The sequence below is a fragment of the Pantoea sp. PGP6 genome (assembly GCF_053474785.1).
The window spans coordinates 171918-627928 of the sequence record NZ_JBQBMA010000001.1; the positions used below are offsets into that span (position 1 = coordinate 171918).

The 456011-nt window shown below is 56.2% G+C and carries 436 protein-coding genes, 9 tRNA genes, 7 rRNA genes, 1 other RNA gene, 1 pseudogene and 2 riboswitches (2 of these 456 cut by a window edge); of the genes and pseudogenes, 282 read left to right on the forward strand and 172 right to left on the reverse strand.

Annotated elements, in window-relative coordinates; translation table 11 throughout:
- On the forward strand, positions 1–212 hold the 3' portion of the coding sequence (emrD, locus tag ACLIBF_RS00815) for a multidrug efflux MFS transporter EmrD (RefSeq protein ID WP_031375611.1). 982 nt of this gene lie to the left of the window's left edge; the window shows 212 of its 1194 coding nt (coding positions 983–1194); the start codon falls outside the window, past its left edge; its stop codon occupies positions 210–212.
- Here the strand turns inward: emrD and glpX are convergent.
- From glpX to ACLIBF_RS00830, 3 genes are all read right to left on the reverse strand, one after another.
- Positions 202–1212: a class II fructose-bisphosphatase gene (gene glpX, locus ACLIBF_RS00820; protein WP_031375612.1), complete on the reverse strand. Its 1011-nt coding sequence runs from the start codon at positions 1210–1212 to the stop codon at positions 202–204. The two genes, emrD and glpX, sit on opposite strands and share 11 nt — an antisense overlap.
- A 96-nt stretch (positions 1213–1308) precedes the next feature.
- Positions 1309–2820 carry a glycerol kinase GlpK gene (gene glpK / locus ACLIBF_RS00825; RefSeq protein ID WP_046289522.1) on the reverse strand — a complete coding sequence of 504 codons (1512 nt, stop codon included), beginning with the start codon at positions 2818–2820 and terminating at the stop codon, positions 1309–1311.
- Between the two features lie 30 nt (positions 2821–2850).
- Positions 2851–3705 carry an MIP/aquaporin family protein gene (locus ACLIBF_RS00830; RefSeq protein ID WP_448309141.1) on the reverse strand — a complete coding sequence of 285 codons (855 nt, stop codon included), beginning with the start codon at positions 3703–3705 and terminating at the stop codon, positions 2851–2853.
- Between the two features lie 405 nt (positions 3706–4110).
- On the opposite strand from ACLIBF_RS00830, the gene zapB reads away from it, so the two are divergent.
- Entirely contained in the window at positions 4111–4350 is a 240-nt protein-coding gene (zapB, locus tag ACLIBF_RS00835; RefSeq protein WP_031375614.1) for a cell division protein ZapB, read from the forward strand.
- 54 nt (positions 4351–4404) lie between these two features.
- Here zapB and rraA read toward each other — a convergent pair whose 3' ends face one another.
- The 6 genes from rraA to priA all read right to left on the reverse strand — a co-directional run bounded on the left by rraA (position 4405) and on the right by priA (position 11514).
- Entirely contained in the window at positions 4405–4890 is a 486-nt protein-coding gene (gene rraA / locus ACLIBF_RS00840) for a ribonuclease E activity regulator RraA (protein WP_009088032.1), read from the reverse strand.
- 156 nt (positions 4891–5046) lie between these two features.
- Positions 5047–6384, reverse strand: a complete 1338-nt coding sequence (gene hslU, locus ACLIBF_RS00845; RefSeq protein WP_031377652.1) for an HslU--HslV peptidase ATPase subunit — start codon at positions 6382–6384, stop codon at positions 5047–5049.
- 10 nt (positions 6385–6394) lie between these two features.
- Entirely contained in the window at positions 6395–6925 is a 531-nt protein-coding gene (hslV, locus tag ACLIBF_RS00850) for an ATP-dependent protease subunit HslV (protein ID WP_031377651.1), read from the reverse strand.
- An 89-nt stretch (positions 6926–7014) separates the two neighbouring features.
- Complete coding sequence (ftsN, locus tag ACLIBF_RS00855; RefSeq protein ID WP_279810185.1) at positions 7015–7965, reverse strand: cell division protein FtsN; 951 nt, start codon at positions 7963–7965, stop codon at positions 7015–7017.
- Positions 7966–8118: 153 nt separating this feature from the next.
- Positions 8119–9156, reverse strand: coding sequence for a DNA-binding transcriptional regulator CytR (cytR, locus tag ACLIBF_RS00860; protein ID WP_031377649.1), 1038 nt, complete (start codon positions 9154–9156; stop codon positions 8119–8121).
- A gap of 162 nt (positions 9157–9318) precedes the next feature.
- Positions 9319–11514 (reverse strand): primosomal protein N', encoded by a 2196-nt coding sequence (priA, locus tag ACLIBF_RS00865; RefSeq protein ID WP_031377648.1) that lies wholly within the window; start codon positions 11512–11514, stop codon positions 9319–9321.
- A gap of 225 nt (positions 11515–11739) precedes the next feature.
- Between priA and rpmE the strand changes: the two genes are divergently transcribed.
- Positions 11740–11955, forward strand: coding sequence for a 50S ribosomal protein L31 (gene rpmE / locus ACLIBF_RS00870; RefSeq protein WP_003851227.1), 216 nt, complete (start codon positions 11740–11742; stop codon positions 11953–11955).
- A 96-nt stretch (positions 11956–12051) separates the two neighbouring features.
- Here rpmE and ACLIBF_RS00875 read toward each other — a convergent pair whose 3' ends face one another.
- The 3 genes from ACLIBF_RS00875 to metJ all read right to left on the reverse strand — a co-directional run bounded on the left by ACLIBF_RS00875 (position 12052) and on the right by metJ (position 16068).
- A complete protein-coding gene (locus ACLIBF_RS00875; protein ID WP_448309144.1) occupies positions 12052–13656 on the reverse strand; it encodes a filamentous hemagglutinin N-terminal domain-containing protein in 1605 nt (534 codons plus the stop codon).
- Positions 13657–13728: 72 nt separating this feature from the next.
- Positions 13729–15447: a ShlB/FhaC/HecB family hemolysin secretion/activation protein gene (locus ACLIBF_RS00880; RefSeq protein WP_448309145.1), complete on the reverse strand. Its 1719-nt coding sequence runs from the start codon at positions 15445–15447 to the stop codon at positions 13729–13731.
- Positions 15448–15750: 303 nt separating this feature from the next.
- On the reverse strand, positions 15751–16068 hold the full coding sequence (gene metJ, locus ACLIBF_RS00885; RefSeq protein ID WP_003851225.1) for a met regulon transcriptional regulator MetJ: 318 nt from the start codon (positions 16066–16068) through the stop codon (positions 15751–15753).
- Between the two features lie 270 nt (positions 16069–16338).
- Between metJ and metB the strand changes: the two genes are divergently transcribed.
- The 3 genes from metB (at position 16339) to metF (ending at position 21048) form a co-directional block, all read left to right on the forward strand.
- Positions 16339–17499 (forward strand): cystathionine gamma-synthase, encoded by a 1161-nt coding sequence (gene metB / locus ACLIBF_RS00890; protein ID WP_069729882.1) that lies wholly within the window; start codon positions 16339–16341, stop codon positions 17497–17499.
- A 2-nt stretch (positions 17500–17501) separates the two neighbouring features.
- On the forward strand, positions 17502–19937 hold the full coding sequence (locus tag ACLIBF_RS00895; protein WP_046289525.1) for a bifunctional aspartate kinase/homoserine dehydrogenase II: 2436 nt from the start codon (positions 17502–17504) through the stop codon (positions 19935–19937).
- A 211-nt stretch (positions 19938–20148) separates the two neighbouring features.
- Positions 20149–21048: a methylenetetrahydrofolate reductase gene (gene metF / locus ACLIBF_RS00900; protein WP_031377644.1), complete on the forward strand. Its 900-nt coding sequence runs from the start codon at positions 20149–20151 to the stop codon at positions 21046–21048.
- Positions 21049–21135: 87 nt separating this feature from the next.
- Here the strand turns inward: metF and ppc are convergent, their stop codons facing one another.
- Entirely contained in the window at positions 21136–23787 is a 2652-nt protein-coding gene (gene ppc / locus ACLIBF_RS00905) for a phosphoenolpyruvate carboxylase (RefSeq protein WP_046289526.1), read from the reverse strand.
- Positions 23788–24142: 355 nt separating this feature from the next.
- Complete coding sequence (argE, locus tag ACLIBF_RS00910) at positions 24143–25291, reverse strand: acetylornithine deacetylase (protein ID WP_031377643.1); 1149 nt, start codon at positions 25289–25291, stop codon at positions 24143–24145.
- Between the two features lie 167 nt (positions 25292–25458).
- On the opposite strand from argE, the gene argC reads away from it, so the two are divergent.
- The 6 genes from argC to ACLIBF_RS00940 all read left to right on the forward strand — a co-directional run bounded on the left by argC (position 25459) and on the right by ACLIBF_RS00940 (position 30963).
- A complete protein-coding gene (gene argC, locus ACLIBF_RS00915) occupies positions 25459–26463 on the forward strand; it encodes an N-acetyl-gamma-glutamyl-phosphate reductase (RefSeq protein ID WP_031377642.1) in 1005 nt (334 codons plus the stop codon).
- A 14-nt stretch (positions 26464–26477) separates the two neighbouring features.
- Positions 26478–27254: an acetylglutamate kinase gene (gene argB / locus ACLIBF_RS00920; RefSeq protein ID WP_031377641.1), complete on the forward strand. Its 777-nt coding sequence runs from the start codon at positions 26478–26480 to the stop codon at positions 27252–27254.
- A gap of 24 nt (positions 27255–27278) precedes the next feature.
- The gene (locus ACLIBF_RS00925; protein ID WP_031377640.1) at positions 27279–28496 is read left to right on the forward strand and encodes an argininosuccinate synthase; all 1218 of its coding nucleotides are present in this window, start codon (positions 27279–27281) and stop codon (positions 28494–28496) included.
- A 90-nt stretch (positions 28497–28586) separates the two neighbouring features.
- A complete protein-coding gene (gene argH / locus ACLIBF_RS00930) occupies positions 28587–29960 on the forward strand; it encodes an argininosuccinate lyase (protein WP_069729885.1) in 1374 nt (457 codons plus the stop codon).
- A 300-nt stretch (positions 29961–30260) separates the two neighbouring features.
- Positions 30261–30593: a hypothetical protein gene (locus tag ACLIBF_RS00935; RefSeq protein WP_279810189.1), complete on the forward strand. Its 333-nt coding sequence runs from the start codon at positions 30261–30263 to the stop codon at positions 30591–30593.
- Between the two features lie 40 nt (positions 30594–30633).
- Entirely contained in the window at positions 30634–30963 is a 330-nt protein-coding gene (locus tag ACLIBF_RS00940; protein ID WP_069729887.1) for a hypothetical protein, read from the forward strand.
- Positions 30964–31103: 140 nt separating this feature from the next.
- On the opposite strand, the gene ACLIBF_RS00945 is transcribed toward ACLIBF_RS00940, so the two are convergent.
- Positions 31104–31838 (reverse strand): glutathione peroxidase, encoded by a 735-nt coding sequence (locus tag ACLIBF_RS00945; RefSeq protein WP_069729888.1) that lies wholly within the window; start codon positions 31836–31838, stop codon positions 31104–31106.
- Positions 31839–31963: 125 nt separating this feature from the next.
- On the opposite strand from ACLIBF_RS00945, the gene oxyR reads away from it, so the two are divergent.
- Positions 31964–32881, forward strand: a complete 918-nt coding sequence (gene oxyR, locus ACLIBF_RS00950; RefSeq protein WP_031377635.1) for a DNA-binding transcriptional regulator OxyR — start codon at positions 31964–31966, stop codon at positions 32879–32881.
- Here the strand turns inward: oxyR and sthA are convergent.
- Complete coding sequence (sthA, locus tag ACLIBF_RS00955) at positions 32864–34264, reverse strand: Si-specific NAD(P)(+) transhydrogenase (RefSeq protein ID WP_031377634.1); 1401 nt, start codon at positions 34262–34264, stop codon at positions 32864–32866. The two genes, oxyR and sthA, sit on opposite strands and share 18 nt — an antisense overlap.
- Before the next feature lie 192 nt (positions 34265–34456).
- Between sthA and fabR the strand changes: the two genes are divergently transcribed.
- Positions 34457–35104, forward strand: coding sequence for an HTH-type transcriptional repressor FabR (gene fabR, locus ACLIBF_RS00960; protein WP_003851200.1), 648 nt, complete (start codon positions 34457–34459; stop codon positions 35102–35104).
- Between the two features lie 14 nt (positions 35105–35118).
- On the forward strand, positions 35119–35472 hold the full coding sequence (locus ACLIBF_RS00965) for a YijD family membrane protein (RefSeq protein ID WP_031377633.1): 354 nt from the start codon (positions 35119–35121) through the stop codon (positions 35470–35472).
- Positions 35473–35517: 45 nt separating this feature from the next.
- Here the strand turns inward: ACLIBF_RS00965 and trmA are convergent, their stop codons facing one another.
- A complete protein-coding gene (gene trmA, locus ACLIBF_RS00970) occupies positions 35518–36621 on the reverse strand; it encodes a tRNA (uridine(54)-C5)-methyltransferase TrmA (RefSeq protein WP_031377632.1) in 1104 nt (367 codons plus the stop codon).
- 110 nt (positions 36622–36731) lie between these two features.
- Positions 36732–36914: riboswitch (cobalamin riboswitch) on the forward strand.
- A gap of 69 nt (positions 36915–36983) precedes the next feature.
- Between trmA and btuB the strand changes: the two genes are divergently transcribed.
- The 8 genes from btuB to ACLIBF_RS01010 all read left to right on the forward strand — a co-directional run bounded on the left by btuB (position 36984) and on the right by ACLIBF_RS01010 (position 45371).
- Positions 36984–38864, forward strand: coding sequence for a TonB-dependent vitamin B12 receptor BtuB (btuB, locus tag ACLIBF_RS00975; RefSeq protein WP_448309149.1), 1881 nt, complete (start codon positions 36984–36986; stop codon positions 38862–38864).
- Positions 38809–39660, forward strand: a complete 852-nt coding sequence (murI, locus tag ACLIBF_RS00980) for a glutamate racemase (protein ID WP_031377630.1) — start codon at positions 38809–38811, stop codon at positions 39658–39660. Before btuB ends, murI begins: the two co-directional genes overlap by 56 nt.
- Positions 39661–40056: 396 nt before the next feature.
- Positions 40057–41596 (forward strand): 16S ribosomal RNA (locus tag ACLIBF_RS00985).
- Positions 41597–41684: 88 nt separating this feature from the next.
- Positions 41685–41759, forward strand: a tRNA-Glu gene (locus tag ACLIBF_RS00990).
- A gap of 230 nt (positions 41760–41989) precedes the next feature.
- A 23S ribosomal RNA gene (locus ACLIBF_RS00995) occupies positions 41990–44895 on the forward strand.
- A gap of 100 nt (positions 44896–44995) precedes the next feature.
- A 5S ribosomal RNA gene (rrf, locus tag ACLIBF_RS01000) occupies positions 44996–45111 on the forward strand.
- Together the 16S, 23S and 5S rRNA genes with 3 tRNA genes alongside form the textbook arrangement of a ribosomal RNA operon.
- A 99-nt stretch (positions 45112–45210) precedes the next feature.
- Positions 45211–45287: transfer RNA gene (locus tag ACLIBF_RS01005), tRNA-Asp, on the forward strand.
- A gap of 8 nt (positions 45288–45295) precedes the next feature.
- Positions 45296–45371, forward strand: a tRNA-Trp gene (locus ACLIBF_RS01010).
- A gap of 117 nt (positions 45372–45488) precedes the next feature.
- Here the strand turns inward: ACLIBF_RS01010 and hdfR are convergent.
- Positions 45489–46322, reverse strand: a complete 834-nt coding sequence (gene hdfR, locus ACLIBF_RS01015) for an HTH-type transcriptional regulator HdfR (RefSeq protein ID WP_031377324.1) — start codon at positions 46320–46322, stop codon at positions 45489–45491.
- A 120-nt stretch (positions 46323–46442) separates the two neighbouring features.
- Between hdfR and ACLIBF_RS01020 the strand changes: the two genes are divergently transcribed.
- On the forward strand, positions 46443–46781 hold the full coding sequence (locus tag ACLIBF_RS01020; protein WP_031377325.1) for a DUF413 domain-containing protein: 339 nt from the start codon (positions 46443–46445) through the stop codon (positions 46779–46781).
- 25 nt (positions 46782–46806) lie between these two features.
- On the opposite strand, the gene ACLIBF_RS01025 is transcribed toward ACLIBF_RS01020, so the two are convergent.
- On the reverse strand, positions 46807–48327 hold the full coding sequence (locus tag ACLIBF_RS01025; protein WP_279809597.1) for a YifB family Mg chelatase-like AAA ATPase: 1521 nt from the start codon (positions 48325–48327) through the stop codon (positions 46807–46809).
- Positions 48328–48657: 330 nt separating this feature from the next.
- Between ACLIBF_RS01025 and ilvL the strand changes: the two genes are divergently transcribed.
- From ilvL to ilvA, 6 genes are all read left to right on the forward strand, one after another.
- A complete protein-coding gene (ilvL, locus tag ACLIBF_RS01030; RefSeq protein ID WP_082097622.1) occupies positions 48658–48756 on the forward strand; it encodes an ilv operon leader peptide in 99 nt (32 codons plus the stop codon).
- A gap of 150 nt (positions 48757–48906) precedes the next feature.
- Complete coding sequence (gene ilvG / locus ACLIBF_RS01035) at positions 48907–50553, forward strand: acetolactate synthase 2 catalytic subunit (protein WP_031377327.1); 1647 nt, start codon at positions 48907–48909, stop codon at positions 50551–50553.
- Positions 50550–50807, forward strand: coding sequence for an acetolactate synthase 2 small subunit (gene ilvM / locus ACLIBF_RS01040; RefSeq protein WP_008926359.1), 258 nt, complete (start codon positions 50550–50552; stop codon positions 50805–50807). Before ilvG ends, ilvM begins: the two co-directional genes overlap by 4 nt.
- 18 nt (positions 50808–50825) lie before the next feature.
- On the forward strand, positions 50826–51755 hold the full coding sequence (locus ACLIBF_RS01045; RefSeq protein ID WP_031377328.1) for a branched-chain amino acid transaminase: 930 nt from the start codon (positions 50826–50828) through the stop codon (positions 51753–51755).
- Between the two features lie 62 nt (positions 51756–51817).
- Positions 51818–53668 (forward strand): dihydroxy-acid dehydratase, encoded by a 1851-nt coding sequence (ilvD, locus tag ACLIBF_RS01050; RefSeq protein ID WP_031377329.1) that lies wholly within the window; start codon positions 51818–51820, stop codon positions 53666–53668.
- A 1-nt stretch (position 53669) separates the two neighbouring features.
- A complete protein-coding gene (gene ilvA, locus ACLIBF_RS01055; RefSeq protein ID WP_031377330.1) occupies positions 53670–55217 on the forward strand; it encodes a threonine ammonia-lyase, biosynthetic in 1548 nt (515 codons plus the stop codon).
- Here the strand turns inward: ilvA and ilvY are convergent, their stop codons facing one another.
- Positions 55218–56099 (reverse strand): HTH-type transcriptional activator IlvY, encoded by an 882-nt coding sequence (ilvY, locus tag ACLIBF_RS01060; protein WP_031377331.1) that lies wholly within the window; start codon positions 56097–56099, stop codon positions 55218–55220. It abuts the gene before it with no gap.
- A 163-nt stretch (positions 56100–56262) separates the two neighbouring features.
- Here ilvY and ilvC point away from each other — a divergent pair, with 163 nt between their 5' ends.
- Entirely contained in the window at positions 56263–57738 is a 1476-nt protein-coding gene (gene ilvC / locus ACLIBF_RS01065; RefSeq protein ID WP_031377332.1) for a ketol-acid reductoisomerase, read from the forward strand.
- A 729-nt stretch (positions 57739–58467) separates the two neighbouring features.
- On the opposite strand, the gene ACLIBF_RS01070 is transcribed toward ilvC, so the two are convergent.
- From ACLIBF_RS01070 to ACLIBF_RS01080, 3 genes are all read right to left on the reverse strand, one after another.
- Complete coding sequence (locus ACLIBF_RS01070; protein ID WP_031377333.1) at positions 58468–59799, reverse strand: MFS transporter; 1332 nt, start codon at positions 59797–59799, stop codon at positions 58468–58470.
- Between the two features lie 277 nt (positions 59800–60076).
- A complete protein-coding gene (gene yhjD / locus ACLIBF_RS01075; protein WP_031377334.1) occupies positions 60077–61090 on the reverse strand; it encodes an inner membrane protein YhjD in 1014 nt (337 codons plus the stop codon).
- 45 nt (positions 61091–61135) lie between these two features.
- Positions 61136–62035 carry a LysR family transcriptional regulator gene (locus tag ACLIBF_RS01080; protein WP_031377335.1) on the reverse strand — a complete coding sequence of 300 codons (900 nt, stop codon included), beginning with the start codon at positions 62033–62035 and terminating at the stop codon, positions 61136–61138.
- A 115-nt stretch (positions 62036–62150) separates the two neighbouring features.
- Between ACLIBF_RS01080 and ACLIBF_RS01085 the strand changes: the two genes are divergently transcribed.
- Positions 62151–62909, forward strand: coding sequence for an SDR family NAD(P)-dependent oxidoreductase (locus tag ACLIBF_RS01085; protein WP_089561893.1), 759 nt, complete (start codon positions 62151–62153; stop codon positions 62907–62909).
- A gap of 45 nt (positions 62910–62954) precedes the next feature.
- Here ACLIBF_RS01085 and ACLIBF_RS01090 read toward each other — a convergent pair whose 3' ends face one another.
- Complete coding sequence (locus ACLIBF_RS01090; protein ID WP_279809599.1) at positions 62955–63803, reverse strand: PhzF family phenazine biosynthesis protein; 849 nt, start codon at positions 63801–63803, stop codon at positions 62955–62957.
- Between the two features lie 108 nt (positions 63804–63911).
- Here ACLIBF_RS01090 and ACLIBF_RS01095 point away from each other — a divergent pair, with 108 nt between their 5' ends.
- Positions 63912–64535 carry a glutathione S-transferase family protein gene (locus ACLIBF_RS01095; protein WP_031377338.1) on the forward strand — a complete coding sequence of 208 codons (624 nt, stop codon included), beginning with the start codon at positions 63912–63914 and terminating at the stop codon, positions 64533–64535.
- On the opposite strand, the gene ACLIBF_RS01100 is transcribed toward ACLIBF_RS01095, so the two are convergent.
- Positions 64502–65989, reverse strand: a complete 1488-nt coding sequence (locus tag ACLIBF_RS01100; RefSeq protein WP_046289383.1) for an aminotransferase-like domain-containing protein — start codon at positions 65987–65989, stop codon at positions 64502–64504. The genes ACLIBF_RS01095 and ACLIBF_RS01100 overlap by 34 nt on opposite strands.
- Before the next feature lie 134 nt (positions 65990–66123).
- On the opposite strand from ACLIBF_RS01100, the gene ACLIBF_RS01105 reads away from it, so the two are divergent.
- Complete coding sequence (locus tag ACLIBF_RS01105) at positions 66124–66711, forward strand: LysE family translocator (protein WP_031377050.1); 588 nt, start codon at positions 66124–66126, stop codon at positions 66709–66711.
- Here the strand turns inward: ACLIBF_RS01105 and ACLIBF_RS01110 are convergent.
- The 3 genes from ACLIBF_RS01110 to ACLIBF_RS01120 all read right to left on the reverse strand — a co-directional run bounded on the left by ACLIBF_RS01110 (position 66708) and on the right by ACLIBF_RS01120 (position 71794).
- A complete protein-coding gene (locus tag ACLIBF_RS01110) occupies positions 66708–69092 on the reverse strand; it encodes a phosphoketolase family protein (RefSeq protein WP_089561891.1) in 2385 nt (794 codons plus the stop codon). The two genes, ACLIBF_RS01105 and ACLIBF_RS01110, sit on opposite strands and share 4 nt — an antisense overlap.
- Before the next feature lie 124 nt (positions 69093–69216).
- Positions 69217–70830 carry a malate dehydrogenase (quinone) gene (gene mqo, locus ACLIBF_RS01115; RefSeq protein WP_069729072.1) on the reverse strand — a complete coding sequence of 538 codons (1614 nt, stop codon included), beginning with the start codon at positions 70828–70830 and terminating at the stop codon, positions 69217–69219.
- A gap of 508 nt (positions 70831–71338) precedes the next feature.
- On the reverse strand, positions 71339–71794 hold the full coding sequence (locus tag ACLIBF_RS01120; RefSeq protein ID WP_279809600.1) for a carboxymuconolactone decarboxylase family protein: 456 nt from the start codon (positions 71792–71794) through the stop codon (positions 71339–71341).
- Positions 71795–71853: 59 nt separating this feature from the next.
- Here ACLIBF_RS01120 and pdxR point away from each other — a divergent pair, with 59 nt between their 5' ends.
- Positions 71854–73293, forward strand: a complete 1440-nt coding sequence (gene pdxR, locus ACLIBF_RS01125) for a MocR-like pyridoxine biosynthesis transcription factor PdxR (protein WP_031377048.1) — start codon at positions 71854–71856, stop codon at positions 73291–73293.
- Position 73294: 1 nt separating this feature from the next.
- Here the strand turns inward: pdxR and ACLIBF_RS01130 are convergent, their stop codons facing one another.
- The gene (locus ACLIBF_RS01130; protein ID WP_031377047.1) at positions 73295–73537 is read right to left on the reverse strand and encodes a DUF1158 domain-containing protein; all 243 of its coding nucleotides are present in this window, start codon (positions 73535–73537) and stop codon (positions 73295–73297) included.
- A gap of 317 nt (positions 73538–73854) precedes the next feature.
- Between ACLIBF_RS01130 and mntP the strand changes: the two genes are divergently transcribed.
- From mntP to ACLIBF_RS01155, 5 genes are all read left to right on the forward strand, one after another.
- Positions 73855–74430, forward strand: coding sequence for a manganese efflux pump MntP (mntP, locus tag ACLIBF_RS01135; RefSeq protein ID WP_031377046.1), 576 nt, complete (start codon positions 73855–73857; stop codon positions 74428–74430).
- 119 nt (positions 74431–74549) lie between these two features.
- On the forward strand, positions 74550–74627 hold the full coding sequence (gene azuC / locus ACLIBF_RS01140; protein WP_122983632.1) for a stress response protein AzuC: 78 nt from the start codon (positions 74550–74552) through the stop codon (positions 74625–74627).
- Positions 74628–74938: 311 nt separating this feature from the next.
- On the forward strand, positions 74939–75775 hold the full coding sequence (locus ACLIBF_RS01145) for a fumarylacetoacetate hydrolase family protein (protein WP_046289387.1): 837 nt from the start codon (positions 74939–74941) through the stop codon (positions 75773–75775).
- A gap of 105 nt (positions 75776–75880) precedes the next feature.
- Positions 75881–76792 carry an alpha/beta fold hydrolase gene (locus tag ACLIBF_RS01150; protein WP_279809601.1) on the forward strand — a complete coding sequence of 304 codons (912 nt, stop codon included), beginning with the start codon at positions 75881–75883 and terminating at the stop codon, positions 76790–76792.
- On the forward strand, positions 76785–78176 hold the full coding sequence (locus tag ACLIBF_RS01155) for a hypothetical protein (RefSeq protein ID WP_069729075.1): 1392 nt from the start codon (positions 76785–76787) through the stop codon (positions 78174–78176). Before ACLIBF_RS01150 ends, ACLIBF_RS01155 begins: the two co-directional genes overlap by 8 nt.
- A 21-nt stretch (positions 78177–78197) precedes the next feature.
- Here the strand turns inward: ACLIBF_RS01155 and ACLIBF_RS01160 are convergent, their stop codons facing one another.
- Positions 78198–79550, reverse strand: coding sequence for an MFS transporter (locus tag ACLIBF_RS01160; RefSeq protein WP_031377152.1), 1353 nt, complete (start codon positions 79548–79550; stop codon positions 78198–78200).
- 170 nt (positions 79551–79720) lie between these two features.
- Positions 79721–80623, reverse strand: a complete 903-nt coding sequence (locus ACLIBF_RS01165) for a GntR family transcriptional regulator (protein WP_448309159.1) — start codon at positions 80621–80623, stop codon at positions 79721–79723.
- Positions 80624–80761: 138 nt separating this feature from the next.
- Here ACLIBF_RS01165 and ACLIBF_RS01170 point away from each other — a divergent pair, with 138 nt between their 5' ends.
- Positions 80762–81790 carry a zinc-binding alcohol dehydrogenase family protein gene (locus ACLIBF_RS01170; protein WP_279809603.1) on the forward strand — a complete coding sequence of 343 codons (1029 nt, stop codon included), beginning with the start codon at positions 80762–80764 and terminating at the stop codon, positions 81788–81790.
- On the opposite strand, the gene ACLIBF_RS01175 is transcribed toward ACLIBF_RS01170, so the two are convergent.
- Complete coding sequence (locus ACLIBF_RS01175; RefSeq protein ID WP_279809604.1) at positions 81775–82716, reverse strand: nucleoside hydrolase; 942 nt, start codon at positions 82714–82716, stop codon at positions 81775–81777. The genes ACLIBF_RS01170 and ACLIBF_RS01175 overlap by 16 nt on opposite strands.
- Before the next feature lie 127 nt (positions 82717–82843).
- Positions 82844–82919, forward strand: a riboswitch (Fluoride riboswitch).
- 92 nt (positions 82920–83011) lie between these two features.
- On the opposite strand from ACLIBF_RS01175, the gene crcB reads away from it, so the two are divergent.
- Together crcB and ACLIBF_RS01185 are read left to right on the forward strand one after the other, a co-directional pair.
- A complete protein-coding gene (gene crcB / locus ACLIBF_RS01180; protein ID WP_031377156.1) occupies positions 83012–83389 on the forward strand; it encodes a fluoride efflux transporter CrcB in 378 nt (125 codons plus the stop codon).
- Positions 83390–83528: 139 nt separating this feature from the next.
- The gene (locus tag ACLIBF_RS01185; RefSeq protein WP_031377157.1) at positions 83529–84344 is read left to right on the forward strand and encodes a sugar phosphate isomerase/epimerase family protein; all 816 of its coding nucleotides are present in this window, start codon (positions 83529–83531) and stop codon (positions 84342–84344) included.
- 3 nt (positions 84345–84347) lie between these two features.
- Here ACLIBF_RS01185 and ACLIBF_RS01190 read toward each other — a convergent pair whose 3' ends face one another.
- The 3 genes from ACLIBF_RS01190 to ACLIBF_RS01200 form a co-directional block, all read right to left on the reverse strand.
- Positions 84348–84953, reverse strand: a complete 606-nt coding sequence (locus ACLIBF_RS01190) for an alpha/beta hydrolase (protein ID WP_089561886.1) — start codon at positions 84951–84953, stop codon at positions 84348–84350.
- Positions 84954–84975: 22 nt separating this feature from the next.
- A complete protein-coding gene (locus tag ACLIBF_RS01195) occupies positions 84976–85917 on the reverse strand; it encodes a glutathione S-transferase family protein (RefSeq protein ID WP_031377158.1) in 942 nt (313 codons plus the stop codon).
- Positions 85918–86016: 99 nt separating this feature from the next.
- Positions 86017–86916 carry a LysR family transcriptional regulator gene (locus ACLIBF_RS01200; RefSeq protein ID WP_031377159.1) on the reverse strand — a complete coding sequence of 300 codons (900 nt, stop codon included), beginning with the start codon at positions 86914–86916 and terminating at the stop codon, positions 86017–86019.
- A 142-nt stretch (positions 86917–87058) separates the two neighbouring features.
- Here ACLIBF_RS01200 and ACLIBF_RS01205 point away from each other — a divergent pair, with 142 nt between their 5' ends.
- Positions 87059–88183, forward strand: coding sequence for a GNAT family N-acetyltransferase (locus ACLIBF_RS01205; protein ID WP_031377160.1), 1125 nt, complete (start codon positions 87059–87061; stop codon positions 88181–88183).
- Here ACLIBF_RS01205 and ACLIBF_RS01210 read toward each other — a convergent pair.
- Positions 88180–90012 (reverse strand): ABC transporter ATP-binding protein, encoded by a 1833-nt coding sequence (locus tag ACLIBF_RS01210; protein ID WP_279809605.1) that lies wholly within the window; start codon positions 90010–90012, stop codon positions 88180–88182. The two genes, ACLIBF_RS01205 and ACLIBF_RS01210, sit on opposite strands and share 4 nt — an antisense overlap.
- 72 nt (positions 90013–90084) lie before the next feature.
- On the opposite strand from ACLIBF_RS01210, the gene ACLIBF_RS01215 reads away from it, so the two are divergent.
- Entirely contained in the window at positions 90085–90585 is a 501-nt protein-coding gene (locus ACLIBF_RS01215; protein WP_031377162.1) for a GNAT family N-acetyltransferase, read from the forward strand.
- Positions 90586–90620: 35 nt separating this feature from the next.
- Here the strand turns inward: ACLIBF_RS01215 and ACLIBF_RS01220 are convergent, their stop codons facing one another.
- Positions 90621–91538 carry a sugar ABC transporter substrate-binding protein gene (locus tag ACLIBF_RS01220; RefSeq protein WP_031377163.1) on the reverse strand — a complete coding sequence of 306 codons (918 nt, stop codon included), beginning with the start codon at positions 91536–91538 and terminating at the stop codon, positions 90621–90623.
- A 420-nt stretch (positions 91539–91958) separates the two neighbouring features.
- Between ACLIBF_RS01220 and ACLIBF_RS01225 the strand changes: the two genes are divergently transcribed.
- The 9 genes from ACLIBF_RS01225 to ACLIBF_RS01265 all read left to right on the forward strand — a co-directional run bounded on the left by ACLIBF_RS01225 (position 91959) and on the right by ACLIBF_RS01265 (position 103400).
- Entirely contained in the window at positions 91959–93350 is a 1392-nt protein-coding gene (locus ACLIBF_RS01225; RefSeq protein ID WP_448309164.1) for an MFS transporter, read from the forward strand.
- The gene (locus tag ACLIBF_RS01230; protein WP_069729082.1) at positions 93331–94287 is read left to right on the forward strand and encodes a 2-hydroxyacid dehydrogenase; all 957 of its coding nucleotides are present in this window, start codon (positions 93331–93333) and stop codon (positions 94285–94287) included. The genes ACLIBF_RS01225 and ACLIBF_RS01230 overlap by 20 nt, the downstream gene beginning before the upstream one ends.
- Before the next feature lie 188 nt (positions 94288–94475).
- On the forward strand, positions 94476–95642 hold the full coding sequence (locus ACLIBF_RS01235) for an HD-GYP domain-containing protein (protein ID WP_031377166.1): 1167 nt from the start codon (positions 94476–94478) through the stop codon (positions 95640–95642).
- A gap of 108 nt (positions 95643–95750) precedes the next feature.
- Complete coding sequence (kdpF, locus tag ACLIBF_RS01240; protein ID WP_010253443.1) at positions 95751–95840, forward strand: K(+)-transporting ATPase subunit F; 90 nt, start codon at positions 95751–95753, stop codon at positions 95838–95840.
- Entirely contained in the window at positions 95840–97528 is a 1689-nt protein-coding gene (gene kdpA / locus ACLIBF_RS01245) for a potassium-transporting ATPase subunit KdpA (RefSeq protein ID WP_031377167.1), read from the forward strand. Before kdpF ends, kdpA begins: the two co-directional genes overlap by 1 nt.
- The gene (kdpB, locus tag ACLIBF_RS01250) at positions 97525–99573 is read left to right on the forward strand and encodes a potassium-transporting ATPase subunit KdpB (RefSeq protein ID WP_279809607.1); all 2049 of its coding nucleotides are present in this window, start codon (positions 97525–97527) and stop codon (positions 99571–99573) included. The genes kdpA and kdpB overlap by 4 nt, the downstream gene beginning before the upstream one ends.
- 10 nt (positions 99574–99583) lie before the next feature.
- Positions 99584–100150 (forward strand): potassium-transporting ATPase subunit KdpC, encoded by a 567-nt coding sequence (kdpC, locus tag ACLIBF_RS01255; protein WP_159223118.1) that lies wholly within the window; start codon positions 99584–99586, stop codon positions 100148–100150.
- A gap of 16 nt (positions 100151–100166) precedes the next feature.
- Positions 100167–102842: a two-component system sensor histidine kinase KdpD gene (gene kdpD, locus ACLIBF_RS01260; RefSeq protein WP_448309169.1), complete on the forward strand. Its 2676-nt coding sequence runs from the start codon at positions 100167–100169 to the stop codon at positions 102840–102842.
- Positions 102843–102896: 54 nt separating this feature from the next.
- Positions 102897–103400, forward strand: a complete 504-nt coding sequence (locus ACLIBF_RS01265; protein WP_031377731.1) for a TIGR00645 family protein — start codon at positions 102897–102899, stop codon at positions 103398–103400.
- A gap of 51 nt (positions 103401–103451) precedes the next feature.
- Here ACLIBF_RS01265 and ACLIBF_RS01270 read toward each other — a convergent pair whose 3' ends face one another.
- On the reverse strand, positions 103452–104411 hold the full coding sequence (locus tag ACLIBF_RS01270) for a LysR family transcriptional regulator (RefSeq protein ID WP_279809609.1): 960 nt from the start codon (positions 104409–104411) through the stop codon (positions 103452–103454).
- Between the two features lie 93 nt (positions 104412–104504).
- Between ACLIBF_RS01270 and ACLIBF_RS01275 the strand changes: the two genes are divergently transcribed.
- From ACLIBF_RS01275 to ACLIBF_RS01290, 4 genes are all read left to right on the forward strand, one after another.
- A complete protein-coding gene (locus tag ACLIBF_RS01275; protein WP_279809610.1) occupies positions 104505–105713 on the forward strand; it encodes an MFS transporter in 1209 nt (402 codons plus the stop codon).
- Positions 105714–105775: 62 nt separating this feature from the next.
- Positions 105776–107122 carry a cation:proton antiporter gene (locus tag ACLIBF_RS01280; RefSeq protein WP_448309172.1) on the forward strand — a complete coding sequence of 449 codons (1347 nt, stop codon included), beginning with the start codon at positions 105776–105778 and terminating at the stop codon, positions 107120–107122.
- Between the two features lie 20 nt (positions 107123–107142).
- A complete protein-coding gene (locus ACLIBF_RS01285) occupies positions 107143–107481 on the forward strand; it encodes a hypothetical protein (RefSeq protein WP_031374853.1) in 339 nt (112 codons plus the stop codon).
- 167 nt (positions 107482–107648) lie between these two features.
- Positions 107649–108545 carry an alpha/beta hydrolase gene (locus ACLIBF_RS01290; RefSeq protein ID WP_031374852.1) on the forward strand — a complete coding sequence of 299 codons (897 nt, stop codon included), beginning with the start codon at positions 107649–107651 and terminating at the stop codon, positions 108543–108545.
- A gap of 99 nt (positions 108546–108644) precedes the next feature.
- On the opposite strand, the gene gorA is transcribed toward ACLIBF_RS01290, so the two are convergent.
- The gene (gorA, locus tag ACLIBF_RS01295; RefSeq protein WP_031374851.1) at positions 108645–109997 is read right to left on the reverse strand and encodes a glutathione-disulfide reductase; all 1353 of its coding nucleotides are present in this window, start codon (positions 109995–109997) and stop codon (positions 108645–108647) included.
- A 128-nt stretch (positions 109998–110125) separates the two neighbouring features.
- Here gorA and rnz point away from each other — a divergent pair, with 128 nt between their 5' ends.
- Entirely contained in the window at positions 110126–111037 is a 912-nt protein-coding gene (gene rnz / locus ACLIBF_RS01300) for a ribonuclease Z (protein WP_031374850.1), read from the forward strand.
- Here rnz and ACLIBF_RS01305 read toward each other — a convergent pair.
- Positions 111034–111852, reverse strand: coding sequence for a CPBP family intramembrane glutamic endopeptidase (locus tag ACLIBF_RS01305; RefSeq protein WP_448309174.1), 819 nt, complete (start codon positions 111850–111852; stop codon positions 111034–111036). The two genes, rnz and ACLIBF_RS01305, sit on opposite strands and share 4 nt — an antisense overlap.
- 62 nt (positions 111853–111914) lie before the next feature.
- Positions 111915–112757, reverse strand: coding sequence for a 23S rRNA (adenine(2030)-N(6))-methyltransferase RlmJ (locus ACLIBF_RS01310; protein ID WP_031374848.1), 843 nt, complete (start codon positions 112755–112757; stop codon positions 111915–111917).
- A 424-nt stretch (positions 112758–113181) separates the two neighbouring features.
- Between ACLIBF_RS01310 and prlC the strand changes: the two genes are divergently transcribed.
- Together prlC and rsmJ are read left to right on the forward strand one after the other, a co-directional pair.
- Complete coding sequence (prlC, locus tag ACLIBF_RS01315) at positions 113182–115224, forward strand: oligopeptidase A (RefSeq protein ID WP_448309176.1); 2043 nt, start codon at positions 113182–113184, stop codon at positions 115222–115224.
- An 8-nt stretch (positions 115225–115232) separates the two neighbouring features.
- A complete protein-coding gene (gene rsmJ / locus ACLIBF_RS01320; RefSeq protein ID WP_031374846.1) occupies positions 115233–115985 on the forward strand; it encodes a 16S rRNA (guanine(1516)-N(2))-methyltransferase RsmJ in 753 nt (250 codons plus the stop codon).
- A gap of 50 nt (positions 115986–116035) precedes the next feature.
- Here rsmJ and uspA read toward each other — a convergent pair whose 3' ends face one another.
- Positions 116036–116473, reverse strand: a complete 438-nt coding sequence (gene uspA, locus ACLIBF_RS01325) for a universal stress protein UspA (protein ID WP_031374845.1) — start codon at positions 116471–116473, stop codon at positions 116036–116038.
- 417 nt (positions 116474–116890) lie between these two features.
- Between uspA and uspB the strand changes: the two genes are divergently transcribed.
- On the forward strand, positions 116891–117226 hold the full coding sequence (gene uspB / locus ACLIBF_RS01330; RefSeq protein ID WP_031374844.1) for a universal stress protein UspB: 336 nt from the start codon (positions 116891–116893) through the stop codon (positions 117224–117226).
- 37 nt (positions 117227–117263) lie between these two features.
- Here uspB and pitA read toward each other — a convergent pair whose 3' ends face one another.
- Entirely contained in the window at positions 117264–118766 is a 1503-nt protein-coding gene (gene pitA / locus ACLIBF_RS01335; RefSeq protein ID WP_128088259.1) for an inorganic phosphate transporter PitA, read from the reverse strand.
- A gap of 243 nt (positions 118767–119009) precedes the next feature.
- Between pitA and ACLIBF_RS01340 the strand changes: the two genes are divergently transcribed.
- On the forward strand, positions 119010–120194 hold the full coding sequence (locus ACLIBF_RS01340; RefSeq protein WP_089561873.1) for a BaiN/RdsA family NAD(P)/FAD-dependent oxidoreductase: 1185 nt from the start codon (positions 119010–119012) through the stop codon (positions 120192–120194).
- 9 nt (positions 120195–120203) lie between these two features.
- Here ACLIBF_RS01340 and ACLIBF_RS01345 read toward each other — a convergent pair whose 3' ends face one another.
- Complete coding sequence (locus tag ACLIBF_RS01345; protein ID WP_031374841.1) at positions 120204–121190, reverse strand: aldo/keto reductase; 987 nt, start codon at positions 121188–121190, stop codon at positions 120204–120206.
- A 286-nt stretch (positions 121191–121476) separates the two neighbouring features.
- On the opposite strand from ACLIBF_RS01345, the gene ACLIBF_RS01350 reads away from it, so the two are divergent.
- Positions 121477–121674: a hypothetical protein gene (locus tag ACLIBF_RS01350; RefSeq protein WP_031374840.1), complete on the forward strand. Its 198-nt coding sequence runs from the start codon at positions 121477–121479 to the stop codon at positions 121672–121674.
- Between the two features lies 1 nt (position 121675).
- Positions 121676–122503 carry a hypothetical protein gene (locus tag ACLIBF_RS01355; protein WP_031374839.1) on the forward strand — a complete coding sequence of 276 codons (828 nt, stop codon included), beginning with the start codon at positions 121676–121678 and terminating at the stop codon, positions 122501–122503.
- Positions 122504–122534: 31 nt separating this feature from the next.
- Here the strand turns inward: ACLIBF_RS01355 and ACLIBF_RS01360 are convergent, their stop codons facing one another.
- Positions 122535–123554, reverse strand: a complete 1020-nt coding sequence (locus ACLIBF_RS01360; protein WP_031374838.1) for a LacI family DNA-binding transcriptional regulator — start codon at positions 123552–123554, stop codon at positions 122535–122537.
- 254 nt (positions 123555–123808) lie between these two features.
- Between ACLIBF_RS01360 and ACLIBF_RS01365 the strand changes: the two genes are divergently transcribed.
- Entirely contained in the window at positions 123809–124489 is a 681-nt protein-coding gene (locus ACLIBF_RS01365; protein ID WP_031374837.1) for an SDR family oxidoreductase, read from the forward strand.
- 15 nt (positions 124490–124504) lie between these two features.
- On the opposite strand, the gene ACLIBF_RS01370 is transcribed toward ACLIBF_RS01365, so the two are convergent.
- Entirely contained in the window at positions 124505–125893 is a 1389-nt protein-coding gene (locus ACLIBF_RS01370) for a sugar porter family MFS transporter (RefSeq protein ID WP_031374836.1), read from the reverse strand.
- Positions 125894–126163: 270 nt separating this feature from the next.
- Between ACLIBF_RS01370 and ACLIBF_RS01375 the strand changes: the two genes are divergently transcribed.
- Positions 126164–126823: an epoxyqueuosine reductase QueH gene (locus ACLIBF_RS01375; protein ID WP_031375263.1), complete on the forward strand. Its 660-nt coding sequence runs from the start codon at positions 126164–126166 to the stop codon at positions 126821–126823.
- A gap of 3 nt (positions 126824–126826) precedes the next feature.
- Here ACLIBF_RS01375 and ACLIBF_RS01380 read toward each other — a convergent pair whose 3' ends face one another.
- Positions 126827–127324 (reverse strand): helix-turn-helix domain-containing protein, encoded by a 498-nt coding sequence (locus tag ACLIBF_RS01380; protein WP_031375262.1) that lies wholly within the window; start codon positions 127322–127324, stop codon positions 126827–126829.
- A gap of 352 nt (positions 127325–127676) precedes the next feature.
- Here ACLIBF_RS01380 and ACLIBF_RS01385 point away from each other — a divergent pair, with 352 nt between their 5' ends.
- A complete protein-coding gene (locus tag ACLIBF_RS01385; RefSeq protein ID WP_031375261.1) occupies positions 127677–128699 on the forward strand; it encodes an alpha/beta fold hydrolase in 1023 nt (340 codons plus the stop codon).
- A gap of 40 nt (positions 128700–128739) precedes the next feature.
- Here the strand turns inward: ACLIBF_RS01385 and ACLIBF_RS01390 are convergent, their stop codons facing one another.
- The 6 genes from ACLIBF_RS01390 to uxuA form a co-directional block, all read right to left on the reverse strand.
- A complete protein-coding gene (locus ACLIBF_RS01390) occupies positions 128740–129708 on the reverse strand; it encodes a GGDEF domain-containing protein (RefSeq protein ID WP_031375260.1) in 969 nt (322 codons plus the stop codon).
- A gap of 110 nt (positions 129709–129818) precedes the next feature.
- Positions 129819–130796, reverse strand: coding sequence for a porphobilinogen synthase (gene hemB, locus ACLIBF_RS01395; RefSeq protein ID WP_031375259.1), 978 nt, complete (start codon positions 130794–130796; stop codon positions 129819–129821).
- A 128-nt stretch (positions 130797–130924) separates the two neighbouring features.
- Positions 130925–132430 carry a glycine betaine/L-proline transporter ProP gene (gene proP, locus ACLIBF_RS01400; protein WP_031375258.1) on the reverse strand — a complete coding sequence of 502 codons (1506 nt, stop codon included), beginning with the start codon at positions 132428–132430 and terminating at the stop codon, positions 130925–130927.
- 374 nt (positions 132431–132804) lie between these two features.
- Positions 132805–132972, reverse strand: a complete 168-nt coding sequence (locus ACLIBF_RS01405; protein WP_164092189.1) for a hypothetical protein — start codon at positions 132970–132972, stop codon at positions 132805–132807.
- Positions 132956–134539 (reverse strand): EAL domain-containing protein, encoded by a 1584-nt coding sequence (locus tag ACLIBF_RS01410; protein ID WP_279809613.1) that lies wholly within the window; start codon positions 134537–134539, stop codon positions 132956–132958. Before ACLIBF_RS01410 ends, ACLIBF_RS01405 begins: the two co-directional genes overlap by 17 nt.
- A 338-nt stretch (positions 134540–134877) precedes the next feature.
- Positions 134878–136062 (reverse strand): mannonate dehydratase, encoded by a 1185-nt coding sequence (gene uxuA / locus ACLIBF_RS01415; RefSeq protein WP_279809614.1) that lies wholly within the window; start codon positions 136060–136062, stop codon positions 134878–134880.
- A gap of 138 nt (positions 136063–136200) precedes the next feature.
- Here uxuA and ACLIBF_RS01420 point away from each other — a divergent pair, with 138 nt between their 5' ends.
- A complete protein-coding gene (locus ACLIBF_RS01420) occupies positions 136201–136884 on the forward strand; it encodes a FadR/GntR family transcriptional regulator (RefSeq protein WP_069729095.1) in 684 nt (227 codons plus the stop codon).
- Here ACLIBF_RS01420 and ACLIBF_RS01425 read toward each other — a convergent pair.
- Positions 136873–137928 carry an AI-2E family transporter gene (locus tag ACLIBF_RS01425; protein ID WP_031375254.1) on the reverse strand — a complete coding sequence of 352 codons (1056 nt, stop codon included), beginning with the start codon at positions 137926–137928 and terminating at the stop codon, positions 136873–136875. The genes ACLIBF_RS01420 and ACLIBF_RS01425 overlap by 12 nt on opposite strands.
- Before the next feature lie 285 nt (positions 137929–138213).
- Here ACLIBF_RS01425 and ACLIBF_RS01430 point away from each other — a divergent pair, with 285 nt between their 5' ends.
- Positions 138214–139431, forward strand: a complete 1218-nt coding sequence (locus tag ACLIBF_RS01430) for an MFS transporter (RefSeq protein WP_046289371.1) — start codon at positions 138214–138216, stop codon at positions 139429–139431.
- Between the two features lie 76 nt (positions 139432–139507).
- On the opposite strand, the gene ACLIBF_RS01435 is transcribed toward ACLIBF_RS01430, so the two are convergent.
- Positions 139508–140323, reverse strand: a complete 816-nt coding sequence (locus ACLIBF_RS01435; RefSeq protein ID WP_031375253.1) for a TIM barrel protein — start codon at positions 140321–140323, stop codon at positions 139508–139510.
- Positions 140324–140761: 438 nt separating this feature from the next.
- Here ACLIBF_RS01435 and ACLIBF_RS01440 point away from each other — a divergent pair, with 438 nt between their 5' ends.
- Positions 140762–142267, forward strand: a complete 1506-nt coding sequence (locus ACLIBF_RS01440) for a CoA-acylating methylmalonate-semialdehyde dehydrogenase (RefSeq protein ID WP_031375252.1) — start codon at positions 140762–140764, stop codon at positions 142265–142267.
- Between the two features lie 136 nt (positions 142268–142403).
- A complete protein-coding gene (gene iolB, locus ACLIBF_RS01445; protein ID WP_089561866.1) occupies positions 142404–143222 on the forward strand; it encodes a 5-deoxy-glucuronate isomerase in 819 nt (272 codons plus the stop codon).
- 104 nt (positions 143223–143326) lie between these two features.
- On the opposite strand, the gene ACLIBF_RS01450 is transcribed toward iolB, so the two are convergent.
- Together ACLIBF_RS01450 and ACLIBF_RS01455 are read right to left on the reverse strand one after the other, a co-directional pair.
- On the reverse strand, positions 143327–144169 hold the full coding sequence (locus tag ACLIBF_RS01450) for a MurR/RpiR family transcriptional regulator (protein WP_046289370.1): 843 nt from the start codon (positions 144167–144169) through the stop codon (positions 143327–143329).
- Between the two features lie 306 nt (positions 144170–144475).
- Complete coding sequence (locus ACLIBF_RS01455; RefSeq protein ID WP_279809615.1) at positions 144476–146389, reverse strand: bifunctional 5-dehydro-2-deoxygluconokinase/5-dehydro-2-deoxyphosphogluconate aldolase; 1914 nt, start codon at positions 146387–146389, stop codon at positions 144476–144478.
- 546 nt (positions 146390–146935) lie between these two features.
- Between ACLIBF_RS01455 and iolD the strand changes: the two genes are divergently transcribed.
- From iolD to iolE, 3 genes are all read left to right on the forward strand, one after another.
- The gene (gene iolD / locus ACLIBF_RS01460; RefSeq protein WP_069729099.1) at positions 146936–148876 is read left to right on the forward strand and encodes a 3D-(3,5/4)-trihydroxycyclohexane-1,2-dione acylhydrolase (decyclizing); all 1941 of its coding nucleotides are present in this window, start codon (positions 146936–146938) and stop codon (positions 148874–148876) included.
- Between the two features lie 63 nt (positions 148877–148939).
- A complete protein-coding gene (locus ACLIBF_RS01465) occupies positions 148940–149950 on the forward strand; it encodes a Gfo/Idh/MocA family protein (RefSeq protein WP_069729100.1) in 1011 nt (336 codons plus the stop codon).
- Positions 149951–149997: 47 nt separating this feature from the next.
- Positions 149998–150894 (forward strand): myo-inosose-2 dehydratase, encoded by an 897-nt coding sequence (iolE, locus tag ACLIBF_RS01470; RefSeq protein ID WP_031375245.1) that lies wholly within the window; start codon positions 149998–150000, stop codon positions 150892–150894.
- A 79-nt stretch (positions 150895–150973) separates the two neighbouring features.
- Here iolE and ACLIBF_RS01475 read toward each other — a convergent pair whose 3' ends face one another.
- Both ACLIBF_RS01475 and ACLIBF_RS01480 read right to left on the reverse strand, forming a co-directional pair.
- Entirely contained in the window at positions 150974–151528 is a 555-nt protein-coding gene (locus ACLIBF_RS01475) for a DcrB family lipoprotein (RefSeq protein WP_031375244.1), read from the reverse strand.
- A 118-nt stretch (positions 151529–151646) separates the two neighbouring features.
- A complete protein-coding gene (locus tag ACLIBF_RS01480) occupies positions 151647–152312 on the reverse strand; it encodes a 7-cyano-7-deazaguanine/7-aminomethyl-7-deazaguanine transporter (protein WP_031375243.1) in 666 nt (221 codons plus the stop codon).
- 204 nt (positions 152313–152516) lie between these two features.
- On the opposite strand from ACLIBF_RS01480, the gene tusA reads away from it, so the two are divergent.
- Positions 152517–152768 carry a sulfurtransferase TusA gene (gene tusA / locus ACLIBF_RS01485; protein ID WP_031375242.1) on the forward strand — a complete coding sequence of 84 codons (252 nt, stop codon included), beginning with the start codon at positions 152517–152519 and terminating at the stop codon, positions 152766–152768.
- A gap of 51 nt (positions 152769–152819) precedes the next feature.
- Here the strand turns inward: tusA and ACLIBF_RS01490 are convergent, their stop codons facing one another.
- Positions 152820–155096, reverse strand: coding sequence for a zinc/cadmium/mercury/lead-transporting ATPase (locus ACLIBF_RS01490; protein ID WP_279809616.1), 2277 nt, complete (start codon positions 155094–155096; stop codon positions 152820–152822).
- 84 nt (positions 155097–155180) lie between these two features.
- Positions 155181–155810, reverse strand: coding sequence for a lysoplasmalogenase (locus ACLIBF_RS01495; RefSeq protein ID WP_031375241.1), 630 nt, complete (start codon positions 155808–155810; stop codon positions 155181–155183).
- 152 nt (positions 155811–155962) lie between these two features.
- On the opposite strand from ACLIBF_RS01495, the gene ACLIBF_RS01500 reads away from it, so the two are divergent.
- Positions 155963–156319 (forward strand): DUF2500 domain-containing protein, encoded by a 357-nt coding sequence (locus tag ACLIBF_RS01500; protein WP_031375240.1) that lies wholly within the window; start codon positions 155963–155965, stop codon positions 156317–156319.
- A 28-nt stretch (positions 156320–156347) separates the two neighbouring features.
- On the opposite strand, the gene ACLIBF_RS01505 is transcribed toward ACLIBF_RS01500, so the two are convergent.
- Entirely contained in the window at positions 156348–156620 is a 273-nt protein-coding gene (locus ACLIBF_RS01505) for a DUF1145 family protein (protein ID WP_031375239.1), read from the reverse strand.
- Entirely contained in the window at positions 156610–157209 is a 600-nt protein-coding gene (rsmD, locus tag ACLIBF_RS01510; RefSeq protein ID WP_031375238.1) for a 16S rRNA (guanine(966)-N(2))-methyltransferase, read from the reverse strand. The genes ACLIBF_RS01505 and rsmD overlap by 11 nt, the downstream gene beginning before the upstream one ends.
- 233 nt (positions 157210–157442) lie before the next feature.
- Between rsmD and ftsY the strand changes: the two genes are divergently transcribed.
- From ftsY to rpoH, 4 genes are all read left to right on the forward strand, one after another.
- The gene (gene ftsY / locus ACLIBF_RS01515; RefSeq protein ID WP_279809617.1) at positions 157443–159119 is read left to right on the forward strand and encodes a signal recognition particle-docking protein FtsY; all 1677 of its coding nucleotides are present in this window, start codon (positions 157443–157445) and stop codon (positions 159117–159119) included.
- A 5-nt stretch (positions 159120–159124) separates the two neighbouring features.
- The gene (gene ftsE / locus ACLIBF_RS01520; protein ID WP_448309188.1) at positions 159125–159793 is read left to right on the forward strand and encodes a cell division ATP-binding protein FtsE; all 669 of its coding nucleotides are present in this window, start codon (positions 159125–159127) and stop codon (positions 159791–159793) included.
- A complete protein-coding gene (gene ftsX, locus ACLIBF_RS01525; RefSeq protein ID WP_046289368.1) occupies positions 159783–160769 on the forward strand; it encodes a permease-like cell division protein FtsX in 987 nt (328 codons plus the stop codon). Before ftsE ends, ftsX begins: the two co-directional genes overlap by 11 nt.
- 240 nt (positions 160770–161009) lie before the next feature.
- Positions 161010–161867: an RNA polymerase sigma factor RpoH gene (gene rpoH / locus ACLIBF_RS01530; RefSeq protein WP_031376708.1), complete on the forward strand. Its 858-nt coding sequence runs from the start codon at positions 161010–161012 to the stop codon at positions 161865–161867.
- 62 nt (positions 161868–161929) lie between these two features.
- Here rpoH and panM read toward each other — a convergent pair whose 3' ends face one another.
- The gene (panM, locus tag ACLIBF_RS01535; protein ID WP_031376709.1) at positions 161930–162325 is read right to left on the reverse strand and encodes an aspartate 1-decarboxylase autocleavage activator PanM; all 396 of its coding nucleotides are present in this window, start codon (positions 162323–162325) and stop codon (positions 161930–161932) included.
- A 397-nt stretch (positions 162326–162722) separates the two neighbouring features.
- On the opposite strand from panM, the gene ACLIBF_RS01540 reads away from it, so the two are divergent.
- The 10 genes from ACLIBF_RS01540 to ugpQ all read left to right on the forward strand — a co-directional run bounded on the left by ACLIBF_RS01540 (position 162723) and on the right by ugpQ (position 173194).
- On the forward strand, positions 162723–163835 hold the full coding sequence (locus ACLIBF_RS01540; protein ID WP_031376710.1) for a branched-chain amino acid ABC transporter substrate-binding protein: 1113 nt from the start codon (positions 162723–162725) through the stop codon (positions 163833–163835).
- A gap of 133 nt (positions 163836–163968) precedes the next feature.
- Positions 163969–164895 (forward strand): high-affinity branched-chain amino acid ABC transporter permease LivH, encoded by a 927-nt coding sequence (gene livH, locus ACLIBF_RS01545; protein WP_009087789.1) that lies wholly within the window; start codon positions 163969–163971, stop codon positions 164893–164895.
- Positions 164892–166163, forward strand: a complete 1272-nt coding sequence (locus ACLIBF_RS01550) for a high-affinity branched-chain amino acid ABC transporter permease LivM (protein WP_031376711.1) — start codon at positions 164892–164894, stop codon at positions 166161–166163. The genes livH and ACLIBF_RS01550 overlap by 4 nt, the downstream gene beginning before the upstream one ends.
- Positions 166160–166927 (forward strand): high-affinity branched-chain amino acid ABC transporter ATP-binding protein LivG, encoded by a 768-nt coding sequence (gene livG / locus ACLIBF_RS01555; RefSeq protein ID WP_448309192.1) that lies wholly within the window; start codon positions 166160–166162, stop codon positions 166925–166927. Before ACLIBF_RS01550 ends, livG begins: the two co-directional genes overlap by 4 nt.
- A 1-nt stretch (position 166928) precedes the next feature.
- Positions 166929–167642, forward strand: a complete 714-nt coding sequence (gene livF / locus ACLIBF_RS01560; protein ID WP_031376713.1) for a high-affinity branched-chain amino acid ABC transporter ATP-binding protein LivF — start codon at positions 166929–166931, stop codon at positions 167640–167642.
- Positions 167643–168275: 633 nt separating this feature from the next.
- Positions 168276–169592 (forward strand): sn-glycerol-3-phosphate ABC transporter substrate-binding protein UgpB, encoded by a 1317-nt coding sequence (ugpB, locus tag ACLIBF_RS01565; RefSeq protein ID WP_069729104.1) that lies wholly within the window; start codon positions 168276–168278, stop codon positions 169590–169592.
- Between the two features lie 57 nt (positions 169593–169649).
- Positions 169650–170537 (forward strand): sn-glycerol-3-phosphate ABC transporter permease UgpA, encoded by an 888-nt coding sequence (gene ugpA, locus ACLIBF_RS01570; protein ID WP_046289367.1) that lies wholly within the window; start codon positions 169650–169652, stop codon positions 170535–170537.
- Positions 170534–171379: a sn-glycerol-3-phosphate ABC transporter permease UgpE gene (gene ugpE / locus ACLIBF_RS01575; RefSeq protein ID WP_089561859.1), complete on the forward strand. Its 846-nt coding sequence runs from the start codon at positions 170534–170536 to the stop codon at positions 171377–171379. The genes ugpA and ugpE overlap by 4 nt, the downstream gene beginning before the upstream one ends.
- Before the next feature lies 1 nt (position 171380).
- The gene (locus tag ACLIBF_RS01580; RefSeq protein ID WP_279809618.1) at positions 171381–172454 is read left to right on the forward strand and encodes a sn-glycerol-3-phosphate import ATP-binding protein UgpC; all 1074 of its coding nucleotides are present in this window, start codon (positions 171381–171383) and stop codon (positions 172452–172454) included.
- Positions 172451–173194: a glycerophosphodiester phosphodiesterase gene (gene ugpQ, locus ACLIBF_RS01585; RefSeq protein WP_031375618.1), complete on the forward strand. Its 744-nt coding sequence runs from the start codon at positions 172451–172453 to the stop codon at positions 173192–173194. Before ACLIBF_RS01580 ends, ugpQ begins: the two co-directional genes overlap by 4 nt.
- On the opposite strand, the gene ACLIBF_RS01590 is transcribed toward ugpQ, so the two are convergent.
- The gene (locus ACLIBF_RS01590) at positions 173191–173472 is read right to left on the reverse strand and encodes a DUF2756 domain-containing protein (RefSeq protein WP_031375619.1); all 282 of its coding nucleotides are present in this window, start codon (positions 173470–173472) and stop codon (positions 173191–173193) included. The two genes, ugpQ and ACLIBF_RS01590, sit on opposite strands and share 4 nt — an antisense overlap.
- Before the next feature lie 206 nt (positions 173473–173678).
- On the opposite strand from ACLIBF_RS01590, the gene ggt reads away from it, so the two are divergent.
- Positions 173679–175430, forward strand: a complete 1752-nt coding sequence (gene ggt, locus ACLIBF_RS01595) for a gamma-glutamyltransferase (RefSeq protein ID WP_279809619.1) — start codon at positions 173679–173681, stop codon at positions 175428–175430.
- A 412-nt stretch (positions 175431–175842) separates the two neighbouring features.
- Here the strand turns inward: ggt and ACLIBF_RS01600 are convergent, their stop codons facing one another.
- Positions 175843–176337: a GNAT family N-acetyltransferase gene (locus ACLIBF_RS01600; RefSeq protein ID WP_089561856.1), complete on the reverse strand. Its 495-nt coding sequence runs from the start codon at positions 176335–176337 to the stop codon at positions 175843–175845.
- Positions 176338–177010: 673 nt separating this feature from the next.
- Between ACLIBF_RS01600 and ACLIBF_RS01605 the strand changes: the two genes are divergently transcribed.
- Positions 177011–177454 carry a helix-turn-helix domain-containing protein gene (locus tag ACLIBF_RS01605; protein WP_069729109.1) on the forward strand — a complete coding sequence of 148 codons (444 nt, stop codon included), beginning with the start codon at positions 177011–177013 and terminating at the stop codon, positions 177452–177454.
- An 80-nt stretch (positions 177455–177534) separates the two neighbouring features.
- Here ACLIBF_RS01605 and ACLIBF_RS01610 read toward each other — a convergent pair whose 3' ends face one another.
- A complete protein-coding gene (locus ACLIBF_RS01610; RefSeq protein WP_031375623.1) occupies positions 177535–178902 on the reverse strand; it encodes an L-serine ammonia-lyase in 1368 nt (455 codons plus the stop codon).
- A gap of 60 nt (positions 178903–178962) precedes the next feature.
- On the reverse strand, positions 178963–180246 hold the full coding sequence (locus ACLIBF_RS01615; RefSeq protein WP_448309196.1) for an HAAAP family serine/threonine permease: 1284 nt from the start codon (positions 180244–180246) through the stop codon (positions 178963–178965).
- A gap of 491 nt (positions 180247–180737) precedes the next feature.
- Between ACLIBF_RS01615 and ACLIBF_RS01620 the strand changes: the two genes are divergently transcribed.
- The 4 genes from ACLIBF_RS01620 to gntU all read left to right on the forward strand — a co-directional run bounded on the left by ACLIBF_RS01620 (position 180738) and on the right by gntU (position 184551).
- Positions 180738–181433 (forward strand): pirin family protein, encoded by a 696-nt coding sequence (locus tag ACLIBF_RS01620; protein WP_031375625.1) that lies wholly within the window; start codon positions 180738–180740, stop codon positions 181431–181433.
- A gap of 102 nt (positions 181434–181535) precedes the next feature.
- The gene (gene gntR / locus ACLIBF_RS01625) at positions 181536–182531 is read left to right on the forward strand and encodes a gluconate operon transcriptional repressor GntR (protein WP_159224111.1); all 996 of its coding nucleotides are present in this window, start codon (positions 181536–181538) and stop codon (positions 182529–182531) included.
- Between the two features lie 140 nt (positions 182532–182671).
- A complete protein-coding gene (gene gntK, locus ACLIBF_RS01630; RefSeq protein WP_031375627.1) occupies positions 182672–183208 on the forward strand; it encodes a gluconokinase in 537 nt (178 codons plus the stop codon).
- A 2-nt stretch (positions 183209–183210) separates the two neighbouring features.
- Positions 183211–184551, forward strand: coding sequence for a gluconate transporter (gene gntU, locus ACLIBF_RS01635; protein WP_069729847.1), 1341 nt, complete (start codon positions 183211–183213; stop codon positions 184549–184551).
- Positions 184552–184608: 57 nt separating this feature from the next.
- Here the strand turns inward: gntU and ACLIBF_RS01640 are convergent, their stop codons facing one another.
- Positions 184609–185160, reverse strand: a complete 552-nt coding sequence (locus ACLIBF_RS01640) for a YhgN family NAAT transporter (RefSeq protein ID WP_236566404.1) — start codon at positions 185158–185160, stop codon at positions 184609–184611.
- Between ACLIBF_RS01640 and ACLIBF_RS01645 the strand changes: the two genes are divergently transcribed.
- The 8 genes from ACLIBF_RS01645 (at position 185051) to ACLIBF_RS01680 (ending at position 197572) form a co-directional block, all read left to right on the forward strand.
- The gene (locus tag ACLIBF_RS01645; protein WP_236566415.1) at positions 185051–185386 is read left to right on the forward strand and encodes a hypothetical protein; all 336 of its coding nucleotides are present in this window, start codon (positions 185051–185053) and stop codon (positions 185384–185386) included. The two genes, ACLIBF_RS01640 and ACLIBF_RS01645, sit on opposite strands and share 110 nt — an antisense overlap.
- A gap of 35 nt (positions 185387–185421) precedes the next feature.
- A complete protein-coding gene (gene asd / locus ACLIBF_RS01650) occupies positions 185422–186531 on the forward strand; it encodes an aspartate-semialdehyde dehydrogenase (protein WP_031375630.1) in 1110 nt (369 codons plus the stop codon).
- A gap of 365 nt (positions 186532–186896) precedes the next feature.
- Positions 186897–189080, forward strand: a complete 2184-nt coding sequence (glgB, locus tag ACLIBF_RS01655; RefSeq protein WP_031375631.1) for a 1,4-alpha-glucan branching enzyme — start codon at positions 186897–186899, stop codon at positions 189078–189080.
- Positions 189077–191059: a glycogen debranching protein GlgX gene (glgX, locus tag ACLIBF_RS01660; protein ID WP_448309199.1), complete on the forward strand. Its 1983-nt coding sequence runs from the start codon at positions 189077–189079 to the stop codon at positions 191057–191059. Before glgB ends, glgX begins: the two co-directional genes overlap by 4 nt.
- A gap of 10 nt (positions 191060–191069) precedes the next feature.
- Positions 191070–192362 (forward strand): glucose-1-phosphate adenylyltransferase, encoded by a 1293-nt coding sequence (gene glgC, locus ACLIBF_RS01665; RefSeq protein WP_279809620.1) that lies wholly within the window; start codon positions 191070–191072, stop codon positions 192360–192362.
- 62 nt (positions 192363–192424) lie between these two features.
- Entirely contained in the window at positions 192425–193858 is a 1434-nt protein-coding gene (gene glgA, locus ACLIBF_RS01670) for a glycogen synthase GlgA (RefSeq protein ID WP_031375634.1), read from the forward strand.
- A gap of 19 nt (positions 193859–193877) precedes the next feature.
- Complete coding sequence (glgP, locus tag ACLIBF_RS01675; protein WP_046289366.1) at positions 193878–196325, forward strand: glycogen phosphorylase; 2448 nt, start codon at positions 193878–193880, stop codon at positions 196323–196325.
- A gap of 311 nt (positions 196326–196636) precedes the next feature.
- On the forward strand, positions 196637–197572 hold the full coding sequence (locus ACLIBF_RS01680) for a LysR family transcriptional regulator (protein WP_031375635.1): 936 nt from the start codon (positions 196637–196639) through the stop codon (positions 197570–197572).
- Here ACLIBF_RS01680 and mdcH read toward each other — a convergent pair.
- The 9 genes from mdcH to glpD all read right to left on the reverse strand — a co-directional run bounded on the left by mdcH (position 197553) and on the right by glpD (position 206555).
- Positions 197553–198455 (reverse strand): malonate decarboxylase subunit epsilon, encoded by a 903-nt coding sequence (mdcH, locus tag ACLIBF_RS01685; protein ID WP_046289365.1) that lies wholly within the window; start codon positions 198453–198455, stop codon positions 197553–197555. The two genes, ACLIBF_RS01680 and mdcH, sit on opposite strands and share 20 nt — an antisense overlap.
- Positions 198452–199072 (reverse strand): malonate decarboxylase holo-ACP synthase, encoded by a 621-nt coding sequence (locus ACLIBF_RS01690; RefSeq protein ID WP_448309201.1) that lies wholly within the window; start codon positions 199070–199072, stop codon positions 198452–198454. The genes mdcH and ACLIBF_RS01690 overlap by 4 nt, the downstream gene beginning before the upstream one ends.
- Position 199073: 1 nt before the next feature.
- Complete coding sequence (locus ACLIBF_RS01695; RefSeq protein WP_031375637.1) at positions 199074–200033, reverse strand: AEC family transporter; 960 nt, start codon at positions 200031–200033, stop codon at positions 199074–199076.
- A gap of 132 nt (positions 200034–200165) precedes the next feature.
- Complete coding sequence (gene mdcE / locus ACLIBF_RS01700; RefSeq protein WP_031375638.1) at positions 200166–200966, reverse strand: biotin-independent malonate decarboxylase subunit gamma; 801 nt, start codon at positions 200964–200966, stop codon at positions 200166–200168.
- The gene (locus ACLIBF_RS01705) at positions 200966–201799 is read right to left on the reverse strand and encodes a biotin-independent malonate decarboxylase subunit beta (protein ID WP_031375639.1); all 834 of its coding nucleotides are present in this window, start codon (positions 201797–201799) and stop codon (positions 200966–200968) included. The genes mdcE and ACLIBF_RS01705 overlap by 1 nt, the downstream gene beginning before the upstream one ends.
- The gene (mdcC, locus tag ACLIBF_RS01710) at positions 201792–202091 is read right to left on the reverse strand and encodes a malonate decarboxylase acyl carrier protein (RefSeq protein WP_031375640.1); all 300 of its coding nucleotides are present in this window, start codon (positions 202089–202091) and stop codon (positions 201792–201794) included. The genes ACLIBF_RS01705 and mdcC overlap by 8 nt, the downstream gene beginning before the upstream one ends.
- An 8-nt stretch (positions 202092–202099) precedes the next feature.
- Complete coding sequence (locus ACLIBF_RS01715; RefSeq protein ID WP_046289364.1) at positions 202100–202963, reverse strand: triphosphoribosyl-dephospho-CoA synthase; 864 nt, start codon at positions 202961–202963, stop codon at positions 202100–202102.
- Positions 202963–204618 (reverse strand): malonate decarboxylase subunit alpha, encoded by a 1656-nt coding sequence (mdcA, locus tag ACLIBF_RS01720; protein WP_031375641.1) that lies wholly within the window; start codon positions 204616–204618, stop codon positions 202963–202965. The genes ACLIBF_RS01715 and mdcA overlap by 1 nt, the downstream gene beginning before the upstream one ends.
- Positions 204619–205049: 431 nt before the next feature.
- Entirely contained in the window at positions 205050–206555 is a 1506-nt protein-coding gene (glpD, locus tag ACLIBF_RS01725; RefSeq protein ID WP_031375642.1) for a glycerol-3-phosphate dehydrogenase, read from the reverse strand.
- Positions 206556–206782: 227 nt separating this feature from the next.
- On the opposite strand from glpD, the gene glpE reads away from it, so the two are divergent.
- The 5 genes from glpE (at position 206783) to malQ (ending at position 213401) form a co-directional block, all read left to right on the forward strand.
- On the forward strand, positions 206783–207109 hold the full coding sequence (gene glpE, locus ACLIBF_RS01730; protein ID WP_448309203.1) for a thiosulfate sulfurtransferase GlpE: 327 nt from the start codon (positions 206783–206785) through the stop codon (positions 207107–207109).
- A 29-nt stretch (positions 207110–207138) separates the two neighbouring features.
- Positions 207139–207960 (forward strand): rhomboid family intramembrane serine protease GlpG, encoded by an 822-nt coding sequence (gene glpG / locus ACLIBF_RS01735; protein WP_031375644.1) that lies wholly within the window; start codon positions 207139–207141, stop codon positions 207958–207960.
- A 41-nt stretch (positions 207961–208001) separates the two neighbouring features.
- The gene (locus ACLIBF_RS01740; protein WP_316553205.1) at positions 208002–208760 is read left to right on the forward strand and encodes a DeoR/GlpR family transcriptional regulator; all 759 of its coding nucleotides are present in this window, start codon (positions 208002–208004) and stop codon (positions 208758–208760) included.
- A gap of 157 nt (positions 208761–208917) precedes the next feature.
- Positions 208918–211323, forward strand: coding sequence for a maltodextrin phosphorylase (gene malP, locus ACLIBF_RS01745; protein WP_448309204.1), 2406 nt, complete (start codon positions 208918–208920; stop codon positions 211321–211323).
- An 8-nt stretch (positions 211324–211331) separates the two neighbouring features.
- Positions 211332–213401 carry a 4-alpha-glucanotransferase gene (malQ, locus tag ACLIBF_RS01750; protein WP_448309206.1) on the forward strand — a complete coding sequence of 690 codons (2070 nt, stop codon included), beginning with the start codon at positions 211332–211334 and terminating at the stop codon, positions 213399–213401.
- 38 nt (positions 213402–213439) lie between these two features.
- On the opposite strand, the gene nfuA is transcribed toward malQ, so the two are convergent.
- Positions 213440–214015: a Fe-S biogenesis protein NfuA gene (nfuA, locus tag ACLIBF_RS01755; protein WP_031375648.1), complete on the reverse strand. Its 576-nt coding sequence runs from the start codon at positions 214013–214015 to the stop codon at positions 213440–213442.
- A 58-nt stretch (positions 214016–214073) separates the two neighbouring features.
- Positions 214074–214754 carry a DNA utilization protein GntX gene (gene gntX, locus ACLIBF_RS01760; protein ID WP_448309208.1) on the reverse strand — a complete coding sequence of 227 codons (681 nt, stop codon included), beginning with the start codon at positions 214752–214754 and terminating at the stop codon, positions 214074–214076.
- 34 nt (positions 214755–214788) lie between these two features.
- Here gntX and bioH point away from each other — a divergent pair, with 34 nt between their 5' ends.
- Positions 214789–215565, forward strand: coding sequence for a pimeloyl-ACP methyl ester esterase BioH (gene bioH, locus ACLIBF_RS01765; protein ID WP_448309209.1), 777 nt, complete (start codon positions 214789–214791; stop codon positions 215563–215565).
- 168 nt (positions 215566–215733) lie between these two features.
- Entirely contained in the window at positions 215734–216003 is a 270-nt protein-coding gene (locus ACLIBF_RS01770) for a YdgH/BhsA/McbA-like domain containing protein (RefSeq protein ID WP_031375651.1), read from the forward strand.
- On the opposite strand, the gene ACLIBF_RS01775 is transcribed toward ACLIBF_RS01770, so the two are convergent.
- From ACLIBF_RS01775 to yjbE, 4 genes are all read right to left on the reverse strand, one after another.
- Complete coding sequence (locus tag ACLIBF_RS01775) at positions 216004–217689, reverse strand: sugar phosphorylase (RefSeq protein ID WP_069729419.1); 1686 nt, start codon at positions 217687–217689, stop codon at positions 216004–216006.
- Between the two features lie 127 nt (positions 217690–217816).
- Positions 217817–220144 (reverse strand): Tex family protein, encoded by a 2328-nt coding sequence (locus ACLIBF_RS01780; protein WP_069729418.1) that lies wholly within the window; start codon positions 220142–220144, stop codon positions 217817–217819.
- Positions 220145–220244: 100 nt separating this feature from the next.
- A complete protein-coding gene (gene greB / locus ACLIBF_RS01785; RefSeq protein WP_031375653.1) occupies positions 220245–220721 on the reverse strand; it encodes a transcription elongation factor GreB in 477 nt (158 codons plus the stop codon).
- Between the two features lie 187 nt (positions 220722–220908).
- Entirely contained in the window at positions 220909–221151 is a 243-nt protein-coding gene (gene yjbE, locus ACLIBF_RS01790; RefSeq protein WP_031375654.1) for an exopolysaccharide production protein YjbE, read from the reverse strand.
- A gap of 535 nt (positions 221152–221686) precedes the next feature.
- Between yjbE and ompR the strand changes: the two genes are divergently transcribed.
- Both ompR and envZ read left to right on the forward strand, forming a co-directional pair.
- On the forward strand, positions 221687–222406 hold the full coding sequence (gene ompR / locus ACLIBF_RS01795) for an osmolarity response regulator transcription factor OmpR (RefSeq protein WP_001157751.1): 720 nt from the start codon (positions 221687–221689) through the stop codon (positions 222404–222406).
- Entirely contained in the window at positions 222403–223770 is a 1368-nt protein-coding gene (envZ, locus tag ACLIBF_RS01800; RefSeq protein ID WP_031375655.1) for a two-component system sensor histidine kinase EnvZ, read from the forward strand. Before ompR ends, envZ begins: the two co-directional genes overlap by 4 nt.
- Before the next feature lie 37 nt (positions 223771–223807).
- Here the strand turns inward: envZ and pckA are convergent, their stop codons facing one another.
- The 5 genes from pckA to ACLIBF_RS01825 all read right to left on the reverse strand — a co-directional run bounded on the left by pckA (position 223808) and on the right by ACLIBF_RS01825 (position 229951).
- Positions 223808–225427 (reverse strand): phosphoenolpyruvate carboxykinase (ATP), encoded by a 1620-nt coding sequence (gene pckA / locus ACLIBF_RS01805; protein WP_069729417.1) that lies wholly within the window; start codon positions 225425–225427, stop codon positions 223808–223810.
- Between the two features lie 352 nt (positions 225428–225779).
- Complete coding sequence (gene hslO, locus ACLIBF_RS01810) at positions 225780–226646, reverse strand: Hsp33 family molecular chaperone HslO (protein ID WP_031375657.1); 867 nt, start codon at positions 226644–226646, stop codon at positions 225780–225782.
- A 50-nt stretch (positions 226647–226696) separates the two neighbouring features.
- Positions 226697–227098: a ribosome-associated heat shock protein Hsp15 gene (hslR, locus tag ACLIBF_RS01815; protein ID WP_031375658.1), complete on the reverse strand. Its 402-nt coding sequence runs from the start codon at positions 227096–227098 to the stop codon at positions 226697–226699.
- Positions 227099–227111: 13 nt separating this feature from the next.
- Entirely contained in the window at positions 227112–227762 is a 651-nt protein-coding gene (gene yrfG, locus ACLIBF_RS01820; protein WP_279809626.1) for a GMP/IMP nucleotidase, read from the reverse strand.
- 53 nt (positions 227763–227815) lie between these two features.
- Positions 227816–229951: an intracellular growth attenuator family protein gene (locus tag ACLIBF_RS01825; protein ID WP_031375660.1), complete on the reverse strand. Its 2136-nt coding sequence runs from the start codon at positions 229949–229951 to the stop codon at positions 227816–227818.
- Between the two features lie 390 nt (positions 229952–230341).
- Between ACLIBF_RS01825 and nudE the strand changes: the two genes are divergently transcribed.
- Positions 230342–230908, forward strand: coding sequence for an ADP compounds hydrolase NudE (nudE, locus tag ACLIBF_RS01830; RefSeq protein WP_031375661.1), 567 nt, complete (start codon positions 230342–230344; stop codon positions 230906–230908).
- Positions 230909–230985: 77 nt separating this feature from the next.
- Here nudE and mrcA read toward each other — a convergent pair whose 3' ends face one another.
- The gene (gene mrcA / locus ACLIBF_RS01835) at positions 230986–233529 is read right to left on the reverse strand and encodes a peptidoglycan glycosyltransferase/peptidoglycan DD-transpeptidase MrcA (protein WP_448309217.1); all 2544 of its coding nucleotides are present in this window, start codon (positions 233527–233529) and stop codon (positions 230986–230988) included.
- A gap of 117 nt (positions 233530–233646) precedes the next feature.
- Between mrcA and pilM the strand changes: the two genes are divergently transcribed.
- The 12 genes from pilM to trpS all read left to right on the forward strand — a co-directional run bounded on the left by pilM (position 233647) and on the right by trpS (position 243543).
- Positions 233647–234453, forward strand: a complete 807-nt coding sequence (pilM, locus tag ACLIBF_RS01840) for a type IV pilus biogenesis protein PilM (protein ID WP_089562395.1) — start codon at positions 233647–233649, stop codon at positions 234451–234453.
- Complete coding sequence (locus tag ACLIBF_RS01845) at positions 234453–234995, forward strand: PilN domain-containing protein (protein WP_279809627.1); 543 nt, start codon at positions 234453–234455, stop codon at positions 234993–234995. Before pilM ends, ACLIBF_RS01845 begins: the two co-directional genes overlap by 1 nt.
- Positions 234988–235491: a HofO family protein gene (locus ACLIBF_RS01850; RefSeq protein WP_279809628.1), complete on the forward strand. Its 504-nt coding sequence runs from the start codon at positions 234988–234990 to the stop codon at positions 235489–235491. Before ACLIBF_RS01845 ends, ACLIBF_RS01850 begins: the two co-directional genes overlap by 8 nt.
- The gene (locus ACLIBF_RS01855; RefSeq protein WP_031375666.1) at positions 235481–235864 is read left to right on the forward strand and encodes a HofP DNA utilization family protein; all 384 of its coding nucleotides are present in this window, start codon (positions 235481–235483) and stop codon (positions 235862–235864) included. The genes ACLIBF_RS01850 and ACLIBF_RS01855 overlap by 11 nt, the downstream gene beginning before the upstream one ends.
- Positions 235803–237074, forward strand: coding sequence for a DNA uptake porin HofQ (hofQ, locus tag ACLIBF_RS01860; protein WP_072051026.1), 1272 nt, complete (start codon positions 235803–235805; stop codon positions 237072–237074). Before ACLIBF_RS01855 ends, hofQ begins: the two co-directional genes overlap by 62 nt.
- 363 nt (positions 237075–237437) lie before the next feature.
- The gene (gene aroK / locus ACLIBF_RS01865) at positions 237438–237959 is read left to right on the forward strand and encodes a shikimate kinase AroK (protein WP_003852989.1); all 522 of its coding nucleotides are present in this window, start codon (positions 237438–237440) and stop codon (positions 237957–237959) included.
- Between the two features lie 38 nt (positions 237960–237997).
- Positions 237998–239086, forward strand: coding sequence for a 3-dehydroquinate synthase (gene aroB, locus ACLIBF_RS01870; protein ID WP_069729413.1), 1089 nt, complete (start codon positions 237998–238000; stop codon positions 239084–239086).
- Positions 239087–239158: 72 nt separating this feature from the next.
- Complete coding sequence (locus tag ACLIBF_RS01875; RefSeq protein ID WP_089562390.1) at positions 239159–240199, forward strand: SPOR domain-containing protein; 1041 nt, start codon at positions 239159–239161, stop codon at positions 240197–240199.
- 95 nt (positions 240200–240294) lie between these two features.
- Positions 240295–241110 carry an adenine-specific DNA-methyltransferase gene (dam, locus tag ACLIBF_RS01880; RefSeq protein WP_031376790.1) on the forward strand — a complete coding sequence of 272 codons (816 nt, stop codon included), beginning with the start codon at positions 240295–240297 and terminating at the stop codon, positions 241108–241110.
- 67 nt (positions 241111–241177) lie between these two features.
- Positions 241178–241861: a ribulose-phosphate 3-epimerase gene (gene rpe / locus ACLIBF_RS01885; RefSeq protein WP_031376791.1), complete on the forward strand. Its 684-nt coding sequence runs from the start codon at positions 241178–241180 to the stop codon at positions 241859–241861.
- Positions 241845–242522 (forward strand): phosphoglycolate phosphatase, encoded by a 678-nt coding sequence (locus tag ACLIBF_RS01890; RefSeq protein WP_031376792.1) that lies wholly within the window; start codon positions 241845–241847, stop codon positions 242520–242522. The genes rpe and ACLIBF_RS01890 overlap by 17 nt, the downstream gene beginning before the upstream one ends.
- Before the next feature lie 16 nt (positions 242523–242538).
- Entirely contained in the window at positions 242539–243543 is a 1005-nt protein-coding gene (trpS, locus tag ACLIBF_RS01895; RefSeq protein ID WP_448309222.1) for a tryptophan--tRNA ligase, read from the forward strand.
- A 65-nt stretch (positions 243544–243608) separates the two neighbouring features.
- Here trpS and cysG read toward each other — a convergent pair whose 3' ends face one another.
- From cysG to nirB, 3 genes are read right to left on the reverse strand one after another with little or no spacing between them, the layout of a single operon-like run.
- Positions 243609–244973 (reverse strand): siroheme synthase CysG, encoded by a 1365-nt coding sequence (gene cysG / locus ACLIBF_RS01900; RefSeq protein WP_279809630.1) that lies wholly within the window; start codon positions 244971–244973, stop codon positions 243609–243611.
- 48 nt (positions 244974–245021) lie between these two features.
- Positions 245022–245348 carry a nitrite reductase small subunit NirD gene (gene nirD, locus ACLIBF_RS01905; RefSeq protein WP_031376795.1) on the reverse strand — a complete coding sequence of 109 codons (327 nt, stop codon included), beginning with the start codon at positions 245346–245348 and terminating at the stop codon, positions 245022–245024.
- The gene (nirB, locus tag ACLIBF_RS01910; protein WP_089562401.1) at positions 245348–247885 is read right to left on the reverse strand and encodes a nitrite reductase large subunit NirB; all 2538 of its coding nucleotides are present in this window, start codon (positions 247883–247885) and stop codon (positions 245348–245350) included. Before nirB ends, nirD begins: the two co-directional genes overlap by 1 nt.
- Before the next feature lie 220 nt (positions 247886–248105).
- Between nirB and ACLIBF_RS01915 the strand changes: the two genes are divergently transcribed.
- Positions 248106–249383, forward strand: a complete 1278-nt coding sequence (locus ACLIBF_RS01915) for a cytosine deaminase (RefSeq protein ID WP_089562388.1) — start codon at positions 248106–248108, stop codon at positions 249381–249383.
- Positions 249384–249418: 35 nt separating this feature from the next.
- Here ACLIBF_RS01915 and tsgA read toward each other — a convergent pair whose 3' ends face one another.
- Positions 249419–250597, reverse strand: coding sequence for an MFS transporter TsgA (tsgA, locus tag ACLIBF_RS01920; RefSeq protein ID WP_031376798.1), 1179 nt, complete (start codon positions 250595–250597; stop codon positions 249419–249421).
- 260 nt (positions 250598–250857) lie between these two features.
- Between tsgA and ppiA the strand changes: the two genes are divergently transcribed.
- The 5 genes from ppiA to argD all read left to right on the forward strand — a co-directional run bounded on the left by ppiA (position 250858) and on the right by argD (position 254201).
- Positions 250858–251430 (forward strand): peptidylprolyl isomerase A, encoded by a 573-nt coding sequence (gene ppiA / locus ACLIBF_RS01925; RefSeq protein WP_031376799.1) that lies wholly within the window; start codon positions 250858–250860, stop codon positions 251428–251430.
- Between the two features lie 98 nt (positions 251431–251528).
- Positions 251529–251699 carry a YhfG family protein gene (locus ACLIBF_RS01930; RefSeq protein ID WP_072051025.1) on the forward strand — a complete coding sequence of 57 codons (171 nt, stop codon included), beginning with the start codon at positions 251529–251531 and terminating at the stop codon, positions 251697–251699.
- Positions 251689–252282: a putative adenosine monophosphate-protein transferase Fic gene (locus ACLIBF_RS01935; RefSeq protein WP_031376800.1), complete on the forward strand. Its 594-nt coding sequence runs from the start codon at positions 251689–251691 to the stop codon at positions 252280–252282. Before ACLIBF_RS01930 ends, ACLIBF_RS01935 begins: the two co-directional genes overlap by 11 nt.
- A 41-nt stretch (positions 252283–252323) precedes the next feature.
- Positions 252324–252899: an aminodeoxychorismate/anthranilate synthase component II gene (locus ACLIBF_RS01940; RefSeq protein ID WP_031376801.1), complete on the forward strand. Its 576-nt coding sequence runs from the start codon at positions 252324–252326 to the stop codon at positions 252897–252899.
- 81 nt (positions 252900–252980) lie between these two features.
- The gene (gene argD, locus ACLIBF_RS01945) at positions 252981–254201 is read left to right on the forward strand and encodes a bifunctional acetylornithine/succinyldiaminopimelate transaminase (protein ID WP_069729408.1); all 1221 of its coding nucleotides are present in this window, start codon (positions 252981–252983) and stop codon (positions 254199–254201) included.
- A gap of 1 nt (position 254202) precedes the next feature.
- On the opposite strand, the gene ACLIBF_RS01950 is transcribed toward argD, so the two are convergent.
- Together ACLIBF_RS01950 and crp are read right to left on the reverse strand one after the other, a co-directional pair.
- Entirely contained in the window at positions 254203–256278 is a 2076-nt protein-coding gene (locus ACLIBF_RS01950; RefSeq protein ID WP_069729407.1) for a YccS/YhfK family putative transporter, read from the reverse strand.
- A 57-nt stretch (positions 256279–256335) separates the two neighbouring features.
- A complete protein-coding gene (gene crp, locus ACLIBF_RS01955; RefSeq protein WP_000242758.1) occupies positions 256336–256968 on the reverse strand; it encodes a cAMP-activated global transcriptional regulator CRP in 633 nt (210 codons plus the stop codon).
- Between the two features lie 302 nt (positions 256969–257270).
- Here crp and ACLIBF_RS01960 point away from each other — a divergent pair, with 302 nt between their 5' ends.
- Positions 257271–257675 carry an OsmC family protein gene (locus ACLIBF_RS01960; RefSeq protein ID WP_031376804.1) on the forward strand — a complete coding sequence of 135 codons (405 nt, stop codon included), beginning with the start codon at positions 257271–257273 and terminating at the stop codon, positions 257673–257675.
- 584 nt (positions 257676–258259) lie between these two features.
- Here the strand turns inward: ACLIBF_RS01960 and ACLIBF_RS01965 are convergent.
- The 3 genes from ACLIBF_RS01965 to ACLIBF_RS01975 all read right to left on the reverse strand — a co-directional run bounded on the left by ACLIBF_RS01965 (position 258260) and on the right by ACLIBF_RS01975 (position 260430).
- Complete coding sequence (locus ACLIBF_RS01965; RefSeq protein WP_031376805.1) at positions 258260–259129, reverse strand: phosphoribulokinase; 870 nt, start codon at positions 259127–259129, stop codon at positions 258260–258262.
- A 61-nt stretch (positions 259130–259190) separates the two neighbouring features.
- The gene (locus tag ACLIBF_RS01970) at positions 259191–259409 is read right to left on the reverse strand and encodes a YheU family protein (protein ID WP_031376806.1); all 219 of its coding nucleotides are present in this window, start codon (positions 259407–259409) and stop codon (positions 259191–259193) included.
- Between the two features lie 4 nt (positions 259410–259413).
- Positions 259414–260430 (reverse strand): hydrolase, encoded by a 1017-nt coding sequence (locus ACLIBF_RS01975; protein WP_279809631.1) that lies wholly within the window; start codon positions 260428–260430, stop codon positions 259414–259416.
- A gap of 60 nt (positions 260431–260490) precedes the next feature.
- Here ACLIBF_RS01975 and ACLIBF_RS01980 point away from each other — a divergent pair, with 60 nt between their 5' ends.
- The gene (locus ACLIBF_RS01980) at positions 260491–261093 is read left to right on the forward strand and encodes a LysE family translocator (protein ID WP_031376808.1); all 603 of its coding nucleotides are present in this window, start codon (positions 260491–260493) and stop codon (positions 261091–261093) included.
- A 1-nt stretch (position 261094) separates the two neighbouring features.
- On the opposite strand, the gene ACLIBF_RS01985 is transcribed toward ACLIBF_RS01980, so the two are convergent.
- A complete protein-coding gene (locus tag ACLIBF_RS01985; RefSeq protein ID WP_031376809.1) occupies positions 261095–262075 on the reverse strand; it encodes a LacI family DNA-binding transcriptional regulator in 981 nt (326 codons plus the stop codon).
- A gap of 237 nt (positions 262076–262312) precedes the next feature.
- Here ACLIBF_RS01985 and tauA point away from each other — a divergent pair, with 237 nt between their 5' ends.
- The 4 genes from tauA to tauD are packed head-to-tail and all read left to right on the forward strand — an operon-like array spanning position 262313 to position 265730.
- Positions 262313–263293, forward strand: coding sequence for a taurine ABC transporter substrate-binding protein (gene tauA / locus ACLIBF_RS01990; protein ID WP_279809632.1), 981 nt, complete (start codon positions 262313–262315; stop codon positions 263291–263293).
- 9 nt (positions 263294–263302) lie between these two features.
- On the forward strand, positions 263303–264070 hold the full coding sequence (tauB, locus tag ACLIBF_RS01995) for a taurine ABC transporter ATP-binding subunit (RefSeq protein ID WP_031376811.1): 768 nt from the start codon (positions 263303–263305) through the stop codon (positions 264068–264070).
- On the forward strand, positions 264067–264894 hold the full coding sequence (tauC, locus tag ACLIBF_RS02000) for a taurine ABC transporter permease TauC (RefSeq protein WP_031376812.1): 828 nt from the start codon (positions 264067–264069) through the stop codon (positions 264892–264894). The genes tauB and tauC overlap by 4 nt, the downstream gene beginning before the upstream one ends.
- Positions 264891–265730, forward strand: a complete 840-nt coding sequence (gene tauD, locus ACLIBF_RS02005; protein ID WP_031376813.1) for a taurine dioxygenase — start codon at positions 264891–264893, stop codon at positions 265728–265730. The genes tauC and tauD overlap by 4 nt, the downstream gene beginning before the upstream one ends.
- A 51-nt stretch (positions 265731–265781) precedes the next feature.
- Here the strand turns inward: tauD and ACLIBF_RS02010 are convergent, their stop codons facing one another.
- Positions 265782–267686 (reverse strand): ABC transporter ATP-binding protein, encoded by a 1905-nt coding sequence (locus tag ACLIBF_RS02010; protein WP_031376814.1) that lies wholly within the window; start codon positions 267684–267686, stop codon positions 265782–265784.
- Between the two features lie 112 nt (positions 267687–267798).
- Here ACLIBF_RS02010 and kefG point away from each other — a divergent pair, with 112 nt between their 5' ends.
- From kefG to slyD, 4 genes are all read left to right on the forward strand, one after another.
- Complete coding sequence (kefG, locus tag ACLIBF_RS02015; RefSeq protein ID WP_031376815.1) at positions 267799–268350, forward strand: glutathione-regulated potassium-efflux system ancillary protein KefG; 552 nt, start codon at positions 267799–267801, stop codon at positions 268348–268350.
- Positions 268351–270156: a glutathione-regulated potassium-efflux system protein KefB gene (gene kefB, locus ACLIBF_RS02020; RefSeq protein WP_031376816.1), complete on the forward strand. Its 1806-nt coding sequence runs from the start codon at positions 268351–268353 to the stop codon at positions 270154–270156.
- Positions 270157–270179: 23 nt separating this feature from the next.
- Positions 270180–270374, forward strand: coding sequence for a YheV family putative zinc ribbon protein (locus ACLIBF_RS02025; RefSeq protein ID WP_010253033.1), 195 nt, complete (start codon positions 270180–270182; stop codon positions 270372–270374).
- Positions 270375–270571: 197 nt separating this feature from the next.
- Complete coding sequence (slyD, locus tag ACLIBF_RS02030; RefSeq protein WP_031376817.1) at positions 270572–271132, forward strand: peptidylprolyl isomerase; 561 nt, start codon at positions 270572–270574, stop codon at positions 271130–271132.
- A gap of 102 nt (positions 271133–271234) precedes the next feature.
- Here the strand turns inward: slyD and ACLIBF_RS02035 are convergent, their stop codons facing one another.
- Entirely contained in the window at positions 271235–271453 is a 219-nt protein-coding gene (locus tag ACLIBF_RS02035) for a SlyX family protein (protein ID WP_013359251.1), read from the reverse strand.
- Between the two features lie 268 nt (positions 271454–271721).
- Here ACLIBF_RS02035 and fkpA point away from each other — a divergent pair, with 268 nt between their 5' ends.
- The 11 genes from fkpA (at position 271722) to bfr (ending at position 279983) form a co-directional block, all read left to right on the forward strand.
- Positions 271722–272558: an FKBP-type peptidyl-prolyl cis-trans isomerase gene (gene fkpA, locus ACLIBF_RS02040; RefSeq protein WP_031376818.1), complete on the forward strand. Its 837-nt coding sequence runs from the start codon at positions 271722–271724 to the stop codon at positions 272556–272558.
- Positions 272559–272723: 165 nt separating this feature from the next.
- Positions 272724–273446 (forward strand): helix-turn-helix transcriptional regulator, encoded by a 723-nt coding sequence (locus tag ACLIBF_RS02045; protein WP_031376819.1) that lies wholly within the window; start codon positions 272724–272726, stop codon positions 273444–273446.
- Positions 273446–273832: a sulfurtransferase complex subunit TusD gene (gene tusD / locus ACLIBF_RS02050; protein ID WP_031376820.1), complete on the forward strand. Its 387-nt coding sequence runs from the start codon at positions 273446–273448 to the stop codon at positions 273830–273832. The genes ACLIBF_RS02045 and tusD overlap by 1 nt, the downstream gene beginning before the upstream one ends.
- The gene (tusC, locus tag ACLIBF_RS02055) at positions 273832–274191 is read left to right on the forward strand and encodes a sulfurtransferase complex subunit TusC (RefSeq protein ID WP_279809634.1); all 360 of its coding nucleotides are present in this window, start codon (positions 273832–273834) and stop codon (positions 274189–274191) included. Before tusD ends, tusC begins: the two co-directional genes overlap by 1 nt.
- 9 nt (positions 274192–274200) lie before the next feature.
- On the forward strand, positions 274201–274488 hold the full coding sequence (gene tusB, locus ACLIBF_RS02060) for a sulfurtransferase complex subunit TusB (RefSeq protein WP_279809635.1): 288 nt from the start codon (positions 274201–274203) through the stop codon (positions 274486–274488).
- Positions 274489–274612: 124 nt separating this feature from the next.
- Positions 274613–274987, forward strand: coding sequence for a 30S ribosomal protein S12 (gene rpsL, locus ACLIBF_RS02065; protein WP_003852912.1), 375 nt, complete (start codon positions 274613–274615; stop codon positions 274985–274987).
- 96 nt (positions 274988–275083) lie between these two features.
- A complete protein-coding gene (rpsG, locus tag ACLIBF_RS02070) occupies positions 275084–275554 on the forward strand; it encodes a 30S ribosomal protein S7 (protein ID WP_013510774.1) in 471 nt (156 codons plus the stop codon).
- Between the two features lie 90 nt (positions 275555–275644).
- On the forward strand, positions 275645–277759 hold the full coding sequence (gene fusA / locus ACLIBF_RS02075) for an elongation factor G (RefSeq protein ID WP_031376823.1): 2115 nt from the start codon (positions 275645–275647) through the stop codon (positions 277757–277759).
- 68 nt (positions 277760–277827) lie between these two features.
- Positions 277828–279012 carry an elongation factor Tu gene (gene tuf / locus ACLIBF_RS02080; RefSeq protein WP_105099977.1) on the forward strand — a complete coding sequence of 395 codons (1185 nt, stop codon included), beginning with the start codon at positions 277828–277830 and terminating at the stop codon, positions 279010–279012.
- A gap of 174 nt (positions 279013–279186) precedes the next feature.
- Positions 279187–279381: a bacterioferritin-associated ferredoxin gene (gene bfd, locus ACLIBF_RS02085; RefSeq protein ID WP_072051058.1), complete on the forward strand. Its 195-nt coding sequence runs from the start codon at positions 279187–279189 to the stop codon at positions 279379–279381.
- A 128-nt stretch (positions 279382–279509) separates the two neighbouring features.
- Complete coding sequence (gene bfr / locus ACLIBF_RS02090) at positions 279510–279983, forward strand: bacterioferritin (RefSeq protein ID WP_031377826.1); 474 nt, start codon at positions 279510–279512, stop codon at positions 279981–279983.
- Here bfr and ACLIBF_RS02095 read toward each other — a convergent pair.
- A complete protein-coding gene (locus ACLIBF_RS02095; RefSeq protein WP_448309237.1) occupies positions 279970–280746 on the reverse strand; it encodes a prepilin peptidase in 777 nt (258 codons plus the stop codon). The two genes, bfr and ACLIBF_RS02095, sit on opposite strands and share 14 nt — an antisense overlap.
- A 401-nt stretch (positions 280747–281147) precedes the next feature.
- Here ACLIBF_RS02095 and rpsJ point away from each other — a divergent pair, with 401 nt between their 5' ends.
- The 33 genes from rpsJ (at position 281148) to ACLIBF_RS02260 (ending at position 297570) form a co-directional block, all read left to right on the forward strand.
- The gene (gene rpsJ / locus ACLIBF_RS02100; protein WP_001181005.1) at positions 281148–281459 is read left to right on the forward strand and encodes a 30S ribosomal protein S10; all 312 of its coding nucleotides are present in this window, start codon (positions 281148–281150) and stop codon (positions 281457–281459) included.
- Between the two features lie 32 nt (positions 281460–281491).
- Entirely contained in the window at positions 281492–282121 is a 630-nt protein-coding gene (rplC, locus tag ACLIBF_RS02105) for a 50S ribosomal protein L3 (RefSeq protein ID WP_003850712.1), read from the forward strand.
- Between the two features lie 10 nt (positions 282122–282131).
- On the forward strand, positions 282132–282737 hold the full coding sequence (gene rplD, locus ACLIBF_RS02110; RefSeq protein WP_003850711.1) for a 50S ribosomal protein L4: 606 nt from the start codon (positions 282132–282134) through the stop codon (positions 282735–282737).
- Complete coding sequence (gene rplW / locus ACLIBF_RS02115) at positions 282734–283036, forward strand: 50S ribosomal protein L23 (protein WP_031377828.1); 303 nt, start codon at positions 282734–282736, stop codon at positions 283034–283036. The genes rplD and rplW overlap by 4 nt, the downstream gene beginning before the upstream one ends.
- 17 nt (positions 283037–283053) lie before the next feature.
- Positions 283054–283875, forward strand: coding sequence for a 50S ribosomal protein L2 (gene rplB / locus ACLIBF_RS02120; RefSeq protein ID WP_031377829.1), 822 nt, complete (start codon positions 283054–283056; stop codon positions 283873–283875).
- A 16-nt stretch (positions 283876–283891) separates the two neighbouring features.
- Positions 283892–284170: a 30S ribosomal protein S19 gene (gene rpsS, locus ACLIBF_RS02125; RefSeq protein WP_001138115.1), complete on the forward strand. Its 279-nt coding sequence runs from the start codon at positions 283892–283894 to the stop codon at positions 284168–284170.
- Between the two features lie 13 nt (positions 284171–284183).
- A complete protein-coding gene (gene rplV / locus ACLIBF_RS02130) occupies positions 284184–284516 on the forward strand; it encodes a 50S ribosomal protein L22 (RefSeq protein WP_046289651.1) in 333 nt (110 codons plus the stop codon).
- Positions 284517–284533: 17 nt separating this feature from the next.
- The gene (gene rpsC / locus ACLIBF_RS02135; RefSeq protein WP_009087585.1) at positions 284534–285232 is read left to right on the forward strand and encodes a 30S ribosomal protein S3; all 699 of its coding nucleotides are present in this window, start codon (positions 284534–284536) and stop codon (positions 285230–285232) included.
- A gap of 12 nt (positions 285233–285244) precedes the next feature.
- Positions 285245–285655, forward strand: coding sequence for a 50S ribosomal protein L16 (gene rplP, locus ACLIBF_RS02140; RefSeq protein ID WP_008927134.1), 411 nt, complete (start codon positions 285245–285247; stop codon positions 285653–285655).
- On the forward strand, positions 285655–285846 hold the full coding sequence (gene rpmC, locus ACLIBF_RS02145) for a 50S ribosomal protein L29 (RefSeq protein ID WP_003850146.1): 192 nt from the start codon (positions 285655–285657) through the stop codon (positions 285844–285846). Before rplP ends, rpmC begins: the two co-directional genes overlap by 1 nt.
- Positions 285846–286100, forward strand: a complete 255-nt coding sequence (gene rpsQ, locus ACLIBF_RS02150) for a 30S ribosomal protein S17 (RefSeq protein ID WP_003850147.1) — start codon at positions 285846–285848, stop codon at positions 286098–286100. The genes rpmC and rpsQ overlap by 1 nt, the downstream gene beginning before the upstream one ends.
- A 403-nt stretch (positions 286101–286503) precedes the next feature.
- On the forward strand, positions 286504–286677 hold the full coding sequence (locus tag ACLIBF_RS02155; protein WP_227021932.1) for a hypothetical protein: 174 nt from the start codon (positions 286504–286506) through the stop codon (positions 286675–286677).
- A gap of 204 nt (positions 286678–286881) precedes the next feature.
- Positions 286882–287466, forward strand: a complete 585-nt coding sequence (locus ACLIBF_RS02160; RefSeq protein WP_240493227.1) for an amidohydrolase family protein — start codon at positions 286882–286884, stop codon at positions 287464–287466.
- A gap of 324 nt (positions 287467–287790) precedes the next feature.
- Entirely contained in the window at positions 287791–288162 is a 372-nt protein-coding gene (rplN, locus tag ACLIBF_RS02165; protein WP_006120590.1) for a 50S ribosomal protein L14, read from the forward strand.
- A 10-nt stretch (positions 288163–288172) separates the two neighbouring features.
- On the forward strand, positions 288173–288487 hold the full coding sequence (rplX, locus tag ACLIBF_RS02170) for a 50S ribosomal protein L24 (protein WP_003850150.1): 315 nt from the start codon (positions 288173–288175) through the stop codon (positions 288485–288487).
- Positions 288488–288501: 14 nt separating this feature from the next.
- Complete coding sequence (gene rplE, locus ACLIBF_RS02175) at positions 288502–289041, forward strand: 50S ribosomal protein L5 (protein ID WP_031376676.1); 540 nt, start codon at positions 288502–288504, stop codon at positions 289039–289041.
- A 14-nt stretch (positions 289042–289055) separates the two neighbouring features.
- Positions 289056–289361, forward strand: a complete 306-nt coding sequence (rpsN, locus tag ACLIBF_RS02180; protein ID WP_010618564.1) for a 30S ribosomal protein S14 — start codon at positions 289056–289058, stop codon at positions 289359–289361.
- Between the two features lie 32 nt (positions 289362–289393).
- On the forward strand, positions 289394–289786 hold the full coding sequence (rpsH, locus tag ACLIBF_RS02185; protein ID WP_031376675.1) for a 30S ribosomal protein S8: 393 nt from the start codon (positions 289394–289396) through the stop codon (positions 289784–289786).
- Positions 289787–289798: 12 nt separating this feature from the next.
- Positions 289799–290332, forward strand: a complete 534-nt coding sequence (gene rplF, locus ACLIBF_RS02190; RefSeq protein WP_003850161.1) for a 50S ribosomal protein L6 — start codon at positions 289799–289801, stop codon at positions 290330–290332.
- 9 nt (positions 290333–290341) lie between these two features.
- Positions 290342–290695 carry a 50S ribosomal protein L18 gene (gene rplR, locus ACLIBF_RS02195; protein ID WP_031376674.1) on the forward strand — a complete coding sequence of 118 codons (354 nt, stop codon included), beginning with the start codon at positions 290342–290344 and terminating at the stop codon, positions 290693–290695.
- A 14-nt stretch (positions 290696–290709) separates the two neighbouring features.
- Entirely contained in the window at positions 290710–291210 is a 501-nt protein-coding gene (gene rpsE / locus ACLIBF_RS02200; protein WP_003850164.1) for a 30S ribosomal protein S5, read from the forward strand.
- Positions 291211–291215: 5 nt separating this feature from the next.
- On the forward strand, positions 291216–291395 hold the full coding sequence (rpmD, locus tag ACLIBF_RS02205) for a 50S ribosomal protein L30 (RefSeq protein ID WP_031376672.1): 180 nt from the start codon (positions 291216–291218) through the stop codon (positions 291393–291395).
- Positions 291396–291398: 3 nt separating this feature from the next.
- Positions 291399–291833: a 50S ribosomal protein L15 gene (gene rplO, locus ACLIBF_RS02210; RefSeq protein WP_031376671.1), complete on the forward strand. Its 435-nt coding sequence runs from the start codon at positions 291399–291401 to the stop codon at positions 291831–291833.
- Positions 291834–291840: 7 nt separating this feature from the next.
- Complete coding sequence (secY, locus tag ACLIBF_RS02215; protein WP_003850175.1) at positions 291841–293172, forward strand: preprotein translocase subunit SecY; 1332 nt, start codon at positions 291841–291843, stop codon at positions 293170–293172.
- 32 nt (positions 293173–293204) lie between these two features.
- Entirely contained in the window at positions 293205–293321 is a 117-nt protein-coding gene (gene rpmJ, locus ACLIBF_RS02220; protein WP_004160566.1) for a 50S ribosomal protein L36, read from the forward strand.
- 146 nt (positions 293322–293467) lie between these two features.
- The gene (gene rpsM / locus ACLIBF_RS02225; protein WP_003850176.1) at positions 293468–293824 is read left to right on the forward strand and encodes a 30S ribosomal protein S13; all 357 of its coding nucleotides are present in this window, start codon (positions 293468–293470) and stop codon (positions 293822–293824) included.
- 16 nt (positions 293825–293840) lie between these two features.
- A complete protein-coding gene (gene rpsK, locus ACLIBF_RS02230) occupies positions 293841–294230 on the forward strand; it encodes a 30S ribosomal protein S11 (RefSeq protein ID WP_004160563.1) in 390 nt (129 codons plus the stop codon).
- Between the two features lie 32 nt (positions 294231–294262).
- Positions 294263–294883 (forward strand): 30S ribosomal protein S4, encoded by a 621-nt coding sequence (rpsD, locus tag ACLIBF_RS02235; protein ID WP_008927131.1) that lies wholly within the window; start codon positions 294263–294265, stop codon positions 294881–294883.
- A gap of 25 nt (positions 294884–294908) precedes the next feature.
- Complete coding sequence (locus ACLIBF_RS02240) at positions 294909–295898, forward strand: DNA-directed RNA polymerase subunit alpha (protein ID WP_003850179.1); 990 nt, start codon at positions 294909–294911, stop codon at positions 295896–295898.
- A 40-nt stretch (positions 295899–295938) separates the two neighbouring features.
- The gene (rplQ, locus tag ACLIBF_RS02245; protein WP_009087575.1) at positions 295939–296325 is read left to right on the forward strand and encodes a 50S ribosomal protein L17; all 387 of its coding nucleotides are present in this window, start codon (positions 295939–295941) and stop codon (positions 296323–296325) included.
- A gap of 97 nt (positions 296326–296422) precedes the next feature.
- Complete coding sequence (locus ACLIBF_RS02250) at positions 296423–296794, forward strand: DnaJ family domain-containing protein (protein WP_069729817.1); 372 nt, start codon at positions 296423–296425, stop codon at positions 296792–296794.
- Positions 296795–297211 carry a Zn(2+)-responsive transcriptional regulator gene (gene zntR / locus ACLIBF_RS02255; RefSeq protein WP_031376668.1) on the forward strand — a complete coding sequence of 139 codons (417 nt, stop codon included), beginning with the start codon at positions 296795–296797 and terminating at the stop codon, positions 297209–297211.
- A 59-nt stretch (positions 297212–297270) separates the two neighbouring features.
- Positions 297271–297570, forward strand: a complete 300-nt coding sequence (locus tag ACLIBF_RS02260; protein WP_072051056.1) for an alternative ribosome-rescue factor A — start codon at positions 297271–297273, stop codon at positions 297568–297570.
- Here the strand turns inward: ACLIBF_RS02260 and mscL are convergent.
- The 5 genes from mscL to def form a co-directional block, all read right to left on the reverse strand.
- Positions 297506–297916, reverse strand: coding sequence for a large-conductance mechanosensitive channel protein MscL (mscL, locus tag ACLIBF_RS02265; protein ID WP_031376667.1), 411 nt, complete (start codon positions 297914–297916; stop codon positions 297506–297508). The two genes, ACLIBF_RS02260 and mscL, sit on opposite strands and share 65 nt — an antisense overlap.
- A 121-nt stretch (positions 297917–298037) precedes the next feature.
- Positions 298038–299414, reverse strand: a complete 1377-nt coding sequence (gene trkA / locus ACLIBF_RS02270; protein WP_031376666.1) for a Trk system potassium transporter TrkA — start codon at positions 299412–299414, stop codon at positions 298038–298040.
- Positions 299415–299432: 18 nt separating this feature from the next.
- Positions 299433–300734: a 16S rRNA (cytosine(967)-C(5))-methyltransferase RsmB gene (gene rsmB / locus ACLIBF_RS02275; RefSeq protein WP_279810851.1), complete on the reverse strand. Its 1302-nt coding sequence runs from the start codon at positions 300732–300734 to the stop codon at positions 299433–299435.
- A 49-nt stretch (positions 300735–300783) separates the two neighbouring features.
- Entirely contained in the window at positions 300784–301728 is a 945-nt protein-coding gene (gene fmt / locus ACLIBF_RS02280) for a methionyl-tRNA formyltransferase (protein ID WP_069729814.1), read from the reverse strand.
- A 20-nt stretch (positions 301729–301748) separates the two neighbouring features.
- A complete protein-coding gene (gene def, locus ACLIBF_RS02285) occupies positions 301749–302261 on the reverse strand; it encodes a peptide deformylase (protein ID WP_069729813.1) in 513 nt (170 codons plus the stop codon).
- A gap of 115 nt (positions 302262–302376) precedes the next feature.
- Between def and dprA the strand changes: the two genes are divergently transcribed.
- From dprA to ACLIBF_RS02315, 6 genes are read left to right on the forward strand one after another with little or no spacing between them, the layout of a single operon-like run.
- Positions 302377–303492 (forward strand): DNA-protecting protein DprA, encoded by a 1116-nt coding sequence (dprA, locus tag ACLIBF_RS02290; protein ID WP_069729812.1) that lies wholly within the window; start codon positions 302377–302379, stop codon positions 303490–303492.
- Positions 303464–303937 carry a DUF494 family protein Smg gene (gene smg, locus ACLIBF_RS02295; RefSeq protein ID WP_069729811.1) on the forward strand — a complete coding sequence of 158 codons (474 nt, stop codon included), beginning with the start codon at positions 303464–303466 and terminating at the stop codon, positions 303935–303937. Before dprA ends, smg begins: the two co-directional genes overlap by 29 nt.
- A gap of 24 nt (positions 303938–303961) precedes the next feature.
- Positions 303962–304507, forward strand: a complete 546-nt coding sequence (locus tag ACLIBF_RS02300) for a DNA topoisomerase family protein (RefSeq protein ID WP_089562545.1) — start codon at positions 303962–303964, stop codon at positions 304505–304507.
- Between the two features lie 6 nt (positions 304508–304513).
- The gene (tsaC, locus tag ACLIBF_RS02305; RefSeq protein WP_046289655.1) at positions 304514–305086 is read left to right on the forward strand and encodes an L-threonylcarbamoyladenylate synthase type 1 TsaC; all 573 of its coding nucleotides are present in this window, start codon (positions 304514–304516) and stop codon (positions 305084–305086) included.
- A 3-nt stretch (positions 305087–305089) separates the two neighbouring features.
- On the forward strand, positions 305090–305908 hold the full coding sequence (gene aroE, locus ACLIBF_RS02310; protein WP_031377656.1) for a shikimate dehydrogenase: 819 nt from the start codon (positions 305090–305092) through the stop codon (positions 305906–305908).
- Positions 305905–306162 (forward strand): DUF1488 family protein, encoded by a 258-nt coding sequence (locus ACLIBF_RS02315; protein WP_279810840.1) that lies wholly within the window; start codon positions 305905–305907, stop codon positions 306160–306162. The genes aroE and ACLIBF_RS02315 overlap by 4 nt, the downstream gene beginning before the upstream one ends.
- Here ACLIBF_RS02315 and ACLIBF_RS02320 read toward each other — a convergent pair.
- A complete protein-coding gene (locus tag ACLIBF_RS02320; protein ID WP_031377658.1) occupies positions 306129–306683 on the reverse strand; it encodes a gamma carbonic anhydrase family protein in 555 nt (184 codons plus the stop codon). The two genes, ACLIBF_RS02315 and ACLIBF_RS02320, sit on opposite strands and share 34 nt — an antisense overlap.
- Before the next feature lie 491 nt (positions 306684–307174).
- Here ACLIBF_RS02320 and ACLIBF_RS02325 point away from each other — a divergent pair.
- The 7 genes from ACLIBF_RS02325 to rrf (ACLIBF_RS02355) all read left to right on the forward strand — a co-directional run bounded on the left by ACLIBF_RS02325 (position 307175) and on the right by rrf (ACLIBF_RS02355) (position 312751).
- Positions 307175–308714, forward strand: a 16S ribosomal RNA gene (locus ACLIBF_RS02325).
- Between the two features lie 73 nt (positions 308715–308787).
- Positions 308788–308864 (forward strand) — tRNA-Ile (locus ACLIBF_RS02330).
- Between the two features lie 142 nt (positions 308865–309006).
- Positions 309007–309082, forward strand: a tRNA-Ala gene (locus ACLIBF_RS02335).
- 210 nt (positions 309083–309292) lie between these two features.
- Positions 309293–312198: ribosomal RNA gene (locus ACLIBF_RS02340) — 23S ribosomal RNA — on the forward strand.
- Positions 312199–312396: 198 nt separating this feature from the next.
- Positions 312397–312512, forward strand: a 5S ribosomal RNA gene (gene rrf, locus ACLIBF_RS02345).
- 14 nt (positions 312513–312526) lie between these two features.
- A tRNA-Thr gene (locus ACLIBF_RS02350) sits at positions 312527–312602 on the forward strand.
- Positions 312603–312635: 33 nt separating this feature from the next.
- Positions 312636–312751 (forward strand): 5S ribosomal RNA (gene rrf / locus ACLIBF_RS02355).
- A 168-nt stretch (positions 312752–312919) separates the two neighbouring features.
- On the opposite strand, the gene ACLIBF_RS02360 is transcribed toward rrf (ACLIBF_RS02355), so the two are convergent.
- The 14 genes from ACLIBF_RS02360 to msrP all read right to left on the reverse strand — a co-directional run bounded on the left by ACLIBF_RS02360 (position 312920) and on the right by msrP (position 326072).
- Positions 312920–313681 (reverse strand): amino acid ABC transporter ATP-binding protein, encoded by a 762-nt coding sequence (locus tag ACLIBF_RS02360; RefSeq protein WP_031375137.1) that lies wholly within the window; start codon positions 313679–313681, stop codon positions 312920–312922.
- 8 nt (positions 313682–313689) lie between these two features.
- The gene (locus tag ACLIBF_RS02365; RefSeq protein WP_069729018.1) at positions 313690–314790 is read right to left on the reverse strand and encodes an amino acid ABC transporter permease; all 1101 of its coding nucleotides are present in this window, start codon (positions 314788–314790) and stop codon (positions 313690–313692) included.
- 15 nt (positions 314791–314805) lie between these two features.
- Entirely contained in the window at positions 314806–315984 is a 1179-nt protein-coding gene (locus tag ACLIBF_RS02370; protein WP_069729019.1) for an amino acid ABC transporter permease, read from the reverse strand.
- 69 nt (positions 315985–316053) lie between these two features.
- Complete coding sequence (locus ACLIBF_RS02375) at positions 316054–317079, reverse strand: amino acid ABC transporter substrate-binding protein (protein ID WP_031375134.1); 1026 nt, start codon at positions 317077–317079, stop codon at positions 316054–316056.
- 546 nt (positions 317080–317625) lie between these two features.
- Positions 317626–317922: a DNA-binding transcriptional regulator Fis gene (gene fis / locus ACLIBF_RS02380; protein WP_003855228.1), complete on the reverse strand. Its 297-nt coding sequence runs from the start codon at positions 317920–317922 to the stop codon at positions 317626–317628.
- Positions 317923–317945: 23 nt separating this feature from the next.
- A complete protein-coding gene (gene dusB, locus ACLIBF_RS02385; RefSeq protein WP_031375133.1) occupies positions 317946–318911 on the reverse strand; it encodes a tRNA dihydrouridine synthase DusB in 966 nt (321 codons plus the stop codon).
- A 369-nt stretch (positions 318912–319280) separates the two neighbouring features.
- Positions 319281–320162, reverse strand: coding sequence for a 50S ribosomal protein L11 methyltransferase (prmA, locus tag ACLIBF_RS02390; protein WP_031375132.1), 882 nt, complete (start codon positions 320160–320162; stop codon positions 319281–319283).
- Positions 320163–320178: 16 nt separating this feature from the next.
- On the reverse strand, positions 320179–321624 hold the full coding sequence (gene panF, locus ACLIBF_RS02395; RefSeq protein ID WP_069729021.1) for a sodium/pantothenate symporter: 1446 nt from the start codon (positions 321622–321624) through the stop codon (positions 320179–320181).
- On the reverse strand, positions 321614–321856 hold the full coding sequence (locus ACLIBF_RS02400) for a YhdT family protein (protein WP_069729022.1): 243 nt from the start codon (positions 321854–321856) through the stop codon (positions 321614–321616). Before ACLIBF_RS02400 ends, panF begins: the two co-directional genes overlap by 11 nt.
- A 72-nt stretch (positions 321857–321928) precedes the next feature.
- Positions 321929–323278, reverse strand: a complete 1350-nt coding sequence (gene accC / locus ACLIBF_RS02405; protein WP_031375129.1) for an acetyl-CoA carboxylase biotin carboxylase subunit — start codon at positions 323276–323278, stop codon at positions 321929–321931.
- An 11-nt stretch (positions 323279–323289) separates the two neighbouring features.
- Positions 323290–323751, reverse strand: a complete 462-nt coding sequence (gene accB / locus ACLIBF_RS02410; protein ID WP_031375128.1) for an acetyl-CoA carboxylase biotin carboxyl carrier protein — start codon at positions 323749–323751, stop codon at positions 323290–323292.
- A 25-nt stretch (positions 323752–323776) separates the two neighbouring features.
- Positions 323777–324229: a type II 3-dehydroquinate dehydratase gene (aroQ, locus tag ACLIBF_RS02415; protein WP_031375127.1), complete on the reverse strand. Its 453-nt coding sequence runs from the start codon at positions 324227–324229 to the stop codon at positions 323777–323779.
- Between the two features lie 232 nt (positions 324230–324461).
- Complete coding sequence (gene msrQ / locus ACLIBF_RS02420) at positions 324462–325067, reverse strand: protein-methionine-sulfoxide reductase heme-binding subunit MsrQ (protein ID WP_069729023.1); 606 nt, start codon at positions 325065–325067, stop codon at positions 324462–324464.
- Positions 325068–326072, reverse strand: a complete 1005-nt coding sequence (gene msrP, locus ACLIBF_RS02425) for a protein-methionine-sulfoxide reductase catalytic subunit MsrP (protein WP_069729024.1) — start codon at positions 326070–326072, stop codon at positions 325068–325070.
- Positions 326073–326357: 285 nt separating this feature from the next.
- On the opposite strand from msrP, the gene csrD reads away from it, so the two are divergent.
- The 8 genes from csrD to tldD all read left to right on the forward strand — a co-directional run bounded on the left by csrD (position 326358) and on the right by tldD (position 338867).
- Entirely contained in the window at positions 326358–328307 is a 1950-nt protein-coding gene (gene csrD, locus ACLIBF_RS02430; protein ID WP_046289277.1) for an RNase E specificity factor CsrD, read from the forward strand.
- A 310-nt stretch (positions 328308–328617) separates the two neighbouring features.
- The gene (mreB, locus tag ACLIBF_RS02435; RefSeq protein WP_003855260.1) at positions 328618–329661 is read left to right on the forward strand and encodes a rod shape-determining protein MreB; all 1044 of its coding nucleotides are present in this window, start codon (positions 328618–328620) and stop codon (positions 329659–329661) included.
- 148 nt (positions 329662–329809) lie between these two features.
- Positions 329810–330832: a rod shape-determining protein MreC gene (gene mreC / locus ACLIBF_RS02440; RefSeq protein WP_031375124.1), complete on the forward strand. Its 1023-nt coding sequence runs from the start codon at positions 329810–329812 to the stop codon at positions 330830–330832.
- Positions 330829–331317, forward strand: a complete 489-nt coding sequence (gene mreD, locus ACLIBF_RS02445) for a rod shape-determining protein MreD (protein WP_031375123.1) — start codon at positions 330829–330831, stop codon at positions 331315–331317. Before mreC ends, mreD begins: the two co-directional genes overlap by 4 nt.
- A gap of 8 nt (positions 331318–331325) precedes the next feature.
- Positions 331326–331919 (forward strand): Maf family protein, encoded by a 594-nt coding sequence (locus ACLIBF_RS02450; protein ID WP_031375122.1) that lies wholly within the window; start codon positions 331326–331328, stop codon positions 331917–331919.
- Positions 331909–333378 (forward strand): ribonuclease G, encoded by a 1470-nt coding sequence (rng, locus tag ACLIBF_RS02455; RefSeq protein WP_046289276.1) that lies wholly within the window; start codon positions 331909–331911, stop codon positions 333376–333378. Before ACLIBF_RS02450 ends, rng begins: the two co-directional genes overlap by 11 nt.
- Before the next feature lie 157 nt (positions 333379–333535).
- Positions 333536–337357 carry an AsmA2 domain-containing protein YhdP gene (yhdP, locus tag ACLIBF_RS02460; RefSeq protein WP_279810020.1) on the forward strand — a complete coding sequence of 1274 codons (3822 nt, stop codon included), beginning with the start codon at positions 333536–333538 and terminating at the stop codon, positions 337355–337357.
- 64 nt (positions 337358–337421) lie between these two features.
- On the forward strand, positions 337422–338867 hold the full coding sequence (gene tldD, locus ACLIBF_RS02465; RefSeq protein WP_031375120.1) for a metalloprotease TldD: 1446 nt from the start codon (positions 337422–337424) through the stop codon (positions 338865–338867).
- 33 nt (positions 338868–338900) lie between these two features.
- On the opposite strand, the gene aaeR is transcribed toward tldD, so the two are convergent.
- Entirely contained in the window at positions 338901–339818 is a 918-nt protein-coding gene (aaeR, locus tag ACLIBF_RS02470) for an HTH-type transcriptional activator AaeR (RefSeq protein WP_069729026.1), read from the reverse strand.
- A gap of 232 nt (positions 339819–340050) precedes the next feature.
- Here aaeR and aaeX point away from each other — a divergent pair, with 232 nt between their 5' ends.
- From aaeX to ACLIBF_RS02495, 5 genes are all read left to right on the forward strand, one after another.
- A complete protein-coding gene (gene aaeX / locus ACLIBF_RS02475) occupies positions 340051–340254 on the forward strand; it encodes a p-hydroxybenzoic acid efflux pump operon protein AaeX (protein WP_031375118.1) in 204 nt (67 codons plus the stop codon).
- 7 nt (positions 340255–340261) lie between these two features.
- Positions 340262–341194 carry a p-hydroxybenzoic acid efflux pump subunit AaeA gene (aaeA, locus tag ACLIBF_RS02480; protein ID WP_069729027.1) on the forward strand — a complete coding sequence of 311 codons (933 nt, stop codon included), beginning with the start codon at positions 340262–340264 and terminating at the stop codon, positions 341192–341194.
- 9 nt (positions 341195–341203) lie between these two features.
- Positions 341204–343156: a p-hydroxybenzoic acid efflux pump subunit AaeB gene (aaeB, locus tag ACLIBF_RS02485; protein ID WP_069729028.1), complete on the forward strand. Its 1953-nt coding sequence runs from the start codon at positions 341204–341206 to the stop codon at positions 343154–343156.
- Between the two features lie 112 nt (positions 343157–343268).
- Positions 343269–344720: an NAD-dependent succinate-semialdehyde dehydrogenase gene (locus tag ACLIBF_RS02490; RefSeq protein ID WP_046289275.1), complete on the forward strand. Its 1452-nt coding sequence runs from the start codon at positions 343269–343271 to the stop codon at positions 344718–344720.
- 55 nt (positions 344721–344775) lie between these two features.
- Positions 344776–345045, forward strand: coding sequence for a barstar family protein (locus ACLIBF_RS02495; protein WP_031375115.1), 270 nt, complete (start codon positions 344776–344778; stop codon positions 345043–345045).
- 53 nt (positions 345046–345098) lie between these two features.
- Here the strand turns inward: ACLIBF_RS02495 and yhcN (ACLIBF_RS02500) are convergent, their stop codons facing one another.
- The 4 genes from yhcN (ACLIBF_RS02500) to argR form a co-directional block, all read right to left on the reverse strand.
- Positions 345099–345362: a peroxide/acid stress response protein YhcN gene (gene yhcN, locus ACLIBF_RS02500; RefSeq protein ID WP_031375114.1), complete on the reverse strand. Its 264-nt coding sequence runs from the start codon at positions 345360–345362 to the stop codon at positions 345099–345101.
- Between the two features lie 100 nt (positions 345363–345462).
- A complete protein-coding gene (locus ACLIBF_RS02505; protein ID WP_031375113.1) occupies positions 345463–345735 on the reverse strand; it encodes a YdgH/BhsA/McbA-like domain containing protein in 273 nt (90 codons plus the stop codon).
- 95 nt (positions 345736–345830) lie between these two features.
- Positions 345831–346094, reverse strand: a complete 264-nt coding sequence (yhcN, locus tag ACLIBF_RS02510; RefSeq protein WP_031375112.1) for a peroxide/acid stress response protein YhcN — start codon at positions 346092–346094, stop codon at positions 345831–345833.
- 488 nt (positions 346095–346582) lie between these two features.
- Complete coding sequence (gene argR / locus ACLIBF_RS02515; protein WP_031375110.1) at positions 346583–347053, reverse strand: transcriptional regulator ArgR; 471 nt, start codon at positions 347051–347053, stop codon at positions 346583–346585.
- Between the two features lie 431 nt (positions 347054–347484).
- Here argR and mdh point away from each other — a divergent pair, with 431 nt between their 5' ends.
- Positions 347485–348423 carry a malate dehydrogenase gene (gene mdh, locus ACLIBF_RS02520; RefSeq protein ID WP_069729029.1) on the forward strand — a complete coding sequence of 313 codons (939 nt, stop codon included), beginning with the start codon at positions 347485–347487 and terminating at the stop codon, positions 348421–348423.
- 46 nt (positions 348424–348469) lie between these two features.
- On the opposite strand, the gene mscM is transcribed toward mdh, so the two are convergent.
- The 3 genes from mscM to rsgA all read right to left on the reverse strand — a co-directional run bounded on the left by mscM (position 348470) and on the right by rsgA (position 353978).
- Positions 348470–351802, reverse strand: a complete 3333-nt coding sequence (gene mscM / locus ACLIBF_RS02525) for a miniconductance mechanosensitive channel MscM (protein ID WP_279810021.1) — start codon at positions 351800–351802, stop codon at positions 348470–348472.
- A gap of 14 nt (positions 351803–351816) precedes the next feature.
- Entirely contained in the window at positions 351817–352716 is a 900-nt protein-coding gene (asd, locus tag ACLIBF_RS02530; RefSeq protein ID WP_031375108.1) for an archaetidylserine decarboxylase, read from the reverse strand.
- A 212-nt stretch (positions 352717–352928) separates the two neighbouring features.
- Positions 352929–353978, reverse strand: a complete 1050-nt coding sequence (gene rsgA, locus ACLIBF_RS02535) for a small ribosomal subunit biogenesis GTPase RsgA (protein WP_069729031.1) — start codon at positions 353976–353978, stop codon at positions 352929–352931.
- A gap of 101 nt (positions 353979–354079) precedes the next feature.
- Here rsgA and orn point away from each other — a divergent pair, with 101 nt between their 5' ends.
- The 4 genes from orn (at position 354080) to ACLIBF_RS02555 (ending at position 355058) form a co-directional block, all read left to right on the forward strand.
- Positions 354080–354628, forward strand: a complete 549-nt coding sequence (gene orn, locus ACLIBF_RS02540; RefSeq protein ID WP_031375106.1) for an oligoribonuclease — start codon at positions 354080–354082, stop codon at positions 354626–354628.
- A 154-nt stretch (positions 354629–354782) separates the two neighbouring features.
- A tRNA-Gly gene (locus ACLIBF_RS02545) sits at positions 354783–354858 on the forward strand.
- Positions 354859–354882: 24 nt separating this feature from the next.
- Positions 354883–354958 (forward strand) — tRNA-Gly (locus tag ACLIBF_RS02550).
- A 24-nt stretch (positions 354959–354982) separates the two neighbouring features.
- Positions 354983–355058, forward strand: a tRNA-Gly gene (locus ACLIBF_RS02555).
- 347 nt (positions 355059–355405) lie between these two features.
- On the opposite strand, the gene queG is transcribed toward ACLIBF_RS02555, so the two are convergent.
- The gene (queG, locus tag ACLIBF_RS02560; protein ID WP_279810022.1) at positions 355406–356545 is read right to left on the reverse strand and encodes a tRNA epoxyqueuosine(34) reductase QueG; all 1140 of its coding nucleotides are present in this window, start codon (positions 356543–356545) and stop codon (positions 355406–355408) included.
- Between queG and nnr the strand changes: the two genes are divergently transcribed.
- From nnr to ACLIBF_RS02635, 15 genes are all read left to right on the forward strand, one after another.
- Positions 356544–358064, forward strand: a complete 1521-nt coding sequence (gene nnr, locus ACLIBF_RS02565) for a bifunctional ADP-dependent NAD(P)H-hydrate dehydratase/NAD(P)H-hydrate epimerase (RefSeq protein WP_279810023.1) — start codon at positions 356544–356546, stop codon at positions 358062–358064. The two genes, queG and nnr, sit on opposite strands and share 2 nt — an antisense overlap.
- Positions 358061–358537: a tRNA (adenosine(37)-N6)-threonylcarbamoyltransferase complex ATPase subunit type 1 TsaE gene (tsaE, locus tag ACLIBF_RS02570; RefSeq protein WP_031377856.1), complete on the forward strand. Its 477-nt coding sequence runs from the start codon at positions 358061–358063 to the stop codon at positions 358535–358537. The genes nnr and tsaE overlap by 4 nt, the downstream gene beginning before the upstream one ends.
- Positions 358534–360204, forward strand: coding sequence for an N-acetylmuramoyl-L-alanine amidase AmiB (gene amiB / locus ACLIBF_RS02575; protein ID WP_069729033.1), 1671 nt, complete (start codon positions 358534–358536; stop codon positions 360202–360204). The genes tsaE and amiB overlap by 4 nt, the downstream gene beginning before the upstream one ends.
- A gap of 49 nt (positions 360205–360253) precedes the next feature.
- The gene (gene mutL / locus ACLIBF_RS02580; RefSeq protein WP_448309267.1) at positions 360254–362107 is read left to right on the forward strand and encodes a DNA mismatch repair endonuclease MutL; all 1854 of its coding nucleotides are present in this window, start codon (positions 360254–360256) and stop codon (positions 362105–362107) included.
- Positions 362100–363050 (forward strand): tRNA (adenosine(37)-N6)-dimethylallyltransferase MiaA, encoded by a 951-nt coding sequence (miaA, locus tag ACLIBF_RS02585; protein WP_279810025.1) that lies wholly within the window; start codon positions 362100–362102, stop codon positions 363048–363050. The genes mutL and miaA overlap by 8 nt, the downstream gene beginning before the upstream one ends.
- A gap of 103 nt (positions 363051–363153) precedes the next feature.
- Positions 363154–363465, forward strand: coding sequence for an RNA chaperone Hfq (gene hfq / locus ACLIBF_RS02590; protein ID WP_009087468.1), 312 nt, complete (start codon positions 363154–363156; stop codon positions 363463–363465).
- A gap of 76 nt (positions 363466–363541) precedes the next feature.
- A complete protein-coding gene (gene hflX / locus ACLIBF_RS02595) occupies positions 363542–364822 on the forward strand; it encodes a ribosome rescue GTPase HflX (protein ID WP_031376420.1) in 1281 nt (426 codons plus the stop codon).
- Between the two features lie 227 nt (positions 364823–365049).
- Entirely contained in the window at positions 365050–366288 is a 1239-nt protein-coding gene (gene hflK, locus ACLIBF_RS02600; RefSeq protein WP_046289272.1) for an FtsH protease activity modulator HflK, read from the forward strand.
- A gap of 3 nt (positions 366289–366291) precedes the next feature.
- Complete coding sequence (hflC, locus tag ACLIBF_RS02605; protein ID WP_031376419.1) at positions 366292–367296, forward strand: protease modulator HflC; 1005 nt, start codon at positions 366292–366294, stop codon at positions 367294–367296.
- A 56-nt stretch (positions 367297–367352) separates the two neighbouring features.
- Complete coding sequence (locus ACLIBF_RS02610) at positions 367353–367553, forward strand: DUF2065 domain-containing protein (protein WP_031376418.1); 201 nt, start codon at positions 367353–367355, stop codon at positions 367551–367553.
- A 166-nt stretch (positions 367554–367719) separates the two neighbouring features.
- On the forward strand, positions 367720–369018 hold the full coding sequence (locus ACLIBF_RS02615; RefSeq protein ID WP_031376417.1) for an adenylosuccinate synthase: 1299 nt from the start codon (positions 367720–367722) through the stop codon (positions 369016–369018).
- A 218-nt stretch (positions 369019–369236) separates the two neighbouring features.
- The gene (gene nsrR / locus ACLIBF_RS02620) at positions 369237–369680 is read left to right on the forward strand and encodes a nitric oxide-sensing transcriptional repressor NsrR (protein WP_031376416.1); all 444 of its coding nucleotides are present in this window, start codon (positions 369237–369239) and stop codon (positions 369678–369680) included.
- Positions 369681–369696: 16 nt separating this feature from the next.
- Positions 369697–372189: a ribonuclease R gene (gene rnr, locus ACLIBF_RS02625; protein ID WP_069729037.1), complete on the forward strand. Its 2493-nt coding sequence runs from the start codon at positions 369697–369699 to the stop codon at positions 372187–372189.
- Positions 372190–372259: 70 nt separating this feature from the next.
- Complete coding sequence (gene rlmB / locus ACLIBF_RS02630; protein WP_031376415.1) at positions 372260–372994, forward strand: 23S rRNA (guanosine(2251)-2'-O)-methyltransferase RlmB; 735 nt, start codon at positions 372260–372262, stop codon at positions 372992–372994.
- A gap of 220 nt (positions 372995–373214) precedes the next feature.
- Positions 373215–374843 carry an isovaleryl-CoA dehydrogenase gene (locus ACLIBF_RS02635; RefSeq protein ID WP_279810027.1) on the forward strand — a complete coding sequence of 543 codons (1629 nt, stop codon included), beginning with the start codon at positions 373215–373217 and terminating at the stop codon, positions 374841–374843.
- On the opposite strand, the gene bsmA is transcribed toward ACLIBF_RS02635, so the two are convergent.
- Both bsmA and ACLIBF_RS02645 read right to left on the reverse strand, forming a co-directional pair.
- On the reverse strand, positions 374817–375143 hold the full coding sequence (gene bsmA, locus ACLIBF_RS02640) for a biofilm peroxide resistance protein BsmA (RefSeq protein ID WP_031376413.1): 327 nt from the start codon (positions 375141–375143) through the stop codon (positions 374817–374819). The two genes, ACLIBF_RS02635 and bsmA, sit on opposite strands and share 27 nt — an antisense overlap.
- Before the next feature lie 56 nt (positions 375144–375199).
- Positions 375200–377131: a methyl-accepting chemotaxis protein gene (locus ACLIBF_RS02645; protein WP_031376412.1), complete on the reverse strand. Its 1932-nt coding sequence runs from the start codon at positions 377129–377131 to the stop codon at positions 375200–375202.
- A 159-nt stretch (positions 377132–377290) separates the two neighbouring features.
- On the opposite strand from ACLIBF_RS02645, the gene yjfP reads away from it, so the two are divergent.
- Positions 377291–378040 (forward strand): esterase, encoded by a 750-nt coding sequence (gene yjfP / locus ACLIBF_RS02650; protein ID WP_046289270.1) that lies wholly within the window; start codon positions 377291–377293, stop codon positions 378038–378040.
- A gap of 56 nt (positions 378041–378096) precedes the next feature.
- On the opposite strand, the gene ACLIBF_RS02655 is transcribed toward yjfP, so the two are convergent.
- Complete coding sequence (locus ACLIBF_RS02655) at positions 378097–378300, reverse strand: hypothetical protein (protein WP_031376411.1); 204 nt, start codon at positions 378298–378300, stop codon at positions 378097–378099.
- Between the two features lie 405 nt (positions 378301–378705).
- Between ACLIBF_RS02655 and rpsF the strand changes: the two genes are divergently transcribed.
- The 4 genes from rpsF to rplI are packed head-to-tail and all read left to right on the forward strand — an operon-like array spanning position 378706 to position 380146.
- Positions 378706–379101, forward strand: coding sequence for a 30S ribosomal protein S6 (gene rpsF / locus ACLIBF_RS02660; protein ID WP_031376410.1), 396 nt, complete (start codon positions 378706–378708; stop codon positions 379099–379101).
- 6 nt (positions 379102–379107) lie between these two features.
- The gene (gene priB, locus ACLIBF_RS02665) at positions 379108–379425 is read left to right on the forward strand and encodes a primosomal replication protein N (protein WP_046289269.1); all 318 of its coding nucleotides are present in this window, start codon (positions 379108–379110) and stop codon (positions 379423–379425) included.
- A gap of 4 nt (positions 379426–379429) precedes the next feature.
- On the forward strand, positions 379430–379657 hold the full coding sequence (gene rpsR / locus ACLIBF_RS02670) for a 30S ribosomal protein S18 (protein ID WP_000135199.1): 228 nt from the start codon (positions 379430–379432) through the stop codon (positions 379655–379657).
- A 39-nt stretch (positions 379658–379696) separates the two neighbouring features.
- Positions 379697–380146, forward strand: a complete 450-nt coding sequence (gene rplI / locus ACLIBF_RS02675) for a 50S ribosomal protein L9 (RefSeq protein ID WP_031376408.1) — start codon at positions 379697–379699, stop codon at positions 380144–380146.
- 70 nt (positions 380147–380216) lie between these two features.
- On the opposite strand, the gene ACLIBF_RS02680 is transcribed toward rplI, so the two are convergent.
- Positions 380217–380888 carry an OapA family protein gene (locus tag ACLIBF_RS02680; protein ID WP_082097609.1) on the reverse strand — a complete coding sequence of 224 codons (672 nt, stop codon included), beginning with the start codon at positions 380886–380888 and terminating at the stop codon, positions 380217–380219.
- A gap of 218 nt (positions 380889–381106) precedes the next feature.
- On the opposite strand from ACLIBF_RS02680, the gene fklB reads away from it, so the two are divergent.
- Complete coding sequence (gene fklB / locus ACLIBF_RS02685; RefSeq protein ID WP_031376406.1) at positions 381107–381727, forward strand: FKBP-type peptidyl-prolyl cis-trans isomerase; 621 nt, start codon at positions 381107–381109, stop codon at positions 381725–381727.
- A gap of 127 nt (positions 381728–381854) precedes the next feature.
- Here fklB and ACLIBF_RS02690 read toward each other — a convergent pair whose 3' ends face one another.
- A complete protein-coding gene (locus tag ACLIBF_RS02690) occupies positions 381855–383795 on the reverse strand; it encodes a bifunctional 2',3'-cyclic-nucleotide 2'-phosphodiesterase/3'-nucleotidase (RefSeq protein WP_089561913.1) in 1941 nt (646 codons plus the stop codon).
- A 293-nt stretch (positions 383796–384088) separates the two neighbouring features.
- On the opposite strand from ACLIBF_RS02690, the gene cysQ reads away from it, so the two are divergent.
- Complete coding sequence (cysQ, locus tag ACLIBF_RS02695; protein ID WP_031376404.1) at positions 384089–384832, forward strand: 3'(2'),5'-bisphosphate nucleotidase CysQ; 744 nt, start codon at positions 384089–384091, stop codon at positions 384830–384832.
- 41 nt (positions 384833–384873) lie between these two features.
- On the opposite strand, the gene ACLIBF_RS02700 is transcribed toward cysQ, so the two are convergent.
- A complete protein-coding gene (locus ACLIBF_RS02700; protein WP_031376403.1) occupies positions 384874–385431 on the reverse strand; it encodes a YtfJ family protein in 558 nt (185 codons plus the stop codon).
- A 315-nt stretch (positions 385432–385746) separates the two neighbouring features.
- Between ACLIBF_RS02700 and ACLIBF_RS02705 the strand changes: the two genes are divergently transcribed.
- Positions 385747–385953, forward strand: a complete 207-nt coding sequence (locus ACLIBF_RS02705) for a DUF1107 domain-containing protein (protein WP_003855513.1) — start codon at positions 385747–385749, stop codon at positions 385951–385953.
- A gap of 172 nt (positions 385954–386125) precedes the next feature.
- Here ACLIBF_RS02705 and ACLIBF_RS02710 read toward each other — a convergent pair whose 3' ends face one another.
- A complete protein-coding gene (locus tag ACLIBF_RS02710; protein WP_031376402.1) occupies positions 386126–387448 on the reverse strand; it encodes a hemolysin family protein in 1323 nt (440 codons plus the stop codon).
- Between the two features lie 521 nt (positions 387449–387969).
- Here ACLIBF_RS02710 and tamA point away from each other — a divergent pair.
- Genes tamA through ACLIBF_RS02725 form a run of 3 tightly spaced genes read left to right on the forward strand, consistent with a single transcriptional unit; the run spans position 387970 to position 393808 of the window.
- Entirely contained in the window at positions 387970–389685 is a 1716-nt protein-coding gene (gene tamA / locus ACLIBF_RS02715) for an autotransporter assembly complex protein TamA (protein WP_176035892.1), read from the forward strand.
- Positions 389682–393452 (forward strand): autotransporter assembly complex protein TamB, encoded by a 3771-nt coding sequence (gene tamB / locus ACLIBF_RS02720; RefSeq protein WP_279810028.1) that lies wholly within the window; start codon positions 389682–389684, stop codon positions 393450–393452. The genes tamA and tamB overlap by 4 nt, the downstream gene beginning before the upstream one ends.
- Positions 393453–393454: 2 nt before the next feature.
- The gene (locus tag ACLIBF_RS02725) at positions 393455–393808 is read left to right on the forward strand and encodes a gamma-glutamylcyclotransferase family protein (protein WP_031376400.1); all 354 of its coding nucleotides are present in this window, start codon (positions 393455–393457) and stop codon (positions 393806–393808) included.
- A gap of 59 nt (positions 393809–393867) precedes the next feature.
- Here ACLIBF_RS02725 and ppa read toward each other — a convergent pair whose 3' ends face one another.
- The 3 genes from ppa to ACLIBF_RS02740 all read right to left on the reverse strand — a co-directional run bounded on the left by ppa (position 393868) and on the right by ACLIBF_RS02740 (position 395422).
- Positions 393868–394398: an inorganic diphosphatase gene (ppa, locus tag ACLIBF_RS02730; protein ID WP_031376399.1), complete on the reverse strand. Its 531-nt coding sequence runs from the start codon at positions 394396–394398 to the stop codon at positions 393868–393870.
- Positions 394399–394498: 100 nt separating this feature from the next.
- A complete protein-coding gene (locus ACLIBF_RS02735; RefSeq protein ID WP_031376398.1) occupies positions 394499–394948 on the reverse strand; it encodes a DUF441 domain-containing protein in 450 nt (149 codons plus the stop codon).
- 63 nt (positions 394949–395011) lie between these two features.
- Positions 395012–395422 carry a lysozyme inhibitor LprI family protein gene (locus tag ACLIBF_RS02740; protein WP_069729046.1) on the reverse strand — a complete coding sequence of 137 codons (411 nt, stop codon included), beginning with the start codon at positions 395420–395422 and terminating at the stop codon, positions 395012–395014.
- Positions 395423–395593: 171 nt separating this feature from the next.
- On the opposite strand from ACLIBF_RS02740, the gene ACLIBF_RS02745 reads away from it, so the two are divergent.
- On the forward strand, positions 395594–397153 hold the full coding sequence (locus ACLIBF_RS02745; protein WP_279810029.1) for a methyl-accepting chemotaxis protein: 1560 nt from the start codon (positions 395594–395596) through the stop codon (positions 397151–397153).
- Positions 397154–397373: 220 nt separating this feature from the next.
- On the opposite strand, the gene fbp is transcribed toward ACLIBF_RS02745, so the two are convergent.
- Positions 397374–398381: a class 1 fructose-bisphosphatase gene (fbp, locus tag ACLIBF_RS02750; RefSeq protein ID WP_031376395.1), complete on the reverse strand. Its 1008-nt coding sequence runs from the start codon at positions 398379–398381 to the stop codon at positions 397374–397376.
- A 168-nt stretch (positions 398382–398549) separates the two neighbouring features.
- Between fbp and mpl the strand changes: the two genes are divergently transcribed.
- Positions 398550–399902 (forward strand): UDP-N-acetylmuramate:L-alanyl-gamma-D-glutamyl-meso-diaminopimelate ligase, encoded by a 1353-nt coding sequence (gene mpl, locus ACLIBF_RS02755; protein WP_448309288.1) that lies wholly within the window; start codon positions 398550–398552, stop codon positions 399900–399902.
- 482 nt (positions 399903–400384) lie between these two features.
- Here the strand turns inward: mpl and yjgA are convergent, their stop codons facing one another.
- On the reverse strand, positions 400385–400927 hold the full coding sequence (gene yjgA, locus ACLIBF_RS02760; protein WP_031376393.1) for a ribosome biogenesis factor YjgA: 543 nt from the start codon (positions 400925–400927) through the stop codon (positions 400385–400387).
- A 114-nt stretch (positions 400928–401041) separates the two neighbouring features.
- Here yjgA and pmbA point away from each other — a divergent pair, with 114 nt between their 5' ends.
- From pmbA to ACLIBF_RS02815, 11 genes are all read left to right on the forward strand, one after another.
- Positions 401042–402382, forward strand: a complete 1341-nt coding sequence (pmbA, locus tag ACLIBF_RS02765; RefSeq protein WP_031376392.1) for a metalloprotease PmbA — start codon at positions 401042–401044, stop codon at positions 402380–402382.
- A gap of 67 nt (positions 402383–402449) precedes the next feature.
- Positions 402450–402836, forward strand: a complete 387-nt coding sequence (gene cybC, locus ACLIBF_RS02770) for a cytochrome b562 (RefSeq protein ID WP_031376391.1) — start codon at positions 402450–402452, stop codon at positions 402834–402836.
- 295 nt (positions 402837–403131) lie between these two features.
- On the forward strand, positions 403132–403467 hold the full coding sequence (locus tag ACLIBF_RS02775) for a glycine dehydrogenase (protein ID WP_031376390.1): 336 nt from the start codon (positions 403132–403134) through the stop codon (positions 403465–403467).
- 7 nt (positions 403468–403474) lie between these two features.
- Complete coding sequence (locus ACLIBF_RS02780; protein ID WP_089561919.1) at positions 403475–403837, forward strand: SFCGS family glycine-rich protein; 363 nt, start codon at positions 403475–403477, stop codon at positions 403835–403837.
- A 2-nt stretch (positions 403838–403839) separates the two neighbouring features.
- Positions 403840–404139 (forward strand): DUF4312 family protein, encoded by a 300-nt coding sequence (locus ACLIBF_RS02785; protein WP_031376388.1) that lies wholly within the window; start codon positions 403840–403842, stop codon positions 404137–404139.
- Positions 404140–404270: 131 nt separating this feature from the next.
- Positions 404271–405047 (forward strand): DUF4311 domain-containing protein, encoded by a 777-nt coding sequence (locus ACLIBF_RS02790; RefSeq protein ID WP_031376387.1) that lies wholly within the window; start codon positions 404271–404273, stop codon positions 405045–405047.
- Positions 405048–405059: 12 nt separating this feature from the next.
- A complete protein-coding gene (locus ACLIBF_RS02795) occupies positions 405060–405701 on the forward strand; it encodes a DUF4310 family protein (RefSeq protein WP_031376386.1) in 642 nt (213 codons plus the stop codon).
- A 43-nt stretch (positions 405702–405744) separates the two neighbouring features.
- Complete coding sequence (locus ACLIBF_RS02800; RefSeq protein ID WP_279810033.1) at positions 405745–406875, forward strand: amidohydrolase/deacetylase family metallohydrolase; 1131 nt, start codon at positions 405745–405747, stop codon at positions 406873–406875.
- Positions 406859–407980: a DgaE family pyridoxal phosphate-dependent ammonia lyase gene (locus ACLIBF_RS02805; RefSeq protein WP_046289267.1), complete on the forward strand. Its 1122-nt coding sequence runs from the start codon at positions 406859–406861 to the stop codon at positions 407978–407980. Before ACLIBF_RS02800 ends, ACLIBF_RS02805 begins: the two co-directional genes overlap by 17 nt.
- Positions 407977–408717 (forward strand): 2-dehydro-3-deoxy-phosphogluconate aldolase, encoded by a 741-nt coding sequence (gene dagF, locus ACLIBF_RS02810; protein WP_031376384.1) that lies wholly within the window; start codon positions 407977–407979, stop codon positions 408715–408717. Before ACLIBF_RS02805 ends, dagF begins: the two co-directional genes overlap by 4 nt.
- Positions 408718–408843: 126 nt before the next feature.
- Positions 408844–410754 (forward strand): BglG family transcription antiterminator, encoded by a 1911-nt coding sequence (locus ACLIBF_RS02815; protein ID WP_031376383.1) that lies wholly within the window; start codon positions 408844–408846, stop codon positions 410752–410754.
- 37 nt (positions 410755–410791) lie between these two features.
- Here the strand turns inward: ACLIBF_RS02815 and ACLIBF_RS02820 are convergent, their stop codons facing one another.
- Positions 410792–411691 carry a LysR family transcriptional regulator gene (locus ACLIBF_RS02820; protein WP_031376382.1) on the reverse strand — a complete coding sequence of 300 codons (900 nt, stop codon included), beginning with the start codon at positions 411689–411691 and terminating at the stop codon, positions 410792–410794.
- A 129-nt stretch (positions 411692–411820) separates the two neighbouring features.
- Here ACLIBF_RS02820 and ACLIBF_RS02825 point away from each other — a divergent pair, with 129 nt between their 5' ends.
- Entirely contained in the window at positions 411821–412525 is a 705-nt protein-coding gene (locus ACLIBF_RS02825) for a pirin family protein (protein WP_031376381.1), read from the forward strand.
- Between the two features lie 53 nt (positions 412526–412578).
- On the opposite strand, the gene dolP is transcribed toward ACLIBF_RS02825, so the two are convergent.
- The 4 genes from dolP to ACLIBF_RS02845 are packed head-to-tail and all read right to left on the reverse strand — an operon-like array spanning position 412579 to position 416187.
- Positions 412579–413151 carry a division/outer membrane stress-associated lipid-binding lipoprotein gene (dolP, locus tag ACLIBF_RS02830; RefSeq protein ID WP_031376380.1) on the reverse strand — a complete coding sequence of 191 codons (573 nt, stop codon included), beginning with the start codon at positions 413149–413151 and terminating at the stop codon, positions 412579–412581.
- 14 nt (positions 413152–413165) lie between these two features.
- Complete coding sequence (gene diaA / locus ACLIBF_RS02835; RefSeq protein WP_031376379.1) at positions 413166–413753, reverse strand: DnaA initiator-associating protein DiaA; 588 nt, start codon at positions 413751–413753, stop codon at positions 413166–413168.
- Positions 413754–413767: 14 nt separating this feature from the next.
- Positions 413768–414163, reverse strand: coding sequence for a YraN family protein (locus ACLIBF_RS02840; protein ID WP_031376378.1), 396 nt, complete (start codon positions 414161–414163; stop codon positions 413768–413770).
- Complete coding sequence (locus tag ACLIBF_RS02845) at positions 414121–416187, reverse strand: penicillin-binding protein activator (protein ID WP_069729049.1); 2067 nt, start codon at positions 416185–416187, stop codon at positions 414121–414123. Before ACLIBF_RS02845 ends, ACLIBF_RS02840 begins: the two co-directional genes overlap by 43 nt.
- Before the next feature lie 62 nt (positions 416188–416249).
- Between ACLIBF_RS02845 and rsmI the strand changes: the two genes are divergently transcribed.
- From rsmI to ACLIBF_RS02890, 9 genes are all read left to right on the forward strand, one after another.
- On the forward strand, positions 416250–417113 hold the full coding sequence (rsmI, locus tag ACLIBF_RS02850) for a 16S rRNA (cytidine(1402)-2'-O)-methyltransferase (protein WP_031377220.1): 864 nt from the start codon (positions 416250–416252) through the stop codon (positions 417111–417113).
- 33 nt (positions 417114–417146) lie between these two features.
- Positions 417147–417525: RNase P RNA component class A (rnpB, locus tag ACLIBF_RS02855), an RNA gene on the forward strand.
- A 278-nt stretch (positions 417526–417803) separates the two neighbouring features.
- Complete coding sequence (locus ACLIBF_RS02860) at positions 417804–419207, forward strand: tyrosine-type recombinase/integrase (protein WP_448309294.1); 1404 nt, start codon at positions 417804–417806, stop codon at positions 419205–419207.
- Between the two features lie 393 nt (positions 419208–419600).
- A complete protein-coding gene (locus ACLIBF_RS02865) occupies positions 419601–419969 on the forward strand; it encodes a hypothetical protein (RefSeq protein WP_307451447.1) in 369 nt (122 codons plus the stop codon).
- Complete coding sequence (locus ACLIBF_RS02870) at positions 419962–420444, forward strand: hypothetical protein (RefSeq protein ID WP_029570707.1); 483 nt, start codon at positions 419962–419964, stop codon at positions 420442–420444. The genes ACLIBF_RS02865 and ACLIBF_RS02870 overlap by 8 nt, the downstream gene beginning before the upstream one ends.
- 5 nt (positions 420445–420449) lie before the next feature.
- The gene (locus tag ACLIBF_RS02875; RefSeq protein WP_307451454.1) at positions 420450–420887 is read left to right on the forward strand and encodes an endonuclease domain-containing protein; all 438 of its coding nucleotides are present in this window, start codon (positions 420450–420452) and stop codon (positions 420885–420887) included.
- A 129-nt stretch (positions 420888–421016) separates the two neighbouring features.
- Positions 421017–421166, forward strand: coding sequence for a hypothetical protein (locus ACLIBF_RS02880; RefSeq protein ID WP_448309295.1), 150 nt, complete (start codon positions 421017–421019; stop codon positions 421164–421166).
- A gap of 137 nt (positions 421167–421303) precedes the next feature.
- Positions 421304–422548 carry a primase-helicase family protein gene (locus ACLIBF_RS02885; protein ID WP_448309296.1) on the forward strand — a complete coding sequence of 415 codons (1245 nt, stop codon included), beginning with the start codon at positions 421304–421306 and terminating at the stop codon, positions 422546–422548.
- A gap of 323 nt (positions 422549–422871) precedes the next feature.
- The gene (locus ACLIBF_RS02890; protein ID WP_448309298.1) at positions 422872–423183 is read left to right on the forward strand and encodes a hypothetical protein; all 312 of its coding nucleotides are present in this window, start codon (positions 422872–422874) and stop codon (positions 423181–423183) included.
- Positions 423184–423307: 124 nt separating this feature from the next.
- Here ACLIBF_RS02890 and ACLIBF_RS02895 read toward each other — a convergent pair whose 3' ends face one another.
- Positions 423308–423865 (reverse strand): recombinase family protein, encoded by a 558-nt coding sequence (locus tag ACLIBF_RS02895; protein ID WP_425036284.1) that lies wholly within the window; start codon positions 423863–423865, stop codon positions 423308–423310.
- 311 nt (positions 423866–424176) lie between these two features.
- A complete protein-coding gene (gene intI1 / locus ACLIBF_RS02900) occupies positions 424177–425190 on the reverse strand; it encodes a class 1 integron integrase IntI1 (protein WP_000845048.1) in 1014 nt (337 codons plus the stop codon).
- 145 nt (positions 425191–425335) lie between these two features.
- On the opposite strand from intI1, the gene aadA1 reads away from it, so the two are divergent.
- The 4 genes and pseudogenes from aadA1 to ACLIBF_RS02920 all read left to right on the forward strand — a co-directional run.
- Positions 425336–426127 carry an ANT(3'')-Ia family aminoglycoside nucleotidyltransferase AadA1 gene (gene aadA1, locus ACLIBF_RS02905; protein WP_001206316.1) on the forward strand — a complete coding sequence of 264 codons (792 nt, stop codon included), beginning with the start codon at positions 425336–425338 and terminating at the stop codon, positions 426125–426127.
- A gap of 163 nt (positions 426128–426290) precedes the next feature.
- A complete protein-coding gene (locus tag ACLIBF_RS02910; RefSeq protein ID WP_000679427.1) occupies positions 426291–426638 on the forward strand; it encodes a quaternary ammonium compound efflux SMR transporter QacE delta 1 in 348 nt (115 codons plus the stop codon).
- Positions 426632–427471 (forward strand): sulfonamide-resistant dihydropteroate synthase Sul1, encoded by an 840-nt coding sequence (gene sul1 / locus ACLIBF_RS02915; RefSeq protein WP_000259031.1) that lies wholly within the window; start codon positions 426632–426634, stop codon positions 427469–427471. Before ACLIBF_RS02910 ends, sul1 begins: the two co-directional genes overlap by 7 nt.
- Before the next feature lie 127 nt (positions 427472–427598).
- A pseudogene (locus tag ACLIBF_RS02920) lies at positions 427599–427835 on the forward strand (GNAT family N-acetyltransferase); the annotation flags it as partial.
- A gap of 117 nt (positions 427836–427952) precedes the next feature.
- On the opposite strand, the gene merR reads toward ACLIBF_RS02920, so the two are convergent.
- Positions 427953–428387, reverse strand: a complete 435-nt coding sequence (merR, locus tag ACLIBF_RS02925; RefSeq protein WP_000429838.1) for an Hg(II)-responsive transcriptional regulator — start codon at positions 428385–428387, stop codon at positions 427953–427955.
- A 71-nt stretch (positions 428388–428458) separates the two neighbouring features.
- On the opposite strand from merR, the gene merT reads away from it, so the two are divergent.
- From merT to merE, 6 genes are read left to right on the forward strand one after another with little or no spacing between them, the layout of a single operon-like run.
- Entirely contained in the window at positions 428459–428809 is a 351-nt protein-coding gene (merT, locus tag ACLIBF_RS02930) for a mercuric ion transporter MerT (RefSeq protein ID WP_032454987.1), read from the forward strand.
- 15 nt (positions 428810–428824) lie between these two features.
- Positions 428825–429100 carry a mercury resistance system periplasmic binding protein MerP gene (gene merP, locus ACLIBF_RS02935; RefSeq protein ID WP_000735441.1) on the forward strand — a complete coding sequence of 92 codons (276 nt, stop codon included), beginning with the start codon at positions 428825–428827 and terminating at the stop codon, positions 429098–429100.
- A 2-nt stretch (positions 429101–429102) separates the two neighbouring features.
- On the forward strand, positions 429103–429348 hold the full coding sequence (gene merF, locus ACLIBF_RS02940) for a mercury resistance system transport protein MerF (RefSeq protein ID WP_000654684.1): 246 nt from the start codon (positions 429103–429105) through the stop codon (positions 429346–429348).
- A complete protein-coding gene (gene merA, locus ACLIBF_RS02945; protein ID WP_000136268.1) occupies positions 429345–430991 on the forward strand; it encodes a mercury(II) reductase in 1647 nt (548 codons plus the stop codon). The genes merF and merA overlap by 4 nt, the downstream gene beginning before the upstream one ends.
- Positions 430992–431007: 16 nt before the next feature.
- Positions 431008–431373 carry a mercury resistance co-regulator MerD gene (gene merD / locus ACLIBF_RS02950; RefSeq protein ID WP_003465059.1) on the forward strand — a complete coding sequence of 122 codons (366 nt, stop codon included), beginning with the start codon at positions 431008–431010 and terminating at the stop codon, positions 431371–431373.
- Positions 431370–431606 (forward strand): broad-spectrum mercury transporter MerE, encoded by a 237-nt coding sequence (gene merE / locus ACLIBF_RS02955; protein ID WP_001087809.1) that lies wholly within the window; start codon positions 431370–431372, stop codon positions 431604–431606. The genes merD and merE overlap by 4 nt, the downstream gene beginning before the upstream one ends.
- Positions 431607–431658: 52 nt before the next feature.
- Here the strand turns inward: merE and ACLIBF_RS02960 are convergent, their stop codons facing one another.
- The 5 genes from ACLIBF_RS02960 to ACLIBF_RS02980 all read right to left on the reverse strand — a co-directional run bounded on the left by ACLIBF_RS02960 (position 431659) and on the right by ACLIBF_RS02980 (position 436798).
- The gene (locus ACLIBF_RS02960) at positions 431659–432273 is read right to left on the reverse strand and encodes a recombinase family protein (RefSeq protein WP_000904941.1); all 615 of its coding nucleotides are present in this window, start codon (positions 432271–432273) and stop codon (positions 431659–431661) included.
- Between the two features lie 60 nt (positions 432274–432333).
- Positions 432334–433551 carry a TniQ family protein gene (locus tag ACLIBF_RS02965; RefSeq protein ID WP_000801210.1) on the reverse strand — a complete coding sequence of 406 codons (1218 nt, stop codon included), beginning with the start codon at positions 433549–433551 and terminating at the stop codon, positions 432334–432336.
- Entirely contained in the window at positions 433548–434456 is a 909-nt protein-coding gene (locus tag ACLIBF_RS02970) for a TniB family NTP-binding protein (RefSeq protein ID WP_000393453.1), read from the reverse strand. The genes ACLIBF_RS02965 and ACLIBF_RS02970 overlap by 4 nt, the downstream gene beginning before the upstream one ends.
- 2 nt (positions 434457–434458) lie before the next feature.
- Complete coding sequence (locus ACLIBF_RS02975) at positions 434459–436141, reverse strand: Mu transposase C-terminal domain-containing protein (RefSeq protein WP_010791757.1); 1683 nt, start codon at positions 436139–436141, stop codon at positions 434459–434461.
- A gap of 447 nt (positions 436142–436588) precedes the next feature.
- Positions 436589–436798, reverse strand: a complete 210-nt coding sequence (locus tag ACLIBF_RS02980; protein ID WP_425036282.1) for a hypothetical protein — start codon at positions 436796–436798, stop codon at positions 436589–436591.
- A gap of 285 nt (positions 436799–437083) precedes the next feature.
- On the opposite strand from ACLIBF_RS02980, the gene yecR reads away from it, so the two are divergent.
- Positions 437084–437275 (forward strand): YecR family lipoprotein, encoded by a 192-nt coding sequence (gene yecR / locus ACLIBF_RS02985; protein WP_448309316.1) that lies wholly within the window; start codon positions 437084–437086, stop codon positions 437273–437275.
- A 478-nt stretch (positions 437276–437753) separates the two neighbouring features.
- Here yecR and ACLIBF_RS02990 read toward each other — a convergent pair whose 3' ends face one another.
- The 12 genes from ACLIBF_RS02990 to ACLIBF_RS03045 all read right to left on the reverse strand — a co-directional run bounded on the left by ACLIBF_RS02990 (position 437754) and on the right by ACLIBF_RS03045 (position 446979).
- Positions 437754–438329, reverse strand: a complete 576-nt coding sequence (locus ACLIBF_RS02990; RefSeq protein WP_448309318.1) for a hypothetical protein — start codon at positions 438327–438329, stop codon at positions 437754–437756.
- A 1-nt stretch (position 438330) separates the two neighbouring features.
- Complete coding sequence (locus tag ACLIBF_RS02995; RefSeq protein WP_448309319.1) at positions 438331–439572, reverse strand: hypothetical protein; 1242 nt, start codon at positions 439570–439572, stop codon at positions 438331–438333.
- 637 nt (positions 439573–440209) lie between these two features.
- A complete protein-coding gene (locus tag ACLIBF_RS03000) occupies positions 440210–441184 on the reverse strand; it encodes a glutathione S-transferase family protein (RefSeq protein WP_279810034.1) in 975 nt (324 codons plus the stop codon).
- Between the two features lie 75 nt (positions 441185–441259).
- Entirely contained in the window at positions 441260–441673 is a 414-nt protein-coding gene (locus ACLIBF_RS03005) for a DoxX family protein (RefSeq protein WP_069729050.1), read from the reverse strand.
- Positions 441674–441875: 202 nt separating this feature from the next.
- Positions 441876–442160 (reverse strand): YqjK-like family protein, encoded by a 285-nt coding sequence (locus tag ACLIBF_RS03010; protein WP_031377218.1) that lies wholly within the window; start codon positions 442158–442160, stop codon positions 441876–441878.
- Positions 442160–442555, reverse strand: a complete 396-nt coding sequence (locus ACLIBF_RS03015) for a phage holin family protein (RefSeq protein ID WP_031377217.1) — start codon at positions 442553–442555, stop codon at positions 442160–442162. The genes ACLIBF_RS03010 and ACLIBF_RS03015 overlap by 1 nt, the downstream gene beginning before the upstream one ends.
- A 2-nt stretch (positions 442556–442557) precedes the next feature.
- Positions 442558–442863 (reverse strand): DUF883 family protein, encoded by a 306-nt coding sequence (locus ACLIBF_RS03020; RefSeq protein ID WP_031377216.1) that lies wholly within the window; start codon positions 442861–442863, stop codon positions 442558–442560.
- A gap of 35 nt (positions 442864–442898) precedes the next feature.
- Positions 442899–443273: a DUF1090 domain-containing protein gene (locus ACLIBF_RS03025; RefSeq protein ID WP_069729051.1), complete on the reverse strand. Its 375-nt coding sequence runs from the start codon at positions 443271–443273 to the stop codon at positions 442899–442901.
- 196 nt (positions 443274–443469) lie between these two features.
- A complete protein-coding gene (gene mzrA / locus ACLIBF_RS03030) occupies positions 443470–443817 on the reverse strand; it encodes an EnvZ/OmpR regulon moderator MzrA (protein WP_069729052.1) in 348 nt (115 codons plus the stop codon).
- Entirely contained in the window at positions 443817–444491 is a 675-nt protein-coding gene (locus ACLIBF_RS03035; protein ID WP_031377213.1) for a DedA family protein, read from the reverse strand. The genes mzrA and ACLIBF_RS03035 overlap by 1 nt, the downstream gene beginning before the upstream one ends.
- A gap of 321 nt (positions 444492–444812) precedes the next feature.
- Positions 444813–445589: a transcriptional regulator ExuR gene (gene exuR, locus ACLIBF_RS03040; RefSeq protein WP_031377212.1), complete on the reverse strand. Its 777-nt coding sequence runs from the start codon at positions 445587–445589 to the stop codon at positions 444813–444815.
- Between the two features lie 85 nt (positions 445590–445674).
- On the reverse strand, positions 445675–446979 hold the full coding sequence (locus ACLIBF_RS03045; RefSeq protein ID WP_448309321.1) for an MFS transporter: 1305 nt from the start codon (positions 446977–446979) through the stop codon (positions 445675–445677).
- A gap of 397 nt (positions 446980–447376) precedes the next feature.
- Between ACLIBF_RS03045 and uxaC the strand changes: the two genes are divergently transcribed.
- From uxaC to ACLIBF_RS03060, 3 genes are read left to right on the forward strand one after another with little or no spacing between them, the layout of a single operon-like run.
- Positions 447377–448792: a glucuronate isomerase gene (gene uxaC / locus ACLIBF_RS03050; protein ID WP_279810036.1), complete on the forward strand. Its 1416-nt coding sequence runs from the start codon at positions 447377–447379 to the stop codon at positions 448790–448792.
- A 2-nt stretch (positions 448793–448794) separates the two neighbouring features.
- Entirely contained in the window at positions 448795–450243 is a 1449-nt protein-coding gene (locus ACLIBF_RS03055) for a tagaturonate reductase (RefSeq protein ID WP_279810037.1), read from the forward strand.
- Positions 450244–450247: 4 nt separating this feature from the next.
- Positions 450248–451738: a UxaA family hydrolase gene (locus ACLIBF_RS03060; protein WP_069729055.1), complete on the forward strand. Its 1491-nt coding sequence runs from the start codon at positions 450248–450250 to the stop codon at positions 451736–451738.
- A gap of 283 nt (positions 451739–452021) precedes the next feature.
- On the opposite strand, the gene sstT is transcribed toward ACLIBF_RS03060, so the two are convergent.
- From sstT to ACLIBF_RS03075, 3 genes are all read right to left on the reverse strand, one after another.
- The gene (gene sstT / locus ACLIBF_RS03065; RefSeq protein ID WP_448309324.1) at positions 452022–453254 is read right to left on the reverse strand and encodes a serine/threonine transporter SstT; all 1233 of its coding nucleotides are present in this window, start codon (positions 453252–453254) and stop codon (positions 452022–452024) included.
- A 235-nt stretch (positions 453255–453489) separates the two neighbouring features.
- Complete coding sequence (locus ACLIBF_RS03070) at positions 453490–454458, reverse strand: TerC family protein (protein WP_031377207.1); 969 nt, start codon at positions 454456–454458, stop codon at positions 453490–453492.
- Between the two features lie 256 nt (positions 454459–454714).
- A complete protein-coding gene (locus ACLIBF_RS03075; protein WP_031377206.1) occupies positions 454715–455701 on the reverse strand; it encodes a Gfo/Idh/MocA family protein in 987 nt (328 codons plus the stop codon).
- Between the two features lie 146 nt (positions 455702–455847).
- Between ACLIBF_RS03075 and ACLIBF_RS03080 the strand changes: the two genes are divergently transcribed.
- Positions 455848–456011, forward strand: the beginning of a protein-coding gene (locus ACLIBF_RS03080; RefSeq protein WP_279810040.1) for a chloride channel protein. It continues 1525 nt past the right edge of the window; the window shows 164 of its 1689 coding nt (coding positions 1–164); the start codon lies at positions 455848–455850; its stop codon lies beyond the right edge, outside the window.

Genomic DNA, 456011 nt, shown 5'->3' on the forward strand with positions numbered 1-456011 from the left:
CTTACGCCTGGCTGGCTGGCAGCGCGGGCGCACTGATTGGCGGGATGCAGAATCTCGGATCCGGTCTGGTGGCGTGGCTGTCGGCGCTGATGCCGCAGCACGATCAGTTCAGCCTCGGAATGCTGATGTTCTTTACTGCGCTGGTGATGCTGCTGTGTTGGTTGCCGCTCTCACGTCAGCCGGAGCGCGGCAACCAGCCGGTTACAGGATAAACGGATGGAGCGCCGGATCTTTACGGTCGAGGTAGTGAATCGACTGGATGCGGCGAATGGTGCGTGACTTACCGCGAATCAGCAGGGTTTCACTGGTGGCGATATTGCCCTGACGCGTGATGCCCTTCAGCAGGTCGCCGCTGGTAATGCCGGTGGCGGCAAACACCACATTGTCGTTGCGCGCCATCTCATCCAGCGGCAGCACTTTACCCGCTTCAATACCCATCTCAGCACAGCGCTGTAGCTCCTGTTCGCCCAGCCGCCGGTTCTCTTCACTGTCACCTTTAACCTGATGACGCGGCAGTAACCGGCCCTGCATATCGCCGTCCAGCGCGCGGATCACCGCCGCTGAAACCACGCCTTCCGGTGCGCCGCCGATGCCATACATCACATCCACTTCGCTGTCCGGCATGCAGGTCAGGATTGAGGCCGCGACGTCGCCATCCGGGAAGGTAAATACCCGCACGCCAAGCTGTTGCAGCTCGCTGATGACCGCGTCATGGCGCGGCTTCGCCAGAATCGACACGGTTAACTGTGCCAGCGGTTTATTCATCGCCGCGGCAATATTTCGCAGGTTAGTTTCCAGCGGCAGGTCGAGATTGATCTGCCCACGCGCAGCCGGACCCACAATCAGCTTTTCCATGTACATATCGGGTGCATGAAGAAAGCTGCCCTTGTCGCCGACGGCCATTACCGCCAAAGCGTTTGCCTGGCCGAGGGCGGTCATCCGGGTGCCCTCGATCGGATCGACCGCGATATCGACCGCATCGCCGCGCCCGGTACCGACTTTCTCACCGATGTAGAGCATCGGCGCTTCATCGATTTCGCCTTCACCGATCACAATCTGACCGTCGATTTCAATCGAGTTCAGTACGTGGCGCATAGCATGGACAGCGGCACCGTCGGCCGCATTTTTGTCGCCGCGTCCTAACCAGTGATAGCCTGCCAGCGCGGCAGCCTCGGTTACGCGGGAAAATTCAATCGCAAGTTCTCGTTTCATGGCATCTACCTGACAAAAAACAGGCAGGCAGTGTAACACAGCGGGGGAGAGCGGCGGGGAAAAGGCCCGCGACAGCAACGGTCGCGGGCGTTGATCTTACTCTTGATCTTCCCATGCCTGAGCACGGGCGACGGCTTTCTTCCAGCCGGCATAACGGAAGTTACGCTCGGTGGTTTCCAGGCTTGGACGGAACTCACGTTCAATCACCGCTTTAGAGCGGACTTCATCCAGATCCTGCCAGAAGCCGACTGCCAGACCTGCCAGGTAGGCAGAGCCCAGCGCCGTGACTTCACGCACTTCCGGGCGCTCAACGCGGGTGCCGAGAATGTCAGACTGGAACTGCATCAGGAAGTTGTTGGCAACCGCACCGCCATCCACACGCAGCGCCTGCAGACGGGTATTGGCATCGTTCTGCATCGCTTCCAGCACATCGCGGGTCTGATAGGCGATAGACTCCAGCGTCGCACGGATGATGTGGTTGGCATTGGCGCCACGCGTCAGGCCGAAGATGGCGCCGCGGGCATACGGGTCCCAGTAAGGCGCACCCAGGCCGGTAAAGGCCGGGACCATGTAAACGCCGTTGGTATCTTTCACCTTCATGGCGAAGTATTCAGAGTCAGCCGCATCGCTGATCAGCTTCATCTCATCACGCAGCCACTGAATGGAGGCACCACCGATAAACACTGCGCCTTCCAGCGCATAGTTCACTTCACCGCGTGGACCGCAGGCGATGGTGGTCAGCAGGCCGTGCGTGGAGGTGACCGCTTCGGTGCCGGTGTTCATCAGCATAAAGCAGCCGGTACCGTAGGTGTTTTTCGCCATGCCAGGCTGAACGCACAGCTGGCCATACAGCGCGGCCTGCTGGTCACCGGCAATCCCGGCGATAGGAATACGCGTACCGCCTTTACCCCCGATGTTGGTCTGGCCGTAAACTTCTGACGATGATTTCACTTCCGGCAGCATTTCACGCGGGATATCCAGGATATCCAGCATGCGCTGATCCCACTCCAGCTTGTGGATATTGAACATCATGGTACGTGAGGCGTTGGTGTAATCGGTGATATGCACCCGACCCTGCGTCATTTTCCATACCAGCCAGGTATCAACGGTACCGAACAGCAGCTCACCACGTTTTGCACGCTCACGCGCGCCTTCCACATGGTCGAGGATCCACTTCACTTTGGTGCCGGAGAAGTACGGGTTAATCACCAGGCCGGTGGTGTGCTGGATATACTCTTCCAGCCCCTCTTTCTTCAGCTTGTGGCAATAATCAGCGGTACGTGGATCCTGCCAGACGATGGCGTTATAGATTGGCTTGCCGGTCTCTTTGTCCCAGACGATGGCGGTTTCACGCTGGTTGGTGATACCAATGGCTGCGATCTCATCAGAGCGAATGTCGGCGTGCGCCAGCACTTCAACCAGCGTCGAGCTTTGTGACGCCCAGATATCCATCGGGTCATGCTCAACCCAGCCCGCTTTCGGGTAGATTTGGGTAAATTCACGCTGCGATACCGCTACAATGTTGGCGTCGTGATCGAGGATCACCGCACGTGAACTGGTTGTGCCCTGATCGAGCGCGACAATATATTTTTTATCGGTGGTAGTCATAAATTCTGTCCTGATGATAAAAGGTGAAACTTACGCTTTACGCTGCTGAGCGCGCGCAACCGGTTTTTCTGCTGGAACGCTGGCCGGTTCCTGAGCTGTGCCTGGCAGGTAACGGGCAATCAGTACGCGATAAGCGACTGCACCCAGGCAAGCACCAACCAGTGGGCCAAAAATCGGCACGAGGAAGTAAGGGATGTCACGACCGCCGGTAAAGGCAACGTTACCCCAGCCTGCCAGCCATGCGAAGATCTTCGGTCCGAAATCACGTGCCGGGTTCAGGGCGAAGCCGGTCAGTGGACCCATCGCGCCGCCGATAATCGCTACCAGCAGGCCGATCAACAGGGGTGCCAGCGGACCCCGTGGAATGCCGTTGCCGTCATCCGTCAGGCCCATAATGACCGCCATTAATACTGCAGTGATCACCATCTCAACCAGGAAAGCCTGACCAACACCGATGTGCGGGTTAGGGTAGGTAGAGAAGATGCCCGCCAGGTCGAGACTTTCAACCGTACCGCGCACCATCTGATGGCTCTGCTCGTAGTCGATAAACAGGCTGTAGTAGAGACCGTACACCAGCGCGGCAGCACAGAATGCGCCGGCAACCTGCGCCACGATGTAGGGAACGACTTTACGCCCTTCAAAATTGGCGAACAGGCAAAGCGCAACGGTAATAGCCGGATTCAGATGCGCACCTGAAATACCGGCAGTAAGGTAGGCGGCCATGGAAACACCCAAGCCCCAGATAATACAAATTTCCCACTGACCGAAGGCGGCGCTGGCGAGTTTCAGCGCAGCTACACAGCCTGCACCAAAGAAAATGATCAAGCCGGTCCCCAGAAATTCGGCAATACACTGACCTTTGAGCGTGTTAGTTGTCTGACTCATAATAATTGTTCCTGAAGCGAGGTTAAATTTTATCAGTTTTTGTTCTCAGTCCATGAGTCACCCAGCTTTATTGTAGGGCTGATGTAAATTTATCGTTAACGAACATAAACGAGAAATAGCGAAATCGTTTTTTGTGTACTGCGTCATAAAAATGCGCGTTTTCGCGTATTCTGGCTTTCTTAAATCATCATTCGGCACTTACTGCCGCGGCCGGTGCAGGCGGCAAAAGTGCAGCCGCGCTAAGCGCAGCGGAATCTTAGGGATTGGCTGAAAAGTGTTACAGACTGCGCCCGGCGCGCCCGCGTTGCTGGACTTGCGGGGTGAGGCTACATACAATCGGGACAACGTTGCTGGCTTACGCTGGCATCATCAACGCCTTGCAGGAATTTAGGAGAGGTCAGAAAGATGTCATTTGAAGTGTTTGAGAAACTGGAAGCGAAAGTACAGCAGGCGATTGATACCATCACCCTGTTGCAGATGGAAATCGAAGAGCTGAAAGAGCAGAACAACGCACTGCGTAACGATGCGCAACAAGTCGCGGGCAACCACGATGCGCTGATGCGTGAAAATCAGCACCTGAAAGAAGAGCAGCACGTATGGCAGGAACGTCTGCGCGCATTGCTGGGAAAAATGGAAGAGGTTTGAAGCCTCAGCTGACGTGAAAACGGGTGCTCAGGCACCCGTTTTTCATGGCTGGCGTTATTCGAGGTCCAGCGCGTCTTCTGACAGAATGATACCGGTGTTATCGGCATAGAGATGGTCGCCGGAAAAGAAGGTGACGCCGCCAAAATTGACGCGCACATCGCTTTCACCAATCCCTTCACCGGCTGCGCCAGCCGGGATCGCCGCGATCGCCTGAATGCCAATCTCCAGCTCTTCCAGTTCATCAACCTGACGAACTGAACCGTAAATCACCAGGCCTTCCCACTCGTTAGTGGCCGCCAGGCGCGCCAGCTGGGCATCGACCAGCGCCCGACGCACTGAGCCGCCGCCGTCAATCACCAGCACCCGACCCCGGCCATTTTCTTCCAGCAGGTCGTAAAGTAAGCCGTTGTCTTCAAAGCATTTCACTGTGGTAATCTGACCACCGAATGAAGTGCGCCCACCAAAGTTTGAAAAAAGCGGTTCAACAACATTCACTTCTTCATGGTAGATATCGCAGAGTTCAGATGTATCGTATTTCATAAGGGTTTCGTCTGTTTGCCACAGGAGCGGTAAGTATATCGCTTTATGCTGATTGTTGGCAAAATCATCAGTGGAAAAAAGCAGCGTTGCATCAAGAGCATGCATAAAAAAGCCCAACCGGATGGCTGGGCTTCAGAAAAGTGCTGATCGCGCCGATTAGAGGATAAAGCGGCTCAGGTCTTCGTCGGCCACCAGTTCATCCAGATGTTTACCGACATAGTCAGCATCAATGGTGACGGATTCGCCGTGACGATCGCTGGCGTCATATGAGATATCTTCCATCAGACGTTCCAGCACGGTATGCAGACGACGCGCACCGATGTTTTCGGTGGTCTCGTTCACCTGCCAGGCCGCTTCAGCGATACGACGAATACCGTCGGCGGTGAAGTCGATGTTAACGCCTTCAGTGTTCATTAACGCTTTATACTGCACGGTTACCGACGCGTTCGGTTCAGTCAGAATGCGCTCGAAATCGTTCACGGTCAGCGCCTGCAGTTCAACGCGAATCGGCAGACGACCCTGCAGTTCCGGGATCAGATCGGACGGGCTGGCCACCTGGAAAGCGCCGGAGGCGATAAACAGAATGTGGTCAGTTTTCACCATGCCGTGCTTGGTTGAAACAGTACAGCCTTCAACCAGCGGCAGCAGGTCGCGCTGAACTCCTTCACGTGACACATCCGGGCCGCCGGCATTCTGGCCGCCGCGCTTACAGATTTTGTCGATCTCATCGATAAACACGATACCGTGCTGTTCGACCGCCTCAATGGCTTCCTGCTTCAGCTCTTCCGGATTGACCAGTTTGGCCGCTTCTTCTTCTACCAGCAGCTTCATTGCTTCTTTGATCTTCAGCTTGCGTGGCTTCTGTTTCTGGCCGCCGAGGTTCTGGAACATCGACTGCAGCTGGCTGGTCATCTCTTCCATGCCCGGAGGTGCCATGATCTCAACGCCCGGACCGCTGGCGGCCAGGTCGATCTCAATCTCTTTGTCATCCAGCTGACCTTCGCGCAGTTTTTTACGGAAAGACTGGCGGGCGGCTGACGGCTCAGGTGCCTGCTCTGGCTGGCCCCAGTTATTTTTCGCCGGTGGGATCAGCACATCAAGGATGCGCTCTTCCGCCATCTCTTCGGCGCGGTATTTGTTCTTTTCAATCGCCTGACTGCGGACCATTTTGATGGCGGAGTCAGTCAGGTCGCGGATGATCGAGTCCACTTCTTTACCGACATAACCTACTTCGGTGAATTTGGTCGCTTCGACTTTAATAAACGGCGCGTTCGCCAGTTTAGCCAGTCGACGGGCGATCTCGGTTTTACCGACACCGGTCGGGCCGATCATCAGAATGTTTTTCGGTGTTACTTCATGACGCAGTTCTTCGTCAAGCTGCATGCGGCGCCAGCGGTTACGCAGCGCAATGGCCACGGCGCGCTTAGCGCTGTCCTGGCCGATGATAAAACGGTTCAGCTCGCTGACGATTTCGCGCGGAGTCATCTCAGACATGTTTTAATCCTTACGCCTTGGACGGTAATTCTTCGAAATTAACGTTATGGTTAGTGTAGATGCAGATATCACCCGCGATGTTCAGCGATTTTTCGACGATGTCGCGTGCACCCATCTCAGTATTTTCCAGCAGCGCACGGGCGGCTGCCTGGGCGAAAGGACCACCGGAACCGATGGCGATCAGATCATTTTCAGGCTGGATGACATCACCGTTGCCGCTGATGATCAGCGACGCTGACTCATCGGCGACCGCCAGTAATGCTTCAAGGCGGCGCAGCATGCGGTCAGTACGCCAGTCTTTGGCCAGCTCAACCGCGGCTTTCACCAGGTGGCCCTGATGCATTTCCAGTTTACGTTCGAAGAGTTCAAACAGGGTGAAGGCATCTGCAGTGCCGCCAGCGAACCCGGCGATCACTTTATCGTTGTATAAACGACGCACTTTTTTAACGTTGCCTTTCATCACGGTATTGCCGAGCGTAGCCTGGCCATCACCGCCAATCACTACCTGGCCGTTGCGTCGTACACTTACTATTGTTGTCACGGGCAGACCCCTTGTTGCATTCGGAAAAAGGCTCCGCGCACCAGGCGCGGAGGATCATGCAAACAGATATGGGGCGGGTTTGTCGGGTTTCAACCCCCGACGGCGAGCGGAATACAGCTGGAGTGACCGGAACTGCGCAGGCGTTTCAGGGTGCTATCGGCGGTGGCGCGGTCTTTATAAGGCCCGATAACCACACGATTCCAGCCGCCGCCGGTAGTAATCCGGCTTTCAAAACCTTCGAAGGCTAAGCCAGCACGTACCGATTCCGCCTGGTCAGTGCCTTTGAAGGAGCCACACTGCACCATCCAGCGCTGAGAAGAGGCTTTCTCGGCGGGCTTGGCCTTCGCCGTTTCCTGCGGTTTCGGTTGTGACACCGGCTCACGCGTAATCGGTGCAGGCTGCGTCTGGCGCTGTACATTTTGCTGCTGCTGCTGCTGCTGCTGCTGCTGACGCTGTTGTTGCTGCTGCAATTGTTGCTGACGTTGCTGCTGCTGTTGCGCCTGCAACTGCTGGCGTTGTTGTTGTTGCTGTACCTGCTGCTGTTGACGTTGCAGTTGCTGCAACTGCTGCTGATGTTGCAGCGTTTGCTGACGCTGAGCCGGAGTCTGTTCGTTCCACGGCACTTCGTTCAGCTGCGTTGGCTGCTGACGCATGTCGGCCTGCATCTGCTCCAGCAACTGGCGCTGCTCGTCGGTCAGCTGCGTCTGCGACTTCACTTCACCGCCTGATGAGGGCTCGATAGGCGTCGGCACGGTGACCTGGCGATTTTCCAGCTCTTTGATGTACTTCCAGCGCTCTTCTGGCTTAGGCGGTAAGCCATTACCGTTGGCTTTATGATCCGTAATGACCGGCACGTCCTCTTTCTTGTGATGCGCCAGGAACCATAAACCACCGGCAAAGGTCACCAACACCGCAACCGCCAGTACAATCATCAATTTTGATGTTCCCGAACCGCCCTTACTCTTCTTGCCACGGCTGGGGCTTTTTTTGCGACGCGTCCCTGTTGAACGCCCGCGGCCTACATAATCTTTTTGTGCCACTCTCGTTCTGATACCCTTCAAAAAATAGTGCCAAATGGGCGAATCGATGGTTTTTACGCGCCCGGCAAGGAGTCCGCCATGTTACTTAAGGGCCGGAACTTTGACCAGCAGTGTTCGCCTTAAGAATCTACTGAAAAAAGTGCCAGATTTCGCTTATTTTTCACGCTTTTTTGCTGGCGCTGTGCTGCCACGAATGGTCAGCCCGGCATCCAGCAGCCGCGATCCACTGCTGACGCGTTTGCCCTGCAACTCATCCAGCAGCAGCAACATCGCTTCCCGGCCGATCTGATAACGCGGCTGCGTCACGGTGGTCAGCGGCGGCTCGCAGTAACGCGATAGCTCAATATCATCAAACCCGACGACCGACAGATCGTCCGGTATCCGCAGTCCGCTGCGTCTGGCCTGATTCATCGCCCCGAGCGCCATGATATCACTGTGGCAGAACAGGGCGCGTGGCGGTTGTGGCAGCGACAGCAGTTGTTTCATCGCCGCCACGCCCGCTTCAAAGGTAAAATCGCCCCGTACAATATAGGTGGGATCGACGGTTAAGCCGCTGCGGCGCATCGCCTGGACGTAACCCTGCAGGCGATACTGACAGAGCGGCATCTCTTCCGGTCCGGCGATACAGGCGATTTGCCGGTGTCCCAACTGCAGCAGATGATTGACCGCTTCAAACGCGGCGGTCAGGTTATCGATGTGTACGGTGGGCAGTGACATTTCCGGCGCAAACTCATTTGCCATCACCATCGGTGGCAAATTGCGCTGTTCATCGACGCTGGCATCAAAGGGGAGCTGTGAACCCAGCAGCACCATGCCATCGATCTGCCGCGTCAGCATCAGGTTCAGAAAGGTTCTTTCCTGCTGATTCTGGTGCGCGCAGTCGCCAATCAGGACCAGATAGCCCTCTGCGGCCGCCGTGACTTCGACGCCGCGAATGATTTCGCTGAAGAAGGGATCGCAGATGTCGGGAACAATCACCAGAATGGTCTGGGTATCGTTACGGCGCGCGTTGCGGGTCAGCCCATGCGGCGCATATCCCACCGCCGCAACCGCCTGCTCAACTTTCTGCCGGGTGGCGGCAGAGACTTTCTCCGGGTTCATCAGCGCACGCGAAACGGTGGCGGTTGAGACGCCCGCTTTTTCCGCTACGTCTTTCATGGTGGCGGCGGGCGGTTGTTGATTCTGCTCCAACACATGCTCCTGACGCGTTATGGCGCGTTCGATTCTGTTTTGCCTGATCTAAAAGCAAGCCGGGCAACATTGTTAACGATTGCCCGGCTGGTTGTTACTTAATTTGCATAAAAATTGTGACTTATGCGACTTTTTTCGATCTGGCTCGCAGTGTCAGCCGTATCAGCTCTCGGTGGGATCGATATCCAGCGTCCATTTTACTTTGCGCGCGGCGGGCAGGGTCGAAACCAGCGGCAATGAGCTGCTCAGTAACTGTTGCAGACGCTGGCGTGAAGGATGCTGCACCAGCAACTGCCAGCGCCAGCGGCCGCTGCGTTTTGGCTGCAGGGCGGGTAGTGGTCCCATAAACCACATCGCGCTGTCATTCAGCGGGCTCGATTCCAGCAGATTTCGCAGCTGCTGCAGAAATTCCGCCGCCTGTTGGTTATCCATATCTTCCGCCCGGAACAGTGCGTGGCGGCTCCATGGCGGCAGGAACACCGCCTGGCGCTCCAGCAGCGCCTGCTGGGCAAAGGCAAAATAACCTTTATGCAGCAGGGTCTGCAGCAACGGGTGTTCCGGATGGTGGGTCTGCAGCAGCACTTCGCCCTGTTTACCGGCCCGGCCGGCGCGACCGGCAACCTGCGTGTAGAGCTGGGCAAACCGTTCTGCCGCGCGGAAATCAGCGGAGAACAGGGCACCATCCACATCCAGCAGCGAGACCAGTGTGACGTCGGGGAAATGGTGGCCTTTTGCCAGCATCTGGGTACCGACCAGGATGCGGGCGCCGCCGCGATGAACATCGGCCAGATGCTGCTCCAGCGCACCTTTGCGGCTGGTGGTATCACGATCGATGCGCGATACCGGGATGCCGGGAAACAGCGTGCCGAGCTGCTGTTCCAGCTGCTCGGTGCCGACGCCCACCGGCAGCAAATGGGTCGAGCCACATTGCGGACATTGATTAGGCAGCGGTCGCTGGCTGTCGCAATGGTGGCAGCGTAGCTGGCGGTGATGCTGATGCAATGTGTAGTAGCGGTCACAGCGCGAACATTCGGCAATCCAGCCACAATCGTGACACAACAGGGCCGGTGAAAAGCCGCGGCGGTTCAGAAATAGCAGGACCTGATTGTCGGCCTGCAAATGATGACGCATTTTGCCGATCAGCGCCGGTGCCAGGCCGCCAGTCAGCTGCACGCCTTTCAGATCGATCAACTGTTGCAGGGCCGGTCGGGCATTGCCGGCGCGTTTCGTCAGGTCGAGCTGACGATATTTACCGCTGCGTACGTTGTGCAGCGTCTCCAGCGCCGGTGTCGCCGATCCCATCACTATCGGGATGTTCTCTTCATGCGCGCGGAATACTGCCAGATCGCGTGCCTGGTACCGCCAGCCTTCCTGCTGTTTATAGGAGCTGTCGTGCTCTTCATCAATGATGATTACCCCAGGACGCGCCAGTGGAGTAAACAGGGCCGAGCGGGTGCCGATCACGATAGCCGTTTCGCCCCGTCGCGCGCGCAGCCATACCGCCAGCCGTTCACTGTCATTTAAGGCAGAGTGGAGCACATCGATCGGCGCATCAAAGCGCTCACGGAAACGGGCAATGGTTTGCGGGGTTAGGCCAATTTCGGGTACCAGCACCAGCGCCTGCTTGCCGCGTGACAGCACATTCTCCAGCACGCTGAGATAAACCTCGGTTTTGCCGGAGCCGGTGATGCCCGCCAGCAGCCACGCGGCATACTGTTCATCTTCTGCCCGGATTGCGCCGACCGCCATCGCCTGATCGGTATTCAGCCGCAGGCGTTCGCCTTTGATCGCGAAGGTGGTGCGCCAGTCATGCATCTGCGGCTGATGTTCATGCAGATCGCACAGACCTTTAGCCCGCAGCGCCTGCATTGCCGCATCCGTCAGATCGTGTTCGCTGACCTGATGACGATAGAGCGGCCGCTGACGTAAGGCGGCCAGCGCCTGCTGCTGTTTCGGCGCGCGTTTTAAGCTTTCGGGTGCTGTAGCGCGACCCTGCTCGGTGATCACCCATTGCCATAATGGATTATCCTGCGCCGGTTTACCCTGACGCAGCAGCACCGGTATCGCATGGCTCAGCACTTCGCCAGTCGGCGAATGGTAGTAGCTGGCCGCCCAGTTGAGAATGCGCCACAACGACGGCGGATAGAGTGATTCGCTGTCCAGCACCTCCGCAACGCGCTTCAGTTGCGCTTCCGGCAGATCGCTGTTGTCACGCAGCGCAACGACAATGCCGATCATTTTGCGATTGCCGAAGGGCACGCTCACACGACCGCCAATTACTGGCTGCGCACCCACAGGAGGCAGATAGTCAAACAGGCGGGGCAAGGGGACGGGCAGGGCAACCTGAACAACGGGCATAGCAATCTCTTTCCGGCTCAATCATCGGGGAAGATAGTGTACACGCTGGCCCCGATGGCGGGTATCTCAGCAGAGATTTGCAGCAATCAGAAGTTAGCTGTATAATGTTGCGCCTTCGGTGAGAAAGATCTTGCCGGAGTCCACCCTTTATTGTTCAACCGCGTGTGGTGCTGTGCGGGTTACGACCTGGCACGGAGAGCGACACGGCCTTATCTGAGGTTTCCCATGAAACAAGGTATTCACCCGAAATACGAAGCAGTTACTATCAAATGTACCTGCGGCAACGAGATTCACACCCGTTCAACACTGACTCACGAACTGAACCTGGACGTTTGTGGTAAATGCCACCCGTTCTATACCGGTAAGCAGCGTGAAGTGGCAACTGGTGGCCGTGTTGACCGCTTTAACAAGCGTTTCAGCGTGCCAGGCGCTAAAAAATAAGATTAAAAGGCACCTGAACCTGCGGGTTCGGCGGCAAGAAAAACCCAGCTTCGGCTGGGTTTTTTTATAGCGTTTTTTTACTGGCGGGTAGGTTTATTACAAACTGGTGCCCGGTTCTGATGGTGCTACAGGCTTATTCAGTTCAAGGGTCTGCGTCGTATAGTTGCCATCCAGCTCACGCAGACTCGCGATCTTAGGCGCAGTAATGGTGATTTTATCGGCCTTCATGGTGCCTTTGGTGCAAAATACCCACCATACGCAGGATGAATTACTGATTTTCTCATCGGTAATCAGCGCCAGCGTTCCCGCTTCCATGCTGCCGGTATTATATATCCCGTTTTTGCCCTCTACGCTTAACAGTCCGGTAGTCTGCATCACCCCGCTATTCCGCACCTCTTTAGCCGCGACGGAAGCGCTCTGTCCGATGAGGGCCGCGTCGTTAGAGACTTTTGCAGCAGAAATATATGCTGCGCCTTGCGCGGTGACGTCTCCACCTGACAACAGATTAATCTCGTTTACCGCGAGCAGGCTGATATTATTGGCCTGCATTGAGCCGGAATTAAGCAGACTGGTGTTGAATTTAGCTTTAACTTCTTCACCAACCAGTCCAAAGCCGGTCAGCATTGTCAGATCTTTCCCGCTGGTGATTTTACCGGCGTTATCAATATTACCGGCCTGAGCAATGATACCGATATCTCCAGCTGCATCGATTTGCCCATGACTGCTATTAAAGACTGCCCCATCACTGATGATATCAATAGAATCAGTGGTTTTAATTGTGCCATTGTTAGTGAACGAGCCGGCTGTCTGCAGCACTGTCTGATGGGAAGAAAGCTGACCATTATTAATAATTCCGCTGCGAGTTTTGGCGTTAATAAAGCCACTTTCAACGGTGCCGTTGTTGATCAGCGCACCATCAGAGGTGATAGAAAGGCCGACGGCATTTAGTATGCCGTTATTATTTACCCCGGCACCCGCCTCAGTGGTTTGCAGTTGAATGATCCCCGCCGTTACGCCACCCAGCGCGCTGACATCAATACTGTTAGCGTAACGCACGCTGTTTTCCGCTGCCGTCATCTGGCCGGAAGCAATATTGTAATCATAGCTACCGGCGATAGCGTTCAACTGGCTGGTCTCTACCTGACCGCGGATGTTAATTTGCTGCGCCAGCAGGTCGGTATAATCTGCCCCTTTCAGGCCATCACCGCTGACAGCAAGCGAACCCTGTGCCACGTTAAAGCCGGTAAATGCACCATCGCTGAAGGTTGGCGTGCCGGTGGTGAGCGTGGCCCGGCCGGTATTAATAAAGCCGCAGCCAGAACAGCTAATGCCGTTAGGGTTGGCGATAATCACATCAGCCTTCTGGCCAGCAACTTCTATATAACCGTTGAGATAAGATGGATTTTTTGAAATGATCTCATTAAGAATCAGGCTGGCAGGGCCGTCCAGATTACTGTTGTGAGAAAGATTACCGCTTTCACGGATTAAATCGGTGGTGCTGTTATTAATCACCATGCCCTGAGTAGGGACATTGAATTTTTGGTACATATTATGCGAAAGACCATTCGCATCGGCTTTATTGATATTAACCACCGTTGCACCATTTGCATGGGTGTAAAGATCAAGTGCAGCAAAGGAAGACTGACTGCTGAGCGTAGCTAACGTCGCCAGAAATAATAAATTAATTTTAAGACTTTTCATTTTTATCCCTTTAAGTAATGATGTTTTTAAACTCTGTTTAACGGTAGTGATGGTAAAATTTTCCTCCTTTTCTCAGTATTTCCATTGCAGAGAGAAACCCAGCGTAAGGGGATCCGTGTGAAAGCCCTGTGGCTTTTTAAGAGGCGTGCCGGAAAAAAGATCAAGGTAGGTTTGCTGATATTTACCTCGCAAGCCAACGACGCTGCCGATAACCGTTTTCCCGTTGTAATATTGTTGACTCTGATGGCCATAAACCTGACCTGCATCAACGCCGATATAAGGTTGTATGGCCTTGTCGGGAAATATCCAGCTGATGTCGTTGCGCCAGTACCATCCCTTATTATCCTGAAGCGAATTTTCACCATCGAATCCGCGTACCGTCCAGCGATTTGCCAGTGAAAAACGACTCAGCGAAGAAACATTATCGGGTGAATATTGCAGGCTAAAATGGGGAGAATAGTTCAGCCAGTTACCGTAAAAAAGGAAGTTCACGGAGCCTTGCAGATCTAAGGTAACAATCCTGTCTTCTTTATCGATGAGTTTATATTCCTGCTCAACAGTCTGATGACTATTAAACCATGGCATCTTTTTTTGGTAACTCAGGCTGGCTGCCAGACCGGCATTATCGTAACTGAGCTGATGTTGCAGTACGGCTTTCCATCCCGCATTTTTCTTATGCATGCTGACGAGATCGAAACCATTGAGCGCATAGCGGGATTCGGTATTGAATATTTGCAGGCCAGCCGTCGTAGTCTGATGTTCGGTACGCGAGAGCAGGCGATTAAGTTGCGCGCTGTAGTAGCTGTTTTTGTTATTCAGCCGCCAGTTGGTCCAGTTACCGATCATATATTGTTGATACTGGCTCTGGCTGGCGTACAGATCGAGCCACCAGTAACCCCATGGAACAGAATAGCCAATCGATTTATTACTGTTACCTTTTACGGTATGTTTTGGCGCGATGTCGTGGCCATAGGAAGCATATAGCGTGTCACTCAGTGAGGTGATGTTATTTAAATAGAGTGCTGCGCCTCCCTGATAACGCCCGGTTGAGACCGAACCCGCATCATTGATCCACGCCCCCACCTGCCAGTATTTATCTTGTTCGCGCTGGATATAAAGATCACTTTTATTTTTCTCACGGCCAGGTGATACATTGATCCTGACCTGCGAACCCGGTACGCGCTGCAGATTAAAACTGCCCTGTTCGAGATCGCTTAGTTCGAGGATGTCGCCCGCTTTCAGCGGCAGGGTATTACGCAGACTGATATAATCGCCGCTGGCTTTATTAACCACGATATTGCCAATTTTACCGGCATTGATTTCAAAGGTTAACGCATGATCCGATAAATTCTGATTGGGTAAGTTAACCCGTGTGGTGATATAGCCCAGCCTGATAATTTCGTTTTGCAGGGTTTTTGCCAGCAGATTTATGCCCGCAATACCCAGACATTGACCTTCGGCCTGCGAGGTAAAATAACGTAATTTTTCAAGGTGAAGTTTTTTGCTATCCTGACGTAAATAAACCTTATCAATTTGGTGGCAATTCGATTCGTGTGGAAAACGGATCGCCTGACGTTCAATACCCTTTTTCTCAGATACGCTTTTTTGTGGTTTGGGGATTAACTGTTGTTTGCGAATCTGGTCCTGTAAAAGTGCATTAGCTTCGCTGTTTTTTTCTGCCACCGGCAGCACCGCATTTGCCAGGCCGGAAAAGGAAAAGGCCGAAAGGGTAAACAGATTAATAATTAAAAATAAGCGCTTTTGTTTTTTTGTTATAGATTTCAGTGCCATCATGCTTCCTGCAGACTCATTGCTTTGGCGGAAATCTTACGGAGTCAGCTAATCAGGAACAATAGTAATTCCTCCATTCAGTAATTGAATATAATCTCATCCTGGAATGAAAATATCCCGATAATATAAAAATGCGATGGATGTTATTACTATACGAATAAATCGTACTGAAAAAAGTCAGAATGGCGGGGCAGGCGGGAAGATAGAAAATGCGTCACCACAGATTAAGGTCAGATGAGCAGCACCCTTGCGGAGACTGCTCATCTGAAACAAAGCGATGTTAAGCGAAACAGGCCTGACGGATTAATATTCCCAGGTATCTGGATCGATACCCATGTCGCGCATGATCTTTTTCGCTTCTTCCGGAATCTCATCGCTGCGCTCTTTACGCAGGTCAACATCATCTGGCAGTGGCTGGCCGGTAAAAGCATGCAAAAACGCTTCACACAGTAGCTCACTGTTGGTGGCGTGACGCAGGTTGTTGACCTGACGACGGGTACGCTCATCCGTTAAAATCTTCAGCACGCTCAATGGGATAGAAACCGTAATCTTCTTGACCTGCTCGCTCTTCTTACCGTGCTCGGCGTACGGGCTGATATATTCGCCGTTCCATTCAGCCATGGGATACCTTAATTAATAAACGTTAAAAGTGAGGAAATCAGCGAATTATGCCTGATTTTTCCCTGCCTGACCCCTGATATGGCGGGTTTTCTTCGCTCACAGCGTCTGAATTATCGGGTGAGCGCCAGGCGATGACGCATAATTTTAGCGGTTATTGCGTTTCTGCTCAATCTATACGCAAAGACATTTAGATGTCCAGATGTATTGACGTCTAATTAGAGGGTGATATCCTGTGCCTCAACATTTCACATTTCAGGAACAATAAGCCCCATGACGCGCAAACAGGCAACCATCGCAGTACGCAGCGGTTTGAATGATGACGAGCAATATGGCTGCGTTGTCCCACCGATTCACCTCTCCAGCACCTATAACTTCCTGGATTTCAACGAGCCACGCGCACATGACTATTCACGTCGCGGTAATCCAACCCGCGATGTGGTGCAACGGACGCTGGCCGAACTGGAAGGCGGGGCAGGCGCGGTATTAACCAATACCGGCATGTCGGCTATTCACCTGGTGACGACGGTGTTCCTGAAGCCTGGCGACCTGTTGGTGGCGCCACACGACTGTTATGGCGGCAGCTACCGGTTGTTTGACAGCCTGAGCAAGCGCGGTGCTTATCGGGTGAAATTTGTCGATCAGGGTGACCTGAATGCGCTGCAGGCGGCGTTGGATGAAAAACCGAAGCTGGTGCTGATCGAAAGCCCCAGCAATCCACTGTTGCGCGTGGTCGATATCAGTGCGATCTGCGGCGCCGCACGCGCTGCTGGCGCCCTCAGCGTAGTGGATAACACCTTTATGAGTCCGGCGTTACAGAATCCGCTGGCACTGGGCGCGGACCTGGTGATCCACTCCTGCACCAAATACCTCAACGGTCATTCTGACGTGGTGGCGGGCGCGGTCATTGCCAAAGATCCTCAGCTGGCGACCGACCTGGCGTGGTGGGCTAACAACATTGGCGTCACCGGTTCGGCGTTTGATAGCTATCTGCTGCTGCGCGGCATCCGTACCTTAGCGCCACGCATGGCTGCGGCGCAACGCAACGCATTAGCAATTGTTGATTACCTGAAGCAACAGAAGCAGGTGAAAAAGTTGTATCATCCTTCGCTGCCGGAAAACGCCGGACACGAACATGCAGTGCGCCAGCAGCGCGGTTTTGGTGCGATGCTGAGCTTCGAGGTCGACGGTGATGAGGCCCTGCTGCGCCGCTTCCTGAAAGCGCTGCGGCTATTTACGCTGGCGGAATCACTGGGCGGGGTGGAGAGTCTGATTTCCCACACCGCGACCATGACGCATGCGGGAATGTCGGCAGAAGCACGGGCCGCAGCCGGCATCTCCGACACGCTGCTGCGTGTTTCTGTCGGCATCGAAGATCACGAAGATTTAATTGCCGATCTGGATAATGCATTCCGGATCGCAGCCGAGGGTTAAGCATGACGATTTCAGCAGGCGCGGGAACGCCGGATATCAGGCAGTTGCATAAATTTGGCGGCAGTAGCCTGGCGGATGCACGCTGCTATCAGCGTGTGGCCAGTATTATGGCGGACTACAGCCAGCCGGGCGACATGATGGTGGTGTCGGCGGCAGGCTCGACCACCAACCAGCTGATTAGCTGGCTGAAGCTCAGCCAGAGCGATCGGTTGTCTGCGCACCAGGTGCAACAGGCTTTACGGCGTTATCAAAGCGAGCTGATTAGCGCGCTGCTGCCTGCTGAGATCGCTGAACCATTAGTCTCGGCATTCATCCGCGATCTGGAGAAGCTGGCCGCCCTGCTGGATGGCACGCTGACGGATGCGGTGTATGCCGAAGTGGTCGGGCACGGTGAAATCTGGTCGGCCCGCCTGATGGCCGCGGTGCTGAGCCAGCGTGATATGCAGGCCTGCTGGCTGGATGCGCGCGATTTTCTGCGTGCTGAACGGGCCGCGCAACCGCAGGTGGATGAAGGCAAGTCGTGGCCACTGCTGCAAACCCTGCTGGCACAACATCCGCACAAGCGCATCGTGGTGACCGGCTTCATCAGCCGTAACGACGCCGGTGAAACGGTGCTGCTCGGACGTAACGGTTCCGACTATTCCGCGACGCAGATTGGCGCGCTGGCGGGCGTCGGTCGCGTCACCATCTGGAGCGATGTGGCCGGCGTGTACAGTGCCGATCCGCGTAAAGTGTCGGATGCTTGTCTGCTGCCGTTGTTAAGGCTGGATGAAGCCAGTGAACTGGCGCGCCTTGCCGCCCCGGTGTTGCATACCCGCACACTGCAGCCGGTCTCGGGCAGCGACATTGATCTGCAACTGCGCTGCAGCTACCAGCCGGAGCAGGGTTCAACCCGCATTGAGCGCGTACTGGCTTCCGGTACCGGCGCCCGTATCGTGACCAGTCACGATGACGTTTGCCTGATTGAGATTCTGCTGCCGGAACAGCACGATTTCAGCCTGCTGCATAAAGAGATCGATCTGCTGCTGAAGCGCGCTCAGCTACGTCCGCTGGCGGTGGGTGTGCATCCCGACCGCCAACTGCTGCAGCTCTGCTACACCTCAGAAGTGGTCAACAGCGCTTTTTCGCTGCTCCAGGATGCCGGTCTGCCGGGCCATCTGCAACTGCGTGATGGGCTGGCGCTGGTGGCGCTGGTGGGCGCGGGCGTCACCCGCAATCCGCTGCATACCCACCGTTTCTGGCAGCAGTTAAAAGACCAGCCGGTAGAGTTTATCTGGCAGTCAGAAGAGCACATCAGCGTGGTGGCGGTGCTGCGCGTCGGTCCGACCCGTCATCTGATCCAGGGATTGCACCAGTCGCTGTTCCGGGCGGAAAAGCGCATTGGCCTGATGCTGTTCGGTAAAGGTAATATCGGTTCGCGCTGGCTGGAACTGTTTGCCCGTGATCACGAAAACCTGTCGGCTCGTACCGGATTTGAATTTGTGCTGGCCGGTGTGGCCGATAGCCGCCGTAGCCTGCTGAGTTACGACGGACTGGACGCCAGCCGGGCGCTGGCCTTCTTTGATGATGAAGCGGTAGAACGTGATGAAGAATCGCTGTTCCTGTGGATGCGGGCGCACCCGTTTGACGACTTAGTGGTGCTGGATGTCACGGCCAGCACGCCGCTGGCGCAGCAGTACCTCGATTTCGCCAGTCACGGTTTTCACGTCATCAGTGCCAATAAGGTAGCGGGCGCGTCGGACAGCCAGACGTGGCGGCAAATCCGCGATGCCTTTACCAAAACCGGCCGTCACTGGTTATATAACGCCACGGTAGGGGCTGGCCTGCCGATTAACTACACGGTGCGCGATCTGCGCGACAGCGGCGACACTATCCTGGCGATCAGCGGCATCTTCTCTGGCACGCTGTCGTGGCTGTTCCTGCAGTTTGACGGCACGGTGCCGTTCACCGAGCTGGTGGATCAGGCGTGGCAGCAGGGTTTAACCGAGCCCGATCCGCGCGTCGATCTCTCCGGACAGGACGTGATGCGTAAGCTGGTGATTCTGGCGCGTGAAGCGGGATACGACATCGAACCGGATCAGGTTCGGGTTGAATCTCTGGTGCCGGATAACGGCCAGCAGGGTTCGATCGACCATTTCTTTGAAAATGGTGAAGAGTTGAATGAGCAGATGCTGCAACGACTGGAAGCTGCGCAGGAGCTGGGCTTAGTGCTGCGCTATGTTGCCCGTTTTGATGGCAACGGCAAAGCCCGGGTCGGCGTCGAAGCCGTGCGACCGGAGCATCCGCTGGCCGCATTGTTGCCGTGCGATAACGTTTTTGCCATTGAAAGCCGCTGGTATCGTGATAATCCGCTGGTGATCCGCGGTCCGGGTGCGGGACGTGATGTCACAGCGGGCGCCATTCAGTCAGATATCAATCGCCTGGCGCAACTGCTGTAATCCTTTCTTCTCAGGCGCTTCGGCGCCTGTTCTCGTCTTTAATCCACACCCATCATGAATTACCTTCAGGTTGAATGAAAATTTATCACCGCCGTTGATCATTTTTTAGTTGACGCTGATGCTGGATTCGGTCATTTTGAACATCTGGACGTCTAAACGTATGGATGTTTACAGATCGACAGTTAACCGATGTGATCGATGAGGATGCAGGATGAGTTTCTTTCATGCCAATCAGCGCGAAGCGCTAAACCAGAGCCTGGCAGAGCTGAACGGGCAAATTAATGTCTCATTTGAATTCTTTCCGCCGCGTACCAGCGAAATGGAAGCGACGCTGTGGACCTCAATCGATCGCCTGAGCAGCCTGAAACCAAAATTCGTCTCTGTCACCTACGGCGCGAACTCTGGCGAGCGCGATCGTACCCACAGCATCATCAAAGGGATTAAAGATCGCACCGGTCTGGAAGCCGCGCCGCATCTGACCTGTGTCGATGCCACGCGAGAAGAGTTACGCACCATCGCGCAGGATTACTGGAACAACGGTATCCGCCATATCGTGGCGCTGCGCGGTGACCTGCCGCCAGGCGGCGGTAAGCCAGAAATGTATGGCTGCGATCTGGTCTCGCTGCTGAAAGAGGTTGGTGATTTTGATATATCGGTTGCGGCTTATCCGGAAGTCCACCCGGAAGCCAAAAGCGCGCAGGCCGATCTGATTAACCTGAAGCGCAAAATTGATGCCGGCGCGAACCGGGCGATCACCCAGTTCTTTTTCGACGTCGAAAGCTATTTACGCTTCCGCGATCGCTGTGTGTCGACCGGTATCGACGTAGAGATCGTGCCCGGTATTCTGCCGGTGTCGAACTTTAAACAGCTGCAACGCTTCGCCACGCTGACCAATGTACGCGTGCCGGGCTGGATGAATGCAATGTTTGCCGGGCTGGATGATGATGCTGAGACGCGCAAAATGGTAGGTGCCAACATCGCGATGGATATGGTGAAGATTCTGTCGCGCGAAGGCGTGAAAGATTTCCACTTCTACACGCTGAACCGTGCCGAAATGAGTTATGCCATTTGCCACACTCTGGGGGTGCGTCCCGCCGTCGCGGCCGCCTGATTCGACCGCTCCAGCCAATAAAAAAGTCGGGCTTATCCCGACTTTTTTGTTATCAGTAGCAGGCGCTAATACCGCGCCTGCACCGGCTTAACCGGTATTGCGCATGCCGGCTGCCACACCCGCAATGGTCACCATTAATGCCTGCTCTACGCGTGCATCCGGCTCATCACCACGGGCTTCCTGAGCACGTGAACGATGCAGCAGTTCCGCCTGCAGCACGTTAAGAGGATCGGTATAGACGTTACGCAGCGCAATCGACTCAGCAATCCACGGCTGATCGGCCATCAGGTGAGAGTCGTTAGCAATGGTCAGTACCGCTTTGATATCCGCATCCAGCTGGTCGCGCAGCTGTTTGCCCAGCGGCCAGAGTGATTTTTCGACCAGCCGCTGATCGTAATATTCCGCCAGCCACAGGTCGGCTTTCGAGAACACCATCTCCAGCATGCCGAGGCGGGTGGAAAAGAACGGCCAGTCGCGGCACATCGCTTCCAGCTGATCCTGATGGCCCGCCGCCATCGCCTGTTGCAGCGCCGCACCGGCACCCAGCCAGGCAGGGAGCATCAGACGGTTTTGCGTCCAGGCGAAAATCCATGGAATCGCACGCAGCGACTCTACGCCGCCGGTCGGACGACGCTTGGCCGGACGTGAGCCCAGCGGCAGTTTACCCAGCTCCTGCTCCGGTGTCGCTGAACGGAAGTAAGGCACAAAATCTTCGTTTTCACGCACATAGCCACGATACATCGCACAGGAGTCGGCAGAGAGCTGATCCATGATGTCGCGCCATTCGCGTTTTGGCTCCGGCGGCGGCATCAGGTTCGCTTCGAGAATCGCGCCGGTGTAGAGCGACAGGCTGGCGATGGTGACTTCCGGTAAACCATATTTGAAGCGGATCATCTCGCCCTGTTCGGTGACGCGCAGGCCGCCACGCAGGCTGCCCGGTGGCTGTGACAGCAGAGCCGCATGTGCCGGTGCGCCGCCACGGCCAATGGTGCCGCCGCGTCCGTGGAACAGCGTCAGCGAAATCCCGGCTTTTTCACAGGTTTTGATCAGCGCATCCTGCGCCTGATACTGCGCCCAGCTGGCTGCCATGACGCCGGCATCTTTCGCCGAGTCAGAATAGCCAATCATCACCATCTGTTTGCCCTGAATAAAGCCGCGATACCAGTCAATGCTCAGCAGCTGGCTCATCACATCGTTGGCATTATTCAGGTCATCGAGCGTTTCAAACAGCGGTGCCACCGGCATGGCATAGTTGATGCCCGCTTCTTTCAGTAACAGGTGAACCGCCAGCACGTCAGACGGCGTTTTCGCCATTGAGATAACGTAAGCGGCGATCGAGCCCTGTGGGGCTTCAGCCGCAACGCGGCAGGTTTCCAGCACTTCGCGCGTCTCATCGCTGGGTTCCCAGCTGCGCGGCAGTAGCGGACGTTTTGAATTCAATTCGCGGATCAGGAAGGCCTGTTTGTCCGCTTCGGACCAGCTTTCATAATCGCCGAGGCCGAGATAGCGGGTCACTTCCGCAATGGCTTCGGTATGACGGGTGCTCTCCTGGCGCAGGTCGATACGCACCAGCGGCACGCCAAAGCACTTCACGCGGCGCAGCGTATCCAGCAGCTGGCCGTTGGCGATGATGCCCATGCCGCACTGCTGCAGTGACTGATAAATGGCATACAGCGGATCCCACAATTGGTCGTTGGAGACCAGCAGGTCCGCCGGACGCGGCAGACGTTCGCCTTTCAGTCGACGTTCAAGGAATGCCTGCGTGGTCATCAGCTGACTGCGCAGACGTTTCAGGATCATCCGGTAAGGTTCCAGCGCGTCCGGATCGCCGCTCAGTTCGCGCACTTCTTCGCTGCACTCCGACATCGACAGCTCAGAGATCAGCACGCCAATGTCACGCAGGAACAGATCGGCCGCTTTCCAGCGACTCAGTTGCATCGCGTGGCGGGTAATGGCGGCTGTGACGTTAGGGTTGCCGTCACGATCGCCGCCCATCCATGAGGTGAACTGCACCGGCACGAAATCGACCGGCAGTTTAATCCCGAAGGCTTCTTCGACCTGCTCGTTCAGCTCGCGCAGAAAAGCCGGAACGCCTTCCCATAAGCTGTTCTCGACCACGGCGAAGCCCCATTTGGCTTCATCAATCGGGGTCGGACGATATTTGCGGATCTCGTCGGTATGCCAGGCCTGCGCCACCAGCTGGCGCAGACGGCGCATAATCTGGTTACGTTCGTAATCGGAAATGTCACTGTGATCGAGTTGCTTGAGGCAACTGTTGACCTCCACCAGCTTGTGAATCAGCGTGCGGCGGGTGATTTCGGTCGGGTGCGCAGTCAGCACCAGCTCCAGCGACAGCGACTCAATCGCCTCACGGATCGCGGTTTCGCTGATGTCTTTCTGCTGTTTCAGGGTTTCGAAGGTCTTTTTCAGCAGTTCAGGATGGTTTGCGCCTTCACCGCTGTGCGAGATGGTCTGGTACTGCTCAGCCACGTTGGTGAGGTTCAGAAACTGGCTAAACGCGCGGGCCACCGGCAGTAACTCGTCATTGGAGAGGTTTTGCAGCGTATTAAGCAGTTCCTTACGATGAGTGTCATTACCTGCACGGGATGACTTGGAGAGCTTACGGATGGTTTCCACCCGGTCGAGGATGTTCTCGCCCAGCGCATCCTTAATCGTATCCCCGAGCAGTTTGCCGAGCATACTGACATTACTTCGCATTGCGGAATATTGTTCGTTCATTGGACCCTGACACCCTTATCGTCTTGAAAAACTTCTACACCCGACCCTTTTCAGGCAGCAGAAAAAGCAGCAACTTTATCTTCCCGGTAATGTACGGGGAATTTGCTCAGTTGCCGCCTGTCTGCAATCTGAAAATATCTGGATAGTTACCCGGTGGGCATAACAACGTCTTTTATCTAGCCACGTAAACCTGTCCACGTCAAATGCGTTAAAGTGGGGCGAACGTGCGGCTAACTAACCGAAATTCATGGAATTTATTTGGGACGGAGCGGGATAAGTTATTCTTATTGTTAAATCCCGCAGAATGACCGGGCATTTTACTGATATCACAGTGAAATGCCCCATTTGCTGTTAATCAGTGACAAAAATGCTGCACAACCTGACTGATAAGCGCCCGCGTCGGCTTAATAAATGCGGTATCAATAAATTCGTCTGGCTGATGCGCCTGATTGATCGAGCCCGGTCCCAGTACCAGCGTCGGGCAGAGCTGCTGAATAAAGGGTGCCTCGGTGCAGTAGTTCACCACTTCGGTTGGCGTACCGAGTAATTTCTCGACCACGCTGACCAGTTCATGGTTCGCCGGGCATTCGTAACCCGGAATCGGCGGATGCAGCTCTGCGACCGTCACACGGCCAGGCCAGCGTGCACTGACCGGGGCCAGCGCGTCGTTCAGCAGTCCATCCAGATCGCTGAGCGATAAGCCCGGCAACGGCCGGATATCCATATGCAGTTCACAGCAGGCGCAGATGCGATTAGCCGCATCGCCACCGTGAATATGCCCGAAGTTCATCGTGGGATAGGGAATAGCGAAACCATCGTGGTGATAGCGCTCTTTTAGCGTATTGCGCAGTTGCATCAGATGGGTGATCGATTCATGCATCAGTTCAATGGCGTTGACGCCGCGCGCCGGATCGCTGGAGTGGCCCGACTTGCCTTCAATACGGATCACGTTCGACAGGTGCCCTTTGTGTGCGCGAACCGGCTTGAGTGAGGTCGGTTCGCCAATGATGGCGCAATCCGGACGCAGCTGGGTCGATTCAGAAAAGTATTTAGCGCCGGCCATGGTGGTCTCTTCATCGGCGGTGGCGAGGATGTAGAGCGGCTTGCTCAGCGTCGTGACATCCACATCCCGCAGCGTATCGAGAATAAAGGCGAAGAAGCCTTTCATATCTGCGGTGCCGAGGCCGTAGAGTTTGTTGTCGTGCTCGGTCAGGGTAAAGGGATCGCGGGTCCAGCGGCCATCGTCGAACGGCACGGTGTCAGTATGACCGGCTAACAGCAGCCCGCCTGCGCCGTCACCGGTCCGGGCCAGCATATTAAATTTATTGCGGGTGCCGGGCACCGGCTGAACTTCAACGCTGAAGCCGAGGTCGCGAAACCAGCCAGCCAGCAAATTGATTAAAGTTTCATTACTCTGGTCCAGTGCGGCATCGGTTGCGCTGATTGACGGTGTGGCGATCAACTGGCGGTAGAGTTCGATAAAAGGCGGTAATTTTGTCTTCACTGTTGACGGTCCTTGAGTTAGGATGTATCAATATTCATGCATTAATAGTGAATAAAAATACATTAACGTCGTCTGCATGTGAACCTTAAATCGCTGCAAACGACATTGTGGGCAACGGGGCAAGGCCGCGACCCGGAACGTGTGACTGTAAAAAGGGTTACAGCCTGATGTTGAATACGCTGATCGTGGGTGCCAGTGGTTACGCTGGCGTAGAGCTCGCCACCTTCCTGAATCGCCATCCAGATATCAACATAACCGCTTTAGCGGTTTCGGCGCAAAGTCCCGATGCGGGTAAGCGCTTGTCCGATCTGCATCCGCAGCTGAAAGGGGTGGTGGATCTGCCGCTACAGCCGTTGAGCCATGCGGCGGAATGGGCAGATAAAGTGGATGTGGTTTTTCTGGCGACGGCCCATGAAGTCAGCCACGATCTGGCTCCGGAATTTCTCAAGGCCGGTTGTGTGGTATTCGACCTGTCCGGTGCCTTCCGCGTCAATGATCCCGCGTTTTATACCCGCTTCTATGGCTTCACCCATCAGCATGGCGACTGGCTGGATAAAGCGGTCTATGGCCTGGCGGAATATCAGCATCAGCAGATTAAGCAGGCACAGCTGGTGGCCGTGCCGGGTTGTTACCCGACGGCGGCCCAGCTGGCGCTGAAACCGCTGGTGGAGGCGGGCCTGCTGAATACGGCACAGTGGCCGGTGATCAACGCCACCAGCGGCGTGAGCGGCGCAGGGCGTAAAGCCAGCGTCGGCACCAGCTTTTGCGAAGTCAGCCTGCAGCCTTACGGTCTGTTCAACCATCGTCATCACCCGGAAATCGTGGCGCATCTTGGTACGCCGGTGATTTTCACGCCGCATCTGGGCAACTTCCCGCGCGGTATTCTGGCGACGATAACCTGCCGGTTAAATCCGGGCGTGAGCCGCGAAGACGTGGCGGCAGTGTTCCAGCGCGCGTATCACGATAAGCCACTGGTCCGGCTCTACGAGCAGGGCGTTCCGGCACTGAAAGCGGTGGTGGGTCTGCCTTATTGCGACATCGGTTTTGAGGTACAGGATGAGCACCTGATTGTGGTGGCCGCCGAAGATAACCTGCTGAAAGGCGCCGCGTCGCAGGCAGTCCAGTGTCTGAATATCCGCTTCGGCTTCCCTGAAACCACCTCACTGACCTAACGGACGAGTAAACCATGACCAATCCATTGATTATCAAGCTGGGCGGTGTGCTGTTAGACAGCGAAGAAGCGCTGGCCCGTCTGTTTGATGCGCTGCTGACTTATCGCAGTGCCCATCAGCGTCCGCTGATTATTGTTCACGGTGGCGGTTGCCTGGTGGATGAGCTGATGAAAAAGCTGGCGCTGCCGGTGAAGAAAAAGAACGGCCTGCGCGTCACGCCGGCCGATCAGATCGACATTATTACCGGTGCGCTGGCGGGAACTGCCAACAAAACCCTGCTGGCGTGGGCCAAAAAAACCGGCATCAACGCGGTTGGCCTCTGCCTTGGCGATGCCGGCATGGTTAACGTCACCCCGTTTGATGAAGAACTGGGCCACGTGGGTCACGCCATGCCGGGTAACCCGGCGCTGATGAACACCCTGCTGGCCGCTGGTTATATGCCGGTCGTCAGTTCTATCGGCATCACTGACGACGGCGAACTGATGAACGTCAACGCCGACCAGGCTGCGACGGCGCTGGCATCGACCCTTGGCGCTGATTTAGTCTTGCTGTCAGACGTCAGCGGTATTCTCGACGGCAAAGGTCAGCGCATCGAAGAGATGACCGCCGACAAAGCTGAGCAGCTGATTACCCAGGGCATTATTACCGATGGCATGATTGTGAAGGTGCACGCTGCGCTGGATGCGGCGCGTACGCTGGGCCGCCCGGTGGATATCGCCAGCTGGCGTCACGCTGAGCGGTTGCCTGACCTGTTTAACGGCGTGCCGATTGGCACCCGGATTCTCGCTTAACGACTCTGATTCAAGGATTACGAAATGCAAACGCAAGGCATCAAAAAAATCGTTCTGGCTTACTCCGGTGGTCTTGATACTTCCGCCATCATTCCGTGGCTGAAAGAGAACTACGGCGGCTGTGAGGTGGTGGCGTTTGTGGCCGATATCGGTCAGGAGCGCAGCGATCTTGAAGGCGTAGAGAAGAAAGCGCTGCAGTCCGGTGCCTCTGAGTGTCACGTGGTTGATCTGCGTGAAGAGTTCATCAGCGATTACGTTTACCCGGTGCTGCAGACCGGCGCTCTGTATGAAGGCACCTATCTGCTGGGCACCTCGATGGCGCGTCCTATCATCGCGAAAGCTCAGGTTGAGCTGGCGCTGAAAGTGGGTGCGGATGCACTCTGTCACGGTGCCACCGGTAAAGGTAACGATCAGGTGCGTTTCGAAACCACCTACACCGCGCTGGCTCCGCAGCTGAAAGTGGTCGCGCCATGGCGTGAATGGAATCTGCGGTCGCGTGAAGCGCTGCTGGACTACCTGAAAGAGCGCAACATTCCGACCACCGCGTCGCTGGAAAAAATCTACAGCCGCGATGAAAACGCCTGGCACATCTCCACCGAAGGCGGCGTGCTGGAAAGCCCGGCTAATGCACCGAATAAAGATTGCTGGGTCTGGACCGTCGATCCTTTAGAAGCGCCGGATCAGCCGGAAGAAGTCACCGTGACCGTTGAAAAGGGTCGGGTAGTGGCAGTGAACGGCGAAAAACTGAGCCCGTTCCAGTGTCTGGAAAAACTCAACGTGATCGGTGCGAAACACGGTGTGGGCCGGATCGATATCGTTGAAAACCGTCTGGTCGGCATCAAGTCCCGTGGATGCTATGAAACCCCAGGCGGCACCATCATGGTTAACGCGCTGCGTGCGGTTGAGCAGCTGGTACTGGATCGCGATAGCTTCAAATGGCGTGAGCAGCTGGGTCAGGAGATGTCTTACGTGGTCTACGACGGCCGCTGGTTCGCACCGCTGCGTAAGTCAATTCAGGCCGCTGCGGAATCACTGGCTGAAGAAGTGAATGGCGAAGTGGTGTTGCAGCTCTACAAAGGTCAGGCCACGGCGACGCAGAAGCGTTCACCGAACAGCCTCTACTCCGAAGAGTTCGCGACCTTCGGCGAAGACGAAGTTTACGACCATCGTCATGCTGGCGGATTTATCCGTCTGTTCTCGCTCTCTTCGCGCATCCGCGCCCTGAACGAGCAGAAGAAGTAATTCTCAGGCGAGGTACGCCTCGCCTCACCGTTTGAGATCAGGGGCGGCATTTATGCCGCCCTTTGTTTAACGATTTGAAGGAGTTTTCCCATGGCACTTTGGGGTGGACGGTTTACCCAGGCAGCAGATCAACGTTTCAAACAGTTCAACGATTCGCTGCGCTTCGATTACCGCCTGGCGGAGCAGGACATCATGGGTTCTGTCGCCTGGTCCAAAGCGCTGGTGACGGTGAATGTCCTGACCCAGGATGAGCAGCAGCAGCTGGAAGCAGCATTGACTGCCTTGCTGGCGGAAGTGCGCGCCAATCCTGAGCAGATTTTGCAGAGCGATGCTGAAGATATCCATAGCTGGGTAGAAAGTCAGCTGATCGACAAAGTCGGTGCGCTGGGCAAAAAACTGCACACCGGCCGTAGCCGTAACGATCAGGTCGCTACCGATCTCAAGCTGTGGTGCAAAATGCAGGTCGACGCGCTGCTGAGCGCAACGCGTGAGCTGCAGCAGGCGCTGGTTGCGACCGCAGAAGCGAACCAGGATGCAGTGATGCCGGGTTACACCCATCTGCAGCGGGCGCAGCCGGTTACGTTTGCGCACTGGTGTCTGGCCTATGTCGAAATGCTGGCGCGTGATGAAAGCCGCCTGCAGGATACCCTGAAACGGCTGGATGTCAGCCCGCTGGGCTGCGGCGCGCTGGCGGGTACCGCCTACGAAATCGATCGTCAGCAACTGGCGGGCTGGTTAGGTTTCGCCTCGGCGACCCGCAACAGTCTGGATACGGTTTCTGACCGCGACCATGTGCTGGAGCTGCTCTCTGACGCCGCGATCGGCATGGTCCATCTGTCACGCTTCGCCGAAGATATGATCTTCTTCAACACCGGTGAAGCGGGCTTTATCGAACTGTCCGACAAGGTGACCTCCGGCTCTTCACTGATGCCACAGAAGAAAAATCCGGATGCGCTGGAGCTGATCCGGGGCAAATGCGGCCGGGTACAGGGCGCACTGACCGGCATGATGATGACGCTGAAAGGTTTGCCGCTGGCCTATAACAAGGATATGCAGGAAGACAAAGAGGGATTATTCGACGCGCTCGATACCTGGCTCGACTGCCTGCATATGTCGGTGCTGGTGCTGGATGGCCTGCAGGTGAAGCGTCCGCGTTGTCAGGAAGCGGCCGAGCAGGGCTACGCCAACTCTACTGAACTGGCGGATTATCTGGTGGCCAAAGGGGTTCCGTTCCGTGAAGCGCACCACATTGTCGGAGAAGTGGTGGTAGAGGCGATCAAACAGGGCGTGGCGCTGGAAGCGCTGACACTGGCGCAGTTACAGCCGTTCAGTGCAGTCATTGAAGAGGATGTCTATCCGATTCTGGCACTGCAATCCTGTCTGGATAAGCGTAATGCGCAGGGTGGCGTTTCACCGCAGCAGGTTGCTCATGCCCTCAGCGAGGCAAAGCAGCGCCTGGCATAAAAAACAGACTGGCAAAGCGCTTGCTTTGCCAGTCTTGCAGCTGTCAATCCTCTCCCGTGCCTGTTCATCATTCTTATCTTTTATCTGCAGTTTACCCCCACACTTATAACGCCCCCGGCACAGTACTTAACAGAATGTCAGGAGGATGTGGTTTGCGTATAAACGCGCTCTTTTAACACTCGAAATAACATTTGCCCGTTTTATGGAGTTTTTACTATTTCTTAAGCTAAAAAATGAAGCTACTTTATCAACGCATCGAACAGGTGTTTATTTAATGTATTTTTTGAGCCAGGAGGGCTTATGCGTGAATTAACGATTGATGAGACGTTTGCTATTTCAGGTGCGACAACTACACCTAATGATATTGCGTTTTTTATTGGCGATCATCTGGCCAGCGCAATTCTCGGTGGCGTAGCCGCTGCTGTTGGCGGCGGTGTAATTGGCTTTCTGCACGGCGGTGATGCAATGGGAATCTTTGGGCTGGGATTCATTGGTCAGATAGCAGGCGCTATTGGCGGCGCAATAATTGGCGGAGTAGGTGGCGTTATTGCTGGCTCGCTGGTTTCGCTTTCTTACAGTCTTCCTCTGGCTAATCTGCTGGCGCAGACGATTATTTCCGGTGGAGTTAAATAATAATTACATTCATTTTTTATAAATAAACAGGAAATAGTGTATGCGTGAATTAAATGCTTTTGAAGTCAGTTCCGTTTCCGGTGCTTATGGTGATAACTTTCTGGCCAATATTGCAGAAGGTGCAGTTTGCGCCATTGGCGGCGCGGTCATAGGGGCCTGGACGTTAGCCATTTTAGGTGGCCGTGGTGCAAGCTCTTCGGATGTGATCGGTATCGGTGGTGGCCTGACTTCTCTGGTCGGCATGATCGGCGGGGCGATTGCCGGCGCAGTCGCAGGTGCTGTTTATGGCACTTATGTTGGCTATGAAGCGGGGCTGGTTATGGCGCAGGACCTGCTGACTGATATAATGAAGGGAATGCCTGGGGCCTGATATCTGCCGCCCGGGGATGTTCGCAAGGCAAAAAAAAGCGGGCATGTTACATGCCCGCCAACCTCTAGCTTCAGAATTACTACTTTTTTTATAGGCACATCATCAAAGGGCCAGCACTCCCGGCTGACACAGAGATAGGTTTACGCTGACAGCAGGAACTGCTCCAGGTCATCACTGCCGCCAATATGACGGCCACCGATAAACACCTGCGGCACCGTTGCCCGGCCAGAAACGGCACGCAGGCTGACGGTCGTGGCATCCTGTCCCAGCACGATCTCTTCGTACTGAATTCCGTGGTCCATCAGCAGCTGTTTTGCTTTGGTGCAGAACGGGCAGCCCGGCTTGGTAAAGACCGATACTGACTCCTGCACTTTAAATTCCGGCGCCAGATAACGCAGCATGGTATCGGCATCTGACACTTCAAACGGGTCGCCTGGCTTGTTCGGCTCAACAAACATTTTCTCAACTACGCCGTTACGCACCAGCATCGAGTAACGCCATGAGCGTGGGCCAAAGCCGAGATCGGCTTTCTCAACCAGCATCTCCATGCCGCGGGTGAACTCGCCGTTGCCATCAGGGATAAAGGTAATGTTTTCTGCCCGCTGTTCCGCTTTCCACGCATTCATCACAAAGGTGTCATTAACAGAGACACACAGAATGCTGTCCACGCCGTGCTGTGCAAAAACACCTGACAGCTCGTTGTAACGCGGCAGATGGCTGGATGAGCAGGTAGGAGTAAACGCGCCCGGCAGAGAAAAAACGATCACCGTTTTGTTGTTAAACAGCTCATCGGTGGTTACATCGACCCAGCGATCGCCCTGGCGGGTGTGAAAAGTGACCTGCGGAACGGCTTTACCTTCCTGACTTGCAAACATTTTTTCTCCTTGATGGCGAACCGCTTATTTTGATGCGTGCATTATTCCCGCCCACCCTTGATAGGGCTAATCGTTCATTGCTATTCTATCTATCGCCACGGACTATCGTGGTCTGGAGGGTAATAATGAATATTCGTGATCTTGAATATCTGGTTTCGCTTGCTGAACACCGTCATTTCCGCCGCGCTGCGGATGCGTGTCATGTCAGCCAGCCCACGTTAAGCGGGCAGATCCGTAAGCTTGAAGATGAGCTGGGTGTGATGCTGCTGGAGCGTACCAGCCGTAAAGTGCTGTTCACTCAGGCCGGCTTGCTGCTGGTGGATCAGGCACGAACGGTGCTGCGTGAAGTGAAAGTGCTGAAAGAGATGGCCAGTCAGCAAGGGGAAGCGATGTCAGGCCCGCTGCATATCGGCCTTATTCCAACCACCGGTCCTTATCTGCTGCCACAAATTATTCCGATGCTGCACCAGACGTTTCCAAAACTGGAAATGTATCTGCATGAGGCGCAAACCCAGCAGTTGCTGGCACAACTCGACAGCGGCAAGCTGGACTGCGCAATTCTGGCGCTGGTCAAAGAGAGTGAAGCCTTTATCGAGGTGCCGCTGTTTGATGAGCCAATGAAGCTGGCGGTCTATGCCGATCATCCATGGCGCGATCGCGATCGGGTGCCGATGTCCGATCTGGCTGGCGAGAAACTGCTGATGCTGGAAGATGGCCACTGTCTGCGCGACCAGGCGATGGGCTTCTGCTTTGAGGCGGGCGCGGATGAAGATACCCATTTCCGGGCCACCAGTCTGGAAACGCTGCGCAATATGGTGGCGGCAGGCAGCGGCATTACGCTGCTTCCGGCGCTGGCGGTACCGCCAGAACGTATCCGTGATGGCGTGTGCTATCTGCCTTGCTACAAACCGGTCCCTCAGCGCACCATCGCGCTGGTCTACCGGCCGGGTTCACCTCTGCGCAGCCGTTATGAACAGCTGGCAGAGGCAATTAAAACCCACATGCAACATCATTTCGACACGGCGTTAAAACAGGCGGTTTAAGCCGTTTAATGCCGCCACGCGATAGGCTTCGGCCATGGTAGGGTAGTTAAAGGTGGTATTCACGAAGTACTCAATCGTGTTGCCACCGTTCTTCTGCTCCATGATCGCCTGTCCGATGTGGATAATTTCGGCCGCCCGCTCGCCAAAGCAGTGAATACCCAGAATCTCTTTGGTTTCGCGGTGGAACAGAATCTTCAGGCTGCCAACGTTCATACCCACAATCTGCGCCCGCGCCAGATGCTTAAACTGCGCACGACCCACCTCGTAAGGCACTTTCATCGCTGTCAGCTGCTGCTCGGTTTTACCCACGGAGCTGATTTCCGGAATGGTATAAATGCCGGTTGGGATATCTTCAATCAGGTGCGCGGAGGCTTCCCCTTTGACGATGGCCTGTGCGGCAATCCGGCCCTGATCATAAGCAGCCGACGCCAGGCTCGGATACCCAATCACATCACCGACCGCATAGATGTGCGGCTGTGCAGTCTGGTACATGCTATTCACTTTCAGCAGGCCACGGCCATCCGCTTCCAGTCCGACATTTTCCAGTGACAGCGAATCGGTGTTACCGGTACGGCCGTTGGCGTACAGCAGACAGTCAGCTTTGACCTTTTTGCCCGATTTCAGATGGATAATCACGCCATCTTCCACTCCTTCAATCTTCTCGAACTCTTCGTTGTGACGAATCACCACGCCGCTGTTCCAGAAGTGATAAGAGAGGGAGTCAGACATCTCCTGATCCAGGAACGCCAGCAGACGATCGCGGGTGTTGATCAGGTCAACCTTGACGTTCAGGCCGCGGAAAATCGACGCATACTCACAGCCAATCACCCCGGCACCATAAATGATTACGTGGCCCGGTTCGTGATGCAGGTTAAGGATTGAATCTGAGTCGTAGACACGCGGATGGGTAAAGTCGACGTCATCTGGATGATAAGGACGCGAACCACAAGCGATGACAAACTTCTCCGCAGTCAGCCGTTCACGCGTGCCGTCAGGTTGTTCAATCTCAATGGTGTTGGCGTCAACAAAACGGGCATCCCCCTGATAAAGCTCACAGCGGTTACGCTCATAAAAACCCTGACGCATCGCCGTTTGCTGGCTGATCACGTTTTCAGTGTGATTAAGAATGTCAGCGAAGGAGGAGCGGAGCAGTCGGGTGTGGTCGCTGTAGAGCGGATTCTGGTTGAATTCGATGATGCGACTGACGGCGTGGCGAAGTGCTTTAGAAGGAATGGTGCCCCAGTGCGTACAACCGCCGCCGATGTTGTGGTAGCGTTCGATCACTGCGATGCGCGCTCCCTGCTTCACCAGCCCCATCGCCGCACCTTCACCGCCGGGTCCTGAGCCAATCACAATGGCATCGTAATCGTAAGACTTTTGCATACCGATACGTCCTATTATTTATACATTTTTACAACGAGATTCTAACATCTCGCCGCGCACTTCTGAATTCTATCAGCGATTTTCATCACAGTTTGGCAAAGAGTGAGGTTCACAGGCGGTGACAAAGTTTGCTGCTCTGTACGCTGAAAATTTTGTTATAGTGCCCCCTCAACACCGCAAAAGGCTGAGAGAATGGGCGTCAGAGCGCAACAAAAAGAACGTACACGACGTACACTGATTGAAGCAGCTTTCAGTCAGCTCAGCGCCGAACGCAGTTTTGCCAGCCTGAGTTTGCGAGAGGTTGCCCGTGAAGCGGGCATCGCCCCGACCTCGTTTTATCGTCATTTTAAGGATGTTGATGAACTGGGTCTGACTATGGTGGATGAAAGCGGGCTGATGTTGCGACAGCTGATGCGCCAGGCGCGTCAGCGTATCGCCAAGGGCGGCAGCATCATCAAAACCTCGGTTTCCACCTTTATGGAATTCATCGGCAATAACCCCAATGCCTTTCGCCTGTTACTGCGTGAACGCTCCGGCACCTCTGCCGCTTTCCGTGCTGCGGTCGCGCGTGAAATTCAGCATTTTATCGCTGAACTGGCGGATTATCTTGAGGTCGAAAATCGCATGCCGCGCAGTTTTACCGAAGCGCAGGCCGAAGCGATGGTGACTATCGTCTTCAGCGCCGGGGCAGAAGCGCTGGATGTCGATGCCGAACAGCGCCGTAAGCTGGAAGATCGTCTGGTGCTGCAACTCCGCATGATCGCCAAAGGCGCCTATTACTGGTACCGCCGGGAACAAGAAAGACTGGCGGTCACCCTGGAAAAACCCGAAGAGCAATGAATAAGGATCAGGCCATGACCCACCCGAGTTCCCGCGATAAAGGCACATTGTTACTGGCTTTTATTACCGGTTTAGCGATTAACGGCTCGTTTTCCGTGCTGTTCAGCGCTTTTGTTCCGTTTTCGATTTTTCCGCTGATCGCGCTCGGCCTGGCTGCCTGGTGTCTGCATCAGCGTTATCTGAACACCAACATGCCTGACGGTATGCCGGGACTGGCGGCGGCGTTTTTCCTGCTGGGGATCCTGGTTTATAGCGCACTGGTGCGGGCAGAATATCCGGATATCGGCTCGAACTTCATTCCGACCATTTTGATGGTGGCGCTGGTGTTCTGGATTGCGACGCGCTTCAAGCGCAAACGCAATCAGTAAAGGCGAGAGATGAAACAACGGGAACCTCAGGGTTCCCGTTTTTTTTCAGGCTTTGCGCGTCAGAAGTACGCCGCATTCCATATGATGGGTATAAGGGAACTGATCGAACAGCGCCAGCCGTGTCACCTCATGCGTCTGCGACAGCGTCTCTAAGTTGTCGCTCAGCGTTTGCGGATTGCAGGAGATATAAAGGATGCGCGGGTAACCCTGCACCATCTTCACCGTCTCGTCATCCAGTCCACTGCGCGGCGGATCGACAAAAATGGTTTCACATTCATAACTGGTCAGATCAATCCCTTCCAGCCGATTAAAACGGCGTACGCCGGTCATCGCCTGGGTGAACTCTTCGGCGGCCATACGGATGATCTGCACATTATCGATCTGATTAGCGGCGATGTTGTACTGCGCCGACGCTACCGACGGTTTGGCAATTTCAGTCGCCAGCACCCGGCGAAAATTACGCGCCAGCGCCAGTGAGAAGTTGCCGTTGCCGCAGTAAAGTTCCAGCAGGTCACCCTGCGAACCCTGAGTAACATCCAGCGCCCACTCCAGCATCTGAATATTCATCGCTGCGTTTGGCTGGGTAAAGCTGTTCTCAACCTGACGATAGATCATCTCACGTCCCGCCACCGGCAAACGTTCATCCACATAATCCCGATCGAGGCAGATTTTGGTTTTGGTGGCGCGGCCAATCAGCTGCACATCCAGGCCTTCGGCGCGCAGTTGATCGCGCAGTTCGCTGGCGGCCAGCTGCCACGCGTCATCCAGCTTACGGTGGTAGAGCAGCGAGATAACAATCTGATTGCTCAGGGTCGACAGATAGTCGATCTGAAACAGCTTATGGCGCAGCGTGCGATTGTCGCGGATCGCCGCGATCATTTTTGGCATCAGCTGGTTGATCAATTCACTGGCGGCAGGGAATTGATCGACGCGGATCCGCTCGCGGGTCTGCTGATCAAAAATGATGTGATAGATGTCATCGCCATCGTGCCACAGACGGAATTCCGCACGCATGCGATAGTGGCTGACCGGTGAACGGAACACCTCCACCTCGGGCGCAGCAAACGGCGTCATCATCGTCTTTAAACGACTGACTTTTTCCGCCAGTTGCGCGTCATATTGTTCAATAGGGAGATGTTCGGGTGTCATGTTCCGTCCTGATTAATAGCTTACCAGCGGGCGATTGTAGGGATTCACTTGCTGATGTCCAGTCCCGCAGCGATAAGAAGTTTGGAAGTCTGGACTTCCGTATCGCCACTCCGTAGACTGCGTTCGCCGGCCTCAAGCCCGAGTTAATAGGGAATCCAGTGTGAATCTGGAGCTGACGCGCAGCGGTAAGGAATGTCGTGGTGAGTGCATTTGCAGACACTGTCCTGCGGGATGGGAAGTCATCACCACTTATGGTTCCCAGCCCGAAGACCTGCCGGTGTCCGTCGCTACTCGTACGATCATCGCGTGCTATTGATTGTATGCCTGCGGCATCCTGTTTTGTTTTTTGGATGCGATTAAAAATGACTAAAACGACCGCATCGCTGTTCGCCTTTAGTGCAACGGCGGTTTCTCTCTGGGCGCAAAATGGTTTTGCTCAGGGGAATGATGATACGCAAATAGTAACCGCCAATCGTTTCGCTCAGCCGGTATCCAGCGTGCTGGCCCCTGTCACGGTAGTGACGCGTGACGAGATTGACCGCTGGCAAGCCAAAAGCCTGACGGATGTGATGCGCCGCCTGCCCGGCGTCGATATCACCCAAAGCGGCGGTATGGGGCAGCAAAGCTCACTGTTTATCCGTGGCACCGAGTCCCGGCACGTCCTGATTCTGATCGATGGTATCCGGCTCAATCAGGCTGGCATTACCGGCTCATCCGACCTCAGCCAGATTCCTCTTTCGCTGGTGCAGCGTATTGAATATATCCGTGGCGCGCGTTCGGCGGTCTACGGTTCGGATGCGATTGGCGGCGTGGTCAATATCATCACGGGCCGTGCGCAACCGGGAACCACGCTGACGGCTGGCGTCGGGTCCAACGGTTATCAATCTTATGATGGCTCTACCCAGCAGAAACTGGGCGACGCGACCAGGCTGACCCTGGCCGGTAACTATACCTATACCAAAGGGTATGACGTGGTGGCTGGCTATCCCAACGCGTATGGTCCGGCACAGCATGACCGCGATGGGTTTATGAGCAAAACCCTGTACGGCAATCTGGAGCATCAGTTCAGTGATGAACTCAGTGGCTTTGTGCGTGGATACGGTTTTGATAACCGCACCGCCTACGACGGGTCAGATAGCTATGATGCCAGCTACAGCAACATTATTGGCCTGGCTGATACCCGACAGCTCTATAGCCAGACCTGGGACACGGGGTTGCGCTTCAATCATGATGTCTATTCGTCCCAGCTTATCGCCAGCTATGGCCGTACCAAAGACATCAATTACGATCCGCGCAACGGACGCTACGGGGCGGCGTCGACTTTCGACGACGTGACCCAATACAATCTGCAATGGGGCAACAGCGTGCAGATTGGGCAGGGCACGATCAGCGCCGGTGTTGACTGGCAGAAAGAGACGACGGAACCGGGCGCCAACTATCTTGCAGACAGTTATGAACAGCGTAACACCGGCCTCTATCTGACCGGCCAGCAGCAGTTTGGCAGCGTGACGCTTGAAGGCGCGGTGCGCGGTGACGATAACAACCAGTTTGGCTGGCATAATACCTGGCAGACGGCGGCTTCCTGGGAATTTATCTCCGGGTATCGCGCTTTTGCCTCTTACGGTACCGCGTTTAAGGCACCGAACCTCTCTCAGGTCTACAGTCCTTTTTATGGTAACCGCGATCTCGATCCTGAAAAAAGCAAGCAGTGGGAAGGTGGATTTGAAGGTCTGACCGGGCCGCTTAACTGGCGGGTCTCCGGCTATCGTAATGACATCGATAACCTGATTGATAGCGACCCGTCGACCTATCGCTACTACAACATTAAGCAGGCGCGTATTAAAGGTGTGGAAGCGACCGCTTCATTTGATACCGGGCCGCTGGCGCACCAGCTCTCTTACGATTATGTCGATGCTCGTGATGGCAGCACTAATCAGCCGCTCATCCGTCGTGCTAAACAGCAGGTGAAGTATCAACTCGACTGGACGCTGTATGATTTTGACTGGTCAGTGGCTTATCACTATCTGGGCGACCGTTATGATACCGACTTCAACAGTTCGCCCAGCCGTCGGGTGAAGCTGGGCGGGGTTAGCCTGTGGGATCTGGCCGTCTCATATCCGCTCACTTCACAACTCACGGTTCGTGGTAGAATTGCCAACCTGTTCGATAAAGATTACGAGACAGTGTATGGCTATCAAACCCCAGGACGAGAGTATTACCTCAGCGGCAGCTACAGCTTCTGATTTGCGACCCACCGTGCTGGTATTCGACTCCGGCGTCGGTGGGCTTTCCGTCTATGATGAGGTCCGGCAACTGCTGCCGGATCTTCACTATCTTTATGCCTTTGACAACGCCGGCTTTCCTTATGGAGAGAAAAGCGAAACCTTTATTGTCGAGCGCGTGGTGGCGATTGTTGATGCCATTACCCAGCGCTACCCGCTCTCTTTAGTCATCATCGCCTGTAATACGGCCAGCACCGTCTCACTGCCTGCTTTGCGTGAGCGCTTTGCTTTTCCGGTAGTCGGCGTAGTGCCGGCGATCAAACCGGCGGCGCGTATGACGCGCAATGGCGTGGTGGGCCTGCTGGCAACGCGTGCTACGGTGCGTCGTCCTTATACTCACGAGCTGGTGGCGCAGTTTGCTGGCGCCTGCAATATCGAAATGCTGGGCTCGGCGGAGCTGGTGGAGCTGGCTGAAGCCAAGTTACATGGCGAAGAGGTTTCGCTGGAAGCCGTTCGCCGGATTGTTCAGCCGTGGCTGCGAATGGCGGAGCCGCCGGATACCGTGGTATTAGGCTGTACCCACTTTCCTTTATTGCGTGAAGAGTTGCAGCAGGTATTACCGGAAGGCACCCGTCTGATTGATTCAGGTGCAGCGATAGCGCGCCGTACGGTCTGGCTGCTGGAACACGAGGCGCCTGAAGTACGTTCTTCGCAACAGAATGTGGCTTTTTGTACCGAACTGGATGGCGAAGCTGTTCAGTTATCACCCGTTTTACAGCGTTATGGCTTCCCGTTGCTGGAAAAACTGGCGGTTTGACGGCTTTTAGTTGAAAAAATCAGCACTCAGAATTTTATTTGAAATTAGCACTTGTCAGCCTCCGGAAACTCCCTATAATGCGCCTCCACTGACACGGCACATCGGCTTACGAAGCGCCGGGTTAAGTAGGTTCGAAATCATACGAACCAGTGAGTTAAGCAGAAATAAACGCTTGACTGACAATGCGGAAAGCGTATTATACGCAGCCCGCGCCACACGAAGTATGTGGCACTGCTCTTTAACAATTTATCAGACAATCTGTGTGGGCACTCGCAGGATTGATATCAGCGTCTCCGGACGTAAAAAATATCAAGTCTCACGAGTGAACACATAATGAAATTCATTATGACGTTTTACAGATGAGCACCGCTTAACGTGTTTAAGCAAATCAAACTTAAATTGAAGAGTTTGATCATGGCTCAGATTGAACGCTGGCGGCAGGCCTAACACATGCAAGTCGGACGGTAGCACAGAGAGCTTGCTCTTGGGTGACGAGTGGCGGACGGGTGAGTAATGTCTGGGGATCTGCCCGATAGAGGGGGATAACCACTGGAAACGGTGGCTAATACCGCATAACGTCGCAAGACCAAAGAGGGGGACCTTCGGGCCTCTCACTATCGGATGAACCCAGATGGGATTAGCTAGTAGGCGGGGTAATGGCCCACCTAGGCGACGATCCCTAGCTGGTCTGAGAGGATGACCAGCCACACTGGAACTGAGACACGGTCCAGACTCCTACGGGAGGCAGCAGTGGGGAATATTGCACAATGGGCGCAAGCCTGATGCAGCCATGCCGCGTGTATGAAGAAGGCCTTCGGGTTGTAAAGTACTTTCAGCGGGGAGGAAGGCGATGTGGTTAATAACCGCGTCGATTGACGTTACCCGCAGAAGAAGCACCGGCTAACTCCGTGCCAGCAGCCGCGGTAATACGGAGGGTGCAAGCGTTAATCGGAATTACTGGGCGTAAAGCGCACGCAGGCGGTCTGTTAAGTCAGATGTGAAATCCCCGGGCTTAACCTGGGAACTGCATTTGAAACTGGCAGGCTTGAGTCTCGTAGAGGGGGGTAGAATTCCAGGTGTAGCGGTGAAATGCGTAGAGATCTGGAGGAATACCGGTGGCGAAGGCGGCCCCCTGGACGAAGACTGACGCTCAGGTGCGAAAGCGTGGGGAGCAAACAGGATTAGATACCCTGGTAGTCCACGCCGTAAACGATGTCGACTTGGAGGTTGTTCCCTTGAGGAGTGGCTTCCGGAGCTAACGCGTTAAGTCGACCGCCTGGGGAGTACGGCCGCAAGGTTAAAACTCAAATGAATTGACGGGGGCCCGCACAAGCGGTGGAGCATGTGGTTTAATTCGATGCAACGCGAAGAACCTTACCTACTCTTGACATCCAGCGAACTTGGCAGAGATGCCTTGGTGCCTTCGGGAACGCTGAGACAGGTGCTGCATGGCTGTCGTCAGCTCGTGTTGTGAAATGTTGGGTTAAGTCCCGCAACGAGCGCAACCCTTATCCTTTGTTGCCAGCGATTCGGTCGGGAACTCAAAGGAGACTGCCGGTGATAAACCGGAGGAAGGTGGGGATGACGTCAAGTCATCATGGCCCTTACGAGTAGGGCTACACACGTGCTACAATGGCGCATACAAAGAGAAGCGACCTCGCGAGAGCAAGCGGACCTCACAAAGTGCGTCGTAGTCCGGATCGGAGTCTGCAACTCGACTCCGTGAAGTCGGAATCGCTAGTAATCGTGGATCAGAATGCCACGGTGAATACGTTCCCGGGCCTTGTACACACCGCCCGTCACACCATGGGAGTGGGTTGCAAAAGAAGTAGGTAGCTTAACCTTCGGGAGGGCGCTTACCACTTTGTGATTCATGACTGGGGTGAAGTCGTAACAAGGTAACCGTAGGGGAACCTGCGGTTGGATCACCTCCTTACCTGAAGATACCTTCCGGCGCAGTGTCCACACAGATTGTCTGATAAAAAGTAATGAGCAAGACGGCTGCGAAGTCGTGACACCTTTGTGTCCCCTTCGTCTAGCGGTTAGGACTCCGCCCTTTCACGGCGGCAACAGGGGTTCGAATCCCCTAGGGGACGCCACTTGCTTGGTGACAGGTGAAAGGTGTCTCCACGAAGTATCTCAAAACCGATTCAGTTGCGTGAGCAGCCGAGCCGCGTTTGAGATATTTGCTCTTTAACAATCCGGAACAAGCTGAAAATTGAAACGACATGTCGTTTTCATTCTCCGTAATAAGAATGAAAGCCACGACATGTTCGAGTCTCTCAAATGCTTGCAACACGCAGCGCTGAAAAACGCCTGTGGGTTGTGAGGTTAAGCGACTAAGCGTACACGGTGGATGCCCTGGCAGTCAGAGGCGATGAAGGACGTGCTAATCTGCGTAAAGCGACGGTAAGGTGATATGAACCGCTACAGCCGTCGATGTCCGAATGGGGAAACCCGGTGCACTCAGTGCATCATTGCAGCATGAATACATAGTGCTGCAAGGCGAACCGGGGGAACTGAAACATCTAAGTACCCCGAGGAAAAGAAATCAACCGAGATTCCCCCAGTAGCGGCGAGCGAACGGGGAGCAGCCCAGAGCCTGAATCAGCTTGTGTGTTAGTGGAAGCGTCTGGAAAGTCGCAGGGTACAGGGTGATACTCCCGTACACAAAAACACACATTCTGTGAGCTCGATGAGTAAGGCGGGACACGTGGTATCCTGTCTGAATATGGGGGGACCATCCTCCAAGGCTAAATACTCCTGACTGACCGATAGTGAACCAGTACCGTGAGGGAAAGGCGAAAAGAACCCCGGCGAGGGGAGTGAAACAGAACCTGAAACCGTGTACGTACAAGCAGTGGGAGCCTTCTTTATGGGGGTGACTGCGTACCTTTTGTATAATGGGTCAGCGACTTATATTCTGTAGCAAGGTTAACCGTATAGGGGAGCCGCAGGGAAACCGAGTCTTAACTGGGCGTTAAGTTGCAGGGTATAGACCCGAAACCCGGTGATCTAGCCATGGGCAGGTTGAAGGTTGGGTAACACTAACTGGAGGACCGAACCGACTAATGTTGAAAAATTAGCGGATGACCTGTGGCTGGGGGTGAAAGGCCAATCAAACCGGGAGATAGCTGGTTCTCCCCGAAAGCTATTTAGGTAGCGCCTCGTGAACTCATCTTCGGGGGTAGAGCACTGTTTCGGCTAGGGGGCCATCCCGGCTTACCAACCCGATGCAAACTGCGAATACCGAAGAATGTTATCACGGGAGACACACGGCGGGTGCTAACGTCCGTCGTGAAGAGGGAAACAACCCAGACCGCCAGCTAAGGTCCCAAAGTCATGGTTAAGTGGGAAACGATGTGGGAAGGCACAGACAGCCAGGATGTTGGCTTAGAAGCAGCCATCATTTAAAGAAAGCGTAATAGCTCACTGGTCGAGTCGGCCTGCGCGGAAGATGTAACGGGGCTAAACCATGCACCGAAGCTGCGGCAGCGACACTATGTGTTGTTGGGTAGGGGAGCGTTCTGTAAGCCGTCGAAGGTGTGCTGTGAGGCATGCTGGAGGTATCAGAAGTGCGAATGCTGACATAAGTAACGATAAAGCGGGTGAAAAGCCCGCTCGCCGGAAGACCAAGGGTTCCTGTTCAACGTTAATCGGAGCAGGGTGAGTCGACCCCTAAGGCGAGGCCGAAAGGCGTAGTCGATGGGAAACAGGTTAATATTCCTGTACTTGGTGTTACTGCGAAGGGGGGACGGAGAAGGCTATATCAGCCGGGCGACGGTTGTCCCGGTTTAAGCGTGTAGGTGTGTGTTCCAGGCAAATCCGGTTCACTTTACACTGAGGCGTGACGACGAGGCACTACGGTGCTGAAGTGATAAATGCCCTGCTTCCAGGAAAAGCCTCTAAGCATCAGGTAACACAAAATCGTACCCCAAACCGACACAGGTGGTCAGGTAGAGAATACCAAGGCGCTTGAGAGAACTCGGGTGAAGGAACTAGGCAAAATGGTGCCGTAACTTCGGGAGAAGGCACGCTGGCGCGTAGGTGGAGGGACTTGCTCCCCGAGCCGAAGCCAGTCGAAGATACCAGCTGGCTGCAACTGTTTATTAAAAACACAGCACTGTGCAAACACGAAAGTGGACGTATACGGTGTGACGCCTGCCCGGTGCCGGAAGGTTAATTGATGGGGTTATCCGTAAGGAGAAGCTCTTGATCGAAGCCCCGGTAAACGGCGGCCGTAACTATAACGGTCCTAAGGTAGCGAAATTCCTTGTCGGGTAAGTTCCGACCTGCACGAATGGCGTAATGATGGCCAGGCTGTCTCCACCCGAGACTCAGTGAAATTGAACTCGCTGTGAAGATGCAGTGTACCCGCGGCAAGACGGAAAGACCCCGTGAACCTTTACTACAGCTTGACACTGAACATTGAGCCTTGATGTGTAGGATAGGTGGGAGGCTTTGAAGCGCGGACGCCAGTCCGCGTGGAGCCAACCTTGAAATACCACCCTTTAATGTTTGATGTTCTAACGTGGCCCCGTTATCCGGGGTGCGGACAGTGTCTGGTGGGTAGTTTGACTGGGGCGGTCTCCTCCTAAAGCGTAACGGAGGAGCACGAAGGTCAGCTAATCACGGTCGGACATCGTGAGGTTAGTGCAATGGCATAAGCTGGCTTGACTGCGAGAGTGACGGCTCGAGCAGGTGCGAAAGCAGGTCATAGTGATCCGGTGGTTCTGAATGGAAGGGCCATCGCTCAACGGATAAAAGGTACTCCGGGGATAACAGGCTGATACCGCCCAAGAGTTCATATCGACGGCGGTGTTTGGCACCTCGATGTCGGCTCATCACATCCTGGGGCTGAAGTAGGTCCCAAGGGTACGGCTGTTCGCCGTTTAAAGTGGTACGCGAGCTGGGTTTAGAACGTCGTGAGACAGTTCGGTCCCTATCTGCCGTGGGCGCTGGAGAATTGAGGGGGGTTGCTCCTAGTACGAGAGGACCGGAGTGAACGCACCACTGGTGTTCGGGTTGTCATGCCAATGGCATTGCCCGGTAGCTAAGTGCGGAAAAGATAAGTGCTGAAAGCATCTAAGCACGAAACTTGCCCCGAGATGAGTTCTCCCTGACCCTTTAAGGGTCCTGAAGGGACGTTGAAGACGACGACGTTGATAGGCCGGATGTGTAAGCGCAGCGATGCGTTGAGCTAACCGGTACTAATGACCCGTGAGGCTTAACCTTACAACGCCAGAGGCGTTTTGAGAGACGAAAAGATTTTCAGCCTTGTTCATAACGGATTGAGCCGTGCGGCCCCTGGAGGCGGCGCGGACAACAGAATTTGCCTGGCGGCTGTAGCGCGGTGGTCCCACCTGACCCCATGCCGAACTCAGAAGTGAAACGCCGTAGCGCCGATGGTAGTGTGGGGTCTCCCCATGCGAGAGTAGGGAACTGCCAGGCATCAAATTAAGACCAGCACGCTGGTCGTGACCACTCCGGTGACGCGGAGCGGGCGAAACACCTGAGGCCCGCAACAGCGGACCTCAGTACAGAATCGGTGGAGCGGTAGTTCAGTTGGTTAGAATACCTGCCTGTCACGCAGGGGGTCGCGGGTTCGAGCCCCGTCCGTTCCGCCACCCTATTTAGGGGCGTAGTTCAATTGGTAGAGCACCGGTCTCCAAAACCGGGTGTTGGGGGTTCGAGTCCCTCCGCCCCTGCCAGAAAACGATCCTTTGCTTCGGCAAAGGATTTTTTTTGCCTGTAAAAAGCCAAAAACAAAAAACCAGCTAAAACGTACTGGCTTTTGACGCGTATTTATCACCCTTTCTGCTGTTAATTCAGCTGTTTTGCCTCACCAGAACCGGAAACTTCAGCAGCTGACGTATATGCGCTTGCTGATCGCTGTTCTGCAACCAGACGGCATAAAGAGGGCGTACCGCCACTGGCGTATCGGGAATGACCATCAGTTCACTGTAAAGGCTGTGCCAGAAGTCAGGCAGAAAGGCACACGCTCCGGTGGTGTGTAACAGCTCTCGTGTTACATGCGCCGATGTCGTGGTCAGAACCGGCACGTCATCTCCGCCTGAGAGATAGCTCTCATGCTGATGAAAATCCGCCCCCCACTCCAGCTTAATATAATCATACTTCTCACGTTTCTCACTCTGGCGAGCGCAAAACAGCGCCAGTGAGATATGGCCAATTTGCTGGCTGGTCAGTTCATCCATTTTAGGAGCTTCGGTGGTGATCAGCAGATCCAGCTGACGCTCATGCAACTGCTTAACCAGCAAATGACGCTGTGCTACACGGGCTTCTAAATGCAGGCTCTCCCGGTTCTCATACAGCGTCTGCAGCCACGGAGTGAGATAAGCCTCCCAGAGCGAAGCACTGGCCCCAATCGACAGCTCATGATGCTGCTGAGTGTGGGAGACCTCCTTCTTAGCCATCAGCCAGGTACTCATCAGACTCTCAGCGTAAGGCAACAGCCGTTCACCCGCTGCCGTCAGCCGTATGTTGTTGCGATGTCTGGTGAAAAGGTTAACACCAAGCTGATTTTCCAGCTGACGGATGCGAAAACTGACAGCAGATTGCGTGAGGTAAAGTGCTTCCGCAGCACGCCCGAAATGGCGTGTGCGGCTCACTTCCAGGAAAGTCTTCAGTAATTCCGTATCCACAGCGTTCTCCCAAAAATTGTTTGTCGTATAGATTTAAATGTTTTGTTTTACACTCTGTCAAGCCTATCTAATACTCCGCGCCATAAATAGTAAGGCTTAATAGAATCAGGAGCGTGTAACATGGCGGAAAGCTTCTTAACCGAAAATCGTTTCTTTGATAACAAACATTACCCGCGTGGATTTTCACGTCACGGTGATTTTACGATTAAAGAAGCCCAGCTTCTTGAACGCCACGGTTTCGCCTTTAATGAGCTTGATTTATCAAAGCGTGAACCTGCAACAGAAGAAGAACGGTTATTTATCGAAGTGTGTCGTGGTCTGCGTGAGCCGCAAACAGAAGCTGAGCGTGTATGGACCAAATACATCACACGCATTAAGCGTCCGAAGCGTTTTCACACTCTGTCTGGCGGGAAACCGCAGATGGATACTGTCGAAGACTTCAGCGACAGCGACGACTAATAAAAAAGGGGCTTATGCCCCTTTTTTATTGCAGGCTGTTATGCAGATGGATCATTAACCGGTCAATGCTGCGATAGCTCACCGCCTCCTGCAAATGCGTACGGTTTATCGCTGCTTCTCCTGCCAGATCGGCCAGCGTACGGGACACTTTCAAAATTCGCTGCCATGCCCGTACCGACAAACCCAGCTTCTCCAGCACCGACTCCAGCCATTCAGCATCTTCTTTGCCAATCTGGCACCAGCGCAGAATTTCTGCATTGTTCAAATGAGCATTAATCTTGCCTGACCGCGCCAGCTGGATCGCGCGTGCGGCGACGACCCGTTGACGCACCGTCGCTGATCCTTCAGCCGTCCGGCGCTGTTTACTCAGCATCCCACTGGGCAGCAGCGGCACCTCCAGTGACAGATCAAAGCGATCCAGAAAAGGCCCGGACAACTTACTGAGATAACGCAGCACCTGCTGAGGCGAGCAGCGATTGTGTTGTCCCTGATAATGTCCGGTGAGACTGGGATTCATCGCGGCAATCAGCTGAAACCGCGCCGGGTAGGTCACTTTTGCCCGGGCACGGGAAATGGCAATCAGCCCCGATTCTATCGGTTCGCGCAGCGAGTCGAGCACCTTACGATCAAATTCCGGTAATTCATCTAAAAACAGCACACCATTATGTGCCAGAGAGATCTCACCAGGCCGGGGTAACGAGCCGCCACCAATCAGGGCATAGAGTGAGGCACTGTGATGAGGCGACCTGAACGGCCTTGTGCGCCACTGTCGATGTGAAAGGTGGCTGTTGACCAGGCTGGCAATCGCCGCGCATTCCAGTGCTTCCTGATCGCTTAAGGGCGGCATGATACCTGGCAGTCGGGTCGCCAGCATGGTTTTGCCAGTGCCGGGCGGGCCAATCAGCAACAGGTTATGCCCACCCGCGGCGGTAATTTCTAACGCTCTGCGACCCTGCTGCTGACCAATAATGTCAGCCAGATCGTCTCCAGGCGCTTCTGGCTGGTCGTCAGGATAGGCGGCGACCGGTAACACGAGCTGATTATGCAAAAAGGCGCATACCTCACTGAGGTGCGAGGCAATCAGTGATGCGCCCTGACGAATCAGTCCGGCATCGGCCTGGTTTTCGCGTGAGAGCACCAGTTGTCGCCCGGCCTGCATCGCTACCATCGCCGCGGGAATCGCGCCCTGTACACTGCAGAGCGCGCCATCAAGGGCAAGCTCACCCAGAAACTCATAGCGGGTCAGCTTGTCCGCAGGGAGCTGTTCAGAGGCAACCAGAATGGCAATAGCCATGGGCAGGTCATACCGTCCGCCTTCTTTGGGTAAATCCGCCGGTGCCAGGTTGATGGTGACCCTTTTAGCTGGAAAGACGAATCCGCTATTGATGATGGCACTACGTACCCGCTCACGTGCCTCTTTTACCGTGGTCTCTGGCAGACCGACCAGCGTCAGCGCGGGCAGACCATTGCTGATATGCGCTTCGATAGTTACCAGGGGGGCGTTGACCCCCAGTGCAGCCCGGGTCAGAACTTTTGATAATGACATACTCGCTCCTTAAGGCTGCCAGTCTGCGGTCAGCCAAAAAAAAAAGCGAAAGCGTGATGAGCCTTATGCGGGGTGAAGCACAGCAGAACGGTAATCGTTGCATACCGTGACAAAACGCCACGGGACTGCGCGCAAATTCAGCAAAATATTATTACGTCACTAAAGTGATGAATATTTATCATCCGGAAATTATTTGTTTTATTACAAACCGATAGGGCAATGCTTACGCCCGGTGGCGGAAAAAAGCAGACGAAAAATGTTGTGCTGATGCCCCTGACTATGTTAACTCTGTAGGCATTACTTCGAACACGTAAAAGAATTGAATAACACATGAAAGCCCTTCTACAAGTGATTAGCCTAGTTGTGATTAGCGTGGTGGTGATTATTAACCTACCGTGCGGGGCTACGCTTGGAGAAAGAAAGGCTTAAAAATCAAGCCTCGAATCCGAAAAAACCCCCGCACCGAAAGGTCCGGGGGTTTTTTTTCGACCAGGCAAAATATCAGTAAATCCACAAGGAACAAACAATGAACAGTAGCATAAAATTCTGTTGTTCCGGTCAGGACACAGGAGAATAGCGATGACAGGTGCACAGTGGGTAGTTCAGGCTTTACGCGCGCAGGGTGTCGATACCGTATTCGGTTACCCTGGCGGCGCCATCATGCCGGTATACGACGCGCTCTACGATGGCGGCGTGGAACACCTACTGTGTCGTCATGAGCAAGGCGCTGTGATGGCTGCGATTGGTTATGCGCGTTCGACCGGTAAAACCGGTGTCTGCATTGCGACCTCCGGACCTGGCGCAACCAACCTGATCACCGGTCTGGCCGATGCGATGATGGACTCGGTACCGGTTGTGGCGGTAACCGGCCAGGTCTCTTCCGCCTTCATTGGTACTGATGCCTTTCAGGAAATCGACGTGCTGGGCTTATCCCTGGCCTGCACCAAACACAGTTTCCTGGTCGAGTCGTTAGATGAGTTGCCCGCAATCATGGCTGAAGCATTCGCCCTGGCACAGTCGGGACGTCCCGGTCCGGTACTGGTTGATATTCCTAAGGATATTCAGATTGCGCAGGGGGAGCCTGGGCCGCATCTGGTGCCGGTAGAAGAGGGGATGGATCTGCCACATCAGGCGATTGTCGAAGCCCGCGCGCTGATGGCGCAGGCAAAAAAACCGATGTTCTATATCGGTGGTGGCGTCGGGATGGCGCAGGCGGTGCCGGCGCTGCGTGCGCTGGCTGAAGAAACCGGCATCCCTGCCGTAGCAACCCTGAAAGGGCTGGGCAGCGTCGATGCAGACAGCGAACTCTATCTCGGCATGCTGGGTATGCACGGTACCAAAGCGGCCAACCTGGCGGTGCAGAGCTGCGACTTACTGATCGCGGTCGGTGCGCGCTTTGACGACCGGGTGACCGGCAAGCTGGATACCTTCGCTCCTCACGCCAGCGTCATTCACCTCGATATCGATCCGGCCGAGCTGAACAAATTACGCCGCGCCCACGTCTCACTGCAGGGCGACCTTAATCATTTGCTGCCAGCGCTGAGCCAGCCGTTGCATATCGACGCCTGGCGCAACGAAGTGAAAGCGCTCAAAGCCAGCCACAGCTGGCGCTATGACCATCCAGGTGACGCCATCTATGCGCCACTGTTGCTGAAGCAGCTCTCCGATCGCAAGCCTGCCAGCGCGGTGGTGACGACCGACGTCGGTCAGCACCAGATGTGGGCAGCGCAGCATATGGCGTTTAGCGCGCCAGAGAATTTCATCACCTCCAGCGGCTTAGGCACCATGGGATTCGGCTTACCGGCCGCGATTGGTGCGCAGGTCGCCCGACCGCAGGACACCGTCATCTGTGTCTCTGGCGATGGCTCAATCATGATGAATATTCAGGAACTGGGCACCATCAAACGCGGCAAGCTGCCGGTCAAAATCGTACTGCTGGATAATCAGCGTCTCGGTATGGTCCGCCAGTGGCAGCAGCTGTTTTTCGATGGTCGCTACAGCGAAACCAATCTGTCCGATAACCCCGATTTCCTGACGCTGGCCAGCGCCTTCAATATCCCCGGCCAGCGCATCACCCGTAAAGAACAGGTCGACGCCGCACTTGATGCTCTGCTGAACAGCGAAGGTCCTTACTTCCTGCATGTTGCAATTGATGAGCATGAAAACGTCTGGCCACTGGTACCGCCGGGTGCCAGCAATGCAAACATGATGGAGAAAACCGTATGAACCAGCACCAATTGTCTATCGAAGCCCGCTTTCGCCCTGAAATATTGGAGCGCATCTTACGCGTGGTGCGTCACCGCGGTTTTCAGGTTTGCTCAATGAACATGGCTTCAGTGGCCAACGCTGAAAACATTAATATCGAAATGACCGTTGCCAGCCAGCGCTCCGTCGATTTACTGTCTTCGCAGTTAAGCAAACTGATCGATGTCGCCTGCGTTCAGATTCAACAACAGACAACACAACAAATCCGCGCCTAGCCGCGAGAGGGAATAAAAATGAGCACGAAGAAAGCAGACTTTATTTGGTTCAATGGCGAGATGGTTAAGTGGGAAGAGGCGAAGGTTAGCGTCATGTCCCACGCGTTGCACTATGGTACGTCGGTATTTGAAGGCGTGCGCTGCTACGACTCTCACAAAGGACCGGTTGTGTTCCGTCATCGCGAACACATGCAACGTCTGCACGACTCCGCCAAAATCTATCGTTTCCCGATTAAAAGCAGCGTTGATGAGCTGATGGAAGCGTGCCGCGAAGTCATTCGCGTCAATAAACTGAAAAGTGCCTATATCCGTCCGCTGGCGTTCGTCGGTGATGTGGGACTGGGCGTGAACCCGCCAGACGGTTTCAGCACCGATGTAATCATTGCCGCCTTCCCATGGGGTGCTTACCTCGGTGCCGAAGCGCTGGAAAATGGTATCGATGCGATGGTGTCTTCATGGAACCGCGTAGCCCCTAATACCCTGCCAACAGCGGCTAAAGCGGGTGGTAACTACCTCTCCTCATTGCTGGTGGGCAGCGAAGCCCGTCGTCACGGCTATCAGGAAGGCATCGCACTGGACACCAACGGCTACATCTCGGAAGGCGCCGGGGAAAACCTGTTCGAAGTCAAAGATGGCATTCTGTTCACTCCGCCATTCACTTCTTCAGCGCTGCCAGGCATCACCCGCGATGCCATCATCAAACTGGCGATCGACATGGGTATCGAAGTGCGCGAGCAGACGCTGTCACGCGAATCGCTCTATCTGGCGGATGAAATCTTCATGTCCGGTACCGCAGCAGAAATCACGCCGGTACGTAGCGTTGACCGTATCCAGGTTGGCGAAGGCAAGCGCGGCCCGATTACTGCCCGTATCCAGCAGGCCTTCTTTGGTCTGTTCACTGGCGAAACCGAAGACAAATGGGGCTGGTTAGATCCGGTAAACCCGTAATCAGATTCAGCGCGGGCGTTATCTGACGCCCGCGAGCCTATTCTTACTGGAGTAAATAGAGCATGCCTAAGTACCGTTCCGCCACTACCACCCACGGCCGTAACATGGCGGGTGCCCGTGCCTTATGGCGCGCGACAGGAATGACCGACGACGATTTCGGTAAACCGATTATCGCAGTGGTTAACTCATTCACCCAATTTGTACCTGGCCACGTTCATTTGCGCGATCTCGGCAAACTGGTCGCCGAGCAGATCGAAGCGTCAGGCGGTGTGGCCAAAGAGTTCAACACCATCGCGGTGGACGACGGTATTGCCATGGGTCATGGCGGCATGCTGTATTCACTGCCTTCGCGTGAGCTGATTGCTGACTCCGTCGAGTACATGGTCAACGCGCACTGCGCCGACGCCATGGTCTGCATCTCTAACTGCGACAAAATCACTCCGGGAATGCTGATGGCGTCGCTGCGCCTGAATATTCCGGTGATCTTTGTATCCGGCGGACCGATGGAAGCGGGTAAAACCAAGCTTTCCGATCAGATCATCAAGCTGGATCTGGTTGACGCAATGATTCAGGGTGCCAACCCGAACGTCAGCGACGCCGACAGCGAGCAGATTGAGCGTTCAGCCTGCCCAACCTGCGGCTCCTGCTCCGGTATGTTCACCGCCAACTCGATGAACTGTCTGACCGAAGCGCTTGGCCTGTCACAGCCTGGCAACGGCTCCCTGCTGGCGACCCACGCCGATCGTAAAGAGCTGTTTATCAACGCCGGTAAACGCATCGTCAGCCTGACCAAACGCTACTATGAGCAGGATGACGTCAACATGCTGCCGCGTAACATCGCCAACAAGGCCGCTTTTGAGAACGCCATGATGCTGGATATCGCCATGGGCGGGTCCACCAACACCGTGCTCCACCTGCTGGCAGCCGCACAGGAAGGCGAAATCGACTTTAATATCTCCGACATCGATCGCCTGTCACGCAAAGTGCCTCAGCTGTGTAAAGTGGCACCAAGTACGCCGAAATATCACATGGAAGATGTGCATCGCGCGGGTGGCGTCTTCGCCATTCTCGGCGAGCTGGATCGTGCCGGCCTGTTCGACAGCAGCGCCCGTAATATCCTGCAGCAGACCATGCGTGAAACGCTGGATCAGTACGACATCATGCTAACCAAAGATCAGGCGGTAAAAGATATGTTCCGCGCGGGTCCGGCGGGTATTCGTACCACCCAGGCGTTCTCGCAGAATTGCCGCTGGGATACGCTGGATGACGATCGCGCAGAAGGCTGTATTCGCACCCGCGAGCACGCTTATTCACAGGATGGCGGCCTGGCCGTGCTGTACGGCAACATCGCGGAAGATGGCTGCATCGTTAAAACTGCCGGCGTAGATAAAGAGATCCTCACCTTCAGCGGTCCGGCCAAAGTCTATGAAAGCCAGGATGATGCGGTTGAAGCGATTCTGGGCGGTAAAGTGGTGGCGGGCGACGTGGTGGTGATCCGCTACGAAGGGCCTAAAGGCGGCCCTGGCATGCAGGAGATGCTCTATCCGACCACTTATCTGAAATCGATGGGTCTGGGCAAGAGCTGCGCGCTGATCACCGATGGCCGTTTCTCTGGCGGTACCTCTGGTCTCTCCATCGGTCACGCCTCGCCTGAAGCAGCCAACGGCGGCACCATTGCACTGGTCAAAGATGGCGACACCATCGAAATCGATATCCCTAACCGCGGCATCAAACTGGCCGTGCCGGATAACGAACTGCATGCCCGCCGTGAAGAGCAGGAAGCGCGCGGTGATGCGGCGTATACGCCGATCAATCGTCAGCGTGAAGTCTCCTTTGCGCTGCGTGCCTACGCATTACTCGCGACCAGTGCTGACAAAGGTGCCGTCCGCGATAAGAGCAAGCTGGGAGGCTAAAATGGCCGAGTCTCAACCGCTACCCGAGGCGCCCTGCGGCGCCGAGTATTTGCGCGCCGTGCTGCGTTCGCCGGTGTATGAAGTGGCACAGGTAACGCCGCTGCAGGTTATGGAAAAAATTTCATCGCGTCTGGGCAACACCATTCTGGTGAAGCGTGAAGATCGTCAGCCGGTGCACAGTTTCAAACTGCGCGGGGCTTACGCGATGATCGCCGGACTGAACGAAGAGCAAAAAGCGCGCGGCGTGGTGACGGCATCAGCCGGCAACCATGCGCAGGGTGTGGCGCTCTCCGCCAGCAAGCTGGGCATTAAATCGCTGATTGTGATGCCGCTGGCGACAGCAGATATCAAGGTTGATGCGGTGCGCGCATTTGGCGGTGAGGCTTATTTGTTTGGCGCCAATTTTGACGAAGCGAAAGCCAAAGCGATTGAGCTGTCAGAGCAGCGCGGCTACACCTTTGTGCCGCCGTTTGACCACCCGGCCGTGATTGCCGGGCAAGGCACGCTGGCGATGGAGCTGTTGCAACAGGATGCACATCTGGATCGGGTGTTTGTCCCGGTTGGTGGCGGCGGACTGGCGGCTGGTGTGGCGGTATTAATTAAGCAGCTGATGCCGCAAATCAAAGTGATTGCGGTTGAGTCTGAAGATTCCGCCTGCCTGAAAGCGGCGCTGGAGGCCGGCCATCCGGTCGATCTGCCGCGCGTCGGGCTGTTCGCTGAAGGCGTCGCGGTCAAACGGATTGGCAGCGAAACCTTCCGGCTGTGTCAGGCCTATATCGACGACATCATTACCGTCGACAGTGATGCGATCTGCGCTGCGATGAAAGATCTGTTCGAAGATGTGCGGGCCGTAGCGGAACCTTCTGGCGCGCTGGCGCTGGCGGGCATGAAGAAGTATATCCAGCAGCACGACATCAAAGGCGAACGGCTGGCGCACGTCTTATCGGGCGCTAACGTCAATTTCCACGGTCTGCGTTACGTTTCTGAGCGCTGCGAGCTGGGCGAACAGCGCGAAGCGCTGCTGGCGGTGACCATTCCGGAACAGCAGGGCAGCTTCCTGCGGTTCTGTCAGACGCTGGGCGGACGGTCGATTACCGAGTTCAACTACCGCTATGCCGATGCCGACAAAGCCTGCATTTTTGTTGGCGTGCGGCTGACCCGCGGTCTGGAAGAGCGCAGTGAAATCATCAGCCAGCTCACCGACAGCGGTTATCAGGTGGTTGATCTTTCGGATGATGAGATGGCCAAGCTGCACGTGCGTTATATGGTCGGCGGACGGCCTTCCAAGCCGCTGCGTGAACGACTGTTCAGCTTTGAATTCCCGGAAGCGCCAGGCGCCTTGCTGAAATTTCTGCAAACGCTCGGTACCCACTGGAATATTTCGCTGTTCCACTACCGCAGCCACGGTACTGACTACGGTCGCGTACTGACGGCGTTTGAGCTGGGTAACGATGAGCCACGCTTTGAGGAGCATCTTACCGACCTGGGTTACGACTTTCACGACGAAACGCAGAACCCGGCATTCCGCTTCTTCCTGGCGGGCAGCTGATTACAACTGGCTCCAGAAAGCACTGATCAGCGGCTCGCCGAGCCGCTTTTTCTGCACGCAGACACCGAGTTCAAACGGTGCCACCGATTCAACATTCTCCAGCATCATGACGCGGTTACGCACCGGTTCCGGACTATTCTCCAGCACCACGTCCGGCAACAGGGCGATACCGCATCCCAGCGCCACCATGGAAACAATCGCCTCATGGCCGGATACCGTGGCGTAAATTAACGGATTCGCAATGCGATGACGGCGGAACCACAAATCGATACGCCGGCGCGCCGGCCCCTGCTCCGGCAGGATAAACGGGATTTGCGACCATTCCGGCAGCGCCTGAGTGGCCTGAGTCCGCACCGCGCAGGGTAACGCTGGCGCGATCAGCACCAGCGGAATCAGCCCGAGCGGCATAAAATCGATGCTGGCCGGTAAGGTTTCAGGCCGTCCGGCAATCGCCAGATCGGCTTCGCCGGTGTGCACTTTCTCTACCGCATCGGCGGCATCACCGGTGTTAAGTTTGATTTCTACCTGCGGGTGCTCGGCACGAAAACGGTCGAGGATCGGCGGCAGGTGGCTGTAGGCTGCGGTCACCGAGCAGAACAGGCGCAGCTCGCCGCTGAGCGACGGGCCGTTGAGATCCATCACGTGGCGCAGCTGCTGATATTGCAGCAGCGTCTGCTGAGCAAACTGGCGCAGGCGTTCGCCCGCTTCTGTCAGCGTGACGGTGCGGTTATCACGCAGAAACAGCGCATGTCCGACATCCTCCTCCAGCCGCTGAATCTGGCGCGAGAGCGTGGAGGGACTGACGTGCATCGCACGCGCCGTGCGGCCGAAGTGACAGCTTTCGGCCAGATGAAGAAACAGTTTCAGATCTCGTAAATCCATATGCGCGTCGCCTTAACGTGATGTTGCATTTATTGCAATGTGACGTTGTTAATATATCAATTTAAGCAACAGAATTCCTGTCATATGATGGGGTCATTCGCGGCGCTGCACTACACGCCGTCCCTGAACAAAAAAAAGCAAACACAACCTCACTGGAGTACCCATGGCTAACTATTTCAACACATTGAACTTGCGCAACCAGTTAGCGCAATTAGGTAAATGTCGTTTCATGGCACGCGAAGAATTCGCCGATGGCGCCAGTTTCCTGAAAGGCAAAAAAGTCGTTATCGTTGGCTGTGGTGCGCAGGGCCTGAATCAGGGTCTCAACATGCGTGATTCCGGTCTGGACGTCGCCTATGCACTGCGTGCTGAAGCGATTGCGGAGAAACGCCCTTCATGGCGCAAAGCGACCGATAACGGTTTCAAAGTGGGTACGTACGAAGAGCTGATCCCGCAGGCGGACCTGGTCGTTAACCTGACGCCGGACAAGCAGCACTCTGCGGTGGTTCAGGCGGTTCAGCCCCTGATGAAAGATGGCGCCGCGCTGGGTTACTCTCACGGTTTCAACATCGTGGAAGTGGGTGAAACCATCCGTAAAGATATCACCGTAGTGATGGTCGCGCCGAAGTGCCCGGGCACCGAAGTGCGTGAAGAATACAAACGTGGTTTTGGTGTGCCGACGCTGATCGCGGTTCACCCGGAAAACGATCCTAAAGGCGAAGGCATGGCGATTGCCAAAGCCTGGGCCGCAGCGACCGGTGGCGATCGTGCTGGCGTGCTGGAATCTTCCTTCGTGGCAGAAGTAAAATCTGACCTGATGGGCGAGCAGACCATCCTGTGCGGCATGCTGCAGGCGGGTTCACTGTTATGCTTCGACAAGCTGGTGGCGGAAGGGACCGATCCGGCCTACGCCGAAAAACTGATTCAGTTTGGCTGGGAAACCATTACCGAGTCGCTGAAGTTCGGCGGCATCACGCTGATGATGGATCGCCTTTCTAATCCGGCAAAACTGCGGGCTTATGCGCTGTCAGAGCAGCTGAAAACCATCATGGCGCCGCTGTTCCAGAAGCATATGGATGATATCATTTCGGGTGAGTTCTCTTCCGGCATGATGGCTGACTGGGCCAATGACGATAAAAACCTGCTGACCTGGCGTGAAGAGACCGGCAAAACCGCTTTCGAAACGGCCTCGCAGTATGAAGGTAAAATCGAAGAGCAGGAGTACTACGACAAAGGCGTATTGATGGTAGCGATGGTTAAAGCGGGCGTTGAGCTGGCGTTTGAAACCATGGTCGATGCCGGCATTATCGAAGAGTCTGCCTACTATGAATCACTGCATGAGCTGCCGCTGATCGCGAACACCATCGCCCGTAAGCGCCTGTATGAAATGAACGTGGTTATCTCCGATACCGCTGAATACGGCAACTACCTGTTCTCATTCGCCGCGGTGCCGTTGCTGAAAGAGTTCATGACCACGCTGCAGCCGGGTGACCTGGGTAAAGCGGTTGAAGGAACGCAGGTAGATAACGCGCAGCTGCGTGACGTCAACGAAGCCGTTCGCCAGCATCCGATTGAAGCGGTCGGCCGTAAACTGCGTGGCTATATGACTGACATGAAACGCATCGCTGTTGCGGGCTAATTAGCGTCACCACCGTTTTCAGCAAAACAAACCCCGGCTTGCCGGGGTTTTTTGTTTATCAATCGATGGGCACCTCCTGTAGACGTGCCTATGGTCTGGCCGCTTCACTGTGAAACCGTGGCTGTACAAGCAACACGGTCAGATCGGAAAGACGCAAAATCCGCCTTCCCTGGCACGCCTGGCTCGCGCGATTACGCATCTCATCCCTGAGTGCACCCGTCACCGGGCCAATGACTGGCGTTTTTTTCCCGGGGACGGATGCTTTCCTCCTCTACCCGTATTGCCTGCGCATTGAGTTTATTCGTTGCGGCCAGAATTACCCTGATTGGGTTTGTGAGCCGTCTGAAGCGTTCCGCTGACCGCCTGAAACGTATGCCGAAGTCAACGCGATGGGCGCATACGCCTGTAGCAAAGCATCGCGGGCCATGGACAAAAACGCCGGGAGCGTTTTTGAACAACGCAAAGCGTTGGCCCGTTTACGGGCGCACCTCAGGGATGAGGTGCGTAATCGCCCGCGCTGAGCATGCCAGGGATGGCGTCTTTTGCGTCTTTGCGAAAGGCGTATGCGCCCTGAGCCTGCGCACTAACCTCAACACGACGCCTTTAGGGCTGCGCATTAACCTGAGCCTTCAGCCTGCCGTTTTTCTACCTGATGATGCCAGCGCCAGGCGAGAGCCATAAAAAAACCCAGCGGCTGCCGGGTTTTTCACTGACCTTCATACAACGGGATTAGACGTCATACAGCGTCTGATTGCGCGTCTCTTTACAGGCGATCAACGCAATCAGCGTCAGCACCGCCATCGAAGCCAGATAGAACCCTACCGCCTGCAAACCGTAATTCGCATTCAGCCAGGTGGCGATATAGGGCGCGACAGAGGCACCGAGAATCGACGACAGGTTATAGGAAAACGATGCGCCGGTATAACGCACTTCAGTCGGGAACAGCTCCGGCAGCAGCGCGCCCATCGGACCAAAGGTCAGGCCCATAATGCTCAGACCCAGCAACAGAAACGCCATCACCAGCGCCTGCGATCCTGAACCGAGCATCGCCGGGAACAGAAACGAAAAGGCGATAATCATCAGCGTAATGGTGATCATCGTCTTACGGCGACCAAAACGGTCAGCCAGCAGCCCGGCAATCGGCACCATCACGCCAAAGCCAATCACGGCTAACATCAGCATCCACAGCATACTGTTACGCGGAATACCCAGTCCGGCCGGTGCCGGCGTGGTGCCATAACTCATCGAGTAGACGGTCATGATGTAGAACAGGGTATAGGTCGCCAGCATGATAAAAGTGCCGAGAATGGTGGCAGTCAGATGCTTACTCAGCAGCGCGGCAATCGGTACCCGCACCTGCTTTTTCTCTTTCTGCACTTTGGCAAACACCGGACTCTCATGCAGCGACACGCGCACATACAGGCCGATCAATACCAGCACCGCAGAGAGAATAAACGGCACGCGCCAGCCCCACTGCATGAACTGCTCATCGGTCAGCAGCCATGACAGCAGCAGGAAGGTACCGTTAGCGAAGAAGAAGCCAATCGGCGCGCCAAGCTGGGGGAACGACCCATACAGTGCACGCTTCTTCGCCGGGGCATTTTCGGTGGCCAGCAGCGCCGCGCCGCCCCATTCTCCGCCGAGCCCCAGACCCTGACCGAAACGTGCCAGCGCCAGCAGCAGCGGAGCCAGCACGCCAATGGTTTCATAACCCGGCAGCAGACCGATCACCACGGTCGAGATCCCCATGGTCAGCAGCGAGGCGACCAGGGTTGCTTTACGGCCAATGCGATCGCCAAAGTGACCAAACACGGCCGAACCAATCGGACGCGCAATAAACGCGATCGCAAAGGTCGCCAGTGACTGTAGCGTGGCGACGGTGGCGTCACCCTGCGGGAAAAAAATGTGCGGGAAAACGATCACCGCGGCAGTGGCATAAATATAAAAATCGAAGAACTCAATGGCCGTACCGACCAATGAGGCGATCACCACTTTGCTGCGCGAATTAACCGGCGTGGGGTCCTGTTGCTTGTCGAGTGTTTCTGAGATGGAGGCTTGCATAACTGTTTCTTATTTGTAAATACAGATAAAGAATCTTACGCACCTGCCAGACGTCATTCAATGCTGAAACCCGCGTCGTTACTGGCTTCGCCGGGCAAAGAGAGGATAATTTCTGTCGTCCGGGGAATGTCGGAGGATGCCGGGGTAAACCGGGCTAAATCTGGCGGGATACTCTACGAAAGGGCTAAATAAAAGTGACCCCTCAGCTATTCATCCTGTTATGTGGATAAAAAATAGCCTCGGGGTGATATTTTCCGCTGTTGTTAACCGCTGGTGATTATTGCGGGTGAGAAGGGCGACCCGCCTGTGGCATTTGCGGATCGTCTTTATATTTTGCAGTAGCGATCCAGGCGGCACAGAACAGCGTCAGGCGGGCGAAGAAATAGAAGAACGCCATCAGACCGAGTACCGAGCCAAACGCCGCGCCAGACGGCGAGGTCGCCAGCTTCGGCAGCGTCAGCGTCATGACAAATTTGATCACTTCGAAACCGACCGCCGCCAGCAGCGTACCGCGGAACAGCGCTTTCTTGCGCGGCTTGTGACGCGGCAGGATCCAGAAAATCCAGAGGAACAGCAGGTAGTTAGCCAGCACTGAAATCGAGGTGGCGATAATGGTCATTGCCGGACGGAGCCAGTCGATGCCGTCCAGTCCCAGTGCGCTGACAATCATCGCCTGTGCCGAACCGGCAACCGAGGTCAGCGACAGCGTAATCACCAGCGCCAGCATCAGGCCGGTCAGCGACAGGAAATCGCGGATATAGCGTTTCCAGATTTTCTCCTTATCGTCGGGTTTGCGCTCCCACACGTCGCGCGACTGGGCCCGGATCGCTTCCCGCAGATTCCCCATCCAGTTAAGACCCGAATAGAGCGCCAGCAGTAACCCGGTAATACCGACGGTAGCGCGCTGCTGAATCGCGGTATTGACGGTATTTTTCAGGGTGGTAGCCAGCGTCGGATCGCTGATGCTGCTGACGATTTTGTTGATGATATCGGTCAGCAAATCCTGATTCGATGCCAGCACAAAACCCACGGCGGCAAACGAGACCATCAGAATCGGGATCAGCGATAAAAAGGAGAAGTAGGTAATCGCTGCGCCAAACTGGCTGCCGAGCCGATCGTTAAACCGTTCCAGCGCGCGGATAAAATGCGCCACCGCCGGAATCGCCTGAAACCAGGCGGCAAAACGCGAAACGCGCACAATCGATTGGTCAACAGAAGGGTTGCCGGTTTTAATATCGATCAGCGGTTTTGGCGGCTGCGTATCCTGTGGATTTTCCTGCTTGTCTGTCATAGACCTTCACTGTCCTGTTTATCATTAAAATCAAAGTATAGCCGCTCAGGTGACGTACTCCTGTAGTACCTGACTCAGCCACTCCATAAATACCCGCACCCGTCGGGCGACATTGCGCCGATGCGGATAGAGCAGGTGGATCGGCATCGGCCTGGCGGGAAAATGGTGCAGTACTTCAACCAGTTCACCCTGCTCCAGCAGCTTCTGAATGCCGATCGCCGGCACCTGAATAATGCCTAAGCCGGCCAGACAGGCGGCGCGGTAGGTCTCGGTGCTGTTCACCGTCACTACGCCACCGGTGTGCACATAGTGGCACTGCCTGCCGTCAAAATATTCAAACCCTGGCGACGGCTGACCCAGTTGCTGGCTGTAATGCACCATGGCGTGCTGCGACAACTCTTCCAGCCGGATCGGTCTGCCGAAGCGCGAAAGGTAGCCAGGGCTGGCGCAATTGATCAAGGTGTAAGTCCCAATTTTTCGTGCAATTAAACCTGAATCTTTCAGCTCGCCGACCCGAATCACGCAGTCAAATCCTTCGCGGATCACATCGACCTGACGATCGCTGCTGCTCAGCTCAATCTCCACGCCCGGATAGTGCTGTAAGAACTCCGGCAGTCGCGGCAGGATGAAGCCGGTCGCCATCGCCACTGACATATCGACCCGCAGTTTGCCGCTGAGCGTGGCGGGATCGTGCTGAAACAGGCTGTCCATATCGTCAATCATCGACAGCAAATCAAGACAGCGATCGTAATAGACCAGCCCATCCTGCGTCAGCTGTACCCGGCGGGTGGTGCGATGCAACAGGCGGGTCGCCATCTGATTTTCCAGCGCCTGAATCTGCCGCGACACGCTGCCTTTGGGTAAACCTAAACTTTCTGCGGCGCGGGTAAAACTGCCCATTTCGGCAACCCGAACAAACACCTGCATTGCGTGAATTTTATCCATGTTGTGCACCGATTGTTGTTCTTATTGAAACAGTGATCTCTATTTCGATCTGTTTATAGATCAATTATTCAGGAATATCTTTAAACCGTGTTCAATTTTCCAACAGGTGTGCAACATGAATCATAAAATTGCGTTGATTACCGGAGCAAACCGCGGTTTAGGCCGCAATGGAGCGTTAAAACTGGCTGCCAGAGGCGTTGATATCATTCTGACCTATCGCAGTCACGCTGACGAGGCACAGGCGGTGGTGAAAGAAATTGAAGCGCTGGGTGCCCGCGCAGTAGCGCTGGCGCTGGATGTCGGTGAAAGCAGCCGCTTTGATGCGTTTGTTGAGCAGGTCCGCCAGCAGCTGCAGCAGTACTGGCAGCGCGAGCAGTTTGACTATTTAGTGAACAACGCCGGTCATGGCCATTACAAAGCCTTCACCGACACCACCGAGCAGGAGTTTGACGCGCTGGTTAACGTCCATTTTAAAGGACCTTACTTCCTGACGCAGAAGCTGCTGCCGCTGATTCAGGATGGCGGGCGCATCCTCAATATTTCCAGCGGCCTGACGCGGCTGGTGTATCCGGGTTCCAGCACCTACGCGGCGATGAAAGGAGCGATGGAGGTCCTGACGCGTTATCAGGCGAAAGAGCTGGGCGCGCGGCGGATCCGCGTCAATATCCTGGCACCTGGCGCGATTGAAACCGACTTCGGTGGCGGTCGGGTGCGTGATACCAAAGAGCTTAACCAACAGATCGCCGGCCTGACCGCGCTGGGTCGGGTGGGATTGCCGGATGACATCGGTGACGCCATCAGCGCCATTCTGAGTGACGAAACCGGCTGGATCACCGCCCAGCGTATCGAAGCGTCTGGCGGCCAGGGGATTTAATCGCCGGCGGCCTGGCGGACAGCAAATCCACCGGGCCGCGGCGTGTCAGAGTGAGATGGTTCCGTCAATCACCGTCACGGTATTGCCGCCAATCCAGATTTCATCCCCGGCAAAAGTGACCTGCACCCGACCCGCGCGTTGCAGTACGGTGCCCTGACGCACCCGGTAATCCGTGGTCTGGCCGGCCGCCGCGAAGTAGCGGGCCAGACAGGCATTGGCGCTGCCGGTGATCGGATCTTCGGTCAGGCTGCCATATTCAACCAGCAGGCCGCGCACTTCATACTGCTCACTTTCGCCCAGCGGCAAACGGCCAAAGGGCATCACACCCGTCACGCCTGCATGTTTAATCAGCCGCTGCAGATCGCTGACGTTGGGCTGAAGCGCCAGCACCGCGTCGGCGCTGACCATCGGCACCAGCAGCCAGCGAATCCCCATATCCACCACCGTCGGGCTTTGGGTCAGATCGAACGCGTCGCTGTTTAACGCATTGCCCATCAGGGCGTCCTGCCATGGCGTAATGGTGGCCGCCGGCGCGGCAAACGCCAGCGCACCGTCTGCGGCAATCTTGATCCGCACGTTACCGACGCCGCACTCCTGCACAATTTCGCCCGGCGTCCGGGTTGGCCAGCCTGCTTCCAGCAGCGCATGCGCGGTGCCGAGCGTCGGATGACCGGCAAACGGCAGTTCACCCTCGACGGTAAAAATGCGCACCCGATAATCGGCCTGGGCATCCTGTGGCGGCAGCACAAAGGTGGTTTCCGACAGGTTGGTCCAGCGGGCGATGGCCGCCAGCTGGCTGTCGCTTAACCCCTGTGCATCCATGATCACCGCCAGCGGATTACCGTTAAAGGCGGATGAGGTAAACACATCGACTTGCTTAAACGCGACCTTCATTGTCACTCCTTGCTTATTGTGGTCAGAATGGCCTTTTCTCTGCCGGATGATTGCTTATAGCAGGTAACAGGACTATGAATAAGTTAAAGATTTCACTGGAGACTGTGAATGTTAACCATCCTCGGACGTACCTCTTCTATCAACGTGCGCAAAGTGTTGTGGCTCTGCGACGAGCTTGACCTCGATTACCTGCGGGAAGAGTGGGGCGATGGCTTCCAGTCAACCCACTCACCTGAATTTATGGCACTTAACCCGAATGCGATGGTGCCGGTGCTGAAAGATGACGATCTGGTCATCTGGGAATCCAACGCCATCCTGCGCTATCTGGCAAACGCCTATGGCGGCGAATGGCTCTACCCGATCCATCCGCAATCGCGGGCACCGATCGATCAGTGGATGGACTGGCAGTCTACCGAGCTCAACACCTCATGGCGCTACGCTTTTATGTCACTGGTGCGTCACTCGCCGGCCCATCAGGACCCGCGCCTGCTGGCGGCAGCCTGCAAAGGCTGGTCGCATACCATGAGCATTCTCAACCAGCAGCTGGAAAAAACCGGCCGCTACGTCGCCGGACGTAACTTCACTCTGGCGGATATTCCGATTGGCCTGGCGGTGAACCGCTGGTTTGAAACGCCGCTCGACCATCCTGATTATCCGGCGGTGCGCCACTATTACGAGCGCCTGACCGAGCGCCACGGCTACACCGTCTGGGGCCGCAACGGCACGCCGTGATCCTCGCCAGCGGGCAGGCCGGCTAGCTCGCAGGCTATTTCACCGGCGCGGCGGATTGCCCAGCTGTAGCGATCGTCAAACGGATAGCAGCAGGAGAGACGCAGCGCGTGGTTGTAGCGTTCACTGAGCGAGTAAAGGGCACCAGGCGTGACGCAAATCTGCTCCTGCAACAGCCGGTCAAACATCTCGGTAGTATTGACGCCGCCCGGCAGTTCGACCCAGAAGACAAAGCCACCGCGCGGCAGCGTGGCGCGGGTGCCCTGCGGGAAGTGGCGGGCGATTAACCCGCGCGCCTGATCCAGATTGGCGGCATAGCGACGGCGCAGGGTGCGCAGATGGTGATCATAGCCACCGTTAGCCAGGAATTCCGCCAGCGTTTCTGACAGCAGCGCCGATTCCGCCATCGATGACACCGCTTTTAACCGGGCAATGGCGCTGTGGAAGCGTCCGGCGGCGATCCAGCCGATACGAAAATCGGGTGCCACGGTTTTGGTAAAGCTGGTGCAGTAGAGCACCCAGCCATCGCGATCAAAAGCTTTTACCGCCGGTGAAAGCGGCCAGTCGAACTGCAGTTCGTCATACAGTCCATCCTCAATCAGCGGAACGTGGTAAGTATTCACTAACTTCGCCAGCCGCTTCTTGTTTGCCAGCGACATGCAGTAGCCAAGCGGATTCTGGGCGCTCGGCATGGCGATTAACGCCTTAATACGCTGCTCCTGTAGCAACATCTCCAGCGCATCCAGCGACAGGCCATGCTGTGGATCGGTCGGGATTTCCAGCGCCTTCAGGCCCAGCGACGCCAGCAGCGGAAACAGAAAGAAGTAGGTCGGCGACTCCAGCCCGACGCAGTCACCGGGTTGCGTCACGGCACGCAGCGCCAGCTGCAACGCCTCCATGCAGCCGTGGGTCAGGGTGATCTCATCGGCGGTCAGCGTCTGTCCGGCGTGCAGCGCCCGCCGCGCGATCTCCTCCCGTAAGCGCTCACTACCGGGCGGAAGCGCATAGCGCCCAATCATATTGGGATGACGGCGCAGCAGCGCGGCGGTTATCCGGCCAATACGCGCCGCAGGAAACAGCTCACTATCCTGCGGGCAGGCCAGCGAAATATTGATGTAGTCGGGATGATTCTGGGCGGCAAACACCTTATCGATCAGGTCGAGTTTTTCACTGCTGGGATCGCGAACCCGGGCTTTATGCGGATCGTGCCGGGTCACCGCCGGCAGCACACCGCGCACGTAGTAGCCCGACTGTGGACGCGCCTCAATCAGGCCGCGATCTTCCAGCAACTGCCAGGCATTCAGCACGGTATTGACGCTGACCTGATGCGATTGCGCCACGCGCCGGATGGCGGGCAGGCGTTTGCCGGGCTTCAGCGTGCCCTGATGGATAGCCTCAGCGAAGTTGTCAGCCAGCTGCTGATAGAGACGCTGATCGGGTAAAGGAGCAAGGGACACAATAGCCTCCGGACGCGATGGGTACAATCGCTGTTAATCGAAACTGTAACCATCACAATAGTGATTTTGTGTCACTGTTACCATTCCTTTTCACGCCGTAGCATGAAGCTCTGTTGATAATCAGGAGTGCCATCATGCTTGATCCCTCTTTTTTCAGTTACGTGACCGTTATGTCCATTACGCCTGGTCCGAATAACCTGCTGCTGGCGACTTCAGGCGTCAATTTCGGCATGCGCCGCACGCTGCCGATGGTGTTTGGCATTCTGGTGGGTTGCGCGCTGCAAACGGTGATCGCCGGGGTCGCGCTGGAGGTCTTACTGCACTGGATGGCGGCGATTCGCCTGCCGCTGACGCTGGCAGGCTGTGCCTATCTGTTGTGGCTGTCGTGGAAGATTTTTCGGGCTGCGGCACCTGAAGCGCGCAGCAAACCGCAGCCAATGACGTTACTGGGCGGCGCCTGTTTCCAGGCGATCAATCCCAAAGCCTGGCTGATGGCGACCAATGTGGCGTTGTTGTACAGCGCCAGCAGCGGCGTGCTGACGGTGATGCTCGGCTTTATGCTGCTGAATCTGCCCTGCATTTTGATCTGGGCTGCGCTCGGCGATCGCCTGCGCAGCCATCTGCAAATTGCCTGGAAGCGTCAGCTCTTTAACAGCCTGATGGCGCTGTCGCTGGTGGCGACCACCGTCTGGATGCTGACGGACGCGTTGCAGGCCGTTTAATCCGGTGCGCCGGGTGCCGTTGCCGAAGGCCATTTCCAGTTCTGCACCTCCGGCACATCTTCACCGTGTTCACGCACATAGCGATGATGTTCAGCGATGCGCTCCTGCAGATCGTCCAGCAGTTCAGGATGCGCATCGGCCAGCCCGGGCACGCGCAGGATCGCCTCCTGCGCCAGATGATAACGGTCAAGCTCATTCAGCACCGTCATATCAAAAGGCGTGGTGGTGGTTCCCTCTTCAATAAAGCCGCGCACATGGAAGTTACGGTGGTTATTGCGCTGATACGTTAGCCGATGCACCAGCGTCGGGTAGCCGTGGAAGGCAAAAATCACCGGTTTATCCACGGTAAACAACGCATCAAACTCCGGGTCTGACTTGCCATGCGGATGTTGATCCTGGGTCTGCAGCGCCATTAAATCGACCACGTTGACTACCCGGATTCGCAGCTCGGGCAGATAGTCACGCAGCAGGTCGACCGCCGCCAGCGTCTCCATGGTTGGCACATCGCCGGCACAGGCCATCACCACATCCGGTTCGGCATCATCCGGCGTGGTACCGGCCCAGCGCCACTCTCCCATACCCGCTTCGCAATGGCGAATGGCGCTCGCCATATCCAGCCACTGTGGCGCGGGCTGCTTACCGGCCACAATCACGTTGATCCGATCCCAGGTACGCAGGCAGTGATCGCCAACCCATAACAGCGTATTGGCATCAGGCGGCAGGTAGATGCGTACGATATCGGCTTTTTTGTTGGCAACGTGATCGATAAAGCCTGGGTCCTGATGGCTGTAACCATTGTGATCCTGACGCCAGACGTGAGAAGAGAGCAGGTAGTTGAGCGATGAGACCGGTTTACGCCAGCCCAGTTTGCGCGTCACTTTGAGCCACTTGGCATGCTGGTTAAACATCGAATCGACGATATGAATAAAGGCTTCATAGCAGTTGAACAGGCCGTGACGGCCGGTCAGCAGATAGCCCTCCAGCCAGCCCTGACACTGGTGCTCGCTCAGGATCTCCATCACCCGGCCATCACGTGCCAGCTGCTCATCGTAAGGTTCTATTGCTTCCAGCCAGGTGCGGCTGGTGGCGTCAAACACCGGCGTCAGGCGGTTAGAGGCGGTTTCGTCCGGGCCAAACAGGCGAAAGTTATCGAGGTTACGCTCAAACAGGACCCGCAGGTAGCGGCCGAGCTGCTCGGTGGCCTGCGCCATCTGCGAGCCCGGCTCGCCGGTATCGAAGGCAAATTCGGCAATGTCCGGTGTATCCAGCTCGCGACGCAGCAGGCCGCCGTTGGCATATGGAGAGGCGCCCATGCGCTTATCGCCCTGCGGAGCCAGCGCCTGCAGCTCCGGTTTCAGCCGTCCCTGCTCGTCAAACAGATCGTCAGGCTGATAGCTTCGCATCCAGGCTTCGAGAATCTGACGATGGCCTTCATCCTCACGGCAGGCCGCGACCGGCACCTGATGCGCCCGCCAGAAACCTTCCACTTTTTTGCCATCCACGGTTTTGGGGCCGGTCCAGCCTTTCGGGCTGCGCAGCACAATCATTGGCCAGCGCGGTACGCCGCTGCTGGCTTTGCCAGTGCGCGCCTGCTGCTGGAAGGCGGCAATTTTACTGAAAGCGTTATCCAGCGCTTCCGCCATCAGCGGGTGCATTTTTTCAGGCTGATCGCCGCTGACGAACAGCGGCTCATAGCCGTAACCGCTGAACAGCTGGCGCAGGTCTTCATCACTGCTGCGGCCGAGGATGGTCGGATTGGCAATCTTGTAACCGTTGAGATGCAGAATCGGCAGCACCGCACCGTCCCGCGCAGGATTGAGGAATTTAATACCGTGCCAGCTGGAGGCCAGCGGTCCGGTTTCCGCTTCGCCGTCGCCAATCACGCACGGCACAATCAGTTCCGGATGATCAAACGCTGCGCCAAACGCATGCGCCAGCGAGTAGCCCAGTTCGCCGCCTTCATTAATGGAGCCGGGCGTTTCCGGTGCCGCGTGGCTGGGAATACCGCCTGGAAAGGAGAACTGCTTAAACAGGCGTTGCATACCCGCTGCATCCTGACTGACATGCGGATAAATTTCGCTGTAGCTGCCTTCCAGCCAGGTATTGGCGACCATGCCGGGACCACCATGACCCGGTCCGCAGACATAGATCAGATTCAGATCGCGCTGGCGAATAATCCGGTTGAGATGAGCATAAATAAAATTCAGACCGGGCGTGGTGCCCCAGTGACCCAGCAGGCGGGGTTTGATGTGCTCTGGTTTCAGCGGTTCGCGCAGCAGTGGATTGTCCATCAGGTAAATCTGCCCGACAGACAAATAGTTAGCCGCGCGCCAGTAGCGGTCAAGAAGCTCGAATTCCGGTGCAACGTTGGGTTGAGACATGCCGTTTCCTTCTGAAAGTTCAGCTAAAACATCTCTTAACCCTAATAGAGAATAGCGCAGTCAACCAGGCGAGCGGCAAACAAAAAGGCCCCACAGCGGGGGCCTTGAGAGAGCAGGGACTGAATTACTTACCGACAACAAAGGCGGTTTCGCGCCCTTCATCGTTGGCAGCCATCGGCGTTACCGGGGTGTAATCGAGCTGCAGAATACGGCTGGTTTCCGCCAGCACCTTCTCGGTCAGCGCCACGTCACCGTTCAGCTTGCGTCCCCATGACGGAATAACGGCGCGGATTTTATTCTGCCATTCTGGCGATGCCATCTGCTCAGGGTAGACCTTGTGCAGCAGCTCCAGCATGATCGGCGCAGCCGTTGAGGCTCCTGGCGAAGCACCCAGCAGCGCCGAAATCGAGCCATCCTGCGAGGCAACCACTTCGGTGCCAAGACGCAGTACCGCGCCCTCTTTCTCATCTTTTTTGATGATCTGCACGCGCTGACCGGCGGTGACTAAACGCCAGTCTTCCTGCTTCGCCTGTGGCACATAGGCGCGCAGGGCATCCATCCGATCGCGATCGCTTTGCAGCACCTGATCCATCAGATATTTCACCAGATCAAAGCTTTTCAGCCCCACTTTAACCATCGGCAGCATATTGCTGCTGTTCAGCGAGGTGAACATATCCAGCAATGAACCCTGCTTCAGGAACTTGGTGGAGAAGGTGGCAAACGGCCCGAACAGCAGCACCTGCTTGCCATCCAGCACGCGGGTATCGACATGCGGTACCGACATCGGCGGTGCGCCGACGCTGGCTTTGCCGTAGACCTTGGCCATATGCTGCGCCACCACCTGCGGATTTTCAGTCACCAGGAATGAGCCGCCTACCGGGAAACCGGCATAGCCGTTGGCTTCCGGTACGCCGGCTTTCTGCAACAGCGGCAGCGCCGCGCCGCCAGCACCGATAAAGATATTTCTGGCGGTCAGCGTGCGGCGGGTGCCGCTCGCCAGACACTGCAGCGTAACCTGCCAGCGACCATCGCTCAGGCGCGTCAGTTCACGCACTTCCTGACGCAGACGCAGGCGGAAATTGGCCTTCTTCTCTAAGGAGGCGATCAGCTGGCGCGTCACTTCACCGAAATTGACGTCGGTTCCCATTTCGGTCCAGGTGGCCGCCACTTTCTGACTGCGATCACGGCCTTTCATCACCAGCGGGATCCAGCCAGCAATCTGCTGCGGATCTTCGGAGTAGGCCATGCCACGGAACAGGGTGCTTTTCTGCAGCGCCTGGAAGCGTTTGCGCAGGAACTCGACATTGTCGTCGCCCCAGACAAAACTCATGTGCGGCGTGCTGTGGATAAAGCTTTTTGGATTGCGCAGGTTGCCCTTCTGCACCTGTGAGGCCCAGAACTGACGGGAAATCATGAACGATTCGTTGATCGTCACCGCTTTAGAGATGTCGATGCTGCCATCGGCACGCTGTGGCGTATAGTTCAGCTCGGCCAGCGCGGCATGGCCGGTGCCTGCATTGTTCCAGCCATTGGATGACTCTTCTGCCACGCTGTCCAGCCGCTCTACCATCTCGATAGACCAGTCCGGTTCCAGATCCTGCAGCCATGCGCCCAGGGTGGCGCTCATCACGCCCGCGCCAATCAGCAACACGTCAACGTCTTTGCGCTCCTGCGCGGTAGTGGTGTCCTTTGCCATGGCGCTCATCGCGAGCGCAAGGTTTACTGCTGAATTGCACATGAGGCGACATCTCCTCTTCTGTTGACCTGAAGCTCAACAGTTTTGCAGGCGAAATAGTCACGCTTCTTTCGAGCGCGTTGCGCTATTTCTCAAAGGTTAAGACTCAGGTATAGGTTAAAGCGGTGATAACGGGTTAACTGCACGTTATGCTTTGTCATGCGAATATAACATTCTCGCATCTGAATTAAACATTTGTTTATTTTTTAAATGCAGAAATGATTCAGCATAAGAATTAATCATGGCGGCAGAGGCAGTATAAGTGATTTTTTATTGATAACTCAGTAGCTTAAGAGAGTTGGTTGTTGCAGGAACGCGCCATCATGGTGCAGCGCCCGCTGAGTGGGTTACAGAGAGGAATTATTTAATTCACTGAATTTCAGGCAGTTATCAGTGAGTAAGGAATAGTCTAAAAGTGCATCAGCGCCGGTTTCAGGCGGTCAGTGTAAAAATAATGTTACATTTTTGTGAGGATGAAATGCGCGCGCCACGGCGCACGCATCGGACTGCCTCACTGACCTGACACAGACGCCGGTAGCTTTTTCAGACTGATTGCCATGCGGTTGTAGGAGTTCATCAGACCGATGGCGATATTCAAATCGACAATCTCTTTGTCGCTAAAGCAGGCCTGCAGTGCGGCATAATCCTCATCGGGTGCGCCCGCGCTGGCGATCAGCGTCAGGCACTCTGCCCAGCGCAGGGCCGCCTTCTCGCGATCGCTGAATAAATTCCCCGATTCATTCCACACCGCGGTCAGCACAATTTTATCCCAGCTCACATTGGCTTTATGCAATGCTTTGCTGTGCATGTCGATGCAGTAGGCGCAGCCGTTAATTTGCGAGATGCGCAGGAACACCAGTTCCAGCAGGGTTAACGGCAAATCGGTTTGTGTCAGGTAGTGGTAAACACCGCCGAGCGCTTTCATCCCGGCTGGGGCGACTTGATTAAAATCGATACGTTCACTCATTTTTTTGCCTCATTGATGTGGGTTGAGGCGATTGTCGGCTTTTCCATGGAACAGCAAAAGTGCCAAAAAATGACGATTTAATGGGCCCATCGCTTTTCGCCACGCTGACGCTTAAACGCGGCCAGGCGCGGGGTCTGAGCGAGCAGCTGCGGCAGCAGATTGAACAGGCGATCATCGACCAGCGCTTGCCACCCGGCGCACGGCTTCCTTCCTGCCGTGATTTAGCGGCCCAGCTCGGCGTCGCTCGCGGTACGGTGCGCGCCAGCTATGACATGCTGGTGGATCGCCAGTTTCTGCATACCCGCGGCGCGGCCGGTACCTTTGTGAACCCGCTGCCGGTGCTGAGCGAAGCCGCTGGCGCCCAGGCTGTGGTGCCGCTGTCACTGCGTGAGGGCGGAGAGGATTACGACTCGCCGCCCCTGACGTTCCAGATGGGCATCCCCGCCAGCGATAGCTTTCCGGCCAAAGTCTGGCTGCGCATCCTGCAACGTCAGACGCGGGCACTGGTCGGGAAACCGGCCAGTTACCCCGATCCGCGCGGCACGCCAGCACTGCGTCAGGCACTGGTAGCCTGGCTGGCGGTCGCGCGCGGGGTGCGCTGTCATGCCGATCAAATTTTTATCACCAATGGCTATGCCGGAGCGATGGGGCTGATTGGCCTGGCAATGGATTTTCAGGGGAAGCAGGCCTGGCTGGAAGATCCGGGCTTTATGGTCGCCCGGCAGGCGGTAGAAACCCTGCGGGTAAGGCCGGTGGCGGTGCCAGTCGATGCCGAAGGTCTGCAGGTTGAGGAAGGTCTGGCGCGGGCACCGGATGCGGCGTTTGCGCTGGTCACGCCGGGCCAGCAGGCCCCGCTCGGCGTCACCCTGTCGCCGGCACGCCGCCATGCGTTGCTTAACTGGGCCAGCCATCAACAGCGCTGGATCATTGAGGATGATTATCTGGGCGAACTGCAGCCTGGTCACCGGGCTGCACCGGCGCTGGCGGCGCTCGACAGCGAGGGACGGGTGCTGCATATCGGTACGTTCAGCAAATCGCTGACGCCGCGATTGCGGCTTGGCTTTATTGTGGTCCCGCCCGCCCTGGTCTCGCGTTTTGCGGAAGTTTGTGCGCTGTTAGCACCGGCCTCGTCGGGATTGCTTCATGATGCGGTGGCCGTTTTCCTGCGGGAAGGACACTTCATGCGGCATCTGCGGCGCATGAAGCGGGTCTACCACGAACGACTGGAGCAGATGATGGCCGCTCTGCAACCCCATTTCCCCGAGGTGCAACGTGCCGGGCTGGCGGTGATTGTCAGGTTGCCGGCCGGTACGCCGGATCAGCTGATTGCGCAGCAAGCATTGGCCTATGGCATGGCCCCGTCACCGCTGTCGATCTGGTATCAGCGCGACGAACAACGCTGTGCCGGACTGCTGCTCGGTGCGGCTCAGTTACCGCGTGATGGCTATGCGCGCAGTGCAGCACGCCTGAAAGCGCTGGTCGATGCGCAGACTGCCTGACTCAGCTCCTGAACCAGCGGCGCCAGACGAAGCGAATCACAAAAAACTCCACCGTGCCCAGCAGTAAAAACCAGATGCAGAACACCACGGTGTAGAGCTGGTTAAGATCCTGCAAATGCAGCATCTGCTGCAGATGCTGTGCCACCGACAGGCTAAAAGCTGGCGCAGGCAGCAGCAGGGCAGAGAGAAACCCCAACAGCAAAATGCCGCCAGGCACGATTAAAGATTCAAAAGGGTTATTCATAACTGGCATCCCGTAATAATAAGCCGGGCATTTTCCGGCAATCAGCGCTGGGGTTCAATCAGGGAATGCAGACGCAGTGGCCAGACAAGCCGATTATCGTTGCGGAAAACTGTCAGAAAATGCTTTACCACCATCGACTTAGCGCGAAACATAGCGAATGATAAAAGTTATAGCCTTTGCTATACTTAAATCCATGATTTTACTGTCTTTTTATCTCTGCGGTTGCGTGGTAGACTGCGCGCACTTTTTCATTACTGAACACTTTGTGTGGTGAATACAGCGTGAATTGCCGCTTTTTCGCCCCAGGTGAATAAATCATGACCTTTATTGCCACCTTAATTCTTGCACTGGGTATGTCGATGGACGCGTTTGCTGCTGCACTGGGCAAAGGTGCCACCTTGCATCGTCCGGGTTTTAAAGAAGCGCTGCGCACCGGTCTGATTTTTGGCTCAATCGAAGCCTTAACGCCGCTGATTGGCTGGGCGCTTGGCCTGGCCGCCAGTCGTTACATCATGGCGTGGGACCACTGGATCGCCTTTATCCTGCTGGCGTTTTTAGGCGGCCGCATGATGATGGAAGGTTTCCGGCAAACCGCCGTCGCAGAACCCTGTGAAGCGCCGCAGAGCCATGGCTTTATGGTACTGGCCACTACCGCTGTGGCGACCAGCCTTGATGCGCTGGCGGTCGGTGTGGGTCTGGCCTTCTTGCAGGTCAACATTATTACCACCGCGCTGACCATCGGGGCCGCCACCACCGTCATGGCCACCACCGGCGTGCTGGTGGGCCGCTTTATTGGTCCGGTACTCGGCAAATGGGCGGAAGTGCTGGGCGGTCTGGTGTTGATTGCCGTCGGCGCGACCATTCTGCTGCAACATCTCGGTCAGGCCGCTTAACGGTTTTTTGCGCAAAATAAACTCAATTTTGTGATCTGGTTCAAAATTTATTGCCGAAAAAACGCGCTGAAGTTATACTTTTCGCATATTTCTTCAACTAATTTTGCATCAGGTGTCACATGAAACGCATTTTTAACTACGTGTTCCGCGCTTACGTCGAAACCTTCAAACACGTACCGCCGGGTGCGATGTACTAAGCACGCCGCAGAAAACCCTCGATAATCGCGGTCAGGGATCGACCGATGATTATCACTTTTTCTTCTGTTCCACCGCCCGCGCTTTACCCCATTCACCGCCTCGTTTCCGCCCGCAATTTGCCGTCAACAGCGATCGCTGACGCCACAGAAAATCCTTTTTGCTGATCATTCCAGCGCTTATTACGCTGTTGAATGATCAGCAGCAGATCCGATGAGCATAACTGTGTACGCTTTTGCCGATGACTTTTGTTACCCTGCGCGCCTCTTTTCTCAGTAAAAATCTGAAAATTCGCGATTACAACGGGGCAGCAATGCAGCTTTGCAGTTTCTCTCTTCCTGACCAGGACAAAAAAAGTTTCGGTATCGTGCGCGAGCACGGCGTGGTGGATCTCGGTTTACGCTTCGGTGCAGCCTGCGCCGATTTAAAAACCTTTCTGAGCCGCTCATCGCTGGCCGATCTCCATGCTTTTCACACCATGCCAATCGACTATCCGTTTAGCGCCATCCGCTTTCTGCCGGTGATTGAGAATCCTGGCAAGGTGTTTTGCGTCGGGATGAACTACGCCGATAAACGAAAAGAGTTTGCCGAGACGCTCGATGCGCCGACCCTGTTTGTGCGTTTCGCCGACTCGCTCACCGGCCATGACCAGCCGCTGCAAAAGCCCGCTACCACTCAGGAGTTCGACTTTGAAGGCGAACTGGCGGTGATTATCGGCAAAGCGGCCCATCAGGTCAGCGCTGCCAACGCGCTGGAGGCGGTGGCGGGTTACAGCTGCTTTATGGATGCGACCGTGCGCGACATGCAGTTTACCTGGTTTACCGCCGGCAAAAACTGGCCGCAGACCGGCGGATTCGGACCCTGGATGACCACTGCGGATGTCATCCCCGATCCGCAGCAGCTGGCGATCAAAACCTGGTTAAACGGGCGGGAAGTGCAGAACGATACCACCGGCAGCATGGTGCATCCGGTAGCAAAAATTATTGAATACATCTCGGCCTTCAGCCCGCTGTCGCCCGGCGATGTGATCATCACCGGTTCACCGGGTGGCGTCGGTAAAAAACGCACACCGCCGCTGTTTATGTTCTCCGGCGATGTGGTTGAAGTAGAAATTGAGCAGATTGGGCGTCTGCGCAATGTGATTGCGTAACCCCCCTCGCTGCGAAGCGCAATGTGTCACACCGTTAATCTGATTACCCGCCTGCTGCGAAATCCCGTCCTACACTGAGTTATCCCCCCGAAACAGGAGCAGCGGATGATCCAGAAGCATCGACGAAAACAGGCGGCCATCGTGGCAGGCGTTGGGTTAGGTGTGGCGGCCACACTGTGGGGCATGAAACGCTGGCAGCAGCTGAAGCAGACGCCGCCGGTGTCGCCGCGCAGTCACCACGCCGGGCTGGCCGGTTATTATCAGCAGATTGGCGACTGGCGGATGTTTACCCGCGTCACACCGAATGAGCGCCAGGGGTTGCCGGTGGTGCTGGTTCACGGTCTGGTGATGTCCGGCCGGGCGATGGAACCGCTGGCGCTGGCATTAAGCCGCGATTATCACGTGCTGGTGCCTGACCTGCCGGGTTTCGGGGCCAGTGCGCTGCCGGCCTCGGCGCCGGTGATGTCGGTGGATCAGCTGGCCGACGCGCTGTGGCTTTGGCTGCAGCACAACGGATTCCAGCGCGCCATCTGGGTGGGCAACTCGTTTGGCTGCCAGATTCTGGCGGCGCTGGCGGTGAAATATCCGCAGGCGGTGGCGGGACTGGTGCTGCAGGGGCCGACGGTCGATCGTCACGCCCGCAGCCTGCCGCGTCAGCTCTGGCGCGACTGGCGTAACGGTCGTCTGGAAGCACGTCGTCCGCCGGGACCGCTGGCGCGCATTGATTACGCCAAAGCCGGTCTGCGGCGCGCCTTCGGCACCATGCGTGCCATGATGCGTGACCATATTGAACATCGCCTGACGTACATTAGCGCGCCAACCCTGCTTTTGCGCGGCTCGCGCGACCCGGTGTGTCCGGCGCGCTGGCTGGATGAACTCGCCGCCCTGATGCCGCACAGCGAAACCCTCACGCTGCGCGACGGGACGCACACCCTGCATTATGTCTATCCGTGGAGTTTCTGTAGCGCCATCCGCCCGTTCCTGGCGCGTATCCAGCAGGAGGATCAGCATGAGTAAACCACCGAAAGGGATTGCCCGTTTCGACTCTGCCGCGGCGATGCTGCTGGCGCTGGCCAATGCGCTGCACGATCGGCCCTTCGCCAGCCCCAGTCAGTCACCGACGCTGGATCGTCTGCTGCCGTCGCTTAACCGCTTGCCGACCGGACTCCGCGAGTGGGGCTACGCGCTGGGCGGCATGGCAGAAGGCATCACGCTGCGTCAGGCCGGTGAGCTGGATGTAGAAGGGATCGCCGAATGGATGGTGAGTGAATACCCGCAGCAGGACTATCCGGCGGCCTTTATCGGCTCCTCGAACGGTGCGCTGATACATCTGGCGGCGGCGATGGGCGTGCCCTGGCTGCCCCAGACTTTCCTCTGCCCGGTGCGGGCCGCCAATAACGATCCGGATGATGCGCAGGCGAGCTTTGAGCAGGGCAAGGAGATTGCCGCCGCGCTGCTGGCTGCCTGGCCACGGCTGGCGGTGCATCACATGCAGGACCCGAATCAGGATCGGCTGATGCTCGATCAGATGCGTTACTTCCGGCTGAAACTGCGTGCGCTGCCGCTGGCGTTCAACGAATTCCTGATGGGCAGCCTGCCGGCCGGATCAACGCTGTTTATCAATCACTGTACCCGACAGTGGCCGGTGACCCGCACCAGCGATCGCTCGTTCTTTCAGTTTGGCGCGCTCGGCGGCGCAACCGAAAAAGAGTACTTACAGGGCGGTCCGCGGGTGGCGGAATACCTGGCGCGCTACGGCATTGATCGCGAACGCTGGACCCCGCCTGCCATTACCGATCACGTGCCAGAAGCGGAATGGGGACTGGATGGTTATCTGATCTCGCCGCTGAAAAAACTGGCGGAGGCTCAGGGCCTGAAGCTGATGGAGATTCGTTATGAAGATCCGGAAGCGATGAGTTATGTGGTGGCGGAGATCTACCGCGACTGGTATCTGGCCGCCGGCATTTTACCGACCCGCCTGACGGTGGACAGTTTTCTGCTGATGGACCCCTGGTGCAGCATGCAGCAGCACGCTATCCCGTTCTGGCTGGTGTTCTGCACCGAGCCCTCTGCTGCGGCACTGCAGCGTTTCCTTGAGAAACAGCCACCGTTCCGCAACATCGACATGATGCTGTTTTCGCACGGCACCGACAGCATCGGGCTGGCGGAGATTGCGCGCTGGCAGGCGCTACTGGCGTATGCCCGGGAGGAGGGTGCATTGATTGGCGTGGATGAGGAGCGCTTCCCGCGCGATTTCGCCACTTTCGCCCGCTTTGACTCGGCATTACGGGAACGGGCGCCGCTGTTACCGCCGCCGCCGCCGCTGAGTGTGGAGAAGGTAATCACCGGCATCCAGCGTTATGGCGCGAAACATGGAGTCACCCTGACGGCGCTGACGTAACGCCTGCGCCGTCAGGCGGGATTACTCGCCGTCGGTGATCGGTTTGCGCACCAGCAGCAGGTAAGCCAGTGCGCCAACCAGCGTCACGCAGGCACAAATCATCAGCGCCATGCTGAACGATTTGGTGGTGTCGAGCACCCAACCGGTGATCACTGGCGCGAAGGAGGCGAAGATAAAGCTGGCGAAGTTCTGGATACTGCCGACCGATGCAGTCATGCGGGCCGTCACATTAGCGTGAATCAGGCCCCAGCATGAGGTGCCGGCGAAGTGAATGCAGAACAGCGCCATGCCAATCAGGGTAACGGCACTGGTGGTATCGGTGGCGCGGGTCACCACGGCGGTAAAGCCGGCGGATAGCAGCATACCGCTGACGATGCAGACCTTGCGGGTTTTCACCGCGTTAAAGCCACGACGCACCAGTGAATCGACCACATAGCCATTCAGCAACATCCCCGCCGCACCAAACAGGAACGGAATCGCCGCCAGCAGGCCGGTACTTTTCAGATCCAGATGGTAGGTCGACTGCAGATAACCCGGCAGCCAGGCGATATAGAGCCACGCGGTATAGTTAATGCCGCTGAAGCCAATCATCATGCCCCACATGGTGCGCTGCTTAAACAGGCCGCGCCACTCTTTGAAGCTGATCGGCTCTTTACGCGAGGCGACGCTGCCCGCCTGCAGATAGTGGATCTCTTCAGCGCTCAGGGTGTTGTTATCGCGATCGCGGTAAACCATGTACCAGCCAATGGCGAGGAACATCCCGAGGATACCAATAGTGACAAACATGCCGCGCCAGCCCATCACCAGCATCATGGCAGCCAGAATCGGTGGCGCTACTGACAGGCCAATCATTGAGGCGGCATTAAACATCCCCATCGGCATGCCGCGATCTTTGATATTGAACCAGTCGTTGATCACTTTAACGCCGCACGGGTTCATCGGCGCTTCACCAATGCCGAGGCCGATACGCACCAGGATGAACTGGGTGAAGTTATGTACCAGACCCGATGCCGCCTGAAACAGCGACCAGATAAACATGCCGATGCCGAGCATAATGCGCGGCCCTTTACGATCCAGCAGCGCGCCACACGGCAGCTGCGCCAGGCCGTAGGCCAGAGAAAACGCGGAGAGCAGGAAGCCGATTTCGGTGGCGCTCAGACCCATCTCCTCGCGGATAGTCATGTTAGCCACCGACAGCGAACTGCGGTCGAGGTAGTTAATAATGGCGGCGAACAGCAGCAACAGCATGGCTGTCACCTGAATTTTACGGATGCGCGGTGAGCGGACGATATCGCCGCGCATTGGAACGTAATCCTGGCCTGGCGCCGCTCCGCCGGACACGTTGTCGTGGCCGGTCACTGATGTCTTTTCCATTGCACTCTCCCGAAGCTGGGTAGTTATCGTTATGGTGAAGAGGGGGGTTCGCGCAGCGGCAAGTGGCCGCCATGACGTTGCAGTCGAGACTAAGAGCAAAGGAGAAGAGATGTTGCAAAGATGTTTCTGAATCGTGCGGGAGCTAATGCTTTGTGGTTTTTAATCGGTTTTTAATTGTACTGACTAATCGAGCGCACCATCGAGGTTTTAGCCGTCGCCAGATGGTTATGTAATGCACAAAGCGCATCGACATCCTGTCGGCCAATCAGCGCGGTCAGAATCGCCATATGCTCCTCCAGCGCCACAATATTTCGTTGCTTCAGATCGCTCTCATCCCACTGATAATGTGAGTGAAATATCACAGAGATGATCTCCAGCGACTGGTTGAAAAACGGATTATTGGCGGCGGATAAAATCAGTGAATGCATCTGCCGATCCAGGGCGGCAAAGTGGCGGTAGTTGCTGGCGATGGTGTCACGCATCGATCGGTGACGATCCAGCAGATCCCGCGCCTGTACCCAGCGTTCATCGCTGGCTGGCAGATTTAAAAAACGGCTCAGCGCGTGGGTTTCCAGCATTTCCCGCAGCTCAAACAGCTTCTCCGCGTAATCCTGGCTGAATTTCTTCATCCGCCACTGGCCCCGTTTGACCGGCTCCAGCAGATCGTATCGCATAAAACGCAGCAGAAACTCCCGCACCACTACCGGACTGACTTTGACCTGCTGAGCCAGTTGCAGCTCGCTGAAGGTGTCGCCAGGCACCAGCTGGCGCTGATTAATCATGTTAAAAAACACCTGTTCGAAGTGGCTGGCCTGCTGCTCAATCGGCGGCGTTAGCGCACTGAACCCGTCGTCTTCGCACGGATCGCGCACGATCACCCAGGTTTTATCGACCTTTTCCAGCACGCCCCGCTGATGCAGATAGTGCAGGGTGTGACGCACCGTGGTGCGGCTGATATTGAACATCTCAGCCAGCGCCGCCTGCGGAGGCAGAGGCGACAGAATATGGCGCTGGGCGATGCTTTCCAGCATCTGGTTAATCACGTTATGTCGTAAATTCTGACTGCGGCTCATCCCGTCCTCCGGTTTTTTACGCATTAAAAACCATTCAAAGCCCAAAAAAATCGTCGTGCTTCACACTTCCCGCCATCGAATCCCGCGCCGCAGGCAGGATTCGCCATAACTGCGTGCAGGACAACCCGGAGAATCACCATGACAACAATGAAAGCACTGGTCATCGCCGAGCCACGTAAGATGGTCTGGGCCACGCGCGAACAACCAACACCCGGCGCCGGTGAAGCGCTGATTAAAATCCTCACCGCCGGAATCTGTGGCACCGATATTCACGCCTGGTCCGGCAACCAGCCGTTCTTCAGCTATCCGCGGGTGCTGGGCCATGAACTCTGTGCTGAAGTGGTGGCGCTGGGCAGCGGCGCGAGCGGCGTTGAACCGGGTCAGCGGGTCGCGTTGATGCCCTACATCTCCTGCCTGCGCTGCGACGCCTGTCAGAGCGGCAAGACCAACTGCTGCGAGCAGATTTCAGTGATTGGCGTCCATCAGGATGGCGGTTTCTGCGACTACCTGAGCGTACCGGTCAGCACGCTGCTAGTGGTGGATGATGTCGCGCCGGATGCGGCCGCGCTGATTGAACCGTTCGCCATCAGTGCCCATGCGGTCAGACGTGCCGCTATCGTGGCCGGTGAGCAGGTATTAGTGGTCGGCGCGGGTCCGATCGGCCTGGGCGTGGCGGCGATTGCGGCTGCCAGTGGCGCTGAGGTGGTGGTAGCCGATACCAGCGCGTTCCGTCGCCAGCACGTGGCTGACCAGCTCGGCCTGGCAGCGCTCAATCCGGCGGAAGAGGATTTTTACACTGCGCTACGCGAGCAGTTTGGCGGGCGTCTGGCGCTCAAAGTGATCGACGCCACCGGCAGCCCGGCGGCGATGAACAACGCGGTGAACCTGATGCGTCATGGCGGCACCATCGTTTATGTCGGACTGCATAAAGGCGATCTGGTGATCCCGGACAGCGAATTCCACAAAAAAGAGACCACCCTGATGGGCAGCCGCAACGCCACCCGTGAAGATTTTGATCGGGTACGTGAGTTAATGGCCAGCGGCGCACTGCGGGCTGAAATGATGCTTAATCACCATCTCGACTTTTCAACGCTGGCGGACAGCTTTGAGTCGCAGGTGATCAACAACCGCGAACTGATCAAAGGCGTGATTCATTTCGATCGCTGATTGCTGTGCAGCAGCGTCAGGGTCTGAAAGAAGTGTGACCTTACCGCACCGGCATCTACCGCCAGTGCGATGCGCTGAGACGGCAGACCATCAAACGGATCGTGGCGCGAAGCCAGCGCGCTCAGCTTACGCACCGTCTGGCCGCAGGCGATCCCCTCGGTGATCACCCGCAGCGGGCTTTCCGTTAAGGTGAAGGCCGCCGGCAGACTGAGCCACGCCAGCGCCAGCGTGTCGTGCAGCGCCATGCCGGCAAAGCCCTCTTTTGCCAGGCTGTAAGCAAGATAGGGCCGGCAGATGGCGCTCAGAACCGGCTGGTTAAGCCGCTGAACGTCATCGCCGGTGATCAGCACCTGGTGGGTGACATCCAGCGGTATCACCACCACCTTCAGCGCCGACGTCAGCACCTGATCGGCGGCGTGCGGATCTTTCCAGATGTTGAATTCACTGAACGGCGTCACGTTGCCGCTATGACCGCCGGTACCGAATGCGCCGCCCATGATCACCAGCTCTTTAACCAGCGGAATAATGTCCGGTGCCTGATTAATGGCGCTGGCGATGTTGGTCAGCGGGCCAATCGCCACCAGGGTGATCTGCTGCGGATGGGCCCGCACGCTGTCGATAATGAACTGCACCGCACTGGGCGCTGCGTCGCTGAACGGGTTATCAAACGCATCGCCCAGCCCATCTTCGCCGTGCAGCGTGGCGGGCGCACTCATACGCTGCGCCAGCGGCCGGGAACAGCCGCGATAAACGTCCGCCTCAATCGCCATTTTCTGGCAGAACAGCCGGGCATTTTTCACCGCCTGGCCCACCGCCACGTTGCCAAAAACGGTGGTGATGCCCAGCAGCCGCTGAGTTCGTGCCGCGTAGGCCAGCGCAAACGCATCGTCGACGCCAATGTCAGTATCAATAATCAGGGTACGCATAGACTCTCCGGGTCGCTGCCTTCAACGCTCAGCATTACCCTGACCGCCGCGCCGTCGTCAAGGTTTTCAGCGGCAACCGCTGCGGTGGCCACTCAGTTGCCAGCCGGAGAGTCGCATCGTATTATCCTTCGCTTAAGGTGATGGCGTGCCACCTTCCCCAACCGCCGGCGGGCTTTACCCCGGCTGATGACGCCTGACACTCGGTGTATCCTTTCGCGGGAGCTGAGGTGTCAGGCGCGGTTTATCTCTGCTTCTCCCCTCAGCCCGGCGTGAAATCTGCAATCAGGAGCAAGACATGTTGAAACCGTTGTTCGCCGTCATGATTGGCGGCTCTGCTGGCTGTGTGCTGCGGTGGCTGTTCGCGGTACGTTTCAATGCTTTATTTCCCAACCTGCCGCCCGGCACGCTGCTGGTTAATCTGATCGGCGGGTTGATCATTGGCGCGGCGATGGCCTGGTTTGTCCGCCATCCGGAAATTGACCCGGCGTGGAAGCTACTGATCATCACCGGCCTGTGCGGCGGGCTGACCACCTTCTCCTCGTTTACGGCAGAATTAATGGTATTGCTACAATCAGGTAAGTACCTCTGGGCGATGGCCAGTGCGCTGGTGCATGTCATCGGCTCGCTGCTGATGGCGTTTGCCGGTTTCGCACTGATGACGCTGCTGGCCTGACGGACCGTGAATCGCGGCTTGCCATAACGCTTAAGAGGTAGATACTGTTTTAGCTGCGATGTTGCCCAGGCCGCAAGGTGTGCGGCGTTGCAGCTGATTATTCTTCACCGATTATTCCGGACGATTAAGGAGCAGAGAGATGAGTCGTAATCCAACATTCCTTAACCTGGTGTTGTTAAACGGTGAGCCCGAAGAGAAGCTACAGGCGGCGCATAATGCCGGTTTTGACCAGGTCGAAATCTGGCGTGAGGACGTGGAGGCCTGCGACGGCGGTGCCGCGGCGCTGGCCCGGATTGCCGCTCAGCAGGGACCCGGCTTTACCAATCTGCAGGTGCTGCGTGATTTCACCGGCGCGCCCAGCGCGCTGCGCGGGCAGAAGCGCGAAGAGCTGCGTCAGTTTATCCACATTGCCCAGGCGCTGGGGTGTGACACCATTCAGGCTCCGGCCAGTACCCGTGAGGATTGCCGCGCCGATCAGATTGATGATGACCTGCGCTGGATGGCGTCGGAAGCCGCGCGCTACAACATGCGCATCATGTATGAGCCGATGGCCTGGTGCAGCGTGGATAACACCCTGCCGCTGGCGTGGCAGCGATTGCAGCGTCTCGATCAGCCCAACATCGGGCTGGTGGTCGATCTGTTCCATATCTGTGCGCTGGGCGGCGACGCTTCACAGCTGGATGGCATTCCTGCCGAGCGGATTTACGAGGTGCAACTGTGTGATATGGCTGCCGTTCCGCCGCAGGATAAGCAGAGTCTGATCGACATCGCGCGTCATCAGCGACTGCTACCCGGTGATGGCATTATCGACATCGGACGCTTTGTGGATAAGCTGAAAAGTGCCGGTTATCAGGGTCCGGTTGGCATTGAAGTGTTTAATGATACGCTGAAACGCCTGCCGCCTGAGGTGGCTGCCCGGCAGGCGTGGCAGGCATTAAGCCGCTACTGGTCGTAGTGTTTAATCCTGCAGGCATTGCCCGATAAACGCGGCGGCATGCAGAGCGCCCTGTGCTGAAATGGTGTGGCCGGTCGCTGGCTCAAACAGGGTTTCAACCGGCACTGCCGCCTGTTTCAGCCGCGCAGCCGCGGATTCGCTCTCCTGCCACGGGATCACCTCATCGGCATGGCCGTGGATCAGCATGGCCGGCAGATGAGGCTGCGGCGTCAGCTCGCCGTCAAACGCCAGACGCCCTGAAAATGCCACCACGCCCGCCAGCGGATAACGGCCGGATGCCAGCGCATCCAGCGCCATAATCGACCCCTGCGAAAAGCCCACCAGCACCACCTCGTGCCAGCGTTCGGCGAAGCCGTGCTGGCTGATAATGTTGCTGAGAGTGGCGTCAAACGCTGCCCGCGCCGCCCGTACCCGCGCCGGACGGTTCTCTGGCGTAACGCCGGCCAGGCTGAACCACTGATAGCCAAAACCGCCATCAAACGCTGCAGGCGCATCCGGCGATGCAAACACCACATCCGGTAATAAGGCCGCCCAGTGACGCCCAATCGGTGCCAGATCGTCGCCGTTACTGCCGACGCCATGCAGAAATATCACCAGTGCTTTTGCCATTGCTGTTCCTTAAAAAGGGGCTTTATAAACCGTACTCGCTTAGATCCGGGCCTGCCGGAACAATTCCGTTCGGGTTCAGCGCCGAAATCGAGTAATAACCCTGTTTGATGTGTTCAATGTTGACGGTCTCACGGATGCCGGAGACTGACAGCATGCTTTTCAGATAGCGATTGAGCAACGGGTAATCGCGCACCCGGCGCAGGTTGCATTTGAACAGGCCATGGTAGGCCACGTCAAAGCGAATCAGGGTGACGAACAGCCGGATATCGCTTTCAGTCAAACGTTCACCGAGCAGGAAGGTGCGGCCATCACTGAGCATCAACTCCAGTTCGTCAAGCTGGCTGAACACCTCGCTGAACGCCTGCTGGTAGCTGTTCGCGGTGGTGGCGAAGCCGGCGCGGTACACGCCATTGTTAAGCCGGGGATAGAGACTGGCATTGAGCGCATCAATCTCTGCACGCAGCGCGGCGGGATAGAGATCGAGGCGGTTGTCCGCCAGATCGCCGAAGCCGCTGTTAAACATCCGCACGATGTCAGCCGACTCGTTATTAACGATGGTGGCGGTTTTCTTGTCCCACAGCACCGGAACGGTGGCCCGGCCGGTAAAATCGGGCGCGGCGCGGGTGTAAATCTGATGCAGATAGTGCGCCCCGTCCAGCAGATCGCGGTCAGCAGCGGTCGCCTCACCGAAACGCCAGCCCTGCGCGCCGAGCTGCGGCTCGACCACCGTCACGCTAATCAGCGATTCCAGTCCTTTGAGTTTACGGGCGATCAGCGCGCGCGAGGCCCACGGACAGATCAGCGCCACATAGAGATGATAGCGGTCCGGTTCCGCAGCAAATTCCGTTGAACCATCGTGGCTGATCCAGTGCCGGAAACCGGCATCCTGACGGACAAAACCGCCTTGTTTATCGGTAGCCTGCACCGGATGCCAGTCACCACTCCATTTCCCCGCTACTAACATGATGCCACTCCTCTGTTGATCTGAGCAGTAGCTTAACTGATGACAGAATGAGTGATAATCCAGCCAAAAAGACAATCATTTATTCCATTATGGACGGAATCAATCTGGCGGAACCTCGCTGAAATGGGTGGCGAGAAAGTCAATCAGCAGGCGCGCCCGGTGCGCCAGATGGCGGGCTGGCGGATAGACAGCAAACAGGCCGAGGGGCGGAATATCAAAGTTCTCCAGCAATCGGACGATCTCACCGCGCCGCAGCGCGGGCGCGGCGATGAACCCCGGCAGTCGCGCAATGCCCAGCCCGGCAATCGCCGCCTGCAAACAGGCTTCAGTATTGGCGAAGCGCAGGCGGCCCTGAATCGGGATGCTGACCATCTCGCCGCTGCCATCGGCAAACGGCCAGTGCAGCGGATCGCGAAAGTTGGTGTCGATAATGCACTGATGCTGGCGGATATCCTGCCAGTGCTGCGGTTTACCGAACTGCTCAAGATAGACCGGTGACGCGGCGATGCGCACATGGACCTCGCCCAGCTTACGCGCCACCAGGCTGCTGTCGCTTAAGTTGCCGATGCGAATCGCCAGATCAAATCCCTCATCGACGATGTTCACCGCACGATCGGAAAAGCTGACGTCGAGTTCAATCAGCGGATAGCGCCGGGCGAACGCCACCAGCACCGGCGACAACACGGCGGTGCCGAAAGAGCCGGGTGCGCTGATCTTCAGCCGGCCGGTGGGCGTATTGGCGCTTTCGCGCACGCTGGCATCCAGTGCATCAAAGGCATCCAGCAGGTTTTTTACCCGTTCGTAATAGCTGCGCCCGACGTCGGTTGGCGACAGGGCGCGGGTGCTGCGTTTAAACAGCTGAACCCCAAGCTGTTGTTCCAGCTTCGATACCCGCTTGGAGGCCTGGCTGCTGCTGGTGCCCAGCCGTAACGCCGCCGCCGAAAAACTGCCGGTTTCCAGCACCGTGACAAACATCCGGTCACACTCGAGTCGATCCATGGCGATTCCAGTCAGGAGGCAAAATCGCAGTATAGGGCGTGCGGGCAGGCTGTGCAGCCTTCACATTGCGTGCCTTCACCCTTTCGCTGGCGCAGAAAACCTGCTTGACTGATCGTTCGCCCGTTGCTGTCTGGAGTTTTTCATGTCGCTGTTTCACCTGACTTCGCTGGCGGAGATCGCCGCCGCCGAGTGGGATGCGCTGTTGCCTGACGATCAGCCTTTTTTGCGCCACGCTTTTTTGCTTACCCTGGAACAGAGCGGCAGCGTGCGGCCCGAATCGGGCTGGCAGCCGGATCATCTGCTGTGGCGTGACGGCGGCATCACCCGTGCCGCGCTGCCGGGCTACCGTAAACGCAATTCGTGGGGCGAGTATGTGTTCGATCACGCCTGGGCAGATGCCAGCCAGCGGGCCGGCATCCGCTATTACCCTAAATGGCTGGGAGCTATTCCCTTCAGCCCGGTCAGCGGGGCGCGCCTGCTGGGCGACAGCGTGGCTGCGGCGCAGTTGCTGGCGGCGTTACCGGAAAGGTTGCAGCAGCAGGGGTTAAGCGGGGCGCACATTAACTTTACCGATGCGCAGGCCAACCAGCTGCTGGCCGAACAGCCGGACTGGCTGGCGCGGCTCGGTTGTCAGTATCACTGGCACAACCGCGGCTACCGGGACTTTCAGGATTTCCTCGACACGCTGATGTCGCGTAAGCGTAAGCAGCTGCGCAAAGAGCGTGAACAGGTGATGCAAAGCGGTTTTGTGTTCGAGCGCTACCGTGGCGATCGGCTGCGCGAAGATCAGTGGGATTTTGTCTACACCTGCTACGCCAACACTTACGCGGTGCGCGGTCAGCAGCCCTATCTGACGCGGGATTTCTTCAGCCTGCTGGCGGAACGGATGCCGGACAACATCATGGTGGTGATTGCACGCCTGCAGCAGCAACCGGCGGCGATGGCGTTCTACCTGCGGGATGAAAAGGCGTTATACGGTCGCTACTGGGGCTGCCTGGCGGAGTTCGATCGGCTGCACTTCGAAACCTGTTTTTATCAGGGAATGGATTTTGCGATTGAGCACGGCCTGACGCGGTTTGATGCCGGAGCGCAGGGCGAACACAAGCTGGTACGCGGCTTTGAGCCGCAGATTACCCACTCCTGGCACTATCTGCTGCATCCTGGCTTACGCGATGCGGTGGCGGATTTTCTGCAGCAGGAGCGGGAAGGCGTGCGCGGCTGGGTCGAAGAAGCACGCGACGCCTTGCCTTACCGACGCGGCGATTAATCGACGCCGACAAAACCGCCGGTCTGATGCTGCCACAGGCGCGCATACAAGCCGTTGTGCGCCAGTAGCTCAGCGTGGCTGCCGGTCTCGACAATCCCGCCTTTATCCAGCACCACCAGCCGGTCCATCTTCGCGATGGTCGACAGACGGTGCGCAATGGCGATGACGGTTTTGCCCTGCATCAGTGACTCCAGGCTCTCCTGAATCGCCGCTTCCACTTCCGAATCCAGCGCTGACGTCGCCTCATCCATGATCAGGATCGGCGCATCCTTCAGCAGTACGCGGGCAATCGCCACCCGCTGACGCTGACCGCCTGACAGCTTCACGCCGCGTTCCCCGACGTGCGCATCAAGCCCGGTACGGCCCTGCGGATCGGAGAGTAGCGGAATGAACTCGTCAGCACGGGCACGGCGAATCGCCATCTGCAACTCCGCTTCACTGGCATCGGGACGCCCGTAGAGCAGATTTTCACGTATCGAACGGTGCAGCAGCGAGGTGTCCTGAGTGATCATGCCGATCTGACTGCGCAGACTCTCCTGAGTCACCGTGGCGATATCCTGATCGTCAATCACAATCCGGCCACCGTTCAGGTCATACAGCCGCAGCAGCAGATTAACCAGCGTCGATTTACCGGCGCCGGACGGGCCGATCAGGCCAATCTTCTCGCCGGGTTTGATATCGAGGTTGAGCTGGTTAATCACCTGTCGTCCGCCGCCGTAGTCAAAGCGCACATCTTCATAGCGGATCTGGCCGCGTGTCACCTTCAGCTGCTTCGCGCCGGGTGCATCCTGCACGCTGAGCGGCTGAGAAATGGTGTTCAGGCCATCCTGTACCATGCCGATGTTTTCGAAAATGCCGTTCACCACCCACATGATCCAGCCAGACATGTTCACCAGACGGATCACCAGACCGGTCGCCAGCGCAATCGCCCCGACGCTAATCAGCGACTGGCTCCACAGCCACAGCGCCAGTCCGGACGTCGAGACAATCAGCATGCCGTTCAGCGCCGACAGCGTCAGATCCATGCTGGTGACCATGCGACTGGCGTGCTGGGTTTTGTCGGTCTGCTCCTGAATCGCTTCGCGTGCGTATTGTCGCTCCAGATCGCTATGGGCAAACAGTTTGATGGTGGTGATATTGGTGTAGCCGTCGACGATGGTTCCCATCAGCTTAGAGCGCGCTTCTGATGAAACCACCGAGCGCGCCTTGACGCGCGGCACAAAGAAACGCAGCGAGGCGCTGTAGGCCAGAATCCACAGCACCAGCGGGATCATCAGTCGCCAGTCCGCTTCGGCAAACAGCACCAGTGAGGTGACCGAGTAGATCAGCACGTGCCAGATGGCGTCGACCAGCTGTACGGATGAATCCCGCAGCGAACTGCCGGTCTGCATAATGCGCTGTGCGATACGGCCGGCAAAATCGTTCTGAAAGAAGTTCAGGCTCTGACGCAGCACGTAGTTGTGATGCTGCCAGCGGATCATGCTGGTCATGCTCGGGCTGATGCTCTGGTGCACCAGCATGTCGTGCAGGGCGATGAAAATCGGTCGCAGGATCAGCGCCACCGCGCCCATCCACAGCAGCAGCGGCCAGTTATCGCTGAACAGGGTGGCGGGCGTCGAATGATTCACCAGGTCGATAATGCGGCTCAGGTAGCTGAACAGCGCCACTTCGATCAGCGCTGACGCCAGTCCGACCAGCAGCAGGGCAGCAAAACTCGGCCAGACCTGACGCAGATAGTAGGCGTAAAAGGACCAGACCGTAGCAGGGGGCGAATCGCTGGGAGCATCATGAAAAATATTGATAAAACGTTCAAAACGGCGATACAACATAGCAGTACTCTTTCCGTCCGATGAAGAGGTACAGCTTAGTGCATCAAACCCGTTCGGCTAACAGGAGAAAATATGGAAATTACCATCCGGGGACGAGAGCCTCACGATGCCGCCGCCTATCAGCGGCTCTACAGCCATCCTGATGTCTACCCCTGGACGCTACAGCTACCGTTTCCCAGCGTCGCGACCTGGGAGAAAAAGTTCCTGAAAATGGATGGCGAAGGTTATATCGCGTTTGTGGCGGAAATCGACGGGGAGATGGCCGGTGAGCTGACGCTGTTTGTCGACAATAAACCGCGCACCCGCCACAGCATCAGTTTCGGGCTGGGCGTGGATCCGGCATTCAGCGGCCGCGGCGTAGGCGAAAAGCTGATCCGCACCGCGCTCGACTATTCCCGTAACTGGCTCGGCATCACCCGCATGCAACTGGAGGTGTTCCACGACAACGAACGGGCGCTCCGGCTCTATCATCGTCTGGGGTTTGAGCGCGAAGGATTGCTGCGCCAGGCGGCGCTGCGTGACGGTAAGCTGCATGATGTCGTCGTGATGGCGAAATTACTGCATCAGCCGTGACCGATGGCGCGGCATCACGGCCGCGCCAGCCTGCCTTACGGATTTTTATCCTGATAATGCTGCCTGTTTTGTGGCGTCACCAGTTCAAACGGGATCCACTGGTGGGAATCGACCTTTTCACCTTTGATCATCTGCTGCGCCACCTCTACCGATTTTTTACCCTGACCCACGGCGTCCTGGAACACCGTCACCGCTAATTTGCCACTCGCCAGCGCTTTCAGGCCATCCGGCGTGGCATCAATGCCGCCGACCAGAATGGTTTTTTTCGGCTTCGCCTGGGCGATCGCCATGGTGGCGCCAATCGCCATTTCATCGTTGTTGGCGGCAACAATATCGATATCCTCCCCGTTCGACAGCCAGTTGAGCATCAGATCCATGCCTTCATTACGGGCGTAGTTGGCAGTCTGCTTCAGCACCACTTTCATGTTGGGGTATTTCGCCACCACCTGCTCCACATCCCGCGTCCGTTGCAGCGCGCCGGCGTCGGTCAGGTTACCGATCATGATGGCGACGTTGCCGCGATAGTTGGCCTGCTTTGCCAGCGCTTCCATCTGCAGCGTGCCGGATTCACGCTCATCTGAACCGACGAACACCACGCCAGGCGGCAGAGTTTTATCTCCCGGCGTGCGGTTAACATAGACCAGCGGGATGTGGGCCTGCTGCGCCAGGCGGGTCAGGGCGGGCGTACTGGCCGAGTCCACCGGATCGACAATGATGGCGTCCACCCCGGCGCTGATAAAGCTCTGCACCTGATCGGTCTGACGGCCGACATCGCCGCGCGCATCTTCGAACTGCGCATCCAGCTTGCGCGCTTTGGCTTCCTTATCGATCGCCTGACGGATGATGGTCAGGAAGTTCTGATCGAAATAGGCCATTGAGACGCCAATTTTCTCTGCCAGCGCCGGGGTGGAGAGCGACAGCAGACACAGCATTGCCCATGCACTTTTTTTCATTGCAGACTCCCAGAGGTGAAAGGATGGAATTTATTTTTCATTTATTTAGAAAGTGGATAAATGCGATCATTTGCAGCCTACGAAGGGCGGCAGAGTTTGACAATCGGGCGTTTTCACACTTGCAGGCGAGGCCACATTTTGCGGAAAAATAGCGCAGCCATAGCTGTCGCCTGGCGCTAATTCCTCGATCCTGCGCACATTCTTCTGCACAGCGCGGCGGCTTTTTCTGCTTTTGTGCAGCGCCGCACTGCTGTTTGTGGCGGTTGCCAGAATTAAGCTAAATCAGCGTCAGCGATCTCAACATTCGCACAATGACCAATGGTTAGCCTCCTACCTATATTTCCTCAACAGGGGAATCTCAGCGGTATTCCTGAAAAAAACCTCGCGGCATAACTGGCCGCTTTTTAAGGAATTCACCTCATGGTTAAAGACAAAATGACCACCCGCACTACCCATGTCCGCATCTGGATCCTGTGTCTGATCCTGTTGCTTTCGGTGGTGGCGTACGCCGATCGTTCGATCCTGTCGATCTCCGGATCGGCCATTAAAGAGGAGTTTGGGCTGTCGGCGATCCAGCTCGGCCTGATCCTCTCCGCTTTCAGCTGGGCCTACGTGATCGGGCAGATCCCCGGCGGGCTGTTTCTCGATCGCTTTGGTGCCAAAAAGGTCTATGGCGTGACGCTGGCGCTGTGGTCGATCTCGACGCTGGCGATGGGCTTTGTCGGCGAGTTCTCCAGCGGCCTGACCGGCGCACTGATGCTGATGTTCGGCCTGCGTTTTCTGCTGGGACTGATTGAGGCCCCGAGCTTTCCGGCCAATGCGCGGGTGGTCATTATGTGGTTCCCCGGCGCAGAGCGGGGTCGCGCCTCGTCGCTGTTCAGTTCGTCGCAATATTTCGCCGTTGCCATCTTCTCGCCGCTGTCGGGCTGGCTGGTATCGCGCTTCGGCTGGGAGTGGCCGTTCTTTGTGCTGGGCGGTATCGGCGTGCTGGCGGTGTTTGTCTGGGCCGCTTATATGCGGGAGCCGCGTAACCATCCCGGCGTATCGGAAACCGAACTGCAGCACATTATTAACGGCGGCGGGCTGGTGGATATCGACGCCGAACAGACCCTTCGGGCGCGTCCACCGGTCAGTAAAGCGATGTTCAAAAAGCTGCTGACCAACCGCATGCTGTGGTGCGCCTACCTCGGTCAGTACTGCATTATCGCGCTGAGCTACTTCTTTATTACCTGGTTTCCGATCTATCTGGTGCAGGCGCGGGGCATGGACATCATGGAGGCGGGTTTCGCCACTATTGCGCCGGCGGTGTTCGGTTTCCTCGGCGGCATCAGCGGCGGCTATATCTCGGACAAACTGATCGCCCGCGGCTGGAGCGTCTCCTGGGCGCGCAAAACGCCTTATATCGTCGGCATGCTGATGGCGGCCAGCCTGGTACTGGCGGCGATAATCCCCAGCAACGTCGGCATTATCGCCGTGATGTCGTTTGCCTTTTTTGGCAAAGGGGTGGCGGCGGGTGCCGGTACCTGGACGGTTATCAGCGACACCGCACCGAAAGAAGCGGTTGGCCTGGCGGGCTCAATCTTTAACGGCATCGGCAATATCGCCGGTTTCACCACGCCACTGCTGTTCGGCATCATCGTCGGCATGACCGGAAGCTACGGCATCGGGCTGGCATTCGTTGCCGCTCACTGTGTGGTCGCGGCACTGCTGTTCCTGCTGGTGATGGGCCCGATTGAACGGGTCGGCGAGCAGAGTGAACGTCCGGCATCGTATGAAAAACAGGGGAAAGAAGATGGCATTAAAGCAATGTAATGTGCTGATTAAGGGAAAGTTTCTGCCACCGCAGCTGATAGAGAAAATCGAAAACACTTTTACCGCCTTTCGGTTGTGGGAGGCGGAGGACGAAGCGGCGTTTCTGGCGGAAATGGGGGGCAAAATCGACATGCTGGTTACCAGCGGCAATGCGGTGATGGGCGCATCGGCCGCGCTGATTGCGGCGCTGCCCAATCTCAGGGCGATCTGCAGTAACGGCGTCGGCTACGACAGTATCGATATTGAGGCTGCCCGGGCGCGCAACATAGCGGTGACCAATACGCCGGAGGTGCTGAATGAGTGTGTCGCGGACCTCGGTATGGCGCTGCTGCTGGATGTGGCGCGGCGCATCAGTGAAGCAGACCGCTTCACCCGCGCCGGCCACTGGCAGCAGGGACGTTTTCCGCTGAGCCGCAAGGTGAGTGGCAAAGTATGCGGTATCGTCGGGCTGGGCAATATCGGTCAGGCGGTAGCGAAGCGGGCGCAGGCATTTGATATGGCGATTCACTACTACAACCCGCGCTCACGTCCGGATGTGCCCTATACCCGTCACGACAGCCTCGTCTCGCTGGCACAGCAGGCTGATTTTCTGGTGCTGACCCTGCCCGGCGGGGCGGCCACACGGCAGATCATCAACGCGGAGGTACTGCAGGCGCTGGGACCGCAGGGTTATCTGATCAATATTGCGCGCGGCAGCGTGGTCGATCAGCAGGCGCTGATTGCGGCGCTGGAAAGCGGACAGATCGCCGGGGCCGGGCTGGATGTGTTTGAGCAGGAACCGCAGGTGCCTGCGGCGCTGCGTCAGTGCGACAAGGTCGTGATCACCCCGCACATCGCCAGCAACACCACAGAAACTATGGCGGCGATGGCCGATCTGGTGTTCGAAAACATGCAGGCGTTCGCCGCTGGCAAACCGTTGCTGACTCCGGTCATCTAGCGCCGCTCGCTCCAGAGGCGATGCCGTGGCGGGCATCGCCATCGTACCCGCATCAACCGGTGGACCCGCCGGCTCCCCCCGATGAATGCCGCCTCCTCCGACCACACACTCCGCACAAAACGGCCTGAAGAAATTTTGCGCAGCTGCCGATATCACCTTACCACCCGCTGATATTAAGGAGTGATATCGTGATAAAGCTGATTACCGTTGACGAACTACGTCCAGGCATGTTTATCCACAAGCTGGAGGTCTGGTGGATAAAAGACAAACGTATTCGCAACCAGATGCTGATCACCGATCCACGACAAATCGCTATGTTACGCAACGAAGGGATCCAGCAACTGTGGATCGACCTCGATCGATCGGTGCAGGCTCCGATCGCGCCGGTTGTGGCAAAAAGATCGATAGCCCGGACGCCGTTTTTTCAGGAGCTGGATCAGGCGCAGCAGATCTTTCAGCAGGGCAAATCCAAAGTGCTGGCGATGTTCAACGAGGCGCGCCTCGGTAACAGCCTGAACCTTGATTATATGATCGATCTGGTGGATGAAATCTCCGGATCGATTCGGCGTGAACCCTCTGCACTGCTGAGCGTGGCGCGGCTGAAAAATCACGATGACTACACCTATCTGCATTCGATGGCGGTCTGCGGGCTGATGATTTCGCTGGGTAAAAGGCTCGGGCTGAATGAGATCCAGCTGCGGCGCGTCGGGATGGGCGGCTTGCTGCACGACGTCGGCAAAGCGGCCGTGCCGCTGGAGATCCTTAACAAAGCCGGCAAGCTGACCGAGGACGAGTTTACCATCATGCGTCAGCATCCGATCGTCGGTGCACAGATGCTGATGGAGGCCAGTGCCGATGCCGATCTGCTGGATATTGCGCTGCACCATCATGAAAAATATGACGGCAGCGGTTATCCGCACGGCCTGAAAGGTGAGGAGATCTCGCTGTATGCCCGCATGGCGGCGGTGTGTGATGTCTATGACGCCATCACCTCGACGCGCGTCTACCGCACCGGCTGGACGCCCGCCGAGGCGATGCATCACATGCTGAGCTGGCGTGGCCACTTCGATAACGGCCTGCTGCACGCCTTTGTCCGTACCATCGGCATTTATCCGGTCGGCTCACTGGTACGGCTGGCATCAGGCCGGGTGGCGCTGGTGGTCAAAGCGGGTGAGAAATCGCTGATGAAGCCCTGTGTCCACGTCTTCTGGTCGCTGCACGCCCAGCGCGAAGTCAAACCGGAAGAGCTCGACCTGGGCGATAGCTTCTGTACCGACAGCATCGTCGGGGCGGAAGACAGCACGCTGTGGGGCAATGTCGATCTCAACCGCATCTGGGCGCTGGAAGTCGCCTGATATTTCGCCATTTTTACACTATTTTTACGCCCGCCCGCTGCATTTTAACCCCTTCTTTATACGCCGCCGCGCAAGCTAATCAGCAAATCCAAACCTCTGGAGGTTCCTGTGAGCGTGGGCGTAATAACCGGCATTGTGCTGGTGGTGTTGTTACTGGGCTATCTGATCTATGCCCTGTTAAATGCGGAGGCCTTCTGATGGCGGCCAATGCTTTTTTACTCATCGGATGTTATCTGCTGCTGTTAATGGTGCTGGCGCAACCGCTTGGGCGTGGCCTGGCGGCGCTGGTTGCCGATAAGCCGCTGTTCGCCCGGGTCGAAGCGCCGCTGTGGCGGCTGCTGGGCGCACAGCAAAGCGGGATGCGCTGGCCGCATTACCTGCTGGCGATTCTGCTGTTTAACGCGCTCGGCTTTGCGCTGCTGCTGGCGATTTTACTGCTGCAGGGTACGCTGCCGCTTAACCCACAGGGATTGCCGGGTCTGAGCTGGCATCTGGCGCTGAACACCGCGGTCAGCTTTGTGACCAATACCAACTGGCAGTCCTACAGCGGCGAAAGCACCCTGAGCTATTTCAGCCAGATGGTGGGGCTGACGGTGCAGAACTTCCTGTCGGCGGCCACCGGTATTGCGGTTGCGTTTGCGCTGATTCGCGGATTCGCTCAGCGCGGAAGCGGGATGCTCGGCAACGCCTGGCGTGACCTGACGCGCATCACGCTCTATGTGCTGCTGCCGATCAGCCTGCTGATGGCGCTGATTTTTGTCAGCCAGGGCAGCATCCAGACGCTGTCGCCGTACCACACGCTCACCACGCTGGAAGGCACACAGCAAACGCTGGCGATGGGTCCGGTGGCCTCGCAGGAAGCGATCAAAATGCTCGGCACCAACGGCGGCGGCTTCTTCAACGCCAACTCCGCTCATCCGTTTGAAAACCCGACGCTGCTGACCAACCTGATACAGATGCTGAGCATCTTCCTGATCCCGGCGGCGCTCTGCTTTGCCTTTGGTGAAAGCGTGCGCGATCGCCGTCAGGGCCACATGCTGCTGTGGGCGGTGACGCTGATGTTTGTGGTGGCAGTGGCGGTGGTGATGTGGGCAGAACTGCGCGGCAATCCGCATCTGCTGACGCTAGGCGCCGACAGCGCAGTCAACATGGAGGGCAAAGAGACCCGGTTTGGCATTCTTAACAGCAGCCTGTTTGCGGTGATCACCACTGCCGCCTCATGCGGCGCGGTTAACGCCATGCACGACTCTTTTACCGCGCTGGGCGGAATGGTGCCGATGTGGCTGATGCAGCTGGGTGAAGTGGTGTTCGGCGGCGTCGGAGCTGGCCTGTACGGCATGCTGCTGTTTGTGCTGCTGGCGGTGTTTATCGCCGGGCTGATGATCGGTCGTACCCCGGAATTCCTCGGTAAAAAAATCGACGTCTGGGAGATGAAAATGACCGCGCTGGCGATTCTGGTGACGCCTGCGCTGGTGTTAATCGGCACTGCGCTGGCGATGATGACCGACGCCGGACGGGGCGCGATGGCTAACCCCGGTATTCACGGCTTCAGTGAAGTGCTCTACGCGGTCTCCTCGGCGGCCAATAACAACGGCAGCGCGTTTGCCGGACTGAGTGCCAACACCCCGTTCTGGAACCTGCTGCTGGCCAGCTGCATGCTGCTGGGCCGCTTCGGCATCATCATCCCGGTGATGGCGATTGCCGGTGCGATGGCGGTGAAAAAAGTGCAGCCGGTGGGCAACGGCACGCTGCCAACGCACGGCCCGCTGTTTATTGCGCTGCTGGTCGGCACCGTGTTGCTGGTCGGTGCGCTGACCTTTATTCCTGCTCTGGCGCTGGGCCCGGTGGCTGAGCATCTGCAACTTGTTCAGGGACAATCCTCATGAGTCGTCAACAACAGGCGTTATTTGACGCGGCGCTGCTGCGTACTTCAGCCTGGGATGCGCTGAAAAAGCTCGATCCTCGGGTGCAATTCCGTAATCCGGTGATGTTTGTGGTCTATCTCGGCAGCGTGCTGACCACCTTACTGGCGCTGGCTATGCTGACTGGCAAGCTGAACGGCAGCGCCAGTTTCACCGGTGCGATTGCGGTCTGGCTGTGGTTCACCGTGCTGTTTGCCAATCTGGCAGAGGCGCTGGCAGAAGGGCGCAGTAAAGCCCAGGCCAGCAGCCTGAAAGGGGTGAAAAAGACCAGCTTTGCGAAAAAACTGTCGGCGGCGCGCTATGGCGCAGACTGGCAGCAGATCGCGGCCGATCAGCTGCGCAAAGGCGATGCGGTGCTGGTGGAAGCGGGCGATATCATTCCGTGCGACGGCGAGGTGCTGGAAGGGGGGGCGTCGGTGGATGAGAGCGCAATTACCGGCGAATCCGCGCCGGTTATCCGTGAATCGGGCGGCGATTTTGCCTCGGTAACCGGCGGGACGCGCATCCTCTCTGACTGGCTGGTGATTACCTGTAGCGCTAACCCCGGCGAGACCTTCCTTGACCGGATGATCGCCATGGTGGAGGGGGCCAAACGCCGTAAAACCCCGAATGAGATCGCCCTGACCATTCTGCTGGTGTCACTCACTATCGTGTTTCTGCTGGCGACCGTTACCCTGTGGCCGTTCTCGGCGTGGGGCGGGACGCCGGTCAGCGTCACGGTGCTGGTGGCGCTGCTGGTCTGTCTGATCCCGACCACCATCGGCGGCTTGCTGTCGGCGATTGGCGTGGCGGGGATGAGCCGTATGCTCGGTGCCAACGTGATCGCCACCAGCGGCCGCGCGGTGGAAGCCGCGGGCGATGTTGATGTGCTGATGCTGGATAAAACCGGCACCATTACCCTCGGTAACCGGCAGGCGACACAGTTTCTGCCGGCACCGGGCGTCAGCGAAGAGCAGCTGGCGGATGCCGCGCAGCTCGCCTCGCTGGCGGATGAGACGCCGGAAGGCCGCAGCATCGTCATCCTGGCGAAACAGCAGTTTAACCTGCGTGAACGCGATCTCAGCAGCATGGGCGCCAGCTTCATTCCGTTCTCGGCGCAGACCCGGATGAGTGGGGTTAACGTACAGGATCGGCTGATCCGTAAAGGGGCGGTCGATGCGGTACGTCGTCATATTGAAGCCAGCCATGGCGCGTTCCCGGCCGAGGTGAACGCCCGGGTCGAAGAGGTGGCGCGCACCGGCGGCACGCCGCTGGTGGTGGCAGAAGGGGCGAAAGTGCTGGGCGTGGTGGCGCTGAAAGATATCGTCAAAGGCGGCATCAAAGAGCGGTTTGCCGAGCTGCGCAAGATGGGCATCAAAACCGTGATGATCACCGGCGATAACCCGCTGACGGCCGCGGCGATTGCCGCCGAAGCGGGGGTGGATGACTTTCTTTCCGAGGCGACGCCCGAGGCCAAACTGGCGCTGATCCGTCAGTACCAGGCGGAAGGACGGCTGGTGGCGATGACGGGTGACGGCACCAACGATGCGCCGGCGCTGGCTCAGGCGGACGTGGCGGTGGCGATGAACTCCGGCACTCAGGCGGCGAAAGAGGCGGGCAACATGGTCGATCTCGACTCTAACCCGACCAAGCTGCTGGAAGTGGTGCACATCGGTAAGCAGATGCTGATGACGCGCGGTTCGCTGACCACCTTCAGTATCGCCAACGACGTGGCCAAGTATTTTGCCATTATTCCGGCCGCGTTTGCCGCCACCTATCCCCAGCTCAACATGCTCAACGTGATGCACCTGCACTCACCGGCCAGCGCGATTCTGTCGGCGGTAATCTTTAATGCGCTGGTGATTGTGTTTCTGATTCCGCTGGCGCTGAAGGGCGTCAGCTATCGCCCACTGAGCGCGGCCGCCTTACTGCGCCGCAACCTGCTGATCTACGGGCTGGGTGGCCTGCTGGTGCCGTTTGTCGGCATCAAAGCGATCGATTTGCTGTTAGTCCTGTCAGGCATGGCCTGAGGAGAAGAAAATGAGTCAGTTACGTCCGGCGATTTTACTGTTGTTGCTGCTTACCGTTATCAGCGGCGTGGTTTATCCTTTGCTCACCACCGGCCTGGCGCAGTGGCTGTTTCCGGCGCAGGCCAACGGTTCGTTACTGGAGAAACAGGGTGTGGCGCGCGGGTCGGCGCTGATTGGGCAGAACTTTACCCAGCCCGGTTATTTCTGGGGTCGTCCCTCTGCCAGCGGCGATCGGCCCTATAACCCGCTGGCGTCGGGCGGCAGCAATCTGGCCGCCAGTAACCCGGCGCTGGATAAAGCGGTCGCCGAACGGGTTGCCGCGCTGCGGGCCGCCAATCCTCAGGCACCGGCCGCGGTGCCGGTTGAGCTGGTGACCGCCTCAGCCAGCGGACTGGACCCGGATATTTCACCTGACGCGGCGCGCTGGCAGGCCCCTCGCATCGCCGCCAGCCGTCAGTTACCGTTAGCCCAGGTAGAGGCGCTGATTGATCAGCAGACCCACCGGCCGCTGATGCCGTTCCTCGGCGATCCGACGGTCAATGTGCTGCAGCTCAACCTGGCGCTCAGCGATCTGTAATGCCGACAAGGACCCTATGAATCAGGAACCGACGCGCCCCGATCCCGATGCCCTGTTGCAGGCTAGCCGCGACAGCCATCGCGGCCGGCTGAAAATCTACTTTGGCGCCTGTGCGGGCGTCGGGAAAACCTACGCCATGCTGCAGGAGGCGCAACGGCTGCGTGCGCAGGGGCTGGATGTGTTGATCGGCGTGGTGGAGACCCACGACCGGCCGGAAACGGCGCAACTGCTGAGCGGCTTAACCCTGCTGCCGCGCCGGGCGACCGGCCGCTCGCGCCATGCCGAGTTTGACCTTGATGCGGCGCTGGCCCGCCATCCGGCGGTGATCCTGATGGACGAGCTGGCGCACACCAACGTTCAGGGCTCGCGTCATCCCAAACGCTGGCAGGACATTGAGGAGCTGCTGGAAGCGGGCATTGACGTGCTGACCACCGTCAACGTTCAGCATCTGGAGAGCCTCAATGACGTAGTGGGCGGCGTTACCGGTATTCAGGTGCGGGAAACCGTGCCCGACCCCTTTTTCGACAGCGCCGATGAGGTGGTGCTGGTCGATCTGCCGCCTGACGATCTGCGGCAGCGGCTGAAAGAGGGCAAAGTCTATATCGGCGACCGCGCCGAACGGGCGATTGAGAATTTTTTCCGCAAGGGCAACCTGTTCGCCCTGCGTGAGCTGGCGCTGCGCCGCACTGCGGACCGGGTAGACGATCAGATGCGCGCCTGGCGCGATCAGCAGGGACGGGATCGCGTCTGGCACACCCGCGATGCGATTCTGTTGTGTATTGGCGATGATACCGGCAGTGAAAAACTGGTGCGCACCGCTGCGCGGCTGGCGGCGCGGCTGGGCAGTGAATGGCATGCGGTGTATGTCGAGACGCCCCGGCTGAACCGGCTACCGGAAGCGCGGCGGCGGGCGATCCTGCGTACCCTGCAACTGGCGCAGGAGCTGGGCGCAGAGACCGCCACGCTCTCCGAGCCTGATGAAGCGGAAGCGGTGCTGCGTTACGCGCGCGAACACAATCTCGGCAAAATCGTAACCGGCCGTCGTCCGCTGCGGCGCTGGCGGCGTGACAGTTTTGCCGAACGGCTCGGCCAGCTCGGCCCCGATCTCGATCTGCTGGTGGTGGCGCTGGATGAGCCGCTGCACGACGCGCCGCATCCGCTGGCGGACGGCCGGGTCACCAGCGACAAGTGGCGTATTCAGCTACGCGGCGTGATGATGGCGCTGGTGCTGTGCATCGCGGTGACCGTTGCCGGCCAGTCGCTGTTGATCGGTTTCGATCCGGCCAACTGTGTGATGATCTATCTGCTGGCGGTGGTGATCGTGGCGCTGCGCTATGGCCGCTGGCCGTCGGTGATCGCCACGGTGATGAATATCCTCGCCTTTGACCTGTTCTTTGTGGCTCCTACCGGCACGGTGGCGGTCTCCGACCTGCAATATCTGGTGACCTTTGGCGTGATGCTGGCGGTGGGGGTGATCGTCGGCAACCTGACGGCCGGGGTGCGTTATCAGGCGCGGGTGGCGCGCTACCGCGAGCAGCGTGCGCGTCAGCTGTATGAGATGGCCAAATCGCTCGGCAGCGCGTTAACGCCGCAGGATATCGCTGCCACCAGTCAGCGGGTGCTGGACGCCACCCTGCAGGCGCGCTGTCTGCTGCTGCTGCCGGATGAGCAGGGCGAACTGCAACCGGTGGGCGATGCGCTACCCGCCAGTGAGCCTGACCGCGCCATCGCTAAGTGGAGCTACAGCAAAGGCCAGCCGGCCGGTGCCGGAACCGACACCTTACCGGCGGTGCCGTATCAAATCCTGCCGTTAAAAAGCGGCGCGCACTGTCGCGGCTTGCTGGTGGTGGAACCGCAAAATCTGCGTCAGCTGATGATCCCCGAGCAGCAACGGCTGGTGGAAACCTTTACCGTGCTGATCGCCAACGCGCTGGAGCGGATGGCGCTGTCGCACAGCGAGGCGGCATCGCGGCTGTCGGCGGAGCGTGAGCAACTGCGCAATGCGCTGCTGTCCGCGCTGTCACATGACCTGCGTACTCCGCTGACCGTGCTGTTTGGCCAGGCGGAAATGCTGATGCTCGACCTCGCCAATGACAACTCGAAATATGTGCCGCAGGCCAGCCAGATCCGTGAGCAGACGCTGAGCACTATCCGCCTGGTGAGTAACATGCTGGATATGGCGCGCATTCAGTCGGGCGGGCTGAACCTGCGTGAGGAGTGGCTGTCACTGGAAGAGGTGATCGGCGGGGCGCTGAGCAGCATGGCACCGTCGCTGAAAGGGCACGAGGTGCAGCTCGATCTGCCGGACGACATCGTGCTGATCAAGGGCGACAGCAGCCTGCTGGAGCGGGTCTTTACCAACCTGATTGAGAACAGCCTGAAGTATGCCGGTAACTGCGCGCCGCGCGGGATTCGTGCCTGGCGTGCCGGGACGCGGCTGGAGATTGCGCTCTGGGATGGCGGACCCGGCATCCCAGAGGCGGATTTAAGCCGGATTTTTGATAAGTTCACCCGGGGTGATAAGGAGTCAGCCGTGCCGGGCGTCGGGCTGGGACTGGCGATCTGTAAGACCATTATTGAGAGTCATGGCGGGCAGATCTGGGCTGAGAATCGGCCCGAAGGCGGCGCTGTATTTCGTCTGTCGCTGCCGCTGCCGCCGGTTCCGGAAATTTCTGACGAAGGGCTGAAATAACTTCACAGTTGATCAGTTATACTGCCCGACCTGTCTGATTATTATTGGGAATTTATGGAACGTTTTACCGAAAACCTGATGTATGCATCGCGCTGGTTGCTGGCTCCGGTTTACATTGGACTTTCACTCGGCCTGCTGGCGCTGACCATCAAATTTTTCCAGGAAATTTTCCACCTGCTGCCCAACATTTTCAGCATTGCGGAAAACGATCTGATCCTGCTGCTGCTGTCGCTGGTCGACATGACGCTGGTTGGCGGGCTGCTGGTGATGGTGATGCTGTCGGGCTACGAGAACTTTGTTTCTAAACTCGATATCGACGAAAGCAAAGAGAAGCTGAGCTGGCTGGGCAAGATGGACTCCGGCTCACTGAAGAACAAAGTCGCGGCGTCGATTGTGGCCATCTCCTCGATTCACCTGCTGCGGGTGTTCATGGAAGCGCGCAACGTCGCCAACGACAAGCTGATGTGGTACGTGATTATCCACCTGACGTTTGTGCTCTCTGCCTTTGTGATGGGCTGGCTGGACAATATGTCGCGTGGTGATAAGAAAGGCCACTGATGAAGGCGGGTGCACAGGCACCCGCTTTTTTTTGCCTGCGGCAGCAGCAGCTTATTCCTCTGGCTCTGCCTGACGGCGTGCAGCCGTGGCCGGCCGGGTGCCCGCCAGCTGCGGCATCACCGCTTTAATCATGGTAAAGAAATGCTGCAGCCTGGCCGGATAGTAGCTGGCCCACGGATAGGTCAGCCAGATCGGCAACGGCGGGGCCTGCCACTGCGGCGTCAGCTGAACCAGCCGCCCCTCGGCTAAATCCTGCTGTACCACCCACGACGACACGATCGCCGCGCCCATTCCGGCCAGCGCTGCTTTACGCACCGCATACAGGCTGTCACTGCTCAGCCTTGGGGTAATCGCCAGGTTAACCGGCTGGCCATCGTCGATCTTCTGTAATGCGACTTCATTTCGATAAAAGCTGGTCAGCGCCAGCCACGGCAGATCGCGCAACTGTTCAACCTGCTCAATCGGCGGATGACGGGCCAGCAGCCCGGGCGACGCAACCACAATACGCGGCACTTCTGCCAGCAGAATCGCCACCACTGACGGATCGGTCGGCGCGCCAACCTGAATGGCGCAATCGATATTCTCGGCCATAAAGTCAGGCGTGCGGTCATTCAGCATCCACTCAATATTGAGCCGCGGATAGCGGCGCAGGTAGTCGACCAGCGGGGCGATCAGCTGATCCTGACCAAATGCGTGCGGCGCACGGACCCGCAGGGTACCGACCGGATCGTCGCTGGCCCCGGTCAGCTCATCTTCCAGCGCATGCCAGGTCGCCAGCAGTTGCCGCGCCTGAGCGTAACAGCGCTCACCATCATCGGTGAGTTTAAGCGCGTGCGTGGTGCGCAGAATTAACTTCAGCCCGAGCCGCTGCTCCAGCGTTTGCAGCCGCCGGCTGATGGTCGGCTGGGTAGCACCGAGCTGGGCGGCGGCGGCCGATAAACTGCCGCTCTCCACGATACGAATAAAGGTCTGCATCAGTTCGATGCGGTCGCTGGTATTAGGGTTGCTCATACGTACCACGCATAACAGTTTTGTCTGATGGCAGTCTACCGCGTATGGCCGCAGTGTGCGCTAATAGCGTTACGCATTTATGAGGATCAAACCATGTCAGCGACCCGCAGTATGACTCATTCTTCGAGCGAAACGCTCCCCGCTCCGCTGGTTTTTACCCTGGCGGCAGGCGCCGGACTGAGCGTGGCATCGATTTACTACAGCCAGCCGATGCTGGATATCATCAGCAAGCAGTTTAACGTCGGCGTCGGCGCGGTCGGCATGGTGCCGATGCTGACCCAGGCGGGTTATGCCCTCGGCATTCTGCTGCTGGCGCCGCTCGGCGATCGCCATGACCGCCGCACCATTATTTTTATCAAAGGATTACTGCTGGTGGCGGCGTTGCTGCTGTGTGGCTTCTCCGGCGGGCTGAGCGCGTTGCTGATCGCCAGTTTCGTCACCGGCCTGACCGCCACGGTGGCGCAGGATATCGTGCCAGCGTCGGCGGCGCTGGCACCGGAACGCAGCCGTGGCAAAACGGTCGGTACGGTGATGACCGGACTACTGGTCGGCATTCTGCTGTCGCGGGTGATCAGTGGCGTGGTGGCCGAATACTTCGGCTGGCGCACCATGTATATGGTGGCGGCGCTGGCGGTGCTGCTGATCAGCCTGACGCTCTGGCGGGTGCTGCCGCGCTTTACGCCCGGCACGTCGGTCAGCTATCCGCGTCTGCTGCTGTCGCTGGCGCATCTGTGGCGTCATCATCAGACGCTGCGTCGTGCCGCGCTGGCCCAGGGGCTGCTGTCGGTTGGCTTCAGCGCCTTCTGGTCAACGCTGGCGTTAATGCTCAGTGAGCGTTTTCACCTCGACAGTGCGGTCGCCGGGGCCTTTGGTTTAGCCGGTGCGGCCGGTGCGATGGCCGCGCCGCTGGCCGGCAGTGTCGCCGACCGCATCGGTCCGGCCAGAGTGACCCAGGCCGGTGCCGCGCTGGTGACCGTCTCGTTTGCCCTGATGTTCCTGCTGCCGTTGTTGCCGCTGCCGGCTCAGCTGGCGTTGATTGTGGTCAGCACCATCGGTTTCGATTTAGGAGTACAGGCGACGCTGGTGGCGCATCAGACGCTGGTATATGGCCTGGCGCCGGAAGCGCGCAGTCGCCTGAATGCGCTGCTGTTTACCGTGGTGTTTATCGGCATGGCAAGCGGTGCGGCGCTGGGGAGCCTGGCGCTGGCGCACTGGGGCTGGAACGGCGTCGTGGCGCTGTCAACGCTGGCTGGCGCGGCCAGTCTTGCGGTGCGCTTCGCCAGCCGCCATCTGAAAAACTGATTTCTGCGGCCGTCAAAAAATGTGCCAGGCTTAGACATAAACCCGAAATAATCTGGAGTGTTATGAGCTTTTTAGCCTGGACAGCCGCGACAGGCGGCCTGCTGCTGCTGATGTCACTGGCTTCCGGTTGGATACACCGGGGGCCGGTAACTTCTTTTGGCCTGTTTCTCATCGCCGGGATGTTATGTGGGCCGTGGGCGTTTGACGTGCTGCACATCGATATCGTCACCCATTCAGAAGCGGTGGCGCATATTACTGAAATCACCATGGCCGCCTCGCTGTTTATTACCGGCCTGAAGCTGCGTCTGCCGCTACAGAATAACTGCTGGCATACCGGCCTGCGGCTGGCTTTCCCGGCCATGCTGCTGACGGTAGCGGCGATGACACTGCTGGCGCACTGGCTGGTGGGGCTGGACTGGCCGATTGCGCTGGCGTTTGGCGCGATTGTCGCCCCGACCGATCCGGTGCTGGCGAGCTTAATCTCGGTCAACGATGCGCAGGATGACGATTCGCTGCGCGTTGCCATCTCCAGCGAAGCCGGGATGAATGATGGCTCGGCGCTGCCGCTGCTGGTGCTGGCCCTGCTGTTGTTCAATGGCGAAAGCCTGAGCGGATCGCTGCTGACCCATTGGGGAGCGAAAGAGGTGATCTGGGCAATCGGCGGCGGTCTGGCGATCGGTTTTGGCCTGGGCCGCTTAATCGGCGTGCTGGCCACCAAATTGCGAAACGCCAATGGCGACGTGGCGCCCAACGATTTCCTGGCACTGGCGCTGATTGCGCTGAGTTATTCGCTGGTGCAGTGGCTGGGTGCCTCGGGTTTCCTGGCGGCCTTTGCTGCGGGTCTGGGATTGCGCCGCGCTGAGCTGGGGGTGTTCCGTCGCCATCAGCCCGAGGATCTGTCAGAGGATGAGCGGGTGCTGCCTTCCGAGGCGCTGGTCAATCCGAATAAGCGACTGGCGCATCAGGGCGATAACAGCATGGTGAAGTCGATAGGCTTTGTGGTGGGTGACGCGCTGTCGTTTGGTGACACCATTGAACGGTTACTGGCGGCGGGCATGATGGTGGTGCTGGGCGTCACGCTGGCGCAGCACTGGAACATCTATGGCGTGCTGCTGGGGCTGGTGCTGTTTGTGGTGGTGCGCCCGCTGGCCGTCTGGCTGGTTACGCTACGCGCTGGCCTGCCGACGGGGCAGCGGCTGCTGATTGGCTGGCTCGGTATTCGCGGCATCGGCAGTCTGAACTACATCGCCTACGCCTGGACGCACGGCATGGAAGGGCCGCAGATGGAGATTATGACCAATATGGCGTTAACCCTGGTGGTCTGCAGCGTGGTAATACACGGCATAACCGTGTCACCCCTGCTAAACTGGCGTCAAAGGCGTCTGGAAGCCCTTCAGCGCAAGGTTTAACCCGAAAACAGGAGTAGAGAATGAAAGTGACTCACATACTGCTGCTGAGCGTACTGGCCTCTGGCAGCGCCCTGGCGGCGGACGATAGTGAACAGAATGTCTATGCCAGCCAGCTGTGTCACATTGTCAGCAGCGAAAAACAGGTCGCCAGTGCCGATCAATATGTTGAGCAGATGAAATCTTACGTGGCGCGCAGCCAGTCACCGACGGCGATGAATCAGCCCGGTTTTGATGAAGATACCGCGCGTGAAGTGGCCAGCGCCTGGTTGCAACTGGGTGATGACGAGCGCGCCAAACTGCGCGTCAATGAGCAGCAGTGTGAGCAGGCGGTAATGGCCCAGTTCCAGCAGGAAGATTAATTCCTTCCTTCAAGGCAAAAACGCGCCGTCCGGGCGCGTTTTTTTATGGATTTTGGCAGCGCGTTGCGTACATAATCGCCAGCGTCTGGCACCAGACTTGCATCACACTTTTTCTGCAGCCCGCCGCAATAGCTGGCTGAGCGTTTTGATATCACTTAACAGGCATCATGATTACGCGTCGACGCTTTATTCTCGGCACGGGAGCGCTTGGGCTCTCCATGACCACCGGCAAATTATTTGCCCGCGATGACATTATTCCTCTCTGGCCGGATGATCCGCCCGGCGGCGGCGGCCCATCGGGCGAACTTCATGTTAATGCCAGCGGCTCGTGGTCGAATATTGTCAGCCCGGCGATTCAGCGCTTTAAACCGGAAAATCCTAACGGTGAGGCGGTGCTGATTGCTGCCGGCGGCGGCTACCGCTGGATTGGCATGGGACGCGAAGCCTGGCCGGTGGCGCGCTGGCTGAATGCCAACGGCTACACCGCCTATGTGCTTAGCTACCGCCTGCCGCATGAGAAGTGGCAGGCCGGCCGGCTTGCCCCGCTGCAGGATGCACAGCGCGCGATTCGGCTGGTGCGCTCGTTTGAGCGTAAGGTCCACGTGCTGGGCTTCTCGGCCGGGGGACACCTGCTGGGCATGGCGGCCGCGCGCCCTAACTTTGAATCTTACCCGGCCATCGATCCGCTGGATGAGGTGGTGCCAAAAGTCGACAGCGTTGGCCTGATCTATCCGGTGATTACGCTGGAAGCCCCCTACCAGCACACCAATACCCATCTGATGATGGTTGGCAAAAACGCCACGCCACAGGATGAAGCGAACTGGTCGGTACAGAATTACGTCACCCGCCAGTATCCGCCGACCTTTCTGGCGCAGGCTGAAGATGACCACACCTCGAATCCGTTTAACACCGAACTGATGCACGACACCTGTCGCCGCAATCGCGTGCCGGTCGAGCTGATTCAGATCAGTAAAGGCGGTCACGGTTTCGGGCTTGGCAAGGCCGGGACGCCGGCGGCGTTATGGGATCAGGCTTATGTGCGCTGGCTGGATCGCGTAAGCTGAATTGCCCCATGGCGGTGCAGGCCTGCACCGCTGGGCCTGTCGCAGGCAAAAAAAAACAGGCGACCGGGGTCGCCTGTTTGAATTACTCAGCCGTGGCGGCTAGCGCATGGTCACGAACTCTTCCGCTGCCGTCGGGTGAATCGCCACGGTATTGTCGAAGTCTTTTTTGGTGGCCCCCATCTTCAGTGCCACTGCGAAGCCCTGCAGCATCTCATCCATGCCAAATCCGATACCGTGAATACCGACGATTTTCTCCTCGGCACCGACACAGACCAGCTTCATCCGGCACGGCTGGCGATGCTGGGTGACGGCGGTGTACATGGCGGTGAACGCTGATTTATACACTTTCACCTGGTCGTCGCCATACTGTTCCCGCGCCTGCGGTTCGGTCAGACCGACGGTGCCAATCGGCGGATGGCTGAAGACCACGGTCGGAATGTTGCTGTAGTCGAGATGCTCGTCCGGCTTGTTGTTAAACAGGCGCTCAGACAGGCGACGGCCGGCTGCCACCGCCACCGGCGTCAGTTCTACCGCACCGGTGTTGTCACCGACCGCATAAACGCCTGACACGTTGGTGTTCTGGAATTTATCGACCTTAATGTAGCCTTTCTCGTCCAGCGCTACGCCCGCCGCCGCAATGTTCAGGCTGTCATTGGCCGGTTCACGGCCAATCGCCCATACCAGGCAATCCACCGTGAAGTCGCTGCCGTTTTCCAGCTGCAGCGTCAGGCTGCCATCGTCGTTTTTGATTACCGCTTTCGGGATCGCTTCGGTATGCAGCGTCGGGCCTTCGCTGTTCATCACTTCAACCAGCGTGTCGGTGATCAGCGGGTCGAAGCTGCGCAGCGGAGCATGCCTGCGCACAAACAGGTGGGTTTCCGATCCCAGCGCATTCACCACGCCCGCCAGCTCAACGGCGATATAACCCGCGCCGACGACCGCAGTACGCTTCGGCAGCGCGTCCAGCTCAAAGAAACCGTCGGAATCAATCCCGTACTCAGCGCCCGGAATCGACGGATGGCTGGGACGGCCACCGGTGGCAATCAGAATGTGGTTAGCGGTGATGATCTCGCCGTTCACTTCGACGCTGTGCGCATCGACAAAACGGGCGAAGCCTTTGATCACTTCAACCTTGTTTTTACCCAGCACGTTGTCATAAGAGGTGTGGATACGATCGATATAGGCGCTGCGGTTTTTGACCAGCGTGGCCCAGTCGAAGCGGTTAACGGTGGTATCGAAGCCGTAATCCGGCCCGTACAGATGGATAGCTTCGGCAATTTGCGCAGCATGCCACATGATTTTCTTCGGCACGCAGCCTACGTTAACGCAGGTGCCACCCAGTTCTTTGGCTTCAATCAGGGCGCATTTCTGGCCATACATGGCCGCACGGTTGATCGAGGCGATGCCGCCGCTGCCGCCGCCGATGGCGAGATAGTCGAAATGTCGGGTCATTGAAGTATCCATCCGGTTGCATGAAAAATTGGCATAGAGTGTAACGCTGCGGGTCGAATTGACGCAAAGTTTGCGCCTATGATTGTAATAGGGTTCTGTTTTTTCTCACACTGACAGGGAAGCATACCATGCACCTTACTTTTCTCGGCACCGGCGGCGGTGCGCCCAGCCTGCAGCGTAACGTGACCGCCATCGCCTTTACCCGGGCGCAGAGTGGCGAAAGCTGGCTGTTCGACTGCGGCGAAGGGACCCAGCTACAGTTCATGCGTTCCGACCTGAAACCGGGCAAGCTGGATAAGATCTTCATCACCCATTTACATGGCGACCATATTTTCGGGCTGCCAGGCTTACTCACCAGCCGTTCTATGGCCGGGCTGACCACGCCGATGACCGTGTATGGCCCCAAAGGTTTAAAAGTCTTCCTTGAAACCGCGCTGTCGATCAGTGGCTCTTACACTGATTATCCGCTGACTATTGTTGAGATTGAGGCGGGCTGGACGCTGGATGACGGTGAGTTCCGCATCAGTGCCTGGCCGCTGAATCATACGCTGGAATGTCTGGGTTATCGGATTGAGCAGCACGATAAGCCGGGTTTTCTCGATGCGCCGCGCCTGAAGGCCGAAGGCGTACCGCGTGGTCCGTGGTATCAACAGTTGAAGCAGGGCGAAACCGTGACGCTGGAGGATGGCCGGGTAATCAATGGCGCGGACTATCTGGGGCCGGCGATTAAAGGTAAAACGCTGGCGATTTTTGGTGATACCGCGCCAACTGAGGTGGCATTACAGCTGGCGGCGGACGTTGATCTGATGGTGCATGAAACCACGCTGGAAGCGGCGATGATTGAGAAAGCCAACGGACGTGGCCATTCGACCACCTTACAGGCGGCGGAAGTGGCGAAGCGCGCCGGCGCAAAACGGCTGATCGCCACGCACTTCAGTTCACGCTATCTGGCGAAAGATATGCCCCGCTTGCTGGCTGAATGCCAGACCATTTTCCCCGCTACCGAGCTGGCCTATGATCTGGCGGTGTTTACTCTTTAATGATGCAGTGCGGGATAAGTGAAAAGCAGTAAATGGGTGATGTTGAGGGCAAAGTGCAGGGCGGTCGAAATCCATAACCGGCCGCTCCAGTGCCACGCCAGCCCATACAGCAGCCCGGCGAGGGTCGCGAAGATCACCAGCAACAGACCGCCGCTCAGATGCACCAGACCAAACAGCAGCGCACTCAGCAACAGCGCGGGTATGCCGCCCAGTGCCAGCGTTAATTTCTGCTGCAGATAACCACGAAACAGCGCCTCTTCCGCCAGCGATACAAAGAACAGATTGGCGAGCATAAAGGTGCCAAGCCAGGCCGGGAAGTGCGGTTCAAACGCTAATCCACCCAGTAATACGGCACTGTATAACAGCAGCGGAACGGCGGCGACCAGCGCCAGCGCGGCCAGCAGCTTATAACGCGGCGGGCTGGCCGGGGCGCGAAACAGCGTCGGCAGACAGGCCAGCAGCACAAAGGGGATCAGCGCTTTATCGAAATTAAACGAGAAGCCGAAAGCCACACTGCGGGCGCCGACCTGCACGTTATCAAGTTTGCGTGGATTATCAAAACCCGGAAACAGATGGAGGAATAACCCGATGGCGATCAGCACCAGCACCGCTTCAGTCAGCATTTGCCGCCGATGATGGTCACGATCATAAATACGGCATGCCACCACGCCGGCGGTGACCGCGAACAGCAGCAGCGCGGGCCATGCCAGTACGTCCTGATAAAACCCCAGCAGCGTGGCGAGCGCCAGTAATAATAGTGCCAGCCGCCGGGCCGGTTGCAGCGCGGCTAGCGCGCCAGCCAATATGATCCACATGGTGACAGACCTGCAGTACCACGCCGCAGCACCGGCAGTGTGCGGCGTAAAAGGAGAGAGAGTTATTCGGGTACGATCTGGTTGACCACAAAGTGGCCGGTGCCAGCCGGAACCAGTTTTTTATGCAGCCACGGCAGCAGCTCGTTCATCTGGGCAGCCAGCTTCCACGGCGGATTGATCACAATCATGCCGGATGCGGTCATGCCGCGCTGGTCGCTGTCGGGACGGGCGGCCAGTTCGATCTGCAGAATATTGCGAATGCCGGTCGCTTCCAGATCGCGCAGCATATGCTTGATCTGCTGACGCAATACCACCGGATACCACAGCGCGAAGACGCCGGTACCGAATCGCTTATGGCCTTCCTGAATCCCTTTCACCACCGCCTGATAATCGCTTTTCATCTCATACGGCGGATCGATCAGAACCAGACCGCGACGGGATGGCGGCGGCAGTTTGGCTTTTAACTGCTGATAGCCGTCACCGCGTTCTACGCGCGCGCGGCTATCTTTACTGAACTCGTTACGCAGCAGCGGATAGTCACTGGAGTGCAGTTCGGTCATTTGCAGACGGTCATCTTCACGCAGCAGATGGCGGGCAATCAGCGGCGAACCCGGGTAATAACGCAGCGTCCCGTTACGGTTGAGCGCACGGATGGCGTCGAAGTAGGGTTGCAGCAGGGCTGGCGCGTCCGGCTGCTGCCAGATGCGGGCGATACCTTCCAGATATTCGCCGGTGCGCTCAGCGTGTTCACCGCTCAGCAGATAACGTCCGGCACCCGCGTGGGTATCGAGATAAAAGAACGGTTTCTCTTTCTCTTTCAGTGCGGTGATGATCAGGCTCAGTACGGTGTGCTTCAGCACGTCAGCGTGGTTGCCAGCATGGAAGCTATGGCGATAACTCAGCATTGTTTATCCTGTTGAATGTATAAGGTTTTAATTGATGGAAAATCAATTTATACCAATTATTACCTCACGTATTACCCACAGAACGACGCACAGCAACCGACGCAGGAACAGCATGAGAACCATTAAGCGGGCGATTATATCAGGGATGTCCCGCCGATGGGTCGAAAGCATGATAACTAATCCCGCCGGGGCCGCACGCTGCAGGTGAAAAGCCGGCAGCTGTCGCAACGGCGGCATTACACCCTAACCGCAGCGGCTGCGCTTTGATGCAACGCAAATTCTGCCGGTCGATCGGCGATCGCATTCCGCTCGTTTCTTCCGCAGCGAAGCCAGGCCCCATTGATTTTCGCTACACTTAGCCGCATGTTACTTAGATTGCGTTGCGCGACCCATCGCGCCCCACACATCAATAAAGGACTGCGCTATGACCAATCCGCTACTGACATCTTTTACGCTTCCCCCTTTTTCTGCCATCCAGCCTGAACATGTGGTTCCTGCCGTTACGGAAGTCCTGAATGACTGCCGCGCGATGGTCGAAAAAGTGGTGGCGCAAGGCGCACCCTATAGCTGGGACAACCTGGTTCAGCCGCTGGCGGAGAGCGATGACCGTCTGAGCCGCATTTTCTCTCCGGTCAGTCATCTGAACTCGGTTAAAAACAGCCCGGAACTGCGTGAAGCCTATGAGCAGACGCTGCCGCTGCTGTCTGAATACAGCACCTGGGTCGGCCAGCATGAAGGCCTGTATCAGGCGTACCGCAACCTGAAAGAGGGTGACCAGTACGCCGCGCTGGATCTGGCGCAGAAGAAAGCGGTCGATAACGCGCTGCGTGATTTCGAACTCTCCGGTATCGGCCTGGCGAAAGATAAACAGCAGCGCTACGGCGAAATTGCTGCCCGCCTCTCCGAACTGGGATCGGCTTACAGCAACAACGTGCTTGATGCCACCATGGGCTGGAGCAAGCTGATCACCGATGAAAACGATCTGGCAGGGATGCCGGAAAGCGCGATGGCTGCGGCCAAAGCCCAGGCGGAAGCCAAAGGTCAGGAAGGCTGGCTGCTGACGCTGGATATCCCCAGCTATCTGCCCGTGATGACCTACTGCGATAACGCCGCGCTGCGCGAAGAGATGTATCGCGCCTACGCGACCCGCGCATCCGATCAGGGGCCGAATGCGGGTAAATGGGATAACGGCCCGATCATGGCGGAAGAACTGGCGCTGCGTCATGAACTGGCGCAACTGCTGGGCTTTGACTCCTACGCCGATAAATCGCTGGCGACTAAGATGGCGCAAAGCCCGTCTCAGGTTATCGACTTCCTTAACGATCTGGCGGAGCGCGCCCGTCCGCAGGGTGAAAAAGAGCTGGAGCAGCTGCGCGCTTTCGCGCAAAAAGAGCACGGCGTGACCGAGCTTAATCCGTGGGATCTCACCTATTACGGTGAAAAACAGAAGCAGCACCTCTACACCATCAGCGATGAACAGCTGCGTCCTTACTTCCCGGAATCCCGTGCGGTGGCTGGCCTGTTCGAAGTGGTTAAGCGTATTTACGGCATCACGGCAAAACAGCGTACCGATGTGGAAGTTTATCATCCTGACGTGAAGTTCTTCGATCTGTTCGATGAAACCGGCGAACTGCGCGGCAGTTTCTATCTGGATCTGTATGCGCGTGAACACAAACGCGGCGGAGCCTGGATGGATGACTGCGTCGGTCAGATGCGTAAAGCCGATGGCAGCCTGCAAAAGCCGGTCGCCTACCTGACCTGTAACTTTAACCGCCCGGTGCAGGGCAAACCGGCGCTGTTCACCCACGACGAAGTGATCACCCTGTTCCATGAGTTTGGTCACGGCCTGCATCACATGCTGACCCGGATTGAAGTGCCTGGCGTTTCCGGCATCAGCGGGGTGCCGTGGGATGCGGTCGAATTACCAAGCCAGTTTATGGAAAACTGGTGCTGGGAGCCGGATGCGCTGGCGTTCATCTCTGGCCACTACGAGACCGGTGAGCCGCTGCCGAAGGCGTTGCTGGATAAAATGCTGGCGGCCAAGAACTACCAGGCGGCGCTGTTCATCCTGCGCCAGCTGGAGTTCGGCCTGTTCGACTTCCGTCTGCATACCGAATTTGACCCGGCTAAAGGCGCCCGGATTCTTGAGACGCTGCGCGAAGTGAAAAGCCGCGTTGCGGTGGTGCCGAGCCCGGAATGGGGCCGTTTCCCGCACGCCTTCAGCCACATCTTTGCCGGTGGCTATGCGGCCGGTTACTACAGCTACCTGTGGGCGGATGTACTGGCGGCAGATGCCTATTCACGCTTTGAAGAAGAGGGCATTTTCAATCGCGCAACCGGCCAGTCGTTCCTCGACAATATCCTGACGCGTGGCGGTTCCGAAGAGCCGATGGAGCTGTTCAAACGCTTCCGCGGCCGTGAACCGCAGCTCGACGCCATGCTGGAACATTACGGCATTCAGGGATAAGTCGTTACGTGAAAATCTGTTTGCTCGATGAATCAGGCGCCGGAGACGGCGCCTTATCACGTTTAGCGCAGCGCTGGCAGCTGGAGCACGACGAAAATGCCTTGCTGGCGCTGGTACAAACCCCGACGCATCTTGAGCTGCGTAAGCGGGATGAGCCGAAGCTGGGCGGCATCTTTGTCGATTTTGTCTCAGGTGCAATGGCGCACCGTCGTCGCTTTGGCGGCGGTCGCGGTGAAGCCGTGGCAAAAGCGGTGGGCATTAAAGGCGACTATCTGCCGGATGTGGTGGATGCCACGGCCGGACTCGGGCGTGATGCCTTTGTCCTGGCGGCACTGGGCTGCCGGGTGCGGATGCTGGAGCGCCATCCGGTGGTGGCAGCGCTGCTGGAAGACGGTTTACAGCGCGGCTATCAGGATGCGGAAATCGGCGGCTGGCTGCGTCAGCGCCTGACGCTGATTCACGCCGCCAGCGCCGAGGCGCTGAGCGATATCACCCCGCAGCCGGACGTGGTCTATCTCGATCCGATGTATCCTCACCGGCAGAAAAGCGCGATGGTGAAAAAAGAGATGCGGGTATTTCAGTCGCTGGTGGGTCCCGATGAGGATGCTGACGCGCTGCTGGAACCAGCCCGTCGGCTGGCAAAGAAGCGGATCGTGGTGAAGCGGCCCGACTATGCGCCGCCGCTGGCAGGCGTGGTTACCCAGGCGGCGGTGGTGACCAAAAGCCATCGCTTCGATATCTATCCCCCACTGGTCAGTTAACCCGATAAAAAAGCCGGCAATCAGCCGGCTTTACGGGTCCTGCACGTCACTCAGGCTTCATCTTCATCGCGTAGCGGCACAATCAGCATGTCGATATGTACGGTGTTGATCAACTGGCGCGCCGACGACATCAGCTTGCTCCAGAAGTCCTGATGATGACCACACACCACCAGATCGACGTCATACTTTTTAATCGCATCCACCAGCACCTGGCCGAGATCGCCGCTGCCGCTCAGGGTTTCACTGATCGGGTAGCCCGCGGAATCAGACAGACCTTTCAGCGCAGAGTGCGTCTCTTCAGAAATACGCTTCTGCATATCGCCCAGGTTGACATCAATCAGGCCGGTGTAGAGATCGGAATAATTCACATCGACGTGAATCAGGGAAATTTTGGCATCGTAAGGGCGGGCCAGCGAAACGGCTTTATCCACCAGTAACTGACTTTCGGGAGAAAGGTCTACTGCAATCAGGATATGTTTATAAGCCATGATAAAACTCCTTTCACGAGATTAAGGATGGCATCCGGGGTTCCTGCCGCGTCACAGCTTAGCGAAATCCTTTGCGCGAGCGGGCGATGAGCGCCACCAAAGTGTGTACCTGCGGTGCAGGTGGTCATGTTGTTATGTCTCTGAGTATAGCCTTCTCTGCGGGCAAATGCTGCCGTTGCCGCCTGGCTTGTGAATAAGATCAACGATGCGGTAATTTTACTCGCGCCAAACGAAATTCATCGCTGGAAAAAATTTAAACATTTCTCCTACACTGAAAAAAGGCGGTCTGGTTTGTTACCGCCCAGGCGTTCAGAACACTATCGCAGTTGGGTGATTCAGAGGTTGGCTATTTCTGTGGGCGTGCTCAGCGTTTTCCCGCTGCGTCTGTTCCTGCGGCTCCAGCCAGGAGGGGAGAATATGATCAGTACTATTGCGCTTTTTTGGGCTCTTTGTGTGGTGTGTATTGTGAATATGGCGCGCTATTTTTCTTCTCTGCGTGCGTTGCTGGCGGTATTACGCGGTTGCGATCCGCTGCTGTATCAGTATGTCGACGGGGCGGGCTTTTTCACCTCTCACGGCCAGCCCAGCAAACAGGTGCGACTGGTGACCTATATCTGGGCGAAACGCTATCTTGATCATCATGATGACGAATTTATTCGTCGCTGCGAGCGGGTAAGGGGACAGTTTATGCTGACCAGCGCGCTGTGCGGACTGGTGGTGATCAGCCTGGTGGCGATGGCGATCTGGCATTAAAAAGGGCGACTTGCGTCGCCCTCTGATCTCGCTGGCATTACACCAGTTTTAAGGCAATCCAGTAGAGCGAACCTGACAGCACAATACATACCGGCAGCGTGAAGATCCACGCCATGGCGATGTTTTTGATGGTCCGGCTCTGCAATCCGCCGCCGTCAACCAGCATGGTACCGGCGACTGACGAAGAGAGGATGTGGGTGGTCGAAACCGGCATTCCGGTATAGCTGGCGACGCCGATAGAGAGCGCTGCCGTGACCTGGGCTGACATTCCCTGTGCATAGGTCATGCCTTTTTTACCAATCTTCTCACCAATGGTGGTGGCAACACGACGCCAGCCAATCATGGTGCCGGTGCCGAGCGCTAACGCAACCGCAACGATAATCCAGACCGGCGCATACTCGATGGTGCCAAGCAGATCGCCTTTCAGCTTATTGAGGAAGCGCTGATCGTCCGGGGTGGTTTCCGGCAGCTTGGCCGCTTTGTCCGCCGTATCTGAGATACACAGCAGCAGGCGACGCATCTGGCCGCGCTGATCCACCGTCAGCTGATCGTAACTTTGCAGATTATTCAGCAGCACCTGTGCGCGCTGAACCGCCTGTAACGCGCGGGCGCTGTCACAGTGGAACTCCTGCGGGCTGGTTGATGGCACTTCTTCCGGCGTCGGCAGCTTAGGCGGCGCCATCTGGATGATATGCGTCAGCGAAGCGTTGTGCTGCTGATAATACTGCTCCAGATGATTGACCGCATCGCGGGTCCGGGTGATGTCGTAGCCCGAGGCATTCATGTTTACCACGAAGCCGGCCGGAGCCACGCCGATCAACACCAGCATAATCAGACCGATGCCTTTCTGGCCGTCATTCGCGCCATGCGAATAGCTGACGCCGATCGCTGAAACAATCAGGGCGATGCGGGTCCAGAACGGCGGCTTTTTCTTGCCGTCGATCTTTTCGCGGTCGGCTGGCGTCATATGGATGCGGGCACGCTTTTTGGTGCTGCTCCAGTAACGACGCAGAATAAAGATCAGGCCACCGGCGATCGCCAGGCCGACAATCGGCGACAGGATCAGAGACAGGAAGATGTTCAGCACTTTCGGGATGTTGAGTGCATCAACCACCGAGGTACCGGTCATCAGGGCGTTGGTCAGACCGATACCAATAATGGCGCCGATCAGGGTATGGGAGCTGGATGCCGGCAGACCCAGATACCAGGTGCCGAGATTCCAGATAATCGCCGCCAGCAGCATAGAAAACACCATGGCGAGACCGTGAGCCGATCCAACATTTAATAACAGATCGGTGGGGAGCATATGAACAATGGCATAGGCGACACTCAATCCACCGAGTAGCACGCCAAAAAAGTTAAAGACGCCTGCCATAACCACAGCAAGCTGGGCACGCATGGCACGCGTATAGATGACCGTCGCAACTGCGTTGGCCGTGTCGTGGAAGCCGTTGATTGCTTCGTAAAACAATACAAACAGCAGGGCAAGAACCAATAACAGGCCAGTACTGAGGTCTAGACCAGCAAACAGATGTAGCATAAACGTTACGCCATTTTTGGAGGACATGAACGCGGCGCATTATCCGCGACAACGTGCTGTATGGGAAAGGAAAATATAGCCTTAATTTGACCTTTAGCAGTAACGTAGCCGGGTTAAAGGGGGAAAAAGGCCCAGATATTAGTCAGTTACATTATGACACATTTACGGCAAATTTTTGACGCTGGCGTCTCAGTGAGCAGATCACTACAATCTGCGCCTTTCCGATTAAGTGAGTAAACCGCCGTGGAACAGTTTGACGTTATCATCATTGGTGCCGGGGCCGCAGGGCTGTTCTGTGCCGCCCAGGCCGGACAGCGCGGGCGTCGCGTATTGCTGCTGGATAACGGCAAAAAGCCGGGACGTAAGATCCTGATGTCGGGCGGAGGGCGCTGCAACTTCACCAATCTCTACACTGAACCGGCGGCCTATCTGTCACATAACCCTCATTTCTGTAAGTCGGCGCTGGCGCGTTATACCCAGTGGGATTTTATCGATCTGGTCAATCGTCACCAGATAGCCTGGCATGAGAAAACCCTTGGCCAGCTGTTTTGTGATGATTCCGCTCAGCAGATTGTCGATCTGCTGCTGGCCGAGTGCGAAAAGGGCCAGGTGACGCTGCGGTTACGCAGTGAAGTGCTGAGCGTGACGCGTGACGACAGCGGCTACACCCTGCAACTCAACGGCAGCACGGTTCAGGCGGAAAAACTGGTCATCGCCAGTGGCGGTCTGTCGATGCCCGGCCTGGGCGCATCGCCGTTTGGCTATAAAATTGCTGAACAGTTTGGTCTGACCGTCTTCCCGACGCGCGCTGCGCTGGTGCCGTTTACCCTGCATAAGCCGCTGCTGGAACAGCTACAGACTTTGTCCGGCGTGGCCCTGGAGACCACCATCGACGCGCAGGATGGCACCCGCTTTAAAGAGGCGATGCTGTTTACCCATCGGGGACTCTCTGGCCCGGCGGTGTTGCAGATCTCCAGCTACTGGCTGCCGGGTGAGTTCGTCACTATCGATCTGTCGCCTGCCACGCCGCTCGACGCCTTTCTGACCGTTCAGCGTGAGGCGCATCCGAACCTCAGCCTGAAGAACAGCCTGGCAAAAATTCTGCCGAAACGGCTGGTGGAGGTGCTGCAAACGCTGAAGGTGGTGCCCGATATCACCCTGAAGCAGCTCAACAGCAAGCAGCAGGCGGAGCTGGTGCAGACGCTGCACGCCTGGCGTATTCAGCCAAACGGAACCGAAGGCTATCGCACTGCTGAAGTGACGCTGGGCGGCGTGGATACCACCCAGCTCTCTTCGAAAACCATGGAAGCACGGACGGTACCGGGCCTCTATTTCATTGGTGAAGTGGTGGATGTGACCGGCTGGCTGGGGGGATATAACTTCCAGTGGGCGTGGAGTTCCGCCTGGGCGTGCGCCCAGGCGTTGTAAATCGCGCGACTACCAGCGCTGATGCACGTAAGGGGCGATCTTCGCCTGATAAATCTGCTTCAGCGCCGCCATGGTCTCGTCAGACAGCGCGTCAACGCTGCTGGCGCGGGCATTGTCTTCAGCCTGCTGGCGATTTTTCGCGCCGGGGATCACCACGCTGACATCGTCGTTCATCAGGATCCAGCGCAGCGCCAGCATCGCCATGCTGATGTCGCCCGGCACGTAACGACGAATCTCCTCTACCGCCTCCAGCGCCACCTCATACGGTACGCCGGAAAAGGTTTCACCCTTATCAAAGGCTTCGCCATTGCGGTTGAAGGCGCGGTGATCGTCGGCGGCAAACTGGCTGTCCGGGCCCATTTTCCCTGTCAGCAAGCCTGATGCCAGCGGGACGCGGGCGATAATCCCGACATTACGCCGTTTTGCCTCACGCAGCAGCAGTTCCGCCGGACGCTGGCGGAAGATGTTGTAGATCAGCTGAATAGATGAGACGTTGGGAAATTCCAGCGCCTTCAGCCCCTCTTCGACTTTTTCTACCGACACGCCGTAATGGCGAATTTTCCCGGCGGCAACCATCTCATCCATCACTGCAAACACCTCCGGATTGTAATAAACCTCGGTTGGCGGGCAGTGAAGCTGCACTAAATCCAGCGTCCCGGTTTGCAGATTCTCGCGCGAGCGGTCGACAAACGCATTGAGGTTGCTGGCGTTATAACCGTCCGCCACGTGCGGCGACAGTCGCCGGCCCAGCTTGGTTGCCACAAACGGGCGCTCACCGCCGCGCTGATTCAGCACCCCGGCGATAATCTTTTCAGAGCGACCGTCACCATACACATCGGCAGTATCAATAAAGGTTATGCCGGCATCCAGGGCAGCGTGCAGCGCGGCCTCGGCATCCTGCTGGCTGACTTCTCCCCAGGTCCCGCCAATCGCCCATGCGCCAAAGCCAATTTCGGAGACGCGCTGACCGGTACGACCTAACGTGCGTTGTTTCATCTGAATCTTCCTCAATACAGGAGTGACAGTAAGCTGACAAAGATTGAGCTTAGCGCTAACCGGCGAGGAAGGGATGACGCCCGGTCACAGACTGCTACGCTGAAAAAGGGCAGACGACACCGCCAATCTACTGGTTATGTTGGCTATTTCAGCAAAATGCGGCCAGAGATGAACGCTAACCGCTTCGCTAATTAATTGATTTTAAGAAATTTCACCTGAAATTAACCAGGCGAGAGTGCCGTTTCGGTCACATACTTTCTCTTTTAAACCCGATAAGTGGATCGCCATGTTCAAATTTGTTAAATCGCTGTTTGCCAGTCCCGAGAAATTTCTGCAGATCATGTCCCGCCAGGACATCAACGACTCCATCGCTGAAGGTGAACGCATCATCATTGACGAGAACGGCAATATCTCGGTCAACACCCTCAGTGAAGAAGTGCACGAAGATTTTGCCCGCCATGTGAATACGTTAAAGGGAGTCTGAGGTGGGTACCGCAATATTCATGGTGTTAATGGTCAGTGGTTACTGGTACACCAGCCGCGATTTGAATAGCCGCTTTAAAATCCGCCGCTCGTCGGGCTGGGATGTCTATTTTCTGGTTGCCTTGTACGGCTGTATTTTTGTTTTGCAGGGCGTGTTTGCCACCGGCATTGTCTGGTTACTGCTGCTCGCCATCTCTGCTATTGCCAACGCGGTACAGATGATCCCGGGCGTCCATCTCAAATGGCAGATGGAGTTTATGAACTGGAGCTTCCTCGGCATCCAGGCACCGATTGTGATCATGCTGGCGTTTGCCATTTTGTTTTGCCTGTATCGCTCGAACTGGGCGGGCAGTGCACGACTTAACGTCTCCGGACGTAAAGATCTCTATCAGCAACTGTCGCGCTCGAATGGCGTTGAGCAGCTGCTGTTTCAGTGCATGGAAGAGGGTGAACTGGCGTGGATTACGCTCAAGTCGCGCCGCATCTACATCGGGATGGTGCACGCCTCGACCTTTGAGTATGAGAGCACCAAAAATATTGTCCTGATCCCGATGCTCAGCGGCTATCGCGACAGCAAAACGCTGAAGCTGGCGGTAGAGCATAACTACAGCAAGTGGTACGCCGAGCACGGCATCACGCTGGACTCTACGCCCAAAGACGCGATGTCATTTCGTAAAGTGATTATGGTCGATCAGATTGAAAGCCTGTCGCTGTTTGACCCGGCCAGTGCCACTGCGCTGTCGATGGGTCATCCGCAGGAAGTCGAGAAGAGCCAGGGCAGCGATGACGGCCAGAGTCCGGATGATGAGAGCCGGGAGCCGCCGCAGTAACCTTTGTGCTGGCCCCTTAATGCGTGAGGGGTTACACCATATTCTCCGCCGTAAACAGCCGGAACGCGACTTTACCCTGCTGATAGACATCCGGCTGATAACCGGTTTCCAGATGCCGCAGCAGCAGGTCAATCGACAACCGGGCGTGCTGCCGGGCGTGCTGATCGAGGGTAAACGCCACTTCATCATTCAGCAGCAGCTGACGGGTCACCGAATAAAGCTCGTGGGTAATGTAAGTACAGCGGCCCAGCAGCTGATGGGCGCGCAGCGTTTCGCTGACGTCAGTATTGCCCATGCCGGTATTGTAGACGCCCGCAATCGCCTGCGACTGGGTCAGATTACGCGCCAGCAGGCTGCGGATGGTGCCGCGGTCGTCCTGACCAAGCAGCACTTCACGCAGGTGACGTTGCGGTGCGCGCTGGCTCATCACTTCGCGGAAACCGGCGATGCGCTGCCGGTGTGCCTGGTAATCGAAACGGCCGCTGACCATCACGATATCGCCGGGCTGATGGCTGGTTTTACTCATCAGCAAACCGGCTGTCCGTCCCGCCTGATACTGGTCGATACCGACATGGCACAGGCGATCGGCGGCGGGCAAATCGGTCACGATGGTGATCACCGGCACGTTACGGCTGCGACACAGCGCCAGTGCGCGATAGATCGGTGGCGAATCGTGGGCGAAAACAATGATGCCGTCGCGATTGGCGCTGCGGGCAATAATGCTCTGCGCCAGCTTTTCGGGCTGCGCTTCGGTCACCAGGGTTTTGTGCAGCTTAAGACGGCGATAGCCGAGCTGGCTGGCGACGTCGCTGAAGTGGGCAGTCAGCTGCTGGAAAAACGAAGAACCGTTGTTGCTGAGGAACACTTCTATTTGCCACGGATGCTGATACTCCTCCGGCAGCAGGCGCTTCAGGCCGACTTCGCGTGCCGCTTTCAGCACTTTGCGGGTGGTTTCCAGCGACACGCCGCCACGTTCATTCAGCACCCGATCAACCGTCGCGATGCCGACGCCGGCCATTTTTGCCACCGTGTCTAAGGTGAGCTTTTTCATTCAGACTCCACGTGAAAAAAGCGGGCGAACGTCGCGCAGCCTGCCACTCAATCGATATCTTCTAACCGGTTAAAAGTAAAAGATAAAGCGAAATATTGATGGGAAACCATCAGGGAAAAGTGCCTGGCCGGTTTACCTGCTCGCCGGGCGCATTTTACCGGTTGTGCGGTTGCCGGACGAAATAGCACCTGCGGCTGCTGGCAGGGCGGATTTGCCGTTAAGCTGATAGATGACATCATCAATGAGGAATCAATATGGCTCAGCAAGGTAAAGCATTAGTGATCGGCGCATCACGCGGTATTGGACTGGCGGTGGTGCAGGCGTTTGCCGCCCAGGGCTGGCAGGTGACCGCCACGCATCGCAGCGGCATCCCGGCGCAGGGAGAACAGCCGGGCGTCACGTGGCATGCGCTGGATATGACCGAATCGTCGGCAGTGCAGCAGCTGGCAGGCCAGCTCGCCGGACAGATGTTTGATGCGATTCTGATTAACGCCGGGATCTTTGGTCCGGCGCACCAGACGCTGGCGCAGAGTGAGGCGCAGGAGCTGGCTCAGCTGTTTCTGACCAATGCCGTGGCACCGGTACGCAGTGCCGAAATTTTGCTGCCGCTACTTAGCAAGCAGAAGGGAGTGCTGGCGATCACCTCATCACAACTGGCCAGCCTGAGCGAAAACCCGCGCGCTGACATGCCGCTCTATTCCGCCAGCAAAGCGGCGCTGAATATGCTGAGCCGGTCGCTGGCTGAGGAGGTTGAAGCCCAGGCCGGCACGCTGGTGACGCTGCATCCGGGCTGGGTAAAAACCGAGATGGGCGGTGAAGCTGCGCCGTTAACCGTTGAGGAGAGCGCTGAGGGTATTGTCCGGCAGCTGACCGCCTGGCAGGGCCGCGGCGGTCATCACTACATTGATTACAGCGGCAAAACGCTGCAATGGTAACCCTCTGCGGGGCGGTTACGCCCCGATATCACGCAGGGCTTTGCCCTTCATCAGGTTGCGTTCGATATGCTCCAGCGTTACGTGCTTGGTCTCTGGCACCAGCAGCATGGTCAGCACGATAAACAGCAGATTGAGCGCCCCGTAGAACCAGAAAGTGTTGGCATTGCCCAGCTGATCGAGCATGGTCAGGAAAGTGGCACCGACAATCATGTTACCGACCCAGTTGGTGGTGGTAGAGGCGGTGATGCCGAAATCACGCCCTTTCAGCGGCTGGATCTCTGAGCACAACAGCCAGATCACCGGACCGGCAGCCATCGCGAAACCGACGATAAACATCAGCAGCATGGCAATGGCGAAATATTTGCGGAAGTCAGTCTCCACGCCCAGATGCAGTAATGTCCCGAGCACGCCCATGCCGATCGCCATCACCAGAAAACTGGTGGTGAGCATCGGTTTACGTCCCCAGCGGTCAACCAGGAAAATGGCAATCAGCGTCGCCAGCATATTGACCAGGCCGACGATAACGGTGCCCCACATCTGCTCGCTGGTGCTGGAGAAACCGGCGATATTGAAGATTTTCGGCGCGTAATACATCACCACGTTCATGCCGGTGAACTGCTGCATAATCTGCAACAGCATGCCAAGCCACACGGCGCGACGGAAATGGCTGTTAGAACGAAACAGTGACCAGCCGCGTTGCTTCACCTGCAGGCTTTCACGGATCTCTTCCAGCTCCTGGCGGGCCTGTTCGCTGGTGTTGCGCAGCCGATCCAGCACCCGCTGCGCCTCGTTAAAGCGACCGTGCGCGGCCAGCCAGCGTGGGCTGTTAGGCAGAAACAGCACGCCGACAAACAGGATCACTGCCGGAATAGCGATAATCCCCAGCATCCAGCGCCAGTTACCGCTATAGCTGAAGGCGGTATCGGAGAGGTACGCCACCACAATGCCGGTGGTCAGCATCAGCTGATACATCGAAATCATTGATCCGCGAATACGCTCAGGCGCAATTTCGGCCAGATAGAGCGGGGCGGTATAAGAGGCGATGCCGACCGCCAGGCCCAGCATTACCCGGGCGCAGACCAGCGATTCGACATCCGGTGAAAACGCCGACCACAGCGAACCGATCACGAACAGCGTGGCACCGGCCAGCATGCTTTTCTTGCGTCCCAGCTTTGATGACATCCAGCCAGCACCCAGCGCACCCAGCGCGGCACCAAACATCATTGAACTGACCACCCACTCCTGCTGATGGTTAGTGATCTGCAAATCTTTGGCGAGAAACGGCAGCGCGCCGGCAATCACGCCAATATCCAGGCCAAATAACAGGCCGGACAGCGCGGCCATAAAACAGACGAACCAGGTAAAGCGGTTCTGACGATCCCCCGATCTCTTTGCTGCAGCCATGCTTCTCTCCTTGCTCTGAGACTTTGTCAATATTGTTAATGTTATGTAAACATAGTCGAGGGCAGTGTGTTACCGGTCACAGTTTAAACATCCGCAGCCTGGCCATCGGCGGGAACGGCGCCAGCAGCCCGGCGGCGCGCGGCCTGGCGGTCAGCGCGCCGACTGATAACAGCGCACAAATAGGCAAAAGCTCCGCCTGCCCGGGAAATTTTGCAACCGGTGGCGTGCGCTATTACACTGCGGTTTTTCAGCCAATGATTGAAGGTGCTTATGTCTCAGCCTTATCAGCGCCAGCCGCTGCCCTTACCTGGCGGCCACAAAAAAGTCCTTTTGCACTCCTGCTGTGCCCCCTGTTCCGGTGAAGTGATGGAAGCGATGCTGGCATCCGGCATTGACTACACCATTTATTTCTACAACCCAAATATTCATCCGCTCAAAGAATATGAGCTGCGCAAAGAGGAGAATATTCGTTTTGCAGAAAAATTTGGCGTGCCGTTTGTCGATGCTGATTATGACCGTGATGACTGGTTTAAACGGGCGCGCGGCATGGAATGGGAACCGGAGCGCGGCGAGCGTTGTACCATGTGCTTTGATATGCGCTTTGAACGTACTGCCTTGTATGCCCATGAAAATGGTTTTCCGGTGATCACCAGTTCGCTGGGTATTTCACGCTGGAAGAATATGCAGCAGATTAATGATTGCGGAGTGCGTGCGGCGGCCCATTATCCTGACCTGCTTTACTGGGAATTTAACTGGCGTAAGGGCGGCGGATCGGCGCGGATGATTGAAATCAGCAAGCGCGAAAGTTTTTATCAGCAGGAATATTGCGGCTGCGTTTATTCGCTGCGCGACACCAATCGTCATCGCGTCACGCAGGGCCGTGAGCGAATTCAGATCGGTGTGCAATATTATCAACCGGACGATATCTGATCATCACAGGCTACGGGCTGAGTCAGACGTACCATAGTGATGAGCGGATAAGGTGATATTCTGGCTTATTCCGCTGCTGATTTTTTCACGGGTTTCAGGCTGAGCGTAGCGGCATAGCGCACAGGGATTGGCGGCCTCAGATAACTGCTGGCACGTCGCCTCATCCAGCTGACGCCGACGGCAGACGCTCGGCGTACATCCCATCACCTGTTTAAATGAGCGGGTGAAAGATTGCTGGCTTTCAAAATGGTATTTCAGCGCCAGGCTAATAATTGGCGTACGGCTATTTTTTAAATCATTGACACAGGCAGCCAGCTTGCGCTTGCGAATATAACGCGCCAGCGTTTCATTGTGATAGCGGGCAAATAATTTCTGTAAATACCATTTTGAATATCCGGCTTTCTCCGCAATATCATCAACGCTTAACCGCTGATCGAGATTGTTATCAATCCACTCGGTGACAGAGACGATCACACTTTCATTATATTTACGCTCATTCATAACATCCCCCTTTTTATCTTCGGGGCAGTTTAAAATAACTTATCTTTTTCTGCGCATTTCTTACGTAAAGTTTTATCAGGAAATGAATCGTTATCTCCGATAAAGCAGTTTTAATAACTATTTGATAATATAAATGGCTTACTTGTAATTGATATGTTGATGAAGTGAGTGAAATAAGTAGTGTGAATAAGCGGGATGCGTAATATTAATTAAACGGTTTCGCTTAAGCGGGTTTAACCGGTGATAAGACGTCTCAGCGGCAGGGGGATGATCAACATCGCACAGCCCATCAATACACTTTTCAGCACTTCATGCCAGGCTTACACCTCACCTTTAACCTGGAGAACCCTGGATGAGCCCGACATACGCGTTGAAGAAACCGCTTGCCGCCTTGCTCACCTCGCTGACCTTACTCAGCACGGCACCGGCGCTCGCCGCCAACGTTTACGGCGAGCAGCTGGAAGGATTTCACTATCCTTACCCTCTGCAACATTTCAATTTTTCCTCTCAGCAGCAACCGCTGAGCATGGGCTACATGGATGTGAAACCGACGCAAAAAGCCAACGGACAAACCGTGGTGCTGATGCACGGGAAAAACTTCTGTGGTGCGACCTGGGAAGAGACGATTCGCGCACTCAGTCAGCAAGGCTATCGCGTGGTGGCGCCCGACCAGATTGGTTTCTGCAGTTCAACCAAACCGGCGCATTACCAGTACAGTTTTCAGCAGCTGGCGGAGAACACCCATCAGCTGCTGGCGCAGCTGGGGGTAGAAAAAGCGGTGATTATTGGCCACTCCACCGGCGGAATGCTGGCGACACGCTATGCGTTGATGTATCCGGAGCAGACCCGGAAGCTGGTGTTGGTCAACCCGATCGGGCTGGAAGACTGGAAGGCTAAGGGTGCGCCGTGGCGGTCCGTCGATCAGTGGTATCAGCGCGAACTCAAGCTGAGTGCCGAAGGGATTAAGAAGTATGAGCAGCAGACCTATTATGTCGGTCGCTGGAAACCGGAGTATGACAAATGGGTCGATATGCTGGCCGGGCTGAACAGCGGGCCAGGACACCAGAAAGTGGCGTGGAATTCAGCGCTGATTTACGACATGATTTTCACGCAACCGGTGTTTTATGAATTCGGCGATTTGACGGTGCCGACCACCCTGATGATCGGCACTGCCGACACCACCGCAATTGGCAGCGATATCGCACCTGCGGCGGTCAAAGCGCGGCTCGGTGATTACGCGGTGCTGGGTAAAGAGGTGGCGAAGCGGATTCCGGGCGCGCGGTTAATCGAATTCCCGGGAATGGGACATGCGCCGCAGATGGAAGAGCCAGCGAAGTTTAATCAGACCCTGCTCGACGACCTGGCGCGACAGTAACCCCTCAGGTGTAACCGGTCAGGCGCAATGGCGCCTGACGTTACAGCACCGCTCGCTTCTGCTTTTTACTGCGGTACATTTGCTCGTCGCTGTCATGCAGTAACTGCTCCAGCGACTGCGGATGGGCCGCATCAAACTCCACCACGCCATACGAGAAGTGCAGATGGTAACGGCGGTTCAGGCTGATCGACTGCTGGGCTAAGTAGTGGGCAAACTGCTGCAGCAGCGCTTCCGTCTGCTGCTGTTGCAGGCCGTTAAACAGCACCACGAACTCATCGCCGCCTAAGCGGGCAAACAGATCGGAATGTTTAAACACCACTTTCATCGCGTCAGCAAAATCCATCAGCGCCCGGTCGCCCTCACGATGGCCGAGCGAGTCATTAATCTGCTTAAACTTATCCAGATCGAGAAAGGTCAGACAGGCGGGCCGGTTCTTCATCCGGCACTCTTTCAGCACCATCTCGCCCAGCGTCATAAAGCCACGCCGATTGGTAATCTGCGTCAGCTCATCGCAGGTGGCCGCCTGAAACGCCACCAGTTCCGCTTCGGCCATCGCCGCCAGGTCGCGCAGCGTGGCCCGATCTTCTTCGTCGAACTGGCGCGGCTCACGGCCAATGATGCACAGTGTGCCCATTTTCGCGCCACCCGGTGCCCGCAGCGGACAGCCGGCGTAGAAGCGAATGTGCGGCTCGCCGGTCACCAGAGGATTGTCATGAAAGCGCTCATCGGTGGCGGCATCTTCCACAATCATGATCTCATCCTGCAGGATGGCATGGCCGCAAAAGGAGATGTTGCGTGGCGATCCGGCGGGCTCAAAACCCTGCGCCGACTTAAACCACTGGTGATCGGCTTCAAGCAGGCTGACTAACGCAATCGGAACGTCAAACAGCCGGCGTGCCAGACGGGTCAAACGATCAAAACGCTCTTCTGCAGGGGTATTCATAACGTTCAACGCACGCAACTGCGATAAACGTTGTGCCTCATCGGCAGCGATCTCGGGTGCTTTCATCGCAGAGCCCTTTATTTTTTTGGTGAAGCCAGGTTCTGGTGTGTGCCTTACGGCAAAGAAAAAAGACAGTGATCGAAGCGATTCAATTCACTGTCTTATTGAGGAGGGGATCAGAGCACTTTTTGTTCGGCGAGATCAAGCGCGAAATAACTGAAAATCAGGTCCGCACCGGCACGTTTAATCGCACCCAGGCTTTCCAGCACCACATTACGTTCATCAATGGCACCGGCCTGCGCGGCAAATTTAATCATGGCGTACTCACCGCTCACCTGGTAGGCCGCCAGCGGCAGCTCGGTGCGCTCACGAATATCACGCAGGATATCCAGATAGGCACCTGCCGGTTTCACCATCAGTGAATCTGCACCTTCCGCCGCATCAATCAGTGATTCACGGATCGCTTCACGGCGATTCATCGGATTCATCTGGTAGGTCTTACGGTCACCTTTCAGTGCCGTTCCCGCTGCTTCACGGAATGGACCGTAAAACGATGAGGCGAACTTAGTCGAGTAAGACATGATCGCGGTTTGAGTGAAGCCCGCCGCGTCCAGCGCCTGACGAATCGCCTGTACCTGGCCATCCATCGCCGCAGAAGGGGCGATAAAGTCCGCGCCCGCCGCGGCCGCCACTACCGCCTGCTTGCCAAGGTTGATCAGCGTCGCGTCGTTATCAACGCCGTGATCGCACAGCACACCGCAGTGACCGTGGCTGGTGTATTCACAGAAACAGGTATCGGACATGACGATCATTTCCGGTACCGTCTCTTTGCAGATGCGGGACATCCGCGCCACCAGACCGTTTTCATTCCAGGCATCGCTGCCGGTAGCATCGGTATGGTGTGAAATACCAAAGGTCATCACCGAGCGGATACCGGCTTTCGCGATGCGTTCAATCTCATAGGCGAGACGTTTTTCCGGGATACGCATCACGCCAGGCATCGCCTGAATCGCTTTGTAATCGTCGACACCCTCTTCAACGAAAATGGGCAGAGCCAGATCGTTCAGGCTGAGGGAAGATTCCTGGAACATTTCGCGCATTGACGCGCTGGCGCGCAATCTTCTTGGGCGCTGGATAAGGGAATAATCAGACATATTCATTCTTACGCAGGTGAAAAAAGTGACAATAGTTTACTCCCTTTGCCGGGGAGGCATGAAGGTTTGTGTGCGGTAACGGCGCGGGAGAAAAACTCTCCCGCCGGGCGGCGGGAGAGGGAAGACGCTTACTCGTTAATGTCCGGGTGCTGCTGCACCAGGTTTTTACGTTTCGCTTCGAGGCGGGCGATCTCTTCGTCGATATCTTCGATTTTGTGCTCGATGTTATCGTGATGTTCCTGCAGGATTTCGCGCGCTTCTTCCATATCCGAGGCGGCTGGTGTTGCACCTTTCAGCGGTTTATTGGCGGTCTCTTTCATGAACAGACCGGTAATCAGGCCAATCACCGCGACCACCATCAGATAGTAGGCTGGCATATAGAGGTTGCTGGTGGTTTCCACCAGCCAGGCGGCCAGGGTCGGGGTCAGACCGGCGATCAACACCGAGATGTTAAACGCACTGGCCAGCGCACTGTAGCGGATGTGGGTCGGGAACATCGCCGGCAGCGACGAGGCCATCACACCGGTAAAGGCGTTGAGGATCACCGCCAGCAGCAGCAGACCGGCAAAAATCAGTCCCAGCACGCCACTGTTGATCATCATAAAGGCTGGAATCGCGAAGATCATCAGGGCGATACTGCCGATGATGACAAACGGACGACGGCCGAAACGGTCACTCATCATGCCGATCATCGGCTGGACAAACAGCATACCGATCATGATGGCGATGATAATCATCACCCCATGATCTTCGCTGTAGTGCAGGTTATGTGACAGGTAGCTCGGCATGTACGTCAGCAACATGTAGTAGGTGACGTTAGTGGCGATCACCAGACCGATACAGGAGAGCAGGCTGCGCCAGTGTTTAGTCGCAATCTCTTTAAACGAGACCTTCGGGCCATCCTGCAGGCCTTCGCGGTCGCCCTGTTCCAGTTTGTCCACGTGCTGCTGGAATGCCGGCGTCTCTTCCAGCGCATGGCGCAGGTAAAGACCGATAATCCCCAGCGGCAGCGCCACGAAGAACGGCAGACGCCAGCCCCACTCAAGGAAGCTATCTTCACCAATAATGGAGGAAATCAGCACCACCAGGCCCGCGCCGAGCACGAAACCGGCAATCGAACCAAAGTCGAGCCAGCTTCCCATAAAGCCGCGTTTGCGGTCAGGCGAATATTCAGCCACGAAGATCGAGGCGCCGGTATATTCACCGCCGACCGAGAAGCCCTGCGCCATTTTGGCTAACAGCAGCAGAATCGGTGCCCAGATGCCGATCGAGGCATAGGAGGGTATCAGGCCGATACAGAAGGTACTGACCGACATGATGATGATGGTGATGGAGAGGATTTTCTGACGACCATATTTGTCGCCCAGCATACCGAAGAACAGTCCACCCAGCGGGCGAATCAGGAAGGGAACAGAGAAGGTGGCGAGCGCCGCAATCATCTGAACGCCCGGCGAGACGTCCGGGAAAAACACTTTACCCAGCGCGTAAGCCACAAAGCCATACACACCGAAGTCAAACCACTCCATCGCGTTACCCAGAGAGGCCGCGGTGATGGCTTTACGTAAACGGGCATCATCGATGATAGTCACATCATCAATGCCAATTGGTTTTACACGCTTCCTACGCAATTTCATAGAATTACCCTGTAATGGAACATGAAAGTCCTCAACGGCGCGAACCGAGCGGAATCGTTCAGACCGCGGCGTTGAGGAAATTAAAGCATAGCCGTAAACAGGTGCATTTTATCGGCTAGCCAACGCAATAATTAGTGCCGGGATTATTGCATTAAGCGACAGAGTATACCGTTTTTGTGTGATATCTGTCATGTTTGAGCTAAAACTAACCCCTCTGGCCGATCGTTTACCCCGTTTATCACCCTGAAAAAAATAATCACTCTGCGTGACGAACGACGCTTTTTTCAGCAGAGTTGCCGCCATTTCTGCCGCTTCGGTTAGTTTTCAGGCGATTTACTGCGGATAGGGGGCGGGTGTCAGCGTTGCTGAAACATTCAGATACATTTACCGGATGAGCCGAGCGCTGGCGAAAAGATCAGTAGCAGCGCGCAGCGCGGTGAAGCCGGCTGGCGGGTTGAGGCTGGCGAAACGGCAGCCAGGGTCGCCGATATTTCGCGCTGATAACTGGCTGGCAACCGTGGGATGTCAGAGGGGATCGTCATGCTGTAACGGGCGCTGTCCGTGTTGCTCCAGCCAGGCGATCAGCGCAACGTTATCCATCGGGCGGGCATAGTAGTAACCCTGAATAAACACCACGCCACGCTGTTGCAGATAGCGGAACTGCAGGGCGGTCTCAACCCCTTCGCCCAGCACCTCCAGCTGCAGTTTATGGCTGAGGTTAATAATGGCGTCCAGCACCGGTGTTTCACCGTCCAGCGATTCAATGGCGTTAATAAACCCGCGATCAATTTTCAGGTAGTCCAGTGCGAAGGTCTGCAGATAGCTCAGTGAGCAGTTTCCCGTACCGAAGTCATCAATCGCCACCTTCATGCCGATCTGCCGCAGCTGTTCCAGCTTACGCGCCACACCTTCGCCATCTTTAATCAGGCTGCGCTCCGTCAGCTCAAGAGTGATCACGAACTGCTTCTCTTTCACCCGCTCGGCAAAATGCAGCATATCGCTGACAAATTCAGGATGCTGCAGATGATCGGCGGCCACATTAATCGCCAGATGGAAGTGCGCAGGCACCTGCCAGCCTTGCACATCCTCCGCAATCAGATCGAGCAGATGACGGGTCAGCGGCACAATCATCCCTTCGGCTTCGGCAGCACCGATAAAAATGTCCGGCCGCACGCCAATGCCATCGGGCATGGTCCAGCGCAACAGCGCCTCCACGCCACTGCAGCGTTGCAATCGATCGTCATAAACCGGCTGATAGTGCGCCCTGAACTGGCCGCCAGCGATAGCGCGACGGATCTCATCACGCCAGGAGATACGGTGTCGGAGCCAGTTCGAGGTCAGGATCATCAGCAGAATGGAAAAAATGGCCGCCATCGGCAGGAAGATAAACAGCACCTGTCGCCAGGCCGTTATCAGTTCGCTCGGCGGCGCGACCACCGTAACGCTCAGCGGATAACGCCGGGAAGTGGCCTGGTAAACCAGCGGTTCAAACCAGCCCTGCGCGGTGGTTTGCGCTGCGCCATAAGCGATCGGCGCGCCGCCGCTAAACTGCATGCTCAGGTGATAGCCGCGTGCGCTGCCAATCGCCCGCATAAAATCGATCAGATACTGGCCATCAATTACCGCCCAGAAACCTTCTCCGCCCGGCAGTTCACGCACGAACACCACCGCCGGACGATCCGGCACCGCGTACGTCCCGGCGATCGACAGACTCCACCAGGCTTTGCCGGTCACCGGCACATCACGCATCATCATTTGTGATAGCGAGCCAGAATTTAGTCCATAGGCGGAAGAGCAGGCGATCTGATCCTTTTCCAGTTTACCAATGGCACGGAAATAGGCGTTGAGGGTACCGAGTCGCTGCAGGGTGTTTTCAATCTGGCTGCAGGGTTGGTTCTGAAACTGGCGTAGTGAGCTGATCATATCCCAGGCGCTGTCGCTCATTTTCTCAGCCTGAGATAAAAGCGTATTGGCGGCGCTCACCTGCTGTTGGTGGACCGTATGGCGCGCATCGAGGGCGGTGAAAAAAATGCCAAGTATTAAAGGCAACACGCCGGATACGATGATAATCAGCCTGGCGTAATCGCGTTTTCGTTGCAATATCGGCACCGCAAAATCCTCTGAGTGTTATAGGCGTTATGAGGAGGTGCTAATCAATCGGCGCAGCATAGCATGTCTCCGGGCGATGCAGGTTAGCGTTTTGGCCATCAACAGAACTGATTAAGGTCAATTATCGTCCAGAGAATGCATTAGTTGACAATGTTTTGCTTTTGCTGGCATTCAGACATGATTTTAAACGAATTCAGAAAGAAAGGGCAGGTCGCGGGCGGCAACGCCGGTTGCTGTGGCATGGCGTGCACCGGACAAGAGGGCGGCAGAACGGAGCGCTCAACGGCGAAACCGGCCCCGGCCAGCTTCAGGCCGGACCCAGGGCCAGTCGGGTTAACTCAGTGGTTAAAATAGATCTGTTTCAGGGCCACTTCGACACCACGTAATTCCGCCAGTCCTTTCAGACGTCCAATGGCAGAGTAGCCGGGGTTGGTGCGTTTGTGCAGATCGTCCAGCATCTGGTGTCCGTGATCGGGCCGCATCGGGATAGCCCGGCCGTTGCCAGCCTGACGGCGACGCTGCTCTTCAGCCAGAATCACTTTGATCACCCCAACCATATCAACGTCACCTGCAAGGTGGGCAGCTTCGTGGAAGCTGTTGGGATTGTCCTCACGTTTGGTGGCGCGCAGGTGCACAAAATTGATGCGGTCGGCAAAGGCTTCCGCCATCTCAACCAGCGGGTTATCGGCGCGAACGCCATATGAGCCGGTACAGAAACAGAAGCCGTTGTGCAGACTGTCTACCGTCTGTTTCAGCCACTGCATATCTTCCTGAGTCGAGATAATGCGCGGCAGGCCGAGAATCGGGCGCGGCGGATCGTCCGGATGCACCGCCAGTTTGATGCCCACCTCTTCCGCCACCGGCACAATGGCGCGCAGGAAGGTGGCCATATGCTCGCGCAACCGGGCTTTATCGATGCCGTCATATTGCGTCAGCTGTGCCTGGAACTGCTCAAGGGTATAGCCCTCTTCGGCACCGGGCAAACCGGCAATAATATTGCGCACCAGGGTGTTTTTCTCTTCTTCGCTCATGGTGGCGAACAGTCGGGCGGCGGCCTGCTGTTCGGCGGCGCTGTAATCCTGTTCGGCACCCGGGCGTTGCAGCAGATGCAGCTCAAAGGCGGCAAAAGCGTCGGCGTCAAAGCGCAGCGCTTTCGCCCCATCCGGCAGAGTCCAGGTGAGGTCGGTGCGGGTCCAGTCCAGCACCGGCATGAAGTTGTAGCAGACGGTATCAATGCCACAGGCGGCCAGATTACGTATCGACTGCTGATAGTGAGCAATATAGCGCAGGTAGTCGCCGCGCTGGGTCTTGATCGATTCATGCACCGGAATGCTCTCGACCACCGACCAGACCAGTCCTTTCTCTGCCAGCAACGCCTGGCGGGCTTTAATCTCTTCGACCGGCCAGATTTCGCCGTTAGGAATATGGTGCAGCGCGGTTACGATGCCGGTTGCGCCAGCCTGACGGGCATCATCCAGCGAGACCGGATCGTTCGGACCGTACCATCGCCATGTATGTTCCATGTTTACTCCTCAACTGTGATGTGGCCCAGTGGTCAGGCCGCTGGACCAAGAGTATGATAGTCAGCAAAATGAGGCCGTGATCCGGATCGCAGCATGACAAACTGCGCGATCGGTGAAGCCAGATAACAGGAGTGGATGATGGCGCTGCCAGTGGTAAAAACCGAACGTCTTTATCGTCAGATTGCCAACGCCATTATGGCGGGTATTGATCGCGGCGAGTTTGTCGCCGGTGGGATGCTGCCGCCGGAACGTGAGCTGGCGAAGCAGCTGGGGGTCAGCCGCTCTTCAGTACGTGAGGCGTTAATTGCGCTGGAGATGACCGGCTGGGTCGATATCCGTACCGGCACCGGCGTCTTTGTCTCTCAGCCGTTGCCCGAGACGGCAACCCCGCAGGAGAGCGAAGCCTGCAGCCTGCAGGATCTGTTACAGGCCAGAGAAGCGTTTGAAGGGATGCTGGCGGGATTTGCCGCGCGCAACGGCACCCCGGCACAGCGCGCTGCCCTGCTGGCGCTGACGGCGCAGCTGCAACAGCACGCGCAAAATGATGCTGCCTTTCTGGAGCAGGATAAGCGCTTTCATCTGTTGATCAGTGAGATGAGCGGCAACGACCTGCTGCGCGAGATGCTGGAGCAGCTATGGAACAAGCGCCACAGTCCGCACGTGCAGCGGCTGGAGCGCCATTTCGCCGATAACAGTTTTGCCCTTGAGATGAACGCCGATCATCAGCAGATCGCCAACGCGATCGTGGCCGGTGACGAAGTGGCGGCCCGTCAGGCGATGGAGAATCATCTGCGTCACGTCCAGCAACGACTACTTGGTTAAGCCTCGCGCCCGTTTTGGTCGCCCGGTGCCCAGCATAATCGCCAGCCGGCTACCGCCCGGCGTGGTCTCCATCAGGATTTTGGTAATGCTGGTGAGCGGCACCGATAATAGCATCCCGACCGGACCGAGCAGCCAGCCCCAGAACACCAACGACAGAAACACCACCAGAGTGGATAAACCCAGTCCCCGGCCCATCAGGCGCGGCTCCAGCATATTGCCAAACACCATATGGATAGCGGTAAACAGCGCCGCCACCATCGCCGCATCAAACAGGCTGTTGAGTAATAACGCCTGCAAAAACGGCGGAATGCCGGCAATGATCGGGCCGATATTGGGAATGAAGTTGAGGATAAACGCCACCACACCCCACAGCAGGGCGAATTTCACATCCAGCAGATAGAGGCTGAGCCACACCGACAGGCCGGTTATCACACTGACCAGCGTCTTCAGCGCCAGATAGTGCGTCACCCCTTTCAGCGCTTTATGCAGTCCGGCGATACGGATCTTGGGATTAACCAGCGCATTACGCATTTTGTAGGGCAGGTGATGCACTTCAAACAGCATAAAAACCACGGTCAGGATCAGCAGCACCGTATTGGTCATGGCACCCGAAAAGCCGCTCAGCGCCACCGTTGCCAGGTTCATCATGGTGTTCGGGTCGAAGCGCTGAATTAACACATCGGTCGAGATGTTGAGGTGAAAGCCAGCCGCCAGATGCTGCAATATCGTCATTTTCTGCTCCATGGTGGCGCGCAGCTGCGGGTAGAGATCGGAGAACTCACTCATTGAACTGGCCAGCACCGCGCCAAGCAGCAGGATGACGAAGAAGATCACCGTGATAACCAGCGTAATCGCCAGCCCACGGCGAAAACCGCGCCGCATCAGCATGGTGACCAGCGGGTTGAGCACAATGGCAAAAAAGGCCGCCAGCAACAGTGGCACCAGAATATCGGACGCGGCCCGCACGCCGGCGAGGATAATCACCAGCATCGCCAGTTTGATCAAAATATTTTGTCCGATTTTTTCCCGTTGCAGCTCGCTCATTCCCTCTCCCATCATACAAATTGGCTGAGCAAAGTGTAGCTGAAGTAAAATTAACAAGCTGATTTATCAGAGAAACGGTAAAAACAGCCGCCGGATTTGAGACCACCGGGACCTCTGGCGCGTCAGCCAGTGAATCCCCTGTCGGGTCTGACTCCGCCGTTTGCAGCATTTGCGCGGATGGCAAAAATAACGCCACCGGATGGCCGCCGTGATGCGTTGCCGGTGAAAGCAGGTATAGTTAACAGCTAACCGTTACCTTTCAGCCAACTACGCGCGCGAGGACTGATGCCTGACCAACCTGCAGCGGAGCCGACTACCGCATCCGGTAGCGTAAAAATATCTCTGCTGATCCTCTCTATCGTGATCTACAACTTCGCCAGTTATCTCACTATTGGTCTGCCACTGGCGATTCTGCCGGGCTGGGTGCACGACACGCTGGGCTTTAGCGCCTTCTGGGCCGGGTTAGTGATCAGCCTGCAGTATGTGGCGACGCTGCTGAGCCGGCCGCATGCCGGACGCTATGCCGATCTCTGGGGGCCTAAGAAAGTGGTGGTGATCGGGCTGGTGGGTTGCCTGATCAGCGGCGTCTGTATCCTGCTGGCGGCGCTGACGCTCGACAGTCCGTTGCTGAGCCTGACGCTACTGTGCATCGGCCGGTTGATCCTCGGGGTGGGGCAGAGTTTCACCGGCACCGGCACCTCATTGTGGGGCGTGGCGCGGGTTGGTTCGTTGCACATTGGCCGGGTGATCTCATGGAACGGCATCGTCACCTACGGCGCGATGGCGATTGGCGCGCCGCTCGGGGTACTGATTTACCGGCTCGGCGGGCTGCTGTGGCTGTCGGGGATCATCATCGCCATCTGCCTGGTAGGGATTGCCGGGGCCTTGCCGCGTCCGGCCGTCAAAGGCAGTAAAGCCAGACCGCTGCCGTTCCGCGCGGTGCTGGGAAAAATTGCTGGCTTCGGCGCGATTCTGGCGATGGGCTCTGCCGGTTTCGGCGTCATTGCTACTTTTATTACCCTGTTTTATCAGGATAAAGGCTGGGGAGGCGCCGCCTTTGCGCTGTCGCTGTTCAGCGGGGCTTTCGTCGGGGCGCGGCTGTTGTTTCCGAACGCCATCAACCGGCACGGTGGTTTGCGGGTTGCCAGCATCTGTCTGGCGGTTGAAGCAATCGGGCTGTTTCTGGTAGCCGCCGCTGGCGATCCGTGGATGGCCAAAGCGGGGGCGTTTCTTACCGGAGCCGGTTTCTCGCTGGTGTTCCCGGCGCTGGGGGTGGTGGCAGTAAAAGTGGTGCCGCAGCAAAATCAGGGCAGCGCGCTGGCAACGTACACCGCCTTTATGGATCTGTCGCTCGGCATTACCGGGCCGATCGCCGGGCTGATCATGAGCTATGCCGGGGTTTCTCAGGTCTACCTGCTGACGGCACTGCTGGTCTGTCTGGCGTGCGTCTGCACTCTGCGTCTGCAGTTGAGGCAACCGGCTACAGAGCCACATCAGGGATAAAAAAAGGGCCCCAACCGGGGCCAAACGTCTTTTCAGACACAGATAAGAAGATGTTCGGACGATGATTTGTGCAGGCTCAGGCCTGCAGCAGTTCGATACTGTGACGAATCTGGCGTTCAATCTCAGCCGGTGTCCAGCTATCCAGCTGGCTGGAGAAGGGTTCAAACGCGTAAATTCCCTTGTAACCCAGCATCTCCAGCCGCTTGACCTGCACCACGCTGTTCAGCACATCGCCATCGCTTAACATCACCCGTTCCTCATCAGTCAGTTCCGCCGTCGGGCGCAGATCTTCCACGCCAGAGAGATGCACCAGCCCGATTTGCTCAACCTCAATGCCCAGCGGAAACTCCTGTTCAGCCTGCTCATAGAGATGATGATGGAAGGTATCCAGCACCAGCTTAAACGGCACCGCTGCCTCAGCAATCAGCTGTTGCGCCTGCACGGCCGAACGCAGTGAGCTGACCGGAAATCCCAGCGGCTCGACCAGGCCCTGAATCCCATAATGGGCAAAGCGCGGAGCCAGCTGCTGCAGCGCCGCCACGGTTTGCTGCGGCGATACGCTGATTCCCTCGTTGAGCGGACACATCACCAGCGCACGGGCGCCAATCCGTTGCGCCTCCTGTAACAACGCCTCCGTCCGGGTCAGCAGATCGTCATCAATGCGGTTAAAGGGATAGAGGGCGTTAATGGTGACAATATCAATGTGGTATTTGTCGGTCAGCGCGCGCAGCTGTTCAGCAGTGAGGCCGTCAGTCACCCTGCCGCCCGGCATATCATTACGCAGCTCCACCTTACTCAGCCCCAGGCGCTGGACCAGCTGGAAAAAAGCCTCCAGTGAGAGCCGGGGCGCGATTTTACGATTAATACAGAAGCGGGTGGGATCGATGGCCATGCTGCGACTCCGGTGACAGGGAAGAGGAAGATGGGGCTAAAGAGAACATTTATTTCATTATTTATGAATTATGAAATGGTAATTATTAGATCCGTCTCGCATTAATTCCATATTCCGTTTCACTGCGGACCGGTAAAACCCGATCGCGCCAGCAAAAACCGTGACTTTTTCACCCGGCTAACGGATTTGTCAGCGGCCGTAAAGCGCCTGACAGGCTGGCTTTGGCCCGATATCAGGCTGCCTCGCTCGGTTGACGATAAAAATGCGATCTGTGCCGCTAAAAGGAAATTTTCTAAAAATATCCATTTGAAAAATTTGTTCCACTGTAATAGTTTCATAGCACGCTTTCAGGTTTGCCTGATCAGGCTGCGGGACAGGCCGCGGGACAGGCCGCACAGTGAGTCTGCAGGAAACTTAACCATTTAAAGAGGCAACATCATGACTATCACAGGAAACTTTATTGGCGGTAAAACCACCTTCAGCGCCAGCAACGAAACCATCCCGGTTTACGATCCGGCAACCGGAAAAGTGGTACGTGAACTGACGCAGAGTACTGCTGACGAAGTGGCTCACGCGATTGAGGTTGCGCACAACGCCTTCCCGGCCTGGTCGAAAACCTCACCGCTGCGCCGTGCCCGTGTGCTGTTCAACTTCAAAGCGCTGATGGAACAACATCGCGATGAACTGGCGGCGCTGATTGTCTCCGAACATGGCAAAGTCTGGTCTGACGCGCTGGGCGAACTGACCCGCGGCATTGAAGTGATTGAGTTTGCCTGCGGGATCCCGCATCTGCTGAAAGGGGAATACTCACCGAATGTCGGCAGTGGCGTTGACAGCTTCTCGCTGATGCAGCCGGTCGGGGTTGTGGCGGGGATTACGCCGTTTAACTTCCCGGCGATGGTGCCGCTGTGGATGTTCCCGATCGCTCTGGCCTGCGGCAATACCTTTGTTCTGAAGCCGCCTGCGCTTGATCCGTCTGCCGCGGTCCGCATGGCGGAACTGCTTACCGAAGCGGGTCTGCCAGATGGCGTATTCAACGTGGTACACAGCTCAAATGAAGATGCTGAACAGTTGTACAAAGATCCGCGCATCGCAGCGGTGAGCTTTGTCGGGTCATCCGGCGTAGCAGAACACATCTACAAAACGGCCAGCGCCCACGGTAAGCGGGTACAGGCGTTTGGCGCCGCCAAAAACCACGCCATCGTGATGCCGGATGCCGATCTGGATGCCACCGTGAACGCCATTATGGGCGGGGCGTTTGGATCAGCGGGTGAGCGCTGCATGGCGCTGCCGGTGGTGGTCGCGGTTGGTGATGATACGGCTGACAAACTGATTGCCCGCCTGACGCCGCTGGTAAAAGCGCTGCGTGTCGGGCCTGGCATCAATAAAGGCGCAGAAGAGAATGAGATGGGGCCGGTGGTTTCGGCGGCGCATCAGAAGAAAGTGCTCGGCTACATTGATAAAGGTGAGCAGGAAGGTGCGAAGCTGGTGGTGGATGGCCGCACTATTCAGGTGGCCGGACACGCCGAAGGTTACTACGTCGGCGGCACGCTGTTTGATAACGTCACCTCTGACATGGTGATCTGGCGTGAAGAGATTTTTGGCCCGGTGCTGAGCATCATGCGTGCGCCGGACTACGACAGCGCGCTGCAACTGGTCAACAGCCATGAGTTCGGCAACGGCAGCGCCATTTTCACCAGCAACGGCAACACCGCGCGTGAATTTGTCCAGAACGTTGAAGCCGGCATGGTCGGGGTGAACGTGCCGGTTCCGGTGCCGATGGCTTTCCACAGCTTTGGTGGCTGGAAGCGTTCGGTGTTCGGCGCGCTCAACGTCCACGGTCCGGACGGTGTGCGTTTCTACACCCGGATGAAAACCGCCACGGTGCGCTGGCCAGCGGGTCAGCAGACCGTTTCAGAATTCAGTATGCCTACGCTAAGTTAATTCAATGAACTCTGTTTGAGGTGCCCGACCGGCAGGCCGCATTACGATGGCCTGCCGGTTAGCGGTTTCAGGCGGCTGGTTAAATCCGGGCCACTGCGACGGCAAGCGCATCTATCATGCAGAGAGGAGGAATGGGATGTCTTTACTTTCGAAAGCACAAGCACCAGACAGTCAGGGTCGCATTCAGCACGTCACGCCGGAGCGCGCCGGCTGGCGTTATGTCGGTTTCGACGTTTATCTGTTGAAGAAGGGAGAAACCCTGCGCCTCAGCAGCGGTGATAACGAGCTGTGCCTGGTGATAGTCGCCGGGCTGGCCTCGGTTAAAACCCGCCACGCAGAATTCCCTGGCATCGGTAAGCGCATGTCACCGTTTGAGCGCGTGCCGCCGTGGTCAGTCTATGTCCCGCATGACGATGAAGTCGACGTGCAGGCCGACAGCGATCTGGAACTGGCAGTCTGTAGCGCGCCGGGCCACGGCAATCTGCCTGCGCGGCTGATTGCGCCGGAAGATGTCGGGGTGGAGCATCGTGGCAAAGGACGTAACCAGCGGCTGGTACACAATATTCTGCCGGATAATAAACCGGCTGACAGTCTGCTGGTGGTGGAAGTCTATACCAATGAAGGCGATACCAGCTCTTATCCCAGCCACAAGCACGACCAGGAAGAGAGCGAAGACGAAACTTATCTGGAAGAGACCTATTATCACCGTTTCGATCCGGAACCGGGCTTTGCCATGCAGCGGGTTTACACCGACGATCGCTCGCTTGACGCGTGCATGGCGCCCTACAATCGCGATGTGGTGATGGTGCCGCGTGGCTATCATCCGGTGGCGACGCTGGCGGGTTACAACAACTACTACCTGAACGTGATGGCCGGACCGGTGCGGCTGTGGAAGTTTACCTGGGAGAAAGATCACGCCTGGGTCAATAGCGACGACTATCCGCGTCAGTCATAACTGTCTCACCGTCAGCCGTAACCGTTCCACCGCCGGCCGTGATTAAGCTCACCGCCGACCAATAAAAAAGGCAGCCAACAGGCTGCCTTTTTTAATCGCCTGAATCAGGGCGTTTCCGCATTGTTCAGTGCCAGTGACACCGCCAGCGTCTGCGCCAGACAAAGTGATGCAACCTGCGACCGGAAGCCATCCACCTGCGCTTCACGCACCACAAAACAGACGTCGCTGAAGGCGGCCAGCGGGCTGACCTGGCTGTCGGTGATGGCAATCTGATGCGCACCGCGCTTGGCACCCATTTCAACCACTTCGACCGCTTCACGCGCATACGGCGAGTAGCTGATGGCAATCACCACATCTTTAGGATTCACCAGGCTGAGCTGTTCGGTAAACATGCCGCCGAGGCCGTCGATCAGGAAGGCCCGGCGTTCCAGATGGCGCAGCGCATACACCAGATAAGAGGCGACGCTGAAAGAACGGCGCAGGCCAATCACATAGATATTCTCGGCCTCGTTCAGCAGCTTCACCGCTTTGTTCAGCTGCTCCGGATTAACCTGCATCGCCAGCTGCTGTAACGCCTGGCTGTTAACCATGGTAAACACATTGAGGATCTCAGCCGGGCTTTCAGGCGCACTGGCGCTGTCATCGGTTGAGGTCTGACGAAACAGACGGGCGCGTTCAGTGTAGTTAACCGTCTCTTCCATCAGGTGCTGACGAAAAACCTGTTTCATTTCATTGAAGCCGCTAAAGCCAAAAGCGTTGGCAAAGCGAATCAGGGTTGATGGCGGGACATCAGCCTGCTGGGCAATAGAGGCCACGGTATCAAAGGCAATGCTATTGCTGTTATCAAGAATGTAACGCGCAACCTGTTTAAGACGTTTGCTCAGCGTTTCGTAGCGGCGACGAATATCGTCCTGCAATAAAGAAAGTTGGGTGGGATTATTGGTCATTACTTCTGCCCGTGTAATAAGAATAATGGCTGGATAATGAGCGCTATAGTACCAGATGGATGGAAAATTTCATTTGTTTGCGTCAACAGAGCGGTTTATTTCATGGCTTTATGAATTGCTTCACAGAATGTCCCGGCGCGGCCAGCCGGAGAGGCGGTTCGTGGCGCACAAGGATAAAACGGCGCTGATTTGCGGCTGTCAGGATGGGGAGAGTGAGGATAGCAGGGCGGGCGACAGCAGAAGGATGACGGTGTAAGACATAAAAAAACGCCACCCTCTGAGCAGGATGGCGTCTGGCGGGCTGCATCAGGCGCGGGCGGCGCGCCAGTACTCAATCAGCCGCAGGTAGTTGCCTTTCACGGTGTCGATCAGCGACTGATCGTCCAGTTCGCCCTGTAACCACTGGCGCGATGGCTGACCAAAAATCGTCCGGCCGACAGCAAAGCCTTTTACCCATGGCGCTTTCGCCGCAGCGGCGAAGCCAGCTTTGAGCTTCTCTTCCGGCGCGTCCAGACCGAGTAACAGAATGCCGCGGCAGTGCGGGTCCTGCTGTTCGATCAATCCGCTGATCGCCTGCCAGCTTTCGGCCGACAGCGGCGGCAGTTTCCACCAGTCCGGCTGAATGCCGAGGCTGTAGAAGTGACTGAGAATATCAAAATAGTAACCTTCATTACGATCCGGGTTGCTCTCCGGCAAAATCACTTCCAGCAGCAGTTCATGGCCACTTTTGTTACAGCCGTTCCAGACATCCAGTACCTGCTCATCCTGCTCTTTACGCAGTTCGGCACTGTCGTGCGGATGATAAAACACCAGGCATTTCACGACGTGTTCGGCTGGCCAGTCGATTAGCTGTGAGCCGATGTTGCCATGTTCCAGCCGCAGCGGGCGCGAACCCGGCAGTTCAATCGGGCGACCAATCCACCACTGTTTACCGGTGATGGCATTCAGCGCTTTCTGGCCGTAAGTGGTATCCGCCAGAATACCGCTTTTGTTCTCCAGTCCGGCGGTTTGCGCCGCTTCCTCGGCCGCTTTCAGCAGCAGCAGTTTAAGCTGTGGAATTTTGCTCTCATCGACGCCCGCTTCGCGCGCCATATCCACCAGCTGTTTACGATGGTCAAAGGCGAACACGTTCAGTTCCGGCCACTGCTGTTTGCGGGTGGTCACGCGGTGCAGATGGTTGAGGCGACTGTCGAGATCGGGCCGTTTCACCTCGTTATCGCGACTCAGGAAATCATCCAGCTCCGCTTTGGTGGGCATGGCGGGCGCGCAGCCGTGGCGTGACACCACCAGCGCTCCGCAGGCGTTGGCGTAACGGCACGCCTGTTCCCAGCCTTCATCGTTCAGCCAGCCACGCAGCAGGCCGGACATAAACGCATCGCCTGCGCCCAGCACGTTTAGCACTTCGACCCGCACCCCGCTGTGCAGCCGGGTCTGTTCCCAGCTATCCGGGATCTCACCTTCAAACACTACGCAGCCCAGCGGACCGCGTTTGCAGACCAGCGTCGCCTGACTGGCCTGACGCACGTTCTTCAGGGCGGTCAGCGTATCGGTGCTGCCACCGGCAATATGAAACTCTTCTTCGGTACCGACGATTAAATCGAAATAATGCACCACTTCCTGTAGCTGCTGCGTCACCTGCGACGATTCAATGAAACGGGTTTCACCGTCGCCGAGCGAGGTCAGTCCCCACAGCACCGGACGATAATCGATATCCAGTGCGGTACGCAGGCCGTTGCGGCGGGCAATATCCAGCGCTTTCAGCACCGCTTCGCGGGTCTGCGGGTGGGATAAGTGGGTGCCGGTCACCGCGACCGCGCGCGAAGAGGCGATAAAATCTTCCTGCACGTCGTCCGGTACCAGGCCCATATCGGCGCAGTTATCACGGTAGAAAATCAGCGGAAAAGTCTCTTCATCTTTAATACCGAGGATCACCATGCCGGTCAGGCGTTTTTCGTCGGTGATTAAGGCATCGGTATTACAGCCGACGCGCTGCAACTCTTCGCGCAGAAAGCGACCATTGTGCTCATCTCCCACCCGCGCCAGCATCGCCGATTTCAGGCCCTGAATCGCAGTGCCATAGGCGACGTTGCCTGAGGAACCCCCGAGATATTTGGCGAATGAGGTGACATCCTCCAGCCGCGCCCCGATCTGCTGACCATAAAAATCGACGGCGATGCGCCCGATACAAATCACATCAAGCCGCTTCTGTTGTGTACTCATACCTGTGGTTTCCTTCTGTGATTAGCAGACACTGCGGGCGAAAAGCCCGACGTCGCGCGCTTTGCTTCCGGGTCTATAGGTGCCTGATTGGCTATGAGGGCAGTATGAGGAATAAAAATTCCAAGTTCAACATGAAATGAAATATCCATCGCGATTTTGTGAACCAGGTAAAACTCCTGATTCCACTCAGCGATCGGCAGAGCCAGGTTGACGGCGCCCGGCATATCAGGGTTGTGAGAGAGATCGCAGGAATATCCCCATTAATAGAGGAAGCTGCTGAAGTGAAATGAATTTTTTCATCATTCGATGATGTCCATAAAACGTTCCAGTTTTCCCGGTCCGGATCGCCTGTCAGTCCCGGCAGCGTCACTAAATTTGATCTCACTCGCAAAATGAAATGTTTCTTCTGTAATTGTATTTTATGAAAAATATATTTGTTTATAATCGCCTCACGTTTCAATTATACCGGTCGCCTTTTCCGCAGTATGACTTCGCCTGGCGCGTTGTACCGGAGTCAGGTACCACCAGCATGTAAAGGAAGAGCATATGGGCACAATCAGACTGACCACTGCACAGGCGCTGGTTAAATTTCTTGATAATCAATACATTGATGTTGATGGCGTTGAGACTAAGTTTGTAAAAGGCATCTTCGCCATTTTCGGTCATGGCAACGTGCTGGGAATGGGACAGGCGCTGGAGCAGGATAGCGGCGATCTGGTGGTGTATCAGGGCCGCAATGAGCAGGGCATGGCGCATGCCGCCACCGGCTTTGCTAAACAGTCACTGCGTCGTCAGATCATCGCCTGCAGCTCGTCAGTCGGACCCGGTGCCGCCAACATGATTACCGCGGCTGCCACCGCCACCGCGAACCGTATTCCGCTGCTGCTGTTGCCCGGCGACGTGTTCGCTACCCGCCAGCCCGATCCGGTTTTGCAGCAGATTGAGCAGAGCTACGATCTTAGCATCAGCACCAACGACGCCTTCCGGGCCGTCAGCAAATACTGGGACCGCGTCAGCCGTCCGGAACAGCTGATGTCGGCCTGCATTAACGCCCTGCGCGTGCTGACCGATCCGGCCGAAACCGGCGCGGTAACGCTGTCGCTGCCGCAGGATGTGCAGGGTGAAGCCTGGGATTACCCGGACTATTTCTTCCAGAAGCGGGTGCACCGACTGGATCGTCGCCTGCCGGTTGCGGCGCAGCTGGCCGATGCCCTGACGCTGATCGGCCGTAAGCGCAAGCCGCTGATCGTCTGTGGCGGCGGGGTTAAATACTCTGAAGCGGGTGAGGCGCTGCGCCAGTTCGCCGAGCGTTATCAGATTCCGTTTGCCGAAACGCAGGCGGGCAAAGGCACGGTGATCTCCGACCATCCGCTTAACGTCGGCGGCGTCGGTGAAACCGGCTGTCTGGCCGCCAACCTGCTGGCAAAAGAGGCTGATTTAGTCATCGGCATCGGTACCCGTTACACCGACTTCACCACCGCCTCGAAATGGATTTTCCAGAATCCGGACGTCAGCTTCCTCAATATCAACGTCAGCAATTTCGACAGCTACAAGCTGGATGGCGTACAGCTGCTGGCCGATGCCCGTGAAGGGTTGACCGCGCTGACGGCCGCGCTGGCGTCACAGCATTACAGTAACGACTGGGGCAGCCAGATTGAGCAGGCGCAGAGCAAACTGCTGAAAGAGACTCAGCGAGTCTATCAGGTGGAGTATCACGAACAGGACTTTGTGCCGGAGATTGCCGACCATCTCGATCGTGAAGCGGTATTCGCCGAGTTCAACCGCCTGACCCAGTCAGTCCTGACGCAAAGCAGCGTGCTCGGTACGCTGAACCAACAGTTACCCAAAGAGGCGGTGATTGTTGCGGCAGCGGGCAGCTTGCCCGGCGATCTGCAGCGCGTCTGGCGCACCAAAGATTACAACGCCTATCACGTGGAGTACGGCTACTCCTGTATGGGTTATGAAGTTAACGCCGCGCTGGGCGCAAAACTGGCGCAGCCGCAGCGAGAAGTCTATGCGCTGGTCGGCGATGGCTCTTTCATGATGCTGCATTCCGAGCTGGTTACCTCGATTCAGGAAGGGGCGAAGATCAACGTGGTGCTGCTGGATAACATGACCAACGGCTGCATCAATAACCTGCAAATGGAACACGGAATGGACAGCTTCACCACCGAGTTCCGCTTCCGTAATCCGGAAGGTGGCAAGCTGGATGGGGGCTTCGTGCCGGTTGATTTCGCCGCCATCGCGGCAGGCTACGGCTGTAAAACCTACCGCGTCACCACGCTGGAGCAGCTAAAAGCCGCGCTGGAAGATGCCAGAACGCAGACCGTTTCCACGCTTATCGACATCAAAGTGCTGCCGAAAACCATGATCCACAAATATTTCAGCTGGTGGCACGTTGGCGTCGCGCAGGCCTCCGATTCTGAACGGGTTCAGGCGGTAGCGGATAAGCTGAAAACCCATCTGGATCAGGCGCGTAAATACTAATTTCAGGGCCGGATCACGGCCCCTTTCCTCTTATCTCAGCACGAACCCTACACAGGTGTAATTATGACTTTGAAACTTGGCGTCATCGGTACAGGTGCAATTGGTCAGGAACATATTCGCCGCTGCAACCACGTGTTGCAGGGCGCACAGGTGGTTGCCGTCTCGGATATCAACGTTGACGGCGCGCGCGCTGCGCTGCAGCGCCTGAACATCGAGGCGCAAGTGTTCCAGAACGGACATGACGTGATCCAGTCACCAGAGGTGGATGCGGTGCTGGTGACGTCATGGGACCCGACCCACGAAGAGTTCACCTTAGCTGCGATTGCCGCGGGCAAACCGGTGTTCTGTGAGAAGCCGCTGGCGATGAGCGCCGAAGGCTGTCGCCGGGTGGTGGACGCTGAAATCCAGGCCGGCAAACGGCTGGTGCAGGTCGGCTTTATGCGCCCTTACGATGCTGGCTACCGCGCGCTGAAAAAAGTGATTACCGACGGGGATATTGGCGAGCCGCTGATGCTGCACTGTGCGCACCGTAACCCGACCGTGCCGGAAAATTACACCACGCCGATGGCGATCACCAACACGCTGATCCATGAACTGGACGTGCTGCGCTGGCTGACCAATGACGATTATAAAACGGTGCAGGTGGTCTTCCCGCGCGTCACCTCAAAATCCCATGCCCAACTGAAAGATCCGCAGATTGTACTGTTTGAGACCCAGAAAGGGGTACGCATCGACGTCGAGATCTTCGTCAACTGCGCCTATGGCTATGACATCCAGTGCGAAGTGGTTGGGGAAGAGGGCATTGCCCGGTTGCCTGAGCCGTCGTCGGTGCAGCTGCGTAAAGATGCCCGATTGTCGAACACCATTCTGGTTGACTGGAAAGATCGGTTTATCGAAGCGTATGACGTGGAGCTGCAGGCGTTCATCAACGACGTGAAAGCGGGCACGCTGACCGGTCCGTCTGCCTGGGATGGCTTTGCCGCCTCAGTGGCCGCCGATGCCTGTATCAAAGCGCAAAACAGCGGTGCGATTGAAACGGTAGAGATGCCGCCACGTCCTGCTTTCTACTCTTAATTCAGCCCAGACAGGCGGGATGACCGCCCCGGCTCAGGAATAAAATGATGAACAAAGACAATGTAAAACTGGCTATCGCCCCGATTGGCTGGACCAACGATGACATGCCGGATCTCGGCAGTGAGAACACCTTCCAGCAGACGGTGAGCGAGATGGCGCTGGCCGGTTTTACCGGTAGCGAAGTCGGCAGTAAATATCCGCGCGATCCAGCGATTCTTAAACCGATGCTCGACATTCGCGGCATTGAGATCTGCAACGCCTGGTTCAGCACCTTTTTTGCCAACGGCGACAAAGCTAAAACCATCGACGAGTTCGTTAACCACATGAACTTCCTGCATGCGATGGGTGCGCGGGTGATTGGCTGTTCAGAACAGAGCAAAAGTATTCAGGGCACCACGCTGGCGGTGTTTGAGCAGAAACCGGTGTTCAGTGATGAGGAGTGGCAGCTGACGGCAGAAGGCTATAACGAACTGGCGCGGATTGCGGCTGAGAAGGGGATGCGGGTCACGCTGCATCACCATATGGGGACCGGTATTCAGACGACTGAAGAGATAGACCGCTTTATGGCCCTGACCGACGATCAGGTTGGCCTGCTGTATGACACCGGTCACGTCTACTACTCTGAGGGATCGCAGCAGAAGATGCTGGCGGTGCTGGAAAAATATCTGCCGCGCATTTTCCACGTCCACCTGAAAGACGTGCGTGACGAGGTCGTCGCCGAGGTGCGCGACAATCATCTCTCCTTCCTGGAAGGGGTGAAAAAGGGCACCTTCACCGTACCGGGCGATGGCGTGATCGATTTCAAACCGGTGTTCAAAATCCTCGACGATTACGGCTACAAAGGCTGGATGGTGGTGGAAGCGGAGCAGGACCCGGCGCTGGCTAACCCGTTTGAATATGCGGTGAAAGCGCGCAAATATATTCGTGAGAACGCAGGATTGTAAGCGCAGGCGGGAAACCGTGAGATAAACCGGCTTCCCCCAGATGGGGGAAGCCGCAAGCCAGCAGGGCAGTCGCCCGGCCTTATTTCAGCGCAATACTCTTCACAATATTGTCGGCATCGCTTTGTGCCTGCTGCTGGTTGTCGCCTGGCAGGGTAATCTGCAGCGTCACCAGTTTGCCGTCGACTTTGGCCAGAATCACCGATGACCATGAGGTCTGGTTATTGGCAGAAATCACCGTATCCAGCTGCTGTGCCGGCTGATCTTTCAGCGTGACCGCTTTGTTCGAGACCACCTGCAGTTGCGGATCGCGGTTGCGCTGCTGCTGCTCCATACGCTGTGACAGCACGTCCAGCCCATCACTGGTCGGCTCACCGGCAATCACAATAATCGCGCGCGCACCGGTTTCGTCGGCATACACGTGCATATTGGTGGTCTGTGAACCGAGCTTGCCGCTCTTGTCCGACATGCCCGGCGGCAGCGAGAAGCTCAGTTTGCCATCCATCAGCGTCACGGTCTGCGCCGACTGACTGGCGCTGACGCCGTTGTCATTCGCCGCGTCATCTTTCTTCTGGTCACAGGCGGCTAAGCCCAGCACCAGTAAGCCCATTCCTACATATTTCACCAGGTTGCGCATCAGAATCCCTTTTTTAAGTTTCCAGTCAGCCGTTAATACAACAGGAATCAGGTTGCAAACGCAACCTGATGATTGTCAGCAGATCTTAGCGGGTAATGGCGTAAATCGGTATGGCGGGTTAGCCGAAATTTATCTGGCTGGTGGCACGGCGCTCAGCCAGGCGTTTCAGCGCGGCATTGAGCAATACGCCGTAGGCCGGCAGGAAGAACACCATGCAGATCAGCACCTTGAAGCTGTAGTCAACCAGGGCGATCTCCACCCAGTGCTGGGCCATAAACGCATCAGGGCTTTTATAAAAAGCGATGAAGAAAAAGGCCAGCGTATCGCTGATGTTGCCGAGGAACATGGCGCAGCCTGGAGCGATCCACCATTGCGGCAGGGCGCGCAGACGGTTGAAGACGTGCACGTCGAGGATCTGACCCAGGGCGTAAGCCATAAAGCTGGCGCAGGCGATACGCGCGACAAACAGATTCACCTGTTCCAGTGCCGCCCAGCCCTGCCACTGACCCTGATAATAGAGCGAAGAAACGGCATAGGAGATAAACAGCGCCGGGATCATCACCGCCAGAATAATGCGTCGGGCCAGCGGCGCGCCAAAGATGCGCACGGTCAGATCGGTTGCCAGGAAGATAAACGGGAAGCTGAACGCGCCCCAGGTGGTGTGGAAGCCGAAAATGGAAATCGGCAGCTGCACCAGGTAGTTACTGGAGGTGATCACCAGCAGGTGAAACAGCGATAACCAGAACAGCGCGTGCATGCGCTGACGCGAAGAGAATGCGAGCATAATCAACCTTTTTAATGTTGGGGTGAGGGAACCCATTGCGGGACGCCGTTCGGGCAGCGCCTGGCAGTTTTATGAGCAAAAAGCGGCGGCATCTTACCGCGTTGTGCTATTTATGCAATGGTTAATTTTAGCGCAATCGTTATCGCCTTGCGTCAACGGCACCACGCGCTAGAATGAGCGCCCCAAACCTGAACCGAGTCCATTATGAGCGATGCTTTTTCCTCTGCCGACCATCAACTGGATGCCCGTGGCCTGCGTTGTCCGGAGCCGGTGATGATGGTGCGCAAAACCGTTCGCAGCCTGCAGGATGGCGATACGCTGTTGATCATTGCCGACGATCCGGCCACCACCCGCGATATTCCCGGCTTCTGCCGCTTTATGGAGCATCGCCTGCTGGCGCAGCAGACCGATAACCTGCCTTATCAGTTCCTGATCCAGAAAGGGATGGCGGAGTAACGCTGGGTGCCCATTGGCAGCGCGGCCCGTCATCTGACCGGCCGCTCGTCTTCAGCTTCGGTTGCGCAGTAATCGCAGCGCGTTAGCGGTGACCAGCGCCGTTGCGCCGGAATCCGCCAGCACCGCCAGCCACAATCCGGTCAGTCCCAGCAGGGTCGTGACCAGAAATACCGCCTTCAGCCCCAGCGCAATGGTCAGGTTCTGACGAATGATGCGGCGCGTACGGCGCGCCAGTACAATCATCGGTGCCAGATTGCTGAGCTGATTGCGCGTCAGCGCGGCATCGGCCGCCTCCAGCGCAACGTCGGTGCCGCTGCCCATCGCGATCCCCAGCGTCGCCGCTTTCATCGCCGGCGCATCGTTAATGCCATCCCCGACCATCGCCAGCGGCTGCTGCTGACTCAGTTCTGCTATCGCCGCCACCTTGTCGGCCGGTAACAGGCTGGCACGGTACTCAATGCCCAGTTGCCGGGCGATGGCTGCCGCTGCACGCGGGTTGTCGCCGGTCAGCATCAGACTCTCAATGCCCAGTTTTTTCAGCGCCTGTAATGCGGCGATCGCATCGCTGCGCAGCTGATCGCGCAAGGCCAGCGCGCCCAGCGCCTCGCCATTGCGGGCCAGCACCACCACCGTTTCACCTGCTGCTTCACGCTGGGTGATCTGTTCGGTTTGCTGCGCCGTCAGTCCGGTCATCTGCGCGGGCGTCAGCAACCGGATCGGCTGGCCATTGACCACCGCCGTAATGCCCCGTCCCGCCTGAACCTGCTGATCGCGGGCGGCCGGGATGGCCAGATTGCGTGCCGCCGCCGCCGCCACAATCGCACTGGCCAGTGGATGCGTCGCGCCCTGTTCAACTGCCGCGCTGAGCGCCAGCATCTCTGCTTCGCCGGTCTCGCCAAAGCGCAGAATCCCGGTGAGCTGCGGCTTGCCAACGGTCAGGGTGCCGGTTTTATCGAACGCCATCATGCGCAGGGAACTCAGACGTTCTAAGGCCGCGCCGCCTTTGATCAGCGCGCCCTGACGTGCAGCGGCAGCCAGCCCGGAGGTAATCGCTGCCGGCGTGGAAATCACCAGTGCACAGGGGCAGCCAATCAGCAGTAAGGTCAGGCCCTTGTAGATCCACGGCTGCCATTCTCCCGCGCCGAGCAACGGGGGCACCACCATCACCAGCAGCGACAGCATCATCACCAGCGGCGTATAGAGACGGCTGAACCGATCGATAAAGCGCTCAACCGGGGCGCGGTGGGTTTCTGCTTCTTCAATCAGCTGCAGTATCCGGTCAATCGCGCTTTCGCCCGGTTTCGATACCACTTCCAGCGTGACCAGCCGGTCAATGCTGGTGGCACCGGCCAGTATTTTTTCGCCGCTGCTGCGCGTCACCGGCAGCGACTCGCCGGTTAATGCGCTTTCATCAAAGCTGGCGAGCGGCGTGATTAAGCGGCCATCGACCGGCAGGCGACTGCCGGCTGACACTTCAATCTGATCGCCGGGCTGCAGCGCAGCCAGTGGCACGTCGCTGCGCCGACCCTGCTCAAGACGGACCGCCGATTCCGGCCGCAGCGCCATCAGGCGGGTCACGCCACTGCGCGCCCGCGAGGCGGCATAGCTTTCGAGCTGTTCGCCAAGCTGAAACAGCACCAGCACCATCGCTGCTTCGGCGTGAGCGCCGATGATCAGCGCACCCGCTGAGGCCAGCGTCATCAGGGTTTCGATGGTGAAAGGCGAGCCGCTGCGCAGCCGTTGCCAGGCGCTGCGCGCCACCGGAAACAGGCCGATCAGGGTAGTGACAATAAACAGGCGATCGCCCCACAGCGGCGCGAAATGGCTGAGCAGGCTACTGGCGAGCACCAGCAGCGCCAGCGCAATCAGCATGCGGTTATGCTGCCAGCGTGGGCCATCGGCTGCCGTTTCGGTCTGCGTACTGAGCTGGAAGCCGGCTTTTTTGACCGCCTGCTCCACCGCCTGGCGCACGTCGCTGTCCGCATTGACCACCAGTTTTTCACTGCTGAACAGGACGCGCGCCTCGGTGACGCCCGCGACCTGCTGAACGGCGGTTTCAATGCTGCGGGCGCAGCCGGGACAATCCATCCCGCTGACCTGCCAGCTATAAGGTAGAGTGCCGACGCGTCGTCGGTCACTTTCCTCATCGGCGTCGTTGCCGGGACTGCTGTTACTGTCGCAGCAGCAGCCCGCACTATCCGGCGTGACCGGAGTCGCGGCATGAATAGAGAGCGTCAGGGGACGGGACTGAGGGATCTGGCACAGGGGTTTGGCTGCGGCGTGGCTGGCACGCGGTTTACCGCAGCCACAGGCGTGATGTTGATGCATATGACCTCCGGAAAAGGGATGGACGAAGCTGCCCATCCCGCTATCCTACACTCTGGAGTGAACTCCAGAGTCAAGGTCAGTTTTTTAAATCACCCACAGTGAACGGACAATCATAAAGTGACCGGCAAAGTAGCAGGCCGCAACGATAGCGCTGTCGGCACTGAAACGACGGCGATAGTGGCTGATAAACCAGACAATGTTAGCCAGCAGCAGCAGACCTGCACCGACCATGATTGAGAAGCTGTAATCGGTAGGACGGAAGAAGTATTGCTCAGTAGCGATCCAGGTCATCACCAGCGTCATGCCGATAAAAGTACAGATCGGCCAGCGCAGATCTTCCAGTCTGCTCCACAGAATGCCAATCAGCACCACGCCGATAATCAGCAGCGTCAGCGGGATCGGCCAGAAAAAGGTCATGGTCATGCTGGCGGCAAAACAGAGGGTATACAGCAGATGCGACAGGAAAAATGCGCCAATCGCATAGAGCATCTGCTGACGGGGCAATAGCGTTAGCGCATCACCGACCAGCGTGGCGATCAGGCCGGCCAGAATCAGATAGTCAGTGGTATTCAGCGTCGGAGCCTGCCAGGCCAGGCCGACCAGCAGCAACAGTGTGACCGGTTTAAACAGCCAGCGTTGCCATTGCGGACCGCGATAGGTGGCATCAACGTAGAGCCAGCCGGAGAAAAGTACAGCGAGGAAAGACCAGAGCATTGTTTCTCCCTTTTTTAACCAAAATGGTGAAAGATCCCAAAATATCCCTTCCAGTTTAGGTTACGTCCCGACGATGTGACAATCAGGCAACTCTGGTTGTATGCTTTGCCGCGCAGTTAACGCCATCCGCACCCTTTAAGCCCGAGAGAATTATGAGCAAACCACCGCTAATCTTTATTATCGTTCTGGCAATTATCGCCGTGCTGGCAACCCGTCAGTTCATCAAGCAGCGCCGGGAAACCGCCGTCAATGACGCCTCTCCGGTGCGATCCCTGACGGCACAGGTTAAAACCAAACGGGAGTTTCCGGCACCCAATCGCCGCTCACGTCAGCGTGAAGTGATTGCCGGAGAAGAGATGCGCTACGAAGCGCTGTTTCATCCGCTTAACGGTGCCAGCGACATTAAAGTGCAGCTTCAGGAAGCGCAGTATCATCAGCTGGATAAAGGGGCGAAGGGCGAATTAAAAATGCAGGGGACGCGCTTTATCAGCTTTACGCCAGCGCAGTAATCAGCGGGCAGGGTGCCCGCTCTGAAGACTACTTTTTCCGCGGGAAGTGCTTTTTCTGCCAGGCGACCAGCTCAAATACGCCGAACACAAACACTTTCACCTGGGTCAGGCGGTCGATTGGCGGGGCATCTTTGGTCTGCGTTGCACGCAGTAACACCAGCTGCAGGCCGTGCATCATGATCATGAAAAACAGCGCGACATTAATGAAGTAGGTCAGCGGTTTCGGGTAGGGATGGACCACGTTAACCAGCAAAAAACCCCATACGCACAGCATCAACAGACGCCCCAAATTAAGTAACATCCTGCGTCTCCAGTTGACGTTGATATAAACGATAAGCCACTTGTCCGGCTATTTTCTCGCGATAAAGGTTCCACTCTGGCGGCACCGGCGGCGCGCCATTTTCCACTTCACTTTCGACGTAGATCAGCGCCTCGTCTGCCAGCCAGTGATTCTGTTCCAGCAGCTGCAGCGTCTGTTCCAGCAGGCCCTGACGAAACGGCGGATCGATAAACACCACGTCAAACGGTTGGCCCGGCTGGGCCAGAAAGCTGAGGGCATTGGTCTGAATCACTTTGCCGTTGCTGGCGTTCAGCGTCTGCAGATTCTTCATCAGTTGCTGTGCCACCGGACGCTCCAGCTCCAGTAGCGTAGCCGATCCAGCGTAACGCGACAGCGCTTCCAGACCTAACGCGCCGCTGCCGGCGAAACAGTCGAGACAACGTGCGTCGGGCAGTACCGGCGCCAGCCAGTTAAACAGCGTTTCACGAACCCGATCGGTGGTCGGGCGCAGTCCGGCACTATCGGGCACCGGCAATTTGCGTCCGCGCCATTGTCCGCCGATGATGCGGATCTGGCCGGCACCGCCGGTACTGCGGGGGTTTTTAGTCATCTTGCTCACAACTCGTCATAATTTGTTGCGTAGTTTAACGGGCGAATCGGTGAGAAGAAACGTTAAAAAAGGGTGCTGTGGTGAGCTGGCTGGAAAGTGTTAGACTACTGAGTTGCTGAAGTCATGCAGTATTCTGCGGTTTTACGCCGGTCTGGCGTTAGCCAATTTTAATTGATTCACCCCTGGAAACGACGTGCGACCGGGACAAAGCCATCGAGGAGTGTAGTCACACAATGGCAAAAGAGAAAAAACGTGGCTTTTTTTCCTGGCTGGGATTTGGCAAAGAAGAAGAGAAGCAACCCTCTGCGGAAGAGCAGGCGCAGCAGGCGGCTGAGTCTGCTCAGCCGCAGTCAGAGCAGCAAGCCGCAACCTTAACGCAGGCTGAAGCGCAAGCGGAAGAGACTGTCGCCATCACCGAAACGGTGGCCGGACAGCAGCGTGATGCGGATGTGACGGCCGCTGCGCCACACGAAGCCGCGCCGGAAGCCCTGGCGGAGCCGGAGCCGATTCAGGCTGACCCGGAAGCCTTACTGGAAACGGCGAGGGGGCCGGAGGCTGACGTTGCTCCGGTCGTCGAGGCTGATGCCGTTATCACACCAGCGGCTGATGCTGAACTGCATCAGGCCGACGCGCCGCTGAGCGACGAAGAGCTGGAAGCCCTGGCGCTGGGCGAGGCGGAGATCATCGAAACGCCACCGGCCGACGTGCCGCTGAGCGACGAAGAGCTGGAAGCGCTGGCGCTGGGCGATGCGGAGATCATCGAAACGCCACCGGCCGACGCGCCGCTGAGCGACGAAGAGCTGGACGCGCTGGCACTGGGCGAGGCAGAGATCATCGAAACGCCACCGGCCGACGCGCCGCTGAGCGATGAAGAGCTGGACGCGCTGGCGCTGGCAGAAAGCGAAGAAGCCGATGTCGTGCCGGATACCGTCAGCGATCTGCCGTTAGCCGCTGCGCCAATCATCACGCAGGAGCAGGAACGTCCCAGCAAGGAGGGCTTCTTTGCTCGCCTGAAGCGCAGCCTGGTGAAAACCCGTCAGAACCTCGGTTCCGGTTTTATCAGCCTGTTCCGTGGCAAAAAGATTGATGATGACCTGTTTGATGAGCTGGAAGAGCAGTTACTGATTGCCGACGTCGGCGTCGATACGACCCGCCGCATCATTACTCACCTGACTCAACAGGCGAACCGTAAGCAGCTGCGTGACGCAGAAGCGCTCTACGGCTTGCTGAAAGCGGAAATGGCCTCGATTCTGGCCAAAGTCGATGCGCCGCTGGATGTCTCCGGCAAAACGCCGTTTGTCATTCTGATGGTTGGCGTCAACGGTGTGGGTAAAACCACCACCATCGGCAAACTGGCGCGTCAGTATCAGGCCGAGGGCAAATCGGTGATGCTGGCTGCCGGTGACACCTTCCGTGCCGCTGCGGTAGAGCAGCTGCAGGTCTGGGGCCAGCGCAATAATATTCCGGTGATTGCCCAGCATACCGGTGCGGATTCCGCTTCGGTGATCTTCGATGCGATTCAGGCAGCCAAATCACGCGGTGTGGATGTTCTGATCGCGGATACCGCCGGTCGTCTGCAGAACAAATCACACCTGATGGAAGAGCTGAAGAAAATCACCCGCGTAATGAAGAAGCTGGACGAAGATGCGCCGCATGAAGTGATGCTGACGCTTGACGCCAGCACCGGGCAGAATGCGGTCAGCCAGGCCAGACTGTTCCATGAAGCGGTTGGCTTAACCGGTATCGCGCTGACCAAGCTGGATGGCACGGCCAAGGGCGGTGTGATCTTCTCGGTCGCCGATCAGTTCGGTATTCCGATTCGCTATATCGGTGTCGGGGAAGGCATCGAGGATTTACGGCCGTTTAAGGCGGAAGATTTTATTGAGGCACTGTTTGCCCGAGAGGACTAATTAGGATGATTCGCTTTGAAGAGGTCAGTAAGGCATATCTCGGCGGACGTCAGGCACTGCAGGGGGTGGATTTCCATCTGCGTCCCGGCGAAATGGCGTTCCTGACCGGCCACTCCGGTGCCGGTAAAAGTACGTTGCTGAAGCTGATTTGTGGCATTGAGCGTCCGAGTGCCGGACAAATCTGGTTTAGCGGCCACGATATTTCCCGCTTGCGTAACAGTGAAGTGCCTTTCCTGCGCCGTCAGATTGGCATGATCTTTCAGGATCACCACCTGCTGATGGATCGTTCGGTGTATGACAACGTGGCGATCCCGCTGATTATCTCCGGAGCCAGCGGCGAAGATATCCGTCGTCGTGTCTCAGCAGCGCTGGATAAAGTCGGCCTGCTCGACAAAGCGAAAAGTTACCCGATTCAGCTGTCAGGCGGTGAACAGCAGCGTGTCGGTATCGCCCGTGCGGTGGTAAACAAACCGGCGGTGCTGCTGGCGGATGAACCAACCGGTAACCTTGATGAAGCGCTGTCGGAAGACATTCTGCGGCTGTTCGAAGAGTTCAACCGCGTTGGCGTCACGGTATTAATGGCGACGCACGACAACGGCTTAATCGCCCGTCGTAACTACCGCGTCATGACGCTGAACCAGGGACGCCTGCACGGAGGCCACTATGGTCAATAAACGCAATAAACGCCCGACGGCGCAGAAAGCGAAGCAGCAGCCGTCAAAAAGCAAAGCGCTGAAAGGCGGCTGGCAGGAACAGTGGCGCTACGCGCTGCGCGGTACGCTGTCTGACATGTGGCGTCAGCCGCTGGCGACGCTACTGACGGTGATGGTAATCGCCATTTCGCTGACCCTGCCAAGCGTCTGCTATATGGTGTGGAAAAACGTCAGTCAGGCGGCGACGCAGTGGTATCCGGCACCGCAACTGACGGTCTATCTCGACAAAGCTCTGGATGACACTGCCGCGGAAAACGTGGTGGCGCAGCTCAAACAGGTTGATGGCGTGGATAACGTCAATTACCTGACGCGGGAAGAGGCGCTCAACGAGTTCCGCAACTGGTCAGGCTTTGGCGGTGCGATGGATATGCTGGAGCAGAATCCGCTGCCTGCGGTGGCGATTATCACGCCGAAGCTCAATTTCCAGAATTCCGACACCATGCAGAGCCTGCGCGATCGGGTCACCAAAGTGCAGGGCGTGGATGAAGTGCGGATGGACGACAGCTGGTTCGCACGGCTGGCGGCGCTGACCGGGCTGGTAGGGCAGATTGCCTCAATGATCGGCGTGCTGATGATTGTGGCGGTGTTCCTGGTGATCGGTAACAGCGTACGGCTCAGCATCTTTGCCCGTCGCGATACCATCAACGTTCAAAAGCTGATTGGCGCGACCGATGGCTTTATCCTGCGGCCGTTCCTGTATGGCGGCGCGTTGCTGGGCTTCAGCGGCGCGGTACTGTCGCTGGTGCTTTCAGAAGTGCTGGTGCTGCGGTTACAGTCGGTGGTGGCCCACGTGGCGACCGTATTCGGCACCACCTTCTCACTGGAGGGATTCTCCTGGGATGAGGCGTTGCTGTTATTACTGATTGCCGCGATCATCGGCTGGGTGGCCGCCTGGCTGGCGACGGTACAACATTTACGCCGATTTACGCCCCAGTAAACGCCTGCAACATTTTTTTGTTATAATACTCCTCTGCTGCCGAAGACCGGATGCAGAGGACGTATTACCTCTTCCCTTCCTGTCATCTGTGTGTAAAATATTCACTGCTATAATTGTTGTTGTGGATAACTTTGTTGTCCCGGTAGCACAGATTGCTTTCGGATTTCGCGCGACGTTGACATACTGTATCGTCTGCGCAAGGAAATGTGCGGCAATTCCACTGAATTTGTGAGGGTTTGAATGACCAAAGAAATGCAAACTTTAGCTATTGCTCCTCTTGGTAACCTGGAGTCTTACGTCCGGGCTGCCAATACCTGGCCGATGCTATCGGCAGAAGAGGAAAAAGCGTTGGCTGAACGGCTGCATTACCAGGGCGATCTGGATGCGGCAAAGACGCTGATCCTGTCTCACCTACGCTTTGTAGTTCATATCGCTCGTAACTACTCCGGCTACGGCTTGCCGCAGGCTGACCTGATTCAGGAAGGTAACATCGGCCTGATGAAAGCGGTGCGTCGCTTCAACCCTGAAGTGGGCGTGCGCCTGGTCTCATTTGCCGTGCACTGGATTAAAGCCGAGATTCACGAATACGTGCTGCGTAACTGGCGTATCGTGAAAGTCGCGACCACTAAAGCACAGCGTAAGCTGTTCTTTAACCTGCGCAAAACCAAGCAGCGTCTGGGCTGGTTCAACCAGGATGAAGTCGAGATGGTGGCGCGCGAGCTGGGCGTGAGCAGTAAAGACGTGCGTGAAATGGAATCACGTATGGCGGCGCAGGATATGACCTTTGATATGTCGGCCGACGATGAGAGCGGTGAAGGCAAATCAATGGCGCCGGTGCTCTATCTGCAGGATAAAACCTCTGACTTTGCCGATGGCATTGAAGAGGATAACTGGGATGCCCACGCTGCCGATAAGCTGAGCTATGCGATGGAAGGTCTGGATGAGCGTAGTCAGCACATCATTCGTGCCCGCTGGCTGGATGAAGACAACAAAACCACGCTGCAGGAGCTAGCCGATCAATACGGCGTCTCAGCGGAACGTGTCCGCCAGCTGGAAAAGAACGCCATGAAAAAACTGCGCATGGCGATCGAAGCGTAATACCGCAAGGTAACCTTCAGGGGCGACATTATCATGTCGCCCTTTTTGTTTTCTGCGCCCGCCTAATCGACTGCTAATACCCAGCCATCCGCCTGCGCCCTGAAGCCACACGCCTGCATAAACGCCGCCCGCACCTGCTGATCGTCGCTGCCATCGTCTGCCATCCACCAGTCCGCTAATGACCCGTTCTGCCTGATGGTCTCTTCCAGCAAATATTGCCCGACTCCGCGGCGACGGGTGACATCGCGCACCGCCAGCCGCTGGATCTTGCCGTGAATACCTGAAATCTCCAGCTGTAACGCGCCCAGCAGGCGATCGTTGAAGCGTGCCGCATAAAGTCGATGCCGTTCATTCAGGCGCTGTTCCAGACGATCAATCTCCAGATCCGGCCAGATTTTAGCCAGATCAATGCGGTCCTGCGGCGTCAGCGCGGTTAAACGCTGGATGGTGAGCTTCATGACAAACACCTATACTTGTAAAAGGGGAAAGTGTAGCGAAAGTATACAACCAGAGCGCTGACACATTTTCATCAATAAAACAGGTCAAAAGATGGCCTGGCTGCCAGAATGATAGTTGTAAACAGGCCCTGGATGCGATCAATCCAGCATAAGCCGCTGGCAAAGTGGTGAAAAACCGGCCGTTGCATCCAGTGTATTATGCTGTTGCACTCAGGCAATTCTGAATATGTCAGTTGATTTACAGAAGAAACTTCCTGTTTAATAACCTGAAAAATAAAGCCTTATTACTAATAAATGCCAGAAAAGTGCGCTAACTCATTATTGCTTAATCAGTTTTTGATCTTTATCTGGCAGTTTGCACTCACACATACACGACATAACACATGGGGTAGTCCGGATGAAAATGAAAGGTCGCGCATTACTGGCGGGATGCGTAGCACTGGCGATGAGCCATGCAGCGCTGGCTGAAGATATTAAAGTGGCGATTGTTGGGGCGATGTCTGGCCCGGTTGCGCAGTATGGCGACATGCAGTTTGCCGGGGCTACTCAGGCGATTGAAGATATTAATGCCAAAGGCGGCGTCAACGGCAACAAACTGGTTGCGGTGAAATATGACGATGCCTGCGACCCGAAACAGGCGGTGGCGGTAGCCAACAAAGTGATCAACGACGGCATCCGCTATGTTATCGGCCATCTCTGCTCCTCATCGACCCAGCCGGCGTCTGACATTTATGAAGATGAAGGCGTGCTGATGATTACCCCTGCCGCCACCGCGCCGGATCTCACCGCCCGCGGTTATAAACTGATTATGCGCACCACCGGTCTCGACTCCGATCAGGGCCCGACCGCGGCCAAATACGCCATGACCGAGCTGAAGCCGCAGCGTATCGCCGTGGTTCACGACAAGCAGCAGTATGGCGAAGGCCTGGCGCGTTCAGTGCAGGATAGCCTGAAAAAGCAGGGCGCCAACATCGTGATGTTTGAAGGTATCACCGCAGGCGATAAAGATTTCTCCACCCTGGTGGCGCGCTTTAAGAAAGAGAACGTCGATTTCGTCTACTTCGGCGGTTACTACCCGGAGATGGGCCAGATTGTTCGCCAGGCGCGTGCAGCCGGTCTGAAAACCCAGTTCATGGGTCCGGAAGGGGTCGGTAACGCCTCGCTGTCCAACATCGCCGGTGCCGCCTCTGAAGGCATGCTGGTGACCTTACCGAAACGCTACGATCAGGTTGAGACCAACCAACCGATCGTTGATGCGCTGAAAGCGAAGAAACTCGATCCAACCGGTCCGTTCGTCTGGACCACCTATGCTGCCCTGCAATCTCTGGCGGCCGGGATGGAGCGCAGCAAGAGCGCAGAGCCGGAAGATATCGTGAAAAACCTCAAGGAAGGCGCTGCGGTGCCAACCGTGATGGGCAACCTGAGCTGGGATCAGAAGGGCGATCTGAAAGGCTTTGAGTTCGGCGTCTTCAAATGGCATGCCGACGGTACCTCGACCGCTGTGAAGTAAATCAGGCTGTTTACTGGCGGGTCAGGTAGCGGGTAACCGCTGCCTGCTCCCCTGCAACACTAACGCCTGGTCTGTGCTGCCAGGCGTTTTTTGTACTCCGTTCGGTCACGAGCGGATAAGTAAGGGTTAAGGTATGTCCGAGCAGTTCCTCTATTTTATCCAGCAGATGTTCAACGGTGTTACCCTCGGCAGCACCTATGCGCTGATCGCCATCGGTTACACCATGGTTTACGGCATCATCGGCATGATTAACTTCGCCCACGGCGAGGTTTACATGATCGGTAGCTACGTCTCCTTTATCGTGATTGCCGCCCTGATGATGATGGGCATCGACACCACCTGGCTGATGATTGCCGCCGGGTTTGTGATGGCGGTGATTATCTCCAGCGCCTACGGCTGGAGCATTGAACGCGTCGCTTACCGGCCGGTGCGCTCCTCCAAGCGTCTGATTGCGCTGATTTCCGCCATCGGGATGTCGATATTCCTGCAAAACTACGTCAGCCTGACCCAGGGATCGCGCGACCTGGCGCTGCCGAGCCTGATTACCGGTCAGTGGACCGTCGGCGAGAGCAACGGCTTTGCCGCCACCATCTCCACCATGCAAATTGTGATCTGGGTGGTGACGTTCCTGGCGATGCTGGCGCTGACCACCTTTATTCGCTATTCGCGTATGGGCCGCGCCTGTCGCGCCTGTGCCGAAGATCTGAAAATGGCCAGTCTGCTGGGTATCAATACCGATCGCGTCATCTCACTGACCTTTGTTATCGGTGCCGCCATGGCGGCGGTCGCGGGCGTGCTGCTGGGCCAGTTTTATGGATCGATCAACCCGTTCATCGGCTTTATGGCCGGCATGAAGGCGTTCACCGCCGCAGTGCTGGGCGGAATTGGCAGTATTCCGGGCGCGATGATTGGTGGCCTGGTGCTGGGAATCGCCGAAGCGCTGACCTCCGCCTATCTGAGCACCGAGTATAAAGATGTCGTCTCCTTTGCCTTACTGATTGTGGTACTGCTGGTGATGCCGACCGGGATTCTGGGCCGTCCGGAGGTGGAAAAAGTATGAAGTCTTCCTTGCTCAACGCCCTGATTTCGTCGCTGATGTTATTGCTGCTCGCCAGCTTCTTTATGGGTCTGCGCCTGAATCTGGACGGCACTAACCTGGTGGTGCAAAACGCCGGCAGCGTGCGCTGGAACTGGATTGCCGTCGCCTGTGTGGTGGTATTTCTGTTCCAGCTGCTGCGGCCGGTCTGGCAGAGCGGCCTGAAGAAAATCTCGGGTCCGGCGCTGGTGCTGCCAGGCATTGATGGCTCAACGCCGAAGCAAAAACTGGTGATGGCGGTAATGATCGTGGCGGCCCTCGCCTGGCCCTTCCTGGTGTCGCGCGGCACGGTCGATATTGCCACCATGACGCTGATCTACGTGATGCTCGGTCTCGGACTGAACGTGGTGGTCGGCCTGTCGGGCTTACTGGTTTTAGGTTACGGCGGCTTCTATGCCATCGGCGCTTACACCTTCGCTTTGCTGAACCACTATTACGGGCTTGGCTTCTGGCAGTGCCTGCCGCTCTCGGGCATGGTGGCCGCGCTGTTTGGTCTGCTGCTGGGCTTCCCGGTCTTGCGGTTGCGCGGCGACTATCTGGCGATTGTGACGCTGGGCTTTGGTGAGATCGTGCGTATTCTGCTGCTCAACAATACCGCTCTGACCGGTGGCCCGAACGGCATCAGCCAGATCCCGAAACCGACCTTCTTTGGTCTGGAATTTGGCCGTACACCGCGTGAAGGCGGCTGGGATACCTTTCACCACTTCTTTGGCCTGAAATACGATCCCAGTGACCGGATTATCTTCCTCTATCTGGTGGCATTGCTGCTGGTGGTGCTGACGCTGTTTGTGATTAACCGTCTGTTGCGCATGCCGCTGGGCCGCGCCTGGGAAGCGCTACGTGAGGATGAGATCGCCTGCCGTTCGCTTGGCCTCAGCCCGACCCGAATTAAACTGACTGCCTTCACCATCAGCGCCGCCTTCGCCGGCTTTGCCGGCAGCCTGTTCGCCGCGCGTCAGGGCTTTGTCAGCCCGGAATCCTTTACCTTTGTCGAATCGGCTTTTGTGCTGGCGATTGTGGTACTCGGCGGCATGGGCTCGCAGTTTGCGGTGATACTGGCCGCCATTCTGCTGGTGGTCTCTCGCGAGCTGATGCGTGATCTCAATGAGTACAGCATGCTGGTGCTGGGAGGCTTAATGGTGCTGATGATGATCTGGCGTCCGCAGGGACTGTTGCCGATGAAGCGTCCGCATCTGAAGCTCAGACAAGGTAAACAAGGAGAACAGGCATGAGTCAGCCTTTATTAGCCGTTGAAGGTTTGATGATGCGCTTCGGCGGCCTGTTAGCGGTTAACAACGTGGCGCTGGCGCTGCATCCGCAGGAAATCGTCTCGCTAATCGGGCCGAACGGTGCCGGTAAAACCACGGTGTTTAACTGCCTGACCGGCTTCTACAAGCCGACCGGTGGCAGCATTAAACTGCGTGAGCAGCATCTGGAAGGATTACCCGGCCAGAAGATTGCGCGGATGGGGATTGTGCGGACCTTCCAGCACGTGCGTCTGTTTCGTGAAATGACGGTGATTGAAAATCTGCTGGTGGCGCAACATCAACATCTGAAGAGCGGGCTGTTTGCCGGTCTGCTCAAAACACCGGCGTTTCGTCGCAGTGAAAGCGAGGCGCTCGATCGCGCAGCCAACTGGCTGGAGCGGGTCGGCTTGCTGGATCTGGCTAACCGTCAGGCCGGTAATCTGGCTTATGGTCAGCAGCGGCGTCTGGAGATTGCGCGCTGCATGGTGACGCGTCCGGAAATCCTGATGCTGGATGAACCGTCGGCCGGTCTTAACCCCAAAGAGACGCACCAACTGGATGAGCTGATTGCCGAACTGCGCGGTGAACACAAGGTTTCAGTGCTGCTGATTGAACATGATATGAAGCTGGTGATGGGCATTTCTGATCGCATTTACGTGGTCAATCAGGGAACGCCGTTGGCTAACGGCACGCCGGAAGAAATTCGCAATAATCCGGACGTGATCCGTGCCTATTTAGGAGAGGCGTAAGATGGCAAATGCGATGTTAACCATTGAGAACGTGAGCGCCCACTACGGCAAAATCCAGGCGTTGCATAACGTCAGCCTTTACATCAATCAGGGCGAAATCGTCACGCTGATTGGGGCCAACGGTGCCGGAAAAACCACGCTGCTGGGGACGCTGTGTGGCGAACCGCGTGCCACCCACGGCACCATCACCTTTGACGGTAAAACCATTACTGACTGGCAAACGGCGCGCATCATGCGTGAAGCTATCGCCATCGTACCGGAAGGCCGGCGGGTGTTTTCGCGTATGACGGTGGAAGAGAATCTGGCAATGGGCGGCTTTTTTGCCAGCCGTCCGCAATATCTGGAGCGGATCAAGCGCGTTTATCAACTGTTCCCGCGGCTGGAGGAGCGCAAAATCCAGCGTGCCGGCACCATGTCAGGTGGTGAGCAGCAGATGCTGGCGATTGGCCGTGCGCTGATGAGCCAGCCCCGCCTGCTGCTGCTGGATGAACCGTCGCTGGGTCTGGCACCGATTATTATTCAGCAGATCTTCGACACCATCGAACAGCTGCGCAGCGAGGGGATGACCATCTTCCTGGTGGAGCAGAACGCCAACCAGGCGCTGAAGCTGGCGGATCGTGGCTACGTGCTGGAAAACGGCCATGTGGTGCTGGAGGATAGTGGGGCAGCGCTGCTTTCCAATGAAGCCGTCCGAAGCGCGTACCTGGGTGCCTGATGGGGCACGGCCTGGCTTACTGGTCAGGTTGTGGTTGGGCAGTGCTCGCAATCCTCACGTATGAATATACGCTCCGGTTACTGCGCGCTTTGGTGCATCGGCCTGGCTTACTGGTCAGGTTGTGGTTGGGCAGTGCTCGCAATCCTCACGTATGTATATACGCTCCGGTTACTGCGCGCTGTCCGCCCACAACCTGCCTGCGCCGCCGACGGCCTTCGATATAAATGCTCGCTGCGCCGCCGACGTCCTTCGATATAAATGCTCGCTGCGCCGCCGACGGCCTTCGATATAAATGCCCGCTTCGCCGCCGACGGCCTTCGACATGGGTGCGTGATGTGCCGCCCACGGCCATCAAAATGGGTGCGTAATCGCGCGGGCCGGGCATGTCATGGATTGGCTTTAGCGTCTTTCCGATCTGACCGTGTTCTCTGTGCAGGGCTCAGCCTTACAGCAACCAGGCCAGACGTTGTCAAAAATCTCAGCCCGGCCGGTAGCCGCTCCGCCTTTTTCACGCTTAAGCCTGTCATCTGGCTGTCATCCGCCCGTTATTAATCCGTCATTTTCCCGTGTCATGTTACTTCGCGAACCACAAATGCGTGATTTCACGCGTATTTACCTGCACAGGAAAATTCTATGTCCGTCGTTACCTATCGTCGTAGCCTGATCGGCGTGCTGCTTGGCCTGACGCTCAGTGGCCAGGCGCTGGCCGCCACTGAGATCCCGTTCTGGCACTCTATGGAAGGCGAGTTAGGCAAAGAAGTTGACTCGCTGGCGCAACGCTTTAACCAGGCCCATCCCGATTACAAAATTGTTCCGACCTACAAAGGTAACTACGAGCAGAGCCTGGCGGCAGGTATCGCGGCAGTGCGCACCGGCAAAGCACCCGCCGTGTTGCAGGTGTATGAAGTCGGTACTGCCACCATGATGGCGTCGCAGGCGATTGTGCCGGTGCATCAGGTGTTTAAAGATGCCGGTATTCCGTTTGATGAAAAACAGTTTGTGCCGACGGTGGCGGGCTACTACAGCGACAGCAACGGTCAGCTGATCTCTCAGCCGTTCAACAGCTCGACGCCGGTGCTCTACTACAACAAAGACGCGTTCAAAAAAGCGGGTCTTAACCCGGACCAGCCCCCCAAAACCTGGCAGGAACTGGCGAAAGATGCGGCGGCGCTGCGTAAATCGGGCATGAGCTGTGGTTACGCCAGCGGCTGGCAGGGCTGGATTCAGATCGAAAACTTCAGTGCCTGGCATGCCCTGCCGGTAGCGACTAAAAACAACGGTTTTGACGGACGCGATGCGGTCCTGGAGTTCAATAAGCCGGTGCAGGTTCGTCATATCCAGATGCTGGAAGAGATGAATAAAAAGGGCGACTTCACCTACTTTGGCCGCAAAGATGAATCCACCGCCAAGTTCTATAACGGCGATTGCGGTATCACCACCGCCTCATCCGGCTCGCTGGCGGATATTCGTCATTACGCCAAATTTAACTTCGGCGTCGGCATGATGCCGTATGACGACAGGGTTCCTGAGGCACCACAAAACGCCATCATCGGCGGGGCCAGCCTGTGGGTGATGAAGGGCAAAGACGCGGCCACCTACAAAGGCGTGGCTGAGTTTATGCAGTTCCTTGCCCAGCCGGAAATCGCCGCTGAATGGCATCAGAAAACGGGCTATCTGCCAATCACCACGGCTGCCTATGAGCTGAGCAAACAGCAGGGCTTCTACGATAAAAATCCGGGTGCTGATATCGCGACCCGTCAGATGCTGAACAAGCCGCCGTTACCGTTCACCAAAGGGATGCGTCTCGGCAACATGCCACAGATTCGTACCGTGGTGGATGAAGAGCTGGAAAGCGTCTGGACCGGTAAACAGTCGCCGCAGGGCGCACTGGATAATGCGGTGAAACGCGGCAATGAACTGCTGCGTCGTTTCCAGCAGCAGGTGAAGTAATCCGCTGTATCGGGCCAGCACCGGCTGGCCCTTTCTCTTTCTGAATCAGAGTGCGCCATGTCTTCATCTCGTCCGGTATTTCGCACCAGCCTGTTGCCCTATCTTTTGGTGCTGCCGCAACTGGTGATCACCGCCATCTTCTTTCTCTGGCCGGCTGGCGAAGCCTTGTGGTATTCGCTGCAAAGCCTCGATCCTTTTGGTCTCTCCAGCACCTTCGTCGGGCTGGATAACTTTAAACGGCTGTTTGCCGATCCTTACTATCTGGATTCATTCTGGACCACCATCAAATTCAGCGGTCTGGTCACGGTGTGCGGCATGGTGTTATCGCTGCTACTGGCGGCGCTGGTGGATTACGTGGTGCGGCTGCGCAAGCTTTACCAGACGCTACTGCTGCTGCCGTATGCCGTCGCGCCGGTCGTGGCAGCGGTGCTGTGGATGTTTCTGTTCAATCCCGGCCTTGGCCTGTTCAGCTACCTGCTGAACCACATCGGCTACAACTGGAACTACGCGCAAAACAGCGGCCAGGCGATGTTCCTGATTGTGCTGGCGTCGATCTGGCAGCAGATGAGCTACAACTTCCTGTTTTTCTTCGCCGCGCTGCAGTCGATCCCCAAATCGCTGGTTGAAGCCGCCGCGATTGACGGTGCCGGACCGGTGCGGCGTTTCTTTAATCTCTCATTACCGCTGATTACGCCGGTCAGCTTCTTCCTGCTGGTGGTGAACCTGATTTATGCCTTCTTCGATACCTTCCCGGTGATCGATGCCGCCACCGGCGGCGGACCGGTGCAGGCCACCACCACGCTGATCTACAAAATCTATCGCGAAGGCTTCACCGGCCTGGATCTCTCCTCATCCGCTGCTCAGTCGGTGGTGCTGATGGTGTTGGTGATCGGTCTGACGGTGATTCAGTTCCGCTTCGTTGAACGTAAGGTGCAATACCAATGATTGAGAATCGACGCGGGCTGGATATCTTCAGCCACATCGTGCTGATACTGGGCGTGCTGACCATCCTGTTCCCGCTCTACGTCGCCTTCGTGGCGGCCACGCTGGATAACGATGCGGTCTATCAGGTGCCGATGACGCTGGTACCCGGCACTCACCTGTGGGAAAACGTCTCGCGCATCTGGACCCACGGTGTGAACGGTAACGGCCCGGCATTCGGCCTGATGCTGCTGAACAGCACCATCATGGCGCTCGGGATCACCGTCGGCAAAATCACCGTCTCAATGCTCTCGGCATTTGCGCTGGTCTGGTTCCGCTTTCCGCTGCGGACGCTGTTCTTCTGGCTGATTTTCATCACCCTGATGCTGCCGGTCGAGGTGCGTATTTTCCCGACGGTGCAGGTGATCGCCGATCTGAATCTGCTCGACAGTTATAGCGGCCTGACCCTGCCGCTGATGGCATCGGCGACCGCCACCTTTTTGTTCCGCCAGTTTTTTATGTCACTGCCGGATGAACTGGTGGAAGCCGCCCGGATTGATGGTGCCAGCGCGATGCGTTTCTTCCGCGATATCGTGCTGCCACTGTCGAAAACCAATCTGGCGGCGCTGTTCGTTATCACCTTTATCTACGGCTGGAATCAGTATCTCTGGCCGCTGCTGATCATCAATGACCCCAGCCTCGGCACGGCGGTGGCGGGGATTAAAAGCATGATCTCCACCAGCGGTTCACCGACCCAGTGGAACGAAGTGATGGCGGCGATGTTATTAACCCTGATCCCACCGGTGGTGGTGGTGTTAGTCATGCAGCGTGCCTTTGTGCGCGGCCTGGTTGAGAGTGAGAAATAAGATGGCAGGCGTAACCCTTCAGGCAGTGACCAAGTCCTACGATGGTAAAAATCAGATCATTCAGCCGCTGAGCGTCACGGTAAATGATGGCGAATTTATGGTGATGGTTGGCCCCTCCGGCTGCGGTAAATCGACGCTGCTGCGGATGGTGGCGGGCCTCGAGCGCGTCAGCTCCGGCGACATCTACATCGACAACAAACGCGTCACGCAGGAAGAGCCAAAAGATCGCGGCATTGCGATGGTGTTCCAGAACTATGCGCTCTATCCCCATATGTCAGTGGAAGAGAACATGGCCTATGGCCTGAAGATCCGCGGCATGGGCAAAGAGCAGATTCGGCTACGGGTGCTGGACGCCGCGCGCAGCCTTGAGCTGGATCATCTGCTGACCCGCCGGCCGCGTGAGCTCTCTGGCGGGCAGCGTCAGCGCGTTGCCATGGGCCGCGCGATTGTGCGTGAACCGGCGGTCTTTCTGTTCGATGAGCCGCTCTCCAACCTTGATGCGCGCCTGCGGGTGCAGATGCGTCTGGAGCTGCAACAGCTGCATCGGCGTTTGCAGACCACCAGCCTGTATGTCACCCACGATCAGGTTGAAGCGATGACGCTGGCGCAACGGGTAATGGTAATGAACAAAGGCGTGGTCGAACAGCTGGGCACGCCGGTTGAGGTTTACGAGCGTCCCGCCAGTCAGTTCGTCGCCTCGTTTATCGGCGCACCGGCAATGAACCTGCTGAAAGGCGCATTCAACAGTGATGGCAGCCGCTTTAATCTGGACGCGTCGCATGCCCTGCCGCTAAGCGAGAGCAAAGCGAAGTGGGCCAACCGTCCGGTGGTGCTGGGTATCCGGCCGGAACATATCCAGCTCAGCAGCCGTGAACAGGGTGGGGTACCGCTGCGGGTTGATACGCTGGAAATGCTGGGGGCTGACAATCTTGCCCATGGCCGCATCGGTGATACGCCGCTGGTGGTACGCTTAGCCCACAGCGAGCGGCCACAGCCCGGCAGCACGCTGTGGCTGCATCTGCCCGCAGATGCGTTACACTTCTTCGATTCAACCCATGGAAAGCGTCTGGAATGAGCACACAACACTGGCCCTATCCGCACATCGTCGCGCATCGCGGCGGCGGCAAACTGGCACCGGAAAACACCCTGGCGGCAATTGACGTCGGGGCGAAATATGGTCATCAGATGATTGAATTTGATGCCAAATTATCGGGCGACGCGCAGATCTTTCTGCTGCACGACGACACGCTGGACCGCACCAGTAATGGCTGGGGTGTCGCGGGGCAGCTGCCGTGGGAGAAACTGTCGCAACTTGATGCCGGCAGCTGGTTCAGCAAAGCGTTTAACGGCGAGAAGCTGGCACGGCTGGATCAGGTCGCCGATCGCTGCCGTCAGCATCAGATGATGGCGAATATCGAAATAAAACCGACCACCGGCAGCGAGGCGGAAACCGGGCGGGCAGTGGCGCAGGCAGCAGCCAGCTTGTGGCAGGGGCAAACGCCGCCGTTGCTCTCATCCTTCTCGTACGTCGCGCTGGACGCGGCGATGCAGGCTGAACCGCAACTGCCGCGCGGTTTACTGTCGCACAGCTGGGATGACCAGTGGCGCGACAAGACCTCGGCGCTGGCCTGCGTTTCGATCCATCTCAATCACAAAGTGCTGACCGAAGCGCGGGTGGCGGAGCTGAAAGCGGCGGGCCTTAAAATTCTGGCTTATACCGTTAACAGCCCGGAGCGGGCGCGGGAACTGCTGAAATGGGGCGTTGATGCCATCTGTACTGACTGCATCGACATCATCGGCCCCGATTTTAGCTAGTTCTGATTCTGGTTCTGCTGGCCCGGCTGGGTGGTGATCACGCGTTGCTGGGCGCTGTTGCGTTGCTCCTGCATCTTACGCTGCATATCCTGCGTCTGACGCTGCTGGTCCTGACGCAGCTTCAACTGCTGTTGTTGCTGTTGCGCCTGCATCTGGCTCTGCATCCGTTGCTGGCTCGGGTTATAGCCGGGCCGGTTAGGATCGTTGGTACTGTTCAGCGTATTCGCCAGCGTGGCGAAGGGCAGCAGAGCCGCCAAAGCAATAATCCACTTCTTCATCATTCCTCCTTCCTGAAAGCGACAGGTGCTGGATGCTGAACGCCATCGTCCGGCGTCCAGGGTCGCATGCATAAGTTTACGCGATATCACAGACCTTACCTTCAGATGTATTCCTGATTTGACTTAACCCTGACTAATTTGCTGTATTTGTAGCCACTTGCGGAAATGATAAAAAAATGTAAATAACAAATAAGGATGGTGGCGGGATGAAAATGCAGACAACAGTACGCCAGCTCGGCTGGTCGTTGGTGATGAGCTTTACCGTGGTCGCGGGGGCGAATGCGGCCCCGACTCAGGCACCGCCGGTTTCCTACGGCGTCGACAGCGACACCTTCCACCCGGTAAAAGCACAGCACGGCATGGTGGCCTCGGTCGATGCGATGGCAACCCAGGTCGGAGTCGAGATTCTGCGTCAGGGCGGCAACGCCGTTGATGCCGCAGTGGCGGTGGGCTTTGCGCTGGCCGTCACCCATCCACAGGCCGGTAACCTCGGCGGCGGCGGCTTTATGCTGCTGCGCACGGCGTCCGGCCGCACCAGCGCCATCGATTTCCGTGAAATGGCACCGGGCCACGCCTCGCGTGACATGTTCCTCGACAAGCAGGGAAATGCCGACAGTAAGCTGTCGCTCACCTCGCATCTGGCCTCCGGCACACCCGGTACGGTGGCGGGGCTGGCGCTGGCAGCCCATAAATATGGCACGCTGCCGCTGAGTACGCTGCTGGCTCCGGCGATCAAACTGGCGCGCGACGGCATCGTGGTCAATGATGCGCTGGCGGATGACCTGAAAACCTACGGCAAAGAAGTGCTGATTAACCATCCCAACAGTAAAGCGATCTTCTACAAAGCGGACGGCACGCCGTGGCAGAAGGGCGACCGGTTGGTGCAGAAAAACCTCGCCCACAGCCTGCAATTAATTGCCCGTCAGGGACCGGATGCCTTTTATAAAGGCGCTATCGCCGATGAGATTGCGGGCGAGATGGCGCAGCACGGCGGCCTGATCAATAAAGCCGATCTGGCGGCCTACCGCGCGGTTGAACGTAAGCCGATCAGCGGCACCTACCGTGGTTATGAGGTCTTCTCAATGCCACCGCCGTCGTCCGGTGGCATCCACATCGTGCAGATCCTCAATATCCTCGAAAACTTCGATCTGGCGAAGATGGGCTTTGGCAGTGCTGACGCGATGCAGGTAATGGCCGAAGCGGAGAAATATGCCTATGCGGACCGCTCTGAATACCTTGGCGATCCCGATTTCGTTAAGGTGCCGTGGCAGGCGTTAACCAGCAAAGCCTATGCCAGAACCCTGGCGCAGCAGATTGATGTCGCCAAAGCGCGTCCTTCCAGCGAGATCAAACCCGGCAAGCTCGAACCCTACGAAAGTAACCAGACCACCCATTTCTCGGTGGTGGATAAACAGGGCAATGCGGTGGCGGTCACTTACACGCTGAATACTTATTTCGGCAGCGGTATTGTGGCGGGCAACAGCGGCATTCTGATGAATAACGAGATGGACGATTTCTCAGCCAAACCGGGAACGCCAAACGTCTATGGGCTGGTCGGCGGTGAGGCCAATGCGGTGCAGCCGGCGAAACGTCCGCTCTCTTCCATGTCACCGACCATTGTGGCGAAAGGCGGCAAAACCTGGCTGGTCACCGGCAGTCCGGGCGGCAGCCGTATTATCACCACGGTCTTGCAGATGGTGGTGAACAGCATCGATTTCGGGATGAATGTCGCCGAAGCCACCAATGCACCGCGTTTCCACCATCAGTGGCTGCCCGATCAGCTGCGCGTTGAGAAAGGCTTCAGCCCCGATACCCTGCGTCTGCTGGAAACCAAAGGTCAGCATGTGAAAGTGCTGCCAGCGATGGGCAGTACGCAGAGCATTATGATCGGGCCGGATGGGATGTTGTATGGCGCGTCCGATCCGCGCAGCATTGACGATCTCAGTGCCGGTTATTAAGGCGCAAGGTGTAATGCTCGTCAGTTAAGCAGCAGGTGATAACGCAGTCTGGCGCCGCTCAGGGGCTGGCGGTCCTCGCGCCGCTGTGCGGTTCCTTCACTTCATTCGTCTGCCTGACGGACCGCCGGGGATGGCTCATCCTGTGCTGCCCCGCCTTTCGCCCGCGTCCTGCGGGCTCTCCTGGCAGACTCATTCTGTTCAGCGCTGCGGATTGCCTGCCCCTGATCGGCACCCGCCTGCTCTGAAGCTTCAGTGTGTGCTGTTGAAAGGGCATGAGAGTGGTGCTCAGGCCCGCATTCCGGCACGCTCGCCCAGTAAAAAAAGCTGCCACGTTTGACCGTGACAGCCTTTACAAATTTAACCTTAACTGACGAGCATTATACCTCAGGGTGCCCTTTTTTATTCTGAGGCGTCAGGATTTCAGCCGCGCCATATAATACGCGTCGATCAGTTCACCGTGCCGCATTGCGAAGCCCTTAGCCGTTCCCTCGATCTCAAAACCGAAACGACGATAAAGGGCGATGGCCGGCGCATTATCAACAAACACCGTCAGTTCCATCCGCGATACCTGCAGCCAGTTGTCGCACAAGCTGACCATCTCCTGCATCAGGGCACGGCCCACACCGCGCTGGCGGTAACGTTCGTCGACCCCCATGCCCAGCGTGGCGGAGTGACGCCGTCGGGCGCGCTCGGGCACTTCCAGGGCGCATTGCCCGACCACCTCGTCATCCATACAGGCGACCAATAGACGTACGCCTGGCTGGGGAGTGCTGAGCCGGGTTTGCCACATCTGTAGCGACGAGTGGGGCAGATGTAGCGTATTCGCCTGGGTATCGGGCTGACTATAAATCCTGTGCAGTGCAGCCGCATCTTCCGGCATAACGTGGCGAATGGTTATCTCACTCATGGTGCCTCCCCCTGCGAATTAAATGGATAAATCCCTTTTAACATCAAGGGATTCACTCCAATAATCAACAAAAAAATCGGCTAAATCGCTTTACAGACGCGAATGATAATGATTATTATTGCGATGCGTTCTTGGGCAGTCGCCCGACAGCCTGAGAAAGCACGACATTGCTCACATTGCTTCCAGTATTACTTTAGCCAGCCCGGGTGCTGGCTTTTTTTTTTGACTGACACTCACCGATCGGCAGGGATAAGCAGCAGGCACTCTGATCATCGTATCCAGCAGGATGACCCTGCGGTTAATATGCTGTCTGGCCGCCAGCGTAACCGTCTTCCCCTTCGCCATCTCTTCAGCTACAGCCATCATTCAATCAAAAATAAAGCCAGAAGGTTATATTGGGTGGTGTCAGTTGTTAATAAAAAACCTGTGTGGCGGTTTTTTACTGCGTCCTGAAATACCGACACGAAACGGTATTGATGACGCGGGAAAATAAAGCCCGTGCGATGGGTTTATGAATAGCGATTAACATCACATTTTTCCCTACCCGTTGCCGTCGGCTGGTTAATAAATAACTTACCTTGATGCTAATGCTGTTATTTCAAAATTATCTGCTTTATTTAGCGGCTGGTTTACTCAATAATTTATTCTGTATATCCAGTAATGAGGTATTGATATGCGTTTTAATACGCTGTCCGATGGCGCCATTATTTCTGAATTGTGCTGCCGAATTAAAGAAACCCGTATGCAGCTTGGGCTCTCGCAGATTGAGCTTGCTGAACGCGCACGCGTCGGCACGGCCACCATTAAACGGGCAGAGTTGGGTGAATCAGTCACCCTGAGCACCTTAATTGGGATATTGCGTGGTCTTGGTCGATTGCATCAGCTGGAGTCAATTTTGTCCGATTCACACATGCGAACCTTTAACGCGCAGTTTACCGCTGCGCCACCTGCCCGTATTCGTATCCGGAAAAAACAGCGCAGCCAGTCACCGGCGGCGGATACCACTGAAGCTGTTGCTGAGCGTCCTGCCAGCGCAACCATAAATGAGTGGTACACCTCTTCTGAAGTGCGCAGCATGGTCTGGTCCGATCTGGCCACGGAAAGCGAATCAAAATAACCCGACTCAAAGCATAACCTCTGTCAGGTCCGGGTTAATTAAAAAAACCGCCAGCCTCGCCGCCAGCGGTTTTCAGGCCGTTACGATTCACATATCGCAACTTTGATCGCCAGACCGCCGCGGGCTGTTTCACGGTATTTGGCATTCATGTCTTTGCCGGTTTCAAACATGGTTTCAATGATCTTATCCAGCGACACTTTGGGATCGCTGGTGCGGTACATCGCCATACTGGTTGAGTTAATGGCTTTGACGGCAGCAATCGCATTCCGCTCTATACAGGGCACCTGCACCTGTCCCGCAACGGGATCGCAGGTCAGACCAAGATTATGCTCCATGCCAATTTCAGCCGCGATGCAGACTTTCTCCGCATCGGCCCCCAGCAGTTCGGCCAGACCCGCCGCCGCCATCGAACAGGCCACGCCGACTTCTCCCTGACAGCCGACTTCAGCGCCGGAAATTGACGCATTCATCTTATAAAGAATGCCAATTGCGCCTGCCGTCAGGAAATAACGCATATAGAGTTCAGGCGTTACCGGCTTGATGAATCGATCATAATAAGCCAGTACCGCCGGGATAATGCCGCATGCGCCATTGGTGGGGGCGGTGACCACCCGTCCTCCGGCGGCATTTTCTTCACTCACCGCCATAGCGAACATATTCACCCAGTCCATGGCACTCAGGGGATTAATAGACTGGCTCTGTGGTGCCAGAATGCGATGCAGAGAAGAGGCCCGACGCGGCACCTTCAGCGGACCGGGTAATACGCCTTCAGTACTGATGCCACGGGTAATCGCATTACGCATGGTTTGCCACAGTTGTGCCATATTGTCTTCGACTTCACGGCGGCCATAGCGTGCTATCTCGTTCTTCATCATGACGGCCGAAACCGACAGGTTGTTATTATGGCAATGCGCCAGCAGGTTACGGGCGGAGTAGAAGGGGAAGGGAATATCGACTTCGCTATCCAGGTTTTTACCAAAATCGTCTTCGGTGACAATAAAGCCGCCTCCGACAGAATAATAGGTCTGGGCGTGAACGATTTTTCCGTCACAAAAGGCGGTTATGCTCATGCCGTTTTCATGTAACGGCAGAAACTCGCTGTGAAAGCGCATGCACTCTGCCACCGGGAAGGCAATCTCCCGCCGCCCTTCTTCGATACGCAACTGTTGCAGCGTATTCACGTCGCGAATGATCGCTGGGATCTGATCGATATCCACGGTGTCAGGCAGATAGCCACTCAGGCCGAGAATAATCGCAATATCGGTATGATGACCTTTTCCCGTCAGGGAAAGAGAGCCATAAATATCCACCACCAGCCGGCTCACGCGATCCAGCAGGCCCTTTTCTTTTAGCGTATCAACGAAATGTTTACCCGCTTTCATCGGTCCGACCGTATGCGAACTGGATGGCCCGATGCTGATTTTAAAAATATCGAAAACGCTAATCATGATTCACCCATGCGGATTGCAATATGAAAGAGGCGCTGACCGGTACGGCAAGCGACGGCATTAGCTAACTAAAGAGAAAGCGATGGCGGAGATAGCAATCAGGCCAATGATGACGACAAAGAGATTACTCAGATGACCGCTATATTTGCGCATAGCCGGGACTTTATTAATGGCGTACATCGGCATCAGGAACAGGATCATGGCGATAACCGGTCCGCCCAGGGTTTCAATCATGCCAAGAATGCTGGGGTTGAGGGTGGCAACAATCCAGGTGGTAGCCAGCATAAAGAAGGCGGTGATCCGGTTCAGTTTATTAATTTCTATCGACTTGCCTTTGCTGCGAAGCGATTTAATCACCATGCCGTTGAAACCTTCACGCGCGCCCAGATAGTGGCCGAGAAAAGATTTGGTGATGGCGATAATGGCGATAATCGGGGCCATCCAGGCAATTAACGGGGCGTTAAAATGGTTAGCAAGGTAGGAAAGGATGGAAATATTCTGCGCCTTCGCCTCTGCCAGGTTTTCCGGGGAGAGACTCAGAACGCAGCTGAAGACGAAGAACATTACGGTGAGGACCATCATGATATGGGCACAGGCCAAAATGCGTGAACATTTTGATGCCGCCTGATCGCCGTACTCCTGACGCTTGGCTACCGCAAACGATGAAATAATCGGGGAGTGATTGAAGGAGAACACCATCACGGGAATGGCCAGCCACAGCGTGAGCCATAATCCGCCGCCGGTGGTTTCAGAACCACTCATCAAGAGCGTATTCAGAATGGCTCCGTTCCATTGCGGGATCAGATACAGCGCGAGCAGCATCAGTGCGGCCACGAACGGGAACACCAGAATACTCATCGCCTTCACGATAGCCTTTTCGCCGAAGCGCACGATGGCCATCATGCCGACAATCAGAATGAAAGCCAGCACCGCACGCGGCGGCGATATCAGGTGAAGCTGGTGGGTGAGAAAGCTGTCTACGGTGTTGGTAATTGCGACGCTATACACCAGCAGAATAGGATAAATAGCAAAAAAGTAGAGCAGGGTGATGAGTTTTCCCGCGCCGATACCAAAATGTTCCTCCACCACTTCAGTAATGTTTTCTCCCGGATTCTTGCCGGAAAGAACAAAACGGGTGAGCCCACGATGGGCAAAGAACGTCATCGGGAAAGCCAGCAGTGCCATAATGATTAACGGCAGTAAACCACCGGTACCGGCATTGATCGGCAAAAACAAAACGCCAGCACCAATTGCAGTGCCATACAGTCCCAGCATCCAGACGGTATCGCTTTTTCTCCAGCGTGGAGTTTCATCTGATATCAGCGTATTTTGAACGGCATCCATAATTGGGTTCCTAATAATAATCAGAAATAAAATGAATCGGAGGGTATTTAAAGCAACAGGCTTTTTATTTGCTGACTATTTTAGTAGGGTTTATGAGGACAGGTTATTTACGGCGATCACATTATTCATTTTATAAATAAATATTTAAGGTATCAAAAATTATCCCTTATTTAGCGTTATTTTTAAGGTATCATTTTTAATGCCTTAATAAGGTTGTGCGTGCTTTCACATGAGCATAAATATGCCTGAGCCGGTGACGCGACAAAATAAATTAACTGCTGACTATCCCGCGGCTATTATCCGGCAGATTTATCCGATTAACCTGTAAGTCAGGTGTCCCCTTCATCCCTTCATCACATCCGGTTCGTTCGATCTGTTTCAGTGATAAGCCCGCTTTTGTTCAATGATTTTGAACAGAGGCGTGAAGTTTTTCAGCTATCAATCAAAGCGCCCCAGGGAGAGACTATAAAAAACATTGAGGAGATTTGAACATGATTTATGTACGTAAAGCTGAAGAACGCGGTCACGCTAACCACGGCTGGCTCGATAGCTGGCACACCTTTTCCTTCGCCAGCTATCACGACGCTAACTTTATGGGTTACTCCGCGCTGCGGGTGATCAATGAAGATGTGGTGGAAGGCGGCCAGGGTTTTGGTACCCATCCGCATAAAGATATGGAAATTCTGACCTACGTGCTCTCCGGAACAGTTGAGCACCAGGACAGCATGGGCAACAAAGAGCAGATCCCGGCCGGAGAATTCCAGATCATGAGCGCCGGCACCGGTGTGCGTCACTCGGAGTACAACGCCAGTGCCAGCGAGCCGCTGCATCTTTACCAGATCTGGATCATTCCTGAGCGTACCGGCATTGAGCCACGCTACGATCAGCGTCGCTTCCCGGATGTGCAGGGACGTCAGCTGGTGCTGAGTCCGGATGCGCGTGATGGCTCGCTGAAGGTTTATCAGGATATGACCTTATCGCGCTGGGTGCTGGCGGCGGGTGAGCAGGACAACGTCGCAATTGATGCCGGTCGTCGCATCTGGATTCAGGTGGTTAAAGGTGATGTCACCGTTAACGGTCAGGCGGTCACCACCAGCGATGCGCTGGCGATCTGGGATGAAAGCGCACTGACCATTGAGGCCAGCAGCGCCGCCGAAGTACTGCTGTTTGATCTGCCACCGGTCTGATTCGGATACGGGCGCGCAACGTCGCGCCCGGTTGGCAATTTGGTGACAGAAAAGTGATAGACTCATCGTACTTAAGCTATGAGGGCGATCCCAGGCGCTACGATGAAGAAGAAAAGACCGGTATTACAGGACGTTGCCGATCGCGTCGGCATTACTAAAATGACCGTCAGCCGTTACCTGCGCAATCCTGAGCAGGTCTCCATTGCCCTGCGCGATAAGATTGCCGTGGCGCTGGATGAGCTGGGTTATATCCCTAATCGCGCGCCCGACATGCTTTCTAATGCGACCAGCCGCGCCATTGGCGTGCTGCTGCCGTCGCTCACCAACCAGGTTTTCGCCGACGTTCTGCGCGGCATCGAAGCCGTCACCGATGAGGCGGGCTACCAGACGCTGGTGGCTCACTTCGGCTATAACCCCCAAAAAGAAGAGTTACAGCTGCGCTCGCTGCTCGGCTGGAACATTGATGGGGTGATCCTGACCGAACGCACTCACACTCCCGGCACGCTGCGGATGCTGGAGGTGGCCGGCATTCCGGTGATTGAGGTGATGGACAGCGTGACGCCCTGCCTGGATATGGCGGTAGGCTTCGACAACGTGGAAGCGGCACGTCAGATGACCCAGGCTATTCTGCGTAAAGGCCATCGTTATACGGTTTACCTTGGTGCGCGGCTTGATGAACGTACGCTGCAAAAGCAGCGCGGTTATGAAGCGGCGATGCGCGAAGCGGGGCTGACGCCGCGCAGCGTGATGATGGAAGATGCCTCGTCGTTCAGCGCCGGTTGTGATCTGCTGCGAGAAGCGCAACGACTCTATCCTGAAACCGACAGTCTGTTCTGTACCAACGATGACCTGGCGGTCGGCGCGATGTTTGAATGCCAGCGGCAAGGGTTGCAGGTGCCGAGCCAGATGGCGATTGCTGGTTTTCACGGTCACGACATCAGTCAGGTGGTGACGCCGCAACTGGCAACGGTACTGACGCCGCGCGACCGGATGGGACGTGAAGCGGCGGCGCTGCTGCTGGCGCGTATCGCCGGTGACAGCAGCGTGAATCAACCGCTCGATGTCGGTTTTGAAATCAGTGAAGGTGGCAGCATCTGATTCTGGCGATTTTATGAGTCAGCTCACACTTTCGTGCTTTTCCCGGTAAAAAGGTTGCCAGGCTGTTAAGCGGTCAAGACAATGAGAAACGACATTGTTATCGGTAACATTGGCAAATTCATCCCTGCCGGAGCAGAAAAATGACAACGCAATCCCCGTCGCATCACGTTTTTATCCTGATGGGCGTTTCAGGCAGCGGTAAGTCTGCCGTCGCCAACCAGGTTTCGCATCAACTGAATACCGCCTTTCTCGACGGTGATTTTCTCCACCCGCGTGCCAACATCCTGAAAATGGCCGACGGTCATCCGCTGGATGATAACGATCGTCAGCCATGGTTACAGGCGCTGAACGATGCCGCTTTTGCGATGCAACGTACCCAGGCGATTTCAGTGATTGTCTGCTCGGCGCTGAAAAAAAGTTATCGCGATATTCTGCGTCAGGGTAATGACAACCTGCGTTTCGTCTATCTGAAAGGCGACTTCGACACCATCGAAGCCCGTCTCAAAGCGCGTAAAGGTCACTTCTTCAAGCCGCAAATGCTGGTCACTCAGTTTGCGACGCTGGAAGAGCCCGGCAGCGATGAGTCAGATGTACTGGTGGTGGATATCGATCATTCACTCGACGAGGTTGTGGCGGCTACGGTTGCGACTATCAGGGACGCAATCAGCCAGGGTTAGAGATGAATACCGCAACACTTGTTTTGACCGCAGCAGGCTCTGTCCTGCTGCTGCTTTTTCTGGTGATGAAAGCGCGCATGCACGCCTTTGTCGCCCTGATGTTAGTGTCGATTGGTGCCGGTTTGTTCTCCGGCATGCCGCTGAATCAGATCGCCGAAACCATGCAGAAGGGGATGGGCGGTACGCTCGGCTTCCTCGCCATTGTGGTGGCGCTGGGCGCGATGTTCGGCAAAATCCTGCACGAAACCGGTGCCGTCGATCAGATCGCTATCCGGATGCTGAAAACCTTTGGTCAGAGTCGTGCCCACTATGCGATGGGCATTGCCGGCCTGATCTGCGCGCTGCCGCTGTTTTTTGAAGTGGCGGTGGTGCTGCTAATCAGTATCGCTTTTGCCGTGGCGCGGCGTACCGGTGGCAATCTGGTCAAGCTGGTCATCCCGCTGTTTGCCGGGGTCGCCGCCGCTGCCGCCTTCCTGTTGCCTGGCCCGGCGCCGATGCTGCTGGCCTCGCAGATGCACGCTGACTTTGGCTGGATGATCCTGCTTGGCCTGTGCGCGGCGATCCCCGGCATGCTGATTGCCGGTCCGCTGTTCGGCAATTTCATCGGGAATCATGTCTCCTTCAGCGCACCGCCGGAAGATCATCAGCCGGATGTCGATGAGAGTAAGCTGCCGTCGTTTGGCTTCAGCCTGTCATTGATTCTGTTCCCGCTGGTGCTGGTCGGCCTGAAAACTATCGGCGCGCGCTTCACCACCGAAGGCACCCCTTTATATGAGTGGCTGGAGTTCATCGGTCACCCGTTTACCGCCATTCTGCTGGCGTTGCTGGTGGCGATTTATGGTCTGGCCTACCGTCAGGGCATGGACAAAGAGCGGGTGATGCAGGTGTGCGGCAGTGCGCTGCAACCGGCGGGTATTATTCTGCTGGTGATCGGTGCGGGCGGGGTGTTTAAGCAGGTGCTGGTAGATTCCGGCGTCGGCCCGGTGCTGGGTAATGCGCTGACCGGTGCGGGACTGCCGATTGCACTGGCCTGCTTTATCCTGTCGGGCGCAGTGCGGGTGATTCAGGGATCGGCGACGGTCGCCTGTCTGACCACGGTCGGCTTGATTATGCCGGTGATTGAACCGCTGCACTACAGCGGCGCTCAGCTGGCGGCACTGTCGATTTGTATCGGCGGCGGGTCGATTATCATCAGTCACGTCAATGATGCTGGTTTCTGGCTGTTTGGTCGCTTCACCGGGGCCAGCGAAGCAGAGACCCTGAAAACCTGGACTCTGATGGAAACCATTCTCGGCACCGTTGGCGCGGTGGTGGGGATGATCGCCTTTACGTTGTTATCGTAACGGCGTGGCCACTCTGGTTCCGTTCTTCCCTGCTGTGACCGGGAAGAACGGAACTGACTACAGCTTCAGGTAGGCCCGAATCCCATCGAGGAACATCTGGGTCGCCAGCATAATCAGAATCAATCCCATCAGCCGCTCCAGCGCATTCACCCCTTTGTCGCCCAGCAGGCGGAGGAACAGGCCCGACAGCAGCAAAATACCGACCGTTACGCCCCAGGCAATCAACAGTGCGCCCACCAGATGCGTCATCTGTTGTGGGTACTGATGTGACAACAGCATCAGGGTCGCCAGCAGCGACGGTCCGGCGACCAGCGGGATCGCCAGCGGCACCAGGAATGGCTCTTCGCCTGCCGATAAGCCAGTACTGCTGCTCTCCGCCGATGGGAAAATCATCTTGATGGCGATTAAGAACAGGATTACCCCACCGGAAATCGACACCGTCTCGGTACGCAGATTCAGAAAAGCCAGAATGCGCTCACCGGTAAACAAAAACAGCAGCATGATGATTAACGCGATCAGCATTTCGCGTATCAGTACCACTCGCCGCCGTTTCGGTTCCAGATGCTTTAAAACCGACATAAAAATGGGCAAATTGCCCAGTGGGTCCATAATTAACAACAATAATATGGTTGCTGAAATCATTTCAGTCATTCGTTTTGCGCCGTCTCGTGATCTAAAAATGGCTGTTATTAGTTACGCTGCTGAAAAAGTTAGCGTAATCGAATTAATTCACTTGCCAGAAAGCCTGCATTTTGTAGAGTTGGTAGTCACAGGTAAATCTTATTATTACGCAGAGCGACGTGAAATTAACACGTCGTTCTCTCCTCTGAAATGAAAAGCAGGTGTGAAACCGCCTGAGACGGACACGACATGAAGAATGTAGGTTTTGTTGGTTGGCGCGGTATGGTCGGCTCAGTGCTGATGTCCCGCATGAGCGAAGAGCGTGATTTTGATCTCATCAATCCGGTCTTCTTCTCGACGTCGCAGCACGGCCAGGCCGCACCCGCCTTTGGCGGTAAGCAGCAGGGCGTACTGCAGGATGCATTTGATATCGAGGCGCTGCGTGCGCTGGATATCATCATCACCTGCCAGGGCGGCGATTACACCAGCGAGGTCTATCCGAAGCTGCGCGAGAGTGGCTGGCAGGGTTACTGGATCGATGCCGCCTCTACGCTGCGGATGAAAGACGATGCGATCATCATCCTCGATCCGGTTAACCATCAGGTGATCCGTGAAGGTATCGATCGTGGCATCAAGACTTTTGTCGGCGGAAACTGCACCGTCAGCCTGATGCTGATGTCACTCGGCGGGCTGTTTGCGCAGGATCTGGTGGAGTGGGCCTCGGTGGCGACCTATCAGGCGGCTTCAGGCGGCGGTGCGCGCCATATGCGTGAGCTGCTGACCCAGATGGGCATGCTGCACGATCACGTGGCACCTGCGCTGCAGAATCCGGCGTCAGCCATTCTCGACATCGAGCGTAGCGTCACCGATTTCACCCGCTCCGGTACCCTGCCGACCGATAACTTCGGCGTGCCGCTGGCTGGCAGCCTGATCCCGTGGATCGACAAGCAGCTGGATAACGGTCAGAGCCGTGAAGAGTGGAAAGGGCAGGCGGAAACCAACAAGATTCTCGCCACCCGTAATGTGATTCCGGTTGATGGACTGTGTGTACGCGTCGGTGCGCTGCGCTGTCACAGCCAGGCGTTTACCCTGAAGCTGAAACGCGACCTGCCGCTGGCCGAAATCGAGCAGCTGCTGGCTGCGCATAATGAGTGGGTCAAAGTGGTGCCGAACGATCGCGAACGGACAATGCGTGAACTGACGCCAGCGGCGGTGACCGGCACGCTGACCACGCCGGTTGGCCGTCTGCGTAAACTGAATATGGGGCCGGAGTACCTCTCCGCCTTTACCGTCGGTGACCAGTTATTATGGGGTGCGGCTGAACCGCTACGCCGTATGCTGCGGTTGTTAACCAACTAATCGATGAGACTCGCCAAAGGCCGGATTTATCCGGCCTTTTTTGTTTTTGTTGCGGCATCTTTGCACTGCCGTTTCGCTTACTCAGTGATCAGCTTCCCTTTTTTACCGCTCGGTGAATAATTTTTTGTTTTCAGCCATGGCAACTGCCGCTACCAAGCTATGATTTAACCATGATGTGCCGCAAGTTGACTGTTTTGCTTTCCGGACTAAATGGTTGTTGTACACGGCAAAGACACTTTTCCCATGGAATGGCCCGACTCCTTTTGTCGTCGTACGTATGGCTCAATGAAGAGCAGTGCATTTGAAGCGCGACGAGCCGTGTCGTGTTGCTCATTTCGCCTGCCAAATATCACAGGAAGAAAGTCATGTCAGAGCTTCCCGATCGCGATGCGATCAATGCCCTGTTTGCAGGTAATTATTCTGACCCGTTTGCGTTACTGGGGATGCACCAGACTCAGCAAGGCCTGGAAGTCAGGGCGTTGTTACCTGAAGCGCTTGAGGTGTGGGTAATCGAAACCTCCACCGGGCGCAAACTTGCTCAGCTGGCGTGCGAAGATGCGCGCGGCTTCTTCAGCGGCGTGATCCCACGCCGTAAAAACCGTTTCCGCTACCAGCTGGCGGTGAACTGGCACGGTCAGCAGAACCTGATCGACGATGCCTACCGCTTTGGCCCGCTGCTGCAGGAAATGGACCTGTGGCTGCTGGCCGAAGGGACCCACCTGCGCCCTTACGAAACGCTGGGCGCCCACGGTGACGTGATTGATGGCGTCACCGGTACCCGTTTCTGCGTCTGGGCGCCCAATGCCCGTCGCGTGTCGGTAGTGGGTGATTTCAACTTCTGGGATGGCCGCCGTCACCCGATGCGCCTGCGTAAAGAGATGGGCATCTGGGAGCTGTTTGTGCCAGGCGCGGTTAACGGCCAGCTGTATAAATTTGAAATTATCGATGCCAACGGCCAGCTGCGCATCAAAGCGGATCCGTTCGCCTTTGAAGCGCAGATGCGTCCGCAAACGGCTTCGATGATTTGTGGTCTGCCCGATGCTATTGAGATGAAAGAGGAGCGCAAGGCGGCCAACGCCTTTGATGCGCCGATCTCAATTTATGAAGTGCATCTCGGTTCATGGCGACGCCACACCGACAATAACTTCTGGCTGAGCTACAAAGAGCTGGCTGAGCAGCTGGTGCCCTACGTCAAAGAGATGGGCTTTACCCATATCGAACTATTGCCGATCAACGAACACCCGTTTGATGGCAGCTGGGGTTATCAGCCGCTGGGCATGTATGCGCCAACCCGTCGCTTCGGAACCCGTGACGAATTCCGTGCCTTTATCGACAGCGCCCATGCCGCCGGCCTGAACGTGCTGCTGGACTGGGTGCCGGGCCACTTCCCGAGCGATGACTTTGGTCTGGCAAAATTTGATGGTACCGAGCTGTATGAACACAGCGATCCGCGTGAAGGTTTTCATCAGGACTGGAACACCCTGATCTACAACTTTGGCCGGCGCGAAGTCAGCAACTACCTGTCGGGCAATGCGCTCTACTGGGTCGAACGCTTTGGCATTGATGGTCTGCGCGTCGATGCGGTGGCGTCGATGATTTACCGCGACTACAGCCGCGCTGAAGGCGAATGGGTGCCTAACCAGTATGGCGGGCGTGAAAACCTCGAAGCGATTGAGTTTCTGCGCTACACCAACCGCACGCTGGGCACCGTGGCCTCCGGCTCGGTGACCATGGCGGAAGAGTCGACCGATTACCCTGGCGTGACGCGCCCGACCGAAGGCGGCGGGCTGGGCTTCTGGTTCAAATGGAACCTCGGCTGGATGCACGACACGCTCGACTACATGAAACTCGATCCGATCCATCGCCGTTATCATCACAACCTGATGAGCTTCGGCATGATGTACAACTACACCGAGAATTTTGTGCTGCCGCTGTCACACGACGAAGTGGTGCACGGTAAGCGCTCGATTCTCGACCGCATGCCGGGCGACGCGTGGCAGAAGTTCGCCAACCTGCGCGCCTATTACGGCTGGATGTGGGGCTTCCCGGGCAAGAAACTGCTGTTTATGGGCAATGAGTTCGCCCAGGGCCGCGAGTGGAATCACGACGTCAGCCTCGACTGGCATCTGCTGGAAGGCGGTGACAACTGGCACCACGGCGTGCAGCGTCTGGTGCGCGATCTCAACCATACCTATCAATATTACACGCCGCTGCATCAGCTCGACTTCGATCCGCAGGGATTTGAATGGCTGGTGGTCGACGATGCGGAGCATTCGGTGTTTGCCTTTGTCCGTCGCGACCGTGAAGGCAATGAAGTGATTGTGGTCAGTAACTTTACGCCGGTGCCGCGGCCGGGATATCGCTTTGGCGTAAACCAGCCAGGCAAGTGGCGCGAAGTCCTGAATACCGACCAGCATGAATATCACGGCAGCGACGTGCGCAACCACGGTGTGCATACCGATCAGCAGCCGAGCCATGGGCGACCGCAGTCGCTGAGTCTCAATCTGCCTCCGCTGGCGACCCTGTGGCTGGTGCGGGAGGGCGAATGACCATAACGGCCGGCGATCCGCAGCCGCCTGGTGCCAGTTACGATGGCAAAGGCGTCAATTTCACCCTGTTTTCACAGCATGCCAGCCGCGTTGAGCTATGTCTGTTTGATGAAAACGGCGTGGAGCAGCGTATCGATCTGCCGGGCCGCAGCGGCGATATCTGGCATGGCTATGTTCCGACGCTAAAGCCAGGGCAGCGTTACGGCTATCGGGTTCACGGTCCATGGGCGCCCCGCCAGGGGCATCGTTTTAACCCGGCTAAGCTGCTGGTCGATCCTTGCGCCCGCGCGGTAGAAGGCGACGTGCCGGACGATGCCCGTTTTCACGGCGGCATTAACGCGCCTGACCCGCACGACAGCGCGGCGATCGCGCCGAAGTCACGGGTGGTGGCCGAAGATTTCGACTGGCAGGACGACGTTGCGCCGCGTACGCCGTGGGGCAACACGGTGATTTATGAGGCGCACGTGCGCGGCCTGACCCGGCAGCATCCGGAAATTCCGGAAACGCTGCGCGGCACTTACGCGGCGCTCGGCCATCCTGTTATGGTGGATTACCTGCGTCGTCTCGGTATCACGGCGATTGAACTGTTGCCGGTTGCCCATTTTGCCAGCGAACCGCGTTTGCTTCAGTTGGGGCTGAGCAACTACTGGGGCTATAACCCGTTTGCGCTCTGGGCGGTCGATCCGCGCTACGCCTCCGGACAGGATGGGCTGACCCCGCTGCAGGAGTTTCAGCAGGCGATCAAAAACCTGCATGCGGCCGGGATAGAAGTGCTGCTGGATGTGGTGTTTAACCACACCGCCGAACTGGACGCCATTGGCCCGACGATTTCAATGCGCGGCATCGATAACGCCAGCTATTACTGGCTGGACGAGCAGGGCGACTACCAGAACTGGACCGGCTGCGGCAACACGCTCAATCTGCATCATCCGCAGGTGATGGCGTGGGCGCTGGATGCGCTGCGCTACTGGGTGCGCGTCTGTCACGTCGACGGTTTCCGTTTTGATCTGGCACCGGTGCTGGGGCGTACGCCCGACTACCAGCGAGATGCACCACTGTTTGAGGCGATACGCGCCTGTCCGCTGCTGTCACAGGTCAAGCTGATTGCCGAACCCTGGGATATCGGACCCAATGGCTACCAGGTCGGCCATTTTCCTGCGCCGTTTGCTGAATGGAACGATCGCTTCCGCGACACCGCGCGACGTTACTGGCTGCACGGTGCGATGAGCAACGGCGAGTTTGCCCGTCGCTTTGCCGCCTCCAGCGATCTTTTTCAGCATGAGGAGCGGCAGCCACACGCCACCGTCAACCTGATCACCGCTCACGACGGCTTTACGCTGTGGGATGTGGTGAGCTTCGAACGCAAGCACAACGAAGCCAACGGGGAAGATAACCGTGACGGACACGGCGATAACTACAGCCATAACCATGGCAAAGAGGGGCTGAACGTCAGCTTCGATGTGATTGAGCGCCGCCGTCGCAGCGTGCGGGGCTTGCTCACCACCCTGTTACTGTCGCAGGGCACGCCGATGCTGCTGGCGGGCGATGAGCGCGGCCACACGCAGCACGGTAACAACAACGCCTACTGTCAGGACAACGCCCTGAGCTGGCTTGACTGGCAGGCGGATGAGAAGGGATTGGTCGGATTCACTGCGGCCCTGATCCAGCTGCGTCAGCGCATTCCGGCGCTGACGGCGGATCGCTGGTGGCAGGAAGGTGATGGCAATGTGCAGTGGCTCAATGCCGGTGGCCAGCCACTGCAACACGATGAATGGGCACAGGGGACGCATAGATTGCAGATCCTGCTGTCCGGCCGCTGGTTAATAATAATAAACGCCACGGACTCGGTGAATGACATCGTGTTACCAGACGGAGAATGGCGTGCCCTTCCTCCTTTCGCCGGGGACGATAACCCCATCCTGTTAACTGTCTGGCATGGTCCCGCACACGGTGTGTGCGTGTTCCAAAAGCAATCATAAGGAGTCAGACATGGTTAAATTAGACAGAACAGATCACCTGATGCTGGCGCGCCAGCTCCCTACACAAACGGTTGCTCTGATCCTCGCCGGTGGACGCGGTACACGGCTGGTCGACCTGACGGCAAAACGCGCCAAACCGGCGGTGCACTTCGGCGGCAAGTTCCGCATTATCGACTTTGCCTTGTCCAACTGCGTTAACTCAGGTATCCGCCGCATCGGCGTGATTACCCAGTACCAGTCCCACACCCTGACCCAGCACATCCAGCGTGGCTGGTCGATCTTCAATGAAGAGATGAATGAGTTTGTGGATTTGCTGCCAGCGCAGCAGCGCTTCTCCACCGAACAGTGGTATCGCGGCACCGCCGATGCGGTAACGCAAAACCTTGATGTGATTCGCCGTTATCAGGCGCAGTACATCGTGATCCTCGCCGGGGACCACATTTATAAGATGGATTATTCGCGCATGCTGCTGGATCACGTGGTCAATGAGGCGAAATGTACCATCGCCTGTTTGCCGGTGCCGGTGCATGAAGCCACCGCGTTTGGCGTGATGGCGGTTAACGAAGAGAACATGGTGATCGACTTCGTCGAGAAGCCGCCAAAACCGCCGACCATGCCGGGTGATGACACTCAGGCGCTGGCCAGTATGGGGATCTACGTCTTCAACGCCGATTATCTCTATGCGTTGCTGGAAGAAGATCTGCAGACCTCAGGCTCAAATCACGACTTTGGCAAAGATATTCTGCCGAAAATCGTAGCGAGCGGTGAAGGCTACGCGCACTCCTTTGCGCTCTCCTGCGTGCAGAACGACGACAAAGCGCCGCCTTACTGGCGCGATGTCGGCACGCTCGAAGCTTACTGGCGCGCTAACCTCGACCTGGCCTCGGTAATGCCGGAACTGGATATGTACGACGTGACCTGGCCAATTCGCACCCATATGGAGCCGCTGCCACCCGCCAAGTTTGTCCAGGATCGGTCCGGCAGTCACGGCATGACCATGAACTCGCTGGTATCGGGCGGCTGCATCATCTCCGGCTCGGTGGTGGTGAACTCGGTGCTGTTTCCCCGGGTGCGCGTTAACTCGTTTTGCAATATTGATTCAACCGTGCTGCTGCCCGATGTGGTGGTTGGCCGATCCTGCCGTCTGCGCCGCTGTGTGATTGATCGCGCCTGCGAGCTGCCAGAAGGAATGGTCATCGGCGAAAACCCTGATGAAGACAGTCGCCGGTTTCACCGTTCGGATGAAGGCATCGTACTGGTTACCCGCGCCATGCTGGCTAAATTGGCCAATGCGGGGCAGTAAGCGATAGCGGAACACACGCAATCGGCACGCGGATCGTGCCTGATAACTTAATGAGGTCGAGGATGCAGGTTTTACATGTCTGTTCAGAACTTTTCCCGCTGCTCAAAACGGGCGGACTGGCTGATGTAGTCGGGGCATTACCTCAAGCACAAATTGCGGGTGGCACGGATACGCGGGTGTTATTGCCCGCTTTTCCAGCATTGCGCAAGGGCATACCTGATCTTCAGGTGGTAACAGAATTGGATACGTTTGCCGGACATGTGCGCTTACTGTTTGGTGAGTTTAACGGGGTAGGCATCTACCTGATCGATGCGCCGGCGCTCTACGACCGTCCGGGCAGTCCGTATCATGATGAGTCGCAGTTTGCCTACGTCGATAACTATCTGCGCTTCGCGCTGCTCGGCTGGATGGGCTGTGAGCTGGCGTGCGGTCTGGATACGATGTGGCGTCCGGATATCGTTCACGCCCACGACTGGCATGCCGGCCTGACCTGCGCCTATCTGGAAGCGCGGGGCCGTCCGGCCAAATCGGTGTTCACCGTGCATAACCTGGCTTATCAGGGACTGTTCGCGGCGCATCACATGGAAGAGATCGGCCTGCCGTGGTCGTTTTTCAGCATGTACGGACTGGAGTTTTTCGGTCAGATCTCTTTCCTCAAAGCGGGCCTTTACTACGCCGATCACGTCACAGCGGTCAGTCCGACCTATGCGCATGAAATCACCTCGGCCGAGTTCGGTTATGGCATGGAAACCTTACTGGCGCAGCGTATGCGTGAAGGTCGCCTGAGCGGCATTCTGAATGGCGTGGACCCGTCAATCTGGGATCCGGCGCATGACCTGCTGCTCAACGCGCGCTATAACCGCGACACGCTGGAAGCCAAGGCGGAAAACAAACGCCAGCTGCAGGTTGCGATGGGGCTGAAGGTGGATGATAAGGCCCCGGTATTCTGCGTCATCAGCCGTCTGACCAAACAGAAAGGGCTGGACCTGGTACTGGAAGCGCTGCCGGGCCTGCTGGCACAGGGCGGACAGCTGGTGCTGCTGGGGCAGGGCGATGCCGAGCTGCAACAGGGATTCCTGGCCGCGGCGGCAGAGCATCCGGGTAGCGTCGGGGTGCAGATTGGCTACCACGAAGCGTTCTCACACCGCATTGTCGGCGGCGCGGACGTGATTGTGGTGCCGAGCCGATTCGAGCCGTGCGGCCTGACTCAACTTTATGGCCTGAAGTATGGTACGTTGCCGTTAGTGCGTCGTACCGGCGGCCTGGCCGATACGGTCAATGACAGTTCATTAGAGAATCTGGCGGACGGTATCGCCAGTGGCTTCAGTTTTGAAGATGCAAATGCCTGGTCGCTGTTGCGGGCCATCCGGCGTGCGTTTGTGTTGTGGTCTCGTCCTTCGCTGTGGCGTTACGTTCAGCGCCAGGCCATGGGGATGGATTTTAGCTGGCAGGTGGCGGCACAAGCCTACCGTGATCTCTACCAACGTTTGATGTAACGGATTGGGAAAACTGGATATGAATGCACCTTTCACTTACGCCTCACCAACGTTGACGGTTGATGCCTTAAAGCATTCGATTGCCTACAAACTGATGTTTACCATCGGTAAAGATCCTTCTATTGCCAATAAGCACGAGTGGCTTAACGCCTCGCTGCTGGCGGTGCGCGACCGGATGGTTGAGCGCTGGCTGCGTTCCAGTCGTGCCCAGCTGTCACAGGACGTGCGGCAGGTTTATTACCTGTCGATGGAGTTCCTGATGGGCCGCACGCTGGGCAATGCGCTGCTGGCGATGGGGATTTATGACGATCTGAACCAGGCGCTGGATGAGATGGGGCTGGACCTGGCCGAGCTGATGGAAGAAGAGAACGATCCTGGCCTCGGTAACGGCGGTCTGGGTCGCCTGGCGGCCTGTTTCCTCGACTCCCTGGCAACGTTGGGTATGCCCGGCCGCGGCTACGGCATTCGTTATGACTACGGCATGTTCAAACAGAACATTGTGGAAGGTGAGCAGAAAGAGTCGCCGGATTACTGGCTTGAGTACGGTAATCCGTGGGAATTCCAGCGCTTCAATACCCGTTACAAAGTGCGTTTTGGCGGCCGGGTGCAGCATGAAGGGGCGAAGGTGCGCTGGCTGGAGACAGAAGAGATTCTGGCGATGGCGTATGACCAGATCATTCCGGGTTTCGACACCGATGCCACCAACACCCTGCGGTTGTGGGGCGCGCAGGCGAGTAACGAGATCAACCTCGGTAAATTTAACCAGGGCGACTATTTCGCGGCGGTGGAAGATAAAAACCACTCCGAGAACGTTTCCCGCGTGCTCTATCCCGATGATTCAACCTATTCCGGCCGTGAACTGCGGTTGCGTCAGGAGTATTTCCTGGTGTCCGCCACCGTTCAGGACATTCTTAATCGTCACTGGCGGATGCACCAGACCTGGGACAACCTCGCCGATAAAATCGCTATCCACCTGAATGACACCCACCCGGTGCTGGCGATCCCCGAACTGATGCGTCTGCTGATCGACGAACATAAGTTCAGCTGGGGCAACGCGTTTGACGTCTGCTGTCAGGTGTTCTCTTACACCAACCACACGCTGATGACCGAAGCGCTGGAGACCTGGCCGGTCGATATGATTGGCAAAATTTTGCCACGTCATCTCAGCATCATTTTCGAGATTAACGACTTCTTCCTGAAAACCATTCAGGACTACTACCCGGATGACTGGGATCTGCTGTCGCGCATTTCGATCATCGATGAGAACGACGGCCGCCGGATCCGCATGGCGTGGCTGGCGGTGGTGGTCAGCCATAAGGTCAATGGCGTCTCTGAACTGCACTCCAATCTGATGGTACAGTCGCTGTTTGCTGATTTCTCGCGGCTGTTCCCCGGCCGTTTCTGCAACAAGACCAATGGCGTGACGCCGCGTCGCTGGCTGGCGCTGGCGAACCCGGCGCTCTCTGAAGTGCTGGATGAGGAGATCGGCCGCAACTGGCGTACCGATCTCAGCCAGCTCGGCGAGCTGAAAGCGCAGATTGATTATCCGGCCTTTATCGAAAAAGTGGCGGTTGCCAAACATCAGAACAAACGTCGGCTGGCTGACTGGGTGGCGAAAAACCTTGATGTGGTGCTGGACCCGAACGCGCTGTTTGACGTGCAGATTAAACGTATCCATGAGTACAAGCGGCAGCTGCTCAACGTGCTGCATGTGATCACCCGCTATAACCGCATCAAAGCCGATCCGCAGGCGGACTGGGTGCCGCGCGTCAATATCTTTGCCGGCAAAGCTGCCTCGGCCTATTACGTCGCCAAGCACATCATTCATCTGATTAACGATGTCGCTAAAGTGATCAACAACGATCCGCAGGTGAAAAATAAGCTGAAGGTGGTCTTCATTCCGAACTACAGCGTCAGCCTGGCGCAGATCATCATCCCGGCGGCCGATCTTTCTGAGCAGATCTCTACGGCCGGTACCGAAGCCTCCGGCACCAGTAATATGAAGTTTGCCCTCAACGGCGCGCTGACCATCGGTACGCTGGATGGCGCCAATGTCGAGATGCTGGATCACGTCGGCGAGGAGAATATCTTCATTTTCGGTAACACCACGCCGCAGGTTGAAGCGCTGCGTAAAGGCGGATATAACCCGCGTCAGTACTACGAAGAGGACCCGGAGCTGCATCAGGTGCTGACCCAACTGGCCTCTGGCGTATTCAGCCCGCAGGAGCCAGGCCGCTACCGTAACCTGTTTGATTCGCTGGTGAACTTCGGCGATCACTATCAGCTGCTGGCGGATTACCGCAGTTATGTCGATACCCAGGATAAGGTGGATGCGCTCTATCGCCAGCCGGATGAATGGCAGCGGCGTGCGGCGATGAACATTGCCGGCATGGGCTATTTCTCGTCGGACCGCACCATTCAGGAGTATGCCGATGAGATCTGGAATATTTCGCCGATAAGGTTATAAGACGCGCACGTCACCGCCCGCGGTGACGTTAGCATTCGCGGCGGCCGAGGGAGCGGCCGCACTACTTCACGCCCGTCATTTCCGCTACCGCCGATCCACCGTGACGTTCAGCGCTTCCCCTGATCAGGCTGATACCTGCACTCATCCCGCTTTGCCGCGACGGCAGCGGATCGCCGATCCCGCCCGATTGACTCCCCGGCAGAAGTACCACGGCAGACATGCCAGATCATAACGCCCTCGCTGAGGTATCGGCTATTATGCAGCCCGGCTTACATGCGTTTCATCTTTTGACCAGACAGGCAGAACAGACAATGAGTGACAACATCAATCACGAGATTACCTTTCGCAAGCTCAGCGTCTTCATGATGTTTATGACCAAAGGCAATATCGCCCGCACCGCAGAAGCGCTGGAACTGAGCAGCGTCAGCGTCCATCGTGCGCTGCACACGCTGGAAGAAGGCATCGACTGTCCGTTGTTTATCCATAAAGGCCGCAACCTGGTGCCGCTGCCCGCCGCCTGGACGCTGCTGGAGTATTGCCGGGATGTGACGGCGCTGATGGGGAAAGGGATCGAAGAAGCACGGCTGGTGGCTGGCGTGGGCTGTGGTCGTCTGCGGATCGGCACGCTCTACTCGCTGACGCTGGAAACCATCCCGCGACTGATCATGGGCATGAAGCTGCGCCGACCGACGCTCGAGCTTGATCTCACCATGGGCTCAAATCAGATGCTGCTCAACATGCTTGAGGATGATGCGCTTGATGCGATCCTGATCGCCACCAACAACGGCGAGTTCAGCGATTCGCTGTTCGATGTGGTCCCGCTGTTTTATGATGACATTTTCCTGGCCGCGCCAGCCGGTGAAACGCTGGATCTGAGCCGTCCGGCGGATCTGCGCGACTATGCCGATCGCGATTTCGTTTCGCTGGCCGAAGGCTTTGCCACCTATGCCGGTTTTCAGGAGGCGTTTCAGGTTGCCGGATTTGAACCGCGAGTGGTGACGAAGGTGAATGACATCTTTTCGATGGTCAGCCTGGTGCAGGCTGGCATGGGGCTGGCGTTAATTCCGGGGCGGATGAAAAAAGTCTACGAAAACAATATCCAGCTGGTCAGCCTGGCCGAGCCTTATCAGATGCGCCAGCAGATTTCGATTGTCTACTCACACCGCCGCGAACGCGACCAGGAGCTGCTGGCGCTGGCCGCAGAAGGGCGAATGTATGCCCGCGGCCTTACTGACTCAGCCGTTTAGCCAGATGCAGTGCCACCTCAACGCTGTTGCGCTCCATGCAAATGGCTTCGCCCTGCCAGCCCGCCTGCAGGGTGAGGCCGGTCAGCACATTGCCTGGCGGCATTTCAATCGCCAGGCGGGCATCGCGCTGGTTGGCTGAAATCACCGCATCATTCCACTGCACCGTTCGCGCCATGTTATAGGCGAGGTCGTCGGCAATTTTGCCCGGCTCCCAGATTACCCGACCGGTCGAACCGCTCAGGTAAGCGCAGCCAGGGCGTGAAAGACTGACAGACTCAAACGCGGCAGCCAGTTCAGCAGCAGGCTTATCCAGCAGTGCGCAGTGAGAAGGCACGCTGACCGCCAGCCTGACCGCTTTGCTGGCACCGGCCGCCAGCGCTTTTTGCGCCACCCGCGCCATATCCTCATCCCGTCCGGCAATCACGATCTGCGTTTCTGCATTGAGGTTGGCAATATAAGTATTGCTGTCGACCAGCAGCTTCTCCAGCCGGCTGAGCGTCAGTCCGGTAATTGCGGTCAGGCCGTAGCCCTGCGGATAGGCCTGCTCCATCAGATCGCCGCGCAGAGCCACCAGCCGTAGCGCATCGCTGAAATCGAGTGCGCCAGCAATCACCGCGGCGGGATAAGCGCCAATCGACAGGCCGCTGACAATGTCTGGCTTCAATCCGTGTCTGATCAGCTCACGCGCCCAGGCTACGCCGGCAATCAGCAGGCTGAGCTGGACGGCGCGGGTATGACGCAGTGCGTCAGCGCTGTCGAGCAGGTCGGTCTCTTCACCAAGCACGGCGCGCGCGCTGTTTAACACCGCCTCACCGTCGGGAAGATGTTGCAGCATACCGACCCGCTGGGTGCCCTGGCCGGGAAAAGTAAAAAGGATTTTCATGCGGGATCTCTGCTCCAGGGTGACGCGGTCAGTCTCGGACCGGTGGCGGTTTTCAACAGTACGCGGCCTTCACGCAGCCATTCGTTGAGGGCAAAAGCGCCGAGCGGCGTTTCCACCTGCGTATCGACACGGCAGGGCAGCTTTTCAGTCTGGCTCTGCCACTGCTGCAGCTCGTCGCGTGCCAGCGGCTGCGGCGCACGAATCTGTAAGTCCAGATCGCTGGCGGCGTGCAGCGTCGGCCGCTGTGTCGCCAGAGCATAACCGGTGCTGCCGGTGACGCCCCAGTACCATGGCCAGACGCTGTCGCTGAGCGCGATCGCCGCCCTGACCGGCGGATAATCAACAAACGGCGACGCGAGCAGTTGGCTGCGATCAGCCAGCATTTCCGGTGTGACGACGCGTTCAATATCGGCGGCGTCTGTCCATCCGGCGGCGCGCTGTTCACGTTTTTCACCGCGCACGCCGACCGGAATCAGCCCCGATTGATTCACATCGCGCCGCACCACCACTGGAAAAGCGTGCTGCCAGTGCTGGCTGACCCAGGCGTCGCTGATGGCTAACAGCGCGCTGTCTGAGCGCAGCCAGAGGAGATCGTGGGGGCGCGGTGTGAACGTCATATTACATTCCGGAAGTCAGAGTAATGAACAGGGGTAACGATAAAATACACAGAATCGAACTTAACAGCAGCACGGCTTCAGCATCCGGCGACTGCACACCGAAGCGGTTACCAAACACCACGCCAAAGAAGCCGGCTGACAGCGCAATCATCAGAATCGCAGTAATCGCCACCGGACCACTCAGACCCAGCGCCAGCACCAGACCCCAGGCAATAAAGGGCTGAATCAGCAGTTTGGTAATCGTGCCGACACCAACCACGGCGTTGAGTTTCAGTTTACGCGCAGAGAGGATCACCCCGGTCAGGAACAGCGCGGCTGCGGTCGCCGCCAGGCCCAGCGGTTTAATCGCCGCCAGCACCAGATCCGGCATTTTAACGCCCAGTGCTGACAGCACCACACCAATCAACGGACCCATCACGATCGGTTTCTTTACTGAACGCCACATCAGGATCGGCAGCATGGTCAGCGTTGAACCGTGTGCGGTTCCCGCCGCAAAGGCTTTTTCGCGTTCCAGAATCAGCAGGCACAGCGGCGTCAGCAGGACTGAACCACAGGCAATGGATACCGCTACAGAGAGCGAAGTTGTTGGGTTTTCACCCAGAACGCTGGCAAGAATCGGCAGGCCGAGTGCAGCGTAGTTTGGCAGCGCAACGGTCAGCGTCAGCACTGCGGCATCCTGCGGCGACTTTTTGAAAATTTTAGTCGCGGCAAAATAGATACCCGCATAGGTGATCCACATGGCACCGGTAAGCACCACGATTAACGGCCATTGCGCCACGATGCCTGGCCAGGGGGTTTGTACTGTCGCGCTGAACAGGGCAGCGGGCAGGGCAAAATCCATTACAAAAATATTGAGCAGTGAAACGTCTTTGTTGTTGACCATTCCAGCCTTACCGGCCCAGAAACCCAGCAGCATGATCACAAAGATTGGAGCAAGGGCATGAACAATTATATAAATCATAAATCACCTGTATTTTAAGAAGAATTCTTGGCTAACACGATGTTTATAATTCTAAAAGCGGCCCTTATTGCGGGGCGGTCATCCGCCCCGTCCAGGCCGTTTCCGGCAGGTTTTTTTGTTTTGTAGTCGGGTTTACCAGCTGGCGCGCATCCGCTCACGGACCAGCGAGGAGCTGCGGCGATTTTCAGCGCCCAGCCGGTTTTTCAGGCTCGGATCCTGACGGGCATCAGCGATAGCTTTCTGCAGGGCAATCTCAACCATCGCCAGATCGGCATCTGACGGTGCATCAGGATCGGCCACGGTCAGCAGGTCAGACAGCAGGCCCAGGGTGTGGAAGTTGCTGACGTCATAGGCCATCGGTGGAATGGTGGCCGCCAGTTTTTCCAGCGCGTCGACGGTACGCAGCGTGATGCGCGCAGCGGACTCTTTGCCCATTGCATGCACCAGCACGCCCTGGTCGTTGAGCGCGATCAGCCGGTTCGCCTGATAGCCGTGCGCCAGAAATGCGCCGGACATCGCTTTACCGACAATCAGGCCAATCACCGGATGACCGGCCAGACGGGCTTTCGCGTAGGCACCGGCGGCACCGGCCAGCGCCTGGTGAATACCAAACGCCTCTTCACGGCGGCCATAAGCCTGACTCGGCACATCGATCACTGCCACAATCGGACGTTTCACCGCGCTGTTGCTGTCAGCGTCGATGGTTTCATTTACCACTTTCGCCAGCGTCCAGCCTTCCAGCAGGCCGACTTCACCTCTGGCGGCACGGGGATAGTGATTGTCTGCGTCAGGGACTACGGCGATAAAGCGGACGCTTTCGCCATTAAGTTCGCCGTCAGCGACCTGAACAGAGGGGCACAGCCCACTCAGGCGTTGCGCATCGGGTGCGAGTTTTGCCAGCCATGTTGCACCGCGGCTGTTGGTCTGGGTCATTATTTATCCTCCCGGGCGAAAAGCTGTTTAATCGTAGCGGTATCGGCCTGCTGACGGGTGTCGAAGTTGCTCAGACGTGGCAGGAAATCCGCATATTTATCACTGCGATGCTGCGCCGGTACGCCTTTGGCAATGAAGTCATTCATGGCAGTTTTAACCGCATTGACGCCATCGCTGACCAGCGCATCCACCAGGCCGCTGGCGTAGCGGATTTCGCCGCCGGTCATGCTCCAGATAAACGGACGGTCGCGAGAGTCATACTCTTCAATGCCCGCTTCCTGCTCGATAACCTGTGGTCCGTTAAGGCCGAGGCGTGCTTCGCGTGTCACGATCAGGTAGCTGCAGAGCGCGGCAGCGATAGACATGCCGCCAAAACAGCCGACGGTGCCGGCAATGATGCCGATAACCGGGGTATAACGACGCAGGTCGACGATCGCCGCATGGATGTCGGCAATCGCCGCCAGTCCCAGATTAGCCTCCTGCAAACGGACGCCGCCGGTTTCGAGGCACAGCACCGCCTGAGTCGGTATTCCGTTGCGATTGTCTTCAGCGGCCAGTTCGAGCGCCGCGGCCATTTTCGCGCCGGATACTTCGCCCATGCTGCCGCCCTGGAAGGTGCCTTCGATGGCAATCACCACCGCCGGCTGACCGTTCAGCGTACCGCGTGCCACCACCATGCCGTCATCGGACTGTGGCACCACACCCTGCGGTGCCAGCCACGGCGACATAATGCCTTCGAAGGGATCCAGCAGTTCGCGATAGCTGCCGTCGTCCAGCAGCGCACGCGCACGCTCACGGGCACGTAATTCAATAAAACTGGCATCGTTACGCATGGCTCACCTCTTCAAATACCTGTTCAATACGGATACGCGCGACGCCGGGCGTTGCGCCAAAGTCGTGAATAACCAGCTGTCCGGCAGGCAGGCCGCTGATTAAATTCAGGCGGTCAAACAGCGCCTTCCAGCGGGCGTCGCTGTTATCCAGTGAAGTGGTGATATCAATATTCAGCGTTTGCCCTTCGGTTGCGGTGTACAGGACTTCCATATCACCGGAACCAACGACCCCTGCCAGGGCTTTACCGCTGAGTGCGCGGTTAGCAGGGAAAGATAATGTGATGTGTTCCATAACGACCTCTAATTAAAAGAGTGGTTGGTGGCCGGACATACCCTGTCGACAAACAGCGTAGCGGCCAGCAAATCGGCGGCACCGCCTGGGGATGCGTTCAGTGCCAGCATGCGGCGATCCAGACGGGCGAGGGCGGCCTGACCTTCAGCGGTACCGCAGCCACCGGCCAGCAGCACCGCGCGGGCACCGCGCTGCATGGTTTCCAGTCCGGTCATGCCGGCGCGTGACAGCACGCAGGTATCGCTGAGTGAGGTCATGATCGCCATCAGCGCATCCAGACGGGCTTCGCTTTCGCTGGCACCGGCTGCCCGGCTGCGCAATAACTGCGGCAGCGCCAGCTGCATCACGTGAGGAAAAGCCTGTTGCGCCTCCTCACGTGCGCCGGGTACCTGATAGCGGTGACTCGCTTTCAGCCCCTTGCTGAACACTTTCGGTGCCGCCCGATCGGGCAGGCTTGCCAGCATTGCGGCTGTCTGCGTCAGGCTGTCAGCCGTGGCGTGTCCGCCGTGCATTGCGGCCGCGCTGACCAGCAGACCCAGCGCCCAGATAGCACCACGATGGGTATTCACGCCGCCGGTGGCCGCCATCATCTGCCGCTCGCCCTCACGTCCCAGACGACCCACCGTTTCGCGCAGGGCGATGTCGGCTGGCCGCATCCAGCTCTGACGGGCCAGCGCCAGGAAGGTTGGCACTAGGCTTTCGGCGGAACGCTCCATCAGGGCCAGCGTCAGGTCCTGATGCGCCCCGTTTCCCCGACTGTCGACCAGACCCGGCTTGGGACTCAGCCGCGCTTCATCGGTCAGACAATCGCGCGCTGTGATCGCCAGCAGGCTGGCCTGCGCCTCGGGTTGAGTCTGCGACAGGAGTTTCATTACCAGCTCCGGAATTTTGCCGGTGGGTTATAAAGACCGCCCGACCATTCAACCAGGTCTGAGACACTGCTGGCGGCGAGCAGCGAGCGGGTCGCATCTGAACGACGGATGCCCATGTCTTCCGGATAGACGACTTTGCCGCTTTTACGCAGGGCTGCTACGCGTGCCGCATCAACGCCAAGACCGATATCGGTAATCCCGGCCACCGCAGCGACCATGGCGCGGCGCTCTTCAAGACTTTCTGCCCGATAGAGATAGGCAATACCTTCTTCGGTCAGCACGTGGGTAACGTCATCGCCATAAATCATCACCGGTGCCAGCGGCATGCCGGTCGATTTTGCGACCTCTACCGCATCCAGCGTTTCAACGAAGGTAGGTTTTGCACCGGCCTGGAAGGTTTCAACCATCTGAACCACCAGTTTTTTACCGCGCTGCATCGGATCTGGCTCGGTGATCATATTGAGCCAGGCGGGCGAAGCATGGCGGCGGCCGTGCGGATCGTGGCCCATGTTAGGCGCCCCGCCGAAGCCGGAAAGGCGACCGCGGGTCACGGTAGAGGAGTTCGCCAGCCCATCAACCTGTAAGGTTGCGCCGATAAACATATCAACCGCGTACTGGCCTGCCAGCTGACAGAAGGCGCGGTTAGAGCGCATAGAGCCGTCGCTGCCGGTGAAGAAGATATCGGGGCGGGCGCGAATGTACTCTTCCATGCCCAGCTCACCGCCGAAGCAGTGCACGCTCTCAACCCAGCCGCTCTCAATCGCCGGGATCAGCGTCGGATGCGGGTTCAGCGTCCAGTGCTTACAGATTTTGCCTTTCAGGCCGAGTTGTTCACCGTAGGTTGGCAGCAGCAGTTCAATCGCGGCGGTGTTAAAACCAATGCCGTGGTTAAGCGACTGCACCTGGTGTTCAGCGTAGATCCCTTTGATCGCCATCATCGCCATCAGGATATGTTCCTGTTTGATCAGGCGTGGGTCGCGGGTAAACAGCGGTTCGATGAAGAAAGGTTTGTCCGCCACCACGATATAGTCGATCCAGGAACCGGGGATGTCGACGCGTGGCAGGTCGGTTTCGTCATCGACCAGTTCATTCACCTGAGCAATCACGATACCGTCACGAAACGCGGCAGCTTCTACCAGCGCCGGCGTATCTTCGGTGCTTGGGCCGGTATACAGATTGCCTTTACGGTCAGCTTTATAACCGGCAATCAGCGCGACGTTCGGGCTTAGATCAACGTAGAGGCGGGAATAGAGTTCGATATAGGTGTGAATCGCGCCTATTTCCAGTTGTCCATCTTCTAACAGCTGGGAAATACGCAGGCTTTGCGGGCCGGAAAAAGAAAAATCGAGTTTGCGGGCGATACCTTTCTCGAAAATATCAAGATGTTCGCTGCGGCCGACGCTCGGCATAATCATATGCAGGTCGTGGACTTTGGCTGGATTAACTTCCGCCAGGGTACGCGATAAAAAATCTGCCTGTTTCTGGTTATTACCTTCCAGCACGACCCGGTCACCGGGCGCAATCAATTTTTCAAATGCTTCAACAGCTCTTTCAGTAGGAATGACTTTGCCATCAACAGGGAAGGATGCCAGACGCCGCGCTTTCTCACTGCGGCGTGTGTTCCATTCCCGGGCAGGCGTTTGGCCTGTGTTCATTTCAACCTCCTGATTAAAATAACGGATATGTCGTTTTTGCTGAGAGAAGTCTGAACTTTCTGGTTGCATGGTTCAATTAAGCAAAACACGCGAACGTTAGATTTTAAGTAACGATGAGCACGGCGTGGGCGGGATAACCGAAACATAAAAGATTGAGTTTAGGCGGTAATTCAGAAATTAAATGAATAAATATTGATCGGGGTTAATATTGGCGTGAATCTGACAGGATTAATAAAAATTTAATAAAAAGGAGATCTTCTGCTAATGCGGCTTAATAGCGGTGACCGCATGACAGTTATATTACCGTTAAATAACCTCAGCACTGACGTGACAATTCGCGACTGACGCTTACCGCGAAAGCCTGTTGCCGTAACCCGGTTGCGGCAGTTAAAAAAAGCAGGCCGGAGCCTGCTTTTTTCCGTGTTGCCTGATTATGACGCCAGTGACAGCGTGGGTTTGGCTTTCTGCGCCAGCCATTCTGCCACACGGGCCTGCTGCTCTTTGCTCAGCCACATGCCCTGCTTGGTACGGCGCCAGATGGCATCGTCAACTTCACGCACCCATTCATGCTGTACCAGGTAACGTAATTCGGCCTCGTAAAACTCATGACCAAAATTCTCACCCAGATCGTCCAGACTCTTCGCGCCGGCTAACAGCGTTTCGGTGTTGCTGCCGTAGGTACGGGCGAAGTGGCGCGCCATATTTTCGCTAATGAACGGATAACGGCGACGCAGGCTGGCGGCGTAATCTTCACGGGTACCGGAGATATTACCGCCCGGCAGCACGCAGTTCTTCGTCCAGGCCGGGCCGGCATTCGGGTAGTACTTCGCCAGTTTCTCCAGCGCATGTTCCGCCAGCTTACGGTAGGTGGTCAGCTTGCCGCCGAACACCGACAGCAGCGGTGCCTGGCCGTTATCGTCACGCACATCCAGCGTGTAATCACGGGTAATCGCCTGCGGTGAATCGGATTCGTCATCACACAGCGGACGCACACCGGAGTATGACCAGACAATATCGTCCGTGGTCAGCTGCTTTTTAAAGTGGCCATTGAACACTTTCAGCAGGTAGTCGGTCTCGCTGTCGTCGATGTGAACGTTTTTTGGATCGCCTTTGTACTCCACGTCAGTGGTGCCGATGATGGAGAATTCATCCATCCACGGGATCACAAACACGATACGGTTATCTTCGTTCTGCAGAATGTAAGCCTGCTTCTCGGTATGCACGCGCGGCACCACGATGTGGCTGCCTTTGATCAGGCGAATGCCATACGGCGATTTTAACTTCAGGCTGTCGTCGAACAGCTGTTTAACCCACGGGCCTGCCGCGTTGACCAGGCCTTTAGCGCGCCAGGTGTAGGTTTTGCCGCTGTCGACATCTTCCGCTTCGACCATCCACAGGCCGCCTTCACGCCAGGCGCGGGTGACGCGGGTACGGGTACGCACTTCACCGCCACGCTTCACCACCTCCTGCGCATTCAGCACCACCATGCGGGCATCATCTACCCAGCAGTCGGAGTATTCGAATCCGCGCGTGATTTCTGGCTTCAGGGCCGAATCCGCGCCAAAACGCAAACTCTTACTGCCTGGCAGACTGGTTCGTTTACCCAGATGGTCATACATAAACAGGCCGGTACGGATCATCCACGCCGGACGCAGATGCGGGCGATGCGGCAGGCGGAAGCGCATCGGGAAAGCGATATGCGGGGCCATTTTCAGCAGCACTTCACGTTCGGCCAGCGCTTCACTCACCAGACGAAACTCGTAGTGCTCCAGGTAACGCAGGCCACCATGAATCAGTTTTGAACTGGCGGAGGAGGTCGCGCAAGCCAGGTCCCGCGCCTCCAGCATCAGCACCGACAGTCCGCGTCCTGCAGCATCTGCTGCAATGCCGGCACCGTTGATGCCGCCGCCGATCACGATCAGGTCTTTGGTTTCCACGTCATCTCCTCCGATGTTCGGAATAGTTCATTAATGTTCGTTTTCGAGCATAATCATAATCGCAAACCAACATTGATGCCAGCTTTTAACCAGGTAAAAACAATTTTGCGTGATATAGCTAACATTCTGCCGGGGAAAAAATTACAAAGCCGCAATGATTGTCAGGTTATAGGCGCTGATTCTCGGGTTACACTAGGCGCCATTGTGACGATGTTATGAGAGACACCATGGAAACGTTTGAATGTATTAATGTGCAGCAGGCGCAGGACCGTCTGGCGCAGGGTGCCCTGCTGGTCGATATCCGTGACCCACAAAGCTTTGCCCTCGGTCACGCCGCCAGCGCACTGCATCTGACCAACAGCAATCTCAGCGACTTTGTTGCCGGCGCGGACCATAGCCTGCCGGTGCTGGTGATGTGTTATCACGGCAACAGCAGTAAAGGCGCCGCACAATTTCTGCTGGGCCAGGGATTCAGCGCCGCCTATAGCATTGACGGCGGGTTTGACGCCTGGCGTGCCGCTTTTCCCCAGCAGGTTGCTCACGGCAGCGAATAAATTGCCGCTCGTCACATGGAGAGTTACTGATGCGCATTACCCAATTTAACCAGCCGCGCATGGCGCAGGCGTTTGTTGACTACATGGCAACGCGCGGCGTCACGCTGCGTATTGAACGTGAAAGCCACTACGTCATCATGCTGGATGATGAAAGTCAGCTGGAGATGGTCGAAAACGAACTTCAGCAGTTCGTGCAGGATCCTAACCATCCGCGCTATCAGGCGGCGAGCTGGCACAGCGGCAAAACGGACAGCGGCTTACGCTATGAGCGCAGCAACATCTGGGCCAACATCCGCGAGCGTGCCGGTCCGCTGACCATGACGGTGATGCTGCTCTGCATTGCGGTGTTTATCCTGATGCAGATCGTCGGCGATCGCACCGTGATGTCCTGGCTGGCGTGGCCGGACACCGATCAGCATCTTGAGGTCTGGCGCTGGTTCAGCCATGCGCTGCTGCACTTTTCACTGCTGCACATCCTGTTCAACCTGATGTGGTGGTGGTATCTGGGCGGCGCGGTAGAGAAGCGGCTCGGCAGCGGCAAGCTGTTCGTGATTATGCTGATCTCCGCGCTGCTGAGCGGCTGGATGCAGGCCAAATTCAGCGGCATCTGGTTTGGCGGTCTGTCGGGCGTGGTGTATGCGCTGATGGGCTATTGCTGGCTGCGCGGTGAACGCGATCCCGACAGCGGCATCTATCTGGAACGTGGATTGATCGGCTTCGCGCTGGTCTGGCTGGTGATTGGCTGGTTTGGCGCGTTTGGTCTGGCGATCGCCAACGCGGCGCACGTCGCCGGTCTGGTGGTCGGCTTAGCCATGGCGCTGGTCGATACGCGAAAAATCGCGCGCCGTTAGTCGCGGCATTTCAGGAATAAGCGAGAAAACAGGAGAGGAACGTGAAGCAGACGCAACGTCATGACGCGATTATCGATTTAGTCCGACGTCAGGGATATGTCAGTACTGAGGAGCTGGTGGATCATTTCGAGGTGAGCCCGCAGACCATTCGTCGCGACCTGAACGATCTGGCCGATCAAAATAAGATTCAGCGCCATCACGGCGGCGCGGCGCTTCCCTCCAGTTCTGAAAACACCGCCTGGCACGATCGTAAGATGATGTTGTCGGTGGAGAAAGCGCGGATTGCGCAGCGGGTGGCCAGCCAGATCCCGGATGGTGCCACGCTGTTTATTGATATCGGCACCACGCCAGAAGCGGTGGCGCATGCGCTGCTGAACCATAACGATCTGCGGGTGGTGACCAACAACCTGAACGTGGCGATGCTGCTGATGGGGAAACCCGATTTTCGGGTCATCATCGCCGGTGGCGAAGTGCGTACCCGTGACGGGGCGGTAATGGGAGAAGCCACGCTCGACTTCATCTCTCAGTTCCGCCTTGATTATGGCATTCTCGGCATCAGCGGAATCGATATGGATGGCTCACTGCTGGAGTTCGACTATCACGAAGTGCGTACCAAGCGCGCCATCATTGAAAACTCACGCTGCGTGATGCTGGTTGCGGACCACTCTAAATTTGGCCGTAACGCGATGGTTAACCTCGGCAACATGAACCTGCTGGATCATCTCTACACCGATAAAATGCCGCCAGCCAGCGTGATGAAGGTGATTGAGCAGCATGAGGTCCACCTCGAACTCTGCTGATTTCCGCCCTCGCCAGCTGCCCGGCTGGCGTTTTTGTTTGATTGCTGTCGCTTTTTTCCCCACTCCCGTCTTTACTTAACACGTCGCTGGCACCCTGTTGCCAGCCCGTGCGCTTGCTCGTTTTGCTTCACCTCATTGCGTAACAGAAGGGAGTGATATGCCGCAGCAAAAATTCAATAAAGCCCGTTTCAACGCCGCACTAACCCGTCAATGGCAACACTTAGGTCTCACCTCCGCACAACAGATGACCACGCACCAGTGGTGGCAGGCGATTAGCGCTGCGCTGGCGGAATTACTGGCTGCGCAACCGGCTCCCCGCGTCTCTGAGCGGCAGCGCCACGTCAATTATCTGTCGATGGAGTTCCTGATCGGTCGCCTGACCGGCAATAACCTGCTCAATCTTGGCTGGTATGACGACGTAAAAGCGCTGCTGGCTGAGCAGCAAATCGATCTAACTGAACTGCTGGAGCAGGAGGTTGATCCGGCGCTCGGCAACGGCGGGCTGGGTCGACTGGCGGCCTGCTACATGGACTCCATGGCCACCGTCGGTCAGTCGGCCACCGGCCACGGGCTCAACTATCAGTACGGCCTGTTTCGCCAGTCGTTCGATCAGGGACAGCAGATTGAAGCGCCGGATGACTGGCAGCGCGAACGCTATCCGTGGTTCCGCCACAATGCGGCACTGGATGTTGAGGTGGCGATGGGCGGCAGCGTGGAGAAACTGGAGCAGGGCGGCGTACGCTGGCAGCCCGATTTTTATCTGCGCGGCGAGGCGTGGGATCTGCCGGTTACCGGCTACCGCAATGGCACCACGCTGCCGCTGCGTTTGTGGCAGGCGACCAGCGCCCATCCTTTCGATCTGACCCGCTTTAACGACGGTCAGTTTTTGCAGGCGGAGCAGCCCGGCATTGATGCGGCAAAACTGACGAAGGTGCTGTATCCCAACGACAACCATCAGGCGGGCAAACGCCTGCGCCTGATGCAGCAATATTTCCAGTGCGCCTGTGCGGTGGCCGATATTCTGCGCCGTCACCATCTGGCGGGGCGCAGCATTCATAGTCTGCCCGATTTCGAAGTGATTCAGCTTAATGATACCCATCCGACCATCGCCATCCCGGAAATGCTGCGGCGGTTGCTGGACGAGCATCAACTGAGCTGGGATCAGGCCTGGCATATCACCAGCCGGTTATTCGCCTACACCAACCACACGCTGATGCCCGAAGCCCTGGAGCGCTGGGATGAAAAACTGATGCGCAGCCTGCTACCGCGTCACATGCTGATCATCAAAGAGATCAATCAGCGCCTGAAAAAGCAGGTGAAGCAGCGCTGGCCGGATGACAAAGCGCTATGGCACAAGCTGGCGGTGGTGGCGGACGGTGAGGTGCGCATGGCGAACCTTTGCGTGGTCAGCGGTTTCGCGGTAAACGGCGTGGCGGCGTTGCATTCCAGCCTGGTGGTGACCGATCTGTTTCCGGAGTATTACCAGCTGTGGCCGCAGAAATTCCATAACGTCACCAACGGCATTACGCCGCGCCGCTGGTTAAAACAGTGTAACCCGGCGCTGGCGTCCCTGATTGATGACACGCTGAAGGTGGAGTGGGTCAATAACCTTGATGCGCTCAAAGGGCTGGAAGCCTATGTCGACGATCCGGCGTTTTGTCAGCGTTACCGCAGCATCAAGCAGCAGAATAAAGCGCGGCTGACCGACTACATCGCACGGCACACCGGCATTATCGTCAACCCGGATGCGATGTTCGACGTGCAGATCAAGCGGTTACATGAGTACAAACGCCAGCATCTCAGCCTGCTGCATATCCTGCACTGCTATCAGACCCTGCTTGATAACCCGGACGATGCCCGCGTTATTCCGCGCGTCTTCCTGTTTGGCGCCAAGGCGGCTCCCGGCTATTACCTCGCGAAAAATATTATTTACGCTATCAATAAAGTGGCGGAAGTGGTCAACAACGACCCGCGGGTCGGCGACAAGCTCAAAGTGGTGTTCATTCCCGACTACCGGATCACCGTGGCGGAGATGATGATCCCGGCCGCGGACTTATCTGAGCAGATTTCCACCGCCGGTTATGAAGCGTCCGGCACCGGCAATATGAAGCTGGCGCTGAACGGCGCGCTGACCATCGGCACGCTGGACGGGGCTAATGTCGAAATCGCTGAACAGGTCGGCGAGGAGAATATCTTTATCTTCGGTCATCGCGTTGATGAGGTGAAAGCGCTGAAAGCCGCCGGGTATAACCCGAAAAAAGTGCGCAAGCAGAACAAGGGGCTCGACGCGCTACTCAAATCACTGGAGAAGGGCAAATTCAGCGGCGGGGACAAACAGGCGTTTGACCTGATGCTGGCGAGCCTGACCAAAAACGGCGACCCGTGGCTGGTACTGGCAGATTTTCAGGCCTACATCGAGGCACAGCAACGCGTGGAAGCGCTGTGGCGCGATCCGCTAAGCTGGACCCGCGCCGCCATCCTCAACACCGCGCGAACCGGCATGTTCAGCTCGGATCGCGCCATTGGTGATTATCAGCAACGTATCTGGCAGGCAGCACGCTAAGGAGCAGCATGAAACAGAACTCACTTGATCAGGCCGCCCGTGCGGCCGGTATTTCACTGGATTACATTAACGTTAACGGCGAGAAAGAGGCGATCAGCGACGACACCAAACGCGCGTTGCTGGCGGTGATGGGCGATCCTCATGATGCAAAGAAGTCACCCTTACCGCCGGTCGCGGTCTTCAGCGGCAGCGGTAAACGTCAGCTCACGCCGCAGGGCAGCGGTGTTTATCACTGGCAGCTCCAGACCGAGAAGGGCAAGCAGCTCAGCGGTGAACTGACGGCCGGCGAATCCTTTACGTTGCCAGGTCCGCTGGCGCAGGGCTATCACCAGCTGACGCTGAGTAAGGGAAAAAAGCAGTGGCAGACCCGCATCATTGTCACGCCGCGCCGCTGCTATCTGCCGCCGGCGCTGGAAGCGGGCGAGAAGCGCTGGGGCGCACTGGTACAGCTCTATACGGTTCGTTCGGCGCAGAACTGGGGCATCGGTGACTTCGGCGATCTGCAGACGCTGCTGGAGCAGCTGGCGGCCCGCGGCGGCGATTTCGTCGGGCTTAATCCGCTGCATGCGCTCTATCCGGCCAGCGCCGATTTTGCCAGCCCCTACAGTCCGTCGTCGCGTCGCTGGCTGAATATTATCTATATCGACGTGGGTCAGGTGGTCGACTTCCAGCAGAGCCCGGCGGCGCAGAAGTGGTGGAAAAGCGCTAAAACGCAGCGGGCGCTGAGCAAAGCGCGTGAGGCGGAGCTGGTCGATTATGAAGCGGTGATGGCGCTTAAGCTGGCCGCGCTGCGCCTCGCCTGGGCACACTTCCAGGCGCGGGATGCAGAGAGCGAAGATAAACAGTCGTGGGCTGCCTTTGTCCGTGAGGGCGGAGACAGCCTGCGCTATCAGGCGGCCTATGATGGCATACAGCTTGAGCGGCGGGCGGGCAATGCGCAGCACTGGGGCTGGCCCGCGTGGCCGGAAGGCTGGCGTAACAGCCAGTTGCCGGAGGTGCAGCACTGGTGCGAGCAGCACCAAGAGGAAATTACCTTCTGGCAGTGGTTGCAGTGGCTGGCACAGCAGCAGTTCTCCCGCTGCTGGTCGCGCAGCCAGGCGCTGGGGATGAGCGTGGGTCTTTATCGCGATCTGGCGGTCGGCGTGGCGGAAGGCAGTGCTGAAACCTGGCACGATCCGGAGCTGTATCGTCTGCAGGCGTCGATTGGCGCGCCGCCCGATCGCCTCGGTCCGCTGGGTCAGTACTGGGGCCTGCCGCCGATGGATCCGCACGTGATGCAGGCGCGAGGTTATCAGCCGTTTATCGACATGCTGCGCGCCAATATGCGCGATTGCGGCGCGTTACGAATCGACCATGTGATGTCGCTGCTGCGCCTCTGGTGGGTGCCGGCCGGGGAAACGGCCGATAAAGGTGCCTACGTGGCCTATCCGGTTGATGATTTGCTCGGCATTCTGGCGCTGGAGAGCCACCGGCTGCGCTGCATGGTGATCGGGGAGGATCTAGGCACCGTACCGAAAGAGATCGTCAGCCTGCTGCGTAAAAGCGGGGTGTTTTCATGGAAGGTGCTGTGGTTCGAGCAGGAGAAAAACGGCAGCTATCGCGCTCCCGCAGCCTACCCGCGCCAGTCAATTGCCAGCGCCAGTACCCATGATTTGCCAACGCTGACCGGGTTCTGGGAGCAGGGCGATCTGTCGCTGGGCGAGAAGATTGGCCTCTATCCGGGTGATGCGGTTAAGGCGCTGCATCAGCAGCGGGCAGAACAGAAGCAGGCGCTGCTTGATGCGCTGCATCAGGCGGGAGCGCTACCGGCCCGCAGTCCGAAAAAAGCCGATAAGCTGGCGATGACGCCGAGGCTGAACCGGGCGATACATCGCTTCCTGGCCGATACCGACAGCGCCCTGCTGGGCCTGCAGCCGGAGGACTGGCTCGGGATGACTACGCCGGTAAATGTGCCGGGCACGGTTGAGCAATACCCCAACTGGCGGCGGAAACTGAGTAAAACGCTGGAAGAGATGTTTGCTGACGAGGAAGTGAATAAGCTGCTTAACGCGGTCAGCCAGCAGCGTAAGCCTGGCTGAACAGATCAGCGCGACAGCCGGGCTGTCGCGCGTGATCATCAATAGAACGAGTGCTCACCGCGCTGGTGCTCGGTGATATCGCGTACGCCTTTCAGTTCCGGGAAGGCGGCCAGCAGCTCTTTCTCGATGCCATCTTTCAGGGTGACGTCGATCATTGAACAGCCATTACAGCCGCCGCCGAACTGCAAAATGGCGTAACCGTCATCGGTGATCTCCATCAGCGACACGCGACCGCCGTGGCCAGCCAGCTGTGGGTTGATCTGCGCCTGCAGCAGATACTCAACGCGCTCTACCATCGGCGCATCGTCAGAGACCTTACGCATTTTGGCGTTAGGCGCTTTCAGCGTCAGCTGCGAACCGAGGTTATCGGTGACGAAATCGATTTCAGCGTCTTCCAGATAGGGCGCGCTCAGTTCGTCAACGTAGGCGGAGAGCTTTTCGAACTTCAGCTCGGTATCCGTCGCTTCAACCGCATCGGGTGGGCAGTAAGAGACACCGCATTCGGCAGTTGGCGTACCCGGGTTAATCACGAATACGCGAATCTGGGTGCCATCTTCTTGTTTGGATAGCAGTTTGGAAAAATGCTCTTGGGCAGAATCAGTAATTCGGATCATGTCGATTGCTCAATAGTTGACTAATTTAGTTGGTTATAATACGCCCATCAATGACGCTCTACAAGGTACGGCACAGGCACCAGATCTGCACGCTGGCCGCTCCCTGCGCCAGTAACAGGCGACTGATTTCTTCTACCGTGCTGCCGGTGGTGACCACGTCATCCAGCAGGGCGATATGGCGTCCGTGCACCGCCATTTCAAGGCGGAAGGCACCGCGAAGGTTTCTGCGGCGCTGGCGGGCGTTCAACTGATGCTGTAACGCCCCCTGTCGCTGACGATGTAATCCCACCCCCCGCTCGCAACCCAGCCAGTGCGCCAGCGGCGCGGCCAGCAGATCGGTTTGATTGTAGCCGCGCTGCCAGCATCGTCGCGGGTGCAGCGGGACCGACAGTAGCAGGTCAGGGCGTGGCAGGTTGCCACGTCGGTAGCTATCCTGCCAGCTTAGCAAAAGCAGCCGCGCCAGCATCACCCTGAGTGCGGTAACGCGAGAAAATTTGAGCTGATTAACCCAGCGACTGAACGGCGGACGGTAGCTGTTTACGCAGATCAGCGCCTGCCAAGGCGGCGGCTTCAGCAGACAGCGTCCGCAGGGCAGCCGCAGGTTACCGGCTGGCAATCCGCAGCGCGGGCAGAGCCGCGGCAGGGCGGGCAGCTGACGTAAACAGAGGCTGCACAGACCGTGTTGCGCGATTCGCAACGGCAACCGGCATAGCCAACACAGGGCAGGCATTGATAGCATAGCGACCTCCTTATCACTTTCGGGATAGTAACTGATGACGTCGCTTTACTGGCACACCTGTGGAACAGGGAATGTGGATCTTGTGCTACTGCACGGATGGGGACTGAATGCGGAAGTCTGGCAAAGCATTATTCCGCGGCTCAGCCCGCACTATCGCCTGCATCTGGTCGATCTGCCTGGCTATGGCCGCAGCCAGGCGTTTGGCGCGCTGACGCTGGACGAAATGGCGCAGCAGTTACTGCCGATGCTGCCTCCGCAGGCGATCGTCGCAGGCTGGTCGCTGGGCGGTCTGGTGGCAACCCAGCTGGCGCTGACCGCGCCGCAACGGCTGCGTGCGCTGATTACCGTGGCATCCTCTCCCTGTTTTACCGCCAATGCAGAGTGGCCAGGTATTAAACCCGACACGCTGCAAAATTTTCAGCAGCTGCTCAGCAATGATTTTCAGCGCACGGTCGAGCGCTTTCTGGCGCTGCAAACCCTGGGAACAGAGACCGCCCGGGCCGACGCGCGCCACCTGAAAGAGGTGGTGCTGTCGCAGCCAATGCCATCGGTGGCGGTGCTGGATAGCGGACTGGATATTTTGCGGCAGGTCGATCTGCGCAGCGCGTTGCCGCAGATATCGCTGCCGTTCCTGCGGCTGTACGGCGCACTGGATGGTTTAGTGCCGCGCAGCATTGCTGCCCGCCTTGATCAGACGCTGCCCGCTTCGCCTTCGCGGGTGATAGACAAAGCCGCCCACGCGCCTTTTATTTCCCATCCGGAGGCGTTTTGTCAGCAGATTATGAATTTCATCAACGATTTGCCGACATAATTGCGCCGGTGACTGGCAAATTTGCCGGTAGCGGCAATACTTCTCTTCGTGAGCAAGGCCGCTGCATTTTTATGTGATTAGTCACGGAGGACTATGCCGTTCCATATAGCCTTACGCGTTTCGCGGCTGCTTACATCTCACAATGGACCATGAATGAGGGTAAACATAATGAAGGTTTTTAAATGGGTTGTGGCTTCAATGATGATGGGCGCGATTTCATTTTCTGCGATGGCGGCGAAAGAGGTCACCAAAGAAGAAGTTAAGAAGATGAACCTGCAGAAGATTGGTACGGTCAATACCACGGCGGAAACCACCTCGCCAATGGATGCGAAAAAAGTGCTGTCGCAGCTTGCTGATGAGAAAGGGGGCAAATATTACCTGGTCATCGCGGGCCGTGAGCACGGTAAATTCAGCGCCACGGCTGACGTCTATAAATAATTAGCGTAACCACATAAACTGCCAGGCATCCAGCCTCACCGGCTGGGTGCCATCAACCTTCCTGCCACTCACCACATCCTGCAAGGTATGCGCCACCGGCAACCGGGTCTCAACCGGACGCCCGCCGAGATTAAACACGCACAGCAGTCCGTCACCGCTTTCTGGCTGATGCCGCCGCATCACCAGCAGCGCATTTTCGCTGTCGTAGAGCGTCATCGGGTTATCGGGATGAAACGCCGGCTGACGACGACGCAGCTGAATCAGCTTACCCAGATGGGTATAGATTTGCTGGCGCAGCCAGTCACCTCCTGCCAGCGCTGCCTCAATCTCTTTTAAAGGGTACTTCTGACGATTAATTGCCCGGTTATGTCCTGCCGCCCGCACGCCATCATAGTGGTTGCGTGAGCCGAGAATGCTCTGGATGTAGATAGCCGGCACGCCGGGGAAGGCCAGCAAAATGGCATGCGCCAGTAAAAATCGCTGCAGGCGGGTCGCGTCATCATCGGTTTCGCGGTTTAACGCATCCAGGTAGGTGACGTTGATTTCATACGGGCTGGTGCTGCCGTCCGGGTTGTTTTTATAGGAGACCAGCGCGCCCTCCAGCGCCAGATCGCGCACCAGCGCCACAATCTCCACCTCGCTCAGAATGCCGCGCGCCGGATTCAGCCCGATACCGTCGTGCGACGCCAGGAAGTTGAAGAAGGTGGTGTCATTACTGCTGAGATCGAGGCTGCTGGCCCACTGCCGCAGTGCGCGCGCCGAGCCGGTGTGGATGCCGTGCAGCACCAGCGGTGGCAGTGAAAACTGGTAGACCATCTGCGCCTCATCATGGCCGTTGCCCAGATAGCTGATGTTGTCCTGATGCGGCACATTGGTCTCGGTGATAATCACCGTGCCCGGCGCGACAATATCGGCGATGGCGCGGAACAGTTTCACCAGCTGATGGGTCTTTTCCAGATGAATGCAGCGGGTGCCGGGCGTTTTCCACATGTAGCCCACCGCATCCAGCCGCACATAATCCGCCCCGCGCTTCAGGTAGTCGAGCAGTACGTTGACCATGCGCAGCAGCACCATCGGATTGGCGAAGTTGAGGTCAATCTGATCGGCGCTAAAAGTGGTCCAGATAAAGCGGGTCTCGCCATCGGCCATCTGAAACGGCGTCAGCAGCGGTGAAGTGCGCGGGCGGGTTACCGCGCTGAGATCGGTGGCGGGCGGCATGCTGATAAAGAAGTCATCCCAGCCCGGGTCCTGCGCCAGAAAGTGTCTGAACCACGCGCTGTGCGACGACATATGGTTACAGACAAAATCAAACATCAGCCGGGTTTCCTGATGCAGCCGCGCCACATCCTGCCAGTCGCCACACAGCGGATCGACCTGATGATAATCAATCACCGAGAAGCCATCGTCAGACGACCAGGGGAAGAACGGCAGCAGGTGCACCAGCGGGAAAATAGACTGCAGGTGCTGCTGATAGAAACGGGAAAAGGTGCTGAGCGTCGGCTTATCGGCTTCGCGAAACTGATCGGCGTAGCTGATCAGCACCACGTCCTGCTCATCCCAGTGCGCTTTACGCGGCAGCTTGATGACATCGCGCGCTTGCGCAATATCCGCCAGCAGCTGAGTACGCATTGCCGCGGGAAAAGTGCCAGCATAAATCTTATCGATTAGATCGGTGATCGTTTCCATCGTGAGTTGGGTGCCACAGCAGGTGTTGTTTTTATGACAGGCGTCTTTCTAGCGTAGCGCTATGGCAGGGATTTTCCACTGAGGGAGTGAGATTGAAAGGGGGGCAAGCTGCGCCCCCCTGAAAAAGCTAGCGTTTCTTACCGAATGCGGCGGCCAGCGCATCGCCCATCGCGCTGTTACCGGCTGGCTGGCTGGCCGGACGAGGACGTCCTTTGCCACCGGCGGGCCGTTTGTCGTCGCGCGGCGCGGCGTTTTTCGCTCCGCCACGGGCGTTGCCTTCACCGGGCTGCTCATCCAGACGCATCGTCAGGGCAATTCGCTTGCGCGGCAGGTCGACTTCCATCACCTTCACTTTGACGATATCGCCCGCCTTCACCACCTGGTGAGGATCGTCGACGAAGCGGTCGGAGAGTGACGAGATGTGTACCAGACCATCCTGATGCACTCCGATATCGACGAATGCGCCGAAGTTGGTGACGTTGGTTACCGCACCTTCCAGAATCATGCCCGGCGTCAGGTCATTCAGCGTTTCGACGCCTTCAGCAAACTGCGCAGTTTTGAATTCAGGACGCGGGTCGCGGCCCGGCTTCTCCAGCTCTTTCATGATGTCAGTTACGGTCGGTAAACCGAAACGCTCATCGGTGAAATCGTGGGCGCGCAGATTACGCAGGCTACCAGGGTTGCCCATCAGGTCGCTCAGCGCCTGTTCGGTGGCGGCCAGAATCCGCTCCACCACCGGATAGGCTTCCGGGTGGACGGTCGAGGCATCAAGCGGGTTGTCGCCATGATTGATGCGCAGGAAGCCGGCACACTGTTCAAAGGCTTTCGGGCCCAGACGGCTGACTTTCAGCAGCTGCTGGCGATTCTGGAACCGGCCGTTCTCATCACGCCAGCCGACAATATTCTGCGCCATCATTCGCGTCAGACCGGCAACGCGGGTCAGCAGGGGCACCGACGCGGTATTCAGATCCACACCGACGGCGTTCACACAGTCTTCCACCACCGCATCCAGTTTCTTCGCCAGCTGACTCTGACTGACGTCATGCTGGTACTGGCCGACACCGATCGATTTCGGGTCGATCTTCACCAGCTCCGCCAGCGGATCCTGCAGACGCCGCGCAATGGAGACTGCGCCGCGCAGCGAAACATCAAGATCCGGGAACTCCAGCGCCGCCAGTTCAGACGCCGAGTACACCGAGGCGCCGGCTTCGCTGACAATCACTTTCTGCGCCGTGACCTGCGGGAACTGCTGTTGCAGATCGAGGAAGAAACGCTCGGTTTCGCGCGACGCGGTACCGTTGCCAATCGCCACCAGCTCAACCTGATGTTTGATGCAGAGCGCGGCCACGGCAGCGGCCGCTTTCGCCGTCTGGCCGGTGTGTGGATAAACGGTATCGGTCGCCACCAGTTTGCCGGTCGCATCCACTACCGCCACTTTGACACCGGTACGCAGACCCGGATCGAGGCCCATGGTGGCGCGCATGCCAGCCGGTGCCGCCATCAGCAGATCGTGCAGGTTGCGGGCGAAAACGTTGATCGCTTCATCTTCAGCACGCTCGCGTACCGTGCCCATCAGCTCGGTTTCCAGATGCAGCATCACCTTGATGCGCCAGGTCCAGCTCACCACCGCTTTACGCCAGCTGTCCGCCGGGGCGTTATTCAGACGCAGGTTAAGGTGCTCGGCAATCAGCGTTTCGCCATGGCTTTCACGTGGCGCTTCATCGAACTGCGGATCGGCGTTGAGCGACAGCTGCAGTACGCCTTCATTACGGCCACGCAGCATCGCCAGCGCACGGTGTGACGGCACGCTGCTCAGCGCTTCATGGTGATCAAAATAGTCGCGGAACTTGGCACCCGCTTCTTCTTTACCTTCCACCACGCGCGAAACCAGATGGGCATTCTTCCACAGGTAGTTACGCACTTTCGCCAGCAGGGCGGCGTCTTCGGCGAAACGCTCCATCAGGATATAGCGAGCGCCATCCAGCGCGGCGCGCACGTCAGCCACGCCTTTATCGGCGTCGACGTAGCGTTCAGCCAGCTGTTCAGGCGAGTGGGACGGATCCTGCCATAAGGTGTCGGCCAGCGGTTCCAGACCGGCTTCAATCGCGATCTGACCACGGGTGCGGCGTTTCGGTTTATAGGGCAGGTAGAGATCTTCAAGCTCGGTCTTGCTGAGGGTGGTATTGATGGCGCGAGCAAGGTCGTCGGTGAGTTTACCCTGCTCGTCAATCGACTTCAGAATCGACTGACGGCGCTCTTCAAGTTCACGCAGATAGCTGAGGCGGGTTTCCAGCTGGCGCAGTTGGGTATCATCCAGCCCACCGGTGACCTCTTTACGATAACGTGCGATAAACGGCACGGTATTCCCTTCATCTAACAGGCGAACGGCGGCATCAACTTGCTCTGCCCGCGCCTGTAGCTCACTGGCAATTATCTGGCTCAGAACTTTCATCATCAGGACTGTCTTGCTTTCCGGGTTGAGAAATAGCGGACAGTTATACGGATTGATGGTTGAAATTGCCAGAGATGCGGCCGGCTTTCAGCGATATTCTGAATCACCCTTCCTGATAGCGGATTTCATTGACATACCACAGCGCCGGACCGGCTGGCGTCTCGACGGTAGCGGCATCACCAACCTCTTTTTTCAGCAACGCGCGTGCCATCGGCGAGTCAATGGAGATGTAATCTTTGCGGCCGAAAATCTCATCATAACCCACAATGCGAAAGCGCTTAACGTCACCGTCATCGTTTTCAATTTCGACCCAGGCACCAAAGAACACTTTGCCATCCTGCTGCGGCGAATAGTCTACGATGCGCAACTGTTCCAGACTTTTGGTCAGGTAACGTACGCGACGATCAATTTCACGCAGGCGCTTTTTGTTGTACTGATAATCGGCGTTTTCACTGCGATCGCCGAGGCTGGCAGCCCAGGTGACTTTTTTGGTCACTTCCGGTCGCTCTTCACGCCACAGGTAGTCGAGTTCTGCTTTCAGCTTATCGAAGCCTTCGCGGGTAATCAGTCGGGTTTTCATGCTGCATTGGCCAGAAAGAATCAAAGAGCGTCAGTGTAAGGCAAAGGGGGCGTGGCAAAAAAGAGTCGGGGAACGGGTTTTTAAAGTCTAAAAACCCACGTTGACTTCCCCGGCGGCGAAAAGGGTGGCTGCAAAAACGTGTTCTGAAGCCGATAGTGACTGAAGCCAATAAAGCAGAGGGTAAAAATTATTTTCCGGCGTGGGTCGCCGTGGTCGTCGAGGTGCTGCCGTGTCCGTCACCGCCGCCACCGGCGGTAGCCAGTGCGACACCGAGCAGGGCGGCAACCGCGCCGACGCCGATGGCATTAGAGTTCCCTTGTGCAGTGGTGGTCGCCTGAGCGCCCGCCGCTTCACCTGTAGCGATAGCTGCGTAAGTTGGGCTGACGCTGCCAAATGCCAGCGCGCTCAGCAGTAAAATTGTTTTTTTCATTGTGTTATCCCCGTTGAGACGTCAATTGATGCCAGAGCAGTCTGGTTGAAATTTTCCGGGGCGAAAAGTTGGCTTTACTGATTGATTTAATGAACTTTATTTTTAACTGGCCTTGCTAAAGGCGTCGGTCAAAATAATCCGAGAGAAGTCTGGCGGGAATAAACGGTTTGCTGGAATTTTATGCTGCGAAAGCGGCAATGCTGTAGATTATCTAGAGCTAATCAACAATGATGGCTGATGTTTAAGTCAAATTCTCTGTTAACCTGCTGAATTTGCTGGCTGAATAAAAACTGGCGCGTTTCTGACGCCAGCGATGAAGAGAAATCAGAGCGATATTTCGGAATTGCCGTAATTCTGTTATTCAGGCTGAAAAGCGGTTATATCCCGGTGCTGATGCGGTTAAATTAAATATAAGCTGCTGTTTAATATGCTTTGTAACAATTTCGGCTAGAATATAAACCATTAATGACTGTCACTATAAGGCATCTTTTTTTAACAATGTTGGCTCAGGCAATAGCGCCTTTGGGAGTTGAAAATGCAAGAGAACTACAAAATTCTGGTCGTCGATGATGATATGCGTCTGCGTGCACTGCTTGAACGCTATCTCACCGAGCAGGGCTTTCAGGTGCGCAGTGTTGCTAACGCCGAGCAGATGGACCGTTTGTTAACCCGTGAATCTTTTCATCTGATGGTGCTCGACCTGATGTTACCTGGCGAAGATGGCCTGTCGATCTGTCGCCGTCTGCGCAGCCAGAGCAACCCGATGCCAATCATTATGGTGACCGCCAAGGGCGAAGAAGTGGATCGCATCGTCGGGCTGGAAATCGGCGCGGATGACTACATCCCGAAACCGTTTAACCCGCGTGAACTGCTGGCCCGTATCCGGGCGGTGCTGCGTCGTCAGGCCAATGAACTGCCGGGCGCGCCTTCACAGGAAGAGGCGGTCATCGCCTTTGGTAAGTTCAAGCTCAACCTCGGTACCCGTGAGATGTTCCGCGAAGATGAGCCAATGCCACTCACCAGCGGCGAGTTCGCGGTGCTGAAAGCGCTGGTCAGCCATCCACGTGAGCCGCTGTCGCGCGATAAGCTGATGAACCTGGCACGTGGCCGCGAATACAGCGCCATGGAACGCTCGATCGACGTACAGATCTCCCGCCTGCGTCGTATGGTGGAAGAGGACCCGGCGCATCCGCGTTATATCCAGACCGTCTGGGGCCTGGGCTACGTCTTTGTACCGGACGGCAGTAAAGCATGAGGCGACTGCGCTTCTCGCCACGCAGTTCGTTTGCCCGCACCTTGCTGTTGATCGTTACCCTGCTGTTTGTCAGCCTGGTAACGACCTACCTGGTGGTGCTGAACTTCGCCATTCTTCCCAGTCTGCAACAGTTCAATAAGGTGCTGGCCTACGAAGTGCGTATGCTGATGACCGACCGGTTGCAGCTGGAAGATGGCACGCAGCTGGAAGTGCCACCGGCGTTTCGCCGGGAAATCTACCGCGAACTGGGGATCTCGCTCTATACCAATGCAGCAGCAGAAGAGAGCGGATTGCGATGGGCGCAGCACTATGAATTCCTGAGCGAGCAGATGGGCCAGCAGCTTGGCGGTCCTACCGACGTGCGGGTTGAAGTTAATAAGAACTCCCCGGTAGTGTGGCTGAAAACCTGGCTGTCACCTGACATCTGGGTGCGGGTGCCGCTGACCGAAATCCATCAGGGCGATTTTTCGCCGCTGTTCCGCTACACCCTGGCGATTATGCTGCTGGCGATTGGCGGCGCCTGGCTGTTTATTCGCATTCAGAACCGACCGCTGGTCGATCTGGAGCATGCCGCCTTGCAGGTCGGACGCGGCATTATTCCGCCGCCGCTGCGCGAATATGGCGCCTCGGAGGTGCGTTCGGTCACCCGTGCCTTTAACCAGATGGCGGCAGGCGTGAAGCAACTGGCCGACGATCGCACCCTGCTGATGGCGGGCGTCAGCCACGATTTGCGTACTCCGCTGACCCGCATCCGTCTCGCCACCGAGATGATGAGCGAGCAGGATGGCTATCTGGCAGAGTCGATTAATAAAGATATCGAAGAGTGCAACGCCATCATCGAGCAGTTCATCGACTATCTGCGTACCGGTCAGGAGATGCAGACCGAGCGCGCCGATCTCAACAGCGTGCTGGGCGAGGTGGTGGCCGCTGAGAGCGGATATGAACGTGAGATTGAAAATGCGGTGATGCCGGAAGAGCTGATGCTGGATATCAATCCGCTGTCGATCAAACGCGCGCTGGCGAATCTGGTGGTTAACGCGGCGCGGTACGGTAATGGCTGGATCAAGGTCAGTAGCGGACGGGAACTGCATCGCGCCTGGTTTCAGGTGGAAGATGATGGTCCGGGCATCAAGCCGGATCAGCTGGCGCATCTGTTCCAGCCGTTTGTGCGCGGTGATAGCGCCCGCAGCACCAGCGGTACCGGGCTGGGGCTGGCGATTGTGCAGCGTATTATCGATGCGCATCAGGGATCGCTGGAGATTGGTGAGAGTGAACGCGGCGGGTTACGGATCCGTGCCTGGCTGCCGTTAGTTGAAACTCTGGCGCTGAGCCACAACAACAGCAGCAACAGCGTTTCAGGCTAAAAAAACCGGCGCGGGCAGGGTGCCGCGCCGGTTTTTTTTAGCGTTGCGGACCGGCTTTGACCAGCGCCGCACCGGCTTCGTTATCGGTATATTTGGCGAAGTTATCAATAAACCGCTGCGCCAGACCCTCGGCTGCTGCGGTCCACTGCTCCTCGCTTTCCCAGCTGCGACGCGGATCGAGCGTATCGGCATTCAGCTCACCCAGACTCACCGGCATCTGCAGATTAAAAATCGGCAGCGTTTCTGTCGGTGCATCATCCAGTTCACCGGCCAGAATCGCATTGATGATGGCGCGGGTGTTCTTCAGAGAGATACGTTTGCCGCTGCCGTTCCAGCCGGTGTTAACCAGATAAGCCTGCGCCCCGGCCGCTTCCATCCGCTTCACCAGCACTTCGGCGTACTGCGTCGGATGCAGCGTCAGGAACGCCGCGCCGAAGCAGGCAGAGAAGGTCGGCGTCGGCTCAGTCACACCGCGCTCGGTACCGGCCAGCTTGGCGGTAAAGCCCGACAGGAAATGATACTGAGTCTGCTCAGGGGTCAGGCGGGAGACCGGTGGCAGCACGCCAAAGGCATCGGCGGTCAGGAAGATCACCTTCTTCGCGTGGCCCGCTTTGGAGACCGGCCGCACGATGTTGTCGATATGGTCGATCGGGTAAGAGACGCGGGTATTTTCGGTTTTACTGCCGTCGGCGTAATCGACGCTGCCATCTTCGCGCACCACCACATTCTCCAGCAGCGCATTGCGGCGAATCGCATGGTAGATCTCCGGCTCGGCCTGCTCAGAGAGGTTGATGGTTTTGGCGTAGCAGCCACCCTCGAAGTTAAACACCCCGTCGTCATCCCAGCCGTGCTCATCATCGCCAATCAGCTGACGCTGTGGATCGGTGGAGAGCGTGGTTTTGCCGGTGCCGGACAGGCCAAAGAACACCGCAACGTCGCCCGCTTTGCCGACGTTGGCGGAACAGTGCATAGAAGCAATGCCTTTCAGCGGCAGCAGGTAGTTCATCACCGCGAACAGCCCTTTTTTCATCTCGCCGCCGTACCAGGTTCCGCCGATCAACTGCATCCGCTCGGTCAGGTTGAAGGCAACGAAATTCTCTGAATGCAGCCCCTGCGCCTGCCAGTCCGGGTTGGTGCATTTCGCGCCGTTCATCACCACGAAGTCGGGGGTAAAGCTGGCCAGCTCCGCCTCATCCGGCTGGATAAACATGTTTTTCACGAAGTGCGCCTGCCAGGCCACCTCGGTGACGAAGCGTACGCTCAGGCGGGAGTCGGCATTGGCCCCGCAGAAGGCATCCACCACAAACAGGCGCTTGCCGGAAAGCTGCCGGGTAACGCACGCTTTCAGCGCGTTCCAGGTCTCCTGCGACAGCGGCTGATTATCGTTTTTGCCGGTGCCCTGATCGTTCCACCACAGGGTATCGCGCGTGGTGTCGTCACGCACAATGTACTTATCCTTTGGCGATCGCCCGGTAAAAATCCCGGTATCCACGGCAATCGCGCCGCTCTGCGTCAGGGTGCCACGTGCAAAACCATCGAGGTCCGGGCGTGTCTCTTCCTGAAACAGCGTGTCGTAATCAGGGTTGTAGACCACTTCCGTGGTATCCACGATGCCCAAAGCGGCAAGGTCTTGCGAGGTCAGGCCGTTAACGCGCATTTTACTGCTCCTTAAATCGGTGTCTGTTCTGCAAAGCAGAGATAGGTTGGGATCGTGCCGCCCGGCACCCTTCATTGAGGGTTAACAGCCCGTCGCCAGCTTGCCGCATCCGAAAAGCAGGCCGGTTCAGGCATCTGCCTCTGGATTATGGGCGGCTGCACGATCGCGCGCAGTTTACTCCTCTGCGTTTCGGGAAAAAGTCTGGTGATCTAAAAATGCGACTCAGGGCGCGTTAAGACTATGTTTCGAACGTTTTGAAGATGTTATGAAAGTAAAAAAAGATAATTTCTCAAGAAAATTATGGGGATAGGCGGAGCGGGGCGGGAAAGGGCGGCTAAAGCCGCCCGATAAATCAGTGCAGACGGTCGTTGTTTTCCAGCGAATGGCTACGGATGCCGGCAATATCGACAGCATCAAACACGTAGTTTGAGCCGCAGTAATCACAGTGCATATCGATTTTGCCATCTTCCGCGATGATCTCATCGACCTCTTCCTGCGGCAGCGTTTTCAGGACTTCGCCACAGCGCTCACGCGAGCAGGTGCATTTGTAGATCACCGGCTGCGGATCGTAGAGGGTCGCTTCTTCCTGATGGTAGAGACGCCACAGTACCTCATTGGCCGGCAGATCGATCAGCTCGTCGGTTTTGATGGTTTCGGTCAGCGTTGCCAGATGGTCGAACGCTTCTTTCTCCGTCTCCTGCGCTGGCATAACCTGCAGCAGGATACCGGCTGCGCCTTTCTCGCTAGTGCGGATAAACAGCCGCGTCGGCAGCTGCTCTGAGCGCATGAAGTAATCTTCCAGGCATTCGGCCAGCGTCTCGCCTTCCAGCCCGACCACGCCCTGATAGCGTTCACCTTTCTCCGGAGAGATGGTGATCACCAGATAGCCGTTGCCGACCATGCTTTTCAGCGTGCTGTCGGCCGGAATGTCGCCTTTAATCCGCGCCACGCCGCGCAGCTCCTGATTGTTGTTGCCGTTAATTACCGCCAGCGACAACGGACCGTCACCCTGCAGCTGCACGGTGATTTCGCCGTCAAACTTCAGCGTGGCGGTCAGCAGGCTGGTTGCCACCAGCATCTCACCCAGCAGGGTATTCACCGCGGCCGGATAGTCGTGGTTCTTCACGGTTTCGCGCCAGGTGTTAGAGACGTTCACCAGCTCGCCACGTACCGCGGCATTTTCAAACAGATAACGGTGCAGTTGATCCTGGACTGACATATTTTTTTCTCTCGTTGGGGCGGGGCGGTGACGCGTCAGTTAAGACGGCGCTACTCATCGCCCGATAATTTAAACTTCATCAAATCGCGACGCTCTTTCTTATCAGGTCGCCGATCGGGATGTGGCATCGTCAGGGCATTCATCTTGCGCGCCTGCGCCACTTTCTCGCGTTTTTCGATGCTGGCATCCGTTTCCCGATAGAGCTGCTGGGCTTCACTGGCCGGGCGGCGTTGATTACTGATTTCCACCACCACCACCGTCCGTTCATCGTTGCCCTGGCGGAGTGTCAGCTCTGCATTCAGCTCCACCAGCTTGCCGGGTTTGCTGCGCTGACCGTTGTAATGCACCTTGCCGCCTTCAATCATCTCGCGCGCCAGCGCACGGGTTTTATAAAAGCGGGCTGCCCACAGCCACTTATCGAGGCGCACGCCTTCGCTGCTTTTCTCTTTCATTGCTGCTCCTGACTCAGATCAGCGTCTGGTAATCGCTCACCGCGACGTGACGCTCGAAGATTTGCTCAGGACGGCCCGAATCGGGATTACTTACGCCTAAGCACCAGCCGATGCCAGCTAACTTCGCCGCATCCAGAATCACTTCGCTGTCATCGATAAACAGCGTACGCCGTGCGCAATAGCCGGTGTGCTGTTGTACCGCCTGCCATAAACGTTGGTCTTCTTTCGGATACCCAAAGGTATGGGTAGAAAGTAATAAATCAAGGTGTGGCGCTAAACCTGTCTGCGCCAGTTTGACGTCCAGATTGTAAGGATGCGCATTGGTGAGCAGAATGGTGCGCTTGCCTGCGCGTCGCAGTGCCTGCAGAAACGGCAGCGTATCGGCACGAAGCGCCACGCGGCTGCGCAGTTCCCAGGTCATGGTGCGGATATCCAGCGCCAGTGCCTGCGCCCAGTAATCCAGACAATACCAGTTTAGCGTATGAGCTACGGCCTGATACTTTTCCGCGATGATCTGTTCCGCCTCATCCGGCGTGATGCCGCGTTGCTGGCTGAGGATGTCAGGCACATGCTCCAGCCAGAAGTGACGGTCAAACGCCAAATCCAGCAGCGTGCCGTCCATATCCAGCAGTACGGTATCAATCTCAGACCAGTCGACGATCATGGTGTCTCACCCTGTAAAAAACCGGGCGACAGGGTAGCACAGAAGGGCAGGGCTCAGAATAACGAGCGCACACCCTGCAAAGTGCCGAGGTTATGGTTGAAGCACTTGTCGTAATAGTGCTGGATATCGGTCATCCGCTGACGATTACGGTGCATGCGGCGCAGCGCCAGCAGACCGTTGATCACTGCGCAGGTAACCAGCACCAGCAGCAGCAGGGCGGTGCCGAGATAACGCCACTGCGCCATCGCATCCGGCTCATTATGCAGCGCGATGTGGCGGGTGCCGTTGGCATCGGTCGACAGGCTGGTGATAATGCCGCTGGCGCTGAACGGCGTGTGCAGCAGCATAGCGGACATACGCTGCAGCTCGCGCCACTGAGACGGCGGATCGAGGTCAAACAGGGAAACGCTCGGCTGAGGCTGATTCACCAGCTGGCGACCCTCATCGCTGACAATCAGGAAACCGCCTGGCGGTGGGCTGTTAAGGTTTTCCGCTGCGCGCCGGGTTTCACGAAAGAAGAAGGTCGAGGTGGCGGTATTCACCAGGTTTTCCAGCGCCTCGGCACTGACCGGACGCAGCAGCACATTCATACCGTTCAGCTGACCCGAGTCGGCCCGGCGCACCAGCGCTTCCCAGTCTTTCGCGTTGCCTAAATTGACCAGTGCGTTCTTTAACCGCACGCAATCCTGCGGCTGATTACACAAATCCTGCGTCTTCATCACCAGATCGGAGAAGTCATCCAGCAGGATCATGCCGGATTTCTGAATCGCGGAGGCCAGCTGCGGGTTCAGTTTCGGATCGGTGTTGGTTTCCGGGTGCAGCTGCCGTGTCGTGGTCTCCAGCAGGGCGGCGGCCTTGTCGATGATGTCCGACTGCGGCTGCGGCAGAGGCGTCGCGTTATTCCAGTAGACCGCCGAGCAGTCGAACGGCATAAAGGCGTAATTACGGTTGCTCTGATAATTGTCAGGCACCGAACACATGCCGGTGCCGGTGACCTTGAGGCTATCACCGATATTCAGCGGCACGCTGCTGAGCTTATCAACGCTGCTCACTTCCAGACTGTCGGTGCCTTTAGCCCAGGCCAGGCTGAGTTTGATCGGCATGCTGAGCGGGATCCAGGTCACCAGCAGGGCCAGCACCGCCAGCGAACCACAGGCCAGCACCACGTTTTTACGCCAGCGCTGGATGGGAAAGTTTTTCACTTCATCCTGCAGCGAAAGGAACCGGCCCTGACGCACCACCTGACGGTTCAGGTAGATTTCCACATCGGTAACCTGACCGAGATCGTGCGCCACATAAGGTTGCCAGTGCGGCGGATAGGCGAGGTCGATAATCCCCAGCGTGATGTTGCTCTGTTCCTGATTAGACTCGCTGAACAGGCCCCAGCGCTTCGGCGCGCCGCGCAGACAGTGAATATCACGCAGGCCGCGTTCACCAGGAACCCGATAGAGCAGCCACAGGCTGGCGGCGATCATCGCTGCGCCAGCCAGCACCAGCCAGATCATCAGGGTGGCCGGCACCAGCAGGCTGAAGAAGAATAACAACAGGGCGAGCGAGATAATGACCGCTTCACGGGTGCCATCCGGACGCGACAGACGATACTCTTCCGGCGTCTCTTTACGCACCTTAAGCAGCTCAACGCTCTCGGTTTCCGCTTTGCGGATCGACGCATTGGTTGAGACCGGACGCATCAGCGTCGGCAGGCTTTGTTGATCAACAGCGTAATCGACCAGCGAATGACCGTTTAGGGAGATTACCAGCGGGATCGATTGGGTTCGGATCAGTTCAACGTAGTTTTCATCGGTGATGTACTGCTCCCACAGCGGCGGCAGATGAACTTCGACTTCATCGAGGTAGTAGCGCCATTTATGGGGATCGTCGGTCGACAGGCCGTAGCGGGTAATCGCACGGGTGACCGGATAGACGTTATTACTTTGTGCGGTCAGGGTCAGACGTTCAGGCGCGGCGCGTTTGCCCGTTGTAACGGTAGTGCGCGGCTGCTTTTCCAGCGCAGCGACATACTTATCGACCGCCTTACGCTCCTGATCAGACAGTTTGCGGCAGGGCGGACTGATAAATGGCAATGGTTTCGCCAACGGCGGACGATGCCGCATAGCGTACCAAAACCCAATGCCTGCCAGAATTGAACAGGTTAGCACTATGGCCAATATCGTAAAGATTGTGCTCATACTCTGCTCAACTCAGCCAAAATGCTGTCTTCACTTTAAACTTACGCTCCCGGATACGCCCATTATTTAAGACAAATTATGGGGGGTTAAACAACTCTGACGAGTCAAGCATACAAAAAAATAGTACTGAAAATCATTAAATTAGCATTTGTTAAACCCTGCCTTGCCCGAATGGTAACCGTCTCAGACTGAATTAAATATCGGTATTATCTGAAACTGATCGGGGTGTATTGACTAATGCAAATTTTTTCATGCTGATAACCACAAGGGGGTAGTGGCTAACCGTAAACGGCGTAACGACAACCTCCTGGTCTGACTGTCGCACAATTGTCTGCGGTTAGGTATGCTAATTCGTTCCTGAGAGCCGGCGCAGTAAAGTTTGAGGCTGATATGAAAAACCCGTTAAAAAAACCTGACATCCTCAATGTAACAGCCGTGGCGCGTTCACGATTGTTTACCATCGAAGCGGTCGATCTGGCCTTTAGCAATGGTGCGCGGCGCGTTTATGAGCGGATGAAACCCTCAGAACGTGAGGCGGTCATGATTGTGCCGATCATTGATGACCATCTTATTCTGATTCAGGAATATGCCGTGGGGCTGGAAAGCTATGAACTGGGCTTTCCCAAAGGGCTGATCGATGCCGGTGAGTCAGTTAATCAGGCCGCCGACCGCGAACTTAAAGAAGAAGTGGGCTTTGGCGCAGGTCAGCTGACCCCGCTGGGCAAGCTGACGATGGCACCCTCCTACTTTTCCAGCAAAATGAACATCGTGATTGCTGAAGGGCTGTATGCCGAAAAGCTGGAAGGGGATGAACCAGAACCGCTGATCGTGCATCGCTGGCCGCTGAGCGACATGTTGTCACTGTTACAGGAGCCTGATTTCCGTGAGGCGCGTAACGTCAGTGCACTGTTTATGGCGCGCGAATGGCTGGTGAAGCAGGGGCGTCTGGGTTACTGAGTCAGACCTACTGAGTAAAAACGTTCTGCATAAAAAAAGGCCGACATCTGTCGGCCTTTTGTGATCTGCGTTGCACATCAGAACAGTTCGTGGCTCTGGCCATTATCCATAATGGTGGTGCCGACATCATGTACCGAATATTCGGTTGGCTGAGTCCCTTCGATGAAGTATTCCTGACGGGTGTTGCCACCGCCGTTCGCCAGCTTGCCGGTACTGCGATCGATGGTCACCGTGACAATGCCTTCTGGCGGCGTTAACGGCTGCACCGGCACGCCATCCAGCGCACTCTTCATAAATTCATCCCATGCTGGCTGCGCGCTCTTCGCACCGCCTTCATAGCCTGAAATCTGATCGGGGATCGCGCCTGACAGCGTGCTGCGGCCCAGATTGCGGCGGGCATCGTCAAAGCCAATCCACACTGAGGTCACCACGCCCGGACCGTAACCGGAGAACCAGGCATCTTTCGAGCTGTTGGTGGTACCGGTTTTACCGCCGATGTCATTACGCTTGAGATCACGACCGGCGCGCCAGCCGGTACCCATCCAGCCTGGCTCGCCGAAGATATTCGAGTTCAGCGCGCTCTTGATCAGGAAGGTCAGCGGCGTGTTGATCACGTGCGGCGCATAGTTGCCCTGCTCAGGCGGGGTGGGCACCTGCTCCAGTTCGGGCTGTGGCACCGCCTGATTCTGGTTTTTATCGGATGCCGCCACGTTTTCAACGCTCTCTTCGTTCAGTGCCAGCGCTTTTTTGGTATCGCCGTAGATCACCGGCAGATTGCACTGCGGACAGGCAATTTTCGGTTTCTCTTCAAACACTACGCCGCCCTGTTCATTCTCGATGCGGGTGATGAAGTAAGGGTCGACCAGGAATCCGCCGTTAGCCATCACTGAGTAGCCGCGAACCACCTGTAACGGCGTAAACGAGGCCGCACCCAGCGCCAGCGACTCGGTATGCACGATGTTTTGCGCCGGGAAGCCGAAACGCTGCAGATACTCTGCGGCATAATCGACGCCCATTGCCCGCATCGCACGTACCATCACCACGTTCTTCGACTGGCCTAAGCCCTGACGCAGACGAATCGGGCCATCATAGGTTGGCGGGGAGTTTTTCGGCCGCCAGTCAGCACCGGCACCGGCATCCCAGCGTGAAATCGGCACGTCATTAAGAATCGAAGCCAGCGTCAGGCCACGATCCATCGCGGCGGTATACAGGAAAGGTTTGATGTTCGAACCCACCTGACGCAGCGCCTGAGTCGCACGGTTAAACATGCTCTGGTTGAAATCGAACCCGCCGACCAGCGCACGCACTGCGCCGTCGTTCGGATCGAGTGAGACCAGTGCGGAGTTCACATCCGGAACCTGACCCAGCCACCATGCATCGTCGACCTTGCGCACCCAGATCTGCTGGCCGGGCTGTAATACCTGGCTGACGCTTTTCGGCGTTGGCCCCTGCACGGTGTCAGATTTATAAGGACGGGCCCAGCGAACGCCCGTCAAGGTCAGCGAGACATTGCTGCCATCTTTCATCATCACGGTCGCCTCATCGCTCCGTGCTTCGGTGACGACCGCCGGCTGAAGCGGGCCGTAGACCGGCAGCGTCTTCAGCGCTTTCTCGATCCGCGCCTGATCCCACGCCGGTTCGCCAACTTTCCACAGCACGCTGGTCGGGCCGCGATAGCCATGACGCATGTCGTAAGCCATCACGTTATTGCGCACCGAGGTCTGCGCCGCCTGCTGCAGGCGACGGGTCACCGTGGTGTAAACCTTGTAACCGTCGGTATAGGCATTTTCACCGTACCGTTTCACCATCTCCTGACGCACCATCTCGCTGAGATAAGGGGCGGAGAAGGCGATTTCCGGACCATGATACTTCGCCACCAGTGGCGTATTACGCGCCTCGTCGTACTGCTGCTGGGTGATGTAATGCTGATCCAGCATGCGCGCCAGCACCACGTTGCGACGTGATAAGGCGCGGCTGTGCGAGTAAAGCGGGTTGAACGTCGAAGGCGCTTTCGGCAGACCGGCAATCATCGCCATTTCACTCAGCGACAGCTGATCGACCGGCTTACCAAAATAGACCTGCGAGGCAGCACCGACGCCGTAGGCGCGATAGCCGAGGTAAATTTTATTGAGGTAGAGCTCAAGAATTTCATCTTTATTCAGCAGCTGCTCAATACGAATCGCCAGAAACGCTTCCTTTATTTTACGCATCAGCGTGCGTTCCGGACTCAGGAAGAAGTTACGCGCTAACTGTTGAGTAATGGTACTGGCGCCCTGTGAGGCGTGGCCCGACACCAGCGCAATGCTGGCGGCACGGAAGATGCCGACCGGATCGACGCCATGATGCTCATAAAAACGGCTATCTTCAGTCGCAATAAACGCTTTCACCATCTCAGGCGGGACTTGCTGCAGCTTTAAAGGAATACGGCGCATTTCACCGTACTGCGCGATCAAATCGCCCTCAGCGCTGTAAACCTGCATCGGCGTTTGCAGACGCACATCTTTCAGCGTGTTCACATCGGGCAACTGTGGCTCTATGTATTTGTACAAACCATAAATCGAGCCTGCTCCCAACAACATGCAACACACTGCAAGGATCAATAAATACTTTACGAACTTCACCTGGAATTTCCCATCTGTTGTCGTTTGAGCAGTTTATAAACAACCGCGCGGTAGTATAAAGGCAAGCCAGACGCTTTGATATGTCCATTTTCCCCGGACGATAAGGAGATCGCGCGCATGGCTTTTCATACCTGGCAAATTGGGCTGGATATTCAGAATAGGCAGATTTGTGCCCTGGCCCTCCAGCCTCAACGTGATGGCTGGCAGCTACGCCACTGGTGGCAGCAGCGGCTGCCGCAAGATACGTTAAGAAACGGCGTGCTGCAATCTTCGCCTGAATTACTGGCGGCCTTAACCGCCTGGCGACAGCGCCTGCCACGGCGCTATTCGCTGCGCGTCGGTTTGCCGGTTCAGCTGGTATTACAGCGCCAGCTACCGCTCCCGGCACAGCCGCTGCACGAGCCGGCTCTGGGGCACTATGTGCAGGCGGCGGCACGGCGTCTTTTCCCGCTGGAGCCCACTGCGCTGGCGCTGGATTACCGACAGGATGCTGCGGGCGGACAGCTCTGTGTTACCGCCGCCCGGCTGGAGGTGATCGACCAGTGGGCAGCACCGCTGCTGCAGGCTGGATTAACGCCACAGGTGTTTGAACTGACCACTGAGGCGCTGAAACGGCTGGCTCAACAGGCCCGCTTACGCGCCGGCAGCGTGCTGGTGTTGCAGCAGGATGAGCGCTGGTTGTGGAGCGATGGGCAAACCGCTGCGGATGCGGGCGACGCGGCTTCGGTTGAGGCGTTGCAACAGCAGGCATTTCCGCAGGCCTCGCAGATACTGGCCTGTGCCTCGCAGTCCGTCACCTGGCCTGCAGTCGTGACACCGTTCTCACCCTTCGATCTGTTCCAGTATAAGCAGCCGCCGTTGCCCGCCAATCCGGGTGCATTCGCGCTGGCGGCCGGTCTGGCGCTGCGGATTAAGGATTGCTGATGGTGGCGGTCAATCTGCTGCCCTGGCGGCAGCGACGCGATTTGCAGCAGCAACGGCAAAGCCTGACGGTGCTGCTGCTGGTCGCCGTCAGTCTGATACTGGTGGTGATTCTGCCGTTGTGGCGGATAAAGGCACTGCAGCAGCGGGCTGCAGTGGAAACCGCCACGGTGCAGCTGGCGCTGGACGATTTACTTGTGCGTTTAGCCCGGCAACAAGCGCTGATGGAACAGCTCGCGGTTCAGCAAGCGCTGCGCCATAAACAGCAGCAACAGGCGATGCAGCGGGCAGCCTGGCAGCAGTTCTGGCTGGATTTACCCGTGTTGCTGCCCGGGACCGCCTGGCTGAAGCGGCTGGAGAAACGCGACAGCCAGTTCACGCTGGAAGGCCAGGCGCAGGATATGCAGGCGATACGGCAATTTCGTCAACGGCTGGCGGCGCTGCCGCTGTTCAGCCGGATAGCGCAGGGCCGCGTTCAGCGTCAGCCTGGCGGGGGATATCATTTTACTCTGCGGGCACAGCTTCAGGCGGTTGGCGATGAGTGAGTGGTGGACGGGCTGGTGGCAGTTAAAGGCAATGGCACGCTACGGCGCGCTGGCAGCTGCGGCCGCCGGTTTACTGATGCTGAGCTGGCTGGTGTGGCTGCGGCCGGAACTCAGGGCGCTGACAGCTGAACAGCAGCGCCTGAAGCCGCTGACCACGACGCTGCAGCTGCGCCAGCAGCAATGGCGTCAGAATCCGCCGAATGCGCTGCTGCAGGCTCAGTTGATATCACCCGCAGTGCGTTCTGCATCAGGAGCCTCAGGGACCTCAGGACAGGCGATAGAAATCCTCCTCACTTCACGACGCGACCAGCTGGAGCAGTGGCAGCCCGATACCCAGCCACGCACTCTGACGCTGCATCTGCAATGGCAGGAATTCCAGCCGCTGTTTACTGAACTTTTTCAGGCAGCGGCCCCGTTTCCAGCGCATTTCCTGCTGCTGGCGCAGCCAGAGCATCTGGTGGCACAACTCTGGCTGGAGCCTGACGATGCGCCGTAGCCTGCTGATTCTGGTGCTGTGCTGCAGCAGCGCGCTGGCCCGCGATCCGTTTCAGCCGCTTGCCGGGGCCGCCTGCCTGCCAGCGGCAGAACCGCTGACCGGCTGGCGTCTGCAGGGGATCGTTGGTCGCGGATCACGTTTTCACGGCTGGCTGCTGACGCCGCAGGGGCAGGTGAGGGCGATACGGGCCGGGCAACCTTTTGCACTGACGCCGTGGCAGCTCATTGCCATTGACCGGCGCAGCCTGACCTTAGCGATCAAAAACAGCTGCAGTGCACAACGTCATTCATTTTATTTAAAAGGAAGCCCGCATGAGAACCCTTCTGACGTTATTGCTGGCAGTCAGTTGCCTGTCGCCGGCCCGCGCCGCTGACGATCAGCGTCTCAGCCTGGCATTTGATAATGCGCCGGTTGAGCGCATTTTGCAGGCCCTGGCAGACTACCAGCAGATCAACCTGATTATTGCACCCGAGGTTGAGGGATCGTTGTCGCTGCGGCTGGATGATCTGCCGTGGCAGCAGGCACTGGATCTGGTGGCCCGGATGGCAAAGCTGACGCTGGTTGAGCACGAAAATGTGCTGCTGGTCTATCCGGAAAGCTGGCAGCAGGCGCAACGGCAAGCTCGGGATGAACAGCAGAAAGAGCGGTTGCAACAGATGCCGCTGCAACAGCGCGCGGTGCTGCTGCATTATGCCAGCGCCAGCGAGGTACACCGCAGCCTGCTGAGTGAGCGCCAGTCACTGATGACCGCGCGCGGCAGCGTCACGGTCGATAAACGCACCAACACGCTGTTACTGCGTGATACGGCGGCGGCGTTGCAGCAAACGGAGCGCTGGCTAAAGGCGCTGGATCTGCCGCTGGAGCAGATTGAACTGGCGGCGCATATCGTGACCATCAGTGAAGAGCATTTACAGGAACTCGGCGTGAACTGGGGATTACAGGCTGGCGACGCGGCGGTCACGAATGTGCTTCATCATCCGCGGCTGGCGATTCCACTGGCGCTAAGTTCGCCCGGCGTGAGTGTCGGTATGGCGCTGGCGCGTATCGGCGGCCAGCTGCTGGATCTGGAGTTAAGCGCGCTGGAACAGGAGAACCAGATCGAAATTATCGCCAGTCCGCGTCTGTTTACTTCGCATCAGCAAACGGCCTCGATTAAGCAGGGCACGGAAATTCCGTATGAAGTGTCGGCGGGCAACAGCGGCGCCACCAGTATTGAATTTAAAGAAGCAGTACTGGGCATGGAAGTCACGCCCAGCATTTCCGGCAATGGCCGTATCCAGCTCAACATTCACATCAGCCAGAACATGCCTGGCCGCAGCATCCGGACCGGCGATAGCGAGGTGCTCTCGATTGATAAACAGGAGATTGAAACTCAGGTCACGGTCAGGGATGGGCAGACGCTGGCGCTGGGCGGTATATTTCAGCAGCAGCGAACCCGGGGCGAAAATCGGGTGCCGTTACTGGGCAACCTGCCGCTGATCGGCGGGCTGTTTCGTCAGCAATCTGAGCAGCGTAAAAAACGGGAGCTGGTGATCTTCATCACGCCGCGATTGGTCAGGGAAGCAGCGCTTACGGCTGGATAAAACGGAAAATGCGTCCCAGAGGGCCATCCGAATTGACGCAGGGCAGGAATTAGCTTACAAGGTTTAGCGATTTTCAATACGGTGTAACCGTCTATGTTGGGTAAATCCCAGCAAACAGATCAGAAAATTCCTCTGTGAGCAGCGTTGTAAAGACGCAGCGCTGGCGCGTTACAGTTTCGCGAACCACAGGCCAATTCAGAAATGGATCAGCTGCAGGCAATATAATCGGTTGCCAAACAGCCTTGAGTGTTGAGATAATTTTTCGTCTGACTCTTGCTAACGCTCATGAGGTCTCAGTTCCTGTCCCGCCAGCAAATGCTGAACGCGGGGTATCATTAACGAATTCTTAGTAATACCGACAAAATGGCAGAGAAACGCAATATCTTTCTGGTTGGGCCGATGGGTGCCGGCAAAAGCACTATTGGTCGTCAGTTGGCTCAGCAACTCAACATGGAGTTCTTCGATTCCGATCAGGAAATTGAGCGACGCACCGGAGCGGATGTGGGCTGGGTTTTTGACGTCGAAGGCGAAGCTGGCTTTCGCGATCGCGAAGAAAAAATCATTAACGAACTGACTGAAAAGCAAGGCATCGTCCTGGCAACAGGCGGTGGCTCCGTCAAATCCCGGGAAACGCGTAATCGTCTCTCCGCCCGCGGCGTCGTGGTTTATCTTGAGACCACCATCGAAAAGCAACTGGCGCGCACTCAACGTGACAAAAAACGTCCGTTGCTGCAGGTGGATTCACCGCCGCGTGAAGTGCTTGAAGCGCTGGCTGGCGAACGTAACCCGCTTTACGAAGAGATCGCCGATGTGACTATTCGCACAGATGATCAAAGTGCGAAAGTGGTGGCGAATCAGATTATCCACATGTTGGAAAAAAGTTGATCCAACGTTCGAAGGCTCTTTAACAGGTATCGAGCATCATGGAGAAGATCACCGTCTCACTGGGGGAACGCAGTTACCCCATCACTATCGCCGCCGGACTGTTTAACGATCCGGCTTCTTTTTGGCCGCTGACCGCGGGCGAAAACGCCATGGTGGTGACTAACCAGACGCTGGCTCCGCTTTATCTCGACAAACTGTCAGCGCTACTGACGGCGGCGGGTGTGAAAGTGGATCAGGTGATTTTACCCGACGGCGAGCAGTACAAAACGCTGGCCGTGATGGATCAGGTCTTTACCGCTTTACTGCAAAAACCGCACGGTCGTGATACGACGCTGATCGCCCTGGGCGGTGGCGTTATTGGCGATCTTACCGGTTTTGCTGCGGCCAGTTATCAGCGTGGCGTGCGCTTTATTCAGGTGCCGACCACCTTACTGTCGCAGGTTGACTCTTCGGTTGGCGGCAAAACAGCCGTAAACCATCCGCTCGGCAAAAATATGATTGGCGCGTTTTATCAGCCCGCCTCGGTGGTGATTGATACCGCGTGTCTGCACTCGCTGCCGGCACGTGAACTGGCGTCCGGTCTGGCCGAAGTAATTAAGTACGGCATCATTCTTGATGGTGCGTTTTTCCAGTGGCTGGAGCAGAATCTTGACGCCTTGCTGGCGCTGGATGAACAGGCGCTGGCTTATTGCATTCGTCGCTGTTGTGAACTGAAAGCGGACGTGGTGGCTGCCGATGAACGGGAAACCGGACAGCGCGCACTGCTCAATCTGGGCCATACCTTTGGTCATGCCATTGAAGCGCAGATGGGCTACGGCAACTGGCTGCACGGTGAAGCAATTGCTGCAGGCATGGTGATGGCCGCGCGTACCGCTGAACGTCTGGGCCAGTTCAGCCCGCAACAGACTGAACGTATCATCACGCTGCTGCAGCGTGCCGGTTTACCGGTGCACGGTCCGCAGGAGATGAGCGCAGAGATGTACTTGCCTCATATGATGCGCGACAAGAAAGTACTGGCGGGTGAATTACGGCTGGTGCTTCCGTTGTCAATTGGCCGCTCTGAAGTGCGTGGCGGCGTGGCGCATGATATGGTGCTGGCTGCAATTAACGATTGCCAGAAATCTTGATATTAAGCAGTTAAGTGGTGACGCGGCGCGCCGGGTGCGCAGTGCGGAATGCCGCTTTACGGAGGAGGCATAATGGATGAGTTCAAACCGGAAGACGAGTTAAAACCTGACGCCAGTGACCGTCGTCCCTCGCGCCCACGTAAGGCGTCTACCGCAGCAAAAATACCGGTTTCACGCCAGCGCATCATGATGGGTGTGGGGATTCTGGTGCTGTTGTTACTGGTGCTGGGCATTGGTTCGGCGCTGAATGGCCCGGATGATAAGAAGCCCGCGACCGGCAGCAATGCGCCCGCCACTGGCGGTGGATCGAACAGCGAGAAAAATATTGATCTGACCGGCTCCTCTTCAATGTCGGGTGGGCAGACCTCTCCGACGGCGACCGAAAATAGCGCGCCGGCCAGTGGTGATGCGGCCAGCAACCCGCAGCGCGATGTCTCGATGCCGCCGGTGGCCTCAACGCCAACCCAGGCAGCCCCGGTTGATACGCCAGCCAATCAGCAGCGCGTCACTTTACCTGGCGATCTCAACAGCGCACTGACGAATCAGCAGCAGCAGGTCGACAGTGCCGCGACCGGCGCGCAAAATGGTAGCTCGCTGCCAACTGCGCCGGCCACCGTCAGTGGCAATGCCGGAACCGCAGCCAACCCGGTCACCGCCCCGGTCAGCCGTCAGACGCCGAACAAAGCGACGTCGCCGACGCGCCCTGCGCACGACGCCGGCCGCAAGACTGCCTCGAAGCCTGCGACTACCAGTGACAGCCGGACGCATACGACGCCAGCCCGCACGCCTACCGGCAATACCGCGGCCAGCAGTTCGGCCGCAGCCAGCAGCAGTTCAGCCAGCAAATCACTGCCAGGCGGCAGCTATACGCTGCAACTGAGCGGCGCGTCCAAAGCGGAAAGTCTGAATGCCTGGGCGAAAAAACAGAATCTGAGTGCGTATCACGTCTACAAAACCACCCGCAACGGTCAGTCGTGGTACGTGCTGGTGAGTGGATCATACGCAACACCGGCAGATGCCAAACGCGCTGTGGCATCGCTGCCAGCGGAAGTCCGGGCACAGAATCCGTGGGTTAAACCGGTTAGCCAGGTTAAGAAAGAAGCCAGTCAATAATTGATGTGGGGCCAGCGTTACTGGCCCCGTTTTAAGCGCAGATCTGCTGTCGGTCCAGCCACAGCCTCACAATAAGATGTAATAACCACGACAGCATGAAAAAAAATCGCGCTTTCCTGAAATGGGCAGGGGGAAAATTTCCCTTAGTAGAAGAGATCCATCGCTACCTGCCGCAAGGCGACTGTTTGATCGAGCCGTTTGTTGGTGCGGGATCGGTGTTTCTCAATACCGATTTTGATCGCTACCATCTTGCCGATATCAACAGCGATCTGATCAATCTCTACAACATTGTCAAAACGCGCACGGCGGATTTTATTCGTGACGCGCAGCTGCTGTTTACCCCGGAAGGTAACAACGAAGCCTGCTATTACCTGCGTCGTACCGAATTTAATCTCAGCACCGACGCCTACCAGCGCGCGCTGCTTTTCCTCTATCTGAATCGTCACTGTTACAACGGTTTATGCCGCTATAACCTGCGTGGCGAATTCAACGTGCCGTTTGGCCGCTATCGCAAACCCTACTTTCCGGAAGCAGAACTGTTATGGTTTGCCGAGCGCGCGCAAAAAGCGACGTTTGTCTGTGAATCGTACGATGTTACCCTGAACAATGCCGGTAAAGGCTCCGTGGTATATTGTGATCCGCCCTATGCGCCGCTGTCGGCGACGGCGAACTTCACGGCTTATCACACCAACAGTTTTAGCCTGCGCGAGCAGCAGCATCTGGCGACGTTAGCGGCACAGCTGGCCTCGTCAGAACACCGGATTCCGGTACTGATTTCTAACCACGACACTGCACTGACGCGTTTGTGGTATCAGGATGCAGTGTTACATGTGGTCAAAGCCCGGCGTTCCATTAGCCGAAGCATAGCCGGTCGCACTAAGGTCGACGAACTGCTGGCGCTCTATAGCTAGTCTGTTTCGTCCGCGACCAACGCATTACGCCAGCCGCAGGGCTGGCGCACAACAGTGGGAGAATCGGATGAAACAATATTTGCTGGCCCCTTCAATCCTTTCGGCGGACTTTGCTCGCCTGGGCGAAGATACCGCGAAAGCGCTGGAGGCCGGAGGCGACGTAGTTCACTTCGACGTGATGGATAACCACTATGTTCCCAACCTGACCATGGGACCGATGGTACTGAAAGCGTTGCGCGACTATGGCATCACCGCGCCGATCGATGTCCATCTGATGGTCAAACCGGTGGATGCGTTGATCCCCGAGTTCGCCCGTGCAGGCGCGACCTACATCACCTTTCATCCCGAAGCCAGCGAGCACGTTGATCGCACCCTGCAGCTGATTAAAGAACATGGCTGCAAAGCCGGGCTGGTATTCAATCCGGCAACCCCGCTGAGCTACCTCGATTACGTCATGGATAAGCTGGATATTATTCTGCTGATGTCGGTTAATCCGGGCTTTGGCGGCCAGTCGTTTATCCCTGGTACGCTGGATAAGCTGCGTGAAGCGCGCAAGCGTATCGATCAGAGCGGTTACAATATTCGTCTCGAAGTGGATGGTGGCGTGAAGATAGATAACATCGGTCAGATCGCGGCTGCTGGCGCCGACATGTTTGTCGCCGGTTCTGCCATCTTCGGTCACCCGGATTACAAAAAAGTGATCGACGAGATGCGTAACGAACTGGAGAAAGCCAATGGCTCATTTCACTGATATCCGGGCGCTGGCGTTTGACCTCGACGGCACGCTGGTCGATAGCGCGCCGGGTCTCGCTGAGGCGATCGATCGGACGCTGAAAGATCTCAGCCTGCCGGTCGCCGGCCTTGAGCGCGTCTCAACCTGGATTGGTAACGGAGCGGACATCATGATGTCGCGCGCCCTGACTTTTGCGCTGGGCCGTGAGCCGCAGCCGGACGAGCAGCACGATGCGCGCGCCCTGTTCGACAAACACTATGCTGACACGGTTGATGCGGGCAGCACGCTGTTCCCGCAGGTGAAGCAGACGCTGGCTGCGCTGCAGGCCACCGGTTTACCGCTGGCGATTGTCACCAATAAGCCGACGCCCTTTGTCGCGCCACTGCTGCAATCGCTTGGCATTGCAGAGGCTTTTTCGCTGATTATCGGCGGTGACGATGTGCCGGTGAAGAAACCGCATCCTGCCGCGATCTTTCTGGTGCTGGGGACCTTTGGTGTCCTGCCCGATCAGCTGCTGTTTGTCGGCGATTCGCGTAACGATATTCAGGCTGCCCAGGCGGCTGGCGTGCCCAATGTCGGCATGACCTATGGCTACAACTATGGCGAATCGATTGCCAGTAGCCAGCCCAACGTCACACTCGACTCTTTTGACCAACTTTTGCCCGCTCTCGGGCTGTAATTATCAGGACTTAAGCATGAGCAAACCCATTGTTTTCAGCGGCGCACAGCCGTCCGGCGAACTGACCATTGGCAACTATATGGGTGCGCTGCGTCAGTGGGTGCAGATGCAGGATGATTTCCACTGCATTTACTGCATCGTCGATCTGCACGCCATTACCGTTCGACAGGATCCCGTCGCGTTGCGTAAAGCCACGCTGGATACGCTGGCGCTCTATCTCGCCTGCGGTATCGATCCGCAAAAGAGCACCATCTTTGTTCAGTCGCATGTGCCAGAGCACACCCAACTGAGCTGGATCCTTAACTGCTACGCCTATTTCGGTGAACTCAGCCGTATGACGCAGTTCAAGGATAAGTCGGCGCGTTACGAAGAGAACATCAATGCCGGCCTGTTCGACTATCCGGTGTTGATGGCGGCCGATATTCTGCTCTATCAGACCCATCAGGTCCCGGTTGGTGAAGATCAGAAGCAGCATCTGGAGCTGAGCCGCGATATCGCTCATCGCTTCAATGCGCTGTATGGCGACGTTTTCAAAGTGCCAGAGCCGTTTATTCCGAAGTCAGGCGCGCGCGTCATGTCGCTGCTGGAACCGACGAAGAAAATGTCCAAGTCAGATGAAAACCGTAATAACGTGATCGGCCTGCTGGAAGATCCGAAATCGGTCGTGAAGAAGATCAAGCGCGCGGTAACCGACTCCGAAGAGCCGCCAGTGGTGCGCTACGACGTGAAAGAGAAAGCGGGCGTCTCTAACCTGCTGGATATTTTGTCGGGCGTGACCGGAAAAAGCATCGCTGAGCTGGAGCAGGAGTTCGAAGGCAAGATGTATGGCCACCTGAAAGGGGCGGTAGCGGATTCGGTCTCAGGCATGCTGTCCGAGCTGCAGGAACGCTACCATCGTTTCCGTAACGACGACGCGTTGCTGGAGCAGGTGATGCGTGACGGTGCGGCGAAAGCCCGTGCCCAGGCGCAGGAAACCCTGAAGAAAGTCTACGAAGCAGTCGGCTTTGTCGCCATGCCGTAACGGCATTGCCAACAGCACAGACGGCGGGCTTATAGCCCGCCGTTTTCTTATGCGTTGCTCAACCGTTAAAACCAGCGCAGCTTATCGCGCAGGCTGACCACGCTGCCGATGATCATCAGGCTCGGGCTGCTGACCTGTTGCGCCAGCGCTGCCAGTTCGGTCAGGGTGCCGGTGACCACGCGCTGACGGGGGCTGGTACCGTTTTCTACCAGCGCGACCGGCATATCGCTGCGCATACCGTGCTGCAGCAGCTGATGCTGAATCTCTGCGGCCTGCGTCAGCCCCATATAAAACACCAGCGTTTGCTGCTCCGCCGCCAGCGTCTGCCAGCAGAGCGTTCCCTCTTTCTGCAGATGCCCGGTGACCAGCCTGACGCTTTGTGCATGACCGCGGTGGGTCAGGGGAATGCCGCTGTACGCCGCACAGCCTGAGGCCGCCGTGATGCCGGGCACCACGCTGAACGGGATCTGGTGCTGCGCCAGCATCTCCAGCTCTTCGCCACCGCGGCCAAAGATAAACGGATCGCCGCCTTTCAGCCGCACCACCCGTTTACCGCGCTGCGCCTGCTCCAGCAACAGCTGGTTGATCGCCTCCTGCGGTACGCAGTGGTGACCGGCGCGCTTGCCGACAAAGATACGCTCGGCATCGCGTCGCACCAGGTTAAGCACCTGTTCAGAGACCAGCCGGTCATACACCACGATATCTGCCTGCTGGATCTGCTGCAGCCCTTTCAGCGTCAGCAAACCGGCATCACCGGGACCGGCACCCACCAGCGTCACTTCACCCTGCGTCGGCAAATCCGCCGCAAACAGCGCCTCAGTTAACTGCTGAGCACGTTCGCCATCGCCGTTTGCCAGGGTTTGCGCCAGCCGCTCACTGCTAAAAAAACGCTCCCAGAAGTGTCGGCGTGCGGCAATCGATGCAAACTGCTGCTTTACCCGCGCCCGTAAGCTGCCTGCCCGCTGCGCCAGTTGGCCCAGATGTTGCGGCAACATTGCTTCCAGTTTCTCCCGCAGTAAGCGGGCCAGCACCGGCGCACGGCCACCCGATGAGACCGCCACCATCAGCGGCGAACGGTCAATGATGGAGGGCATGATGGCGCTGGCCTGTTGCGGCGCATCGACCAGGTTGCAGAAAATTCGCTGACGTTCGGCCACCGCTGCCACCTGCTGATTGACCGCATCATCGTTGGTGGCGGCTACTACCAGCCAGCAATCGGTCAACCAGTGCGGATCAAACTCGCCGGGCAACAGGGTCACGGCTTGCTGCTGCGCCCATTGCCGGAAGGCGGGCGAGAAGTCGCGTGCGCCAACCCACAGATCGGCCCCGGCCTCCAGCAGCAGGCGGGCTTTGCGCTCAGCCACTTCGCCCGCGCCAACCAGCAGGCAACGTTTGCCCTGCAGCCGACAAAACAGCGGGAAATAGTCCATAAGCGGTCCTCAAAAAAAAGCCCGCCAGCGGCGGGCAGTAGACGGGAATCAGAGACAGACTTCGACCTGGCCCGCATTCACCCGCACCGGATACGCTGCCACTGAGCGCGTTTCATCTTCCATGCAATAGCCATCGCAAAGACGAAAGTGCTGTTTTTTCAGCGGGCTGGCGACCCATAACGTTGACTGATGCTCGGCGATAATGCCGCGCGATAACACGCTGGCCTCGGCAAACGGGTCGATATTGCTGATGGCATACAGTTGCTCATCGTTCCGTGGACGAAAGATAGCAATCTGCTGACCTTTCACCAGTGCGCAAACACCGGTGGCGGGCAGGATTTGTGTCAGCTGACACACTGCATTCCACTGGCTCATTATTCAGTCTCCTCAATCAGGGTGACGGCGATGCGTTCTTCAGGGCGCGCCGGACGATGCTGATCGCGTTCGGCCACCACCTGTATCGCCGGATCGCGCTGCGATGAGTTAATAAAGTGAGCGAAGTGCGTCAGGTTGCTGTTCTCTTCGAGCGTAGCTTTCCACTCGCAGTGGACGCTGGCACGCAGCCGCTTCATTTCCTGCTCGAGATGGCTGTTGAGGCCCAGCTTATCGTCAACGATCACTTTACGCAGATAGTCGATACCGCCTTCCAGACTCTCCAGCCACGTTGAGGTACGCTGCAGGCGATCGGCGGTGCGGATATAGAACATCATGAAGCGGTCGAGATAGGTCATCAGCGTCTGCTGATCGAGATCCGCTGCCAGCAGATCACCATGGCGCGGTTTCATGCCGCCGTTGCCGCAGACGTAGAGATTCCAGCCTTTTTCGGTGGCGATGATGCCGACATCTTTAGCCTGGGCTTCCGAACACTCGCGGGTACAGCCGGAGACGCCAAACTTCATTTTATGCGGGGTGCGAATGCCTTTGTAGCGATTCTCCAGCATCACGCCAAAGCCGAGGCTGTCGCCCACGCCATAGCGGCACCAGGTGCTGCCAATACAGGTTTTTGCCATGCGCAGCGCTTTGGCGTAGGCCTGGCCGCTCTCAAAGCCCGCAGCAATCAGCTCAGACCAGATGGCGGGCAAATCCTCTTTGCGGGCACCGAACATGCCGATGCGCTGTGAGCCGGTAATTTTGGTGTAGAGCTGGTAGCGTTCGGCAATATCGCCCACCGCTTTCAATCCCTGCGGCGAGATTTCACCGCCCGGCGAACGCGGGATCACCGAATAGGTACCGTCTTTCTGGATATTGCCGAGATAGAGATCGTTGCTGTCCTGTAGCGGGGCATGTTGTGGCTTGAGCACATACTCATTCCAGCACGAAGCGAGCAGGGAACCGACCGTCGGTTTACACACTTCACAGCCGTAGCCCTGACCATATTTCGCCAGCAAATCGTCAAACGTCTTGATCTCTTCGACCTGAATCAGGTGATACAGCTCCTGACGCGAATAAGCGAAGTGTTCGCAAAGATGGTTATTGACCTCAATTCCCTGACGGCTCAGTTCGCTGTTCAGTACCTGAGTAATCAATGGAATACAGCCGCCGCAGCCGGTGCCGGCGCGGGTGGCGCTTTTCAGCGCCGCTACCGTGTGGCAGCCAGCCTGTACCGCGTTAATGATGTCGCCTTTGCTGACGTCAAAGCAGGAACAGATTTGCGCGCTGTCGGGCAGCGAGTCGACCCCGATGGCCGGTTTTTCGCCGCTGCCGGCCGGTAAAATCAGCGCTTCCGGATTGGCGGGCAGCGGTATCGCATTCAGCACCAGCTGCAGCAGGTTGCCGTAGTCGCTGGTATCGCCCACCAGCACTGCGCCGAGCAGGGTTTGCTGATCTTCGCTGAGAATTAAACGTTTGTAGATCGATTTACTCTCATCCAGCCACACCACACTGCGTGCGCCTGGCGTGGTGCCACGCGCATCACCAATGCCGCCCACATCGACACCCAGCAATTTCAGTTTGGCGCTCATGTCGGCACCGGTGAAGGCGTTGGGGCGGCCCAGCAGGGTATCGCTGGCGACCTGCGCCATTTTGTAGCCTGGTGCTACCAGTCCGTAGACCCGGTTCTGCCAGGCGGCGCATTCACCGATGGCGTAGATGTCGCTATCGCTGGTCAGGCACTGATCATTAATGGCGATGCCACCGCGCGGCCCCAGTGCTAATCCACACTGTTTTGCCAGCTTGTCCTGCGGCCGGATACCGGTCGAGAAGACGATGAAATCGACCTCCAGCTCGCTGCCATCGGCAAATTGCAGCGTTTTACCGCCGTTTTCATGATGGTGGATCTGTTGGGTATTTTTACCGGTATGTACCCGCACGCCCATCTGCTCGATTTTACGGCGTAACTGCTCGCCGCCTTGCCGATCGAGCTGTTCAGCCATCAGCACCGGCGCGAATTCAATCACATGGGTTTCGACGCCGAGATTTTTCAGCGCGCCCGCCGCTTCCAGTCCCAGCAGTCCACCGCCGATTACCGCACCGCGTTTGCTGCGGCGCGAGCAGGCTTCGATAGCATTAAGATCTTCGATGGTGCGGTAGACAAAGCAGTCGCTGCCTTCTGCGCCGTTAATCGGCGGGATCCACGGATAAGATCCGGTGGCGAACACCAGCGTGTCGTAATGCACCGCGCGGCCGGTATTGGAGTGAATCAGCTTCTCGTCGCGGTTGATGGTAATGGCGCGTTCACCCAGCAGCAGGTTGACCTGATGCCGCTCATAATACCCGTCGCGAACCAGAGATAGCTCTTCGGCTGTGTGGTGAGAGAAGTAGGCGGAAAGGTGGACACGATCGTAGGCGACACGCGGCTCTTCACAAAAGACGGTTAGCGAAAACTGGTCAGGTTCAGCCTTCTCAAGTAATTCTTCTATAAAACGGTGCCCGACCATGCCGTTACCGATAATGACGACATTGTGCTTGCTCATTTTTGCCTCAAATTTACGATATCTGCGGCTACAATAGCGCGCCATTTCTGGCGCTCATTGATATACATCAACCGCTCCTTCATATACCTATTTAGAGTTAGGTGGTTGATTTGAATTAACTTTATCCGGTAAGCCTGTAAAGGGGTTAAGGGCGTTGTCCGCGACGCGGTGAATCGTGCTAGTTTTAACCGCAGACGGTTAACCGGAAAAGGAGCGGCTAATGGCTTCACTTAAGTGGATTAATAACGTGCGTTTACCCTGGCGAGAGGGCTTATGGCAGATTGAAATTGCCGACGGTCACATTGCCCGTATCACTCCCCAGCCGCAGCAGGCGACGCCGGTGGAGGCATCGCTGGACGGTGAGGGCGGCCTCGCCAGTGCGCCGTTCATTGAACCGCATATTCATCTTGATACCACCCAGACTGCCGGTGAACCGACCTGGAATCAGTCCGGTACGCTATTTGAAGGCATTGAGCGCTGGGCTGAGCGCAAGGCGCTGCTCAGTCATCAGGACGTGAAGCAGCGGGCATTACAGACGCTGAAATGGCAGATCGCCAACGGCATTCAGTTTGTCCGTACCCATGTCGACGTCTCCGACCCCAGCCTGACCGCGTTAAAAGCGATGCTGGAGCTGAAAGAAGAGGTGGCACCGTGGATAACCCTGCAGATTGTCGCTTTTCCGCAGGAGGGCATTCTCTCTTATCCCAATGGTGAAGCGTTGCTGGAAGAAGCATTGCGGCTCGGCGCAGATGTCGTCGGGGCGATTCCGCATTACGAATTCACCCGCGAATATGGCGTTGAGTCACTGCACAAAACTTTTGCGCTGGCCAACCGCTACGACAAGCTGATTGATGTGCACTGCGATGAAATTGACGATGAGCAGTCGCGCTTTGTCGAAACCGTGGCGGCGCTGGCGCATCGTGACGGTAACGGCGCGCGGGTCACCGCCAGCCACACTACCGCTATGCACTCTTATAACGGTGCCTACACCTCGCGGCTGTTCCGTCTGTTAAAACTGTCAGGCATTAATTTTGTCGCTAATCCGCTGGTTAACATTCATCTGCAGGGCCGTTTCGACCACTATCCTAAGCGGCGCGGCATTACGCGGGTGAAAGAGATGCTGGAGGCGGAGATTAACGTCTGCTTCGGGCACGATGATGTGTTTGATCCCTGGTATCCGCTGGGCACCGCGAACATGCTGCAGGTGCTGCATATGGGATTGCACGTCTGCCAGTTGATGGGTTACGAACAGATTGATGCCGGCTTAGATCTGATTACCCATAACAGTGCCAGAACTCTGCAGCTTTCCGGCTACGGTATTCAGAGCGGCCACGAGGCCAGCCTGATCATTCTGCCTGCCGAGAGCGGCTTTGATGCGGTAAGAAGACAGGTTCCGGTGCGCTATTCACTGCGTCGCGGTGAAGTGATTGCGGCAACCAGACCGGCTGAGAGTGAGATTTACTGGCGGGAGCAGGAGCGCGTCGACTTCCGGCGCTGACAAGCAGGGCGGCGAAGGATCGCCGCCCGGCGAGATTAATGGGTGACGTGACCGTGCGAACGATGTTTGGTCACCAGTCCCAGCAGGACACACATGACAAACACCACCGCATACAGACCGTTAGCGGTGACCAGCGCGGTGTGCACGCCGCTCTTCTCGACGATAGGCGCGGTAACCACAAAGGTCAGCATGGTGCCGACGGTGCCGCAGGTCAGAATGAAGTTCACCAATTTTGGTGAAGCTACTTTGGTTTGCAGCGAGCCGAGCGTGATGATGGTGGTGTAAATCGCGCTGGAGCTAAAGCCCAGAACCATGATGATCCACTTCAGCATACCGGCATCCTGGCTGCTGACGAACCAGTACATCAGCAGCGTCGCCAGGCCAGCCAGCACCATCAGGATACGTTGCAGATCGAAGAAGCGCAGCAGGAAGCTGAACGCCCACATTCCGACCATATAGGCGGTCCAGAAGCTGCCAACCAGCTGTCCGGCATTATCGATATTCATGCCCATCACTTTGGTGGCGTATTCCGGTACCCACGAGATAAAACCGAGCTGACCGAGGATGTAGCACAGGGCGGCAACCGCGAGCAGCAGCACGCCAACGCCCCATTTTTCCTTTTCAACTGTCGGGCTGTTTTCCGGCTTGCGCAGTACCGGGAACTCGACAAACAGCGTCATGATGAAAATCGCCACATAGATGAAGCCGATGCAGACATAAACCCAGTACCATGGCAGTTGACGTGCCAGCAGGATACCTGCCAGCACCGGGAACAGCGTGCCCGCCATGCTGAAGAAGGAGTCGGTAAACAGCAGACGTGATCCGCGCTGGCGACCTTCATACATGTGGGTAATCAGGAACGTCCCGATCGACATGGTAATGCCGCTGACCACACCCAGCACGAACATGCAGAGCGAGAAGATGCTGAGATCGCGGCTGGTCATTAAGCCAATGATCGCCAGCACCATCAGGACGAAACCGAAAATCAGCTGGCGCTTGAGTGGCACGATCACCATCAGCCAGGCATTGAGGAAAACGGCGGCCAGGATCCCGCTGTTCAGGAAGGTGAAGGTGTTACTCATGCTGGAGATGGGGATCTGGAAATCTTTCGCGATATCGCCCATTACCATGCCGGTAACGATTACCAATGCGCCGGTAAGCGCATACGAAAAGAAGCTTATCCAGGTAAGGCCGATACGATTACGGTTTGTCATGTTCTGAACCTGTTAGGAAACCGGTGGCAAAAAGTGTCAGAAAGTGTAAACGGAACTGTGATCTTAATAAACAACCAGTGAAACTGGAGATCTACATTTCATGTGTTGTGTGATTTTAATCACGCATTTGCCGGGTTTTATCGATTGCTCGCGCTTTTTAAGCCGCAGCGTAAATATAGGTAAAACGCTGGCTCTTGTATTACATGCTCTTTACAATCAATCACGTTTTTGAGCTAGCTCTCCAAGGTAAGGAATCTTTCATGTTTAAACGTACTTTAACAGCGGCAATTACCCTGTTAGCGCTCTCATCTGTTTCTGCCTCGGCCCTGGCCGCAAAAGGCGATACCCATGTTCTGCTCACCACCTCCGCCGGCAATATCGAACTCGAACTGAATGACCAAAAAGCGCCGGTCTCGGTGAAAAACTTTGTTGATTACGTCAACAGTGGCTTCTACAACAACACCATTTTTCATCGCGTGATCCCAGGCTTTATGGTGCAGGGCGGCGGCTTTACCACCGACATGCAGCAGAAGCAGACCAATGCGCCGATCAAAAATGAGGCGGATAACGGCCTGCGTAACCTGCGCGGCACCATCTCAATGGCCCGTACCGCCGATAAAGACAGCGCCACCAGCCAGTTCTTCCTCAACGTGGCCGATAACGCCTTCCTCGACCATGGCCAGCGTGATTTTGGCTATGCGGTATTCGGTAAGATTGTGAAAGGTCAGGATGTGGCTGAAAAAATTTCTCAGGTACCGACCAAAGATGTCGGTCCTTACCAGAATGTCCCGTCTAAACCGGTAGTTATCCTCTCCGCTAAAGTTCTGCCTTAATGCTTCATGCCGCCATCTGTCGATGGCGGCGCTTTCCCGCATCCGGCAAAGCCAGAAAATGCTCTTATACTTAGGGCAAAACCTGAGCAGGAGGCGGCATGGCGAACAAACTCACCGAGAAACAAAAGGCCACATTGTGGCAACAGCGGCGCAGCGCCAGCTATCAGGCCAGCTGTCGGCTGGAAGGCTTCAGCCACAATGAACCCGCGGTAAAAGGCGACGAGGCGGCGGCACGTCTGGCTTCGCTGAGGAGGCAATATGGTGTCTAATATCGCGGTCAGCCAGGATCCCTACCTGTGGCACAACGACAACGTGCTGAAGAACCTGCTCGATATTCATGACGCTGCACAGCTGCGTAAAGCAGAGCTGAGCTTCAGTGCTGCCCGTCTGGCGACGCTGGAGTTAGGGCCGCGTAATGCCGGCTTGCCGTGGCTGCAGCTGATCCACCGTACGCTGTTCCAGGATGTTTACAGCTGGGCCGGTGAGTTGCGTACCATCGATATCTGGCGCGATGAGACGCCGTTCTGCCATTTCGAATATATCGAAAAAGAGGGGAATGCCCTGATGGCGGCGCTGGAAGAGGAAAATGGCCTCGCCGACCTGCCGCGTGACGCCTTTGTACAGCGTATTGCCCACTACTACTGCGAAATCAACGTGCTGCATCCTTTCCGTGAAGGAAATGGCCGCGCGCAACGCATCTTTTTCGAGCAGCTGGCGCTGCATGCCGGTTATCTGCTGGCGTGGGAGGCGATCGATGCCGAAAGCTGGCGAGTGGCGAATCAGGCAGGCGTTGCAGGCGACCTGCAGCTGCTGGAGCAGGTTTTTGCGAAAGTGGTGAGCGAGCCGGCGTAACCGCGTAGAATAGCGGCGCTGGTAACCACTCTGGATTAGTCATGCTGCTGCTGATCGACAACTACGACTCCTTTAGCTGGAATCTCTATCAATATTTCTGCGAGCTGGGCGCGCAGGTTCGGGTGGTGCGCAACGATGCCATCACCCTGCAGCAGATGGATGCGCTGCCGCTGACCCATCTGGTGATTTCCCCGGGACCCTGTACCCCCAACGAATCCGGCATTTCACTGGCGGCGATTCGCCATTTTGCCGGACGCCTGCCGGTGCTGGGCGTTTGCCTCGGACATCAGGCGATTGCGCAGGCCTGGGGCGGCGAGGTCGTGCGCGCCCGTCAGGTGATGCACGGTAAAACCTCGCTGATTCAGCACAGCAACAGCGGCGTGTTCCGCCAGTTGAATAATCCCCTCACCGTTACCCGTTACCATTCATTGATCGTAAAACGCGATACGCTGCCTGACGTCTTTGAGGTCACCGCCTGGAGCCTGCGTGACGGACAGCCCGACGAGATCATGGGCATCCGCCATAAAACCCTGGCACTGGAAGGGGTGCAATTCCATCCTGAAAGCATTCTCAGCGAGCAGGGACACCAGCTGCTGCGCAATTTCCTGTCGCAATAGTTTGCCTTTGAGTGATTTTTTATGCATATTTTGTGATTATTATTTCACAGCGGTACAACAATCATTCAAATGGGGTCACTAATGGCAGCCGAAAAAATTGCGGTCACACGGGAAACGTTCGATAACGTTATTTTGCCTGTTTATGCACCAGCGCAGTTCGTGCCGGTCAAAGGCAAGGGCAGCCGCGTCTGGGATCAGCAGGGCAAAGAATATATCGACTTTTCGGGCGGCATCGCCGTGACTGCGCTCGGCCATTGCCATCCTGCGCTGGTGGAAACGCTGAAAAGCCAGGGCGAAACGCTGTGGCATACCAGTAACGTCTTCACCAACGAACCGGCACTGCGTCTCGCCAGCAAGTTAATCAATGCCACCTTTGCCGAGCGGGTGTTTTTCGCCAACTCCGGTGCAGAAGCGAATGAGGCGGCGTTCAAGCTGGCACGCTATTACGCCTGCAAACGTCACAGCCCGTTCAAAAGTAAGATCATCGCCTTCCACAATGCTTTCCACGGCCGGACGCTGTTTACCGTGACGGTCGGCGGACAGCCAAAATATTCCGATGGCTTTGGCCCTAAACCTGCCGATATCGTCCACGTGCCGTTCAACGATCTGGCTGCGGTTAAGGCGGTTATCGACGATCATACCTGCGCTATCGTGGTCGAACCGATTCAGGGTGAGGGCGGCGTGGTGCCCGCAACCGAAGAGTTTATGCACGGGCTGCGTGAACTGTGCGATCAATACCAGGCACTGCTGGTGCTGGATGAAGTGCAGAGCGGTATGGGACGCAGCGGCAAGCTGTTTGCTTATGAGCACTATGGCGTGCAACCCGATATTCTGACCTCGGCCAAAGCGCTGGGTGGCGGTTTCCCGGTCAGCGCCATGCTGACTACCCATGAGATCGCCTCCACCATGGCCCCTGGCGTGCACGGCACCACCTACGGCGGCAATCCGCTGGCCTGCGCCATTGCCGAGACCGCGCTGGATATCATCAATACCCCGGCAGTGCTGGAAGGCGTTGGCGTCCGGCGTCAGCAGTTTGTCAGCGCGCTGCAGGCGATTGATGCGAAGTACGATCTGTTCAGTGATATTCGCGGCAAAGGCCTGCTGATTGGCGCGGCGCTGAAGCCTCAGCATGCCGGCAAGGCGCGCGATATCCTCAATGCGGCAGCCGCTGAAGGGGTAATGGTGCTGGTGGCCGGCACGGACGTGATGCGTTTTGCACCTTCGCTGATCATCGAACCCGCCGACATCGAAGAGGGTATGCGCCGCTTCGCCACCGCCGTCGGCAAGGTGATTACCGGCTGATTTAGTTTTTGCGTAACCGTCTGCTCAGCCAGCGGCCATGTTGCGGTCGCTGGCTCCACGCCAGAGATGAAATGGTGTGCATCACGCTCAGATGATCCAGAATGCGGCGTACATGCTGTTCCACCACCGTGACCGGCCCTTCATTAATGTTTTCCAGCTCATCCAGCAGGTTAACCTGCGAACTGGCACCATCATATTCCAGTCGCTGCTGACAACGTTGCAGCGCAATTTCGCAGGACTGCAGATAACGCTCAGCTAACGTGGCGGTCAGCATGGTGTGTTCACGCGCCAGAATCGTCATTGCATTGATGTGCTCAACAATAAACTGGCTGTGGGTGACCCACAGACGCATATCCTTGAGGTACTGAGCGTTAAAAGCCGGTTCCTGCATCGCCTGGTTCAGGGAGTTAAACAGCGCATTGTGAGCCTGATTGACCCGTACCCGCTGATACGCCAGTTTCTCCGGTGACTGTTCCGCCCCCAGCAGCAGCCGTAGCGCATCCTGATAGGTTTCCAGCGCGTCATGGGCGTTTTGCCGCAATAAGCCACTCTGCCACTGCGGCCACAGCCACAACATTCCGCCAAAGGCGATCAGGCACCCCATCAGCGTATCCATCAGGCGCGGCAGCAGGAACTGCGCCCCATTCAGCGACAGCAACTGCAGCGAGTAAACCGCCGTCACCGTAAAGCCGATCATCGACCAGCCGTAAAACTGGCGGGTAAACCGGTAGCTGATAAAGGTGATCACCAGCATGATCAGCAGCACCAGCGACTCCGGCACCGCCAGGCGTAAGGTAGCAGCCGCAATCACCAGGCCGGCAAAGGTGCCCAGCGCCCGGTGCTGGATGCGAACGCGGGTGGCGCTGTAGCCGTTCTGGCTGACGAACATAATGGTCATCAGAATCCAGTACGGTTTAGGGATGTTAAAAAACAGCGCCAGCGCGCTGCCCAGCATCAGCATCACCGCAAAGCGCCCGGCAGTGCGCAGTGCCGACGAACGCCAGGACAGATAGCTGCGCAGCGCCGGCAGAAGCGGCAGACGGCGCTGACGATCGGCCATCAGGTCACGTTGATAGAGCGGTTTTTGGGTGCGCAGCACCCGCGCAATCCGATTGAAGTGGTAGAGACAGAAATTTCCCACCGGATTGTCAGGATGCTGGCGGGCGATTTTTTCCAGCGCGCTGAGCTGCTTCTCCATGCCAAAACGATCCGGCAACTGGTGATAGAGAATGTTATCCGCCAGCACCCGTAAGCGGGCCGAAATAGTCTGGGCGTTCCAGCGGATCACCGCTTCGGCATGGCTCTGCTCCACCAGTTTCTGCACCTCTTCCGGCTGATGCAGGCTGACCGAGATGTGCTCCTGCAGGTCCAGCGCCACCTGAAAGGCGCGGGTCAGCCGCTTATGGCTGTGATCCCGGCTGGCGGAAAGCATGTGCATCTGCTGGTAACAGGTGGTGATCATATCGACCACTTTTTGCTGACGCGCCAGCAGCGGCGGCAGGGCCTTTTCCGGATCGGTCAGCTGAGTCAGCAGGGTATATTTGGCGTCGCAATAGTTGGCCAGCTCACGGTAGATCAGGCTCAGGCTTTCACGCATCGGCTGCTCTTTCCACAGCCAGAACCAGAACCAGTTAAACAGCCCATACCATAGCGTGCCGCCGATATAGAGCAGCGGCGGCACATAGATCGGCATACGGCCAATCAGGCTCAGCGTGAAGATGGCGGCGATCAGGGTGCCGGGCAGCAGACGGCCGTGCAGCGGGCTGATTTCGCCGGTGACCCCCAGCAGCAACGGCAAGGCGAACAGAATCAGCGGCAGCGGAATGGCGTGCTGCGTCAGCCACTGAATCAGAAAGCTGCCGAGCGCAAACAGGCTGCCGCCGACAATCAGGCGTTTGAAGAAGCGTTTATGCGGGGTATCCAGACCGGCGATATTGCAACAGGCGGGAACTAACGAGAACAGCAGACCTTTTTGCAGGTCGCCAGCCAGCCAGCCCAGCGCCACTGGCAGACAGAGCACCAGGGTTTGCCGCAAGGCGTAATTGACTTCAGGATGGTAAATAATTCGACGCCACATCGGCCCAACACAAACAATAACGGCGCGATGTTGCCATCACGCCGTGGGTGACAGGAATTAGCGGGTGCCGTAAACGACGATGGTTTTGCCGTGTGCAGAGATCAGGTTCTGATCTTCCAGCATCTTCAAAATACGGCCCACGGTTTCACGTGAACAACCAACGATTTGGCCAATTTCCTGACGAGTAATTTTAATTTGCATGCCGTCGGGATGCGTCATGGCGTCTGGCTGCTTCGCCAGGTTAAGCAGAGTCTGAGCAATGCGTCCGGTCACATCGAGGAAAGCGAGATTACCCACTTTTTCCGACGTAACCTGCAGGCGACGCGCCATCTGCGACGACAGTCGCATCAGGATATCCGGGTTAACCTGGATCAGCTGACGGAATTTCTTGTAAGAAATCTCCGCCACTTCGCACGCGGTTTTGGCACGTACCCAGGCGCTGCGCTCCTGACCTTCTTCGAACAGGCCAAGCTCGCCAATGAAATCGCCCTGATTCAGGTAAGAAAGAATCATCTCTTTGCCTTCTTCATCTTTGATCAGAACCGCAACGGAACCTTTCACGATGTAGTAAAGCGTTTCAGCTTTTTCACCTTGGTGAATCAGCGTACTTTTGGATGGATACTTGTGAATATGGCAATGGGACAGGAACCATTCGAGTGTAGGGTCTGTTTGCGGTTTGCCGAGAACCATTCGCTATTATCCTCTGTTGTAATCGTGCCCAAAATACAGGGGGCAGTTTCCCTGTCAGGCGATGAAAGCTTCAAGCGTTTCCCTTACAGGAAATTATTCGGGCTGCATTCGGCGCAGTGCGCATCATTCTTCCCGGCTTCGCCATCGGGTGACGAAAAATATTTTCAGCACTGTTTGTAGCACAGCTTTTGCCGACTGTCTTCTGTTGTCTCGCTTCAGCTAACGGCGGATTTCTCTGGATTGCTGTTTACCAGGCGAAAGCGTACTCTGACGGCAAAACCGCATATTCTGGAGCGAAAATCATGCAGGCAAGAGTGAAATGGGTAGAAGGGCTGACATTCCTCGGTGAGTCGTCATCCGGACATCAGGTATTAATGGATGGCAATTCGGGTGATAAAGCGCCCAGCCCAATGGAGATGGTGCTGATGGCGGCGGGCGGATGCAGCGCCATCGACGTGGTTTCAATTCTGCAAAAAGGTCGCAACGATGTGGCTGATTGTGAAGTAAAACTGACCTCAGAACGTCGTGAAGAGGCGCCGCGAATCTTTACGCACATCAACCTGCACTTTATCGTGAGCGGCAAAGCGCTACAGGATAAGGCGGTCTCACGCGCGGTGGATCTTTCTGCTGAAAAATATTGCTCGGTCGCCATCATGCTGGGCAAAGGGGTTACCATCACCCACAGCTATGAAGTGATCGAACTGTAGTAGCCGCAAGGGTCATTGCAGACCTGCTAACTTCACTTCCAGTATCTGATGCAGGTTGCTTTAAGACTGTGCCTGGGCAGGGAATCCGTTTTGATACTGTGCCTGCGCAGGGAACCGGGTCAGATCGGAAAGTCGTTTAAGCCAATCCCTGGCCGCTCGGCCTGCGCGATTACGCACCTCATCCCTGAGGCGCGCCCGTAGCCGGGCCAACGCTTTGCGTTGTTCAAAAACGCTCCCGGCGTTTTTATCCGGGCGGCGGGACGCTTTCCTCTTCTGACCCGGTTCCCAGCGTGTTGAACTTATCTATTGCTGCCAGATTCTTTCTGCCCAGAGGTTGTCTGTAGCGACCTTCCTGAAACCGGATGCGGTTGTCGGACGTGAAGCGAAGGGAGCATATGCCTGTAGCAAAGCATCGCGGGCCAGGGATGGCCCGTGCTGAGCCTGCCAGCGATAACGGTTTTGCGTCTTTGCGAAAGGTGTATGCTCCCTGAAGCCTGCCCAGGGGTAAGTCTTTAGCCGCAGGAAAGCCAGTTTTACTCTCTTTGTTAAAGACATCTGCTCTCAGAGCGGTTTTTGCTGGCCTCTTATTCTATCCGCTTGCCTTCCACCAGCCGCTTCACCAGCGGACCCATGATCAGCTCCATCGCCAGACCCATTTTGCCGCCAGGCACTACCAGCGTATTGATGTGCGAGATAAACGAGCCCTGCAGCATCGCCAGCAGATAAGGGAAGTCGATATCGTCCAGCGCCTGAAAGTGGATCACCACAAAGCTCTCATCCAGTGACGGAATAGCGCGGGCAGCGAACGGGTTTGAGGTATCGACCGTCGGCACTCGCTGGAAGTTAAGATGGGTGCGCGAGAACTGCGGCGTAATGAAGTTGATGTAATCCTCCATTGAGCGCACCACCGAATCCATTACCGCTTCACGCGAATGGCCGCGTTCGCTGGTGTCACGCACCAGCTTCTGAATCCACTCGAGGTTAACAATTGGCACCACGCCCACCAGCAGGTCGACATGCTCCGCTACGTTATGCTGGGCGGTCACCACGCCACCGTGCAGTCCTTCGTAAAACAGGATATCGGTGTTTTGCGGCAGCGGCTGCCACGGCGTAAAGGTGCCCGGCACCTGATTCCACGGTACCGCTTCGTCATAGGTGTGCAGGTATTTACGCGACTGGCCCTGGCCGTTGAGCCCATACTGCCTGAAGCTCTGCTCCAGCAGGCCAAAGTCATTGGCTTCCGGACCGAAATAGCTGACATGACGGCCCAAATCGCGCGCCTTGCGGATTGCCATATCCATTTCAGGCCGGGTGAAACGGTGGAAACTGTCGCCTTCCAGTTCGGCAGCGTGCAGATCGAGCTGCTGAAAGATTTTACGGAACGCGAGACTGGTGGTGGTGGTCCCCGCGCCGCTGGAACCGGTGACGGCGATTATCGGATGGCGTGCTGACATAAAAAAGCTCCCTGTGAAGTCGGGCCATGCGCATTGTTAACATGAATTGCCGCCGGCTGCATCAGCCGCGAAATTCTTTGCGCGGCATAATATTGACCGATTCATGCAGTTCCGACCACACCAGCACCACTTCGCCGGTTTCCAGCTGACGGCGCACGTCAGCCACTTTTTCGCTCAGGCTGCGTTCCTGCTCGCCGTAGTCGGTGCCTTCACGCAGCACGAAAGTTTCAATCAGATTTTCAAGCGTCTCAGGTGAGACCTGTTGCCAGGGAATAATCACAACGTTAGGTATCCAGAAAAGGGGCAATCCACTGGGGTATGCGCTGTTCAAGCCACATTTCGGGCTGGCGCAACGTCCCGCCGACAAAGCCAACGTGACCGCCGTGCGGCGTCAGTTGATAAGTAATAGTGGCAGATAATTGGCTGCTGTGCGGGATCACCTCATCACTCATGAACGGGTCATCTTTGGCATGAATGATCAGCAGCGGCTTATCGACCTGTTTCAGCCAGGGCAGGGCGCTGGCGCGCTGATAATAGTCAGCCGCATCGCTGAAACCGTGGGCGCGGGCGGTGATCGCGTCATCGAAGTCGCGTAGCCGGCGTAGCGCTTTAAGCTGCGTCAGATTCACCGGCAACGTTTCCGGCCAGGCGTGCAGTTTGCGCCGGGCGTTCTTCTTCAGCTGCGCCAGTAAATAGTATTGGTAAAAGCGCGAGAAGCCGCGCTCCAGTTTGACGCTGCACGGCTCCAGCAGCAGCGGCGCGGAGACGATGACGCCCGCGTCAACCGGCGCATCGGATCCCTGCTGACCCAGCAGGCAGCCCAGCATGTTACCGCCGAGCGAAAAACCCACCGCCACGGTCGGTACCCGACCCCAGCGGGTTTGCAGCCAGTGCAGAAAATAGCGTGCATCTTCGGTTTCACCGGAATGATAGATACGGTTCAGCCGGTTAGGTTCGCCGCTGCATCCGCGGAAGTGCATCACCACCGCCAGCCAGCCGCGTGCGCGGCAAATTTCCATCAGCCCGTGGATATAGGGGCTGTGGAAACTGCCTTCCAGTCCGTGAAACAGCACCACCCGGGGTTTGTGCTGTGCCAGATACGGATCTTCACTCCAGGCGAGATCGACAAAATCGCCATCGGGCAGATCGAGACGCTGCCAGTGAGGATCGAGCTTGATCTGCCGCCGTAGCAGGCGTGGCAGTACCGTTTGCAGATGCGCATTGCGCATGCCGGCTAACGGCGTAAATTGATCCGTGTCGGGTGCGATTAATTTCATCGGGTAAAAGCTTGTCTGTTCCATATCGCGCTGTTAGCTTCGATAGGTTTTTTGCTTGCTGGGGGTGAGGAGCACCCGATTGCTATGGAACTGAGTCTTTTCTTGTCGATGTTAGGATTCCTTTGGGTCGCCGCGATCACGCCAGGCCCTAATAATATGTTACTTACTGCGGGCGGCGCCAATTTTGGCTTCCTGCGGACCATTCCTCTGATGATTGGCATCATGATCGGCATGCAGGTCATGCTGCTGATGGTGGCGTTTGGCGTCGGCGGACTGATCCTGCTCTATCCCTCACTGCATCTGGTGCTGAAAATCGCCGGTAGCCTCTACCTGCTGTGGCTGGCATGGAAAATTGCCACCGCCAGCTACGAAAAACTGGAAACCGATCAGGTGCCGGAGTCGCCCATGCCGTTCTGGCAGGGCGGATTACTGCAGCTGATCAATCCCAAAGCCTGGCTGATGGCGCTGGGCGCGGTCGCCAGCTTTAGCCTGGCTGGCGATGCCTATCGTCAATCGGTGATGGCGATCAGTCTCGGCATGTTTATCGTCAATCTGGTGTCCGGCCTGATCTGGATGGGATTCGGCGCAATGATTGGCCGCATTTTACGCAGCCGCCGCGCCTGGAAAATCTTTAATCTCGCCATGGGATTGCTGACGGCAGCCTGCGTGCTGTTGATCTGGCACTGAGTTAACTGGAGGCGCGTTCAACGCGCTTCCAGGGCAGGACTTCACGGATTACCGGCGCGTGCGGCTGACGGATTTTCTGCAACAACAGCTGCACGCTTCGCGCCCCGAGCTGATACATCGGTTGTTCGATGGTGGTCAGCGGCGGGTTAAGGCTGCCGGTAAATGGAATGCCGTCAAAACCCACTACCGCCAGATCTTCCGGCACGCGCAGCCCCGCTTGCAGCGCGGCATGAATCACCCCCACAGCCAGCACATCCGACACGGCAAAAATCGCATCCGGCGGTTGCGGCATCGCCAGTAATTGTTGTAGTGCCTGGCTGCCCGCTTCCGTGGAGATATCGCTGGCGTAGGCGACCCCTGACCACTGCAGTCCCAGCGCGTTTATCGCCTGCTGGTAGCCCTGTTCACGATGGTGCGAATAGAGGTAGCGCATATCCCCGTTAACCAGCCCGATGCGTTTGCGGCCTTTGCCGGCAAGGTAGTGGACGGTATCGCGTGCCGCGTCGAGATGATCGATGGTGACGGAAGAGGCCGGGATAGCCGGATCGAACTCCGAGCACTGGACCCACGGCGCGCCTGCAATGATGTGCTGCAAATCCTGCAGTCCCGACGCCGCATCCATGGTGATCACGCCATCCACTACTTTGCCGGTCAGCAGCGTGAGATAGGCGGCTTCACGCTGTAACTGCGAGGCGGAGTGGCAGAGCAGGATGTGATAACCGTGCAGCTCGGCTTCCGCCTCAATGCCCTGTACCACCCGCGAGCAGAAGGGATTGGTGATGTCCGAAATCAACACCAGCAGCATGTGGCTTTGCGCCGTGCGCAGTTGTCGGGCTAATAAGTTGGGCTGGTAGTCACAGGCGGCGATAGCCGACAGCACTTTCTCACGCGTATCGGGTTTGACGCCGGGATGGGCGTTGAGAACCCGCGACACCGTGGCTTTAGAGACGCCAGCCAGCTGAGCGACTTTCTCAATCGACATCGAACACAAAGACCTTTTACAAGCAAGAAACGGGAACGCATATCAATAGCACAGGCCGAATGTGAGCGCCTGACATTTTTTTATGCTGGCGCTGTTTTCAGCATTTGCGATTTTTAGCTTAGTTTTGCAGATAGTGATCTAAGAACTTATTTCTATTAGGGATAATTTTTAATTCCTTGGTGAAATTATTGCCGCCAGAGACACTGCTTCCATCATAAAAAGGGTGGGGTAGCAATCATGGCAGTTACAGCACGTTTAACGTTTTTAGCCGCAGCGCTGGCGCTGCTGGCCTTCCGGGCGGACGCGGTCAATGTCACCGTGGCGTATCAGACTTCTGCCGAACCGGCCAAGGTGGCGCAGGCGGACAACAGTTTCGCCAAAGAGAGTGGTGCCAGCGTTGACTGGCGTAAGTTTGACAGCGGTGCCGGTGTGCTGCGCGCGCTGGCGTCGGGCGACGTACAAATCGGCAATATCGGCTCCAGTCCGTTAGCGGTCGCTGCGGCGCAGAAGCTGCCCATCGAAGCCTTTTTGCTGGCTTCTCAGCTCGGTAACTCTGAAGCCTTAGTGGTGAAGAAGAACATCACAACACCGCAGGATCTGATCGGTAAACGCATCGCCGTGCCGTTCATCTCTACGACCCATTACAGCCTGCTGGCGGCGCTGAAACACTGGGGCATCAAGCCGTCACAGGTGCAGCTGGTCAATCTGCAGCCGCCCGCGATTATCGCTGCCTGGCAGCGTGGCGACATTGATGGTGCCTACGTCTGGGCACCTGCAGTCAATGAGCTGGAGAAAAACGGCAAGGTGTTAACCGACTCTGCGCAGGTGGGAAGCTGGGGATCGCCCACTCTCGACGTCTGGGTGGTGCGCAAAGACTTCGCCCGGCAGCATCCGGAGATCGTCACCGCCTTTGCCCGCAGCGCGCTGGCCGCGCAGCAATCCTATCTCGACAATCCTGATAGCTGGCTGAAGCAGCCTGATAATCTCAGCAAGCTGTCACGGCTGAGCGGCGTACCGGAAGCGCAGGTGCCCGGCCTGGTAAAAGGCAACACCTACCTGACGGCGCAACAGCAGATTGAACAGCTGGGCAAGCCGGTGAACAAGGCGATTGTCGACACGGCCCAGTTTCTGAAAGCGCAGGGCAGAGTGCCGCAGGCGGATAACGATTACAGCAGTTACGTGACCTCCCGCTTTGTCGTGCCGTTAGCCAAACCTTAAGGAGTCCTCATGCTACGCATCGCTCATCTGAATGCGCGTTATGCCGGGCAACCGGTGTTGCAGGATATCAATCTGCAGATCGATCGCCGTGAACTGCTGGTGGTGCTGGGGCCGTCAGGCTGCGGTAAGACCACGCTGCTCAACCTGGTAGCCGGTTTTTTGCCGGTGGAATCGGGCAGCATCACGCTGGATAACCAGCCGGTCACCGGACCGGGGGCTGACCGCGGAGTGGTGTTTCAGCATGAAGGCTTACTGCCGTGGCGCAACGTGCTGGATAACGTCGCCTTCGGTTTGCAACTGGCTGGCATGGCGCGTCAGGAGCGTGAAGCCATTGCGCGCCGGCTGATCAGGCAGGTCGGCCTGGAAGGCGCGGAAAAGCGGGCAATCTGGCAGTTATCAGGCGGTCAGCGGCAGCGGGTTGGCATTGCGCGCGCGCTGGCGACCGATCCGCGCCTGCTGCTGCTGGATGAGCCGTTTGGCGCGCTTGATGCCTTTACCCGCGAACAGATGCAGACCTTGTTGCTGACGCTGTGGCGCGACAGCGGCAAACAGATCCTGCTGATTACCCACGATATTGAAGAGGCGATTTTTCTCGCCAGCGAACTGATCCTGCTGTCGCCGGGACCCGGACGCATTGTCGAGCGGCTGCGGCCCGATTTTGGTCAGCGCTTTGCCGATGGAGAGCCGTGCCGCAGCATCAAATCCGATCCGCAGTTTATTGCTCAGCGCGAATATGTGCTGAGCCGGGTGTTTGAGCAACGGGAGGCGTTCGCATGAGTGCGTTAATCAACGACAAAACCTTGCCGGTGCGACGCCGACTGCGCTGGCCTTTTTCTACCCGCTTTTCATTAAGCGTACTGAGCGTATTACTGCTGTTACTGGTGTGGTGGGGCGTGACCGCGCTGGGGTTAATCGCGCCGCTGTTTTTACCGCCGCCGCAGCAGGTATTCAGCAAACTGCTGCTGATTGCCAGCCCACAAGGGTTTATGGACGCCACGCTGTGGCAGCATCTGACAGCCAGCCTGACCCGCATGTTGATCGCGCTGTTTGCCGCCGCCGCTATCGGAATTCCGGTCGGGATTCTGATGGGCCTGAGCCCGGTGGCGCGTGGATTGCTTGACCCGCTGATCGAACTTTATCGTCCAATCCCACCGCTGGCCTACCTGCCTTTGATGGTGATCTGGTTCGGCATTGGTGAGACCTCGAAAATCCTGCTGATTTATCTGGCCATTTTTGCGCCGGTCACCCTCTCTACCTTAGCCGGGGTGCGTAATGCGCAACAGGTACGCATCCGGGCGGCACAGTCGCTGGGCGCTTCCCGCTGGCAACTGCTGCGCTGGGTCATTCTGCCTGGCGCGCTGCCCGAAATTCTGACCGGACTGCGCATCGGTCTGGGGGTCGGTTGGTCAACGCTGGTGGCGGCTGAACTGATCGCCGCCACCCGGGGGCTCGGTTTTATGGTGCAGTCCGCCGGGGAGTTTCTTGCCACCGATGTGGTGCTGGCGGGCATCGCGGTCATCGCCTTAATCGCGTTTAGTTTAGAACTCGGCTTACGGGCCCTGCAGCGCCGTCTGACGCCGTGGAATGGAGAACAATCATGAATGAACGTCTGAATTTTCAACCGCTTGGTCCGTATATTGGCGCCCAGGTTTCCAACCTTGATGTTTCACGGCCGCTCAGTGATGCGCAGTTTGAACAGCTCTACCATGGCCTGCTGCGTCATCAGGTACTGTTTCTGCGTGACCAGGTGATTACGCCGGAGCAGCACCGGGCGCTGGCGATCCGCTTCGGCGATCTGCATATTCACCCGGTCTATCCGCACGCCGACGGGGTTGAAGAGATCATCGTGCTGGACACGCATCAGGACAATCCACCGGATAACGATAACTGGCATACCGACGTGACGTTTATCGAAACGCCACCGGCGATTGCGTTGCTGGCGTCAAAAGTTCTGCCGGAGGCGGGAGGGGACACGCTCTGGACCAGCGGCATTGCTGCTTATGAGGCGCTCTCGGCACCGTTTAAAGCCCTGCTGGCCGGCCTGACCGCCGAGCACGATTTCAAAAAGTCTTTCCAGGAATATAAGTACCGCAAAACGGAAGAGGAGCATCAGCGCTGGCAGCAGGCGGTGGCGAAGCATCCGCCGGTGCAGCATCCGGTAATCCGTACACATCCGGTCAGCGGCAAAAAAGCGCTGTTTGTGAACGAAGGCTTTACCACGCGGATTGTTGATCTGAGCGAGAAAGAGAGTGAGACGCTGCTGAGCTTCCTGTTCAGCCACGTCACTAAGCCGGAATTCCAGGTGCGCTGGCGCTGGCAGCCGAACGATTTGGCTATCTGGGATAACCGGGTTACCCAGCATTATGCTAATGCCGATTACTATCCGGCGCGGCGGATAATGCAGCGGGCAACGGTGCTGGGGGATAAGCCGTTTTAAGACGCAGAGTCAGCGGCGCTCTCCCCCGGTTAAAGGGAGAACGCCAGCCGTTTAACTGGCCATCATCTGCTCTAATTTTTCCTGCGCGTCCAGCCAGGCCATCTCGACCTCTTCCAGCGCCGACTTACTCTCGGCCTGACGCTGCAGGGCGGCCGTCAGATCCGCCTTACGGCTTTGCTCATAAATCGCGCTGTCGGCCAGCTGGTTTTCCGCTTCGGCCAGCTGGCTTTGCCAGCGGGTCATCTGCTTTTCCAGCTTCTCAATCTCTTTGCGTAGCGGTTGCGTTTGCGCGCGTAGCTCTGCGTCCCGGCGCTTCTGATCTTTACGGGCCTGGGCGCTGTTGCCGTTATCCAGCTTCGGCGGCGCATCCTGTTGCGCCTGCTGTTTCTGCAGATCGCTCAGCCACTGCTGATAATCTTCGAGGTCGCCCTCAAACACGTCCACTTTGCCGTCATGCACCAGATAGAGATCGTCGGTGGTAGCGCGCAGCAGGTGGCGATCGTGCGATACCACCACCAGCGCGCCTTCGAAATCGATCAACGCTTCGGTCAGCGCCTGTCGCATATCCAGATCGAGGTGGTTAGTCGGTTCATCAAGCAGCAGCAGGTTAGGACGCTGCCAGACGATCAATGCCAGCACCAGTCGCGCCTTCTCCCCGCCCGAGAAGCGTTCGGTGATTTCGCTGACTTTGTCACCCTGAAAACCAAATCCGCCGAGGTAGTCACGCAGCTGCTGCTCCAGCACGTTTGGTGCGATGCGCGCCAGATGCTGTACCGGCGACTCATCAGCCCGTAAATACTCCAGCTGATGCTGTGCGAAGTAGCCCAGCTTGATCCCTTTTGCCAGACCAATCTTGCCTTCCATCGCCTCAAGTTCGCCAGCCAGCAGCTTGATCAGGGTCGATTTACCGGCGCCGTTACGGCCGAGCAAACCGATGCGTGAGCCGGGTACCAGGTTGAGTTTGATCGCGTCGAGGATAATGCGATCGCCATAACCCGCCGTGACTTTTTCCATCTTCAGCAACGGATTCGGCAGGTTTTCTGGCGCGCGGAAGCTGAAGCTGAACGGGTTATCGACGTGGGCAGGCGCAATCATCTCCATGCGTTCCAGCATTTTGATGCGGCTCTGTGCCTGCTTCGCCTTGGTGGCCTGAGCGCGGAAGCGGTCGATATAACTCTGTAGGTGCGCCACTTTCTCCTGCTGGCTCTCATACAGTGACTGCTGCTGTGCCAGTTTGGCGACGCGCTGCCGCTCAAACGAGGTGTAGTTACCGGTATATTCGTACATCGCCTGCTGTTCGATGTGCACAATCTTGTCGACCACCGGATCGAGGAAGTCGCGGTCATGGGAGATCAGGATTAGCGTGCCTTCGTAGCTTTTCAGCCAGCGCTCCAGCCAGATCACCGCATCGAGATCGAGGTGGTTGGTTGGTTCATCAAGCAGCAGCAGATCGGAACGGCAGATCAGCGCCTGCGCCAGGTTAAGACGCATGCGCCAGCCGCCGGAAAAGTCGCTGACCGGCCGCTGCAACTGCTCCTGACTGAAGCCCAGGCCGTGCAGCAGGCTGGCGGCGCGCGCATGGATGCTCCATGCCTGTACCGCATCGAGCTTGCCGTGCAGCAGGGCAATGGCATTGCCGTCGTCGCGCTGGTTGGCGTCTGCCAGTTCCGCCTCAAGCTGGCGATACTCACGGTCACCGTCAATCACGTACTCCAGGGCCGGTTTACCCAGCGCCGGCGTCTCCTGATTGACCCAGGCCAGCGCCCAGTTGGACGGAAAAGTGACTGAGCCGGCATCGCTGGTGATCTCACCTTTTAACAGCGACAGCAGCGTGGATTTACCACAGCCGTTTTTACCCACCAGACCGACCTTCTGGCCAGGATTGATGGTGGCGGTGGCGTTATCGAGCAGAACGCGGATGCCGCGGCGAATTTGTAAGGAAGAGAAGACAATCATGTAAGCGCCGTATCGTCAGAATATGTTAATTTACAGGCAACATAATGAGATTTTGCTGCGTCGTGCATGGTAGCGGAAAACCGCACCAATGACGACGCTTTGGAGGGAAAGGATGTCGCAGCCACCCAAGGTTTTGCTGCTTTATGCTCATCCGGAATCGCAGGATTCGATTGCGAATCGGATTTTACTGCAGTCGGCTCAGGCGCTGGAGCATGTCACGGTGCACGATCTCTACGCCGCCTATCCGGATTTTTTTATCGACATTCATCATGAACAACAGCTGCTGCGCGAACACGAGGTGATCATTTTCCAGCATCCGCTCTATACCTACAGCTGCCCGGCGCTGCTGAAAGAGTGGCTGGATCGGGTGCTGTCGCGCGGGTTTGCCAACGGCGTGGATGGCAATGCGCTGGAAGGTAAGTACTGGCGCAGCGTGATCACCACCGGCGAGCCGGAAAGCGCCTTTAAACACCATGGTCTGAATCGCTATTCGATGAACGATATTATGCGGCCGTTCGAACTGACGGCGCAGATGTGCCGAATGCACTGGATGCCGCCAATGATTGTCTATTGGGCGCGTCGTCAGAATCCCGATTTAATGAAAAATTATGCCCGCGCCTATGGCGACTGGCTGGCAGCACCGCTGCCGAATGGAGGGGTGTAGATGGAAGGACAAACGCTGCTGACCGCGGGGGTGATTTATCTGGTGGCGGCGGTACTGATCGTACCGGTGGCGGCTCGCCTCGGTATCGGTGCAGTTCTGGGCTATCTGGTGGCGGGTATTGCCATTGGTCCGTGGGGATTAGGCTTTATCAGCGACGTCGATGAGATCCTGCACTTCTCTGAACTGGGTGTGGTGTTTCTGATGTTTATCATCGGGCTGGAGCTGAACCCGGCCAAGCTTTGGGCACTGCGGCGTTCGATCTTTGGCGTCGGGGCCGCGCAGGTGATCTTCTCTGCCGCGATTCTGGGCGGCCTATTGTGGCTGACCCACTTTAGCTGGCAGGCGGCGGTTATCGGCGGGATTGGCCTGGCGATGTCCTCCACCGCCATGGCGTTGCAGCTGATGATGGATAAGGGCATGAACCGCAGCGAAGCGGGGCAGTTGGGCTTTTCGGTGTTGCTGTTTCAGGATATCGCGGTCATCCCGGCGCTGGCGCTGATTCCGCTGCTGGCGGGCACCGATAGCGGGCATGTCGACTGGATGAAGGTCGGCATGAAGGTGCTGGCCTTTGCCGGCATGCTGGTGGGTGGACGCTACCTGTTGCGGCCGATCTTCCGTTATATCGCGGCTTCCGGGGTGCGCGAAGTGTTTACCGCCGCCTCGCTGTTGCTGGTGCTGGGCTCGGCGCTATTTATGGATGCGCTCGGCCTGTCGATGGCGCTCGGTACTTTTATTGCCGGCATTTTGCTGGCGGAAAGTGAATATCGCCATGAGCTGGAAGTCGCCATCGACCCGTTTAAAGGGCTACTGCTTGGGCTGTTCTTTATTTCGGTCGGCATGGCGCTTAACCTCGGGGTGCTCTATACCCATATTATTACCATCCTGCTGGGCGTGCTGACGCTGGTGGTGGTCAAAACGCTGGTGCTGTACGTGCTGGCGCGGATTTACGGTTTGCGCAGTTCAGAACGGCAGCAGTTTGCTGGCGTGCTGAGCCAGGGCGGTGAATTTGCCTTTGTGCTGTTTTCCGCCGCTGCCTCTGCGAAGCTGTTCTCTGGCGATCAGCTGCCGATGCTGCTGGTGACGGTAACGCTGTCGATGATGACCACGCCATTACTGATGCAGGGCGTCGATCGCCTGCTGGCGCGCCGTTTCAACGAGCCGGACGACGAGGCGGAAAAACCGTTCGTCGAAGACGATCAGCCGCAGGTGATTGTGGTCGGCTTTGGTCGCTTTGGGCAAGTGGTGGGTCGTTTACTGATGGCAAACCATAGCCGCATTACCGTGCTGGAACGCGATATCAGCGTGGTCAGCCTGATGCGGAAATATGGCTATAAGGTTTACTATGGCGACGCCACTGAACTGGAACTGTTACGCGCAGCCGGGGCCGCCAGCGCGCAGTCGATCGTTATTACCTGTAACGAACCTGAAGATGCGATGACGATCGTGCATTTATGTCAGCAGCATTTTCCCCATCTGCAGATTCTGGCGCGTGCCCGTGGTCGTGTCGAAGCGCACGAGTTATTGCAGGCCGGCGTGACCCAGTTCTCGCGTGAAACCTTCTCCAGTGCGCTGGAGCTGGGCCGTAAAACGCTGATGTCGCTGGGGATGCATCCCCATCAGGCGCATCGCGCTCAGCAGCATTTCCGTCGGCTGGATATGCGCATGCTGCGTGAACTGATGCCGAATCTCACCGATTCCGCCCAGGTGTCACGGGTACGTGAAGCGCGGCGTGAACTGGAGGATATCTTCCAGCGCGAAATGCAGCAGGAGAAGCGGCAGCTTGATGGCTGGGACGATGATGAATAACGTGATTAAACAGGCGGGATATCATGCGTAAACGTTTTATTGCCGGTGCGACCTGTCCGCACTGTCAGGAAAAAGACACGCTGGCGATGTGGCGTGAAAACAATGTCGATGTGGTGGAGTGCGTTAAGTGCGGCCACCAGATGCGTGAGGCCGATAAGCAGGCCCGCGATCAGGTTCGCACCAATGAGCAGGTTATCGGGATTTTCCATCCCGAGTAGCGGAATGGCTCAGCTTTTTTTAAGCTTAAACTTACAGCGGGATTGAATTCCGTTACAATTGGCGCCATTAACGCTGTGGTCGCAAGAGAAAGGTTATGTCCTCTTGCACTCAGCAACGAACCTTTCTGGTTGGTGTTATTGCACGCAAGAATAGACCAATGAGACGGGATCTCAGCTCTCAACGGTTAGGAGATATCATGAAAGTAGCAAAAGACCTGGTGGTAAGCCTGGCCTATCAGGTACGTACAGAAGACGGCGTGTTAGTTGACGAGTCACCGGTGAGTGCACCGTTGGACTATCTGCACGGTCATGGTTCCCTGATTTCTGGTCTGGAAAATGCGCTGGAAAACCACGTAGCAGGCGACAAGTTTGACGTGCATATTCCGGCAAACGACGCGTACGGTCAGTACGATGACAACCTGGTACAGCGTGTGCCGAAAGACGTTTTCATGGGCGTTGACGAACTGCAGGTTGGCATGCGCTTCCTGGCAGAAACCGATCAGGGTCCGGTACCGGTAGAAATTACCGAAGTGGAAGACGATCACGTCGTGGTTGATGGTAACCACATGCTGGCGGGTCAGAACCTGAACTTTAACGTCGAAGTGGTCGCGATTCGTGAAGCCACACCGGAAGAACTGGCCCATGGTCACGTTCACGGTGCAGATGGCCATCATCACGACCACGACCATGATCACGGTCATGACCACGATCACGGTCAGGGCGGTTGCGGTACTGGCGGTTGCGGTTGCAGCCACTAAGACCGATTATCCGTATCAGGGCCACCTTCGGGTGGCCCTTTCTTTTGGCGGCCATCCGCGTACCGGTATTGCCGGTTCAGGCTGATCCGGCCAGACGGCAGATCAGTAGTGCGGCGGCGGCGTCTCTTCAGACTGTGACGCGACCATCGACGGCGCGTTGGCTTTGAGTTTGTCGGTCAGAATACGCATCTGCTCACGCATCTTATTCATCTCCAGTTCGTGCTGCACTACCGCGCTGTTTAACTGCTCAATGGTCATCTCCTGGAAGGCCAGTTTACTCTCTAACGTCTCCAGACGCTGTTCCCACTCAGATTGTTGCATGACCTGTTCCTCTGTTAAGGTGCGACTCGGACGTGATTCTACGGGCTGGACGCGAAGAATCACCTGATTTTTAAACTATCTGCGGCGTTTCGCTTGAAAAAGCGCAGCGCGGCATCATCTCTGATGAAACTTCCTGATGCAAAAAAGGTCGGAGGTTAACCGGGTAATTACATTGTGGCAGTGTTCGCCACTGCCACGTAAAGTTATAGTGTGGACTCTGAAGTCCGCAATGATTCCCGAGGTTAGACGCTTCGGTTTTGGAGAATGGATGAAATCACTGTTTAAAGTCACATTGTTAGCTACCACTATGGCCGTCGCGCTGAATGCACCGCTGACAATGGCGGCAGAAACCGCGGCTGCACCGGCAACGGCTGCGGCACCACAGTCTGCTCCTCAGGCACCGAAAAATGCTGCCTTCAAAGATGAAGACCAGCAGTCTGCCTACGCACTGGGCGCCTCACTGGGTCGCTACATGGACAACTCCCTGAAGGAGCAGGAAAAACTGGGCATCAAGCTGGATAAGCAACAGCTGATCGCGGGTGTTCAGGATGCCTTTGGTGGCAAGAGTAAGCTCTCTGATGAAGAGATCGAGCAGACGCTGCAGGCTTTTGAAGGCCGCGTGAAAGGCGCAGCCTCCGCGAAAATGGAAAAAGATGCGAAAGAGAACGCCGAAAAGGGTGATGCTTACGCAACCAAATTCGCGAAAGAGAGCGGCGTGAAGAAAACTGAAAGCGGCCTGCTGTATAAAGTCGAGAAAGAAGGCACCGGCGCTGCCCCGACTGATAGCGACACGGTGGTCGTGAACTACAAAGGGACGCTGATCGACGGTACCGAGTTCGATAACTCCTATACCCGTGGTGAGCCGCTTTCCTTCCGTCTGGATGGTGTGATTCCGGGCTGGACTGAAGGTCTGAAGCACGTGAAGAAAGGCGGTAAGATTAAGCTGGTGATCCCACCACAGCTGGCTTACGGCAAAAATGGCGTTCCGGGTATTCCGGCTAACTCCACGCTGGTATTTGATGTCGAACTGCTTGATATCAAACCGGCCCCTAAAGCAGACGAAAAAGCGCAGGCACCTGCGGCTGACGCGAAAAAAGCACAGTAATCTGCTCACCGCCGCCTTCGGGCGGCGGTTTCATTTCTGCTTCATGACAAACCACTGGCATAAGCCGACGACATTTGCCAGACTAGCGCCTGCCTAATTATCCCAATATTGAGTCTGCCCATAAGCCGCTGTGACAGGCTCCAGCCATTCAGGGTGATCTCTTCAATGTCTAATCCATTCAATCCCGGTGAACTGAGCGACTTCGATCTGCTGGAGCAACGCCCGTTCGAACAAACAGATTACGATATTCTGAAATCATACGAGGCTGTCGTCGATGGACTGGCGATGCTGATCGGTTCGCATTGCGAAATCGTCCTGCACTCGCTGGAAGATCTTAAATGTTCGGCAGTGCGTATCGCCAACGGTGAGCACACCGGCCGTAAAGTGGGATCGCCTATCACCGATCTGGCGTTACGGATGCTGCATGACATGCACGGCGCCGACAGTAACGTCTCCCGCGCCTACTTTACCCGCGCCAAAAGCGGGGTGCTGATGAAATCGGTCACCATCGCCATCCGCAACCGGCAGCAGCGGGTGATTGGTCTGCTTTGCATCAACATGAACCTGGATGTGCCGTTCTCGCAGATTATGTCGACCTTCCTGCCGCCGGAGATGCAGCAGGTGGATTCCAGCGTCAACTTTGCCAGCTCTGTCGATGATCTGGTGATGCAGACGCTTGAATTTACCATCGAGGAAGTCAGCGCCGATCGCAACGTTTCTAACAACGCCAAAAACCGGCAGATCGTCCTGAACCTGTATGAGAAGGGGATCTTCGATATTAAAGATGCAATCAACCAGGTTGCCGAGCGTCTCAATATTTCGAAGCACACGGTTTATCTCTACATTCGCCAGTTTAAAAACGGCGATTTTCAGGGACAGGATCGGTAATGCGTTACACCTTACTGGTTACCGGTCCGGCATACGGCACGCAGCAGGCGACCAGCGCGCTACTGTTTGCCCGGGCGCTGGTGGCGGCCGGTCATCAGCTGGAGAGCGTCTTCTTCTATCGTGAAGGGGTGCTGAATGCCAATCAGCTGACCGCGCCGGCCAGTGATGAATATGATCTGGTACGGGCATGGCAGGCGCTGAATCAACAGCAGGGTGTGGCGCTTAATATCTGCGTTGCGGCGGCGTTGCGCCGTGGCGTGACCGATCAACAGGAAGCGGCACGCCTGCAGCTGCCCGGCAGTAATCTCCAGCCAGGGTTTACCCTGAGCGGTCTGGGTGCGCTGGCCGAAGCGGCGCTAAGCTGCGAACGACTGGTGCAGTTCTGATGAATCGAGTGGCTTTTGTATTTACCCGCGCACCGCACGGCAGCAGTGCCGGACGTGAAGGGCTGGATGCCGCCCTGGCGACTGGCGCACTGAGTGACGACATCGGGCTGTTCTTTATTGGCGATGGTGTACTGCAGCTCAATACACAGCAACAGCCCGAGGCGATAGAGAGCCGCCACTATGCGCCGACCTTTGGCGTGCTGGCGCTGTACGACATTGAGCACTGCTATCTCTGTCAGGAATCGCTCACCGCGCGTGGAATGCAGGTTGACGCCGCCCGGGTGATGGATGTTACGCTATTGTCCGCGGTGGAACTGCGCCAGACGCTGGCCGGTTATGACCGCATTCTTACCTTTTAAGGGCTCTTCATGCTGCATACTCTCCTGCACTCACCGGCTTACAGCGATCTTGAGACTCTGCTGTTAATGGTGGATGCGGATGACGACATACTGTTACTGCAGGATGGTGTGATCGCCGCCTTAGCCGGTAGTCGGGCACTGCAACAGCTTTCAGGCTGTACGGCTGCACTGTGGGTACTGGACGAAGATGTGCGTGCTCGCGGCCTGGCTGGACAAATTTCGACCAGTGTGCGTCCGGTGGACTATACTGGTTTCGTCGCGCTGACGGTAAAGCATCCGCAACAAATGACCTGGTAATCGTCTAAAACCTGGTTATTTCTTGACACCCTTTTGACGCAGCCCTAAAATTCTGCCTCCTCGTAATTCTACGAGGCGATTTATTACGTGTTTACGAAGCAAAAGCAAATCCAGGAGCTATTTAATGGCAACAGTTAACCAGCTGGTTCGCAAACCACGCGTCCGCAAAGTTGCAAAGAGCAACGTGCCGGCGCTGGAAGCTTGCCCGCAAAAACGTGGCGTTTGTACTCGTGTGTACACCACCACTCCTAAAAAACCAAACTCAGCACTGCGTAAAGTTTGCCGTGTGCGTTTGACTAACGGTTTTGAAGTTACCTCCTACATCGGCGGTGAAGGTCATAACCTGCAGGAACACTCCGTGATCCTGATCCGTGGCGGTCGTGTAAAAGACCTGCCAGGTGTGCGTTACCACACCGTTCGTGGCGCGCTTGACTGCTCAGGTGTTAAAGACCGTAAGCAGGCTCGCTCCAAGTACGGCGTGAAGAAGCCAAAGGCTTAATGGTTCTCCGTTAAGTAAGGCCAAACGTTTTAAATTAAATGTCAAAATAAACTCGTAGAGTTTTGGACAATCCTGAATTAACAACGGAGTATTTCCATGCCACGTCGTCGCGTCATTGGTCAGCGTAAAATTCTGCCAGATCCTAAGTTCGGATCAGAGCTGCTGGCCAAATTTGTAAATATCCTGATGGTAGATGGTAAAAAGTCTACTGCTGAATCAATCGTTTATACCGCGCTTGAGACCCTGGCTCAGCGTTCAGGTAAAAACGAACTGGAAGCCTTTGAAGTAGCCCTGGAAAACGTACGTCCGACTGTCGAAGTTAAGTCACGTCGCGTTGGTGGTTCTACCTATCAGGTACCAGTAGAAGTCCGTCCGGTTCGTCGTAATGCTCTGGCAATGCGTTGGATCGTAGAAGCTGCTCGTAAACGCGGTGATAAATCAATGGCTCTTCGCCTGGCGAACGAACTTTCTGATGCTGCAGAGAACAAAGGTACTGCAGTTAAGAAACGTGAAGACGTTCACCGCATGGCAGAAGCCAACAAGGCGTTCGCACACTACCGTTGGTAATCACCACGTAGATGTTAAACCAGCGGGCGCTCAATCAGCCAACCCGCTGGGGTCGACTTACCTTGAACGCCCGAGAATCAGAGGAATCAAATGGCTCGTAAAACACCCATTGCTCGCTACCGTAATATCGGTATCAGTGCGCACATCGACGCCGGTAAGACTACCACTACCGAACGCGTTCTGTTCTACACCGGTGTAAACCACAAAATCGGTGAAGTACATGACGGCGCAGCAACCATGGACTGGATGGAGCAGGAACAGGAACGTGGTATTACCATCACTTCCGCTGCGACCACCTGTTACTGGTCTGGTATGGCCAAGCAGTTTGAACCACACCACATCAACATCATCGACACCCCAGGACACGTTGACTTCACCATCGAAGTTGAACGTTCTATGCGTGTGCTTGATGGCGCGGTAATGGTTTACTGTGCAGTTGGTGGCGTTCAGCCACAGTCTGAGACCGTATGGCGTCAGGCTAACAAATATAAAGTTCCACGCATTGCGTTCGTTAACAAAATGGACCGCATGGGTGCTAACTTCCTGAAAGTTGTTAACCAGATGGAAGTTCGTCTGGGCGCAACTCCAGTTCCTCTGCAGCTGGCTATCGGCGCAGAAGAGAAATTCACTGGTGTTGTTGACCTGGTGAAAATGAAAGCAATCAACTGGAACGACGCAGACCAGGGTGTAACCTTCGACTACGAAGATATTCCAGCTGATATGCAGGAACTGGCTGAAGAATGGCATGCGAAGCTGGTTGAAGCCGCTGCTGAAGGCTCTGATGAGCTGATGGAGAAATTCTTCGGTGGTGAAGAACTGACTGAAGAAGAGATCAAAACATCTCTGCGTAAGCGTGTTCTGAACAACGAAATTATCCTGGTAACCTGTGGTTCTGCATTTAAGAACAAAGGTGTTCAGGCGATGCTGGATGCAGTTGTTGAATATCTGCCAGCACCGACTGACGTTACCGCGATCAACGGTATGCTGGACGACGGTAAAGACACGCCGGCTGTTCGTCACTCTGATGACAACGAGCCGTTTGCTGCACTGGCGTTCAAAATCGCTACCGACCCGTTCGTGGGTAACTTAACCTTCTTCCGCGTTTACTCTGGTGTTGTTAACACGGGTGACACCGTGTTCAACCCGGTTAAGTCAAACCGTGAGCGTCTGGGCCGTATCGTTCAGATGCACGCTAACAAGCGTGAAGAGATTAAAGAAGTTCGTGCGGGTGATATCGCAGCTGCGATCGGCCTGAAAGATGTGACCACTGGTGACACCCTGTGTGACCCAGATAACGTCATCATCCTTGAGCGCATGGAGTTCCCGGAGCCGGTAATCTCTATCGCCGTTGAGCCAAAAACCAAAGCTGACCAGGAAAAAATGGGTCTGGCTCTGGGCCGTCTGGCAAAAGAAGACCCATCGTTCCGCGTATGGACTGATGAAGAATCTAACCAGACCATCATCGCCGGTATGGGTGAACTGCACCTCGACATCATCGTTGACCGTATGAAGCGTGAGTTCAACGTTGAAGCAAACGTGGGTAAACCACAGGTTGCTTACCGTGAAGCGATTCGCACCAAAGTTACCGATGTTGAAGGTAAACATGCCAAGCAGTCTGGTGGTCGTGGTCAGTATGGTCATGTTGTTATCGACATGTACCCACTGGAGCCAGGTTCGAACCCGAAAGGCTACGAATTTGTCAACGACATCAAAGGTGGTGTGATTCCTGGTGAATACATCCCTGCGGTTGACAAAGGTATCCAGGAGCAGCTGAAATCAGGCCCTCTGGCTGGTTACCCGGTTGTGGATCTGGGCGTGCGTCTGCACTTCGGTTCTTACCACGATGTCGACTCCTCAGAACTGGCGTTTAAACTGGCCGCGTCTCTTGCCTTCAAACAAGGCTTTAAACAAGCGACACCTGTTCTGCTTGAACCTATCATGAAGGTTGAAGTTGAAACGCCAGAAGAGAACACGGGTGATGTCATCGGTGACCTTAGCCGTCGTCGTGGTATGCTCAAAGGGCAGGAATCTAACGCTACTGGCGTTCAGATTCACGCTGAAGTTCCGTTGTCTGAGATGTTCGGATACGCAACTCAGCTGCGTTCTCTGACCAAAGGTCGTGCTTCTTACTCCATGGAGTTCCTGAAGTATGACGATGCGCCGAACAACGTAGCGCAGGCCGTTATTGAAGCTCGTAGCAAATAAGCTACGGTTTAAATTTGAACTGATGCCTTCACCGAGACGGTGAAGGCACAACGTAAGGAATTATCGCCATGGCGAAAGAGCAATTTCAGCGTAACAAACTGCACGTAAACGTGGGCACCATCGGTCACGTCGACCACGGTAAAACCACCCTGACTGCAGCTATCACCACCGTACTGTCTAAAACTTACGGCGGCCAGGCGCGTGCATTCGATCAGATCGATAACGCACCAGAAGAGAAAGCACGTGGTATCACCATCAACACTTCACACGTTGAGTATGAAACCCCGACTCGTCACTATGCACACGTTGACTGCCCAGGCCACGCCGACTATGTGAAAAACATGATCACCGGTGCTGCGCAGATGGACGGCGCGATCCTGGTTGTTGCTGCGACTGATGGCCCAATGCCACAGACCCGTGAGCACATCCTGCTGGGTCGTCAGGTTGGCGTTCCTTACATCATCGTGTTCCTGAACAAGTGCGACATGGTTGATGATGAAGAGCTGCTGGAACTGGTTGAGATGGAAGTTCGTGACCTGCTGTCAGCATATGACTTCCCAGGCGACGACACTCCAATCGTTCGTGGTTCTGCTCTGAAAGCGCTGGAAGGCGAAGCTGAGTGGGAAGCGAAAATCATCGAACTGGCTGAGCACCTGGATAACTACATTCCAGAGCCACAGCGTGCGATCGACATGCCGTTCCTGCTGCCAATCGAAGACGTATTCTCAATCTCTGGCCGTGGTACTGTTGTTACCGGTCGTGTTGAGCGCGGCATCGTTAAAGTCGGCGACGAAGTTGAAATCGTGGGTATCAAAGATACTGCGAAATCAACCTGTACCGGTGTTGAGATGTTCCGTAAGCTGCTGGACCAGGGTCAGGCAGGCGAAAACTGTGGTGTTCTGCTGCGCGGTATCAAGCGTGAAGACATCCAGCGTGGTCAGGTTCTGGCTAAGCCAGGCAGCATCAAGCCACACACCCAGTTCGAGTCAGAAGTTTACGTTCTGTCTAAAGACGAAGGCGGCCGTCATACTCCGTTCTTCAAAGGCTACCGTCCTCAGTTCTACTTCCGTACTACTGACGTAACGGGCTCAGTTGAGCTGCCAGAAGGCGTTGAGATGGTAATGCCAGGCGACAACATCAAAATGGTTGTTACCCTGATCCACCCAATCGCAATGGACGAAGGTCTGCGCTTCGCAATCCGCGAAGGCGGCCGTACCGTTGGCGCGGGTGTTGTTGCTAAAGTTATCGCTTAATTGTGATACCTGCTGTGGTCGTGCAAACGGCCACTGCAACAGAGTAAAAAGAGCACTTCGGTGCTCTTTTTTTTTGCCGGTCGGAAAAGGGGATATCCCTACAAAGGCTGGGTTTGAAATAAAAACGATTCGCATTTACACTATGTGCAGAAAATGTACCAGAGTGATGAGTCAATGTACGTCTGCCTGTGTAATGCCATAAGTGATAAAACCCTTCGTGAAGTCGTTCGCCGCTATCAGCCCCGATCTATCCAGCAGCTTCGGCAGTTTGTCCCGGTTGGAAAGCAGTGTGGTAAGTGTATTCGTGCCGCGCGTGAAATCATGGATTCAGAGATGCAACATGCCCCGCTGTATAAAGAGATAGCCTGAGCATAAAGCACATGACTGATCGTCATGCACTCTGTGCTGCGTACTAATAACCACATTATTTGTCGCGTTTTTTTGACTTCTTTTTAACCGCATCTACGCTCTAATAAACCGGACGCGGAGGGTTAACAATGAAGGGCGATATAAAAGTTATTAGTCATCTCAATAAACTGCTTGGAAATGAGCTGGTTGCCGTCAACCAGTATTTTTTGCATGCGCGCATGTTCAAAAACTGGGGGCTGATCCGCCTCAACGATGTCGAATACCATGAATCAATCGATGAGATGAAGCATGCCGACAAGTACATTGAACGCATTCTGTTTCTGGAGGGTATTCCCAATCTGCAGGATTTAGGCCGGCTGCGCATTGGTGAAGATGTCGAAGAGATGCTGGGTTCCGATCTCAACCTGGAGCTGGAAGGCGCAAAAGATTTGCGTGAGGCGATTGCCTACGCAGACAAAGTCCATGACTACGTCAGTCGGGACATGATGATTGAAATCCTGGCGGATGAAGAGCATCACATCGACTGGATTGAAACCGAACTTGAGCTTATCCGCAAAATGGGCATTCAGAATTACCTGCAGGCGCAGATCAAAGAAGAGTAAACCGCGTCTGCAACACCATTATCATCCAGCCCGCAATGGCCAGGAATGGGCCAAACGGCAGCGGGCTGCTACCTCTCTCTGTTGACCCTCGCCACCGCCCGACCAGTACCGTCCCTAACGCCAGAGAGGTTGCCCCTACTGCAATCCAGGGAAGTGCCTGCCAGCCACAACAGGTTCCCAGCGCCGCAATCAGCTTCATGTCGCCATATCCCAGCCCATCAATGCCCCGGGCTAGCCGATACCCCCATCCCAGCAGCCATAGCGTGCTGTAGCCCGCCAGGCCACCGATGACTGCGGCCGTTGCCGATCCTGTGGTCAGTGCATGGGTTAAGCCGAGCCAGAGCAGCATATAGTTGAGCGGGTCCGGAAGACAGAAATGCCGGCGGTCAATCGCGGCCAGCACGAGCAGCAGACACGAGCTGGCAATGATGAACAGGCTGTCGGTTATCTGCTCAAAGGTATTAAACGCCAGCAGGCACAGCAGCGCTACCAGTGTTTCGACAACCAGGCTGTGCGGACTAAAGGGGTGGCGGCAGACGCGACATTTACCGCGTAAGGCTGGCCAGCTAATCAGCGGTAAACGATCGCGCCATAACAAGGGGCGCTGACAGTGCTCACATTGCGAGCCGGGGACGCAGAGTGAATGGAACCACTCGGCGGACGAATCAGTCGGAGAGAAGCGCTGACAGACCAGAGCGATAAAACTACCCAGAGCGCTGGCGACAATAAAAATGACAACATCGATCATGAAGTAATGCGGCACGGTCAGGGCTCCTGATTCAGCAACGGGTCTGAGCTGACTCTGCCCATAACCAGATTGCCTGTCATGATAGAAATGCCTGGGCCGGAAAGCAGCGCACAGCAAAAGTGGCCGACCCGACCGCAGGATAGCAGGGCAGTGCGAGGCAGATCTGAAAAGCACAGACGACAAACCCGGTTAAAACGACAACACGGGTTGCTTCCTGAGCAGATTTACGTATAATGCGCGGGCCTGCAGATATTGCAGGCGCGATTCGAGCAGAATCGCAGACGGCAGAATTTTAGGCCGCCTGACAATACTCCCAATTGGGGAGTTATATGCTGAACGATTACACTCTCCCATCAATCGTAATGGGCTCGAGTAGTAATTTTTTTCGTCTATAAAAAGTTTGGAGCTCTGGTCTCATGCAGAACCAAAGAATCCGTATCCGTCTTAAAGCGTTTGATCATCGTCTGATCGATCAATCAACCGCGGAAATCGTTGAGACCGCCAAGCGCACTGGTGCGCAGGTTCGTGGTCCGATCCCGCTGCCAACCCGCAAAGAGCGCTTTACCGTTCTGATCTCTCCGCACGTTAACAAAGATGCGCGTGATCAGTACGAAATCCGCACTCACAAGCGTCTGGTAGACATCGTTGAGCCAACTGAAAAAACCGTTGATGCTCTGATGCGTCTGGATCTGGCTGCCGGTGTTGACGTGCAGATCAGCCTGGGTTAATCAGGTCATCGAGCGATTGAGAGGTTGAAACAATGATTGGTTTAGTCGGTAAAAAAGTGGGCATGACCCGCATCTTCACTGAAGATGGCGTTTCTATCCCCGTCACCGTAATCGAAGTTGAAGCGAACCGCGTTACTCAGGTCAAAGGCCTGGAAAACGATGGTTACCAGGCAATTCAGGTTACCACCGGTGCTAAAAAAGCAAACCGTGTGACCAAACCTGAAGCTGGTCATTTTGCTAAAGCTGGCGTTGAAGCTGGCCGTGGCCTGTGGGAATTCCGCACCGCTGAAGGTGAAGAATACTCTGTAGGTCAGAGCATCAGCGTTGAGATTTTCGCTGAAGTTAAAAAAGTTGACGTAACCGGTACCTCTAAAGGTAAAGGTTTCGCCGGTACCGTTAAGCGCTGGAACTTCCGTACCCAGGACGCGACTCACGGTAACTCCTTGTCTCACCGCGTTCCGGGTTCAATCGGTCAGAACCAGACTCCGGGCAAAGTGTTCAAAGGCAAGAAAATGGCAGGTCAGCTGGGTAATGAGCGCGTAACCGTTCAGAGTCTGGACGTAGTACGTGTTGACGCTGAGCGCAACCTGCTGCTGGTTAAAGGTGCTGTCCCGGGTGCAACCGGTAGCGACCTGATCGTTAAACCAGCTGTGAAGGCGTAAGGGGATAGCAATGGAATTAGTATTGAAAGACGCGCAGAGCGCGCTGACTGTTTCCGAAACTACCTTCGGTCGTGATTTCAACGAAGCGCTGGTTCACCAGGTTGTTGTTGCTTACGCATCTGGCGCCCGCCAGGGTACTCGTGCGCAGAAAACGCGTGCAGAAGTAACCGGTTCAGGCAAAAAGCCATGGCGTCAAAAAGGCACCGGCCGTGCGCGTGCAGGTTCTGTAAAGAGCCCAATCTGGCGTTCAGGTGGCGTGACCTTTGCTGCGAAGCCGCAGGACCACAGTCAAAAAGTTAACAAAAAGATGTACCGCGGCGCGCTGAAAAGCATCCTGTCCGAACTGGTACGTCAAGATCGTCTGATCGTTGTCGAATCATTCGCTGTAGAAGCACCGAAAACCAAGCTGCTGGTACAGAAACTGAAAGACATGGCGCTGGAAGACGTGCTGATCATCACTGGCGAACTGGATGAGAATCTGTTCCTGGCTGCGCGTAACCTGTACAAGGTTGACGTGCGTGATGCATCAGGTATCGACCCAGTTAGCCTGATCGCCTTCGACAAAGTCGTTATGACTGCTGATGCAGTTAAGCAAGTTGAGGAGATGCTGGCATGATCCGTGAAGAACGTCTGCTGAAAGTACTGCGCGCGCCGCACGTATCTGAAAAGGCATCTAGCGCGATGGAAAAAACCAATACCATCGTACTCAAAGTAGCTAATGACGCGACCAAAGCAGAGATCGTTGCTGCTGTTGAGAAACTGTTCGAAGTAGAAGTGAAAGACGTAAACACCCTGGTAGTTAAGGGTAAAGTTAAGCGTCACGGACAGCGTATCGGTCGTCGTAGCGACTGGAAAAAAGCTTACGTCACCCTGAAGGAAGGCCAGAATCTGGACTTCGTCGGCGGCGCTGAGTAAGTCGGAGGAGAAAGACAATGGCAGTTGTTAAATGTAAACCGACATCTCCGGGTCGTCGCCACGTCGTAAAAGTGGTGAACCCAGAGCTGCACAAGGGCAAGCCGTTTGCTCCATTGCTGGAAAAAAACAGCAAATCCGGTGGCCGCAACAACAACGGTCGCATCACTACCCGTCACATCGGTGGTGGTCATAAGCAGGCTTACCGTCTGGTTGATTTCAAACGCAACAAAGATGGTATCCCGGCAGTTGTTGAACGTCTTGAGTACGATCCGAACCGCTCTGCGAACATCGCACTGGTTCTGTACAAAGACGGCGAGCGCCGTTATATCCTGGCCCCTAAAGGCCTGAAAGCCGGCGACCAGATCCAATCTGGCGTTGATGCTGCGATCAAAGCAGGTAACACTCTGCCGATGCGTAACATCCCGGTGGGTTCTACCGTGCATAACGTAGAAATGAAACCAGGCAAAGGCGGTCAGATTGCTCGCTCAGCCGGTGCTTACGTGCAGATCGTTGCGCGTGAAGGTTCTTACGTTACCCTGCGTCTGCGTTCTGGTGAAATGCGTAAAGTCGAATCTGACTGCCGCGCAACACTGGGCGAAGTCGGCAACGCTGAGCATATGCTGCGCGTTCTGGGTAAAGCTGGTGCAGCCCGTTGGCGTGGTGTTCGTCCGACCGTTCGTGGTACCGCGATGAACCCAGTTGATCACCCGCACGGTGGTGGTGAAGGTCGTAACTTTGGTAAGCACCCGGTAACTCCGTGGGGCGTTCAGACCAAAGGTAAGAAGACCCGTAGCAACAAGCGTACTGATAAATTTATCGTACGTCGCCGTAGCAAATAATATTAGAGGATAAGCCATGCCACGTTCTCTCAAGAAAGGTCCTTTTATTGACCTGCACTTGCTGAAGAAGGTAGAGAAAGCGGTGGAAAGCGGTGACAAGAAGCCTTTGCGCACTTGGTCCCGTCGTTCAACGATCTTTCCTAACATGATCGGTTTGACCATCGCTGTCCATAATGGTCGTCAGCACGTTCCTGTCTTTGTTTCCGACGAAATGGTTGGTCACAAACTGGGTGAATTCGCGCCGACACGTACTTATCGCGGTCACGCGGCTGATAAAAAAGCCAAGAAGAAATAAGTAGGAGGAAGAGATGGAAACTATTGCTCAACATCGCCATGCTCGTTCTTCTGCTCAGAAGGTACGCCTGGTGGCGGACCTGATTCGCGGTAAGAAAGTGTCGCAGGCTCTGGATATTTTAACCTACACCAACAAGAAAGCGGCTGTACTGGTTAAGAAAGTCCTGGAATCTGCCATTGCTAACGCCGAACACAACGATGGCGCTGATATCGACGATCTGAAAATCACGAAAATTTTCGTAGATGAAGGTCCGACCATGAAACGCATTATGCCGCGTGCCAAAGGTCGTGCAGATCGCATCCTGAAGCGCACCAGCCACATTACTGTGGTTGTGTCCGATCGCTGAGACTCTGGAGACTAGCAATGGGTCAGAAAGTACATCCTAATGGTATTCGCCTGGGTATTGTAAAACCATGGAACTCTACCTGGTTTGCGAACACCAAAGAATTCGCTGACAACCTGGACAGCGACTTTAAAGTACGTCAGTTCCTGACAAAAGAACTGGCTAAAGCGTCTGTATCTCGTATCGTTATCGAGCGTCCAGCGAAGAGCATCCGTGTGACTATTCACACTGCTCGTCCGGGCATCGTGATCGGTAAGAAAGGTGAAGACGTAGAAAAACTGCGCACGGTCGTCGCGAACATCGCTGGCGTTCCTGCACAGATTAATATCGCTGAAGTCCGTAAGCCGGAACTGGACGCGAAACTGGTAGCTGACAGCATCACTTCACAGCTGGAGCGTCGTGTGATGTTCCGTCGTGCTATGAAGCGTGCGGTTCAGAACGCCATGCGTCTGGGCGCGAAGGGGATTAAAGTTGAAGTTAGCGGCCGTCTGGGCGGCGCCGAGATCGCACGTACCGAATGGTATCGTGAAGGTCGCGTGCCGTTGCACACTCTGCGTGCTGACATTGACTACAACACCTCTGAAGCCCACACCACTTATGGTGTAATCGGCGTTAAGGTATGGATCTTCAAAGGTGAGATCCTGGGTGGTATGGCTGCTGTTGAACAACCGGAACCGGCTGCTCAACCTAAAAAGCAGCAGCGTAAAGGCCGTAAGTAAGGAGAGTCGCTGATGTTACAACCAAAGCGTACGAAATTCCGTAAAGTGCACAAAGGCCGTAACCGCGGTCTGGCTGCGGGTACGGATGTCAGCTTCGGTACTTTCGGTCTGAAAGCTGTTGGCCGTGGTCGTCTGACTGCTCGTCAGATCGAAGCAGCACGTCGTGCTATGACCCGTGCAGTTAAGCGTCAAGGTAAGATCTGGATCCGAGTATTCCCGGACAAACCGATCACCGAGAAGCCGCTGGAAGTGCGTATGGGTAAAGGTAAGGGTAACGTGGAGTATTGGGTTGCCCTGATCCAGCCTGGTAAAGTCCTGTATGAAATGGACGGCGTACCAGAAGAGCTGGCCCGTGAAGCATTCAAGCTGGCAGCAGCAAAACTGCCTATCAAAACCACCTTTGTAACTAAGACGGTGATGTAATGAAAGCAACAGAGCTGCGTGAAAAAAGCGTTGAAGAGCTGAACACTGAGCTGCTTAATCTGCTGCGTGAGCAATTTAACCTGCGCATGCAGGCAGCATCTGGCCAACTGCAGCAGACCCATCTGCTGAAGCAAGTGCGCCGTGATGTTGCACGCGTTAAGACTTTACTGACTGAGAAGGCGGGTTCGTAATGACCGATAAAATCCGTACTCTGCAGGGTCGTGTAGTAAGTGACAAAATGCAGAAATCTGCAGTTGTTGCTATCGAACGTTTCGTGAAACACCCGATCTACGGCAAATTCATCAAACGTACGACTAAGCTGCACATCCATGACGAGAACAATGAATGTGGAATTGGCGACGTCGTAGAAATCCGCGAATGCCGTCCACTGTCCAAGACTAAATCCTGGACCCTGGTTCGCGTAATTGAGAAAGCTGTTCTGTAATAAGAATGGTTTTTTCTGAGAAAACCCTCTGCTTCGGCAGGGGGTTTTTTTTTGCCTGTGGAGCGGATAGCGATCCTTACATCAACGGCACATCCTCGATGAGGATCAGCTGTGCGGTGGACTGGCTGTGGCGTTTGGTCAGGGTGGTTTAACAACTGCGGGCTGGAAAAGGCGGGTTACATGTGGCTAGCGCACGAGTCGTGAAGAGAAGCCAAAACCTCGCCCGGCACCGTCGCTGCAAGCTGCGCTGCTGACGATTGGCCTGCCGCTATCAACATCTGCCCCTCAGGGGTAACCCGCCGGTGATAGCATGCAAAGAACGCCGTAATGTGTACCACTCCGTGGTGTAAACGGTGCGCTGTTCTACTGACTGATGCAACGTTATCCGCTGTGGCAGGATCCGATGCCAGACAGGTTACACATCTCAACCCAGATATCGATAGAAGAGTTGATGCTAACAGGCTGTACCACCACCAGCGATCATCGGTATCACGATCCCAACGACTACCAGCTTGATGAACGCATTGAGGCGGCCACCGTAAAGGGAATAATTTCCATGCCAGTGGCGGCAGTGTGAGTGTGGGGCAGCCGCGCGGTGGCCTGACGCCCGACAGTCTGGTGGAGGATGAGGCGACGATGTTAACCGCTACCTAACGGGGAATAGCGCGTTATCGCGACGCCTGTCATGGGATAATGCGGTGGTGGCGCCATGTTCGCCAGTTTCTGTCAGTCGTGAGTTGATAAAGCTGTCTGCACCGCTGGCCGTCAGTACGGTGTCTCGGTGTATATTCATCTGGCGGAAAATGGTAACGATATCCGTTATTGCCGAGAGAAATTCAATATGATGCCGGCACAGTACCTGGAGGTCCTCGGCTGGGTAGATCCTGACGTCTGGCATGCACACCACGTTAAGCTGGCTCCCTCAGGCATTGAGCTGTTCGCCGATAGCGGGACGAGTAGCGCGCATTGTCCCTGCGCCAGCATGCTGCCTGACTCGGGTATCGCCCCGTTGCGCCATATGTGCGACGCCGTTGCCCCCGTCGGGTTTGGCGTCGAGGACTCTGCCTCTAATGTCAGCGCAGACATGACATCAGAAGCGCGTCAGGCGATGCTGCTGCAACGGCTGGGGTTGGGTCCCGATGCGCTGACGGCGCGTCAGGTGCCTGAACTGGCAATGCTGAGAGGCGGGAAAGTGCTTAAACGTGATGATGAGGCAATAATTGCTCCCGGCATGATGGCCGAACTGGCGGTTTTTGACCTGGGCCGGGTAGGGCTGGACGGGGCAGGGCACGATCGGTTTCGCCGCAGATGTTCTCTGATTCGGGGCCGGCGGCATACAACAGCATCAACAGCTCAGGGTACGTAACGGTCAACTGAGCGGAATTGAACTGCCAGCACCGCCGCGCCAGCATAACCAACTGGCCACTAAACGGGTGAAAGGGGCCAATCGGACACTTTATTACAGAAGCGACGAAAAATAAGGCAGATTACATTTGCTACTGTTCGCACTATTCCCTAGAATACGCCCTCCCTGTCATCAGGGAAAATCAGCGGCTCGATTGAGAGCCGTTTATTTTTTCTACCCATCTGTGAGAACCGGTGTTACAATGCCGCGCCCTCAATTATGGGGCTTTCTAACGACCTGAGGTTTAGGTCCCGAAGTAGTAGTTGACATTAGCGGAGCACTAAAATGATCCAAGAACAGACTATGCTGAACGTCGCCGACAACTCCGGTGCACGTCGCGTAATGTGTATCAAGGTTCTGGGTGGCTCGCACCGTCGCTACGCAGGCGTCGGTGACATCATCAAAGTTACCATCAAGGAAGCAATTCCTCGTGGTAAAGTCAAAAAAGGTGATGTCCTGAAGGCGGTAGTGGTGCGCACCAGGAAGGGTGTTCGTCGCCCGGACGGTTCTGTCATTCGCTTCGATGGTAATGCATGCGTTATTTTAAACAATAACAGTGAGCAGCCTATCGGTACGCGTATTTTTGGGCCGGTAACTCGTGAACTTCGTACTGAAAAGTTCATGAAAATTATCTCTCTGGCACCAGAAGTACTCTAAGGAGCGAACAATGGCAGCTAAAATCCGTCGTAACGACGAAGTTATCGTGTTAACCGGTAAAGATAAAGGTAAGCGCGGTAAAGTTAAGAATGTCCTGTCTTCTGGTAAGGTCATCGTTGAAGGTATCAACCTGGTGAAGAAACATCAGAAGCCGGTTCCGGCTCTGAACCAACCAGGTGGCATCGTTGAAAAAGAAGCTGCAATTCAGGTTTCTAACGTTGCACTGTTCAATGCGGCAACTGGTAAGGCTGACCGTGTAGGCTTTAGATTCGAAGACGGCAAAAAAGTCCGTTTCTTCAAGTCTAACAGCGAAACTATCAAGTAATTTGGAGTAGTACGATGGCGAAACTGCATGATTACTACAAAGACGAAGTAGTCCAGAAACTCATGACAGAGTTTGGCTACAATTCTGTCATGCAAGTCCCTCGGGTCGAGAAGATCACCCTGAACATGGGTGTTGGTGAAGCGATCGCTGACAAGAAACTGCTGGATAACGCAGCAGCTGACCTGGCAGCAATCTCCGGTCAAAAACCGCTGGTCACCAAAGCACGCAAATCAGTTGCAGGCTTCAAAATCCGTCAGGGCTATCCGATCGGCTGTAAAGTAACTCTGCGTGGCGAACGCATGTGGGAGTTCTTTGAGCGTCTGATCACCATTGCTGTTCCACGTATCCGTGACTTCCGTGGCTTGTCCGCTAAGTCATTCGATGGTCGTGGCAACTACAGCATGGGTGTACGTGAGCAGATCATCTTCCCAGAAATCGACTACGACAAAGTCGATCGCGTTCGTGGTTTGGATATTACCATTACCACTACTGCGAAATCTGATGATGAAGGCCGTGCTCTGCTGGCTGCCTTTGACTTCCCGTTCCGTAAGTAAGGTAGGGTTACTTAATGGCTAAGCAATCTATGAAAGCACGCGAAGTTAAGCGTGTGAAATTAGCAGACAAATTCTTCGCAAAACGCGCTGAACTGAAAGCGATCATTTCTGATGTGAACGCTTCCGACGAAGATCGTTGGAATGCCGTTCTGAAGCTGCAGAGTCTGCCGCGTGATTCCAGCCCTTCACGTCAGCGTAACCGCTGCCGTCAAACAGGTCGTCCGCACGGTTTCCTGCGGAAGTTTGGGTTGAGCCGTATCAAGGTCCGCGAAGCCGCCATGCGCGGTGAAATCCCGGGCCTGAAGAAGGCTAGCTGGTAATTGTCACCAATTGAATCACGGGAGTAACACAGATGAGCATGCAAGATCCGATCGCGGATATGCTGACCCGTATCCGTAACGGTCAGGCCGCGAACAAAGTTGCGGTCACCATGCCTTCCTCCAAGCTGAAATTGGCAATTGCCAACGTTCTGAAGGAAGAAGGATATATTGAAGATTTCAAAATCGAAGGCGACACCAAGCTGGAACTGGAACTGACTCTTAAGTATTTCCAGGGCAAAGCGGTTGTGGAAAGCATTCAGCGAGTAAGCCGTCCTGGTCTGCGCATCTATAAGAAAAAAGATGAGCTGCCAAAGGTAATGGCTGGTATGGGCATCGCTGTAGTTTCTACATCTAAAGGTGTCATGACTGATCGTGCAGCGCGCCAGGCAGGTCTTGGTGGCGAAATTATCTGCTACGTAGCGTAATCGGAGGATACTATGTCTCGTGTTGCTAAAGCACCTGTCGTTGTTCCTGCCGGCGTAGAGGTAAAACTCAACGGTCAGGTAATTTCGATTAAAGGTAAAAACGGCGAGCTGACTCGTACTATCAATGATGCTGTTGAAGTTAAGCATGCTGACAACGCTCTGACTTTCGCTCCGCGCGAAGGTTTCGTTGACGGCTGGGCGCAGGCGGGTACTTCTCGCGCGCTGCTGAACGCAATGGTTATCGGTGTTACCGAAGGCTTCACTAAGAAGCTGCAGCTGGTTGGTGTAGGTTATCGTGCAGCCGTTAAAGGCGACGTGGTAAACCTGTCTCTGGGCTTTTCTCATCCAGTCGATCACCAGCTGCCCGCGGGTATCACTGCAGAGTGTCCGACTCAGACTGAAATCGTGCTGAAAGGCGCTGATAAACAGCTGATCGGCCAGGTTGCAGCTGACTTGCGCGCCTACCGTCGTCCTGAGCCTTATAAAGGCAAGGGTGTCCGTTACGCCGACGAAGTCGTGCGTACCAAAGAGGCTAAGAAGAAGTAAGGTAACACTATGGATAAGAAATCTGCTCGTATCCGTCGTGCGACCCGTGCACGTCGCAAGCTCAAAGAGCTGGGTGCTACTCGCCTGGTGGTACATCGTACCCCGCGTCATATTTACGCACAGGTAATCGCCCCGAACGGTTCCGAAGTTCTGGTCGCTGCTTCTACAGTAGAAAAAGCTATCACTGAACAACTGAAGTATACCGGTAATAAAGAAGCCGCAGCTGCAGTAGGTAAAGTTATTGCAGAACGCGCAATCGAAAAAGGCATCACTGGTGTTTCTTTCGACCGTTCCGGTTTCCAATATCATGGTCGCGTCCAGGCACTGGCAGATGCTGCCCGTGAAGCTGGCCTTCAGTTCTAAGGTAGAGGTCTAAGATGGCACACATCGAGAAACAAGCTGGCGAACTGCAGGAAAAACTGATCGCGGTAAACCGTGTATCTAAAACTGTTAAAGGTGGTCGTATTTTCTCCTTCACAGCACTGACTGTGGTAGGCGATGGTAACGGTCGCGTTGGTTTTGGTTACGGTAAAGCGCGTGAAGTTCCAGCAGCGATCCAGAAAGCGATGGAGAAAGCCCGTCGCAACATGGTTAACGTCGCGCTGACCAACGGCACCCTGCAGCACCCAGTAAAAGGTGCACACACGGGTTCCCGCGTGTTCATGCAGCCGGCTTCTGAAGGTACCGGTATTATTGCCGGTGGTGCAATGCGCGCCGTCCTGGAAGTCGCTGGAGTTCATAACGTTCTGGCAAAAGCCTATGGTTCCACCAACCCGATTAACGTGGTTCGTGCAACTATCGACGGCCTGGGCAATATGAAATCTCCGGAAATGGTCGCTGCTAAGCGTGGTAAATCCGTTGAAGAAATTCTGGGGTAATCACGATGGCTAAGACTATTAAAATCACTCAAACCCGCAGTGCTATTGGCCGTTTGCCTAAGCATAAAGCCACTCTGGTTGGCCTGGGTCTGCGTCGTATTGGCCACACCGTTGAGCGTGAAGATACGCCTGCAGTACGCGGTATGGTTAACGCGGTTTCCTATATGGTTAAAGTGGAGGAGTAAGAGATGCGTCTAAATACTCTGTCTCCGGCCGAAGGGTCTAAGCACGCGAGCAAGCGTCTGGGTCGTGGTATCGGTTCTGGTCTCGGTAAAACCGGTGGTCGTGGTCACAAAGGTCAGAACTCACGTTCTGGCGGTGGCGTACGTCGCGGTTTCGAGGGCGGTCAGATGCCTCTGTATCGTCGTCTGCCGAAATTCGGTTTCACCTCTCGCAAATCAATGATCACCACAGAGATTCGTCTGTCTGATCTGGCGAAAGTTGAAGGCGGTATCGTAGACCTGAATACGCTGAAAGCGGCCAACATTATCGGTGTCCAGATTGAATTCGTTAAAGTAATTCTTTCTGGTGAAGTTTCTGCACCGGTAACGGTTCGCGGCCTGCGTGTCACCAAAGGTGCTCGTGCTGCAATCGAAGCTGCTGGCGGTAAAATTGAGGAATAAGTAGCAGATGGCTAAACAACCGGGGTTAGATTTTCAAAGCGCCAAAGGCGGCTTTGGTGAACTGAAACGCAGACTGCTGTTTGTAATCGGTGCACTGATTGTCTTCCGTATTGGCTCTTTCATTCCGATCCCTGGTATTGATGCCACTGTACTTGCCAAACTGCTTGAACAACAGCGTGGCACCATCATTGAAATGTTTAACATGTTCTCTGGTGGTGCTCTCAGCCGTGCTTCTATTTTCGCACTGGGTATCATGCCGTATATTTCGGCATCGATTATCATCCAGTTATTAACGGTGGTTCATCCAGCGTTAGCGGAAATTAAGAAAGAAGGGGAGGCTGGCCGTCGTAAGATTAGCCAGTACACCCGATACGGTACGTTGGTATTGGCCATATTCCAGTCGATCGGTATTGCTACCGGTCTGCCGAATATGCCAGGAATGCAGGGCCTGGTGATGAATCCAGGCTTTGCTTTCTACTTTACCGCTGTTGTCAGTCTGGTCTCAGGGACAATGTTCCTGATGTGGCTGGGCGAACAGATTACTGAACGCGGTATCGGTAACGGTATTTCGATCATTATCTTCGCAGGTATTGTTGCGGGTCTCCCGCCGGCCATTGGCCATACCATCGAGCAAGCGCGGCAAGGTGACCTGCACTTCCTTCTGTTGCTGTTGGTTGCAGTACTCGTATTCGCCGTGACCTTCTTTGTTATTTTCGTTGAACGTGGTCAACGCCGCATTGTGGTGAACTATGCAAAACGTCAGCAAGGTCGTCGTGTCTACGCTGCACAGAGCACACATTTACCGTTGAAAGTGAACATGGCGGGCGTAATCCCGGCTATTTTTGCTTCCAGCATTATTCTGTTCCCGGCAACGATTGCATCGTGGTTCGGGGGCGGTACCGGTTGGAACTGGCTGACAACAATTTCGCTGTATTTGCAGCCAGGACAGCCGCTTTATGTGCTACTCTATGCGACTGCAATCATCTTCTTCTGTTTCTTCTATACGGCGTTGGTTTTCAACCCACGTGAAACAGCAGATAACCTGAAGAAGTCTGGTGCATTCGTACCGGGAATTCGTCCGGGAGAGCAAACGGCGAAGTACATCGATAAAGTTATGACGCGGTTAACCTTAATTGGTGCGCTGTACATCACTTTTATCTGCCTTATCCCGGAGTTCATGCGTGATGCGATGAAGGTTCCCTTCTACTTTGGCGGTACTTCACTGCTCATCGTAGTGGTCGTCATCATGGACTTTATGGCTCAAGTGCAAACTCTGATGATGTCAAGTCAGTACGAGTCGGCATTGAAAAAAGCTAACCTGAAGGGCTACGGCCGTTAATTCAGGTGGTTGAGAAGTTACGGAGAGTAAAAATGAAAGTTCGTGCTTCCGTCAAGAAATTATGTCGTAACTGCAAAATCATTCGTCGCGACGGTGTCGTCCGTGTGATCTGCAGCGCCGAGCCAAAGCATAAACAGCGCCAAGGCTGATTTTGTCACATATTTTTCTTGCAAAGTCGGGTTGAGCTGGCTAGATTAGCCAGCCAATCTTTTGTATGTCAGTGCGTTTCCATTTGAGTATCCTGAAAACGGGCTTTTCAGCATGGGACGTGCTTATTTAATTATAGGAGTGCATAGTGGCCCGTATAGCAGGCATTAACATTCCTGATCAAAAACATACCGTTATCGCATTAACTTCGATCTTCGGTATCGGTAAAACTCGTTCTAAAGCCATCTGCGCTTCAACGGGTATTGCTGAAAATGTTAAGATCAGTGAGCTGTCTGAAGAACAAATTGATCAGCTGCGTGATGCAGTTGCGAAATTCGTTGTAGAAGGTGATCTGCGCCGTGAAATCACCCTGAGCATCAAGCGTCTTATGGACCTTGGTTGCTACCGTGGTTTGCGCCATCGTCGTGGTCTTCCGGTTCGCGGTCAGCGTACTAAGACCAACGCACGTACCCGTAAGGGTCCGCGTAAACCGATCAAGAAATAATCGGGGTGAGTAAATAATGGCAAAGGCACCAGTTCGTGCACGTAAGCGTGTAAGAAAACAAGTCTCAGATGGCGTGGCTCATGTCCATGCTTCTTTTAACAACACCATCGTTACTATTACTGATCGTCAGGGTAACGCACTGGGTTGGGCAACCGCCGGTGGTTCCGGTTTCCGCGGTTCACGTAAATCCACTCCGTTTGCTGCTCAGGTCGCTGCAGAGCGCTGTGCAGAAGCGGTAAAAGATTACGGTATTAAGAACCTGGAAGTTATGGTTAAGGGTCCGGGTCCGGGTCGCGAATCAACAATTCGTGCACTGAACGCCGCTGGTTTCCGCATCACTAATATTACTGATGTGACTCCGATCCCTCATAACGGTTGTCGTCCGCCGAAAAAACGTCGCGTATAACGCCCGTTTTTTAGGATAGTTGGAGAAAGAAAATGGCAAGATATTTGGGTCCTAAGCTCAAGCTGAGCCGTCGTGAGGGCACTGACTTATTCCTTAAGTCTGGCGTTCGCGCGATTGATTCCAAGTGTAAGATCGAACAAGCGCCTGGTCAGCATGGTGCGCGTAAACCGCGTCTGTCTGATTACGGCGGTCAGTTACGTGAGAAGCAGAAAGTTCGTCGTATCTACGGCGTGCTCGAGCGTCAGTTCCGTAACTACTATAAAGAAGCAGCACGTCTGAAAGGCAACACCGGTGAAAACCTGTTGGCTCTGCTGGAAGGCCGTCTGGACAACGTAGTTTATCGTATGGGCTTTGGTGCCACTCGTGCGGAAGCACGTCAGCTGGTGAGCCATAAGTCTGTTCTGGTAAATGGCCGCGTTGTTAACATCGCTTCTTATCAGGTATCTCCGAATGATGTCGTTAGCATCCGTGAGAAAGCCAAAAAGCAATCTCGCGTGAAGGCCGCTCTGGAGCTGGCTGAGCAGCGTGAAAAGCCAACCTGGCTGGAAGTTGATGCGACTAAGATGGAAGGTGTGTTCAAGCGTATTCCTGAGCGTACTGATCTGTCTGCGGACATTAACGAACACCTGATCGTCGAGCTTTACTCTAAGTAAAGCTTAGTACCAAAGAGAGGACACAATGCAGGGTTCTGTGACAGAGTTTCTAAAACCGCGCCTGGTAGATATCGAGCAAGTGAGTTCGACGCACGCCAAGGTGACCCTTGAGCCTTTAGAGCGTGGCTTTGGCCATACTCTTGGTAACGCACTGCGCCGTATTCTGCTTTCTTCCATGCCGGGTTGCGCGGTGACCGAGGTTGAAATTGATGGTGTACTACATGAGTACAGCACCAAAGAGGGCGTACAGGAAGATATCCTGGAAATCCTGCTCAACCTGAAAGGGCTGGCGGTAAGAGTTCAGGGTAAAGATGAAGTCATTCTGACCCTGAATAAATCTGGCATTGGCCCTGTGACTGCAGCCGACATTACCCATGATGGTGATGTCGAAATCGTCAAGCCTCAGCACGTGATCTGCCATCTGACCGATGAGAACGCCGCTATCAGCATGCGTATCAAAGTTCAGCGTGGTCGTGGTTATGTGCCGGCTTCTGCCCGAATTCATTCGGAAGAAGATGAGCGCCCAATCGGCCGCCTGTTGGTTGACGCTTGCTACAGCCCTGTAGACCGTATTGCCTACAATGTTGAAGCAGCGCGCGTCGAACAGCGCACCGACCTGGATAAGCTGGTCATCGAAATGGAAACCAACGGTACAATCGATCCTGAAGAGGCGATTCGTCGTGCGGCAACCATTCTGGCAGAACAACTTGAAGCTTTCGTTGACTTACGTGATGTACGTCAGCCGGAAGTTAAAGAAGAGAAACCAGAATTCGATCCGATCCTGCTGCGCCCTGTTGACGATCTGGAATTGACTGTCCGCTCTGCTAACTGCCTTAAGGCAGAAGCTATCCACTACATCGGTGATCTGGTACAGCGTACCGAGGTTGAGCTGCTTAAAACGCCTAACCTGGGTAAAAAATCTCTTACTGAGATTAAAGATGTGCTCGCCTCACGTGGACTTTCTCTGGGCATGCGCCTTGAGAACTGGCCGCCGGCAAGCATTGCTGATGAATAACCCGATCACAGGTTAAGGTTTCACTGAGAAGGATAAGGTCATGCGCCATCGTAAGAGTGGTCGTCAACTGAACCGCAACAGCAGCCATCGTCAGGCTATGTTCCGTAACATGGCTGGCTCTCTGGTTCGTCATGAGATCATCAAGACGACTCTGCCGAAAGCCAAAGAGTTGCGCCGCGTAGTTGAGCCGCTGATTACTCTTGCCAAGACCGACAACGTAGCTAATCGTCGTCTGGCATTCGCCCGCACTCGTGATAACGAGATCGTGGCAAAACTGTTTAATGAGCTTGGCCCGCGTTTCGCGAGCCGTGCCGGTGGTTACACTCGCATTCTGAAGTGTGGCTTCCGCGCTGGTGACAACGCTCCGATGGCATACATCGAGCTGGTTGATCGTCCAGAAGCTCAAGCAGAAGCAGCTGCAGAGTAATCTGTAGTAAAGTAAAAAACCCGCTTCGGCGGGTTTTTTATTGCCCAAAATTTACTACCTTTAGGGCTGAGTAATTCGCTGAGCTGAGGAGTTTACGATGTGGCTGGTTGATCAACTTGCAGAACAACACATTAAAGCCGCGCTGGAAAAGGGCGAGCTGAGTCAACTGCCTGGTGAAGGCAAGCCGCTTCAGCTTGATGATGACAGTCATGTACCACCTGAACTTCGCGCCGGCTATCGGCTGCTAAAGAACGCCGGTTTCCTGCCGCCCGAACTTGAACTGCGTCGTGAAGCGATCGAAGTTAACGATCTGCTACGTCAGCTCGATCCCGCCGATCCGCGTTATCAGGATCAGTGTCGCCGCCTTAACGTTCTGGAGCTCAGGCTTCAGCAAGCCGGCATGCGCACCGATTTTCTGCATGGCGACTATGCCGCCGCTCTTCAGCAACGTTTCAATCAGGAGAAGTAGATGTTCAGGATTGGTCAGTTGGCAAAACTCGCCGACGTCACGCCAGATACCATCCGTTTCTATGAGAAACAGCAGATGATGGATCATGACGGACGTACCGAAGGGGGTTTTCGTTTATACAGTGAAAGCGATCTGCAACGCCTGAAGTTTATCCGCTACGGTCGTAAACTCGGTTTCAGCCTTGAAGCTATCCGGGAGTTGCTTTCAATCCGCGTCGATCCGGCACATCACACCTGCCAGGAGTCGAAGTCGATTGTTGAAAAACGCCTCAATGAGGTCGCGCAGATGATTGCTGAGCTGGAAACCATGCAGCGATCGCTCCAGCATCTGTCGGATGCCTGCTGTGGTGACAGTCACAGTAGCGTTTCGTGCTCAATTCTTGAAGCCCTCGAACGAGGTGAGAGTCTGAGCAGTTAGAGATATTGTTTTTTTCAGCCAAAGGAATAAAGTATCTCGCGATTCCAACAGGAGGAACCATGAGTAAATATCAGCATACCAAAGGGCAGATTCGCGACAATGCGATTGAAGCACTGTTACATGACCCACTATTCCGGCAGCGCATTGAACAGAAGCAAAAAGGGAAGGGGAGTTTTAAGCGCAAAGATAAACATGTTAAGGGACAGAACTGGGAGGCCAGTGATAAGACAGCATCTTATCACTGGCCTTCTGCTTTCAGAGCGAAAAAAAACCGCCCGGCAGGCGGCTTATTTTTTAAACCCGGGTATTTTGCTGCTTCAGCAAATCACGAATTTCTGTCAGCAGGACTTCTTCATTAGAGGGCTTGGCAGCCGGCTTCTCGACTTCTTTTTTAGTATAGAGACGGTTCATCAGTTTGATCGCCATGAAAATGGCAAAAGCGATGATTACGAAGTCGAAGATGGTCTGCAGAAACACACCGTACTGCATCACAACGGCAGGCGTGTCACCGACCGCAGGCTTAAGCACCCAGCTAAACGATTTGAAGTCGACACCACCAATCAGCAGACCCAACGGCGGCATAATAATGTTGGCGACTAATGATGACACGATCTTGCCAAACGCGGCGCCGATGATCACACCCACCGCCAGATCCACCACGTTACCGCGCATTGCAAAATCACGAAACTCTTTGAATAAACTCATACTTATCTCCTTGCCCTGGCCAATGCCCTAAAGTCTAACAAACCCTGCTGTTTTTGCCATCATCCCATGGAATTATGCGGCAGTTTCCCGCTGGGTTAATTCATCAATGATTACGCTGCCGTTACAGGAAAAACGGACTCGGCTGGAACAGGCGCTCCACATCTGAAACAAACTTCTTGTCGGTCAGGAACATGATGACATGATCGCCTTGCTCAATGCGCAGGTTGTCGTTGGCAATCATCACATCATCGCCGCGTACTACGGCACCAATGATGGTGCCAGGCGGCAATTTGATGTCATCAATTGAGCGGCCGACCACGCGTGAGGTGGTTTCGTCACCGTGTGCAATCGCCTCGATCGCTTCGGCGATGCCCCGTCGTAGTGAAGAGACGCCAACGATATCAGCTTTACGCACGTGGCCCAGCAAGGCTGAAATAGTGGCCTGCTGTGGCGAAATCGCAATATCGATCACGCTGCCCTGCACCAGGTCGACATAGGCGCGGCGCTGAATCAGCACCATCACTTTTTTGGCCCCCATCTTTTTCGCCAGCATGGCGGACATGATGTTGGCCTCATCGTCATTAGTGACGGCAATGAACAGATCAACCTGCTCAACATGTTCTTCAGCCAGCAGCTCCTGATCTGACGCATCACCATAAAAGACGATGGTGTCCTGCAGATGCTCCGCCAGTTCTGCGGCGCGCTGTGGATTACGTTCAATCAGCTTAACGCTGTAATTTTTCTCCAGCCGCTGCGCCAGACCAAAACCAATATTGCCGCCGCCCACCAGCATGATGCGTTTGTACGGCTTCTCCAGTCGCTGCATTTCACTCATCACCGCTCGAATATTCTGGCTGGCGGCGATGAAAAACACTTCGTCGCCCGCTTCAACAATGGTGGAGCCTTGCGGACGAATAGGCCGATCCTGACGAAAAATGGCGGCTACACGCGTATCGATGTGCGGCATGTGCTCACGCATAATTGAGAGCGGATTACCAACCAGCGGCCCGCCATAATAGGCTTTGACCACCGCCAGGCTGACTTTGCCTTCAGCAAAATTCACGACCTGTAACGCACCAGGATACTGGATCAGACGGTAAATATTATCGATCACTAATTGTTCGGGTGAAATCAAATGATCGATAGGGACCGCCTCAGGAATAAACAGTTTATCCGCATCGCGCAGATAGTCTGCGGCGCGGATCCGGGCGATACGGTTAGGCGTATTGAAAAGTGAGTAGGCGATCTGGCAGGCGATCATGTTGGTTTCATCGGAATTGGTCACGGCGACCAGCATGTCGGCATCTTCCGCGCCCGCCTCACGCAATATCCGCGGATGCGAACCATGACCCTGCACCACGCGCAGGTCGAACTTATCCTGCAGATGACGTAAGCGCGATGCGTCGGTATCGACCACGGTGATATCGTTGTTTTCACCGACCAGGTTTTCTGCCAGCGTCCCGCCGACCTGTCCTGCACCCAGAATGATTATTTTCATCGCTCATCAACGCTCATATCAATTAGCATCCGGTTTTTTTAACAGCTTAGCGTAGAAGAAACCATCTCCGCCTTCAGCCTCAGGAAAGACCTGCCAGCCACTGGCCGGCGCATCCTGCAGCGGTTGTGCTTCAGCATCGGACTGACGCTGCAAAAAGGCTTCAATTTGCTGATGATTCTCTTCCGGCAGGATCGAACAGGTGGCGTATAGCAGGGTGCCGCCAGGTTTGAGAAGTGGCCAGACCGCATCCAGAATTTCGCTTTGCAGCTTCGCCAGTTCAGCGATGTCGCGATCGCGACGCAGCCACTTAATATCCGGATGACGACGAACGACGCCGGTTGCCGAGCAGGGTGCATCCAGCAGAATACGATCAAACTGGCGTTCGCCGCACCACTGTTGTGGGGTGCGTCCATCGCCCTGCTTCACTTCAGCTTTCATACCCAGACGCTGAAGATTTTCATTCACGCGTTTAAGGCGCTGCGCATCCACATCGACTGCCAGTACCTGAGCCTTGGGAGCCACTTCCAGAATGTGGGTTGTTTTGCCGCCAGGCGCAGCGCACAGATCAAGAATCTGCTCGCCATCCTGCGGCTCCAGCAGTAACGCGCAACGCTGGGCTGATAAATCCTGAACGGTCACCCAGCCCTGGTCGAAGCCGGGTAACTGGCTGACCGGCGCGGGTGATTCAAGACGCAGCGCATCCGGTGCATCTGCGGCGGGATGCGCATGTTTACCGCTGTCGGTCAGCATTGCCAGCCATCCGTCACGGTGGTGATGCTGACGGTTGACGCGCAACCACATCGGTGGACGAAGGTTGTTTGCTTCTACGATCTGCTGCCACTGTTCCGGCCAGGCATGCTGTAACCGCTTTAACAGCCAGCCCGGATGAAGATAACGTTGCGGACCATCCTGAATACTGGCAAGCAACTCTTCTCTCTGACGCTGATACTGACGCAAAACACCGTTCAGCAATCCTTTCAGGCTGGTACGTTTCAGAACCTCAGCACCGGCAACCGTTTCAGCCAGCGCCGCGTGAGCAGGAACGCGGGTATATTCCAGCTGATAGAGGCCGACCATTATCAGATAGTGCAAAACACGCTGTTTACCAGTAAGCGGACGTTCCATCAGCTTACCGATTAAGGCTTCAAGCTGTGGCAGCGTACGTAACACGCCAAAGCAAATCTCCTGCACTAAGGCGCTGTCTTTGTCGGAGAGTTTTTTCTGCGCCGCCGGTAGCGCCGTATTAAGCGATTCGCCCTTATCGACAACGCGTTCAATGAGCTGAGCGCAGAGGCTACGCAGGTTGGTTGATTTATTCATAGGGTTTTGTCATCAAACAAAAAGCCCGGTGCATGACCGGGCCAGAGAGTCAGTCCAGAAGGGTTCCAGCTTCAAACCATTCCCGGCGCGAGTTGAGAAGATCCTGAGCCGACATCGGTTTTTTACCGGCGGGCTGTAACTGCAACAGATTAAGCACACCCTGAGCGGTAGCCACCTGGATGCCATGCTTATCAGCTCGGATGATTTCACCGGGCTGATGATCGCTGTGGGGCAATACGCTGGCCTGCCAGACTTTAACCGGCTGGTCATCAACCGTGAAGAAGCTCATCGGCCAGGGGTTAAATGCCCGGATACAGCGTTCGAGCTGTTCGGCCGGCAGCGTCCAGTCCAGACGTGCCTCTTCTTTACTCAGCTTCTCAGCGTAATTAGCGAGTGAATCATCCTGCTTTTCGGGCACAGCCTGCTGGCTGGCGAGTAAGCTCAGCGTATCAAGCAAGCCCTGCGGTCCGAGTTGCGCCAGCTTGTCGTACAGTGTCGCGCTGGTATCCTGAGCGGTGATCGGGCAGGTCAGTTTATGCAGCATATCACCGGTATCTAAGCCCACATCCATCTGCATGATGGTGATACCGGTTTCGCTGTCACCAGCCCAGAGCGCACGCTGAATCGGCGCTGCGCCACGCCAGCGCGGCAGCAGGGAACCATGCACATTGATACAGCCGAGACGCGGCATATCGAGCACCGCTTTCGGTAAAATCAGCCCGTATGCCACTACAACCATCACATCGGCCTGTAAATCGGCGACCAGCTGTTGGTTCTCTTCAGGTCGCAATGACCGGGGTTGATAAACCGGAATATCATGCGCCAGCGCCAGCGTTTTAACCGGGCCGGGCGTTAACTTGTTACCGCGACCTGCGGGTCGGTCGGGCTGCGTGAATACGCCAACTACCTGATGCTCAGAAGCAAGCAGCGCGTCAAGATGACGCGCTGCAAAGTCAGGTGTGCCAGCAAAGATAATTTTTAGCGGGGCAGACACGTTTATCCCTTCTTAGATGCTCAGGAAGCCTGCGCGTTCTGGCGCGCCAGCTTCTCTAACTTTGTTTTGATTCGCTGGCGTTTTAATGGCGACAGATAATCAATAAACAGTTTGCCCTCCAGATGATCGATCTCATGCTGGATGCAAATGGCCAGCAGATCGCTGGCTTCCAGTTCAAAACTGTTGCCGTCACGATCCAGCGCACGAACTTTTACCCGTTCCGCACGCGGCACAAAGGCACGCTGTTCAGGGATAGAGAGACAACCCTCTTCGATACCGGTTTCGCCGCTTTTTTCCAGCAGTTCAGGGTTGATCAATACCAAACGCTCTTCACGACTTTCAGAAACATCGATAACGATGATGCGCTGATGGATGTCCACCTGAGTAGCGGCCAGACCGATACCTTCTTCGGCGTACATGGTCTCGAACATATCATCAACGATACGCTGAACGTCTGCGTTAACTTCTTTGACGGGCGCAGCGATTTTGCGAAGGCGCTCGTCAGGGAAATGTAATACCTGCAAAACTGACATAAATATCCAGATCTGTATTCGGTTAAGAAAAGATTACTACCTCATATTGTAGACTTTTTGAGGGCTGATTGACAGCATTCTGCGGCAGGAAGCAAGCGGGATCAGGGAGCCAGAGATGGACAAAATAGCACGCTACGTACGGCTGGCCGCGGTCAGCGGAATGACCGGCAGACGCTGGGTTGAGATGGCCCATCAACTGGGCGCTGCGGGTGACGATCTGATGCTGGCCGGACTGGATGCCGCGCAACGCCAGCAGTACCAGGCGCTGCCCGAAAAGCAGGTAGATGAGATCCGACACTGGCTGGCAAGCAGTCACCATCACCATCTGCTCACCGCTCTGGATGCCGGTTATCCTGTCCGGTTAATGGAAACCGCACGCTTTCCGCCGTTGCTGTATGTCCAGGGTGATCCTGTGGTACTGAATAATCCTCAGCTTGCCGTGGTGGGCAGTCGTAATGGGTCGCACTATGGTCGTTACTGGTGCGACTGGTTTGCCCAGCAGCTGGCGCTGAGTGGTCTTACCATTACCAGCGGCCTGGCTCGCGGTATTGACGGTGTGGCACATCAGGCGGCCCTTAACGTTGGTGGCAAAACGATGGCGGTGTTAGGCAGTGGTCTTCAGCACCTCTATCCGAAGAGTCACCTGCGGCTGGCCGGCGAGATTGTTGAGCAGGGCGGCGCGCTTATCTCAGAGTTTCCGCTGACCACCATTCCCCATCCACACAATTTTCCGCGCCGTAATCGTATCATTAGCGGTTTAAGCCTCGGCGTGCTGGTGGTTGAAGCGTCGCTGAAGAGCGGCTCACTGGTTACCGCCCGTTATGCACTGGAACAGAACCGCAATGTCTACGCACTGCCGGGCGCATTGGGCAATCCGTTGAGTGAGGGGGTTAACTGGCTGATTCAGCAGGGTGCGCTGCTGGTGGCTCATCCGAATAACATCCTGGAAGATCTGGCGAGCGCGCTGAACTGGTTGCCGGTTACACAATCAGACCAAATTTATTCTGATGTCAGTGACGTTGCTCCATTGCCATTTGCTGATGTGTTGGCTAACGTAGGTGATGATGTTACACCTGTTGACGTTGTCGCTGAACGTGCCGGCCAACCTGTGCCAGTTATCTCAGCTCAGTTGCTGGAACTGGAGTTAGCAGGATGGATCGCAGCTGTACCCGGCGGCTATGTCCGATTGAGGAGGGCATGCCATGTTCGACGTACTCATGTACTTGTTTGAGACATATATCCACAACGAAGCAGAAATGGGTGTTGATCAGGACAGATTGACAGATGACTTGACGGATGCCGGGTTTCATCGTGAAGATATTTACAGCGCGTTGAACTGGTTAGAAAGGTTGGCCGACTATCAGGAAGGGCTGGTTGCGCCAATTTTGCTGGCAAATGATCCGCTCTCTATGCGCATCTATACCGATGAAGAGAGCAACCGTTTAGATGCTGAAAGCCGTGGTTTCCTGCTTTTCCTGGAACAAATTCAGGTGCTGAGTCTGGAAACGCGCGAAATGGTCATCGAACGCGTCATGGCGCTGGATACCCCTGAGTTTGACTTAGAGGATCTCAAATGGGTGGTGCTGATGGTGTTGTTTAACATCCCTGGATGTGAAAATGCTTATCAGCAAATGGAAGAACTGCTATTCGACGTCAATGAAGGTATGCTCCATTAAATTTCCTTTCATGCATTCATCGTTATGAGTAAAGCTGCACTCTTCACCGTGCGTAAACAGGATCCCTGCCCCGCTTGCGGGGCAGAACTGGTTATACGCTCCGGTAAACACGGCCCTTTTTTGGGCTGCGCGAACTACCCTGCATGTGACTATATCCGGCCCCTGAAGAGTCAGGCGGACGGACACGTAGTCAAAGTGCTGGAAGGTCATGCCTGTCCGGACTGCGGTGCGGATAAAGTATTGCGGCAGGGGCGCTTTGGCATGTTTATCGGCTGCAGCCACTACCCGGAATGCGGTTACACCGAAACCATCGATAAACCGGATGAAACCACGCTGGCGTGCCCGCAATGCCAGCAAGGTAAGCTGGTCCAGCGACGTTCACGCTACGGCAAAACTTTTCATTCCTGCGATCGCTATCCGGCTTGCCAGTTTGCGGTGAACCTGACGCCCGTGGCTGGCGCCTGCCCCTATTGCCAGTTTCCGCTATTAGTAGAAAAGAAGACGGCGCAGGGCGTTAAACGCTTTTGTGCCAGTAAGAGTTGTGGCAAAGCCATCGCTGAAGAGAACTAAGACATTATGGATAATCAACATCTCGCCGGCTCACTTGAGCATTGTGTAGGTCAACTAAACCGCCAGGCCGTTATCGCCTATCCGACTGAAGCGGTGTTTGGGCTGGGCTGCGATCCAGACAGCGAGTCTGCCGTTATGGCATTGCTGGCGCTGAAACAGCGTCCGGTCGAAAAAGGGCTGATCCTGATTGCTGCTGATTATTCGCAGCTCGAACCCTATATCTCCGATCGCGAACTTTCGGTGATTCAGCGTGAACGGATGTTCGCCTGCTGGCCGGGCCCGGTGACCTTTGTGGTGCCGGTTCCACCGCAGACGCCACGCTGGTTAACCGGGCAATTTGATTCTCTGGCTATTCGCGTCAGCGATCATCCCGATGTGCAGGCGCTTTGCCGCGCGTTTGGTAAACCGCTGGTTTCAACCAGTGCCAATCTTTCAGGCCAGCCTCCGTGCCGCACGGTCGAAGAGGTTAAGCGCCAGTTTGGGGATGATTTTCCGGTCTTATCGGGTAAAACCGGTGGACGGCAGAATCCCTCAGAAATCCGCGATGTCATCAGCGGCGAACTCATACGTCAGGGCTAACTCATGGACCAATTCGCCGTTTTCGGTAATCCCATCAACCACAGCAAATCACCGTTAATTCATCGGGCTTTTGCCGAACAGACGGGGATAGAGCACCGTTATGGGCGGATCTGCGCGCCACTGGAGGGATTTCCGCAGGCGCTGACTGCATTTTTTGAACAGGGAGGGCAAGGCGCGAATGTCACTCTCCCTTTCAAGCAGCAGGCGTGGGAGCTTGCCGATCAGCTCAGCGATCGTGCTGCCCGTTCGGGTGCAGTGAATACCGTGAAGAAACTCAGCGACGGTCAGATCTTTGGTGATAATACCGATGGCATTGGCTTACTGAGCGATCTTCAGCGGCTGGCGATGATCAAACCCGGTGATAATGTATTGCTGGTGGGGGCAGGCGGGGCAGCCCGCGGCGTGATCCTGCCGCTACTGTCAGCCGGGGTCACGATTACCATCGTCAACCGTACCGCTGCCCGGGCCGAAGAGCTGGCAGAGCTGTTCCGGCAAAGCGGCGCAATTGCTACATGTGGCTTTGAGCAGCTGGCAGGCAAAACCTTTGATCTGGTGATCAATGCAACGTCGAGCGGCGTAGACGGCAAAACGCCGCCTCTGCCTGTGACACTTATTCATTCTGAACTGCGCTGTTATGACATGTTCTACCAACGCGGGCTGACGCCTTTCCTGCAGTGGTGCCAGACGCAGGGTGCACGCCATCTGGCGGATGGATTAGGTATGCTGGTGGGCCAGGCGGCGCATGCCTTTCATCTATGGCATGGCGTGATGCCAGAAATTACCCCGGTGATTGCGCAGTTGAAGCAGGCCATGCAGTCATGAATCAGGCAATCCAGTTTCCCGATGATGAGCATTATGACGCAGCACAACAGGCCATCTGTTTTCCGGTGCTGGTTAACGGCATGCGGCTGACCTGTGCCATCGGCCTTGAGGCATTAAGATCCCGCTTTGGTGAGGGAGAAGCGATGGCGCTGTTTCAGCACCATCGCTGGGATTTGGAAGAGGAAGCCGAAGCGGCTATCCGTCAGGACGAGATCGATACTCAGGGCTGGGTCTGGTTGTCTGCGCCAAGGTAATCATTTTTCCAGCTGACATAGTTGCTGGCCGAGTAGCGTAACCCTTCTTTTTCCTGCTCATTGAGCGGGCGGACTTGCCTGACCGGACTGCCGAGGTATAGATAGCCGCTCTCCAGTCGTTTACCCGGCGGCACCAGACTTCCGGCACCAATCATCACCTCTTCTTCTACTATTACACCATCCAGCAGGATTGACCCCATGCCGATCAGTACACGATCGCCAATGGTGCAGCCGTGCAGCATCGCTTTATGTCCTACCGTGACTTCCTGGCCAATAATAAGCGGAAAGCCTTGCGGGTTGGACGCCGACTTATGGGTAACGTGCAGTACGCTGCCATCCTGAATATTGCTACGGGCACCAATGCGAACCTGGTTCACGTCGCCGCGAATCGCGACCAGCGGCCAGATACTGACATCATCTTCCATAATGACGTCACCGACGACGACACTACTTGGATCGACCATAACGCGCTGGCCGGTTTGCGGGAAGAGATGTTTATACGGGCGAAGGGGGGAAGTCATCATGTTCTCCTTTATGCTGAATTCATTGCAGCCTGATGCGATTTCAGGCAGCTGACAAGCCTATTCTGGCTTGGATCGCTGGCGATCTCACCAATCTGGATTATTTATAACCACTCAGAAAAAAGATCCAAAAAAAGGGTTGTGCTATGAAGCGGGATCCCTATAATGCGCCTCCATCGACACGGAACACCGGCTTACCGGCCGCCGGGTTGAGAGGCACAGGAGACTGCGCCGCCGGAGAAAAGCTTCTGAAAAAGAGGTTGACTCTGAGGGAGGAAAGCGTAATATACGCCTCCTCGCGACAGGACGCTAACGCACTGTTCGCACTGCTCTTTAACAATTTATCAGACAATCTGTGTGGGCACTCGCAGGATTGATATCAGCGTCTCCGGACGTAAAAAATATCAAGTCTCACGAGTGAACACATAATGAAATTCATTATGACGTTTTACAGATGAGCACCGCTTAACGTGTTTAAGCAAATCAAACTTAAATTGAAGAGTTTGATCATGGCTCAGATTGAACGCTGGCGGCAGGCCTAACACATGCAAGTCGGACGGTAGCACAGAGAGCTTGCTCTTGGGTGACGAGTGGCGGACGGGTGAGTAATGTCTGGGGATCTGCCCGATAGAGGGGGATAACCACTGGAAACGGTGGCTAATACCGCATAACGTCGCAAGACCAAAGAGGGGGACCTTCGGGCCTCTCACTATCGGATGAACCCAGATGGGATTAGCTAGTAGGCGGGGTAATGGCCCACCTAGGCGACGATCCCTAGCTGGTCTGAGAGGATGACCAGCCACACTGGAACTGAGACACGGTCCAGACTCCTACGGGAGGCAGCAGTGGGGAATATTGCACAATGGGCGCAAGCCTGATGCAGCCATGCCGCGTGTATGAAGAAGGCCTTCGGGTTGTAAAGTACTTTCAGCGGGGAGGAAGGCGATGTGGTTAATAACCGCGTCGATTGACGTTACCCGCAGAAGAAGCACCGGCTAACTCCGTGCCAGCAGCCGCGGTAATACGGAGGGTGCAAGCGTTAATCGGAATTACTGGGCGTAAAGCGCACGCAGGCGGTCTGTTAAGTCAGATGTGAAATCCCCGGGCTTAACCTGGGAACTGCATTTGAAACTGGCAGGCTTGAGTCTCGTAGAGGGGGGTAGAATTCCAGGTGTAGCGGTGAAATGCGTAGAGATCTGGAGGAATACCGGTGGCGAAGGCGGCCCCCTGGACGAAGACTGACGCTCAGGTGCGAAAGCGTGGGGAGCAAACAGGATTAGATACCCTGGTAGTCCACGCCGTAAACGATGTCGACTTGGAGGTTGTTCCCTTGAGGAGTGGCTTCCGGAGCTAACGCGTTAAGTCGACCGCCTGGGGAGTACGGCCGCAAGGTTAAAACTCAAATGAATTGACGGGGGCCCGCACAAGCGGTGGAGCATGTGGTTTAATTCGATGCAACGCGAAGAACCTTACCTACTCTTGACATCCAGCGAACTTGGCAGAGATGCCTTGGTGCCTTCGGGAACGCTGAGACAGGTGCTGCATGGCTGTCGTCAGCTCGTGTTGTGAAATGTTGGGTTAAGTCCCGCAACGAGCGCAACCCTTATCCTTTGTTGCCAGCGATTCGGTCGGGAACTCAAAGGAGACTGCCGGTGATAAACCGGAGGAAGGTGGGGATGACGTCAAGTCATCATGGCCCTTACGAGTAGGGCTACACACGTGCTACAATGGCGCATACAAAGAGAAGCGACCTCGCGAGAGCAAGCGGACCTCACAAAGTGCGTCGTAGTCCGGATCGGAGTCTGCAACTCGACTCCGTGAAGTCGGAATCGCTAGTAATCGTGGATCAGAATGCCACGGTGAATACGTTCCCGGGCCTTGTACACACCGCCCGTCACACCATGGGAGTGGGTTGCAAAAGAAGTAGGTAGCTTAACCTTCGGGAGGGCGCTTACCACTTTGTGATTCATGACTGGGGTGAAGTCGTAACAAGGTAACCGTAGGGGAACCTGCGGTTGGATCACCTCCTTACCTGAAGATACCTTCCGGCGCAGTGTCCACACAGATTGTCTGATAAAAAGTAACGAGCAGAAAAAACCTCTACAGGCTTGTAGCTCAGGTGGTTAGAGCGCACCCCTGATAAGGGTGAGGTCGGTGGTTCAAGTCCACTCAGGCCTACCAAATTCGTACTCATGCTGCGTTATGTTTCCGGCTCGCATAGTTCACTATGCTGCGCGAAAACATGCCTTGCCTGAGCACGAATTGCATTTCTTACGGAATGTACTCGGTTGAGTGGTAGTAGTGGTCTCTGCAGTAACTGTATGGGGCTATAGCTCAGCTGGGAGAGCGCCTGCCTTGCACGCAGGAGGTCAGCGGTTCGATCCCGCTTAGCTCCACCATACCGTTTAACTGTTTTTTCTGAAAAATACTTCAGAGCGTACCGGCAACGGTGTGCTGCGAAGTATTATGCTCTTTAACAATCCGGAACAAGCTGAAAATTGAAACGACATGTCGTTTTCATTCTCCGTAATAAGAATGAAAGCCACGACATGTTCGAGTCTCTCAAATGCTTGCAACACGCAGCGCTGAAAAACGCCTGTGGGTTGTGAGGTTAAGCGACTAAGCGTACACGGTGGATGCCCTGGCAGTCAGAGGCGATGAAGGACGTGCTAATCTGCGTAAAGCGACGGTAAGGTGATATGAACCGCTACAGCCGTCGATGTCCGAATGGGGAAACCCGGTGCACTCAGTGCATCATTGCAGCATGAATACATAGTGCTGCAAGGCGAACCGGGGGAACTGAAACATCTAAGTACCCCGAGGAAAAGAAATCAACCGAGATTCCCCCAGTAGCGGCGAGCGAACGGGGAGCAGCCCAGAGCCTGAATCAGCTTGTGTGTTAGTGGAAGCGTCTGGAAAGTCGCAGGGTACAGGGTGATACTCCCGTACACAAAAACACACATTCTGTGAGCTCGATGAGTAAGGCGGGACACGTGGTATCCTGTCTGAATATGGGGGGACCATCCTCCAAGGCTAAATACTCCTGACTGACCGATAGTGAACCAGTACCGTGAGGGAAAGGCGAAAAGAACCCCGGCGAGGGGAGTGAAACAGAACCTGAAACCGTGTACGTACAAGCAGTGGGAGCCTTCTTTATGGGGGTGACTGCGTACCTTTTGTATAATGGGTCAGCGACTTATATTCTGTAGCAAGGTTAACCGTATAGGGGAGCCGCAGGGAAACCGAGTCTTAACTGGGCGTTAAGTTGCAGGGTATAGACCCGAAACCCGGTGATCTAGCCATGGGCAGGTTGAAGGTTGGGTAACACTAACTGGAGGACCGAACCGACTAATGTTGAAAAATTAGCGGATGACCTGTGGCTGGGGGTGAAAGGCCAATCAAACCGGGAGATAGCTGGTTCTCCCCGAAAGCTATTTAGGTAGCGCCTCGTGAACTCATCTTCGGGGGTAGAGCACTGTTTCGGCTAGGGGGCCATCCCGGCTTACCAACCCGATGCAAACTGCGAATACCGAAGAATGTTATCACGGGAGACACACGGCGGGTGCTAACGTCCGTCGTGAAGAGGGAAACAACCCAGACCGCCAGCTAAGGTCCCAAAGTCATGGTTAAGTGGGAAACGATGTGGGAAGGCACAGACAGCCAGGATGTTGGCTTAGAAGCAGCCATCATTTAAAGAAAGCGTAATAGCTCACTGGTCGAGTCGGCCTGCGCGGAAGATGTAACGGGGCTAAACCATGCACCGAAGCTGCGGCAGCGACACTATGTGTTGTTGGGTAGGGGAGCGTTCTGTAAGCCGTCGAAGGTGTGCTGTGAGGCATGCTGGAGGTATCAGAAGTGCGAATGCTGACATAAGTAACGATAAAGCGGGTGAAAAGCCCGCTCGCCGGAAGACCAAGGGTTCCTGTTCAACGTTAATCGGAGCAGGGTGAGTCGACCCCTAAGGCGAGGCCGAAAGGCGTAGTCGATGGGAAACAGGTTAATATTCCTGTACTTGGTGTTACTGCGAAGGGGGGACGGAGAAGGCTATATCAGCCGGGCGACGGTTGTCCCGGTTTAAGCGTGTAGGTGTGTGTTCCAGGCAAATCCGGTTCACTTTACACTGAGGCGTGACGACGAGGCACTACGGTGCTGAAGTGATAAATGCCCTGCTTCCAGGAAAAGCCTCTAAGCATCAGGTAACACAAAATCGTACCCCAAACCGACACAGGTGGTCAGGTAGAGAATACCAAGGCGCTTGAGAGAACTCGGGTGAAGGAACTAGGCAAAATGGTGCCGTAACTTCGGGAGAAGGCACGCTGGCGCGTAGGTGGAGGGACTTGCTCCCCGAGCCGAAGCCAGTCGAAGATACCAGCTGGCTGCAACTGTTTATTAAAAACACAGCACTGTGCAAACACGAAAGTGGACGTATACGGTGTGACGCCTGCCCGGTGCCGGAAGGTTAATTGATGGGGTTATCCGTAAGGAGAAGCTCTTGATCGAAGCCCCGGTAAACGGCGGCCGTAACTATAACGGTCCTAAGGTAGCGAAATTCCTTGTCGGGTAAGTTCCGACCTGCACGAATGGCGTAATGATGGCCAGGCTGTCTCCACCCGAGACTCAGTGAAATTGAACTCGCTGTGAAGATGCAGTGTACCCGCGGCAAGACGGAAAGACCCCGTGAACCTTTACTACAGCTTGACACTGAACATTGAGCCTTGATGTGTAGGATAGGTGGGAGGCTTTGAAGCGCGGACGCCAGTCCGCGTGGAGCCAACCTTGAAATACCACCCTTTAATGTTTGATGTTCTAACGTGGCCCCGTTATCCGGGGTGCGGACAGTGTCTGGTGGGTAGTTTGACTGGGGCGGTCTCCTCCTAAAGCGTAACGGAGGAGCACGAAGGTCAGCTAATCACGGTCGGACATCGTGAGGTTAGTGCAATGGCATAAGCTGGCTTGACTGCGAGAGTGACGGCTCGAGCAGGTGCGAAAGCAGGTCATAGTGATCCGGTGGTTCTGAATGGAAGGGCCATCGCTCAACGGATAAAAGGTACTCCGGGGATAACAGGCTGATACCGCCCAAGAGTTCATATCGACGGCGGTGTTTGGCACCTCGATGTCGGCTCATCACATCCTGGGGCTGAAGTAGGTCCCAAGGGTACGGCTGTTCGCCGTTTAAAGTGGTACGCGAGCTGGGTTTAGAACGTCGTGAGACAGTTCGGTCCCTATCTGCCGTGGGCGCTGGAGAATTGAGGGGGGTTGCTCCTAGTACGAGAGGACCGGAGTGAACGCACCACTGGTGTTCGGGTTGTCATGCCAATGGCATTGCCCGGTAGCTAAGTGCGGAAAAGATAAGTGCTGAAAGCATCTAAGCACGAAACTTGCCCCGAGATGAGTTCTCCCTGACCCTTTAAGGGTCCTGAAGGGACGTTGAAGACGACGACGTTGATAGGCCGGATGTGTAAGCGCAGCGATGCGTTGAGCTAACCGGTACTAATGACCCGTGAGGCTTAACCTTACAACGCCAGAGGCGTTTTTGAGAGACACAATTTTCAGCCTGTACCGGATAAAAATTAGCGGAAACGAAAGATTTTGCGGCGTGACAAGGCGCAGAGCGAGGACGTCAGCGGGAGCATACTGAAGTATGTGACCGGTGTGGCCGAGCGATGGCAACGCGGTCACGGCGTAAAAGATTCGTTTCGTGCACCAAGATTTGCCTGGCGGCTGTAGCGCGGTGGTCCCACCTGACCCCATGCCGAACTCAGAAGTGAAACGCCGTAGCGCCGATGGTAGTGTGGGGTCTCCCCATGCGAGAGTAGGGAACTGCCAGGCATCAAATTTAGTGTGCTGATATGGCTCAGTTGGTAGAGCGCACCCTTGGTAAGGGTGAGGTCCCCAGTTCGACTCTGGGTATCAGCACCAGTTAAGACATGAGTTCGGTAAATAAAGAATTTGCCTGGCGGCTGTAGCGCGGTGGTCCCACCTGACCCCATGCCGAACTCAGAAGTGAAACGCCGTAGCGCCGATGGTAGTGTGGGGTCTCCCCATGCGAGAGTAGGGAACTGCCAGGCATCAAATAAGAGAAAGCCCTTCGCGTATGCGAAGGGCTTTTTTCGTTGTGGCAACCGCCAGAATTCCTCCTCTTTCCCCGCTGCTAACCACCGCATTCAGCAAGAGCCTGTTTTGCCGGCAATAAAAAACCCGGCACCAAGCCGGGTGATAAGAGCTTGCACGCTAAATCAGTGAATCACCTGCGACAGGAAGGCACGGGTACGTTCTGATTTAGGATGAGCGAAGAACTCCTGCGGTGGCGCTACTTCAACGATCTCACCCCGATCCATAAAGATCACCCGGTCGGCAACGGTGCGGGCAAAGCCCATTTCGTGAGTAACGCACAGCATGGTCATACCATCTTCAGCCAGGCCGATCATGGTATCCAGCACTTCCTTCACCATCTCAGGATCGAGCGCTGACGTCGGTTCATCGAACAGCATAATTTTTGGCTTCATGCAGAGCGATCGGGCAATGGCTACACGCTGCTGCTGACCACCGGAGAGCTGGCCAGGAAACTTGTGCGCATGCTCGGCAATACGCACTCGCTGCAGATAATGCATCGCCAGCTCATCGGCCTCTTTCTTCGGGATCTTTCTGACCCAGGAAGGGGCCAGCGTACAGTTCTGTAACACGGTCAGATGCGGAAACAGATTAAAGTGCTGGAAGACCATGCCTACTTCGGTACGAACCCGCTCAATGTTGCGCACATCATCATTCAGATGAATACCATCGACGACAATGCGTCCCTGCTGATGCTCTTCAAGATGGTTTATGCAGCGAATAGTGGTCGATTTACCGGAGCCCGATGGGCCACACAGCACGATGCGCTCGCGGGGTTTAACCTGCAGGTTGATGTCTTTCAGTACGTGAAACTGCCCGTACCATTTATTCACGTTCTCAAGCGAAATCATCAACGCGTCGGAAGAGTGTGTCATAGAGTGTGTCATGTAAAACCTCAGTGCGATTTACGCCCGGTGTGAAAGCGCTTTTCCAGATACTGGCTGTAGCGCGACATGCTAAAACAGAAAATCCAATAGACCAGCGCGGCAAAGACATAACCTTCGGTCGACATGCCCAGCCACGTCGGATCGACGGTAGCCTGCTGGACGCTGCTGAACAGATCGAACAGGCCGATGATGATCACCAGGCTGGTATCTTTAAATAGCGCAATGATGGTATTCACCAGACCCGGGATGGTCATCTTGAGGGCCTGCGGCAGAATTACCAGCATCTGCGTCTTCCAGTAGCCCAGCGCCAGTGACTCGGCGGCCTCATACTGACCTTTCGGCAGCGCCTGCAAGCCACCCCGCACCACTTCAGCGACATAGGCGGACTGGAATAAAATCACCCCAACCAGCGCACGTACCAGTTTGTCGATGGTGGTGCCTTCAGCCATAAACAGCGGCAGCATCACCGATGACATAAACAGCACGGTGATCAGGGGAACGCCGCGCCAGAACTCGATGAAGATAATCGACAGCGTACGCACCACCGGCATCTTTGAACGACGTCCCAGCGCCAGTAAAATCCCCAGCGGCAGGGCGCCGGCAATCCCGACCGAAGCGATAATTAGCGTCAGGGTTAATCCACCCCACTGACGGGTTTCGACCCGATCCAGTCCCAGATAACCGCCATACAGCAGCAACCAGACAATCACCGGATAAACGACCACCCAGAGCGCGATGTAGCGTCCACGATACGGCAGGCTTTTAATAAACATCGGAACGATCGACAGCAGCCCAATCACCAGCGCCAGGTTAATTCGCCAGCGCAGTTCATGCGGATAGAGTCCATACATGAACTGACCGAAACGGGCATGGATAAACACCCAACAGGCACCTTCTTTGGTGCAGTCGGCTCGGGTAGTACCGAACCAGTTAGCCTGAAAGATCAGCCAGTTCAGCGCAGGCGGAATCACGTGCCAGATGACCCAGATGCAAAACAGCGTGAGCAGGGAATTAAACCAGCTGGAGAATAAATTCTTACGCGCCCAACGCCAGGCGCGACTCGCCAGATTCGTCGGGACGGGGGGCGTTTCATGTGTAGTAACAGACATAGTCATCCCGTTCTCTTAACGCTCAACCAGCGCGATTTTGCGGTTGTAGAGGTTCATTAGCAGTGAAATCAGCAGGCTGATAATCAGATAAACGCCCATGGTGATAGCAATGGTCTCAATCGCCTGTCCGGTCTGATTGAGTACCGACCCGGCAAACAGCGACACCATATCGGGATACCCGATGGCGGCAGCCAGTGAGGAGTTTTTCACGATGTTCAGATACTGGCTGGTCAGCGGAGGAATGATCACACGCATCGCCTGCGGGATAATCACCTGTCGCAAGGTCACCGGATTAGGCAGGCCCAGCGATCGGGCGGCCTCATGCTGCCCGTACGGCACCGACTGAATTCCTGAGCGAATCACCTCAGCAATAAATGACGAGGTATAGATCGACAAGGCCAGGGTCAGCGCCGCCAGCTCAGGAATCATCACCGAGCCTCCGCGGAAGTTAAAACCGCGTAGCTGTGGCACGTCCCAGTGGGTCGCCGCGCCAAAACCAAGATGCGCAATCAGCGGGAACAGAATCAGCATCGCGATAGCCGCCGGCCACGAGCGACGCAGCTGGCCGGTTTTCAACTGATGCTTACGGTTAAAGCGGTACAGCCCATAGCTGGCGGCTATCGCCAGCAGCAGCGCGATCACAAACGGCCAGCTACCGGGCGCATAGGTTGGCCACGGGACGTATAAGCCACGATTGCTGACATATGCCAGGTCAAAGGCATTCAGTGCCTGACGCGGGCCCGGCAGATTGCGTAACACCGCAAAGTACCAGAAGAAGATCTGCAGCAGCGGCGGAATATTACGGAAGGTTTCGATATAGATATTCGAGAGTTTCCGCAGCAGCCAGTTGTCGGAAAGGCGCGCCAGACCAATAGCGAAACCGAGAATAGAAGCAAAAACGATACAGAGCGCAGAGACCAGCAGGGTGTTGGTTAATCCGACCATAAACACGCGGGCGTAGGTATCTCCCTCGGTGTAATCAATCAAATGCTGAACGATACCGAAACCGGCAGTGCGCTCAAGAAATCCAAACCCGGAGGTGATACCGCGGTTAGCCAGGTTAATAATGGTGTTATGAACCAGATAACCCACCACACCAAGCACCGCGACTATCGCTATTAACTGATAAAGCCAGGCGCGAACCGTGGGATTACCGAATGAAAAATCCCTTTTCACGGTTGGGCGTTGTGACATGTTGAAACCTCAGTAACGAAAGCTGGGGTAGGGCACCGCAGAATACGGTGCCCGATTGGCGAGGGAGACTTAACGTACTGGCGGTGCGTATTGAATGCCGCCCTGGTTCCACAACGCATTCTGACCGCGAGCGATCTTCAGGGCGCTGTCTTTACCGACGTTACGATCAAAGCTTTCCTGATAGTTGCCCACTTGCTTGATGATGTTGTAGGCCCACTTATTGTCCAGCTTCAGATCCTTACCAAAATCACCTTCAGCACCCAGCAGGTGTGCCATATCTGGCGTGGTTGGTTTGGCGGTCATCTGATCAACATTTTTCGATGAAATGCCCATCTCTTCAGCGTTCAGCATGGCGTAGAGCGACCATTTAACGATGGTGAACCAGTCATCATCACCGCGACGGACTACCGGGCCCAGCGGCTCTTTTGAGATCACTTCCGGCAGCACGATAAATTCATCAGGTTTGCCCAGTTTAATGCGTAACGCATAGAGCTGAGACTGGTCAGAGGCCAGCGTATCGCAGCGACCGCTGTCCAGCGCCTTGGCGGACTCGTCAGAGCGGTCAAAAGTCACCGGCGTGTACTGCATCTTATTGGCTTTGAAGAAGTCAGCCACGTTCAGTTCGGTATCGGTACCTGCCTGAATACAGACGGTGGCACCGTCCAGCTCTTTAGCACTTTTCAGCCCGGCTTTCTGGTGAGTCAGGAAGCCAATGCCGTCGTAATAGTTGACGCCCGCAAACAGGAAACCCATGCCGCCATCACGTGAGGAGGTCCAGGTGGTATTGCGCGACAGGATGTCGACTTCGCCGGATTGCAGCGCAGTGAAACGCTCTTTGGCTGTCAGCGGGGTATATTTCACTTTGGTCGCATCGCCAAACACGGCTGCGGCCGCCGCGCGGCAGACGTCAACGTCGATACCGGTAAATTTGCCGCTGGCATCTGCATAGGAGAAGCCAGGTAAGCCATCACTGATACCGCATTGGACAAAGCCTTTCTTCTTTATCGCATCCAGCGTCGTGCCGGCGTGAGCCTGCTGAGCAACGGCCAACAGCGAGGCCGCAGCAACCAGCGTAGAGAGCATCATCTTTTTCATAAAGCATCCTGTGTGGAGGAGAATCATGTTGTTATGTTTGCGCACTTTAATGTGCGTTTTTCCTGTCTGTGGCGGTCAGCCATTCACGACTCTGCAAAGCTGATGCCAGGTTTGCAGAAGCCTGAATTCTCATGAAAGTACGGTTAATAATCGGAAGTGATTTGAAAGTTCCGCTAATATCGCGCACCAAAAGGAAGCAATGCGAGTCGACCCGATCACATTTAGTGCAATTAGTTTCACTATATGGAAGCAATGTGAGCCATCGCTCAGGCGGAAATGTACGTAGAAGAGGCTTTGCTTTGAAAGGTGTACAGGATCACAGAAGCCAGTGCTGGCCGGGAATAGCTGGCAGGCAGACGCGGCGGGCCGGAGGCGTCAGAAGAGAAGGTTAAGAAAGCGAGGCAGTGAAATATCACGTCAGCGATTGCAACTATAGTTACCATATTGACGATAACTGTTTCACTCGTTTTCCCGACGCTTTGTGGAACAGCGCACAAATAAAAACGCCAGCCCGAAGGCTGGCGTAATTAACAGACAGAACCAGAATCAGTTCATGCCGTATTTTTTCAATTTCTTACGCAGCGTACCGCGGTTGATACCCATCATCAGGGCAGCACGGGTCTGGTTGCCACGGGTATACTGCATCACCATGTCCAACAGAGGCTGCTCGACTTCAGCCAAAACCAGCTCATACAGGTCACTGACATCCTGACCGTTCAGTTGAGCAAAATAGTTCTTCAGTGCCTGTTTAACCGAATCACGCAAAGGTTTTTGAGTTACCTGATCCTGTGAGTTAACGGTAGAAACGGTCAGTACGTCAGAATTTACGCGTTGTTCGAACATAGTTCTTTCAGCTCTTTATTTCGTTACGCAAGATTTTCGAAGTATGCCTCCAACGCCTCCAGCTGTTCGCTGGCATCCTCAATGGCGTTGAATGTGCGCCGAAACTGGTCATTCGGGGCGTGCTCCTGCAGATACCAGGAGACGTGCTTTCGCGCTATACGGTATCCCTTGCCTGAACCGTAAAAGTCGTGCAGCTCACGTATATGCGAAACAAGCAAGCGCTTGACCTCTGCCATTGGCAGCGGGGCAAGCAGCTCCCCAGTGTCCAGATAATGCTGGATTTCCCGGAAGATCCACGGTCTTCCCTGAGCAGCGCGTCCTATCATCAGAGCATCGGCCCCTGTATAGTCGAGCACCGCTCTGGCTTTATGCGGGTCAGTTATGTCTCCATTCGCGATAATCGGAATAGAAACACTCTGCTTAACTGTCCGAATGCTGTCATATTCAGCTTCCCCGTTGAACAGGCAGGCACGAGTGCGGCCATGTATCGTCAGAGCCTGAATACCACAGCGTTCAGCCAATTGGGCAATCGCGACACAGTTCCTGTTTTCAGGATCCCAGCCAGTACGAATTTTCAGTGTTACCGGCACATCCACTGCATTGACCACTGCGGAGAGGATTGACTCCACCACGGCGGGATATTGCAGCAAGGCTGAACCCGCCATTTTGCGGTTAACCTTCTTGGCAGGGCAGCCCATATTAATGTCGATAACCTGTGCACCGGCCTCAACATTAATCCGTGCAGCTTGCGCCATTTCGCTGGGATCGCAACCGGCGATTTGCACGGCGCGAATGCCTGGCTCATCGCTGTGCACCATACGTAAACGAGATTTGTCGCTGGCCCAGACTTCCGGGTTCGAAGACAACATCTCAGAGACCGCCATGCCTGCACCCATTTCATGACACAGCGTCCTGAATGGCCTGTCGGTAATCCCGGCCATCGGTGCTGCAATCAGTCGATTTCTCAGCTGGAGGTTTCCAATACGCATGAAGTCAGAATGGCCATACTGTGTCTGCAAGGCGGCGTATATTACGCATTTTTTCCGGAAGATGAAAGGCCAAACTTTGAACAATTGGCAAGAAAGATCAATGAAATCCGGGTCATTACCACTCGACTTACAAATTAAGCTTAAATATCATTGGATTAGAGATTTATGCTGAAATTGTGAGCAAACGTTTTTCCGAAAAAGCAGATGCGTTAGCCAGATAATAAACGTCACATGCCGTGATTAACGATACAAGCAACCATTGAGAATGCAGAAAGCCCGCAACTTACGCTACGGGCTGGCTGAATATGCTGTTAAGCCCTTTCAGCATTGACCTGAAGAGCGTTCAGGCGACGACCGCACTTCGCGGATTCAGGCTTTCACACCGGTAATCCGGCACCACTCTTCTTTGACGGCCACCGGGTCAAGCGCGAACTGCGCTGCATAGGCTTCACAGACGCCCTCCGCCTGACTCTCCAGTACACCAGAAAGTCCCAGATGGCCACCTGGCTTCGGCAGTACGCTAATCAGCGGTGCCAGCTCGCGTAACGGGCCTGCCAGGATATTGGCGACCACCACATCCGCCTGCAGGTTTTCCGGCTGCTGGTGGGGCAGGTAGAGCGACAGACGATCGGAGACGCCATTGCGCTCAGCGTTATCGCGGCTGGCCTGGATCGCCTGTGGATCGATATCGATACCAATCGCCTGCGCCGCACCGAGCTTCAGCGCAGCTATCGCCAGGATCCCGGAGCCACAGCCAAAGTCGATCACCGTTTTACCGGTCAGATCCAGCCCATCCAGCCAGGTCAGGCACAGCGACGTGGTCGGATGCGTGCCGGTGCCGAACGCCAGGCCCGGATCGAGCATCACGTTCACCGCCTCTGGATCCGGCACATCGCGCCAGCTTGGACAGATCCACAGCCGCTCGCCAAAACGCATCGGGTGAAAGTTTTCCATCCACTCGCGTTCCCAGTCTTTATCCTCGATCTGTTCGATCTTGTGCCGGAAATCGGCACCTAACAGCGGATGTTGCGCCAGTTCAGCGACGATGGCCGCCATATCGCTTTCTGCATCGAACAGGCCAATAACGTCGGTATCGCCCCACAGGCGGGTTTCACCCGGCAGCGGCTCATAGACCGGGTTGTCATGCGTATCCTGAAAAGTGACCGAAACAGCACCGGTCTCCATCAGCACATCGCTCAGCGTTTCAGCGTGCTCACCCGAGCTGTTTATCTTGATTTGAATCCACGGCATAACGTCTCTCTTACATTCAGTGTTGCGGCGCGTCGGCAGTTTGCGGCGCGCGTCCAAACAGGTTGCCGACTAAAAATGCCAGCAGGCTTAAAAGCAGGGAAGGCACAATCGGGTGAAATCCCATGATTTGCAGGTTAAGGCTCGCCAGAAACGCGTAACAGCCGCCGCCGGAGACCATGCCGGTAATCGCGCCCGCAGCATTGGCGCGTTCCCAGTAAAGGCCCAGCACCAGTGGCCAGAGGAAGACTGCTTCCAGGCCACCAAACGCCAGCAGATTGAGCCAGATAATCATATCGGGCGGATTCCAGGCGGCGATCAGCAACAGGATGCCGAGCGCAAAGGTAATGGCACCAGACAACAGTCGCAGCCGCGGCTCATTTTCCATCTGCTGCGGTGCCACGCGCAGATAGAGATCTTTAATCAGCGTAGCGGATGCCTGCAACAACTGGGCATTGATGGTCGACATAATCGCCGCCATTGGCGCCGCCAGAAACAGCCCGGCCGCCAGCGGCGGAAGCACGGTAATCATTAACGTCGGGATCACCCGGTCCGGCACCGTCAGATCGGGCAGTATGGCCCGGCCCAGCGCACCCGCCAGATGCATACCCAGCATCAGGACCACCACCACGATGGTGCCCAGAATGATCGCCCGATGCACCGCCTTGCTGTCTTTATAGGAGATGCAGCGCACAGCAGTATGGGGCAGGCCAATTACGCCAAAGCAGACCAGCACGATAAACGAACTCAGAAAGGTCGGGGTAATGATCTCGCCTGGTCCCTGCGGCGACAGCAACTGCGGATCAATAGCGTGCAGCTTTTGCACTGCGGTGCCCAGTCCGCCTGCCTGATGGATCACGGCGAACAGCAGCAGGAACGTGCCGATCAGCATCACCACGCCCTGCATCGCGTCATTGAGCACGCTGGCACGGAAACCGCCAAAGGCGGTATAGAGCGCAATGGTGCCACCGAAAATCAGTAAGCCGGTGTCATACGGGATGCCCGCTGCCGTTTCCAGTAACCGCGCGCCGCCGATAAACTGCACCGTCATGGCCCCGATGAACGCGACCAGCAGGCTCAGGCTGGCCAGCCAGATCAGCAGCGGACTTTGATAACGCGCATAGAGCATGTCATTCAGCGTTACCGCATTGTGCTTACGCGCCAGAATAGCGAATTTCTTGCCCAGCACGCCGAGTGATAGCCAGACGGCAGGAACCTGAACCATCGCCAGCAAAACCCATCCCAGACCATATTTGTAGGCGGCACCGGGCCCGCCAATAAACGAGCTGGCGCTGATATAGGTGGTGGTGAGAGTCATGGCCAGAACGAACCCGCCCATGGAACGGCTGCCAAGGAAGTATTCGGTCAGAAAGTTGCCCTGACGCTGTTTACGGACCGCGAAGACGGACAGTCCGGCAATCAGCACCAGATAAATTAATAAAGGCAGGATAATTTCAAAATTCATTTTTATCCTCCAGCGACATGTCGCGGAAAATCACGCGGACCATCAGCCAGCATAAAAAAATGAACAGCAGGGGAGCAAACACGCAGGAAAGTTCGAACCAGCGCGGCAAGCCGGTGATCCCCGTTTCGCTCCCGCCCAGCCAGGCGGAAAGCCCCCAAACGGCCAGCCAGAGCAGGGTCAGATAGAGTGACCAGCGGGCCTCTTTATGCGCCTGTATAAAACGAGCATCCATGTTTCAACCTTAACGCCAGCGGCAAAAGAAAAAGGCCGGATTAACCGGCCTCAGACTATCTCAGCGTTGCGATTACTTCTCGTGCAAGCCGAGTTTTTTCTCCAGATAGTGGATATTGGTTCCACCGTGCTGGAAGTTTTCGTCGGACATGATCTTCATCTGCAGTTCAATGTTGGTCTTGATACCGTCGATGATCAGTTCCGCCAGTGCATTCTTCATGCGGGCAATCGCCACTTCACGGGTTTCGCCGTAGGTGATCAGCTTGCCGATCATGGAATCGTAGTAAGGCGGCACGCTGTAACCGGAGTAAATATGCGACTCCCAGCGCACGCCAAAACCGCCTGGCGCGTGGAAACGGGTGATTTTGCCCGGACTTGGCAGGAAAGAGACCGGATCTTCAGCATTGATACGGCATTCAACCGCATGTCCGCGAATAATCACATCTTCCTGTTTGATCGACAGCGGCTGACCGGCAGCGATACGCAACTGCTCTTTGATCAGGTCGACGCCGGTAATCATCTCGGTCACCGGATGCTCTACCTGAATACGGGTGTTCATCTCAATGAAGTAGAACTCGCCGTTTTCATACAGGAACTCGAAAGTACCTGCACCGCGGTAGCCAATCTCAATACAGGCTTTAGCACAGCGATCGCCGATGAAGCTACGCAGTTCCGGCGTGATGCCTGGCGCTGGCGCTTCTTCCACCACTTTCTGGTGACGACGCTGCATTGAGCAGTCGCGTTCGCCCAGATAGATGGCGTTGCCCTGACCGTCGGCCAGTACCTGAATCTCGATGTGACGAGGATTCTCCAGATACTTCTCCATATAAACCATGTCGTTGTTGAAAGCCGCTTTGGCTTCCGCTTTCGTCATGTTGATGGATTGTTCCAGATCTTTGTCGCTGCGCACCACGCGCATACCACGACCGCCGCCGCCGCCGGAGGCTTTGATGATCACCGGATAACCGATGCGCTTAGCGAAGGCACGGTTCTTTTCCATGTCATCGGTCAGCGAGCCGTCGGAACCAGGAACGGTTGGCACACCGGCTTTCTTCATCGCATTAATTGCGGACACTTTATCGCCCATCAGGCGAATGGTATCGGCTTTCGGGCCAATAAAGATAAAACCAGAGCGCTCAACCTGCTCGGCAAAATCGGCATTCTCAGACAGGAAGCCGTAGCCAGGGTGAATCGCCACCGCGCCGGTGATTTCCGCTGCGGAGATCAGCGCCGGGATGTTGAGGTAACTTTTGACTGACTGCGCCGGGCCGATGCAGACGGTTTCGTCCGCCAGCAGCACGTGCTTCAGGTCACGGTCCGCGCTTGAGTGTACCGCCACAGTCTTGATGCCCAGTTCTTTACAGGCACGCAGAATGCGCAGCGCGATCTCACCGCGGTTAGCAATAACAATTTTATCCAGCATGGTCCGCCCCGTTATTCGATGACAACCAGTGGCTCGTCAAACTCGACCGGCTGACCGCTCTCGACCAGAATGGCTTTCACCACACCAGATTTGTCGGCTTCGATCTGATTCATCATCTTCATGGCTTCGACGATGCACAGAGTATCGCCGGCGTTAACTTTCTGACCCACTTCGATGAAGGCTTTTGCGTCCGGGCTCGGGGTGCGATAGAAAGTCCCGACCATCGGCGAACGCACGATGTGGCCGCTGATTTCCGCGGGCGCTGCTTCTGCGATGGCAGCCACCGGTGCCACGGCAGTCGCCAGGGCAGGTTGCTGTACCGGCGCAGCATACGCCTGCTGCATCATCGGATAACCAACATTTGCAGGTGCACGGCTGATACGAACGGACTCTTCGCCCTCGGAGATTTCCAGCTCGGAGATGCCAGATTCTTCAACCAGTTCGATCAGTTTTTTAATTTTACGAATATCCATGAGTGGGGTTCCGTACTCAGTTTGATTAATTAGTTTGAGACAGGCGTTTTACTGCCGTTTGTAAAGCCCATGTGTAGCCGTCAGCGCCAAGCCCACAGATGACGCCAGCAGATACATCAGAAAGATAGGAGTGATGGCGGAAGGGCTCGCGTGCATGCACATTTGAGAGATGAACCTCAATAAACGGAATCGAAACCGCTAACAGGGCATCACGCAGCGCGACGCTGGTATGGGTAAACGCGGCAGGATTGATAATGATGTAATCCACATTGCCTTTGGCCTCATGAATGCGATCAATCAGCTGAAACTCAGCGTTGGATTGCAAGTGGCTTAACTCCACATTCAGTTGGTCTGCCTGACGTGTAAGATCATCCACAATCTGCTGCAGCGTGGTGTGACCATACTTGTCAGGTTCACGGCTTCCCAGCAAATTCAGGTTGGGTCCGTTTAAAAGCAGAATATGTAATTTATGCGCCATCTTGCTGCCATCTCCCGCAATCATTGAGGCATCGCGTAAAATACCTTGCCAATCTCCATTTGTCACCTTTCACGATGAAAAACAAGACCCGCTTTGCAATAAAGCCGGGCATTATATCCGTTTCGTGTCATTTCGCAGCAAAATACTGGTCTTATCTGCGAAGATGATCGGATGTGACCCGAAGGCCACATCTTTTAGCAGATAGTCAGGGAGGAAAACAACCACAGAAGGACTAGCGAGGCCACCATTTGAGGAACTTTTTGTAACGCCACGCTAACAACAAGGCGGCCAGTCCGGCATAGATAAGTGGCTGGGGCGACAAGGTTTTGACCGACCAGATGTAGTGAATCGGCACCAGGATCGCCACCAGATAGACGGCGTTATGCAGAGTTTGCCAGCGTTTGCCGAGCTTACGCTGCGCCCGCTGGAAGGAGGTCAGCGTCAGGGCCAGCAGTATCAGCCAGCTGATAATCCCCAGTGTCAGATAGGGACGAGAAATTAACTCACTGCCGAGCAGTCGCAGATTATCGGCACCCAGTTCCAGCAGGTAGTAGCTCAGCAGATGAAGAGAGGCCCAGACAAAGGTCCATACACCCAGCAGACGGCGAGTCCGGATCAACAGCGGCTGTTTGCCATAGCGCGCCAGAGGCGACACCAGCAGCGTGCCCAGCAGCAGTTTCAGCGCCATGCGCCCGGTAAAATGTTGAATATCTTTCGCCGGGTCCGCACTTAATCCGCCCAGCAGGGCAGCCAGGATCAGATAAACCAGCGGCAGCAGGGCCGCCAGATGCAGGATCACCTTGAGCCAGGTGATCTGTTTTAACGACAGGCGTACCACTCAGTAATTCTCCCGCAGGTCGAGTCCGCGATAGAGTGAAGCGACCTGCTCTGCATAGCCGTTAAACAGCAGCGTAGGCTGACGCTCCACTTTCAGGCTGCCGCCGGGGCCAATAAAGCGCTCGGTAGCCTGCGACCAGCGCGGATGATTGACGTGCGGATTAACGTTGGCATAGAAGCCATACTCATCTGCCGCAATCTGATTCCAGGTGGTCGGTGGCTGATTTTCGGTCAGGGTGATTTTGACGATCGATTTAATTCCTTTAAAGCCATATTTCCACGGCACCGTCAGGCGAATTGGCGCGCCGTTCTGCGGCGGAAGCGCCTTACCGTAAACGCCGGTGCTCAGCAGTGTCAGAGGGTGCATCGCTTCATCCAGCCGTAGCCCTTCAACATAGGGATAATTAAGCCCGCCACCGATAAAACGGTCTTTCTGGCCCGGCATCTGTTCAGGATCGTACAGCGTCTGAAAGGCGACGAAACGCGCTTTGCTGGTGGGTTCGGCCAGAGAAATCAGCTTATTCAGTTCAAAGCCGACCCACGGTACCACCATCGACCAGGCCTCTACACAACGCATGCGGTAGATACGCTGCTCCATGGCAAAGCGTTTGAAAATGTCATCCATGTCCAGGGTGATCGGTTTCGCCACTTCGCCATCAATCGTCAGTTTCCACCCATCGGTTTTCAGCGTGCCGGCATTGGCCGCGGGATCGGCTTTATCCAGACCAAACTCATAAAAGTTGTTATAGCCAGAAACCTTCTCTGCCGGCGTTAAGGTCAGGTCGGCCTGATACTGTGGCGGTTTGCTAAAGTCCAGCGCCCGACCGGCGGGGGCGGGCGGGCGATCGTTGCCCTTGAACCAGCTGAGAATGTCCGCATTGGCTACGCCCGGCAGACCGATCGCCGCCGCGCTCAGTCCCAGCGTTTTCAGCACCTGGCGGCGCTTCATATTAAAAATGTTTTCCGGCGTTACGTCGGCTTCCGTCAGATCAGTGTTGCGCTTCATGGTGCACTCTCCAGCCGTGGTCTTATTGACCAGCATGATGACTATTACCGATTGCAGCCAGTTTCGCCGTTAAAATGTGAAATTTCCTGGCTGCCGGAGACGATGAGAATGCACCGAAAAGCGCTGGGATCAACGCCAGCGCCCCTTTCCCGACGATATACTTCCGCTTCAGTCGTCACGGCGCTGTCGCTAAACGCAAATTATGCTATTTTGCTCGCGTTTTCGTCAGGCTGACGGTACAAGGGTGGGTGATCCGGTTATCACCGCAGTAACACAGGCACAGGGATGCGATTAACCACAAAACTATCTGCGTTTATTACCTTTCTTAGCATACTGGCAATGTTATTAATGCTGGTGGGCTGTGCTTTTAGCGTTTTCTGGTTCAGTCATCAGCGGGTCGAACAGCGCGCGCAGGTGCTGGCAACCGAAGTGGATCAGGCGCTGCTTATCCAGTCGCCCGACCAGCTGCACAGCTGGATTACCCGATTAATGCCGATTATCAACGCCGAGCAGATTCAACTCTACAGCGGCGACCACATCTTTTTCTCTCTCTCCCGTCACGAAAACCTGATGCTCGACCATCAGCCCAATCGCTTCGTCCAGTTTGATGTGCCGTTAATCCATCAGCCTGGAGTGCATGTGCGGGTGGTCACCCTCGATCCTGCCCGCACCTGGCTGCGCTCCATTATCGGGACCTATGCGATGGGCACGGTATCAACGGTGGTGCTGGTGATGAGCCTGCTGCTGTTTATTCTGCACCGCTGGTTACGTCGCCAGTGGCGCGGCATGGAGCACCTGGAAATACGCGCAGAGGCGATTATTGACGGTGAGCGTGGGGTAGTACCGAAACGTAATCTGGATGAGTGGCCGCCCAGGGCGAGCCGCGCGCTGGATGTACTGCTCTCCGATTTACAGGAAGCGGGTGAACAGCGTTTGCGTATCGATACGCTGATCCGCACCTTTGCTGCTCAGGATAGCCGTACCGGTCTGAATAATCGCCTGTTCTTTGACAGTCAGCTCGCCACGCTGCTGGAGGATCAGGAGGATGTCGGTACCCATGGCGTGGTCATGATGGTACGGCTGCCGGATCTGGACACGTTGAGCGAAACGCTGGAGCCAGGGTTGATCGATGAGTATCTGTTTAACATCGTCAACATGCTCTCCACCTTTGTGCTGCGTTATCCCGGTGCTCTGCTGGCGCGCTATTTCCGCAGTGATTTTGCGGTGCTACTGCCGCATCGCAGCCTGAAAGAGGCCAACAGCATCGCCGATCAGCTGATCAACGCCGTCGATTCGCTGCCGCCGATGCGAATGGTCAATCGCGATGATCTTATTCACATTGGTATCAGCGCCTGGCACAGCGGGCAGACGGTGCCGCAGGTGATGGAAAATGTCGAAATGGCGACCCGACGCGCGGCGCTGTTAGGGGGCAACAACTGGACCAACGGAGCCGGTAATCCTCAGGATGCCGGACGTGGAAGCGTGCGCTGGCGTACCCTGCTGGAAAACACCCTCAGTCGCGGTGGTCCGCGCCTGTACCAGAAACCAGCCGTCAATATGGAAGGCAAGGTGCAGCATCGCGTGATGCTGACCCGTATCTTTGATGGTGATAAAGAGGTTTTGGCAGCAGAATATATGCCGCTGGTCCAGCAGCTCGGCATGGCCGATAGCTGGGATCGCCAGCTGGTCACCCGCATTGCCGCCTTATCTGAACTCTGGCCGGAAGAGACGCTGGTGATACCGGTCACTATCGACTCGCTGCTGCACCGATCTTTCGTGCTCTGGTTGCAGAATATGTTGCTGCAATGCCCCAAAGGACAAAGAAAGCGATTTTTATTTGAACTTGCCGAGGCAGATGTCTGTCAACACATCAGCCGTTTAACGCCGGTGTTCCGCGCCCTTAAGGCATTTGGCTGTCGTGTCGCGGTTAATCAGGCCGGTTTAACCGTGGTCAGCAGTGCCTACATTCGCCAGCTGCCGGTGGAACTGATCAAACTTGATGCCGGTCTGGTACGCAATATTGAGCGTCGCACTGAAAATCAGCTGTTTGTACAGAGCCTGCTGGAAGTGTGTAAATCGACTAATACCCAGGTGTTTGCTGCCGGCGTCCGCACTAAAGCGGAGTGGCAAACGCTGGTGGCGTTAGGAGTGGCAGGTGGACAGGGCGACTTCTTTGCCCCTTCGCAGCCGGTAAACAGTAATGTGAAAAAGTATTCTCAACGTTACCGTATTTAGTGGATTGCGCCCTTTTTGACGGTGACGCAGGCTTTTTTTAGCCTTGAGTCCGGGTCGGGTCGCAAAACTGGCTGCCGGAAATGTTAGATTTTATGTCGGAAACCCAGGCCTGAAAGGCGATAAAAACCGGCACCGATGGCGTCTTATCGCCATTCCGCTGTCAATGATGGCCGGTTCCGATGACTTAAACGCAATTTGGCGTCTTTTTTCACCGAAGCAGAACGTTTTTGCGCCTTGTGGCAGCTTCGTGTGGTTGGTAAAGTAAGCGGATTTTATTTTCCGCCCCCAGCTTGCAGGATTATCCCTTAGTATGTTTAAAAAATTTCGTGGCATGTTTTCCAATGACTTGTCCATTGACCTGGGTACCGCGAATACCCTGATTTATGTGAAAGGACAAGGCATCGTGCTGAACGAGCCTTCCGTGGTCGCTATTCGCCAGGATCGTGCCGGTTCACCGAAAAGTGTCGCGGCCGTTGGTCATGACGCAAAACAGATGCTTGGCCGAACGCCAGGCAATATCGCAGCTATTCGCCCGATGAAAGATGGCGTAATTGCTGACTTTTTCGTCACCGAAAAGATGCTGCAGCACTTCATCAAACAAGTTCACAGCAACAGTTTCATGCGTCCCAGCCCGCGCGTGCTGGTCTGCGTACCCGTCGGGGCCACGCAGGTAGAACGTCGCGCCATCCGTGAGTCTGCTCAGGGTGCTGGCGCACGTGAAGTCTTCCTGATTGAAGAGCCAATGGCTGCGGCGATTGGCGCTGGCCTGCCGGTATCAGAAGCGACCGGTTCAATGGTAGTCGATATCGGTGGCGGTACCACAGAAGTGGCGGTGATCTCGCTGAACGGCGTGGTGTACTCCTCGTCGGTGCGTATTGGTGGTGACCGTTTCGATGAAGCTATTATTAATTATGTGCGTCGTAACTACGGTTCACTGATTGGTGAAGCTACCGCAGAACGTATCAAGCATGAGATCGGCTCAGCCTATCCGGGCGATGAAGTTCGCGAAATTGAAGTTCGTGGCCGTAACCTGGCTGAAGGTGTACCGCGCGGCTTTACGCTGAACTCCAATGAAATTCTCGAAGCGCTGCAGGAGCCGTTAACCGGCATCGTTAGCGCGGTGATGGTCGCCCTGGAACAGTGTCCGCCAGAGCTGGCGTCGGATATCTCCGAGCGCGGCATGGTGCTGACCGGCGGTGGTGCGCTGTTGCGTAATCTGGATCGTCTGCTGATGGAAGAGACCGGCATTCCGGTGGTTGTCGCTGAAGATCCGCTGACCTGTGTGGCACGCGGTGGTGGCAAGGCGTTGGAAATGATCGACATGCATGGCGGCGATTTGTTCAGCGAAGAATAATTGCCTCAACCGGCTGAGAACGTCATGACGATGCGCAGGGAGTCGCGTGTCAACCGGCGCACTATGCGCCGGTGCAATGCGTCCAGCTCAGGGAAGCGCGGTGTCATACCGGGTTTCCTTACCTGTCGTCGAGGATCACGCAGATTATATGAAGCCGATTTTTAGCAGGGGACCATCCCTGCAGTTGCGTCTTTTCCTGGCCGTCATCGTGGCGATTGCCATTATCATTGCTGACAGCCGTGTGGGTTCTTTTACCCAAATACGCAACTATCTGGATACGTCGGTCAGTCCGTTTTACTTCCTGGCCAATGGGCCGCGCCAGATTCTGGATGGCGTGTCGGAGTCGCTGGCGTCACGTCAGCAGCTTGAACAGGAAAACAAAGCCTTACGTCGCGAGCTCTTCCTGAAAAACAGTAACCTGCTAATGCTGGGGCAATACAAGCAGGAAAACGCACGCCTGCGTGAACTGCTGGGTTCACCGCTGCGTCAGGATGAGCAAAAGATGGTAACGCAGGTCATCTCGACCGGCACTGACCCTTATACCGACCAGGTGGTGATCGACAAAGGCAGCGTTAACGGTGTCTATGAAGGTCAGCCGGTCATCAGTGATAAAGGGGTGGTCGGACAGGTGATTGCGGTCAGTCAACTGACCAGCCGCGTATTGCTGATTTGCGATGCATCGCACGCGCTGCCGATCCAGGTATTGCGTAATGACATTCGCGTCATTGCCGCCGGTAATGGCTGTACCGAAGATCTCCAGCTTGAGCATCTGCCGGGTAATACTGATATCCGGGTCGGTGACGTGCTGGTGACTTCCGGTATTGGCGGCCGCTTCCCGGAAGGTTATCCGGTGGGTGTGGTTTCCTCGGTTAAAGTCGATACCCAACGCGCTTATACCGTGATTCAGGCACATCCGACCGCCGGCCTGCAGCGTCTGCGCTATCTGCTGCTGCTGTGGGGCGCCGACCGTAATGGCGATATGCCGCTGCCGCAGGATGAAGTGCATCGCGTCGCCAACGAACGACTGATGCAAATGATGCCGCAGGTTCTGCCGCCAGCCGGAGAAATGGGACCGCCAGCGCCAGCCGCCCAGATGGGTCCGCCGGCACCGGCGAACGGCAGCAGTGCCGGACAGGGCAGTACTTCGCGTTCACGCGGAGGTCAGCCTTGAGTCGATATCGCAGCCAGGGACGTTGGGTCATCTGGCTCTCTTTCCTGGTTGCGCTGGTCCTGCAAATCATGCCGTGGCCGGATCAGATTTATATGTTCCGGCCCTCATGGTTATTACTGATCCTCATCTATTGGGTGCTCGCCCTGCCGCATCGGGTTAACGTTGGCAGCGGCTTCCTGATGGGCGCCATTATGGATCTGATCGCCGGCTCTACCCTCGGAGTGCGTGCGCTGGCGCTCAGCATCATCGCCTACCTGATCGCCTTTAAGTTCCAGTTATTCCGCAACTTAGCGTTGTGGCAGCAAGCGTTAATGGTTATGGTGCTGTCTCTGGCTATGGATGTGATTGTCTTCTGGGCGGAATTCCTGGTTATCAACGTTTCATTCCGACCTGAAATTTTCTGGAGCAGTGTCGTCGACGGTATCCTCTGGCCATGGCTATTCTTACTCATGAGAAAGATTCGTCGTCAGTTTGCTGTTCAATAAGGAAATTTATGGTAACCCTTTATCTTGCTTCCGGTTCACCGCGTCGGCGTGAGCTGTTAACGCAGCTTGGCCTGACCTTCGAGCGCATCGTGACTGACGTTGAAGAACAGCGGCAGCCAAATGAAGTGGCTGAACACTATGTTCGTCGCCTGGCCAATGACAAAGCGCAGGCGGGCGTCCGGCTGGCCGCGCAGGATCTGCCGGTGCTGGGTGCCGATACGATCGTCGTGCTGAACGGTGAAGTACTGGAAAAGCCGCACGATGCGGCCCATGCGGCCGAAATGCTGCATAAGCTCTCCGGGCAGACTCATCAGGTGATGACCGCAGTGGCACTGGCCGATCGTCATCAGGCGCTGGATTGCGTGGTTACCACCGATGTGACATTTCGCACCTTAACCGCCTCCGATATCACCGACTATATTGCAACCGGTGAGCCGATGGATAAAGCCGGCGCATACGGCATTCAGGGCAGGGGCGGGAACTTTGTCCGCAAAATTAATGGGAGCTACCACGCGGTGGTTGGACTGCCTTTGGTTGAGACCGAAGAGTTGCTCAGCCATTTTCAGTCACTGCGTGCCGTAAGGGGTCAACATGACGGCTGAATTACTGGTTAACGTCACGCCTTCTGAAACGCGTGTTGCCTATATTGATGGTGGCATACTGCAGGAAATCCACATTGAGCGCGAAGCCCGACGCGGTATCGTCGGTAATATCTATAAAGGCCGGGTGAGCCGGGTGCTGCCGGGCATGCAGGCCGCGTTCGTCGATATTGGTCTGGATAAAGCCGCGTTTTTGCACGCCTCAGACATCATGCCGCACACCGAATGTGTGGCGGGTGATGAAAAGAAAAACTTCATCGTACGCGATATCGCTGAGCTGGTGCGTCAGGGGCAGGATCTGGTGGTGCAGGTGGTGAAAGATCCGCTGGGCACTAAAGGTGCACGCCTGACCACTGATATTACACTGCCGTCGCGCTATCTGGTGTTTATGCCAGGCGCGTCGCACGTGGGCGTCTCTCAGCGTATCGACAGTGAAAAAGAGCGCGAACGTCTTAAGGCGGTGGTCGCCGACTATTGCGATCATCTGGGCGGTTTTATTATCCGCACCGCCGCAGAAGGCATCGGCGAAGAGGAGCTGGCGCAGGATGCAGCGTTTCTCAAGCGTCTGTGGACCAAAGTCAGCGAGCGCAAAAAGCGCAACCAGACCCGCTGTCTGCTCTACGGTGAGCTGGCCTTAGCCCAGCGTATTTTGCGCGATTTCGCCGGCGCAGCGCTGGACCGCATCCGGGTCGATTCGCGTCTGACCTGCGATATGCTGGTGGAGTTTACCAGTGAATATATTCCGGAAATGGCCGGTAAGCTGGAGCTCTACAATGGCAAACAGCCGATATTCGATCTGTTTGATGTAGAAAATGAGATTCAGCGCTCGCTGGATCGCAAAGTTGAACTAAAGTCTGGCGGATACCTGATCATCGATCAAACCGAAGCGATGACCACCATCGACATCAACACCGGTGCCTTTGTCGGCCATCGCAATCTTGATGAGACAATTTTTAATACCAATGTTGAAGCCACTCAGGCGATAGCGCGTCAGCTGCGACTGCGTAATCTTGGCGGCATCATCATTATCGACTTCATCGACATGAGTAACGAAGAGCATCGCCGTCGGGTGCTGCACTCGCTGGAGACCGCCCTCAGCAAAGATCGGGTGAAGACCGGCATCAGTGGTTTCTCGGCGCTGGGCCTGGTGGAGATGACGCGCAAACGGACGCGTGAAAGTATTGAGCACGTGCTGTGTGAGGATTGTCCGGTGTGTAAAGGACGCGGCACGCTGAAGACGGTTGAAACGGTCTGTTATGAAATCATGCGTGAGATTGTGCGGGTACATCATGCCTATGATGCTGACCGCTTCCTGGTCTACGTCTCGCCGACCGTCGGCGAAGCGCTGAAAACCGATGAGTCTCATGCGCTGGCAGAGGTCGAAATCTTTGTCGGCAAACAGGTCAAAGTCCACGTTGAAGCGCTCTATACCCAGGAGCAGTTTGACGTGGTGATGATGTAATATCAGACCCGTCAGCCCGACCGGCTTTGCTCAAATCGTCGGGCTAAAAAATCGCCCTTGTCTGGGATAACATGCGTCTTTCCGGCGCAGTTGTCTGAAGACGGCCGGGTAACAGAACTAACTATCCGTCGTTTACGGAAGGCAAGGAGAGATGTGAGTGAGGCAGTTGCCGAGGATCTTGTTACTGCTGGTCGCCGCGATCATCGTGATTGTCGCGCTGCTGGTCAGCGGGCTGCGTCTGGTGATGCCGCATCTCGACAGCTATCGCAATAACCTTCTGCAATTCGTCTCGGATCGCACCGGCGTGCCGGTTCACGCCAGTCAGCTGCAGGGAAAGTGGGAGAATTTTGGCCCCACTCTGCAGGTCCGGGATCTCAGCGTCGATCTGCAGGAAAACGGCAAGCTGACCATCGCCCGCATCAATCTGGCGCTCGACGTCTGGCAATCCCTGCTGCACTGGCGCTGGCAATTCCGCGACCTCACTTTCTGGCAGCTGCATCTCGACAGCAACCGCCCGCTGCTGGACAGCGACAAAGAGAAGAACAGCTTCCGGCCGGCGCAAATCAATGAACTGTTCCTGCGCCAGTTTGACCACTTCGACCTGCGTGACAGCACCATTCGTTTTCGTACCCCTTCCGGGCAGCATGCCGAGCTGGCTATTCCGCGACTCACCTGGCTGAATGAGAAAACCCGCCATCGGGCAGAAGGTGAAGTCAGCCTGTCGAGCTTTACCGGCCAGCACGGCGTGGTTCAGGTACGGCTCGATCTTAATGACAGCAACGGCCTGCTGAATGATGGCCGCATCTGGATGCAGGCCGATGACGTGGATATGCGTCCGTGGCTGGGCCGCTGGATGCGGGATAATACCCGGCTGGACAGCGCCCGTTTTAGCCTGGCTGCCTGGGTTAACCTGCGCGACGGCGATATTTATGCCGGTGACCTGCTGCTGAGCCGCGGCGGTGCCAGCTGGCAGGGCGAAACGGGCCAGCATACGCTGCAGGTGGACGGCCTGACGGCGCACCTGTCGCGCTTCCAGAACGGCTGGGTGGTGAATGTGCCACAAACCCGCCTGAGCACCGATGGCAATCCGTGGCCGGCCGGTCACTTCTCGCTGTTATGGCGACCGGAAGATAAGCAGATGCTGGGTGCCAATGGTCAGCCTGAAGTGCGGGTACGCGCCACCCAACTGGCGCTGGATCATATTGCACCGATCGTGCCGCTGTTTGCGCCGCTGTCGCCAGCGCTGTTTGAGAACTGGCGTACGCTGCGGCCGCAGGGCTCCATTGATGGCCTCGCCCTGGATATTCCGTTACAGCAGCCTGACCAGACCCGTCTGCAGGTGAAATGGCGCGACTTCAGCTGGCAGCACTGGAAGCTCCTGCCTGGCATCAGTCACTTAAGCGGCGAAGCGCGTGGCAGCCTGAATCATGGCCAGGTCAGCGTTGATATGGGCGCGGCGACCGTGCCTTATGGCGATGTTTTCCAGGCTCCGCTCGAGATTAAACAGGTTACCGGTGCCGTGCGCTGGCAGCGCGATGAACATGGCCTGACGTTGACGGGCGAAAACCTCGATCTGCAGGCGCGCTCGCTGTGGGCGCGGGGTGACTTCAGCTATCAGCAAAACAGCGGAGGCGAGCCGCGGCTGGACATTCTTGCCGGTATCCGGATAACCGATGCGGGCGATGCCTGGCGCTATTTCCCGGTGCCATTGATGGGCAACGGGCTGACGCATTATCTGAGCGGAGCGGTGAAGGGCGGTAAAGTGGATAACGCCACGCTGCTGTTTGCCGGTAACCCGGCGCTATTCCCGTTCAAGCACAACGACGGTATGTTCCAGGTCTGGGTTCCGCTGCGCCAGGCGACCTATGCCTTCCAGCCCAAATGGCCGGCGCTCAGCAATCTGGATATCGATCTTAACTTCCTGAACGACGGCTTATGGATGAACGCCCCGACCGCTCGCCTTGGCGACGTTGAGGCGCGTAAGGTTAGCGCCGTTATCCCGGACTACCTGAAAGAGAAGCTGATTATTGATGGCGACATCAGCGGAGAAGGGAAACAAATCGCCGATTACTTCCAGCAGACGCCGCTGAAAGCGTCACTCGGCGCAGCACTGGAGCAGCTGGAAATTAAAGGCACCACCCGGGGCCACCTGAATCTCGATATCCCGCTTGATGGTCAGCAGGTCCACGCCAGCGGTAACGTGGTCATGAACAATAACGCGCTGTTTATCAAGCCGCTAAAAACCACGCTGACCAACCTTACCGGTCGTTTCCGTTACAACAACGGTAATCTGGAGAGTGAAGAGATGCAGGCGCGGTGGTTCGGTCAGCCGCTGGGCGTCAGTTTCAGCACCAAAGAGAACCCGGATGATTTTGGCGTTAAGGTGAAACTGCTGGGGGACTGGCAACCGGCTAAAATCAGCCAGATTCCTGCCACCGTAAGCCGCCAGCTCGCTGGACATCTGCCGTGGCAGGGCGACGTGGATATCACGCTGCCGCATCGCGGCGGCGCGCGGTACGAAGTAGAGCTGAACGGCGATGGCAAAGAAGTGAGCAGTCGCTTACCTTCACCGCTGGATAAAAAGGCCGGTGAGGCGATGCCGATTGCTATCAAAGCCAGCGGCGACCTGCAGCGTTTCGATCTCAGTGGCAGCGTGGCTGCACGCCATCGGTTTAACAGCCGCTGGCTGCTGGAGCCGACCTTACGCGTTGATCGCGGCATCTGGCTGAATGACGCAGCGAAAACGCCGGCGCTTCCCGATCATGCCGGTATGGTGCTTAATCTGCCACCGCTGGATGGCGAAGCCTGGGTAGCGATGATGGCTGGCGGAAGTGGTAGCGCTGGCGGCAGCGGCGGAGAACGTCAGCTGGGCGGCGTGACGCTGCCGGGCAACCTCACACTGCGCAGCCCGGCGGTAACGCTGGCGGGGCAGCAGTGGCATGCGGTAGACGCGACGCTGGCAGAAACGGCCGGTGGCAATGCGCAGGTCAGCATTAACGCCGAGGAAATACGCGGTAAGCTGGAAATAGCCGCGAAGGCGCCGTGGCAGATCGGGCTGGATTACCTCTATTACAATCCGCAATGGGACCATGAGGCACAGCAGGGCGGCAACGCCAGCTCTCAGCAAGCCAGCCAGATTAATTTCAGCGGCTGGCCAGCCTTGCAGTTGCGCTGCGCGGAGTGCTGGGTGCTGGGACAGAAATATGGACGGATCGCGGCGACGCTGCAACCGAAAGGCGATACGTTAGCACTGACTAACGGCACGGTAGATACCGGCAGCTCGCAGCTGAAAATTAAGGGTGAATGGGTTAACCGTCACGATGACCCGCGCACCTCACTGAAAGGCACGCTGAAAGGGCCTAATATCAATAACGCCACTAACTGGTTTGGCGTGAATACCCCGCTGCGCGATGCGCCGTTCAATATCGATTACGATTTGCACTGGCGTGCGGCACCGTGGCAGCCGTCAGCCGAAACCCTGAGCGGCACCCTGAAAACCCACTTTGGCAAAGGCCAGATTGCGGATGTGAACACCGGTACCGCCGGACAAATCCTGCGTCTGTTCAGCTTCGACGCGCTGCTGCGCAAACTGCGCTTCGATTTCAGTGACACCTTTAACGATGGCTTCTATTTTGATTCGATTAACGGTACCGCCTGGATCGAAAATGGCGTGATGCGCACCGATAACCTGCAGGTCGATGGACTGGAAGCGGACATCGCCATGCAGGGCAATATGGACCTGGTTAAGCGTCGGATCGATATGGAAGCCGTCATCACCCCGGAAATTTCTGCCTCGGTCGGTGTCGCGGCGGCGTTCGTGGTTAATCCGGTGATTGGCGCGGCGGTGTTCGCCGCCAGTAAAGTTCTGGGACCGGTATGGAACCGGATATCGCTGCTGCGTTATCACATCAGTGGCCCGCTGGATAAACCGGAAATCAATGAAGTACTGCGTAAACCGCGTGAAACTGACAACAAGTGAATTTGACGCGGTACCGGAATTACCGCAGGCTATGATTATCCGAGCACATAATGAGTGAGAAACGATGACTCTGAACCTGGTAAGTGAGCAGTTACTAACTGCTAACGGCATTAATCAGCAGGACCTTTTTTCCCTGTTAGGGCAGCTTTCAGAACGTCGTCTGGATTATGCCGATCTCTATTTTCAGTCCAGTTTCCACGAATCCTGGGTGCTGGAAGACAAAATTATTAAAGATGGCTCTTACCATATTGACCAGGGCGTCGGCGTGCGCGCCGTCAGCGGTGAGAAAACCGGCTTTGCCTACGCCGATCAGATCACGCTGAATGCGCTGCGTCTGTCATCGGAAGCGGCGCGCAGCATTGTTCGCGAACAGGGCAACGGTAAGGCGCATACCCTTTCCGCGGTGATGAACCGCTCGCTCTATTCCACCGTTGATCCGCTCAGCAGTCTGACGCGTGAAGATAAAATTGCCCTGCTGCACCGTGTCGATCAGGTGGCCCGCGCTGCCGACCCGCGGGTGCAGGAGGTCAACGCCAGCCTGAGCGGTGTGTACGAGCAGGTGCTGGTCGCCGCGACGGATGGCACGCTGGCAGCCGATGTTCGTCCGCTGGTGCGTCTCTCGATCAGTGTGCAGGTTGAAGATCAGGGTAAACGTGAACGCGGCTCAAGCGGCGGCGGTGCACGTACCGGTTATGAATTTTTCCTCGCCGATGAAAATGGCGATGTGCGGGCTGATGCCTGGGCGCGTGAAGCGGTGCGGATGGCGCTGGTTAACCTCTCTGCTGTGGCGGCACCTGCCGGTACCTTGCCGGTGGTGCTGGGCGCAGGCTGGCCGGGTGTCCTGCTGCATGAAGCCGTCGGACACGGACTGGAAGGCGACTTCAACCGTCGTGGCACCTCGGTATTCAGCGGCAAGATGGGCCAGCTGGTGGCGTCAGAACTCTGTACCGTGGTTGATGACGGTACCATTGAAGGACTGCGCGGTTCACTGGCGGTCGATGATGAAGGCGTTCCGGGTCAGTACAATATGCTGATTGAGAACGGCGTACTCAAAGGCTACATGCAGGATAAACTCAATGCGCGTCTGATGGGCGTCAGTCCTACCGGTAACGGTCGTCGTGAATCTTACGCCCACCTGCCGATGCCGCGCATGACCAACACCTACATGCTGGCCGGTAAGTCGACGCCGCAGGAGATCATCGAAAGCGTTGAATATGGTCTGTATGCGCCCAACTTTGGTGGCGGCCAGGTGGACATCACCTCAGGCAAGTTTGTCTTCTCAACCTCAGAAGCGTATCTGATTGAAAAGGGCAAAATCACCAAACCGGTGAAAGGGGCGACGCTGATTGGTTCCGGCATTGAAGCGATGCAGCAAATCTCAATGGTGGGTAATGATCTGGCGCTGGATAAAGGCGTTGGCGTTTGCGGCAAGGAAGGCCAGAGCGTGCCGGTTGGCGTCGGTCAGCCCACTCTGAAGCTGGATAAACTGACGATTGGCGGCACCGCCTGATAGTCTGCTAACAACCCGCCGGCAGGCGGGTTGTTAGCTTTTACGCTGCTGTTGATACTGTTCCGCCACCTGCTGGAAATAGCCGGTCAGATAGTCGATACAGACCTGCACCTTAAGCGGCAACTTATCCTTTTCGGTATAGAGCGCATAGACCGGACGGGGCTCGGATTGATACTGCGGAAACAGAATATCGATCTCACCGGCGCTGATCTCATCAATAACCCACATCATCGGCACATAAGCGATGCCGTTACCCGCCTTCAGCCAGCGAATCAGGGTCAGGGAATCATTGGTGACAAACCGTCCCTGCGGCGCCAGTCGCGTCACCAGACCTTCAGGCGCAATCAGCTCAAAGTTATTATCGGGACGTACGCTGTATTCCAGCCAGGCAAAATTATCGATATCCCCCGGTTTTTCCGGCGTGCCGTGCTGCGCCAGATAACTCTTAGCTGCGCACACCACCATCGGCATTGCTCCAAGGCGTCGCGAAAACAGGCTGGAATCTTTTAACGCTCCGACCCGAATCACCAGGTCCAGACCATCGGCGATCAGGTCCGGGGCCGGAATGCCGGTGACCAGATTAACGCTCAGTCCCGGATACTCACGCAGCATATCGCTGGTCATGCCGGCCAGCACGTTCTGCGCCATGGTCGAGGAGCTGCCAATACGCAGCACGCCAATCGGCGTGTTGTTAAAGGCATAAAGCTGCTCGTGCACCTGAGTGGCTTCGGCCAGCATGCGACGACAGCCCTGATAATAAATTTTACCCGCTTCGGTCAGGCCGATGCTGCGGGTACTGCGATTAAGCAGTTTAACCTGCAGCTCATCTTCCAGTTTTGCCACTATCTGGCTGATAGAAGAGACGCTCAGATGAAGCTGGCGCGCGGCAGCGGTAAATGAACCCAGTTCAACCACTTTGGCGAAAATGGACATGCCCTTCAGTCGTTCCATTATTTACTCTGGCTTAAAAGTGATTTAGATCACATTCTGTAGAAAACTTATAGTCAGGCGCGTTACTATAAGCGCGCCGGGGTATCTCCCGGTGATTCTTCATTGCCTGATGCCCTTCGATGATACGCTATTATTAAGCCAGCTGGGGTTCGGATAGAGCAGCCAGTGGGTTTTCCTGCGGCATCTGACGAGGCAAAAGAGTCTTCCGGCAAGGTCGAACTAAGGATTTCTGATGAGTGTGCTTCCGGTATTTGTCATGTTTGGGCTCTCTTTTCCGCCCGTTTTCATCGAATTAATTATCTCGCTAATGCTGTTCTGGTTAGTGAAACGCGTGCTGACGCCGAGCGGTATTTATGATCTTGTCTGGCATCCGGCACTTTTTAATACAGCACTTTACTGCTGTGTGTTTTACCTTGTATCCCGTTTATTTGTCTGAGGTTTAAGTGAAAGCACTCATAAGAAAAATCGCGCGTTACGCGATTACGATCCTGCTGGTCAGCATTGCTGTGGTGATTATTTTCCGTGCCTGGGTGTTTTATACCGAATCGCCCTGGACCCGTGACGCAAAATTCGCTGCCGATGTCGTCGCCATCTCACCCGATGTCACCGGTCTGATTACCGACGTCCCGGTTCACGACAACCAGCTGGTGAAGAAGGGCGATACCCTGTTTGTGGTCGATCGGCCGCGCTATCAGAAAGCGCTGGATCAGGCACAGGCTGATGTCGAGTATTACCAGGCGCTGGTCAGCGAGAAACGCCGTGAAGCGGGACGTCGTAACCAGCTGGGCACCTCGGCCATGTCACGCGAAGCGATCGACCAGGCTAACAACGATCTGCAAACCAGCGAACATCAGCTGGCGAAATCGGTGGCGACCCGCGATCTGGCGAAGATCGATCTGGAACGCACCACCGTGAAAGCGCCGTCCGATGGCTGGGTGACGAACCTGAATGTCTACGAAGGGGAGTTCATCACCCGCGGCTCGGTGGCGGTGGCGCTGGTTCAGCAGCACTCCTTCTACGTGCTGGCCTACCTGGAAGAGACCAAACTGCACGGCGTTGAACGCGGCTTCCGCGCTGAAGTGACGCCGCTTGGCAGTAATGTAGTGCTGCGCGGTACGGTAGACAGCGTGGCTGCCGGCGTCACCAACAGCAGCAGCTCGGTCGACAGCAAAGGCATGGCAACCATCGATTCTAATCTGGAGTGGGTCCGTCTGGCGCAGCGTGTGCCGGTACGTATTCGTCTTGATCAACAGCCAGGCAACCGCTTCCCGGCAGGCACGACGGCAACGGTGGTCATCACCGGTCAGGCCGATCGCCAGCCGGAGCAGGTTTCGCCAATGACCCGACTGTTCAATCGCCTGCGTGAGTTTGGTTAAGAGGGCGATATGATCGAGTTTTTGCGTTTCCCGGTGAAGCTGACCTTCGCGCTGGTTGCAGCGCTGATGATTGGCTTTCACCTTAATCTTGAAACGCCCCGCTGGGCGGTGATGACCGCGGGCATTGTGGCCGGCGGTACCGCCTTCGCAGCCGGTGGTGATCCCTATTCAGGCGCACTGCGTTATCGCGGCATTCTGCGTATTATCGGGACCTTCATCGGCTGTATCGCCGCGCTGACCATCATGATTGCCACGGTGCGCGCGCCGGTGGTGATGCTGCTGCTCTGCTGCATCTGGGCCGGGCTTTGCGTCTGGCTCTCTTCGCTGATCAAAGTTGAAAACTCCTACGCGCTGGGGCTGGCGGGCTACACCGCGCTGATTATCGTGGTCACCGCAGACGCCAGCGGTGGCCTGACGCTGGCACCGCAGTACGCGGTAGAGCGTTGCAGTGAGATCGTGCTCGGGATTCTGTGCGCCATTCTGGCGGATATGATCTTCTCGCCGCGCTCGATTAAAAAAGTGATCGACGCTGAAGTGGATTCCCTGCTGGTGGCGCATTATCAGCTGCTGCAACTGTGCGTGGCGCACGGCGATAAAGAGGAAGTCGATAAAGCCTGGAGCGCGCTGGTACGGCGTACCACGGCGTTAAACAGCATGCGCAGCCAGCTGATGATGGAATCTTCGCGCTGGCAGAACAGCAACCGTCGTTTGCAGATGCTCAACACCCTCTCTCTGACCCTGATTACTCAGGCGGCAGAAACCTTTCTGATCCAGAACTCACGACCTGACTACATTCCACCGCAGTACCGTTTGCTGATTGAAAAAGAGGCCACAACGGCTGACGAGGTTCATAAGCGGATGAAAGTGATGCGGCGGGTGATTGGCGCCAGCGGCAAAACCACGCCGGTTACGCTGGTGAGCTGGGTCGGTGCGGCGACAGAATATCTGTTGCTGCGTAACGGCATTAAAAGTAACAGCCGTATCACCCCGCTGGAGGAGGAAATCCTGCAGCGTGAGGTGCTGATTCAGGCGCGATCGGCTGAGACCCATCATGCGATGATCAACGGCATCCGCACCTTTGTGGCTACCGCGCTGGGATCGCTGTTCTGGTTATACACCGGCTGGACTTCCGGCAGCGGCTGCATGGTGATGCTGGCAGTGATTACCGCGCTGGCGATGCGCATGCCGAATCCGCTGATGATGGCGAAAGATTTCCTCTACGGCATGACGGTGGCGGTGCCGCTCGGTGCACTCTACTTCATCTATGTACTGCCCAATACTCAGCAGAGCGCGCTGCTGCTCTGTATCGCTATCGGCCTGCTGGGCTTTGTTGGCGGGATCTTCATTCAGCGACGGCAGCTTGGCACCCTGGGTGCGTTAATCGGTACCATCAACGTGCTGGTGCTGGATAATCCGATGAAGTTCGAATTTAACGTCTTCCTCGATAATGTGCTCGGCCAGGTGATTGGCTGCTTCGTGGCAATGATGGTGATCCTGCTGATCCGCGATAAATCTAAAGCGCGTACCGGCCGCAAACTGCTTAACCGCTTTATGTATGCTGCGGTGTCGGCGATGACCACCAATCAGGCGCGCCGCCGTGAAAACCATCTGCCGGCGCTCTATCAGCAACTGTTTCTGCTGCTGAATCTGTTCCCCGGCGATATCGACAAATACCGTATCGCGCTGACGCTGATTATTGGACATCAGCGGTTACGCAATGCGGAAATACCGGTGAATGATGATTTGTCAGCCTACCACCGGCAACTGCGCTACACCGCCGATCGGGTGATCTCCGCCAGCAGTGACGACAAGCGCCGCCACTATTTCGAGCGTCTGCTGCAGGAGCTGGAGGTATATCAGGAAAAACTGGTGCATTACGACGCGCCGATTAGCGTCACCGAACCGGTAAAACGGCTGGCGACCATGCTGAACAAGTATCAGAACACCCTCATCCAAATCTGAAACCGGCCGCTGCCCGCCGCAGCGGCCTGCTCAATGCCATCCCGTCACAAAACCTGTCGCTTTTGCCAACTATACTCTTCGGACGGAAGGATAAAATGACAGGAGCGAATCAATGACATCACTGCAATCAAGCGAACTATTCCAGACTGGCTATTTAGCCGATGGTCAATGGCATCGCACCTCCACCACTTTTGACGTCACCAATCCCGCCACCGGCGAGGTGATCGCGCAGGTCGCTAAAGCGGGCAAAGCAGAAACCGAACAGGCGATTGCTGCCGCCGAACGGGCATTCCCCGGCTGGCGTGCCCGGACGGCCAAAGCGCGCGCTGAGATCCTTTATCGCTGGTATCAGCTGATGATTGAGAACAAACGCTGGCTGGGCCAGCTGATGACTGCCGAGCAGGGCAAGCCGCTGAAAGAGGCGGAAGGCGAAGTCGAGTATGCCGCCAGCTTTATCCAGTGGTTTGCTGAACAGGCAAAACGCGCCAACGGGGAAATTATCCCACCAGCCAAACCGGGTTCCCGTATCCTGGCAACGCGTGAACCGATTGGCGTCGTCGCCGCTATCACGCCGTGGAATTTCCCGATGGCGATGCTGACCCGCAAGCTGGGTCCGGCGCTGGCAGCGGGTTGTACCGGCATCATCAAACCGGCGAATAATACGCCGCTCTCGGCCTTCGCACTGCTGGCGCTGGCGAAACAGGCGGGCGTGCCGGATGGTGTGCTCAACGCGGTGGCAGGTGATACGCATGCCATCAGCGACGCCATCATGGCCAGTAAAGCCGTGCGTAAAATCTCGTTCACTGGTTCGACAGCGGTCGGCAAGCTGCTGATGCGCAATGCCGCAGAAACCATGAAAAAGGTTTCAATGGAGCTGGGAGGCAACGCGCCTTATATCGTGTTCGAGGATGCGGACATTGATGCGGCGGTGCAGGGCGCCATCGCTAACAAATTCCGAAATGCTGGCCAGGTCTGCGTCAGCGTTAACCGCTTCTACATTCATAACGCCATCTATGACCGTTTTACTCGCCAGCTGGCAGAGGAAGTGAACAAGCTGAAAGTCGGCAACGGCATGGACGAAGGGGTGATCGTCGGGCCGCTGATTGAAGCCTCTGCGCTGGAAAAAGTGGAGCAGCACGTGCAGGACGCGGTCGCCAAAGGCGGTAAACTGCTGGCAGGCGGTGAACGCCACGCGCTGGGCGGCAACTTCTGGCAACCAACGGTAATTACCGAGGCGCACGAAGAGATGCAGCTGGCGCAGGAAGAGACCTTTGGCCCGGTCGCCGCCTGCTTCCGTTTTGATGAAGAAGATGAGGTGATCCGCCGTGCCAACGACACGCCATTCGGTCTGGCGGCCTACTTCTACACCCAGAATTTGCAGCGGGTATTCCGCGTCTCTGCCGCGCTGGAAAGCGGCATGATCGGCATTAATGAATGTGCCGTATCGACCGAACTGGCGCCGTTTGGTGGCGTGAAAGAGTCTGGCCTGGGCCGCGAAGGTTCAGTGCTGGGCATGGAAGAGTATCTGGAGGTCAAAGCGCTGCACCTGGGCGGTTTGGGCTAGCGGATATGAACGGGCGGCGCGGGTCGCCCGCAGACGGAGGATGGGAGCCGTCAGCATGAAAACCGAGCGTTTTGATTTCAATGAGATCGTCGATCAGGCCCACTTCTTTCGCCAGTTCAGCGAGCGCTTTGCGCTGGAGGAGCGGCGGATCTGCGACCTGGATGGATTATGGGATGTGGTCACTGGCGAATCATTGCCGATGCCGCTGGAAATTGAGTTTGTGAACCTGGGGAAAGGGCAGCGACGACGTTATGGCGCGCTGATTCTGCTATTTGATGAAGCGGAAGAGGAGCTGGAAGGCCAGCTGCATTTTAACGTCAGATGAAAAAGGGCCCCGGCGAGCGGGGCCAAAGGGTTCGTCATAAATCTGACGAGGAATTACTTATACAGCTGAGCGGTGAAGTGATAGTTATCACCGGTGCGCGCTTCAATCACTTTATAAGCGCTGGCACCCTGTTCATCGGCTTTCTGAGACAGCTCAGCGCGATAATCCATGGGGGCACCCGCTGTACCGCTGATGGTTACGGTGCCCGCAGGCTGCAGATTCTGCGCTTGCTCGCCGGTTACCAGCTGCGCGGCAGATGCGCCGAACGCCATAACGGAAAGCAGGCTGACTGTAGCGATGGTTGTTTTGATTTTCATTTTTCGTCTCCTCAATACGTTCAACAACCTGCGGTGAAAAGAAGAAGCGGGTCGTCGACTCTTGTCTCTCATGCGCCTTTCACGGCGTCATAACGGTTAATTATTTATACAGCTCAGCGGTGACGTGATAGGTGTCGTCCTGGTTGTTTTCGATGATGCGATAGTGGCTGGCACCCTGAGCATCGGCTTTCTCAGACAGGACCTGACGGATATTGGTCTGATCGCCGTCCCGACCGCTGACGCTGATGGTCTGGTTCATCGGTTGCAGATTCTGGCTCTGTGCCTGCTGGTTTGAGACCAGGCTGGCTGCGCTGGCACCGACTGAGAACACGGAGGCCAGACTGAGTACGGCAATAGCAAATGTAGTTTTCATGATCAACTCTCCTGAAACTGTGTTGCCTCATCCCACCGAGGCGCATAACCGCGCGTCAAAAAGTGGGCTGCTGGCGATATTGGGTTGCGCTGGGCTTAGTTGTACAGACGGGCGGTAGCGTGATAGTTACCGTTGTTGTAAGCCTCAATCACGCGGTAGGCTTTTGCACCCTGCTGATCGGCTTTTTCGCTCAGCTGCTGATTAATTTCCATCGGTGAGCCCGCTACGCCGCTGACGCTAATGGTACCCGCCGGTTGCAGATCCTGCGCCTGCGCAGCGGTGACAGATTCTGCTGCTACAGCACCAAAAGAGAGGGCAGAGAGAATGCTCAGGGTTGCGATAGTAGTTTTTACGTTCATGTATTTTTCCTCGTCGTCAATTTTTATCTTTTTAGTTGGTGTGATTTGCATCACGAAAAGAAGTATAGAACTAATAACGGAAGAAATTAATACCCCGCTAATAATGTTTTTTTGTGATTCTTTATCCTTATGGCTACTTTTAATAACTCAACGTTATAAAAAACGGCGGAAAAATGACCTTTTCGCTGTTTTTTATTGCAAAAACAGGCAGATAAATCACTTTATCTTTTTGTGCGAAAATACGTGGTCGATCAGACTGGTCTTTGATTTAGATCTGGGTAATGTCGCCAGAGTGGTGATGTAAAGCAGTGTAAAATACCGCAAAAGGTTAAGCAGACCAAAAGGTATGACCAATATTCGCATTGGCGAAAGCAGGACAGAGTTCGGATTAACTGTTTGATCTACTGGAGAATAGGGCAGGGTAAGTGGCAGGGCGAGCAGAAAGGGCGGTTGAACGGTCGCGTGAGGCCCGATCAACCGCTCTGTTATCAGAGTTCCTGTTCAAACAGGTTAAGAATCGCCCCGTGCAGCTGCTTAACCGTAAAGTCGCGCGCGCGGGTGATAAAGATGGTGTCATCGCCAGCGATGGTGCCGAGGATGCCTTCCGATTTACCCAGTGAGTCGAGCAGGCGCGCAATCAGCTGCGCAGCGCCTGGGCTGGTATGAATCACCACTAGCGCATCATTGTAATCGATGTCGAGAACCAGGTTTTTTAACGGGCTGGTGGTGGTAGGCACGCCAAGCTCGGCGGGCAAGCAGTAAACCATCTCCATCTTGGCATTGCGGGTGCGTACCGCGCCAAACTTGGTCAGCATACGAGAAACCTTTGACTGGTTAATGTTCTCGAAGCCTTCATCCTGGAGCGCCTGAACGATTTCGCCCTGGGAACTGAATTTTTCTTCTTTTAATAAGGCTTTGAAAGCCTTGATCAGATCGTCTTGTTTCGATGGGTTTCGCATAGGTTACCAATAAATAGAGGGAATAACCGCACATCCGCCCGCGGCAGAGTGGTGATTATGCATTTAAATGCATTTTTATGCAATCGGTTGATTGATGAGCAGGGTTCGGGCGGCTAGCGGGCGGCGATAATAGCAAAGAAATCGTCTCAGACCAAAACCCCTGTCACAGCACCGAAAGGCGAAGGTTGCAAAGTTGTTATATTATTGGTGGTGTAGTAACAGAAAACGCACGTAGCCGTTCTCTGTCTGCCGACGGCAAAGTTGTCGGTCATTCAGGTATTAAGATGATATGTAACTTTTGAATCCGGAGATCACGTGTGAAAATACGTAGAATTAACAACGGATACGCGTCATCACCTGAGCTGTTGATTAAGGTCTGACACAGATGGAATTCCGGCTCTTCTCTGCCCCACCTTAATAAGGAGTTAAGAATGAAAGTTGCCGTACTCGGTGCCGCTGGCGGCATAGGCCAGGCGCTCGCACTTCTACTCAAAACCCAGCTTCCCGCAGGTTCAGAACTTTCACTGTATGACATCGCGCCGGTAACGCCGGGCGTTGCCGTCGATCTCAGCCATATTCCTACTGCGGTGGCTATCAAGGGATTTAGTGGAGAAGACGCCACGCCAGCATTGCAGGGTGCCGATGTGGTACTGATCTCCGCCGGTGTGGCACGTAAGCCCGGTATGGACCGCGCCGACCTGTTCAACGTTAACGCTGGCATTGTGCGCAACCTGATTGATCAGGTGGCGACCACCGCGCCAAAAGCGTTAATCGGCGTGATCACCAACCCGGTCAATACCACGGTGGCGATTGCGGCTGAAGTCCTGAAAAAACACGGCGTCTACGACAAAAATCGGCTGTTCGGTGTTACCACGCTGGATATCATTCGCGCCAATACTTTTGTCGCGGCGTTAAAAGGCAAGCAACCGGGTGAGATTGAGGTACCGGTTATCGGCGGCCATTCCGGCGTGACCATCCTGCCGCTGTTGTCGCAGGTGCCAGGCGTCAGCTTCAGCGAGCAGGAAGTGGCTGATCTCACTAAACGCATCCAGAATGCCGGGACCGAAGTGGTAGAGGCCAAAGCCGGTGGCGGTTCTGCTACGCTGTCGATGGGTCAGGCTGCGGCACGCTTCGGTTTATCGCTGGTGCGGGCGCTTAACGGCGAGGCCAACGTGGTGGAGTGTGCTTATGTTGAAGGGGACGGCGAATATGCGCGTTTCTTCTCACAGCCGCTGCTGTTGGGCAAAAATGGCATTGCCGAACGCAAATCGATTGGTAGCCTGAGCCCATTCGAGCAGCAGGCGCTGAACGGTATGCTGGAGACGCTGAAGAAAGATATTGAGCAGGGCGAAACGTTCGTGAAGCAGTAATCACCGCGTAAACCCAACAACGCCCGGCTAAGCCGGGCGTTGTCGTTTACAGGCCGCCCGATTTATAGGCGCGTGCGGCCGGTGCCCCATTGCTGGCCGGCAGCTTCTTGCCCAGTGTTTCCATCCGCATCTGGAATGGCGGGAACGGCATCTCAATGCCGTGCTGCTCAAATCCGCTCAGAATCAGCTGATGCAGTTCGTGACGCAGCGGCATGCGATGTCCCATCTCTGCTGCATGCACGCGCAGTTCAAACAGCTGGATCCCCTGCTGTAAATCGACCAGAAACGCCTCAGGCGGCGGCGTATCCAGTACATAGCTGCAGCGTTCAGCAGCCTGTTTCAGGATGGTGGTCACCTGTTCACTGCTCACCTTCGCTGGCGCAGGAATGGTCAGCACCACGCGCGTCACCGAATCTGACAGCGACCAGTTAACGAACTGCTCGGTGATAAAGGCCTTATTCGGCACGATGATCTCTTTGCGGTCCCAGTCGGTAATGGTCGTAGCGCGCGTATTGATGCGGGTAATGCTGCCGGTCAGCTCGCGAATGGTGACGGTATCGCCGATGCGAATCGGTTTCTCAAACAGGATGATCAGACCCGAGATAAAGTTGGCGAAAATTTCCTGCAAACCAAAACCCAGTCCGACACCCAGCGCGGCCACCAGCCATTGCAACTTCGACCACTCAATGCCGATCAGCGAGAAGCCAATCAGCCCGCCAATCAGCAACAGCAGATATTTGGTCAGCGTGGTGATGGCGTAGCCGGTACCGGGCGTCAGGTTAAGGTGCTGCAGCAGTGCCAGCTCCAGCAGCGCCGGCATATTACGCACCAGCTGAGTAGTGATAATAAACACCAGAATCGCGATCAGCACCGACCCCAGCGTGATCGGCTGAATAGACTCCACGCCCTGCACCGAGGTGCTGACATCCCACAGCTGAATATTCTCCAGAAAGCCGAACGCGGAGTGAATCTCCGACCACAGTACGATCACCGACACCAGCGCAATCAGCGTCAGGATTGAGCGCACCAGCCGCAGTGACTGGGCACTGATGGCATCCAGATCGATTACCGGCTCTTCGATTTCAATCGCGTCGGTATTTTGTGCGCCTTGCTCTTTCTCTTCTTCGCTGCGCGCACGGTTAGCCAGCATGTCAGCACGACGCTGACGGGCGCGGTCAAAGCCGAGACGACGACGCTGAATCAACATCCAGCGGCGGATGATGTGATAGATCACCAGCAGCAGGAACCAGATGGCTACCGAGGTTTCCAGCCTTGCCAGCAAAGCCTGTGCCGTCGCCAGGTAACCGATCGCCGAGGCGAGGGCTGCCATCAGCGGCATGGCGATCATCAGGTTCCACAACATGCGGTTGACCATGTTGTCGCCGTTGCCCTCTTTATCCAGATAGAGCGGAATACCGGCGCGTTTCAGGCTGACGGTGACGATGCTGATCGCGCCGCAGATCAGAATGAAGCAGAGACGTCCCAGTGACGAGGAGAACTGGCGATCTTCCAGATTGCTGAAGGCGATTAACAGCATGATCAGCGGCACAATCAGCCCGATACTCAGGGAGTAATAGCGCATGGCGCGCGCCACGCGATTCTGCGGCCAGCGGAAATGAACGATAAACAGACCGTTGGGGCGGGCAAAGGCGGCGCTGATCATAAAGGCCCACAGCAGGGGCAGCGTAGCGGTAATCCCGTCGCCAATGGCGACCGCAATCGGGTAGGGCCAGGCGTTCTGCAAACCATAACCCAGCGTCCCCCACAACACCGGCAGCGGCAGCGCCACCAGAATCGACCAGAAAACAGTACGGATGGTCAGCCGGAAGCGATCCTGCGTCACTTTGCCGACTTTGCTGGCGGAGCGTTCAAGGAAGGCATTGAAGTGACGCCGTGAGCTGATGCTAAAGCCGACCAGCAGCAGGGCGCCAATGATCGGCAGCACGGTGCTGCGGCTGGTAAACATCATTGCCATCGCTTTGCCGAGCTGGCCCAGCGTATCCAGCGACAGCAGGCGTGACAGATCCTTAGCCAGATCGAGCGGGTAACTCAGGCCGATCGGGCTGACGTCGGCGGTCCAGAACAGATAACGGTGGGTGGCATCTTTCACTTCGGTCAGCGCATCCTGCAGCTGTGTATTGCCGACCTTCAGCTTGGTGATCTCCAGGATCAAGGTATCGCAACCGGAGATCAGCGAGTTAAGCAGTTCGCGCTGGGTACGAAGCTGGGCATCAAGGATGCGCTTCTGCTCGCTGGTATAGGGCTGGCCATCGGCCTGGTGACCCTTACGAAGCGCCTCCTGGCGCTCCAGCAGATCTTCATAGGAGAGACGCTGAACCCGTAACTGGGCCATCTCATTATCAATCTGCTGAGACTTTGGCATTTCCGGCAGGCGCGCCACCTGGGCGCGCAACGCTTCGCCCAGCAGATTGGACGCACCCAGCCACTGGGACTGCTCGCGCAGGGTAGAGAGCGCCTGACGCACCTGAATAATTTGATTGGTGGCCAGCCGCTGCTGCGACGCCACCAGATCCATCCGCTGCGCCTGCTGATTCAGGGCGACGGAGAGATCGCGGTTAATGCGGAATTGATCGCTGATTGCCGGTGGCAAATCACCACTGTTTTCGGCCAGCTGTTCGGTACGCGCCAGCGCCAGTTCGGCTTCACGCTGACGTTGATCGTTGAGCTGATTGCGCAGTGCCTGCAGATAGTTATCCAGCTGGGCAGCCTTACGCTGGTGCACTTCGGCCCGCATCCGCGCCAGTTCCTGACGATTGTTGGCGGAGAGTTGCGCCAGTTCCAGCTCATCGACGCGCGCTTTATTGGCGGCATTTTCCGCCTGACGCGCCGCCAGTTGTAGCTGGCCCTGCGGCGAAGTGCTGTTGCTGGCACCCTGCAAACGACGCTCACTCTCGGTCATAGCGCGGCGTGCTTCGGTCTGCTGCTGCGGCAACTGCGACAGTGAGTCACTGATCTCCCGCGCCCGATCCTGCTCCTGCTGCGCCTGGCGACCCTCTTCCAGCAGCTGGCTGCTGACCTGCAGAATCTCCTGATCCAGTTCGGCGCTGCTCATGTTGCTGCGCACGGTTTTCGCGCTGTCGCCGATCGTGGCGATCTGCTGGCGTAACTCGCGTGCCAGACGCGGAAAATCGTCAATAACCTGCTGGTATTGCGCGGCGCGCTCCAGCGAGTCATCACGTTCAGAGAGGAAGTTTAACGCTGCTTCAATCGACTGGATTTGTTCCGCCTGGGCCGGTGAGCTTTTGGCAGCTTTAGTCTCTTCCAGTTGCTGTTTAAGCTGGCTGGCGTCAGGCAGGCTGGCCGCAAGGGCCGGGCTGCTGAGCCACAGGCTCAGCAGCAGGAGGAGAATCGAACGCACAGGAGATACTCAACTTAGTCGACGATAACGTCGGAAACGTCTGTTGCTACCGGCAGGGCAATCGCCAGCGGTTGACCCAGACGGGTTTTGCTCTCAGCTTCGAGGCTTTCAGCCAGTTTAACCCGGCCAGGTGCGAACAGGTTGATAACGGTTGAGCCCAGCTTAAAGCGGCCCATTTCCTGGCCTTTCAGCAGCACCACCGCCCCTTCATCATCGGCCGCCGGATAATGCCAGCGCTTAATTACCCCTTCACGCGGCGGCGTAATGGTACCGGCCCACACCGTCTCGATGCTGCCGACAATGGTGGCACCGACCAGAATCTGCACCATCGGTCCGATATCGGTTTCGAAATAGCAGATAACGCGCTCGTTACGGGCAAACAGGTTAGGAATATTGCGCGCGGTCAGCGGATTAACCGAGTAGAGATCGCCAGGTACGTAAATCATCTCACGCAGGATGCCGTTGCACGGCATATGCACCCGGTGATAGTCGCGCGGTGCCAGATAGGTGGTCACGAACTCGCCGTCGACAAAGCGGGCGGCCATCTGCTCATTACCGGCCAGCAGGGCTTCAAGCGTGTAGTGATGACCTTTCGCCTGGAAAATCTGGTCGCCATCAATGTGGCCGAGCTGGCTGATTGCGCCATCAGCGGGCAGGGCGATCAGGTTGGCGTCAGCATCTACCGGACGCGCATCGTCTTTTAACGGACGGACGAAGAAGTCGTTAAAGGTGCGATAGCTGGCGGTGTCAGGCTTGCGCGCTTCCGCCATGTCGACTTTGTAAAACCAGACAAAGATGTCAATGACCAGTTTGGTCAACCAACCACCGCGGCGACTGGCGCCCCAACCGGCGAGTTCAGTCAGCCATTTCTTCGGGAGAATATGATTCAAGCCGAGTTTCAAACGATCAAACACCTTAGCCTCCTGGCTATTTTCATGACGTTGATAAAAAAGGGAGCGGATTGTAGCAGCGCCCCGGTCAGATGGCGACTATAGCCGATTTATGGCGCGCGGCGAATCATCGGCCGCAGGCCGATCCGCGCGTGGCACTGTGGCCCGGCGACCCTTTGCTGTAGGTCGCGCCGCGCGGCGGATGAAACTCTGAGGTCAGGACGCGGTTATACCGGTTAACTATCGCCGTCAGGGAAATTTTTACGCGTTTTTACCTGCGCCATGCTTTCCAGAATGCGGTGGTAGTTATCAAAACGGGAAACGTTGATTTTACCTTGCTCTACCGCTTCACGGATCGCACAGCCGGGATCGCTGCCATGCTTACAGTCACGGAATTTGCAATCGCCGAGGTAGGCCCGAAATTCGACAAATCCACGGGTGATTTGTTCCGGTTCAAGGTGCCATAAACCGAACTCACGTACCCCTGGCGAATCGATCACATCGCCGCCGTGCGGGAAGTGGTACAAGCGCGAGGCGGTGGTGGTGTGCTGGCCCAGTCCGGAGCCATCCGACACTTCATTGGTCAGAATGGCGACCTGCTCCTCTTTATCGAGGCCGAGCAGAGCATTCAGCAGGCTGGATTTGCCGACGCCAGACTGGCCGGCGAAGATGCTGACGCGGTCAGTTAACGCCGCTTCCAGCTCATCAAGGCCGTTTTTCGCCCGGCTGGAAACCATCACCACCCGATAACCAATCTCGCGATAAATATCCATCTGCTGATCAACAAAAGCGCGCGCCTTATCATCCAGCAGATCGGTTTTGTTCAGCACCAGCAGCGGTTCGATATCCAGCGTTTCGCTGGCGACCAGATAGCGGTCGATGATGTTAAGCGACAGTTCCGGCAGGATCGCCGACACGATAATGATCTGATCGATATTGGCGGCGATCGGTTTCACGCCGTCATAAAAATCGGGACGGGTTAACACGCTGGTGCGTTCATGTACCGCCTCGACAATGCCTTTACCGCCGCTCAGCGCCGGACGCCACATCACGCGGTCGCCGGTTACCAGCGAGCGGATCGTGCGGCGAATATTGCAGCGGTGGGCGACGCCTGCGCTGTCCTCGACATCGGCGTGCATGCCAAAACGGCTGACAACGACCCCATCTGCAGTTTCACCAAACAGATTATCATCCGCATCCGGACGCTCTCTGCGTTGGTTGAGACGGCGATCGTGGTTAGCGCTTACGCGACGTTGTTGGCCCTTCGACAGTTTATTTTTGCTCACTCACCCTCACAGCGTTAGCCAGATTTCGCCCGGCTGGGCAAAACGTCTATGATACACCTTATTCATCCTGAATGACGACTACAGCAACCGCAGGAAACAGCATGGCTACTGGAAATGAACAGAATCTGATCTGGATTGATCTTGAGATGACCGGACTGGATCCGGAGCGCGATCGTATTATTGAGATTGCCACCCTGGTAACGGACGCCAGTTTAAACATCCTGGCGGAAGGCCCGGTGATGGCGGTGCACCAGTCCGATGCGCAACTGGCGCTGATGGATGACTGGAATGTTCGCACCCATACCAACAGCGGATTGGTGGAGCGGGTGAAGGCGAGCCAGATTGACGATCGGGCGGCGGAGCAGGCGACCATTGCCTTCCTGCAGCAGTGGGTACCGGCCAACACCTCGCCGATTTGCGGTAATAGCATTGGTCAGGATCGGCGTTTCCTGTTCAAATACATGCCTGAGCTGGAAGCCTACTTCCACTATCGCTATCTGGACGTCAGCACGCTGAAAGAGCTGGCGCGCCGCTGGAAGCCCGATATCCTGCCCGGCTTTAAAAAGAGCGGTTCGCACCAGGCGCTGGATGACATCCGCGAGTCAGTGGCGGAGCTGGCTTACTACCGTGAGCACTTCTTGCAGCTTTAATCGACAACGGGTGCGCAGGAAATCGACAGATTGCTGCTTTAATCGGCAATCGCGCTGAAAGCGCAAAATTTTGCTTTCAGAGGCTTGCAGCAGCAACGATTTCTCGTATAATGCGCACCCCGTACCGGTGAAGAATTTATTAACGGTACAAGGCGCGGGAATAGCTCAGTTGGTAGAGCACGACCTTGCCAAGGTCGGGGTCGCGAGTTCGAGTCTCGTTTCCCGCTCCAGATTTAATTAGCAGTACTCTCTTTGCGGGAATAGCTCAGTTGGTAGAGCACGACCTTGCCAAGGTCGGGGTCGCGAGTTCGAGTCTCGTTTCCCGCTCCAGATTTTTTAGCAGTGCCCTTCTATGCGGGAATAGCTCAGTTGGTAGAGCACGACCTTGCCAAGGTCGGGGTCGCGAGTTCGAGTCTCGTTTCCCGCTCCAGTTTTACGTCAGACCCTATTAAGTAATTATCAGGTTATTAATTGTTGCAGGCCCGGATAGTTTCCAGAAGGTTATCCACAGCGCTGCATGCCCTCATCTACGCCTTATTCCCCGATCTGTAAAATGCTTTTGAACAGAGTTATCCACAGCTTTATCTGTTAACCGAAGCGATAGACTCATTATTAAATAAACACAACTTTTCGGTAAATAGTTGATAATTAACAATATGAAAATATTTCAGATTGTTATTTACCTGCGTTATCAGCCTTATGGCAGTTGAATGACAACGGCTTTTTATTTTTATTCACAGCATGTGGAAAACGCGATTCTGCCGGCTGGCTGTACACTCATGCATCACGCGGTAATCCCTTCTCGACTGCACGAACCAGGCGCTTTTGCTGGGCGGGCTGCACGTCGATAACCACCTGCTGACGCTTATCCTGCTGCCGGGCGATGGCCCACCGGATATGTTCATCCAGCAAATCACTCTCACCCAGCCGCTGCTCCAGCACCGGAATAATCTCCGGTGACCAGGGCGCATTACCCAGCGCCACGGCGATATTGCGCAGCCAGCGTAAATGACCAATGCGGCGAATCGCCGATCCCTCCGTAATACGCAGAAACTTTGCTTCATCCCATTGAAACAGATCGATCAGTTCGGGCGCATGCAGGGCGGCGCGCGGCGAAAAGTCACTTTCATCGCTGAGCTGCCCGTAACGATTCCACGGACAGATCAGCTGACAATCGTCACAGCCATAAATCCGGTTGCCCATCAGCGGACGAAATTCTTCCGGAATGGCCCCTTCGAGTTCGATAGTGAGGTAGGAGATGCAGCGCCGCGCATCGACCACATAGGGTTCAACGATGGCGTTGGTCGGGCAGATAGTCAGACAGGCGACGCAGCGTCCACACTGCTCCGGCTGAGGCGTATCCACCGGCAGCGGCAGATCGATCAGCAGCTCGCCGAGGAAAAACCATGAACCCGCCTCGCGATTGAGAATCAAAGAGTGTTTACCGGTCCAGCCCAGTCCGGCTTTGGCCGCCAGCGGGCGCTCAAGCAGCGGGGCGGAGTCAACAAACGGCCGGAAATTAAGCTCACCGCAATGCTGCTGGATCATTTCTCCGAGCTTTTTCAGTCGATTGCGCAATACTTTGTGGTAATCACGACCAAGTGCATAACGGCTGACATAGCCCAGCCGGGGATTTTTCAGCGTACTGGCAAAAGCCGCTTTGGCCGGCAGGTAGTTCATGCGAACGCTGATGACGCGCAGCGTACCGGGTAGCAGTTCATGCGGACGCGCCCGCATCATACCGTGGCGCGCCATCCACTCCATCTCGCCATGATATTGCTTGTCCAGCCACGCCTGAAGACGCGGCTCTTCCGCACTCAGATCGGTATCGGTGATGCCGACCTGCTGAAAGCCGAGATCCAATCCCCACTGTTTAATCTGTTGTGCGAGTTGATGAAGATCGAGAGGGTATGACATGAGTGACCAGGGTTCGAAGAAAAACAGCCGCAGTTTACCATATTCTGTCTGGCCTGCGCAGGCTGTGGCGCAGCTGGAGCGTGAAGGCGCTGATGCGCTCGGCATCACCTTATATGAACTGATGCTGCGCGCCGGACAGGCAGCCTATGAACATCTTAACGCCTGCTGGCCTGACGCCCGACACTGGCTAATCCTGTGTGGTCATGGCAATAACGGCGGTGATGGCTACGTGGTGGCCCGTCTGGGGCAGGCGGCGGGCCGGCAGGTCACGCTGCTGGCCTGTGACGGTGAGAAACCGCTGCCCGAGGAGGCGCAACGTGCCCGCGACGCCTGGCTGGATGCGGGCGGCGAAATTCATGCCGCCGATGCCGCCTGGCCAGATCAGGTCGGGGTCATCGTCGATGCGCTGCTGGGAACCGGCATTAATCGCGCGCCGGGCGAACCTTACCGCACCCTGATTCAGCAGGCGAATGCCCATGCTGCGCCGATCCTTGCTATCGACATGCCTTCCGGCTTAGTCGCCAGCACCGGCAGTGCGCCCGGCGAGGTGATACAGGCCACGCACACCCTGAGCGTGGTGGCGCTTAAGCCGGGCCAGATTACCGGCAAAGCGCGGGACTTTATCGGCGAGTTGTTCTATGCCGATCTCGGCCTGCAGGCTTTTCTGGCGGCGGAAACCGCTCCGATGGCGCGCTATGATGCCAGCGCGCTTGCACAGTGGCTCAGACCGCGTAAGCCGACCTCGCATAAAGGCGATCATGGTCGCCTGCTGGTGGTGGGCGGTGATGCCGGTACCGCCGGCGCGGTTCGGATGACGGCAGAAGCAGCGCTACGCAGCGGCAGCGGGTTAGTGCGAGTACTTACTCACAAGGATAATATTATCCCGATCCTGACGGCGCGGCCGGAAATCATGGTCGATGAACTAACCGATGAACAGCTCAGCGCGGCCCTGGAATGGGCGGATGTGATTGCGATTGGACCGGGCCTTGGGCAGCGGGATTGGGGCAAGCGGGCGCTGGAACGGGTCGCGGAATGCGAAAAGCCGATGCTTTGGGATGCGGATGCACTTAACCTGCTGGCAATCAGTGCAGAGAAACGTCAGAATCGCATCATTACGCCGCATCCTGGCGAAGCGGCGCGCTTGCTCAACATCAAGACCAGTGAAGTTGAGAGTGACCGCTTACATGCAGCGCAGAGCTTAGCCCAGCGCTACGGCGGCGTGGTGGTACTGAAAGGTGCCGGAACCCTGATCGCCAGCGAGCAGGGTGAAATGGCGTTTGCCGATGTAGGCAATGCCGGTATGGCCTCCGGCGGCATGGGCGATCTCCTGAGTGGGATTATCGCTTCGCTGGTGGGCCAGAAACTGGCGCTGTTTGATGCTGCCTGTGCCGGCTGCGTCGCGCACGGCGCCGCAGCCGATGCGGTGGCGGCACAACGTGGCACGCGCGGTATGCTGGCAACTGATTTACTTGAGCTGCTGTGGCAATTTGTTAATCCTGAGATGAATCAAGAAGCATGAAGACCTGTGTTATTTCTTTGCCCGATGAGGCGGCTACGCTCGGTTTGGGCGCTCAACTGGCGCGTGCCTGTGGCAACGCGGCGGTCATTTATCTCTATGGCGATCTGGGGGCGGGTAAAACCACCTTCAGCCGCGGCTTTCTGCAGGCGCTGGGACATCAGGGCAACGTAAAAAGCCCAACCTACACGCTGGTCGAGCCTTACACCCTGGGTGAGCGCTCACTTTATCATTTTGATCTCTATCGGCTGGCCGACCCGGAAGAGCTGGAATTTATGGGCATCCGCGACTATTTCAGCGGTGACGCCATCTGTCTGGTTGAATGGCCACAGCAGGGCGAAGGGTTTCTGCCGCCGCCCGATCTCTCCTTAACGCTGCGCTACGTCGATGATGCGCGTGAAGCGGAGCTGGCGGCCCATACGCCGCTGGCAGAGCAGTGGATTGCGTCACTCGCACAACACAGGGACCCGGCATGAAGTCACGGATGAAATTAGCCTTAGTGACCCTGCTGTTGCTGGTCTGCGCGCCGCTGTTTGCGGCCACCCTGTCTGATATCAAAGTCGCCAACGGCGATAGCCAGGCCACGGTGACCCTGAGCTTTGCCGGGCAGCCAGTGTATGGTTTCTTCCCGCTACGCAACCCGGACCGGGTGGTGCTGGACGTGCGCCAGAGCGGAGTGGTGCAGGGACTGCCGCTGAACTTCAGCGGAGAAAACATTGTAAAGCGCATCCGGACCAGCACGCCGAAAGACAAACAGAGCGTACGGCTGGTGTTTGAGCTGACGCAGCCGGGCAAAACCCGGGCGGTGACGCAGCGTAACGGCAGCAGCTACAGCGTGGTGTTTACCATTACCGGCTCACGGCCGGCCGTAACCCGCCCGACGCCGACGCCCGATCCTGCGCCGGTCCGCGCCCCGGTTCAGAGCGCAGCCGCCGCGAACCCGTTTAACGCCAATCCAGTCACCGCCGTCACCAGCACAGCCAGCACGGTACGTCCGGGCAGCGCGGTCAGCCGCAACGACACGGTGATCGTGGCGATTGATGCCGGACACGGCGGTCAGGACCCCGGCGCTATCGGACAGCGCGGGCTGAAAGAGAAGAATGTCACCATCGCTATCGCCCGTAAGCTGCGGGTGTTACTGAATAACGATCCGATGTTCAAAGGCGTACTGACCCGTGATGGCGACTATTTTATTTCGGTGATGGGCCGTTCTGACGTGGCGCGTAAAGCGAATGCCAACGTGCTGGTCTCAATTCACGCCGATGCCGCGCCAAGCCATGCGGCGACCGGTGCGTCGGTCTGGGTGCTGTCGAACCGTCGCGCCAACAGTGAAATGGCTAACTGGCTGGAGCAGAAAGAGAAACAGTCTGAACTGCTGGGCGGCGCAGGCGATCTGCTGGCGAACAGTCAGGCGGACCCTTATCTCAGCCAGGCGGTGCTCGACCTGCAGTTTGGTCATTCACAGCGTGTCGGTTATGACATTGCCCAGCGCGTGTTGCAGCAATTACGCGGCGTCACTTCGCTGCATAAACGCTTACCAGAACATGCCAGCCTTGGCGTGCTGCGTTCGCCGGATATTCCTTCGCTGTTAGTGGAAACCGGTTTTATCAGTAATTCCTCGGAGGAGCGACTGCTTGGCAGTAGCGCACACCAGGATAAGATTGCGCAGTCGATCTATAAAGGTCTGCGCACTTATTTCCTGGCGCACCCGCTGCAATCCATCCCAAAGGAGGAAAACCGGCCGCTGGGCTCGTCGCCAGCGGTTAGCGTCGCCAGCAACCCGGCGACCGGCGTGACGCAATATACCGGTGCCACTCAGCGCCACACGGTGACGCGCGGCGAGACGCTGTCTGGCATCGCCGCGAAGTATGGCGTCAGCATGGCCACCCTGCGTGAGATGAATACGCTGAAGCGCGATGTGGTATGGGTTGGGCAACGCCTTAAAGTCCCTGCCAGCGCTGCCGTCAGCCGGACCACGCGAGCCACCACGCGCGGTGTGGTCCGTCATAAAGTGGTACGTGGCGACTCGCTGACCGGCATTGCCGCCCACTACGGCGTCAGCCCGAAGGCGATAATGCAGACCAATAATCTGAAGTCGACCAACGTAATGTTGGGGCAGAACCTGAAAATTCCTGCATCCTGAATGTTTGCCCGGCCACTGCGCCGGGCTATCAGCTAAAAGGATATCCACCATGCCGATACAAATTTTACCGCCGCAACTGGCGAACCAGATCGCGGCGGGTGAAGTGGTCGAGCGTCCTGCATCGGTTGTGAAAGAGCTGGTGGAAAACAGCCTTGATGCTGGCGCAACGCGCATTGATATTGAGATTGAAAAGGGCGGCGCGAAGCTGATACGCATCCGTGACAACGGATGCGGCATCGTAAAAAGCGAACTGGCGATGGCACTGGCCCGCCATGCCACCAGCAAGATTGCCTCACTGGATGACCTGGAGGCGATCATGAGCCTCGGTTTCCGGGGCGAAGCGCTGGCCAGTATCAGCTCGGTCTCTCGCCTGACTCTGACCTCACGTACCGCCGATCAAACTGAAGCCTGGCAGGCCTATGCCGAAGGGCGAGATATGGCCGTGACGGTCAAACCTGCTGCGCATCCGTGCGGCACCACGCTGGAAGTGCTGGATCTGTTTTACAACACCCCGGCACGCCGCAAATTCATGCGCACTGAAAAAACCGAGTTTGGTCACATCGACGAAGTGATTCGCCGCATCGCGCTGGCCCGCTTTGACGTGGCGATTTCACTCAGTCACAACGGCAAAATGATGCGTCAGTATCGGGCGGTGAGTGAAGAGAGCCAGCGCGAACGACGGCTGGCAGCCATCTGTGGCGTGACCTTTATGCAGCATGCGTTACGCATCGACTGGCAGCACGACGATCTGTCACTGCGCGGCTGGGTAGCCGATCCGACCGGTTCGCGTCAGGTCAGCGACCTGCAGTATTGCTACGTAAACGGCCGCATGATGCGCGACAAGCTGATCAATCACGCGATCCGCCAGGCTTTCCAGACCCAGCTGCAGGAGGACCAGCAGCCCGCCTATGTGCTCTATCTGGAAATCGATCCGCACCAGGTGGATGTCAACGTTCATCCGGCAAAACATGAGGTGCGGTTTCATCAGTCGCGGCTGGTGCATGATTTTATCTATCAGGGCGTGATGAGCGTGTTACAGGCGAGCGCGGCCCCGGTATTGCCGACGCTGCAGGCGGAAGAGCCCGCGCCGCGCTGGCAACCCGAGAATCGTCAGGCGGCCGGGGGGAACCATTTTTCACAGCCCGCCGCGCGTCGCATCGAGTCAGCGCCGGCAGCACCGACGCCGGGACCAGCGCCAGCCTGGCAGAACAAAGAGAGCGGTTATCGTCAGCGGGAAGGCGCGGTGTATCAGCAGTTGCTAAAAACGCCTGCCACGGGCGCGCCACCAGCGAAGCCGGCTGAACCGGCACCGCGAGCCGTCGTCCAGGCGTCACCGCTGGCGGCGCATGCCCAGAGTTTTGGCCGGGTACTGACGGTGCTGCATCACCACTATGCGTTGCTGGAGCAGGACCAGAGACTGCTGCTGCTGTCTCTGCCGATGGCGGCGCGCTGGTTAAAACAGGCGCAGCTTCAGCCCGGCGAAACCGGCTTAAAACCGCAGCCGTTATTGATCCCGGTGCGGCTTAAAATTGCCCAGACCGAGCGGCAGGCTGCACAGAAAAACAGCAGTCTGCTCAATCAGATGGGAATAGAACTGCAGCTGGAGGGCGACCACGTGACTCTGCGCGCGGTTCCTTTACCGTTACGAACACAAAATTTACAAATCTTGATTCCTGAACTGTTAGGCTATCTCGCCCGGCAGCAAGATAACTCTGCGACGCAACTGGCCCAGTGGCTGGCGCGGCGTCAGGATGCAGAGTCATCTGACTGGAATCACTCACAGGCGATTAACCTGCTGGCTGAGCTGGAACGGCTCTGTCCACAGTTATTAAAATCGCCGCCTTCAGGTCTGATACAGGCCATAGAGATTGAGAGCGCGATTGACGCGTTGAAGCATGAGTGAACTAAACCAGGCTGGCCGGCCAAAGGCTATATTTTTGATGGGACCCACGGCGTCTGGCAAGACGGCGTTAGCGATTGAGCTGCGTAAGCATTTGCCAGTGGAACTAATCAGCGTAGATTCTGCCTTAATCTATCGTCAGATGGATATTGGCACGGCGAAACCGTCGGCTGAGGAGTTAGTAGTGGCGCCCCATCGGTTGCTGGACATACGCGATCCCGCGGAAGCCTATTCGGCGGCCGAGTTTCGACGCGATGCGTTAGCAGAAATGGCGGATATCGTTCAGGCCGGACGAATTCCGTTGCTTGTTGGTGGAACCATGCTCTACTTCAAGGCGTTACTTGAAGGATTGTCGCCGTTGCCCTCGGCCGATCCCGAGGTTCGTCAGCGGATAGAGCAAACGGCGCGTGAAAAAGGCTGGGAAGCTTTACACCGCCAGCTGTGTGAAATCGACCCGGTTGCCGGCAGTCGTATTCATCCGAATGATCCGCAGAGACTTTCGCGAGCACTGGAAGTTTTTTTCATTTCGGGTAAAACTTTAACGGAACTGACAAAAACGTCCGGTGAAGCGTTACCCTACGATGTGTACCAGTTTGCCATCGCCCCTGCGAGCCGCGAGCTGTTACACCAGCGCATCGCGTTGCGTTTTGAGCAGATGTTGGCGTCAGGATTTGAAGCGGAGTCTCGGGCCCTGTTTGCACGAGGTGATTTGCATACGGACATGCCTTCCATTCGTTGTGTTGGTTATCGCCAGATGTGGTCTTATTTATCGGGCGAAATCGATTATGACGAGATGGTTTATCGGGGAATTTGCGCAACCCGGCAACTTGCTAAGCGTCAGATTACCTGGTTACGCGGCTGGGAAAACGTTCACTGGTTAGACAGTGACGAGCCCCAACTGGCACGTGACAGGGTGCTACAGGTTCTTAGTGCGAAGCATGGGTGATTGTGTACAATTGACGGGTTATCGTGCGCAAATTTTTACGCAGTTTTTTCAGAACCATAGGTTCTACAAGCAACAAACAACAAGCATATAAGGAAAAGATAGAATGGCTAAGGGGCAATCATTACAAGACCCGTTTTTGAACGCACTGCGTCGTGAACGTGTTCCGGTTTCGATTTATTTGGTTAACGGTATCAAGCTGCAGGGTCAGATTGAGTCATTTGATCAGTTTGTAATTTTGCTGAAAAACACGGTAAGTCAGATGGTTTATAAACACGCCATTTCTACCGTTGTTCCTTCGCGCCCGGTTTCTCACCATAGCAATAATACCGGTGGCGGCAGCAACAATTACCATCATGGCGGCAGCAACACATCTGCGCAGCCACAGCCACAACAAGACGGTGATAACGCAGAATAACGCGTCGCCGTACAGCCAGGACCGGAGAGCATGAATGGTTTTCCGTCCTGGTCTTTTATTTTAGCGAGGTTATAGCTTGTTTGACCGTTATGATGCCGGTGAGCAGGCCGTACTGGTACACATCTGGTTCTCCCAAGACAAAGAAGTAGAAGATCTTCAGGAATTTGAAACCCTGGTTTCTTCTGCTGGCGTTGACGCGCTGCAAGTGATCACTGGCAGCCGCAAAGCGCCACATCCCAAGTATTTTGTCGGTGAAGGAAAGGCCGTTGAAATTGCCGATGCGGTAAAAACAACAGGAGCATCGGTCGTCTTATTCGATCATGCCCTTACGCCCGCTCAGGAAAGAAATCTCGAGCGCCTGTGCGAATGCCGGGTGATTGATCGTACCGGCTTAATTCTCGATATCTTCGCGCAACGCGCACGCACCCACGAAGGTAAATTGCAGGTTGAGCTGGCACAGCTACGCCATCTTGCCACGCGTCTGGTACGCGGCTGGACGCACCTTGAACGTCAGAAAGGCGGGATCGGCTTACGCGGTCCGGGTGAAACGCAGTTAGAAACTGACCGTCGCTTATTACGCGGCCGTATCAGCCAGATTTTATCCCGTCTGGAACGGGTAGAGAAACAGCGTGAGCAGGGACGTCAGGCACGCGCCAAGGCCGATGTGCCAACCGTGTCGCTGGTGGGCTATACCAACGCCGGTAAATCGACGCTGTTTAACGCCGTGACCTCAGCCAACGTCTTTGCTGCCGATCAGCTGTTTGCGACCCTTGATCCGACGCTGCGCCGCCTGAATGTCGCCGATGTCGGTGAAGTGGTGCTGGCGGATACGGTCGGCTTTATCCGCCATCTTCCTCACGATTTGGTTGCTGCCTTTAAAGCGACCCTTCAGGAGACGCGTCAGGCGACGTTGCTGCTGCATGTGATTGACGGTGCTGACGTTCGCGTCACAGAAAATATTGAAGCCGTTGATACCGTACTGGAAGAGATCGACGCTGACGAAATTCCCACCTTACTGGTCATGAATAAGATCGATATGCTCGATGGCTTTGAACCACGCATCGATCGTAACGAAGAAAACCTGCCGATTCGCGTCTGGCTGTCTGCCCAGACCGGTGCCGGTATTCCGTTATTATGGCAGGCGCTGTCTGAGCGGCTGTCGGGTGAAATTGCCCAATACGAATTACGTCTGCCACCCGAAGCGGGGCGCTTGCGCAGCCGTTTCTACCAGTTGCAGGCGATTGAGAAAGAGTGGAATCAGGAAGACGGCAGTGTAGGATTGCAGATTCGTATGCCAATCATTGAATGGTTGCGCTTATGCAAACAGGAACCGTCGCTGACCAGTTATATTGTTTGATATTGCCCAAACGCATTTACCTTAAAAATTGAAGATTGTCGCACTTTCGTTGCAGACCCGAATACGCAGGCGTTACCCGAGTATTTCGGATTTCAGCAAGGCGGCAACTGAGTGAATCCCCGGGAGCTTACGCAGGTAAGTGACCGGAGTGAGCGAAGGCAGCCAACACCGCTGCAATCCGAAAGATGAAGGGTAAAAACCGCAAATACAATAAATGGAGTAGAGACATGGCGTGGAATCAGCCCGGAAATAACGGACAGGACCGCGACCCGTGGGGAAGCAGCAATAATCAAGGCGGCAACTCTGGGGGGAATAAAGGAGGACGGGAATCCGGGCCTCCTGATCTGGATGATATCTTCCGTAAGCTGAGCAAGAAGCTTGGTGGTCTGGGCGGTGGCAAACAGAACGACAACGGTCAGCGCGGCTCCGGCAGCGGCGGCAAAATTGTTGGCATCGTAGCGGTTGCAGCTGTCGTGATCTGGGCAGCAAGCGGTTTCTACACCATCAAAGAAGCGGAACGTGGCGTGGTAACGCGCTTCGGTAAGTTCAGTCATCTGGTTGAGCCAGGTCTGAACTGGAAACCGACCTTTATCGATCAGGTGCGTGCCGTTAACGTTGAAGCGGTACGTGAACTGGCCGCGTCAGGCGTGATGCTGACTTCGGATGAGAACGTGGTGCGGGTTGAGATGAACGTCCAGTACCGGGTTACCGATCCGGAACGTTATCTTTATGCCGTTACCAGCGCGGATGACAGTCTGCGTCAGGCCACCGACAGCGCACTGCGCGGCGTCATTGGCCGTTCCACCATGGACCGTATCCTGACCGAAGGTCGTACTGTGGTCCGTAGCGATACCCAGCGTGAAATCGACGAAACGATTCGCCCTTACAATATGGGCATCGCGGTGCTGGACGTAAACTTCCAGGCGGCTCGTCCACCGGAAGAGGTGAAGTCTGCGTTTGATGATGCGATTGCCGCACGTGAAAACCGCGAGCAGTATGTCCGCGAAGCGGAAGCCTACGCCAACGAAGTTCAGCCACGAGCTAACGGTCAGGCGCAGCGTATTCTGGAAGAAGCCCGTGCGTATAAAGAGCGGACGGTGCTGGAAGCGCAGGGTGAAGTGGCGCGGTTTGCCAAAATCCTGCCTGAGTACAAAGCGGCACCAGAAATCACCAAAGAGCGTCTCTATATCGAAACGATGGAACGCGTGCTCAGCCATACCCGTAAAGTACTGGTTAACGATCGGGGTAATAACCTGATGGTGCTGCCGCTCGATCAACTGATGCGTGGCGGTCAGGCGTCAACCGGCCACAACGGTCAGAAAGGGGGCAGTGCCGCATCGCAGCCTGCGCTCTCCGATCGCAGCGCCAGCCGCAGTGACACGTCGTCATACAGTCCGGACAGCATCATGGATCAGCGTCGGGCTAACGCTCTGCGCAACGACAGCCAGCGCGAAGGGAGAGAGTAATCGATGCGTAAGCCAATAGTAGTATTAATCATCGTCGTGCTGGTGGCGCTCTATGCGTCGCTGTTTGTGGTGCAGGAAGGTCAACGCGGCATCGTACTGCGCTTCGGTAAGGTTCTGCGCGACGACGAAAACAAACCGCAGGTGTTTGAACCGGGTCTGCATTTCAAGATCCCATTCCTGGAAACGGTTAAAACACTGGATGCTCGTATTCAGACCATGGACAACCAGGCCGATCGCTTCGTCACTAAAGAGAAGAAAGATCTGATCGTCGATTCCTACATCAAATGGCGTATCAGCGACTTCAGTCGTTACTATCTGGCCACCGGTGGCGGCGATGTGTCTCAGGCGGAAGTACTGCTGAAACGTAAGTTCAGTGACCGTCTGCGTTCTGAAATGGGTCGTCTGGATGTTAAAGACATTGTGACCGATTCGCGTGGTCGTCTGACCACCGACGTGCGTGATGCGCTGAACACCGGTAGTGCAGGCAGCGATGACGAAATCGCCACCCCGGCCGCCGATGATGCGATTGCCAGTGCAGCGGCCCGCGTAGAGCGTGAAACTAACAGCAGCGAACCGGCACCGAACCCGAACAGTATGGCGGCGTTAGGTATTCAGGTCGTAGATGTACGGATTAAGCAGATCAACCTGCCGACCGAAGTTTCAGATGCGATCTTCAACCGTATGCGTGCAGAGCGTGAAGCCGTAGCACGTAGCCAGCGTTCACAAGGTCAGGAAGAAGCAGAAAAACTGCGCGCCCAGGCTGATTACCAGGTAACGCGTACGCTGGCCGAAGCCCAGCGTGAAGCGCTGATTACCCGTGGTGACGGTGATGCGGAAACGGCGCGACTGTTTGCTGCGGCATTCAGTCAGGACCCGGACTTCTACGCCTTTATTCGTAGCCTGCGTGCCTATGAAAACAGCTTCAATGACAATCAGGATGTGATGGTGTTAAGCCCGGACAGTGACTTCTTCCGATATATGAAGGCGCCCTCTAACGCGACACGTTAAGAACTGATATAACCTACAGGCCGACAATGTTGTCGGCCTTTTTTTTGGGTATCAGTATGAAAACAAGCATCTGGATGGCACTGGCGCTGGTATTAGTGCTGGAAGGGTTGGGACCGATGTTCATGCCACGCGCCTGGCGCCGCATGATTCTGGCGATGACGCAGCTGCCCGATCGCCTGTTGCACCGTTTTGGCGGCGGGCTGGTGGTAGCCGGAATGGTGATCTATTGCATGCTTAGCCTGCACGGCAACCTGTAACAACTGCTGGCCTGGTGCACAAATTGTGCCTGCTGCGCCTGTTTTCCCCAACATGTTGTAGTGATCAAAATGCTGGCAAAAAAGCGCGCAATCGTATGCTAAAAGTGCTGAAAACCACCGGATCAGATGGTAGAATCCTTTTTTAAGCAATCGGTGATTTTGAGAAATGGGTAAGAACGTCGTCGTACTGGGCACCCAATGGGGTGACGAAGGTAAAGGTAAGATTGTAGACCTTCTGACTGAACGCGCGAATTACGTTGTGCGTTATCAAGGCGGCCACAATGCGGGCCACACACTTGTCATCAACGGTGAAAAAACCGTCCTCCACCTGATCCCTTCTGGCATTCTGCGCGATAACGTCACCAGCATTATTGGTAACGGCGTAGTGCTCTCTCCTGAAGCCTTAATGAAAGAGATGAAAGGCCTCGAAGAGCGCGGGATTCCGGTACGCGAACGTCTGCTGATTTCTGAAGCCTGTCCGTTGATTCTGCAGTATCACGTTGCCATGGACATGGCGCGCGAAAAAGCGCGTGGTGCTAAGGCGATCGGGACTACTGGCCGCGGTATTGGTCCGGCTTATGAAGATAAAGTCGCACGCCGTGCACTGCGCGTCAGCGATCTGTTCAACAAAGAGACCTTTGCCGCCAAGCTGAAAGAAGTGGTCGATTTCTACAACTTCCAGCTGGTGCACTACTACAAAGAGCAGGCGGTCGACTTCGATAAAGTGCTGAACGATGTGATGGCGATTGCCGACATCCTGACCAGCATGGTGGTTGACGTCTCTGAGCTGCTGGACGGCGCGCGTAAGCGTGGCGATCTGATCATGTTCGAAGGTGCGCAGGGTACGCTGCTGGATATCGATCACGGTACCTATCCGTACGTTACCTCGTCCAACACCACCGCTGGCGGCGTAGCGACCGGCTCAGGCATTGGCCCGCGCTATGTCGATTACGTGCTGGGTATCGTGAAAGCGTACTCAACCCGCGTCGGTGCTGGTCCATTCCCGACCGAGCTGTTTGACGAAACCGGTGAGTTCCTGTGTAAGCAGGGTAACGAGTTCGGTGCCACCACCGGCCGTCGTCGTCGTACCGGCTGGCTGGATGCGGTTGCCGTGCGTCGTGCGGTGCAGATCAACTCTCTGTCCGGTTTCTGCATGACTAAACTGGACGTGCTGGATGGCCTGAAAGAGGTCAAAATCTGCGTGGCTTACCGGATGCCGGATGGCCGTGAAGTCACCACCACGCCGCTGGCGGCAGAGAACTGGGAAGGCATTGAGCCGATCTATGAAACGATGCCGGGCTGGAGCGAGACTACTTTTGGTGTGAAGACGCTGGAGGGCTTACCACAAGCTGCCCGCGACTATATCAAGCGTGTAGAAGAAGTGACGGGTGTTCCGGTTGATATTATCTCAACCGGCCCGGACCGCAGTGAAACGATGATTCTGCGCGATCCGTTCGACGCATAATCACCCAGGCCGGACCTTGTCCGGCCTTTGTTTTTCCACTCTTTGATGCCACTTAATTCCCCTTCGCTTGTCCAACCCGGTGCTGGCTTAAAAAAACGCACGGTTAATCAGACTCTGGTTTATCATCGTAGCCACTCGCATGGCGATCCGATTTATTCCTGACATCAATCGCAAGGCGGGTTATGCGATGCCACTTTTGATGATTCACTGAGGTTACTGTGCAGCTGACGAGTTTTACTGATTATGGTTTACGGGCCCTGATTTATCTGGCCGCGTTGCCCGAAGGCCAGCAGACCAACATCACTGAAGTGACCAACACCTATGGTGTGTCACGTAATCACATGGTCAAAATCATTAATCAACTGAGCCGGGCGGGATATATCGCAGCAACGCGCGGCAAAAATGGCGGGCTTCGTCTTGGCATGCCGGCCAGTCAGATTGTGATTGGCGACGTAGTGCGTAAGATGGAACCGCTACAATTAGTGGACTGCGCATCCTGTTCCATTACGCCCGCCTGTCGCCTGAAGAAGGCGCTACATGACGCGGTACAGCGCTTCCTGCAGGAACTGGATAGCTACACGCTGGCGGATTTGGTTGAAGGGAATACCCCACTTTATGAAATCATATTGTCCGAACCGCCGGTGGCAATAAATACTCAATGACATCGGAGGAACCGCTATGTCAAAAGATCCTTTTCAGGATAGAGAAGCTGAAAAATACGAAAACCCCATTCCAAGCCGTGAATTTATTCTGGCGCTATTAGAAAAACGCGAAAAACCGGCCAGCCGCGAAGAGCTGGCGCAAGAGATGAACCTGCAGGAAGAAGAGCATATTGAGGCGCTGCGTCGCCGTCTGCGCGCCATGGAGCGTGATGGTCAGCTGGTGTTCACCCGCCGTCAATGCTATGCCCTGCCGGAGCGTCTGGATCTGCTACGCGGGAAGGTCATTGGCCACCGTGATGGCTACGGCTTTCTGCGGGCAGAAGGTCAGAAGGATGACCTCTATCTCTCCGCCGAACAGATGAAGTTTTGCATGCACGGCGACGTCATTCTGGCCCAGCCGCTGGGTGCCGATCGTAAAGGCCGTCGCGAAGCGCGCGTGGTGCGGGTACAGGAACCACGCAATAACCAGATCGTTGGCCGTTACTTCACCGACGCCGGTGCTGGCTTTGTGGTGCCGGACGACAGCCGTCTGAGCTTTGACATCCTGATCCCACCGGAAGAAACCATGAATGCCCGCATGGGCTCGGTCGTGGTGGTGGAGTTAGTTCAGCGTCCAACCCGTCGCAGTAAAGCGATCGGTAAAGTGGCTGAGATCCTCGGTGATGATATGGGCACCAGTCTGGCGGTCGATATGGCGCTTCGGACCCATGAAATCCCACACAGCTGGCCGCCAGAGGTTGAAGCGCAGGTCAGTAAGCTGAAAGAAGAAGTGCCGGAAGAGGCCAAAAAAGGACGCGTCGACTTACGTAAGCTGCCGCTGGTCACGATTGATGGCGAAGATGCCCGTGACTTTGACGATGCGGTCTACTGTGAGAAAAAACGCGGTGGCGGCTGGCGGTTGTGGGTTGCTATCGCGGATGTCAGCTATTACGTCCGTCCTGGCACGCCGCTGGATGACGAAGCGCATCAGCGCGGTACCTCGGTCTATTTCCCGTCACAGGTGGTGCCGATGCTGCCGGAAGTGCTGTCGAACGGTTTATGTTCGCTCAACCCGCAGGTCGATCGCCTGTGTATGGTGTGCGAAATGACCGTTTCCTCAAAAGGGAAACTGACCGGCTTCAAACACTACGAAGCGGTGATGAATTCGCATGCGCGTCTGACCTACAATAAAGTCTGGAACATTCTGCAGGGCGACAAAGAGCTGCGTCAGCAGTATGCGCCGCTGGTTAAAGATCTTGAAGAGCTGCACAACCTGTATCAGGCGCTGGAAGCAGCACGTGAAGAGCGTGGCGGCATCTCGTTTGAGACCGAAGAAGCGAAGTTCATCTTCAACGCCGAGCGCCGCATTGAGCGTGTTGAGCGCGTTTCGCGTAATGACGCCCACAAGCTGATCGAAGAGTGCATGATCCTGGCGAATATCGCCTCGGCACGCTTCGTTGAGAAAAATCAGGAACCGGCGCTGTTCCGCGATCACGATCGCCCGACCGACGAAAGCATCAAGAGTTTCCGTACCGTGCTCAACGAGCTGGGACTGAGTCTGCCCGGCGGCAACAAACCGCAGCCGATCGACTATGCCGCACTGCTGAAGCAGGTGGCCGATCGTCCTGATGCGGAAATGCTGCAAACCATGCTGCTGCGTTCGATGAAGCAGGCGGTTTACGATCCGGAAAACCGCGGTCACTTTGGTCTGGCACTCTCGTCATATGCTCACTTTACCTCGCCAATCCGCCGCTACCCGGATCTGACATTGCATCGCGCCATCAAGTATCTGCTGGCAAAAGAGCAGGGTGAAGGTAAAGGTCTGGTACAACGCGCCATCAAATATCTGATGCCGAAAGACAGCAACGCGATCAAAGATCGGATGACTGCGACCGGTGGCTATCACTACGAAATGCCGGAGATGCTGCAACTGGGACTGCACTGTTCCCTGACCGAACGCCGGGCTGATGAAGCGACCCGCGACGTCGCGGACTGGCTCAAGTGTGACTTCATGCAGGATCAGGTCGGCAACGTCTTCAACGGCGTGATCTCCAGCGTCACCGGCTTTGGCTTCTTTGTCCGCTTGAGCGATCTGTTCATTGATGGTCTGGTGCATGTCTCGACGCTGGATAACGACTACTACCGTTTTGATCCGGTCGGTCAGCGTCTGATTGGCGAGTCCGGCGGCCGCACCTATCGTCTTGGCGATATTGTGGAAGTACGGGTCGAAGCGGTGCACATGGACGAGCGTAAAATCGACTTTGCCCTGATCTCCAGCCAGCGTCAGGTACGCGGCGAAGGTAAAACCGAGCGCGATCGGGCGAAGCGTGATGGCAAACCACCGTCTAAACGCCGTCGTGATGTCAGCAAGAAGTCCAATTTTGAGCCAGACGCTGCTTTCCGCGGTGACAAGGGCAGACCGGCAGCGGCAAAAACCGAGAAAAAAAGTAAAACCGTCTCGGAAAAAAGCCGTAAAATCGCCGCCGCCACGCGGGCTAAGCGCGCCAGCAAAAAAGCGCAAACTGACTGATGCGCATAGCCGCCCTTTCTCAGCCGGGAAAGGGCGGTAATTTATTCATTTCCACACACTGAGCAGATCGATGAGCGAAATTATTTTTGGTATCCATGCCGTGCAGGCGCTGCTGGAACGAGACCCACAACGTTTCCAGCAGGTCTTTATCCTCAAAGGCCGCGACGATCGTCGCCTGCAACCCCTGGTCGCCGCGCTGGAAGCTCAGGGGATCGTAATTCAACTGGCAGAGCGTAAGTGGCTGGACAGCCAGGTGGAAGGCGGCGTGCATCAGGGTATCGTGGCGCAGGTTAAACCGGGCCGTCAGTATCAGGAAGGCGATCTGCCGGATCTGCTGCAGAGCCTGGAAAAACCGTTCCTGCTGGTGCTGGACGGGGTTACCGATCCGCATAACCTCGGAGCCTGTCTGCGCAGCGCCGATGCAGCGGGCGTGGATGCGGTGATCGTGCCAAAAGATCGTTCCGCTCCGCTGAACGCCACCGCCAAAAAAGTGGCCAGCGGTGCGGCTGAGAACGTGCCGTTAATCCGCGTTACCAACCTGGCGCGGACGCTGCGCTTGCTGCAGGAGTACAACATCTGGGTAGTCGGCACGGCCGGTGAAGCCGATCACACCGTGTATCAGAGCAAAATGACCGGCCCGATGGCGCTGGTGATGGGCGCAGAGGGCGAAGGCATGCGTCGTCTGACCCGTGAACATTGCGATGAGCTGATCAGTATTCCGATGGCGGGCAGCGTCTCTTCGCTGAACGTCTCGGTCGCTACCGGCGTCTGCCTGTTTGAAGCGGTGCGCCAGCGCAACGCCTGATCTCCGATGTGATCCTCGCCACAAATTAGTTTCTGTACCAGGCATAACTGCGCGTCATTCGTATATACCCAAAGGATTTCGGGTTGCATTGAGGCGGCAAGAGAACGAATCCCGATGAGCTTACATGAGTAAGTGATTCGGGTGAGTGAACGCAGCCAACAAAAATGCAGCTTGAAAGACGACGGGTATACTTACTGAGTGACATCCGCGAGGAGTGGTTATGACCTGGACAACACACACCGTTTTTAATCAGCCCCATCCTCTCAGTAACAGCAACCTGTTCCTTTCCGATACGCCGTTGAGTGAAGCGCTACAGCGCGAGGGCGCGGAGTGGGATCGTGAATGGCTGGCTTCCGTCGGGCTGCAGCTTGGCAGCGCTGAATCACTGGAGCTTGGCCGGCTGGCCAATGCCGAACCGCCCGAACTGCTGCGCTACGATGCGCGTGGCGTGCGGCTCGATGAAGTGCGTTTTCATCCCGCCTGGCATCTGCTGATGCAGGGCGTCTGCGCCAGCCGTCTGCACAACCTCAGCTGGCAACCGACGGTGCGCGAACATGCCAGCGTGGCGCGTGCCGCCCGTTTTATTCTGCATGCTCAGGTTGAAGCGGGCACGCTCTGCCCGGTGACGATGACCCACGCGGCAATCCCGCTGCTTCAGACTTATCTGCCGGCCACGTTCGAAGGCTGGCTCGATCCGCTGCTCAGTGACCGGTATGACACCCATGCACAGCCCGGCGATCAAAAGCGCGGCTTGCTGATCGGCATGGGCATGACAGAAAAGCAGGGCGGCAGCGATCTGTTCACTACCACCACCCGCGCGGAGCCGCTGGGCGCGCGCGGCCCCGGTGAAATCTACCGGCTCACCGGTCATAAGTGGTTTTTTTCGGTGCCGCAAAGCGATGCGCATCTGGTACTGGCACAGACGCCGGCGGGACTGAGCTGCTTCTTCCTGCCGCGCCTGTTACCGGACGGTTCCCGCAATGCTATCCAGATCGAGCGGCTGAAAGATAAGCTGGGTAATCGATCCAATGCCAGCAGCGAAGTCGAGTTTCGCGACGCCACTGGCTGGCTACTGGGAGAAGAGGGGGAAGGGGTCCGGCTGATCCTGAAAATGGGCGGAATGACCCGTTTTGACTGCGCGCTCGGCAGTCACGGCCAGATGCGGCGGGCTTTTTCAGTTGCGCTCTATCATGCACACCAGCGCCAGGTGTTGGGTAAAAATCTGGTGGATCAGCCACTGATGCGTCAGGTGCTGGCGCAGCAGGCACTGCAGCTGGAAGGACAGACCGCCTTACTGATGCGGCTGGCCCGTGCCTGGTCGCAGCCGGCAAAACCGCATGAGGTTGCCTTTGCGCGCCTGTTTACCCCGGCGGCGAAATACCAGATATGCAAAGCAGGTGCGCCGTTTGTGGCAGAGGCGATGGAGGTGTTAGGCGGCATCGGCTACTGCGAAGCGAGTGAGCTGCCGCGGCTGTATCGCGATATCCCGGTTAACAGTATCTGGGAAGGGTCGGGCAACGTGATGTGTCTCGACGTGTTGCGCGCGCTTTCGCGGCAGAGCGATGCGGCAGAGATGCTCAGCCAGGAATTTGAGGCAGTCAAAGGCAGTAACCGCCATTTCGATGCGCGCTGGCGTCAGCTTCGTCTGCGACTGCACAAAATACCGGAGGCGCAGGCGCGTGAACTGACCCGCAGCCTGCTGCTGCTGGCAACGGGCGCACAGCTGCTGAAATATGCCGAGCCGCCGCTGGCGGATGGCTGGTGCCGGCAATGGCTCGATCAGCGCGGCTCACGTCCACTTGATGCCGCGCTGGCCGACCGCTTACTGGCCCGCGCCTGCGGTGGGTGAGGCTCCGTACAGGATCGCGCTGGCGTACCATAAGCCAGGCATCACCGTTTCACTCAGCGCCACGATCTGATAGTAGGTCGCACCGGACTGATTGGCCCGGGCGGCCACGGCGCGCTGTGCATCATCCGGTGAACCGTGCACGTTGACGGTGATATTGCCCAGCTTCGGTAAACCGGCGCTTTGCGCCCGTGAAATTTCCTGCGCCTGTTGCGTCGGCGCGGGCGGCGCTTTTGGGGTCGTCTGAAACGCAGAACAGCCTGCCAGTGACAGGCTTAACACCAGTAAGTAAGCGAAACGCATAGGAAAACCCTCATTCAGGACGAAGCATTAAGTGTATGCCATCGTCCCGAATGCCGTCAGGATTTGAGGCTAAAAACGCTGACCAGCTGGGTCAGGTGATGGCCTTTATCACTCAGGGTCTGGGCGCTACTTTCCGCCTGCGCCACCAGTTCGCTGTTCTGATGCGTCGCCTGGCTGATCTGGTTCATCGCCAGATTAACCTGACCAATGCCGGCAGCCTGCTGTTGCGCCGCCACGTTGATCTCGCCCATCAGCGCCTGGACCTGCTCAATGTGCGTCACGATGTGGGTCATCGCGTCGCGGGTCTGCTCAGATAACAGATGGCCTTCCGCCACATTGCCGATTGAGGTGGCGATTAGCCCATCAATCTCTTTCGCGGCCTGCGCCGAGCGCTGCGCCAGCGCCCGTACTTCGGCAGCTACCACCGCAAATCCGCGTCCCTGTTCACCGGCACGCGCGGCTTCAACCGCGGCATTCAGCGCCAGGATATTGGTCTGGAAGGCGATAGATTCGATCACATGGGTGATATCCGCAATGCTTTGCGACGAGATTTTAATGGCCGACATGGTGTTAACCGAGCGCACCACGGTCTGGCTGCCCTGGCTGACGATAGCGCTGGCTTCAGACACCAGCGACATCGCCTGGCGCAGGCTATCGGCGGTATGTTCTACCGTCGCACCAAACTGCTCCATGCTGGCCGAGGTCTGCTCGACGCTGCTGGCCTGACGCCCAATCTGCTCGCTGATATTGTGGCTGCTGGCGGCGATGGTATCGGTGCCGTCACTGATCTCCTGCGCGGCGCTGCGCACCTGACCGACGATCTTCTCCAGACCATCGCCAATGCCGTTGATGGCGTTGATCAACTGGCCCACTTCGTCGCGACGTGGCGTATCGAGATGCACCTGCAAATTACCGGCGGCATACTGCTGCGCCAGATGAATCACCTGCTGCAGCGGACGGGTAATCGCCCGGCGGCTGTACCAGACAAAGCCAAGCGCAAACACCAGCACCAGCGCCAGGCCGGTGAGTAAAAACAGGTTACGACTGTGGGTAATCGGTGCCAGCAGGCTGGCGCGGTTAACCTCACCAACAATCACCCAGTTCCAGCCCGGTAACTGCTGCCAGGCCAGCATGCGGTTCTCTCCGGCCATCTCCACCTGCCGTATCCCTTGCGGCTGGGTCAGCAGTTGCTGCTGTATCGCGTTATCCCAGCCCGGCAGTTTCCCTTCGTTGTGCTGATCAAACAGATACTGACCCTGAGCGCTGCCGGGCGCGCCGTTGATCACATAAAAGTGGCCGCTGTCGCCCAGCCGACGCGCGAGGATTTTCTCACGCATCAGGGCGTATTGCTGATCGATACCGACCCCGACAAACAGAATGGCGACTACCGTGCCGCTGGCATCTTTGACCGGCTGATACTGGGTGATGTAGCGATGGCCAAACAGCGTGGCGAGGCCACGGTAGATTTCCCCCTGATGCACGCTTTTCCAGGCGGCGCTGGCGCGATCGAGCTGGGTTCCGATGGCGCGACTGCCATCCTGCTTCTTCAGCGAGGTGGAAATGCGGATAAAGTCTTCGCCGTCACGCACGAAAATGGTGGCGACCGCAGCAGTGCGTTCGGTGAAATCGTCCACCGCTGTCTGGTCGAGGTTGAGCGTCTTTAAGCCAGCACGCAGCACCGGCGTCGAAAAGCTGCCCACCTGCACCCGGGCACTTTCATCGAGGCTAAAGCGCCTGGGTAAAAAGCTGGTAAACAGATTGGTGTAGTTGCTCACCTCTTCGGAAAGCGTGGCGTTGAACATGGTCGCCATTTCACTGATGCCCTGCACCTGATTGTGCATATCATCAATCGCGAGGTTTTCCAGCTGGCGTGAGGCGGTGTGGCTCTGGGTCAGCGTCAGAACCAGCAGTAATAACGCTACGCTGAGAGACGTCAGTACAGACAGCTTAACTCCAAGACTCAGGCCGCTGAGAGAGAGACGCTTCATAAATTACCTTTGATCACATTGGGGGGATACCGGATCAACGGCAGCAACGCGAAAAAGTTTAGGCCGCAAGCTGACGACCGGCAGCGGGGGAATGGCTTCGCAAATGTTGTGGCAGAACGTACACTCAAAGCCTGTGCTTCGCCCCTTTCAGGAGAGAATATGATTGAACTCACCACGGAAACGCTGGCAGGAATTGAGTGTCTGCACGCCGCGCCAGCTGGTCAGCGCCGTAACCGGCTGCCGACAGTGCTGTTTTATCACGGCTTTACGTCGTCGAAAGAGGTCTATGCCTATTTCGCCGTCGCCTTAGCGCAGGCCGGATTCCGGGCGGTGATGCCGGATGCGGATCTGCACGGCGCACGCTATCACGGCGATGCCGAAAGCCGCCTGAGTCACTTCTGGGATATCCTGAAAAAAAATATTGATGAGCTGCCGCAGCTGGAATCGGCGCTGCGCGCTGACGATCTGATCGCCGGTGAGCGGTTTGCGGTCGCCGGGGCGTCGATGGGCGGCATGACGGCGCTGGGGGCGATGGCCCGCTATCCGCAGATCCACAGCGTCGCCTGCATGATGGGTTCCGGCTACTTTATGCAGCTCAGCCAGACGCTGTTTCCGCCGCTGGTGGTGCGCTCGCCGGAACAGCAGGCACAGTTTGATGCCCGGATGGCACCGCTGGCGGAATACGATCCCAGCACCCGGCTGGACACGCTGGCCAATCGTCCGCTGCTGCTGTGGCATGGTGAAGCTGATGAGGTGGTGCCCTTTGCTGAAAGCGCCCGCCTGGAAGCCGCGCTGCGCAGCAAAGGATTAGCGCAGCATCTGACGTCACTGTCGGAACAGCAGATTGGACATAAGATTACGCCGTCAGGTTTGACGGCGCTGGTGAGCTTCTTTAAGCATCAGCTTTAAACATCAGACGTAAAAAAGGGCGGAGGGGTCTGCTCCGCCCTGGCCTGACCCGTTTATTAGCGGGCAGTGAACCGTTCTGACAGTCGGGCTGGCGCACTGATCGGATTACTCTCCGGTGCATCCAGTCGATTAACGTAGACATAACCCTCAGCCGCTTTGCTGCTGTGACTTCTCATCTGCTGCGCACAGTCAGCATTGCTGGCAAGAGCGGGTAGAGACAGGAAGAGACCCAGTAAAGTGGCGATGACGTACCTTTTCATGGCCGACTCCTCACTTCAGGGAAGACACTCTGTTAGACGCCGGTAAGCCAAACCGTAACGTCTGCATTAAGTTTAGCGACTGGCGATATTATCGCCAGATCGTCTGCCTGAACCTCTTCATCAGCCTTTTTGAATAATCGCTGCTTAACGCGCTGTATTCATATGATTAGCACGAAAAGCCTGCGTATCTGGCACGCCGGATGGCATTTGTTGAAATGTGCGCTTGAGTTTAGTGGCCCCCGCCAGTATGATTACGCGTCAATTTTTCAGCCGCATTCTCAGGCTGTGTCCCACAAGCGCTCGTCACAACGAACTTTTGTGGGACACAGCCTATAACGTTCCTTGCTTCCATGGGCCGCGGTTGACCCCGACAGGAGGCTGAATAATCCGTAAGGAGCAATTTCGATGCGTCATTACGAAATCGTATTTATGGTCCATCCTGACCAGAGCGAACAGGTTCCGGGCATGATCGAGCGTTACACTGGTGCCATCACTGGTGCACAGGGCACGATTCACCGTCTGGAAGACTGGGGCCGCCGTCAGCTGGCTTACCCGATCAACAAACTGCACAAAGCGCACTACGTTCTGCTGAACGTTGAAGCGCCGCAGGAAGCGATCGATGAGCTGGAAACGAACTTCCGCTTCAACGACGCCGTTATCCGTAGCATGGTTATGCGCGTTAAAAACGCGGTAACTGAAGCATCACCGATGGTTAAAGCGAAAGACGAGCGTCGTGAGCGCCGCGAAGATTTTGCTAACGAATCCGCTGATGACTCAGATGCTGGGGATTCTGAAGAGTAATCCATCGTGACGGTTAATCGACTGCGCTTGTCTGGCACGGTGTGCAAGACGCCGGTTCGAAAAATTAGCCCGTCAGGAATTCCGCACTGTCAGTTTGTGCTTGAGCACCGCTCAGTGCAGGAGGAGGCCGGGTTTCACCGGCAAGCCTGGTGTCGTATGCCGGTGATTATCAGCGGCACTGCCCATCAGGTGATTACTCAACATATAACGGTCGGCACGCAACTCATACTCGACGGTTTCATTAGCTGCCATCAGGCACGCAATGGCCAGAGCAAAATGGTGTTACATGCCGAGCAGATTGAATTGATAGATTCTGGAGACTAGCCAAATGGCACGTTATTTCCGTCGTCGCAAGTTCTGCCGTTTCACCGCGGAAGGCGTTCAAGAGATCGATTATAAAGATATCGCAACGCTGAAAAACTACATCACTGAAAGCGGCAAGATCGTACCAAGCCGTATCACTGGTACTCGCGCAAAATACCAGCGTCAGCTGGCTCGTGCTATCAAGCGCGCGCGTTACCTGTCTCTGCTGCCGTACACTGATCGTCATCAGTAATCGGCAACTGTCCATTAACGACTTTAAGAGGATAAGGTAATGCAAGTTATTCTGCTTGATAAAGTAGCAAACCTGGGCAGCCTGGGTGATCAGGTTAACGTTAAAGCGGGCTACGCTCGTAACTTCCTGGTACCACAGGGCAAAGCTGTGCCTGCTACCAGGAAAAACGTTGAATTCTTCGAAGCACGCCGTGCAGAACTGGAAGCTAAACTGTCCGACGTTCTGTCTGCAGCAAATGCACGCGCTGAGAAAATCAATGCACTGGGCACCGTAACCATCGCGTCTAAAGCAGGCGACGAAGGTAAACTGTTCGGTTCTATCGGTACCCGCGACATCGCTGATGCAGTTTCTGCAGCTGGCGTTGAAGTGGCTAAGAGCGAAGTTCGTCTGCCGAACGGCGTTCTGCGCACCACCGGTGAGCACGAAGTGAACTTCCAGGTTCACAGTGAAGTATTCGCGAAACTGATCGTGAATATCGTTGCTGAGTAATTTTTATTACTGAGCACTGCGGGAACGCCGGCCTTGTGCCGGCGTTTTTGTTTTTATTGCCGCCTGAACGCTATTGCGCGCGGATAAAGCTGCCATCCGGCTGACGCGTAAACAGCACCGGGCCGTTAGCGCCCTCTATCGTCAGTCCGGTCACTGCGCCCTGTGCGTCCTGACGGATTTTGACCTGCTGACCGCTTTTCAGTGAACTCAGCGGCTGATCGCTGCCTTCCACTCGCGCCATCGCAAACACATCATTTACCGGCAGACTGTTGTCACGAAACAGCTGGGCCAGCGTCTGGCCTGAAGCGACCGTATAGTTGCGCCACTCTCCCTGTGAATCCGCTTTTGGCGTCGGCTGCGGCTGAGAAGAGGATGAGTCGGCTTTGTTGTCATAAATATCCGCCTGCATCGGCACCTCTTTCTCAGCGGACGGCGTAACCGGACGCTCCACCGGATAGCGCGGTGTACTGACCGGCCAGAGAAACGCCAGCAGCATCACCAGCAGCGCGATAACAATGCCACGGCGATGCGGCGCAGGCAGCGGGTCCATCCAGCCGATGTGGTCGGTAACATGCCAGATACGATGAAGCCATGTCGGTAGCCGTGATGACGCGTCTGAAGCCATTCGTGGTTCCTCCTCTCCAGCGGGTTGCTGCGGCTTGCGTGCGGCCAGCCAGGTTTGCAGCCGGGATACAATACGCGTTGCACGCGTCCTGCGGCGTCGTGGGGCGATCTGGCCCATGTGTTCTCTCTTTTGGTGTGCAACAGACGGCGTAATTCCGTCAACAGTTATAGTATGGGCAATACCGGCGCGAAGTGCCTGCCAGCATTGATAAATTTGACGGGGGTATTGTTTCTCTTTCGCCGCGAAAAGTCATCTGCGATGCAGGGCATTTTACGCCAGCGGCCTGCACTGCTATGCTGCCGGTTCGAATTTATCCGAGAGTGAAAGGAACGAAGATGACTACCCCTTCTTTCGACAGCGTCGAAGCACAAGCAAGTTACGGTATTGGTTTACAGGTTGGCCAGCAGTTGCTGGAATCTGGTCTGCAGGGGCTGCAGCCAGAAGCACTGCTCGCGGGCCTGCGCGACGCGCTGGAAGGGAACTCGCCGGCGGTACCGGTTGATGTGGTTCATCGCGCACTGCGTGAAGTGCATGAACGCGCAGAAGGCGTGCGCCGTGAGCGCACCGAAGCGATGGCGGCAGAAGGTCAGGCATTCCTGCTGGAACATGCGCAGCGTGAAGGCGTGAGCAGCACCGAATCCGGCCTGCAGTTCAGCGTCATCACCCAGGGCGAAGGTCCTATCCCTTCCCGCCAGGATCGCGTACGTGTGCACTACACCGGTAAACTGATTGACGGCAGCGTGTTCGATAGCTCCGTAGCACGTGGTGAGCCAGCAGAATTCCCGGTCAGCGGCGTGATCGCGGGCTGGATTGAAGCGCTGACCCTGATGCCGGTTGGCTCAAAATGGGAACTGGTGATCCCACACAACCTTGCGTACGGCGAGCGTGGTGCCGGTGCCTCTATCCCGCCATTCAGCACCCTGATTTTTGAAGTAGAGCTGCTGGAAATCCTGTAATACCCCGGCGCTGCTCCCCTTGCGGGGGCAGCGTTGCGTCCCCTCGCGGGCCTGACCTGAGCATCTGTCAGCGTGCCGGACAAGGGGAACGCCAGCGGCGGTTCTGCCCGCCGCTGCCTCTTGCTTCTTACTGCTGTAAATTTACCTGCCAGAGAGCAAAACCGATCGCATCCGTGCCCTTTGGCTGGAGCGGATACTGTGCATGCTGCTGAATAAAGTGGGTCGCTTTATCGCCTGGCGCGGTTTCAAAGCGAATATCCAGCGGCGTGGCAGAGGCAATCGGCGCCAGACGCCAGTTATTGTCCGCCTGCGGCCTGACTTCGCCCTGTTTTTTGGTTTCCGCACTGATATAGGCGGCCACCACGGAACGGTTCTCATCCGGTGAGGCGAAGGCAATATACTTATCGCCGGTACCGGCAAACTTGCCGCCGTAAGCGCGATAGTTGTTGGTTGCCACCAGGAAGGTTGCCTGCGGATCGATCGGCTTGCCCTGCCAGCTCAGTTGGCGAATGCGTGAGGCCTGCGGATGAATCAGCTGACACTCAGCGTCATAACGCGCTGGCTGGGTCACATCGATCTGATAATTAACCCCGTCAATTACGTCAAAGTTGTAGGTACGGAAATCCCAGTTGATCAGCGACTGGGTTTTGCTGCTGTGCGGATCGATCTGATTGAACTGGCCCGCCGAACATTCCAGCCATTCTTTGACCTGCGCGCCGCTGATTTTCATCACCACCAGGGTATTCGGATAAAGATAGAGATCGGCGGCATTGCGGAAGGTCAGCGCTCCTTTCTCAACTTCAACGTAGCTGGCCGGATCGTTCTTGCGGCCACCCGCTTTAAACGGTGCTGCCGCAGAGAGGACCGGCAGACGACCCAGATCCGGATCGCCCTGAATGAAATGTTCAACGTAGGCGCGCTGCGCATTATTCACGATCTGCACGGTCGGATCGTCCTGCACCAGTGACAAATAGCTGTACATCACATCGGCGGATTTGCCGATCGGCTTGGCCACAAATGCCCGCGTAGCACGATGATCGTCAGCCAGCACCTTCACCAGCGCCGGATCTTCCGCCGCTAATGACTTTTTCGCTGCGGTATCATAAATCGGCCGCGCCTCGGCTTTGCCGCTGCTGACCTGCCAGCGTCCGCCGTCATTATCCAGCACCAGATCGACCACACCCAGATGATCGCCCCACATGCCGGGCATCACGGCTGGAATGCCGTTCAGCGTCCCCTGGGCGATGTCCGCCCCTTTGATACTGGCGAAATCACTGCCCGGGAATACCGCATGCGCATGGCCAAACATAATGGCGTTGATGCCTTTAACCTGGCTAAGGTAGTAAACCGAGTTTTCCGCCAGCGCATGATACGGCTCGCTGCTCAGGCCGGAGTGGGGAATAGCAACAATGATATCGGCACCCCTGGCGCGCATTTCAGGTACGTAGCGGCGGGCGGTTTCAGTGATGTCATCCACCCGCACTTTACCCTGCAGATTGGCTTTATCCCACACCATGATCTGTGGCGGCACAAAGCCGATGTAGCCAATCTTCACCGTCTGCGTTTTGCCGTCACGATCTACCACCTCGGTCGATTTAATCAGGTAGGGGGTGAACAGCGGCTTGCCACTTTTGCTGTCAATAACGTTGGCGTTGACATAAGGAAAGCGTGCGCCAGCCAGCGCTTTTTTCAGGTAAGGCAGGCCATAGTTAAACTCGTGATTACCCAGATTACCGACGCTGTAGTCGAGAGTGTTAAGCGCTTTGTAAACCGGATGGATCTCGCCCGCGCTAAGCCCTTTGGCCGCCATATAATCGCCGAGCGGGCTACCCTGGATGATGTCGCCATTATCGACCAGCACGCTGTTTTTAACCTGCTGGCGCGCCGCATGAATCAGCGTGGCGGTCCGGACCAGGCCGAATTTCTCGGTAGGGGTATCTTTGTAGTAGTCGAAATCCATCATGTTACTGTGCAGATCGGTGGTCTCGAGTATCCGCAAATCGACCGTTGCCGCCTGCGCGGCGACGGAAACGCTCAGGGCCAGTAACATCATTCCAGGCTTAAACATGCTTGCTCCTGCTGCCAGATAAGTTAAGGCTCTCAAAATAATGTAAAAGCCTGATGAGTGGTCAGTTTAAATCGTGATGGATGTATCGTTTTGGCGCATCGGTCAGCGGACAACGGCTTTCAGACTGTGGCGGGGCCAGCAGGCGTGGCGATAAACAGGTAACTATGGTATTGATATATCTATAAATTGCTCCGTGCTGCCGCCGTACAATCGGCTGGCGGAGCGGAACTGCTAAAATGTAACCATCAGGCGTTGAACTGAACGTGCAGCAGATGGACACAACGAGGTGAAAAATGTTAGAGCAAATTTGCCAACTGGCACGCGAAGCGGGCGACGCGATTATGCAGGTTTACAACGACGCCGCGCCGCTTGACGTTTCTCACAAATCGGATGACTCGCCGGTCACCGCTGCCGATATCGCCGCGCATCAGGTGATCGTCAACGGTCTGGCGCAGCTTTCGCCTGAAGTACCGGTTCTGTCAGAAGAGGACCCACCGGCCTGGGAGGTGCGTCAGCACTGGCAGCGCTACTGGCTGGTCGATCCGCTTGATGGCACCAAAGAGTTCATCAAGCGTAACGGCGAGTTCACCGTCAATATTGCGCTGATTGACGCCGGCAAGCCGGTGCTGGGCGTGGTCTATGCACCCGCGCTGGGGGTAATGTACTCTGCCGCGGAAGGCAAAGCCTGGAAAGAAGAGGGGGGCCACCGTGAACAGATTCATGCGCGTGACGCCCGGCCACCGCTGGTGGTGGTGAGCCGCTCACACGGCGACGATGATGAGATGAAGCAGTATCTGAAACAGCTGGGTGAACATCAGACTGTGGCAACCGGTTCATCGCTGAAGTTCTGCCTGGTGGCGGAAGGCAAAGCCCAGCTCTATCCGCGCTTCGGGCCGACCAACATCTGGGATACCGGCGCAGGCCACGCGGTGGCGATGGCAGCGGGTGCCCATGTACACGACTGGCAGGGCAAAACCCTGGATTATGCGCCGCGTGAATCCTTCCTCAATCCCGGCTTCCGCGTCTCGCTGTTCTAACCGGTTAAGCGGGAGGCTCGCCTCCCGCCACTCTGCAACCGCTACTGCGCCAGCAGGGAGGTCACCAGCGTCACCACCTGCTGCACTTCTTCCTGCGTCAACGGCCCATCCTTAACAAATTTCACCGTGCCGCGTTTATCCAGCACCACGATGGCGGAGCCGCCCTGTTGCAGCTGCCAGGCACGCTGCACATTGCCTTTGTCGTCAACGATGAATTGTGACCACGGATACTGCTGCTTATTGCTCTCAATGCTGCTGCGGACAAACATGCCGGTCCCTGGAATCGCGTCATCCGTATTGACGATGGTGGTGGTCTGATAGCGATCATGCGGCAGCTTCGCGGCTTTGATCGCTTCAACTAATGCCGCATTCATTTGCTTGGCTGATGAACGCCCGGCAATATGCTGAATCACGCGAACTTTCCCGCTCAGCTGCGCACTGTTCCAGTTTTTATAGCTAAACTTATCCTGCTGCAATAACAGCTCACCTTTGTCATTCACGCCGACGGCCGGTACGCGCGCATCCTGCTTCAAATCATGCGCCATAACGCTTGCCGGTATCAGTAACGACAAAACTATCGCTGCCAGAGTGATTCGCATCGCTGTTTCCTTAAGTGATCAGACCAGTTAGTCATTTTATTGCAATAGTAGGCGGGGATGATGCTGCTGTCCTGGAAAGGTGTCAGGTTTGTTATCAGCAGCACAATTCCTTAACGACTGAAGGTTTATACTGCGTTGTGTGAGCGTAATAACAGAGTCTTCTGTAATGATGTGTCAACTCAGTAAAAAAATTCATTTTTCGGAACATCAGCAGCGCTGAGTGTTCTATAGTTTATCCCGAATTCGCGCTTCATGGGCTCGTACCTATTTTGGAAACGGCGAAGCGTGCTTAAAATTGTACAGGAGTTAATCAGTATGAAGATCTTCCAGCGCTATAATCCGCTGCAAATAGCGAAATATGTAAAAACGCTGTTCAAAGGAAGGTTGTATATCAAGGATGTCGGCGCGTTTGAGTTTGATAAAGGGAAAGTGTTAATCCCGCGCGTCAAAGACAAACAGCACCTGAGCGTGATGTCAGAAATTAACCGCCAGGTCGTTCGTCTGAAACTTGAGTTCAACTAATCAAAAGGGCGCCGATGGCGCCCTTAGCGTTTATCCAGGCAGGGCAGGCTCAGTCTGAGCGCCGCTCATGCTCACAATCCTCACGTACTACCTGTACCCCTGCTTGCTCCGCGCTGTCCCTGTCCAGACTGCCTGCAACCATTACGCCTGACAGGCCAGGCGCTTAGCCATTCTACTCTTCTTCGCTCTTGGTCATATTCAGCACCGGCGGCCGCTCATCAATGCGGGTCACCAGTAACTGGTCGATGCGGTAACTATCAATGTCCACCACTTCAAATTTATAACCGGCAAACTTCACGAAGTCGGTACGCTTGGGAATTTTACGCAGCATATACATCATAAAGCCGCCGATGGTTTCGTAATTGCCTGACTGCGGGAAGTCATCGATGTCCAGTACCCGCATCACATCATCAATCGGCGTACCGCCTTCCACCAGCCATGAATTCTCATCACGCGCCACAATCTGCTCTTCCATGCCCTGACCGACCAGGTCGCCCATCAGCGTGGTCATCACGTCATTCAGGGTGATGATGCCAACCACCAGCGCATATTCATTCATGATCACCGCGAAGTCTTCACCGGCGGTTTTGAAACTCTCCAGCGCTTCAGACAGCGTAAGCGTATCCGGCACAATCAGCGCAGAACGGATCTGCAAGCCGCTGTTCAGCGCCATACTCTGATTTCCCAGCACCCGCAGCAGCAGTTCTTTTGAGTCAACGTAACCGACGATATGATCGATATCGCCGCTGCACACCAGGAATTTAGAGTGTGGATGTTGGGCGATTTTGGTTTTAAGGCTGGTTTCATCCTCATGCAGGTCAAACCAGACGATGTTTTCGCGTGAGGTCATCGACGATGGAACGGTACGTGACTCCAGTTCAAACACGTTCTCGATTAACTCATGTTCCTGTTTACGCAGCACCCCGGCCAGCGCACCGGCCTCCACCACCGCATAGATATCGTCAGAGGTGATATCGTCTTTGCGCACCATCGGCAGTTTGAAGATGCGAAAGAAGACGTTAGCCAGACCGTTAAACAGCCACACCAGCGGACGCATTAACAGCAGGCAGAAGCGCATAGGGTTAATGATGCGCAGAGCGATGGTTTCCGGGGCGATCATACCGACCCGTTTTGGCGTTAAGTCGGCGAACAGGATAAACAGGCTGGTGACGATGGTGAACGAGCAGATGAAACTGAGCTGCTCCGCCAGTTCTGGTGCGACAAAGCGGTTAAACAGGCTGCTGAACGCCGGCGAAAAAGCCGCATCGCCGACAATACCGCCGAGAATAGCCACGGCGTTCAGACCAATTTGCACCACGGTAAAGAACATGCCCGGCGTTTCCTGCATTTTCAACACGCGTTGCGCGTTGATATTGCCCTCATCCGCCAGCAGTTTGAGTTTGATCTTGCGGGCGGCCGCCAGCGAGATTTCCGACAGGGAAAAAAATGCACTGATTACGATCAGTAACAGGATGACAAGTAAGCTATCTAACATAAGAGATCCAAAGGGTTATCCACTTGTCATTTTTGGCCTGGGCAGCGTACAGGTGAGATCGTAACTGATCTGCTTACCCGTCAAACAGGGCTATCCGTGCCAAAAATGTCTGCGCCAGTTCGACAGGAAAGGACAATGTCGGGGCAGAAATGAAAACAGGCGAAATGCCTGTGGTGGCAGATTATAGCAGGTGCTATCACCGGGCCGCCAGAGGGCAAACGCCCTGTTGACGCGCGGAGAGCTGGCCGGTCCGGCGCGGTCTTGGTTCAGATTAATCCGAGTGAAGCCAGCGGCGACAATCATTCCTCTCCACAGCGGTTGTATCGCCCGCGTCATTTACCGACAATAACCGGGCATTTGACTTAGAAGTCGATTTTACGCCGCCGATTAGCATAAAGTGCGGCTATTATGAGGGTGTTGCCGTCGCGCTAGCGCAGGCAAAGATGATTAATAAGTGCCCCGCGGAAAAGGGGCCGGCATGTTTAACAGGAGTACAGGTGCCACGATTTCATGTTTATTGCATGGCCAGCCTGCTGCTTGCCGCGCCCGCCCTTGAGGCGGCAACGGTACGATTACAGGTAGAAGGTTTAACCGGGGATTTGCAAAAAAACGTCAGGGCGCGCCTGTCGACCATCGGCAACGATGAAGTCTCGAACGACGGCCGCTTTCGCGCACGCGTTTCGGTAGCGATAAAAGAGGGGCTGCGCGCGCTCGGCTATTATGAGCCGGAAATTGACTTTGAATCCCGTCCTGCGCCGCCAAAAGGCGGTCGTCCGGTATTGGTGGCGCGGGTCACGCCCGGCGAACCGGTTAAAATTGGCGGCAGCAGCATCGTCATAGAAGGCGATGCACGTAACGATGCCGACTATAAAGCCTGGGTAGCGCAGGGACGGCCCAAAGTAGGCACCCAGCTTAACCACGGTCAGTATGATAAATTCAAAAGTGGTTTTTCTAATCTTGCTCTGCGCAATGGTTACTTCGATGGCAACTTTAAGAAAAGCCAGTTAGGCGTATCGGTCGAACGGCGCGAAGCGTTCTGGGATATTGATTACGACAGTGGTCAGCGTTACCGCTTTGGCGATGTCAGCTTTGAAGGCTCGCAAATTCGCGAGGAGTATCTGCAAAATCTGGTGCCCTTTAAGCAGGGCGACTATTACACCTCCCGCGATTTAGCCGAGCTGAACCGCCGTCTCTCCGCCACCGGCTGGTTTAACTCAGTGGTAGTGGCCCCGGAGTTTAAACAGGGCCGCGAAACCAAAGTTCTGCCGCTCAATGCGGTGATGTCGCCGCGTACCGAAAACACCATTGAAACCGGGGTAGGCTACTCGACGGATGTCGGACCGCGCCTGAAAGGCACCTGGAAAAAACCGTGGATCAACGATCGCGGCCACAGTCTGGCAGCCAGCGCCTATGTTTCAGCGCCGGAGCAGCAGGTCGATCTGAGCTATAAAGTTCCGCTGCTGAAAAGCCCGCTGGAGCAGTATTACACCTTCTCCGGTGGCCTGAAGCGCACCGACCTCAACGATACCAAAGCCGATACCACCACGCTGGCGATGTCGCGCAACTGGGACAGCAGCAGTGGCTGGCAGAAAGCGATTAACCTGCGCTGGAGCCTGGACCACTTTACCCAGGGCAGCGTCACCAACACCACCATGCTGCTCTATCCTGGCGTCAGCGTGAACCGAACCCGCTCACGCGGCGGCTTAATGCCGACCTGGGGCGACACACAGCGCTACTCGGTGGATGTTTCTGATACCACCTGGGGTTCGGATGTCGATTTCCTGATTCTGCAGGCGCAGAACGTCTGGATCCGCACGCTCGGTGATAAACACCGTTTTGTCGCGCGCGGCAATCTCGGCTGGATCGAAACCAACGACTTCGAAAAAGTCCCGCCGGATCTCCGCTTCTTCGCGGGCGGCGACCGCAGCATTCGCGGTTACAAATACAAAGATATCTCACCACGCGATGAGGACGGCAAACTGACCGGTGCCTCTAAGCTCGCCACCGGATCGCTGGAATATCAGTACAACGTCAGCGGCAAATGGTGGGGAGCGGTCTTTGTCGACTCGGGCGAAGCGGTCAACGATATCAAACAGAGTAATGTTAAAACCGGCGCCGGCTTCGGCGTGCGCTGGTCTTCACCGGTGGGGCCGATCAAGCTGGATATCGCCCGACCGATTGGGGATGACGAGGAACATGGATTGCAATTTTACATAGGACTGGGGCCTGAACTATGAAGCTGTGGAAAAAGGTCCTGATCGGCATTCTGATTTTTCTGGTGCTGCTATTAGGCGGCGTGGCGTTTTTAGTCGGCACCACGCCCGGTTTACATCTGCTGCTAAACGGTGCCTCACGCTGGGTGCCGGGCTTATCGATCAAGCAGGTCGATGGTGGCTGGCGTAATCTGACCCTGAGCGGATTGCGTTATGAGATGCCCGGCGTCAGCGTGGATGCCGGTCAGATTCACCTCGCCGTCGATCTCAACTGTCTGCTGCACTCATCGGTCTGCGTGAACGATGTTTCGCTGAGCGATATCAGCGTGGTGGTCGACAGTAAGAAAATGACGCCGGCCAGCGAGCCGCCGCCGGAAGAGGAGAGCGGCAACGCCAACCTCAGCACGCCTTATCCAATCACCCTGCGGCATCTCGGCCTACACAATATCAATGTGAAAGTTGATGACACCGCCATCTCGCTGCTGGATTTCACCACCGGCCTGCAGTGGCAGGATCGCGCGCTGACGCTTAATCCGACCCATATTCAAAGCCTGCTGATTGCCCTGCCGAAAGCGGCGCAGGTTGCTGACGAGCAGGTGGTACAACCGAAAGTGCAGCAGCCGAAACCGGCGGAGAAGCCGCTGGGTGAAACCCTGCAGGCGATGTTCGCGCAACCGCTGCTGCCGGCGTTACCCGATTTCCGCTTGCCGCTGGATATTGATGTGCAGCAGATCCTTGGCGAACAGCTGCGCATCACCGGCGACACCGACATTGCGATCGGTCGGCTGCTGCTGAAAGCCAAAACCGCTGACCGCCAGATGCAGCTCAGCACGCTGGAGGTGGACTCGAACCTCGGCAAGCTGAACGGCAGCGGCCAGGCCACGCTGGCGGATAACTGGCCGGTCGATTTCACCCTTAACGGTGACGTGAATACCGATCCGATCAAAGGCGAAAAAATCGCGCTGAAGCTTAACGGTGCCATGCGCGATGAGCTGAAGCTGGCGCTCAACCTTTCCGGTCCGGTGAAAGCACAGCTCGATGCTACTACCCAGCTGGCGGTGGCGGGTTTGCCGCTGTCGCTGCGGCTCACCAGCCCACAGCTGCGCTGGCCTTTAACCGGTGCGGTGCAGTACCAGGCCGATAACCTCGACTACCAGTTCAAAGGCAAAGCGACCGACTACGTCATGTCGCTGCGTACCGCGGTGAAAGGGGAAACGGTGCCGCCGGCGAACATTTCACTGACGGGGAAAGGTAACGTCGAGCAGTTCAGCCTCGATAAACTGCGCATCGCGGCATTGCAGGGCAATATCGATCTGACTGCGCTGGTCGACTGGAGTAAGGCGATCAGCTGGCGCAGTGAACTGACGCTGGCCGGCATCAATACCGCTCAGCAGTATCCCGACTGGCCCGCCCGGCTGGATGGCAAAATTACTACCCGCGGCAGTCTCTACGGCGGAAGCTGGCAGTTAAGCGTGCCGCAGCTACAGCTGAAAGGGAATGTGAAGCAGAATGCGGTCACGGCGGATGGCTCGCTCACCGGCAACAGCTACAACCAGTGGAAGATACCCGGCATTAAACTGGCGCTGGGTCGTAATCATCTGGATGTGAAGGGCGCTTTGGGTGAGCAGCTGGATCTTGATGCCAGCATCGACGCGCCTCAGCTCGACAATGCGCTGCCGGGCCTGGGCGGCGTGGTCAACGGCACGATTAAAGCGCGTGGAACCCTGAGCGCGCCGCAGCTGCTGGCCGATCTCAATGCCCGTGGCCTGCGCTGGCAGCAGATGCAGATTAACCGCGTCACGCTGAACGGTGATGTCCGCTCCGGCGAGCAGGTGGCCGGCAAGCTGCAGTTGCGCGTCGAACAGCTGAAGCAGGATGCGCTCAGCATTAACCTGCTGACCCTGAATGCCGACGGCAACGAGCATCAGCATCAGCTGAAGCTCAATGTGCAGGGCGAGCCGGTGTCAGGTCAGCTGGCGCTGAACGGCAGCTTTGACCGCCAGGCGCAGCGCTGGAAAGGCGAACTGAACAATACCCGCTTCGATACCCCGGTAGGGGAATGGCGGCTGACGCGGGCGATGGCTATCGACTACCTCAATAGCAAACAGACCGCCACCATCGGGCCGCACTGCTGGCAGAACCCGAATGCCCAGCTCTGCGTACCGGAACCGGTGGAAGCCGGTCCGAGCGGCAAGGCGCACGTGGTACTGAATCGCTTTGATCTGGCGATGGTTAAACCGTTTATGCCTGATGCGACCCAGCTCAGCGGCGTATTCAGCGGTGACGTGCGGGTTAACTGGCGTGCCGGCGAAGGCCTGCCAACCGGTACGGTGTCGCTGAAGGGTAACGGCGTCAAAGTTCAGCAGGATGTGCAGGGCAATACGCTGCCCGTCGCCTTCGATACCCTGAACCTGAATGCGGCGCTGCGTGACGGCCGTGCGCAGCTCGACTGGCTGATCCGCATCGCCAACAACGGTCAGCTGGATGGTAACGTCCAGATCACCGATCCGGAAAACCGCCGCACGCTGGGCGGCAACGTCAATATCCGCAACCTGTCGCTGGCGATGCTGAACCCGGCACTGATGCAGGGCGAGAAGATCAAAGGCAACCTGAACAGCAGTTTACGGCTGGCGGGCAGCGTGCAGCAGCCGCAGGTGTTTGGTCAGCTCGGCCTGTCTGATGTCGATGTTGATGGCAGCTTCATGCCGGTCGATCTGACCGCCGCCAACCTCAATCTGGTGTTTAACGGCATGAGTTCGACCCTCAACGGGCTGATTCAGACCGCGCAGGGCAACATCAACCTCAACGGTAACGCCGACTGGAGCCAGCTTGATAACTGGCGTGCACGTGTAGCGGCGCAGGGCAGCCGGGTCCGGGTAACGGTGCCGCCGATGGTGCGGATGGATGTCTCGCCGGATCTGGTGTTTGAAGCCACGCCTGCGGCATTTAACCTGTCGGGCCGGGTGGATGTTCCCTGGGCGCGCATCACGGTGCAGGAAGTGCCGGAAAGCGCCACCGGCGTCTCTTCGGATGAAGTGATGCTGGATAAGAACCTCAAGCCGATTCAGCCGCAAACCGCCGCCATTCCAATCAACAGCAATTTGGTGATCCACGTCGGTAATGATGTGCGGCTCTCCGCGTTCGGACTGAAAGCGAAGCTCAATGGCGATCTCAAACTGGTGCAGGACAAATCCGGCCTCGGCCTCAACGGCCAGATCAATATTCCTTCCGGCCGTTTCCACGCCTATGGCCAGGATCTGATTGTGCGTAAGGGCGAGCTACAGTTTGCCGGACCGCCTGACCAGCCTTACATCAACCTTGAAGCGATCCGTAACCCGGAGGCGACTGAAGATGATGTCACCGCCGGACTGCGCGTCACCGGCCTGGCAGACGAGCCAAAAGCTGAAGTCTTCTCCGATCCGGCGATGTCGCAACAGGAAGCGCTCTCTTACCTGCTGCGCGGTCAGGGACTCGGCAGCGACGGCGACAGTAACGCGTTAACCTCAGCGCTTGTTGGCTTAGGGGTTGCACAAAGTGGGCAGGTTGTGGGTAAAATCGGCGAGACATTCGGTGTCAGTAATCTGGCCCTTGATACTGCCGGTGTTGGCGACAGCCAGCAGGTGCAGGTCAGCGGCTATGTACTACCGGGTCTGCAGGTAAAATACGGTGTTGGCATATTTGATTCACTGGCGACGTTAACCTTGCGTTACCGCCTGATGCCTAAACTCTATCTGGAAGCCGTGTCCGGTGTGGATCAGGCTCTCGATTTGCTCTATCAGTTTGAGTTTTAGCAATGCGAATAATTGTCTACGGCAGTTTACGGCGCAAACAGGGAAACAGTCACTGGATGACGAATGCGCAATGGCTGGGTGATTTCCAGATTGAGGGCTTTGAGCTCTACAGTCTGGGACATTATCCCGGCGTGATTGAAGGCAATGGAGCGGTGCAGTGTGAAGTGTACCGCATTGATGCCTCCACCCTTGGCGAGCTGGATGCGTTACGCACCAAGGGAGGGGAGTACAAACGTCATCTGATTCAGACGCCGTTTGGCAGCGCATGGCTTTATGTTTATCAACGCTCAGTGGCAGGACGCCAGCGTATTATGAGCGGGGACTGGCTAAAGCGTGATGAAGAGCCAGAGGCCTGAACAAAAACACCGTCCAGTTGGACGGTGTTTTTTTTTCGACTTATCGGCTGACAGCAGAATTACTTCTTCTGTGCGCGCTCGTAAGAGGAGATGATTTCGGCTTTAGCAGCTTCGGCATTATCCCAGCCATCCACTTTCACCCATTTGCCTTTTTCCAGATCTTTGTAATGTTCAAAGAAGTGGGTGATCTGTGCGCGCAGCAGTTCTGGCAGGTCGTTCACATCTTTAATGTGATCGTACTCTTTAGAGAGTTTGGTGTGCGGAACCGCAACCAGTTTGGCATCTTCGCCAGACTCGTCGGTCATTTTCAGCACGCCAACCGGACGGCAGCGGATCACAGAACCTGGCTCCAGCGGGTATGGCGTTGGGACCAGCACGTCAACCGGATCACCATCCAGTGACAGGGTGTGGTTGATGTAGCCGTAGTTGCACGGATAGAACATGGCGGTAGACATGAAGCGGTCTACAAACAGGGCACCAGACTCTTTATCAACTTCATATTTGATCGGATCGGCATTGGCCGGGATCTCAATGATTACGTAGATATCTTCTGGCAGGTCTTTACCTGCTGGCACCTGGTTCAAACTCATCGGGCATTCCTTCAGTAGTCGTATGTTGAGTGTCGGCTATTATAGCCAACTGACTCTGAAAGTATGCCCTCTTTTTGGCGTTTCGGAATGCACCCTAACGCTACTTTGCCGCGACAAACAGCGAAACAATCCCGGCTGCAATCAGCGGTCCGACCGGCACGCCGCGGAAAAACGCCACGCCAATCACCGTACCAATCAATAACCCGCCAATGACCGAGGGCTGAACGCTCATAAAGTTAACGCCGCGACCGCCCAGCCAGGCGACAAAAATGCCGACCAGAATCGCCACGATCGACTTCCAGTTGGCAAAGGATTTGAGCAAGGTTGAGGCGGGCAGCGATCCGCTGGCCAGCGGCGCCATCACCGCCACGGTCAGGATAATGATGCCTAAGGTAATGCCCTGCTTCTCTACGTAAGGGAAAAATTGCGCCAGCGGCGTAATCTTGATCGCCAGCAGCACCAGAATGGAGATGGTGACGGCGTTGTTGTGAACGAAATAACTCAGAATGGCGAGGCAGATCAGAATAATGGTCGAGGCATAAGCAGCCATGGTTTCTCCCTGAAAATGAATGGATGCGCTGAGGACTTCAGCCAGCGCATAAACGGGTGGTAATCAACAATCATCCGGATTAGCGCAGCTGCCGGTGCTCAGCGATTGCAACATCAGCGCCTGGTTACGCACCAGGCTGACGCTCTGCGCACTCAGCGCCACGCTGCCGAGCGTGCCCTGCGCGCTGAGCTGACTGCGGCTGGCCGCCAGCCAGCTGTCGCGGTAGCTGAGCCAGGCACGCTGGGCCTGACGCAAGCTGTTTTTAGGCTCGCCGGTTAACCGGTTCATCAGTTTGCCATACTGATTATTCATCTCCTGATCCCAGGCTTTACTGGCTGCGGCATAACACTGATTCATCGCAAGGGTGGACGATGCGCCGTTCAGGCAGTGCGCCAGAGCGGCATCCGCCGGCCGATCCTGCGCCATTGCCACGTTGCTGGCCAACAGCAGGGCCAGAAGCCATCCTGTTTTCATTATTCTTCCCCGGGTAACTGATAAGCGGCGTCCAGCTTGATAGATGTCTCCGTGATGATCAAGTCGATAACCATTCATTAAGGTTAAAGTTTAGCGGGGTGATGGCCGATACCTGTTCCGTTTTAGGGCCGCTGGAAATTTCGCCTTTTCTCATACACGGAAACTATCAAGATGAAACAGTTATCACTTCGCACGGGGTTGCTGGCATTGCTGGCATTTATGACACTGCTGCTGTTGGCGGTGAGTTTTATGGGTATCGTGGCAATTAACAAAGGGAACCGGTCGCTGGATGTGATTAATCGCATTCAGGGAGTTGAGCTGAACAGCCTGTATCAGAGCAACGCGGATTTAATGCGCGCCCGCGCCAACGCGGCGCTGGCGGTGAGAAAAATTGAAATTGGTTTGCTGGAAGAGGGGGCCGGCGTCACTAAGCTGGCACAGGCCGATGTGCTGACATCACAGCAGAACCTGAAGCGTTTTATTGATGCGGGCACGGTCACGGCACACGGCAAAAAGCTGGCGGATGCGGTGGCAGGCAGCTACAAAGCCTATCTTGAGCAGGGCATCCGGCCAATGATGAGCGCGCTGGATAAGCAATATACCGACGAATATTACCAGCTGCTGGAGGGCAACCTGGCCTCACTGGCTGCCCGCTACAGCAAAGCGGTGGATGATTTCGGCCAGTACGCCAATCAGGTAACCGCCGCGCAGCTGGCTCAGGCGGCCTATAACGAAACCAAAATGAAAGTTCTGATCGCCGTTGCGGTGGTGCTGACGCTGCTGTTGCTGGTGCTCGCCTGGCAGCTGCTGCGCCGGATGCTACTTCAGCCGCTTAACAACGCCATTGTGCATCTCGAGCAGGTTGCCGCCGGGGACTTATCACAAGCCCTGCCGGCAGCCGGTAACAATGAACTGGGACGGCTCAACCATGCGCTGGCAGAGATGCAGCAGGCGTTGCGCGCCTCGGTCAGCCAGGTGCGGGAAGCCAGCCTGCAAATCGACATCGGCAGCCGTGAACTGGCCGCGGGCAACGTCAATCTGTCGCAGCGCACCGAAGAGTCCGCAGCCTCGCTGGAGCAGACTGCAGCCAGCATGGAGCAGTTAACCGCAACGGTGCGGCTCAATGCCAGTAACGCGCAGCAGGCACATCAGCTGGCGAATGCGGTGTCAGATACCGCCGATCGCGGCGCCGAAGTGGTGTGCTACGTGATGGAGAAAATGCATGAGATCACCGACAGCGCCAATCGCATCGGTGACATTCTCAGCGTAATCGACGGTATCGCCTTCCAGACCAATATCCTGGCGCTTAATGCAGCGGTTGAAGCGGCGCGCGCCGGTGAGCAGGGCCGCGGCTTCGCGGTGGTTGCCAATGAAGTGCGCACCCTGGCGCAGCGCAGCGCCAACGCCGCCAAAGAGATCCGTACGCTGATCGGGGATTCGCAGACGCGGGTCAAAGAGGGCAGCGAGATGGCGACGCGTGCCGGGGAAACCATGGATGAAATTTCAGGCGAGGTGATGCGCGTCACCGCGCTGATGAAAGAGATCTCGATGGCCTCTGACGAGCAGAGCCGCGGCATTGAGCAGGTCAACCTGGCAGTAACGCAGATGGATGAAGCCGCACAGCAGAACGCCGCGCTGGTGGAGCAGGCAACTGCGGCGACCCAGTCGCTGGAGGCCCAGTCCGGTCAGCTACAGGCGACCATGGCGCAGTTCCGCTTGCAGCCGGCCTGAAAGCAAAAAAAAGGGCGCGATATTCGCGCCCTCAGACAGCAGACCAACTCAATGTGATGGGAGCACTCGTCAGTAGCAAAGCATCGCGGGCCACGGATGGCACACGCTGAGCAGCCACGGATGGCATTTTTGCGTCTTTGCGGAGGACGTTTACTCCCTGAGCCAGGGCCTGTTTAATAACGTCAGGGCGCGATATTCGCGCCCTTTGATTGTCGCCAGATTAGCCCTGGCGGCAATCCGGGAATTCGCCCAGGAAACGCTCAACGTCGTTGACCATCGCCTCGTTACCGCAGTAAAACGGGCAGCGCTGATGCAGCGTGACCGGCGGGATATCCAGAATACGTTTCTGACCATCGCTGGCCTTACCGCCTGCCTGCTCCGCGAGGAATGCCATCGGGTTGCACTCATACAGCAGACGCAGCTTACCTTGCGGATGGCTGGCGGTGCTTGGGTAGAGATAGATGCCGCCCTTCAGTAGGTTACGGTGGAAATCGGCGACCAGCGATCCGATATAGCGGGAAGTGTAAGGACGGTGCGTAGCAATATCCTCTTCCTGACAGAACTTCAGGTATTTCTTCACGCCCTGCGGGAAACGAATGTAGTTACCTTCGTTAATCGAATAGGTATAACCGGTTTCCGGGTAGGTCATGCGCTCGTGGCTCAGGCAGAAGACGCCCAGCGACGGATCGTAGGTGAACGCATGCACGCCTGCGCCGGTGGTGTAGACCATCATGGTTGACGAACCGTACACCACGTAACCGGCAGCGACCTGCTTGTTGCCTGGCTGCATAAAGTCAGCTTCGACAACCGGCGTACCCGGCTCACTGACGCGGCGATAGATAGAAAAGATAGTACCGACAGAAACGTTAACGTCGATGTTCGACGACCCATCCAGCGGATCCATCAACACCACGTACTTACCGTTTTCCTCACCTTCAAAGATAACGAACTCGTCCTCTTCTTCAGACGCGATACCGGCGACGATGCCACGGGCTTTCAATGCCGCTTTCAGTTTTTCGTTGGCGAACAGATCCAATTTCATCTGCTGCTCACCCTGAACATTCTCAACCCCACTGGCACCGAGAATATCCACTAAACCGGCTTTGTTAATGTCGCGGTGGATAATTTTGGCACCCAGCTTGATGGCTGAAATCAGCGCCGTCAGTTCACCTGTGGCGTGCGGAAAGTCGTGTTGCTTCTCGACGATAAATTCGCCTAACGTTTTCATAACACATTCCCTGAATCTTCGATGGAGTGGCAGCATGCGTAACAGTCTGCCAACGTATGCGTACGCAGTTTAGCCGATTGAACTTCAAAAACCATAGTCCTAATCCGTTTCTTCCGTCTGCGAGCAGCGTTACACTGTGCGCCGAACTTTTGAGTAATGGATCTCGTTATGCGCATTCACATCCTTGGGATTTGTGGCACGTTTATGGGCGGTCTGGCGATGCTGGCCCGTTCGCTTGGCCATCAGGTGACCGGTTCGGACGCCAACGTTTACCCGCCAATGAGCACACTGCTTGAGCAGCAAGGCATTGAATTGACAGAAGGTTATGACGCAAGCCAGCTCGACCCGGCACCGGACTTAGTGATCATCGGTAATGCGATGACGCGTGGCAATCCTTGTGTGGAAGCCGTTCTGGAACGCAACATTCCTTACCTCTCTGGCCCGCAGTGGCTGCACGACTTCGTGCTACGCGATCGCTGGGTACTGGCCGTGGCGGGAACCCACGGCAAAACCACCACAGCCGGCATGGCAGCGTGGATTCTGGAGGCCTGCGGGCTGGAACCAGGCTTCATTATTGGTGGTGTGCCAGGAAACTTCGACGTCTCGGCAAAATTAGGAAAAAGTCCATTCTTCGTGATCGAAGCGGATGAGTACGATTGCGCGTTTTTTGATAAGCGATCCAAGTTTGTCCATTACTGCCCGCGCACGCTGATCCTCAATAACCTTGAATTCGATCATGCGGATATTTTTGACGATCTGCGGGCGATCCAGAAGCAGTTCCATCATCTGATCCGGATCGTGCCGGGGCAGGGTAAGATCCTGCTGCCCGAAAACGATCACAACCTCAGGCAGGTAATGGCGATGGGCTGCTGGAGCGAGCAGGAGAGTATCGGCGAACACGGCCGCTGGCAGGCGAAAAAACTCACTGCGGATGCGTCGCACTGGGAAGTGTGGCTTGATGGCGCCAGAGTGGGCGAGGTGAACTGGGCGCTGGTCGGTGAGCACAACATGCACAACGGACTGATGGCGATCGCCGCAGCGCGGCATGTCGGCGTGAAGCCGGAAGATGCCGGCCAGGCGCTGAACAGCTTCATCAACGCGCGTCGCCGGCTGGAGCTGCGCGGCGAGGTCAACGGCATCAAAGTGTATGACGATTTCGCGCATCACCCGACCGCGATTCTGGCGACTCTGGCTGCGCTGCGTAGCAAAGTGGGCGGAACGGCACGAATTCTGGCGGTGCTGGAGCCACGATCGAACACCATGAAAATGGGCGTGAATAAAAACGAACTGGCACCGTCGCTGGCGCGTGCTGACGAAGTTTTCCTGTTCCAGCCGCACCACATCCCGTGGCAGGTTTCAGACGTGGCTGACGCCTGTAGGCAGCCGGCGCACACCACCGCGGATATCGATACGCTGGTCTCGATGATTACCAAAGCGGCGCAGCCGGGTGATTCGATTCTGGTGATGAGCAACGGCGGATTCGGCGGCATTCATCAGAAGCTGCTCGATAAACTGGCTTAACAGAACAAGCGCCCGCCGGGGCGCTTTTTTTTACCTTAACCTGACTCCGGCCCGCATTTTATTTCCCGCCAGACTTCACCGCTCCTGACTTCACACGCCACGGCATCCTTAACGTATCACCGTGCAGCGACAGAAACCTTATCGCCGCGCGCGGTGAATAGCCTCCTGAGCTGAAGCAAATGCGCGTGATGTGGCGTCTGTCGTGAGAATGATCGGCAGCGAACTGCCTGAAAGCGCGCCGGGGCGGGATAAATAAGCGGGCCGACAAAGACAATGCCCGATCGTTTACTCACCCGTAGCCTGAGCATGCAGAGAATGGCCGTGCATCCTGGGGTCTGGAAGCGCGCGTCGGACTGCGGCAGAGGATTGGGGATAATCGCGGATGTCCGGCCGCTGCCGGTAAACGCCGGCTGTGATGGCACAGCGGCATCGGGTCGCGTAACGCTGCCTGCAGGCGGGCAAACTGCCCGCCCCGACATCGCTTAGCTTTCGGCCAGCTCGCGCAGATACTGGAAGATCTGTCGCGCAGATTTCGGCGGCTTGTTGCCCGCTTTCTCTTTCTGCGCGTTGCGGATCATGCTGCGCAGTTGCTGACGATCGGCCTGAGGATAAAGGGCGATCACATCCGTCATGGCGTCATCGCCCTGTTCAATCAGGCGGTCACGCAACATCTCCAGCTTATGGAACAGCGCAACCTGCTGGTTGTGGCGGTTCTTCAGCTTATCCAGCGCCTGGCGGATCGGCTCGACGTCCATGCTGCGCATGATTTTACCAATCAGCTGCAACTGGCGACGGCGACCCTCTTTCTTAATACGCTGCGCGAGTTCGATTTCGGCACGCAGGCGCTCATCCAGCGGGATCTTATCAAGGGCATTTTTGCCCAGGTCGACCAGTTCGGCACCCAGGCGTTTCAGCTCTTCAGCGTCGCGCTTTATTTCGCTCTTACTGACCCAGATAATCTCTTCATCTTCTTCTTCATGATTATCTGGCACATCGTCGAGCCACTCATCGGGCTGTTTGGTCATTAGTGGACTCCCAAAAAAAGAGGCTAATCCTACCAGTTTATCGGGTGACTGCGAAATTGTTCTCTGACTCTGATAGACTCAAATCATACATACATAAGATTAGACGGCAGGTCGATGAACGTATCTACTCAGGTTGCAGAACAGCGAAAAGTGTTAGAGCAGGCGATTGCGCAGGCGCTCGAACTGGCTAAAGCAAGCACTGACAGCGCGGAAGTGGCGGTCAGTAAAACCACTGGCATCGGCGTCAGCACCCGCTACGGTGAAGTGGAAAACGTCGAATTCAACAGCGACGGCGCGCTTGGCATCACCGTTTATCATCAGAATCGTAAAGGCAGCGCCTCGTCGACCGATCTCAGCCCGGACGCGATTAAACGCACCGTGCAGGCGGCAATCGATATTGCGCGTTATACCTCGCCCGATCCGTTTGCCGGTCCGGCGGATGCTGACCTGCTGGCGTACGACGCGCCCGATCTGGATCTCTATCATCCGTGGGAGATCGATGCCGATCGCGCGATTGAGCTGGCGGCACAGGCGGAACAGGCGGCGTTGCGGGCAGACAAACGCATCATCAATACCGAAGGCGGCAGCTTCAACAGCCACGTCGGTATCAAAGTCTTTGGTAACAGCCACGGCATGTTGCAGAGCTATTGCTCCAGCCGTCACTCGCTCTCCAGCAGCGTGATTGCCGAGCAGGATGGCAACATGGAGCGCGATTACGCTTACACCATTGGCCGCGCATTTGAAGATTTGCAGAGCCCGGAGTGGGTGGGCGCGGAATGTGCGCGTCGCACGCTGTCGCGTCTGGCACCGCGTAAGCTTTCCACCATGAAAGCGCCGGTGATTTTTGCCGCTGAAGTGGCAACCGGTCTGTTCGGCCATCTGGTCGGGGCGATCAGCGGCAGCAGCGTCTACCGCAAATCGACCTTCCTGCTCGATTCAATGGGACAGCAGATCCTGCCAGAGTGGCTGACGATTAACGAACAGCCGCACCTGCTGAAAGGTCTGGCGTCGACGCCGTTCGACAGCGAAGGCGTGCGGACCCAGGCGCGCGACATCATTAAAGATGGCGTGCTGCAAACCTGGTTAATGACCAGCTACTCCGCCCGCAAACTTGGCCTGACCAGCACCGGCCATGCCGGTGGCATCCATAACTGGCGCATCGCCGGTCAGGGCCACAGCTTTGACGACCTGCTGAAGCAGATGGGGACCGGCTTAGTGGTCACCGAACTGATGGGGCAGGGCGTCAGCGCCATTACCGGCGATTACTCGCGCGGTGCGGCCGGTTTCTGGGTCGAGAATGGCGAAATTCAGTATCCCGTCAGTGAGATCACCATCGCCGGCAATCTGCGAGAGATGTGGCGCAACATGGTGACCGTCGGTGATGACATCGAAACCCGCAGCAACATCCAGTGCGGTTCGGTGTTACTGCCTGAAATGAAGATAGCGGGACAATAAGAAAGATGGATTCTGAAAGCAGCCTGATGGCTGCTTTTTTTTCATCACAATAAGAAAGGAAAGAGCGATGCGTAAGCATGTGATTGCAATGTTGTCTGCTTCTCTGTTGTTCTCCAGCGTCAGCCTCTATGCGGCCGATCTGGAACAGGATATGGATACGCTGAATGCCAATCTGAAGATCGTCAAGAAAACCGACGATGCGCAGGAGATGCAGCAGGCGCTGACCAAAATGCGTGCCGCGGCGCAGGATGCGCGTAAGGGTACACCGGACAAGCTGGAAGGCCAGCCGGCTGACAGCGCACAGGTTAAAGATTTTCACGCCGGTATCGACTCGCTGATTGCACAGATTGATGTGGTCAGTACGCTGGCAAAAGCCAATAACGTCGACGGTGCGAAACGCGAAGCGGCGAAGTTTGACGACATCCGCAACGCTAACCATAAGAAATTCCGTTAACGCCCGCGCCGGTCACCCCCGACCGGCGATTTTTATCATCACTTCTGCTTATTACTCACCGTTTTACCGCTCACCTCGCTGAACGTCACCGCACAGCCTGCGCGCATCCTGATGACATTACACACATTTAACGCATTCTGGGCGCTGAGTCGCATTAAACGTGCAGCCTGCGATCTGGCGCACGCTCTTCACCTCGATTTCCGCTTGGTGCTGGAAATGTTGCGTCTCCACAGAGATCGCTATCAGGGGTAATTTATTTTCAACGCGAATTATCCGGTCTAACAGGAGTAGCAAGGTGAGCAATAACGGCGTTCCGGTGCAAGACGCGCCACCGGAGAAAGTGCAGCAGCTGGCAGACAGGGTAATGGCGCAGATTGCGACGATCTACCAGCAGCACGGCATTGTGCCGAATGCGGTCCAGCAGCAGATGCTGGTGTCACATGTCGGTGCGATGGCATCCCGCTCCCTGAGCGGTGAGCCGCTGCCAGAAGTGGAAGCCGAGCTGTTTGAGGATATCCCGCCGGAAACGCTGCAGCTGGCGCAGCAGGTGGTGGATCTGTTTGGCAATCTGCCACGCGAAGAAGCATGGCTGCTCTCGGTGCATATCGAAGTCGCCCGATCAAACAACTGAAGAGGACGTGAACATGGTAACCGTAGTGATTGGCGATCGTTTAGGTAAAGGGCAGAAAGTTGCGGCAGGTATCGAGAAAGCCGGTGGACGCGCGGTGGTGGTACCCGGCGTGGCGGCAGACATGAAGCTTGGCGACGTGATGAAGGCGGAAAATGCCGATTTCGGTATCTCCTTCTGCGGCAGCGGCGGCGCAGGCGCCATCACCGCACAGAACAAATATGGCTACAAGGCGAAACACGGGATGCGGTCGATCGATGAAGGCGTCACTGCCATCAACGAAGGCGCTACCGTACTGGGTTTCGGTTTCATGGATAAAGAAGAGCTGGGCGAACGGCTGGTGCAGGCCTGGAACAAGAAGTACGGCAGCTGATCATGAAACAACAATACGTTACGCAGGTGACGGTAGAGGGAAAAGGCGACAGCAAAGCGAAAGCCTTTGCGGATGCCCTGAGTCGCGTACAGAACCAGGTTCTGCGCGCGACGCAAAAAATTCTGCTGCGGATAGAGCCCGAGGATGTCCGGGTGCTGAACGCACGGGAGAGCGTCAAAACCGAAAAATTTCTGTTCTTCTTTTTGGCGCGCCAACGGCGGACCTACAGCGTAGAGCTGGAGATCACCGTCAGCGTCACCGTTTTCGACACCGAACAGGTCACGTTCACGGTGACACCTTAAAAACAGTGCCCTTTCATGTCAGAAAGCCGGTTGCCCGACGGCGCGCTGGCCGCAGCTTCGCGGCGGTCAAGGCTACGGCCAGGCGACGGCTGACGCGTGATGGGTAAAAACGACAACAAAGGTACAACAACATGTTTTTAATCATTTTGTTTAAGTCGTTGATCATTGGCGGGCTGGTAGGTGTCGGCGTCGGTGCCGGCGCTGCGCGGATGTTTCACGCGCCGACCACCCAGGGGATGGGCGCCTTTCGTACATTGGGCGAACTCAACTCGTGCGAAGGCGATCCAGCCTCTCACTTCTCCTTTGGTCTTGGCTTCTTCTTTAACGCCTGGGCATCTTCTGTTGCAGCCGGTTCGTTCACGCAGGATGTGGATCACCGCATCATTCCAAACTGGGGCGCCGCGGCGCTGATGATCAAAAACCGCAACGTGGCCGAAACGCTGCACGACCCGAAAAAAATGGCTATCGCCTGCGGCATCATCGGCATGATCGTAGTGGCCTTCCTCAACTCTACTGCCTCAGCCGTACCGGCCGCGCTGCAGGTCACCGCGGTGAAGGTGCTGGTGCCAGCGGCTAACCTGCTGGTCAATACCGTAATGCCGGTGATCTTCTGGCTGGCGGCGATTGATGCGGGCCGTAAATCGGGCTTCTGGGCCACCATTTTTGGCGGCCTGGCGCAGCTGATTATGGGTAACGCCGTGCCGGGACTGGTGCTGGGTATTTTGATCGGCAAAGGCGTGGAAGAGAGCGGCTGGAACAAGGTCACCAAAGTGATGATGACCGCCATCGTGTTGCTGTTTGTCCTCAGCGGTTTCTTCCGCGGCTTCGACATGAAGCTGTTGCAGTCCTTCCAGCTCGGCATTCCTGGCTGGCTCGAGATGATTCATAACTCAGTAAGCGGCAAATAAGAGGCGATGCTGATGAACGAAAATAAAGGCTTCTGGTACGCCGACTGGTCTTTCCCGATCTTTGTTGGCCTGCTCTCATCCGGCGTGTTTGCCGGGACACACATGTACTACCTGTATGGCATTGGCGCTTTTAACGAGGTGGCGTTTGTCTCGATGCTGCGTGCTGGCATGGAGACCGGCGTCTACGGCGCGGTCGCCGCATTCGGTGCCAGCTTTCTGTTCGCCCGCATTATTGAAGGATCGCTGGTCGGTATTCTCGATATCGGCGGCGCGATTCAGACCGGCGTCGGGCTGGGCGTTCCGGCGCTGTTGCTGGGTGCCGGCATCATCTTCCCGGTCGCTAACTTTGCCGCCTCGCTGGTCACCGGTCTGGTCATCGGTGTGGCGATTGGCTACCTGATTATTCTGGCGCGTAAATTCACCATCAATCAGAGCGACTCCACCTACGGAGCCGACGTGATGATGGGGGCCGGTAACACCTCGGGCCGCTTCCTTGGGCCGTTGATCATTCTGTCAGCGATGGCCGCCTCCATTCCGATCGGCCTCGGTTCGCTGCTGGGCGCGTTACTGTTCTACCTGTGGAACAAGCCCATTACCGGCGGCGCTATTCTCGGTGCGATGATCCTTGGTGCGATTTTCCCGATTGCGCTCTGATGTCACCGGCGGTCCGGCAGCGGGCCGCCGCTAAGGAGTCACCATGTTCGACTTAATTATTCGCCGTGCACGCCTCAGCGATGAGCAGGTGGTGGATATTGCCTTGCAGGACGGCAAAATCGCCGCCATCGGCGAGGTAAAGGGCCAGGCGCACAGCGAGCGCGATCTGGCTGGCCGCTGCTACCTCAGCGCCGGCTGGATCGATTCCCACGTTCACTGCTACCCGAAATCCCCGATTTATCATGATGAGGCGGATGCAATCGGCGTCAGTCATGGCGTCACCAGCGTGGTGGATGCCGGCAGCACCGGCGCGCAGCACATTGATGATTTCTATCAGCTGACGCGCACGGCTCAGACCCAGGTTTATGCGCTGATCAACATCGCCCGCACCGGCATTGTCACCCAGAATGAACTGGCTGACATGACGCAGATTGACGGGCAGGCGGTGGCAGAGGCGGTGGCCCGACTGCCCGATTTTATCGTTGGCCTTAAGGCGCGCATCAGCAGCAGCGTAGTGGGCAAAAACGGTGTTCAGCCGCTGGTAAAAGCCAAAGCGATCCAGCAGGCAGCAGGCGGCCTGCCGCTGATGGTTCACATCGGTAACAATCCGCCCGATCTGGCGCAGATTGCCGATTTGCTGACCTCCGGCGACATCATTACCCACTGTTTTAACGGCAAACCCAACCGCATTCTGACGCCGCAGGGTGAACTGAAGGCTGCGGTAAAGCAGGCTATCGCTCGTGGCGTCAGGCTGGATGTCGGCCACGGCAGCGCCAGCTTCAGCTTTGAGGTCGCGCGCGTGGCCATCGCTCAGGGCATTCTGCCTGACACCATCAGCTCCGACATCTATTGCCGCAACCGGCTGGCGGGTCCGGTACACAACCTGGCGCACGTGATGTCGAAATTTTTCAGCGTCGGCATGACGCTGCCGCAGGTGATTAACTGCGTCACGGCCCACGCGGCGGACGCGCTGCGCCTGACGCGTAAAGGCCGGCTGGAGGTAGGTTACGACGCCGACCTGACCATTTTTACCATCAAACAACAGACCCGACCGTTTATCGATTCAGAAGGTGAACAGGTGGCGGGTGAGCAGCATCTGGTCCCGCTGGCGGCAGTGGTCGCCGGTCAGTGGATCGCGACAGAAGAAGGAGCAGCAAATGAGCTCGGTATATGAAAAATATGGCCTGAAGCCGGTGATTAACGCCTCTGGCCGTATGACGATTCTTGGGGTTTCAACCCCGACCTCTGATGTGATCGATACGGTAAAATATGGACTCGATCACTACTTCGAAATGAAGGATCTGGTGGACAAGACCGGTGCCTACATTGCCGGTTTGCTTGGCGTGGAGAATGCGCTGGTGGTTTCCTGCGCCTCAGCCGGCATCGCTCAGAGCGTGGCGGCGGTAATCGTTAAAGATAACCACTGGCTGCTGGATAATCTGCACGCGGCGCCGCTCAGCGTGCCGCATCAGATTGTGGTACCAAAAGGGCATAACGTTAACTACGGTGCGCCGGTCGGCAGCATGGTGACGCTGGGCGGCGGACAGCTGGTCGAAGCGGGCTACAGCAATGAGTGTTCGCCAGCACAGCTGGCAGCGGCGATCACCCCACAGACTGCCGCGATCCTCTATGTAAAATCGCATCACTGCGTGCAGAAAAGCCACCTCGACGTGGCGCAGGCGGCGGCAGTAGCGCGTGAACATGGCGTACCGTTGATCGTCGATGCGGCCGCAGAAGAAGATCTGCACTGTTATTACCAGGCGGGTGCGGATCTGGTGATCTACAGCGGTGCAAAAGCGATCGAAGGCCCGACCAGCGGGCTGGTGATTGGCCGTCATGACTATGTTGAGTGGGTGAAACGTCAGACCAACGGCATTGGCCGTGCGATGAAAGTCGGCAAAGAGGGCATTCTTGGCCTGACGCAGGCCATTGAAAACTATCTGACGCAGCCGAAAATCAGCGGCGCGCAGATGGTGGAAAAAATGACGCCGTTTATCAACCAGCTTAACCAACTGAAAGGCGTCACTGCCCGGGTAGTGTGGGATGCGGCGGGACGGGATATCGCCCGTGCCGAGATCGCCTTTGATGAGGCGACGATCCAGCAGCGTACCGGCGATCTGGTGCAGGCGCTGAAAAAGGGTGACACCGCCATCTATTTTCGCGGCTACAAAGCCAACGAAGGGATCATTGAGGCGGACGTGCGCAGCGTCAGCGCCGATCAGTTGCAGACCATTTTTGCCCGTATTCAGGCGCTGTTAACCGGAGAGAAAAACGCATGACGCTGACACCTAATTTTTATCAGGATCGCCTGTGCCTTAACGTGCTGGCAGGATCGAAAGAGAATGCACGCGCCATCTGGCAGGCGGCGGAAGGACACGTGCTGGTCGGCGTTCTGTCAAAAAACTACGCCAGTAATGAGGCAGCGATCGCTGATATGCGGGAATATGCCGCATTGATCGATAATGCGCTGTCGGTCGGCCTGGGAGCGGGCGATCCGGGTCAGTCGCAGATGGTGAGTGAGATCTCGGCCGTACTGCAACCGCAGCATGTGAACCAGGTGTTCACCGGCGTCGCCACCAGCCGTGCGCTGCTGGGTCAGTCGCAGACGGTGGTCAATGGTCTGATCTCGCCCACCGGCACGCCGGGCAAGGTAAAAATCTCCACCGGACCCCGCAGCGCAAAAAGCGACGACGCGATCGTTCCGATCGGCACCGCCATCGCCATGCTGCAGGACATGGGTGGCAGCTCGGTGAAGTACTTCCCGATGGGCGGCCTGCAGACGATTGATGAATATCGTGCGGTGGCGGAAGCCTGCGCCAGACAGGATTTCTGGCTGGAGCCAACCGGTGGTATCGATCTGGATAACGTTGAGCAGATCATTCGTATCGCGCTGGAGGCGGGCGTCAGTAAAGTGATCCCGCACGTCTACAGTTCGATCATTGATAAAGCCAGCGGTGAAACCCGTATTGAAGATGTGCAGCAACTGCTGGCAATCTGTAAAAAGCTGCTGGCCTGAGGATCTTTGCCAGACGCCCGCCGCTAACCGGGTGGGCGTCAGACAACATGGACGTTGCCCCACGATCCCCGTAGGCTGACCGCTGAATCCCGGCTTTTTTCCAACCGCAGCAACAGGTAAACCATCGTGAGATTTCCCAATCAGCGCCTTGCGCAACTGTTTGATGCCCTGCAAAACGAAACGCTGCCCCAGGATGAACTGGCGCGGCGTTTTGCCGTGTCGACGCGCACCGTACGCACCGATATCACCGCGCTGAATGCGCTGCTGGCGCAGCACGGCGCGCAGTTTATCCTGAACCGCGGCGCAGGTTATCAGTTGAAGATTGAGGATGCTCAGCGTTTCCAGCACCTGCAACAGCAGACCGCATCGCCGCTGCGGGTGCCGCGTACTTCGCCGGATCGTGTGCGCTATTTACTGACCCGGTTTCTCACCGCGGCCTATTCGATCAAGCTTGAGGAGCTGGCGGAAGAGTGGTTCGTCAGCCGCGCCACGTTACAAAATGATATGGCGGAAGTGCGGGAGTGGCTGGGTCGCTATCACCTGACGATCGAGAGCAAACCGCACTACGGCATGAAGCTGTTTGGCAGCGAAGTGGCGATCCGTACCTGCCTGACCGATCTGCTGTGGGAGATCGATCAGGCGCAGCCGGACAGCCCGCTGCTGACGATCGAAGCGTTAAACAGCGGCATGCTCGATACGCTGCGTCCGCTGTTGCAAAGCTGCTTTGCCCAACACAACATCCGCATCAGTGATGAAGGCGAACGTTACCTGCGGCTCTACTGTGCCGTGGCGGTTCGGCGCATCAGTGAGGGCTATCCGCTCAACGATCCCGGCGCTGAAGAGATTGGCGACGAGGTGCGGGAAGCGGCGCACCAGCTGATTAACCTGATGCGGCCGCTGGTAAGCAAACCGATCTCGCCCGCTGAGGAGAACTGGCTGCGGGTGAATATCGCCGCGCGCCGTATCCAGGCGATCGCCCCCAGCGCCATCAATGCCGATGATGCCGACGCCCTGGTCGATTATCTGCTGAGTTTTATCAATACCCATTACAACTTCAACCTGCAAAACGACCAGCAGCTGCGTGCCGATCTGCTCACCCATATCAAAACCATGATCACCCGGGTGCGCTACCAGATTCACATTCCTAATCCGCTGCTGAGCAACATCAAACAGCACTATCCGATGGCCTATGACGTCACGCTGGCGGCGGTAACCAGCTGGGGCAAATATACTCCTTACGTAATCAGCGAAAACGAAATCGGCTTTCTGGTGCTGCATATCGGCGTCGGGCTGGAGCGGCATTATGATGTCGGCTATCAGCGCCATCCGCAGGTGCTGCTGGTGTGCGACAGTGGTAATTCAACCTTACGCATGATCGAGGCGATGCTGCTACGCAGGTATCCGCAGCTGCAGGTGACGGCGCGATTGTCGCAGCGGGAATATGAGGCGCGCAGCCGGATTGATGAGGATTTCGTCATCTCAACCATTCGCCTCAGCGAAAAAGAGAAGCCGGTGGTGGTGATGTCGCCGTTCCCGACCGGTTTCCAGCTGGAGCAGATAGGCAAGCTGGTACTGGTGGATCGCACCCGGCCTTACATGTTGGCTAAATTTTTTGATGCTCAGCATTTTCACATTGTTGACCGGCCGATGACGCAGTCTGAACTGTTTCGGCAACTCTGTGACCAGCTGGAAGCGGAAGGGTATGTTGATTCAGCATTTTATCCGTCGGTAGAGGAGCGCGAAGCGATTGTCAGCACCATGCTGGGCGAAGGCATTGCGCTGCCGCACTCGCTGGGGCTGCTGGCGAAGAAAACCGTGGTCTATACCGTGCTGGCACCGCACGGCATCGCCTGGGGAGACGACACCGCCTACGTGATTTTTCTGCTGGCAATCAGCAAAAGTGAATATGAAGAAGCGATGGCGATCTACGATCTGTTCGTGACGTTTCTGCGCGAAAGGGCGATGAGCCGGCTGCGTGACAGTACGGATTTCGCCTGCTTTAAGGCGGTGGCGATCGACTGTCTCAGCCGGTTATAAGAGTGAAGGGATGCTCCCCGGCAGCGCGGGGAGAGAGTCAGTTCTTTTTCGCCAGCAGGCGGGGGATCTCGCGCAGGCACCAGGCTTTGGCTTCACCCATGCTGTCACGACGCCACGCCATAATGATATCTACCTCACGGGTATATTCCGGACTCACCACCCGCAGACGGCCCTCGGCAATATCCTGCTCAACCAGCGAATAGGGCATGGTGGCGACGCCCAGGCCGGCCAGCAGGGCGCGGCGTTTGTCTTCCATGCTGCTGACGGTCAGGCGCTGTTGCTTGTCCAGCAGCTGAACGGTCAGCACCGGGCGCTCACGCGCGGTATCCGCCACTGCAATACCGCGATATTTCACGCGCGTCACTTCAGACTGCGGTTCGGGTTCGTCATGAATCGGGTGGTCGGCGCTGGCGACATAGACACTCATCATAGTGTAAAGCTTGCGGGTGTTGATCTCGGTTGAGGCGCGGAAGTGCAGATCGGGGGCAATCACAATGTCGGCCCGTCCCTGTTCCAGCCGTTCCCACGCGCCAGCCAGCACTTCAGTGACCAGCGAAAACTGGGTATTGGCTTTGTCAGCCAGCCGCGTCACCAGCGGAAACAATGCCTCGGTCGGCACCAGCGCTTCGGTGACGATGGTCAGATGGGTTTCCCAGCCGCGCGCCAGCGCTTCCGCATCGGTGGTCAGCTTATCGGCCGCTTCCAGCAGCACCCGGCCACGCTCCAGCAGCATGCGTCCCACGTTGGTAAACTTGGTGCGGTGGCCGGAACGGTCAAACAGCACCACATCCAGCTCCTCTTCCAGTTTTTGCATGGTGTAGCTGAGAGCGGAGGGCACCCGGCCCAGCTCGTCAGCGGCTGCTGCAAAACTTCCGCGTCGATCAATCGCATCCATAACGCGTAAAGATTCAAGGGTTAACGCACGCTCTTTAGCCATCCCGGTTCTCTGTCAGGAAATTTGAACATGCCAGGCAGATTAACTGGCTAACAATCCGGCGTCCAGACTTTTACCATATGGGCATAAAGTCCGTGGCCGATCCTCGCCACCGGATGCTGGAGGTAAACAATGATAACAACACGCAGTGCGTCCGCTTGTGGTCAGGCCGATTTCGGTTGGTTGCAGGCGCGCTACAGTTTCTCTTTTGGCCACTATTTTGATCCTAAACTGATGGGTTATGCCTCGCTACGGGTACTCAACCAGGAAGTGCTGGCACCGGGCGCCGCTTTTCAGCCGCGCACCTATCCGCAGGTCGATGTGCTGAACATCGTGCTGCAGGGTGAAGCGGAATACCGCGACAGCGAGGGCAACCACATCACCGTACGTGAAGGGGAAGCGCTGCTGCTCTCTGCTCAGCCGGGCGTGAGTTACAGCGAGATCAACCTGAGTAAAGAGCGCCCGCTGACGCGGATGCAACTGTGGCTGGCCGCCTGTCCGGAGCGGGAAAACCCACGGATGCAGAAAATCGCGCTGTCAGAAGGGCAAACCACCCAGTTGCTGGCCTCGCCAGACGGCGCGGACGGCAGTCTGCAACTGCGCCAGCAGGTGTGGATTCATCAGGTGGAACTGGCACCCGGTGAACAGCATTCGATGCAGTTACACGGTCCGCGCGCCTATCTGCAATCGATTCATGGCTCGCTGGACGCTGTCTCTGGTACCGAGTATCAGGAAAAACTCGGCTGTGGTGATGGGGCATTTTTGCAGGAAGAACAGCAGCTCAGGCTGACGGCGAAAACGGCCACCCGGGCGTTAATTATTGATATCCCGGTCTGATGATTCAGCCATAAAAAAAGGCGGCCATGGCCGCCTTTTTGCTGTCTGAGGGTTTACTTCAGCATAGTGAACGCGGTGGTCACGTGCTTAACGCCGCTTACCCGGCTGGCCACATCGGCCGCTGCCTGGGCTTCCTGCGGCGTTACCAGACCCAACAGGAACACTTCGCCATTTTCGGTGGTGACTTTCACATTGGATGATTTCACCTGATCGCTGCCCAGCAGCTGCGAACGGATTTTGGTAGTAATCCAGGTATCCGAAGAAGAGGTTCCCAGCGTCACTTTCTGGCCGATACGAATTTCGTTATAGACCTCGGTTGCGCCATCAACGCCCATAGTGATCTGTTTAGCCCGGTCGGCGATCTCCTGCGAAGGGGCCTGGCCGGTCAGCAGGACTTTGCCCTGATAAGCGGTAGCGATAACGCGGGCATCACTTTTGATTTGTTGATCTTTGGCTAAGGCGTTAGAGACACGTAATTCCAGCGTGCCATCGTCGACCTGGGTGCCGACGGTGCGTGGATCGGTGGCCGTCTTGGTGGCGACAGCGGCGCTGCCGGCAACCACGGCAACACAGCCTTGCAGCAGCATTGCGGTTAACAGGATGGCTACAGCGTTCAATGCTTTCATTGGAGCTCCTTCGGTCATTCCTGGTGTGGAAACAGGGTGTTATCGATCAGATCGCATAAACAGTTGAGGGTCAGCATGTGCATCTCCTGAATACGGGCACTGCGGTGCGACGGGATGCGAATTTCCACATCATGTGGGCCCAGCAGTCCGGCAAGTTCGCCACCATCATACCCGGTAAGCGCAACGATAGTCATATCGCGCGTCACTGCCGCCTCAACGGCTTTAACAATGTCACGGGTATTACCGCGCGTGGAGATGGCCAGCAGTACGTCGCCCGCCTGGCCGAGGGCCCGCACCTGCTTGGCGTAAACCTCGTCATGCAGGCGATCGTTGCCAATCGCGGTCAGCATCACATTGTCGGCACTCAACGCCAGCGCCGGCAGGCTGGGGCGCTCAGTTTCGAAACGGTTGATCATGCTGGCGGCAAAGTGCTGAGCATTGGCTGATGAGGCACCATTGCCGCAGCTGAGGATTTTATTGCCGTTCAGTAACGACTGCACCAGCGTCATCGCCGCACGGGAAATGGCATCGGGCAACGCTTCTGCAGCGGCAATCTGGGTTTGGATACTTTCGGTAAAACACGCTTTAATTCTGTCCTGCACACGACCACCTGGTTCTAAACGTCTGCATTAAAGGCATTCGGCAGCCACTCGAGCGCCGTGCCGGTAATGGCGATGATGTCGAAACGGCAATTCACTGTTTCAAAACTGCCGCCGCGTTGTGCCAGCCAGAGAGCGGCAGCACGCAGCAGCTTATGTTGTTTCTCGCGGGTCACGCTGGCGAGGGCTCCACCGTAACGCGCATCGCGCCGGTAGCGAACTTCGACAAACACCCAACAGTGCCCGTCGCGCATAATCAGGTCAAGTTCCCCGCCGCGACAATGGACATTGCTGGCTTCCCATTTAAGGCCTGCCTGCTCCAGATAGCGGCGGGCACGCTGTTCGTGCCCGGCACCAATCTGACGGCGATTTAGTTGGCCGGCGCGATTTCGCCCCGACGATACTGGTTCCATGTCAACTTCCTGTTGATCACACAATCCGCATCGGCGCTGAGCTTGCCGGTATTGCCGTCCAGCGTAAAGCCCGGTGACTGACGCATCTGGTTAAAGTGATTCGCCAGCGTCCAGGCATCAATTCCCATCGCATACAGACGCACCAGCGAATAGTCATTGTTAAAGGACTTAGACGCCTGCTGCATCAGACCCGGATTGTTGCCGGAGAGCAGCGGAATATCACTGAACTGCAGGCCATCCATCTCCAGCCGGAAGTCGGCACCGGCACCCGCCTGGGCACTGCGGGAACTGGCATACAGCGCGATGTTGCTGCGGCTACCGGTACGCATGGTGATCATCGGTTTAATCAGCTGCAGCTCGCCTTGTGTTGAGACGATATAGACCGCATCGACCGCGCCGTCACCGCTGGGGCTGGCGACGTCTGGCGTGCTCTGCTGCGGAGCCGGAATGTTCACGCCCGCAATCGAGACGCCCTGCGGCTCGGCAGGTGCGGCGTTAACCGGCGTGCCGGATAAACTGATGCCTGCGCCACTGTTGATGCCCTGTTTCAGCTCAGCGGTGGAACCGAAGCGCTGCTGCAGCACGGTGCTGCCGCCCAGCGTCTGCCACTCCTGAGTAAATGCGTTAGTCACGCGATCGCCCAGTCCACTGCGTGGCACCAGCAACAGCGGCTGACGCTTGCCCTGATCCCAGATATGGTGCGCGGCATCGCGCGCTTCGTCTTCAGGAGAAAGCGCAAAATAACAAATATTCGGATGGTTCTGGATCTTTTCCGGCTCGTTAAGCGCCAGCACATTTAATGGCGTCTGGCTGTTAGCGACCTGCTCAACGTCACTCTTCAGCAGTGGGCCAACCACGATGGTGGCGCCATCCTGCTGTGCCTGCTGCATCACCTGCTGAATCGGCTGGCTGCTGGTGTCGTAGACTTTGATCTGCGCATTGCTGGCCGGTTGTGCGGCGGCTGGCTGCGTCGCCGCGGGTTGGGTTGCAGCAGGCTGTGCGGCGGCCGGCTGTGGCGTTGCCGCATCGGCAGGCTGCGCTTGCGGCGCGCTGATTGGCGCAGCAGAAGGACTGACGACCGCATCAGCAGAGGCGGGCTGTGCACTGGCGGTAGCATCCGCTGTCGCGGGCTGGGTAGCCGCCGGCTGCGGCGCTGGCGTCAGTGCGCCATTTTTGGCGTCATTAAAGCCTTTCTGAATCGCATTGGCGAACACCTGCGCCTGGCCGTTCAGCGGCAGCAACAGCGCAATGATGCTGGTGGAGGCTTTAGTGTAGTTCTGCATCTGACTCAGCTGAGTCGGTAAGGTTTTGGCTGCCGGGTTCTGCGGATAACGGGTCTGCCAGTCTTTAATGGCGGACTTCAGCATCTCAGCATCCTGGGTATTGGCACGCCAGACCGCGAGCAGATCCAGCCAGCCCTGCAAAACATTTTCGTCGGCGTTGATCACCAGATTACTGACTTCCTGCGGTGGCATCTGCGTCAGTGCCTGCCAGGTGGCGTCAATATTACTTTGATGATCCGGGCCTTTCAGCAGCGGCTCCTGCGCAATATAGGTACGCAGCAGCGAGAGCGAAGGGCGGCCCTGGGCGATAGCAATCTGCAAACCGTAATAGCGGGCCAGCTGATCCTGCGACAGCGCGCTGGTTTTCACCTGCTCTAAACGCGACTGCGCCTCTTTGACCTGCTGTTTTGACAGCTGCAACTGCGCCTGCAACAGCAATAGCTCCTGCTGCTGGGTGTCTGAAAGCTGTTGCGGCAGCTGGCTGAGCTGCTGGGTCGCCTCAGGATACTTTCCTTCCTTCAACAGGGCGCGGATTGCAAGTAATTGCCAGTCGGTCTTGCTATCATCGCTGCTCTGCTGCGCTTGTTGCAGATAATAGGCTGAGCTGGCGGTAGCAGGCCCCTGAATATTGACGGTTGAGGTTTGCGGCCCCTGACCGCTACACGCGGCTAAAATCAGCCCGGCAAGAATGACAGGCAGAAAGCGTCCTGCTTTACGACGAACGACTTTTGAAGGAAGCATACTGTATCCAGTGATGTTTTTTTCAAGATGCTCAATATTAAATCGGCAATTCGGATGAAACAATGAAACAACTCGATCGGGCAGAGATTTCTGCCAGCACGCTCTACATCGTTCCAACCCCGATTGGTAATTTGGGTGATATCACCCAGCGGGCGCTGACGGTGCTTTCGAGCGTCGATCTGGTCGCTGCGGAAGATACACGTCATACCGGGCTGTTGCTACAACATTTCGCCATCACTGCGCGACTCTTCGCACTTCACGACCACAACGAGCAACAGAAGGCCGAGCTGCTGCTGACGAAGCTGCAAGAGGGGCAAAGCATAGCCTTAGTTTCCGATGCAGGCACGCCGCTGATTAACGATCCCGGCTACCATCTGGTGCGGCGCTGTCGCGAAGCCGGGATTCGGGTGGTGCCGCTGCCAGGCGCCTGTGCCGCTATCGCCGCCCTGAGTGCTGCCGGATTGCCGTCCGATCGTTTCTGTTACGAAGGGTTTCTGCCGGCCAAAACCAAAGGCCGATGCGATACCTTACGTGCGCTGGTGCAGGAGCCACGTACCCTGATCTTCTACGAATCGACCCACCGTCTGCTGGACAGCCTGCAGGACATGGTGACCGAACTGGGCGCGGACCGGTATGTGGTGCTGGCGCGCGAGCTGACCAAAACCTGGGAGTCGATTTACGGTGCGCCTGTCGCCGAGCTGCTGGCGTGGGTGAAAGAGGATGAAAATCGTCGCAAAGGCGAGATGGTGCTGATTGTCGAAGGCCACAAGGCGGACGAAGAGGCGCTACCGCCTGACGCACTGCGCACGCTGGCGCTGTTGCAGAAAGAGTTACCGCTTAAGCGAGCCGCTGCCCTGACCGCTGAGATCCATGGCGTGAAGAAAAATGCGCTCTACAAATATGCGCTGGAGCAGCAAGAGGCGTGACAAATGGCGGCGAATGCCCTATCATCCCGCGCCGAAGCTGACCAGACAGTCGCCGCTTTGTCGTCGTCCTCACTTGTGGGGAGACGGGCAGAGGGGAGGAAAGTCCGGGCTCCATAGGGCAGGGTGCCAGGTAACGCCTGGGAGGCGCAAGCCTACGACCAGTGCAACAGAGAGCAAACCGCCGATGGCCCAGTAATGGGATCAGGTAAGGGTGAAAGGGTGCGGTAAGAGCGCACCGCGCGACTGGCAACAGTTCGTGGCACGGTAAACTCCACCCGGAGCAAGGCCAAATAGGGGTTCACAAGGTACGGCCCGTACTGAACCCGGGTAGGCTGCTTGAGCCAGTGAGTGATTGCTGGCCTAGATGAATGACTGTCCACGACAGAACCCGGCTTAACGGTCAGCTTCGACTTCTTCAAAAACAATAGGTTGTTGTATTTCAACTGGTTATCGCAGATTTTGGGATACAAATTGGGATACAGCAACCTTATTGTTCACATTCCTCATACGTTGCGTCGCAACGGCATCTACTACCTTTATTGTCGTTTCAATAATCGCTTCTTCCGATGTTCACTCGGTACAGATAGTCCTCGCCGTTGTAAAAGCCTTCTAGCTCGAATAGCCCCATACTTGGAGCTGTTAAGGGATGGCAACATTACTGAGGATTCTCTTAAGAAATTGATAACGGCTATGAAAAAACTTACCCAGCAAGATCTCGACAGTTTTATGATTGAACAGGCCGCTGATATATGTGCCTATGTAGAAAATCTTCCCGCAGCTAGAACAAAATTAATACGAAATGGCACAGCTTTGCCTTTACCTGATCCTGAGGTGATGCAGCTTCTGATTAATCAATTCTTAAACCACTATGAAGAGCATATGCTCAATGGTGAAACATCAGCTACTGAAGCTTATTTCATCGAAAATCTGTCTCAGAAGTATGACATCCGAGGTATGGAGGATGCGATTATGTCTGCTGCACAGAAACATAATGTTTTACTGCATCTATCCCAAACTGCTAATAAAGCACTTATGCAGCGTGATATCCCTAGTTATCAATCTGCTTTGCACTCTATGAAGCTGCAAGCACCAGCCCCATTAAGCGTATCGAGAGTTTCAGATGAGCCACCAGCAATGACGCTTGATGAAGCGTGGCAGGGGTTTGTTGCATTTAAATCAAATTGGTCACGAAGTATCCTGGTTGGAAATAACAAGTATTTCGAGGTAATACGTGTACTGCTCGGTGGAGATAGACCAGTAGATAAGATTACTCACCGAGATATAAAACAGCTTCTAGAGGTCGTTGAAGGACTGCCTAAACAGAACAAAAAACCTTATAAATCAATGAGCGTCGTTGAGTGTTTGGATCTTGAAGATATTCCTGATGAAGACAAAATATCTGAAAAAACAGTGCGCGATTATCTCAAACTATGCCAAGGCTTGTTTTCAACTTACCTCACCAGAGAGTTAGGGGTGTTGAATACCTCTCCAACACTCAATGTTACATACGAAGCTAAAAGTAAAAGTTATGGGAGTTTCAACAAGACTGAGATGGGCAAAATGGTGTCGCATTTCTCGACATTGGAAAATGAAGGAAAGTGGCTTTTCACCCTATTGGCCTACACTGGAGCACGACGCGCAGAGATCACTAAATTAAAAGCTTCTGCTGTTAAATTAGATGAAGATACTCAGCGTCATTACATTATGATTGAGGACAGCAAAACTGATGCTGGAACTCGCCAAGTTCCGCTCTCTAAACACGTAATAAAATCTGGTTTCTTGGAATACGTTGAAGCCAAAATGAAAGAAGAGCAGCTTTTCCCAAGTTACACCAATCTCAATAAGGCAACTCACCAATTCCAGGCTTTGCGCGATGCACTAGAAATCAGATCTATTGATGATTATGGTTGCCGCCGCCCTTTACACAGCTTACGTCATACCTTTGCTACAGAGGCTCAAAGACAGGGAAACTCTCTTCAGCTTGTACAGCAAACTATAGGGCACGAGCATTCAGGAATTGGTCAGACACAGCGTTATACGCATAAGTTTGGCGTTGAAGCTTTGCTACCTGTTATCGACAGTATCCATTGGTAGCAACCCATAGAGGTTTCAGGCGATGTCTTTTCATCGTCAATCACTTTACGGTTGATAAGCCCTGAATTGGGGATTTCAGCGGCTAAGTAATGATTTTATGTCGACTATTAGTCAATTAATAGTTGACATATGTTACCATTTCGTGTTATATTAAGACATAGGAAAGAAACGACTTAGCTCTACTTATCCCTTCATATCATTGGTTCCCGCGCATCCACCGCCAGATCTCGCAGTGATACCGAAAATCGAACATTCATAGTATTTGCATCCAGCCAGTATAAAACCCCGTTGCTAAACCCTTTGAGTTTCCCCGGCTTCTCCGCCGTAGATATCATTGTGTTGGGGAATAGCAGCGGGCTTTTTTTGGCCTAAAGAAAAGGAAATTTACGACTTATGACAAGTCAAAATCTCAGCACTATTCAGGATTGGCTACCTGCAATGAATTATTACGGCTACCGCCAGCGCCTGGAGACACTTGGAATACCTAAAACAGCACACCGCGTTAGTATTTTGTATTGGGCAGAAGAAGTAATGAAACATTGCTTTACCATCGAAGACTACATTCAAGAATTCAGCGAAACAAATGCCCACCGTGATTTACGACAGCTTGTGAACGCAGGTTTTTTAACAAAGGTATGGCACGACAATACTATTTATTATGTCACGCACTTTGCTCTATCTCCACAATCGCCTTGCGTATGCAGTCATTGCGGAGACTTCTCAATCAAAAAGCTAATTAAGCTAAGGAATAAAAATGTTTAGAACAAATACCCTGTTTAAGGGAATGGATAAAGATCTAAGAGAAATTATCTCTCCAATCTTCGAAGAAAAGTTTCCCCAACGGCTTCACCAGTATTTAGGAAAGTATCTTGATGACCGCCATCAAGTAAGTAATGCGCTTGAACCTCTTATGTATGAGATCGAATCTCTCATTAAACAGGGATACAGCCTCGACCGTAATCAACCTGTTATCAACCACCCAGGAAGCCACCTGTTTAGCTTCTTAATGGTGAGGCCCGCCGAGCTGGTTGAAAAGCAAAAAGAGGAGCTTACACAGCTTTGCGCCAAGGAGCTGTTAAAAGAGATCGAGCACGAAATTGTCAAACAACTGGAAGATGCAGAACGCGAAGCAGCAGAGGCAGAAGCCGAGCGCGCTCGCTTGGAAGCAGAAGCCGAAGCAGCGAAAGACACTACCAGTATTCGCGCCCGCGTTGCCGCTCTTCTGGCTGGAGAGTAACGGCGATGGATGTATTTACAATGAAGTCAGACCGCACCAGGCTTGCCCAGCGCAAGCGCCCAGCTTACCGAGAAGCAGCAAGGAAATGGCAGCGGGGAGTTGATCCGATCAGCGGTTTCAATCTAGGTAGAAATCCAGTGATAGACCACTGTCACGAGACAGGCTATTGCCGCGCCGTGCTCAACCAAAACACGAATATCTTTGAGGGGAAGCTAAACCAGACTCTTAGCCTCTCTGAGTTGCAGCGGCACGAGTGGACGGCGGCACTATTCAACCGAGACACCCGCATAATTGACGAAGTGACAACCCTCATTTACGAAAGCTGGCCTAACAAGGCAAACCCTGTTTTCGTATGGGAAATCATCAAGAGAATGGCTGTTTACTATTCCGCAGTTTGGGAGGTAATGGGCCACATTAAATACGAGATTCCAAAATGTCTATAGATAGTAAAATACAAGAGCTACGTAGAGAACGAGCCTTAAAAGAACACGAGCAACGCAACACACTACCAGCACCAACTCCCGCAGCCGATTTAACATCTACATTCCAATCCATCGCAAGGAAGTTAAGCAATGGATGACGTAGACATTGATCGCTTTAAAGAGTTAACCGCATACGGACTTATTCAGGTTTTACAAACCGAGGAAGGGATACCAGTAATTTACATCCCCACACTCGATCAATACTTTTCAATAACAGATGACTTTATCTCAGAGGTATAAAATGGAACAGCGCCAGCGGGGAATTACTCTCCGCATTCCTAAGGCATTACGAGATTCATTAGACGCCAAGCGCGGCGATCTTTCACAACAACAATACATTCTAAATCTATTATCTAAAACTCTGGAGACTTCCCCAAATGACAACAAAGACAGAACGATTCGCTGATTATCTTACACAGCAAGGCTATTGCTTTATTTCTATGCCAGCAGGAGTAAGGTTACTGAATATTCATACTCAAGCTACACACCTCGAAAATTTATTATACCCGCTTTATGCTCGATGGAGCGGAGAAGGCTCTTTTAATCCGGCGAGTATGTCTGAGCTTTACCGCCGAATGCCGCTTATCACCAATACAGTTTTTGATCCGGTAGCACCGCAAGGAATTGTCCGGGACACAGTGAACACATACCGCACTTTCACGCCGGATGCACCAGCAGCGAGTGACCTTAGTTTGTGGCTGGAATACCTCGCCAGGGCTTTCCCTAATGATGTAGACCGCACCGCCGTTTGTAGCTGGCTGGCGCATATCTTCCAGCGACCAGAGCAGCGCCCAACGTGGCATCTCGTTATCCCGTCAGACACCGGGACGGGGAAGGGATTTCTATTCCACAGCATTCTATCGCCGTTGCTGGCTCACCAGACCAAACATTACAGCAGCTATGGACAGCTTACCGAGAAGCACAACGAGAGTTTGTCCGACAATTTGATTGTGCTGTTTGACGATCCACCGCAGGCAACCAAGCGCGTAGCGGAGAGCCTCAAGAGCATTCAAACGGAGCCATACGTAGACATTCGCCCACTTTACGAGACCGCCCGCAAGGTAAGGATATACACCCGATTTATGACGTTCAGCAACAACGATCACCCAATCGACGTGGAAGAGAACGACCGCCGTCACTACGTCACTAACAGAATGGAGCATCACACAGACCGAGCAGAGACAGCGGCATTCATCGCCACGCTGAGCGACTGGCTCAAAGCTGGCGGGCTGGAAGCTATTCACGGCTGGTTTATGGCGTATGACCTTACACACTTCAATCCATACGCGCCGCCGCACAGCGAAGCACTGGAGAGGCTTAAGGAGGCATCGATCAGCCCTTGCCACCATCAGGCGACAGAGTTCACCGAGAAACGCCAGGTATTCAGCTTTGAACTGTTTCAGCAGGAATGCTCTCTTCTGGAAAGCACCAGATCAGCGACAGAGTGGTTAAAATCCAATGGCTACACCAGCGGCAGGATCTTTAAGAACGGGCCTTACAAGGACGTTAAGAACGCCCCAAAGGGTGCGTTATGGTATCCGGCATCAGTGGACAAGACCGAGGCTTGCAGATGGTATCTGGAGAATATTCTCCGTCTGGACGGGTCAGCCGGGTCAGCCTGATTACACCCGTCTGAAATTAAGCTTTGGGGGAGTAGGTCTGGACGGGTCAGCCGGGTCAGCCGGGTCAAAAATAAATACTTCCTTTAATCTTTTGACGTGGAACATTTTTGTTCTCACCTGAAACAAGGCAATTTGCCGCCATAGTTACAGCATTCTGCTTAACAACTCTCTCTTCGTAAATTTAAACAAAGTGGTTAATTCTCGACGATTTCCGTCAGGAAAGCAGGTAGTTACACTTAGTCACTATTGCATAAATCAACCAAATTATGACGAACTGACCAGCTACAGTCTGGATCACCGTCAGCCTCATACAGGAGCCTACATTGGCAGCTAACAACAGATACAAGAAAGACACACAAGATTACTTCAATCAGGATTCAGCGCGTCAGGAGCGCATACAGGAGCTACAGAAGACGCTCAACTACACCGAGCGCGGAGAGAAGCGAACGAGACAGGCAAAGAAGAGCAAGCCAGTGGAAATTGTGCCGTGTCCACGTCAGATCGGCAACTTGCCATTAGTGGAATGGGAACCGGGCTACATCATCAACAAAGAACAGGTAGAAGAGTTTGCATCAGGTGCCAGGGCGTTACCGGAGGAGCCACGCGACCAGGTGAATGCTACAGATATCATCTAGACGTGGGATTACTTCGTGAATGGGTATGATATGCCGTGGAATATGGCTAACTTCGAGTTTGAGGTATGGTATATGCACGACAAGAGCGATAGTAGAATCACCCATCACCCATAGCAGAGGGCAATTACGCTCCGCTAATTTCTTTCTTAACTCGGTATACGGTTGCTACACCACATCCAACGGCATCAGCAATTGCCTGATTAGTTAGGCCACCAGCTTCCAGCATCTTCTTAATCCGGGCGTGTTTCTTGCCGTCAGCCTGTTTCCCTAACATTTTACCTTCTGACTTAGCCACTGCGATCCCCTCAGCCTGGCGCTGGCGTATTATGCCACGCTCAAACTCTGCAACTGAGGCCATCATAGTTAGCACCAGACGGCTTGCCGGGGTGTTATCAAATTTCATCCCATTATCAAGGAAGGTTACAGCCACGCCTTTCTCTATCATCGTATCCACCAGCGCCAGCACATCCTTTGTGTTACGCCCGAGACGGTCAACAGACTTCACCAGCACTTCATCACCGCTACGCACCTTATCCAGCATCCGAGCTAGTTCGGGGCGGTTGGTATCCTTCCCGCTCAGCTTATCCACCATCACCTCATCACACCCGGCAGATTGCAGCGCGAGTACCTGACGTGCTTCGTTCTGGTCTTTACTACTAACACGAGCATATCCAAATTTCATATCTGTGCCTCAGGCTATCGTTTAAGTGAGTTTATGATAGCAGCTATCATATAAGTTGGTCAAAGGCTAAATGATAGGCTATTTAGTACAAATAATAGCCAGAAGCGCATGTCGTTTTCAGAAGACGGCTGCACTGAACGTCAGAAGCCGACTGCACTATAGCAGCGGAGGGGTTGGATCCATCAGGCAACGACGGGCTGCTGCCGGCCATCAGCGGACGCAGGGAGGACTTTCCGCAACCGGCCGTTCGATGCGGCACCGATGGCCTTCGCGCAGGGGTAGTGAATCCGCCAGGATTGACTTGCGCTGCCCTACCTCTCACTAGTGAGGGGCGGCAGCGCATCAAGCGGTGAGCGCACTCCGGCACCGCCAACTTTCAGCACATGCGTGTAAATCATCGTCGTAGAGACGTCGGAATGGCCGAGCAGATCCTGCACGGTTCGAATGTCGTAACCGCTGCGGAGCAAGGCCGTCGCGAACGAGTGGCGGAGGGTGTGCGGTGTGGCGGGCTTCGTGATGCCTGCTTGTTCTACGGCACGTTTGAAGGCGCGCTGAAAGGTCTGGTCATACATGTGATGGCGACGCACGACACCGCTCCGTGGATCGGTCGAATGCGTGTGCTGCGCAAAAACCCAGAACCACGGCCAGGAATGCCCGGCGCGCGGATACTTCCGCTCAAGGGCGTCGGGAAGCGCAACGCCGCTGCGGCCCTCGGCCTGGTCCTTCAGCCACCATGCCCGTGCACGCGACAGCTGCTCGCGCAGGCTGGGTGCCAAGCTCTCGGGTAACATCAAGGCCCGATCCTTGGAGCCCTTGCCCTCCCGCACGATGATCGTGCCGTGATCGAAATCCAGATCCTTGACCCGCAGTTGCAAACCCTCACTGATCCGCATGCCCGTTCCATACAGAAGCTGGGCGAACAAACGATGCTCGCCTTCCAGAAAACCGAGGATGCGAACCACTTCATCCGGGGTCAGCACCACCGGCAAGCGCCGCGACGGCCGAGGTCTTCCGATCTCCTGAAGCCAGGGCAGATCCGTGCACAGCACCTTGCCGTAGAAGAACAGCAAGGCCGCCAATGCCTGACGATGCGTGGAGACCGAAACCTTGCGCTCGTTCGCCAGCCAGGACAGAAATGCCTCGACTTCGCTGCTGCCCAAGGTTGCCGGGTGACGCACACCGTGGAAACGGATGAAGGCACGAACCCAGTGGACATAAGCCTGTTCGGTTCGTAAGCTGTAATGCAAGTAGCGTATGCGCTCACGCAACTGGTCCAGAACCTTGACCGAACGCAGCGGTGGTAACGGCGCAGTGGCGGTTTTCATGGCTTGTTATGACTGTTTTTTTGTACAGTCTATGCCTCGGGCATCCAAGCAGCAAGCGCGTTACGCCGTGGGTCGATGTTTGATGTTATGGAGCAGCAACGATGTTACGCAGCAGGGCAGTCGCCCTAAAACAAAGTTAAACATCATGAGGGAAGCGGTGATCGCCGAAGTATCGACTCAACTATCAGAGGTAGTTGGCGTCATCGAGCGCCATCTCGAACCGACGTTGCTGGCCGTACATTTGTACGGCTCCGCAGTGGATGGCGGCCTGAAGCCACACAGTGATATTGATTTGCTGGTTACGGTGACCGTAAGGCTTGATGAAACAACGCGGCGAGCTTTGATCAACGACCTTTTGGAAACTTCGGCTTCCCCTGGAGAGAGCGAGATTCTCCGCGCTGTAGAAGTCACCATTGTTGTGCACGACGACATCATTCCGTGGCGTTATCCAGCTAAGCGCGAACTGCAATTTGGAGAATGGCAGCGCAATGACATTCTTGCAGGTATCTTCGAGCCAGCCACGATCGACATTGATCTGGCTATCTTGCTGACAAAAGCAAGAGAACATAGCGTTGCCTTGGTAGGTCCAGCGGCGGAGGAACTCTTTGATCCGGTTCCTGAACAGGATCTATTTGAGGCGCTAAATGAAACCTTAACGCTATGGAACTCGCCGCCCGACTGGGCTGGCGATGAGCGAAATGTAGTGCTTACGTTGTCCCGCATTTGGTACAGCGCAGTAACCGGCAAAATCGCGCCGAAGGATGTCGCTGCCGACTGGGCAATGGAGCGCCTGCCGGCCCAGTATCAGCCCGTCATACTTGAAGCTAGACAGGCTTATCTTGGACAAGAAGAAGATCGCTTGGCCTCCCGCGCAGATCAGTTGGAAGAATTTGTTCACTACGTGAAAGGCGAGATCACCAAGGTAGTCGGCAAATAATGTCTAACAATTCGTTCAAGCCGACGCCGCTTCGCGGCGCGGCTTAACTCAAGCGTTAGATGCACTAAGCACATAATTGCTCACAGCCAAACTATCAGGTCAAGTCTGCTTTTATTATTTTTAAGCGTGCATAATAAGCCCTACACAAATTGGGAGATATATCATGAAAGGCTGGCTTTTTCTTGTTATCGCAATAGTTGGCGAAGTAATCGCAACATCCGCATTAAAATCTAGCGAGGGCTTTACTAAGCTTGCCCCTTCCGCCGTTGTCATAATCGGTTATGGCATCGCATTTTATTTTCTTTCTCTGGTTCTGAAATCCATCCCTGTCGGTGTTGCTTATGCAGTCTGGTCGGGACTCGGCGTCGTCATAATTACAGCCATTGCCTGGTTGCTTCATGGGCAAAAGCTTGATGCGTGGGGCTTTGTAGGTATGGGGCTCATAATTGCTGCCTTTTTGCTCGCCCGATCCCCATCGTGGAAGTCGCTGCGGAGGCCGACGCCATGGTGACGGTGTTCGGCATTCTGAATCTCACCGAGGACTCCTTCTTCGATGAGAGCCGGCGGCTAGACCCCGCCGGCGCTGTCACCGCGGCGATCGAAATGCTGCGAGTCGGATCAGACGTCGTGGATGTCGGACCGGCCGCCAGCCATCCGGACGCGAGGCCTGTATCGCCGGCCGATGAGATCAGACGTATTGCGCCGCTCTTAGACGCCCTGTCCGATCAGATGCACCGTGTTTCAATCGACAGCTTCCAACCGGAAACCCAGCGCTATGCGCTCAAGCGCGGCGTGGGCTACCTGAACGATATCCAAGGATTTCCTGACCCTGCGCTCTATCCCGATATTGCTGAGGCGGACTGCAGGCTGGTGGTTATGCACTCAGCGCAGCGGGATGGCATCGCCACCCGCACCGGTCACCTTCGACCCGAAGACGCGCTCGACGAGATTGTGCGGTTCTTCGAGGCGCGGGTTTCCGCCTTGCGACGGAGCGGGGTCGCTGCCGACCGGCTCATCCTCGATCCGGGGATGGGATTTTTCTTGAGCCCCGCACCGGAAACATCGCTGCACGTGCTGTCGAACCTTCAAAAGCTGAAGTCGGCGTTGGGGCTTCCGCTATTGGTCTCGGTGTCGCGGAAATCCTTCTTGGGCGCCACCGTTGGCCTTCCTGTAAAGGATCTGGGTCCAGCGAGCCTTGCGGCGGAACTTCACGCGATCGGCAATGGCGCTGACTACGTCCGCACCCACGCGCCTGGAGATCTGCGAAGCGCAATCACCTTCTCGGAAACCCTCGCGAAATTTCGCAGTCGCGACGCCAGAGACCGAGGGTTAGATCATGCCTAGCATTCACCTTCCGGCCGCCCGCTAGCGGACCCTGGTCAGGTTCCGCGAAGGTGGGCGCAGACATGCTGGGCTCGTCAGGATCAAACTGCACTATGAGGCGGCGGTTCATACCGCGCCAGGGGAGCGAATGGACAGCGAGGAGCCTCCGAACGTTCGGGTCGCCTGCTCGGGTGATATCGACGAGGTTGTGCGGCTGATGCACGACGCTGCGGCGTGGATGTCCGCCAAGGGAACGCCCGCCTGGGACGTCGCGCGGATCGACCGGACATTCGCGGAGACCTTCGTCCTGAGATCCGAGCTCCTAGTCGCGAGTTGCAGCGACGGCATCGTCGGCTGTTGCACCTTGTCGGCCGAGGATCCCGATGTCACTTTCAGAAGGCGACAGCACGAAATATCAAAAGTCGACCGCACGGTCTTTTCTGACGTTGGAGTCGCCTCAGAAAACGGAAAATAAAGCACGCTAAGGCGTAGTTCCCTCGGGCTACACCGCGTCCGCACTGCGCGGTTCTTTCTTCCCTTGCAGTGACGCAATCAGCGGGCAGGAAACGTTCCCCTTCCGCGCATGGCAGGCGCACACCAAATCAGACAGCACGGCCTCCATGCGCGCCAGGTCAGCCATCCTCTCGCGCACGTCCTTGAGCTTGTGCTCGGCCAGGCTGCTGGCTTCCTCGCAATGGGTGCCATCCTCCAGCCGCAGCAGCTCGGCGATCTCATCCAGGCTGAAGCCCAACCGCTGGGCTGATTTCACGAAGCGCACCCGCGTTACATCCGTCTCGCCATAGCGGCGAATGCTGCCGTAAGGCTTGTCCGGTTCCGGGAGCAAGCCCTTGCGCTGATAGAACCGGATGGTCTCCACATTGACCCCGGCCGTCCTGGCGAAAACGCCAATGGTCAGGTTCTCCAAATTGTTTTCCATATCGCTTGACTCCGTACATAACTACGGAAGTAAGCTTAAGCTATCCAATTCAGATTCGAAAGGACAAACGTATGTCTGAACCTCAAAACGGGTGCGGCGCGCTCTTCACTGGCGGGCTGGCCGCCATCCTCGCCTCGGCTTGCTGCCTCGGGCCGCTGGTTCTGATCGCCTTGGGGTTCAGCGGCGCTTGGATCGGCAACTTGACGGTGTTGGAACCCTATCGCCCCATCTTTATCGGCGTGGCGCTGGTGGCGTTGTTCTTCGCCTGGCGGCGCATCTACCGGCCGTCAGCCGCCTGCAAACCGGGTGAGGTTTGCGCGATTCCCCAAGTGCGAGCTACTTACAAGCTCATTTTCTGGGGCGTGGCCGTGCTGGTTTTGGTCGCGCTCGGATTTCCCTACGTCGTGCCATTTTTCTATTGATCACAGGAGTTCACCATGAAAAAGCTGCTTTCCGCCCTTGCCCTCGCTGCCGTTGTTGCCCCCGTGTGGGCCGCCACCCAGACCGTTACGCTGTCCGTACCGGGCATGACCTGCTCGGCCTGTCCGATCACTGTCAAGAAGGCGATTTCCAAGGTCGATGGCGTCAGTAAAGTTGACGTGACCTTCGAGACGCGCGAAGCGGTGGTCACCTTCGATGATGCCAAGACCAGCGTGCAGAAACTGACCAAGGCTACCGAGGATGCGGGCTACCCATCATCAGTCAAGAACTGATCATGAAAGACCCGAAGACACTGCTGCGGGTCAGCATCATTGGCACAACCCTCGTGGCGCTGTGTTGCTTCACCCCTGTTCTGGTCATTTTGCTCGGTGTGGTCGGCTTGTCCGCGCTGACCGGCTATCTGGACTATGTGCTGCTGCCTGCGCTGGCGATTTTCATCGGCTTGACCATCTACGCCATCCAACGAAAACGCCAAGCCGATGCCTGCTGCACCCCGAAATTCAATGGAGTAAAAAAATGACCGAAATCACCGTGAATGGCATGACCTGCACATCCTGCGCCACCCATGTCAAAGATGCTTTGGAAAAGATTCCCGGCGTGAATGCCGCTGTGGTGTCCTATCCAGAAAGCCGCGCGCAAGTCATGGCAGACACCGCCGTGAGCCACAACCAACTGCTGGCCGCCATCGCCGCATTGGGTTATCAAGGCTCGATCCGGGTTGGTGATTTCAAAGATGAACCAAAAATCCGTGATGCACTTGAGGGCGCCGGTTTGCATATCGCCATCATTGGCAGCGGCGGGGCCGCGATGGCGGCGGCGCTGAAGGCCGTCGAGCAAGGCGCGACGGTCACGCTGATCGAACGCGGCACCATCGGCGGCACCTGCGTCAATATCGGCTGTGTGCCGTCCAAGATCATGATCCGCGCTGCCCATATTGCCCATCTGCGCCGGGAAAGTCCGTTCGACGGCGGTATTGCGGCAACTGTGCCTGCGATTGACCGCAGCAAACTGCTGGCCCAGCAGCAGGCCCGTGTCGATGAACTGCGGCACGCCAAATACGAAGGCATCCTGGACGGCAATCCAGCCATCACCGTTTTGCACGGTGAAGCGCGTTTCAAGGACGACCAGAGCCTGGTCGTCCGTTTGAACGAGGGTGGCGAGCGCGAGGTAACGTTCGACCGCTGCCTGGTCGCCACCGGTGCCAGTCCGGCCGTGCCGCCGATTCCGGGCCTGAAAGAGTCACCCTACTGGACTTCCACCGAAGCGCTTGTCAGCGACACCATTCCCGCACGCCTGGCCGTGATCGGTTCGTCGGTGGTGGCGTTGGAACTGGCGCAAGCCTTTGCCCGGCTCGGCAGCCAGGTCACGATCCTGGCACGCAGCACCTTGTTCTTCCGGGAAGACCCGGCCATCGGCGAGGCCGTGACAGCCGCTTTCCGCGCCGAGGGCATCGAGGTGCTGGAGCACACGCAAGCCAGCCAGGTCGCCCATGTGAACGGCGAATTCGTGCTGACCACCGGACACGGTGAATTGCGCGCTGACAAGTTGCTGGTTGCCACCGGTCGGGCACCGAATACGCGCAGCCTCGCGCTGGACGCGGCGGGGGTCACTGTCAATGCGCAAGGGGCCATCGTTATCGACCAAGGCATGCGCACGAGCAACCCGAACATCTACGCGGCCGGCGACTGCACCGACCAGCCGCAGTTCGTCTACGTGGCAGCGGCCGCCGGCACCCGTGCCGCGATCAACATGACCGGCGGCGACGCAGCCCTCAATCTGACCGCGATGCCGGCAGTGGTGTTCACCGACCCGCAAGTCGCCACCGTGGGCTACAGCGAGGCGGAAGCGCACCACGATGGCATCGAGACCGACAGTCGCACGCTGACACTCGACAACGTTCCGCGAGCGCTTGCCAACTTCGACACACGCGGCTTCATCAAGCTGGTCATCGAGGAAGGTAGCGGACGGCTCATCGGCGTGCAGGCGGTGGCCCCGGAAGCGGGCGAACTGATCCAGACGGCGGTGCTCGCCATCCGCAACCGCATGACGGTGCAGGAACTGGCCGACCAGTTGTTCCCCTACCTGACAATGGTCGAGGGGTTGAAGCTTGCGGCGCAGACCTTCAACAAGGACGTGAAGCAGCTTTCCTGCTGCGCTGGATAAAAAAAGGAGGTTTTCAATGAGCGCCTACACCGTGTCCCGGCTGGCCCTTGATGCCGGGGTGAGCGTGCATATCGTGCGCGACTACCTGCTGCGCGGATTGCTGCGTCCGGTGGCGTGCACCCCGGGCGGCTATGGCCTGTTCGATGATGCCGCCTTGCAACGGCTGTGCTTCGTGCGGGCGGCCTTCGAGGCGGGCATCGGCCTGGACGCGCTGGCGCGGCTGTGCCGGGCGCTGGATGCTGCGGACGGCGATGAAGCGGCCGCGCAGCTTGCCGTTCTGCGCCAGTTCGTCGAGCGTCGGCGCGAAGCGTTGGCCGATCTGGAGGTGCAGTTGGCCACCATGCCGACCGAGCCGGCACAGCACGCGGAGAGTCTGCCATGAACAGCCCCGAGCGCTTGCCGTCCGAGACGCACAAACCGATCACCGGCTACCTGTGGGGCGCGCTGGCCGTGCTCACCTGTCCCTGCCATTTGCCGATTCTCGCCATTGTGCTGGCCGGCACGACGGCCGGCGCGTTCATCGGAGAGTACTGGGGTATCGCAGCCCTCACGCTGACCGGTTTGTTCGTCCTGTCTGTGACACGACTGCTGCGGGCCTTCAAAGATCGATCATGAGCGCTTCCCATTGAGACAAACCACGCTGTCGCTACGTTGCCTCATGCCGGCATCAAATTCGGCTGAGTAGCTTCTCGCCATCTGGACGTAGCTCACCCTTGGGTGAAACATGCCGATACAGGGTCTGCCGCGTGACGCCAAGTTCCTGGCACAGGTCGCCGACCTTGGTCTCTGGCTGACCCATTGCCGCCATCGCCAGCCGCAGCTTGGCGGCGGTCATCTTGAACGGCCGGCCGCCTTTCCGCCCGCGCGCGCGGGCCGAGGCTAGGCCGGCAATCGTGCGCTCCGCGATCAACTCGCGCTCGAACTCGGCCAGGGCGGCGAAGATGCCAAAGACCAGCTTGCCGGCGGCGGTCGTGGTGTCGATGGCCGCGCCGTGCCCGGTTAATACCTTCAAGCCGATGCCGCGCCCAGTCAGGTCGTGCACGGTGTTGATGAGATGTCGCAGGTCGCGTCCGAGCCGATCCAGTTTCCACACGACCAGTGTGTCGCCAGTTCGCAACGCCTTCAGGCAGCTCGTCAAGCCGGGCCGATCCTCGCGCATGCCGGATGCCTGGTCCTCGTAAAGATGTACTGGATCGACCCCGGCGGCAATCAGCGCGTCGCGCTGCAAATCGGTAGCCTGGGAGCCGTCCGCCTTCGATACCCGCATGTAGCCTATCAGCATGTCGTACCTGTCACATATACGTTCGATTATGTGACAGTGTGCACCGGAAAGTTCTGGTCGTCAAAATTTGTCACTTAACCCGTCATTCTGTCTAAGACATGCAAAGGGTCCATCAGGCACGTAATGTGACAGGAATTCCGGGGGGATGCCTTCCTTTGCGAAGGTGGCGCGCAACTGTTCCAGGGAAGCGGGGTCGCGCCGACCATAGGAAGCCAACGCGAACAGCGAGCGTGCCGTCTCGGGGTCGTGCCGCGCTTCAATGATGGCCTCATCGATGGCCTGGACTGCCCGTTGCCAGTGATCGACGGGTTCGGGCTTCGGCGTTTTCGCCGACAGGCCACTGGTGAAACCGGTTTGGGGTTCGGACCAGAACAGCTTTGCATGCTCGCCCGGCGGGCTTATATCCCTCATCTCAATCAAGCTGATTGCCGTTGCCGCCGCCTCCAGCATCTGCAACCGTACTGCCGGGTTCAGGGTTTCATACGGTCGCCACAGACTTTGCCCAGCACGCAGCGGATGCCCGCAGCCTTCCCAGACTTGGCGGAGATACCCCGCGCAGGTTCCGCACGTCGAAAGCGGGGTGTTCAGCTCATCGAGCAGCGTGCGTAGTAGCCGAAACCACAATCCAGCGTGGATGCGTCGGCGCGGCAGCTCCACATGGCCGGTCGTCAGTGCCTGCCAGGTGCGCCGGTCCATCACCGCAATCGCGTCGCTGGCGGTGCGCGGCGCAGTGTCGGCGTTCTCCCAGCCGAGAAACCGCCCAGGCACGCCCCAATAGGATTCCAGCCAGCAGCCATGCAGCGGGCAGCTCAGCATCAGGGGCAGCTTCCATGCAAGCAGTACGGCTTGGTTTGCCGGGTCGTTCAGACAGAGCGGGCAGGCGCGATGTATCGGCTGGCTGGGCAGCCAGGCACGCCAGCTCGTGATGGATCGCGTCCTACGGCGGAGTTTCGGCAGCAGCACCGAGAGCTGGAACGCATAGGTTTCCAATGCGTCTGGAATCTGATCATCAAGGCTGTCCAGTAGCCAAGGCACCCAGCCGGCGAAACTCATGCAACGCAGCCGGTCCGGCTCGATGCCGCTCCGCTGGGAGAGCATCGCCAGCAGCGCCAGTGGTGGCGCGGTGTCCAGGTCATCAACCTGGCCGTGACCAAGATCGTGCTCCAGCAGCTCGGACACCTCCATGTGATAGCAAAGGGCCACGCGGTTGAGCCACGAAGACAAGGCTTCGCCTTCCCTGGGAGCCGGATGCAGTGGCCAGTGTGGCGCTGGCTTCACATCAGTTCCCGCTCGAATTGCCGCCGCCGCTCGCTGGGACCGGTGTAATCGGCCATGCTGAGCGTGCGATGGTTGATCGCTTCCTCACCGCTCTCCACGGCAGCGACGGCCGCCGCCATCAACAGGTGCGCCAGCTCGCCGATGGTGCCCTCGCTGCGCGTGAGCAGGTAGCGGGCCATATCCAGCGTGGCAATCGACGAGGGTCGCCGCAGCGGGAGCGAAGCCGCGAAGCTGGCCAGCAGTGAGCAGCAATCGTCGTTGGCCTCCCACACCGGCAGCATCATCGGCTCGAAGCGGTTTTCCAACTGGTCGTCCGAGCGGATCGCCAAGTAGGCATCGCGTGTGCCGACCCCGACCAGCGGGATGCGCAGCTCGTTGCCGAGGAAACGCAGCAGGTTGAGGAATTCCCGGCGGTTGACGCTGTTGCCGGCCAGGACGTTGTGCAATTCGTCGATCACCAGCATGCGCACGCCGACCTTGCGTAGCAGTGCCAGCGCCAATTGCTCCATTTCCGGCAGCCGTGGGCGCGGGCGCAATGGCGCGCCCATCGCGGCAAGTAGCGCGACGTAGAAGCGGATTACCGACGGTTCGGATGGCATCTGCACGACCAGTACCGGAATGTGCTCCTGGTCGGCGTCGGAGCTGGCCGGGTGGGTGCGGCGGAATTTCTCGACGATCATCGACTTGCCGTTGTTGGTTGGACCGACCAACAGCAGGTTGGGCATGCGTTGTTTGTTCGGCCACGCATACAGGGCTTCCAGCCGATTCAGCGCCTCGACTGCTCGCGGATAGCCGATCCAGCGGTCAGCGCGAAGGCGATGGATGCGTTCGTCCGCCGGAAGACGGGCCAAGCCCTGGGCCACCGGCATCAGGTGGGACAAGTCGATGATGGGATATTCTTCCACGGCTACCACTCCTCAATCTGGTCGAACGGTTTGGCAGGTGGCTGGTTGTCTGCCTGCGGGTCAGCCATGTCCGCGTCCGGTGGTGGCGTGGTTTTGAAAAGAACTGCCGTTGCCTTGAGATGCTGGCGTCGATCCGCGTCGCGCCGCGCCTTGCGCGTAGCTTTCTGCGCGGTGGACACGATTTCGCGCATCTGGCCGATCATGCGAAACAGCGCCGACTCATCCACCTGTTCGCGCCCTTGCTGCCGCAATTTCGCCAGCGCCTGTCGTTGTTCCCAGAGGGTGACAGCCGGGTGCGACAAGGTGCGGTATGGAATTTCCAGATAGTGCTGCCCCTCCGGCTCCAGCACCCAAATGCGGCTGATGTCGCGCGGGTCGCGCCGGATCAGGAACGCAGGCAAGCGGTCGCGCCGAGCTATCCACGGCTTGAGCGCATCGGCGTAGTAATGGATGTGGTCGATGACGAAGCCGGTGCGGGTCAGCGTGCGGCGGATGATGGGCAGAAAATCGACCAGAAAAGCCGTGGTGCGAGTGATGACGGTTGGCACGCCGGTCCGCGCGATAGCTTCGGCCCAGCGCGCTGCCGGCGGCTGGAGCAGGCCGTTGTGCACGGAGCCGTGGTAGGTGCCGACCGCCAATGTGAGCCAGCGCTCCAGCTCACGCAGCGTCAGGGCGGCCTTGTTTTCGGAATCGTAGTCGCCGCGCTGGTCAGGGTTGGAGAAGGTCGTCCCTGGCAATTCGTCGTGGATCATCTGCATCGCCGTGCCGATGATCCGTTCCACGATGCCGCCGTAGTGCGGCTGCCCGAGCGGGCGATAGTCAAGCCGGATGCCATGCTGCTCGCAGCCTCGGCGTAGCGCTTCGCTCTTGAACTCGGCCGCGTTGTCCAGGTAGAGCAGCCTGGGCTTGCCGCTCATCGGCCACTCCATTTCTATGTTCAGACCCTCCAGCCAGGGACGCTTGTCGCAGGCGACATGCACAAGGCACAGGCCGACCGAAACAGATGACGGCGCTTCCAGCGTGACGACCATGCCGAGCACGCAGCGGGTAAACACGTCGATGGCGATGGTCAGATACGGACGGCCAATCGGTTGCCGGTCGCGCTCGTCCACCACGATCAGGTCGATGACCGTGTGATCAATCTGCACTTGTTCCAGTGGCGCGGTCACGGCGGGAGGCTCACCACCGACACCTTGCAGGCTGCGGGACGCATCCTGACCTTCCCGGCGGCGAGTGGCCTTGAGCGGATCGAGGCCGGCGATCCGCAGAGCCACGGTGTTGCGCGCCGGCGCCCGCAGCTTTTGCGCTTTGCAAGCCTGCGCGACCTCGCGGTGGAACGCTGCCAGGCTACGCTTCTGCTTGGTCAGGAAGCGCTTTTGCAGCAACTCGCGGATGATGCGCTCAACTGATTCCGGCAAGCGTCCCTTGCCTTTTCCGCCGCCGGATCGGCTGCGAGCCAGGTCCGTCACAAGCCCAGCACCTTGCCGGGCACGGCGGATTAGGACATACACCTGCCGCCTGGACAGGCCAAGCGCGTGAGCAGCGGCATCGGCGGCTTCATGCCCGACCACATCAAGCGCTGCCAGCGGCCCGATGATTTCCGCCCGTTGCCGGGCCTGCGCCCAAGCCGCATCGGGCAGGGTGGCCACGCCTTGCTCGGCAATCAATGATGTGTCTGACGCCATGCTCACACCTCGCTTTGGTGCACACGAGTATTGAGCATAGTCGAGATTGGTGCAGATGACTTCTGATATTGCGTTGTCAGGAGTCGCCTGCACATCTGGCGTTACGCCCCGTCAATTGGTGCAGTCGTCTTCTGAAAATGACAGCGCATCATCAAATCAGTCTATCAAAAGTCTACTCAATGATAGGTTTAGTTTTAGTCAATACTACTCAGATATTTGAGACGCTTGGATTTTAAAACAGGGGGGTATAAAAAAATTTGGCTTAACCCTTTTTCCATTGATTCGATACTCGTATGTCCAATCAAGAAAATGTGAAAAGCATAGTTGGTGCCTAGACGAATCACATCCGGAGGGAATAGATGAAATTTGGGTAAATGGTTGTCAAAGTGGCTGGTGGCAGTGCGAGCTGGAGAGGGCGGGAGAAGCAAAACCCCGCCAAATTTCGATTCATTCCAATCGAGACTTATTGCGATCTACATACGGATGAAATTCACTATGTTTAATTCTTGCTTTGCCTAGTTGAGCTTTAAGCGCAGTTCCCATAGTTCTTAAAGTGCTTCTGTTTTTTTCAGTTTCACGCTTATTCACTTTACGGGCGTGATAGTTCATTTCGTGATCTTCTGAGAAGTTAACGTAATCGTGATCGCTAATTGCCATAGTTACTCACCATATATCCTTGATAATTGGAATTAAACTAACGTTAGGTAGTAAATAAGAAAAATCTTATACATTTTGCAATCCTAGCTCGATGTTAGCAATACTCCACAGTGTAAATGTGTCTTAGTAATTCGTTTTGTTTCAAAAAGTGTGATAAGGGGCAAGAAATATGCAATTCTAGCTTTGTCTTTAACCGTGTTATCTGTTTATGCCGTAAAAAAACAAATAGCCCCTACAGGGGGCAGTAAATCAGATAGACCACCCCGTATGAGCTATAGCTAAGGTATGTTCGAAAAGCCTGTTATCGAGCCACAGCAGGGTATGGCAGATGCAAAAGCTCGTTGCTCCGCTTGGGCATATAACGTAGTAGAAGCGTTTGGCGGGTTTACCTCTCAATGTTCCAAACCTTCTTCCTCAGGCTATATGGAAACTACGATAACCCTTATATATCAACGTGCTGGCGATCTCAAAAAGTAATGATAAGGGCTATTGTCCCTTTTGACTTTAAATTCAATATGGATTTTAAAGAGGAAACATCTTTCTGGATGAGTTTTCAGTAATAACATCATTATAAATACCCCCCAGTTTTAACCTAATTAAAAGTCGAACAAGGTTTTTCATCTCAGTTCAATTCTTAACGAAGAAAGGTTAGCAGTTAAGCGTCGAAGTAGTTGGCCGCATTTAGATTTAAAATAGGGAGGAGATATTTCTAAATTAGCTTTAGTAAAACAGATTTGAAACTTACAAGCCTGATTAAGTAATTAAAATCGCAAAATTAAGAAATAACTTTTAGTTGTATGGATGTGGGTAAAGTGATGAGTGGATTCTAATAAAGTCATTATTTGCGATAAGGCGAAATTAAAGAATAAGCTCAGCATTTTTCAAATATTAAATAACGGTTATTAATGTACGTTAGTACTACTAAGTGGAGGTGACATATGTCACCTCGTTAAAATCACTTTAACTCATCTAGCTCTTTTTTGTTTTTTTCATTATGAATGTCATTAATGAAAACAGCATTGCTTTTGAGAATTGATATTAATGATACTATCTGGAAATAAACTAGAGTTAGAGTAATGAAACATCCTACTTCAGAGAATGTCTCTATGTGGTTTTTTACTACCGCTAAATTGCTGAATATTGGTTTGGTTACATTAATCAAAAGTATAGACAGTAGAACTAAAGCAGAAACAACGATTGCCTCAACAATCAAGGTTATCCTGTCTACATCCTTCAACATAGCTTCTTTTTGTTCACTTGAGATTTTTAACTCAGGCCTAACGATTTCTCCATCTGAGTTAGGTTTTATCTCATCACTAAGGATTGATGGTTTCATCATCACACTGATAGCTTTAGGATATATATAGGCAAGCCAAATTCCAGCGATAGTAAATATCATTGCAGAAATGTTTTGCAGTGTAGATAGGATGTCTTTGATATCCGAATAGGTAAAGCTATTGCCCACCCAAAATGCTATAAATAATAAAATAAAAACGACCCCAAGATGCCTCTTGTATGTCTTAGTTATCATCTTAAGCTCCAACTTCTTTTAAAGTTCCATCATCGTCATTATCCGCTGATGAAAAATCAACTGTAGATTGTATGTTATTACTAGGTTCGGGATCATCTAAATACGAAACAAGATCATTTCTATGTGCATTTACGATGGATAATAAGTATGACGAAGAGTAATGCTTATAACGATTTTCAAGATTGGTATGAATCTCGTGTCGTAATACATATTCGTCGAGCCAAGTTATGGCACTGCTTTTCCCATTGATTTTAAAGCCAATTCTAACTTGATCAGTCTTTTTATTGTTATCGTTAGTGTCTTGATCGTCTTCATCTTTGCCGAGTGCTTCGTCATCAATATTATGTTGATCCAGATAATCCTCGATAAGCTTTTCAAACTCTTCTTTAGTTGGAGTACCCTCAACGATTAGCTCGACTTTATGTTTTTTTGAAACAACAGGTGAACTTCCTGATATGATGTTACCAACTTTATCAAATAATTTTTGCCATTGATGGCGCGTATCCTCTACATTAGTTTCAATAACATCGTGATAAACAATGTGAGTTATCTTTTTGCAAAGTTCTTCAATGTTAGCACCACGAGTGATTCTACGAGTTTTCTTTGTGGCTACTTTGAATACTAAACTTTTCTTATTTTTTTCGTAAAACACTCTTTTGAATTTAGAGGGTTCAGGAGAATTAGCTCGAGGAACTTCAACGTCGTAAACTTTTTTAGAGGGATCATCAAGGCGGTAATCAACATATGCTTTAATATATTGGCAAAAAAGGTCTGTGTCCGCATATGAACTTGGGAAGCGGATAGAGGCAACCTTTTTGTATTCAGGAAGTACCCAGTAATAACAAGGCAAACCCCAAATATAATTTTTCCCGTCTTGAGTTTCAGATGCCGAAACTACATTGTCGTTATTTTCATCAATTTTAGTTCCTGCTTCAATTCCTTGTATGTCTCCCTTATTGTCGCCAAGAGTTTTCCAGATTACAAAAAGATAATCACCGGTACTTTCATTATACGAAAGGTTTTTACAGAAAGCTTTTGTTCTACGGTTATTATCAGAACCCCAAGGTACAGAGTTTTCGACAGTTCTACTTCCAACCCAGTCTTTTAATCCAGTGAAAACACGAGCTAGATCTTGCTCAACCAAAATAGGATCTTTCCCTTGAAGTATTTGATACAATCCAAATTGGTCAAAATCAAAAAAAGTTAGAATGCCGCGCTCTGTTTTAAAATTTGTCCCTGACATATTTGTCACCTTAGAGATATAAAGTTAAGAAAAGAATATTTTCCCGGTGATAATAAAAATTTAAGAAAAGTATATTTTTATATTTAAAGATACTAGTAGTTCAAAATAGAAAGAGGATTATAACCTACAATACGACAAGGTGCATCTCAAAAAAATACAATTAAATCAGTGTCTTGTGTTTATCAGGAGAGGTTTTCTAAAAGGATTGTTATAGCATTAGAACATACTAATCATAATTTTGGATAATTTAACTTTACAAGTTGATTGTTCGTATTACTTGATTCATTTACTAATAGACCCCTGCTCAAAAATTGACTTACCATAAGCAAGGAAAGGTCAGATTTTCTATTGTAATCAAACTGTTTGTGAACATCCGCTTGCATCTAGTCGTTTTAATTCTTGAGCAGTAAAAAAGCTGATTCTTGGTAGTTCCTTTTGGGATACAAAAAGAGTACAGTTTGGGTTACATTTCAACAATTAGTTGATTACAAACAACCTTTTTTCGAGATTGAACCTGACTTAACGGTCAGCTTCGACTACTTCTAAAAACCCCGCTTCGGCGGGGTTTTTGCTTATTAGCCGCTGAGGCATCAGTTCCCACCCGTTGAGATGTGAGTACCGAAAATACCAGACGGAATTAACCGCGGCCGTGCGGCTCATCCCAGTCAAACGCCGGTCCCAGCGAAATCACGCCGTTCGGGTTGATGGTCTTATGGCTGCAATAGTAGTGATGGCGGATATGCGGCAGGTTAACCGTCTCTGCAATACCGGGCATCTGGTAAATATCGCGCAGGAAACCGCTGAGATTAATGAAACCGCCGATGCGATGACGATCGCATTTAAAATGGGTCACGTAGACCGGATCGAAACGCACCAGCGTGGTCCACAGGCGCAGATCCGCTTCGGTCAGCCGATCGCCAGTCAGGTAGCGGTGCTGACCGAGGATCTGCTCCAGCCGTGACAGCGAATGAAACAGCGCGGTGACCGCTTCATCATAGGCCGACTGGGAGGTGGCGAAGCCCGCCTTGTAGACGCCGTTATTCACCGTGTCGTAAATCCAGCCGTTCAGCTCATCGATTTTTTCACGCAGGGCAGGCGGATAATAGTCACCGGCTCGGGCCCCAACCGCATCAAACGCGCTGTTGAACATCCGGATGATATCGGCCGATTCATTGCTGACGATGGTGTTCTGCTGCTTGTCCCACAATACCGGCACCGTTACGCGGCCGCTGTAGTGTGGATCGGCGTGCAGATAGAGCTGATAGAGAAACTCATTTTGATAGAGCTTATCGCCGGTTGCCTGCTCAAATTCATCATCGAAGGTCCAGCCATTTTCCAGCATCAGCGGATGCACCACTGACACATCAATCATGCTATCCAGCCCTTTAAGCTGACGCATCAGCAGGGTGCGGTGCGCCCATGGGCAGGCCAGCGAAACGTAGAGATGATAGCGGTCACGCTCGGCGGTGAATCCCGCTTTGCCGTCCGGGCCGGCGCTGCCATCGGCCGTGACCCAGTTGCGCCAGGCAGAGGCTGAACGCTTGAAGCGTCCGCCGGTCGATTTGGTGTCGTACCAGGTGTCATGCCAGACACCGTCAATTAGCTGTCCCATATTGCCTCCAATGCAAACAGGGCGAGGTTATTTCCTCGCCCTGTTAAGTCTGTCTGTGATGATGCTTATCTGAGTTTAGCGTGCAATCGCCGACTGTGGTTTTCTTTTGCTCAGCAGACGGTCGATGCTGTAAGCGCCCGGACCCACCAGACCTAACACCAGGAAGCCGCCGGCAATTGACAGGTTCTTCATGAACATCAGCTGGTTGACGCCTTCGGCAAAGTTACTGTGGAACAGAAACGCCGTCAGGATGGTGAAACCGGCAGTAAACAGCGCGGTAAAACGGGTCAGGAAACCGAACAGAATCGCCAGGCCGCCGCCGAATTCGAGCAGGATAACCAGCGGCAGCATCACGCCAGGCACGCCCATCGCTTCCATATATTGCTGGGTCGCCGCATAACCGGTGATTTTGCCCCAGCCCGCGGTAATGAACAGGATTGGCATCAGGATGCGAGCCAGTAACAAACCAGTATCTTCGAATTTTTTCATCATTTACTCCAGCGCTATAAATATTGCAGGACCGTTGCCCGCAGGGATTATTCCCGCTGAAAGCTGTGCTGCCATTCATTGGGTTGATAGCTGGAGATGATAGTCGCGGCGCGGAAAGGTTGTAAGCGATATAAACTGTCGATGTTTTTCAGAAATTCTGATGAAGAGAAGCCGGTCTGTTCAGGACCGGCTGTAAGCAGGATTAACGCGGCGGCAAGGCGGATTTAATCATGCGCCAGGTGCTCCAGGCGCCAAATCCGCGTTTTGCCCAGCGTAACAGCATGTTGGGACTGCGAATCGAGTAGATCGCCAGCGCGCTGCTGCCGATCGCCAGATAGCGACGTAAACTGAGGAAAGTAAACCAGCCGCGGTCGTAATGGGCGGTCCCTTCCAGCCAGTCACGGCGCGCAGCGCTGAGATCAAGCCGCTGCTGCTGCACATGCTTAAGCAGTTCATGGATGCGTTCTTCACGCTCGCGGCGGCTCATTAACGCTGATCCTCAAGTAAGCTGCGGTCAGTATCCAGCTCTTTGCGCGTGTGGCGCAACAGCGTGGACTGACGCGATTTACGTAGCGTCCAGAGTCCGAGGATAATCGCCAGCAGGAACAGCGCCCCGGTGGTGATACCGATGGCCATCAGGCGATACTGTGCATCCACTGCCCAGATGATCAATACCATCAGACTCATCAGGCCAAAAGCGGTGAACAGCATCGTCAGGCCAACCATCAACAGCAGCTGTATCAGGTTAGCTTTCTCTTCTTCCAGTTCCACCACTGCCAGACGAACGCGCGTCTCAACCATACCAACCAGCGTGGTAACGATACGCTGACCAATGTTAATGACCCCTTTAGCCGGGCCGTGGTTATGCTGTGAATCTGCCATAATTAACGACGCGAAATGAGGATGCCCAGTGCGACGCCAATCGCTGCACCGATACCGACACCATGCCATGGATTTTCACGCACGTAGCCTTCTGCTTTCTGCGCGGCTTCGCGGGTGGTGGCAGCGATGCGTTCGCTTGACTCGCCTAAGCGCTCACGTGAGCTGTCCAGCGCCACACGCGCTTTGTTACGCAGCTTATCCAGCTCGCCTTTGGATTTCTCAGTGCTGCTGCTCAGCACCTCTTCCAGGGTGTCAGCAAGGTTTTTCAGTTCAGCACGCAAATGTTCCGATGATGTGTCTTTAGACATAAAATACTCCTTTAACATCAGTAGATTAATTCCGATTAATAGGGCTCCGCCTGTAACTTCTTCAGCTCCCGGCGCGCGTCATCCAGTTTTTGTTCTCGTTTAGCAATCTTCTCCTTGTCATGGCCCTCATCACGCTCTTCCCTGAGTTCGTGTTCGCGCTCAGCAACTTTTTGCTTCTGAGCGTTAATTCTTTCCAGATGCGCAGCCTCAAGCTTCTTGTCAGTACAGTCGGCACGCACCTCGGTCAGTGCACGCTCCAGACCGTTGACGCGACGCTGATTGTTATGCTTCTGCGCCATCTCAATCTCACGCTGAATATCCTGCTCTTTCTGCTGACACAGCGATTCAGCCGCCAGCAACGATCCTGACAGTGAAAACAGCGCGATTCCCAGTAATACTTGATATTTCATCAGGCTTTGTACCTTCCGTTGTTACCTGACCCGTCACCACGCCGCGAATCCGCTTGCGCCACGTGCTGAGAATCAACTCTCGGTTAAGCATAGACATCAGCGGTAAAAAGTTCAAAGAACACCGGGAGATAGAGTTCACTTCAGACCGTGCCAGCCTGCGCCACGGTCTGAAGTGTTAACAGCGAGGAAAAGGAGATTACGCCAGCGACAGGCGTTGAGACTGTTCGTGTTGCGCCACAATAAAGCCCTGAGGCAGCAGACGGCGCAGAACTTTTTGCGCCGCCAGACTCTGTTCTTCACTGTCGAAATGAATGATCAGCGCGTCGCCGGCCGGGGTAATGCTCTTAATGCGAATCCCCTGGGCGCTCAGCTGTTGATAAAGGTAGAAGCCGTCGGGCAGGGTAGCACCCGCGTGAGATACGCGAATCTGCACCACCGTTTCATGGCGCATCAGCGTCGGTGCAATGCCAATGGCAATCAGCGCAAAAACGCCAGCAATCAGCCACGGTAACCACCGTTTAGGAATAGCCTGTAGCAATTTCATTACTCAGCTTTCCCGTTTTGATCCGCCTGTCGTTTACGCCACAACACCACCAGCGATCCCACCAGGCCAAACACCAGTAGCGCCAGCGGCAGCATCATCAGGAAGAACATCAGTTCGTCCTCATAACGGCGGAAAATCGGCGTTTTGCCCAATGCAAAGCCCAGCACGGTTAAAATGACTACCCAAAGGAAGGCGCTGACCCAGTTAAAGAACTGAAAGCGGGCATTGCTCAGGCCGGACAATCCGGCAATGGTTGGCAGCAGGGTGCGGACAAAGGCGATAAAGCGGCCAATCAGCAGCGCCGATAAACCGTGCCGGTGAAACAGGCTGTGGGCGCGCAGATGATATTGCGCCGGCAGGTGTGATAACCATTTTTGCACCGTGGGCGTATTGCCGAGCCAGCGCCCCTGAATATAACTCACCCAGCAACCGAGGCTGGCGCCGGTCGTCAGGACCAGAATGGTAAGTGGAAAACTCATGGTGCCTTTAGCAATCAGCACGCCGACCAGAATCAGCAGACTGTCGCCGGGCAAAAAGGCGGCGGGGAGCAGGCCATTTTCCAGAAACAAAATCATAAACAGCACGCCGTAAATGGCCCATACCAGCGTGGGGTCGGAAAGCGTTTCGTAGTCCTGTTGCCACAAGGCATGCAGCAACGCTTGCAAAATATCCATCAATCTTTCCTGAACATCATTGTTAAACATGTCCCACGGGACTTGAGCACAGACTGGCAGTTAGTTGTAAATTTTAGGCGCGCAGCCTGGGCAGGATTTTCCGGATCCTTCCAGAATTGATCGTTAAATCAGCGACTTTATAAACCCCTGTCGCAAAGGGTAAGAAAAGGGCGATAACTGTAACAAAAATCACCCATCCGAAACAGGAAAACTGATCGGTGAACAGGAGTTTTACCTTGTGAAACGGTGTGTAAAAAGGAGCTTTACATGACCTGACACTATTGCAGATTAACTGACCATGCTGAGCGCTTTTCAAACCCGTTAGCGGGCGTTATTTGACCCGTCTGGCAGGATGACCGGATTTTCCCCGAACATGTAACGATCCACGTTAAATTCGAAATCATCCGCCGTGGCATTGAACAGCATCTGTTTAGTATTTTCCAGATGTTGCCACATCGCCAGTTTACTGGCGGCCGGATCTTTGCGCATCAGGGCTTTAAGGATCTGATCGTGGTCATCGCACCAGCTGAGGATGCTGCGCTGGTCGATGTGCTCGTGGAGTTTGAGCCAGTAAGGATTGTGCAGGCGATGCAGCCACATTTTTTCAACGATGGCGGCTAACGCGCTGTTCTGGGTGGACTGGGCAATACGAACGTGGAACTGCATATCCCATTCGGAATCACGGAAATGATCTTCCTGTCGGGCTTTTTCCTGAATCGCCATCAGGTCGATAATATCCTGGCGGGTCACCTGCGTGGCGGCGAACTCGGCCACGTTACTTTCGATCAGCTGACGTGCCTGTAATAACTCGAACGGGCCAAAAGTGGCGAACTCCAGCTGACTGCTGGTCGGTGCAATGCGGTTCTGCTGCTGGCTGGCCATCACGTGGATACCCGAGCCCTTGCGTACCTCAACATAGCCTTCGACTTCCAGCATGATGATCGCTTCACGGACTACGGTGCGACTCACTTCCATCTCTTCAGCAATCAGGCGCTCGGCCGGCAGTTTCTCGCCGATCGGGTAGATTCCGGCTTCAATGCGGCGTTTCAGCTCGCTGGCCAGCTGTTGATAGAGTCGACGGGATTCAGTGAGGTCCATAGCACAGTCCAGGTAGCAAACAGAGAGTTGTTATACCACTTTGCGTCGTGCGAGGAAATGGGCTGGCCTACGCCAGCCCGGAAGACTAACTGCGAGCCACTGCGGCCTGCGGTGCGGTTACGGTTGGCGTAAGCTCTGAAATCGGTTTGTTTTTCAATACCGTCCAGATCACTACGGCACCCAGCAGGTCGAATACCGCCAGCGCGGCAAACAGCGGACTGAAGCCCAGCGTATCGGCCAGTGCGCCCACCACCAGCGCAAACATGGTGCTGGCTGTCCAGGCTGCCATGCCGGTTAAGCCGTTAGCGGTCGCCACTTCATTGCGGCCGAAGACGTCAGAGGAGAGGGTGATCAGGGCGCCAGAAAGTGCCTGATGAGCAAAACCACCGACGCACAGCAGGGCGATGGCCACGTACGGGCTGGTAAACAGGCCGATAGTACCCGGCGCAATCATCAGCACCGCACCCATGGTGACCACCAGTTTACGTGAGACGATCAGATTGACGCCAAACCAGCGCTGAAACAGCGGCGGCAGATATCCGCCAATAATACAGCCAAGGTCGGCGAACAGCATCGGCATCCAGGCAAACAGCGCAATCTCTTTCAGATTGAAGCCGTAAACCTTAAACATGAACAGCGGGATCCAGGCGTTGAAGGTCCCCCAGGCCGGTTCAGCCAGAAAACGCGGCAGCGCAATGCCCCAGAACTGACGATTGCGGATAATTTCCAGCGCCGACATTTTGCGGGTGTTACCGGTCTGATGCTGCGCTTCCTGACCGGAAATGATGTAGTCGCGCTCTTCATCACTGAGTTTAGTCTGCTGTTTCGGGTGTTTGTAAAACACCAGCCAGCACAGGGCCCACGCCATGCTCAGCACGCCGGTAATGATAAACGCCATCTGCCAGCTGTGGGCCATAATCGCCCATACCACCAGCGGCGGTGCCAGCATCGCCCCGATTGACGAGCCGACGTTGAAATAGCCGACCGCTACCGAGCGCTCTTTGGCCGGGAACCATTCGCTACTGGCTTTCAGACCCGCCGGGATCATCGCCGCTTCTGCCGCACCTACCGCACCGCGAGCCAGCGCAAAACCACCCCAGCTACCGGCCATCGCAGTGGCGGCACAGAAGATAGCCCACAACACAGCAAACACCGCATAACCGACTTTGGTGCCCAGCAGATCGAGCACATAGCCCGCCACAGGCTGCATCAGCGTATAACAGGCTGAATAGGCTGCGACAATGTAGGAGTACTGCTGCGTAGTGATATGCAGTTCAGTTTGTAAGGTGGGGGCCGCCACCGCGATGGTGTTGCGGGTCAGATACCCTAACACCGTGCCGAGAGTCACCAGTCCAATCATGTACCAGCGTAACCCTTTGATTTTACGCATCCTCTACCTCTTCCAGTTCTGTATGCGGTCATGCCGCTGTTGTTATCTGGAGCGGGACAGCTCGTGATGCAGCTCTGCTCACGCCCGCAGGTCCTGTCTGAGCGACCGTTACTGACCTTGCCGTTTGTGAGTCAAAACACCCTCACGATGGAGCGAGAGCCTAACTTGTTATACAACTTTAAAAGTTGAGAGCCATCACAAAAACCCTTTCTGCGCTGTGGGATACTGGAAACCTGCGAAATGACAGCCATTTAGCACGCTACAGGCGACAAAAGTGTCCATAACCGCCGGCAGACAACGTCGTTTATGTGAGCAGGATCGCAAATAAATCCGCAGCGCGCTGAAATTGGTATGATAACTTTGAGCCATTAGCGGTTCAGTTGATGAGGAAGTTTCTATGTCGCGTTTTATGACCGAGGATTTTTTGCTGGATAACGAGTTCGCCCGTCGTCTCTATCACGACTATGCGAAGGATCAGCCGATTTTCGACTATCACTGCCATTTGCCGCCGCAGCAGATTGCCGAAAATTATCGCTTCGCTAACCTTTACGATATCTGGCTGAAAGGCGATCACTACAAGTGGCGGGCGATGCGCGCCAACGGCGTACCGGAGGCGTTCTGTACCGGCGACGCCAGCGATCGTGAAAAGTTTGATGCCTGGGCGCGTACCGTGCCGCATACCATCGGCAACCCGCTCTATCACTGGACTCATCTGGAATTACGCCGGCCTTTCGGGATTACCGATACGCTGCTGTCGGAAAAAACCGCGGATAACATCTGGCATCGCTGCAACGAACTGCTGGCGCAGGACAGCTTTACCACGCGCGGCATCATGCAGCAGATGAAGGTGAAAATGGTCGGCACCACCGACGATCCGCTGGACGATCTGCGTCATCATCACGCACTGGCGCAGGACAGCAGCTTTACTGTCAAAGTGCTGCCGAGCTGGCGGCCGGACAAAGCATTCAATATTGAAGCGGAAACCTTCCTGCCGTGGATTGAGACGCTGGAGCAGCTGACCGACATCAGCGTGCAGCGTTTTGACGATCTGCGCAGCGCGCTCTATCAGCGGCTGGATCACTTTGCGGCGCACGGCTGTAAAGTCTCCGATCACGCGCTGGACGTGGTCTGTTATGCCGAAGCGGATGACGCTACGCTGGATGGGATTCTGGCGCGCCGCCGCAGCGGCACGGCACCCAATCCGCAGGAGACCGCCCAGTTCAAAACCGCGGTGCTGGTGTGGCTGGGCAGTGAATATGCCCGTCGCGGCTGGGTGCAGCAGTATCACATTGGCGCGTTACGCAACACCAACCCGCGTCAGTATCAGCTGTTAGGGCCGGATGTGGGCTTCGACTCGATTAACGATCAGCCGCTGGCTGAACCGCTGGCCCGGCTGCTGGGCGCGCAGAATCTCAATAATGCGCTGCCAAAAACCATTCTCTACTGCCTTAATCCGCGCGATAACGAAGTGCTGGCGACCATGGCCGGTAACTTCCAGGGTGAAGGTCAGGCCGGCAAGATGCAATTTGGTTCCGCCTGGTGGTTCAACGATCAGCTTGATGGCATGCAGCGGCAGATGACCCAGCTGGCGCAGATTGGTTTGCTGAGTCGCTTCGTCGGGATGCTGACCGACAGCCGCAGCTTCCTCTCTTACACCCGCCACGAATATTTCCGCCGTCTGCTGTGCCAGATGATCGGTCGCTGGGTGGAGCAGGGCGAAGCGCCAGCGGATGAAGCGCTGTTAGGCGAGATGGTGCAAAACATCTGTTTCAACAATGCCCGTGATTATTTCGGCATTGAGCTGGGAGCTTGATAATGAAAAGGCTCAATCGGCACGACTTCCCGGGTGCGGTTTATCGCGATCGGGTGATCCAGTTTGGTGAAGGAAACTTTCTGCGGGCGTTTATCGACTGGCAGATTGACTGGCTTAACCAGCACCAGGGCACCGATGCCGGGATCGTGGTGGTGCGGCCGCGTAACCGTGAGGTCAGTGACAGCCTGAATCAGCAGGACGGGCTTTACACTACGCTGATTCGTGGCCTGAACGATCAGGGCGAGTCGGTGAGCGAAACCCGGCTGATTCGCAGCCTGAACCGCGAGATCCAGCCTTATCAGCAGTTCGGCGATTTTATGGCGCTGGCGCACAATCCCGATTTGCGCATGGTGTTTTCGAATACCACCGAGGCAGGTATCGTTTTTGACAGCAGCGATCGGCTCACCGACCAGCCTGCCAACAGCTTCCCCGGTAAACTGACCCAGCTGCTGTGGGCGCGCTATTGCCACTTCGAAGGCGCCAGTGATAAAGGCTGGCTGGTGGTGCCGTGCGAACTGATTGACCACAACGGCGATACGCTGCGCGATAGGGTGCTGCACTACGCTGAGCACTGGCAGCTGCCCGCCGAATTTAACCGCTGGATTAACCAGCATTGCGCCTTCTATAACACGCTGGTGGATCGCATCGTCACCGGCTTCCCGGCTGAAAGCGCGCAGATTGAGGCGGCGCTGGGCTATCAGGATCGCTATCTGGTGGCGGGCGAAGTCTACTATCAGTTTGTGATTCAGGGACCGTCGGCGCTGTTTAGCGAGCTGAAACTGGACGCGCTGGCACCCCAGGTGCGGCACGTCGATGACATTGCGCCGTATAAAGCGCAGAAGGTGGCGATCCTCAACGGCGCGCACACCGCGATGGTGCCGGTGGCCTTTCTCGCCGGACTGGAGAGCGTGGGCGAGGCGATGGACGATCCGGCGATTGCCGGCTTTGTGGATGCGTTGCTGCGCGACGAAGTGATCCCGACGCTCGATCTGCCCGCGAACGAACTGCACGCCTTTGCCGACGCGGTACAGCGTCGCTTCCGCAATCCGTTTATTCGCCATGCGCTGTTGTCGATTGCGCTGAACGGCATGACCAAATTCCGCACCCGTCTGCTGACGCCGATGCTGGCTGCACAGCAGCAGAGCGGCGAGTGGCCGACCTGCATCACTTTTGCACTGGCAGCGCTGATCGCTTTTTATCGCGGCGAATCGGCGGATAAAAGCTGGCCGTTGCAGGATGATGCACACTGGTTACAGCGCTACGCCGAAGGCTGGACGGCGCTGCAGGCCGATCAGATTTCGCCAGAGCAACTGGTGCGCAGCATCCTGAGTGATGCGCAGCACTGGGGCGAAGATTTAACCCAACGGCCCGATCTGGTGGCTGTGGTGACCCGACACCTGCAAAACATCATCGCCCACGGAATGCGTGAGGCGCTGAGTCAACTGAGATAACGCTATGCAAGACGCAATTAAAATACATTCCCGCGACAACGTCGCCGTGGCGTTGCGTGACTTAGACGCCGGCGTCACCACAGAGCTACTGGCGCATTCGGTGGCGCTGCAACAGGCTATCGGGCGCGGGCATAAGTTTGCCCTGCAGCCCATCGCTGAAGGCGAGCTGGTGATCAAATATGGTCTGCCGATCGCCCACGCCACTCAGCCGATTGCTGCCGGAGAGCTGATCCATTCACAGAACGCCCGCACCAACCTCAGCGATCTGGATCACTATCAGTATCAGCCGGACTTCGTGGCCATCCCGCCACAGCCGGGCGATCGTGAGGTGCAGATCTACCGTCGCCCTAACGGTGAGGTCGGTATCCGCAATGAATTATGGATCCTGCCGACCGTAGGCTGCGTTAACGGCATCGCACGGCAGATCCTGCAACGTTTCCTGAAGGAGACGCAGCAGGCGGAAGATATTGATGGCGTCTTCCTGTTCAGCCATACCTTTGGCTGCTCTCAGCTTGGCCAGGATCACGAAAACACCCGCACCATGCTGCAAAATATGGTGCGTCATCCGAATGCGGGTGCGGTGCTGGTGATTGGTCTGGGCTGTGAAAATAATCAGGTTGATGCATTCCGTGACACCCTCGGCGCGTTTGAAAGCGACCGGGTGGAGTTTATGGTCTGTCAGCAGCACGACGATGAAGTGGAAGCCGGGGTGGAACGTCTGCATGCGCTGTATGAAAAAATGCGGCATGACCAGCGTCAGCCTGGCAAGCTCAGCGAGCTGAAATTTGGTCTCGAGTGCGGCGGGTCAGATGGGTTTTCAGGTATTACCGCCAATCCGCTGCTGGGACGCTTCTCGGACCAGATGATCGCCAATGGCGGCACCACCGTGCTGACCGAGGTGCCGGAGATGTTTGGTGCCGAACGCATTCTGATGAGCCGCTGCCGTGACGAAGCGATTTTCGGCAAAACGGTGGCGATGATTAACGACTTCAAGCAGTACTTCATCGATCATCATCAGCCGATCTACGAGAATCCATCGCCGGGTAATAAAGCGGGCGGCATCACGACGCTGGAAGAGAAGTCGCTCGGCTGCACCCAGAAAGCCGGACAAAGCCAGGTGGTTGATGTGCTGAAGTATGGCGAACGGTTAAAAACGCCAGGCCTCAACCTGCTGAGTGCGCCGGGCAACGATGCGGTGGCAACCAGTGCGCTGGCGGGTGCCGGCTGTCACATGGTGCTGTTCAGTACCGGACGCGGCACGCCGTATGGCGGTTTTGTCCCGACGGTGAAGCTGGCGACCAACACGCCGCTGGCCGAGAAAAAACCACACTGGATCGATTTTGATGCCGGACGGCTGATTGATGGCATGAGCATGGATCAAATGCTGGAAGATTTTGTGGATACCATTGTAGCGATTGCCAATGGCAAACCGACCAACAACGAAAAGAATGACTTCCGCGAGCTGGCGATCTTTAAAAGCGGGGTGACGCTGTAAAAAAGCGATCTGCTAAAGTGCGGGTTGCTTGAGATCGTTGCTAAAGTCCGGCTCAGTGGCGGTGAGACTGATCCTGCGAAGGGAACACGGTCCGATCGGAAAGTCGCAAAGGCCGTCATTCATGACACGTTCGGCCCGTGCGATTGCGCACCTCATCCCTGAGGTGCGCCCTGGCCGGGTTAGCGCTTTGCGTTGTTCAAAAACGCGCCCGGCGTTTTTATCCGGGCGGTGGGACGCTTTGCTCTTCGGACTCCGCCACCCGTTCTTTGAGCTATCAGAAAGATTAAGCCCGGCTGGTTTCGCGTTCGGCTTCGGCCTGACAGACCGCGGCAGTAAACAGGATGTCGGTCGAGGAGTTGAGTGCGGTTTCCGCCGAGTCCTGCAGCACGCCGATAATGAAGCCGACCGCGACTACCTGCATCGCCAGATCGTTGGGGATGCCAAACATATTACAGGCCACCGGGATCAGCAGCAGCGAACCGCCCGCCACGCCGGACGCGCCACAGGCACACAGTGAGGCGACCAGGCTGAGCAGAATCGCGGACGGGACGTCAATGTTGATCCCCAGCGTATGCACCGCCGCCAGCGTCAAGACCGTAATGGTGATTGATGCGCCCGCCATACTGATGGTCGCCCCCAGCGGAATGGAAACCGAATAGGTATCCTCATCCAGTCCCAGACGTTTCGCCAGCGCCATATTCACCGGAATATTGGCGGCTGAACTGCGGGTGAAGAAGGCGGTGACGCCGCTTTCGCGCAGGCAGGTAAACACCAGCGGATAGGGGTTACGGCGAATTTTAGAGAACACCAGCAGCGGGTTAACCACCAGCGCCATCAGCAACATGCAGCCGATTAACAGCGTCAGCAGATGGGCGTATTGCCACAGTGCGCCAAAGCCGGTAGAGGCAAGAATCGATGCCACCAGACCGAAAATACCGATCGGCGCACAGCGGATAACGCATCGCACCAGCCAGGTCACCGCGTGAGAGGCATCATTCAGTAAGTTGCGGGTAGAGTCACTGCTGTGACGAAACGCCAGTCCGAGACCAATCGCCCAGACCAGAATACCGATATAGTTGGCCTGCATCAGCGCGGTGATCGGGTTCGCCACCATGCTCATCAGCAGACCACGCAACACTTCGGTGATGCCGGACGGTGGCGTGATTTCGGTGCTGCCTACCGCCAGCGTCAGCGTCTGCGGCACCAGATGGCTGAACACCACGGCCACCACGGCGGCGAAAAAGGTACTCAGCAGATAGAGCATGATAATCGGCCGGATATTGCTTTTCTGGCCCTGCTGGTGATTAGCGATTGAGGCGATCACCAGCATCAGTACCAGCAGCGGTGCCACCGCTTTCAGCGCACTGACAAACAGTTCGCCCAGCAGTCCAACGGCCAGCGCCGCATCGCGAGAAATCCAGGCCAGCGCCACACCGGCAACCAGCCCAATCATGATTTGCTTCACCAGGCTGCCTGCGAACAGCGCGCCCAGACGTGAGGAGAGAATTTTCTGCATAGTGTTTTCTATATTTTGTCGCGGATGTAGTTTTAGCGGCGATGTTTTGCATCGGCTAAAGCGGTTTGCCCGGCGGAGTATAAGGAAAAGATCGGATGAGAAAAGAGATAATTCTGCCAGTGTGGCCGCTGTCGGGTTTTTATTATGCTGGATATGGGAAGTGTGACAGAGGTATGAAATGTCGCTGCACGCAGCTGCAAAATAAAACAGGGGCATCGGCTGCCCCTGCAGGTAATTATGGCGCGATTTTTTTCTGGTCTCTTTTGCGGTTAACCCAGGCATTGATCAGCAGCGTTGACGCCAGGATCAGGCCGACGACGCTGAGCGAGATGCCAACCGGAATATGGTAGAGATCGACAATCAGCATCTTAAAGCCGATGAACACCAGCACGATCGCCAGGCCATATTTCAGCATCGAGAAGCGCTCGGCCACGTTTGCCAGCAGGAAGTACATGGCGCGCAGACCGAGAATTGCGAACAGGTTAGACGTCAGCACGATAAACGGATCCGTGGTTACCGCGAAGATGGCAGGAATACTGTCGACGGCGAAGATAACGTCGCTCAGTTCCACCATAATCAGCACCAGCAGCAGCGGTGTCGCAAACAGCACGCCATTTTTGCGGGTGAAGAACTTCTCACCTTCAAGTGCGTCGGTCATGCGCAGATGGTTACGCAGCCAGCGCACTACCGGCTTGTCGCCGACCGCATGATCGTCCTCTTTCGCCAGCGCCATTTTTACGCCGGTAAACAGCAGGAACGCCCCGAAGACATAGAGGATCCAGCTAAACTGCGTCACCAGCCAGCTGCCCGCAAAGATCATGATGGTACGCAGCACGATGGCGCCTAATACCCCGTAGATCAATACGCGACGTTGCAGGTTCGCCGGAATCGAGAAGTAGCTGAACAGCATCAGCCAGACGAAGACGTTATCCACCGCCAGCGCTTTTTCCAGCACGTAGCCGGTCAGAAAGGCGAGGGTTTGGGTGTTGGCGACCTCACGCCCGGCGCTGCCTTCCAGATACCACCAGAACGCGGCGCTGAACAGCAGTGAAACCGACACCCAGATCAGCGACCAGACGGCGGCCTGTTTGAAAGTCATGGTCTGCGCGCCGCGGCGTCCCTGCAACAGCAGATCGATGGCCAGCATGATCAGCACCACAACCGCAAAGCTGCCCCAGAGTAATGGCGTACCCACAGTTTGCATATTCGTATCCTGTCTGAAAAATAAAAAAAACGGCTGAAGTCAGAAGACGTCAGCCGCTTATTTTTGGTGTAAGCAAACCTCGCCTTCCGGCAAGGTCTCACTTACAACACAGAATAGATTCCGGGTTGCCTGATGACCGGATGCTTACGCAACGTAGTGACGATCGATCAGCTTACAAGTTACTCCCCTTTGCAGGAGCGTAAGTTACGGCTTAGCCGAACAGGAATCAATCGTTGTTGTTAATATTTAGAAATATTTACACTGCTGGCTGATCGGCCGGAAAAATCACCCCGGTCTGGCGGCGAATTTCGGTCAGCAGCGCGGCGGTAATACGTGAAACCTCCAGTGCCGGATGGTCCACCTGGCGCTGTTCAACCAGCCGGACAAAGGTTTCGGCTTCATACAGCATGGTATTGATATGCTGCGGCTGGCTCAGCGCCTGCTTTTCCGCACCGCGCGGAATAAAGGTCAGCTTCTGACACTCGGAGAGTTTCTCAATCACCAGCGCGCCCGCTTCGCCCTGAATTTCACTCGGAAGTGAGGAGTCACTCACCTTAGAGTGCAGGATCGTCACGTCAAAATCGCCGTAGCTCAGTACCACGACACCGTGCGCATCCACGCCGCTTTCCAGCAGGGTGGCGCTGGCCTGCACCCGCTGCGGCGCACCCCACAACGCAACCGCCGACGCCAGGCAGTAATAACCAATGTCCATAATTGAGCCGTTGGACCAGCGCGGATCGAAGGTGTTGGGGTTCTCGCCGTTGAGATAGCGCGGATAACGTGAGGAGTACTGACAGTAGCTCAGCAACGCTTTACGCAGCCTGCCAACCTCAGGCAGCGCCTGTTGCAGCCGGAGGAAGTTAGGCAGGCTGGCGGTTTTAAAGGCCTCAAACAGCACCACCTGATGCTGGCGGGCACAGGCGATCATCGCCTCCACCTCCTGCAGATTAGAGGCCAGCGGTTTCTCACAAATCACATGTTTGCCGTGCGATAAAAACAGCAACGCCTGCTGACAATGCAGGGCATTAGGGCTGGCAAGATAGACCGCATCAATCTGCGGACTGGCGGCCAGCGCCTCCAGCGAGGTAAAGGTCTGCTCGCAGGGATAATCGTGGCTGAACGCCTCGGCCTGCTGCTGACTGCGTGAATAGACCGCACACAGTTTCATCGCCCCGGTTTCATGGGCGGCATCAATAAACTGGCGTGTAATCCAATTTGTTCCCACAATGGCAAAACGAATCACGTCATCTCTCCGGCAGAAGTAAAGCGGCAGAGTAACATCTCTCCGGCCGGGTGCAATGGGGCCAGCCGGGCAGGCATTGATCCTGCGATCCGCATTCCAATAATATGATGACGCGATGATTTTCAGGGATAAACCAGGGAGCGCAGGTGAAAGCAAGTAAGCACGCATTAAACTGGACCACTTTACTGATTGCCATTCCGGTCGGATGCGCGGCCTCGCTGGTGACGCTGGCGTTTCGTGGCGTTATCGAGCTTATTAACCATCTGCTGTTCGCCAGCGGCGGCGAAATTACCGAATCGGTACACCTCTG

Coding starts and splice junctions, on each gene's coding strand:
- ACLIBF_RS01550 (WP_031376711.1), top strand. CDS start 164,892: ATGAAGTCTTCCTTGCTCAACGCCCTGATTTCGTCGCTGATGTTATTG.
- yjfP (WP_046289270.1), top strand. CDS start 377,291: ATGATTGAACTCACCACGGAAACGCTGGCAGGAATTGAGTGTCTGCAC.
- ACLIBF_RS02505 (WP_031375113.1), bottom strand. CDS start 345,735: ATGAAAACTACATTTGCTATTGCCGTACTCAGTCTGGCCTCCGTGTTC.
- ACLIBF_RS01205 (WP_031377160.1), top strand. CDS start 87,059: ATGTCGCTGTTTCACCTGACTTCGCTGGCGGAGATCGCCGCCGCCGAG.
- ACLIBF_RS02155 (WP_227021932.1), top strand. CDS start 286,504: ATGCCAGACAGGTTACACATCTCAACCCAGATATCGATAGAAGAGTTG.
- ACLIBF_RS02710 (WP_031376402.1), bottom strand. CDS start 387,448: ATGTTAGATAGCTTACTTGTCATCCTGTTACTGATCGTAATCAGTGCA.
- trkA (WP_031376666.1), bottom strand. CDS start 299,414: ATGAAAATAATCATTCTGGGTGCAGGACAGGTCGGCGGGACGCTGGCA.
- glpX (WP_031375612.1), bottom strand. CDS start 1,212: ATGAAACGAGAACTTGCGATTGAATTTTCCCGCGTAACCGAGGCTGCC.
- ppiA (WP_031376799.1), top strand. CDS start 250,858: ATGTTTAAACGTACTTTAACAGCGGCAATTACCCTGTTAGCGCTCTCA.
- rpsF (WP_031376410.1), top strand. CDS start 378,706: ATGCGTCATTACGAAATCGTATTTATGGTCCATCCTGACCAGAGCGAA.
- tauA (WP_279809632.1), top strand. CDS start 262,313: ATGGCAGTTACAGCACGTTTAACGTTTTTAGCCGCAGCGCTGGCGCTG.
- aaeB (WP_069729028.1), top strand. CDS start 341,204: ATGATCGAGTTTTTGCGTTTCCCGGTGAAGCTGACCTTCGCGCTGGTT.
- dprA (WP_069729812.1), top strand. CDS start 302,377: ATGGACAAAATAGCACGCTACGTACGGCTGGCCGCGGTCAGCGGAATG.
- merE (WP_001087809.1), top strand. CDS start 431,370: ATGAACAGCCCCGAGCGCTTGCCGTCCGAGACGCACAAACCGATCACC.
- aroK (WP_003852989.1), top strand. CDS start 237,438: ATGGCAGAGAAACGCAATATCTTTCTGGTTGGGCCGATGGGTGCCGGC.
- rnz (WP_031374850.1), top strand. CDS start 110,126: ATGCACCTTACTTTTCTCGGCACCGGCGGCGGTGCGCCCAGCCTGCAG.
- ACLIBF_RS03045 (WP_448309321.1), bottom strand. CDS start 446,979: ATGCGTAAAATCAAAGGGTTACGCTGGTACATGATTGGACTGGTGACT.
- ACLIBF_RS01380 (WP_031375262.1), bottom strand. CDS start 127,324: ATGAATGAGCGTAAATATAATGAAAGTGTGATCGTCTCTGTCACCGAG.
- ugpQ (WP_031375618.1), top strand. CDS start 172,451: ATGAGCACACAACACTGGCCCTATCCGCACATCGTCGCGCATCGCGGC.
- yhcN (WP_031375114.1), bottom strand. CDS start 345,362: ATGAAAATCAAAACAACCATCGCTACAGTCAGCCTGCTTTCCGTTATG.
- ACLIBF_RS02845 (WP_069729049.1), bottom strand. CDS start 416,187: ATGCTTCCTTCAAAAGTCGTTCGTCGTAAAGCAGGACGCTTTCTGCCT.
- tusA (WP_031375242.1), top strand. CDS start 152,517: ATGAGCGATGCTTTTTCCTCTGCCGACCATCAACTGGATGCCCGTGGC.
- ACLIBF_RS01145 (WP_046289387.1), top strand. CDS start 74,939: ATGCAGCTTTGCAGTTTCTCTCTTCCTGACCAGGACAAAAAAAGTTTC.
- rpsD (WP_008927131.1), top strand. CDS start 294,263: ATGGCAAGATATTTGGGTCCTAAGCTCAAGCTGAGCCGTCGTGAGGGC.
- ACLIBF_RS02785 (WP_031376388.1), top strand. CDS start 403,840: ATGAAACAACAATACGTTACGCAGGTGACGGTAGAGGGAAAAGGCGAC.
- mdcA (WP_031375641.1), bottom strand. CDS start 204,618: ATGAACACAGGCCAAACGCCTGCCCGGGAATGGAACACACGCCGCAGT.
- ACLIBF_RS00875 (WP_448309144.1), bottom strand. CDS start 13,656: ATGAAAAGTCTTAAAATTAATTTATTATTTCTGGCGACGTTAGCTACG.
- ilvD (WP_031377329.1), top strand. CDS start 51,818: ATGCCTAAGTACCGTTCCGCCACTACCACCCACGGCCGTAACATGGCG.
- ACLIBF_RS02690 (WP_089561913.1), bottom strand. CDS start 383,795: ATGTTTAAGCCTGGAATGATGTTACTGGCCCTGAGCGTTTCCGTCGCC.
- rplX (WP_003850150.1), top strand. CDS start 288,173: ATGGCAGCTAAAATCCGTCGTAACGACGAAGTTATCGTGTTAACCGGT.
- ACLIBF_RS01780 (WP_069729418.1), bottom strand. CDS start 220,144: ATGATGAAAGTTCTGAGCCAGATAATTGCCAGTGAGCTACAGGCGCGG.
- ACLIBF_RS03000 (WP_279810034.1), bottom strand. CDS start 441,184: ATGGGACAGCTAATTGACGGTGTCTGGCATGACACCTGGTACGACACC.
- ACLIBF_RS01230 (WP_069729082.1), top strand. CDS start 93,331: ATGGCATTAAAGCAATGTAATGTGCTGATTAAGGGAAAGTTTCTGCCA.
- ACLIBF_RS03025 (WP_069729051.1), bottom strand. CDS start 443,273: ATGAAATATCAAGTATTACTGGGAATCGCGCTGTTTTCACTGTCAGGA.
- rplP (WP_008927134.1), top strand. CDS start 285,245: ATGTTACAACCAAAGCGTACGAAATTCCGTAAAGTGCACAAAGGCCGT.
- mscL (WP_031376667.1), bottom strand. CDS start 297,916: ATGAGTTTATTCAAAGAGTTTCGTGATTTTGCAATGCGCGGTAACGTG.
- fabR (WP_003851200.1), top strand. CDS start 34,457: ATGGGCGTCAGAGCGCAACAAAAAGAACGTACACGACGTACACTGATT.
- ACLIBF_RS01220 (WP_031377163.1), bottom strand. CDS start 91,538: ATGAAAAAAAGTGCATGGGCAATGCTGTGTCTGCTGTCGCTCTCCACC.
- sthA (WP_031377634.1), bottom strand. CDS start 34,264: ATGCAAAAGTCTTACGATTACGATGCCATTGTGATTGGCTCAGGACCC.
- ACLIBF_RS01020 (WP_031377325.1), top strand. CDS start 46,443: ATGGCGGAAAGCTTCTTAACCGAAAATCGTTTCTTTGATAACAAACAT.
- glgX (WP_448309199.1), top strand. CDS start 189,077: ATGACCATAACGGCCGGCGATCCGCAGCCGCCTGGTGCCAGTTACGAT.
- cysQ (WP_031376404.1), top strand. CDS start 384,089: ATGTTAGAGCAAATTTGCCAACTGGCACGCGAAGCGGGCGACGCGATT.
- argD (WP_069729408.1), top strand. CDS start 252,981: ATGGCAGCCGAAAAAATTGCGGTCACACGGGAAACGTTCGATAACGTT.
- ACLIBF_RS01985 (WP_031376809.1), bottom strand. CDS start 262,075: ATGTCGATTGAGAAAGTCGCTCAGCTGGCTGGCGTCTCTAAAGCCACG.
- envZ (WP_031375655.1), top strand. CDS start 222,403: ATGAGGCGACTGCGCTTCTCGCCACGCAGTTCGTTTGCCCGCACCTTG.
- merP (WP_000735441.1), top strand. CDS start 428,825: ATGAAAAAGCTGCTTTCCGCCCTTGCCCTCGCTGCCGTTGTTGCCCCC.
- ACLIBF_RS03070 (WP_031377207.1), bottom strand. CDS start 454,458: ATGCAAACTGTGGGTACGCCATTACTCTGGGGCAGCTTTGCGGTTGTG.
- fklB (WP_031376406.1), top strand. CDS start 381,107: ATGACTACCCCTTCTTTCGACAGCGTCGAAGCACAAGCAAGTTACGGT.
- proP (WP_031375258.1), bottom strand. CDS start 132,430: ATGAAATTGCGTAGGAAGCGTGTAAAACCAATTGGCATTGATGATGTG.
- ACLIBF_RS02370 (WP_069729019.1), bottom strand. CDS start 315,984: ATGTCACAACGCCCAACCGTGAAAAGGGATTTTTCATTCGGTAATCCC.
- kefG (WP_031376815.1), top strand. CDS start 267,799: ATGTCGCAGCCACCCAAGGTTTTGCTGCTTTATGCTCATCCGGAATCG.
- murI (WP_031377630.1), top strand. CDS start 38,809: ATGGCTATCAAACCCCAGGACGAGAGTATTACCTCAGCGGCAGCTACA.
- ACLIBF_RS01370 (WP_031374836.1), bottom strand. CDS start 125,893: ATGGCTGCAGCAAAGAGATCGGGGGATCGTCAGAACCGCTTTACCTGG.
- rplN (WP_006120590.1), top strand. CDS start 287,791: ATGATCCAAGAACAGACTATGCTGAACGTCGCCGACAACTCCGGTGCA.
- glgP (WP_046289366.1), top strand. CDS start 193,878: ATGAATGCACCTTTCACTTACGCCTCACCAACGTTGACGGTTGATGCC.
- queG (WP_279810022.1), bottom strand. CDS start 356,545: ATGTCATACCCTCTCGATCTTCATCAACTCGCACAACAGATTAAACAG.
- ACLIBF_RS02960 (WP_000904941.1), bottom strand. CDS start 432,273: ATGCTGATAGGCTACATGCGGGTATCGAAGGCGGACGGCTCCCAGGCT.
- fkpA (WP_031376818.1), top strand. CDS start 271,722: ATGAAATCACTGTTTAAAGTCACATTGTTAGCTACCACTATGGCCGTC.
- ACLIBF_RS01480 (WP_031375243.1), bottom strand. CDS start 152,312: ATGCTCGCATTCTCTTCGCGTCAGCGCATGCACGCGCTGTTCTGGTTA.
- nnr (WP_279810023.1), top strand. CDS start 356,544: ATGAGTGACCAGGGTTCGAAGAAAAACAGCCGCAGTTTACCATATTCT.
- iolB (WP_089561866.1), top strand. CDS start 142,404: ATGTCTTTACTTTCGAAAGCACAAGCACCAGACAGTCAGGGTCGCATT.
- crp (WP_000242758.1), bottom strand. CDS start 256,968: ATGGTTCTCGGCAAACCGCAAACAGACCCTACACTCGAATGGTTCCTG.
- tusC (WP_279809634.1), top strand. CDS start 273,832: ATGAATCGAGTGGCTTTTGTATTTACCCGCGCACCGCACGGCAGCAGT.
- mntP (WP_031377046.1), top strand. CDS start 73,855: ATGACCTTTATTGCCACCTTAATTCTTGCACTGGGTATGTCGATGGAC.
- ACLIBF_RS01430 (WP_046289371.1), top strand. CDS start 138,214: ATGCCTGACCAACCTGCAGCGGAGCCGACTACCGCATCCGGTAGCGTA.
- ACLIBF_RS01265 (WP_031377731.1), top strand. CDS start 102,897: ATGGAACGTTTTACCGAAAACCTGATGTATGCATCGCGCTGGTTGCTG.
- ACLIBF_RS02400 (WP_069729022.1), bottom strand. CDS start 321,856: ATGGATGCTCGTTTTATACAGGCGCATAAAGAGGCCCGCTGGTCACTC.
- ppc (WP_046289526.1), bottom strand. CDS start 23,787: ATGAACGAACAATATTCCGCAATGCGAAGTAATGTCAGTATGCTCGGC.
- yhcN (WP_031375112.1), bottom strand. CDS start 346,094: ATGAACGTAAAAACTACTATCGCAACCCTGAGCATTCTCTCTGCCCTC.
- ACLIBF_RS02365 (WP_069729018.1), bottom strand. CDS start 314,790: ATGTCTGTTACTACACATGAAACGCCCCCCGTCCCGACGAATCTGGCG.
- rpsG (WP_013510774.1), top strand. CDS start 275,084: ATGCCACGTCGTCGCGTCATTGGTCAGCGTAAAATTCTGCCAGATCCT.
- tamB (WP_279810028.1), top strand. CDS start 389,682: ATGAAGCTGTGGAAAAAGGTCCTGATCGGCATTCTGATTTTTCTGGTG.
- ACLIBF_RS01405 (WP_164092189.1), bottom strand. CDS start 132,972: ATGACGATCCCCTCTGACATCCCACGGTTGCCAGCCAGTTATCAGCGC.
- ACLIBF_RS02635 (WP_279810027.1), top strand. CDS start 373,215: ATGACCTGGACAACACACACCGTTTTTAATCAGCCCCATCCTCTCAGT.
- tuf (WP_105099977.1), top strand. CDS start 277,828: ATGGCGAAAGAGCAATTTCAGCGTAACAAACTGCACGTAAACGTGGGC.
- tsgA (WP_031376798.1), bottom strand. CDS start 250,597: ATGACAAACCGTAATCGTATCGGCCTTACCTGGATAAGCTTCTTTTCG.
- ACLIBF_RS02240 (WP_003850179.1), top strand. CDS start 294,909: ATGCAGGGTTCTGTGACAGAGTTTCTAAAACCGCGCCTGGTAGATATC.
- ACLIBF_RS01540 (WP_031376710.1), top strand. CDS start 162,723: ATGAAAATGAAAGGTCGCGCATTACTGGCGGGATGCGTAGCACTGGCG.
- ACLIBF_RS02655 (WP_031376411.1), bottom strand. CDS start 378,300: ATGAAAAGGTACGTCATCGCCACTTTACTGGGTCTCTTCCTGTCTCTA.
- merR (WP_000429838.1), bottom strand. CDS start 428,387: ATGGAAAACAATTTGGAGAACCTGACCATTGGCGTTTTCGCCAGGACG.
- ACLIBF_RS02995 (WP_448309319.1), bottom strand. CDS start 439,572: ATGTCAGGGACAAATTTTAAAACAGAGCGCGGCATTCTAACTTTTTTT.
- livG (WP_448309192.1), top strand. CDS start 166,160: ATGAGTCAGCCTTTATTAGCCGTTGAAGGTTTGATGATGCGCTTCGGC.
- ilvY (WP_031377331.1), bottom strand. CDS start 56,099: ATGGATTTACGAGATCTGAAACTGTTTCTTCATCTGGCCGAAAGCTGT.
- ACLIBF_RS01845 (WP_279809627.1), top strand. CDS start 234,453: ATGGTGGCGGTCAATCTGCTGCCCTGGCGGCAGCGACGCGATTTGCAG.
- greB (WP_031375653.1), bottom strand. CDS start 220,721: ATGAAAACCCGACTGATTACCCGCGAAGGCTTCGATAAGCTGAAAGCA.
- ACLIBF_RS01450 (WP_046289370.1), bottom strand. CDS start 144,169: ATGACCAATAATCCCACCCAACTTTCTTTATTGCAGGACGATATTCGT.
- ACLIBF_RS01770 (WP_031375651.1), top strand. CDS start 215,734: ATGAAGGTTTTTAAATGGGTTGTGGCTTCAATGATGATGGGCGCGATT.
- ACLIBF_RS02320 (WP_031377658.1), bottom strand. CDS start 306,683: ATGACTTCCCCCCTTCGCCCGTATAAACATCTCTTCCCGCAAACCGGC.
- ompR (WP_001157751.1), top strand. CDS start 221,687: ATGCAAGAGAACTACAAAATTCTGGTCGTCGATGATGATATGCGTCTG.
- mdcH (WP_046289365.1), bottom strand. CDS start 198,455: ATGAAAATCCTTTTTACTTTTCCCGGCCAGGGCACCCAGCGGGTCGGT.
- ACLIBF_RS02010 (WP_031376814.1), bottom strand. CDS start 267,686: ATGATTGTCTTCTCTTCCTTACAAATTCGCCGCGGCATCCGCGTTCTG.
- yecR (WP_448309316.1), top strand. CDS start 437,084: ATGTTCGAAAAGCCTGTTATCGAGCCACAGCAGGGTATGGCAGATGCA.
- mqo (WP_069729072.1), bottom strand. CDS start 70,830: ATGTGCAATTCAGCAGTAAACCTTGCGCTCGCGATGAGCGCCATGGCA.
- ACLIBF_RS01455 (WP_279809615.1), bottom strand. CDS start 146,389: ATGAGTACACAACAGAAGCGGCTTGATGTGATTTGTATCGGGCGCATC.
- ACLIBF_RS02705 (WP_003855513.1), top strand. CDS start 385,747: ATGAAGATCTTCCAGCGCTATAATCCGCTGCAAATAGCGAAATATGTA.
- ACLIBF_RS01500 (WP_031375240.1), top strand. CDS start 155,963: ATGAGCAAACCACCGCTAATCTTTATTATCGTTCTGGCAATTATCGCC.
- smg (WP_069729811.1), top strand. CDS start 303,464: ATGTTCGACGTACTCATGTACTTGTTTGAGACATATATCCACAACGAA.
- zapB (WP_031375614.1), top strand. CDS start 4,111: ATGTCATTTGAAGTGTTTGAGAAACTGGAAGCGAAAGTACAGCAGGCG.
- ACLIBF_RS02450 (WP_031375122.1), top strand. CDS start 331,326: ATGGTAACCCTTTATCTTGCTTCCGGTTCACCGCGTCGGCGTGAGCTG.
- ACLIBF_RS01465 (WP_069729100.1), top strand. CDS start 148,940: ATGACTTTGAAACTTGGCGTCATCGGTACAGGTGCAATTGGTCAGGAA.
- ACLIBF_RS01890 (WP_031376792.1), top strand. CDS start 241,845: ATGGCTCATTTCACTGATATCCGGGCGCTGGCGTTTGACCTCGACGGC.
- ACLIBF_RS01175 (WP_279809604.1), bottom strand. CDS start 82,716: ATGCGTACCCTGATTATTGATACTGACATTGGCGTCGACGATGCGTTT.
- ACLIBF_RS01095 (WP_031377338.1), top strand. CDS start 63,912: ATGTTAACCATCCTCGGACGTACCTCTTCTATCAACGTGCGCAAAGTG.
- tauB (WP_031376811.1), top strand. CDS start 263,303: ATGCTACGCATCGCTCATCTGAATGCGCGTTATGCCGGGCAACCGGTG.
- fis (WP_003855228.1), bottom strand. CDS start 317,922: ATGTTCGAACAACGCGTAAATTCTGACGTACTGACCGTTTCTACCGTT.
- miaA (WP_279810025.1), top strand. CDS start 362,100: ATGAGTGAACTAAACCAGGCTGGCCGGCCAAAGGCTATATTTTTGATG.
- glgA (WP_031375634.1), top strand. CDS start 192,425: ATGCAGGTTTTACATGTCTGTTCAGAACTTTTCCCGCTGCTCAAAACG.
- hflC (WP_031376419.1), top strand. CDS start 366,292: ATGCGTAAGCCAATAGTAGTATTAATCATCGTCGTGCTGGTGGCGCTC.
- gntR (WP_159224111.1), top strand. CDS start 181,536: ATGAAGAAGAAAAGACCGGTATTACAGGACGTTGCCGATCGCGTCGGC.
- pmbA (WP_031376392.1), top strand. CDS start 401,042: ATGAACGTATCTACTCAGGTTGCAGAACAGCGAAAAGTGTTAGAGCAG.
- ppa (WP_031376399.1), bottom strand. CDS start 394,398: ATGAGTTTGAACCAGGTGCCAGCAGGTAAAGACCTGCCAGAAGATATC.
- ACLIBF_RS00895 (WP_046289525.1), top strand. CDS start 17,502: ATGACGATTTCAGCAGGCGCGGGAACGCCGGATATCAGGCAGTTGCAT.
- ilvM (WP_008926359.1), top strand. CDS start 50,550: ATGAACCAGCACCAATTGTCTATCGAAGCCCGCTTTCGCCCTGAAATA.
- ACLIBF_RS01855 (WP_031375666.1), top strand. CDS start 235,481: ATGCGCCGTAGCCTGCTGATTCTGGTGCTGTGCTGCAGCAGCGCGCTG.
- rpsH (WP_031376675.1), top strand. CDS start 289,394: ATGAGCATGCAAGATCCGATCGCGGATATGCTGACCCGTATCCGTAAC.
- ilvC (WP_031377332.1), top strand. CDS start 56,263: ATGGCTAACTATTTCAACACATTGAACTTGCGCAACCAGTTAGCGCAA.
- bfd (WP_072051058.1), top strand. CDS start 279,187: ATGTACGTCTGCCTGTGTAATGCCATAAGTGATAAAACCCTTCGTGAA.
- exuR (WP_031377212.1), bottom strand. CDS start 445,589: ATGGACCTCACTGAATCCCGTCGACTCTATCAACAGCTGGCCAGCGAG.
- yrfG (WP_279809626.1), bottom strand. CDS start 227,762: ATGATCGTCGACTGGTCTGAGATTGATACCGTACTGCTGGATATGGAC.
- ACLIBF_RS01390 (WP_031375260.1), bottom strand. CDS start 129,708: ATGAAAGCACCCGAGATCGCTGCCGATGAGGCACAACGTTTATCGCAG.
- bfr (WP_031377826.1), top strand. CDS start 279,510: ATGAAGGGCGATATAAAAGTTATTAGTCATCTCAATAAACTGCTTGGA.
- yhjD (WP_031377334.1), bottom strand. CDS start 61,090: ATGACAGACAAGCAGGAAAATCCACAGGATACGCAGCCGCCAAAACCG.
- kefB (WP_031376816.1), top strand. CDS start 268,351: ATGGAAGGACAAACGCTGCTGACCGCGGGGGTGATTTATCTGGTGGCG.
- csrD (WP_046289277.1), top strand. CDS start 326,358: ATGCGATTAACCACAAAACTATCTGCGTTTATTACCTTTCTTAGCATA.
- ACLIBF_RS02910 (WP_000679427.1), top strand. CDS start 426,291: ATGAAAGGCTGGCTTTTTCTTGTTATCGCAATAGTTGGCGAAGTAATC.
- pilM (WP_089562395.1), top strand. CDS start 233,647: ATGGCTTTTCATACCTGGCAAATTGGGCTGGATATTCAGAATAGGCAG.
- ACLIBF_RS01275 (WP_279809610.1), top strand. CDS start 104,505: ATGTCAGCGACCCGCAGTATGACTCATTCTTCGAGCGAAACGCTCCCC.
- mdcE (WP_031375638.1), bottom strand. CDS start 200,966: ATGACCCAGACCAACAGCCGCGGTGCAACATGGCTGGCAAAACTCGCA.
- ACLIBF_RS01375 (WP_031375263.1), top strand. CDS start 126,164: ATGTCTCAGCCTTATCAGCGCCAGCCGCTGCCCTTACCTGGCGGCCAC.
- rpsL (WP_003852912.1), top strand. CDS start 274,613: ATGGCAACAGTTAACCAGCTGGTTCGCAAACCACGCGTCCGCAAAGTT.
- rpsS (WP_001138115.1), top strand. CDS start 283,892: ATGCCACGTTCTCTCAAGAAAGGTCCTTTTATTGACCTGCACTTGCTG.
- ACLIBF_RS01690 (WP_448309201.1), bottom strand. CDS start 199,072: ATGACGTTCACACCGCGCCCCCACGATCTCCTCTGGCTGCGCTCAGAC.
- azuC (WP_122983632.1), top strand. CDS start 74,550: ATGAAACGCATTTTTAACTACGTGTTCCGCGCTTACGTCGAAACCTTC.
- rpmJ (WP_004160566.1), top strand. CDS start 293,205: ATGAAAGTTCGTGCTTCCGTCAAGAAATTATGTCGTAACTGCAAAATC.
- mreB (WP_003855260.1), top strand. CDS start 328,618: ATGTTTAAAAAATTTCGTGGCATGTTTTCCAATGACTTGTCCATTGAC.
- ACLIBF_RS01825 (WP_031375660.1), bottom strand. CDS start 229,951: ATGAGCACAATCTTTACGATATTGGCCATAGTGCTAACCTGTTCAATT.
- ACLIBF_RS02680 (WP_082097609.1), bottom strand. CDS start 380,888: ATGGGCCAGATCGCCCCACGACGCCGCAGGACGCGTGCAACGCGTATT.
- rplB (WP_031377829.1), top strand. CDS start 283,054: ATGGCAGTTGTTAAATGTAAACCGACATCTCCGGGTCGTCGCCACGTC.
- dolP (WP_031376380.1), bottom strand. CDS start 413,151: ATGAAAGCATTGAACGCTGTAGCCATCCTGTTAACCGCAATGCTGCTG.
- rplE (WP_031376676.1), top strand. CDS start 288,502: ATGGCGAAACTGCATGATTACTACAAAGACGAAGTAGTCCAGAAACTC.
- ACLIBF_RS01975 (WP_279809631.1), bottom strand. CDS start 260,430: ATGGAACAGACAAGCTTTTACCCGATGAAATTAATCGCACCCGACACG.
- ACLIBF_RS02880 (WP_448309295.1), top strand. CDS start 421,017: ATGGATGACGTAGACATTGATCGCTTTAAAGAGTTAACCGCATACGGA.
- rsmD (WP_031375238.1), bottom strand. CDS start 157,209: ATGACTAAAAACCCCCGCAGTACCGGCGGTGCCGGCCAGATCCGCATC.
- ACLIBF_RS01385 (WP_031375261.1), top strand. CDS start 127,677: ATGAGCCCGACATACGCGTTGAAGAAACCGCTTGCCGCCTTGCTCACC.
- ACLIBF_RS01620 (WP_031375625.1), top strand. CDS start 180,738: ATGATTTATGTACGTAAAGCTGAAGAACGCGGTCACGCTAACCACGGC.
- ACLIBF_RS01935 (WP_031376800.1), top strand. CDS start 251,689: ATGGTGTCTAATATCGCGGTCAGCCAGGATCCCTACCTGTGGCACAAC.
- mdcC (WP_031375640.1), bottom strand. CDS start 202,091: ATGGAACACATCACATTATCTTTCCCTGCTAACCGCGCACTCAGCGGT.
- rlmB (WP_031376415.1), top strand. CDS start 372,260: ATGAGCGAAATTATTTTTGGTATCCATGCCGTGCAGGCGCTGCTGGAA.
- panM (WP_031376709.1), bottom strand. CDS start 162,325: ATGAAGCTCACCATCCAGCGTTTAACCGCGCTGACGCCGCAGGACCGC.
- ACLIBF_RS01950 (WP_069729407.1), bottom strand. CDS start 256,278: ATGTGGCGTCGAATTATTTACCATCCTGAAGTCAATTACGCCTTGCGG.
- ACLIBF_RS01350 (WP_031374840.1), top strand. CDS start 121,477: ATGTTCAAATTTGTTAAATCGCTGTTTGCCAGTCCCGAGAAATTTCTG.
- ACLIBF_RS01045 (WP_031377328.1), top strand. CDS start 50,826: ATGAGCACGAAGAAAGCAGACTTTATTTGGTTCAATGGCGAGATGGTT.
- ACLIBF_RS03060 (WP_069729055.1), top strand. CDS start 450,248: ATGCAAGACGCAATTAAAATACATTCCCGCGACAACGTCGCCGTGGCG.
- rpsR (WP_000135199.1), top strand. CDS start 379,430: ATGGCACGTTATTTCCGTCGTCGCAAGTTCTGCCGTTTCACCGCGGAA.
- glpG (WP_031375644.1), top strand. CDS start 207,139: ATGCGCATTACCCAATTTAACCAGCCGCGCATGGCGCAGGCGTTTGTT.
- dusB (WP_031375133.1), bottom strand. CDS start 318,911: ATGCGTATTGGAAACCTCCAGCTGAGAAATCGACTGATTGCAGCACCG.
- rpmD (WP_031376672.1), top strand. CDS start 291,216: ATGGCTAAGACTATTAAAATCACTCAAACCCGCAGTGCTATTGGCCGT.
- ACLIBF_RS02860 (WP_448309294.1), top strand. CDS start 417,804: ATGAAAAAACTTACCCAGCAAGATCTCGACAGTTTTATGATTGAACAG.
- rnr (WP_069729037.1), top strand. CDS start 369,697: ATGTCAAAAGATCCTTTTCAGGATAGAGAAGCTGAAAAATACGAAAAC.
- iolE (WP_031375245.1), top strand. CDS start 149,998: ATGAACAAAGACAATGTAAAACTGGCTATCGCCCCGATTGGCTGGACC.
- ACLIBF_RS01365 (WP_031374837.1), top strand. CDS start 123,809: ATGGCTCAGCAAGGTAAAGCATTAGTGATCGGCGCATCACGCGGTATT.
- gntX (WP_448309208.1), bottom strand. CDS start 214,754: ATGCTATCAATGCCTGCCCTGTGTTGGCTATGCCGGTTGCCGTTGCGA.
- argH (WP_069729885.1), top strand. CDS start 28,587: ATGGCACTTTGGGGTGGACGGTTTACCCAGGCAGCAGATCAACGTTTC.
- ACLIBF_RS01305 (WP_448309174.1), bottom strand. CDS start 111,852: ATGTGGATCATATTGGCTGGCGCGCTAGCCGCGCTGCAACCGGCCCGG.
- ugpB (WP_069729104.1), top strand. CDS start 168,276: ATGTCCGTCGTTACCTATCGTCGTAGCCTGATCGGCGTGCTGCTTGGC.
- rplD (WP_003850711.1), top strand. CDS start 282,132: ATGGAATTAGTATTGAAAGACGCGCAGAGCGCGCTGACTGTTTCCGAA.
- ACLIBF_RS01640 (WP_236566404.1), bottom strand. CDS start 185,160: ATGGACCCACTGGGCAATTTGCCCATTTTTATGTCGGTTTTAAAGCAT.
- tauD (WP_031376813.1), top strand. CDS start 264,891: ATGAATGAACGTCTGAATTTTCAACCGCTTGGTCCGTATATTGGCGCC.
- nfuA (WP_031375648.1), bottom strand. CDS start 214,015: ATGATCCGAATTACTGATTCTGCCCAAGAGCATTTTTCCAAACTGCTA.
- rplV (WP_046289651.1), top strand. CDS start 284,184: ATGGAAACTATTGCTCAACATCGCCATGCTCGTTCTTCTGCTCAGAAG.
- merF (WP_000654684.1), top strand. CDS start 429,103: ATGAAAGACCCGAAGACACTGCTGCGGGTCAGCATCATTGGCACAACC.
- ACLIBF_RS02250 (WP_069729817.1), top strand. CDS start 296,423: ATGTGGCTGGTTGATCAACTTGCAGAACAACACATTAAAGCCGCGCTG.
- cysG (WP_279809630.1), bottom strand. CDS start 244,973: ATGGACTATTTCCCGCTGTTTTGTCGGCTGCAGGGCAAACGTTGCCTG.
- rplQ (WP_009087575.1), top strand. CDS start 295,939: ATGCGCCATCGTAAGAGTGGTCGTCAACTGAACCGCAACAGCAGCCAT.
- rng (WP_046289276.1), top strand. CDS start 331,909: ATGACGGCTGAATTACTGGTTAACGTCACGCCTTCTGAAACGCGTGTT.
- ACLIBF_RS01605 (WP_069729109.1), top strand. CDS start 177,011: ATGCGTTTTAATACGCTGTCCGATGGCGCCATTATTTCTGAATTGTGC.
- kdpC (WP_159223118.1), top strand. CDS start 99,584: ATGAGTCAGTTACGTCCGGCGATTTTACTGTTGTTGCTGCTTACCGTT.
- ACLIBF_RS01435 (WP_031375253.1), bottom strand. CDS start 140,323: ATGGCCATCGATCCCACCCGCTTCTGTATTAATCGTAAAATCGCGCCC.
- ACLIBF_RS01680 (WP_031375635.1), top strand. CDS start 196,637: ATGAGTGACAACATCAATCACGAGATTACCTTTCGCAAGCTCAGCGTC.
- ACLIBF_RS01280 (WP_448309172.1), top strand. CDS start 105,776: ATGAGCTTTTTAGCCTGGACAGCCGCGACAGGCGGCCTGCTGCTGCTG.
- hemB (WP_031375259.1), bottom strand. CDS start 130,796: ATGTCTGATTATTCCCTTATCCAGCGCCCAAGAAGATTGCGCGCCAGC.
- ACLIBF_RS01070 (WP_031377333.1), bottom strand. CDS start 59,799: ATGCAAGCCTCCATCTCAGAAACACTCGACAAGCAACAGGACCCCACG.
- accC (WP_031375129.1), bottom strand. CDS start 323,278: ATGCTGGATAAAATTGTTATTGCTAACCGCGGTGAGATCGCGCTGCGC.
- dam (WP_031376790.1), top strand. CDS start 240,295: ATGAAAAAAAATCGCGCTTTCCTGAAATGGGCAGGGGGAAAATTTCCC.
- argB (WP_031377641.1), top strand. CDS start 26,478: ATGACCAATCCATTGATTATCAAGCTGGGCGGTGTGCTGTTAGACAGC.
- rplF (WP_003850161.1), top strand. CDS start 289,799: ATGTCTCGTGTTGCTAAAGCACCTGTCGTTGTTCCTGCCGGCGTAGAG.
- rplR (WP_031376674.1), top strand. CDS start 290,342: ATGGATAAGAAATCTGCTCGTATCCGTCGTGCGACCCGTGCACGTCGC.
- ACLIBF_RS01965 (WP_031376805.1), bottom strand. CDS start 259,129: ATGTCAGCACGCCATCCGATAATCGCCGTCACCGGTTCCAGCGGCGCG.
- tamA (WP_176035892.1), top strand. CDS start 387,970: ATGGCCAGCCTGCTGCTTGCCGCGCCCGCCCTTGAGGCGGCAACGGTA.
- pckA (WP_069729417.1), bottom strand. CDS start 225,427: ATGCGCGTTAACGGCCTGACCTCGCAAGACCTTGCCGCTTTGGGCATC.
- accB (WP_031375128.1), bottom strand. CDS start 323,751: ATGGATATTCGTAAAATTAAAAAACTGATCGAACTGGTTGAAGAATCT.
- ACLIBF_RS02820 (WP_031376382.1), bottom strand. CDS start 411,691: ATGGCTAAAGAGCGTGCGTTAACCCTTGAATCTTTACGCGTTATGGAT.
- hofQ (WP_072051026.1), top strand. CDS start 235,803: ATGAGAACCCTTCTGACGTTATTGCTGGCAGTCAGTTGCCTGTCGCCG.
- aroQ (WP_031375127.1), bottom strand. CDS start 324,229: ATGGCGCATAAATTACATATTCTGCTTTTAAACGGACCCAACCTGAAT.
- ACLIBF_RS01590 (WP_031375619.1), bottom strand. CDS start 173,472: ATGAAGAAGTGGATTATTGCTTTGGCGGCTCTGCTGCCCTTCGCCACG.
- nudE (WP_031375661.1), top strand. CDS start 230,342: ATGAAAAACCCGTTAAAAAAACCTGACATCCTCAATGTAACAGCCGTG.
- ftsX (WP_046289368.1), top strand. CDS start 159,783: ATGGTCAATAAACGCAATAAACGCCCGACGGCGCAGAAAGCGAAGCAG.
- merD (WP_003465059.1), top strand. CDS start 431,008: ATGAGCGCCTACACCGTGTCCCGGCTGGCCCTTGATGCCGGGGTGAGC.
- ACLIBF_RS01290 (WP_031374852.1), top strand. CDS start 107,649: ATGATTACGCGTCGACGCTTTATTCTCGGCACGGGAGCGCTTGGGCTC.
- hslR (WP_031375658.1), bottom strand. CDS start 227,098: ATGAAAGAGAAAAGCAGCGAAGGCGTGCGCCTCGATAAGTGGCTGTGG.
- ACLIBF_RS01505 (WP_031375239.1), bottom strand. CDS start 156,620: ATGTTACTTAATTTGGGGCGTCTGTTGATGCTGTGCGTATGGGGTTTT.
- rplC (WP_003850712.1), top strand. CDS start 281,492: ATGATTGGTTTAGTCGGTAAAAAAGTGGGCATGACCCGCATCTTCACT.
- ACLIBF_RS02700 (WP_031376403.1), bottom strand. CDS start 385,431: ATGCGAATCACTCTGGCAGCGATAGTTTTGTCGTTACTGATACCGGCA.
- ACLIBF_RS02840 (WP_031376378.1), bottom strand. CDS start 414,163: ATGGAACCAGTATCGTCGGGGCGAAATCGCGCCGGCCAACTAAATCGC.
- aadA1 (WP_001206316.1), top strand. CDS start 425,336: ATGAGGGAAGCGGTGATCGCCGAAGTATCGACTCAACTATCAGAGGTA.
- rplI (WP_031376408.1), top strand. CDS start 379,697: ATGCAAGTTATTCTGCTTGATAAAGTAGCAAACCTGGGCAGCCTGGGT.
- rsmB (WP_279810851.1), bottom strand. CDS start 300,734: ATGAATAAATCAACCAACCTGCGTAGCCTCTGCGCTCAGCTCATTGAA.
- ACLIBF_RS02260 (WP_072051056.1), top strand. CDS start 297,271: ATGAGTAAATATCAGCATACCAAAGGGCAGATTCGCGACAATGCGATT.
- ACLIBF_RS01310 (WP_031374848.1), bottom strand. CDS start 112,757: ATGCTGAGTTATCGCCATAGCTTCCATGCTGGCAACCACGCTGACGTG.
- ACLIBF_RS02975 (WP_010791757.1), bottom strand. CDS start 436,141: ATGGCGTCAGACACATCATTGATTGCCGAGCAAGGCGTGGCCACCCTG.
- kdpD (WP_448309169.1), top strand. CDS start 100,167: ATGAATCAGGAACCGACGCGCCCCGATCCCGATGCCCTGTTGCAGGCT.
- uxuA (WP_279809614.1), bottom strand. CDS start 136,062: ATGGAACATACATGGCGATGGTACGGTCCGAACGATCCGGTCTCGCTG.
- ACLIBF_RS03035 (WP_031377213.1), bottom strand. CDS start 444,491: ATGGATATTTTGCAAGCGTTGCTGCATGCCTTGTGGCAACAGGACTAC.
- ACLIBF_RS00945 (WP_069729888.1), bottom strand. CDS start 31,838: ATGTTTGCAAGTCAGGAAGGTAAAGCCGTTCCGCAGGTCACTTTTCAC.
- ACLIBF_RS00830 (WP_448309141.1), bottom strand. CDS start 3,705: ATGAGTCAGACAACTAACACGCTCAAAGGTCAGTGTATTGCCGAATTT.
- ACLIBF_RS01345 (WP_031374841.1), bottom strand. CDS start 121,190: ATGAAACAACGCACGTTAGGTCGTACCGGTCAGCGCGTCTCCGAAATT.
- orn (WP_031375106.1), top strand. CDS start 354,080: ATGGCTACTGGAAATGAACAGAATCTGATCTGGATTGATCTTGAGATG.
- ACLIBF_RS01715 (WP_046289364.1), bottom strand. CDS start 202,963: ATGAAACTCCTGTCGCAGACTCAACCCGAGGCGCAGGCCAGCCTGCTG.
- glgB (WP_031375631.1), top strand. CDS start 186,897: ATGTCAGAGCTTCCCGATCGCGATGCGATCAATGCCCTGTTTGCAGGT.
- ACLIBF_RS02490 (WP_046289275.1), top strand. CDS start 343,269: ATGACATCACTGCAATCAAGCGAACTATTCCAGACTGGCTATTTAGCC.
- ACLIBF_RS03020 (WP_031377216.1), bottom strand. CDS start 442,863: ATGTCTAAAGACACATCATCGGAACATTTGCGTGCTGAACTGAAAAAC.
- ACLIBF_RS01165 (WP_448309159.1), bottom strand. CDS start 80,623: ATGAGCCGCAGTCAGAATTTACGACATAACGTGATTAACCAGATGCTG.
- ftsY (WP_279809617.1), top strand. CDS start 157,443: ATGGCAAAAGAGAAAAAACGTGGCTTTTTTTCCTGGCTGGGATTTGGC.
- argR (WP_031375110.1), bottom strand. CDS start 347,053: ATGCGAAACCCATCGAAACAAGACGATCTGATCAAGGCTTTCAAAGCC.
- rraA (WP_009088032.1), bottom strand. CDS start 4,890: ATGAAATACGATACATCTGAACTCTGCGATATCTACCATGAAGAAGTG.
- mdh (WP_069729029.1), top strand. CDS start 347,485: ATGAAAGTTGCCGTACTCGGTGCCGCTGGCGGCATAGGCCAGGCGCTC.
- tusD (WP_031376820.1), top strand. CDS start 273,446: ATGCGTTACACCTTACTGGTTACCGGTCCGGCATACGGCACGCAGCAG.
- ACLIBF_RS02795 (WP_031376386.1), top strand. CDS start 405,060: ATGAACGAAAATAAAGGCTTCTGGTACGCCGACTGGTCTTTCCCGATC.
- ACLIBF_RS01615 (WP_448309196.1), bottom strand. CDS start 180,246: ATGGATGCCGTTCAAAATACGCTGATATCAGATGAAACTCCACGCTGG.
- ACLIBF_RS02035 (WP_013359251.1), bottom strand. CDS start 271,453: ATGCAACAATCTGAGTGGGAACAGCGTCTGGAGACGTTAGAGAGTAAA.
- ACLIBF_RS01090 (WP_279809599.1), bottom strand. CDS start 63,803: ATGAAGGTCGCGTTTAAGCAAGTCGATGTGTTTACCTCATCCGCCTTT.
- ACLIBF_RS00940 (WP_069729887.1), top strand. CDS start 30,634: ATGCGTGAATTAAATGCTTTTGAAGTCAGTTCCGTTTCCGGTGCTTAT.
- ACLIBF_RS01850 (WP_279809628.1), top strand. CDS start 234,988: ATGAGTGAGTGGTGGACGGGCTGGTGGCAGTTAAAGGCAATGGCACGC.
- ACLIBF_RS01210 (WP_279809605.1), bottom strand. CDS start 90,012: ATGTTGTATCGCCGTTTTGAACGTTTTATCAATATTTTTCATGATGCT.
- rpsC (WP_009087585.1), top strand. CDS start 284,534: ATGGGTCAGAAAGTACATCCTAATGGTATTCGCCTGGGTATTGTAAAA.
- tsaE (WP_031377856.1), top strand. CDS start 358,061: ATGAAGACCTGTGTTATTTCTTTGCCCGATGAGGCGGCTACGCTCGGT.
- ftsE (WP_448309188.1), top strand. CDS start 159,125: ATGATTCGCTTTGAAGAGGTCAGTAAGGCATATCTCGGCGGACGTCAG.
- trpS (WP_448309222.1), top strand. CDS start 242,539: ATGAGCAAACCCATTGTTTTCAGCGGCGCACAGCCGTCCGGCGAACTG.
- rpsE (WP_003850164.1), top strand. CDS start 290,710: ATGGCACACATCGAGAAACAAGCTGGCGAACTGCAGGAAAAACTGATC.
- metB (WP_069729882.1), top strand. CDS start 16,339: ATGACGCGCAAACAGGCAACCATCGCAGTACGCAGCGGTTTGAATGAT.
- ACLIBF_RS01980 (WP_031376808.1), top strand. CDS start 260,491: ATGGAACTGAGTCTTTTCTTGTCGATGTTAGGATTCCTTTGGGTCGCC.
- btuB (WP_448309149.1), top strand. CDS start 36,984: ATGACTAAAACGACCGCATCGCTGTTCGCCTTTAGTGCAACGGCGGTT.
- asd (WP_031375630.1), top strand. CDS start 185,422: ATGAAGAATGTAGGTTTTGTTGGTTGGCGCGGTATGGTCGGCTCAGTG.
- ACLIBF_RS03015 (WP_031377217.1), bottom strand. CDS start 442,555: ATGGCAGATTCACAGCATAACCACGGCCCGGCTAAAGGGGTCATTAAC.
- def (WP_069729813.1), bottom strand. CDS start 302,261: ATGTCAGTTTTGCAGGTATTACATTTCCCTGACGAGCGCCTTCGCAAA.
- mpl (WP_448309288.1), top strand. CDS start 398,550: ATGCGCATTCACATCCTTGGGATTTGTGGCACGTTTATGGGCGGTCTG.
- ACLIBF_RS01940 (WP_031376801.1), top strand. CDS start 252,324: ATGCTGCTGCTGATCGACAACTACGACTCCTTTAGCTGGAATCTCTAT.
- rpsJ (WP_001181005.1), top strand. CDS start 281,148: ATGCAGAACCAAAGAATCCGTATCCGTCTTAAAGCGTTTGATCATCGT.
- prlC (WP_448309176.1), top strand. CDS start 113,182: ATGACCAATCCGCTACTGACATCTTTTACGCTTCCCCCTTTTTCTGCC.
- tauC (WP_031376812.1), top strand. CDS start 264,067: ATGAGTGCGTTAATCAACGACAAAACCTTGCCGGTGCGACGCCGACTG.
- glpE (WP_448309203.1), top strand. CDS start 206,783: ATGGAAACGTTTGAATGTATTAATGTGCAGCAGGCGCAGGACCGTCTG.
- hflK (WP_046289272.1), top strand. CDS start 365,050: ATGGCGTGGAATCAGCCCGGAAATAACGGACAGGACCGCGACCCGTGG.
- ACLIBF_RS01185 (WP_031377157.1), top strand. CDS start 83,529: ATGAGTCGTAATCCAACATTCCTTAACCTGGTGTTGTTAAACGGTGAG.
- ugpE (WP_089561859.1), top strand. CDS start 170,534: ATGATTGAGAATCGACGCGGGCTGGATATCTTCAGCCACATCGTGCTG.
- tusB (WP_279809635.1), top strand. CDS start 274,201: ATGCTGCATACTCTCCTGCACTCACCGGCTTACAGCGATCTTGAGACT.
- ACLIBF_RS02865 (WP_307451447.1), top strand. CDS start 419,601: ATGACAAGTCAAAATCTCAGCACTATTCAGGATTGGCTACCTGCAATG.
- rpsQ (WP_003850147.1), top strand. CDS start 285,846: ATGACCGATAAAATCCGTACTCTGCAGGGTCGTGTAGTAAGTGACAAA.
- uxaC (WP_279810036.1), top strand. CDS start 447,377: ATGTCGCGTTTTATGACCGAGGATTTTTTGCTGGATAACGAGTTCGCC.
- rplO (WP_031376671.1), top strand. CDS start 291,399: ATGCGTCTAAATACTCTGTCTCCGGCCGAAGGGTCTAAGCACGCGAGC.
- ACLIBF_RS01440 (WP_031375252.1), top strand. CDS start 140,762: ATGACTATCACAGGAAACTTTATTGGCGGTAAAACCACCTTCAGCGCC.
- slyD (WP_031376817.1), top strand. CDS start 270,572: ATGAAAGTAGCAAAAGACCTGGTGGTAAGCCTGGCCTATCAGGTACGT.
- ilvL (WP_082097622.1), top strand. CDS start 48,658: ATGAAAGCCCTTCTACAAGTGATTAGCCTAGTTGTGATTAGCGTGGTG.
- ACLIBF_RS02895 (WP_425036284.1), bottom strand. CDS start 423,865: ATGAAATTTGGATATGCTCGTGTTAGTAGTAAAGACCAGAACGAAGCA.
- ACLIBF_RS00935 (WP_279810189.1), top strand. CDS start 30,261: ATGCGTGAATTAACGATTGATGAGACGTTTGCTATTTCAGGTGCGACA.
- rpsN (WP_010618564.1), top strand. CDS start 289,056: ATGGCTAAGCAATCTATGAAAGCACGCGAAGTTAAGCGTGTGAAATTA.
- prmA (WP_031375132.1), bottom strand. CDS start 320,162: ATGCCGTGGATTCAAATCAAGATAAACAGCTCGGGTGAGCACGCTGAA.
- ACLIBF_RS01580 (WP_279809618.1), top strand. CDS start 171,381: ATGGCAGGCGTAACCCTTCAGGCAGTGACCAAGTCCTACGATGGTAAA.
- amiB (WP_069729033.1), top strand. CDS start 358,534: ATGAAGTCACGGATGAAATTAGCCTTAGTGACCCTGCTGTTGCTGGTC.
- nirD (WP_031376795.1), bottom strand. CDS start 245,348: ATGAGCCAGTGGAATGCAGTGTGTCAGCTGACACAAATCCTGCCCGCC.
- ACLIBF_RS01425 (WP_031375254.1), bottom strand. CDS start 137,928: ATGAGCGAGCTGCAACGGGAAAAAATCGGACAAAATATTTTGATCAAA.
- hfq (WP_009087468.1), top strand. CDS start 363,154: ATGGCTAAGGGGCAATCATTACAAGACCCGTTTTTGAACGCACTGCGT.
- ACLIBF_RS01110 (WP_089561891.1), bottom strand. CDS start 69,092: ATGTCTCAACCCAACGTTGCACCGGAATTCGAGCTTCTTGACCGCTAC.
- glpK (WP_046289522.1), bottom strand. CDS start 2,820: ATGACTACCACCGATAAAAAATATATTGTCGCGCTCGATCAGGGCACA.
- ACLIBF_RS01270 (WP_279809609.1), bottom strand. CDS start 104,411: ATGAGCAACCCTAATACCAGCGACCGCATCGAACTGATGCAGACCTTT.
- ACLIBF_RS02875 (WP_307451454.1), top strand. CDS start 420,450: ATGGATGTATTTACAATGAAGTCAGACCGCACCAGGCTTGCCCAGCGC.
- yjgA (WP_031376393.1), bottom strand. CDS start 400,927: ATGACCAAACAGCCCGATGAGTGGCTCGACGATGTGCCAGATAATCAT.
- ACLIBF_RS01150 (WP_279809601.1), top strand. CDS start 75,881: ATGATCCAGAAGCATCGACGAAAACAGGCGGCCATCGTGGCAGGCGTT.
- gorA (WP_031374851.1), bottom strand. CDS start 109,997: ATGACCCGACATTTCGACTATCTCGCCATCGGCGGCGGCAGCGGCGGC.
- priA (WP_031377648.1), bottom strand. CDS start 11,514: ATGCCCGTTGTTCAGGTTGCCCTGCCCGTCCCCTTGCCCCGCCTGTTT.
- uspB (WP_031374844.1), top strand. CDS start 116,891: ATGATCAGTACTATTGCGCTTTTTTGGGCTCTTTGTGTGGTGTGTATT.
- livF (WP_031376713.1), top strand. CDS start 166,929: ATGGCAAATGCGATGTTAACCATTGAGAACGTGAGCGCCCACTACGGC.
- ACLIBF_RS00965 (WP_031377633.1), top strand. CDS start 35,119: ATGACCCACCCGAGTTCCCGCGATAAAGGCACATTGTTACTGGCTTTT.
- uspA (WP_031374845.1), bottom strand. CDS start 116,473: ATGGCTTATAAACATATCCTGATTGCAGTAGACCTTTCTCCCGAAAGT.
- ACLIBF_RS01130 (WP_031377047.1), bottom strand. CDS start 73,537: ATGAATAACCCTTTTGAATCTTTAATCGTGCCTGGCGGCATTTTGCTG.
- ACLIBF_RS02375 (WP_031375134.1), bottom strand. CDS start 317,079: ATGAAAAAGATGATGCTCTCTACGCTGGTTGCTGCGGCCTCGCTGTTG.
- ACLIBF_RS01645 (WP_236566415.1), top strand. CDS start 185,051: ATGATGATTAACGCGATCAGCATTTCGCGTATCAGTACCACTCGCCGC.
- ACLIBF_RS02615 (WP_031376417.1), top strand. CDS start 367,720: ATGGGTAAGAACGTCGTCGTACTGGGCACCCAATGGGGTGACGAAGGT.
- tldD (WP_031375120.1), top strand. CDS start 337,422: ATGACTCTGAACCTGGTAAGTGAGCAGTTACTAACTGCTAACGGCATT.
- ACLIBF_RS01475 (WP_031375244.1), bottom strand. CDS start 151,528: ATGCGCAACCTGGTGAAATATGTAGGAATGGGCTTACTGGTGCTGGGC.
- rpmC (WP_003850146.1), top strand. CDS start 285,655: ATGAAAGCAACAGAGCTGCGTGAAAAAAGCGTTGAAGAGCTGAACACT.
- ACLIBF_RS01215 (WP_031377162.1), top strand. CDS start 90,085: ATGGAAATTACCATCCGGGGACGAGAGCCTCACGATGCCGCCGCCTAT.
- ACLIBF_RS02745 (WP_279810029.1), top strand. CDS start 395,594: ATGAAACAGTTATCACTTCGCACGGGGTTGCTGGCATTGCTGGCATTT.
- ACLIBF_RS01960 (WP_031376804.1), top strand. CDS start 257,271: ATGCAGGCAAGAGTGAAATGGGTAGAAGGGCTGACATTCCTCGGTGAG.
- rsmI (WP_031377220.1), top strand. CDS start 416,250: ATGAAACAACTCGATCGGGCAGAGATTTCTGCCAGCACGCTCTACATC.
- ACLIBF_RS02980 (WP_425036282.1), bottom strand. CDS start 436,798: ATGGCAATTAGCGATCACGATTACGTTAACTTCTCAGAAGATCACGAA.
- ACLIBF_RS02725 (WP_031376400.1), top strand. CDS start 393,455: ATGCGAATAATTGTCTACGGCAGTTTACGGCGCAAACAGGGAAACAGT.
- tsaC (WP_046289655.1), top strand. CDS start 304,514: ATGGATAATCAACATCTCGCCGGCTCACTTGAGCATTGTGTAGGTCAA.
- ACLIBF_RS01775 (WP_069729419.1), bottom strand. CDS start 217,689: ATGGAAACGATCACCGATCTAATCGATAAGATTTATGCTGGCACTTTT.
- ACLIBF_RS02990 (WP_448309318.1), bottom strand. CDS start 438,329: ATGATAACTAAGACATACAAGAGGCATCTTGGGGTCGTTTTTATTTTA.
- metJ (WP_003851225.1), bottom strand. CDS start 16,068: ATGGCTGAATGGAACGGCGAATATATCAGCCCGTACGCCGAGCACGGT.
- ACLIBF_RS01170 (WP_279809603.1), top strand. CDS start 80,762: ATGACAACAATGAAAGCACTGGTCATCGCCGAGCCACGTAAGATGGTC.
- kdpA (WP_031377167.1), top strand. CDS start 95,840: ATGGCGGCCAATGCTTTTTTACTCATCGGATGTTATCTGCTGCTGTTA.
- mreC (WP_031375124.1), top strand. CDS start 329,810: ATGAAGCCGATTTTTAGCAGGGGACCATCCCTGCAGTTGCGTCTTTTC.
- ACLIBF_RS02870 (WP_029570707.1), top strand. CDS start 419,962: ATGTTTAGAACAAATACCCTGTTTAAGGGAATGGATAAAGATCTAAGA.
- mzrA (WP_069729052.1), bottom strand. CDS start 443,817: ATGAAATTGCTACAGGCTATTCCTAAACGGTGGTTACCGTGGCTGATT.
- ACLIBF_RS01120 (WP_279809600.1), bottom strand. CDS start 71,794: ATGAGTGAACGTATCGATTTTAATCAAGTCGCCCCAGCCGGGATGAAA.
- ACLIBF_RS02825 (WP_031376381.1), top strand. CDS start 411,821: ATGATAACAACACGCAGTGCGTCCGCTTGTGGTCAGGCCGATTTCGGT.
- rpe (WP_031376791.1), top strand. CDS start 241,178: ATGAAACAATATTTGCTGGCCCCTTCAATCCTTTCGGCGGACTTTGCT.
- cybC (WP_031376391.1), top strand. CDS start 402,450: ATGCGTAAGCATGTGATTGCAATGTTGTCTGCTTCTCTGTTGTTCTCC.
- ACLIBF_RS01930 (WP_072051025.1), top strand. CDS start 251,529: ATGGCGAACAAACTCACCGAGAAACAAAAGGCCACATTGTGGCAACAG.
- rpmE (WP_003851227.1), top strand. CDS start 11,740: ATGAAACAAGGTATTCACCCGAAATACGAAGCAGTTACTATCAAATGT.
- pitA (WP_128088259.1), bottom strand. CDS start 118,766: ATGCTACATCTGTTTGCTGGTCTAGACCTCAGTACTGGCCTGTTATTG.
- merA (WP_000136268.1), top strand. CDS start 429,345: ATGACCGAAATCACCGTGAATGGCATGACCTGCACATCCTGCGCCACC.
- ACLIBF_RS01610 (WP_031375623.1), bottom strand. CDS start 178,902: ATGATTAGCGTTTTCGATATTTTTAAAATCAGCATCGGGCCATCCAGT.
- panF (WP_069729021.1), bottom strand. CDS start 321,624: ATGAATTTTGAAATTATCCTGCCTTTATTAATTTATCTGGTGCTGATT.
- argC (WP_031377642.1), top strand. CDS start 25,459: ATGTTGAATACGCTGATCGTGGGTGCCAGTGGTTACGCTGGCGTAGAG.
- fusA (WP_031376823.1), top strand. CDS start 275,645: ATGGCTCGTAAAACACCCATTGCTCGCTACCGTAATATCGGTATCAGT.
- rplW (WP_031377828.1), top strand. CDS start 282,734: ATGATCCGTGAAGAACGTCTGCTGAAAGTACTGCGCGCGCCGCACGTA.
- ACLIBF_RS02315 (WP_279810840.1), top strand. CDS start 305,905: ATGAATCAGGCAATCCAGTTTCCCGATGATGAGCATTATGACGCAGCA.
- mutL (WP_448309267.1), top strand. CDS start 360,254: ATGCCGATACAAATTTTACCGCCGCAACTGGCGAACCAGATCGCGGCG.
- malQ (WP_448309206.1), top strand. CDS start 211,332: ATGAAACAGAACTCACTTGATCAGGCCGCCCGTGCGGCCGGTATTTCA.
- ACLIBF_RS01495 (WP_031375241.1), bottom strand. CDS start 155,810: ATGCTCTGGTCTTTCCTCGCTGTACTTTTCTCCGGCTGGCTCTACGTT.
- ACLIBF_RS01915 (WP_089562388.1), top strand. CDS start 248,106: ATGGCTTCACTTAAGTGGATTAATAACGTGCGTTTACCCTGGCGAGAG.
- ACLIBF_RS02610 (WP_031376418.1), top strand. CDS start 367,353: ATGAAAACAAGCATCTGGATGGCACTGGCGCTGGTATTAGTGCTGGAA.
- ACLIBF_RS02025 (WP_010253033.1), top strand. CDS start 270,180: ATGCGTAAACGTTTTATTGCCGGTGCGACCTGTCCGCACTGTCAGGAA.
- ACLIBF_RS01190 (WP_089561886.1), bottom strand. CDS start 84,953: ATGGCAAAAGCACTGGTGATATTTCTGCATGGCGTCGGCAGTAACGGC.
- ACLIBF_RS01080 (WP_031377335.1), bottom strand. CDS start 62,035: ATGGATAAAATTCACGCAATGCAGGTGTTTGTTCGGGTTGCCGAAATG.
- ACLIBF_RS02790 (WP_031376387.1), top strand. CDS start 404,271: ATGTTTTTAATCATTTTGTTTAAGTCGTTGATCATTGGCGGGCTGGTA.
- ACLIBF_RS01705 (WP_031375639.1), bottom strand. CDS start 201,799: ATGCGTAACGATGCCAGTTTTATTGAATTACGTGCCCGTGAGCGTGCG.
- ACLIBF_RS01200 (WP_031377159.1), bottom strand. CDS start 86,916: ATGGATCGACTCGAGTGTGACCGGATGTTTGTCACGGTGCTGGAAACC.
- ACLIBF_RS02740 (WP_069729046.1), bottom strand. CDS start 395,422: ATGAAAACAGGATGGCTTCTGGCCCTGCTGTTGGCCAGCAACGTGGCA.
- ACLIBF_RS02735 (WP_031376398.1), bottom strand. CDS start 394,948: ATGGCTGCTTATGCCTCGACCATTATTCTGATCTGCCTCGCCATTCTG.
- ACLIBF_RS01875 (WP_089562390.1), top strand. CDS start 239,159: ATGGATGAGTTCAAACCGGAAGACGAGTTAAAACCTGACGCCAGTGAC.
- ACLIBF_RS01105 (WP_031377050.1), top strand. CDS start 66,124: ATGCTTGATCCCTCTTTTTTCAGTTACGTGACCGTTATGTCCATTACG.
- ACLIBF_RS02800 (WP_279810033.1), top strand. CDS start 405,745: ATGTTCGACTTAATTATTCGCCGTGCACGCCTCAGCGATGAGCAGGTG.
- iolD (WP_069729099.1), top strand. CDS start 146,936: ATGGGCACAATCAGACTGACCACTGCACAGGCGCTGGTTAAATTTCTT.
- ugpA (WP_046289367.1), top strand. CDS start 169,650: ATGTCTTCATCTCGTCCGGTATTTCGCACCAGCCTGTTGCCCTATCTT.
- oxyR (WP_031377635.1), top strand. CDS start 31,964: ATGAATATTCGTGATCTTGAATATCTGGTTTCGCTTGCTGAACACCGT.
- aroB (WP_069729413.1), top strand. CDS start 237,998: ATGGAGAAGATCACCGTCTCACTGGGGGAACGCAGTTACCCCATCACT.
- crcB (WP_031377156.1), top strand. CDS start 83,012: ATGTTGAAACCGTTGTTCGCCGTCATGATTGGCGGCTCTGCTGGCTGT.
- ACLIBF_RS01085 (WP_089561893.1), top strand. CDS start 62,151: ATGAATCATAAAATTGCGTTGATTACCGGAGCAAACCGCGGTTTAGGC.
- glgC (WP_279809620.1), top strand. CDS start 191,070: ATGGTTAAATTAGACAGAACAGATCACCTGATGCTGGCGCGCCAGCTC.
- ACLIBF_RS03005 (WP_069729050.1), bottom strand. CDS start 441,673: ATGAAAAAATTCGAAGATACTGGTTTGTTACTGGCTCGCATCCTGATG.
- ACLIBF_RS01195 (WP_031377158.1), bottom strand. CDS start 85,917: ATGTTAGTAGCGGGGAAATGGAGTGGTGACTGGCATCCGGTGCAGGCT.
- ACLIBF_RS00880 (WP_448309145.1), bottom strand. CDS start 15,447: ATGGCACTGAAATCTATAACAAAAAAACAAAAGCGCTTATTTTTAATT.
- ACLIBF_RS01025 (WP_279809597.1), bottom strand. CDS start 48,327: ATGTCATTATCAAAAGTTCTGACCCGGGCTGCACTGGGGGTCAACGCC.
- nirB (WP_089562401.1), bottom strand. CDS start 247,885: ATGAGCAAGCACAATGTCGTCATTATCGGTAACGGCATGGTCGGGCAC.
- ilvG (WP_031377327.1), top strand. CDS start 48,907: ATGACAGGTGCACAGTGGGTAGTTCAGGCTTTACGCGCGCAGGGTGTC.
- ACLIBF_RS02300 (WP_089562545.1), top strand. CDS start 303,962: ATGAGTAAAGCTGCACTCTTCACCGTGCGTAAACAGGATCCCTGCCCC.
- trmA (WP_031377632.1), bottom strand. CDS start 36,621: ATGACACCCGAACATCTCCCTATTGAACAATATGACGCGCAACTGGCG.
- ACLIBF_RS02885 (WP_448309296.1), top strand. CDS start 421,304: ATGACAACAAAGACAGAACGATTCGCTGATTATCTTACACAGCAAGGC.
- secY (WP_003850175.1), top strand. CDS start 291,841: ATGGCTAAACAACCGGGGTTAGATTTTCAAAGCGCCAAAGGCGGCTTT.
- livH (WP_009087789.1), top strand. CDS start 163,969: ATGTCCGAGCAGTTCCTCTATTTTATCCAGCAGATGTTCAACGGTGTT.
- ilvA (WP_031377330.1), top strand. CDS start 53,670: ATGGCCGAGTCTCAACCGCTACCCGAGGCGCCCTGCGGCGCCGAGTAT.
- hslO (WP_031375657.1), bottom strand. CDS start 226,646: ATGTCAGTCCAGGATCAACTGCACCGTTATCTGTTTGAAAATGCCGCG.
- metF (WP_031377644.1), top strand. CDS start 20,149: ATGAGTTTCTTTCATGCCAATCAGCGCGAAGCGCTAAACCAGAGCCTG.
- dagF (WP_031376384.1), top strand. CDS start 407,977: ATGACGCTGACACCTAATTTTTATCAGGATCGCCTGTGCCTTAACGTG.
- hslU (WP_031377652.1), bottom strand. CDS start 6,384: ATGTCTGAGATGACTCCGCGCGAAATCGTCAGCGAGCTGAACCGTTTT.
- ACLIBF_RS01695 (WP_031375637.1), bottom strand. CDS start 200,033: ATGATTTATATAATTGTTCATGCCCTTGCTCCAATCTTTGTGATCATG.
- rpsK (WP_004160563.1), top strand. CDS start 293,841: ATGGCAAAGGCACCAGTTCGTGCACGTAAGCGTGTAAGAAAACAAGTC.
- ggt (WP_279809619.1), top strand. CDS start 173,679: ATGAAAATGCAGACAACAGTACGCCAGCTCGGCTGGTCGTTGGTGATG.
- ACLIBF_RS01155 (WP_069729075.1), top strand. CDS start 76,785: ATGAGTAAACCACCGAAAGGGATTGCCCGTTTCGACTCTGCCGCGGCG.
- sul1 (WP_000259031.1), top strand. CDS start 426,632: ATGGTGACGGTGTTCGGCATTCTGAATCTCACCGAGGACTCCTTCTTC.
- zntR (WP_031376668.1), top strand. CDS start 296,795: ATGTTCAGGATTGGTCAGTTGGCAAAACTCGCCGACGTCACGCCAGAT.
- ACLIBF_RS02805 (WP_046289267.1), top strand. CDS start 406,859: ATGAGCTCGGTATATGAAAAATATGGCCTGAAGCCGGTGATTAACGCC.
- gntU (WP_069729847.1), top strand. CDS start 183,211: ATGAATACCGCAACACTTGTTTTGACCGCAGCAGGCTCTGTCCTGCTG.
- ACLIBF_RS03010 (WP_031377218.1), bottom strand. CDS start 442,160: ATGAGCCGCCGCGAGCGTGAAGAACGCATCCATGAACTGCTTAAGCAT.
- ACLIBF_RS02360 (WP_031375137.1), bottom strand. CDS start 313,681: ATGACACACTCTATGACACACTCTTCCGACGCGTTGATGATTTCGCTT.
- ACLIBF_RS01285 (WP_031374853.1), top strand. CDS start 107,143: ATGAAAGTGACTCACATACTGCTGCTGAGCGTACTGGCCTCTGGCAGC.
- aaeX (WP_031375118.1), top strand. CDS start 340,051: ATGAGTGTGCTTCCGGTATTTGTCATGTTTGGGCTCTCTTTTCCGCCC.
- ACLIBF_RS01160 (WP_031377152.1), bottom strand. CDS start 79,550: ATGGAAAAGACATCAGTGACCGGCCACGACAACGTGTCCGGCGGAGCG.
- aroE (WP_031377656.1), top strand. CDS start 305,090: ATGGACCAATTCGCCGTTTTCGGTAATCCCATCAACCACAGCAAATCA.
- bsmA (WP_031376413.1), bottom strand. CDS start 375,143: ATGCGTTTCGCTTACTTACTGGTGTTAAGCCTGTCACTGGCAGGCTGT.
- fbp (WP_031376395.1), bottom strand. CDS start 398,381: ATGAAAACGTTAGGCGAATTTATCGTCGAGAAGCAACACGACTTTCCG.
- ACLIBF_RS03055 (WP_279810037.1), top strand. CDS start 448,795: ATGAAAAGGCTCAATCGGCACGACTTCCCGGGTGCGGTTTATCGCGAT.
- sstT (WP_448309324.1), bottom strand. CDS start 453,254: ATGCAGAAAATTCTCTCCTCACGTCTGGGCGCGCTGTTCGCAGGCAGC.
- ACLIBF_RS00925 (WP_031377640.1), top strand. CDS start 27,279: ATGCAAACGCAAGGCATCAAAAAAATCGTTCTGGCTTACTCCGGTGGT.
- ACLIBF_RS02045 (WP_031376819.1), top strand. CDS start 272,724: ATGTCTAATCCATTCAATCCCGGTGAACTGAGCGACTTCGATCTGCTG.
- gntK (WP_031375627.1), top strand. CDS start 182,672: ATGACAACGCAATCCCCGTCGCATCACGTTTTTATCCTGATGGGCGTT.
- msrP (WP_069729024.1), bottom strand. CDS start 326,072: ATGAAGCGCAACACTGATCTGACGGAAGCCGACGTAACGCCGGAAAAC.
- rpoH (WP_031376708.1), top strand. CDS start 161,010: ATGACCAAAGAAATGCAAACTTTAGCTATTGCTCCTCTTGGTAACCTG.
- ACLIBF_RS01600 (WP_089561856.1), bottom strand. CDS start 176,337: ATGAGTGAGATAACCATTCGCCACGTTATGCCGGAAGATGCGGCTGCA.
- intI1 (WP_000845048.1), bottom strand. CDS start 425,190: ATGAAAACCGCCACTGCGCCGTTACCACCGCTGCGTTCGGTCAAGGTT.
- aaeR (WP_069729026.1), bottom strand. CDS start 339,818: ATGGAACGACTGAAGGGCATGTCCATTTTCGCCAAAGTGGTTGAACTG.
- merT (WP_032454987.1), top strand. CDS start 428,459: ATGTCTGAACCTCAAAACGGGTGCGGCGCGCTCTTCACTGGCGGGCTG.
- ACLIBF_RS01420 (WP_069729095.1), top strand. CDS start 136,201: ATGGCGCTGCCAGTGGTAAAAACCGAACGTCTTTATCGTCAGATTGCC.
- ACLIBF_RS02645 (WP_031376412.1), bottom strand. CDS start 377,131: ATGAAGCGTCTCTCTCTCAGCGGCCTGAGTCTTGGAGTTAAGCTGTCT.
- ACLIBF_RS01360 (WP_031374838.1), bottom strand. CDS start 123,554: ATGAAAAAGCTCACCTTAGACACGGTGGCAAAAATGGCCGGCGTCGGC.
- ACLIBF_RS01490 (WP_279809616.1), bottom strand. CDS start 155,096: ATGCATCAACATCACGCCTGTGGCTGCGGTAAACCGCGTGCCAGCCAC.
- kdpB (WP_279809607.1), top strand. CDS start 97,525: ATGAGTCGTCAACAACAGGCGTTATTTGACGCGGCGCTGCTGCGTACT.
- ACLIBF_RS02495 (WP_031375115.1), top strand. CDS start 344,776: ATGAAAACCGAGCGTTTTGATTTCAATGAGATCGTCGATCAGGCCCAC.
- bioH (WP_448309209.1), top strand. CDS start 214,789: ATGACGTCGCTTTACTGGCACACCTGTGGAACAGGGAATGTGGATCTT.
- ACLIBF_RS01225 (WP_448309164.1), top strand. CDS start 91,959: ATGGTTAAAGACAAAATGACCACCCGCACTACCCATGTCCGCATCTGG.
- malP (WP_448309204.1), top strand. CDS start 208,918: ATGCCGCAGCAAAAATTCAATAAAGCCCGTTTCAACGCCGCACTAACC.
- yjbE (WP_031375654.1), bottom strand. CDS start 221,151: ATGAAAAAAACAATTTTACTGCTGAGCGCGCTGGCATTTGGCAGCGTC.